This window comes from Ruegeria sediminis, from assembly GCF_005938215.1.
Taxonomy (GTDB): domain Bacteria; phylum Pseudomonadota; class Alphaproteobacteria; order Rhodobacterales; family Rhodobacteraceae; genus Ruegeria; species Ruegeria sediminis.
Genome location: NZ_VCPD01000004.1, coordinates 110,758 through 563,922, shown reverse-complemented (window position 1 = coordinate 563,922; position 453,165 = coordinate 110,758). Strand labels below are relative to the sequence as shown.

General features: G+C 63.7%; 421 protein-coding genes, 4 tRNA genes, 1 pseudogene and 1 riboswitch (1 of these 427 only partly in view). Of the genes and pseudogenes, 220 read left to right on the top strand and 206 right to left on the bottom strand.

Going from position 1 to position 453,165, the window contains the following annotated elements; translation table 11 throughout:
• Nucleotides 1–336 (top strand): hypothetical protein (locus FGK63_RS20775; protein ID WP_171052654.1); only part of this gene is annotated, 336 nt, incomplete at its 5' end.
• Nucleotides 337–418: 82 nt separating this feature from the next.
• Here the strand turns inward: FGK63_RS20775 and katG are convergent.
• From katG to FGK63_RS14185, 3 genes are all read right to left on the bottom strand, one after another.
• Nucleotides 419–2,614, bottom strand: a complete 2,196-nt coding sequence (katG, locus tag FGK63_RS14195) for a catalase/peroxidase HPI (protein WP_138843327.1) — start codon at nt 2,612–2,614, stop codon at nt 419–421.
• Nucleotides 2,615–2,904: 290 nt separating this feature from the next.
• A complete protein-coding gene (locus FGK63_RS14190) occupies nt 2,905–4,596 on the bottom strand; it encodes a Na/Pi cotransporter family protein (protein WP_138843325.1) in 1,692 nt (563 codons plus the stop codon).
• 141 nt (nt 4,597–4,737) lie between these two features.
• Nucleotides 4,738–4,813, bottom strand: a tRNA-Thr gene (locus FGK63_RS14185).
• A gap of 360 nt (nt 4,814–5,173) precedes the next feature.
• Here FGK63_RS14185 and FGK63_RS14180 point away from each other — a divergent pair.
• Entirely contained in the window at nt 5,174–6,478 is a 1,305-nt protein-coding gene (locus FGK63_RS14180; protein ID WP_138843323.1) for a UDP-glucose dehydrogenase family protein, read from the top strand.
• A 115-nt stretch (nt 6,479–6,593) separates the two neighbouring features.
• Here FGK63_RS14180 and FGK63_RS14175 read toward each other — a convergent pair whose 3' ends face one another.
• Together FGK63_RS14175 and FGK63_RS14170 are read right to left on the bottom strand one after the other, a co-directional pair.
• Nucleotides 6,594–7,895, bottom strand: a complete 1,302-nt coding sequence (locus tag FGK63_RS14175) for an HlyD family type I secretion periplasmic adaptor subunit (RefSeq protein WP_138843321.1) — start codon at nt 7,893–7,895, stop codon at nt 6,594–6,596.
• Between the two features lie 5 nt (nt 7,896–7,900).
• A complete protein-coding gene (locus tag FGK63_RS14170) occupies nt 7,901–9,637 on the bottom strand; it encodes a type I secretion system permease/ATPase (RefSeq protein WP_138843320.1) in 1,737 nt (578 codons plus the stop codon).
• 406 nt (nt 9,638–10,043) lie between these two features.
• Between FGK63_RS14170 and gmd the strand changes: the two genes are divergently transcribed.
• A complete protein-coding gene (gene gmd, locus FGK63_RS14165; RefSeq protein WP_138843319.1) occupies nt 10,044–11,168 on the top strand; it encodes a GDP-mannose 4,6-dehydratase in 1,125 nt (374 codons plus the stop codon).
• An 11-nt stretch (nt 11,169–11,179) separates the two neighbouring features.
• The gene (gene fcl, locus FGK63_RS14160; RefSeq protein ID WP_138843318.1) at nt 11,180–12,157 is read left to right on the top strand and encodes a GDP-L-fucose synthase; all 978 of its coding nucleotides are present in this window, start codon (nt 11,180–11,182) and stop codon (nt 12,155–12,157) included.
• Between the two features lie 31 nt (nt 12,158–12,188).
• Here the strand turns inward: fcl and FGK63_RS14155 are convergent, their stop codons facing one another.
• Nucleotides 12,189–13,268 carry a DUF2793 domain-containing protein gene (locus FGK63_RS14155; protein WP_138843317.1) on the bottom strand — a complete coding sequence of 360 codons (1,080 nt, stop codon included), beginning with the start codon at nt 13,266–13,268 and terminating at the stop codon, nt 12,189–12,191.
• A gap of 224 nt (nt 13,269–13,492) precedes the next feature.
• Here FGK63_RS14155 and FGK63_RS21130 point away from each other — a divergent pair, with 224 nt between their 5' ends.
• Together FGK63_RS21130 and FGK63_RS21225 are read left to right on the top strand one after the other, a co-directional pair.
• A complete protein-coding gene (locus FGK63_RS21130) occupies nt 13,493–16,495 on the top strand; it encodes a calcium-binding protein (protein WP_171052653.1) in 3,003 nt (1,000 codons plus the stop codon).
• Entirely contained in the window at nt 16,384–16,701 is a 318-nt protein-coding gene (locus FGK63_RS21225) for a calcium-binding protein (RefSeq protein WP_138843315.1), read from the top strand. Before FGK63_RS21130 ends, FGK63_RS21225 begins: the two co-directional genes overlap by 112 nt.
• 99 nt (nt 16,702–16,800) lie before the next feature.
• On the opposite strand, the gene FGK63_RS14140 is transcribed toward FGK63_RS21225, so the two are convergent.
• Complete coding sequence (locus FGK63_RS14140) at nt 16,801–18,237, bottom strand: mannose-1-phosphate guanylyltransferase/mannose-6-phosphate isomerase (RefSeq protein ID WP_138843314.1); 1,437 nt, start codon at nt 18,235–18,237, stop codon at nt 16,801–16,803.
• Between the two features lie 101 nt (nt 18,238–18,338).
• Complete coding sequence (gene galU / locus FGK63_RS14135) at nt 18,339–19,232, bottom strand: UTP--glucose-1-phosphate uridylyltransferase GalU (RefSeq protein WP_138843313.1); 894 nt, start codon at nt 19,230–19,232, stop codon at nt 18,339–18,341.
• Nucleotides 19,233–19,732: 500 nt separating this feature from the next.
• Here galU and FGK63_RS14130 point away from each other — a divergent pair, with 500 nt between their 5' ends.
• Entirely contained in the window at nt 19,733–19,927 is a 195-nt protein-coding gene (locus FGK63_RS14130; protein ID WP_138843312.1) for a hypothetical protein, read from the top strand.
• 54 nt (nt 19,928–19,981) lie between these two features.
• On the opposite strand, the gene FGK63_RS14125 is transcribed toward FGK63_RS14130, so the two are convergent.
• From FGK63_RS14125 to FGK63_RS14115, 3 genes are read right to left on the bottom strand one after another with little or no spacing between them, the layout of a single operon-like run.
• Complete coding sequence (locus FGK63_RS14125) at nt 19,982–21,493, bottom strand: heme biosynthesis protein HemY (RefSeq protein ID WP_138843310.1); 1,512 nt, start codon at nt 21,491–21,493, stop codon at nt 19,982–19,984.
• Nucleotides 21,494–21,503: 10 nt separating this feature from the next.
• Nucleotides 21,504–22,790 (bottom strand): COG4223 family protein, encoded by a 1,287-nt coding sequence (locus FGK63_RS14120; RefSeq protein WP_138843308.1) that lies wholly within the window; start codon nt 22,788–22,790, stop codon nt 21,504–21,506.
• A gap of 51 nt (nt 22,791–22,841) precedes the next feature.
• Entirely contained in the window at nt 22,842–23,555 is a 714-nt protein-coding gene (locus tag FGK63_RS14115; RefSeq protein WP_138843306.1) for a uroporphyrinogen-III synthase, read from the bottom strand.
• A gap of 96 nt (nt 23,556–23,651) precedes the next feature.
• On the opposite strand from FGK63_RS14115, the gene tsaD reads away from it, so the two are divergent.
• The 5 genes from tsaD to FGK63_RS14090 are packed head-to-tail and all read left to right on the top strand — an operon-like array spanning nt 23,652 to nt 26,838.
• Nucleotides 23,652–24,749 (top strand): tRNA (adenosine(37)-N6)-threonylcarbamoyltransferase complex transferase subunit TsaD, encoded by a 1,098-nt coding sequence (gene tsaD / locus FGK63_RS14110; RefSeq protein ID WP_138843304.1) that lies wholly within the window; start codon nt 23,652–23,654, stop codon nt 24,747–24,749.
• Nucleotides 24,746–25,708, top strand: a complete 963-nt coding sequence (locus FGK63_RS14105; RefSeq protein WP_138843302.1) for an NAD(P)H-dependent glycerol-3-phosphate dehydrogenase — start codon at nt 24,746–24,748, stop codon at nt 25,706–25,708. The genes tsaD and FGK63_RS14105 overlap by 4 nt, the downstream gene beginning before the upstream one ends.
• Nucleotide 25,709: 1 nt before the next feature.
• Nucleotides 25,710–25,979: a YciI family protein gene (locus FGK63_RS14100; RefSeq protein ID WP_138843300.1), complete on the top strand. Its 270-nt coding sequence runs from the start codon at nt 25,710–25,712 to the stop codon at nt 25,977–25,979.
• Complete coding sequence (locus tag FGK63_RS14095; RefSeq protein ID WP_138843298.1) at nt 25,979–26,401, top strand: EVE domain-containing protein; 423 nt, start codon at nt 25,979–25,981, stop codon at nt 26,399–26,401. Before FGK63_RS14100 ends, FGK63_RS14095 begins: the two co-directional genes overlap by 1 nt.
• Before the next feature lie 41 nt (nt 26,402–26,442).
• Nucleotides 26,443–26,838 carry a DUF1761 domain-containing protein gene (locus FGK63_RS14090; protein ID WP_138843296.1) on the top strand — a complete coding sequence of 132 codons (396 nt, stop codon included), beginning with the start codon at nt 26,443–26,445 and terminating at the stop codon, nt 26,836–26,838.
• Between the two features lie 210 nt (nt 26,839–27,048).
• Here the strand turns inward: FGK63_RS14090 and FGK63_RS14085 are convergent, their stop codons facing one another.
• On the bottom strand, nt 27,049–27,390 hold the full coding sequence (locus FGK63_RS14085) for a DUF2853 family protein (protein WP_138843294.1): 342 nt from the start codon (nt 27,388–27,390) through the stop codon (nt 27,049–27,051).
• Between the two features lie 185 nt (nt 27,391–27,575).
• Between FGK63_RS14085 and FGK63_RS14080 the strand changes: the two genes are divergently transcribed.
• Nucleotides 27,576–28,223 carry a DUF899 family protein gene (locus tag FGK63_RS14080; protein ID WP_171052652.1) on the top strand — a complete coding sequence of 216 codons (648 nt, stop codon included), beginning with the start codon at nt 27,576–27,578 and terminating at the stop codon, nt 28,221–28,223.
• 57 nt (nt 28,224–28,280) lie between these two features.
• On the opposite strand, the gene ahcY is transcribed toward FGK63_RS14080, so the two are convergent.
• Nucleotides 28,281–29,675, bottom strand: a complete 1,395-nt coding sequence (gene ahcY / locus FGK63_RS14075; RefSeq protein WP_138843390.1) for an adenosylhomocysteinase — start codon at nt 29,673–29,675, stop codon at nt 28,281–28,283.
• A 137-nt stretch (nt 29,676–29,812) separates the two neighbouring features.
• Entirely contained in the window at nt 29,813–30,127 is a 315-nt protein-coding gene (locus tag FGK63_RS14070) for a hypothetical protein (RefSeq protein ID WP_138843290.1), read from the bottom strand.
• Between the two features lie 207 nt (nt 30,128–30,334).
• On the opposite strand from FGK63_RS14070, the gene FGK63_RS14065 reads away from it, so the two are divergent.
• On the top strand, nt 30,335–30,928 hold the full coding sequence (locus FGK63_RS14065; protein WP_138843288.1) for an HD domain-containing protein: 594 nt from the start codon (nt 30,335–30,337) through the stop codon (nt 30,926–30,928).
• Between the two features lie 21 nt (nt 30,929–30,949).
• Here FGK63_RS14065 and FGK63_RS14060 read toward each other — a convergent pair whose 3' ends face one another.
• The gene (locus FGK63_RS14060; protein ID WP_138843388.1) at nt 30,950–31,504 is read right to left on the bottom strand and encodes an ActR/PrrA/RegA family redox response regulator transcription factor; all 555 of its coding nucleotides are present in this window, start codon (nt 31,502–31,504) and stop codon (nt 30,950–30,952) included.
• 85 nt (nt 31,505–31,589) lie between these two features.
• Nucleotides 31,590–32,210 (bottom strand): SCO family protein, encoded by a 621-nt coding sequence (locus FGK63_RS14055; RefSeq protein WP_138843286.1) that lies wholly within the window; start codon nt 32,208–32,210, stop codon nt 31,590–31,592.
• 90 nt (nt 32,211–32,300) lie between these two features.
• On the opposite strand from FGK63_RS14055, the gene regB reads away from it, so the two are divergent.
• The 8 genes from regB (at nt 32,301) to trxA (ending at nt 44,134) form a co-directional block, all read left to right on the top strand.
• Nucleotides 32,301–33,698, top strand: a complete 1,398-nt coding sequence (regB, locus tag FGK63_RS14050) for a sensor histidine kinase RegB (RefSeq protein WP_138843284.1) — start codon at nt 32,301–32,303, stop codon at nt 33,696–33,698.
• Nucleotides 33,699–33,766: 68 nt separating this feature from the next.
• Complete coding sequence (locus tag FGK63_RS14045) at nt 33,767–35,281, top strand: PAS-domain containing protein (protein ID WP_138843282.1); 1,515 nt, start codon at nt 33,767–33,769, stop codon at nt 35,279–35,281.
• Between the two features lie 41 nt (nt 35,282–35,322).
• Nucleotides 35,323–35,796, top strand: a complete 474-nt coding sequence (tsaE, locus tag FGK63_RS14040; RefSeq protein ID WP_138843280.1) for a tRNA (adenosine(37)-N6)-threonylcarbamoyltransferase complex ATPase subunit type 1 TsaE — start codon at nt 35,323–35,325, stop codon at nt 35,794–35,796.
• Entirely contained in the window at nt 35,793–36,797 is a 1,005-nt protein-coding gene (locus FGK63_RS14035; RefSeq protein ID WP_138843278.1) for an aminoglycoside phosphotransferase family protein, read from the top strand. Before tsaE ends, FGK63_RS14035 begins: the two co-directional genes overlap by 4 nt.
• Nucleotides 36,794–37,480 carry a nucleotidyltransferase family protein gene (locus FGK63_RS14030; protein WP_138843276.1) on the top strand — a complete coding sequence of 229 codons (687 nt, stop codon included), beginning with the start codon at nt 36,794–36,796 and terminating at the stop codon, nt 37,478–37,480. Before FGK63_RS14035 ends, FGK63_RS14030 begins: the two co-directional genes overlap by 4 nt.
• Entirely contained in the window at nt 37,473–40,400 is a 2,928-nt protein-coding gene (gene addB, locus FGK63_RS14025; RefSeq protein ID WP_138843274.1) for a double-strand break repair protein AddB, read from the top strand. Before FGK63_RS14030 ends, addB begins: the two co-directional genes overlap by 8 nt.
• Nucleotides 40,397–43,753, top strand: a complete 3,357-nt coding sequence (gene addA, locus FGK63_RS14020; RefSeq protein WP_138843272.1) for a double-strand break repair helicase AddA — start codon at nt 40,397–40,399, stop codon at nt 43,751–43,753. Before addB ends, addA begins: the two co-directional genes overlap by 4 nt.
• A gap of 60 nt (nt 43,754–43,813) precedes the next feature.
• Nucleotides 43,814–44,134, top strand: a complete 321-nt coding sequence (gene trxA, locus FGK63_RS14015) for a thioredoxin (RefSeq protein WP_138843270.1) — start codon at nt 43,814–43,816, stop codon at nt 44,132–44,134.
• 369 nt (nt 44,135–44,503) lie between these two features.
• Here trxA and FGK63_RS14010 read toward each other — a convergent pair whose 3' ends face one another.
• Nucleotides 44,504–44,725 carry a hypothetical protein gene (locus FGK63_RS14010; RefSeq protein WP_138843268.1) on the bottom strand — a complete coding sequence of 74 codons (222 nt, stop codon included), beginning with the start codon at nt 44,723–44,725 and terminating at the stop codon, nt 44,504–44,506.
• A 562-nt stretch (nt 44,726–45,287) separates the two neighbouring features.
• Nucleotides 45,288–45,482: a DUF1127 domain-containing protein gene (locus FGK63_RS14005; RefSeq protein WP_138843267.1), complete on the bottom strand. Its 195-nt coding sequence runs from the start codon at nt 45,480–45,482 to the stop codon at nt 45,288–45,290.
• 194 nt (nt 45,483–45,676) lie between these two features.
• Here FGK63_RS14005 and hslV point away from each other — a divergent pair, with 194 nt between their 5' ends.
• Nucleotides 45,677–46,237, top strand: coding sequence for an ATP-dependent protease subunit HslV (gene hslV / locus FGK63_RS14000; RefSeq protein ID WP_138843265.1), 561 nt, complete (start codon nt 45,677–45,679; stop codon nt 46,235–46,237).
• A gap of 7 nt (nt 46,238–46,244) precedes the next feature.
• Here hslV and FGK63_RS13995 read toward each other — a convergent pair whose 3' ends face one another.
• Complete coding sequence (locus tag FGK63_RS13995) at nt 46,245–47,486, bottom strand: MFS transporter (RefSeq protein ID WP_138843262.1); 1,242 nt, start codon at nt 47,484–47,486, stop codon at nt 46,245–46,247.
• Nucleotides 47,487–47,648: 162 nt separating this feature from the next.
• On the opposite strand from FGK63_RS13995, the gene hslU reads away from it, so the two are divergent.
• The gene (gene hslU / locus FGK63_RS13990) at nt 47,649–48,956 is read left to right on the top strand and encodes an ATP-dependent protease ATPase subunit HslU (RefSeq protein WP_138843260.1); all 1,308 of its coding nucleotides are present in this window, start codon (nt 47,649–47,651) and stop codon (nt 48,954–48,956) included.
• 126 nt (nt 48,957–49,082) lie between these two features.
• Nucleotides 49,083–50,303, top strand: a complete 1,221-nt coding sequence (locus FGK63_RS13985) for an MFS transporter (RefSeq protein WP_138843258.1) — start codon at nt 49,083–49,085, stop codon at nt 50,301–50,303.
• On the opposite strand, the gene FGK63_RS13980 is transcribed toward FGK63_RS13985, so the two are convergent.
• The 3 genes from FGK63_RS13980 to FGK63_RS13970 are packed head-to-tail and all read right to left on the bottom strand — an operon-like array spanning nt 50,300 to nt 52,583.
• Nucleotides 50,300–50,887 (bottom strand): Smr/MutS family protein, encoded by a 588-nt coding sequence (locus FGK63_RS13980; RefSeq protein WP_138843256.1) that lies wholly within the window; start codon nt 50,885–50,887, stop codon nt 50,300–50,302. The two genes, FGK63_RS13985 and FGK63_RS13980, sit on opposite strands and share 4 nt — an antisense overlap.
• Complete coding sequence (mltA, locus tag FGK63_RS13975; protein WP_138843254.1) at nt 50,887–51,930, bottom strand: murein transglycosylase A; 1,044 nt, start codon at nt 51,928–51,930, stop codon at nt 50,887–50,889. The genes FGK63_RS13980 and mltA overlap by 1 nt, the downstream gene beginning before the upstream one ends.
• The gene (locus FGK63_RS13970; protein WP_138843253.1) at nt 51,927–52,583 is read right to left on the bottom strand and encodes a Tim44/TimA family putative adaptor protein; all 657 of its coding nucleotides are present in this window, start codon (nt 52,581–52,583) and stop codon (nt 51,927–51,929) included. Before FGK63_RS13970 ends, mltA begins: the two co-directional genes overlap by 4 nt.
• Nucleotides 52,584–52,690: 107 nt before the next feature.
• On the opposite strand from FGK63_RS13970, the gene FGK63_RS13965 reads away from it, so the two are divergent.
• The gene (locus FGK63_RS13965) at nt 52,691–53,191 is read left to right on the top strand and encodes an FxsA family protein (protein WP_138843251.1); all 501 of its coding nucleotides are present in this window, start codon (nt 52,691–52,693) and stop codon (nt 53,189–53,191) included.
• Between the two features lie 54 nt (nt 53,192–53,245).
• Nucleotides 53,246–53,752, top strand: a complete 507-nt coding sequence (secB, locus tag FGK63_RS13960) for a protein-export chaperone SecB (RefSeq protein WP_138843249.1) — start codon at nt 53,246–53,248, stop codon at nt 53,750–53,752.
• Between the two features lie 26 nt (nt 53,753–53,778).
• Here the strand turns inward: secB and dnaQ are convergent, their stop codons facing one another.
• From dnaQ to FGK63_RS13940, 4 genes are read right to left on the bottom strand one after another with little or no spacing between them, the layout of a single operon-like run.
• The gene (dnaQ, locus tag FGK63_RS13955; RefSeq protein WP_138843247.1) at nt 53,779–54,504 is read right to left on the bottom strand and encodes a DNA polymerase III subunit epsilon; all 726 of its coding nucleotides are present in this window, start codon (nt 54,502–54,504) and stop codon (nt 53,779–53,781) included.
• Entirely contained in the window at nt 54,497–55,090 is a 594-nt protein-coding gene (gene coaE / locus FGK63_RS13950) for a dephospho-CoA kinase (RefSeq protein ID WP_138843245.1), read from the bottom strand. Before coaE ends, dnaQ begins: the two co-directional genes overlap by 8 nt.
• Nucleotides 55,087–55,920, bottom strand: a complete 834-nt coding sequence (locus FGK63_RS13945; protein WP_138843243.1) for a shikimate dehydrogenase — start codon at nt 55,918–55,920, stop codon at nt 55,087–55,089. Before FGK63_RS13945 ends, coaE begins: the two co-directional genes overlap by 4 nt.
• Nucleotides 55,917–56,516, bottom strand: a complete 600-nt coding sequence (locus tag FGK63_RS13940; protein ID WP_138843241.1) for a Maf family protein — start codon at nt 56,514–56,516, stop codon at nt 55,917–55,919. Before FGK63_RS13940 ends, FGK63_RS13945 begins: the two co-directional genes overlap by 4 nt.
• Nucleotides 56,517–56,921: 405 nt before the next feature.
• Here FGK63_RS13940 and hemJ point away from each other — a divergent pair, with 405 nt between their 5' ends.
• From hemJ to FGK63_RS13905, 7 genes are all read left to right on the top strand, one after another.
• Nucleotides 56,922–57,371, top strand: a complete 450-nt coding sequence (hemJ, locus tag FGK63_RS13935) for a protoporphyrinogen oxidase HemJ (protein WP_138843239.1) — start codon at nt 56,922–56,924, stop codon at nt 57,369–57,371.
• Nucleotides 57,372–57,495: 124 nt separating this feature from the next.
• Nucleotides 57,496–58,767, top strand: coding sequence for a transcription termination factor Rho (gene rho / locus FGK63_RS13930; protein WP_138843237.1), 1,272 nt, complete (start codon nt 57,496–57,498; stop codon nt 58,765–58,767).
• 31 nt (nt 58,768–58,798) lie between these two features.
• The gene (gene mnmE / locus FGK63_RS13925) at nt 58,799–60,085 is read left to right on the top strand and encodes a tRNA uridine-5-carboxymethylaminomethyl(34) synthesis GTPase MnmE (RefSeq protein WP_138843235.1); all 1,287 of its coding nucleotides are present in this window, start codon (nt 58,799–58,801) and stop codon (nt 60,083–60,085) included.
• 12 nt (nt 60,086–60,097) lie between these two features.
• Complete coding sequence (gene mnmG, locus FGK63_RS13920) at nt 60,098–61,966, top strand: tRNA uridine-5-carboxymethylaminomethyl(34) synthesis enzyme MnmG (RefSeq protein WP_138843233.1); 1,869 nt, start codon at nt 60,098–60,100, stop codon at nt 61,964–61,966.
• On the top strand, nt 61,963–62,586 hold the full coding sequence (gene rsmG, locus FGK63_RS13915; protein ID WP_138843231.1) for a 16S rRNA (guanine(527)-N(7))-methyltransferase RsmG: 624 nt from the start codon (nt 61,963–61,965) through the stop codon (nt 62,584–62,586). The genes mnmG and rsmG overlap by 4 nt, the downstream gene beginning before the upstream one ends.
• On the top strand, nt 62,579–63,382 hold the full coding sequence (locus FGK63_RS13910; protein WP_138843229.1) for a ParA family protein: 804 nt from the start codon (nt 62,579–62,581) through the stop codon (nt 63,380–63,382). Before rsmG ends, FGK63_RS13910 begins: the two co-directional genes overlap by 8 nt.
• A gap of 20 nt (nt 63,383–63,402) precedes the next feature.
• Nucleotides 63,403–64,296 carry a ParB/RepB/Spo0J family partition protein gene (locus tag FGK63_RS13905; RefSeq protein WP_138843227.1) on the top strand — a complete coding sequence of 298 codons (894 nt, stop codon included), beginning with the start codon at nt 63,403–63,405 and terminating at the stop codon, nt 64,294–64,296.
• On the opposite strand, the gene FGK63_RS13900 is transcribed toward FGK63_RS13905, so the two are convergent.
• Genes FGK63_RS13900 through rph form a run of 4 tightly spaced genes read right to left on the bottom strand, consistent with a single transcriptional unit; the run spans nt 64,286 to nt 67,114 of the window.
• A complete protein-coding gene (locus FGK63_RS13900; protein WP_138843226.1) occupies nt 64,286–64,639 on the bottom strand; it encodes a YbaN family protein in 354 nt (117 codons plus the stop codon). The two genes, FGK63_RS13905 and FGK63_RS13900, sit on opposite strands and share 11 nt — an antisense overlap.
• Before the next feature lie 3 nt (nt 64,640–64,642).
• Complete coding sequence (gene hemW, locus FGK63_RS13895) at nt 64,643–65,800, bottom strand: radical SAM family heme chaperone HemW (RefSeq protein WP_138843224.1); 1,158 nt, start codon at nt 65,798–65,800, stop codon at nt 64,643–64,645.
• Nucleotides 65,790–66,404, bottom strand: a complete 615-nt coding sequence (gene rdgB / locus FGK63_RS13890) for an RdgB/HAM1 family non-canonical purine NTP pyrophosphatase (protein ID WP_138843222.1) — start codon at nt 66,402–66,404, stop codon at nt 65,790–65,792. The genes hemW and rdgB overlap by 11 nt, the downstream gene beginning before the upstream one ends.
• Nucleotides 66,401–67,114, bottom strand: coding sequence for a ribonuclease PH (gene rph, locus FGK63_RS13885; RefSeq protein WP_138843220.1), 714 nt, complete (start codon nt 67,112–67,114; stop codon nt 66,401–66,403). The genes rdgB and rph overlap by 4 nt, the downstream gene beginning before the upstream one ends.
• 112 nt (nt 67,115–67,226) lie before the next feature.
• Here rph and hrcA point away from each other — a divergent pair, with 112 nt between their 5' ends.
• Both hrcA and FGK63_RS13875 read left to right on the top strand, forming a co-directional pair.
• Complete coding sequence (gene hrcA, locus FGK63_RS13880) at nt 67,227–68,291, top strand: heat-inducible transcriptional repressor HrcA (protein ID WP_138843218.1); 1,065 nt, start codon at nt 67,227–67,229, stop codon at nt 68,289–68,291.
• Between the two features lie 10 nt (nt 68,292–68,301).
• Complete coding sequence (locus FGK63_RS13875; protein WP_138843216.1) at nt 68,302–68,865, top strand: nucleotide exchange factor GrpE; 564 nt, start codon at nt 68,302–68,304, stop codon at nt 68,863–68,865.
• A 58-nt stretch (nt 68,866–68,923) separates the two neighbouring features.
• On the opposite strand, the gene mutS is transcribed toward FGK63_RS13875, so the two are convergent.
• On the bottom strand, nt 68,924–71,536 hold the full coding sequence (mutS, locus tag FGK63_RS13870; RefSeq protein ID WP_138843386.1) for a DNA mismatch repair protein MutS: 2,613 nt from the start codon (nt 71,534–71,536) through the stop codon (nt 68,924–68,926).
• A 162-nt stretch (nt 71,537–71,698) separates the two neighbouring features.
• Here mutS and FGK63_RS13865 point away from each other — a divergent pair, with 162 nt between their 5' ends.
• Both FGK63_RS13865 and FGK63_RS13860 read left to right on the top strand, forming a co-directional pair.
• Entirely contained in the window at nt 71,699–73,954 is a 2,256-nt protein-coding gene (locus tag FGK63_RS13865) for an NADP-dependent malic enzyme (protein ID WP_138843213.1), read from the top strand.
• A gap of 3 nt (nt 73,955–73,957) precedes the next feature.
• A complete protein-coding gene (locus tag FGK63_RS13860) occupies nt 73,958–74,833 on the top strand; it encodes a ribokinase (RefSeq protein ID WP_138843211.1) in 876 nt (291 codons plus the stop codon).
• On the opposite strand, the gene msrA is transcribed toward FGK63_RS13860, so the two are convergent.
• Nucleotides 74,830–75,492, bottom strand: coding sequence for a peptide-methionine (S)-S-oxide reductase MsrA (gene msrA / locus FGK63_RS13855; RefSeq protein WP_138843209.1), 663 nt, complete (start codon nt 75,490–75,492; stop codon nt 74,830–74,832). The two genes, FGK63_RS13860 and msrA, sit on opposite strands and share 4 nt — an antisense overlap.
• Nucleotides 75,493–75,635: 143 nt before the next feature.
• Here msrA and FGK63_RS13850 point away from each other — a divergent pair, with 143 nt between their 5' ends.
• Both FGK63_RS13850 and FGK63_RS13845 read left to right on the top strand, forming a co-directional pair.
• Nucleotides 75,636–76,547, top strand: a complete 912-nt coding sequence (locus tag FGK63_RS13850; protein WP_138843207.1) for a D-amino acid aminotransferase — start codon at nt 75,636–75,638, stop codon at nt 76,545–76,547.
• Nucleotides 76,544–77,257: a sulfotransferase-like domain-containing protein gene (locus FGK63_RS13845; protein WP_138843205.1), complete on the top strand. Its 714-nt coding sequence runs from the start codon at nt 76,544–76,546 to the stop codon at nt 77,255–77,257. Before FGK63_RS13850 ends, FGK63_RS13845 begins: the two co-directional genes overlap by 4 nt.
• Before the next feature lie 15 nt (nt 77,258–77,272).
• Here the strand turns inward: FGK63_RS13845 and FGK63_RS13840 are convergent, their stop codons facing one another.
• Both FGK63_RS13840 and FGK63_RS13835 read right to left on the bottom strand, forming a co-directional pair.
• Nucleotides 77,273–77,716, bottom strand: coding sequence for a DUF1810 domain-containing protein (locus tag FGK63_RS13840; RefSeq protein WP_138843203.1), 444 nt, complete (start codon nt 77,714–77,716; stop codon nt 77,273–77,275).
• Nucleotides 77,713–78,939 carry an argininosuccinate synthase gene (locus tag FGK63_RS13835; RefSeq protein WP_138843201.1) on the bottom strand — a complete coding sequence of 409 codons (1,227 nt, stop codon included), beginning with the start codon at nt 78,937–78,939 and terminating at the stop codon, nt 77,713–77,715. The genes FGK63_RS13840 and FGK63_RS13835 overlap by 4 nt, the downstream gene beginning before the upstream one ends.
• Before the next feature lie 142 nt (nt 78,940–79,081).
• On the opposite strand from FGK63_RS13835, the gene FGK63_RS13830 reads away from it, so the two are divergent.
• Both FGK63_RS13830 and ilvA read left to right on the top strand, forming a co-directional pair.
• Nucleotides 79,082–79,846, top strand: a complete 765-nt coding sequence (locus FGK63_RS13830; protein ID WP_246044032.1) for a hypothetical protein — start codon at nt 79,082–79,084, stop codon at nt 79,844–79,846.
• A gap of 58 nt (nt 79,847–79,904) precedes the next feature.
• Entirely contained in the window at nt 79,905–81,131 is a 1,227-nt protein-coding gene (gene ilvA, locus FGK63_RS13825) for a threonine ammonia-lyase IlvA (RefSeq protein ID WP_138843197.1), read from the top strand.
• 3 nt (nt 81,132–81,134) lie between these two features.
• On the opposite strand, the gene FGK63_RS13820 is transcribed toward ilvA, so the two are convergent.
• A complete protein-coding gene (locus FGK63_RS13820) occupies nt 81,135–81,461 on the bottom strand; it encodes an Hpt domain-containing protein (RefSeq protein ID WP_138843195.1) in 327 nt (108 codons plus the stop codon).
• Nucleotides 81,462–81,623: 162 nt separating this feature from the next.
• Here FGK63_RS13820 and FGK63_RS13815 point away from each other — a divergent pair, with 162 nt between their 5' ends.
• The gene (locus FGK63_RS13815) at nt 81,624–82,895 is read left to right on the top strand and encodes a PP2C family protein-serine/threonine phosphatase (protein ID WP_425471851.1); all 1,272 of its coding nucleotides are present in this window, start codon (nt 81,624–81,626) and stop codon (nt 82,893–82,895) included.
• Here the strand turns inward: FGK63_RS13815 and FGK63_RS13810 are convergent.
• On the bottom strand, nt 82,892–83,335 hold the full coding sequence (locus FGK63_RS13810) for an NUDIX hydrolase (RefSeq protein WP_138843193.1): 444 nt from the start codon (nt 83,333–83,335) through the stop codon (nt 82,892–82,894). The two genes, FGK63_RS13815 and FGK63_RS13810, sit on opposite strands and share 4 nt — an antisense overlap.
• 75 nt (nt 83,336–83,410) lie before the next feature.
• On the opposite strand from FGK63_RS13810, the gene hslO reads away from it, so the two are divergent.
• From hslO to FGK63_RS13770, 8 genes are all read left to right on the top strand, one after another.
• Complete coding sequence (hslO, locus tag FGK63_RS13805) at nt 83,411–84,397, top strand: Hsp33 family molecular chaperone HslO (protein ID WP_138843191.1); 987 nt, start codon at nt 83,411–83,413, stop codon at nt 84,395–84,397.
• A complete protein-coding gene (locus FGK63_RS13800) occupies nt 84,390–84,986 on the top strand; it encodes a CoA pyrophosphatase (RefSeq protein WP_138843189.1) in 597 nt (198 codons plus the stop codon). Before hslO ends, FGK63_RS13800 begins: the two co-directional genes overlap by 8 nt.
• Nucleotides 84,983–86,143, top strand: coding sequence for a CCA tRNA nucleotidyltransferase (locus FGK63_RS13795; RefSeq protein ID WP_138843187.1), 1,161 nt, complete (start codon nt 84,983–84,985; stop codon nt 86,141–86,143). The genes FGK63_RS13800 and FGK63_RS13795 overlap by 4 nt, the downstream gene beginning before the upstream one ends.
• Nucleotides 86,144–86,328: 185 nt before the next feature.
• Complete coding sequence (locus FGK63_RS13790; RefSeq protein ID WP_138843185.1) at nt 86,329–88,167, top strand: ABC transporter ATP-binding protein; 1,839 nt, start codon at nt 86,329–86,331, stop codon at nt 88,165–88,167.
• Nucleotides 88,164–89,996: an ABC transporter ATP-binding protein gene (locus tag FGK63_RS13785; protein ID WP_138843183.1), complete on the top strand. Its 1,833-nt coding sequence runs from the start codon at nt 88,164–88,166 to the stop codon at nt 89,994–89,996. Before FGK63_RS13790 ends, FGK63_RS13785 begins: the two co-directional genes overlap by 4 nt.
• 40 nt (nt 89,997–90,036) lie before the next feature.
• On the top strand, nt 90,037–91,260 hold the full coding sequence (locus tag FGK63_RS13780; RefSeq protein WP_138843181.1) for a class I SAM-dependent RNA methyltransferase: 1,224 nt from the start codon (nt 90,037–90,039) through the stop codon (nt 91,258–91,260).
• 29 nt (nt 91,261–91,289) lie between these two features.
• On the top strand, nt 91,290–92,075 hold the full coding sequence (locus FGK63_RS13775; protein ID WP_138843179.1) for an ion transporter: 786 nt from the start codon (nt 91,290–91,292) through the stop codon (nt 92,073–92,075).
• A 60-nt stretch (nt 92,076–92,135) separates the two neighbouring features.
• Nucleotides 92,136–92,654, top strand: coding sequence for a L,D-transpeptidase family protein (locus FGK63_RS13770; RefSeq protein ID WP_138843177.1), 519 nt, complete (start codon nt 92,136–92,138; stop codon nt 92,652–92,654).
• A 7-nt stretch (nt 92,655–92,661) separates the two neighbouring features.
• On the opposite strand, the gene FGK63_RS13765 is transcribed toward FGK63_RS13770, so the two are convergent.
• From FGK63_RS13765 to cysQ, 7 genes are all read right to left on the bottom strand, one after another.
• Entirely contained in the window at nt 92,662–94,095 is a 1,434-nt protein-coding gene (locus FGK63_RS13765) for a sulfotransferase family 2 domain-containing protein (protein WP_138843175.1), read from the bottom strand.
• A gap of 6 nt (nt 94,096–94,101) precedes the next feature.
• Entirely contained in the window at nt 94,102–95,802 is a 1,701-nt protein-coding gene (locus tag FGK63_RS13760; protein WP_138843172.1) for a DUF5927 domain-containing protein, read from the bottom strand.
• Nucleotides 95,799–96,785 (bottom strand): glycosyltransferase family 2 protein, encoded by a 987-nt coding sequence (locus FGK63_RS13755; protein WP_138843170.1) that lies wholly within the window; start codon nt 96,783–96,785, stop codon nt 95,799–95,801. The genes FGK63_RS13760 and FGK63_RS13755 overlap by 4 nt, the downstream gene beginning before the upstream one ends.
• A 202-nt stretch (nt 96,786–96,987) precedes the next feature.
• Nucleotides 96,988–98,031 (bottom strand): glycosyltransferase family 2 protein, encoded by a 1,044-nt coding sequence (locus FGK63_RS13750; RefSeq protein ID WP_246044031.1) that lies wholly within the window; start codon nt 98,029–98,031, stop codon nt 96,988–96,990.
• Between the two features lie 7 nt (nt 98,032–98,038).
• A complete protein-coding gene (gene galE, locus FGK63_RS13745) occupies nt 98,039–99,022 on the bottom strand; it encodes a UDP-glucose 4-epimerase GalE (RefSeq protein WP_138843168.1) in 984 nt (327 codons plus the stop codon).
• A gap of 71 nt (nt 99,023–99,093) precedes the next feature.
• Nucleotides 99,094–99,894: a 3-deoxy-manno-octulosonate cytidylyltransferase family protein gene (locus FGK63_RS13740; RefSeq protein ID WP_138843166.1), complete on the bottom strand. Its 801-nt coding sequence runs from the start codon at nt 99,892–99,894 to the stop codon at nt 99,094–99,096.
• Nucleotides 99,894–100,691, bottom strand: a complete 798-nt coding sequence (gene cysQ / locus FGK63_RS13735; protein WP_138843164.1) for a 3'(2'),5'-bisphosphate nucleotidase CysQ — start codon at nt 100,689–100,691, stop codon at nt 99,894–99,896. Before cysQ ends, FGK63_RS13740 begins: the two co-directional genes overlap by 1 nt.
• A gap of 121 nt (nt 100,692–100,812) precedes the next feature.
• On the opposite strand from cysQ, the gene FGK63_RS13730 reads away from it, so the two are divergent.
• Nucleotides 100,813–101,634 carry an ABC transporter permease gene (locus FGK63_RS13730; RefSeq protein ID WP_171052651.1) on the top strand — a complete coding sequence of 274 codons (822 nt, stop codon included), beginning with the start codon at nt 100,813–100,815 and terminating at the stop codon, nt 101,632–101,634.
• An 11-nt stretch (nt 101,635–101,645) separates the two neighbouring features.
• On the opposite strand, the gene FGK63_RS13725 is transcribed toward FGK63_RS13730, so the two are convergent.
• Nucleotides 101,646–102,248 carry an alpha-ketoglutarate-dependent dioxygenase AlkB family protein gene (locus tag FGK63_RS13725; RefSeq protein WP_138843162.1) on the bottom strand — a complete coding sequence of 201 codons (603 nt, stop codon included), beginning with the start codon at nt 102,246–102,248 and terminating at the stop codon, nt 101,646–101,648.
• A 213-nt stretch (nt 102,249–102,461) separates the two neighbouring features.
• On the opposite strand from FGK63_RS13725, the gene dnaK reads away from it, so the two are divergent.
• From dnaK to radC, 13 genes are all read left to right on the top strand, one after another.
• A complete protein-coding gene (gene dnaK / locus FGK63_RS13720) occupies nt 102,462–104,369 on the top strand; it encodes a molecular chaperone DnaK (RefSeq protein ID WP_138843160.1) in 1,908 nt (635 codons plus the stop codon).
• Between the two features lie 74 nt (nt 104,370–104,443).
• Nucleotides 104,444–105,601, top strand: coding sequence for a molecular chaperone DnaJ (dnaJ, locus tag FGK63_RS13715; RefSeq protein WP_138843158.1), 1,158 nt, complete (start codon nt 104,444–104,446; stop codon nt 105,599–105,601).
• A 134-nt stretch (nt 105,602–105,735) separates the two neighbouring features.
• Nucleotides 105,736–105,840, top strand: a riboswitch (TPP riboswitch).
• Nucleotides 105,841–105,885: 45 nt separating this feature from the next.
• Entirely contained in the window at nt 105,886–106,689 is an 804-nt protein-coding gene (thiD, locus tag FGK63_RS13710; protein WP_138843156.1) for a bifunctional hydroxymethylpyrimidine kinase/phosphomethylpyrimidine kinase, read from the top strand.
• Nucleotides 106,686–107,663, top strand: a complete 978-nt coding sequence (locus tag FGK63_RS13705) for an FAD-dependent oxidoreductase (protein WP_138843154.1) — start codon at nt 106,686–106,688, stop codon at nt 107,661–107,663. The genes thiD and FGK63_RS13705 overlap by 4 nt, the downstream gene beginning before the upstream one ends.
• Entirely contained in the window at nt 107,647–107,841 is a 195-nt protein-coding gene (gene thiS / locus FGK63_RS13700) for a sulfur carrier protein ThiS (protein ID WP_138843152.1), read from the top strand. Before FGK63_RS13705 ends, thiS begins: the two co-directional genes overlap by 17 nt.
• Before the next feature lie 2 nt (nt 107,842–107,843).
• The gene (locus FGK63_RS13695) at nt 107,844–108,614 is read left to right on the top strand and encodes a thiazole synthase (protein WP_138843150.1); all 771 of its coding nucleotides are present in this window, start codon (nt 107,844–107,846) and stop codon (nt 108,612–108,614) included.
• Entirely contained in the window at nt 108,611–109,207 is a 597-nt protein-coding gene (locus FGK63_RS13690; protein ID WP_138843148.1) for a thiamine phosphate synthase, read from the top strand. Before FGK63_RS13695 ends, FGK63_RS13690 begins: the two co-directional genes overlap by 4 nt.
• Nucleotides 109,204–110,169: a HesA/MoeB/ThiF family protein gene (locus FGK63_RS13685; RefSeq protein ID WP_138843145.1), complete on the top strand. Its 966-nt coding sequence runs from the start codon at nt 109,204–109,206 to the stop codon at nt 110,167–110,169. Before FGK63_RS13690 ends, FGK63_RS13685 begins: the two co-directional genes overlap by 4 nt.
• 17 nt (nt 110,170–110,186) lie before the next feature.
• On the top strand, nt 110,187–111,122 hold the full coding sequence (locus FGK63_RS13680; protein WP_138843143.1) for an ABC transporter substrate-binding protein: 936 nt from the start codon (nt 110,187–110,189) through the stop codon (nt 111,120–111,122).
• The gene (locus tag FGK63_RS13675; RefSeq protein WP_138843142.1) at nt 111,119–111,841 is read left to right on the top strand and encodes a TenA family protein; all 723 of its coding nucleotides are present in this window, start codon (nt 111,119–111,121) and stop codon (nt 111,839–111,841) included. The genes FGK63_RS13680 and FGK63_RS13675 overlap by 4 nt, the downstream gene beginning before the upstream one ends.
• Nucleotides 111,838–112,566 (top strand): ABC transporter ATP-binding protein, encoded by a 729-nt coding sequence (locus FGK63_RS13670; protein ID WP_138843140.1) that lies wholly within the window; start codon nt 111,838–111,840, stop codon nt 112,564–112,566. The genes FGK63_RS13675 and FGK63_RS13670 overlap by 4 nt, the downstream gene beginning before the upstream one ends.
• Nucleotides 112,563–113,297 (top strand): ABC transporter permease, encoded by a 735-nt coding sequence (locus FGK63_RS13665; protein ID WP_138843138.1) that lies wholly within the window; start codon nt 112,563–112,565, stop codon nt 113,295–113,297. The genes FGK63_RS13670 and FGK63_RS13665 overlap by 4 nt, the downstream gene beginning before the upstream one ends.
• 35 nt (nt 113,298–113,332) lie before the next feature.
• Nucleotides 113,333–114,088 carry a RadC family protein gene (radC, locus tag FGK63_RS13660; RefSeq protein WP_138843136.1) on the top strand — a complete coding sequence of 252 codons (756 nt, stop codon included), beginning with the start codon at nt 113,333–113,335 and terminating at the stop codon, nt 114,086–114,088.
• 11 nt (nt 114,089–114,099) lie between these two features.
• Here radC and FGK63_RS13655 read toward each other — a convergent pair whose 3' ends face one another.
• From FGK63_RS13655 to secA, 3 genes are all read right to left on the bottom strand, one after another.
• Complete coding sequence (locus tag FGK63_RS13655; protein ID WP_138843134.1) at nt 114,100–115,659, bottom strand: substrate-binding domain-containing protein; 1,560 nt, start codon at nt 115,657–115,659, stop codon at nt 114,100–114,102.
• 24 nt (nt 115,660–115,683) lie between these two features.
• The gene (locus FGK63_RS13650; protein WP_246044030.1) at nt 115,684–116,625 is read right to left on the bottom strand and encodes a hypothetical protein; all 942 of its coding nucleotides are present in this window, start codon (nt 116,623–116,625) and stop codon (nt 115,684–115,686) included.
• Nucleotides 116,626–116,730: 105 nt separating this feature from the next.
• On the bottom strand, nt 116,731–119,436 hold the full coding sequence (gene secA, locus FGK63_RS13645; protein ID WP_138843130.1) for a preprotein translocase subunit SecA: 2,706 nt from the start codon (nt 119,434–119,436) through the stop codon (nt 116,731–116,733).
• Between the two features lie 175 nt (nt 119,437–119,611).
• On the opposite strand from secA, the gene FGK63_RS13640 reads away from it, so the two are divergent.
• The 3 genes from FGK63_RS13640 to mutT are packed head-to-tail and all read left to right on the top strand — an operon-like array spanning nt 119,612 to nt 122,091.
• Complete coding sequence (locus FGK63_RS13640) at nt 119,612–120,463, top strand: foldase protein PrsA (protein WP_138843128.1); 852 nt, start codon at nt 119,612–119,614, stop codon at nt 120,461–120,463.
• A gap of 6 nt (nt 120,464–120,469) precedes the next feature.
• The gene (gene argJ, locus FGK63_RS13635; protein ID WP_138843126.1) at nt 120,470–121,696 is read left to right on the top strand and encodes a bifunctional glutamate N-acetyltransferase/amino-acid acetyltransferase ArgJ; all 1,227 of its coding nucleotides are present in this window, start codon (nt 120,470–120,472) and stop codon (nt 121,694–121,696) included.
• On the top strand, nt 121,693–122,091 hold the full coding sequence (gene mutT, locus FGK63_RS13630) for an 8-oxo-dGTP diphosphatase MutT (RefSeq protein WP_138843124.1): 399 nt from the start codon (nt 121,693–121,695) through the stop codon (nt 122,089–122,091). The genes argJ and mutT overlap by 4 nt, the downstream gene beginning before the upstream one ends.
• A 43-nt stretch (nt 122,092–122,134) precedes the next feature.
• On the opposite strand, the gene FGK63_RS13625 is transcribed toward mutT, so the two are convergent.
• The 5 genes from FGK63_RS13625 to FGK63_RS13605 all read right to left on the bottom strand — a co-directional run bounded on the left by FGK63_RS13625 (nt 122,135) and on the right by FGK63_RS13605 (nt 126,378).
• Nucleotides 122,135–122,692: a PqiC family protein gene (locus tag FGK63_RS13625; RefSeq protein WP_138843122.1), complete on the bottom strand. Its 558-nt coding sequence runs from the start codon at nt 122,690–122,692 to the stop codon at nt 122,135–122,137.
• A 1-nt stretch (nt 122,693) separates the two neighbouring features.
• Nucleotides 122,694–124,778 carry an MlaD family protein gene (locus tag FGK63_RS13620; protein WP_138843120.1) on the bottom strand — a complete coding sequence of 695 codons (2,085 nt, stop codon included), beginning with the start codon at nt 124,776–124,778 and terminating at the stop codon, nt 122,694–122,696.
• Nucleotides 124,775–125,413, bottom strand: a complete 639-nt coding sequence (locus FGK63_RS13615) for a paraquat-inducible protein A (RefSeq protein WP_138843118.1) — start codon at nt 125,411–125,413, stop codon at nt 124,775–124,777. The genes FGK63_RS13620 and FGK63_RS13615 overlap by 4 nt, the downstream gene beginning before the upstream one ends.
• Nucleotides 125,380–126,015, bottom strand: a complete 636-nt coding sequence (locus FGK63_RS13610; protein ID WP_171052650.1) for a paraquat-inducible protein A — start codon at nt 126,013–126,015, stop codon at nt 125,380–125,382. Before FGK63_RS13610 ends, FGK63_RS13615 begins: the two co-directional genes overlap by 34 nt.
• A 75-nt stretch (nt 126,016–126,090) precedes the next feature.
• Nucleotides 126,091–126,378 carry a hypothetical protein gene (locus FGK63_RS13605; protein ID WP_246044029.1) on the bottom strand — a complete coding sequence of 96 codons (288 nt, stop codon included), beginning with the start codon at nt 126,376–126,378 and terminating at the stop codon, nt 126,091–126,093.
• Between the two features lie 71 nt (nt 126,379–126,449).
• On the opposite strand from FGK63_RS13605, the gene mgtE reads away from it, so the two are divergent.
• The 4 genes from mgtE to FGK63_RS13585 are packed head-to-tail and all read left to right on the top strand — an operon-like array spanning nt 126,450 to nt 130,274.
• The gene (mgtE, locus tag FGK63_RS13600; protein WP_246044028.1) at nt 126,450–127,841 is read left to right on the top strand and encodes a magnesium transporter; all 1,392 of its coding nucleotides are present in this window, start codon (nt 126,450–126,452) and stop codon (nt 127,839–127,841) included.
• Nucleotides 127,838–128,329, top strand: a complete 492-nt coding sequence (locus FGK63_RS13595; RefSeq protein WP_138843116.1) for an ATP-dependent zinc protease family protein — start codon at nt 127,838–127,840, stop codon at nt 128,327–128,329. The genes mgtE and FGK63_RS13595 overlap by 4 nt, the downstream gene beginning before the upstream one ends.
• Nucleotides 128,326–129,231 (top strand): 30S ribosomal protein S6--L-glutamate ligase, encoded by a 906-nt coding sequence (rimK, locus tag FGK63_RS13590; protein WP_138843114.1) that lies wholly within the window; start codon nt 128,326–128,328, stop codon nt 129,229–129,231. The genes FGK63_RS13595 and rimK overlap by 4 nt, the downstream gene beginning before the upstream one ends.
• Nucleotides 129,231–130,274, top strand: coding sequence for a succinylglutamate desuccinylase/aspartoacylase family protein (locus FGK63_RS13585; protein ID WP_138843371.1), 1,044 nt, complete (start codon nt 129,231–129,233; stop codon nt 130,272–130,274). Before rimK ends, FGK63_RS13585 begins: the two co-directional genes overlap by 1 nt.
• Nucleotides 130,275–130,308: 34 nt before the next feature.
• On the opposite strand, the gene leuB is transcribed toward FGK63_RS13585, so the two are convergent.
• Both leuB and FGK63_RS13575 read right to left on the bottom strand, forming a co-directional pair.
• A complete protein-coding gene (leuB, locus tag FGK63_RS13580; protein ID WP_138843112.1) occupies nt 130,309–131,412 on the bottom strand; it encodes a 3-isopropylmalate dehydrogenase in 1,104 nt (367 codons plus the stop codon).
• Between the two features lie 130 nt (nt 131,413–131,542).
• Nucleotides 131,543–132,439, bottom strand: coding sequence for a LysR family transcriptional regulator (locus tag FGK63_RS13575; protein ID WP_138843110.1), 897 nt, complete (start codon nt 132,437–132,439; stop codon nt 131,543–131,545).
• Between the two features lie 87 nt (nt 132,440–132,526).
• Between FGK63_RS13575 and FGK63_RS13570 the strand changes: the two genes are divergently transcribed.
• The gene (locus FGK63_RS13570; protein WP_138843108.1) at nt 132,527–133,435 is read left to right on the top strand and encodes an NAD-dependent epimerase/dehydratase family protein; all 909 of its coding nucleotides are present in this window, start codon (nt 132,527–132,529) and stop codon (nt 133,433–133,435) included.
• Here FGK63_RS13570 and FGK63_RS13565 read toward each other — a convergent pair.
• From FGK63_RS13565 to leuC, 6 genes are all read right to left on the bottom strand, one after another.
• The gene (locus FGK63_RS13565) at nt 133,388–134,449 is read right to left on the bottom strand and encodes an endonuclease/exonuclease/phosphatase family protein (RefSeq protein ID WP_138843106.1); all 1,062 of its coding nucleotides are present in this window, start codon (nt 134,447–134,449) and stop codon (nt 133,388–133,390) included. The genes FGK63_RS13570 and FGK63_RS13565 overlap by 48 nt on opposite strands.
• Nucleotides 134,446–135,279, bottom strand: a complete 834-nt coding sequence (locus FGK63_RS13560; RefSeq protein ID WP_138843104.1) for a hypothetical protein — start codon at nt 135,277–135,279, stop codon at nt 134,446–134,448. Before FGK63_RS13560 ends, FGK63_RS13565 begins: the two co-directional genes overlap by 4 nt.
• Nucleotides 135,276–135,467: a hypothetical protein gene (locus FGK63_RS20970; RefSeq protein ID WP_218961142.1), complete on the bottom strand. Its 192-nt coding sequence runs from the start codon at nt 135,465–135,467 to the stop codon at nt 135,276–135,278. The genes FGK63_RS13560 and FGK63_RS20970 overlap by 4 nt, the downstream gene beginning before the upstream one ends.
• A 129-nt stretch (nt 135,468–135,596) precedes the next feature.
• Complete coding sequence (leuD, locus tag FGK63_RS13555; protein ID WP_138843102.1) at nt 135,597–136,202, bottom strand: 3-isopropylmalate dehydratase small subunit; 606 nt, start codon at nt 136,200–136,202, stop codon at nt 135,597–135,599.
• Nucleotides 136,203–136,241: 39 nt separating this feature from the next.
• Nucleotides 136,242–136,784 carry an HdeD family acid-resistance protein gene (locus tag FGK63_RS13550; protein ID WP_138843100.1) on the bottom strand — a complete coding sequence of 181 codons (543 nt, stop codon included), beginning with the start codon at nt 136,782–136,784 and terminating at the stop codon, nt 136,242–136,244.
• A gap of 38 nt (nt 136,785–136,822) precedes the next feature.
• Complete coding sequence (leuC, locus tag FGK63_RS13545; RefSeq protein ID WP_138843099.1) at nt 136,823–138,226, bottom strand: 3-isopropylmalate dehydratase large subunit; 1,404 nt, start codon at nt 138,224–138,226, stop codon at nt 136,823–136,825.
• A gap of 260 nt (nt 138,227–138,486) precedes the next feature.
• Between leuC and FGK63_RS13535 the strand changes: the two genes are divergently transcribed.
• The 4 genes from FGK63_RS13535 (at nt 138,487) to FGK63_RS13520 (ending at nt 141,382) form a co-directional block, all read left to right on the top strand.
• Complete coding sequence (locus FGK63_RS13535) at nt 138,487–139,848, top strand: mechanosensitive ion channel family protein (protein WP_138843094.1); 1,362 nt, start codon at nt 138,487–138,489, stop codon at nt 139,846–139,848.
• Between the two features lie 164 nt (nt 139,849–140,012).
• A complete protein-coding gene (gene rsfS, locus FGK63_RS13530) occupies nt 140,013–140,372 on the top strand; it encodes a ribosome silencing factor (RefSeq protein WP_138843092.1) in 360 nt (119 codons plus the stop codon).
• A gap of 42 nt (nt 140,373–140,414) precedes the next feature.
• A complete protein-coding gene (gene rlmH, locus FGK63_RS13525; protein ID WP_138843090.1) occupies nt 140,415–140,885 on the top strand; it encodes a 23S rRNA (pseudouridine(1915)-N(3))-methyltransferase RlmH in 471 nt (156 codons plus the stop codon).
• Between the two features lie 11 nt (nt 140,886–140,896).
• Complete coding sequence (locus FGK63_RS13520; RefSeq protein WP_138843088.1) at nt 140,897–141,382, top strand: flavodoxin family protein; 486 nt, start codon at nt 140,897–140,899, stop codon at nt 141,380–141,382.
• Between the two features lie 3 nt (nt 141,383–141,385).
• On the opposite strand, the gene FGK63_RS13515 is transcribed toward FGK63_RS13520, so the two are convergent.
• The gene (locus tag FGK63_RS13515) at nt 141,386–141,733 is read right to left on the bottom strand and encodes a hypothetical protein (RefSeq protein WP_138843369.1); all 348 of its coding nucleotides are present in this window, start codon (nt 141,731–141,733) and stop codon (nt 141,386–141,388) included.
• A 151-nt stretch (nt 141,734–141,884) separates the two neighbouring features.
• Here FGK63_RS13515 and FGK63_RS13510 point away from each other — a divergent pair, with 151 nt between their 5' ends.
• From FGK63_RS13510 to FGK63_RS13485, 6 genes are all read left to right on the top strand, one after another.
• Entirely contained in the window at nt 141,885–143,333 is a 1,449-nt protein-coding gene (locus tag FGK63_RS13510) for an FAD-linked oxidase C-terminal domain-containing protein (RefSeq protein WP_138843086.1), read from the top strand.
• A gap of 64 nt (nt 143,334–143,397) precedes the next feature.
• A complete protein-coding gene (locus tag FGK63_RS13505; RefSeq protein WP_138843367.1) occupies nt 143,398–144,498 on the top strand; it encodes an FAD-binding protein in 1,101 nt (366 codons plus the stop codon).
• A gap of 3 nt (nt 144,499–144,501) precedes the next feature.
• Entirely contained in the window at nt 144,502–145,824 is a 1,323-nt protein-coding gene (gene glcF, locus FGK63_RS13500; protein ID WP_138843084.1) for a glycolate oxidase subunit GlcF, read from the top strand.
• A 128-nt stretch (nt 145,825–145,952) separates the two neighbouring features.
• Nucleotides 145,953–146,765 (top strand): trypsin-like serine peptidase, encoded by an 813-nt coding sequence (locus FGK63_RS13495; protein ID WP_246044027.1) that lies wholly within the window; start codon nt 145,953–145,955, stop codon nt 146,763–146,765.
• Nucleotides 146,762–147,580 (top strand): trypsin-like serine peptidase, encoded by an 819-nt coding sequence (locus FGK63_RS13490; RefSeq protein WP_138843082.1) that lies wholly within the window; start codon nt 146,762–146,764, stop codon nt 147,578–147,580. Before FGK63_RS13495 ends, FGK63_RS13490 begins: the two co-directional genes overlap by 4 nt.
• A 126-nt stretch (nt 147,581–147,706) precedes the next feature.
• A complete protein-coding gene (locus tag FGK63_RS13485; protein ID WP_138843080.1) occupies nt 147,707–148,174 on the top strand; it encodes an Hsp20 family protein in 468 nt (155 codons plus the stop codon).
• Between the two features lie 125 nt (nt 148,175–148,299).
• Here FGK63_RS13485 and FGK63_RS13480 read toward each other — a convergent pair whose 3' ends face one another.
• The gene (locus FGK63_RS13480) at nt 148,300–149,775 is read right to left on the bottom strand and encodes an NAD-dependent succinate-semialdehyde dehydrogenase (RefSeq protein ID WP_138843078.1); all 1,476 of its coding nucleotides are present in this window, start codon (nt 149,773–149,775) and stop codon (nt 148,300–148,302) included.
• Nucleotides 149,776–150,036: 261 nt separating this feature from the next.
• On the opposite strand from FGK63_RS13480, the gene FGK63_RS13475 reads away from it, so the two are divergent.
• The 8 genes from FGK63_RS13475 (at nt 150,037) to FGK63_RS13440 (ending at nt 158,313) form a co-directional block, all read left to right on the top strand.
• The gene (locus FGK63_RS13475) at nt 150,037–151,281 is read left to right on the top strand and encodes an aminopeptidase P family protein (RefSeq protein WP_138843076.1); all 1,245 of its coding nucleotides are present in this window, start codon (nt 150,037–150,039) and stop codon (nt 151,279–151,281) included.
• Nucleotides 151,282–151,528: 247 nt separating this feature from the next.
• Nucleotides 151,529–152,608, top strand: a complete 1,080-nt coding sequence (locus FGK63_RS13470) for a hypothetical protein (RefSeq protein WP_138843074.1) — start codon at nt 151,529–151,531, stop codon at nt 152,606–152,608.
• Nucleotides 152,609–152,610: 2 nt separating this feature from the next.
• Complete coding sequence (locus tag FGK63_RS13465) at nt 152,611–153,729, top strand: hypothetical protein (protein WP_138843072.1); 1,119 nt, start codon at nt 152,611–152,613, stop codon at nt 153,727–153,729.
• 57 nt (nt 153,730–153,786) lie between these two features.
• Nucleotides 153,787–155,718 carry an AAA family ATPase gene (locus FGK63_RS13460; RefSeq protein WP_138843071.1) on the top strand — a complete coding sequence of 644 codons (1,932 nt, stop codon included), beginning with the start codon at nt 153,787–153,789 and terminating at the stop codon, nt 155,716–155,718.
• Between the two features lies 1 nt (nt 155,719).
• Nucleotides 155,720–156,055 carry a hypothetical protein gene (locus FGK63_RS13455; RefSeq protein WP_138843069.1) on the top strand — a complete coding sequence of 112 codons (336 nt, stop codon included), beginning with the start codon at nt 155,720–155,722 and terminating at the stop codon, nt 156,053–156,055.
• Nucleotides 156,052–157,389: a DUF6638 family protein gene (locus tag FGK63_RS13450; protein WP_138843067.1), complete on the top strand. Its 1,338-nt coding sequence runs from the start codon at nt 156,052–156,054 to the stop codon at nt 157,387–157,389. Before FGK63_RS13455 ends, FGK63_RS13450 begins: the two co-directional genes overlap by 4 nt.
• Nucleotide 157,390: 1 nt before the next feature.
• Nucleotides 157,391–157,657 (top strand): hypothetical protein, encoded by a 267-nt coding sequence (locus FGK63_RS13445; protein ID WP_138843065.1) that lies wholly within the window; start codon nt 157,391–157,393, stop codon nt 157,655–157,657.
• Nucleotides 157,658–157,668: 11 nt separating this feature from the next.
• A complete protein-coding gene (locus FGK63_RS13440; protein ID WP_138843063.1) occupies nt 157,669–158,313 on the top strand; it encodes a DUF1523 family protein in 645 nt (214 codons plus the stop codon).
• 136 nt (nt 158,314–158,449) lie between these two features.
• Here FGK63_RS13440 and FGK63_RS13435 read toward each other — a convergent pair whose 3' ends face one another.
• The 6 genes from FGK63_RS13435 to FGK63_RS13410 form a co-directional block, all read right to left on the bottom strand.
• Nucleotides 158,450–159,547 (bottom strand): flagellar basal body P-ring protein FlgI, encoded by a 1,098-nt coding sequence (locus tag FGK63_RS13435; RefSeq protein ID WP_138843061.1) that lies wholly within the window; start codon nt 159,545–159,547, stop codon nt 158,450–158,452.
• Nucleotides 159,544–160,551, bottom strand: a complete 1,008-nt coding sequence (locus FGK63_RS13430; protein WP_138843059.1) for a flagellin — start codon at nt 160,549–160,551, stop codon at nt 159,544–159,546. Before FGK63_RS13430 ends, FGK63_RS13435 begins: the two co-directional genes overlap by 4 nt.
• Nucleotides 160,552–160,554: 3 nt before the next feature.
• Nucleotides 160,555–162,000 carry a flagellar hook-associated protein FlgK gene (gene flgK, locus FGK63_RS13425; protein ID WP_138843057.1) on the bottom strand — a complete coding sequence of 482 codons (1,446 nt, stop codon included), beginning with the start codon at nt 161,998–162,000 and terminating at the stop codon, nt 160,555–160,557.
• Between the two features lie 29 nt (nt 162,001–162,029).
• Complete coding sequence (locus FGK63_RS13420) at nt 162,030–163,325, bottom strand: flagellar hook protein FlgE (protein WP_138843055.1); 1,296 nt, start codon at nt 163,323–163,325, stop codon at nt 162,030–162,032.
• Between the two features lie 97 nt (nt 163,326–163,422).
• Nucleotides 163,423–164,259 (bottom strand): flagellar motor protein MotB, encoded by an 837-nt coding sequence (locus FGK63_RS13415; RefSeq protein ID WP_138843053.1) that lies wholly within the window; start codon nt 164,257–164,259, stop codon nt 163,423–163,425.
• Nucleotides 164,260–164,357: 98 nt separating this feature from the next.
• On the bottom strand, nt 164,358–165,695 hold the full coding sequence (locus FGK63_RS13410) for a FliI/YscN family ATPase (protein WP_138843051.1): 1,338 nt from the start codon (nt 165,693–165,695) through the stop codon (nt 164,358–164,360).
• Between the two features lie 87 nt (nt 165,696–165,782).
• Between FGK63_RS13410 and FGK63_RS13405 the strand changes: the two genes are divergently transcribed.
• Genes FGK63_RS13405 through FGK63_RS13365 form a run of 9 tightly spaced genes read left to right on the top strand, consistent with a single transcriptional unit; the run spans nt 165,783 to nt 170,326 of the window.
• Nucleotides 165,783–166,169, top strand: a complete 387-nt coding sequence (locus FGK63_RS13405) for a FlgB family protein (RefSeq protein WP_138843049.1) — start codon at nt 165,783–165,785, stop codon at nt 166,167–166,169.
• A gap of 11 nt (nt 166,170–166,180) precedes the next feature.
• Entirely contained in the window at nt 166,181–166,567 is a 387-nt protein-coding gene (gene flgC / locus FGK63_RS13400; protein ID WP_138843047.1) for a flagellar basal body rod protein FlgC, read from the top strand.
• A gap of 12 nt (nt 166,568–166,579) precedes the next feature.
• Complete coding sequence (gene fliE / locus FGK63_RS13395) at nt 166,580–166,864, top strand: flagellar hook-basal body complex protein FliE (protein ID WP_138843045.1); 285 nt, start codon at nt 166,580–166,582, stop codon at nt 166,862–166,864.
• Between the two features lie 3 nt (nt 166,865–166,867).
• The gene (locus FGK63_RS13390; protein ID WP_138843043.1) at nt 166,868–167,140 is read left to right on the top strand and encodes a flagellar biosynthetic protein FliQ; all 273 of its coding nucleotides are present in this window, start codon (nt 166,868–166,870) and stop codon (nt 167,138–167,140) included.
• Entirely contained in the window at nt 167,140–167,850 is a 711-nt protein-coding gene (locus tag FGK63_RS13385) for a flagellar hook-basal body complex protein (protein WP_138843041.1), read from the top strand. Before FGK63_RS13390 ends, FGK63_RS13385 begins: the two co-directional genes overlap by 1 nt.
• Nucleotides 167,851–167,874: 24 nt before the next feature.
• Nucleotides 167,875–168,660: a flagellar basal-body rod protein FlgG gene (flgG, locus tag FGK63_RS13380; protein WP_138843039.1), complete on the top strand. Its 786-nt coding sequence runs from the start codon at nt 167,875–167,877 to the stop codon at nt 168,658–168,660.
• A complete protein-coding gene (gene flgA, locus FGK63_RS13375; protein ID WP_138843037.1) occupies nt 168,660–169,076 on the top strand; it encodes a flagellar basal body P-ring formation chaperone FlgA in 417 nt (138 codons plus the stop codon). The genes flgG and flgA overlap by 1 nt, the downstream gene beginning before the upstream one ends.
• A complete protein-coding gene (gene flgH / locus FGK63_RS13370; RefSeq protein ID WP_425471848.1) occupies nt 169,076–169,801 on the top strand; it encodes a flagellar basal body L-ring protein FlgH in 726 nt (241 codons plus the stop codon). Before flgA ends, flgH begins: the two co-directional genes overlap by 1 nt.
• A gap of 9 nt (nt 169,802–169,810) precedes the next feature.
• A complete protein-coding gene (locus tag FGK63_RS13365; RefSeq protein ID WP_138843033.1) occupies nt 169,811–170,326 on the top strand; it encodes a flagellar basal body-associated protein FliL in 516 nt (171 codons plus the stop codon).
• 52 nt (nt 170,327–170,378) lie between these two features.
• On the opposite strand, the gene FGK63_RS13360 is transcribed toward FGK63_RS13365, so the two are convergent.
• The 9 genes from FGK63_RS13360 to FGK63_RS13320 all read right to left on the bottom strand — a co-directional run bounded on the left by FGK63_RS13360 (nt 170,379) and on the right by FGK63_RS13320 (nt 180,145).
• On the bottom strand, nt 170,379–170,798 hold the full coding sequence (locus tag FGK63_RS13360; protein ID WP_138843031.1) for a hypothetical protein: 420 nt from the start codon (nt 170,796–170,798) through the stop codon (nt 170,379–170,381).
• Entirely contained in the window at nt 170,795–171,883 is a 1,089-nt protein-coding gene (gene flhB, locus FGK63_RS13355; protein WP_138843028.1) for a flagellar type III secretion system protein FlhB, read from the bottom strand. The genes FGK63_RS13360 and flhB overlap by 4 nt, the downstream gene beginning before the upstream one ends.
• On the bottom strand, nt 171,880–172,653 hold the full coding sequence (locus tag FGK63_RS13350) for a flagellar biosynthetic protein FliR (RefSeq protein ID WP_138843026.1): 774 nt from the start codon (nt 172,651–172,653) through the stop codon (nt 171,880–171,882). The genes flhB and FGK63_RS13350 overlap by 4 nt, the downstream gene beginning before the upstream one ends.
• Nucleotides 172,650–174,677 (bottom strand): flagellar biosynthesis protein FlhA, encoded by a 2,028-nt coding sequence (gene flhA / locus FGK63_RS13345; protein WP_425471852.1) that lies wholly within the window; start codon nt 174,675–174,677, stop codon nt 172,650–172,652. The genes FGK63_RS13350 and flhA overlap by 4 nt, the downstream gene beginning before the upstream one ends.
• A 69-nt stretch (nt 174,678–174,746) precedes the next feature.
• Complete coding sequence (locus tag FGK63_RS13340) at nt 174,747–175,460, bottom strand: transglycosylase SLT domain-containing protein (RefSeq protein WP_138843022.1); 714 nt, start codon at nt 175,458–175,460, stop codon at nt 174,747–174,749.
• A 140-nt stretch (nt 175,461–175,600) separates the two neighbouring features.
• A complete protein-coding gene (gene amaB, locus FGK63_RS13335) occupies nt 175,601–177,100 on the bottom strand; it encodes an L-piperidine-6-carboxylate dehydrogenase (RefSeq protein ID WP_425471847.1) in 1,500 nt (499 codons plus the stop codon).
• Between the two features lie 18 nt (nt 177,101–177,118).
• A complete protein-coding gene (locus FGK63_RS13330) occupies nt 177,119–178,225 on the bottom strand; it encodes a saccharopine dehydrogenase family protein (RefSeq protein WP_138843018.1) in 1,107 nt (368 codons plus the stop codon).
• A 114-nt stretch (nt 178,226–178,339) separates the two neighbouring features.
• Nucleotides 178,340–178,768, bottom strand: a complete 429-nt coding sequence (locus FGK63_RS13325; protein ID WP_138843016.1) for an Lrp/AsnC family transcriptional regulator — start codon at nt 178,766–178,768, stop codon at nt 178,340–178,342.
• 57 nt (nt 178,769–178,825) lie between these two features.
• Complete coding sequence (locus FGK63_RS13320; RefSeq protein ID WP_138843014.1) at nt 178,826–180,145, bottom strand: MFS transporter; 1,320 nt, start codon at nt 180,143–180,145, stop codon at nt 178,826–178,828.
• A 351-nt stretch (nt 180,146–180,496) separates the two neighbouring features.
• Here FGK63_RS13320 and FGK63_RS13315 point away from each other — a divergent pair, with 351 nt between their 5' ends.
• From FGK63_RS13315 to FGK63_RS13250, 14 genes are all read left to right on the top strand, one after another.
• Nucleotides 180,497–180,967 (top strand): MarR family winged helix-turn-helix transcriptional regulator, encoded by a 471-nt coding sequence (locus tag FGK63_RS13315; protein WP_138843012.1) that lies wholly within the window; start codon nt 180,497–180,499, stop codon nt 180,965–180,967.
• A 5-nt stretch (nt 180,968–180,972) separates the two neighbouring features.
• Nucleotides 180,973–181,773, top strand: coding sequence for an enoyl-CoA hydratase family protein (locus FGK63_RS13310; RefSeq protein ID WP_138843010.1), 801 nt, complete (start codon nt 180,973–180,975; stop codon nt 181,771–181,773).
• A gap of 3 nt (nt 181,774–181,776) precedes the next feature.
• Nucleotides 181,777–182,937 carry an acyl-CoA dehydrogenase family protein gene (locus tag FGK63_RS13305; protein ID WP_138843008.1) on the top strand — a complete coding sequence of 387 codons (1,161 nt, stop codon included), beginning with the start codon at nt 181,777–181,779 and terminating at the stop codon, nt 182,935–182,937.
• Nucleotide 182,938: 1 nt separating this feature from the next.
• Entirely contained in the window at nt 182,939–184,561 is a 1,623-nt protein-coding gene (locus FGK63_RS13300) for an AMP-binding protein (RefSeq protein WP_138843006.1), read from the top strand.
• Nucleotides 184,562–184,736: 175 nt separating this feature from the next.
• The gene (locus tag FGK63_RS13295) at nt 184,737–185,876 is read left to right on the top strand and encodes an ABC transporter substrate-binding protein (RefSeq protein WP_138843004.1); all 1,140 of its coding nucleotides are present in this window, start codon (nt 184,737–184,739) and stop codon (nt 185,874–185,876) included.
• 51 nt (nt 185,877–185,927) lie between these two features.
• Nucleotides 185,928–186,848, top strand: coding sequence for a branched-chain amino acid ABC transporter permease (locus tag FGK63_RS13290; RefSeq protein WP_138843002.1), 921 nt, complete (start codon nt 185,928–185,930; stop codon nt 186,846–186,848).
• Nucleotides 186,845–187,828, top strand: a complete 984-nt coding sequence (locus FGK63_RS13285; protein WP_138842999.1) for a branched-chain amino acid ABC transporter permease — start codon at nt 186,845–186,847, stop codon at nt 187,826–187,828. The genes FGK63_RS13290 and FGK63_RS13285 overlap by 4 nt, the downstream gene beginning before the upstream one ends.
• Complete coding sequence (locus tag FGK63_RS13280) at nt 187,821–188,570, top strand: ABC transporter ATP-binding protein (RefSeq protein WP_138842997.1); 750 nt, start codon at nt 187,821–187,823, stop codon at nt 188,568–188,570. The genes FGK63_RS13285 and FGK63_RS13280 overlap by 8 nt, the downstream gene beginning before the upstream one ends.
• The gene (locus FGK63_RS13275) at nt 188,567–189,256 is read left to right on the top strand and encodes an ABC transporter ATP-binding protein (protein ID WP_138842995.1); all 690 of its coding nucleotides are present in this window, start codon (nt 188,567–188,569) and stop codon (nt 189,254–189,256) included. The genes FGK63_RS13280 and FGK63_RS13275 overlap by 4 nt, the downstream gene beginning before the upstream one ends.
• Nucleotides 189,257–189,258: 2 nt before the next feature.
• Complete coding sequence (locus FGK63_RS13270; RefSeq protein WP_138842993.1) at nt 189,259–189,666, top strand: acyl-CoA thioesterase; 408 nt, start codon at nt 189,259–189,261, stop codon at nt 189,664–189,666.
• Nucleotides 189,663–190,067: a RidA family protein gene (locus FGK63_RS13265; protein ID WP_138842990.1), complete on the top strand. Its 405-nt coding sequence runs from the start codon at nt 189,663–189,665 to the stop codon at nt 190,065–190,067. The genes FGK63_RS13270 and FGK63_RS13265 overlap by 4 nt, the downstream gene beginning before the upstream one ends.
• Before the next feature lie 43 nt (nt 190,068–190,110).
• A complete protein-coding gene (locus FGK63_RS13260) occupies nt 190,111–190,998 on the top strand; it encodes a tryptophan 2,3-dioxygenase (RefSeq protein WP_138842987.1) in 888 nt (295 codons plus the stop codon).
• Between the two features lie 3 nt (nt 190,999–191,001).
• Complete coding sequence (locus FGK63_RS13255) at nt 191,002–191,829, top strand: alpha/beta hydrolase (protein WP_138842986.1); 828 nt, start codon at nt 191,002–191,004, stop codon at nt 191,827–191,829.
• A gap of 132 nt (nt 191,830–191,961) precedes the next feature.
• Nucleotides 191,962–194,313: an oxidoreductase gene (locus FGK63_RS13250; protein ID WP_138842984.1), complete on the top strand. Its 2,352-nt coding sequence runs from the start codon at nt 191,962–191,964 to the stop codon at nt 194,311–194,313.
• Between the two features lie 439 nt (nt 194,314–194,752).
• Here the strand turns inward: FGK63_RS13250 and infB are convergent, their stop codons facing one another.
• From infB to pip, 6 genes are all read right to left on the bottom strand, one after another.
• The gene (gene infB, locus FGK63_RS13245) at nt 194,753–197,248 is read right to left on the bottom strand and encodes a translation initiation factor IF-2 (RefSeq protein ID WP_138842982.1); all 2,496 of its coding nucleotides are present in this window, start codon (nt 197,246–197,248) and stop codon (nt 194,753–194,755) included.
• An 8-nt stretch (nt 197,249–197,256) separates the two neighbouring features.
• A complete protein-coding gene (locus tag FGK63_RS13240) occupies nt 197,257–197,880 on the bottom strand; it encodes an RNA-binding protein (RefSeq protein WP_138842980.1) in 624 nt (207 codons plus the stop codon).
• Nucleotides 197,881–197,905: 25 nt separating this feature from the next.
• Nucleotides 197,906–199,525 (bottom strand): transcription termination factor NusA, encoded by a 1,620-nt coding sequence (nusA, locus tag FGK63_RS13235; RefSeq protein WP_138842978.1) that lies wholly within the window; start codon nt 199,523–199,525, stop codon nt 197,906–197,908.
• A complete protein-coding gene (rimP, locus tag FGK63_RS13230; RefSeq protein WP_138842976.1) occupies nt 199,525–200,115 on the bottom strand; it encodes a ribosome maturation factor RimP in 591 nt (196 codons plus the stop codon). The genes nusA and rimP overlap by 1 nt, the downstream gene beginning before the upstream one ends.
• A 170-nt stretch (nt 200,116–200,285) precedes the next feature.
• Entirely contained in the window at nt 200,286–201,107 is an 822-nt protein-coding gene (locus tag FGK63_RS13225; protein ID WP_138842974.1) for an ABC transporter substrate-binding protein, read from the bottom strand.
• Nucleotides 201,104–202,081 carry a prolyl aminopeptidase gene (gene pip / locus FGK63_RS13220; protein ID WP_138842971.1) on the bottom strand — a complete coding sequence of 326 codons (978 nt, stop codon included), beginning with the start codon at nt 202,079–202,081 and terminating at the stop codon, nt 201,104–201,106. Before pip ends, FGK63_RS13225 begins: the two co-directional genes overlap by 4 nt.
• A gap of 48 nt (nt 202,082–202,129) precedes the next feature.
• Between pip and ubiG the strand changes: the two genes are divergently transcribed.
• The gene (gene ubiG / locus FGK63_RS13215) at nt 202,130–202,876 is read left to right on the top strand and encodes a bifunctional 2-polyprenyl-6-hydroxyphenol methylase/3-demethylubiquinol 3-O-methyltransferase UbiG (protein WP_138842969.1); all 747 of its coding nucleotides are present in this window, start codon (nt 202,130–202,132) and stop codon (nt 202,874–202,876) included.
• A 10-nt stretch (nt 202,877–202,886) separates the two neighbouring features.
• On the opposite strand, the gene FGK63_RS13210 is transcribed toward ubiG, so the two are convergent.
• From FGK63_RS13210 to FGK63_RS13195, 4 genes are read right to left on the bottom strand one after another with little or no spacing between them, the layout of a single operon-like run.
• The gene (locus FGK63_RS13210) at nt 202,887–203,327 is read right to left on the bottom strand and encodes a MarR family winged helix-turn-helix transcriptional regulator (protein WP_138842967.1); all 441 of its coding nucleotides are present in this window, start codon (nt 203,325–203,327) and stop codon (nt 202,887–202,889) included.
• A 14-nt stretch (nt 203,328–203,341) separates the two neighbouring features.
• Complete coding sequence (locus FGK63_RS13205; RefSeq protein WP_138843363.1) at nt 203,342–204,172, bottom strand: carbon-nitrogen hydrolase family protein; 831 nt, start codon at nt 204,170–204,172, stop codon at nt 203,342–203,344.
• Nucleotides 204,172–204,429 (bottom strand): glutaredoxin 3, encoded by a 258-nt coding sequence (grxC, locus tag FGK63_RS13200; protein WP_138842965.1) that lies wholly within the window; start codon nt 204,427–204,429, stop codon nt 204,172–204,174. The genes FGK63_RS13205 and grxC overlap by 1 nt, the downstream gene beginning before the upstream one ends.
• Before the next feature lie 37 nt (nt 204,430–204,466).
• A complete protein-coding gene (locus tag FGK63_RS13195; protein ID WP_138842963.1) occupies nt 204,467–205,195 on the bottom strand; it encodes a ComF family protein in 729 nt (242 codons plus the stop codon).
• Between the two features lie 16 nt (nt 205,196–205,211).
• Between FGK63_RS13195 and FGK63_RS13190 the strand changes: the two genes are divergently transcribed.
• The gene (locus FGK63_RS13190) at nt 205,212–206,042 is read left to right on the top strand and encodes a methyltransferase domain-containing protein (protein ID WP_138842961.1); all 831 of its coding nucleotides are present in this window, start codon (nt 205,212–205,214) and stop codon (nt 206,040–206,042) included.
• A gap of 56 nt (nt 206,043–206,098) precedes the next feature.
• The gene (gene hemH / locus FGK63_RS13185) at nt 206,099–207,148 is read left to right on the top strand and encodes a ferrochelatase (RefSeq protein WP_138842959.1); all 1,050 of its coding nucleotides are present in this window, start codon (nt 206,099–206,101) and stop codon (nt 207,146–207,148) included.
• Nucleotides 207,149–207,222: 74 nt separating this feature from the next.
• On the opposite strand, the gene FGK63_RS13180 is transcribed toward hemH, so the two are convergent.
• Complete coding sequence (locus FGK63_RS13180; protein WP_138842957.1) at nt 207,223–207,405, bottom strand: hypothetical protein; 183 nt, start codon at nt 207,403–207,405, stop codon at nt 207,223–207,225.
• Between the two features lie 139 nt (nt 207,406–207,544).
• Nucleotides 207,545–208,144 (bottom strand): L,D-transpeptidase, encoded by a 600-nt coding sequence (locus FGK63_RS13175; RefSeq protein ID WP_138842955.1) that lies wholly within the window; start codon nt 208,142–208,144, stop codon nt 207,545–207,547.
• Between the two features lie 169 nt (nt 208,145–208,313).
• Here FGK63_RS13175 and dalA point away from each other — a divergent pair, with 169 nt between their 5' ends.
• Nucleotides 208,314–208,838 (top strand): divisome-associated lipoprotein DalA, encoded by a 525-nt coding sequence (dalA, locus tag FGK63_RS13170; RefSeq protein ID WP_138843361.1) that lies wholly within the window; start codon nt 208,314–208,316, stop codon nt 208,836–208,838.
• 69 nt (nt 208,839–208,907) lie between these two features.
• Here dalA and FGK63_RS13165 read toward each other — a convergent pair whose 3' ends face one another.
• The 10 genes from FGK63_RS13165 to FGK63_RS13120 form a co-directional block, all read right to left on the bottom strand.
• A complete protein-coding gene (locus FGK63_RS13165; protein ID WP_138842953.1) occupies nt 208,908–209,372 on the bottom strand; it encodes a PTS sugar transporter subunit IIA in 465 nt (154 codons plus the stop codon).
• Between the two features lie 59 nt (nt 209,373–209,431).
• Nucleotides 209,432–209,995 (bottom strand): ribosome hibernation-promoting factor, HPF/YfiA family, encoded by a 564-nt coding sequence (gene hpf / locus FGK63_RS13160; RefSeq protein ID WP_138842951.1) that lies wholly within the window; start codon nt 209,993–209,995, stop codon nt 209,432–209,434.
• A 251-nt stretch (nt 209,996–210,246) separates the two neighbouring features.
• Nucleotides 210,247–211,005, bottom strand: coding sequence for an LPS export ABC transporter ATP-binding protein (lptB, locus tag FGK63_RS13155; RefSeq protein ID WP_138842949.1), 759 nt, complete (start codon nt 211,003–211,005; stop codon nt 210,247–210,249).
• Nucleotides 211,005–211,460, bottom strand: coding sequence for a lipopolysaccharide transport periplasmic protein LptA (gene lptA, locus FGK63_RS13150; protein WP_246044026.1), 456 nt, complete (start codon nt 211,458–211,460; stop codon nt 211,005–211,007). The genes lptB and lptA overlap by 1 nt, the downstream gene beginning before the upstream one ends.
• Nucleotides 211,461–211,499: 39 nt before the next feature.
• On the bottom strand, nt 211,500–212,099 hold the full coding sequence (lptC, locus tag FGK63_RS13145; RefSeq protein ID WP_138842945.1) for an LPS export ABC transporter periplasmic protein LptC: 600 nt from the start codon (nt 212,097–212,099) through the stop codon (nt 211,500–211,502).
• 12 nt (nt 212,100–212,111) lie between these two features.
• Entirely contained in the window at nt 212,112–213,080 is a 969-nt protein-coding gene (locus FGK63_RS13140) for a KpsF/GutQ family sugar-phosphate isomerase (RefSeq protein WP_138842943.1), read from the bottom strand.
• The gene (locus FGK63_RS13135) at nt 213,077–213,691 is read right to left on the bottom strand and encodes a ribonuclease D (RefSeq protein WP_138842941.1); all 615 of its coding nucleotides are present in this window, start codon (nt 213,689–213,691) and stop codon (nt 213,077–213,079) included. The genes FGK63_RS13140 and FGK63_RS13135 overlap by 4 nt, the downstream gene beginning before the upstream one ends.
• A 181-nt stretch (nt 213,692–213,872) precedes the next feature.
• Nucleotides 213,873–215,243 (bottom strand): nucleotide sugar dehydrogenase, encoded by a 1,371-nt coding sequence (locus tag FGK63_RS13130; protein ID WP_138842939.1) that lies wholly within the window; start codon nt 215,241–215,243, stop codon nt 213,873–213,875.
• Between the two features lie 220 nt (nt 215,244–215,463).
• On the bottom strand, nt 215,464–216,642 hold the full coding sequence (locus FGK63_RS13125; RefSeq protein WP_138842937.1) for a glycosyltransferase family 4 protein: 1,179 nt from the start codon (nt 216,640–216,642) through the stop codon (nt 215,464–215,466).
• Nucleotides 216,643–216,688: 46 nt separating this feature from the next.
• Nucleotides 216,689–217,774: an NAD-dependent epimerase/dehydratase family protein gene (locus FGK63_RS13120; RefSeq protein ID WP_171052649.1), complete on the bottom strand. Its 1,086-nt coding sequence runs from the start codon at nt 217,772–217,774 to the stop codon at nt 216,689–216,691.
• Between the two features lie 163 nt (nt 217,775–217,937).
• Here FGK63_RS13120 and FGK63_RS13115 point away from each other — a divergent pair, with 163 nt between their 5' ends.
• Both FGK63_RS13115 and FGK63_RS13110 read left to right on the top strand, forming a co-directional pair.
• On the top strand, nt 217,938–218,993 hold the full coding sequence (locus FGK63_RS13115) for a Gfo/Idh/MocA family protein (protein WP_171052648.1): 1,056 nt from the start codon (nt 217,938–217,940) through the stop codon (nt 218,991–218,993).
• Nucleotides 218,990–219,910, top strand: a complete 921-nt coding sequence (locus FGK63_RS13110; protein WP_138842932.1) for a glycosyltransferase family 2 protein — start codon at nt 218,990–218,992, stop codon at nt 219,908–219,910. Before FGK63_RS13115 ends, FGK63_RS13110 begins: the two co-directional genes overlap by 4 nt.
• Here FGK63_RS13110 and FGK63_RS13105 read toward each other — a convergent pair.
• Nucleotides 219,907–221,055 (bottom strand): glycosyltransferase family 4 protein, encoded by a 1,149-nt coding sequence (locus FGK63_RS13105; protein WP_138842930.1) that lies wholly within the window; start codon nt 221,053–221,055, stop codon nt 219,907–219,909. The genes FGK63_RS13110 and FGK63_RS13105 overlap by 4 nt on opposite strands.
• A gap of 219 nt (nt 221,056–221,274) precedes the next feature.
• On the opposite strand from FGK63_RS13105, the gene FGK63_RS13100 reads away from it, so the two are divergent.
• Nucleotides 221,275–222,549: a glycosyltransferase family 4 protein gene (locus FGK63_RS13100; RefSeq protein WP_138842928.1), complete on the top strand. Its 1,275-nt coding sequence runs from the start codon at nt 221,275–221,277 to the stop codon at nt 222,547–222,549.
• A 58-nt stretch (nt 222,550–222,607) separates the two neighbouring features.
• On the opposite strand, the gene FGK63_RS13095 is transcribed toward FGK63_RS13100, so the two are convergent.
• The 5 genes from FGK63_RS13095 to FGK63_RS13075 all read right to left on the bottom strand — a co-directional run bounded on the left by FGK63_RS13095 (nt 222,608) and on the right by FGK63_RS13075 (nt 228,403).
• On the bottom strand, nt 222,608–224,143 hold the full coding sequence (locus FGK63_RS13095) for an FAD-dependent oxidoreductase (protein WP_138842926.1): 1,536 nt from the start codon (nt 224,141–224,143) through the stop codon (nt 222,608–222,610).
• A 34-nt stretch (nt 224,144–224,177) separates the two neighbouring features.
• Entirely contained in the window at nt 224,178–225,149 is a 972-nt protein-coding gene (locus FGK63_RS13090; RefSeq protein ID WP_138842924.1) for an NAD-dependent epimerase/dehydratase family protein, read from the bottom strand.
• Between the two features lie 97 nt (nt 225,150–225,246).
• Nucleotides 225,247–225,987, bottom strand: a complete 741-nt coding sequence (locus FGK63_RS13085; protein ID WP_138842922.1) for a polysaccharide deacetylase family protein — start codon at nt 225,985–225,987, stop codon at nt 225,247–225,249.
• Nucleotides 225,988–225,990: 3 nt separating this feature from the next.
• Nucleotides 225,991–227,475, bottom strand: coding sequence for a protoporphyrinogen/coproporphyrinogen oxidase (locus FGK63_RS13080; protein WP_138842920.1), 1,485 nt, complete (start codon nt 227,473–227,475; stop codon nt 225,991–225,993).
• 1 nt (nt 227,476) lies between these two features.
• Nucleotides 227,477–228,403 carry a glycosyltransferase family 2 protein gene (locus FGK63_RS13075; RefSeq protein ID WP_138842918.1) on the bottom strand — a complete coding sequence of 309 codons (927 nt, stop codon included), beginning with the start codon at nt 228,401–228,403 and terminating at the stop codon, nt 227,477–227,479.
• Nucleotides 228,404–228,520: 117 nt separating this feature from the next.
• Between FGK63_RS13075 and FGK63_RS13070 the strand changes: the two genes are divergently transcribed.
• Entirely contained in the window at nt 228,521–229,162 is a 642-nt protein-coding gene (locus tag FGK63_RS13070) for an oligosaccharide flippase family protein (protein ID WP_138842916.1), read from the top strand.
• A gap of 185 nt (nt 229,163–229,347) precedes the next feature.
• On the opposite strand, the gene FGK63_RS13065 is transcribed toward FGK63_RS13070, so the two are convergent.
• Complete coding sequence (locus FGK63_RS13065; RefSeq protein WP_138842914.1) at nt 229,348–230,853, bottom strand: PepSY-associated TM helix domain-containing protein; 1,506 nt, start codon at nt 230,851–230,853, stop codon at nt 229,348–229,350.
• A 263-nt stretch (nt 230,854–231,116) separates the two neighbouring features.
• On the opposite strand from FGK63_RS13065, the gene FGK63_RS13060 reads away from it, so the two are divergent.
• Complete coding sequence (locus FGK63_RS13060; RefSeq protein WP_138842912.1) at nt 231,117–232,100, top strand: glycosyltransferase family 2 protein; 984 nt, start codon at nt 231,117–231,119, stop codon at nt 232,098–232,100.
• A complete protein-coding gene (locus FGK63_RS13055; RefSeq protein WP_138842910.1) occupies nt 232,097–234,148 on the top strand; it encodes a hypothetical protein in 2,052 nt (683 codons plus the stop codon). The genes FGK63_RS13060 and FGK63_RS13055 overlap by 4 nt, the downstream gene beginning before the upstream one ends.
• Before the next feature lie 23 nt (nt 234,149–234,171).
• Here FGK63_RS13055 and FGK63_RS13050 read toward each other — a convergent pair whose 3' ends face one another.
• From FGK63_RS13050 to rfbF, 6 genes are all read right to left on the bottom strand, one after another.
• On the bottom strand, nt 234,172–236,208 hold the full coding sequence (locus FGK63_RS13050) for a B12-binding domain-containing radical SAM protein (protein ID WP_138842908.1): 2,037 nt from the start codon (nt 236,206–236,208) through the stop codon (nt 234,172–234,174).
• 112 nt (nt 236,209–236,320) lie between these two features.
• On the bottom strand, nt 236,321–236,686 hold the full coding sequence (locus FGK63_RS13045) for a GtrA family protein (RefSeq protein WP_171052647.1): 366 nt from the start codon (nt 236,684–236,686) through the stop codon (nt 236,321–236,323).
• 32 nt (nt 236,687–236,718) lie between these two features.
• Nucleotides 236,719–237,597, bottom strand: a complete 879-nt coding sequence (locus tag FGK63_RS13040; RefSeq protein ID WP_138842904.1) for an NAD-dependent epimerase/dehydratase family protein — start codon at nt 237,595–237,597, stop codon at nt 236,719–236,721.
• Complete coding sequence (locus FGK63_RS13035) at nt 237,597–238,829, bottom strand: class I SAM-dependent methyltransferase (RefSeq protein ID WP_138842902.1); 1,233 nt, start codon at nt 238,827–238,829, stop codon at nt 237,597–237,599. Before FGK63_RS13035 ends, FGK63_RS13040 begins: the two co-directional genes overlap by 1 nt.
• The gene (locus FGK63_RS13030) at nt 238,826–239,896 is read right to left on the bottom strand and encodes an NAD-dependent epimerase/dehydratase family protein (protein WP_138842900.1); all 1,071 of its coding nucleotides are present in this window, start codon (nt 239,894–239,896) and stop codon (nt 238,826–238,828) included. Before FGK63_RS13030 ends, FGK63_RS13035 begins: the two co-directional genes overlap by 4 nt.
• Nucleotides 239,893–240,666 (bottom strand): glucose-1-phosphate cytidylyltransferase, encoded by a 774-nt coding sequence (gene rfbF / locus FGK63_RS13025; RefSeq protein WP_138842898.1) that lies wholly within the window; start codon nt 240,664–240,666, stop codon nt 239,893–239,895. Before rfbF ends, FGK63_RS13030 begins: the two co-directional genes overlap by 4 nt.
• A 710-nt stretch (nt 240,667–241,376) precedes the next feature.
• Between rfbF and FGK63_RS13020 the strand changes: the two genes are divergently transcribed.
• The 3 genes from FGK63_RS13020 (at nt 241,377) to FGK63_RS13010 (ending at nt 245,770) form a co-directional block, all read left to right on the top strand.
• The gene (locus tag FGK63_RS13020) at nt 241,377–242,840 is read left to right on the top strand and encodes an NAD(P)/FAD-dependent oxidoreductase (RefSeq protein ID WP_246044025.1); all 1,464 of its coding nucleotides are present in this window, start codon (nt 241,377–241,379) and stop codon (nt 242,838–242,840) included.
• Between the two features lie 124 nt (nt 242,841–242,964).
• Complete coding sequence (locus tag FGK63_RS13015; protein ID WP_138842894.1) at nt 242,965–244,896, top strand: hypothetical protein; 1,932 nt, start codon at nt 242,965–242,967, stop codon at nt 244,894–244,896.
• 64 nt (nt 244,897–244,960) lie between these two features.
• Nucleotides 244,961–245,770 (top strand): FkbM family methyltransferase, encoded by an 810-nt coding sequence (locus FGK63_RS13010; protein ID WP_138842892.1) that lies wholly within the window; start codon nt 244,961–244,963, stop codon nt 245,768–245,770.
• Between the two features lie 38 nt (nt 245,771–245,808).
• Here the strand turns inward: FGK63_RS13010 and FGK63_RS13005 are convergent, their stop codons facing one another.
• From FGK63_RS13005 to FGK63_RS12975, 7 genes are all read right to left on the bottom strand, one after another.
• Nucleotides 245,809–246,831: a glycosyltransferase family 2 protein gene (locus FGK63_RS13005; protein ID WP_138842890.1), complete on the bottom strand. Its 1,023-nt coding sequence runs from the start codon at nt 246,829–246,831 to the stop codon at nt 245,809–245,811.
• Complete coding sequence (locus FGK63_RS13000; protein ID WP_138842888.1) at nt 246,831–248,288, bottom strand: cytochrome d ubiquinol oxidase subunit II; 1,458 nt, start codon at nt 248,286–248,288, stop codon at nt 246,831–246,833. Before FGK63_RS13000 ends, FGK63_RS13005 begins: the two co-directional genes overlap by 1 nt.
• Before the next feature lie 50 nt (nt 248,289–248,338).
• Nucleotides 248,339–249,313, bottom strand: a complete 975-nt coding sequence (locus FGK63_RS12995) for a UDP-glucuronic acid decarboxylase family protein (protein ID WP_138843359.1) — start codon at nt 249,311–249,313, stop codon at nt 248,339–248,341.
• A gap of 444 nt (nt 249,314–249,757) precedes the next feature.
• Nucleotides 249,758–250,645 (bottom strand): glycosyltransferase family 2 protein, encoded by an 888-nt coding sequence (locus tag FGK63_RS12990; protein ID WP_138842886.1) that lies wholly within the window; start codon nt 250,643–250,645, stop codon nt 249,758–249,760.
• Nucleotides 250,623–251,450, bottom strand: a complete 828-nt coding sequence (locus FGK63_RS12985) for a CpsD/CapB family tyrosine-protein kinase (RefSeq protein ID WP_138842884.1) — start codon at nt 251,448–251,450, stop codon at nt 250,623–250,625. Before FGK63_RS12985 ends, FGK63_RS12990 begins: the two co-directional genes overlap by 23 nt.
• Nucleotides 251,451–251,481: 31 nt before the next feature.
• Nucleotides 251,482–253,023, bottom strand: coding sequence for a GumC family protein (locus FGK63_RS12980; RefSeq protein ID WP_138842882.1), 1,542 nt, complete (start codon nt 253,021–253,023; stop codon nt 251,482–251,484).
• Nucleotide 253,024: 1 nt separating this feature from the next.
• The gene (locus FGK63_RS12975; RefSeq protein WP_246044023.1) at nt 253,025–254,026 is read right to left on the bottom strand and encodes an ExeA family protein; all 1,002 of its coding nucleotides are present in this window, start codon (nt 254,024–254,026) and stop codon (nt 253,025–253,027) included.
• 72 nt (nt 254,027–254,098) lie between these two features.
• Here FGK63_RS12975 and FGK63_RS12970 point away from each other — a divergent pair, with 72 nt between their 5' ends.
• From FGK63_RS12970 to FGK63_RS12950, 5 genes are all read left to right on the top strand, one after another.
• Nucleotides 254,099–254,356 carry a hypothetical protein gene (locus FGK63_RS12970; protein WP_138842880.1) on the top strand — a complete coding sequence of 86 codons (258 nt, stop codon included), beginning with the start codon at nt 254,099–254,101 and terminating at the stop codon, nt 254,354–254,356.
• Nucleotides 254,357–255,163: 807 nt separating this feature from the next.
• Nucleotides 255,164–255,853 carry a sugar transferase gene (locus tag FGK63_RS12965; protein ID WP_138842878.1) on the top strand — a complete coding sequence of 230 codons (690 nt, stop codon included), beginning with the start codon at nt 255,164–255,166 and terminating at the stop codon, nt 255,851–255,853.
• Between the two features lie 69 nt (nt 255,854–255,922).
• Nucleotides 255,923–258,373 (top strand): tetratricopeptide repeat protein, encoded by a 2,451-nt coding sequence (locus FGK63_RS12960; protein WP_138842876.1) that lies wholly within the window; start codon nt 255,923–255,925, stop codon nt 258,371–258,373.
• 111 nt (nt 258,374–258,484) lie between these two features.
• On the top strand, nt 258,485–259,096 hold the full coding sequence (locus FGK63_RS12955; protein WP_246044022.1) for a polysaccharide biosynthesis/export family protein: 612 nt from the start codon (nt 258,485–258,487) through the stop codon (nt 259,094–259,096).
• A gap of 12 nt (nt 259,097–259,108) precedes the next feature.
• A complete protein-coding gene (locus FGK63_RS12950; RefSeq protein ID WP_138842874.1) occupies nt 259,109–260,782 on the top strand; it encodes a TonB-dependent receptor in 1,674 nt (557 codons plus the stop codon).
• Between the two features lie 59 nt (nt 260,783–260,841).
• On the opposite strand, the gene FGK63_RS12945 is transcribed toward FGK63_RS12950, so the two are convergent.
• Together FGK63_RS12945 and FGK63_RS12940 are read right to left on the bottom strand one after the other, a co-directional pair.
• Nucleotides 260,842–262,092 carry a glycosyltransferase family 4 protein gene (locus tag FGK63_RS12945; RefSeq protein ID WP_138842872.1) on the bottom strand — a complete coding sequence of 417 codons (1,251 nt, stop codon included), beginning with the start codon at nt 262,090–262,092 and terminating at the stop codon, nt 260,842–260,844.
• Nucleotides 262,085–263,347 (bottom strand): nucleotide sugar dehydrogenase, encoded by a 1,263-nt coding sequence (locus FGK63_RS12940; protein ID WP_138842870.1) that lies wholly within the window; start codon nt 263,345–263,347, stop codon nt 262,085–262,087. The genes FGK63_RS12945 and FGK63_RS12940 overlap by 8 nt, the downstream gene beginning before the upstream one ends.
• Nucleotides 263,348–263,714: 367 nt before the next feature.
• On the opposite strand from FGK63_RS12940, the gene FGK63_RS12935 reads away from it, so the two are divergent.
• From FGK63_RS12935 to FGK63_RS12915, 5 genes are all read left to right on the top strand, one after another.
• Nucleotides 263,715–265,283, top strand: a complete 1,569-nt coding sequence (locus tag FGK63_RS12935; RefSeq protein ID WP_171052646.1) for an oligosaccharide flippase family protein — start codon at nt 263,715–263,717, stop codon at nt 265,281–265,283.
• Nucleotides 265,284–265,368: 85 nt separating this feature from the next.
• Nucleotides 265,369–266,406 (top strand): glycosyltransferase family 2 protein, encoded by a 1,038-nt coding sequence (locus FGK63_RS12930; protein ID WP_171052645.1) that lies wholly within the window; start codon nt 265,369–265,371, stop codon nt 266,404–266,406.
• On the top strand, nt 266,403–267,347 hold the full coding sequence (locus tag FGK63_RS12925) for a sulfotransferase (protein WP_171052644.1): 945 nt from the start codon (nt 266,403–266,405) through the stop codon (nt 267,345–267,347). The genes FGK63_RS12930 and FGK63_RS12925 overlap by 4 nt, the downstream gene beginning before the upstream one ends.
• On the top strand, nt 267,347–268,369 hold the full coding sequence (locus FGK63_RS12920; protein WP_138842863.1) for a lipid II:glycine glycyltransferase FemX: 1,023 nt from the start codon (nt 267,347–267,349) through the stop codon (nt 268,367–268,369). Before FGK63_RS12925 ends, FGK63_RS12920 begins: the two co-directional genes overlap by 1 nt.
• A gap of 1 nt (nt 268,370) precedes the next feature.
• Nucleotides 268,371–269,051 (top strand): polysaccharide deacetylase family protein, encoded by a 681-nt coding sequence (locus tag FGK63_RS12915; protein WP_138842861.1) that lies wholly within the window; start codon nt 268,371–268,373, stop codon nt 269,049–269,051.
• A gap of 16 nt (nt 269,052–269,067) precedes the next feature.
• Here FGK63_RS12915 and FGK63_RS12910 read toward each other — a convergent pair whose 3' ends face one another.
• Together FGK63_RS12910 and FGK63_RS12905 are read right to left on the bottom strand one after the other, a co-directional pair.
• Nucleotides 269,068–269,988 (bottom strand): sulfotransferase domain-containing protein, encoded by a 921-nt coding sequence (locus FGK63_RS12910; protein WP_138842859.1) that lies wholly within the window; start codon nt 269,986–269,988, stop codon nt 269,068–269,070.
• On the bottom strand, nt 269,989–271,404 hold the full coding sequence (locus tag FGK63_RS12905; protein WP_138842857.1) for an O-antigen ligase family protein: 1,416 nt from the start codon (nt 271,402–271,404) through the stop codon (nt 269,989–269,991). It abuts the gene before it with no gap.
• Between the two features lie 219 nt (nt 271,405–271,623).
• On the opposite strand from FGK63_RS12905, the gene FGK63_RS12900 reads away from it, so the two are divergent.
• Entirely contained in the window at nt 271,624–272,559 is a 936-nt protein-coding gene (locus FGK63_RS12900; protein WP_171052643.1) for a capsular polysaccharide synthesis protein, read from the top strand.
• A 520-nt stretch (nt 272,560–273,079) separates the two neighbouring features.
• Here the strand turns inward: FGK63_RS12900 and FGK63_RS21220 are convergent.
• From FGK63_RS21220 to FGK63_RS12880, 4 genes and pseudogenes are all read right to left on the bottom strand, one after another.
• Nucleotides 273,080–273,371: pseudogene (locus FGK63_RS21220) on the bottom strand (transposase); the annotation flags it as partial.
• A 174-nt stretch (nt 273,372–273,545) separates the two neighbouring features.
• Nucleotides 273,546–274,433, bottom strand: coding sequence for a sulfotransferase family 2 domain-containing protein (locus FGK63_RS12890; protein WP_218961140.1), 888 nt, complete (start codon nt 274,431–274,433; stop codon nt 273,546–273,548).
• A 44-nt stretch (nt 274,434–274,477) separates the two neighbouring features.
• A complete protein-coding gene (locus tag FGK63_RS12885) occupies nt 274,478–276,583 on the bottom strand; it encodes a right-handed parallel beta-helix repeat-containing protein (RefSeq protein WP_138842851.1) in 2,106 nt (701 codons plus the stop codon).
• Between the two features lies 1 nt (nt 276,584).
• A complete protein-coding gene (locus FGK63_RS12880; RefSeq protein ID WP_138842849.1) occupies nt 276,585–276,851 on the bottom strand; it encodes a hypothetical protein in 267 nt (88 codons plus the stop codon).
• A 237-nt stretch (nt 276,852–277,088) separates the two neighbouring features.
• Here FGK63_RS12880 and FGK63_RS12875 point away from each other — a divergent pair, with 237 nt between their 5' ends.
• Nucleotides 277,089–278,303 carry a right-handed parallel beta-helix repeat-containing protein gene (locus tag FGK63_RS12875; RefSeq protein ID WP_218961139.1) on the top strand — a complete coding sequence of 405 codons (1,215 nt, stop codon included), beginning with the start codon at nt 277,089–277,091 and terminating at the stop codon, nt 278,301–278,303.
• Between the two features lie 110 nt (nt 278,304–278,413).
• On the top strand, nt 278,414–278,818 hold the full coding sequence (locus FGK63_RS12870; RefSeq protein ID WP_138842845.1) for a GtrA family protein: 405 nt from the start codon (nt 278,414–278,416) through the stop codon (nt 278,816–278,818).
• Here the strand turns inward: FGK63_RS12870 and asnB are convergent.
• The 5 genes from asnB to FGK63_RS12845 form a co-directional block, all read right to left on the bottom strand.
• On the bottom strand, nt 278,776–280,719 hold the full coding sequence (asnB, locus tag FGK63_RS12865) for an asparagine synthase (glutamine-hydrolyzing) (protein ID WP_138842843.1): 1,944 nt from the start codon (nt 280,717–280,719) through the stop codon (nt 278,776–278,778). The genes FGK63_RS12870 and asnB overlap by 43 nt on opposite strands.
• A gap of 1 nt (nt 280,720) precedes the next feature.
• The gene (locus tag FGK63_RS12860) at nt 280,721–282,442 is read right to left on the bottom strand and encodes a glycosyltransferase family 39 protein (RefSeq protein ID WP_138842841.1); all 1,722 of its coding nucleotides are present in this window, start codon (nt 282,440–282,442) and stop codon (nt 280,721–280,723) included.
• Between the two features lie 13 nt (nt 282,443–282,455).
• Complete coding sequence (locus tag FGK63_RS12855) at nt 282,456–282,653, bottom strand: hypothetical protein (RefSeq protein WP_218961138.1); 198 nt, start codon at nt 282,651–282,653, stop codon at nt 282,456–282,458.
• Between the two features lie 197 nt (nt 282,654–282,850).
• Nucleotides 282,851–282,927, bottom strand: a tRNA-Pro gene (locus FGK63_RS12850).
• Between the two features lie 136 nt (nt 282,928–283,063).
• Nucleotides 283,064–284,179 (bottom strand): THUMP domain-containing class I SAM-dependent RNA methyltransferase, encoded by a 1,116-nt coding sequence (locus FGK63_RS12845; RefSeq protein ID WP_138842838.1) that lies wholly within the window; start codon nt 284,177–284,179, stop codon nt 283,064–283,066.
• Between the two features lie 271 nt (nt 284,180–284,450).
• Between FGK63_RS12845 and FGK63_RS12840 the strand changes: the two genes are divergently transcribed.
• The 6 genes from FGK63_RS12840 to nqrF are packed head-to-tail and all read left to right on the top strand — an operon-like array spanning nt 284,451 to nt 290,314.
• Nucleotides 284,451–285,794: a Na(+)-translocating NADH-quinone reductase subunit A gene (locus FGK63_RS12840; protein ID WP_138842836.1), complete on the top strand. Its 1,344-nt coding sequence runs from the start codon at nt 284,451–284,453 to the stop codon at nt 285,792–285,794.
• A 5-nt stretch (nt 285,795–285,799) separates the two neighbouring features.
• A complete protein-coding gene (locus FGK63_RS12835; RefSeq protein WP_138842834.1) occupies nt 285,800–287,008 on the top strand; it encodes an NADH:ubiquinone reductase (Na(+)-transporting) subunit B in 1,209 nt (402 codons plus the stop codon).
• Entirely contained in the window at nt 287,001–287,816 is an 816-nt protein-coding gene (locus tag FGK63_RS12830; RefSeq protein WP_138842832.1) for a Na(+)-translocating NADH-quinone reductase subunit C, read from the top strand. The genes FGK63_RS12835 and FGK63_RS12830 overlap by 8 nt, the downstream gene beginning before the upstream one ends.
• On the top strand, nt 287,816–288,469 hold the full coding sequence (locus FGK63_RS12825) for an NADH:ubiquinone reductase (Na(+)-transporting) subunit D (protein ID WP_138842831.1): 654 nt from the start codon (nt 287,816–287,818) through the stop codon (nt 288,467–288,469). The genes FGK63_RS12830 and FGK63_RS12825 overlap by 1 nt, the downstream gene beginning before the upstream one ends.
• A complete protein-coding gene (nqrE, locus tag FGK63_RS12820) occupies nt 288,469–289,077 on the top strand; it encodes an NADH:ubiquinone reductase (Na(+)-transporting) subunit E (protein WP_138842829.1) in 609 nt (202 codons plus the stop codon). The genes FGK63_RS12825 and nqrE overlap by 1 nt, the downstream gene beginning before the upstream one ends.
• A 16-nt stretch (nt 289,078–289,093) precedes the next feature.
• Nucleotides 289,094–290,314 (top strand): NADH:ubiquinone reductase (Na(+)-transporting) subunit F, encoded by a 1,221-nt coding sequence (nqrF, locus tag FGK63_RS12815; RefSeq protein ID WP_138842827.1) that lies wholly within the window; start codon nt 289,094–289,096, stop codon nt 290,312–290,314.
• A gap of 124 nt (nt 290,315–290,438) precedes the next feature.
• On the opposite strand, the gene FGK63_RS12810 is transcribed toward nqrF, so the two are convergent.
• The 3 genes from FGK63_RS12810 to FGK63_RS12800 all read right to left on the bottom strand — a co-directional run bounded on the left by FGK63_RS12810 (nt 290,439) and on the right by FGK63_RS12800 (nt 294,090).
• The gene (locus tag FGK63_RS12810) at nt 290,439–290,642 is read right to left on the bottom strand and encodes a hypothetical protein (protein ID WP_138842825.1); all 204 of its coding nucleotides are present in this window, start codon (nt 290,640–290,642) and stop codon (nt 290,439–290,441) included.
• A 157-nt stretch (nt 290,643–290,799) separates the two neighbouring features.
• Nucleotides 290,800–291,813 (bottom strand): NAD-dependent epimerase/dehydratase family protein, encoded by a 1,014-nt coding sequence (locus FGK63_RS12805; RefSeq protein ID WP_138842823.1) that lies wholly within the window; start codon nt 291,811–291,813, stop codon nt 290,800–290,802.
• 90 nt (nt 291,814–291,903) lie between these two features.
• A complete protein-coding gene (locus tag FGK63_RS12800) occupies nt 291,904–294,090 on the bottom strand; it encodes a transglycosylase domain-containing protein (protein ID WP_138842821.1) in 2,187 nt (728 codons plus the stop codon).
• Between the two features lie 259 nt (nt 294,091–294,349).
• On the opposite strand from FGK63_RS12800, the gene FGK63_RS12795 reads away from it, so the two are divergent.
• The 3 genes from FGK63_RS12795 to FGK63_RS12785 all read left to right on the top strand — a co-directional run bounded on the left by FGK63_RS12795 (nt 294,350) and on the right by FGK63_RS12785 (nt 296,528).
• Nucleotides 294,350–294,688: a P-II family nitrogen regulator gene (locus FGK63_RS12795; RefSeq protein WP_138842818.1), complete on the top strand. Its 339-nt coding sequence runs from the start codon at nt 294,350–294,352 to the stop codon at nt 294,686–294,688.
• A gap of 31 nt (nt 294,689–294,719) precedes the next feature.
• Entirely contained in the window at nt 294,720–296,048 is a 1,329-nt protein-coding gene (locus tag FGK63_RS12790; RefSeq protein ID WP_138842816.1) for an ammonium transporter, read from the top strand.
• Between the two features lie 111 nt (nt 296,049–296,159).
• Nucleotides 296,160–296,528 (top strand): hypothetical protein, encoded by a 369-nt coding sequence (locus tag FGK63_RS12785; protein WP_218961137.1) that lies wholly within the window; start codon nt 296,160–296,162, stop codon nt 296,526–296,528.
• 23 nt (nt 296,529–296,551) lie between these two features.
• Here the strand turns inward: FGK63_RS12785 and FGK63_RS12780 are convergent, their stop codons facing one another.
• The 3 genes from FGK63_RS12780 to FGK63_RS12770 form a co-directional block, all read right to left on the bottom strand.
• Nucleotides 296,552–297,736: an amino acid aminotransferase gene (locus FGK63_RS12780; RefSeq protein ID WP_138842814.1), complete on the bottom strand. Its 1,185-nt coding sequence runs from the start codon at nt 297,734–297,736 to the stop codon at nt 296,552–296,554.
• Nucleotides 297,736–298,590: a 3-mercaptopyruvate sulfurtransferase gene (gene sseA / locus FGK63_RS12775; RefSeq protein WP_138842812.1), complete on the bottom strand. Its 855-nt coding sequence runs from the start codon at nt 298,588–298,590 to the stop codon at nt 297,736–297,738. Before sseA ends, FGK63_RS12780 begins: the two co-directional genes overlap by 1 nt.
• 108 nt (nt 298,591–298,698) lie before the next feature.
• Complete coding sequence (locus tag FGK63_RS12770) at nt 298,699–298,968, bottom strand: CBU_0592 family membrane protein (RefSeq protein WP_138842811.1); 270 nt, start codon at nt 298,966–298,968, stop codon at nt 298,699–298,701.
• Nucleotides 298,969–299,162: 194 nt separating this feature from the next.
• Here FGK63_RS12770 and ilvD point away from each other — a divergent pair, with 194 nt between their 5' ends.
• Nucleotides 299,163–300,992 (top strand): dihydroxy-acid dehydratase, encoded by a 1,830-nt coding sequence (ilvD, locus tag FGK63_RS12765; protein WP_138842809.1) that lies wholly within the window; start codon nt 299,163–299,165, stop codon nt 300,990–300,992.
• 110 nt (nt 300,993–301,102) lie between these two features.
• On the opposite strand, the gene FGK63_RS12760 is transcribed toward ilvD, so the two are convergent.
• Complete coding sequence (locus FGK63_RS12760; protein ID WP_138842807.1) at nt 301,103–301,921, bottom strand: sulfotransferase family protein; 819 nt, start codon at nt 301,919–301,921, stop codon at nt 301,103–301,105.
• A gap of 144 nt (nt 301,922–302,065) precedes the next feature.
• Here FGK63_RS12760 and FGK63_RS12755 point away from each other — a divergent pair, with 144 nt between their 5' ends.
• Together FGK63_RS12755 and FGK63_RS12750 are read left to right on the top strand one after the other, a co-directional pair.
• Entirely contained in the window at nt 302,066–303,643 is a 1,578-nt protein-coding gene (locus tag FGK63_RS12755) for a DUF5928 domain-containing protein (protein ID WP_138842805.1), read from the top strand.
• 234 nt (nt 303,644–303,877) lie between these two features.
• Complete coding sequence (locus FGK63_RS12750; RefSeq protein WP_138842803.1) at nt 303,878–305,476, top strand: phage integrase SAM-like domain-containing protein; 1,599 nt, start codon at nt 303,878–303,880, stop codon at nt 305,474–305,476.
• Nucleotides 305,477–305,799: 323 nt separating this feature from the next.
• Here the strand turns inward: FGK63_RS12750 and FGK63_RS20770 are convergent, their stop codons facing one another.
• Together FGK63_RS20770 and FGK63_RS12745 are read right to left on the bottom strand one after the other, a co-directional pair.
• On the bottom strand, nt 305,800–305,949 hold the full coding sequence (locus FGK63_RS20770; protein WP_171052641.1) for a hypothetical protein: 150 nt from the start codon (nt 305,947–305,949) through the stop codon (nt 305,800–305,802).
• A gap of 12 nt (nt 305,950–305,961) precedes the next feature.
• Nucleotides 305,962–308,811 carry a phage tail length tape measure family protein gene (locus FGK63_RS12745; RefSeq protein ID WP_138842801.1) on the bottom strand — a complete coding sequence of 950 codons (2,850 nt, stop codon included), beginning with the start codon at nt 308,809–308,811 and terminating at the stop codon, nt 305,962–305,964.
• Between the two features lie 389 nt (nt 308,812–309,200).
• Here FGK63_RS12745 and FGK63_RS12740 point away from each other — a divergent pair, with 389 nt between their 5' ends.
• Entirely contained in the window at nt 309,201–309,914 is a 714-nt protein-coding gene (locus FGK63_RS12740; protein ID WP_138842799.1) for a competence protein CoiA, read from the top strand.
• A gap of 586 nt (nt 309,915–310,500) precedes the next feature.
• On the opposite strand, the gene FGK63_RS12735 is transcribed toward FGK63_RS12740, so the two are convergent.
• The 10 genes from FGK63_RS12735 to FGK63_RS12695 form a co-directional block, all read right to left on the bottom strand.
• Entirely contained in the window at nt 310,501–311,451 is a 951-nt protein-coding gene (locus FGK63_RS12735; RefSeq protein ID WP_138842797.1) for a DarT ssDNA thymidine ADP-ribosyltransferase family protein, read from the bottom strand.
• Nucleotides 311,452–311,463: 12 nt separating this feature from the next.
• Entirely contained in the window at nt 311,464–312,336 is an 873-nt protein-coding gene (locus tag FGK63_RS12730) for a macro domain-containing protein (protein ID WP_138842795.1), read from the bottom strand.
• Nucleotides 312,337–312,839: 503 nt separating this feature from the next.
• Nucleotides 312,840–315,881 (bottom strand): primase-helicase family protein, encoded by a 3,042-nt coding sequence (locus tag FGK63_RS12725; protein WP_138842792.1) that lies wholly within the window; start codon nt 315,879–315,881, stop codon nt 312,840–312,842.
• A gap of 78 nt (nt 315,882–315,959) precedes the next feature.
• On the bottom strand, nt 315,960–316,343 hold the full coding sequence (locus tag FGK63_RS12720; RefSeq protein ID WP_138842790.1) for a hypothetical protein: 384 nt from the start codon (nt 316,341–316,343) through the stop codon (nt 315,960–315,962).
• Nucleotides 316,340–316,501, bottom strand: coding sequence for a hypothetical protein (locus FGK63_RS20765; RefSeq protein ID WP_171052640.1), 162 nt, complete (start codon nt 316,499–316,501; stop codon nt 316,340–316,342). The genes FGK63_RS12720 and FGK63_RS20765 overlap by 4 nt, the downstream gene beginning before the upstream one ends.
• Nucleotides 316,502–316,721: 220 nt before the next feature.
• Nucleotides 316,722–317,180, bottom strand: coding sequence for a hypothetical protein (locus tag FGK63_RS12715; protein ID WP_138842788.1), 459 nt, complete (start codon nt 317,178–317,180; stop codon nt 316,722–316,724).
• A gap of 290 nt (nt 317,181–317,470) precedes the next feature.
• Nucleotides 317,471–317,758, bottom strand: coding sequence for a hypothetical protein (locus FGK63_RS12710; protein WP_138842786.1), 288 nt, complete (start codon nt 317,756–317,758; stop codon nt 317,471–317,473).
• Nucleotides 317,748–318,008 carry a hypothetical protein gene (locus FGK63_RS12705; protein WP_138842785.1) on the bottom strand — a complete coding sequence of 87 codons (261 nt, stop codon included), beginning with the start codon at nt 318,006–318,008 and terminating at the stop codon, nt 317,748–317,750. Before FGK63_RS12705 ends, FGK63_RS12710 begins: the two co-directional genes overlap by 11 nt.
• Nucleotides 318,005–318,478 (bottom strand): hypothetical protein, encoded by a 474-nt coding sequence (locus tag FGK63_RS12700; protein WP_138842783.1) that lies wholly within the window; start codon nt 318,476–318,478, stop codon nt 318,005–318,007. Before FGK63_RS12700 ends, FGK63_RS12705 begins: the two co-directional genes overlap by 4 nt.
• Nucleotides 318,478–318,744 (bottom strand): hypothetical protein, encoded by a 267-nt coding sequence (locus FGK63_RS12695; RefSeq protein ID WP_218961136.1) that lies wholly within the window; start codon nt 318,742–318,744, stop codon nt 318,478–318,480. Before FGK63_RS12695 ends, FGK63_RS12700 begins: the two co-directional genes overlap by 1 nt.
• A 495-nt stretch (nt 318,745–319,239) precedes the next feature.
• Here FGK63_RS12695 and FGK63_RS12690 point away from each other — a divergent pair, with 495 nt between their 5' ends.
• A complete protein-coding gene (locus tag FGK63_RS12690; RefSeq protein WP_138842779.1) occupies nt 319,240–319,530 on the top strand; it encodes a hypothetical protein in 291 nt (96 codons plus the stop codon).
• A gap of 154 nt (nt 319,531–319,684) precedes the next feature.
• Here FGK63_RS12690 and FGK63_RS12685 read toward each other — a convergent pair.
• From FGK63_RS12685 to FGK63_RS12675, 3 genes are all read right to left on the bottom strand, one after another.
• Nucleotides 319,685–319,760 (bottom strand) — tRNA-Val (locus tag FGK63_RS12685).
• A gap of 67 nt (nt 319,761–319,827) precedes the next feature.
• On the bottom strand, nt 319,828–321,081 hold the full coding sequence (locus FGK63_RS12680; protein ID WP_138842777.1) for an aminotransferase class V-fold PLP-dependent enzyme: 1,254 nt from the start codon (nt 321,079–321,081) through the stop codon (nt 319,828–319,830).
• A 188-nt stretch (nt 321,082–321,269) separates the two neighbouring features.
• A tRNA-Arg gene (locus FGK63_RS12675) sits at nt 321,270–321,346 on the bottom strand.
• Between the two features lie 114 nt (nt 321,347–321,460).
• Between FGK63_RS12675 and FGK63_RS12670 the strand changes: the two genes are divergently transcribed.
• The gene (locus FGK63_RS12670) at nt 321,461–322,486 is read left to right on the top strand and encodes a LacI family DNA-binding transcriptional regulator (RefSeq protein WP_138842775.1); all 1,026 of its coding nucleotides are present in this window, start codon (nt 321,461–321,463) and stop codon (nt 322,484–322,486) included.
• Nucleotides 322,487–322,490: 4 nt separating this feature from the next.
• Nucleotides 322,491–323,705 carry a winged helix-turn-helix domain-containing protein gene (locus tag FGK63_RS12665; RefSeq protein ID WP_138842773.1) on the top strand — a complete coding sequence of 405 codons (1,215 nt, stop codon included), beginning with the start codon at nt 322,491–322,493 and terminating at the stop codon, nt 323,703–323,705.
• A gap of 18 nt (nt 323,706–323,723) precedes the next feature.
• Here FGK63_RS12665 and FGK63_RS12660 read toward each other — a convergent pair whose 3' ends face one another.
• From FGK63_RS12660 to hpaR, 14 genes are all read right to left on the bottom strand, one after another.
• Nucleotides 323,724–324,641: a helix-turn-helix transcriptional regulator gene (locus FGK63_RS12660; RefSeq protein ID WP_138842771.1), complete on the bottom strand. Its 918-nt coding sequence runs from the start codon at nt 324,639–324,641 to the stop codon at nt 323,724–323,726.
• 99 nt (nt 324,642–324,740) lie between these two features.
• Complete coding sequence (gene boxA, locus FGK63_RS12655; RefSeq protein WP_138842769.1) at nt 324,741–325,925, bottom strand: benzoyl-CoA 2,3-epoxidase subunit BoxA; 1,185 nt, start codon at nt 325,923–325,925, stop codon at nt 324,741–324,743.
• Nucleotides 325,922–326,098: a hypothetical protein gene (locus tag FGK63_RS20760; protein ID WP_171052639.1), complete on the bottom strand. Its 177-nt coding sequence runs from the start codon at nt 326,096–326,098 to the stop codon at nt 325,922–325,924. The genes boxA and FGK63_RS20760 overlap by 4 nt, the downstream gene beginning before the upstream one ends.
• A 118-nt stretch (nt 326,099–326,216) precedes the next feature.
• Nucleotides 326,217–327,668: a benzoyl-CoA 2,3-epoxidase subunit BoxB gene (gene boxB / locus FGK63_RS12650; RefSeq protein WP_138842767.1), complete on the bottom strand. Its 1,452-nt coding sequence runs from the start codon at nt 327,666–327,668 to the stop codon at nt 326,217–326,219.
• Nucleotides 327,669–327,698: 30 nt separating this feature from the next.
• A complete protein-coding gene (gene boxC / locus FGK63_RS12645) occupies nt 327,699–329,360 on the bottom strand; it encodes a 2,3-epoxybenzoyl-CoA dihydrolase (protein ID WP_138842765.1) in 1,662 nt (553 codons plus the stop codon).
• A gap of 159 nt (nt 329,361–329,519) precedes the next feature.
• Nucleotides 329,520–329,966: a DUF309 domain-containing protein gene (locus FGK63_RS12640; protein ID WP_138842763.1), complete on the bottom strand. Its 447-nt coding sequence runs from the start codon at nt 329,964–329,966 to the stop codon at nt 329,520–329,522.
• Nucleotides 329,967–329,969: 3 nt separating this feature from the next.
• The gene (locus FGK63_RS12635) at nt 329,970–330,788 is read right to left on the bottom strand and encodes an alpha/beta fold hydrolase (protein WP_171052638.1); all 819 of its coding nucleotides are present in this window, start codon (nt 330,786–330,788) and stop codon (nt 329,970–329,972) included.
• A complete protein-coding gene (locus FGK63_RS12630; protein WP_138842761.1) occupies nt 330,788–332,317 on the bottom strand; it encodes a benzoate-CoA ligase family protein in 1,530 nt (509 codons plus the stop codon). The genes FGK63_RS12635 and FGK63_RS12630 overlap by 1 nt, the downstream gene beginning before the upstream one ends.
• 144 nt (nt 332,318–332,461) lie before the next feature.
• Nucleotides 332,462–334,249, bottom strand: a complete 1,788-nt coding sequence (locus FGK63_RS12625) for a feruloyl-CoA synthase (RefSeq protein WP_138842759.1) — start codon at nt 334,247–334,249, stop codon at nt 332,462–332,464.
• Nucleotides 334,250–334,309: 60 nt separating this feature from the next.
• A complete protein-coding gene (locus FGK63_RS12620; protein WP_138842757.1) occupies nt 334,310–335,809 on the bottom strand; it encodes a TRAP transporter large permease in 1,500 nt (499 codons plus the stop codon).
• Nucleotides 335,806–336,390 carry a TRAP transporter small permease gene (locus FGK63_RS12615; protein WP_138842755.1) on the bottom strand — a complete coding sequence of 195 codons (585 nt, stop codon included), beginning with the start codon at nt 336,388–336,390 and terminating at the stop codon, nt 335,806–335,808. Before FGK63_RS12615 ends, FGK63_RS12620 begins: the two co-directional genes overlap by 4 nt.
• 72 nt (nt 336,391–336,462) lie before the next feature.
• Nucleotides 336,463–337,521: a TRAP transporter substrate-binding protein gene (locus FGK63_RS12610; RefSeq protein ID WP_138842753.1), complete on the bottom strand. Its 1,059-nt coding sequence runs from the start codon at nt 337,519–337,521 to the stop codon at nt 336,463–336,465.
• 304 nt (nt 337,522–337,825) lie between these two features.
• Entirely contained in the window at nt 337,826–338,524 is a 699-nt protein-coding gene (locus tag FGK63_RS12605) for a fumarylacetoacetate hydrolase family protein (protein ID WP_138842751.1), read from the bottom strand.
• 686 nt (nt 338,525–339,210) lie between these two features.
• On the bottom strand, nt 339,211–339,645 hold the full coding sequence (gene hpaR, locus FGK63_RS12600) for a homoprotocatechuate degradation operon regulator HpaR (RefSeq protein ID WP_138842749.1): 435 nt from the start codon (nt 339,643–339,645) through the stop codon (nt 339,211–339,213).
• Nucleotides 339,646–339,746: 101 nt separating this feature from the next.
• Here hpaR and FGK63_RS12595 point away from each other — a divergent pair, with 101 nt between their 5' ends.
• From FGK63_RS12595 to FGK63_RS12540, 12 genes are all read left to right on the top strand, one after another.
• The gene (locus tag FGK63_RS12595) at nt 339,747–340,142 is read left to right on the top strand and encodes a 5-carboxymethyl-2-hydroxymuconate Delta-isomerase (protein WP_138842747.1); all 396 of its coding nucleotides are present in this window, start codon (nt 339,747–339,749) and stop codon (nt 340,140–340,142) included.
• Nucleotides 340,139–341,650: a 5-carboxymethyl-2-hydroxymuconate semialdehyde dehydrogenase gene (gene hpaE / locus FGK63_RS12590; RefSeq protein WP_138842745.1), complete on the top strand. Its 1,512-nt coding sequence runs from the start codon at nt 340,139–340,141 to the stop codon at nt 341,648–341,650. Before FGK63_RS12595 ends, hpaE begins: the two co-directional genes overlap by 4 nt.
• Nucleotides 341,651–341,708: 58 nt before the next feature.
• Nucleotides 341,709–342,689, top strand: coding sequence for a 3,4-dihydroxyphenylacetate 2,3-dioxygenase (hpaD, locus tag FGK63_RS12585; RefSeq protein WP_138842743.1), 981 nt, complete (start codon nt 341,709–341,711; stop codon nt 342,687–342,689).
• A gap of 9 nt (nt 342,690–342,698) precedes the next feature.
• Nucleotides 342,699–344,120, top strand: coding sequence for a pyridoxal phosphate-dependent decarboxylase family protein (locus tag FGK63_RS12580; RefSeq protein ID WP_138842741.1), 1,422 nt, complete (start codon nt 342,699–342,701; stop codon nt 344,118–344,120).
• Complete coding sequence (locus tag FGK63_RS12575) at nt 344,120–344,974, top strand: fumarylacetoacetate hydrolase family protein (protein ID WP_138842739.1); 855 nt, start codon at nt 344,120–344,122, stop codon at nt 344,972–344,974. Before FGK63_RS12580 ends, FGK63_RS12575 begins: the two co-directional genes overlap by 1 nt.
• Entirely contained in the window at nt 344,971–345,771 is an 801-nt protein-coding gene (gene hpaH, locus FGK63_RS12570) for a 2-oxo-hept-4-ene-1,7-dioate hydratase (protein ID WP_138842737.1), read from the top strand. Before FGK63_RS12575 ends, hpaH begins: the two co-directional genes overlap by 4 nt.
• A gap of 11 nt (nt 345,772–345,782) precedes the next feature.
• Entirely contained in the window at nt 345,783–346,553 is a 771-nt protein-coding gene (locus tag FGK63_RS12565; RefSeq protein WP_138842735.1) for an HpcH/HpaI aldolase family protein, read from the top strand.
• A gap of 122 nt (nt 346,554–346,675) precedes the next feature.
• The gene (locus FGK63_RS12560; RefSeq protein WP_138842733.1) at nt 346,676–347,851 is read left to right on the top strand and encodes a substrate-binding domain-containing protein; all 1,176 of its coding nucleotides are present in this window, start codon (nt 346,676–346,678) and stop codon (nt 347,849–347,851) included.
• Nucleotides 347,852–347,924: 73 nt separating this feature from the next.
• A complete protein-coding gene (locus FGK63_RS12555) occupies nt 347,925–348,689 on the top strand; it encodes an ABC transporter ATP-binding protein (RefSeq protein ID WP_138842732.1) in 765 nt (254 codons plus the stop codon).
• Nucleotides 348,682–349,404, top strand: coding sequence for an ABC transporter ATP-binding protein (locus FGK63_RS12550; RefSeq protein ID WP_138842730.1), 723 nt, complete (start codon nt 348,682–348,684; stop codon nt 349,402–349,404). The genes FGK63_RS12555 and FGK63_RS12550 overlap by 8 nt, the downstream gene beginning before the upstream one ends.
• Nucleotides 349,405–349,456: 52 nt before the next feature.
• Nucleotides 349,457–350,488, top strand: a complete 1,032-nt coding sequence (locus tag FGK63_RS12545; protein ID WP_138842727.1) for a branched-chain amino acid ABC transporter permease — start codon at nt 349,457–349,459, stop codon at nt 350,486–350,488.
• A complete protein-coding gene (locus FGK63_RS12540; RefSeq protein WP_138842725.1) occupies nt 350,485–351,540 on the top strand; it encodes a branched-chain amino acid ABC transporter permease in 1,056 nt (351 codons plus the stop codon). Before FGK63_RS12545 ends, FGK63_RS12540 begins: the two co-directional genes overlap by 4 nt.
• A gap of 4 nt (nt 351,541–351,544) precedes the next feature.
• On the opposite strand, the gene FGK63_RS12535 is transcribed toward FGK63_RS12540, so the two are convergent.
• Nucleotides 351,545–352,702: a DUF3095 domain-containing protein gene (locus tag FGK63_RS12535; RefSeq protein WP_138842723.1), complete on the bottom strand. Its 1,158-nt coding sequence runs from the start codon at nt 352,700–352,702 to the stop codon at nt 351,545–351,547.
• A gap of 141 nt (nt 352,703–352,843) precedes the next feature.
• On the opposite strand from FGK63_RS12535, the gene FGK63_RS12530 reads away from it, so the two are divergent.
• The 3 genes from FGK63_RS12530 (at nt 352,844) to FGK63_RS12520 (ending at nt 356,220) form a co-directional block, all read left to right on the top strand.
• Entirely contained in the window at nt 352,844–354,016 is a 1,173-nt protein-coding gene (locus FGK63_RS12530; protein ID WP_138842721.1) for an MFS transporter, read from the top strand.
• A gap of 33 nt (nt 354,017–354,049) precedes the next feature.
• Complete coding sequence (locus FGK63_RS12525) at nt 354,050–355,084, top strand: glycosyltransferase family 4 protein (RefSeq protein ID WP_138842718.1); 1,035 nt, start codon at nt 354,050–354,052, stop codon at nt 355,082–355,084.
• A gap of 113 nt (nt 355,085–355,197) precedes the next feature.
• Nucleotides 355,198–356,220: an aspartate-semialdehyde dehydrogenase gene (locus tag FGK63_RS12520; protein WP_138842716.1), complete on the top strand. Its 1,023-nt coding sequence runs from the start codon at nt 355,198–355,200 to the stop codon at nt 356,218–356,220.
• 57 nt (nt 356,221–356,277) lie between these two features.
• Here FGK63_RS12520 and FGK63_RS12515 read toward each other — a convergent pair whose 3' ends face one another.
• The 3 genes from FGK63_RS12515 to FGK63_RS12505 are packed head-to-tail and all read right to left on the bottom strand — an operon-like array spanning nt 356,278 to nt 358,280.
• On the bottom strand, nt 356,278–356,589 hold the full coding sequence (locus FGK63_RS12515; protein ID WP_138842714.1) for a P-II family nitrogen regulator: 312 nt from the start codon (nt 356,587–356,589) through the stop codon (nt 356,278–356,280).
• A 4-nt stretch (nt 356,590–356,593) separates the two neighbouring features.
• Nucleotides 356,594–357,571, bottom strand: a complete 978-nt coding sequence (locus FGK63_RS12510) for a sodium-dependent bicarbonate transport family permease (protein ID WP_138842712.1) — start codon at nt 357,569–357,571, stop codon at nt 356,594–356,596.
• A 58-nt stretch (nt 357,572–357,629) separates the two neighbouring features.
• Entirely contained in the window at nt 357,630–358,280 is a 651-nt protein-coding gene (locus FGK63_RS12505; RefSeq protein ID WP_138842710.1) for a carbonic anhydrase, read from the bottom strand.
• A 145-nt stretch (nt 358,281–358,425) separates the two neighbouring features.
• Here FGK63_RS12505 and FGK63_RS12500 point away from each other — a divergent pair, with 145 nt between their 5' ends.
• The 3 genes from FGK63_RS12500 (at nt 358,426) to FGK63_RS12490 (ending at nt 360,996) form a co-directional block, all read left to right on the top strand.
• Nucleotides 358,426–358,815, top strand: a complete 390-nt coding sequence (locus FGK63_RS12500; RefSeq protein ID WP_138842708.1) for a hypothetical protein — start codon at nt 358,426–358,428, stop codon at nt 358,813–358,815.
• Between the two features lie 64 nt (nt 358,816–358,879).
• The gene (locus FGK63_RS12495) at nt 358,880–360,262 is read left to right on the top strand and encodes a leucyl aminopeptidase family protein (RefSeq protein ID WP_138842706.1); all 1,383 of its coding nucleotides are present in this window, start codon (nt 358,880–358,882) and stop codon (nt 360,260–360,262) included.
• A complete protein-coding gene (locus tag FGK63_RS12490; protein WP_138842704.1) occupies nt 360,259–360,996 on the top strand; it encodes a C40 family peptidase in 738 nt (245 codons plus the stop codon). The genes FGK63_RS12495 and FGK63_RS12490 overlap by 4 nt, the downstream gene beginning before the upstream one ends.
• Here the strand turns inward: FGK63_RS12490 and FGK63_RS12485 are convergent.
• From FGK63_RS12485 to FGK63_RS12475, 3 genes are all read right to left on the bottom strand, one after another.
• The gene (locus FGK63_RS12485) at nt 360,993–361,343 is read right to left on the bottom strand and encodes a DUF2794 domain-containing protein (RefSeq protein ID WP_138842703.1); all 351 of its coding nucleotides are present in this window, start codon (nt 361,341–361,343) and stop codon (nt 360,993–360,995) included. The two genes, FGK63_RS12490 and FGK63_RS12485, sit on opposite strands and share 4 nt — an antisense overlap.
• A gap of 127 nt (nt 361,344–361,470) precedes the next feature.
• Nucleotides 361,471–363,123 (bottom strand): Y-family DNA polymerase, encoded by a 1,653-nt coding sequence (locus tag FGK63_RS12480; RefSeq protein ID WP_138842701.1) that lies wholly within the window; start codon nt 363,121–363,123, stop codon nt 361,471–361,473.
• A 77-nt stretch (nt 363,124–363,200) separates the two neighbouring features.
• Nucleotides 363,201–363,488, bottom strand: coding sequence for an I78 family peptidase inhibitor (locus FGK63_RS12475; protein ID WP_138842699.1), 288 nt, complete (start codon nt 363,486–363,488; stop codon nt 363,201–363,203).
• A gap of 130 nt (nt 363,489–363,618) precedes the next feature.
• On the opposite strand from FGK63_RS12475, the gene FGK63_RS12470 reads away from it, so the two are divergent.
• Entirely contained in the window at nt 363,619–364,731 is a 1,113-nt protein-coding gene (locus tag FGK63_RS12470) for an S-(hydroxymethyl)glutathione dehydrogenase/class III alcohol dehydrogenase (protein WP_138842697.1), read from the top strand.
• Nucleotides 364,732–365,472, top strand: coding sequence for an NYN domain-containing protein (locus tag FGK63_RS12465; protein WP_138842695.1), 741 nt, complete (start codon nt 364,732–364,734; stop codon nt 365,470–365,472).
• On the opposite strand, the gene FGK63_RS12460 is transcribed toward FGK63_RS12465, so the two are convergent.
• A complete protein-coding gene (locus FGK63_RS12460) occupies nt 365,469–366,086 on the bottom strand; it encodes a TetR/AcrR family transcriptional regulator (RefSeq protein ID WP_138842693.1) in 618 nt (205 codons plus the stop codon). The two genes, FGK63_RS12465 and FGK63_RS12460, sit on opposite strands and share 4 nt — an antisense overlap.
• Before the next feature lie 128 nt (nt 366,087–366,214).
• On the opposite strand from FGK63_RS12460, the gene mbfA reads away from it, so the two are divergent.
• From mbfA to FGK63_RS12430, 6 genes are all read left to right on the top strand, one after another.
• The gene (mbfA, locus tag FGK63_RS12455; protein ID WP_138842692.1) at nt 366,215–367,189 is read left to right on the top strand and encodes an iron exporter MbfA; all 975 of its coding nucleotides are present in this window, start codon (nt 366,215–366,217) and stop codon (nt 367,187–367,189) included.
• Between the two features lie 45 nt (nt 367,190–367,234).
• The gene (locus FGK63_RS12450) at nt 367,235–368,164 is read left to right on the top strand and encodes an AEC family transporter (RefSeq protein ID WP_138842690.1); all 930 of its coding nucleotides are present in this window, start codon (nt 367,235–367,237) and stop codon (nt 368,162–368,164) included.
• A 102-nt stretch (nt 368,165–368,266) separates the two neighbouring features.
• The gene (gene fghA / locus FGK63_RS12445; RefSeq protein ID WP_138842688.1) at nt 368,267–369,100 is read left to right on the top strand and encodes an S-formylglutathione hydrolase; all 834 of its coding nucleotides are present in this window, start codon (nt 368,267–368,269) and stop codon (nt 369,098–369,100) included.
• A 3-nt stretch (nt 369,101–369,103) separates the two neighbouring features.
• The gene (gene sthA / locus FGK63_RS12440; RefSeq protein WP_138842686.1) at nt 369,104–370,579 is read left to right on the top strand and encodes a Si-specific NAD(P)(+) transhydrogenase; all 1,476 of its coding nucleotides are present in this window, start codon (nt 369,104–369,106) and stop codon (nt 370,577–370,579) included.
• Nucleotides 370,576–371,031 carry a YaiI/YqxD family protein gene (locus FGK63_RS12435; protein ID WP_138842684.1) on the top strand — a complete coding sequence of 152 codons (456 nt, stop codon included), beginning with the start codon at nt 370,576–370,578 and terminating at the stop codon, nt 371,029–371,031. Before sthA ends, FGK63_RS12435 begins: the two co-directional genes overlap by 4 nt.
• 202 nt (nt 371,032–371,233) lie before the next feature.
• Nucleotides 371,234–372,142, top strand: a complete 909-nt coding sequence (locus FGK63_RS12430) for an ornithine cyclodeaminase family protein (RefSeq protein WP_138842682.1) — start codon at nt 371,234–371,236, stop codon at nt 372,140–372,142.
• Here FGK63_RS12430 and FGK63_RS12425 read toward each other — a convergent pair whose 3' ends face one another.
• The gene (locus FGK63_RS12425; RefSeq protein WP_138842680.1) at nt 372,143–373,384 is read right to left on the bottom strand and encodes an MFS transporter; all 1,242 of its coding nucleotides are present in this window, start codon (nt 373,382–373,384) and stop codon (nt 372,143–372,145) included.
• A gap of 148 nt (nt 373,385–373,532) precedes the next feature.
• Here FGK63_RS12425 and zapE point away from each other — a divergent pair, with 148 nt between their 5' ends.
• The gene (gene zapE / locus FGK63_RS12420; protein WP_138843349.1) at nt 373,533–374,591 is read left to right on the top strand and encodes a cell division protein ZapE; all 1,059 of its coding nucleotides are present in this window, start codon (nt 373,533–373,535) and stop codon (nt 374,589–374,591) included.
• A 49-nt stretch (nt 374,592–374,640) separates the two neighbouring features.
• Here zapE and FGK63_RS12415 read toward each other — a convergent pair whose 3' ends face one another.
• From FGK63_RS12415 to FGK63_RS12400, 4 genes are read right to left on the bottom strand one after another with little or no spacing between them, the layout of a single operon-like run.
• Nucleotides 374,641–375,915, bottom strand: coding sequence for a bifunctional folylpolyglutamate synthase/dihydrofolate synthase (locus FGK63_RS12415; RefSeq protein WP_138842678.1), 1,275 nt, complete (start codon nt 375,913–375,915; stop codon nt 374,641–374,643).
• A complete protein-coding gene (accD, locus tag FGK63_RS12410; protein ID WP_138842676.1) occupies nt 375,912–376,847 on the bottom strand; it encodes an acetyl-CoA carboxylase, carboxyltransferase subunit beta in 936 nt (311 codons plus the stop codon). Before accD ends, FGK63_RS12415 begins: the two co-directional genes overlap by 4 nt.
• A gap of 59 nt (nt 376,848–376,906) precedes the next feature.
• The gene (locus FGK63_RS12405; protein ID WP_138842674.1) at nt 376,907–377,806 is read right to left on the bottom strand and encodes a CPBP family intramembrane glutamic endopeptidase; all 900 of its coding nucleotides are present in this window, start codon (nt 377,804–377,806) and stop codon (nt 376,907–376,909) included.
• A complete protein-coding gene (locus FGK63_RS12400) occupies nt 377,796–380,903 on the bottom strand; it encodes an ABC transporter transmembrane domain-containing protein (protein WP_138842672.1) in 3,108 nt (1,035 codons plus the stop codon). Before FGK63_RS12400 ends, FGK63_RS12405 begins: the two co-directional genes overlap by 11 nt.
• Nucleotides 380,904–381,183: 280 nt before the next feature.
• On the opposite strand from FGK63_RS12400, the gene FGK63_RS12395 reads away from it, so the two are divergent.
• Nucleotides 381,184–381,945 carry a DUF6478 family protein gene (locus FGK63_RS12395; protein ID WP_138842670.1) on the top strand — a complete coding sequence of 254 codons (762 nt, stop codon included), beginning with the start codon at nt 381,184–381,186 and terminating at the stop codon, nt 381,943–381,945.
• A gap of 12 nt (nt 381,946–381,957) precedes the next feature.
• A complete protein-coding gene (locus FGK63_RS12390; protein WP_138842668.1) occupies nt 381,958–382,326 on the top strand; it encodes a hypothetical protein in 369 nt (122 codons plus the stop codon).
• 31 nt (nt 382,327–382,357) lie between these two features.
• Here FGK63_RS12390 and FGK63_RS12385 read toward each other — a convergent pair whose 3' ends face one another.
• From FGK63_RS12385 to FGK63_RS12365, 5 genes are all read right to left on the bottom strand, one after another.
• Nucleotides 382,358–382,729, bottom strand: a complete 372-nt coding sequence (locus tag FGK63_RS12385; protein ID WP_138842666.1) for a glycine zipper family protein — start codon at nt 382,727–382,729, stop codon at nt 382,358–382,360.
• A 217-nt stretch (nt 382,730–382,946) separates the two neighbouring features.
• Nucleotides 382,947–384,281: a S41 family peptidase gene (locus tag FGK63_RS12380; RefSeq protein WP_138842664.1), complete on the bottom strand. Its 1,335-nt coding sequence runs from the start codon at nt 384,279–384,281 to the stop codon at nt 382,947–382,949.
• 6 nt (nt 384,282–384,287) lie between these two features.
• On the bottom strand, nt 384,288–385,421 hold the full coding sequence (locus tag FGK63_RS12375; RefSeq protein WP_138842662.1) for a murein hydrolase activator EnvC family protein: 1,134 nt from the start codon (nt 385,419–385,421) through the stop codon (nt 384,288–384,290).
• Entirely contained in the window at nt 385,418–386,935 is a 1,518-nt protein-coding gene (gene gpmI, locus FGK63_RS12370) for a 2,3-bisphosphoglycerate-independent phosphoglycerate mutase (protein WP_138842660.1), read from the bottom strand. The genes FGK63_RS12375 and gpmI overlap by 4 nt, the downstream gene beginning before the upstream one ends.
• Nucleotides 386,936–387,204: 269 nt before the next feature.
• Nucleotides 387,205–387,861, bottom strand: a complete 657-nt coding sequence (locus FGK63_RS12365; RefSeq protein ID WP_246044021.1) for a winged helix-turn-helix transcriptional regulator — start codon at nt 387,859–387,861, stop codon at nt 387,205–387,207.
• 234 nt (nt 387,862–388,095) lie between these two features.
• On the opposite strand from FGK63_RS12365, the gene FGK63_RS12360 reads away from it, so the two are divergent.
• From FGK63_RS12360 to FGK63_RS12350, 3 genes are all read left to right on the top strand, one after another.
• A complete protein-coding gene (locus tag FGK63_RS12360; RefSeq protein WP_171052637.1) occupies nt 388,096–388,362 on the top strand; it encodes a DUF1127 domain-containing protein in 267 nt (88 codons plus the stop codon).
• A gap of 105 nt (nt 388,363–388,467) precedes the next feature.
• A complete protein-coding gene (locus tag FGK63_RS12355; protein ID WP_138842652.1) occupies nt 388,468–389,016 on the top strand; it encodes a pyridoxamine 5'-phosphate oxidase family protein in 549 nt (182 codons plus the stop codon).
• Nucleotides 389,017–389,129: 113 nt separating this feature from the next.
• Nucleotides 389,130–389,567, top strand: a complete 438-nt coding sequence (locus tag FGK63_RS12350; RefSeq protein ID WP_218961135.1) for a hypothetical protein — start codon at nt 389,130–389,132, stop codon at nt 389,565–389,567.
• A gap of 145 nt (nt 389,568–389,712) precedes the next feature.
• On the opposite strand, the gene FGK63_RS12345 is transcribed toward FGK63_RS12350, so the two are convergent.
• Entirely contained in the window at nt 389,713–392,619 is a 2,907-nt protein-coding gene (locus FGK63_RS12345; RefSeq protein WP_138842650.1) for an error-prone DNA polymerase, read from the bottom strand.
• A gap of 177 nt (nt 392,620–392,796) precedes the next feature.
• Between FGK63_RS12345 and FGK63_RS12340 the strand changes: the two genes are divergently transcribed.
• On the top strand, nt 392,797–393,600 hold the full coding sequence (locus FGK63_RS12340) for a class I SAM-dependent methyltransferase (RefSeq protein ID WP_171052636.1): 804 nt from the start codon (nt 392,797–392,799) through the stop codon (nt 393,598–393,600).
• Nucleotides 393,601–393,912: 312 nt separating this feature from the next.
• On the top strand, nt 393,913–394,377 hold the full coding sequence (locus FGK63_RS12335; protein ID WP_138842646.1) for a DUF1203 domain-containing protein: 465 nt from the start codon (nt 393,913–393,915) through the stop codon (nt 394,375–394,377).
• A 6-nt stretch (nt 394,378–394,383) separates the two neighbouring features.
• On the opposite strand, the gene FGK63_RS12330 is transcribed toward FGK63_RS12335, so the two are convergent.
• The gene (locus FGK63_RS12330; RefSeq protein WP_138842644.1) at nt 394,384–395,376 is read right to left on the bottom strand and encodes an ABC transporter ATP-binding protein; all 993 of its coding nucleotides are present in this window, start codon (nt 395,374–395,376) and stop codon (nt 394,384–394,386) included.
• 89 nt (nt 395,377–395,465) lie between these two features.
• Here FGK63_RS12330 and FGK63_RS12325 point away from each other — a divergent pair, with 89 nt between their 5' ends.
• Entirely contained in the window at nt 395,466–395,645 is a 180-nt protein-coding gene (locus FGK63_RS12325) for a zinc-finger domain-containing protein (protein WP_138842642.1), read from the top strand.
• Between the two features lie 127 nt (nt 395,646–395,772).
• Nucleotides 395,773–398,574, top strand: a complete 2,802-nt coding sequence (polA, locus tag FGK63_RS12320; protein WP_138842640.1) for a DNA polymerase I — start codon at nt 395,773–395,775, stop codon at nt 398,572–398,574.
• A gap of 10 nt (nt 398,575–398,584) precedes the next feature.
• Here polA and FGK63_RS12315 read toward each other — a convergent pair whose 3' ends face one another.
• Both FGK63_RS12315 and FGK63_RS12310 read right to left on the bottom strand, forming a co-directional pair.
• Nucleotides 398,585–398,815, bottom strand: a complete 231-nt coding sequence (locus FGK63_RS12315) for a DUF2798 domain-containing protein (protein ID WP_138842638.1) — start codon at nt 398,813–398,815, stop codon at nt 398,585–398,587.
• A gap of 74 nt (nt 398,816–398,889) precedes the next feature.
• The gene (locus FGK63_RS12310; RefSeq protein WP_138842636.1) at nt 398,890–399,645 is read right to left on the bottom strand and encodes a hydroxypyruvate isomerase family protein; all 756 of its coding nucleotides are present in this window, start codon (nt 399,643–399,645) and stop codon (nt 398,890–398,892) included.
• Nucleotides 399,646–399,823: 178 nt separating this feature from the next.
• Here FGK63_RS12310 and cysK point away from each other — a divergent pair, with 178 nt between their 5' ends.
• The gene (gene cysK / locus FGK63_RS12305) at nt 399,824–400,900 is read left to right on the top strand and encodes a cysteine synthase A (RefSeq protein WP_138842635.1); all 1,077 of its coding nucleotides are present in this window, start codon (nt 399,824–399,826) and stop codon (nt 400,898–400,900) included.
• 15 nt (nt 400,901–400,915) lie between these two features.
• Here the strand turns inward: cysK and FGK63_RS12300 are convergent, their stop codons facing one another.
• The gene (locus FGK63_RS12300) at nt 400,916–401,497 is read right to left on the bottom strand and encodes a DUF1285 domain-containing protein (RefSeq protein ID WP_138842633.1); all 582 of its coding nucleotides are present in this window, start codon (nt 401,495–401,497) and stop codon (nt 400,916–400,918) included.
• 64 nt (nt 401,498–401,561) lie between these two features.
• Between FGK63_RS12300 and FGK63_RS12295 the strand changes: the two genes are divergently transcribed.
• From FGK63_RS12295 to FGK63_RS12280, 4 genes are read left to right on the top strand one after another with little or no spacing between them, the layout of a single operon-like run.
• The gene (locus FGK63_RS12295; protein WP_138842631.1) at nt 401,562–402,569 is read left to right on the top strand and encodes an AAA family ATPase; all 1,008 of its coding nucleotides are present in this window, start codon (nt 401,562–401,564) and stop codon (nt 402,567–402,569) included.
• Nucleotides 402,566–403,441 (top strand): DUF58 domain-containing protein, encoded by an 876-nt coding sequence (locus tag FGK63_RS12290; RefSeq protein WP_138842629.1) that lies wholly within the window; start codon nt 402,566–402,568, stop codon nt 403,439–403,441. Before FGK63_RS12295 ends, FGK63_RS12290 begins: the two co-directional genes overlap by 4 nt.
• Nucleotides 403,438–406,200 carry a DUF4159 domain-containing protein gene (locus tag FGK63_RS12285; protein ID WP_138842627.1) on the top strand — a complete coding sequence of 921 codons (2,763 nt, stop codon included), beginning with the start codon at nt 403,438–403,440 and terminating at the stop codon, nt 406,198–406,200. Before FGK63_RS12290 ends, FGK63_RS12285 begins: the two co-directional genes overlap by 4 nt.
• Nucleotides 406,197–408,239 (top strand): hypothetical protein, encoded by a 2,043-nt coding sequence (locus FGK63_RS12280; protein WP_138842625.1) that lies wholly within the window; start codon nt 406,197–406,199, stop codon nt 408,237–408,239. Before FGK63_RS12285 ends, FGK63_RS12280 begins: the two co-directional genes overlap by 4 nt.
• Before the next feature lie 19 nt (nt 408,240–408,258).
• On the opposite strand, the gene pbpC is transcribed toward FGK63_RS12280, so the two are convergent.
• From pbpC to FGK63_RS12265, 3 genes are read right to left on the bottom strand one after another with little or no spacing between them, the layout of a single operon-like run.
• Entirely contained in the window at nt 408,259–410,295 is a 2,037-nt protein-coding gene (gene pbpC / locus FGK63_RS12275; protein WP_171052635.1) for a penicillin-binding protein 1C, read from the bottom strand.
• Entirely contained in the window at nt 410,288–410,851 is a 564-nt protein-coding gene (locus tag FGK63_RS12270; protein ID WP_138842623.1) for a putative glycolipid-binding domain-containing protein, read from the bottom strand. The genes pbpC and FGK63_RS12270 overlap by 8 nt, the downstream gene beginning before the upstream one ends.
• Nucleotides 410,848–416,274, bottom strand: coding sequence for an alpha-2-macroglobulin family protein (locus FGK63_RS12265; protein ID WP_138842621.1), 5,427 nt, complete (start codon nt 416,272–416,274; stop codon nt 410,848–410,850). The genes FGK63_RS12270 and FGK63_RS12265 overlap by 4 nt, the downstream gene beginning before the upstream one ends.
• A gap of 135 nt (nt 416,275–416,409) precedes the next feature.
• Here FGK63_RS12265 and FGK63_RS12260 point away from each other — a divergent pair, with 135 nt between their 5' ends.
• Together FGK63_RS12260 and FGK63_RS12255 are read left to right on the top strand one after the other, a co-directional pair.
• On the top strand, nt 416,410–418,641 hold the full coding sequence (locus FGK63_RS12260) for a response regulator (RefSeq protein WP_138842619.1): 2,232 nt from the start codon (nt 416,410–416,412) through the stop codon (nt 418,639–418,641).
• 9 nt (nt 418,642–418,650) lie between these two features.
• Nucleotides 418,651–419,088: a VOC family protein gene (locus FGK63_RS12255; protein ID WP_138842617.1), complete on the top strand. Its 438-nt coding sequence runs from the start codon at nt 418,651–418,653 to the stop codon at nt 419,086–419,088.
• Here FGK63_RS12255 and yaaA read toward each other — a convergent pair.
• From yaaA to FGK63_RS12240, 3 genes are all read right to left on the bottom strand, one after another.
• A complete protein-coding gene (gene yaaA, locus FGK63_RS12250) occupies nt 419,079–419,849 on the bottom strand; it encodes a peroxide stress protein YaaA (protein WP_138842615.1) in 771 nt (256 codons plus the stop codon). The genes FGK63_RS12255 and yaaA overlap by 10 nt on opposite strands.
• A gap of 33 nt (nt 419,850–419,882) precedes the next feature.
• Nucleotides 419,883–421,922 carry a DNA helicase RecQ gene (gene recQ, locus FGK63_RS12245; protein ID WP_138842613.1) on the bottom strand — a complete coding sequence of 680 codons (2,040 nt, stop codon included), beginning with the start codon at nt 421,920–421,922 and terminating at the stop codon, nt 419,883–419,885.
• A gap of 119 nt (nt 421,923–422,041) precedes the next feature.
• A complete protein-coding gene (locus tag FGK63_RS12240; RefSeq protein ID WP_138842611.1) occupies nt 422,042–422,329 on the bottom strand; it encodes a YggT family protein in 288 nt (95 codons plus the stop codon).
• Between the two features lie 144 nt (nt 422,330–422,473).
• Between FGK63_RS12240 and FGK63_RS12235 the strand changes: the two genes are divergently transcribed.
• From FGK63_RS12235 to smpB, 10 genes are all read left to right on the top strand, one after another.
• A complete protein-coding gene (locus tag FGK63_RS12235; protein ID WP_138842609.1) occupies nt 422,474–423,838 on the top strand; it encodes an MFS transporter in 1,365 nt (454 codons plus the stop codon).
• Nucleotides 423,838–424,701 carry a penicillin-insensitive murein endopeptidase gene (gene mepA, locus FGK63_RS12230; protein WP_171052634.1) on the top strand — a complete coding sequence of 288 codons (864 nt, stop codon included), beginning with the start codon at nt 423,838–423,840 and terminating at the stop codon, nt 424,699–424,701. Before FGK63_RS12235 ends, mepA begins: the two co-directional genes overlap by 1 nt.
• Nucleotides 424,674–425,558, top strand: coding sequence for an esterase-like activity of phytase family protein (locus FGK63_RS12225; protein WP_138842607.1), 885 nt, complete (start codon nt 424,674–424,676; stop codon nt 425,556–425,558). Before mepA ends, FGK63_RS12225 begins: the two co-directional genes overlap by 28 nt.
• A 92-nt stretch (nt 425,559–425,650) precedes the next feature.
• The gene (locus FGK63_RS12220; protein ID WP_138842605.1) at nt 425,651–426,301 is read left to right on the top strand and encodes a queuosine precursor transporter; all 651 of its coding nucleotides are present in this window, start codon (nt 425,651–425,653) and stop codon (nt 426,299–426,301) included.
• Nucleotides 426,302–426,365: 64 nt separating this feature from the next.
• Nucleotides 426,366–426,785: an alternative ribosome rescue aminoacyl-tRNA hydrolase ArfB gene (gene arfB / locus FGK63_RS12215; RefSeq protein ID WP_138842603.1), complete on the top strand. Its 420-nt coding sequence runs from the start codon at nt 426,366–426,368 to the stop codon at nt 426,783–426,785.
• Nucleotides 426,786–426,847: 62 nt separating this feature from the next.
• Entirely contained in the window at nt 426,848–427,594 is a 747-nt protein-coding gene (locus FGK63_RS12210; RefSeq protein WP_138842601.1) for an SDR family oxidoreductase, read from the top strand.
• An 83-nt stretch (nt 427,595–427,677) separates the two neighbouring features.
• The gene (locus tag FGK63_RS12205; protein ID WP_138842599.1) at nt 427,678–428,697 is read left to right on the top strand and encodes a P1 family peptidase; all 1,020 of its coding nucleotides are present in this window, start codon (nt 427,678–427,680) and stop codon (nt 428,695–428,697) included.
• Nucleotides 428,698–428,896: 199 nt separating this feature from the next.
• On the top strand, nt 428,897–429,439 hold the full coding sequence (gene idi / locus FGK63_RS12200) for an isopentenyl-diphosphate Delta-isomerase (RefSeq protein WP_138842597.1): 543 nt from the start codon (nt 428,897–428,899) through the stop codon (nt 429,437–429,439).
• A 58-nt stretch (nt 429,440–429,497) separates the two neighbouring features.
• Complete coding sequence (locus FGK63_RS12195) at nt 429,498–430,748, top strand: flavin-dependent oxidoreductase (protein ID WP_138842595.1); 1,251 nt, start codon at nt 429,498–429,500, stop codon at nt 430,746–430,748.
• A 63-nt stretch (nt 430,749–430,811) separates the two neighbouring features.
• Nucleotides 430,812–431,288: an SsrA-binding protein SmpB gene (smpB, locus tag FGK63_RS12190; RefSeq protein ID WP_138842593.1), complete on the top strand. Its 477-nt coding sequence runs from the start codon at nt 430,812–430,814 to the stop codon at nt 431,286–431,288.
• 8 nt (nt 431,289–431,296) lie between these two features.
• On the opposite strand, the gene glpK is transcribed toward smpB, so the two are convergent.
• The 3 genes from glpK to panB all read right to left on the bottom strand — a co-directional run bounded on the left by glpK (nt 431,297) and on the right by panB (nt 434,532).
• The gene (gene glpK, locus FGK63_RS12185; protein WP_138842591.1) at nt 431,297–432,775 is read right to left on the bottom strand and encodes a glycerol kinase GlpK; all 1,479 of its coding nucleotides are present in this window, start codon (nt 432,773–432,775) and stop codon (nt 431,297–431,299) included.
• 69 nt (nt 432,776–432,844) lie between these two features.
• Nucleotides 432,845–433,696: a pantoate--beta-alanine ligase gene (gene panC / locus FGK63_RS12180; protein ID WP_138842589.1), complete on the bottom strand. Its 852-nt coding sequence runs from the start codon at nt 433,694–433,696 to the stop codon at nt 432,845–432,847.
• On the bottom strand, nt 433,693–434,532 hold the full coding sequence (gene panB / locus FGK63_RS12175) for a 3-methyl-2-oxobutanoate hydroxymethyltransferase (RefSeq protein ID WP_138842587.1): 840 nt from the start codon (nt 434,530–434,532) through the stop codon (nt 433,693–433,695). Before panB ends, panC begins: the two co-directional genes overlap by 4 nt.
• Before the next feature lie 172 nt (nt 434,533–434,704).
• Between panB and FGK63_RS12170 the strand changes: the two genes are divergently transcribed.
• The 6 genes from FGK63_RS12170 (at nt 434,705) to FGK63_RS12145 (ending at nt 442,259) form a co-directional block, all read left to right on the top strand.
• Nucleotides 434,705–436,192, top strand: coding sequence for an ABC transporter substrate-binding protein (locus FGK63_RS12170; protein WP_138842585.1), 1,488 nt, complete (start codon nt 434,705–434,707; stop codon nt 436,190–436,192).
• 61 nt (nt 436,193–436,253) lie between these two features.
• Nucleotides 436,254–437,339: a ligand-gated ion channel gene (locus tag FGK63_RS12165; protein ID WP_138842583.1), complete on the top strand. Its 1,086-nt coding sequence runs from the start codon at nt 436,254–436,256 to the stop codon at nt 437,337–437,339.
• Between the two features lie 40 nt (nt 437,340–437,379).
• The gene (locus tag FGK63_RS12160; protein ID WP_138842581.1) at nt 437,380–438,327 is read left to right on the top strand and encodes an ABC transporter permease; all 948 of its coding nucleotides are present in this window, start codon (nt 437,380–437,382) and stop codon (nt 438,325–438,327) included.
• Complete coding sequence (locus tag FGK63_RS12155; protein ID WP_138842579.1) at nt 438,324–439,139, top strand: ABC transporter permease; 816 nt, start codon at nt 438,324–438,326, stop codon at nt 439,137–439,139. The genes FGK63_RS12160 and FGK63_RS12155 overlap by 4 nt, the downstream gene beginning before the upstream one ends.
• A complete protein-coding gene (locus tag FGK63_RS12150) occupies nt 439,136–440,734 on the top strand; it encodes an ABC transporter ATP-binding protein (RefSeq protein ID WP_138842577.1) in 1,599 nt (532 codons plus the stop codon). Before FGK63_RS12155 ends, FGK63_RS12150 begins: the two co-directional genes overlap by 4 nt.
• Before the next feature lie 76 nt (nt 440,735–440,810).
• Nucleotides 440,811–442,259, top strand: a complete 1,449-nt coding sequence (locus tag FGK63_RS12145; protein WP_138842575.1) for an aldehyde dehydrogenase family protein — start codon at nt 440,811–440,813, stop codon at nt 442,257–442,259.
• A gap of 8 nt (nt 442,260–442,267) precedes the next feature.
• Here the strand turns inward: FGK63_RS12145 and pncB are convergent, their stop codons facing one another.
• Nucleotides 442,268–443,560, bottom strand: a complete 1,293-nt coding sequence (gene pncB / locus FGK63_RS12140; protein WP_138842574.1) for a nicotinate phosphoribosyltransferase — start codon at nt 443,558–443,560, stop codon at nt 442,268–442,270.
• A 196-nt stretch (nt 443,561–443,756) separates the two neighbouring features.
• Here pncB and FGK63_RS12135 point away from each other — a divergent pair, with 196 nt between their 5' ends.
• Complete coding sequence (locus FGK63_RS12135; protein ID WP_218961134.1) at nt 443,757–444,263, top strand: hypothetical protein; 507 nt, start codon at nt 443,757–443,759, stop codon at nt 444,261–444,263.
• A 12-nt stretch (nt 444,264–444,275) separates the two neighbouring features.
• On the opposite strand, the gene pncA is transcribed toward FGK63_RS12135, so the two are convergent.
• A complete protein-coding gene (gene pncA, locus FGK63_RS12130; protein WP_138842570.1) occupies nt 444,276–444,869 on the bottom strand; it encodes a bifunctional nicotinamidase/pyrazinamidase in 594 nt (197 codons plus the stop codon).
• Between the two features lie 96 nt (nt 444,870–444,965).
• Between pncA and trhO the strand changes: the two genes are divergently transcribed.
• The 4 genes from trhO (at nt 444,966) to FGK63_RS12110 (ending at nt 450,486) form a co-directional block, all read left to right on the top strand.
• A complete protein-coding gene (gene trhO / locus FGK63_RS12125; protein WP_138842568.1) occupies nt 444,966–445,871 on the top strand; it encodes an oxygen-dependent tRNA uridine(34) hydroxylase TrhO in 906 nt (301 codons plus the stop codon).
• A 79-nt stretch (nt 445,872–445,950) separates the two neighbouring features.
• Nucleotides 445,951–446,481 (top strand): potassium channel family protein, encoded by a 531-nt coding sequence (locus FGK63_RS12120; protein ID WP_138842566.1) that lies wholly within the window; start codon nt 445,951–445,953, stop codon nt 446,479–446,481.
• Nucleotides 446,482–446,665: 184 nt separating this feature from the next.
• The gene (locus tag FGK63_RS12115) at nt 446,666–449,083 is read left to right on the top strand and encodes a GcvT family protein (RefSeq protein WP_138842564.1); all 2,418 of its coding nucleotides are present in this window, start codon (nt 446,666–446,668) and stop codon (nt 449,081–449,083) included.
• A gap of 26 nt (nt 449,084–449,109) precedes the next feature.
• Nucleotides 449,110–450,486: an MmgE/PrpD family protein gene (locus tag FGK63_RS12110; protein ID WP_138842562.1), complete on the top strand. Its 1,377-nt coding sequence runs from the start codon at nt 449,110–449,112 to the stop codon at nt 450,484–450,486.
• On the opposite strand, the gene thpR is transcribed toward FGK63_RS12110, so the two are convergent.
• The 4 genes in view from thpR to FGK63_RS12090 are tightly spaced (at most 8 nt apart) and all read right to left on the bottom strand, a layout consistent with a single transcriptional unit that may run on beyond the window.
• Nucleotides 450,441–450,983 (bottom strand): RNA 2',3'-cyclic phosphodiesterase, encoded by a 543-nt coding sequence (gene thpR, locus FGK63_RS12105; RefSeq protein ID WP_138842560.1) that lies wholly within the window; start codon nt 450,981–450,983, stop codon nt 450,441–450,443. The genes FGK63_RS12110 and thpR overlap by 46 nt on opposite strands.
• A gap of 8 nt (nt 450,984–450,991) precedes the next feature.
• Nucleotides 450,992–451,729 (bottom strand): maleate cis-trans isomerase family protein, encoded by a 738-nt coding sequence (locus FGK63_RS12100; protein ID WP_138842558.1) that lies wholly within the window; start codon nt 451,727–451,729, stop codon nt 450,992–450,994.
• Nucleotides 451,726–452,793, bottom strand: a complete 1,068-nt coding sequence (locus FGK63_RS12095; protein WP_138842556.1) for a pyridoxal phosphate-dependent aminotransferase — start codon at nt 452,791–452,793, stop codon at nt 451,726–451,728. The genes FGK63_RS12100 and FGK63_RS12095 overlap by 4 nt, the downstream gene beginning before the upstream one ends.
• Nucleotides 452,790–453,165, bottom strand: partial view of a hydantoinase B/oxoprolinase family protein gene (locus tag FGK63_RS12090; protein ID WP_138842554.1) — the 3' portion only. Its footprint extends 1,274 nt past the window's final position; 376 of the gene's 1,650 nt are visible here — the last part of the coding sequence; the start codon falls outside the window, past its right edge — the gene reads right to left on this strand; it ends in the stop codon at nt 452,790–452,792. The genes FGK63_RS12095 and FGK63_RS12090 overlap by 4 nt, the downstream gene beginning before the upstream one ends.

Sequence of the window (453,165 nt, the reverse complement as noted above, 5' to 3'; positions counted from 1 at the left end):
AGACCAGCGCGCATCAAACAGCGCCCCCGCCTCTCTCAAAACCATAGATGCCGCCGTCTCTCCAGCGTGTCCACCAGGCCTCTCAACCCTACCAGCAACACCGCAGCGCCGCCGGTGAGGGGCTATTTACGTACTCACGACGACCGCCGCAACCCCAATTTCAAAAAAATCGCCAACTTTCCGCCAAAACCAAACAAAACCAAATCCAATCAATACTTTACACAACAAACCCAACCACCGGACATTCCCAAAACCCCGCACAAACACACCGGAATCACCAGCCGAAACACCAGCGCCAACAAAGATCCACACAGCCGCAACAGAAAACAGGCGTGAATCAGGGAGCCTGTGCGCGACTCGCAACCTTGTCCGAGCAAGCTCCGCCCCGGCGACCTGTCGGGGCGGAGCGACACCTACGTCAATGCAGATCGAAGCGGTCGGCGTTCATCACCTTGGTCCACGCCGCGACAAAGTCCTGCACGAACTTGCCCTCGGCGTCTGCCTGGCCATAGACTTCGGCCAAAGCGCGCAGTTGCGAATTGGATCCGAAAACCAGATCGACTCGGGTTCCGGTCCACTTCACTGCACCGCTGGTACTGTCGCGCCCTTCATAGACGCCCTTGTCACCCTCCGACGACGTCCACGCGGTTCCCATGTCGAGAAGATTGACGAAGAAGTCGTTGCTGAGCGTTCCCACCCGATCCGTGAACACGCCGTGCGGCGCGCCTCCGGCATTGGCGCCGAGAACGCGAAGGCCACCGACCAGCACCGTCATTTCAGGCGCAGTCAGGGTCAGCAACTGCGCCTTGTCGACCAGCAGTTCCTCGGCGGATACCGAGTACTCCTTTTTCTGGTAATTTCGGAACCCGTCCGCAATCGGCTCCAGCACCGCAAAGGACTCGACATCCGTCTGTTCCTGCGTCGCGTCTGTACGGCCCGGAGCAAAGGGAACCTCGACGTCGTGACCGCCGGATTTGGCGGCCTTTTCGATGGCGGCACATCCGCCCAGAACGATTACGTCGGCCAGCGACACTTTCTTGTTCCCCGGCTGTGCGTCATTGAACGCCTTCTGAACGCCTTCCAGCGCGCTCAGAACCTTGGCCAGCTTGGCGGGCTGGTTGACCTCCCAGTCCTTCTGAGGCGCCAGGCGGATCCTGGCGCCGTTCGCGCCGCCCCTCTTGTCCGAACCTCGGAAGGTCGAGGCCGAGGCCCAGGCCGTTGTGACCAGATCGGAGACGGACAGGCCCGACGCCAGGATGCGCGTCTTGAGGTCGGCAATGTCCTCGGGGCCGACCAGTTCGTGATCAACGGCCGGGACATTGTCCTGCCAGATCAGTTCCTCCGCCGGAACATCCGTCCCCAGATAACGAGAGCGGGGACCCATGTCGCGGTGGGTCAGCTTGAACCAGGCGCGCGCGAAGGCATCGGCGAACTCCTTTGGGTTCTCGTGGAACCTTTTGGAGATCGGACCGTAGATCGGATCCATGCGCATCGCCATGTCGGCGGTCGTCATGATGATCGGCACACGTTTCGAGGGATCCTCGGCATCGGGCGCCATATCCTCGGGCTTGAGATCCTTCGGCGTCCATTGCCAGGCGCCCGCCGGGCTTTTCACCAGTTCCCATTCATAGCCGAAGAGAACGTCGAAATAGCCGTTGTCCCACTTGGTCGGGTTCGAGGTCCAGGCACCTTCGATGCCGCTGGTAATTGCGTCGCGGCCCTTGCCGCTGCCATAGCTGCTGAGCCATCCAAGGCCCATTGCCTCCAGCGGGGCGGCCTCGGGTTCGGGGCCGACATGGGATGCGTCGCCGGCCCCGTGAGTCTTGCCGAAGGTGTGGCCGCCTGCCGTCAGGGCGACGGTTTCTTCGTCAGTCATTGCCATGCGGGTGAAGGTTTCACGGATGTCGCGGCCCGACGCCACGGGATCCGGATTTCCGTTGGGGCCTTCGGGGTTCACATAGATCAAACCCATCTGCACCGCCGCGAGCGGGTTTTCCAGTTCACGGTCGCCGCTGTACCGCTTGTCGCCAAGCCACTCGGTTTCCTCGCCCCAATAGATGTCCTCTTCGGGCTCCCAGATGTCCTCGCGGCCGCCTCCGAAACCGAAAACCGGGCCACCCATCGATTCGATGGCGCAGTTGCCGGCCAAAATCATCAGGTCCGCCCATGAGATCCGGTTGCCGTATTTCTGCTTGATCGGCCACAGCAAACGCCGGGCCTTGTCCAAGTTGCCGTTGTCCGGCCAGCTGTTGAGCGGCGCAAACCGCTGCGTTCCGGTGGACGCGCCGCCGCGTCCATCTCCGGTCCGGTAGGTTCCGGCGCTGTGCCAGGCCATGCGAATGAACAACCCGCCATAATGGCCGTAATCCGCTGGCCACCATTCCTGCGAGTCGGTCATCAGGGCGATCAGATCCTTTTTCAATGCCTTGAGGTCGAGTTTCTTGAACTCCTCGGCATAGTTGAAATCCTTGCCCATGGGATTGGACAGGGCCGAATTCTGGTGAAGGATCCTGAGGTTCAGCTGATTGGGCCACCAATCGCGGTTCGACCTCGCTCCGAAAGTTGCGTGCATTACCGGGCACTTGCCCGCGGCTCCGGTGTCGCTTCCGTCCATGTTCATCTCCAATCGTGGCTGCGCTTGTAAAAATCACTCTCCCGAAAGACGCTGGAGCTTGCTCAAAATCGAGGTTGGTCCGGGCCGGCTGGCTGCCTTGCCGGCATCTTCACGTCTTTTCAATGCAGGTGTAGCAAATCCCGGCCATGCGAATAAGTTTTGTTTTTCAATCGAATTCATAATCCGAAATTATCACAATGCTTCCAGGTTTTTGGAACCTGCGTCTGCGAACCGAGAAAAGCTGTCCGGAGCGCCATGCGGCGCCGCACGTGTTCGATGATCGCGGCCGTTCAAGCCGATTGGGTGGCCGGTTTGTCGAACACTGCGATCTGGGTTCTGGCGATCCGGCGCGTGATCTTGAATATGTCGTCCAGCGTCTCCGTCAGTTCGATTTCCCTGGCGTAGGTGTGTTGGCGCTTCGGCGCCTCGATACGGAGCCGGTCGACCTGGTGGCGCGCAATCTGTTCGATCATGGCGGCGAATTCCGGTTTCATCTTCCGCACCTTCGCGGCGAGGCTGGAGTCCTGTTGCTTCAGCGCAAGGAGGCTGCCGTCGAACGCCTCGAGCACCTTTGCGTGCAGACCCGCAATCACCGCCTCTGTCTGCGGACTGATCACGACATTCTCATCGATCCGCTTTCGGGCCGACGTGACCAGGCCCGTGGCCACATGATCGCCGATATGTTCGAGGTCGTTGGATATCCTGGCCAGGGCCATCAACAGATCGGACTGCTCGACCGACAGGCTTCCAAGGCTGATCTGCCGCAGATAGGCAATGATTTCGCGGTGCAAAAGGTCGACCGGACGATCCATCACCTGCAGCCGGTCAATCTGCAGCGGGCTTCCCGAAGTCACCGTGGGAACGGCCGCCGCCAGCATGTCGCGCACCTGCTCTCCCTGGTGCAGAACCTCCAGGCGCACCGCGTCAAGCGCGATCGCCGGCACGCTGAGGAGTTGCGGATCCAGATGCCGCGGCGCGAAGCTGGGCGGGGTCTTGTCCGGCCGGTCGGGAACCATCCATTCCACCAGGCGCGTAATCTGGCGGGTGAACCCGATGAAAAGAAGCGCATTGGCGACATTGAACAACGTGTGAGCGTTGGCCAATTGCCGCGGCACTTCGGCCGGGCCGCGCAATGCCGGCGCCAAGTCCGGATAGGCCGGCGAGATCAGCCGCGACAGGTCGGCAAGCTGACCGACGAAACCGATCCAGATGACGACGCCGGCAAGGTTGAACAAGGTGTGCACGACCGCAGCGCGAACGGCCTCGGGCGGTTTGCCAATGGCGGCAAGAAGCGCGGTCACGCAGGTTCCGACGTTCGCGCCCAGCGCCAGTGCGATCGCCGTTTCCAGCCCGATCAGGCCCTGACCCGCCATGACGACCAGGATGCCGGTTGTCGCCGATGACGACTGAACCACGGCAGTAAAGATCGCGCCCGTCAGCGCCGCGGTCATCGGATTTTCCAGGGACTGCATGAAATCAAAGAACGGCCTATAGCTTTGCAGCGGCGCCATCGTCTCGCTCATGATCGCCATACCGAAGAACACCAGACCCAACCCCAGCAAAATGCGGCCGTACTCCCGCGTTTCCTGCCGCTGCGCCACGAAGGACGTGAAAAACCCGAGTGCCAGCAACGGCATCGCCAGTTGCGTCACCTTGAACGCAAGCACCTGCGCCGTGATCGTGGTGCCTATGTTCGCGCCAAGGATCACCGCCACGCTTTGCGCGGTGGTCATCAGCCCGGCCGATATGAACCCGACCAGCAGCACCGTGGTGATCGAAGAGGATTGGATGATCGCAGTAACCGCCGCACCGGTGATCAGGCCGAAGAACCGGTTCTCCGTGAACCTGGCCAGAAGGTGCTTCATGTAATCCCCCGCGACCTGTTTCAGGCTGCGGGTCAGGATATCCAACCCCAGAAGAAACAGCGCGAGACCGCCGACCAGCCCGCTGATCAAGGCGTACTGGTCAAGTTCTACGGTCATGCGGTTTTCTCCTTGGATTCAACACATAATAGGGATGCACGATTCCAAAGGTAATGGTTTTGTCAGTTGATTTCGTCAGGCCGTCCAACCGCCACGGCACCGTACGGTGGCGTTTCGAGAATATGGCTTTCGGGAGATTACTGGTGCCGCTGAAGGGACTCGAACCCCCGACCCCATCATTACGAATGACGTGCTCTACCAGCTGAGCTACAGCGGCGTGGCGCGGTGTATAGAACTGGGTGTTCGGCATGGCAAGCGAAATCGCCTGCCCATTTTTGATGTTTCACGCAACGTTTTCTTAGGCGACAGCGACTCTGAGCGACGGAAAATGATCCGTTCCCCAACCTCCGCCTGCCGTGGCGTCGCGATGACAGTCGGCCGGCGCCCATCGAAGATCGCGCTTGAACTTCCAGCCGTTCCGGCGCATCCAGCCACCATGACGAGCAGCAATCCCCAATCACCACCTTTTGTCGCCGAACCCGGCGCAGTTGGGCGCAATGCACGGATGCTGCGTTTCGGATCCGAAGCACGAGTTCCGATTCAATGAGTTTTCACAGATCTATAGAGGGTTAGGCGCATGCGTGTTGCGATGATTGGAACCGGCTACGTGGGCTTGGTGTCAGGCGTTTGTTTTTCCGATTTCGGCCATGACGTGATCTGCGTCGACAAGGCGGAGGACAAGATCAGTATGCTCCAGGCGGGGCAGGTGCCGATCTACGAGCCTGGCCTGGACGAGTTGATGGCCAGGAACATCGCCGCGGGCAGGCTGAGCTTCACCACGGATCTGGAAGCCGCGGTCGACGGCGCCGATGCGGTTTTCATTGCCGTCGGCACGCCCACCCGTCGCGGTGATGGCCATGCGGACGTGAGCTATGTCATGGCTGCGGCCGAAGAGATCGCGCGGGCTCTTACAGGTTACGCGGTGGTGGTGACCAAATCCACCGTCCCGGTCGGCACCAACCGCAAAGTCAAGGAAGCGGTGCGCAGGGTCAATCCGCAGGCCGATTTCGATGTCGCCTCGAATCCGGAATTCCTGCGCGAGGGCGCCGCGATCACGGATTTCATGCGCCCGGACCGGGTCGTCGTCGGGGTCGAGAACGACCGGGCGGCCGACGTCATGGCCGAGATCTATCGCCCGCTCTATCTGCGCGATTTCCCCATCCTGACGACGGATCTGGAAAGCGCCGAGATGATCAAGTACGCCGCCAACGCATTTTTGGCGACCAAGATCACCTTCATCAACGAGATCGCCGGGCTGTGCGAGCGTGTCGGAGCCGACGTCAAGGAAGTGGCGCGGGGCATCGGCCTCGACGGTCGGATCGGCAACAAGTTTCTGCACGCTGGCCCGGGCTACGGCGGATCGTGTTTCCCCAAGGACACCGCGGCGCTGGCGCGGATCGGGCAGGAGCATGCCTTCCCGATGCGGATCACCGAAACCGTCATTCAGGTGAATGACGAGATCAAGAAGCGCATGCTCGAAAAGATCCGCGACGCCAGCGACGGGAGTTTGAACGGAAAGCTCATCACCGTTCTCGGCGTGACCTTCAAACCCAATACCGACGACATGCGCGACGCCCCATCGCTGACCATCGTTCCGGCGCTGATCGGTGCGGGCGCAAAGGTGAAGATCGTGGATCCCCAGGGAAAGAGGTTCGGAGAAGATCTGCTTCCCGGGGCCCAGTGGCTGGAAGACCCCTACGAGGCCGTACAGGATTCGGACCTGGTGGTGCTGCTGACCGAATGGAACGAATTCCGGGCACTGAACCTGCAGCAGTTGGCCGAGAAAATGAACCGTCCGCGGATGGTCGATCTGCGCAACATCTACTCGCGCACAGCCGTAAAAAAGGCCGGTTTCGAGACCTATGTCGGGATCGGTCGCTGATCCGGTTTCGGCTCGAACAAGTGTCCGGACCACAATAACATCTGTCAGGGATTGACCGGCGGCGGTCAGGATTCTGCCGCCCTCGCACGCGCGAGGACGACAGAACGGTTCCGTCTCAGCTTTCCCGGAAAGCGTGAGTCAGCTGGTCGGTCAGGGGCTTGAGCAGGAAGCTCAGCACCGAACGCTCGCCGGTCTGAAGGAAGGCTTCGACCGGCATGCCGGGTATCAACGCGGAACTGCCGAGCCGCGCCAGTTCCTCGGGTGGAAGCGACACCTGCACCCGGTAGAATTGGCGATCCGTGACCGGGTCGGTCACGCTGTCGGGCGATACGTTCGACACCGCACCGGTCAGTTCCGGCGTCGACCGCTGGTCGAAGGCCGGGAACCTCACCCGCGCCGACTGCCCGACATGCACGATGTCGATGGAATCCGGAGCGACCTCGACCTCGAATTCGACGCCGTCAGACACCGGAACCACGGTCAGCAGCGTCTCCTGCGGCGCAACCACGCCGCCGGTTGTCCAGACCTGCAACTCGTGCACGACGCCGCCGACCGGCGCCCGGATGTCGAGACGGTTCAGCCCTTCGTCCAGCCGCGCAAGCTCAAGCCGGTTTTCGTCGATACCGGCATTGACCTCACGAAGCTCGGAAACGACTTCGTCGTGGAATTCCTGATCCGCCTGCGTGATCTTCAATTCGGCATCCTGGATCGCGTTGCGCAGACGCGACAACTCGGACCGATGCACCGCGATCTGGCCAAGCAGCCCGGCTTGCCGGCCCTGCAGTTCCAGCAGCCGGCTTTCCGGAACCAGGCCCTGTTTGAACAGGGTCTCGACATTGCCCACTTCCTTTCGGATCAGCGCGACCTGGTTTTCGGTGGCCTCGATCTGGGCCTCGATGCCGGTGCTCTGGTCCTCGTGCTGTTCGATCTGCTCTTTCAGCTGCGCCTTGCGGCTGTCCACAACGGCGCGGCGAGACCGGAACGCTTCGGCCTGTCCGTCCATGTTTCGCCCCACCGCCTCTGCATCGAGATGAGTTAGATCGGTGACGGGCGGGATCGCCTCTAGGCCCTGCCGTTCCGCCTCGAGCCGGGCGCGGCGCGCGACCAACTCGGCCAAGCGGCCGCGAACGATGTCCCGGTTGATCTCGGACAGCTTCGGGTCGAGCCGCATTACCACCTGTCCGGCCTCGACCCGGTCGCCGTTGCGGACGTGGATTTCGCGGACAATGCCGCCATCGAGGCTTTGGACCGGACGCGGTTTGCCCTGCACCACCACTTCACCCGGCGCAATCACGGCGCTGCCGATGGTGATGACCTTGAAAAGGACCACCAACAGCAGCAACCCCGCGACACCCGAAATCGCGATAAACCGTTCCCGCCGGTCGAGACCGGTCTTGATCTGCTTTTGCTTCGACATGCCCGTTACCCCGCCTTTCGCGCCGCGACGGCGGGCGCCGCCTGCGTCGGAACCGATTGCATTGCCAGACGGAAGATCTCTTCACGCCGGCCGAATTGCGCCACCTTGCCCTTGTGCAGGATCAGAACCTTGCTGGATTCGACCAGGACGCTGGGCCGGTGCGCCATCACGACGACCGTGCTTCCCGCCTCGCGCAGGGACCGGATCGTCTCTGTCAACGACTCGTCTCCGTGGGCGTCCAGATGCGCGTTCGGTTCGTCCAGAACCACGAGCTTGGGCATCTTGTAGATCGCGCGCGCAAGACCGATCCGCTGAATCTGACCGCCCGACAGGGGTTGAGCCGCGTGACCCACCTGTGTCGCGTAGCCGTCCGGCAGACCCAGGATCATGTCATGCACGCCTGCCGCGTCAGCTGCCTGAAAGATGTCCTTTTCCCTTGCATCAGGGTCGAAACGCGCGATGTTCTCGGCGATGGTTCCGGGCAGCATCTCGACATGCTGGGGCAGATAGCCGATGTAGCGACCAAGCTCGTCCGGTTCCCACTGGTCCAGCGTCGCGCCATCCAACCGCACCTCGCCCGCATCGGGCCTCCAGACACCCACCAGCATCCGCGCCAGGCTCGACTTTCCGGCGGCGCTGTTGCCGATCACGCCCAGCACGTCGCCAGGCTCCAACTCGAAACTGACCTGATCGAGAATGCGGGACCGTCCGTGCTGCAAGCCGCCCGGCATCAGTTTCGTAACTCCGAATAGCCGCACGGCGCCTGCGGGTTCCGGAAGCGAGATCCTCGGCTTTTTCGCAGGCGCCGCCTCGAAGACTTCGGTCAGTCGCTTGTGCGCTTCGGCAGCCCGACCGATGCTGCGCCACTGGCCAATCACCTGATCCACCGGCGCCAAAGCCCGGCCAGCCAGGATCGAGGCCCCGACGATCATCCCTGCCGAAATCTGCTGCTGCAGCGCCAGGTAGGCGCCGCCCGTCAACAGCATGGACTGCAGCACCAGGCGAAACACGCGCGAGCCGGACGAAACCATGTCCGAACGGTCGCCGCCTTTCTGGCTTTGCGTCAGGCCGGCCTCGTGCGCGGAACGCCAGCGCGCGGCAACGGCCTCGCGCATGCCGAGCGCCTGCACGGTTTCGGCGTTTCGCAAGCTCTGACTGACAAAGGCCCGTTCCACCCCGTCAAGCCGCATGGCCTGCGACATCGCACTTCCGGTGAGCCATTGGGTGAGCAGCGCCAGCGCCACAACGACTGCCGCGCCAGCCAGCGTCATGTAGCCGAGCCAGGGATGAATGATGAAGACGGCGACCAGGAAGATCGGAATCCAAGGAACGTCGAACAGGCCGCGGATGGCCGGCCCCGACAGAAAACCCCGAACGATTTCGAGATCCCGCAGGGCGTTTCCACCCTTGCCGTTCTGGTTGTCGCTTTCGAGAAGCTGGCGAAAGGCCAGTTCTCCGGTCATCTCGTCGAACCGGTAGGCCGCGCGGGACAGAAGCCGCGAGCGGATGAATTCGTAGACGCCCATGAAGGCATAGAGCACCACCACGATCAGGAACAGCCCCATCAGCGTCGGTACGGACCCGCTGGCCAGAACCCGGTCGTAGATCTGCAGCATGTAGAGCGGACCGGTAAGCATCAACAGGTTGATGGCCGCGCTGAACAGCCCTGCCTGCACGAAACTGCCCCGCAAAGCGCGCAGCGCACCCTCATAGGGTGACTGTGTATTGTCGTAAGATTTCATTGCACCCCTGCCCAGGTTGCTGCCTGTCCCAAGTTTTAGCCTCAATCGGAGCGGAATTTCCCGCCCTCGCTCTTCCGGTGCCTCAAGATACCACGCAAATCCCGAACACTAACTAAATATTCGGCCACCCGGATTTCAGGCGAATTATGGCCGGACACTTGCGAAGAAAAGCACATGCATATCCAGGCTGCCGTTTTCGGCGGGAATCTGCGGATGTGGCCAAAGCGCGATGCGGAAACCGGCCTACACGATCCCCGCTGGCGGCCTTGCGCAATCTGCGCTTGGAAAGATTTCGCATCTTTTTCCGCGACGGCCTTCACCGCCGCTTGCAATTGTCTGGTTCATGGGTTTGTTTGGCGCGGCCTTTCGGAGGCATCAAAATGAACGATAAATTGGCAGTACTTTCATGACCAAGACGGCTTTGATCACCGGGATCACGGGGCAGGACGGCTCCTATCTTGCCGAGTTCCTGCTGGCCAAGGGTTACGAGGTGCACGGCATCAAACGCCGCGCCTCATCCTTCAACACCCAGCGCATCGATCACATCTACCAGGACCCGCACGAGCCGAATCCCAAGCTGCGTCTGCATTACGGCGATCTCAGCGACACCTCGAACCTGACCCGCATCATTCAGGAGGTGCAGCCGGACGAGGTCTACAATCTCGGCGCCCAGTCGCACGTGGCGGTCAGCTTTGATTCCCCCGAATACACCGCGGACGTCGACGCGATCGGCACCCTGCGCCTGCTTGAGGCGATCCGCTTTCTCGGTCTCGAGAAGAAAACCCGTTTCTACCAGGCTTCGACCTCCGAGCTGTACGGTCTCGTGCAGGAAATCCCGCAGCGCGAGACGACGCCCTTCTACCCGCGCTCGCCTTACGCGGTGGCCAAGCTCTATTCCTACTGGATTACGGTGAACTACCGCGAGGCCTACGGGCTCTATGCCTGCAACGGCATCCTCTTCAACCACGAGAGTCCCCGGCGCGGCGAGACCTTCGTGACCCGCAAGATCACCCGGGGACTGGCCAACATCGCCCAAGGGCTCGAATCCTGTCTCTACATGGGCAACATCGACTCCTTGCGCGACTGGGGCCACGCCAAGGACTACGTGCGCATGCAGTGGCTAATGCTGCAGCAGGATGCGCCCGAGGATTTCGTGATCGCCACAGGCGAGCAATATTCGGTGCGCCAGTTCATCAGCTGGTCGGCGGCCGAGTTGGGCATCAGCCTAGAGTTCTCGGGCAGCGGGGTCGACGAGATCGGCACCGTCACCGCGGTCGAGGGAGACAAGGCTCCGGCCCTGAAGCCGGGCGACGTGATCCTGCGGATCGACCCGCAGTATTTTCGCCCTGCCGAGGTCGACACCCTGCTGGGCGATCCCTCCAAGGCCAAGCAGAAACTTGGCTGGGTACCCGAGATCACCGTGCAGGAGATGTGCGCCGAAATGGTAAGCGAAGACCTGAAAGTCGCCCGCCGCCACGCGCTGCTGAAGGAGCACGGGTTCGAGTTGCCGGTCAGTCTGGAAAACGGCTGAGGAGGTCGGCGATGCGCAAAATCTACGTGGCGGGGCACCGCGGCATGGTGGGCGGTGCGATCCTGCGCCGGCTTGAGGCTCGCAAGGCAGCAGGCGAGGCGCTGCAGCTGATGACGCACACCCATGCCGAACTGGACCTGACCGATCAGGCGGCCGTACGTGACGTCATGCAGACGGAACGCCCCGACGTGGTGATCCTCGCCGCGGCGAAGGTGGGCGGCATTCACGCCAACAACGCCTATCCGGCCGAGTTCATCTATGAAAACCTGATGATCGAGTGCAACGTGATCCACCAGGCCTTTGCCGCAGGGGTCACGCGTCTGCTGCAGCTGGGCAGTTCCTGCATCTACCCAAAGGAGGCGCCGCAGCCGATGCGCGAGGACGCGCTGCTGACCGGCGTGCTTGAGCCCACCAACGAACCCTATGCGATCGCCAAGATTGCGGGGATCAAGTTGTGCGAAAGCTACAACCGCCAGCACGGGGTCGATTACCGCTCGGTCATGCCGACCAACCTCTACGGACCTGGTGACAACTTCCACCCCGAAAACAGCCACGTGCTACCCGCCCTGATCCGCCGCTTTCACGAGGCCACGCGGGACGGACTTGAGGAAGTGGTGATCTGGGGAACCGGCAAACCCCGACGCGAGTTTCTTCACGTGGACGACATGGCCGAGGCATCGCTTTTCGTCCTCGACCTGCCGCGGCCCGATTACAAAGCCAACACCCGACCGATGCTGAGCCACATCAACGTAGGTAGTGGCGAGGACATCTCGATCGCCGACCTTGCCACGCTTGTGGCCAGCGTCATCGGCTTTTCGGGCCGCATCACGCAGGATGTGTCCAAACCCGACGGCACTCTGCGCAAGCTGATGGATGTCTCGCGGCTGGCCGACATGGGCTGGAGCGCCCGGATCGGTCTGGAAGACGGCATCCGCGAGACCTATGAATGGTATCTCAGCCAGCCGGAAGACGGCTTGCGCATGACGTGATCGCCCGGAGTTTTTTCCGGGCGTCAGGGTCTCAGAACCAGCGCCCGATCGCGATTACGGTCGGCGCGTGCGCCGCGACATCGGATACCGCGGACAGAATCCGGCAACTCACCTGAACGTTCGTTGACGCGTCCGCGCCCAGGAACCGCATGGCCGCGCCGCCGGTTCCGCTGACTGCTGGGACGGTTCCATCGGCAAACTTGACGGGGAACTGCCATGTCAGAGCCGAATCGCTGGCGAAAAGCGATCCTTGCGGCATGGTGCAGGACACTGGACCGAGCCTGACTGAACATATCTGGGTACCATCCGCGAACCGCACGTAATCCCCATCCGAATTGCTGCCGCTCTCGATCACCGCACCGGTGGGAAGGCCGCCACTCTCGGACACCAAACCCAAGATGTTTCCGGGACCATAACCGAAATCGGCCCGCATCAGACGGCCCGGGGTCACGTCCGCGGCGCTAACCTGCACCGCCGCACCGCCAGCCGCACCGGTAATCGGATCAAGTCTCAGCGCCTCGGTCCACGTGTTTCCGTCAGGCGAGACCTTGATGGACAGGGCCGTATTCCCTGCCAAACCCACTTCGGCATGGCCGGTCCAGTTTGACTGGAAAACCAGCGAAGCCGTGTCTCCGTCCGTTGCCTTGTTCACCTTGATCTGATGGCCGGCACCCTCGTGGCTGAACAGCGTGGCCGGGCTTCGCACCGAAAACCGGTTGGTTGCATCCGAACTGGTGGCGATGCCGACACCGTCCAGGTTCTGCGTCGAAACCGGTGGTTCGATCCAGGCGTTGCCATCCCAGACGCGCAGCTTTCGCGCATCTTGATCCCAGGCCCGCCAGCCGGGACGGGGATCGAAAAAATGCCAGGCTCCGTCGAGCCATGCCGCCAGTCTGCTGGCCTGTCCGGTCCAGACCGAAACCGGGGCTTGGCCGAGGGCGTGAACTTCGCCCTCGGACGGAGCGCCGGGCGGAGCTTCGGAACCGATCGCCGCGACGGTCAACTGCACCACCAGATCCAGTCGCCGCAGCGCCTCGTTATGCGTCACGTGCTTTTGCGCCTGCGCCGGCTGCAGGAAGGGCAGATCCAATAGCGGCGATGTGTCGGGCATGTCTGTGTTCCTCTGGAGAATCGATGGCTGAGTTGCGTGCAAACCTGCAGCGCCACTTGCGAAACCCTCATGACCCACCCGTTCGACACAGCAAGAACCTGTTAACCAAGACATCTCGAATTCGAAACAAACGCCCAAATCCTGCCCGTTTGATGCCGATCTCGCGACGGCCACACGGATCAGAACCGAAGCCAGTGAGGTGGAAATCAAGGGTGGGCGTAGCCATGAAACCTGTATTCCAGGGTCGGCTGTCCGCAGGTTTTGCCGTTCTGGATGGCGACCTGCGGGATCTTCAGATCGTCAACGGGCCAAACGGGCCGGTCCTGTACGCGGTCACAGGTCAGCAGGGCGGGCTAAGCGCGTTTGTCCTCAGCCCTGGTACTCTGGCTAGCCCTCTGTCATCGCGGGTCTTTTTTGCCCCGGGCTCCATCGGCGTGGGCGAGATCCAATTGGTGCTCGAACAAACTGTGGACGGGCCGCGTTTGGCACTTGGATCGGGCAAGGCCGTGACCAGCTACGACCTGCAAGCCACTGGCGGATTTGACGGGCAAATCCGGTTTGGTCTGCCGGCGGGATCGGGCAGGGCGGATGATCTGACCTCGGCGCGCCTGACTGATGGCCGGGTGGTGTATCACGTGCTCGATGCCGAGACCGGGCGGTTGAGCACTCTTTTCGAGTCGGCAAGCAGAACCCTGGCTCTGACGGATGTGCTTCCGCTGACTTTCGAAACGCAAAACGGCGCCAGCATGCTTGGCGTCGATGCCGGTGGGAGCCGTTACCTGGTCGTAGCCGGCAGCGGATGGTCCGGGCCGGGGCAGGTCGCCAGCTACAGGATCGACCCCGATACAGGCGGGCTTGAGTTCCGGGACGGCACTGGCGCGGTGGACGGGCTAGGGCTGAACACACCAACGGCAATGGCCGCGGCGACCGCCGATGGGGTGGCTTGGGTGGTGCTGGGCGATGCGGCCAGCCATTCGCTCAGCGTGCTGCGGCTGGGGGCGGATGGCAGCCTGATGCCCACCGACTACCTGCTCGACACTCGGGAGACCCGGTTCGGACAGGTTCAGGCAGTGGCAATGCTCGAAACCGAAGGCCACATCTTCGTTGTGGCAGGTGGAGGCGACGATGGGTTCAGCCTGTTCAGCCTTTTGCCCAATGGCAGGTTGATTCACATCGCAACTCTTGCGCACCAAACCGGGCTTGGGCTGGAAGATGTCACCGCCCTCGAAATGGCGCAGGTAGGCAATGAGCTGCAGATCTTCGCCTCCGGCGAAGGTGCTGGGGGGCTGTCGCAATTCTCCCTGCCGCTCGGCATTCTTGGGCAGGTGATTCGGGATGTTGCGCCGGATGGCCGGATTCTCGTCGGTACGGCCGGCAACGACGTTATCCTTGCGTCAAACACCCCGGCGCTGACCGGCGCCCGCGACCGCCTGGAAGGCGGGGCGGGCGATGACACGTTGGTTGCCGGAGGAGAGGGCAGCGATCTCGTGGGCGGAGCCGGCTCCGATCGTTTCGTGCTTGGCGTGGGAAAGCACAGCATCCTGGATTTCGAACCGGGCCTCGACAGGCTGGATCTGAGCGGATTGCCGTTTTTGCGCAGCCCTCGGCAACTTGAATTTACCGTGCTCTCGAACGGTGCCGAGTTGCGGTTTGGCGACACCGAGGTCCGAATCGCCACGGCCGCAGTTACGCCACTATCCTTCGGAACTCTTTGGCCCGGCGGAGTGTTTTCGGACGCCGACCACTTTCCAGTGGGCAACTATGCACCCGGACAGCCCGGCCAGATCACCGGCACCGATGCCGACGACCGTATCCAAGGCAGTTGGATCAACGAATACCTCACCGGCGGCGCCGGGGCGGATGTCTTCGTTCTGACACAGAACATGGGGGCCGACACGATCACCGACTTCGATCCCGCCGAGGACCGGCTGGATTTCTCGGCGCTGGATGCGGTTCAGCAGGCCGCACTAACGTCGGTTCAGGTCGGCTCGACCCGGGTGATCACCTTGGGCGACAGTTCCACGCTGAGCATTCTGGGTCTTCAGACCAACTCTGCACCAGGCGGGACGGTTGGGATATCCGGATGGGCGGGAACATGGCAATACCTGCAGGCCGACATCTCGACAATCCGGGACCCTGACGGCCTTGCCGGCGTCTTCAGATATCAATGGCTGCGAAACGGCTGGGAAATCGCCGGAGCTACGGCCTCAAGATACCTTCTTACCCAGGCCGACCTCGGCGCGCAGATCTCACTCCGTGCAATGTACATGGACGGGTTGGGATCCCGGGAAATGGTGGTCAGCGCGCCCACCGGACCAGTGATCCAGGTCAGATACGGCAGCGATTTCAATGACATGATGCGCGGTGGCAGCGGCGGTGACTTCCTGGCTTCAGGCAAAGGGGACGACGTTGTCTATGGCGGAAACGGCGGTGATACGATTCTTGGCGGTGACGGCAACGACAAGTTGCACGGCGAGGCCGGCTTGGATCAACTGGCGGGTGAAGATGGCGACGATCAACTCTGGGGCGGCCCCGACAACGACTGGCTATGGGGAGACGACGGCGCAGACTTGCTTGTTGGCGGGGATGGCGACGACAGGCTCTGGGGCGGGGCGGGGAACGATACGCTCTGGGGTGAGACTGGAAACGACACACAGTGGGGCGGCGAAGGCGATGATGCCCTTGGCGGTGGCCCCGGCAATGACGTGCTTTTCGGAGAGGAGGGCGCGGACAGGCTCTGGGGGGGCGATGGCAATGACAACCTTTGGGGCGGGACCGGCGACGACAGAATCTGGGGCGGTCGACACAACGATGCCCTCGGCGGTGCTGAAGGGAACGATACGCTTAGCGGCGGTAACGGCGACGACCGGTTGTGGGGTGGGTCGGGCAACGACAGAATTTGGGGAGAGGCAGGAAACGACGTTTTGTGGGGCGGGGATGGCGATGACGCCCTTGGCGGCGGCCCGGGCCGCGACGTCGTACTGGGCGAGGCGGGAGCGGATTGGATCTGGGGCGGAGACGGGAACGATGATCTCTGGGGCGGGTCCGGAAATGACCGGATATGGGGTGGACGAAATGACGATGCCCTGGGAGGCGGGAATGGTGACGACCTGCTTTGGGCAATGATGGAAATGACCGACTATGGGGCGGTGCAGGCGATGACGTTCTTGACGGTGGCCTCGGTGATGATCGCCTCGAAGGCGGTTCGGGTCGCGATGTCTTCGTGATCGCTGCGAGGCAGGGCAAGGATCGAATCGTTGATTTCACCCCTGGGGAGGATTTGGTCAAGTTCGTGTCCACAGGCCTGGGCTTTGACGCATTGAAGATGCACCAGGACGGCTCGACCACGAGGGTCGAGTTCGGTGAAGACACACTTCTGCTGGAGGGCCTCTTGCCGCAGCAACTTGGCGCCGACGACTTCCTATTCATCTAGAGGCTGGCTGACCTTGGACCGTTACTATTAGCCCGCCACCTGAGCCGATAGTTCATCAAAATGCAGACACCGCTTTGGTTTTGGCGTGCCTTTCAGGCCTCAACTCCGCGCATACACATCCTCGTACCGAACGATGTCGTCCTCGCCCAGATAAGATCCGGTTTGCACCTCGATCAAGACCATGGGCACCTTGCCCGGGTTTTCCATCCGGTGAACTGCGCCGAGGGGGATGTAGACCGACTGGTTTTCCGACACAAGTTTCACTTCGTCATCAACGGTGACCTTGGCGGTGCCTTCCACCACGATCCAATGCTCCGAGCGGTGGTGATGCGATTGCAGGCTGAGCGCGGCGCCGGGATGGACATGGATGCGCTTGACCTGGAACCTGTCTCCGATGACCAGGCTTTCGAACCAGCCCCAGGGGCGGTGGTCCACCGGCAGCTGCTCGGCCTGTTTCGCGCCTTTCGCCTTCAGGGCCGTGACCGCCTGTTTGACGTCCTGCGCCTTGTCCATGCTGGCGACCAGAACGGCATCCGGCATCGCCACGGCGATCACGTTTTCCAGTCCCATGGCCACCAGTTCCTGAGCGTCCGCTTCCGAGCGCAAAAGCACGTTGCGGCAGTCGATTGCCGTCACCGCCCCCGAGGTCGCCACGCCGTCGTCATCCGGATCGCTGAGTTCCTGCACCGCCGACCAGCTTCCCAGATCGGACCATCCGGCCGAATAGGGCACCACGCTGAGGTTGTCGGCCTTTTCCATCACCGCGTAGTCGATGGAGATATCCGCGACCTTGTCCCAGGCCGCCGGATCGAGACGCAGAAATCCAAGGTCGGTCTGGGCCTGGTCGACCGCGGTGCGAACGGGCGCCAAAAGCTCTGGCGCAAGCGTTTGAAAAGCGGCCAGAATGTCGCGTACCGCAAAGAGGAAAATCCCTGAGTTCCAGAGATAGCTGCCATCCGTCAGCATGGCCTTCGCGGTTTCCAGATCCGGTTTCTCCACGAACCTGCCCAAGGGCTGCGCCTTGCCATTCCCATCAGGACGGGTGCTCAGCTGCAAATAGCCGTATCCGGTCTCAGGCCGATCGGGCGTTATGCCGAATGTGATAAGATCGTTCCGCTCTGCGATGGCCCGAACCCCTTCGGCAACGGCGGTATGAAAGGCGGCGGAGTCGGGCACCACGTGATCCGACGGTGCGACCAGCATGATCGCATCGGGATCGCTGGCGCTCAGGTGCAGCGCGGCGGCGAGTACCGCGGGCGCCGTGTTCCGCCCGTCGGGCTCGATCAGGATGGGGCCCGGGTCGATGCCGATCGCCGCCAATTGCTCGGTCACGATGAATCTGAAAGCGGCATTGGTCAGCACCATGGGGGGCGCAAAAGGGTTGTCACCCGGGCCACGCAACCGCTCGGCGCAGGCTTGAAACAGGGTCTGCTGCCCCATCAGCGGCACGAACTGCTTTGGGTAGCTTTTTCTGGAAAGCGGCCACAGACGGGTACCTGAGCCGCCGCACAGGATGATGGGATGAACGGTCGTCATTCTCTCATTGCCTTTCGGTCAACCTGTCAAAACCAGTTGTGCCACGGAACCCGGCCCCCGGAAAGAACGGGGATCGGGCCAATTCATCCGGCAAACCGGCCCTATTGGGCGGCTTGCACTGTCTGGGATAGCTCTTGCAGGTAGCGGCTCAGATCATCGCGCAGATCATCTCGTGCCAATGCGAAGGCGACGGTGGCCTGCAGGAAACCGGCTTTGGACCCGCAGTCGAACCGCTCGCCGCGGAACCGGTAGCCGTAAACGTTGGACTTGGCGCCGATATCCTCGGCAATGGCATCGGTCAGTTGAATCTCGCCGCCGCTGCCCTGCTTCATCTTGTTGAGGTTGCGCAGCACAGACGGGCTCAGGATATAGCGCCCGATCACCGCAAGGTTCGAAGGGGCTTCGCCCGCTTTCGGCTTTTCGACCATGCCCTTGACGGAGACGACCGAACCCATGTCCTCGGCCACGTCGAGAACACCGTAGGAGCTTGTCTTGTCAGACGGCACTTCCATCGCGGCCACCATGTTGCCCCCGGTTTCGGCATAGGCTTCGACCATCTGCTGCAGGCACGGTTTCTCGGCCGCGATCACGTCATCTGGAAGAATCACGGCAAAGGGTTCGGCGCCGATCAGGCGCCGTGCGCACCAGACGGCGTGACCCAGACCAAGCGCCTTGTGCTGGCGGATATAGGCGATGGCGCCGCTTTCCATGTTGGTGGATTCGAGGATCTTCAGCAGATCGTCCTTGCCCTTCGTCGCGAGGTCCTGTTCGAGGACCGGATTGTGATCGAAATAGTCCTCAAGCGCGGATTTGCCGCGAGAGGTGACAAAGATGAACTCCTTGATGCCGGCCGCGCGGGCCTCGTCGATGGCGTATTGAACCAGCGGGCGGTCCACCAGCGTCATGATTTCCTTCGGGACCGATTTGGTTGCCGGAAGAAACCTTGTCCCAAGCCCTGCTACCGGGAAAATTGCCTTGGTGACCTTGCGTGACATGATAGCCTCAAATTGAATTCCGTTCTGCGTGAGCCGTCCGGCCCAGCCTCTCCTAATAGGCGCGAAGTGATCCATGAATCAATGTCATATGCCGAGGAAATCTCGTTACCGGCAAGAAAAGGATCATTCCCTGTGGCCCCGCATTTCAGCATGTCGGCTGCCAGGGTTCAAGTTCGCGGTCGTTCAGGCTGATCCGCGCGGCACCTTGAGTTGGCTTGCGCTCTCATCGAAACGGGAAGCCCGTGTGGGCGGGTGCTTGCCGATTTGCCACCCGCCGCATGAGCATCTGTTCAAACTGGTGGATGATCTGATAAACGTACTCTCAATCGGGCACGTTCAGGCAAAAATACAGGTACCTTCCACTCGTCGACAATTTCCTGACCGGCGAAGCCCAACTATGGTCACAATTCTGAAGTAGCTTCCGTAATTGGCGCAACTTCATTTACGATTTCTCGTCAGAATTGTGCCGGATACGAAGGACTGGAGGCTGAGAGCAGGAAATGATGGTCGGCTTTTTGGCAGTTGGCATGCTTCTGGGCAGCTTCGCCGGAGGGATCGCCCTGTTGATGGGACATTCCCTATTGATGGCGCTGGCGCTTTATTCCGTGGTCGGGGTTGTCGCCGTTCCATGTGTCGCTCTTGCGACCATGTACGCGTTTCCGTTGGTCAAGGTCAAAATACTCGGCCAAACCTGATCGAAACCGCTCCGCAACCCGGTTTGTCGCACGGCGTGGCGCGACCTCGTGCGTTCACGCCGGTTTCTGCCCTTCCGCAGCCACCATTTCCACATCAGCGTCGATCACTTCGGAATCAGAATCAGGTGACTCGTCGTCCCGAGCTTCGCTCTCTTCAACTTCAAGCTCCACCTCTTCCGGTTTGTCCTCCAGCCTGCCGATAATCAACGGCAGCATGTGAACGCCGGTAGCCGAGGCGATTTCGGGCGTTTCCGGTGTCTGCCAGGCGAGCGTGTCGAAACTATTGCAATTCTTGCAAACCGGCGCCCATTCCGCGTGGATGTCATGGCAATTGTCGCAGACCCATTGCGGACCGCGCGGCGCGTTCAGCGCCTTGGCCAACCAACCTTGCACGACTGCGTCCGAAGCACCTTCGCCGCGCTCGATTGCCGCCATCAGCGTATAGGCCCGGGCATCGGCCTGTTTCTCGACAACATCGCCCAGAACGCGGCGCGCTTCGGGAAAATCCTCGGCCACGATATTGAGTTCGGCCTGGATCAAACGCGTCTCGGGATGCTGCGGATGAATACGGGTCAGTGCGGTGAACCGTTTGACACGCTCTTCGGGGGTTTCGTCTGGCGCGATTTCCGCAAAAGCATGGGCAAGGTCCGGATGCGGCTGCGCCTCCCAGGCCTTTTTCAGGATCTTGGTTGCATAACGTGGCTTGCCCTTCGCGATATGGGCCCGCGCGGCCATCGCGGCGGCAGGCACCAGGTCAGGGGATAGCCGGTTCGCCTCGATGGCCTTCTCCTGCTGTTCGACGGTGGCGGTTTCATCCAGCAACCCCTTGGCCTCGGACAAAGCCAGCACCGCGTCGCGGCGTTTGTAGACGTCGCGCGGCAGGTTGCCGGATTTCAACTTTGCGGTCAGGGTCGAACGCGCGCCCGCCCAGTCCTGCGCCTTGGTCTGAAGCTTGAGGAGAACGTCCTGGGTTTCTTCGTGGCGTGGTTTCAGCGCCAAGGCCTTTTCGGCAAGCTTGCGCGCCGTTTCATCGTCGCCTTCGGCCAGTTTCTGCTTCATGATCCCGCGTACACCGACAAAGCGGGTGGACTGATCGGTGACGAGCTTCTTGTAGGTTTCTGATGCCTTTCGGGTATCGCCCGCCATCTCCGCCGCCTGGGCGACCAGCAGGTTCGTCAGTTCGGGTTTGTTCAGCAACTTCTCCGCCTTGGTCGCCTTGGACAGGGCCAGACGCCCTTCGCCAGAGGCCAATGCCATCAGCCCGTCGGACAAGGCTTGATAACCCTTGCGTTCGCGGCCTCGGTCGAAATAACGCGACAAGGCCGTTTCGTCGCCGTTGAGGAATTTGAGCGTCGCCATCAGCAGGGTCAGCAGCTTGAAGAACAGCCAGACCACGACGACAAGGATCAGAAGCCCGATCACCGACTGCAGTGGCCCCAAAGTGTATTCGGTACCCGCAACCGTGATCTGAACGCCGCCGCTCGTCTCCATCAGGAAACCCGCGCCCAGCGCCAGCAGGCCGATGATTGCCACGAATACCAGTATCTTCAACAATGACCACAGCATGGCAGGCCCCTCAGTTCGTGTTCACGCTTTGCGCAAGCGCATCAGCCGCTTCGATCGCCGCCTGACGTTTTCGGGCTTGGTCAACCCACTCCGCCAACGCGGCCTGCGACGCTTCGGGCAAGGCTTCCAGTTCCTTCAACGCCGCGGCAAGATCCCCGCCCGTCAGCGCCGCCTGCGCCCGGGACAGAACCGCGTCCGGGTCGTCGCCTTCGCGCGGCGTCACCGAGCGTGCTCCGGTCTGGCGCTGCAGAAACGACACCAGCCCCGCGCCCTTTTCCGCTTCCCGCGCATCAGCCAGGGCGGCTCGGGCTGCAGGGGCATAGCTCTCGCGCAGCGCCGCCATGGTCGCAACCCCTTCGGCGGCCTGAGCGCTCAAGGCGTCGGGCACCTTCACACCACCCGCTTCGAGTTCCGCCACCAGATCGGAATAAGGCCCGCCGGCATCTATCTGGGCAACCAGGCGGGACATCGTGGCCTCGTTCGCCGCGGCTTGCGCATCCACTGCGGCTTTGGCCTCCAGGGCCTGTGCGTCCGCCACCATCTTCTCGACCTCTGCGCGTTGCGCCGCAAGCGACTCGCGCAGCTTGTCAAGTTCCTGCTCATAGGCGGCAACGGCTTCGGGCGAGGCGGCTTCGGTGATCGGGCGTTTTTCCAGCTCGGTCAGCCGCTCCGCCAGCGGGTCAACCTTTGCGGCCAATGCGTTCAACGCGGACTTGACCGTGTCCAAATCCGAAAGGAGCGGAGTCGTTTTGTCTGAAAGTTCCGAAACCGTGGCCGCCAATCCCGATAGATCCTGAAGCTTGGCTACCGCCTGACCGTTTTGTGAGATCTGGTCGGCCTGTTCCGCCAGTTTCGCCTGCAGAGCGGCAATCTGTTCCGAAGTGTCGGATCCGCCAGGCAGGATCATGTCGCTTCGACCGGCGGCGAATCCAATCGCCGCGGCAATAACCCCGCCGATCAAGGCAGGCACGAATCCACCACGTTTCTCGACGGTGCGTTCGATGATCTTTTCTTCGACCGCAGGAGAAGCTTCGGCTTCGGCTTCGGCTTCGGCTTCGGCTTCGGCTTCGGCTTCGGCTTCGGCTTCGGCTTCGGCTTCGGCTTCGGCTTCGGCTTCGGCTTCGGCTTCGGCTTCGGCTTCGGCTTCGGCTTCGGAGGCCTGCTCCTCGACCGTGGTCTTGTGGTCAAGCCTGCCGTCTTGCTTTTCCGGCGCGCCCGTTTCCGGCCGCTTTTCGATCTCGGCTTCGGACGTGGGGTCGACTACCGGTTCCTGATCATTGTCTTTTTTGCCAGCCACCGCCACTTCCCCTTTGATTCTGAAAAAGCCTGAACAAGAGACCAAGGCAGGTTAATCCGCGTCCCCGACGCCCTCAACCCGCATCGCATGTTTCGCCAGTTTTTTGACCGCCAATCGCATTTTCTCGGAATTTGGGCGTTTGGCGACTTTCAGGCGCCGGAAATCCAACGAATCAAGGGGCTCGGCCGCAGCTTTACTGATGGCGGCAAGCCATAGCGGGGCTTGCCCAGTCCAGAGGTCGGCAAATTGTCGCGCCGTGCGCGGCGAGAAAACCGGCGCAATCACGGGCAGATGGCCAGACATCACCGCCCGCGCCTCTTTGGAGAACGGCAACAACCGTTGACGGTAAATCGCCTGATCCCGGACCGTCAGCCCCAACTGCGTCAGCCGTTCGGCCAGATGGCCGCGGCTGTGTTCGCCCCTGAGATGCAACAGCGGGCTTCCGGGCCTCTGATGCAGAAGGGTGGCGATCAGTTCTTCGGCCGTCTCGCCCGCCATTTGCGCGGTCCAACCCGCCTTTTCCGCCGCCGCCGTCGTTGCCTCGCCCACGCAATAGGCCGGCAGCGACCTGTTGCGCATGAGCGGAGCGGCGGCCGAGACGCCGTTGGCGGAGGTAAAGATCAGACCGCGCAGCCCGGAAACATCGATTTTCCGTTCGATCGGGCGAATGTCGAGCAACGGCGAATGGACGACCCGCATGCGCCCTCGTAGCTTTGGCGGAAGCTGCGCGACGAACCTCTCCGAGGCGGCGCGGGGTCGGGTCATCAACAGGTACAAGGGCGATGCCTTCGGCCTCGGGATTGTTTGCTTGCGCGCAGGGTGATACCCCGCTGACTGACCATGATGCAACGGTTCAGTCGAATGGCGCAAACACTAACAATTCTCGGGCTCGAAAGCAGTTGCGACGATACGGCTGCGGCAGTGGTGCGCCAGACCGACGGAGAAATGGCGCAGGTCCTGTCCTCGGTGGTCTATGGTCAGACCGATCTGCACAGCGCCTTCGGCGGCGTCGTGCCCGAGATCGCGGCCCGCGCTCATGCCGAAAAACTGGATATCTGTGTCCGGCAGGCGCTGGACGAGGCCGGTGTGCGGCTTTCCGATCTGGATGGCATCGCCGTGACCGCGGGCCCGGGCCTGATCGGCGGCGTCCTGTCCGGCGTGATGTGCGCCAAAGGTCTCAGCACGGCGTCCGGCCTGCCCCTGATCGGGGTGAACCACCTGGCCGGCCACGCCCTGACGCCGCGTCTGACCGACGGGATCGGTTTTCCTTATCTGATGCTGCTGGTGTCGGGTGGGCATTGCCAATACCTGATCGCTCATGGACCGGAGGAGTTCACTCGGCTTGGCGGCACCATCGACGACGCCCCGGGCGAGGCCTTCGACAAGACCGCCCGCCTTCTGGGGCTACCTCAACCCGGCGGCCCGTCGGTCGAAGCCCATTCGCATGGCGGCGACCCGGACCGGTTTCGCTTTCCCCGTCCGCTGCTCGACAAGCCCGGATGCAACCTGTCCTTCTCGGGCCTAAAGACCGCGCTCATGCGGATGCGCGACCAGATCGTGGCGGAAAAGGGCGGGCTCACCCGTCAGGACCGCGCGGATCTGTGCGCCGGGTTTCAGGCGGCGATCGTTGAAACCCTGGCGGAAAAGACGCGCCGTGCGCTGCAACTCTACATGGAGAGGAACCCGCCCGAGCCCGTCGTGGCCGTCGCCGGTGGTGTCGCGGCCAATGCCGCGATTCGCGCCGCGTTAGAGTCTGTTTGCGCGGAACAGGGCGCGCGCTTCACCGCCCCGCCACATCACCTCTGCACCGACAACGCGGCCATGATCGCCTATGCCGGGCTGGAACGATTCCGCGCCGGGGCGCAAGACGGGACGGACCTGACGGCCCGCCCGCGCTGGCCCCTTGATCAAAGCAGTCCCGCCCTGCTGGGCAGCGGCAAGAAGGGAGCCAAGGCATGAGCGTCGCGGTATTGGGATCCGGAGCCTTCGGGACCGCGCTGGCGGTGTCGCTGGCCGGAAACGGGCCCGTCACCTTGTGGTCGCGTTCCGCCGAACAGGCCGGGCTGATGCGGAGTGGCCGGGAAAACCGCCTGCGCCTGCCCGGGGTACGCTTGCCCGAGCCCCTGCATGTGACGTCAGACGTTGCAGAGGTAGCAAATTGTGCGACGGTGCTGCTGGCCGTGCCAATGCAGAAGCTTCGCGAGGCGTTGACCGAACATGCGGAAAAACTGCGCCGGCACGTTCTGGTCGCCTGCTGCAAGGGCATCGAACTGAAATCCGGCATGGGACCGGTGGCCATCATCTCGCAAGTCCTGCCGGATGCCCGGCCCGCGCTTCTGACCGGCCCAAGCTTTGCCCAGGATATCGCACATGGGTTGCCGACCGCCCTGACTTTGGCCTGTCCCGACGCGGATCTGAGTGCCGATTTGCAGGCCGAACTGACCACGGGAAATGTCAGGCTCTACCGAACCACCGACACGGTGGGCGCCGAATTGGGCGGGGCGCTCAAGAATGTCATCGCCATCGCTTGCGGCGCTGTGATCGGCGCCGGTCTTGGGGACAGTGCGCGAGCGGCGTTGATGACCCGCGGCTATGCCGAGATGCAACGCATGGCGCTGGCGCTGGGCGCCCGGCCGGAAACCCTGGCGGGACTGAGCGGCTTCGGCGATCTTGCGCTGACCTGTACGTCCGACCTGTCGCGCAACTACAGGCTCGGTCTGTCACTGGGCCGAGGCGATGCCTTCGATCCTTCCATTACCGTCGAGGGCGCCGCCACCGCGCGCGCGGTCGATGCGAAGGCGAAGGAGATGCGGCTCGACATGCCGATTACGCATTGCGTCACCGGTCTGCTGGATCATAGCTTGACCCCGAACGAAGCCATGGCCCAATTGCTGGCGCGACCCCTGAAGGAGGAATGACATGCTGATTGCCCTGATCGCCCGCGACAAGGACGGCGCGATGCAGACCCGTCTAGAAAACCGCGCGGCGCATCTAGCCTATATCGAGGAGACAGGAGTCGTCGCGCAGGCGGGCCCGCTGTTGAACGGCGATCAGATGATCGGATCGCTGGTCATTCTGGATGTCGAGGATCTTGCGGCGGCCGAAAATTGGGCAGCCAACGACCCGTACGGCAAAGCGGGTCTGTTCCAGTCGGTCGAACTGATCCCCTGGAAGAAGGTGATCGGCTGATGGCGTTCTGGCTCTTCAAGTCCGAACCTTCGACGTGGAGTTGGGACGATCAGGTCGCCAAGGGCGACGCGGGCGAGGAATGGGACGGCGTGCGCAACTACCAGGCGCGCAATTTCATGCGGGAAATGAAGAAGGGCGACCGTGGCTTTTTCTACCATTCCCAGAAAGACAAGGCGATCGTGGGCATCGTCGAGGTCTGCGCCGAGGCGCATCCCGACAGCACCACGGACGACGACCGCTGGGAATGCGTGGATATCAAGGCCGTGCGCCCGTTCGAAAAGCCGGTTACGCTGGATCAGATCAAGACGGATGAGCGACTGTCCGATATGGTGCTGGTCAAGAATTCCCGTCTGTCGGTCCAACCGGTGACCGCGGCCGAGTGGTCCGCGATCTGCGCGATGGGGCAGACAAAACCCGACTGATCGGGCATCCTGTCGGCCTGACGGTACCGGAAGGATCGCAAATGGAAGCTCTGAACGTTCTGACTGCCGCTCTGGGCGCATTCATCCTCGGGTCGGTCTGGTACATGATGTTGGCCGAAACATGGAAACGGGCTGCCGGGGTCTCGTCCGAGCAATTGGCCCAGTATGAAGGCGGCATCGCCCTCAGAACATTCGGCATCAGTTTCGTTCTGCAATTGGTTGTGGCCGGCATGATGCGCCATGTCTTCGCCCTGTCGGGTATCGACGCGATCGGCGAGGGCTTTGTTGCCGGTCTGGGCATTGGTCTGTTCTTCATCTCGCCGTGGATCGCGATCAACAACCTCTATTCGATGCGCCCGGCGCGGCTGTCCCTGATCGATGCCGGGTATGCAACACTCGCCTGTGCGGTGATGGGCCTGATCCTGACACTGTTCTGAAGGAAAACGGGAAGGTCCTGACGATGCAGAACCTTCCCAACCCCGCGTGCTCCCTAACCACCACACGCGAATTGAAATCTATGGTCCTGACCGTACTGGCCATGTCCGATTGTTACCTTGGATCGTACCGGACAGGCAAACTGCAAGTCCTTAGAATACAGCTAAAATTCAGCGCGCCCGCACGGTTGGCGGGCGCGGGCGGGTATGCGGTCAGCCGAAAACAGCCTCTTTCCCGAAATGCTTGGTCAACATGTAGTAGACCACGGCGCGATATTTGTTGCGTTCGGATTGGCCGTAGGTATCGACCACCTTGTTGATCGCCGTCATCAGTTCGGGGCCGTCCGACAGGCCCAGTTTCTTGATCAGGAAATTGTTCTTGACGGTTTCCAGCTCGCCGTCCTGGCTGGCTGCGACGGTGGAGGCATCCGCGTCATAAATCGAAGGTCCGCAACCGATGGTGACCTTGGTCAGCAGGTCCATGTCGGGATCCATTCCGCATTTGGTTCTCAGATCCGCTGCATATTTGGCAATCAATTCTTCGCGCTTGTTCATAGTTCTTCTCCCAGATCGTTGTTTTTCGGCCAATTCGCTGCCGCTTGGAGCCTAGCGAATAGGATACTTCGAACAAAGGGAAATTTCCGCGTCATTCGTCCGACCACGGAGGCAGGCTAGTTCGGTTGAATTCTTGCCCGTCTTTGTTTAACCTAACAGTTAAATAGATGAGCAAGGAGGCCCCCATGACAGTCTCGTTACCCAATGAAAGCCGCGAATACCGCGCGGCCCGCGCGAATTTGCTTGCCGCCGAAACCGATCTGCGCGCCAAGGCCGAAGAAGTTGCCGCCCTGCGCCGAACGCTTCCGCGGGGCGGCGACGTTCCGGAGGACTACTTGTTTCATGATCCGGCCGGGCAGCCCGCGCTCATGTCGTCGCTGTTCGGGGATCAGGACACCCTGGCCATCTATTCGCTCATGTACGGGCCAAAGGCCACGGCACCGTGCCCCATGTGTTCCGCTTTTCTTGACGGGCTCAGCGGTCAGGTCAAGCACCTCGCCCGGAAAACCGCTTTGGCCGTCGTTGCGCAGAACTCGCCGCAAAAACTGGCCGAACTGTCGAACCGGATGGGCTGGTCCGCTTTGCCGCTCTATTCCGCGCAGGGAACCAGTTATCAACGCGACTATCTTGCCGAAAATGAAAGCGGAGACCAGTTGCCGATCCTGAACATCTTCCAGAGGGACGAGGGCGGCATCCGACATTTCTGGAGTTCCGAACTGTTCTTCGAACCCAGCCCTTGGCATCCCCGCCACATAGATCCGGTCTGGTCGCTCTGGAACCTGCTGGACCTGACGCCGCAGGGCCGCGGGGATTTCATGCCACGCGTGGGTTAGGCAGAAATCAAAACGCCGCCGGATTTTTCGGCGGCGTTTCGAGTCGGGTTTCGTCGATCAGTACCGGTAGTGTTCGGGCTTGAAGGGGCCCTCCGGCTTGACCCCGATATAATCGGCCTGATCCGCGCTCAGCTGGGTCAGCCTTACGCCGATGCGGTCCAGGTGCAGGCGGGCGACCTTTTCATCCAGGTGCTTGGGCAGAATGTAGACCTTGTTGTCGTACTCTTCGCCTTTGGTCCACAGTTCGATCTGGGCCAGGACCTGGTTGGTGAAGGAAGCCGACATCACGAAGGACGGGTGGCCGGTCGCGTTGCCGAGGTTCAGCAAGCGGCCTTCGGACAACAGAATGATGCGGTTGCCGGACGGCATCTCGATCATGTCCACCTGGTCCTTGATGTTGGTCCATTTGTGGTTCTTCAGATGCGCAACCTGGATTTCGTTGTCGAAATGCCCGATGTTGCCGACGATGGCCATGTCCTTCATTTCGCGCATGTGCTCGATGCGGATCACGTCCTTGTTGCCTGTGGTGGTGACGAAGATGTCCGCCGAAGAAACGGCGTCCTCGAGCAGCACGACTTCATACCCGTCCATCGCCGCCTGCAGGGCGCAGATCGGATCGACTTCGGTCACCTTGACGCGTGCGCCGGCGCCGCGCAGCGACGCGGCCGATCCCTTGCCCACGTCGCCATAGCCGCAGACAACGGCGACCTTGCCGGCCATCATGGTATCGGTGGCGCGGCGGATGCCATCCACCAGGGACTCCTTGCAGCCGTACTTGTTGTCGAATTTCGACTTGGTGACCGAGTCGTTCACGTTGATCGCGGGGAAGGGCAGGTGACCCTTTTCCATCATCTTGTACAGGCGATTGACGCCGGTGGTGGTCTCTTCGGTCACACCCTGGATCATGTGGCGCTGTTTCGTGAACCAGCCGGGGCTTTCCTTCAGGCGCTTCCTGATCTGGTCGAACAGGGCGACTTCTTCCTCCGACTGCGGGTTCTCGATGATGTCGGTCTCGCCTTCTTCGACGCGCGCACCCAGCAGGATGTAAAGCGTCGCATCGCCGCCGTCGTCGAGGATCATGTTTGCGCAGCCTTCCTCGAAATGGAAGATGCGGTCGGCATAGTCCCAGTATTCCTCCAGCGTTTCACCCTTGATGGCGAACACCGGCGTTCCGCTCGCGGCAATCGCGGCGGCGGCATGGTCCTGGGTCGAGAAGATGTTGCAGGAGGCCCAGCGCACGTCTGCGCCCAGCGCCACCAGCGTTTCGATCAGAACGGCGGTCTGGATCGTCATGTGCAGCGAACCAGCGATCCGGGCACCCTTGAGCGGCTTGCTTGCTCCGTATTCGGCGCGCAGCGCCATCAGGCCCGGCATTTCCGTTTCGGCAATATCCAGTTCCTTGCGGCCGTATTCGGCCAGCGAAATGTCCTTGACGATATAGTCCCCGGCCATCAGATGCTCCATTCCGGTAAATCTTGGTCCGGGCTGCCACTAACATCCCTTGTCGGGCGAGGCAACGAGGATGGCCGGTCATACAAATTGGCAAAACGCAACAATTGGGATTTGTGTCAATCACATGTCACTTGGGGTCAGCTCGCCGTCCCTTTCGCCTCTTCTTTCGGCGCAGCCTCGAAGAAATCGGTTCCCGCAGCCACGATGCAGCTGATGCCGTTGGCATGGGTCAGGAGGATCGTGTAGGTTCCGGTTTCTTTCGAAGACCAGACCTCCATCACGGATTTTGCGCCCCTGATGCTCTGCAATCCGCCGAACGTTAGCTGCTCCGAGTATTTGTCCTGCAGCTTGGAAACGACGGAGTCGCGCGCGGCGCAACTTGCAGCCGAAGCAGGGGGTGCGGTGGCGGCCATGCCGAATGCAAGGGCAATGCCGAACAAACGCTTGAACATGACAAGCTCCTTTCGTTACAGGTTTCGAGGTGAGAGGGGCGCACCGGGAGGAGCGCACGCCCCCCTCGTTACTTGATATCGTGATCAGCACGCGCCGGTACAAAGCACGTTCCCTCAAGAAGGTGTAGGCAGCATGTGATCAGGATAAGAAACAGGGTGCCTGCGAATTGTGGCAAAATCGTGGCACGCGCAGTGAGGCATGGCAGAATGGCAACACGACCCAGAGCCTGGCAACGGATGCTGTCGGGTCGCCGGCTGGATCTTCTGGACCCGACGCCGGTGGATATCGAGATCGAGGATATCGCCCACGGCCTCGCCTTCGTGGCCCGCTGGAACGGTCAGACCGAGGGCGATTTCGCCTATTCCGTCGCCGAGCATTCGCTGCTGGTCGAGGAACTGTTCGGCCGGATCGCGCCCAAGGCACCGGTGAAATGGAAGCTGGCCGCGCTTCTGCATGACGCGCCGGAATATGTGATCGGCGACATGATCTCTCCGGTCAAATCCGCCGTCGGGCCGGATTACGGGGAACTCGACGACCGGCTGTCGGCCGCCATCCATATCCGCTTTGGCCTGCCGGCCCTGATACCGGCAACGGTGAAGAAACAGATCAAGAAAGCCGACAGGATCAGCGCCTGGATGGAGGCGACGCAGATTGCCGGGTTCTCGGATCGGGAGGCGACGAAGTACTTCGGGCGGCCGGATCGCACATTGATCGACGGGCTGAGCATCCGGCTGCGGCCCCCCGTCGAAGTGCGTCACGCCTACACGGAACGCCATGCCGCGCTGATGGCGCAGCTTTGATTTGCCCTTGCCGGTGTCGCTTTAGCGCGGACTGCGCTTGGCCAGAATGCGCTGCAGCGTCCGGCGGTGCATGTTCAGGCGCCGCGCGGTTTCGCTGACGTTGCGGTCGCACAGCTCGTAAACCCGCTGGATATGCTCCCAACGCACGCGGTCCGCGCTCATCGGGTTTTCCGGCGGCGGCGGCAGTTCATCCGTCTTGGCCAGCAGCGCGTTGGTGATGTCCGTGGCATCCGCCGGCTTGGACAGATAGTCCGTCGCGCCGATCTTGACGGCCGCCACCGCGGTCGCGATCGCGCCGTATCCGGTCAGCACGACGACGCGGCAGTCGGGCCGCTTTTCCCGCAGCACTTCCACCACATCCAGCCCGTTGCCGTCCTCGAGCCGCAGATCCACCACCGCGAATGCGGGCGGGCGGGCCGTGGCGATGGCGCGCCCTGCCGCGACCGAACCCGCGGTCTCAATCTCGAACCCGCGCTTTTCCATGGCCTTGGCCAGGCGCCGCAGAAACGGCTCGTCATCATCTACCAGCAGCAGCGACTTGTCGGGTCCGATTTCAAGCTGGGTGGTGTCGGCCATGCTCATTCTTTCATCTGGTCTTCTGTCGTTGGCTTGAAACCGAGTATTACCAGCACCTCCGGAAAGGTCAAACGCCCTATCGCAGTTACATCTTTTCCAGGAAACAGCCGATCCGGTCCGCCATCTGCTCGGGCGTTTCGTCACGCTTGAAGAATTCCACGAACCCGTATTCCGGCAAAACCAGGTAAGAGAATGTCGAATGATCGACGAGGTAGTATTCGTCGCTCTTGTCCTGAGCCTTGTAATAGGTCTTGTACGCCTTGCTGGCCGCCTTGACCTGTTCGGGCGAGCCGGTCAGGCCGATCATGCGCTCGTGCAGGTTGAAGGCAAAGTCGCCGACCACTTCGGGCGTGTCCCGATCGGGGTCGATCGAAATGAAGACCGGCGTCACAGTCTGGCCCCTTTCCTCGAGGATGTCGACGGCCGCGGCATTACGCGCGGTGTCCAGCGGGCAGACGTCCGGACAGAAGGTATAGCCGAAATAGATCAGCGACGGGCCGGTGATCACGTCCTTGTCGGTGACCGTTTCGCCCTTGGCGTTGACCAGTTCGAACGGCCCGCCGATCGCGTCCGTTCCGCCTGCAATCTGTCCCGCACGGCACTGAGCGAACCGGTCGTCCGATCCGCCGCCTCGCGTGAACAGCCAGGTGACGGCCAGTACCGCGACGACAACGGCTGCCGCGAGAATGGCGAGAATACGGGTCATGGGAACCTACCTGAAGTTAGCGGTTGTTGAACGTTGCAGCGCAGACACCTATCAAGGTAGCCAGCGGTTGCAACAGGACATAATCGACCGATGGCGGATTCCAACATGAGCCTTTGGCGCGGGCAGGAGCGCAGCAGCTGGATTCGCCTGCGCACGCTGATCCTGTTGCGCTGGGTCGCGATCATCGGGCAGATCACCGCCATAACTGTCGCCCAGCGCATGTACGACCTGCAATTGGAACTGGGTCTTTGCTATTTCGCGATCGGCGTTTCCGTCATGGGCAACCTGACCGCGATCCTGTTGTTTCCCGAAAACAAGCGCCTGTCCGAGTTCGAGAACTTTCTGATGGTGCTGTTCGACCTGTTGCAGCTTTCCTTCCTGCTCTACCTGACCGGCGGGTTGCACAACCCGTTCGCCTTGCTGCTTGTCGGGCCGGTGACGATTTCGGCGAACGTCATGAACCTGCGCTCCACCATGATCATCGGCGGCGTCGCGATCTTCCTTGTCACCCTGCTGGCAGAGTTGCACCTGCCGCTGCGGACGGACATGGGGTTCATCCTGCGCATTCCCGACATCTTCGTCTTCGGGAACTGGGCGGCCATCGTCATCGCCATCGTCTTTCTTGGCGCCTATTCGCACCGCATCAGCTCCGAGGTGCAATCCATGTCCGAGGCGCTTGCCGCGACCCAGATGGCCTTGGCGCGGGAACAGAAGCTGACCGACCTGGGTGGCGTGGTCGCCGCCGCCGCGCACGAGTTGGGAACGCCGCTGGCAACGATCAAACTCGCCAGTTCCGAGCTGATCGAAGAGCTGGACGACAACCCGGCCCTCCGCGACGATGCCGCGTTGATACGCGAGCAGGCGGACCGCTGCCGCGACATCCTGCGGAACATGGGAAGGGCCGGCAAGGACGACCTGCACCTGCGGCAGGCGCCGCTGTCCACCGTGATTCACGAGGCCGCCGAACCTCATATCCATCGCGGCAAGCAGATCCACTTTGACGAAGGGCCGGGGCAGGACGGCGATGTCCAGCAGCCCTCGATCCTGCGCAAACCCGAGATCATCCATGGCTTGCGAAACCTGATCCAGAACGCGGTCGATTTCGCCCGCGCCAACGTCTGGGTCGATGCCGAGTGGACCGAGAAATGGATCACCGTCAGCATCATGGACGACGGGCGCGGCTTTCCCCCGCACATGATCGGACGGATCGGCGATCCGTTCGTCCGGCGCCGGCGGGCCGAGACCGACCAGAAGACCCGGCCCGAATACGAGGGGATGGGCCTGGGTCTGTTCATCGCCAAGACATTGCTGGAACGCAGCGGCGCGGACCTGAAATTCGCGAACGGATCCGATCCATACCAGACGCTGACCGACCAGCCCGACCGGCGGGGCGCCGTCGTCAAGGTGGTTTGGCCGCGCAACCTGATCGACGCCCAGACCGGCGATCATCCTGTCCCATCCGGCCTCAACGAGAAATTCCAGGTCTGAGTTAACACCTCGTTAACCATTCCCCGCGAAATGTCGTCAGCAGCGTTTCGGAAGGGCAGGCGACATTCATGGCTGACTGGATCATTCTGGGTTTGATCAGCCTCGCAACCTCCAGCTTCGCCGTCCTGTGGCTTGCGCCGCGGCGGCGGCGCAATGACCCGACCTATGGTATGCTGTCCACCGCCTCAATTTTCGACGCGGTGTTCCTGTTCGACGGCACCAAATTGCTCGCCCATTCGGATATCGCGCTTGCCGGCTATGAAAACGTGACCGACTGGGATGGATTGCGACTGCTGTTGCGGCGCGATTTCCCGGAGTTTCCCGCCACACCGGACGTGATCTGCTCCGAGGGCAGCGTCACCGTGCCGGCGATTGACCGCGCCATAAACCGCGAAGTTCTATGCGAATGGATCGACGGTGTGGTGCGCGTTCAGTTGCGCGACCTGTCGGAACAGCCGCGTTCAGGCCAGAGCCGCGACGCCGCCGGGGATCCCATGCGGCTGGCCATGGACAAGGCGCCCTATCCCGTCTGGCTGCACGATGCCGAAGGCAAGGTGCGTTGGTGCAATGCCGCCTATGTCACCCTGGCGCGGCGGATCCGCGGGCCGGGTGCGGATCTGACAGCGCCGGTGTTTCCGCGGAACGAAGACGACGGGCTGCCGGGAAAGAAGACGCGGGTTTCCATCACCGCCGACGATTCCGGTCAAAAGATGTGGTTCGACCTGTCCCTGGTTCCCCGCGATGCCGAGACGCTGTGCTATGCGGTCGACGTAAACGCCATCGTCGAGGCAGAGATCGCGCAGCGGAAATTCGTGCAGACGCTCGCCAAGACCTTCGCGCAACTGTCGATCGGGCTGGCAATCTTTGACCGGAATCGGCAGCTGGCCCTGTTCAATCCGGCGCTGGTCGATCTGACGACGCTGCCCGCCGATTTCCTGAGTTGCCGCCCCGGCATTTCCAGCTTTTTCGACAGGCTCCGGAACCACAACATGATGCCCGAACCGAAGAACTACCGCGGTTGGCGCAGTCAGATGAACGCGCTGCTCGAAGGGGCGCAGGACGGAAGCTACCAGGAAACCTGGTCGCTGCCCTCGGGTTCCGTCTACTCGGTCAGCGGCCGGCCTCACCCGGACGGTGCGGTTGCCTTTCTGTTCGAGGACATCACCGCCGAAATCACCCTGACCCGGCGGTTCCGTTCCGAACTTGAACTGGTCCAGGCGATCCTCGACAAGCTGGCCGACGCCATCGCCGTGTTTTCCGCCGATGGCACGCTCGCCTTCTCCAATTTTGCCTATCACCGACTTTGGGGCACCTCGGACGAGTCCGGTTTCGTGCAGGTTTCGGTGATCGATGCCACACGGATGTGGCAGGACCGGTGCGCCGCGACGCCGATCTGGGGCGAGATACGCGATTTCGTGGACATGCGGGAAAACCGCGCCGAATGGTCGGCGCCGATCCGAACGCGCACCGGGTTGCAGCTGATCTGCACGGTCAGCCCGATCCAGAACGGCGCCACGATCGTCCGCTTCGCGACCGGTGCCGCAGAGACGGAAATTCATGAACTGGAACAGGCCGGCGTCTGAACCGGCTTGCAGCCGACTCCGCTCGGGGCCATTGTGGCGCCATGACGGCCACGCTGTTGAAACTCGCACCCGAATCTCCGGCGGAAACCGCGGAAATCGCGGCCCGGATCGGCGCCGTACTGAAGCCTGGCGACTGCCTGTTGCTGCGCGGCGAGATCGGCAGCGGCAAGACCCATTTCGCGCGCAGTCTCATCCAGTCCCAGATGACCGAGCCCGAGGATGTCCCGTCGCCCACCTTCACCCTGGTTCAGGTCTACGACACCGCCAAGGGAGAGATCTGGCATTCGGACCTCTACCGTTTGTCGGCCGTGGAGGAACTCGAAGAACTCGGGCTTTCGGACGCCTTCGAAACCGCCATCTGCCTCGTCGAATGGCCGGACAAACTGGGCCCGCTGGCGCCGGCCGCGGCCCTGACCTTAAACTTCGCGACCGATCCCGATCACGAGGAGACCCGGCATCTGACGATCGCCGGCCCTGATCCGAAATGGTCGCCCCTGCTGGAGATGCTTTCATGACGAACCGGACGGTGCTGGCCGAGGCACTGATCGCCCAGACCCCATGGGCCAACGCGACCCGGGCGCCGCTGGCCGGAGACGCCTCAAATCGCCGGTACGAACGCTTGACGGATCCCGATACCGGACGCACCGCGGTCTTGATGGACGCGCCGCCCGACAAGGGCGAGGATGTCCGCCCTTTCGTCAAGATCGCCAACCATCTGCGCGAGGTGGGGCTGAGCGCACCGGAGATCTATGCCGAAGACACGGAATACGGATTCCTGTTGCTGGAGGATCTGGGCGACGACCTGTTCGCCCGGGTTCTCGACCGTCAGCCCGACCTGGAGCGCACGCTTTATGAGGCGGCGACGGATGTGTTGATCGAATTGCACCAGGCGCCCGTCCCGTCGCTGGACAGCTACGGTCCGGCCCTGATGACGGAACTGGCGGCGCTGGCCTTCACGAAATACGCGGACGGGATAACCGGAACGCCGGACGCCGATGCGAAAGAGCGGTTCGAATCCCGGTTCGAAGATGTCCTGCAGCGCGAAACGCAAGGCGCCAAGGTTCTGATCCAGCGCGACTATCACGCGGAAAACCTGATCTGGCTGCCGGAACGCGAGGGCGTGCGGCGCGTGGGTCTGCTGGATTTCCAATGCGCCATGCTCGGCCATCCCGCCTACGACCTGGTATCGCTGCTGCAGGATGTCCGGCGCGTGGTTCCGGTCGGGATCGAGATGACCATGGTCAACCGCTACATCGAAGGAAGGGGCATCGACGATCATGATTTCCGCACCGCCTATGCCGTGCTCGGCGCCCAGCGCAACCTGCGCATCCTGGGCGTCTTCGCCCGGCTGGCGACGGATTACGGCAAACCCCGTTACGTGGATCTGATCCCGGTCACATGGGATCATCTGATGCGCGATCTCGAGCATCCTGCATTGGCTGCGGTTGCGGGTCTCTTGCGCGATGCCCTGCCGCCGCCGACGCCGGAGAACCTGAAAAAGCTGAGGGCGTCATGACAGCAAGCCCGGATGCCGTCATGCTGTTCGCCGCGGGTTTTGGCACCCGCATGGGCGCGCTGACCAAGGACCGACCCAAACCACTGATCGAGGTCGGCGGCCGCCCCCTGATCGACCACGCGCTGGACCTGGCACGCGGCATCCGGCCCGCGCGCATCGTCGCCAACCTGCACTACCTTCCCGATCAACTGGCGGCCCATCTTCGGCCGCAGGGCGTCGCCTTGTCGCGTGAAGAGCCCGAGATTCTGGACACCGGCGGCGGTTTGCGCGCCGCGTTGCCTTTGCTGGCCTCCGATTCCGTCTTCACCCTGAACACCGATGCGATCTGGGCCGGGCCCAATCCACTCGAGTTGCTGCGCCGGAACTGGGACGCCGAGCGCATGGATGCGCTGCTTATGTGCGTGCCCGTCGCGCAGGCCGTCGGCCATGCCGGATCCGGGGACTTCACCGCCGATGCCGAAGGCCGGATTCGGCGCGGGCCCGGGCTGATCTACGGCGGCGCCCAGATCATCCGGACCGGAGAACTGAAGGAGTTTTCGGAAAAGGCTTTCTCGCTCAACCTGTTGTGGGACCGGATGCAGCGGCGGGACCGGCTGTTCGCGCTGACCTATCCGGGCCGGTGGTGCGATGTCGGCCACCCTGGCGGCGTCACCTTGGCCGAGGGCGTTCTGGCCGATGTTTGAACCCAGCAGTCAGCCGCGCGTCTTCGCGGTGCCGCCCGGAACGGACTTCCCCAAGGCGCTGGTCCGCGGCTTGAGCCTGCGCACCGACGATCAGACACCCGAAGCTCTGGCGCGGGTGCAACTGATCGTCAACACCCGCCGCATGGCCCGCCGCATCCGCGAACTGTTCGACCAAGGACCTGCCTGCCTGTTGCCGCGCCTGTCGCTCGTCACCGATCTGGGCGAAACCGCCGACCTCTCACGCCTGCCACCTCCGGTGCCTCCGCTGCGCCGGCGGCTGGAGCTGACCCAGTTGATCGCACGGCTGCTGGATCAGCAACCGGACCTGGCCGCAAGATCATCGCTTTTTGATCTGGCGGACAGCCTCGCCGCCCTTATCGACGAAATGCAGGGCGAAGGCGTTGCCGCCGCCGCGATCCGGGATCTCGATGTCAGCGACCTGTCCGGACACTGGGCGCGGGCGCAGGCGTTCATCGGCATCGCGAACCGGTTCATCACCTCGGGCGACGACGCGCTGGACGTTCAGGCCCGACAGCGCCGTGTGGTCGAAAACCTGATTGACCGCTGGCAAACAGAACCGCCCAATCATCCGGTCATTCTTGCCGGCTCGACGGGATCGCGGGGGACCACACTGATGCTGATGAAAGCCGTGGCCCGCCTGCCGCAAGGCGCGTTGATTCTGCCCGGGTTCGATTTCGACCAGCCCGATCACGTGTGGTCCGGCCTCGACGAGGCGCTTCTGTCCGAGGATCATCCGCAATTCCGGTTCCGCAAGCTGATGCGGGAACTCGATTTGGAGCCCGCTGACATCCGCCGCTGGACCGACGATCAGGCGCCGTCATCCTCGCGCAACCGCCTGGTCTCGCTGGCGCTGCGCCCGGCGCCTGTCACGGATGCCTGGATGATGGAAGGGCCGCGGCTGACGGATCTGGACCGAGCGATGGCGGACGTCACCCTGGTCGAGGCGCAATCGCCCCGGGCCGAGGCGCTGGCTATCGCCTTGCGCCTGCGTCACGCGGCGGAAACCGGCCAGACCGCCGCTCTGATCACGCCGGACCGGATGCTGACCCGGCAGGTGAGCGCCGCGCTCGACCGCTGGAACATCCTGCCCGACGACAGCGCCGGTCTGCCGCTGCAACTCTCGCCGCCGGGCCGGTTCCTGCGCCATGTGGCCGGGCTGTTCGTCAACCGCCTGGACGGCGAGGCGTTGCTGACCTTGCTGAAACACCCGCTCTGCCACGACGGCGGCAGCCGGGGAGAGCATCTGCTGCACACCCGCGATCTGGAACTGGACCTCCGGCGCAATGGCCCGCCTTTTCCCGACAGCGCCAGCCTGACCGACTATGCCATTCGCAAGGAGGCGCCGGAGGATTGGATCCGCTGGCTCGCGGCCAATTTCTGCGATCAGCAGATCGCCGGCGAGTTGCCTCTGACCGAATGGGTCCAGCGCCTGCGCCGGCTGGCGCAGGCGATCTCGGCCGGAAGCGGCGGCCGGGAAGGAACGCTGTGGGACAAGAACGCGGGCCAGAAGGCGCTGTCGGTGATGACCGCGCTCGAGTCCGAAGCGCCGCACGGCGGCCCGATGACGGCGCGCGACTTTGCCGATCTGTTGGGAACCCTGCTTGCCGGCGAAGAGGTGCGCGACCGCGACACAGTGCATCCCGGCATCATGATCTGGGGCACGCTGGAAGCGCGGGTGCAAGGCGCCGATCTGCTGATCCTCGGCGGGCTCAACGAAGGCACATGGCCCGAATCCTCCGCCCCCGATCCCTGGCTGAACCGGCAGATGCGCGACAAGGCCGGACTGCTGCTGCCCGAGCGGCGCATCGGGCTTTCGGCACATGACTTCCAGCAGGCGATCGGTGCGCCCGAGGTCTGGCTGACCCGGGCGACGCGCTCGGACGATGCCGAAACCGTGGCGTCGCGCTGGCTGAACCGCCTGACCAACCTGCTGCAGGGCCTTCCCGATCAGAACGGCCCCGAAATCCTGGCGGCGATGCGTGACAGAGGGCGCCAATGGCTCGACTGGTCCGAGGACCTGGAGGAGGCGACCCCGGTCGCACCGGCCGAGCGCCCGTCGCCCCGGCCTCCGGTTGCGGCACGGCCCGGTCAGCTTTCGGTGACCGAGATCAAGCGGCTGATCCGCGATCCCTACGCGATCTACGCCAAGCATGTTTTGCGCCTGAAACCGCTCGATGCCCTGGTACAGGCTCCGGACGCGCTGCTGCGGGGCATCGTGATCCACGAGATCCTCGAACACTTCATTCAGGACAGCGTGATGGACGCGGCCCTTCTGACCCGCGAGAATTTCCTGAAACGGGCCGAAGCGCTGCTGGTCGAACATGTGGCATGGCCCACCGCGCGCAAACTGTGGCTGGCGCGGTTGGAGCGCATCGCCGACGCGTTTCTGGCCGCCGAGATATCCCGCCGCGCCGATGGTGGCCCCATCGCCTTTGAGGCCGCGATGCGATACCGCCTGGATCCGCTGGATTTCAGCATCGTCGGACGCGCCGACCGGATCGACCGGAACGGCCGCGGCGCGCTGCGGATCTACGACTACAAGACCGGTGTTCCGCCTTCGGAAAGCCAGCAGGCCAAGTTCGACAAGCAACTGCTGATCGAGGCGGCAGTGGCCGAAGAAGGCGGCATCGAAGGGTTCGACCCGGCACCCGTCGCCGAGGCGGTCTTTATCGGCATGGGCGGATCCTACAAGGAAGTTCCCGCGCCTCTGGACACGGAGCCCGCCGACAAGGTTCTGGCCGAGCTGCGAAAGTTGATTTCCGCTTATTCAGAGCCTGATCAGGGCTATACTTCGCGCCGGATGCTGCACATGGACAGCGACACCGGGGATTACGATCACCTGGCCCGCTTCGGGGAATGGGACCGCACCGCAATGCCGCGGCCGGAGGATCTGACATGAGCCCCCGCGACGAAGCCACGGAACGTCAGGTTCAGGCGGCGCGGCCCGACGCCTCGACCTGGCTGGCGGCCAATGCGGGATCCGGCAAGACCCGGGTTCTGACCGACCGCGTCGCGCGGCTGCTGCTCAGCGACGTGCAGCCGCAGCACATCCTGTGCCTGACCTACACCAAGGCGGCCGCCAGCGAGATGCAGAACCGGCTGTTCAAGCGGCTGGGGCAATGGGCGATGCTGGACGACGCCCGGTTGCTGTCGCAGCTGACCGATCTGGGCGTGGCGGGGGCCCTCGATTCGGCCCGTCTGGCCCATGCGCGCACGCTTTTCGCCCGGGCGATCGAAACGCCCGGCGGGTTGAAGATTCAGACCATCCATTCGTTCTGCGCCTCGCTGCTGCGGCGGTTTCCGCTGGAGGCCGGTGTCAGCCCGCAGTTTTCCGAGATGGAAGACCGCGCGGCGGCGCTGCTGCGGGAAGAGATCGTCGAGGATCTGGCCGAAGGCGCGCACGGGCATCTGGTCGACGCGGTCGCCCGGTTCGTCACCGATACCGGCTTCGACAGCCTGACCCGGGCCATTGCCCAGAACCGCGAAGGCTTTGCCCAACCGCTGGACTGGGACGGGTTGCTGCGGATGTTCGACCTGCCGGCAGGGTTCGATGAACAAGCCTTGCTCGAAAGGATCTACCTGGGCGGCGAAGTCGAGCTGATCCGCGCCATTCTACCCGTGTTGGCGGAAAGTGGCGGCAACAATGCCAAGGCTGCGGACAAGCTGGTGGCCTTCACCGAGCCGACGCTGGCCAATCTGCCGATACTGGAAGATGTCCTGCTGACGGGTGCGTCGGCCAGGGAACCGTTCTCGGCCAAGATCGGCAGTTTTCCCACCAAGGCGGTGCAGGCCGTTCTTGCGGACAAGTTGCCCGAACTCGAGGCCTTGATGCGGCGGGTCGAGGCCGGTCGCGAGCTGCGGTTGGCGCTGGTTGCCGCCCAAAAGTCGCTGGCGCTGCACCGATTTGCCGCCGCCTTCCTGCCGGAATACGAACGGCGCAAGCAACTGCGCGGCTGGCTCGACTTCGACGACCTGATCCTGAAGGCGCGGCAACTGCTGAGCGATCCGGCGGTGGCCGAATGGGTGCTTTATCGGCTGGACGGCGGCATCGACCACATCCTCGTGGACGAAGCGCAGGACACCAGCCCGCAACAATGGGACGTGATCGAGAAACTGGCGCAGGAATTCACCTCGGGCGAAGGGGCGCGGTCGGACGTGGAGCGTACGATCTTCGTGGTCGGCGACAAGAAGCAGTCGATCTATTCCTTCCAGGGCGCGGATCCCGAAGCGTTCGACCGGATGCAGCGGGAATTTGGCCGGAAATTGCAGAATTCAGGCTCTAACCTTGAGGATTTGACGCTGGAATTCTCGTTCCGCTCATCGGACGTGATCCTGCGCCTGGTGGACCTGGTGTTCGAGAACCGCCCCGGTGCCGGATTTCACAAGGATGCCCTGCATCGCGCTTTCAAGGGCGATCTGCCGGGGCGGGTGGACCTGTGGCCGGTGGTGGAAAAGGCCGGCGAAACCGAGGACGGCGACTGGACGGACCCGGTGGACCGCCCGGGAACGCGGCATCACACGGTCGTTCTTGCGGAACAGGTGGCGCGGTCGATCAAGTCCATTATCGACCGGGGCGAAACCATCCCTGAAGACGGCGAGGAGCCCGGCCGGTTCGTGCGCCGCAGGGTGCGGCCCGGCGATTTCCTGATCCTCGTGCAGCGCCGGTCGGACCTGTTCGCCGAGATCATCCGCGCCTGCAAGGCCGCCGGCCTGCCCATCGCCGGGGCCGACCGGCTGAAGGTCGGGGCCGAACTGGCGGTCAAGGATCTGGCCGCGCTGCTGGGGTTCCTTGCCACGCCCGAGGACAGCCTGTCGCTGGCCACGGTCTTGAAATCGCCCCTGTTCGGATGGAGCGAGCGGCAGTTGTTCGATCTGGCGCACCGGCGCGAGGAAAAATACCTGTGGACCGCGCTGCGCAACCGCGCGGCGGAGTTTCCCGAAACGCTTGCCGTCCTGAACGATCTGCGCGGCCAGACCGATTTCCTGCGGCCCTACGACCTGATCGAACGCATCCTGACCCGCCACGACGGGCGGCGCAAGTTGCTGGGGCGGCTGGGGGCGGAAGCCGAGGACGGGATCAACGCGCTGCTGTCCCAGGCGCTGGCCTATGAACGCACGGACATCCCCAGCCTGACCGGTTTCCTGGTCTGGATGCAGACCGACGACTTGGAGATCAAGCGACAGATGAGCGGCGTCGGGGACATGATCCGGGTGATGACGGTACATGGCGCAAAGGGGCTTGAAGCGCCCATCGTCATCCTTCCCGACACCGGCGCGCGGCGGCCGCCCAGGGACGACGAGGTGATGATCTCGGAGGGGATGCCGCTCTGGCGCATGTCCCGGGATGCGTCGCCGGCCATCATTGTGCAGGCGCGCGGCGAGGCGCAGGCGCGCCAGATGAACGAAAGGATGCGGCTGTTGTACGTGGCGCTGACGCGGGCCGAGAAATGGCTGATCGTCGCGGCCGCGGGGGATGTCGGCAAGGATGGTTCCAGCTGGTACCAGATGGTCGAAACGGCGATGGACCGGGCGGGGGCGGCGCAGATCCCCGGCACCGGGATCCGCAGGCTGGCGCATGGCGACTGGGACGGTCTGCCTTTGGCCGAGCACCACGAGCCCGACCGGACATCCGCGCCTGTGCCCGCAACCTTCCGGCGTCCGGCGCCGGAACCGGTGACCGCGCCGGAGATCCTCAGCCCATCGGACCTGGGCGGGGCCAAGGCGTTGCCCGGTGATCTGGGGCAGGACGAAGAGGCGGCCAAGCTGCGGGGGACGCGAATCCACCTGTTGCTGGAGCATCTTCCGGGGATCGGTCCCGCGGATTGGCCCGTGATTTGCGCCAGGCTGCTGCCGGACATGCCGCCGGCGGACCGCGAGGAGCTGTTTTCGGAAGCCGCCGCCGTGCTTGCCGCCCCGGATCTGGCGAGTGTCTTTGCCGATCATGCGCTGGCCGAAGTTCCGGTGACCGCCGACATCGGGGCGCGCCGGATGCATGGGGTGATCGACCGGCTGATCCTGTCCGACACCGAGGTTCAGGTCATTGATTTCAAAACGAATGCCACGGTTCCCGACGGGCCGGAAACCTGTCCCGAGGGCTTGCTGAGGCAGATGGGCGCATATGCCCGGGCGCTGGCGCAGATCTATCCGGACCGGACCGTCAAAACCGCCATATTGTGGACCCGCTCGGCGCGCCTGATGTGGCTCCCACACGATCTTGTGACAGAAGCTCTCGGGCGCTCCCAGATATCTTGACCTCCCATAGAGCGGCACCTACCTTCTTGTCCCAAGCGCATTTCATTCAGGAGACATAATATGTCCACCGTAGCCGTCACCGACGAAACATTCGACGCCGAAGTCAAGAACTCGGACATCCCCGTTGTGGTGGATTTCTGGGCTGAATGGTGCGGCCCCTGCAAGCAGATCGGCCCCGCACTGGAAGAGCTGGCGGCCGAATACGGCGGCAAGGTGAAGATCGCCAAGGTGGACGTGGACAGCAACCCGAATTCCGCCGCCGCCATGGGCGTGCGCGGCATCCCCGCGCTGTTCATCTTCAAGGATGGCCAGGTGGTCTCGAACCGCGCCGGCGCCGCCCCCAAGGCCGCGCTGCAAAGCTGGATCGACGCATCGATCTGACGCCGGCGACAGCCGCGTTTCGAGAAGCGCCCAACCGGGCGCTTCTTTTTTTGTCCGTTTTGTACACGGTTTGCCGTGGCCATGTTCCGAATTGTACTTCGCCGATTTTGGGGAGCTCGACCGCAACTTCGGGCACCAGACGGCCTGGACCTCTGCGTCAAACCAATTGCCCGGACAGATCATTGATCTTGTGCAGCTAAGGGCGGGTTTGAACGCACTGTGACCGAAGCTTCGCACTGCACGAAGGAACGGGGTGCGCAGCAAGCGGTCTTTGCAAAGTCGGGCTGGACGAGCGCGATAGATTGGCAGGAACGGCCTGCAAGTGAGGGCGCGAACCTGATCCGCCCCCACAACGTTTTCTGGATGCGGTCAATAACGCGGTCGGCTGCAAACGCCTGCATCGTCGCAGAATACACCGGCAAGCCCGCCGATGATGGCACCGCGGTCGCCGTTTCCATTGACGGCCTTCGCCGCGCCATACCCGAGAGCTGCCCCCACAAGGCCGCGCTCCATATCGCTGTCGATTGCGGCGCCTGGTGCGCAGGCCGAGATCAGGGCGGTTGCTGCGATGAGCGGATAGATGACTTTCATGTTGGTCTCCTGAGGGGCCGACAGTGCGCCGGCGGCATTGCGGGTATCGGGTGATTGCGGAGAATCGCGTCTCCGAAATCTCCCGCGGATGCATATGCTCATACGCCACAGGCGTGCTGTTATCCGATCACCGACACGCTTTCAGAGCGTGTTATCGGATAACAACGCGTCCCTATCATTCGACCCGTAGATGCCATTGGTCGATCGAGCGCAAATCTGGAATGCTTTTTCCAAATCAAGGCAGGTACTTGGCTGTATCTGATCTTGAGAAGTTCGGCTTTCGGCTGGTCCTGAGCGTAATCGTGCCTCATGCAGATGTCTTGCAAGGGCTGGTTACCGTCATTGACGCCTGTCGGAGGAACGAGAGGCTTGTCCCGCGCTTCCGCCATTGAGCCGGGCCTGACCGCGGCCCGGCTCAGGCCCCGGGGGAATCCCCGGATCGGCATGTCGTCCACACACGGAAGACCGGCGCGAAGCGATGTCGGGTTGGACACCCGCAGAAACGAAAAAAGCCGCCCCGACAATCGGGCGGCTTTTTGACTGTTCGATCCCTGCCTGCGGGTCAGATCCTTGCGACGTCGCTCCGGGTCAGGCCGATGTCGTCCAGCTGGGCGTCGGTCAGCTTGGACAGTTCCTTGCGGGTCACACGGGCCTCGTTCCATGCCAGGATGGAGTTCTTGGCGGTGATGAAAGCGTCCACTACATGCAGAACGGTGACTGCTCCGAGTGGCGCATGGATGTTTGCGGCGGTTGCCATTTGCGCATTCCCCTTTTTGAGACAGCCGACCCCGTGTCGGTTGTACGTCTCATGTAGAGACGCGGGGCGCGGACCACAATTGCCGGTTCGACAGCCCCGGGATGCGCGCGGCGCATAGCGCCCGATTGCGGGTAAGCCGTTGCGCTCAAAGGCGCGCCGGCCCATATACGGGGGGCAACACATCGGAGGCATTCATGGCAGACAGCGATTTTCCCGGTTGGCACGGCACCACGATCATCGGCGTCAAGAAGGGCGGCGAGGTGGTCGTGGCCGGGGACGGGCAGGTCAGCCTGGGGCAGACCGTGATCAAGGGGTCCGCCCGCAAGGTGCGGCGGCTGTCTCCGGGCGGGTTCGAGGTGGTGGCAGGCTTCGCCGGATCCACGGCGGACGCCTTCACGCTGCTGGAGCGGCTGGAGGCCAAGCTTGAGGCAACGCCGGGCCAGCTGGCCCGCGCCTCGGTCGAGCTGGCCAAGGACTGGCGCACCGACAAGTACCTGCAGAAGCTTGAGGCGATGCTGATCGTGACCGACGGGGCGGACATGTTCGTGATCACCGGGGCGGGCGACGTGCTGGAGCCCGAGCATGACGTGGCGGCGATCGGATCGGGCGGGAATTTCGCGCTGGCGGCGGCGCGGGCGATGATGGACAGCGACAAGAGCGCCGAACAGGTGGCGCGCGACGCCATGGCGATCGCCGCCGACATCTGCGTCTACACCAACGGCAAGCTGACCGTGGAGCATATCGCCAAGGGATAGGGCCGGTTCAGGCGAGCAGCGCGCGCACCTCCTTGCCGCGCCAGCTTCGGTACATGCCGAACAGGCCCAGCACCGCCGTCACGATCACGATGTAATAGGGCATGCGGATGTCCACGCTCATCAGCCCGCCGCCGATCAGCGACATGACGCCTCCGGCGAGGCAGAAGACGGCGGTGGTCACGCCCATGACCCAGCCCTGATCGGCCTCGCTGACGCTGGAGGAGAACAGGCCCAGCAGGGTCGGATAGGCGACGCCGAACAGGAAATAGAAGAAGAACACCGGCACGTAGCTGAAGATGCCGCTGGGGCTGAAGGCGAAGGCGATGCCGGAGAGGACCATGACCGCCAGCGACGCGCGGATGATCGAGAACTTGCTGAATCTCTCCTGCGCCGGTTTCACCAGGAAGGTGCTGGAAAACGCCAGCGCCACCCCGATCACCACCATCGCCATGCTGCCGCCGATGACGCCGTAGCCGAAGGCGCTGGTCAGGAAATTGTCCACGAACACGTAGAAGGTGACGTTGGCGATCATGAAGAAGATGTAGACCGGGAGGATCCTCAGCACCATCGGGTGCTGCCCGACCGCGATCAGGCTGTCGGTGATGTCGCGGGGGCGGAACACGAAGGGTGCGCGTTCCGTCCGGGCGTCCTGGAAGAAGGTGAAGACAAGGAATATCGCGATCAGGACCAGCACGAAGGCGCCGTAGAAGGGGGTCTTGAAGGTGGCGAAACTGCCCAGCAGCGCCGCGTCGGACAGCACCGCGCCGATGATCGGGCCGCCCACCAGGCCAAAGCTGACGCCGGTCACGATGTAGCCCATGTTGCGGTCCCGGTCGGCCTTGTCGGTGCTGCCGTCGATCATCGCCGCCTGCGCGATGGGCTGGTTTCCGGCGGTGAAGCCAGTGACCGAGCGCCCGAGGATCAGCAGCAGCAGGCTGTCGAGATAGAGCGAGACGATGGTGATGGCATAGCCCAGCAGGGCGCCGCCGAGGCAGATCAGCAGGGCGTTCTTGCGCCCGATCGAATCCGAGACCTTTGAGACGTAGACGACGCCCAGGAACCACGACAGGAAGAAGCAGCCGATCACCAGGCCATAGTAGAAATGCCGCATGCCGGTTTTCGTCGCGGCGGGCAGGAAGCCCGAATCCTGCTCCATGATCAGGGAATTGATGATGGGAAAGACCAGGCCTTGCCCGATCAGGTCGACGAACACGACAAACAGCAAGGTTATCTTGGCAATCGTCGTCATCCCGCCGCCCCTAACCAGTTCTCCCGGCGACAGTTTACCAGATGCGGGCCGCTTCGCCTAACGCCGGCGCAGGTGCGGGCCGGGCGGCCAATTCCCACCTTCGTCTTGTGTTTTTGCACCTCATGCTTAGGTTCCGGGGCGAAGCAACGAGATTGAGAGCACATGACCGATCTGACCCCGCGCGAGATTGTCTCGGAACTGGACCGTTTCATCATCGGCCAGAAGGAAGCGAAACGGGCCGTGGCCGTGGCGCTGCGCAGCCGCTGGCGGCGCAAGCAGCTGCCCGACGATCTGCGCGAGGAGGTGTTCCCGAAGAACATCCTGATGATCGGCCCGACCGGGGTCGGCAAGACCGAGATCAGCCGCCGGCTGGCCAAGCTGGCCCGCGCGCCCTTCATCAAGGTCGAAGCGACCAAGTTCACCGAAGTGGGCTATGTCGGGCGCGATGTCGAGCAGATCGTGCGGGACCTGGCCGATGCCGCGATCATCCAGACGCGCGAACTGATGCGCGAGGACGTCAAGGCCAAGGCGCACCAGGCCGCCGAGGACCGGGTGATCGCCGCCATCGCGGGCGAAGATGCGCGCGAGGGCACGCGCGAGATGTTCCGCAAGAAGCTGAAGGCGGGCGAGCTGGACGACACGATGATCGAGCTGGAGGTGGCCGACACCTCGAACCCGATGCCGATGTTCGACATTCCGGGCCAGCCCGGCAGCCAGATGGGCATGATGAACCTGGGCGACATCTTCGGCAAGGCGTTCGGCGGGCGCACCGTGAAGCGCCGCATGAGCGTCTCGGAAAGCTACGAGGTGCTGATCGGGGAAGAGGCGGACAAGCTGCTGGATGACGAGGCCGTGACCCGCGCCGCGCTGGACTCGGTGGAACAGAACGGCATCGTGTTTCTCGACGAGATCGACAAGGTCTGCGCCCGGTCGGATGCGCGCGGCGCCGATGTCAGCCGCGAAGGCGTGCAGCGCGACCTGCTGCCGCTGATCGAGGGCACCACGGTTTCCACCAAGCACGGGCCGGTCAAGACCGACCACATCCTGTTCATCGCCTCCGGCGCGTTTCACATCGCCAAGCCGTCGGACCTGCTGCCCGAGTTGCAGGGCCGCCTGCCGATCCGGGTCGAGTTGCGGGCGCTGACCGAAGAGGATTTCGTCCGCATCCTGACCGAGACCGACAACGCGCTGACCCGGCAGTACACCGCCCTGATGGGCACCGAGGACGTCACCGTCAGCTTTACCGAGGACGGCATCGCCGCGCTTGCCCGCATCGCCGCCGAGGTGAACCAGAGCGTCGAGAACATCGGCGCGCGGCGGCTCTACACGGTGATGGAGCGGGTGTTCGAAGAGCTGTCCTTTGCCGCGCCCGACCGGGCCGGGGCGCAGATCACCGTGGATGCGGAGTTCGTGCAGGACAACCTGGGCGAGCTGACGAAATCGACGGATCTGAGCCGCTACGTTCTCTAGACGCGCGGGAAAATTCCGCTAGCGTGGGGCCGGCAGGTCCGGACCCAAGGAGGCGGCAATCGAGTTCCCGGTTTCCCGAGACGCGGGCGTGATCGCCCCCCGCCAAGGCCCCCGCGGTTGCCGCCGATGAACCTGTCGGCGCTGCGGCGATACCTGGCCGACAACGCGCGCTGGCTGGCCGCGGGGATGCTGCTGACCTTCCTGTCCAGTTTCGGGCAGACCTTCTTCATCTCGATCTTCGCCGGTGAGATCCGCGCCGAATACGGGCTGAGCCACGGGCAATGGGGCGGCATCTATTCGCTGGGCACGATGGTGTCGGCGGCGGCGATGGTCTGGGCCGGGTCGCTGACCGACATTTTCCGGGTGCGGGCGCTGGGGCCTGTGGTGCTGTTCGGCCTGGCGATGGCGGCGCTGGCTATGGCCTTCAACTCCCGGCTTCTGCTGCTGCCGGCGGTGATCTTCCTGCTGCGGTTCTTCGGGCAGGGCATGAGCATGCATATCGCGCTGGTCGCGATGGCCCGATGGTTCACCGCCACCAGGGGCCGGGCGTTGTCGATCGCGTCGATCGGCTTCGCCGTCGGCGAGGCGCTGCTGCCGCTGCTGTTCGTCTCGGCGATGGCGCTGGTGGACTGGCGCCTGCTTTGGGTCGCGGCGGCCGGCGCCGCGCTGCTGGGCCTGCCGCTGCTGGTGCGGCTGCTGCGCGAGGAGCGCACGCCGCAGAGCCTGTCCGAGACCTATTCGGCCACCGGCATGGAGGATCGCCACTGGACCCGGCGCGAGGCGCTGTCGCATCCGCTGTTCTGGTTCATGGTGCCGGCGCTGCTGGGGCCCGGCGCCTTCGTGACCGCGTTCTTCTTCCACCAGGTCCACCTGGCCGAGATCAAGGGCTGGCTGCATATCGAACTGGTGGCGCTGTTTCCCGTCCTGACCGCCGCCGCGCTGCTGGCCATGTTCGCCACCGGCTGGGCGCTGGACAAGTGGGGCACCGCGCGGATGATGCCGGTCTACCAGCTGCCGATCGCGGTCGGGTTCCTGGTCTTGTCCGCGGTCACGTCGATCGGCGGTGCGCTGGTGGCGCTGCTGCTGGTGGCGCTGACGATCGGGGCGAACAGCACCCTGCCCAGCGCCTTCTGGGCCGAGTTCTACGGCACCCGCCACATCGGCGCGATCAAGGCGGTGGCCGCAGCGGTGATGGTGCTGGGATCGGCCATCGGCCCGGGGCTGACGGGGGTTCTGATCGACCTGGGCGTCGGGCTCGAGACGCAATTCGCGGCGATTTCGGGGTATTTCGTCCTGACCTGCGTCTGTGTGCGGATCGGCGTGTCGCGGGCGGTGCGGTCGTTCTAGCGGGTGCGGCGCAGATAGACGTAATAGGCCCCGCCGCCGCCGTGGCTGACATGCGCGGGCGCGACCTGCAGCACCGCCTGCGCCAGCGGCGGCATCGACAGCCATTGCGGCACCTGGTTGCGCAACACGCCGCGCGGCGTCGGGATGGGTCCGGGTTCGTCCCTGTGCTTGCCTTTGCCGGTGATCACCAGGACCAGGCGCAGGCCCGAGGCCTGGGCCGACAGGATGAAGCGGATCAGCGCCGGATGCGCCGTGTCCATTCGCATCCCGTGCAGGTCAAGCCGGCCTTCGGGTTTCAGCTTGCCGCGCTTCATCCGGGCAAACGCCTTCTGGTCCATCTGCACCGGCGCGGCGGCCAGACCTTCGGCCACCGAGGGCTTGAAGCTGTTGCGATGCGGCCTGGGTTTCGCCAGTTGCCCGAGCTCGAAGGTCTCGACCCGCGCCGCCGGCAGTTTGGTGGGCTTGGGTTTCGGCAGGGTTTTCGGATGCACCGATTGCGGCAGCTCCGGATGCAGCCGTTCCGTCTGGCGCGCCACCTTGCGCCACAGCTCGATCTCTTCGGCGGTCAGCCGGCGCCGGGTCATCAGTATCCGTCCGGCAGCAGGGCGTAGGCCCGCTGGATCGGCAGCAGCACCACCATCCGGCCCGGATCCTTGAGCACGCCCGCCGCGTCGCCCGCCGCGTCGCCGGTGCCGAAGAAGATGTCGGCCCGTTGCGCGCCCTTGATCGCCGCGCCGGTGTCCTGCGCCACCATCAGGCGGCGCATCGGGGTCTTGCCGTCCTTTTCCACCCAGACCGGCGCGCCGAGCGGAGTGTAGGCGGGATCGACCGCGATGCTGCGCAGCGCCGTGACCGACCGGTTCATCGCGCCCAGCGGGCCGAGATCGGCGGCGACGCGCGTCACCTCGCGGAAGAACACGTAGGACGGGTTGTGAAACAGCAGTTCCGCGCCTTCGGCCGGGTTGCCGCGCACCCAGCTTTTGATCATCTGCGCGCTGACCTGATGGGCGGCCAGGACGCCGCGGCGGACCAGTTCCATGCCGATCGAGCGATAGGGATGGCCGTTGGCCCCGCCATAGCCCACGCGCAGCGCGCCGCCATCGGGCAGGCGGATGCGGCCCGAGCCCTGGATCTGCAGAAAGAACAGTTCGACCGGGTCCTCGACCCAGGCGATCTCGAGCCCGCGGTTGTCCATGACCCCGCTGGACAGCAGGTCCCGCCGGCTCAGCCATTGGCCGGCCTCGCGCGCCTCGGGCGGTATCCGGTAGACCGGATACCGGAACCGTTCGGTCCTGGTGCGGGATCCTTCGAGTTCCGGCTCGAAATAGCCGGTGAACAGCCCTTTGCCGCCGTCTTCGATCAGAACCGGCCGGAAGAAAAGCTCGAAGAACGAGCGCGCCGCGTCCGGGGCATGGGCCTGGGCCACCGCGCAGAGCGCGCGCCAGTCGGGGTCTTCGAGATCGTTGCAGGTGGTCAGGAAAACGGAAAGGGCCGCGGCGTGGTCATCCGCAACCCAGCCATCCAGGTCGTCGAAACCGAGGACGGTATGCGTGGGGTCCGCATTGGCATCGCTCGTGGCAGTCATCACCGCACCCGCCAGGACCAGCGACCGGAGCGCGGCGATCATGCGTCCGTGGCGACAAGCAGCCAGTTGGGATCGTCGCTGCCCATCACGCGGGCAAAGGTCCAGCTGTCCTTCTGGCGTTTGACCGTGTTCGGGCTGCCTTCGACGATGTCGCCGCCGCGGTCGCGCACGACCGAGGTCAGTTCGCCGACGAAGCGCATGGTGATCTCGGCCCTGTTGCTGTCCTTGTCGAACAGAACGTCCGTCAGCGCGGTTTCGCGGACGCCGATGAACTCGGCCTCGATGGTCAGGCCCTGATCCTCGCGCGCGGCGACGCCGGCGACGAAGGTTTCAAACACCTCTTCGGACAGGAAGGGCTGGATCTCGTCCAGATTGCCGCGTTCGTAGCCCATGACGATCATTTCGTAGGCGCCGCGGGCGCCGTGCACGAAATCGGTGACCGAAAAGGCCGGCTCGACCCGCTTCATCGCGGCCAGCGCCAGCGCCTGCGGGCTGTCTTCGGGCACGTGATCGATGATGTCCTGGTCCGGACCGCCCTCGATCACCTCGAAATCCCGCCGCCGCTTGTCCGAAGGCTGTTTCGGCAGAGGGGGTTTTTCAAATCCCTCACGTGTACCCAGGACGCTTTTGAGGCGCAGGATCAGGAAAACGGCGATGCCGGCCAGCACCAGAAGCTGGATCAGGGGTGAGTTCATTTCGTCCTCTTTCAGAACCGAGACTTTGTACACAAGGCCTTTCGTCACTATGTAGGGGACAGTCGGAGCCAAGTCCACCGTCCGGCGTCAAGGAAAGGATAGCGTAAATGTACCTGTTTCTGGCCTTTTTGCTGGTGCCGATCATCGAGATCGCCCTGTTCATCAAGGTGGGCGGCCTGATCGGGCTGTGGCCGACGCTGGCGATCGTGGTGCTGACCGCGGTTCTGGGCACCTGGCTGGTGCGGACACAAGGACGCATGGCGCTGGGGCAGTTGCAGCGCGCGTTTTCCGAACTGGACGATCCGACCGAGCCGCTGGCCCATGGCGCCATGATCCTGTTTTCCGGCGCGCTGCTGCTGACCCCGGGGTTCTTCACCGACGCCCTGGGATTCGCGCTGCTGATCCCCGGCGTGCGGGTGGCGGTTTTCCGCTACCTCAAGTCGCGGGTCACGATCACGCAGTTTCAGATGGGTTCCGGCGCGCAGTTTCACGCCCGGCGCGATCCCTTCGCGGAAGGGGACGTGATCGACGGCGATTTCACCGAGGTTCACCCGCGCCGCGATCCCGCAAAGCCGTCCCGTTGGGTCGAAGGGCCGGACCGGCATTGAGCAACCGCGCCCGAGTTGCTAAGCAGGGGCGAAATTCATTTCCGGAGAAAATCCATGACCGACGAAAGCGCCGCAGGAAACCAGGCGGCCAGCCAAGCACCCCAGGTTCAGATGCGGGTACTGGGACAGTTCATTCGCGACATGTCTTTCGAGAACGTGATGGCGCAGAAGGGCGTTTCGGGCGACGTTCAGCCCGAGATCAAGGTCCAGGTGAACCTGGACGCCAAGAAACGCCAGGCGGAGCACCAGTACGAGGTTTCCATCAAGCTGAACCTCCGGTCGCAGGCCAAGGGTCTCGAGGACATCCTGTTCATGTTCGAGATCGACTATTGCGGCCTGTTCCACGTGGAAAACGTGCCCGAGGACCAGCTGCATCCGTTCCTGCTGATCGAATGCCCGCGGATGCTGTTCCCGTTCCTGCGCCGGATCGTCAGCGACGTGACCCGCGACGGCGGCTACCCGCCGGTCAACCTGGACAACATCGATTTCGTGGCGCTCTACCGCAACGAATTGCTGCGCCGTCAGGCGGCGCAGGCGCAGGCGCAAAAGACCGAAGTCTGATCAGGGATCGCCGCGCCTGACGCCGGTCAGGCGCGGTTCCACAGCGCCTTTTCCCCAAGTTTCGCGACAAACGCCTCGTGCGCCGCGCGTTCCTCGTCGGTGATCCGCGAGGGCAGAGGCGTGGGCCGTGCCACGGGCCGCCAGGCTTCGCCCGACTGCGAGCCGGTTGAATCGGCCGCGGCCGACAGGCCGAAATCCGGCTGCCGCCCGCCGATCAGTTCGAGATAGACCTCGGCCAGGATCTCGGAGTCGAGAAGCGCGCCGTGCAGGATCCGGTTCGAATTGTCGATGTTGAAGCGGCGGCACAGCGCGTCGAGCGAGGCGGGCGAGCCCGGGAATCTTTTTCGCGCAATGGCCAGCGTGTCCACGGCCTGCTCCATCGGGATCACGGGCAGCCCCATCCAGACCAGCTCGGCATTGAGGAATTTCATGTCGAAGGCGGCGTTGTGGATCACCAGCCTGGCGTCGCCCACGAACTCGCGGAAGGCCTGGCCGACCTTGGCGAAGACCGGCTTGTCGCGCAGGGTGATCTGGCCCGGTTCGGGGTTCTGCGGCGGTTCCAGCAGGTCCGGGCCGATGCCATGCACGCCGAACGCCTCGGCCGGCATGGAGCGTTCCGGGTTGATGTACTGGTGATAGGTCTCGCCGGTGGCCACGTGGTTCCACAGCTCGACCGCGCCGATCTCGACGATGCGGTCGCCGCTTTCGGGGTCGAACCCGGTGGTTTCGGTATCCAGCACGATTTCACGCATGGTTCTGTCCTGCCCGTATCTGCCTGACCACATCCTGCACCTGCCGGCGGGCATGGTCCAGAGTGTCGGTGACGATGACGAAATCCGACCGGGCGCATTTTTCGTCGTTGGGCATCTGCTTGGCGCAGATCTGTTCGAACTGCGCCTCGGTCATGGTGCCGCGTTCCATCACGCGCTGCTTCTGCACCTCGGGCGGCACCGTGACGCAGGCCATCGCGTCCATCGCCGCGTCGCCGCCGGTTTCAAAAAGGAGCGGGATGTCGAAGACGACGATGTCGGAGCGCGCCTGGGCCCGGAAGGCGGCGCGATCGGCCGCGACCAGCGGATGCACGATGCTTTCGATGGTTTTCAACGCGTCAGGGTCCTTGCCGATGATGCGTTTCAGGGCGTCGCGGCTGACCGCGCCATCCTCGATGGCCTGCGGAAATGCCTTGCGCATGGGTTCGACCGCCGCCCCGCCGGGCGCGTAGAGCCGGTGGACGGCCGCGTCGGCATCCCAGAGCGCGCAGCCCTCGTCGGCGAACATCCGCGCCGTGGTGCTTTTGCCCATGCCGATCGAGCCCGTCAGGCCAAGCGCGAAACTCATGCCAGCGCCGCCGCCCGCGCCGCCTCGTCCACCTGGGGCTTGGTTCCGAACCAGGCCGCGAAGCCGGGAACCGCCTGATGCAGCAACATGCCCAGACCATCGACGGTGGTGCAGCCGGCCGCTTCGGCCTCGCGCAGAAGCCGGGTCTTCAGGGGCGCGTAGACCAGGTCCGTGACCAGCGCGCCGGGCTGCAGCCCGTCCAGCGGCACCCGCAGTTCCGGCTGGCCCACCATGCCGAGAGAGGTGGTGTTGACCACCAGTTCCGCGTCCTCGACGACGTTGCCGGCCTGCAGCCAGTCGACGACGGTAACAAGCGGGCCGAATTCCTCTTTCAGCTGATCGGCGCGGGCGCGGGTGCGGTTGGTCAGGATGATCTCGGGGGTTCCGGCCTCGGCCAGCGCGGCGATTACCGCCCGCGCCGCGCCGCCCGCGCCGAAGACCACGGCAGGACCATCCTCGGGATCCCAGTCGGGCGCGCCGCTGCGCAGGTTCTCCATGAAGCCGTAGCCGTCCGTGTTGTCGGCCCGGATCGAGCCGTCGGCGCCGAAGCCCAGAGTGTTGGCGGCGCCGATCCTTTGCGCGCGTTCGGTGACGAAATCGGCAAGCCGCAGCGCCGCTTCCTTGTGGGGGACGGTGACGTTCACGCCGACGAAACCGGCCCTGGGCAGGGTGCGCAGCACCTGCTCCAGATCCTCGGGGGCCACATCCATCGGGATGTAATGCCCGGCCAGCCCGTAGGTCTTGAGCCAGTGCCCGTGCAGCTTGGGCGACCGGGAATGCGCAATGGGATGTCCGATCACCCCGGCCAATGGGATCCGGTTTTCCGTCATTGTTCGATCACCCCCCGCAAGGTCAGGAAATTGAGTAACTCCAGCAGGGGCATACCCAAAACGTTAAAGTAGTCCCCGTCAATGGCTGCGAAGAGGCGCACGCCCTCTTCCTCGAGCTTGTAGGCGCCGACGGCGTGGCGGATGCTGTCCCAGTTGCGCTCGACGTAACCCGCAAGGTAGGAATCCGAGCTGTCGCGCATCCGCAGCCGCACCTGTCCGACATGCCGCCAGACCGGTTCGCCGTTCTGGTAGATCACCGCCGCCGACAGCAGCATGTGCCGCTGGCCGCGCATCGCCTTGAGCTGCTCGAGCGCCGCTTCGGGGCTTTCGGGCTTGGACAGCAGGCGGCCCTGGAAATCCAGCACCTGATCGCAGCCCAGAACCATCGCGCCGGGGGCCTTGAGGCTGATCTTGCGCGCCTTCAACTCGGCCAGGGCATCGGCGATGTCGCGCGGCGGGGCCTGTTCCGCGAGCAGGGCGCGTTTGGCGCTGTCCTCGTCCACCCGCGGCACATCGACGGTGAAGGGCACGCCCGCGTTTTCCAGCAGCTGGGCGCGGATCGCGGACCCCGACGCGAGGATCAGAGGGACAGACATGTGGAAAACCCCGTGGGCAAGGCGATGAGTTGTCTTGAATGGTTTGTATGGTTTTCCGGTTGACACGCAACCCCGCGAATTCGCCGTCAGAGATCCGCGAGTCGCTCTTGTTCCATCCAGCCGGGACAAGGATAACTGCGCGGGTTTGGATAACGGGAAAGTTCCGGTCTTTTCCTTGAATTATCCCCAGAGCCTGCGCTGGCATGTTTCTGTATCATATTGTTTAACAACGATAAATTTCGGAAATGAACAGGCGCTGGAAAGATCCGCCCGCGCCTGTCCACCTGGGGAAAACCGGCGGGTCAAAACAGTAATCCACGGATTCCGTCCACCCAACAAAACCATCAACCTTTCTCTTCTCTTTCTTTTTTATTAGGGAGGACCCGACCTATCGCGAGAACCCGGATGACCGATCTTCTTTACACGCTGTACCCTTGGGTGAAGTCGTTCCATATCATGGCCGTGATCTCGTGGATGGCGGGGCTGTTCTATCTGCCCAGGCTGTACGTCTATCATGTGGAACGGGCGCAGGCCGTGGACGGGGCGCCGAAGATCTTCCTTGAAATGGAAGACAAGCTTTTGCGGGTGATCATGCGCCCGGCGATGTACGCGACCTGGATCCTGGGGCTGATCATGGTGTTCACGCCGGGCATCGTGGACTGGCAATGGGCCTGGCCCTGGGCCAAGGGCGCGGCGGTGATCGCGATGACCTGGTTTCATCACTGGCTGCTGGCGCGGCGCAAGGACTTCGCGGAAGGGCGCAACAGGCTGACAGGGCGCCAGTACCGCATGATGAACGAGGTTCCGACGGTTCTGATGGTGGTGATCGTGCTGGCGGTGATCCTGAAATTCTGAGGCCCGTTTGACTCGGGCCGAAACCTCTCATATGTAGGGGCCAACACGCCCGTCCGGGCGGAGTGTCTTCCTGTTCGAAATCCATGTCTGTGCCGGGCTGCCGCCGGCCGAGGGCCGTATCATCATGAAAACCGAATCCCTGAACCTTTCCGATCTCAAGGCGAAAAGCCCCAAGGACCTGCTGTCCATGGCCGAGGATCTGGAAATCGAAAACGCCTCGACCATGCGCAAGGGCGAGATGATGTTCCAGATCCTGCGCGAGCGCGCGGACGAGGGATGGACGATCGGCGGCGACGGCGTGCTGGAGGTGCTGCAGGATGGCTTTGGCTTCCTGCGCTCGCCCGAGGCGAACTATCTGCCCGGTCCGGACGACATCTATGTCTCGCCCGACATGATCCGCCAGTACAGCCTGCGCACCGGCGACACGATCGAGGGCGCGATCAAGGCGCCGGACGACAACGAGCGGTATTTCGCGCTGACCAACGTCACCAAGATCAATTTCGAGGATCCCGAGCGGGCGAAGCACAAGATCGCCTTTGACAACCTGACGCCGCTCTATCCCGACGAGCGCCTGAAGATGGAGATCGAGGATCCCACCATCAAGGACAAGTCGGCCCGGGTGATCGACCTGGTGGCGCCGATCGGCAAGGGGCAGCGGTCGCTGATCGTGGCGCCGCCGCGGACCGGCAAGACGGTGATCCTGCAGAACATCGCCCATTCGATCGAACGGAACCATCCCGAGTGCTACCTGATCGTGCTGCTGATCGACGAACGCCCCGAGGAAGTGACGGACATGCAGCGCTCGGTGAAGGGCGAGGTGGTGTCCTCGACCTTTGACGAACCGGCGACGCGCCACGTCGCGGTTTCCGAGATGGTGATCGAAAAGGCCAAGCGTCTGGTCGAGCATAAACGAGATGTTGTGATCCTGCTTGATTCGATCACAAGACTTGGTAGGGCTTTCAACACCGTCGTGCCGTCCTCGGGCAAGGTTCTGACCGGCGGCGTCGATGCCAACGCGCTGCAGCGGCCCAAGCGGTTCTTCGGCGCCGCGCGGAACATCGAAGAGGGCGGATCGCTGACCATCATCGCCACCGCGCTGATCGACACCGGCAGCCGCATGGACGAGGTGATCTTTGAAGAGTTCAAGGGCACCGGCAACTCGGAGATCGTGCTGGACCGCAAGATCGCCGACAAGCGGGTGTTCCCGGCCATCGACATCCTCAAGTCGGGTACGCGGAAAGAGGATCTGCTGGTGGCGAAGGGCGATCTGGCCAAGACTTTCGTGCTGCGCCGCATCCTGAACCCGATGGGCACCACGGATGCGATCGAGTTCCTGTTGTCGAAGCTGAAGCAGACCAAGACGAACGGCGAGTTCTTCGATTCGATGAACACCTGACCCGGTTCCGGGTTCCACGCGAGGCTGTCGGATGGACACGATATTCGCCTTGGCCAGCGCACAGGGCAAAGCCGGGGTGGCGGTGATCCGCCTCTCGGGTCCGTTGGCGCATGAGGCTGCCGCGGCGCTGGCCGGGCCGGACCTGCCGGCGCGCGGAATGCGGCTGCGCGGCCTGCGCGACGCCGACGGGGCGCGGCTGGACGAGGGCGTCGTCCTGACCTTTCAGGGGCCGTCCAGTTTCACCGGCGAGGACGTGGCCGAGCTGCAGATCCACGGCAGCACCGCCTCGGTCAACGCGGTTCTGCACTGTCTTTCGGACATGGACGGCCTGCGGATGGCGGAGCCGGGCGAGTTCACCCGCCGGGCGCTGGAGAACGGCAAGATGGATCTGGCGCAGGTCGAGGGGCTGGCCGATCTGATCGATGCCGAGACGGAAGCGCAGCGCAAGCAGGCGCAGGCGGTTCTGGCCGGGGAACTGGGTCAACTGGCCGAACGCTGGCGGCGTGACCTGATCCGCGCCGCGTCGCTGCTGGAAGCGGTGATCGATTTCGCCGACGAGGACGTGCCGACCGATGTCACGCCCGAGGTCCGCGGCTTGGTTTCCGGGGTGATGAGCGACCTGAAAAGCGAGGTTGCCGGGGTCCGGATCGCCGAACGGATCCGCACCGGCTTCGAGGTCGCCATCGTGGGGCCTCCGAATGCCGGGAAATCCACCTTGCTCAACGCCCTGGCGGGGCGCGAAGCGGCGATCACCTCGGAATATGCCGGCACGACCCGGGACGTGATCGAGGTGCGGATGGATCTGGCCGGATTGCCGGTCACGCTGCTGGACACCGCCGGTCTGCGCGAGACCAGCGACCATGTCGAGGGCCTGGGAATCGCGCTGGCGCGCCAACGGGCCGACAATGCGGATCTGCGCGTGTTCCTGGCCGACGGCACGGAAGGTCTTGGAATCCCGTTCCAGCCGGGCGATATCCATGTTCTGCCGAAGGCGGACCTGCGGGACGGGACCGAGGACGGGATTTCGGGCAAGACGGGACAGGGCATCGACCGCCTGATTTCCCAGATATCGTGTGCTCTGTCGCAGAGAACCGCAACAGCTGGTATTGCTACGCGAGAACGGCACCGCGTCGCGATGAAGAAGGCGCTGGCGGCCCTGGGCGACGGGTTGGCAGTTCTGGAATCAGGGGCGGACCTGTATGATATCGCGGCGGAAGAGTTGCGGACGGCGATCCGGGCCTTGGAATCATTGGTGGGTAGAATAGATGTCGAGAACTTGCTGGACGAGATCTTTGCAAGTTTCTGCCTTGGAAAGTAGGGAGTGTTTCACGTGAAACATTCACAGTTCGACGTTGCGGTGATCGGAGCCGGTCACGCCGGAACCGAGGCCGCCCATGCCGCGGCCCGGATGGGCGCGCGCACGGCGCTGATCACCCTGTCCGAAAGCGATATCGGCGTGATGTCCTGCAACCCGGCCATCGGTGGCCTGGGCAAGGGGCATCTGGTGCGCGAGATCGATGCGATGGACGGCGTCATGGGCCGCGTCGCGGATCGGGCCGGCATCCAGTTTCGCCTGCTGAACCGTCGCAAGGGCCCGGCCGTGCAGGGACCAAGGGCGCAGGCCGACCGCGCGCTTTACCGCGCGGCGATGCAGGACGAGACGATCGGCCGTCACAACCTGACGCTTGTCACCGGCGAAGTCACCGATTTCCGCATGGACGGAGACCGGGTCGCGGGCGTGATCCTCGCGGATGGCTCTGAAATTCCCGCAAAAACGGTGATTCTGACCTCGGGCACGTTCCTGCGGGGGATCATCCATATCGGCGACGTCTCGCGTCCAGGCGGGCGGATGGGGGACCGGCCATCGGTCAAGCTGGCCGAACGCCTCGACGGTTTCGACCTGCCGAAGGCGCGGCTTAAGACCGGAACGCCGCCGCGCCTCGACGGGCGGACGATCGACTGGTCGGTGCTGGAACGGCAGGACGGGGACGAGGACCCGACGCTGTTCTCTTTTCTCTCGAACACCGTCACGGCGCCGCAGATCGCCTGCGGAATCACCCATACCAACGCTAGGACGCACGAGATCATCGAAAGGAATCTTGCGCGCTCGGCCATGTATGGTGGGCATATCGAGGGCGTCGGCCCAAGATATTGTCCGTCGATCGAGGACAAGATCGTGCGGTTTGCCGACAAGGAGTCCCACCAGATCTTTCTCGAGCCGGAAGGCGTGAACGATCACACGATCTATCCGAACGGCATCTCGACCTCTTTGCCCGAAGACGTGCAGGTGGATTATGTCCGCTCCATCAAGGGGCTGGAGAATGCGGTGATCCTGCAGCCGGGATATGCGATCGAGTATGATTATTTCGACCCGCGGATCCTGACGCCGCGCCTGTCCCTGCCGCAGGTTCCGGGCCTTTACCTTGCGGGGCAGATCAACGGCACGACCGGATACGAGGAGGCGGCGGCGCAAGGGCTGGTGGCGGGATTGAACGCGGCCCTTGAAGCGCAAGGGGCGGAACCGCTGCATTTTACCCGATCGACCAGCTATATTGGGGTGATGATCGACGACCTTACTACCCGTGGTGTTGCCGAGCCCTATCGCATGTTCACCTCGAGGGCAGAGTTCCGGTTGTCCCTGCGCGCCGACAATGCCGACCAAAGGCTGACGCCGATCGGGATTTCGGTCGGTTGCGTCGGCGAAACGCGCAGGGCGAATTTCCAGGACAAGATGGAGCGCCTGGACGCGGTGAAGTCGAAGCTGACCACGGAAACCTATACGCCCCGGCAGCTTCGCGACGCCGGCATCGAGGTCAACCAGGACGGCAATCGGCGTGACGGGATGGCGGTTCTGGCGTTTCCGAACGTGGCGTTCGAGGATCTTCTGCCCCTGATCGACGGGCTGTCCGAGGTGCAGGGTGACATTCGCCGGCAGGTGGAGCGGGATGCCATGTACGCGAATTACATCGCCCGGCAGCAGCGCGACGTGGAGGCGATGAAACGCGACGAGGCGCATGAAATCCCTGCGGATTTCGACTATGCCTCCCTCGACGGCCTGTCGAACGAGGTGAAACAGAAATTGTCGCTGGCGAAACCGGGAAACATCGCCCAGGCGGGTCGCATCGAAGGGGTGACGCCGGCGGCGCTGACGCTGATCCTTGCGCGGCTTCGCCGCGACCTGAAAGTGCGCAACGCATGACCGGCGACAAGGCGGCGGTGTTCGCGGAGCTGGATGTTTCACGTGAAACATTCGACCGCCTGTCCACCTTCGCCGACCTGCTGGAGCGATGGAATCCCAAGATCAACCTGGTCTCGCGCAACAGCCTGAAAGATCTGTGGCGGCGTCACATACTTGATTCCGTGCAGGTATTCCGTTGCGTCGAGGCCCGCGGGCATTGGGTTGACCTGGGAAGCGGCGGCGGCTTTCCCGGCATGATCTGCGCCATCCTGGCCATCGACGAGGCGCCGGACGTCCGGTTCACCCTGGTGGAAAGCGACCAGCGCAAGTCGGCTTTTCTGCGGAGCGCGGCACGGGAATGCGGCGCCAGTTGTACCGTCCTGAGCCGTCGCATCGAAGCGGTCGAACCGCTGGGCGCGGATATCCTGTCGGCCCGGGCGCTGGCGGATCTGTCGGATCTTTTGGCCTATTGCGAACGGCATTTGCGCGATACGGGCACGGCGCTGTTTCCGAAAGGCGCCAGTTGGAAAAAAGAGGTCGAGGACGCCCGCAATCAATGGAATTTCCAAGTGGATCCGATTACTAGTTTAACTGAGCCTCAGGCCGTTATTCTGAAAATCAAAGGAGTGTCACGTGGTTGATTTGTCCCGACCTGCAGGCCCCAGGATTGTTGCGGTTGCGAATCAGAAGGGCGGGGTCGGAAAAACCACCACGACGATCAATCTTGCCGCCGGGCTGGTCGAAAGCGGCTGCCGCGTGCTGGTGGTGGACCTCGATCCGCAGGGGAACGCCTCGACCGGGTTGGGGATCGAGGATCGGGACTGGACGACCTATGACCTGCTGATCGACGATGCGCCGCTGGAAGCCGTGATACAGGATACCGAGATCGGCGGGCTGTCGATCATCCCGGCCACCGTGGACCTGAGCTCCGCCGATCTGGAGCTGATTTCAAACGAAAAACGCAGTTTCCTGCTGCATGACGCCCTGCGGCAGACCGCGATGGACGCGTTCGGCTTCGATTTCATCCTGATCGATTGCCCGCCATCGCTGAATCTGCTGACCGTCAACGCCATGGTCGCGGCCGGTTCGGTGTTGATCCCGCTGCAGAGCGAGTTCTTCGCGCTGGAGGGGCTGTCGCAGCTGATGCTGACGATCCGCGAGGTTCGGCAGACCGCGAATCCGGGTCTGAGAATCGAAGGTGTTGTGTTGACCATGTATGACAACCGCAACAACTTGTCCCGCCAGGTGGAAAAGGACGCCCGTGACAACCTGGGAGATATGGTATTTAAGACCAAGATACCCAGAAACGTCCGGGTCAGCGAGGCGCCATCCTACGCGTTGCCGGTTCTGCAATACGATTCGGGTTCATTGGGGGCCATGGCCTATCGGCATCTGGCGCGAGAAATATTGCAGAAGCACAGAAAAGTTGCCGCTTGATCGGCAGACAGGAGGCTGAGTTGAGCGTCAAGAAAGGCAAACCGAGAGGGTTGGGGCGGGGGCTGTCCGCGCTGATGGCGGATGTCGCTCAGGATACCGGGGCGGCATCGATCGAACCGCGCCGGCCGGACATGAAGGTGCCGATCGAAAAGGTCAGGGCCAATCCCAACCAGCCGCGCCGCACCTTTTCGAAGGAACCGCTCGACGAACTGGCCGCATCCATCAAGGAAAAAGGGATCATCCAGCCCCTGATCGTGCGCCCGGTGGGCAAGGGCGAGTACGAGATCGTCGCCGGCGAACGGCGCTGGCGCGCGGCGCAGATGGCGCAGCTGCACGAGATACCCGTTCTGGTTCGGGAATTCGACGACACCGAGGTTCTGGAAGTCGCGATCATCGAGAATATCCAGCGGGCCGACCTCAACGCGGTGGAGGAAGCGGCGGGATACCGGCAGCTGATGGACCGTTTCGGCCACACGCAGGAGAAACTGGCCGAAGCCCTGGGAAAAAGCCGCAGCCACATTGCCAACCTGCTGCGCCTTTTGTCGTTGCCTTTGGATGTACAGACCCTTGTGGTCGAGGGGAAACTGTCGGCCGGACATGCCCGGGCGCTGATCACCGCCGAAAACCCGTCGGAACTGGCGCGGATGGTGGTGCGCGACGGCCTGTCGGTGCGCGCGACCGAAGCCCTGGTGAAGAAACAGCAGCAGCCGGAAGGCGAGGCCAGAACCGCGCGCCCGCGCAACCCCGCGGGCGACAAGGATGCGGACACCCGCGCGCTGGAAAAGGACCTGTCCGCAATTCTGGCGATGAAGGTCGCGATCAACCACAAGCCGGGCACCGAAACCGGGCAGGTGGTTCTGACCTATGAAAACCTCGATCAGCTGGACGATCTCTGCGCCAAGCTCAGCCGTTAGGGCGGGTCCAGACGAAGATCAGGACGCCGGCAAGCACGACGGCCTGGATCACGAGGACAAGCGGCGGCGCGCCAAGCACCAGCGACAGGATGAAGACGGCGGCGATCGACAGAGTTGCCGCCCTTTTTGCGCGCGGATTGATGGCGCCCGAGCTTTGCCAATCCATGATCAGGGTGCCGAAAGTCGGATGGGTCAGAAGCCAGTTGTGCAGGCGCGAGGAGGACCGGGCGAAGAAGAAGGCCGCCAGAAGCAGAAACGGGACCGTCGGCAAGAGCGGCAGGACGATGCCCACGACCGCCAGAGCGACGCAAACCAATCCCAGCCCGGCCCAGAGGTAATGCATCGCTCAATCCGCCAGCAATTCGCGGATGACCGCGTTCAGGACCGCGCGGCCCTGCCGGGTCGCCCGCAGGCGGCCCTGGTCCAGTTCTACCATGCCCAGCTCTGCCAGGTGGCTCAGCCGGTCGGGGAGAAGGGGAGAGCCGGAGAGGCGTTCAAACCTATCAACATCTAGTCCTTCCAAAATGCGGAGACCCATCATGAGGTATTCATTGGCCTGATCCTGCCGCGACAGTTCCACCCGGTCCGACTCGCCGCCGCCCGTCGAAACGGCCCGCAGCCAGTCGCCCGGCGCCCGGTGGGTTTCGGTGGCGTATTTGCGGCCGTCCAGCGTCAGGCGGCCATGCGCGCCGGGGCCGATCCCGACATAGTCGCCATAGCGCCAGTAGATCAGGTTGTGACGTGATTCCGCGCCGGCGCGGGCATGGTTCGACACTTCGTAGGCCCCAAGCCCGTGCGCCTCGCAGATGTCCTGCGTGGCGAGGTACATATCGGCGGCGCTGTCATCCTCGGGCAGGCCGCGCAGCTTGCCGATTGCGTAGCGGTCACCGAAGGCGGTGCCGTCCTCGATGGTCAGCTGGTAGAGCGACAGGTGGTCGATCGCCATCGACAGGGCCTCGGTCAGCTCCGCCCGCCACGCCTCGGGCGTCTGGTGCTGCCGGGCATAGATCAGGTCGAAGCTGACGCGGTCGAAACAGCTGCGCGCAGTGTCGAAGGCGGCTCGCGCCTCGGCCACGGTGTGTATCCGGCCCAGCCGGCGCAGATCTTCGTCGTTCAGCGCCTGAATGCCCATCGACACCCGGTTGACCCCGCCATCGCGATAGGCGGCGAAGCGCCCCGCCTCGACCGAGCCGGGATTGGCCTCGAGCGTGATTTCCATGTCGTTGGCGGGCCGCCAGTGCGAACGGGCGGCGTCGATGACCGCGGCGACCGTGTCGGGATCCATCAGCGAAGGCGTGCCGCCGCCGAAGAAGATCGTGTTCAGCACCCGGTCCGGGGTTTCGGCCGCGGCCCGCGTCAGATCATCCAGATAGGCGGCAAGCCATTGTTTCTGATCGATATTCTTCGAAACGTGGCTGTTGAAGTCGCAATAGGGGCATTTGGCCGCGCAGAACGGCCAATGCACGTACAGGCCAAAGCCCCCGTTGCGCCAATCATCCGCCAAAACAGCCCTTCACGAACTTTTCCACCGCCCGGGCGCGATGGCTGATCTTGTTCTTTTCCCAACGGTCCATCTGAGCATAGGTAATGTCGTATCCCTCGGGGACAAACATCGGGTCATAGCCGAACCCTTCGGCGCCGCGGATCGGCCAGACCAGGTGGCCGGGCGCGACGCCTTCGAACACCTCGTCATGGCCGTCGGGCCAGGCCAGAACCAGGGTGCAGCGGAACTGTGCGGTGCGGGGATGCGGGGCCCGCTTTGCCTCGAGCGCGTCATGGGCGCGGGTCATCGCCTTGAGGAAATCGCGCCCCTGACCGGTTTCCGCCCAATCGGCGGTGTAGACGCCGGGGGCGCCGTCGAGCGCGTCGATGGTGATGCCGCTGTCATCCGACAGGGCGGGCAGGCCGGTGGCCCTGGCGGCGGCATGGGCCTTGATCCGGGCGTTGCCGACAAAGGTATCCTCAGTCTCGTCCGGCTCGGGCAGATCCATCTCGGCGGCGCCGACGACCGTGACCCCGAAGGGTTCCAGCAGATGCGCCACCTCGTCGAGCTTGCCCTTGTTGTGCGTGGCCACCAGAAGCCTGTCGCCGTCAAAGCGCCTTGTCATGCGGTGGCGGCCTTTTGCGCGGCGACCAGTTCACCGACGCCCTTTTCGGCGAGGTTCAGCAGCTGATCCATCTGGTCGCGGGAAAACACCGAACCTTCGGCGGACATCTGAACTTCGATCAGCTTGCCGGAACCGGTCAGGATGAAATTGCCGTCGACGCCGGCCTCGCTGTCCTCGGGATAGTCCAGATCCAGGATCGGCTGCCCGGCATAGATGCCGCAAGACACGGCGGCGACCGGGTCCAGGAGCGGGTCGGAGATCACGTCGCCCGCCTTCATCAGCTTGTTCACCGCCAGACGCAGCGCCACCCAGCCGCCGGTGATCGCGGCGCAGCGGGTGCCGCCATCGGCCTGGATCACGTCGCAATCCACGGTGATCTGACGCTCGCCAAGCGCCACGCGGTCGACGCCGGCGCGCAGGGCGCGGCCGATCAGGCGCTGGATCTCCACCGTGCGTCCGCCCTGCTTGCCGGTGGCCGCCTCGCGCCGCATCCGTGTGTTGGTCGCGCGCGGCAGCATCCCGTATTCGGCGGTGACCCAGCCCAGGCCGGAGCCCTTGATGAAGGGCGGAACCCGGTCCTCGATGGTGGCGGTGCACAGAACATGAGTGTCGCCCATCCTGATCAGGCAGGAGCCTTCGGCATGTTTGGTGAAACCGGTATCGATTGAAACCGGGCGCATTTCGCTTAAATCTCGTCCAGAGGGTCGCATGGGAAATCCTTTGTTTGCTGGCTTGGGGATAGCGCCCGCGGGCCGGGCGATGCAACCCCGATTGACCTTTGAGCGGCCTGGGATTTAATGACGCCCGAGCAAGGACCTGCCGATGAGCGAAGCGAGCAAAATTCTGGACGAGATGAACGACCGGTCACGCGAAGTGTTCCGGCTGATCGTCGAGAGCTACCTCGACAGCGGCGAACCCGTGGGCAGCCGCACCCTGACCCGCGCCATGAGCGAAAAGGTCAGCGCGGCCACCGTGCGCAACGTGATGCAGGATCTGGAGTTTCTGGGCCTGCTGAACAGCCCGCATGTCAGCGCCGGGCGGATTCCGACGCAGATGGGGCTGCGCATGTTCGTGGACGGGCTGCTCGAGGTCGGGGATCTGAACGCCGATGACCGGGAAAAGCTGGATGCCACGCTGGGCACCAATGCCGGCGATGTCGGCGGGATGCTGGACCGGGTCGGCTCGGCCTTGTCGCGGGTCACGCATGGGGCGTCGCTGGTGCTGACCCCCAAGCACGAGGCCGAAATCAAGCATATCGAGTTCGTGTCGCTGGCCCATGACCGGGCCTTGGTGGTGCTGGTGTTCTCCGACGGCCATGTCGAGAACCGCCTGTTCACGCCGCCGCCGGGACAGACGCCAAGCTCGATGCGCGAGGCGGCGAATTTCCTCAACGCGCTGATCGAAGGGCGGACGCTGTCCGAGGTGCGGCGGATCATGCAGTCGGAAATCGCCGCGCGGCGGCAGGAGATCGACGTGCTGGCGCGCGAGATGGTGGAAAGCGGCCTGGCCGTCTGGGACGGCGAGGGCGAGGATTCGGCCCGGCTGATCGTGCGGGGAAGGGCGAATCTGCTGGGCGATACCGGGCAGGAGGAAGAGCTGGAGCGGATCCGGACCCTGTTCGACGACCTGGAACGCAAGCGCGACATCGCCGAATTCCTGGAATTGACCGAGCAGGGCGAGGGCGTGCGCATTTTTATCGGCTCGGAGAACAAACTTTTCTCACTTTCGGGTTCCTCTTTGGTGGTGTCTCCATATATGAACGCGGATCGAAAGATTATCGGTGCGGTCGGCGTCATCGGTCCGACGCGTCTGAATTACGGACGGATCGTGCCGATCGTGGATTATACGGCACAACTGGTCGGCAAGCTGATTTCCGACCGGAGCTAGAGGTAGAAAGATGGCAGAGCCGAAGAACGAAGAATTTCTGGACGATATCGCGACGGCCGAGGCCGAGGAGTTGGCCGAGGAACTGGCGGAGATCAGCGAAGAGGCGCTGGAACTGGACGCGCTGCGCGCCGAACGCGACGAAATGAAGGACAAGTTCATGCGCGCGCTGGCGGATGCCGAGAATGCGCGCAAGCGGGGCGAAAAGGCACGCCGCGACGCGGAACAGTATGGCGGCTCGAAACTCGCCCGCGACATGCTGCCGGTCTACGACAACATGAAACGCGCGCTCGAGGCGGTGACCGACGAACAGAAGGAAGTGGCGGCCGGGCTGATCGAGGGCATCGAGCTGACCATGCGGATGCTACGCGACGTGTTCCAGAAACACGGGATCGAGGTAATCTCGCCCGCGGTCGGCGACCGGTTCGACCCGCAGATGCACGAGGCGATGTTCGAGGCGCCAGTGCCGGGCACCAAGGCGGGCGACATCATCCAGGTGTCGGCCGAGGGTTTCATGCTGCATGACCGTCTGCTGCGCCCGGCGCAGGTCGGCGTTTCGTCGACGCCGGCAAGCTGAGACGCGCCTGGCGGCGCGCGCCTTCGGCGAGAGTATTTGGGAAAAGATGAAGGGGCGGTCAGGTTCTGGCCGCCTCTTTCAGTTTGTAGATCAGGTCCAGCGCCTCGCGCGGGGTAAGCTCGTCGGGCAGGACGTTCTCGAGCATGTCGGCCACGGGCGAGGACTTCGCGGGCGGCGGCGGGGGTGGTGCTGCGGAAAACAGCGGCAGATCGTCGATCAGGGCCTTCTGCTTGCCGCCTTCGCGCTCGTTCCTCTCCAGCTGGTCGAGGACGACGCGGGCGCGCTCGACGACCGAGCGCGGCAGCCCGGCGAGCTGCGCCACCTGCACCCCGTAGGAGCGGTCGGCGGCGCCCTTGTGGACCTCGTGGACGAAGATCACCTCGCCCTCCCACTCCTTGACCGCGACGGTGGCGTTGTCCACGCCCTCCAGCTTGCCGGCCAGCGCCGTCAGCTCGTGGTAGTGGGTGGCGAACAGCGCGCGGCACCGGTTCGAGGTGTTCAGATGTTCCAGCGTGGCCCAGGCGATCGACAACCCGTCATAGGTGGCGGTGCCGCGGCCGATCTCGTCCAGGATCACCAGCGCCCTTTCGTCCGCCTGGTTCAGGATGGCGGCGGTTTCCACCATCTCGACCATGAAGGTCGAACGCCCGCGCGCCAGATCGTCCGAGGCGCCGACGCGGCTGAACAGCTGGCTGACCAGGCCGATATGGGCGGTGTCGGCGGGCACGTAGCTGCCCATCTGCGCCAGCAGCGCGATCAGCGCGTTCTGGCGGAGGAAGGTCGATTTACCGGCCATGTTGGGGCCGGTCAGCAGCCAGATCGCCGCGCCGGTCCCGGCGCTGAGGTCGCAGTCGTTGGCGACGAAGGCATCGCCGCCCTGCTGGCGCAGCGCGTGTTCGACGACCGGGTGGCGGCCGCCGGTGATCGCGAAGGCGCGGCTGCCGTCGACGGTGGGCCGGCACCAGTTCTCGCCGCGCGCGAGATCCGCGAGGCCGATGGTCAGATCCAGTTCAGCCAGCCCCCGCGCGGCCTGGTTGAGGCGCGCGGCCCGGTCCAGAATCGCCCCAGATAGCCTTGTATAGAGCCGCTTTTCGATCTCGAGCGCCAGGTTCCCGGCGTTCAGGATGCGGGTCTCGATCTCGCTGAGTTCCACGGTCGTGAAGCGCACCTGATTGGCGGTGGTCTGGCGGTGGATATAGGTTTCGCTGAGCGGCGGGTTGAGCATCTTGGCGGCATGGGTGGCCGTGGTTTCGATGAAGTAGCCCAGCACGTTGTTGTGCTTGATCTTCAGCGACGCGATGCCGGTATGTTCGATGTATTTCTGCTGGAACCCCGCGATGACCGACCGTCCCTCGTCGCGCAGGGTGCGGGCCACGTCAAGCTCGGCGTCGAATCCGGGCGCGATGAAACCGCCGTCGCGGGCCAGCAGCGGCGGGTCCGCCACCAGCGCGTCGTCGAGCAGCGCCAGCAGCTCGTCGAAGCCGGTGAGGTTCTGCACGGCGGTGGCCAGCAGCACCGGCAGATCCCGGTCGTCGCAGATTTCGGCGATGGCCAGGGCCTGCGCCAGGCCGTTGCGGATGGCGGCCAGGTCGCGCGGCCCGCCCCGGTCCAGCGACAGGCGCGACAAGGCGCGGTCGAGGTCGGGCGTCTTGCGCAGCGCGTCGCGCAGATCGGCGGCGGCCGGACCGTCGTCGATCGCGAAGGAGACCGCGTCGAGGCGGTTGTGGATCACCTCGAGGTTTCGCGACGGGCTGGACAGCCGCTGTTCCAGCAGCCGCGCGCCGCCGGGCGTGACGGTCCGGTCCACCACCGATAAAAGCGATCCGGACCTGCCGCCGGACAGCGAGCGGGTCAGTTCCAGGTTGCGGCGGGTGGCGGCGTCGATCTGGACGGTGCGGTCCTCGGATTCCTTCAGCGGGGTTTGCAGGAGCGGCAGTTTGCCCTTTTGCGTGATCTCGAGATAGTCGATCAGCGCGCCCATGGCCGATACCTCGGCGCGGCCGAAGCTGCCGAAGGCATCCAGCGCACCGACATGGAACAGCTTGCAGATGCGTTTTTCGGCGGCGGTGCTGTCGAAGCTGGCGCGGCCGACCGGCGTGAGCGAGATCCCCAGATCGGCGGTCAGCTCGCGGAGCGCAGGTTCAGAACCATCCGCCACGATCAGCTCGGAAGGGGCCAGCCGCGCCAGTTCCGGGCTGAGCCGGACCGAAGTCAGCGGCATCACGTGAAACGCGCCGGTCGAGATGTCGGCCCAGGCCAGCGCGGCCTCGTCGCGGACCTCGGCATAGGCGGCGAGGAAATTGTGCCGCCGCGCCTCGAGCAAGGCGTCCTCGGTCAGGGTTCCGGGCGTGACCAGCCGCACGACATCGCGCTTTACCACCGATTTAGAGCCGCGTTTCTTGGCTTCGGCCGGGCTTTCCATCTGTTCGCAGACGGCCACGCGAAAGCCCTTGCGGATCAACGTCAGCAGGTAGCCTTCGGCGGAATGGACCGGCACGCCGCACATGGGGATGTCCTCGCCATCGTGCTTGCCGCGCTTGGTCAGGGCGATGTCCAGCGCCTCGGCCGCGTTGACCGCATCCTCGAAAAACATCTCGTAGAAATCACCCATCCGGTAGAACAGAAGGGCGTCGGCATGGGCCTCCTTGATTTCGAGATATTGCGCCATCATCGGCGTGACTGTGGACAAGATCATCGTCTCCCGGCGTGTTCCGGACGCGACCTTACAAATCAGGCAACCGCGGCGAAAGGCGAAAACGCATTGCCGTTGAGGCCCGCCGGTCCCTAGGGTAAGAGGCGAGAGGCCCCTAGTATCAGAGAAACGACCCATCCGATGCCCAAAGCGAAAATCACCCCCGAAGAGGCGCTGGCCTTTCACCTCGAACCGACCCCCGGCAAATGGGAGGTGCAGGCCACCGTTCCGATGACGACACAGCGCGATCTGTCGCTGGCCTATTCGCCGGGCGTGGCCGTTCCCTGCGAGGCGATCGCCGCCAAACCGGAAACCGCCTATGACTACACCAACAAGGGCAACCTCGTTGCGGTGATCTCGAACGGCACCGCGGTTCTGGGCCTGGGAAACCTGGGCGCGCTGGGATCTAAGCCGGTGATGGAGGGCAAGTCGGTGCTGTTCAAGCGGTTCGCCGACGTCAACTCGATCGACATCGAGCTGGACACCGAGGACCCGGACGAATTCTGCCGCGCCGTGCGGCTGATGGGGCCGACATTCGGCGGCATCAACCTTGAAGACATCAAGGCGCCGGAATGCTTCATCATCGAGCAGCGGCTGAAGGAAGAGATGGACATTCCCGTCTTTCACGACGACCAGCACGGCACCGCGGTGATCTGCGCGGCGGGGCTGATCAACGCGCTGCATATCTCGGACAAGAAGATCGAGGATGTGAAGATCGTTCTGAACGGCGCGGGCGCGGCGGGGATCGCCTGTATCGAACTGCTGAAATCCATGGGCGCGCGGCACGAGAACTGCATCGTCTGCGACACCAAGGGCGTGATCTACCAGGGCCGGACCGAGGGCATGAACCAGTGGAAATCGGCCCATGCCATCAGCACCGAGCTGCGCACGCTGGAAGAGGCGATGAAGGGGGCCGACGTGTTCCTCGGCGTCTCGGTCAAGGGCGCGGTGACGCAGGAGATGGTGGTTAGCATGGCGGACAATCCGGTGATCTTCGCCATGGCGAACCCGGATCCCGAGATCACGCCGGAAGAAGCGCACGAGGTGCGTCCGGACGCCATCGTCGCGACCGGGCGGTCCGACTATCCGAACCAGGTGAACAACGTGCTGGGCTTTCCCTACCTGTTCCGCGGGGCGCTGGACATCCATGCGCGCGCCATCAACGACGAGATGAAGATCGCCTGCGCCCATGCCCTGGCCCGGCTGGCGCGCGAGGACGTGCCCGACGAGGTGGCGATGGCCTATGGGCGCAACCTGACCTTCGGCCGCGACTACATCATCCCGACTCCGTTCGATCCGCGGCTGATCCACCGCATTCCGCCCGCCGTCGCCCGGGCCGGCATGGACACGGGCGCGGCGCGGCGGCCGATCATCGACGTGGAAGCCTATGAAGTCAGCCTGAAATCCCGGATGGATCCCACGGCCAGCATCCTGCGCGGCCTGAACAACCGGGCCCGCGCGGCGCAAAGCCGCATGATCTTTGCCGAAGGCGACGATCCCCGCGTGCTGCGCGCGGCGGTGATGTATCAGCGGTCGGGCTTCGGCAAGGCCCTGGTCGTGGGGCGGCAGGACGACGTGAAGGCCAAGCTCGAAGCCGCCGGTCTGGAGGACGCGGTGCGCGAGATCGAGGTGGTCAACGCCGCCAACACCCAGCATCTGCAGACCTACAAGGATTTCCTGTACCAGCGGCTGCAGCGCCGGGGCTTTGACGGCAAGGACGTGCACCGCCTGGCGGCGCGCGACCGGCACGTGTTCTCGGCGCTTATGCTGGCGCATGGGCACGGCGACGGTCTGGTCACCGGCGCGACCCGGAAATCGGCGCATGTGCTGGACCAGATCAACCACGTGTTCGACGCCGACGCGGCGCATGGGGCGGCGGGGATCACCGCGCTGCTGCACAAGGGCCGGATCATACTGATCGGCGACACGCTGGTGCATGAATGGCCGGACGAAAACGACCTGGCCAACATCGCCGAGCGGGCCGCCAGCGTGGCCCGCCACATGGGCATGGAGCCGAGGGTGGCCTTCGTCAGCTTCTCGACCTTCGGCTATCCGGTCTCGGAGCGGACCGAAAAGCTGTACAAGGCGCCCAGGGTCCTCGAGGCGCGGGGCGCCAATTTCGAGTTCGAGGGCGAAATGACCGTGGACGTGGCGCTGAACGCCCGCGCGCAGGAGGCTTACCCGTTCTCGCGCCTGACCGGTCCGGCCAACATCCTGATCGTCCCGGCGCGGCACTCGGCCTCGATCTCGACCAAGCTGATGCAGGAAATGGCCGGGGCGACGGTGATCGGCCCGATCCTGACCGGCATCGACAAGCCGATCCAGGTCTGTTCGACCGTATCGACCGCCAACGACATTCTGAACATGGCGGTTCTGGCCTCGACCAAGATCGGCTAGGCCATGACGATCTGGAACCTCGGTTCGATCAATGCGGACATGGTCTATGCCGTGCCGCATCTGCCGCGGCCGGGTGAAACGCTGCCGGCGTCGGACCTGTCCCGGTTCCTGGGCGGCAAGGGCGCCAACATGTCCGTCGCCGCCGCGCGGGCCGGCGCCGGTGTCCGCCACATCGGCGCCGTCGGGCCGGACGGGCTTTGGGCGGCGAAACGGCTGGCGGGTTACGGCGTGGACACGCGGCACGTGGCGCAGGCCGAGGCTCCGACCGGCCATGCGATCATCGCGGTGGAAAGCTCGGGCGAGAACCTGATCCTGCTGTTCCCCGGCGCCAACCGCGAGATCGGTGCGGATCACCTGACGCGGGCGCTGGGCGAGGCGCGGGCGGGGGATCTGCTGGTGATGCAGAACGAAACCAACGCCCAGGTCGAGGCCGCCCGCATGGGGCGCGACCTGGGGCTGACGGTCTGCTACGCCGCCGCGCCGTTCGATGCCGAAGCGGTGCAGGCGGTGCTGCCATATCTGGACTTCCTGATCCTGAACGAGGTCGAGGCGGAGCAGTTGCAGCAGGCCACCGGCCTTGCGCCCGCGGAGTTGCCGGTGACGCAGGTGATCGTCACGCTGGGCTCCAAGGGCGCGCGGTATTTCGACACTGAATCAGGCGAATTCGCGGATTTTCCGGCCTTGAAGGTCGAGGCGGTCGATACCACGGGCGCGGGCGATACCTTTACCGGCTACGTTCTGGCCGGGATGGATCGCGGGATGCCGATGCCGCAGGCGATCGACCTGGCGATGCGCGCCGCGGCCATCATGGTGACGCGCCACGGCACCGCGGATGTCATTCCCGATCTTGCAGAGGTGCAGCGGGCCCGGCTGGGTTAGCCCCCGGCAAAGGGCGCGGCATCTCCCCACAATTCCCGGACCCTGTTGTCGCGGCCGCAGGCCGCGCGGTAGGCCTTGTAGGCGCTGCTTTGGCGTTTCGGGCCGAACCGCGTCAGGACCAGCTTGGAGCCCTTGTAATAGTCCTGATGATACTCCTCGGCCGGATAGAAGGTGGCCGCCTGCAGGATCGGGGTGACGATTCTTTGCCCCAGTTCGCTCTGCGCCGCGGCCCTGGCTTGTTCGGCGATGGCCTTGTCGCCCGGACCAGAGACGAAGACCGCCGTCCGGTAGCTGTCGCCCCGGTCGCAGAACTGGCCCCCCGCATCGGTCGGATCGACCGAGCGGAAGAACAGGTTCAACAGCGTTTCGCGCGAGACCTTGCCGGAGTCGAAGGTGATCCGCACCGCCTCGTAATGGCCGGTGCCGCCGCGCACGACCTGCTTGTAGGTGGGGTTTTCGACCTTGCCGCCGGTATAGCCGGACACGGCCCCGGTCACGCCGGGCACCTTCTCGAAATCCGCCTCGACGCACCAGAAGCACCCGCCCGCGACGGTCAGCGACTCGGTGCCGCCGGCGGCGGCGGGAAAGCAGCGCAACAGGGCGGCCAAGACGATCAGCGCGAAGAGGGCCTTGGGTTTGATGCAGTCGATGCGGGTCATGTTCGATCTCCTTTGCCTGCAGGCTGACGCCGGAATTCGTTGCGGGCAATTCACATTCCTCCGAGGTCACGTTCAGGTGAGCGGAGTTTACCTCTTGGCCGCGCGCGAACAGGCGTCTAGCTTGCCGCCAACAGGAGGACTCCATGACCCGGAAGATGAGCACCCATCAGGCCCAGGAAGATGCGCGCAACGAACAGATCCTGATCTACGTGAACGGCCGGATCGTGCCCAAGGCCGAGGCGACGGTCAGCGTCTACGACAGCGGTTTCATGCTGGGCGACGGGGTGTGGGAAGGGCTGCGCCTGTACAACGGGACATGGGCGTTTCTGGATGAACACGTGGACCGCCTGTTCGAGGCGGCCAAGGCCATCGACCTTGATATCGGCCTGGACCGGCAGGGGGTGATCGACGCCCTGACGGCGACTCAGAAGGCCAACGGGATGACGACCGACGCCCATGCCCGCCTGATGGTGACGCGCGGGGTCAAGGTGCGCCCGTTCCAGCATCCGTCGCTCAGCCGTTCGGGGCCGACCATGGTGATCATCATGGAGCATTCGCGCCCCGACCTGCCGCGCCCGATCCGGCTGGCCACGGTGCCGCACATGCGCGGGCTGCCGATGACGCAGGATCCCAAGCTGAACTCGCATTCGAAACTGAACTGCATCCTCGCCTGCATCGCGGCCGAGAAGGCGGGCGCGGACGAGGCGCTGATGCTGGACGTGAACGGGTTCGTGAACACCACCAACGCCTGCAACTTCTTCATCGTGCGCAAGGGCGAGGTTTGGACCTCGACCGGCGATTACTGCATGAACGGGATCACGCGGGCGAAGGTGATCGACCTGTGCCGGGAACACGGGATCCCGATTTACGAACGGAACTATTCGCTGGTCGACACCTATGGCGCGGACGAGGCGTTCCTGACCGGCACGTTCGGCGCGCAGACCCCGGTGGGCGAGATCGACGGGCGGGTGATCGGCAGCGGCGAAATGGGCCCGATGACGCGGCGGATCCGCGAGTTGTACAAGGCGCTGATCGACCGGGAGGTTTCGGCATGAAGATCGCGATGTGGTCGGGGCCGCGGAACCTGTCGACGGCCATGATGTACGCGTTCGGGGCGCGCACGGATTGCGCGATCATCGACGAGCCCTTCTATGCCGCCTACCTGGCGATGACCGGGCTGAACCATCCGATGCGCGAGGAGATCCTGGCCGCGCAGCCGCAGGACCCCGAGGAGGTGGCGCGCAAGCTGGCCGGCCCGAATCCCGGCGCGCGGCCGTTCTGGTACCAGAAGCACATGACCCAGCACATGATCCCCGGCGTGCCGCGGGACTGGATGCGCGCGACCCGCAACGTGTTCCTGATCCGCCACCCGGCCCGCGTCATCGCCAGCTACGCGGCCAAGCGCGAGAACCCGACCCTGGACGACATCGGGTTCCGGCAGCAGGCCGAGCTGTTCGACGAGGTGCAGGGTTGGGGCGGCGATCCGGTCGTGATCGACAGCCATGACATCCGCGAGAATCCCGCCGCCATGCTAGAGAAGCTTTGCGACGCGATCGGGGTGCCGTGGTCGCCGCTGATGCTGACCTGGCCGAAGGGCGGGCACAAGGATGACGGCGTCTGGGCGTCGCACTGGTATGGCGCGGTCTGGAACTCGACCGGTTTCGCCGGGCCGGAAGGACCGTTGCCGGAAGTGCCGGAGAGCCTGCAGCCGGTGCTGGACGCGGCGCTGCCGTTCTACGAAACGATGAAGGCGGCCAAGCTCTGAGCGGCGGCCGGCCGGTCAGGACCGGCCGATGGACTGCTGCGTCAGCGGACAGGGCGCGCCGCCGTAGAAGCTGTCGAGAATGTCCTGGAACTCGGGCGGTGCGCCGGGAACCGCGGCGAACAGCGTCATCGACGAGCGCAGTTTCCTGGCGTCGATCTTGCCGAGGATCTGCGCCGGGTCCTTGTCCTTGTGGGTCAGCATCAGGCTGCTGACCTCGACCAGACGGCGGCGCAGTTCCGGGTGGTTCAGATAGGCGGTGGCCTCGTCCAGATCCTCGATCCCGTAGAGCTGGGCCATGTGCGACCGGCCAAGTTCGGCCAGTTGCGGAAACACGAACCACATCCAGTGGCTGGTCTTGCGGCCTTGCGACAGCTCGCTCAGGACATCGCTCCAGACGGTGTCCTGAGCCTCGACGAACATGTCGAGTTCGTCGTCTTCCGGGAATTCGTCCTCGTTCATTTTGCGACACGCCGGTTGCGCGTGGCCAGCAGGCGCAGACGCAGGGCGTTCAGCTTGATGAAGCCTGCGGCGTCCTTCTGGTCATAGGCGCCGGCGTCCTCTTCGAAGGTCACATGCGCCTCGGAATAGAGCGAGTGGTCGGACCAGCGGCCGACGGTCGAGGCGAGGCCCTTGTACAGCTTGACGCGCACGGTGCCGGTCACGTGCTCCTGGCTGCGGTCGATGGCGGCCTGAAGCATCTCGCGCTCGGGGCTGAACCAGAAGCCGTTGTAGATCAGCTCGGCATATTGCGGCATCAGCTGGTCCTTCAGGTGCATGGCGCCGCGATCCATGGTGATCGACTCGATGCCGCGATGCGCCTCGAGCAGGATGGTGCCGCCGGGCGTTTCGTAGATGCCGCGCGATTTCATCCCGACGAAACGGCCTTCGACCAGGTCCAGCCGGCCGATGCCGTGCTTGCCGCCATATTCGTTCAGCGCGGTCAGCAGGGTCGCGGGCGACATCGCCTCGCCGTTGATCGCGACCGGGTCGCCCTTTTCAAAGGCGATCTCGATGTATTCCGGCGTGTCAGGCGCGTCCTCGGGATGCACCGTGCGCTGGTAGACATAGTCGGGCGCCTGCACCGCCGGGTCTTCCAGCACCTTGCCCTCGGAGGAGGTGTGCAGCAGGTTGGCGTCGACCGAGAACGGCGCCTCGCCGCGCTTGTCCTTGGCGATCGGGATCTGGTTTTCCTCGGCGAAGGCCAGAAGCTTGGTGCGGCTGGTCAGGTCCCACTCCCGCCAGGGCGCGATCACCTTGATCTCGGGGTTCAGCGCATAGGCGGACAGTTCGAACCGCACCTGGTCGTTGCCCTTGCCGGTGGCGCCATGCGCCACTGCGTCGGCGCCGGTCGCCTCGGCGATCTCGATCAGGCGCTTGGAAATCAGCGGCCGCGCGATGGAAGTGCCCAGCAGGTACAGCCCTTCGTACTGGGCATTGGCGCGGAACATCGGGAAGACGAAATCGCGGACGAATTCCTCGCGCACATCCTCGATGAAGATGTTCTCGGGCTTGATGCCCAGCAGTTCGGCCTTCTTGCGGGCGGGCTCGAGTTCCTCGCCCTGGCCCAGGTCGGCGGTGAAGGTCACGACCTCGCAGCCATATTCGGTCTGCAGCCATTTCAGGATGATCGAGGTATCGAGGCCACCGGAATAGGCCAGAACAACTTTCTTGGGCGCGGACATCTGACTTCCCTCTGATGCGTATGACGCTTGGCCCCTAACGTTTTTTGGACCTGGGGGCAAGCGGTGTGCATTGACGGCGGGGGTCATCCGGGCGAAACATCCCGCAAGCTACAACAAACGGTTGAGGGGGCGGTTCGGGATGATGGGGTGGAGTATTTTCGCGCATTCGGTGCGGATGGTTTTCGGCAATCTCAAACAGGTCCTGCAGATCACAGTCGGGCCGTCGCTGGTCGCGACGGTTCTCATCGTGGGCATATTCCTTGCGCTCGGCATCCCGCTCGAGGCGTTCGACGAAACCGCCGAAGGGTTGCCGCCCGGGGTTTCGCCGGGCACGTTTTTCCTCTTTCTCGCGCTGCTGCTGGTCATCATCTGGACCGTCATGTTCTGGATCGCCGTCGCGTGGCACAGGTTCATCCTGCTCGAGGAATATCCGACCGGCATCTTTCCCGAATTCCGTTTCGACCGGATCCTCGCCTATTTCGGCCGCGGCCTGATGCTGGGCGTGCTGGCCCTGATCGGCTTCCTGCCTCTGGGCCTGCTGCTGGCCGCGATCGGCGAGCAGTCGGTCGGGCTGTCGGTGATCCTGACGATCGCCTATGCGGCGTTTCTGATCATCTGTTTCCTGCGCCTCGCCATCATTCTGCCGTCGGCCGCCGTCGGTCAGCATCTGACGCTGGCGCAGGCGTGGAACAGCACGGCCGGAACCGCGGGCGCGCTGGGCGTTCTCATCATCGTGTCCGTACTGTTCCAGTTTGTGGTTCAGCTGGTCAGCGCGGCGCTGATGATCGTTCCGGTTCTTGGGGTGCTGGTCGTGCTGTTCGCCACCACGCTTGTCCTGCCGCTGATCAATGTCAGCATCCTGACCACCATGTACGGCGTTTTCGTCGAGGGGCGGGAGCTGGGCTGAGCCCTGCACGCCGATCTATCCCTTGCCTCGGGCGCGGCGATGCGGCACTGAAACGGGCATGAGTGATTTCATGTCCCGCGCCCGCGCCGCCGAGCAGGCGATGCGCACCGTCTTTCCGGAAACGCCGTTGCAGCGCAATGCGCATCTGTCGGACCGTTTCGACGCCGACATCTGGCTCAAGCGCGAGGATCTGAGCCCGGTGCGGTCCTACAAGATCCGGGGCGCGTTCAACGCCATGCGCAAGCAGCAGGGGCAGGATCTGTTCGTCTGCGCCAGCGCCGGCAATCACGCGCAGGGCGTGGCCTACATGTGCAAGCATCTGAACGTGCGCGGCGTGGTCTTCATGCCGGTGACGACGCCGCAGCAGAAGATCCAGAAAACCCGGATGTTCGGCGGCGAGAATGTCGAGATTCACCTGGTCGGAGACTATTTCGACCACACGCTGGCCGCGGCGCAGAAATGGTGCGCCGAGCAGGGCGGGCATTTCCTGTCGCCCTTCGACGATGCGGATGTCATCGAGGGCCAGGCCTCGCTGGCGGTCGAGATCGAGACGCAGCTTGGCCAGCGGCCGGACCACGTGATCCTGCCGGTGGGAGGCGGCGGGATGTCGGCGGGCGTGGCGACCTGGTTCGGGGATCGGACCCATTGCCTGTTCGTCGAACCCAAGGGCGGGGCCTGTCTGCGCGCGGCGCTGGCGGCGGGGCATCCGGTGGCGCTGGACCGGGTGGACACCTTCGTCGACGGGGCCGCGGTGGGGCGGATCGGCGACAAGCCCTTTGAGCTGCTGAAATCCCGGCATCTGTCGGATGTGATCGTCCTGCCCGAGGACCGCATCTGCACGACCATCCTCGAGATGCTGAACGTCGAGGGCATCGTGCTCGAGCCCGCGGGCGCCTTGGCGATCGAGGCGGTGCGGGATGTGCAGAGTTTCATCCGCGGCAAGACCGTCGTCTGCGTCACCTCGGGCGGCAATTTCGATTTCGAACGCCTGCCCGAGGTCAAGGAGCGCGCCCAGCGCTATTCCGGGGTGAAGAAATACCTGATCCTGCGCCTGCCACAGCGTCCCGGCGCGCTGAAGGAGTTTCTGAACTTCCTCGGGCCCGACGACGACATCGCCCGCTTCGAATACATGAAGAAATCGGCGCGCAACTTCGGCTCGGTCCTGATCGGGATCGAGACGACCAGGCCGGAGAATTTCATGCGGCTGTTCGCGCATCTGGACGATGCGGGCTTCACCTATACCGACATCACCGAAGACGAGACTTTGGCGCAGTTCGTCATCTGAATCTCAGACGTGTCGCGCGAGATCGGCGTGAAACGCCGATCTCGATTCCTCGAACGCCGTGACGATGGCGTCCAGATCGACTGCCCCTGCGGAGCCGGACGCCGACATTCGCTCTCCGTCCTGGCACAGTCTCGAGAAGGTCTGAAACCCCAGGCTGACGGCGCTGCCTTTCAGGAAATGCAGGTTCCGCTCGAGCTGCGCACGATCCGGGTCGGCCCGCATCTGCGCGAAGGTTTCCGAGACCTCTTCGAAAAAGATCTGCAGCACCTCGACGAATTCCTCGGCGCCGACTTCGTTTCGCAGCTGTTCAACCGTTGGCCAGTGAATCATGGCGCCCTGCCTGCCCGTACCCGGTTCATTGGTAGGAGTGCGCGGGTAAACGGACGGTTAAGCGGATGCGAAACCGTCGGCCTTCTCGATTTCATAAGATGTTAAGGGCTGCGGCCTAGCGTGGAGCCAATTCGCCGGGATGCAGGCAGCAGGACTTTCATTGTGTTTATCGGTGGTGACGCGCAGACCCGTGCGGAGCAGGATTTTGGAGCCATTCGCAGGGTTCTTGTCGTGGACGACAGCCGCCTGCAGCGCCGGATTCTCACGGGCTCGCTCAGGAAATGGGGGTTCGAGGTCATCGAAGCCGATTGCGGCGAGGCGGCTCTGGATCTGTGCCGGGACGATCCGCCCGATCTGGTCCTGAGCGACTGGGTCATGCCCGGCATGAGCGGGCTGGAATTCTGCCAGGCGTTCCGGCGGCTGGAGGCGGACAACTACGCCTATTTCATCCTGCTCACGTCGAAAAGCGAACAGAACGAGGTGGCGCAGGGGCTGGATGCGGGGGCCGACGATTTCCTGGTCAAGCCGCTTGGCGCGGACGAGCTGCGCGCCCGGATCTCCGCCGGCGCGCGGATATTGAGCATGCAGCGGGAGCTGTCCGAAAAGAACCGCATCATCGAAAGGGCGCTGGACGAGCTCAAGATCGTCCACGACGCGATCGACAAGGACCTGATCCAGGCGCGTAAGATCCAGGAATCGCTGGTGCCGGATTTGACGCGCCGCTTCGGCAGGTCGCGGGTCAGCCTGTTGCTGAAGCCCTGCGGCCATATCGGCGGGGATCTTGTGGGCATGTTCTCGCCCGGTGAGAACCGGCTGGGCTTCTATAGCATCGACGTGTCCGGCCACGGGATCACCTCGGCCATGATGACGGCGCGGCTGGGGGGATACCTGTCCAGCACCTATTTCGACCAGAACGTGGCCATGGAACGGCGGTTCGACAGGTTCTACGCGCTGCTGCCGCCCGAGGAGGTCGCCGCCACCCTCAACGCGCGCCTGATCGCCGACACAGGGATCGAGGAATATTTCACCATGGTCTATGCGGTCGTCGATCTGCGCAACGGTCATCTGAGGATGGTGCAGGCCGGCCACCCGCATCCGCTGGTGCTGCGCCGCGACGGCAGCGCCGAGTTCCTGGGCGAGGGCGGAGTTCCCATCGGCCTGCTGCCCGACGTCACCTATCAGCGCGTCGAAACCTATCTGCAGCCCGGGGACCGCCTGCTGCTTTATTCCGACGGTTTCAGCGAATGCCGGCAGCCCGATGGCGAGATGCTGGACCCCGAGGGCCTGCTGCAACTGGTACGCCAATGCGACAAGGACCGCGGCGGGCAGGAGTTTCTGGACGATCTGTTCTGGCGGCTGACGCAGGTCATGGCGCCCGAGCAGGGGTTCGAGGACGATGTTTCAGCCGTCTTCTTCGAATACGACGGCCACTAGACGCCCCGCGCGTGCAGATGCGCAAAATGCCGGTCGCCAGCGTTGCCGAGTCGCATCGCCGCCGCATCCGCCTGCATCCACAGGGCTTCGTGGAACGCCTCGGTCGGCGGGCCGATCCGGCGCACCGGTCTGGCACGGTAGATCAGGCAGATCTTCTCGGCCCAGAGATCGTATTCGGGCATGTAGGCAAAGCGGCGAAACGCGCCGATGCGGCGCGGCGCGGCGATCATCCACCCGGTCTCTTCATAGACCTCGCGATGCAGGGCGGATACCGGCGATTCTCCGGGATCGATCCCGCCGCCCGGCAGCTGCAGGTCGGGGCCCGGCTCGGTCTGGCAGGTCAGCAGCAGGGATTTCCCGCGCGGCAGCAGCGCATAGACCCCGATGCGGCGCGTGTAGGTCCGGCCCGGTTCGGGGCTTTCACCGAAACGCCTGATCATGTATGGCCCCCTTCAACCCGAGGTATTCGACAACTATGGTGGCGGTATGCCAACCTGTGGCGTGTAAGGAAACCCATGTCTATCGGCAAAAAAATCGCGTGGGACGACACCGTCCTGCCTTTCCAGCTGGACGTATCCGACATGCGCGGCCGAGTCGCGCGTCTGGACGGCGTGCTGGACGGCATTCTCAAGCAGCATGACTATCCGGCCCAGGTCGAGGCGCTGGTTGCGGAAATGGCGCTGCTGACGGCGCTGATCGGCCAGACCATCGCGCTGCGCTGGAAACTGTCTCTGCAGGTGCAATCCAACGGGGCGGTGCGGATGATCGCCACCGACTACTACGCGCCGCGCCAGGAAGGTCAGCCGGCGCAGATCCGCGCCTATGCCAGCTTCGACCGCGAGCGCCTGACCGACGATGCGCCGTTCGACCAGGTCGGCGACGGCTATTTCGCCATCCTGATCGACCAGGGCAAGGGCACCCAACCCTACCAGGGGATCACGCCGCTGGCGGGCGGCTCGCTCAGCGCCTGCGCCGAGGCCTATTTCGCCCAGTCCGAGCAGCTGCCGACCCGGTTCTCGCTGAGCTACGGCAAATCGACCGAACCCGGTTCGGACGAGCACTGGCGGGCCGGCGGGGTCATGCTGCAGCACCTGCCCAAGGCGTCTCCCTTCGTCGCCACCAACGAGGGCACCGGCGAAATCCTGACCGCCGAAGACCTGGTGGACGGCGAGGAGGGTGAGAACTGGGGCCGGGTCAACATTCTGCTGGACACGGTCGAGGACCTGGAGCTGATCGGGCCGTCGGTGCAGCTTACCGATCTGCTGGTGCGCCTGTTTCACGAGGAGCAGCCGCGCGTCTACGACGCGCAGCAGGTTCAGTTCGGCTGCACCTGTTCCGAGGATCGCGTGCGGCAAAGCCTGTCGATCTATTCCGCCAAGGACATCGCGAAGATGACCACGCCCGAAGGCACCGTGACCGCCGACTGCCAGTTCTGCGGCGCGCATTACGTGCTCGACCCCAGCACGGTCGGTTTCGACGCCGACCCGCAAGACGGTGCGTGACCCGGTCGCCGAGCTGACGGCGGCGCTGAACCGCCCGGGCGGCGGGTCGAGCGATTTCGACCTGAACCCGGGCACAGTGCTGCCGGAAGGGCGCAAGCTGCGCCCGGCCGGCGTGCTGGTGCCGATTTCGCTGGTCTCGGGCGCGCCGCGGGTGATCCTGACCAAGCGGTCCTCGGCGCTGAAGCATCACCCCGGCCAGATCGCCTTTCCCGGCGGCAAGCAGGACGAGGGCGATACCGACGTGACCGCCGCCGCGCTGCGCGAGGCGCAGGAAGAGATCGGGCTGCCGCTGCATCTGCCGCGCATCCTGGGGCATCTGCCGCCGCACGAGACGGTGACGTCCTTTCTGGTGACGCCCGTCGTCGCGGTGCTGGAGCAGGCGTTCGATCCGCTGCCCGAACCCGGCGAGGTGGACGAGGTTTTCTCGGTGCCGCTGAGCCACGTGTTGAACCCCGGCAACTACATTGTAGAATCGCGTCTGTGGCGCGGGCAGAGGCGGTTCTATTTCACCGTTCCTTTCGGCCCCTACTATATTTGGGGTGCCACCGCGCGCATGTTGCGGGGCCTTGCAGCGCGGGTGAACGGATGACGCGGATCACAGATGCCTGGGTGACCGATCCCGATACGCAGAAGGTCTGCGCCGCCCTGACCGGCGGTGGCGCGCAGGCCCTGTTCGTCGGCGGCTGCGTGCGCAACGCGCTGTTGGGCGTGGATGTGGCCGATATCGACATCGCCACCGACGCCCGCCCCGAACGGGTGGTCGAACTGGCCGAGAAGGCAGGCATCAAGGCGGTTCCGACCGGGATCGACCACGGCACGGTCACGCTGGTGAGCGGCGGCGTGCCGCATGAGGTCACCACCTTTCGCCGCGACGTGGAAACCGACGGCCGGCGCGCCAGGATCGCCTATTCCGGCCGGGTCGAAGAGGACGCCGCCCGCCGCGATTTCACCATGAACGCGCTTTACGCCCGGCCCGACGGAACCGTGCTGGACCCGCTGGGCGGGTTGCCCGACCTTTGGGCCCGCCGGGTCCGGTTCATCGGTCACGCCGAGGACCGCATCCGCGAGGATTACCTGCGGTCGCTGCGCTATTTCCGGTTCCACGCCTTTTACGGTGACGACGAGGCCGGGTTCGATCCGGACGCCCTGTCGGCCATCGCGGCCAATCTGGACGGGCTGTCCAGGCTGTCGCGCGAACGGGTGGGGGCGGAGCTTCTGAAGCTGCTCGGCGCGGCCGATCCGGCCCCCTCTGTCGCCGCGATGCGGGCCGCCGGGGTTCTGCCGCAGATCTTGCCCGGTGCCGACGACGGGGCCCTGGCGCCGCTGGTGGCGCTGGAGGCGCAGGCCGGCGCCGTGGCGGATCCCGTCCGCCGCCTCGCCGCGCTGGGCGGGGCCGAGACCGTCTCGACCCTGCGGTTGAGCCGGGCGCAGCTGCGGCGCGTGGAAAACATGCGCGAGGCCGCCGCCGGAACGGCGGGGGCGCCGGAACTCGGCTACCGCCTGGGCGCCGATGGCGGGCTCGACGCGGTGCTGTTGCGGTACGCGCTGCTCGAGCAGCCGTGGAACCCCGACATGACCGCGGAATTGCGGCAGGGCGCGCAGGCCCGTTTCCCGGTCAGGGCCAGGGACCTTCTGCCGCGGTTTTCCGGCCCCGCGCTGGGCGACAAGCTGGCGGAACTGGAAGCGCGCTGGATCGCGTCCGGCTTCGCGCTGGACCGAAGCGAATTGCTGGCCGAAACCGGCTGATCCCCCGCGGGGGTGACAAGCCGATGGATTTGCGGCTAGGGTGTCGCCTGTCACATGGATGGAGGAATGCGAATGTATTACGGGCTCCGGTTCGGCTGAGGCCGTGGCATACGACCCGTAAGGGTGGTGCCGCGGCGCTGCCACGTTTCGCATTTCCGTTTGTCTGCTCGATTGGAGCACGTTCCATGTTTCGATTTTTCGAAGACCTCGTAGACCCCTTTGTCCCCTACCGCGAGGCGGATACGCCGCCGGGCCGGCTGTGGCCGTTCCTGCTGGACTATTCGCGGCCGTTCCTGCGGGTCTTCTTCTGGACCGCCGTGACATCGGCGGTCGTGGCCGCGGTCGAACTGGGCCTGATCTACTACATGGGCCGGGTCGTCGATCTGCTGACCGGCTCTCCGGCCGAGGTGTGGGAGGCGCATGGCACCGAGTTGCTGCTGGTTGCGGGTTTCGTGCTGTTCCTGCGGCCGATCCTGCATCTGCTGGACGTGCTGCTTCTGAACAACGCGATCCTGCCGAACTTTGGCACGCTGATCCGGTGGCGCGCGCACCGGCACGTCCTGCGCCAGTCCGTGGGCTGGTTCGAGAACGATTTTGCCGGGCGCATCGCCAACCGCATCATGCAGACGCCCCCGGCGGCGGGCGAGGTGATCTTTCAGGTCTTCGACGCGATTTCATTTTCGCTGGCCTATCTGATCGGCGCGGCGATCCTGCTGATGACGGCGGATGTGCGGCTGGTTTTGCCGCTGCTGCTGTGGTTCGGCCTCTACGCGCTGCTGGTGCGCTGGACGGTGCGGCGCGTGGGTCCGGCGTCGCAGGCGGCGTCCGACGCGCGCTCGACCGTGACGGGGCGGGTGGTGGACAGCTATACCAACATCCATTCGGTCAAGATGTTCGCCCACGACGATCAAGAGCTGGCCTATGCGCGCGAAGCCATCGCAAACACGCGCCGCACCTTCCAGGTCGAGATGCGGATCTTCACCGTCATGGACGTGATACTGGTGACGCTGAACGGTTTCCTGATCGTCGGCGTCGTCGGCTGGGCCGTGGCGCTCTGGATGCAGGGGCAGGCGTCGGTCGGGATCGTCGCGGCGGCGACGGCGCTGACGCTGCGGCTGAACGCGATGACCGAATGGATGATGTGGGCGCTGACCAGCTTTTTCCGTCAGCTCGGCGTGGTGGCCGAGGGGATGGAGACCATCGCGCAGCCCATCGACCTGGTGGATGCGCCCGATGCCGGGCCCCTGCGCCTGACCGAAGGCCGGATCGAACTGCGCGAGCTGTCGCACCACTACGGGCGCGAGGCGGGCGGGCTGGACCGGATCAACCTGACCATCGAACCCGGCGAGAAGATCGGCCTGATCGGGCGTTCGGGCGCGGGGAAATCGACGCTGGTCAAGTTGCTGCTGCGCTTCTACGACGCCGAGCGCGGCGATATCCTGATCGATGGTCAGGACATCTCGAAGGTTACCCAGGACAGCCTGCGCCGCCATATCGGCATGGTTCAGCAGGACAGCGTGCTGCTGCACCGGTCGGTCAGGGACAACATCCTTTACGGCCGTCCCGAGGCCAGCGAAGCCGAGATGATCGCCGCCGCGAAACAGGCCGAAGCGCATGACTTCATCCTTGATCTTCAGGACCCGCAGGGTCGCCGCGGCTATGACGCGCATGTGGGCGAGCGGGGCGTGAAACTCAGCGGCGGGCAGCGGCAGCGGGTGGCGCTGGCGCGCGTCATCCTGAAGGACGCGCCGATCCTTCTCTTGGACGAGGCGACATCCGCCCTAGATTCCGAGGTCGAGGCAGCCATTCAGGACACGCTTTACGGCATGATGCAGGGCAAGACAGTCATCGCGATCGCGCACCGGCTCAGCACCATTGCCCAGATGGACCGTATCCTGGTGATGGACCGGGGGCGCATCGTCGAACAGGGCAGCCATGCCGAACTGCTGGCGCATGGCGGGCTTTACGCCCGGTTCTGGGCGCGGCAATCGGGCGGTTTCCTGAACCCGGAGGCGGCAGAATGAGGATCGCCGACCTGATCGACCCGTTCCGTCCCGGCGAGACGCCGCCGCCGCGGACGCTGGGCGCCTTCATCCGCTGGTGCCTGTCCGGGGCCTGGCCGATGCTGTTCCTGGCGGCGTTCTTCTCGGCCGCCGCCGGCGCGATGGAGGCGGTGACGGCCTGGATCCTGGGCCGGGTCATCGACGTGGCGACGGCCAGCGGGCCGGACGCGTTCCTGTCGCCCCAGAACCTGTGGATGATCGTCGGCGCGGTCTTCTTCTTCATGGTGCTGCGGCCGGTCCTGTTCGGGCTGTCGTCGCTTTCGAACAACTACATCGTGATGCCGAACATCCCGCCGCTGGTGCTGTCCAAGCTGAACCGCTGGACGCTGGGCCAGTCCGTCACCTATTTCGACGACGATTTCGCGGGCCGGATCGCGCAAAAGCAGATGCAGACCTCGAACGCGCTGGCCTCGGTGGTGTCGGACACCATCAGCGCCATCGTCTTCGCGCTGGCGTCGCTGGTGGGGTCGCTGGCCCTGCTGGGCTCGATCCATCCGCTGGTGATGCTGCCTTTCGTGCTGTGGCTGGTCGTCTATTTCGCGCTGATCCGCTGGTACCTGCCGCGGGTCCGCATCCGCTCGGGGGCGCGGGCCGGGGCGCGGGCGATGGTGTCGGGTCAGGTGGTCGACACGATCACCAACATCAAGACGGTCAAGCTGTTTGCCCATGCAGATCACGAGGACCAGGCCGCCCAGAGGGCGATGGTCGAGCTGCGCGAGAGGGCGCTGGAGTTCGGGCGGCTTTCTGTCAGCTTCCGCTTCATCCTGATGACGCTGGCCGGGGTGCTGCCGGTGCTGCTGCTGGCGGCAACGCTGGTGTTGTGGCAGGCGGGCAGCGCGACCGCCGGGGACATCGTGGCCGCGGGCACCGTGTCGATCCGCATCTCGCAGATGACCGGGTGGGTCAGCTTTACCCTGCTGGGCCTTTACGCGCATGTCGGCGAGGTGGAGAACGGGATGAAGACCCTGGCCGTCCGCAGGCGGATCGAGGACGGGGCGGCGGCGCCGGACCTGGTCGTGACCGATGGCGAGATCGAATTCGACGACGTGTCCTTTGCCTACGGCCGGGATACGGGCGGCGTGCAGGACATGTCGCTGACCGTGCGGCCGGGCGAGAAACTGGGCATCGTCGGCGCCTCGGGGGCGGGCAAGTCGACGCTGGTCTCGCTGCTGTTGCGGCTCTATGACGGGGAAAACGGCGCCATCCGGATCGACGGACAGGATGTCACGGCCGTCACGCAGGACAGTTTGCGCCGCCAGATCGGCATGGTCACGCAGGAAACCGCGATGTTCAACCGCTCGGCGCGCGAGAACATCCTTTACGGCCGCCCCGACGCCACCGAGGACGAGCTGCTGGCGGCGGCGAAGAAGGCCGAGGCGCATGAGTTCATCCTGGATCTCGAGGATGCGCAGGGGCGCAAGGGCTATGACGCCCACCTCGGCGAGCGCGGCGTCAAGCTGAGCGGCGGGCAAAGGCAGCGGATCGCGCTGGCGCGGGCCATTCTCAAGGACGCGCCGATACTGGTTCTGGACGAGGCGACCTCGGCGCTGGATTCCGAGGTCGAGGCGTCGATCCAGACCGCCCTGCACCGGGTGATGGAGGGCAAGACGGTTCTGGCCATCGCCCACCGCTTGTCCACGCTCAGCGAGATGGACCGGATCATCGTGCTGGACGAGGGCCGGATCGTCGAGAGCGGCACCCATGACAGGCTGCTGGCCAAAGGCGGGCTTTACGCCCGGTTCTGGCACCGCCAGTCGGGCGGGTTCATCCGCACCGAAGCCGCCGAATAGGGGCTTTTTTCAACCGGCGCGCACCGCTATCAGGCCATCCATGACGCAAACCCATACCATTCTCCGGCTCGGACATCAGGGCGACGGCATTGCCGAAGGTCCGGTCTACGCGCCCCGCACCCTGCCCGGCGAGATCGTCAGCGGTGTTCTGGACGGAACCCAGCTGGCCGACATCCGGGTCGAGGCGCCGTCCGAGCATCGGGTGAAGGCGCCCTGCCGGCATTACAAGGCGTGCGGCGGCTGTCAGCTGCAGCATGCCTCCGACGCGTTCGTCGCGGACTGGAAGGTCGAAGTGGTCCGCACCGCGCTGGCGGCCCAGGGGATCGAGGCGCCGATGCGGCCCGTTCACACCTCGCCCGAACGCTCGCGCCGGCGGGCCGTGATCGCGGCGCGCCGGACCAAGAAGGGCGCGCAGGCCGGTTTCCACGGTCGCGCGTCGGATATCATCACCGAGATCCCGGGCTGCCTGCTGCTGGACCCCGCGCTTGTCGCCGCCATTCCCGTGGCCGAGGCGCTGGCGGTTCTGGGCGCAAGCCGGAAGGGGGTTCTGGCGGTGACGCTGACCCTGTCCGAGGCGGGGCTGGACGTGGCGGTCAGGGGCGGCAAGCCGCTGGACGGGCCGCTGGAACTGATGCTGGCGCAGGCGACCGAGACGCACGGGCTGGCGCGGCTGACCTGGGAGGACGAGGTGATCGCGATGGGCAGCCCGCCGGTGCAGCGGTTCGGGCGCGCCGCTGTCGTGCCGCCGCCGGGGGCATTCCTGCAGGCGACCAGGGATGGCGAAGAGGCACTGTTGCGCGCGGTGCGCGAGGCTGTTCGGGGGGCGAAACGGGTGGCGGACCTGTTCGCCGGCTGCGGCACCTTTTCGCTGCCGCTGGCGGAGGACGCCGAGGTGCACGCGATCGAGGGCGACGCCGCGATGACGGGCGCGCTGGAGCAGGCATGGCGCAGGACGCAGGGTTTGAAAAAGGTGACGGCCGAGGCGCGCGATCTGTTCCGCCGGCCGCTGATGCCGGACGAACTGGCGAAGTTCGACGCCGTCCTGCTCGACCCGCCCCGCGCCGGCGCCGAGGCGCAGGTGGCGGAGCTGGCCTTGGCAAAGCGGCCCCTGGTTTCCTATGTATCCTGCAACCCTGTCACCTTCGCGCGCGATGCGAAAACGCTGGTTGCGGCGGGATACCGCCTGAACTGGGTTCAGGTCGTTGACCAATTCCGCTGGTCTTCCCACGTGGAGCTGGCAGCACGTTTCGAACTGGAGATCTGAAATCGATGAGCAGTCAGGAGAGTATGTCCATGGGCTTCAGGCAGCGTTTGCGCGCATTCACCGAAGCCCCGCTGTTCGGGCATTTCATCACCGGCGTGATTCTTTTCAACGCCGTTCTTCTGGGCATGGAAACCTCGCCGGTGCTGATGGCGTCCTGGGGCGAGCTGATCGTGTTTCTCGACGGGCTGTGCCTTGCCATCTTCGTCGCCGAGATCGCGATGAAGATCACCGCGCAGGGCCGCGGCTTTTTCCTCAGAGGCTGGAACCTGTTCGATTTCGTCGTCGTGGGCATCGCCCTGGTGCCAAGCGGGCAGGGCCTGTCGGTGCTGCGGGCGCTCAGGATCCTGCGGGTGCTGCGCGTCATCTCGGTTGCGCCCAGATTGCGGCGCGTCGTCGAGGGATTCATCCAGGCGCTGCCGGGCATGGGCAGCGTGTTCCTTCTGATGGCGATCATCTTCTACATCGGCGCGGTGATCGCCACCAAGCTGTTCGCCAGCGCCTTTCCGGACTGGTTCGGCGATCTGGGCCTGTCCGCCTACACCCTGTTCCAGATCATGACGCTGGAAAGCTGGTCGATGGGCATCGTGCGGCCGGTGATGGAGGTCTATCCCTACGCCTGGCTGTTCTTCGTTCCCTTCATCATGATCACCACTTTCGCGGTCGTGAACCTGCTCGTCGGTCTCATCGTGAACTCGATGCAGGACGCCCATCATGCCGAGGACGAGGTGAAGACGGATGCCTATCGCGACGAGGTGCTGGAACGGCTCGAGTCGATCGAACGGCGCCTGGCCGGCCGGTCTGACATGAAAAAGTGATTTTGGATTTCCATTTTTCTGGCATAATGGGAGGCAAAACAGGCAACGGGCAGTGAAATAATGAACCGTCGAGCATTCGGTATGGGGGCATTGGCGATGCTGAGTCTTTCGGCATGCGCATCGGCCAGCCCGCGATTTCTGAGCTATAGCGGACCCGAGGTGACCTCATTGGTCGTCAACAAGGGTGCGCGAAAACTCTATCTCATGCACCACGACCAGGTTCTGAAGGAATACAAGGTCGATCTGGGTTTTTCGCCCAACGGCACCAAGGGCGCGCGGGGCGACGGGCGGACGCCGGAAGGCACCTACGTCATCGATCGCCGCAACCCCCGAAGCCAGTTCCACCTGTCGATCGGAATTTCCTATCCCAATGCGCAGGATATCGCCGCAGCCAGGGCGGCAGGGGTCGATCCGGGTGGCGACATCTTCATTCACGGACAGCCCAACAAGCGCAAGGATCGCAAGCGCGCCCGCAAGACCGACGACTGGACCGCGGGCTGCATCGCCGTCAAGAACGAAGAGATCGAAGAGATCTACGCCATGGTCAAGGACGGCACGACCATCACGCTCAGACCTTGAACCGGGATCAGGCGGGTTTCCAGTTTTCGAAACCGAACAGAAGATAGTCGCGCTGGTAGATGTCCGCTGCCAGCGCCTCGAGTTCGGCGTCATGGATGTCCGACAGCGAGACCGGTGAGTCCGGCAACGGGTCGCGCGGCGTCGGCGGATCGGGATGGCCCAGCTGTCGCGCAAGGTCGGGCAGGGCCGATTTCATCTCGTCTTCGCGCAGCACCTGATCGGGCGGGGCGAAATCGGCAAAGCTGCTCAGGGTCTGCGACTGCGAACACCAGTTGCCATCGACCCGGATCGGCGTCTGACCGGCAAGGTTCATGCGGAGAAATTCGAGAAACGCCGCAAAGGCGGCGCGGTGCTGATCGAGGGAATACTCCTGGTCCGGCGCTTTTTCCGGAATCGGCAGCCTGAACTGCCTGCGCAGGGTGTTGCGGATGCGGGTATAGCTTCCCGGTCCGGTATTCAAAATCCGGCGGCAGAACACCGAATGCGCCCGCAACAGGGGGTGCCGCACCACGGTGAACCGGCGGTGCCCGCGGTTGGCGCGCATCCAGCGGTTCGCCTGTTTCCGGTTCATGCCGGTGATCAGGGCGTCCGGTTCGACGCCGTCCAGTTCGGCCAGCCACCGTACGATTTCCGCCTCTGGCCCACCCCGGACCGGCAGGTACATAAGGGCGGTATCCGCGGCGGCGACATAAGTCGGCACGGCGGGGCCTCGACGCGGTTCGAAGTTCGGCGTGCGGGTCAGGTTGAACCGGTCCAGCCCGGCAAGCCCCGCCGCGATCTGGTCGGGGTTGGCGACCTTGTCTTCGATCGGTCCCGGGTTCTGACGGGTGAGGCTTTCGTCCAGCTGCGCAAGCCGCGTGTCCAGCCCGAGCCATTTGACCAGGCCGTTCAGCGCGTCGATGTCCTGCAGATCCTCGTAGGCGAGGTAGAAAGGCGTCTGTCCCGACCGCTGCAGCGCGTTCAGCAGGCGCAGCTGAAAGTCCTGCAGGTTCGCGACATACTGGCAGAACTCGTCGGCATCGAACTCGGCCAGGGCTTCGCGCCGGCGCTTGATGTTGGTCAGCTTCCACTGCCCGGTCTGCTGCGCGATCTTCCACGAGACATAGCTGTCCAGCGGATTGCGGGTCAGGATGATCTTGGCGCAGCGCGGGTCGTCCAGAACGAGGTCCGGCACGCGCGGATCATGGTCGTGAAAGAACCGGAACCCGGCCAGGCCGTCCGGCATCTTGCGGATGGCATCCAGCAGGGCCGCCGGATCCGCGTCCCGTTCCGGCTGGGTGATCCCCAGAACCTCGGTCCGGTTGGGATGCCCGATGAAATGGGGATTGAACACTTCGCCCAGGCAGGAAACGCCGTCCAGCGCGTTCAGATTGGATTCCAGAAAGTTGGATCCGGTGCGCATCTCGGCGAAAATGACGAAATAGTCGAACGTGGCTGTCATGCCGGATCATTGCACCAGATAGGGTTTCCGGATCGGTTTCGGCGTCTGCTCGCCCGGCTCTTCAACCGGGAAGTCGCCCATCAGATAGGGGTGCATCCCCTGGTTCTTCAGGTTCTGCAGGAATTTCCCGAACCCGGCGATATCCACCAGCCTGGGCGCTTCGGCGATGTGGCGGGGGCCGGCGGGCATGATCTCGTCGATGACCGTCTGTATCGGCTCCATCGGCGCTTCGATGAACTCCGCCATCGTCCAGATGCGGACGCGGGCCTTGGTCCAGACCGACCGCAGGATGTCCAGCTGTTCGGTTTCTATGCGCTGAAGGCGGGCGGCCTCTTTCCGGATCTCGGAGAAATTGCGGTTGGATCTGAACAGCGGCACGGCCCAGGCCCCGGTGACGACCGAGATCTGCGCGTTGATGTCGCGGGCCAGGAACCAGTTGATGTCCTGGTTGTCGGCGGGACCGTATTGGAAGCACTGGCGTTCCCCCCTGGTGTTCCAGATCAGGTTCGACAGGAAGGCGGTCGGGTTGTAATCGCGCAGACCGGCATGATCGGTGAGGCCGCCGTTGATCATCGTCTCGCCATCGGCGAACTCGGCCCGATCCGGCGCGAAGAGATGGCCGTGAACCCGAAGCCCGGTGGATCCGGCCAGCCAGGCCTCAAAATCCTCGAACAGCTCGGAGAAACCCTGGAAGACCGAATAGGGCCCCGAGGTCAGCTTGTTCTCGCGCCCGTGGCCTGGAAAGCGGCTTTGCATGTAGAGACCGTCGCGCCCGCGGGTCCGGCGCTCGACCGCCTTGGCGAAGACGCGGTCGATCCTTGCCGGATTTGGCTCGGCCGGTTTCATCGCGGTTGCCTGATCGGTCAGAAACGCCTGGTAAAGGCGGTCGGCCTGCGGCCAGATCTTGCGCGCCACGAAACAGTCCGACCGGCGCAGCAATTGCAGGTGGTCGTCATAGAAAATATGCGGCTTGCCCTGGAAATCGAACTTGGACAGCGTCAGCGAACGGCTTTCGATATCGGTGGAATAGAGCCGGGACAGGGTCTGGAAATAGCTTTCGTCGGGGATCCAGACGCGGCGGAAATAGCGGTCGTAGGTCCGGCGTTTGGGATCTTCGAGAACGGCCGACAGGGTCTGCCGGGTCAGGCACCACCACTGGCTGCCCATGTGCGGGACCAGCCCCTCGGGGATCTTCCGCTTGTAACCGATCCGGCGCTGGAACTTGACATAGGCGTCAAAAAGCTTGCGCTGCTTGCGCCACGAAAACGGGAACCGCAGCGTGAAGCGTTCGATGTCCAGGCCGCCGACGGTCCAACTGACATCTTCGGTCGTGGCGCTTTCGATGAAGTCGGTGCGGGGCCGGGCGGCGAGATAGTCGATCAGTTCCTGGACCGGCCGCAGCGGCAGGCAGGCGCCCGAGGCCAGGTAGACGTGGCGGACATCCGGAAAGCGATCGAGCATCATTCGCGCTGCGGATTGCGACGCCGCGACGATGCCCCACCCGCCCCAGTCGCAGGAGTGGCGTTTCGAGAACAGGATCTTCGGGTCGCTGGAACAGGATCTGACGAAGGTCTCGTACACGCCGCCGGGCACCTTTCGGTCCACGTGGATCACCACCGGGCAGCCCGACGCGGTCCAGTGCCGCGCAACTTGCTCGGCGCGGTCCAGCGCCGTGTGAACCAGCATGACGATACCCAGCGTGCTCATGCCCAGTTCCCTTTCGACATGAGCCCCAGGATTTCGAGCTGCCGCCAGTTGATGTATTTCTCGGACCATTTGCACCAGAACGAGGGTCGGTCCTGCAGGTGTTGCGCGTAGGCCCTGTATTCCGTCGAGGACGCATAGTGCTGGGTCCGGGTCAGCTCTTCTTCGGCCTTGGCGCCAAGCGTGTCGATCAGTTTCGCGTGCAACAGAACGCCGCTCGACTTCTCGCCGCCGGAATCGTCGTAGACCTGGTTCAGCCCGCGCGGCAGCAGGGCATGCGTGGAACTGACATAGGCAAAGCGGCGGTTCCAGCGCACCAGCGGTATCTTGTTCAGCGCCGGCGCCTTTCGGGGGTTGTCCTGGAAGAACATGCGGCATCGCGGGCCGCCCTGAATCCAGAGATTCCCGTAGGCCGGGTTCCGGGTGATCGTGTAGTTGCCTGTGTCGAACCAACTCGCGATCTCCAGCGGGTTCTGGCCTTCGCGATAGCGTTCTTCGTCGATCGGACCCTTGGGATAGACATCGACCAGCATCGCGCCGAAACTGCGGACGCCGGTGCTGTCGAGCCAATCGGTCAGCGCCCTGACCGGCCGCGTGTCGCAGAAGGGGTAGACGAAGAACTCGTCCGGATCGACGGTCAGCACCCAGTGGCCATGGGCATGGCGGCGCAGCAGGTAATTGGTCCAGTCGACGCCGTAGGTCGCCTTCTTGTAGCTGTGGCCGGTTCTCCAGACCGAGACGCCCGGCTGCGCCGCCAGATATTCGAGCGTTCCGTCATCGCTGTCGTTGTCGATGAAAAGAAAGTGGTTCACCCCGAGGTCGCGGTAATATTTCAGGAAATAGGGCAGCCTGATCTTTTCATTGCGCACGGTGCTGGTCAGCAGGATGTCATCCGGCTGGATCGAGCCCGTGTTGTCGCTGACCACGGTCAGCTCGCGGGCTTTCCGCAGGCAGCGCAAGATGCGGCGTTTGCGCCGCAGTCTCATCCGATATGAGTCCAAAAGGCTCACGCGACTGCTCAATCCTCTGCGAAACCTGCGCATCCCCGGTTCTGTTCCGTGCCTGAGTGGTGCCGGGCGATACCCGTTTTATCTCATTTTTGCAGTCTGCGAGGCAACGGTTAACAACGCATTCCCGATTTCATCGGCGGCCGTGACATACCGGTACCGCTTCGGCTGCGGTCGCAGTCTATGTCCAGCCGCCGGAATTCATCAGGCCCAGCTGCTCGAGCTGCCGCCATCCGGTGTAGCGTACCGAGTCCGGGGTCCAGAGCGTGGGCCGGCCGATGATGCCGTCATAGTAGCCGCCGAACTGATCCGGGTCGTGGAAATGCTGGCTGCGCGATTTCTCGATTTCCGATTTCCCGACGACTTCGGGCAGGAACTTGGTGTGCAGCAGAACGCCGGACGGCGCCGCGCCGCCCGGCCCGTCATAGCCGAAGTTCAGACGCCGCGGCAGGGCCGAATGGGACGAGTTGACATAGGCGAAGCGGCGCGACCAGCGGATCAGCGGGATCTTGTTCAGCGTGGGCGACCGATGCGGCCGGTCGGCGAAAAAGGCGCGTTCGCGAACGCCGCCCTGGACCCAGAGATTGCCCATCGGTCGCTGCCGCTGCGCCCGGCAGGGACCGGCATCGAACCAATTGACCACCTGCGTCGGATCCGTGCCCGGGTCATGGGTCTGCGCGCCAAGCGGCCCTTCGGGGTAGAGGTCGAGCAGATGAGCGCCGAAGACATCGCGCCCCGTCCGGTCAAGCCATCCGGTCAGGTCGCGCAGCGAGCGCGTCTCGTGATGCGCGTAGATCAGCAACTCGTCCGCATCGACCATCAGGGTCCAGTGCCGGTGCCCGTGGCGCATCTGCAACCAGGTCATCCAGTCCAGCCCGAACCGCGCCTCGCGATAGCTGTGCGCGGTCTGCCAGAGCGACACGTCCGGTTGCCTGGCCAACAAATCGGCCGAGCCGTCGTCGCTGCCATTGTCCACCACGAGGAAATGGTCGACGCCCAGGCGGCGATAGTGGTGCAGGAACCAGGGCAGGCGGGTGATTTCGTTCCGCAGGGTCGTGACGGCGAGGATGTCGCCCGGTCCGATCCGCCCGGTACGGTCGGCCAGCGCCGTCAGGTGATGGCGGCTGCGGAACGAACGCCACAACAGCCGCCGCCGTTTCCACCGCAACCTGTAGGCGTCGATCAGACCGGGATGACGTGCCTGTTCGGAGGAAACGGAAACCACTCAGCGCCTACCTGTCATAGTGCCCGTTCTGGTGCCAGCGCCATGCGTCCGAGATCATGGTCTGCAGGGTTGAGCGTCCCGGTTTCCACCCCAGTTCCGCCTCGGCGCGGGTCGATCCCGACACCAGCTTGGTGCAGTCGCCGGCGCGGCGCGGGCCGATGTTGTAGGGCACTTCGCGGTTGGTCACGGATTTCGAACGTTCGATGACCTCCATCACCGAAAAGCCCGACCCGGTGCCGAGGTTGAACACCCGGCTGCCCTTGTCGTGCTCCAGCCATTTCAGGCCGAGGACATGCGCGTCCACCAGGTCGCAGACATGCACGTAGTCGCGGATGCAGGTGCCGTCCGGCGTGTCGTAATCGGTGCCGAACACGGTCAGGGCGTCCCGCTTGCCGTCGATCGCGTCCAGCATCAGCGGCACCAGATGGGTTTCGGGGCGATGGAACTCGCCGACCTCGCCCTCGGGGTCGGCGCCGGCGACGTTGAAGTACCGGAAGATCACGTGTTTCAGCCCGTGAGCGGCCTCGAAATCGCGCAGGATGTCCTCGATCGCGCGCTTCGATGCGCCATAGGCGTTCAACGGATGCTGCGGCGTGTTCTCGTCCAGCACCACGTTGTCGTGGTCGCCATAGGTGGCGCAGGTCGAGGAAAAGACGAAATTCAGGCAGCCCGCCGCCGTGGCCGCTTCGATCAGGTTCAGCGATCCGGTGACGTTGTTGGCCCAGTACCGGCCGGGCTGCGACATCGCCTCGCCAACCTGGCTGAGGGCCGCGAAATGCATGACCGCTGCGGGTTGATGCTTGGCGAAGACCTCGTCCAGCCGGTCGCGGTCCAACAGGTCGCCCCGTTCGAAGGGGCCGAATTTCACCGCATCCTGCCAGCCGGTGACAAGGTTGTCATAGGTCACCGGGGTATATCCCGCCGCCGCGAGGGCCTTGCAGGCATGTGATCCGATGTAGCCGGCGCCGCCGGTCACAAGGATATTGGTCATTTGGGTTTCCGTGCGTTCGTTTTGGCGTTGCTAGCAGATGCCCGTCAGGTTTTGGAACGGGACAAGTTGGCTCAATCCAAACCCATGGCGGCCATCATCTCTTCGATCTTGGGCACGTCCTGCGGGTTGTTCAACTCCCAGAACTGGCGGCCCCTGGCTTCGACCTCGACGCAGAGCACCTTGCGGCCGTTTTCCATGAAGCGCAGCTGTTCGAGCCCTTCCAGCGTTTCCAGCGGGCCGGTGGGCCAGCCGGGATAGGCGGCAAGCGCGTCCGGGCGGTAGGCATAGACGCCGACATGATGGAACACCGGCGTTTCCTCGGCATCGGCGTAGAGTTTCGACGTGTAGGGGATCACTTCCTTCGAGAAGTAGAGCGCGCCGTGATCGGCGCCGAAGACTGCCGTTGTTCCACCGACGCGGCCATGCTTGCGGTCGTTCAGCAGGCTGTTCAGCGCGCCGCCGTCGCAGCGCAAGACCGGAGTGGCGACGCCCGCCGCGGGCGCGGCGCGCAGGCCGGTGACCAGATCCTCGACGAACCAGGCTGGGGTCAGCGGCGCGTCGCCCTGCAGGTTCACCACGATCTCGTAGCCGCCGCCCAGCGCCTCATGCGCCTCGGCGCAGCGTTCGGTGCCGTTGGCGCAGTCGACCGAGGTCATCACCACCTCGGCGCCGAAGCCTTCGGCCACCGCGCGGATCCGGTCGTCGTCGGTGGCCACGACGACCCGGTCGACGCCGGAAACGGCCATGGCCGCGCGCCACGACCGTTCGATCAGCGTCATGGAGGCGCCGTTGGCCCCCACCAGCGGCACCAGCGGCTTGCCGGGATAGCGGGTCGAGGCGTAGCGGGCGGGTATTGCGATCAGGACCGACATCACGCCCCCTTCAGCTCGACGCCCGGGGCGTAGGCGATGAAGAAGGGGTTGGCATAGCCGGCCTTGCCGTAGGTCAGCGGCGCATGATCGTCGAACCGGATCACCTGGCCGCCCGCCCCGGCAAGCACGGCGTGGCCCGCGGCGGTGTCCCATTCCATCGTGCGGCCGAGGCGCGGGTATAGGTCGGCCTCGCCGGTCGCGACGAGGCAGAATTTCAACGAGGACCCGGCGCTCTTGCTGTCCTGCACGCGGTACTTGCCGATGTAATCGTCGGTCGCCTGATCCCGGTGGGACTTCGACGCCACCACCATCAGCGCGGAATTGTCCGGTTCAGAGACTGACATCGGCGTCACGTCGCCCGCGGTTGCCTTGTCCAGCGCACCGGTTTCCTCGACCGACCGGCCATCGGGCTGCGTATAGAACATCCGCCCCTTGGCGGGCGCATAGACGACGCCGCGGGTCGGTGTGCCGTTTTCCACCAGGGCGATGTTGACGGTGAAATCGCCGCGCCGGTTGATGAACTCCTTGGTGCCGTCCAGCGGATCGACGATCAGGAAGGTGTCGCCCGATTTCGCGTGCGAGGCCGCCTGTTCCTCGGTGATCAGGAGAATGTCGGGGAAAGCCTTGCGCAAACCGGCCGAGATCAGCGCATCCGCCGCCTCGTCCGCCTCGGTGACCGGGCTTGCGTCCGACTTGACCTTCACCCCGAAATCGTCGGCGTTGTAGATTTCCATGATGCTGTCGCCCGCTTCGAGCGCCAGTCTTCGGATGACGGGGATGAGGTCTTCGTAGGTCACAAAATTGCTCCGATCGTGTGATTTGTTGATCTGCAAGGTCGACGGACTTATGCTTTGCCGGAAACGGAACGGCAAGATTTCCGTGTCAGAAACCGAGCAGCGATGCAGGAAAGCCCGGAACGTGTTCCACTACAGACGACATAGCACCCTTCTGGGCGGCGCCTTCAAGATGGCGGAACTGGTGTTTCACGCCGTCGTCCGCAGCATCCGGTCCAAGCACAGCAATGCGGTCGTTTCGCTGCTCATGAACATCCTGCAGGTTCTGGTGATGGTTGCGGCCTTCTACCTGATGTTGTCCCTCATGGGCGCGCGCGTCGCCAAGCTGAGGGGCGATTTCTTTCTGTTCCTGCTGTCCGGCGTTTTCCTGTTCCAGTGCCACATCAAAACCGTTTCGGCCATAGCGGGGGTCGGAACCGGCAACAATCCGATGATGTTGCATTCACCGATGAACATGATGGTCACGCTGCTGGCGGCGGGACTGAGCACGCTCTACACGCAGGTGATGTCGATCATGATCATCCTGTTTCTCTATCACGTGGCCGTCACGCCGGTCGTGATCGAGGATCCCGCCGGCGCGTCGGCGATGATGTTTCTCGCCTGGTTCACAGGCGGCGGCGTCGGGCTGGTGTTCCTGGCGATCAAGCCGTGGTTTCCGACATTCGCAACCATTCTCAACACCGTGTACCGGCGGATGAACATGGTCTTTTCGGGCAAGATGTTCGTGGCCAACGCGCTGCCGCCATTCATGCTGGTCATGTTCGACTGGAACCCTCTGTTCCATATCATCGACCAGTGCCGGGGCTTCGTGTTCCGGAACTACTTTCCGCGCGTGACCAGCTGGGAATACGCGGTCTGGGTCGGGATCGTACTGCTGATGATCGGCCTGATGGCCGAATTCTACACCCGCCGCCAGGTGTCGCAAAGCTGGTTCGCCCGCCGCTGACGCGCTGTCCTTCAGGTGGCGACCCGCAGCGTGAGGTTCAGCCGACCGCCCTTTGGCAGCAGCCGCGACGAGCCGAACCTGATCCGGTCGATGCCGTGATAGGTCAGGCGCGCCGGACCGCCCATGATCACGACGTCGCCCGAATTCAGCCAGACCGACTCGGTCTTGCCGCCGCGGGTCGGATTGCCGATGCGGAACAGCGCGTCGTCGCCCAGCGAGATCGAGACGACCGGCCAGGAGAAATCGGCCTCGTCCCTGTCCTGGTGCAGGCCCATGCGGCTGCCCTCGCCGTAATAGTTGATCAGGCAGCAGTCTGGCAGCCGGTCCGCCGCCGCGACATCGCGCCAGATCGCCAAAACGTCATCCGGAATGGCCGGCCAGGCAATGCCTTTGGGATGCGCCGGTTCATACCTGTACCCGCCCTTGTCCGACACCCAACCCAGCGCCCCGGCCGAGGTCATGCGCACGGACATCTCCTTGCCCGAGGCCGTCGTCGGGCGGAACAGCGGCGCCGCCTTGAGGACCGGGCGCAGGGCCGCGATCAACCGCGTTTGGGCGGGCGAATCCAGATATCCCTTGCGGATGTCGAAACCGCGCAACAGCAGCCGTGTCATCGGTCAAGCCCCGTTCCTTGTCAAAACCTTGCGAAAAAGGCCGCAGATTCCCGAAAACCGTCATTTCACGATGCTTGCAGGCCCCCAATCTGGTCCTTATATACGCCGGGACGCGCGATGGTGTAGTGCCATCGTGCCATATAGATCGGGGCCGGGATGCCATAACGGGTTCAGGCCTCGGGACATCGCCTTGAAGAGAAAGGGATCGAAAAAATGGGAAAAGTAATCGGTATTGACCTCGGGACCACGAACTCGTGCGTGGCCATCATGGACGGCTCGCAGCCCAAGGTCATCGAAAACTCCGAAGGGGCGCGGACCACGCCCTCGATCGTCGCCTTCACCGAGAACGAGCGACTGGTCGGTCAGCCGGCGAAACGCCAAGCGGTCACCAACCCCGACAACACCATCTTTGGCGTGAAACGCCTGATCGGCCGCCGGGTCGACGATGCCGAGGTTGAGAAGGACAAGAAAATGGTGCCCTACGCCATCGTCGATGGCGGCAACGGCGACGCCTGGGTCGAGGCCCGCGGCGAAAAGTACTCTCCCAGCCAGATTTCGGCCTTCACCCTAGGCAAGATGAAGGAAACCGCCGAATCCTACCTGGGTGAGGAAGTCAAGCAGGCGGTGATCACCGTTCCGGCCTATTTCAATGACGCGCAGCGTCAGGCCACCAAGGATGCCGGCAAGATCGCCGGCCTGGAAGTGCTGCGGATCATCAACGAACCGACTGCCGCCGCGCTGGCCTACGGCCTGGACAAGAAAGACAGCCAGACCATCGCGGTCTATGACCTTGGCGGCGGTACCTTCGACGTGACCATCCTGGAAATCGACGATGGCCTGTTCGAGGTGAAATCCACCAACGGCGACACCTTCCTGGGTGGCGAAGACTTCGACATGCGGATCGTCAACTACCTGGCGGAAGAGTTCCAGAAGGAAAACGGCGTCGATCTCAGCAAGGACAAGATGGCGCTTCAGCGTCTGAAGGAAGCCGCCGAGAAGGCCAAGATCGAGCTCAGCTCGACCACGCAGACCGAGATCAACCAGCCGTTCATCTCGATGGGGTCGAACGGTCAGCCGCTGCACATGGTCATGAAGCTGACCCGCGCCAAGCTGGAATCGCTGGTGGGCGACCTGATCAAGAAATCGCTCAAGCCCTGCCAGTCGGCGCTGAAGGATGCCGGCATCTCGGCTTCGGACGTGGACGAGGTGGTTCTGGTCGGCGGCATGACCCGGATGCCGAAGGTCATCGAAGAGGTGACCAAGTTCTTCGGCAAGGAGCCGCACAAGGGCGTGAACCCGGACGAGGTCGTCGCCATGGGCGCCGCCATCCAGGCCGGAGTACTGCAGGGCGACGTCAAGGACGTGGTGCTGCTGGACGTGACGCCGCTGAGCCTGGGCATCGAAACCCTGGGCGGCGTGTTCACCCGCCTGATCGACCGCAACACCACCATCCCGACCAAGAAGTCCCAGGTCTTCTCGACCGCCGAGGACAACCAGAACGCCGTGACCATCCGCGTGTTCCAGGGTGAGCGCGAAATGGCCGCGGACAACAAGATCCTGGGCCAGTTCAACCTCGAAAACATCCCGCCCGCGCCGCGCGGCATGCCGCAGATCGAGGTGACCTTCGACATCGACGCCAACGGCATCGTTTCCGTGTCGGCCAAGGACAAGGGCACCGGCAAGGAACAGAAGATCACCATCCAGGCTTCGGGCGGCCTTTCCGACGAGGACATCGAAAAGATGGTCAAGGACGCCGAGGAGAACGCCGAGGCGGACAAGAAGCGCAAGGAGCTGGTCGAGGCCAAGAACCAGGCCGAAAGCCTCATCCATTCGACCGAGAAATCGATGGAAGAGCATTCCGACAAGGTCGACCCGACCACCATCGAAGCCATCGAGCTGGCGATCGCCGCCCTGAAGGACGAGCTGGAATCGGACAATGCGGCCAAGATCAAGTCGGGCATCCAGAACGTGACCGAAGCCGCCATGAAGCTGGGCGAAGCCATCTACAAGGCGCAGGCCGAGGAAGCCGAGGACGAACCGGCTGCTGCGGATGCCGGCCCCGGCGATGACGACATCGTCGACGCCGAGTTCGAAGACCTGGACGATGACAAGCGCAGCTGACGGGTAACCGGGCCAAGGCGGGCCGGTCCGGTTGCCGGGCCGGCCCGCCTTCGTTGAGGCAGAAGGAATGACTGATGTCCAAACGTGACTATTACGATGTGCTCGGCGTGACCAAGGGCGCTTCTGCGGACGAAATCAAGAAAGCCTACCGCAAGAAGGCCAAGGAGCTGCACCCGGACCGCAACAAGGACAATCCGGACGCCGAATCGCAGTTCAAGGAGGCGAACGAGGCCTACGACGTCCTCAAGGACGCCGACAAGAAGGCGGCCTATGACCGGTTCGGCCATGCCGCGTTCGAAGGCGGCATGGGCGGCGGTGGCCGGCCGGGCGGCGGCGCGGGCTTTGGCTCGGGCGATTTTTCCAGTGCCTTTTCGGACGTCTTCGACGATCTCTTCGGCGATTTCATGGGCGGGCGCCAGGCTGGCGGCGGCGGCGGCCGGCGCGCGGCGCGGGGATCCGACCTGCGCTACAACCTGCGCGTGACGCTGGAAGAAGCCTATTCCGGCATGCAGAAGACGATCAACGTGCCGACGGCCGTGGCCTGTTCCGCCTGCGACGGCACCGGCGCCGAGAGCGGGGTCGAACCGGCCACCTGTCCGACCTGCTCGGGCATGGGCAAGGTCCGGGCGCAGCAAGGGTTCTTCACCGTCGAGCGCACCTGCCCGACCTGCTCGGGCATGGGCCAGATCATCAAGAACCCCTGCAAGTCGTGCCAGGGGGCGGGCCGGGTTCACAAGGACCGCGCCCTGTCGGTCAACATCCCGGCCGGCGTGGAGACCGGCACCCGCATTCGCCTGGCCGGCGAGGGCGAGGCCGGCATGCGCGGCGGTCCGCCGGGCGATCTGTACATCTTCGTCGAGGTGACGCAGCACAAGCTGTTCGAGCGCGACGGGGTGAACCTGTATTGCCGGGTGCCGGTCAGCATGACCAAGGCGGCGCTGGGCGGTGCGATCGAGGTTCCGACCATCGACGGCGGCCGAGGCCGGGTTCAGATTCCGGCAGGCAGTCAGTCCGGTCGCCAGATGCGCCTGCGCGGCAAGGGCATGCCCGCCCTGCGCGGCGGTGGCATCGGCGACATGTTCATCGAACTTGCGGTGGAAACTCCGGTGAACCTGACCAGCCGCCAGAAGGAACTGCTGCGCGAGTTCGAGGAACTGGGTGACGACAACAACCCGGAATCCAAGAGCTTCTTTTCGTCGGTGAAATCCTTCTGGGACGGGATGAAGGGCTGATCACGCGAGATTTCGCAAGCAAAGCCGGTCCGATCGGGCCGGCTTTTTTCGTTTGCCCGCACGGATTTGCCATGTCCGACCGTAAAACCCCTTAGATTGGCGCTTGATTCCGGACGCGTCTCCTGAGATTGTCGCGCTTACCGTTGGGGTGCTCCGTTTGGGGCTGAGAGGCGCGGCTGCGTCAACCCATCGAACCTGATCCGGGCAATTCCGGCGGAGGGAACGGTCTCAAATCGACAAGACGTTTTCCCAGCCGCGTTGCCCATCTCGAATGGAGCAACGACATGACGCAGATCGCTCTGACCATCGCGGGATCCGACAGCGGAGGAGGCGCCGGAATACAGGCCGACCTCAAGGCGATGTCGGCGCTGGGTGTGTTCGGGGCCAGCGTGATAACCGCCGTCACCGCGCAGAACACGCGGGCAGTCACGGCGGTGCATGGGATCCCGTTGGACGTGATCGCGGCGCAGATCGACGCGGTGCTGACCGATCTCGACGTGGGCGCGATCAAGATCGGGATGCTGGCGACGCCCGAGATCATCCGGACGGTGGCGGATGGCATCGCCGGGTTTGACGGCCCGGTGGTGCTGGACCCTGTGATGATCGCGAAGTCGGGTGATGCCCTGCTGGCACGGGATGCGGTGCAGACCCTGCGCGACCTCCTGTTGCCGCGCGCGACGGTGCTGACCCCGAACCTGCCCGAGGCGGCCTGTCTGCTGGACCGAATGGTCGCGGACACGCCCGACGAGATGGCGGCGCAGGGCCATGCGTTGTGCAGCCTGGGCGCGGGCGTGGTTCTGATGAAAGGCGGGCATGGAAAGGGCGACATCTGCCGCGATCTGCTGATCGGCGGGGACCGGATCATCGCTGAGTTCCAGGCTCCGCGCCGGAATACCCGCAACACGCACGGCACCGGCTGCACCCTGTCCTCGGCCATCGCGGCGGGTCTGGCCCGAGGGTTGGCGCTGCAGGACGCGGTTGCCGAGGCGCATGGCTATCTGCAAGGCGCGATTTCAGAGGCCGACCGGCTGAAAGTCGGGCAGGGGCACGGGCCGGTGCATCACTTCTACCGGGTCTGGGCCGCGTGACGCTGTTTTCCGTCATAGGCGCCGGCGTGGCCGGTCTGGCGGTGGCGACCGAACTGGTCGCCCGTGGCGCCAGGGTGCAGGTGTTCGACCCCGGCGGCCCGCCGGGGCCGCATGGCTGTTCGTGGTGGGCCGGAGGCATGCTGGCGCCCTGGTGCGAGTACGAAAACGCCGAGGAACCGGTGTTGCGTTTGGGCCGACAGGCGATCGATTGGTGGGCGGACAGAACCGAGGTCACGCGGCGCGGAACGCTGGTGGTTGCCGGCACCCGCGACCTGCCCGACCTGCGCCGCTTCGCGCGCCGGACCGAAGGGTTCTCTGAGGTCGGACAGGCCGAAATCAAAGAGTTAGAGCCTGATTTTCAGAAATTCGGTACGGGACTTTTCTTTGCGGACGAAGCGCATCTCGATCCCCGCAAGGCCATGCAGGATCTCTATCGCGGCCTGATGGACAAGGGCGTTGCGTTCCACCGCAAATTCGCGCCTTCGGGGCTTGCGAGCGCCATCGACTGCCGGGGTTTGCATGCCCGCGACCTGCTCCACGATCTGCGCGGGGTGAAGGGCGAGATGCTGGTGATCCGCTGTCCGGACGTGACCCTTACGCGGCCGGTGCGCCTGTTGCATCCGCGCATCCCGCTTTACATCGTGCCGCGCGGCAAGGGTATCTACATGCTGGGCGCCACGATGATCGAAAGCGAGGACAGTGGCCGCATCACCGCCCGGTCGATGCTGGAACTGCTCAGCGCCGCATACGCGTTGAACCCCGCCTTCGGCGAGGCCGAGGTGCTGGAGATCGGCGTCGATCTGCGCCCGGCCTTCCCGGACAATCTGCCGCGGATCCGGCGGCTTGGGCGGGTGATCCATGCCAACGGGCTATACCGCCACGGCTACCTACTGGCGCCCGCGCTGGCGCAGGGGGTGGCCGATCTGGCGCTGGAGAACAGACATTCGGAGATGGTCGATGAAGATCGTGCTTAACGGGGAAACCACGGAAATTCGCGCCGAAACCCTGTCGGACCTGCTTGCGGAATGCGAATTCCCGGGCCGGGTCGCCACCGCGGTGAACGAGGAATTCGTGCCGGCACCGCTGCGGAACGGCCACAGGCTGAAGGACGGCGACCGCGTCGAGGTGCTGGCGCCGATGCAGGGGGGGTGAGGATGAAGCGTTTCTATGGAACCGAATTGCCGAACCCGCTGATGCTGGGCACCGCGCAATATCCCAGCCCGGCGATCCTGGAGCGTACGTTTCGCGAAAGCGGCGCCGGGGTCGCCACCGTTTCGCTGCGCCGCGAGGGGGCCGGCGGCGCCGGGCAGACTTTTTGGGCGATGATCCGGGATCTGGGCGTTCAGGTCCTTCCGAACACGGCCGGCTGCCACACGGTCAAGGAGGCGGTGACGACCGCCCACATGGCGCGCGAGGTGTTCGGCACGCCGTGGATCAAGTTGGAAGTGATCGGCCATACCGACAGCCTGCAACCGGACGTGTTCCAACTGGTCGAGGCCGCGCGCATCCTGACCGGCGAGGGGTTTCAGGTCTTTCCCTACACGACTGAGGATCTGGTGGTGGGCGAACGGCTGCTGGCGGCGGGCTGCGAGGTGCTGATGCCCTGGGGCGCGCCGATCGGGTCAGGGCGCGGCCTGAGCAACGAATACGCCCTGCGCGCGATGCGGGCCGAGTTTCCCGACGTGCCGCTGGTGGTCGATGCCGGGATCGGCCTGCCCAGCCATGCGGCCCATGCGATGGAGCTGGGCTATGACGCCGTGCTTCTGAACACGGCGGTGGCCCGCGCGGGCGATCCGGTGGCGATGGCCCGGGCGATGGCGCTGGCGGTCGAGGCCGGGCAACTGGCGCATCGGGCCGACCCGATCGAGCCGCGCGACATGGCCACGCCTTCGACCCCCGTCATCGGAAAGGCGTTCCTGTCATGACGCTGGACCGGTTCTATCCCATCTTCGACCATTCCGACTGGCTGCGGCGGATGCTGCCGCTGGGGGTCCGGCTGGTTCAGTTGCGCATCAAGGATCAGTCGCAGAAGGCAGTCGATGAACAGATCGCCGCCTCGCGCGACCTTTGCCGCCGGCATGGCGCGGTGCTGGTGGTCAACGACCACTGGCAGTCTGCGATCGACGCCGGTTGCGACTGGGTCCACCTGGGACAGGAGGATCTGGACGAGGCCGATCTGAAGGCGATCCGCAAGGCGGGCCTGAAACTGGGCGTATCCACCCATGACGACGATGAGCTTGAGCGGGTCTTGTGCATCGCGCCCGATTACGTGGCCCTTGGACCGGTCTATCCGACCATTCTGAAAAAGATGAAATGGCATCAGCAGGGCCTGCCGCGCGTCACCGAGTGGAAGCGGCGCGTGGGCGAATTACCATTGGTGGGCATCGGCGGCATGAGCGTCGAGCGCGCGCCCGGCGTGCTGGAGGCGGGGGCGGATATCGTGTCGGTCGTCACCGACATCACGCTGAACCCGGACCCAGAGGCGCGGGTCCGCGAGTGGATCGAGGTCACGCGATGAGCCGGTATTCCCGCCAGATGATTCTGCCGGAGGTCGGAGCAGGCGGGCAGGACCGCCTTGCCGCCGCCCGGGTGCTAATCGTCGGCGCGGGCGGTTTGGCGGCACCGGTTCTGCCCTTGCTGGCGGGCGCAGGGGTGGGGCATCTGACGATCGTCGATGGCGACACGGTAGACGTCAGCAACCTGCATCGCCAAACCCTGTTCACCGAAGAGGATTGCGGTCAGCTCAAGGCGCATGTGGCCGCCGATCGGTGCCGAAGGATCAACGGCGACATCCGTGTCGAGGCGCGATATCAGGCTCTGACACCGGCGAATGCGCCCGATCTGGTGACCGGCGCGGATCTGGTCCTGGACTGTGCCGACAGCTACGCGGCAAGCTATGTTCTCAGCGATACCTGCCTGGTGCTGGGCAAGCCGCTTGTCAGCGCGTCGGTGCTGGGCCTGTCGGGATATGTCGGCGGGTTCTGCGGTCCGGCCCCGTCGCTGCGCGCGGTTTTTCCGGACGCGCCCGACAGCGGCGCCAGTTGCGCCAGCGCCGGAGTGCTCGGCCCGGTCGTGGGCATCATCGGCGCGACGCAGGCGCAGATGGCGCTGGCCGTGCTGCTGGGGCTGACGCCGTCGCCGCTGGGCCAGTTGGTGCGGTTCGACGGCCGCACCCTGCGCACCACGGGCTTCCGGTTCGACGCGGCCACGGAGCCGGAAACGGCATTCCGCTTTGCCGCGCCGACGCAGCTGTCGGAGCGTGATCTGATCGTCGAATTGCGGGACGAGGCCGAAGCGCCCGAGGCGGTCCACCCCGGCGCCCGGCGCATCGCGCCCGAGCAACTGGCAAATCACCTGCCGGATCCGACCACCCGGCTGGCGCTGTGCTGCGCCACCGGCCTGCGCGCCTGGCGCACGGCCGAACGCATTCAAACCGAATGGCCCGGCGAGATCGTTCTCGTCGCCGCCGCAACCTCATGACAAGGGAAACGCGCACCATGAGAAACATCATCGCCGCCATCGCCATGCTGGCCGCCGCGCCGGCCATGGCCCAGGACAAGATGACCGTCCTGCTGGACTGGTTCATCAACCCCGACCACGGCCCGATCATCGTGGCGCAGGAGAACGGCTATTTCGCCGAACAGGGGCTTGAGGTCGAGATCGTGCCGCCCGCCGATCCCTCGGCCCCGCCGCGATTGGTGGCTGCCGGTCAGGCCGATCTGGCGGTGTCCTACCAGCCGCAGCTGCACCTGCAGATCCACGAGGGCCTGCCGCTGAAACGCGTGGGCACGCTGGTCGCCACGCCGCTGAACTGTCTGCTGGTGCTCGAGGACGGCCCGATCAAGTCGCTGGCGGATCTCAAGGGCAAGAAGATCGGCTTTTCGGTTGCCGGCGTCGAAGAGGCGATCCTGACCGCCATGCTGGGCCAGCACGGCATCACCCTCGACGATATCGAGATGATCAACGTCAACTTCTCGCTCTCGCCCGCGCTGATGTCGGGACAGGTGGATGCGGTGATCGGCGCATTCCGCAATTTCGAACTGAACCAGATGGACATCGAGGGCGTCCCCGGCCGCTGCTTCTACATCGAGGAAGAGGGCGTGCCGTCCTATGACGAGCTGATCTACGTCGCCAACCCCGACACCATGGATGTCGACAAGGTGGCGCGTTTCCTTGCTGCCACCGAGAAGGCGACCCAGTACATCATCAACAACCCGGACCAAAGCTGGGAGATCTTCGCGGCCACATCGACCGAATTGCAGGACGAACTGAACGCCCGCGCCTGGGTCGATACCCTGCCGCGTTTTGCGCTGCGTCCCGCCGCATTCGACGCGGGGCGCTATGCCCGGTTCGAGGCCTTTCTCAAGGACAGCGGCCTGATCGACAGCATCAACCCTGTCGATGCCATCGCAATCGACGTGACGGCGCAATGAACACGGTTGATCATGTCGGCGCCTTCGATCGGCCGTTCAGCCCGGCGGCGGGTTATGGCCGCGGCTTCGCCCTGATGCGCGACGCCGCGGGCGACGCGTGGCGGCGCTATACCCGCCACGCCTTCGTCGAGGGGCTGAAGGACGGCACGTTGCCGCGCGAAACGTTCCTGCACTATCTGCGCCAGGACTACGTGTTCCTGATCCATTTCTCGCGCGCCTGGGCCCTGGCCGTGGTGAAATCGGAGACCCATGCCGAGATGCTGACGGCGGTCGGTACGGTCAACGCGCTGGTGGCCGAAGAAATGCAGCTTCATGTCGGCATCTGCGAAGCGGCGGGTATCTCGCAGGAGGACCTGTTCGCGACGCCCGAACGGGCCGAGAACCTGGCCTATACCCGCTTCGTGCTGGAGGCGGGCTATAGCGGCGATCTGTTGGATCTGCTGGCCGCGCTTGCGCCCTGCGTTCTGGGCTATGGCGAGATCGGCGTGAGGCTGGGGGCGGAATCGGGGTCCGACACCTATCGCGGCTGGATCAACACCTATGCCGGCGAGGAGTATCAGGCCGCATGCCGGGCCGTGGGCGGCCTGCTGGATTCGGCTCTGACACGGCGGCTTGGGGCGGATTTCGTGGCGTCACCACGATGGGAGCGTCTCTGCCGGACGTTCCGGACCGCCACGGAGCTTGAGGTGAATTTCTGGCAGATGGGCCTGACCCCGTGACACCGGCCCCCGGCATAACGCTCGAAGGGCGGGCCACCATCGATGGCGACCTGCTTTTCGCGCCGTTGACCCTGTCCATGGCGGCGGGAAAATGGACCTGCCTGCTGGGTGGTTCCGGCGTCGGCAAGTCCACGGTGCTGCGCCTGATCGCGGGCTTGGCGACCGGCGCCGAGTTCGACGGCCGGATCGCAGCGACGGACGGGGCGGAGGTGATCCCGCGCGTGGGCTACATGGCGCAGGACGATCTGCTGCTGCCCTGGGCGACGGTCACGCAGAACGTCGCGCTGGGCGCGCGGCTGCGGGGCGAACGGCCAGACGAGGCCCGCCTGTCCGGGCTGCTGGAACGGGTCCGCCTTGCCGATCACGCGGACAAGAAGCCCGACGAACTGTCGGGCGGACAGCGGCAACGCGTGGCCCTGGCGCGGACCCTGATGGAAGACAAGCCCATCATCCTGCTGGACGAGCCGTTCTCGGCGCTCGACGCGCGCACGCGGGCCGACATGCAGGATCTGGCGGTGGAACTGCTGGCAGGCCGCACGGTGCTTCTGGTTACCCACGATCCGGGCGAGGCGGCGCGCCTCGGCCATTCCATCGTGGTGATGACGCAGATGGGCCTGACCGACTGCGCGCCACCGGCGCAGAAGCCGCCGCGCCGGGTGGACGACCTTGAAACACTGGCGACCCAGGGCGCGCTTTTGCGCCTGCTGCGCGAGGAAGCGGCATGAGATATCTTCCCGCCCTGGCCGCCACCGCCTTTGCGCTTGCCCTGTGGCAGGCGGTGGTCACCCTGACGGGCCTGCCGCGGTTCATCCTGCCGGGCCCGGTGCCGGTGGCCGAAGCCTGGTGGCAGAACCGCGCGGTGATCGCCGAGCACACGATGATCACCGCGATCGAGGTTCTGATCGGCCTTGCGCTGGGGTCGATGCTGGGTTTCGTGACGGCGATCCAGCTTGCGACCTCGCGCGTCGCGCGGGTGCTGGTGCAGCCGATGCTGGTGTTCACGCAGGCGCTGCCGGTCTTTGCGCTGGCGCCGATCCTGACCCTGTGGCTGGGCTACGGGCTGTGGTCCAAGATCGCCATGGCGGTGCTGATCATCTATTTCCCGGTCACTTCGTCCTTCTTCGACGGGCTGATGCGGACGCCGCGGGGCTTTCTGGATCTGGCGCAGACGATGCAGGCGAAGAAACGGGCGATCCTCTGGCACATCCGCGTTCCGGCCGCGCTGCCGTCGCTGGCCTCGGGCCTGCGCCTGGCCGCCGTCTATGCGCCGATCGGCGCGGTGATCGGCGAGTGGGTCGGTGCATCGAAGGGATTGGGGTACCTGATGCTGCTGGCCAATGGCCGCGCCAAGACCGACCTGATGTTCGCCGCCATGCTGACGCTGGGCGTGTTCTCGGTTCTGCTGCATCTCGCGGTAAGGCTGGCGACGAAGCGGATGGCGGGTGAACGGCGTTAACTGTCCGGAAACCGATTCGGGGCGAGGCTGCGGCCATGACCCAGGATGCTTTTGCCGAAGCCCCGATGCTGTTCGACACCGACGAAGCGCCGGCCATGCCGCTGCCGTCGGGACGGTTGCCGTCCTACATCCAGGACCACCGGAAACGGCTGCGCGAGCGGTTCATGTCCGGCGGGGCGTCGGCGATGCCGGATTACGAGCTGCTGGAGCTTGTCCTGTTCCGCTCGATCCCCCGGCAGGACGTGAAACCGCTGGCGCGGCGGCTGATGGACGAATTCGGGGACTTCAATCGGGTTCTGACGGCACCGGCAGACCGGTTGCAGGCCATCAAGGGCGTCGGCGAATCCGTCGTCACCGATTTGAAGATCCTCGAGGCCTGCGCGCACCGAATGGCGCGGGCGCGGGTGATGCAGCGGCAGGTGATCTCCAGCTGGGACGCCCTGCTGGACTATTGCCACACGACCATGGCGCATCGCGAGACCGAGCAGTTCCGGGTCTTTTTCCTGGACCGCAAGAACGTTCTCATCGCGGATGAGGAGCAGGCGCGCGGCACCGTGGATCACGTGCCGGTCTATCCGCGCGAGGTGGCCAAGCGGGCGCTGGAACTGAACGCTTCGGCCCTGATCCTGGTGCACAACCACCCTTCGGGGGATCCGACACCGTCGCAGTCGGACATCGACATGACCAACCGCATACAGGATGCCTGTTCCGCGCTGGGTTTGACCCTGCACGATCACCTGATCATCGGGAAATCCGCCGAACTCAGTTTCCGGTCGGCGGGGTATCTGTGACGGATGGGCGGTCAGCGGACCCAGACCTCGACCCGGCGGTTCACCTGCCGGCCCCAGTCGCTGTCGTCGCAGGCCATCGGAAGCGCCTCGCCAAAGGCTTCGACACCGATTTCGACGCTTTCGGGCAGGGCGGTCTCGACCGCCGCCAGCACCGCGTCGCGCACGGCCTCGGCCCGCCGCTGGGCAATTCGCGCGTTGCCGTCGGCCTGGCCCTCGCCGTCGCTGAAGCCGACGAAATACAGCTTTCGGGCGTCGTACACTCCGGTTTCCAGCGCCTCGGCAAGCTGCAGGATGTTTGAGCGCGACTGCGCATCCGGCCGGGAGGAGCCGGTTTCGAACCGGAACGAGGTGGTGAGGCGCGCCATCGGCGCCAGCGTGTTCACCAACCGCTGCATTTCGGTCAGATCGACCTCTTCGCCGGCGGCGGCGATGGCGTTGGCCAGCCGGTCGCCCTGAACGCCCAGACGGATGGTTTCGGGCGATTGATCCACGAATCCGGCGCCCCGGATCACGCTTTGAGCCTCGGCGCTTCGGGTGAAAGCAAGAAAGTCGCGTGCGATCTTGGGCAGGCGGCGCGCCGGCAGATACAGGAACATGGGCGAGGTCAGGGGATAATCCTCGGTCTTGATCGTCCAGCGAGAGGCCGAAAGCGCAAAGCCGCATGGGCCGGTCAGGGCGAGCGCCCGCGCGACCCCGGTTTCGGCAAAGCTCGCGAGGCCGATGGCGAAGGGATCCGCCGCGACCGCCCGGGCAACCTGGCTGCTGCGCGCGTGGCGGGTCACGGTCGCGGCCAATGACTTGCCGGCGGGTTCCAGCAGGCGATCCTCGACCGCCTGCGACAGACCGGCGCCGGCGGCGGGCAGATGCAAGGCGATCGGCGCGTCCGGCCCCTGCAGTTCGGACCAGTTGGCGATTTCGCCGGCAAAGACGCGGGCGAGATCGGCGGCGGAAATGCCCTGGATCGGGTTTTCCTGCGCGACCACGGGCACGATGGCATCCAGCGCCAGGACACGGCTGCGGTTGGCCTCGGCCAGATCGCCCATCCCGGCGTCAAAGGCGTCGGACCGCTCGGGCGTGCGGATCTCGCGCATGGCCATCACCACATCCGCATCATGCGACAGCAGATCGGCAAAGCCTTGATCGGTGTCGGAGGCGTGGATGGTGAACCGCGCCAGCGGCAGCGCGCGCCGTGGCTGGTGCAGGCTGAAAACGGTGCGGGTGCCGGTCAATGCCTCGCGCCGGACATGCATTCCCCGTTGCTGCGCGAAGGCTTCGATCAGGGCGGGCAAAAGCACCTCGGCCATGGTGGAGGAGCCGGACAGCCTGATCTCGGCAACGTGGTCGGTGAGGCTGGGGCAGCCCGGCCCGTCGCAGCTCACGCCCGAGGCATCCACGGTCAATTCTCCGAATTGCGTCCGGATTCGGTAGAACTCGCCGTCAAAGCCCAGCAGAAAACCGGAAACCTCGACCTTGCCGTCGCGCGACGTCAGCGTGGTATCCTGTGCGAGCGCCCATGACGCCGAGACGAACAGAGTGAGCGCGGCGCAAGCGGCCGCACGGAGCCAAGTCATGGGGAACCCGAAATTGCCTGCGTTCTATTTTGCGGCGATCTTCAGGTCTTGGACGAGATTATTCAACACCAGAAATTCGCCCGTCTCGCCGCAATCCGGCATGGCCAGGGTCAGATCGCGCAGCCGCAAGGCGGAGTTCCCGCGCAGTTCCAGCGATTGCGCGCTGATGTCCCGGCCGCAGTTGCTGGCCGTCACTTCCGCTTCGAGCGTCAATGCCACGCTGCCCGACTTGCGGGCCTTGTCCGACGGAAAGGAATAGACCTCGGCCACCTGCGATGCCGGAACATCGTTCCGGCCCAGATGCGTGACCCGGCCCATGCCGCTGGCCCCCGCATCGGCCCAGACATGGCCGTCCTCGCCGTAGCTGGCGCCGAACTCGAGCGCGTGGATCTGGAACCCGGCATCCCCGGCCCATTGAAGCGCGATGCGGTCATAGGCGCCAAGGTCCTGAACGCGGGTCGCGGCGACCGCGCCGTTGCCGTCGTCAAGGGCCACGACGAACACCGCGCTTTCAGTGAGAGCCGGGATCGTGATGTCGAGACGGCCTTCCGGGTCCGTGGTCTCGGTGAAGGCCAGGCCGCTGTGATGCACCGTCACCCGCTGGTTCTTGTGGCATGGCGCGCTGACCGAAAGATCGGCGCTGGCCATCGGCGCCGCGGTTGCGGTGGCGGAGACCCGGCAATTGGCGCGGTCGGCAGGACCGGGCAGTTGCGGGGGAATACGCTTGCTGACGTCGATTGCGCCTTTCTGTTCGGGTTCCGGCGCCAATGACGACGTCAGGGTGATATCCCGCAGATCGGTCAGAACGGTCACTTCCACGTCCGTGACTTCCAGGGACGCCGATGCCACATCTACCGAAGCGGAATCCAGGGATGCGGGACCCGAGGCGCCGTTCTGCATCAGATAGCCAATGCCCAATGCGCAGCCGAGCGTGCCGCCTATCGTCAGAATATTTCCAAAGTTCATCATCACACCCACCCCAGTCGCAGGAGGAATTGTGACGATCCGAGAAAAAGGCGGCCAATATGTGGCCGCCTTTGGGAGTCATTGTGTCACTCGCCTTTTGGTTGATCAGGCCAGGCGTCCGTGGCAGTGCTTGAACTTCTTGCCCGACCCGCAGGGGCACCTGTCGTTGCGCGAGGGATTGCCCCAGGTGTTCGGGTCGTCTTCAACGAACCCCGGCAGCGGATCGCCGGACGCCTCGGCTTCGGCGGCGGCTTCGGCCTGTTCGCCGGCCTTCTGCATCTGCGCCTGCTGCGCGGCGATCTGGGCCAGCATCTGCCGCTGCTCTTCCTCGGTCAGCGGCCGCACGCGGGCCAGTTGCTGTGTCACGGTTTCGCGCAGGCTGTCGAGCATGTTCTCGAACAGCTGGAAGCTTTCGTTCTTGTATTCGTTCAGCGGATCGCGCTGGGCGTAGCCGCGGAAACCCACCACCGAGCGCAGGTGTTCCAGCGTCAGCAGGTGTTCGCGCCATTTGGTGTCGATGGTCTGCAGCAGCACCTGCTTTTCGATGTTGCGCATGTTCTCGGGGCCGAAATCGACGGCCTTTCTGGCCATCATCTCGTCCGCGGCCTTGATCAGCCGCTCGCGGATTGCGTCGTCATCGACGCCTTCCTCGGCGGCCCAGTCCGCCACCGGCACATCCACGCCCAGCTTTTCGACGACCGCGACATGCAGTCCTTCGGTGTCCCACTGGTCGGCATAGGTCTTGGGCGGCATGTACTGGTCGATCAGGTCGTCGATGACCTGTTCGCGCATGTCCGACACGATCTCGGACAGGTCCTCCGCCGACATGATCTCGCGGCGCTGGCTGAAGATGACCTTGCGCTGGTCGTTCATCACGTCGTCGAATTTCAGAACGTTCTTGCGCATGTCGAAGTTGCGGCCTTCGACCTTGGCCTGCGCGCGTTCCAGCGACTTGTTGACCCAGGGGTGAATGATGGCCTCGCCTTCCTGCATGCCCAGGGTGGTCAGCACCTTGTCCAGACGTTCCGAGCCGAAGATGCGCATCAGGTCGTCTTCGAGGCTCAGGTAGAACACGGTGCGACCGGGATCGCCCTGGCGCCCCGAACGGCCGCGCAGCTGGTTGTCGATGCGGCGGCTTTCGTGACGTTCCGAGGCCATGACGAACAGGCCGCCGGCTTCGAGCACCTTCTGCTTCTCCTCGGCATGGCGCGCCTCTTCTGCGGCCCGCAATTCCGCCGGGTCGGCCTCAGGGTTCGCGGCGATGGCTTCGAGAACCTTCAACTCGACATTGCCGCCCAACTGGATGTCGGTGCCGCGGCCGGCCATGTTGGTGGCGATGGTCACCGCGCCCAGGCGACCCGCATCGGCGACGATCTGGGCTTCCTGCTCGTGCTGGCGGGCGTTGAGGACGTTGTGCTTGATCCCCTCCTTGCCCAGCATCTGGCTGAGCATCTCGGATTTCTCGATCGAGGTGGTGCCCACCAGGACCGGCTGGCCCTTTTCGTTGGCCTTCTTGATCTCCTTGATCATCGCGCCGTATTTCTCGACAGCCGTGCGGTAGACCTGATCGTCCTCGTCCAGTCGGGCGATCGGCTTGTTGGTCGGAACCTCGACCACGCCCAGTCCGTAGATCTCGCTGAATTCCTCGGCTTCGGTCAGGGCCGTCCCGGTCATGCCGGAAAGCTTGTCGTAGAGCCGGAAGTAGTTCTGGAACGTGACGCTGGCCAGGGTGACGTTCTCGGGCTGGATCGCCACGCCCTCCTTGGCTTCGATAGCCTGATGCAGACCGTCGGACAGGCGGCGGCCGGGCATCATCCGGCCGGTGAACTCGTCGATCAGCACCACGTTGCCGTCGCGCACGATGTAGTCCTTGTCGCGCTGGAACAGCTTGTGCGCGCGCAGGCCCTGGTTGACGTGATGCACGACGGTGGTGCTTTCGGGATCGTAGAGGGAATGGCCCTCGGGCAGCAGCCCTTGCGTGAGGAGCTGCTGTTCGAGGAACTCGTTGCCTTCGTCCGTGAAGGTCACGCTGCGGGATTTCTCGTCGAGCGTGAAGTGATCGTCGTGCAGCGACGGGATCACCTTGTCGATCGCGACATAGAGATCCGACCGGTCCTGCGACGGGCCCGAGATGATCAGGGGCGTCCGCGCCTCGTCGATCAGGATCGAGTCCACCTCGTCCACGATCGCGAAGTTGTGGTGCTTCTGGTAGACCTCGTTCAGGTCCGACTTCATGTTGTCGCGCAGATAGTCGAAGCCCAGTTCGTTGTTGGTGGCATAGGTGACGTCGCAGGAATAGGCGGCCATCTTTTCCGCGTCGGGCTGGCCGGAATAGATGACACCGGTCGTCATGCCCAGAATGCCGAACACCTTGCCCATCCATTCGGCGTCGCGCTTGGCCAGGTATTCGTTCACCGTCACCACATGCACGCCCTTGCCGGTGAGCGTGTTCAGGTAGGCGGGGAAGGTGGCGACCAGCGTCTTGCCTTCGCCCGTCTTCATTTCCGAGATGTTGCCCTGATGCAGGAAGATGCCGCCCATCAGCTGCACGTCAAAGGCGCGCAGGCCCAGCGCCCGCTTGGCCCCTTCGCGCACGTTGGCGAAGGCCTCAGGCAAAAGGTCGTCCAGTCTCTCGCCATCGAGCGCCCGCGTGCGCAGTTCCTCGGTCTTGGCTTTCAGGCCGTCATCCGTAAGCTTCTCGAACTCCGCTTCCAATGCGTTGATCTTTTCGACCAGCGGGCGGGTCGCCTTGATCTTGCGGTCGTTCGGCGTTCCGAACACCTTTTTGGCGAGCGTTCCGAGTCCCAGCATGTTCACTCCAGCGGATCAGTTCGTGTCGAGGTTCCGACAGGCTTGCCCGCCCAGCGCACAACCCATAGATACGGGGGGTGAAAGGCGGTCCTGTCCAAGGCTTCAAGCGATGTAAGCGGCAGGCCATAGAGTGTCAACGCCGCGCCCGGTCGCGGCCTGAGAATAGGATGAATCAATGCCCAAAGGCTTCACTTTTCTGCCATCGCTGGCGCTTGCCATCGGGATGGCCCTGCCGCTGGCCGCCGAGACCAACGCCGACGCCGACACGGTGGTGGCCCGCGTGAACGGGGACGAGATCACTTTGGGTCACATGATCATCGCCCGCGCCTCCCTGCCGCCGCAATATCAGGAGATCGAAGACAAGGTTCTTTATGACGCCATTCTGGACCAGCTCATCCAGCAGAGCCTGCTGAAACAGGTTCAGGGCGGCGAGATGCCGAAACATGTGGCGCTGGCGCTGGAGAACGAGTCGCGGTCGTTGCTGGCGGCGGAGACGATCGAAGCCATCCTGCGCGAGGCCCTGACCGAAGAGGCGCTGCAGGCCGCCTATGACGAGAAATACGCGGACGGTTTCGGCGGCGACGAATACAATGCGTCGCACATCCTGGTCGAGACCGAAGAGGAAGCCAAGGCGATCAAGGCCGATCTGGACGGCGGCGCCGATTTCGCCGAAACCGCCAAGGAGAAATCCACCGGCCCGTCCGGCCCGAACGGCGGCGAGCTGGGCTGGTTCGGCTTGGGCGCGATGGTGCCCGAATTCGAACAGGCGGTCGTGGCGCTTGAAAAAGGGCAGATCTCGGAACCGGTTCAAACCCAGTTCGGTTGGCACGTGGTGATCCTGAACGACAAGCGCAAGGCCACGGCCCCCGAGCTGGAGCAGGTGCGCGGCGAACTTGCCCAGCAACTCCAGCAAGAGGCCATCCAGGCGCGCGTGGACGAGCTGACCAAGGCAGGCGAGATCGAGCGCCCGGAACTGGAAGGGGTCGGCCCCGAAGTACTGCGGCAGCTGGATCTGGTTCAGGAGTGAGGCCGGATGGCTAAGATTACCAAGGTGTCTCCGCTGGCTCCGGCCGGCTTTCCCGATCTGCCCGTGATCGACGGCGTGCGCTTCGCCACCGTGGCGGCGGGTGTGCGCTATCAGGGCCGGACGGATGTGATGCTGGCCGTGATGGACCCGGGCACATCGGTGGCCGGCGTGTTCACGCGATCGGCCACCCGCTCGGCGCCGGTGCTGGATTGCCAGGCCAAGATCGGCGGACCCAGCGACGGTGCGGCGGCGATCCTGGTGAACTCGGGCAACGCCAACGCCTTTACCGGGCATCATGGCCAGACTTCGGTGGCCAAGGTGACCAGGGCCGTTTCGGCCGCGACCGGCGTGCCGGTCGAACGGGTTTTCACGTCGTCCACCGGGGTGATCGGCGAGCCGCTGCCGCATGAACGCATCGTGGCCAAGCTGGACGACCTGAATGCCGCCCTGAAGGCGGATGCGCTGAAAGAGGCGGCGCAGGCCATCATGACCACTGACACCTTCCCCAAGGGCGCCAGCGCCCGGGTCGAGATCGGCGGCAAGACGGTTTCCATTTCGGGGATCGCCAAGGGATCCGGCATGATCGCGCCGGACATGGCGACGATGCTGGTCTACATCTTCACCGACGCCCGGGTCGAGCAGGGCGCGCTGCAGCAGTTGCTGGGCGAGCTCACCGACCGTACCTTCAACTGCATCACGGTCGACAGCGACACTTCGACATCGGATACGCTGCTGATGGGCGCGACCGGGGCGTCAGGGGTGGATGCGACCGGGAACGCCGCCTTTGCCGAGGCGCTTGAGGCGGTGATGCTGGATCTGGCGCAACAGGTGGTGAAAGACGGCGAGGGCGCCACGAAATTCGTCGAAATCCGCGTGACCGGCGCGGCTTCGGATGCCGACGCAAAGGCGCACGGGCTCGCCATCGCCAATTCGCCGCTGATCAAGACCGCCATTGCGGGCGAGGATCCGAACTGGGGCCGGGTGGTGATGGCGATCGGCAAATCCGGCGCCGCGGCCGACCGGGACAGGCTGAGCATCTCGTTCGGCGACATACTTGTGGCGGAAAAGGGCTGGGTCAGCCCAAGCTACAGCGAAGCGGACGCCGCCGCCTACATGAAGCGCCAGGACCTGGTTATCGCCGTCGATCTGGGGCTGGGCGAGGGCAGGGCCACCGTCTGGACCTGCGATCTGACCCACGGATACATCGAGATCAACGCGGATTACCGCTCGTGAAGACCGTTCTGGTATCGGCGGTCGCCCTGATCGACGTGGACGGCCGGGTGCTGCTGGCGCAGCGCCCGGAAGGCAAGTCCATGGCCGGTTTGTGGGAGTTTCCGGGCGGAAAGGTGGAACCGGGCGAAACGCCCGAGGCCGCGCTGATCCGCGAACTGGAAGAGGAGCTTGGGATCAACACCTGGGCTTCCTGCCTTGCGCCGCTGACCTTCGCCAGCCACGGCTACGACGACTTCCACCTGCTGATGCCGCTGTTCGCCTGCCGCAAATGGGAGGGCATTCCCCATTCCCGCGAAGGCCAGGCGCTGAAATGGGCGCGCGTTTCCGAACTGCGCGACTACCCGATGCCGCCGGCGGATATTCCGCTGATCCCGATCCTGCGCGACTGGCTCTGACATCGGTTGGCGGGCCGGTTCGGTTCAAGCCGGTTTTTCGGCCCTATCGCATGGCAACTGCAATATCGCTCGACAGTCGCGACAGGGCGACGGCCAGGGCGTTGGAGATCGCCGCAGGCCCTTCGCCCTGAACCGGGGTGCGGATGTCGAAGCGGCGCACGAATTCACGCATGACGCCGTCTGGCGAAGAAACCGCGAATTGTCCGGACAGTTCGAAACTGCCGTCGGCGCGGGCATAGACCTGGTCCACGCGCACATCGACCCTGGCGTCCGGGCCGTCACTCAGGGGCCAGGGCTCCATCGTCACCGAAGCCCCCGTCCGCTCTCCCAGTCCGCGGGCGAGTGCGGCGGTCATGCCGCGCTCGGGGTCGTCGGCCCACAGCGCGTTGCCTTGCGCGTGCAGGGCCCCGTCCGGGGTTTGGGCGATGATCTCGGAGGCCGCGGCATAGGTGGGCAGCGACACCATACGCATCTCGATGGTCCTGGCCTGCACCCGCACGGCCTTTTCGCCCGGAGTCGGGGCGATCAGGTAAAGGGCTTCGTTCGACGCGCAGGCGGGCAGCACGGCGCAGCAAGCCAGAAGGATGAGGTGCGTTTTCATGTCACTTTCCAAAAACAAGGGAATTCGGATTCCGTTCGATCTGGCGGGCCAGCTGCGATATCGCCCGCGCCGCGCTCTTGACTTCGCGCAGGGCGTCCAGCGTCTCGGTATTGAAGCTCGAACTGTCGCCATAGGCCGCGAGAAGGGCTTCGGACTGCGCGACCAGCTGGTCGAGACGGGCGGAGAGTTCAGGCAGGCTTTCGGTGGCCGCGGCCACGGCTTCGGCGGCGTCGCGGGTCGAGGCCATGGTCGCGTTCGCGTTTTCCACAAGCCCGCCCTGCCGCATCTCGCTCAGCGTGGTCTGCACTTCGCCCAGCGCTCCGGTCAGCGCCGCCGGGAGGGCGCGGGCGTCGTCGGTTTCGATCAGCCCGCCGACGCTGTCCATCAGCTGATGCGCGGCCCGGACAAGCTCTTCGGCCTCAAGCGAATTGGCCTTGGCGGTCAACGCTCGGATTTCCTCGACCAGTGCGGGCACGTCTTCGGAGGCGGTCGCGAAGTTGTTCGCGGTCACGTTGACCTGTTCCAGCGCCTCGGCCAGCGTGGCGATCGCCCTGCTTTCGCGCAGCTCGGCAACGGCGCCCTGCAGATCCGCGACCACTGCCCGCAATTCGCCGGGCAGCGCCTGGGTGGCGGGGTTGGCGACCAGGGCCCGCGTCTCCTCCAGCAGCGCGATGGCGGCCGCTGGCGTCTGCCGCGTGCTTTCGGCGGAGGCGAGGCTTTCGATGCTGGCCATGGTGCGGATCGCCTGCTCAAGCAACTCCTCGACCGGCAGGTCGTTGATGCGCTCCAGCACCCCTTCAGCCGTGGCGGTGAAATCGGGCAGATCGGACGGCGCGCTGGGCAGTTCCGGCAGCGGCTCGGCGTTGCGGTCGAAGGCGGCGGGCGCGGCGTCATCGATGCGGACCAGTTCCACGATCAGTTCGGAACTGAACAGGCCCGCCGCCGCAAGCCGCGCGCGCAGGCCGGTGGCGACCGCCTGTTCCAGGAACTCTAGAACTTCGGCCTCGCCGGAACCGGCGGGCAGTCCCAACAGGACCGGGTCCAGCATCAGGTTGGCGACCAGCCGAACCTCGGGAGTTTCCGCCTCGCTGTCCACGATCGCGTTCAGGCTGCTGACCTCGCCGACCCGGATGCCACCGTATTGCACGGCGGCGCCGTTCGTCAGCCCGGCCACGGATTCGTCGAAGGCGACGGCTACGGGCACGCCGCCGGACAGTGTCCGGGCGAAGGCGGTGCGGCGGGCCGTGGCCTCGTCGGGATAGATGTCGAAGACCGCGCCCGCGCCGACCGGGCGGCCGCCGTCGAAGATCGTGTCGAACTCGAGCCCGCCCGCGACCAGCGAGGCGAGGCTGTCCACGTCCAGCGACAAGCCCCCTGCGCCGATCGAGACCGAGAAACCCGACGTGTCCCAGAACCGGGTGGCCGAATTGATGCGCCGGTCATGCGGCGCCTCGATGAAGGCGTCCACCACGATGTTGCTGCCGGTCAGCGTCAGGCGCGGCTGTTCCAGGCGGCCGACCTCGATGCCGCGATAGAGCACCGGCGCGCCTTCGGAGATCAGGCTGCCGTCGTCGGTCCGGAGCGTGATGCGACGCCCGGCGCGCCCGGGCTGCACCAGCGGCGGCCGGTCGGCGCCTTCGAATTGGGTGCGCGGGCTGCCGGCCTGCTGATCCCATGCGCCTTCGATGTAGACGCCGGACAGAACCGTGCTGAGGCCGGAAATGCCGCGCGCGCTGACCTCGGGGCGCACCACCCAGAAGGTGGCGTCCGCGTCCAGGAAGGGAGCGATGTCCTTGTCGATCCGGGCCGAGACAACAACCTGCGAAAGGTCGTCGCCGAAGCCCACCCGCTCGACATGGCCGACGACTACGTCGCGGTAGCGGACCGTGGTTTCGTTCTCGACGATCCCGGCGGCGTTGGCGAAGGTGATGCTGATCAGGACGCCGCGGTCGCTGTAGGCCTTCCAGGCGACCCCCAGCGACACGGCAAGCGCCGCCACCGGGACCAGCCAGACGAAGGACAGGTTCCGCCAGAAGGACGGCCGGGGACCGGAGATCTTCATCTCGGCGGGTTCGGGTTGGCTCATGTGACTTGTACTCGCTCGTTGGCGTTCCAGATCAGGCGCGGATCAAAGCTCTGCGCCGCCAGCATCGTAAATGCAACCGAAAGTGCGAAACTCACCGCCGCGGCGCCGGGATTGATGGCGGCGGCGAAGTCTAGTTGGACAAGGGCCGAGAGAATGGCGACCACGAAGACGTCGATCATCGACCAGCGCCCGATGAACTCGACCACTTCGAAAAGCACCTGCCGCCCGTGGCTGCCGAGCGCCGCGGGCCGGCGGACGGAAACGGCGAGATAGGCAATGGCGATGAATTTCGCGACGGGGATCACGATGCTGGCGACGAAGACGATCAGCCCGACACCATAGGCGCCGTGGCTGAGAAGCTCGACCACGCCGCCGATCAGGGTGTTTTCCGAGGTATGGCCAAGCGTCGTCGTGCGCAGCATCGGGTAGATGTTGGCGGGGACATAGGCGATCAGACCGGCGGCGAGCCAGGCCCAGACCCGCTGCAGGCTGGCCGGGTCGTCGGGCTCGATGGCGCTGCGGCAGCGGACGCAGGTTCTGGCGTCCGGCGGATTGACCCGCCCGCAGGCCCGGCAGCCCACGAAGCCCGCGCCGCGGGCCGTCAGGACCGGCTGCGTTCTTCCAGGGTTTTCCATACCGTCGGCCTGCAAATGTAGTTGTCCTTGATGATGGTGACGACGACGAGCGCCGCAAAGGCCCAGAATGCCGGTCCCAGCTCGACACGCGCCAGACCCGCCACTTTGACGAGCGCGACCGCCACCCCGATGATGAAGATCTCGGCCATCGCCCAGGGCTTGATGCGTTCGGCCCAGCGAAAGGCGGCGATGGCATGGCGGGCGGGGTGCCATCCAAGCGCCATCGGCGCAAGCGCGTAGAGAATGGCCAGGTAGCGCGCCGCCGGCAACAGGACGATCAGAAACGCGACCGCCAGGGACAGCGGCGCCATGAGGCCCGTCGAAAAGGCCAGCACCGCATCCAGCACCGAGGCCCTCTGCGACAGGCCCTGCGCGCTCAGTTCCAGAAACGGGAACAGCACGGCGGCGATCATCAGGATCAGGGCGGTGGCGGCCAGCATGGTGATCCGGGTCATCGCCCCCGACCGCGGCGCGGCCAGCACGGTGCCGCAGCGCGCGCAGCGGGCGGTTCGGTGCGGCGGCACCTCTTGGTCCCTGTGCAGCGCGTCGCAGACGGGACAGGCGGTCAGCATGGTGGGGTCGATGGTCGTCGCGCTGCTCATTCCGTCATGTCCCGGGCGGCCTTGCGCACGGCGCCGCTTTCGTTGTTCACGGTGGATCTAGTGTCCGGCACTGCGCTAGCAAGATGCGGCGGCCGAGGGCAAGGCTTCTTTGCTTACCCGTCTGTAGTTGACAAAGGCGTTGGCGCTCATCACGACGAAGAAACTGTCCATGTCGATCAGGACGAATCCCCTCTCCAGCAACGCCCTGCCCAGGGCAGTGACATCCTCTTCATACAGCCTGCGGCGTCCGAGCAGTTCCCTGAGCAGTTTCTGCGGAATTCTGTAGCGGCCGGATGGTTTCCCTCCGAATTCCTCGCCATAAAGTCTGGCAAGCACGTCAGCAGCGGCTTCGTAGCTGGACACCTGGATACCTTGTGGTAGTTTTTTGTCTATAGACAAAAAATTATCACGTATATAAGTCGGCGGCAACCTGAATGAGCGATGATGCCATGAACGAGACGCAAACTCCGCCAATGGAAAGCGGCGACCTTTCCCAGCGCATCAAGGATGCCGTGGGCGCAGGCGATGCCGAGCGTCTGGCCGGGCTGCTGGATCCGCTGCCCAGCAGCGAGGCGCTGCGCGAACTGCTGATGCTGGTGCCGGACGAACGGGACCGGGTGCTTGAGCTCGTCCCGGTCGAACTGGCCGCGGAGCTGGTCGAGGAAGCGCCCAACGAAATGGCGGTTGAGCTGGTCGAGCGGCTGGAGCCTGAGCGGGCGGCGGAAATCCTCGAAGAGCTGGTGTCGGACATTCAGGCCGACGTGATCGGCGAGCTGGACGAGGAAGACGCCGAAGCCATCCTGTCCGAAATGGACGAACAGGAGGCCGCAGATGTCCGCCGCCTGTCCACCTATGCGGACGATACCGCCGGCGGCCTGATGATGTCCGAGGTCTTTCGGTTCACCGATACCCAGACCGTCGGAAAGGTGCTGCGTGAACTGGCTGCCGAGGACGAGGACTTCGAACAGTATCGCGGTCAGCATCCCTGCATCGTGGACCAGAACAACAGGCCGGTGGGCGTCGTTTCGCTGCGCGGACTTCTGACCGCGAAGCGCAGCGAGCTGTTGACCTCGATCATGGTGCCGCCACTGACCGTGCCGGTCGACATGCCGCTTGAGCAGCTCGAGGACATATTTGACGAAAACCCGTTCCTCAGCGTGCCGGTGGTCGATGCCGATGGCGTCCTCGTCGGCGTCGTGATGCGCTCGGCCTTCACCGATGCGCTGCTGGAGCGGTCGGAAAGCGAAAGCCTGAAACGGCAGGGCGTCGTCGGTGACGAGCTGCGGTCGATGCCGCTCTGGCTGCGGTCGCGCCGGCGTCTGGCGTGGCTGGCCGCCAACATCGTTCTGAACATCATCGCGGCCAGCGTGATCTCGGCCTACGAGGAAACCCTGGCGGCGGTCATCGCGCTGGCCATATTCCTGCCGATGGTGTCGGACATGAGCGGCTGTTCGGGCAACCAGGCGGTCGGCGTGACCATGCGCGAGCTGAGCCTGGGGCTGGTCCGTCCCATCGACGCCTTCCGGGTCTGGGTCAAGGAGGTTTCGGTCGGCGTCATCAACGGCATCGCGCTGGGCATCCTGATCGGGCTGGTGGCCTGGTTGTGGAAGGGAAACCCGGCGCTGGGCATCGTGATCGGCCTGGCGCTGGCGCTCAACACGGTGCTGGCCGTGTCGATCGGCGGCGTCGTGCCGCTGATGCTCAAGCGCATGGGCCAGGACCCGGCCGCCGCAAGCGGCCCGCTTCTGACCACGATCACCGACATGGCGGGCTTTTTCTTCGTGCTCAGCCTCGCGACACTGATGATGCCATGGCTGATTTCATGACCGACAGACGGAAATTGGTGAAACCGCTGAAAACCTTGCCGACGATCATCGGCTGGATGGAATATGTCGATCTTCCGGACCTGCCGCTGCACGACATCAAGGCCAAGATCGACACCGGCGCGCGCACCTCGGCGCTGCATGCCGAGGATATCCGGCGGTTCACGCGCGACGGGCACGTTTGGGTGTCCTTCCGGACGGAATCGACCGATGGCGGCCCGGACGTGTGGATCGAAGCGCCGGTGAAGGAAAAGCGGAACATCAAGAACACCAGCGGCGTTCCCGAGAACCGGATCGTGATCCGCACGACCTTCCGGCTGGGCGATCAGTCCTGGCCCGTGGATCTTTCACTGACCGATCGCAAAAACATGACATTCCAGATGATCGTGGGGCGCGCCGCGCTGAAAAACCACTCCATCGCCGTCCATACCATGCGCGCGCACCTCTTGCGGGGTAGACCGAAGCGCAAAGAGGGAAAGGAAAACCGATGAAAATCGCCATGCTGGCGCGCAACGCCAATCTTTACACCCACCAGCGCCTGAAGGCCGCTGCCGAGGAACGTGGGCACCAACTGGATATCATCGACACCCTGCGCTGCTACATGAACATCGCCAGCCGCCGTCCCGAGATCTATTACAACGGCGAAAAGCTGACGGGATACGACGCTGTGATTCCGCGGATCGGCGCCTCGGTCACGTTCTACGGAACCGCGGTGCTGCGCCAGTTCGAGATGATGGGCGTCTATCCGCTGAACGAAAGCGTGGCGATCGGCCGGTCGCGGGACAAGCTGCGGTCGATGCAGCTGATGGCGCGCGACGGCATCGGTCTGCCCGTCACCACCTTCGCCCATGATCCGAAGCAGACGGAAGAGGTGCTGCGGCTTGCCGGCGGCGCACCAATCGTGATCAAGCTGCTCGAGGGCACCCAGGGCATCGGCGTGGTTCTGGCGGATACCGACCGGTCGGCGAAATCCGTGGTCGAGGCGTTTCGGGGCGCGGGCGTGAACATCATGCTGCAGGAATTCATAAAGGAGGCGGGCGGCACGGATATCCGCGCCATCGTCATAGGCGGCAAGGTGGTGGCGGCGATGAAGCGGACCGGCGCGGCGGGCGAGTTCCGTTCGAACCTGCACCGCGGCGGTTCGGCCCAGGTCGTCAAGCTGACCCCGGAAGAGCGCGCGACCGCGCTGCGGGCGGCGAAGACCATGGGGCTGAACGCCTGCGGCGTGGACATGCTGCGGGCCAATCACGGCCCGGTCATCATGGAGGTCAACTCGTCGCCCGGCCTCGAAGGCGTGGAAAAGGCGACCGGTCTCGACATCGCGGGCAAGATGATCGAATTTCTGGAAAAGAACGCCAAGGCCGGCGCCACGAGAACCAGGGGCAAGGGATGATGAAAAGCCGCCCGCCATTCACCATCGGCTCGGTGAAGGTGGCGCCCGGTTCGCGGCGCACCGTCGATCTGCCGGTCAGCGTGCTGTCGGATCACACGCCGGTCACCATGTCCGTGCATGTCGTGCATGGGCGGCAGGACGGGCCGACGGTCTTTGTCAGCGGCGGCGTACACGGCAACGAGGTGATCGGGGTCGAGATCATCCGCCGCCTGTTGCGCGCGCCCAACCTGTCCACGCTCAGGGGCACGCTGATCGCCGTGCCCATCGTCAACGCTTTCGGGTTCATCAGCCGCTCGCGCTACCTGCCGGACCGGCGCGACCTGAACCGCGCCTTTCCGGGCAGCGAGCACGGCTCTTTGGCCTCGCGGCTGGCGAACCTGTTCATGACCGAAGTCGTGGCCAAGTCCGACCTCGGCGTCGATCTGCATTCCGCCGCCATCCACCGCATCAACTATCCGCAGATCCGCATTTCCCCGGACAACCCCAGAACCCGCGAACTGGCCGAGGTGTTCGGCGCGCCCATCGTGATGCAGTCGCCGCTGCGCGACGGTTCTCTGCGCGGGGCGGCGAAGGCCATCGGCAAGGACATTCTGCTCTACGAGGCGGGCGAGGGGCTGCGCTTCGACGAAATCTCGATTCGGGCCGGTCTGGCCGGCATCCTGCGCGTCATGCGGCACATGAAGATGATTTCGGCGAAGGGGATATCGAAGCCCAAGGCCACGCCGCAATTCTGCCAGTCGAGCAAATGGCTGCGGGCGCCGATCGGCGGTCTGCTGCGGGTCTACAAGGCCGATGGAGAGCTGGTGCGGCAGGGGGATCTCATGGCCTCGGTTTCGGACCCGTTCGGAGAGGAAGAGGAAGAGATCCTCGCGCCATTCGACGGGCTGATCGTCGGCCGGGCCGTCATGCCGATCGTGAACGAGGGCGACGCCGTCTTTCACCTTGGCCGCGTCGTGTCGGTCGAAAAAGCCGAAGGCACGGTCGAGGACATCAGCACCCAGCTTGGTGACGATCCGATGTTCGACGAGGACGAAATCATCTGACCCGCGGCGGCGCGAACCGCCGCGGGCCGAAGTCTCAGAGGCTTGCGTCCAGCGCCGCCACGATGGCGTCGCCCATCTGCGCGGTCGAAACAGGTGCAACGCCCTCTTCGGCCAGCAGGTCGCCCGTGCGCACGCCGTCGGCCAGAACCTGTTCGATCGCGGCTTCCAGGCGGTCGGCCTCGGCGCCCTGATCGAAGCTGTAGCGCAGCGCCATGGCGAAACTCAGGATGCAGGCGATGGGGTTTGCCTTGCCCTGGCCGGCAATGTCGGGGGCCGAGCCATGTACCGGTTCATAGAGAGCCTTGGGACGGCCGTTGGCCATCGGCGCGCCGAGGCTGGCCGAGGGCAACATGCCCAGGGAACCGGTCAGCATCGCGGCGCAGTCCGACAGGAGGTCGCCGAACAGGTTGTCGGTCAGGATGACGTCGAACTGCTTCGGCGCGCGCACAAGCTGCATGGCGCCGTTGTCGGCATACATGTGGCTGAGCTGCACTTCGGGATAGTCCTTGCCGACGCGGGTCACCACCTCGCGCCAGAGGATGCCCGATTCCATCACGTTGGCCTTTTCCATCGAACAGAGCTTCTTGTTCCGGCGCATCGCCAGCTCGAAGGCCGAGCGCGCGACGCGTTCGATCTCGGATTCCGTGTAGCGCTGGGTGTTGATGCCGACGCGTTCGTTGCCCTCTTCGAAGATGCCGCGCGGCTCTCCGAAATAGACGCCCGAGGTCAGTTCGCGCACGATCATGATGTCGAGACCGGCCACGATATCACGTTTGAGCGACGAGAAATCGGCCAGCGCGTCGAAGCACTGCGCCGGGCGCAGGTTTGAGAACAGGTCCATCTCCTTGCGCAGGCGCAGCAGGCCGCGCTCGGGTTTGACGCTGAAGTCCAGATCGTCGTATTTCGGACCGCCGACGGCGCCCAGCAGAACCGCGTCCGCCTCTTGCGCCTTGGCCATCGTCTCGTCCGCCAGTGGCACCCCGTGGACGTCGTAGGCCGAGCCGCCGACCAGATCCTCGCTCACGTCGAATGCCAGGCCGCGTTTCGCGCCGAACCAATCGATGATCTTGCGCACTTCGGCCATGACTTCCGGGCCAATTCCGTCTCCGGGCAGGATGAGGAGCGAGGGGTTGGACATGAACGGTCTCCTTGCGTTTCGTCGCAATGGCCCTAGCGCGTGGGCGGCAACGGGTCAATGAGGCGATCCGGCCGAGCCACGGCAAATTCGATCCTGATTTCACAAGAGCCTGTCGATCCGTCGGTTCCGGTCAGAGATCGGCGGCCTTCAGCCCTTCGGCCAGCAGGTCCCAGACCCTGCGGATGCGGGGGGTCTGGCGCATGGCCTGCGGCGCGGCCAGCCAGACCTGGAGCGGCGGAATGCCCAGATCGAACGGCAGCGCCTCGACCAGCGGATCGGCCTCGGCAAAGGAGCGCTGGCTGAAGCCTATGCCGCAGCCTGCGCGGACCAGTTGCCAATAGGCGCTCTGGTTGTCGCAGCGCATGGGAAAGTTCCGGCGGCTCGCCGGCCAGCCCCTTTCGCGCATGGAGTCGATGATCAGGTCGCTGGTGTCATAGCCGACCAGGTCGTGATCCAGAATGTCCTCGACCCGCTCGGGACGCCCTGCCCGCTCCAGGTACGAAATCGCGGCGCAGGCGCAAAGCGCCACGTCGCCGATATGCCGGGTGACGATGTCAGCCTGCCGCGGCCGGTACATGCGCACGGCGATGTCGGCCTCGCGGAACAGCAGGTTTTCGGTCGTGTCGGTAGGAACCAGTTCCAGCTGGATCGCCGGTTCGGCGGCGCGGATATGGGCCAGGATGGACGGCAGGATGTAATGCGAGGCAAAGACCGACGCCGTGATGCGCACTGTTCCGTGCAGCTGCTGGTCCTGCCCTGCGGCGGTCAGGGCGATGGCGCTCATCGCGGCGCGCATCTGCTGCGCCATCGGCAGCATCCGCGCGCCGGTATCGCTCAGCCGCAGGCCGCGCGCATGTCGTATGAACAGCGAGACGCCAAGCGCCGTCTCAAGCGCTTGGATCTGGCGGCCGATCGTAGGCTGGCTGCTGCCAAGCCGGCGTGCGGCGGCTGAAAGCGAGCCGGTCTCGGCCACGGCCAGAAAGCTCTGGATCAGGGACCAGTCGGCAAGGGCAGTCGTCTTGTCCATTCAGAAATGAATACATGTTCTGCGAGTATCGGCAATTCTCTAACGCTGATGAATGACTAGTATTGTCTGCAGAACAGGAGGTTTCCCATGACCCAGACAGTGCTCGTTCTAGGAAAGTCCGGGCGTTTTGGCCGGAATGCCGCGAAAGCTTTCGCGAAATCGGGCTGGAGCGTCCGCGGATTCGATCGCCGCACCGACAACCTGATGATCGCGGCGCAGGGCGCCGACGTGATCGTGAACGCCTGGAACCCGCCCTATCCGGACTGGGCCAGCCAGCTGCCCGGTTTGCACCGGAAGGTCATCGAGGCCGCGGCGGCAAGCGGTTCGACCGTGATCGTGCCGGGGAACGTCTATGTGTTCGGCGCCGGTACGCCCGGCCCTTGGTCCGGGGCCACGCCGCATCAGGCCAGGAACCCGCTGGGCCGGATCCGGATCGAGATGGAAGAGGGCTATCGCGCCTCGAACGTGCGGACGATCATCCTGCGCGCCGGTGATTTCATCGATACCGAGACCTCGGGCAACTGGTTCGACCGGGTCATGATCAAGCCGCTGGCGCGCGGGCGTTTCATCTATCCCGGTGACCCGGATGTTCCCCATGCCTGGGGCTACCTGCCCGACCTTGCCCGCGCGGCGGTGGCGCTGGCCGAGATGCGCGGCGAGTTGCCCCGATTCGCGGATGTGCCGTTTGCGGGCTACACCCTGACGGGGCGGCAGATCGCGGAAGCGCTGTCGCGGAACACCGGACGAGAGGTTTCGGTGGCCAGGATGAAGTGGTGGCCGGTCCAGCTGGCCCGGCCCTTCTGGAGGCTGGCGCCGCACCTGATCGAGATGCGTTACCTTTGGAATACGCCACATTGTCTGGATGGTACGTTCTTCGACACGCTGGTTGGCGATTTTGTACAGACCGATATCGAGGCCGCATTGCGCACGGCCATTCCCGCCGGGATGTCAGCGGGCAAGGTCGACCCAGACCAGGCGGTGGCGGCTGGCGCGTGACGCCGTGTCGTGACCTTCCTGATCCGGTGCCGGCCAGTGGACGCCGGCGCCGACGACCCGCCATCCGGCCGAGGGCAGCACATAGTCCACACGCAGCCTGCCGGCGCCATCCCAGTCCACTGTGTCGAGATCGTCTGGCGCGCGGTGCCCTTGCGGACCGGCTTGGGCGGCGCCGTCGCTGCGCGGTCTCGGGTCTTGCAGCCGGGGATCCGACAACAGCCCTTGCATGACCGCCGTATGCCCTTCGCTGTCTTTCGGGTCCAGATTGGCGTCGCCCGCGATGACGAACCGCCCATCGGGGCCGGGGCCGAGCGCGCCGTCGAGAAACACCTGCCACAAGCGGAGCTCGTCGCGGTTTCGCAGCCCGTTGCGATCTTCGGGACCGTCGAAGACCGGCGGCGCGGCGTGGAAAGTCAAAAGCTCGAACCGGCCGGAGGGCGCGTCGATCGGCACAACCCAATGCGCGGTTGAGGAAAGGCGCTGCGCGGCTTGCGCATCGGGCGAAGGAAACGGCCGGCCGTCCGTTTCGGGCAGCCGGGCGCCGGGAAGGTCCCGCCACAGGAGGCCCGAGAAATCGCGCGCCTCTCGGTCCGCGATCGGATATCGGGACAGGACCGCCAGACCGCCCTGCCCGGTATATTGTCCCCATCCCTGCGCGTCGCCGGGGCCGTGCAGCCTGCCGTCACCGTCGAGGTCGAGCCCCGTTTCCAGTCCCGCGTTCGGTTGCCGCGAGAACCGGTGAGGGTATTGCGCCCCCGCCTCGGCAAGCCGCTCGGCCAGTGCCTGCAGGGCCAGGCCGTTGAAATCCCAGTCGATGCCCTGCAGCGCGATCACGTCCGGCGCGGCGGCGGCGATCACGCTCACGACATCCATGACCTGTCGGTCGCCGCCGCGAATGTCGCGCAGCAGCAGGCCGGGCCCGTCGCGGCTGAGTTCGGTGTTGAAGGTCGCGATGCGCAGCGTCTCGGCCTGCGCCGTGAAAGGCAGCAGCAGAAACAGGAGGGCTCGGATCATGCAGCCTGCTGGGCAGCCTCGGCGGTGGAATAGGCGCGGCGCTTTTCCGCGATCAGCCCGGCGATCCGCAGCATGGCCATGCCGCGCATGATGGTGCTGGCCGGCAGAAACGCCCAGGCGCTTGCCGTCCAGATCACCGTCTGCGGATTCGAGAGCGTGATCGGGCTGGCGTAATCCGCTGCCAGTTTGACCAGGGCCGGGATCACGAAGGGCAGCAGAACGCCGACAATGATGTTGATGCGGCCGTCCCGCTGCATCCGGGTCACGACGTCGCCGCCGGCGGTCGGGTCGAAGAGCGGCAGGTTGATCCAGACGTTGAACGCGCCGTTGCCCGTGGGCCAGCCGCGGACGCGCAGGGCGTAGGCAAAGCTCGCCACCGTGACCAGCGCGGCGACATAGGCGACGCTGGCGGTGATCCGGACCATTTCGATCAGGGCCGGGCTTGCCTGCGGCGGCAGGATCAGCACGACGAGCCGCACCGGCGAATAGGGAAAGTCGACGACATTGGCCACCAGCACGCCCATTCCGTGGAACAGGGTGGTTGCGGTCGTCGGCGCATAGGAGTGCTTGCAGATCAGCGTCAGGAAGGTGACCATCGACATCAATCCGACGAAGCGCAGCCGGTTGATCGGAGGAGCGTCCCGGAACTCGATGAAGCTTGGGAAGGCGGAGTTGTATTCGGCGAATGTCAGGATGAACGCGAGAATGGCGAGGAACACCACGATCTCGGTCGCGTTTGCCGTCGAGTGGGGCAGGTACAACGCCGGCGTCAGCACCATGAGTGCCACGAGAATGCCGCGTATCGCCGCCCCTGATGTGCGAGCAATCACTTTTCCAACCCTTTCCAAACTGGACAGGCCGGTTCTTTGCCGAGCCTTTGTTCCAACTTGAGTCCGCCGGTCCGGCGGATGCCTCCTTGTGTCCAAGTTGTGACCGCCAGAGGCATTTCACTCAAGCCACGGCACAGGAAATACCTGATTCCGGGCGAAAAGATGGCGAAACTGGTGCCGCTTTGCATCATTAAGGGCGCAAATGTGGCGTGTGTTTGTCAAATGACGCTACATGTTGTGGTTGTGCCTTGCCGGGCACCAAAAATACGAACGGGGCCGCGTATCGCGACCCCGCCGGAAAGCTGCGACAAAGAGAATCAGACCCAGGGGCGGGCCTGCGCGGCCTGTGATTCGAAATTGTCGATATGCTCGGCCTTCTCCATCGTCAGTCCGATATCGTCGAGCCCGTTGAGCAGGCAGTGCTTGCGGTGGGGATCGATGTCGAAGGTGATCACCACGCCGTCCGAGGTCACGATCTCCTGCGCTTCGAGGTGGACGGTGATGCGCGCGTTCTCGCCCTTGTGGGCGTCCTGCATCAGGATGTCGTGGTGGTCCTGCTCCACGACGATGGGCAGGATGCCGTTCTTGAAGCAGTTGTTGAAGAAGATGTCGGCGAAGCTGGTCGAGATCACCACCTTGATGCCGAAATCCTTGATCGCCCAGGGCGCGTGTTCCCGCGACGAGCCGCAGCCGAAATTGTCGCCCGCGACGAGGATCTCGGCGTTGCGGTAGGCCGGCTTGTTCAGCACGAATTCCTCGTTCTCGCGCCCGTCGTCGTGATAGCGCATCTCGTCGAACAGCACGACGCCGAGGCCCGACCGCTTGATGGTCTTCAGGTGGACCTTGGGGATGATCATGTCGGTGTCGATGTTGATCAGCGGCATGGGGGCGGCCACCCCGTGGATTTTCTCAAACTTTTCCATGTTCTACTCCTGCGGGAGAGGGCCAGCCCCGTTTCCCGCCTATGCTTGTTTCAGTTCGTTGCCGGCACCCTTGACGAAGAGCGCCATGAAGACCAGGCCGAACCCGTTGAACAGCATCTCGATGCCCAGAAGGATCCCGAGCAGGTTCAACATCGCGGCCGGTTCGGCGGTTGCGTAGTTCCAGATGATCGCGGCCAGCACCATCGACAGGATGCCCGAGATCAGGGTCGGCCAGAAGAACTGGGTTCCCCGCATCTGGAACGACAGGATGACGCGGGCGATGCCTCCGGCCATGAACAGGATGATGACCAGCATGGACAGCGAGATCACGCCCTGCAGCGGATGCGCCAGAAACGACCAGCCGAGAAACAGCATGATCGCGCCCATGATGAAGGACAGGATCTTGTTTCCGGCGCCTTCGACCGTGAAAGCGCCGAAGATCTGGAACGCTCCGGCAACCAGCAGCAGGATGCCGGTCAGGGTAACCACCGCGATCGACGCAATGACGGTGTTGCCCAGCACGATGATGCCGAACACGATGGTCAGGAGCCCCAGCAGGAGCCATTTCAGCCAGTCACTCATTTCAGTCTCTCCCTCAAAAATCTAGATATGAGGGCAGCTTACATCAATTCCCGGACATCTGTCAGCTTTCCCGTGATTGCCGCTGCGGCAGCCATCGCGGGGCTCAGCAGGTGGGTGCGCCCGCCGCGGCCCTGGCGGCCTTCGAAGTTGCGGTTCGAGGTGGCGGCGCAGCGTTCGCCGGGGCTGAGCTGGTCGGGATTCATCGCCAGGCACATCGAGCAGCCGGCCAGACGCCATTCAAATCCGGCCTCCTTGAAGATCTCGGCGATGCCCTCCTCTTCGGCCTGGGCGCGGACGAGGCCCGAGCCGGGCACGACCATGGCGCGGAGGCCGTCCTTGATCTTCTTGCCCTTCAGGATCTCGGCGGCGGCGCGCAGGTCCTCGATGCGGCCGTTGGTGCAGGAGCCGATGAAGACGGTGTCGATCTCGATGTCGCTCAGCTTCTGACCGGGCTTCAGGCCCATGTATTCCAGCGAGCGGCGGGCCGCCTCGACCTTGCCGCCGGTGAAGTCCTCGGGGTTGGGCACGGTTGCGGTGATCGGCAGCACGTCCTCGGGCGAGGTGCCCCAGGTGACGACCGGGGCGATATCCTCGCCGCGCAGGGTCACGACCTTGTCCCAATGGGCGTCATCGTCGGAATAGAGCGTCTTCCACCAGTTCAGCGCGGCTTCCCACTGGGCGCCCTTGGGGGCATGGGGACGGCCCTTGACGTATTCGAAGGTGGTTTCGTCCGGCGCGATCAGGCCGGCGCGGGCACCGCCTTCGATGGCCATGTTGCAGACGGTCATGCGGCCTTCCATCGACAGCGAGCGGATGGCCTCGCCGCAATACTCGATCACGTAGCCGGTGCCGCCGGCGGTGCCGGTCTTGCCGATCACGGCCAGGGTGATGTCCTTGGCGGTCACGCCCGGCTGCAGCTTGCCGGTGATCTCGACCTTCATGTTCTTGGATTTCTTCTGGATCAGCGTCTGGGTGGCCAGGACGTGCTCGACCTCGGACGTGCCGATGCCGTGCGCCAGCGCGCCGAAGGCGCCGTGGGTGGCGGTGTGGCTGTCGCCGCAGACCACGGTCATGCCAGGCAGGGTCCAGCCCTGTTCCGGGCCGACGATGTGGACGATACCCTGGCGCACGTCATTCACCGGGTAGTAGTGGATGCCGAATTCCCTGGCGTTCCTGTCCAGCGCCTCGACCTGCAGGCGCGACTCCGGGTTCTCGATGCCGTTCACCCGGTCGGGCGTCGTGGGCACGTTGTGATCCGGCACGGCGATGGTCTTTTCCGGCGCGCGCACCTTGCGGCCGGCCATGCGCAGCCCTTCGAAAGCCTGCGGGCTGGTCACTTCGTGGACCAGGTGGCGGTCGATGTAGAGCAGGCAGGTGCCGTCGTCGGCCTGGTGCGCGACATGCGCATCCCAGATCTTGTCATAGAGTGTCTTGGGGGACATCGGTCCTCTCCCGTGTTTTGAGAATGGCTGGCGATAGGTGACTGGCGGCCGCTTATAGGCGGGCCAGAACCGTGCGGGCAGCCCCGAAGAACCGTTCACGCAACCGGGCGCGGTCCTGCAGATTCGGTTTCGGGGCGGACATGTGTCTCATGCGCATCAGATATAACGCGGCACCGCGGCAATCAAGGTCGTTCTCGGCACACCGTTGGCCCTTGCGCTGGGCCGCCGAAGCCGTTCATTCTGACGTTCGGGAGTAGCGCATGGATCAAGAGCAACCGCCGCAGACGATGACGGACATGTTCGCGGACATGATTGCCGCCTTTTTCATCCAGGCGGAAAAGGTGTTCGATCTGTTCGTGACGCCGGGCTGGCGGCAGTACCAGATCCTGATCGTCCTGCTGCTGGTCGCGCTGTCCTTCCTGCTGAGATTGCTGACGAAAAACCAATGGGAGGCCTGGGCGCGCGCCCGCGAAGGCTGGCCGAAATGGCGGCTGCGCTCGCTGGTCCAGATCATGCGCCGCCTGACGCTGCTGTATTTCGCGCTGCTGGCCTGGCTGGTCTACCTGGTGATGCAGCAGGTCACCTGGCCGTCGCGCAGCTACATCATCGGCATCGTGGCGACGCTCGCCACCGCGTGGCTGGTCATCGCCCTGGTGGCGCGGCTGGTGCACAACCGGACGCTGCGCAAGATCTTCAAATGGTCTATGTGGGTCTATGCAACGCTGGTTGCCCTGAATCTGACCGACGACGTCGCCGGGTTCCTGGACGGGGTCGCCGTCTCGATCGGGGATCTGCACATCTCGATCCTGGGGATACTCAAGGCCGCCCTGCTGATCGGCGTGCTGCTGGTGCTGACACGGCTGGCGACGCAGGCGGCATCGCGGGCGCTGCACAGCAACGACGACCTGTCCCCTTCGATGCAGGTGCTGCTGAGCAAGGCCATCCAGGTCTCGCTTTACGGCATCGTCTTCCTGGTCTCGATCCGCACGCTGGGATTCGATCTGACCGGGATCGCGCTGTTGTCGGGGGCCGTCGGTGTCGGCATCGGCTTTGGGCTTCAGAAGGTGGTGTCGAACCTGATCTCGGGCATCATCATCCTGATGGACCGGTCGATCAAGCCGGGCGACGTGATCTCGCTGGGCGAAACCTTCGGTTGGATCAATTCGCTGGGCGCGCGATATGTCTCGGTCGTCACGCGGGACGGGCGCGAATACCTGATTCCGAACGAGGATCTGATCACCGGCCAGGTGGTGAACTGGTCGCATTCCGACCGCTTCGTGCGGCTGGATCTGGAATTCGGCACCAGCTACGACGACGACCCGCACCAGGTGCGCGCGGTCGCCATCCGCGCCGTGAAATCGGTGCAGCGCGTGCTCAGCGGCTTTGGGCACGAACCGGTCTGCCACATCACCGGCTTCGGCGACAGCAGCGTCGATTACGTGCTGCGGTTCTGGATCAGCGACCCGACCGCCGGATTGACCAACATCCGCGGCAACGTCTATCTGGCGCTGTGGGACGCGTTCAAGGCCGAGGGCATCTCGATCCCGTTCCCGCAGCGGGAGGTCCGGCTGCTGAAGGACGAGGACGACGGGTCCGGCGCGCAACAACTCGCCAAAGAGTGACGTGCCGTGGGCCCCTGGGCGTCGTGTTTCATTGAAATGTCACCTCCGGCTTGCTAATTTTAAGATACCTCGGCGCCGGAGGTTGGCGGCGCGTTGCAAAGGAGGACTATGTCCTGTCTCTTCATACTCAGGCGGGTTTGCCCGCCGACGAACGGGCCGCTGTGATGGCCCACACTCCGCTTACCAGTGAAAATCTGCTGGAGCGCATCCTTTCCTCTCTCTCCGATGACAAGGCCGAAGACATCGTGCAGATCGACCTGCGCGGCAAATCCTCGGTTGCGGATTACATGGTGATCGCATCCGGGCGCTCGACGCGCCAGGTCTCGTCGATGGCCGAGAAGCTGATGGAGCGCATCAAGCAGGAATTCGGGTTCACCTCGAAGGTCGAAGGCAAGGATGCCGGCGACTGGGTGCTGATCGATACGGGCGACGTGATCGTCCACATCTTCCGCCCCGAGGTCCGCGATTTCTACCAGCTGGAAAAGATGTGGCTGCCGCAGGGTAGCAGCGCCTCGGCCAACTGAGGCGCCATCCCGGCCCATATTCCGGGCCGGAGGCGAGAGTAAATGCGTATTAGCATCTGTGCGGTCGGCCGGTTGCGGGCCGGACCGGAGAAACTCCTGATTGACGACTACCTGACCAGATTCGAGCGCACGGGCCGCGCACTCGGGCTTGGGCCGGCGCGTGTCGTCGAGGTCGAGGACAAGAAGAATGCCGGCATGGGGGCCGAGGCGGACCTGCTGCGCAAGGCGCTGCCCAAGGGGGCGGTCGTCTGCACGCTGGACGAACGCGGCAAGGTGATGTCATCGCCGGATTTCGCGGACCGGCTGGCGGGCTGGCGGGATGCCGGGCGGCAGGATCTGGCGCTGATCATCGGCGGAGCGGACGGGATCGACCCGTCGCTGCGGACCGAGGCGGACTTCTCGGTCTCTTTCGGGGCGATGGTATGGCCGCACATGCTGGTGCGGGTGATGCTGGCCGAACAGCTCTATCGCGCCGCCACGATCCTGTCGGGCGGGCCGTATCACAGGGTCTGAGCGGGAACGGCATGGCGGAACTTCTGATCGTTTACCATTCGCGGACGGGCGGCAGCCGGCAGATGGCCGAGGCCGCCGCAGAAGCCGCCCGCGGCGAGGCGACCGTCGTTCTGAAGCCGGCGGATCGGGCCGGGCCGGAAGACCTGCTGCGGGCCGACGGCTACATCTTCTGCGGACCCGAAAACCTGGCCGCGATATCGGGCGTGATGAAGGATTTCTTCGACCGCAGTTATTATCCGGTTCTGGGGCGCATCGAGGGGCGGCCCTATGCGATCATGGTCTGCGCGGGTTCGGATGGCGCGAACGCCGTGCGCCAGATGGCGCGGATTGCCACCGGGTGGCGGTTGAAAGAGGTTCAGCCGCCCCTGATCGTCTGCACCCACGCCCAGACGCCCGAGCAGATCCTGGCGGAAAAGACCATCCCCGACGAGGAACTGGCGCAGTGCCGCGACATCGGGCTGGCCATGGGCGCCGGGTTGAGCATGGGTCTGTTCTGAGGGTTACGGCAGTGTGATCAGGTGGGTCGCCTGGTTCCAGCCATCGACGTTGCAGCGGGCCTGTAGCTGGACCTGCGCGGTTCCGTCGGGGATCTGTACGCCGCCGAGAGAGCGCGTGAACGGCTGTTCCTGTTCGTGCGGATGGTAGAGCACCCGCATTCCCAGTTCGTTCCCCTGCATGTCCAGCACCCGCCAGCCGTCGGCATAGTGATCCCAGCCGGTGTCGGGATGCGAGACCGTCACGTCGAAGCGCCAGCCGTCGCCGCTGCGGGCGGCAAAGGCATCTTCGATGACGGGCGGGTCGGCAAGGGCGGGGCTCGCGAGCAGGGCGGTCAGGATCACATGTCTCATGCGGCGAGAATAGGCCGGATCCGCCCGGTGCGGGATCACGACCGCGTGTCCCGGGGCAGGCCGGGAACGAGGCTGCGGCAAAGAAGCTTACCGGTTTGGCTTGCCAGACGCGTGAATTGGTAATATTACTTTACCAAACGGAGGAGCTGCCATGGATATGCCGAAACCCGATCCGGCGGTGCTGGCCCGCAAGGCCACGGTGCTGGAGCGTCTGAAGGAGGTGTTGCCGGAAGATGCCGTGATCCATGACGAGGCGGAAACCCGCGCCTACGAATGCGACGCGCTGACCGCCTACAAATGCCCACCGATGCTGGTCGTGCTGCCGGCCTCGACGCAGGAGGTTTCCGACGTGCTGCGCATCTGCCACGAAGAGGGCGTGCCGGTGGTGCCGCGCGGATCGGGCACGTCGCTTGCGGGGGGCGCTCTGCCGACCGCGGATTGCGTGATCCTGGGCGTCGCCCGGATGAACGGCGTCCTCGAAACCGACTATGACAACCGCTTCATCCGCGTGCAGACGGGCCGCACCAACCTCAGCGTGACCGGGGCCGTGGAGGAAGAGGACTTCTTTTTCGCCCCCGACCCGTCCTCGCAGCTGGCCTGTGCGATCGCGGGAAATATCGCGATGAACTCGGGCGGGGCGCATTGCCTGAAATACGGGGTGACCACAAACAACCTGCTGGGCGTGACCCTGGTGCTGATGGACGGCACCGTGGCCGAGATCGGCGGCGCGCATCTGGACGCCGGCGGGCTGGACCTGCTGGGCGTCATCTGCGGTTCGGAAGGGCAGCTGGGCGTGGTGACCGAGGCGACGCTGCGCATCCTGCGCAAGCCCGAGGGGGCGCGTCCGGTGCTTATGGGGTTCGACGACAACGAGGTGGCGGGCCAATGCGTTTCGGACATCATCAAGTCGGGCATCCTGCCGGTGGCGATCGAGTTCATGGACCGGCTGTGCATCCGCGCCTGCGAGAATTTCGCCCATGCCGGATATCCAGATTGCGAGGCGCTGCTGATCGTCGAGGTCGAGGGGTCGGAAGCAGAGATCGACAGCCAGCTGGCGAAGATCATCGAGATCGCCAGGCGCCACAACCCCGTCGAGCTGCGCGAAAGCCAGTCGGCCGAGGAAAGCGCCAAGATCTGGCTGGGGCGGAAATCGGCCTTCGGCGCGATGGGGCAGATCAATGACTACATGTGTCTGGACGGGACGATCCCGGTCTCGTCGCTGCCGACGGTGCTGCGCCGGATCGGCGAGTTGAGCAAGGAGTACGGGCTGGCCGTCGGCAACGTGTTCCACGCCGGCGACGGCAACATGCACCCGCTGATCCTGTTCGACGCGAACAAGCCCGGCGACCTGGAGAAATGCGAGGCGTTCGGGGCCGAAATCCTGAAGCTCTGCGTCGATGCGGGCGGCTGCCTGACGGGCGAGCACGGGGTCGGGATCGAGAAACGCGACCTGATGCTCTACCAGTATGCCGCCGGGGATCTGGAGGCGCAGATGGCGGTGAAGGACGTGTTCGATCCGTCCTGGCTGCTGAACCCGGCCAAGGTGTTCCCGCTGAGCGCGTCCGAAAGCCGGCGCATGGCGCGGATGGCCGCCGAATAGGGGGCGCTGCCCCCGTCGCGCTCCGCGCGACTCCCCCGGAGTATTTGTTGAAAAGATGAAGATGCTGAGACCTGAGACGGAGGCCGAACTGGCCGAGATGGTGGCCGGGCTGAACGCTCCGGTGCGGATTGCGGGCGGCGGCACGCGCGGCGTTGCAGGCCCGGAAAACGCGCTGTCCGCGGCGGGGCTGAGCGGGATCGTCCACTACGAGCCCGGCGCGCTGACGCTGGTGGCGCGGGCGGGAACGCCTCTGGCCGGGATCGAGGCGGCGCTGGAGGCCGAAGGGCAGCGCCTGGCCTTCGAGCCGATGGATCACCGCGGGCTGCTGGACACCGGCGGCGAGCCGACGATCGGCGGCGTGGTGGCCGCCAATGTCTCGGGCCCGCGCCGGGTGCAGGCCGGGGCGTGCCGGGATTTCCTGCTGGGGGTGCGCTTTGTCGATGGCAGCGGGCAGATCCTGAAGAATGGCGGCCGGGTGATGAAGAACGTCACCGGCTATGATCTGGTCAAGCTGATGGCGGGGTCCTGGGGCACGTTGGGCGTGCTGTCGGAGGTGTCGCTGAAGGTTCTGCCGCAGGCCGAAACGGCCGAGACGATCACCGTCGCGGTGCCGGATGCCGGGGCGGCGATCCGGGTGTTGTCGGCGGGGCTCGGCTCGCCTTTCGAGGTGTCGGGGGCGGCCTATGACCCGGCTTCCGGAGGGGCGTTGCTGCGGATCGAGGGGTTCGCGGATTCGGTGTCCTACCGTGCGGAGCGGCTGGAGGCGCTGTTGCGTCCGCATGGCGACGTGGGGCGGGATGGCGAAAGCGCCGAATTGTGGCGCGCGATCCGCGATGTCGATGCGTTCCGGGGCCGCGCGGGCGATGTCTGGCGGATTTCGGTCAAGCCCTCGGATGCGCCGGAGATCGCGGCGCGGGCCGAGGCGGAGGGGCTGCTGTTCGATTGGGGCGGCGGGCTGATCTGGGCCCTGGTGGCAGGAGGCACCGATCTGCGCGCACGGCTGGGTGCGTTTCAGGGACATGCGACGCTGGTGCGGGCAAGCGTCCCGACATTCGCCGCGCTGGGCCGGTTTCAGCCGGAAGGGGCTGCGGTTGCGGCTCTGTCAAAGGGGCTTCGGCAGAAATTCGATCCGCGCGGGGTCTTCAATCCGGGCTTGATGGGATAGGCGATGCAGACGACATTCACACCGGAACAGTTGCGGGATCCTGCGATCCAGCGGTCGAACGAGATCCTGCGGGCCTGCGTCCATTGCGGGTTCTGCACCGCCACCTGCCCGACCTACCAGGTGCTGGGGGACGAGCTGGACAGCCCGCGCGGGCGTATCTACCTGATCAAGGACATGCTCGAGAACGAGCGGATTCCGGACGAGAAGACGGTCAAGCATATCGACCGCTGCCTGTCCTGCCTCGCCTGCATGACCACCTGCCCGTCGGGCGTCCACTACATGCATCTGGTGGATCACGCGCGGGAATATATCGAGGCAAAGTACAAGCGCCCGTGGCAGGACCGGGCGCTGCGCTGGGTGCTGGCGCAGATCCTGCCCTATCCGACGCGTTTCCGGTTGGCGCTGCTGGGGGCCAAGCTGGGCCGTCCCTTCCGGTTCCTGATGCCGGATGCGCGGTTGCGGGCGATGCTCGACATGGCGCCCAAGCACATCCCGCCGGTCAGCCGCAACGACGACCCGCAGAGCTTTGCGCCCGAGGGGCCGCGCGTCAAGCGCGTGGCGCTGATGACCGGCTGCGCGCAGAAGGCGCTGAATACGGATATCAACGACGCCACCATCCGGCTGCTGCGGCGGCTGGGCTGCGAGGTGGTGGTGGCCGAGGGCGCGGGTTGTTGCGGCGCGCTGACCCATCACATGGGCAAATCCGCGGACAGCCACCGCACCGCGGCCAGGAACATCCGCGCCTGGGCGCGCGAGATGGATGGCGAGGGTCTCGATGCCATCGTCATCAACACCTCAGGCTGCGGCACGACCGTCAAGGATTACGGCCACATGTTCCGCAACGATCCCCTGGCCGCGGATGCCGCGCGGGTGTCGGGCCTTGCCATGGATGTCAGCGAGTTGCTGATGCAGCTCGCTTTGCCGGAACGGGACGAGCAGGGATTGACCGTCGCCTATCACGCGGCCTGTTCGCTGCAGCACGGGCAGAAGATAAAAACCCATCCCAAGGACCTGCTGAAACGGGCCGGCTTTACGGTGGTCGAGCCCGCCGACAGCCATCTGTGCTGCGGCAGCGCCGGCACCTACAACCTGATGCAGCCCGAGATCTCGGCCAAGCTCAAGGACCGCAAGGTGCGGACGCTCGAGGCGAAGAAGCCCGACCTGATCGCGGCCGGAAATATCGGCTGCATGATCCAGATCGGCTCGGGCACCGGGCTGCCGGTGGTGCACACGGTCGAATTGCTGGACTGGGCCACCGGCGGGCCGAAGCCGCCTGCGCTGGGCAGGACGCAGGGCCGCGGCGGCGACATTCCGATCCTGCGCTGACGATCCCATGACCCGGTGATGCAGGACCGCATCACCGCTCCGGCCCAAAATCGGCGCCGGGGTATCGCCCTATTTTCGCCCCAGCCCGCGCGTATCAAAAGGACCGCAAAGGGAACCGGAGGGGTCAGGTGCGATACTGGATCAGGGCGATGGTGCTGGCGTTGTCGCCGCTGGCGGCGGCGGCGCAGGATACCGGGCTGAAAAGCCTGGAGACCTCGGACGCCGGCCGCGACTGGATGGCGGTGGGACGCCTCGACATCGACGGAACCGGGTTCTGCACCGGCGCCCTGATCACGCCGACGCTGGTCCTGACGGCGGCGCATTGCCTTTTCGACAAGGTCACGCGGCAGCGCATCGACCCGGGCCGGATCGAATTCCTGGCGGGGTGGCGGCGCGGACGGGCTTTGGCCTATCGCTCGGTGCGGCAGGCGGTGGTGCATCCGGCCTACCGCTACGACGACAAGGCCTCGACCGACCGGGTGCGCCATGACGTGGCCCTGATCGAGCTGTTCCAGCCCATCCGCCACACGTCGGTGATGCCGTTCGAGACCGGCAGGCGACCGGCGCGGGGCGAGGATGTGGGGGTCGTATCCTATGCCAAGGACAGGTCCGAAGCGCCTTCGCTGCAGGAGGTCTGTTCGGTCATGGCGCGGCAGCGCGGCGTATTGGTGATGTCCTGCGACGTGGATTTCGGCTCGTCCGGGGCGCCGGTCTTTTCCTTTTCCGGGGACCGCCCCCGCATCGTTTCCGTGGTGTCGGCAAAGGCCGAACTGGAGGGCCGGAGCGTATCGCTGGGCACCTCGCTGGAGGAGTCGCTGGAACTGCTGCAGGCTGAGCTTTTGGCCGGGCGGGGTTTCGGAACCTCCCCGGATCAAGGCGGCGAAGGGGTGACGGGCGGCGCGGCGCGCAACCAGATCGGAGCCAAGTTCGTCAGACCATGATCCGTGTTCTTCTTGCAGGTATTTTGTTTGTCTCTTCCTTCGCCGCCGGCGCCGAGGCCCAGAACAGCGGGTTGCGGCGACTTACCGACCGCGACGATCTGCTGGGCTGGGAGGCCGTCGGGCGGCTGGACATTGCGAATGGCGGGTTCTGCACCGGGACGCTGATCGCGCCGGACCTGGTGCTGACCGCCGCGCATTGCGCGCTGGACCGGAGGACCGGGCGGCCCTTTGCCCCGGGAGAGGTCATGTTCCGGGCCGGGCTGCGCGATGGCAAATCCGTCGCGGACCGTCAGGTCAGCCAGATCGTGGCGCATCCAGATTTCGTCGCCAACGCACCGGTCTCGGCCGAACGCGTGCGCGTGGATGTGGCCCTGATGCGGCTGGAACAGCCGGTTTCGATCGCAGAGGCGGATCCGTTCGTCCTGTTCAGCGGCAGCCTGTCGGATGGCGAGGTCAGCGGCGCCTCGTACGGGCGCGGGCGGGAAGAGGCGATATCGCGTCAGCGGTCCTGCCGGATCCTGGACCGCCGTCAGGGGATCATCGCCTTCGATTGCTACGTGACCTTCGGCTCGTCCGGGTCCGCGATCATGGCGAAGTCCGGGGCGCGCTGGCAGATCCTGTCGGTCGTGTCGGCGGGCGGCAACATCGACGGCAAGCCGGTCGGATTCGGCATGGAACTGCCGCGGATCGTGGCCGAGCTGAAGGCGATGCTCCGCCGCGACGCGCCGCAGCCGCAGGCGACGATCCGGCGTTTGCAGGTCGGCACGGGGAAATCCGGCTCGGGCGCGAAGTTCATCCGCTCGGGCGGGTCTTGAACTGGACGTGACCGCATCCCATTTTCTTGGGTACCGGATCGCCGGCATCGGGGTCCGGAGACAGAGAACGCCCGTCCGAACGGAGGGCACAAATCGTAAATCGCTCTGAAGATGAGGATGACGACAATGCGTACACTTGATTTTGCACCCCTGCACCGCGCCACCATCGGTTTCGACCAGATCGCCGACATGATGGACCGGGTGATGGCCAACGACGTGGCTCAGTCGAGCTACCCGCCCTACAACATCGAAAAGACCGCCGCCGACACCTATCGCATTTCGATCGCCGTCGCCGGATTCTCGGAAGAGGATCTGTCGGTCGAGGTGAAGGAGAATTCCCTTGTGGTCTCGGGCAGGAAGGCCGCGAACGACAAGGACCGCACCTATCTGCACCGGGGCATCGCCACCCGCGCGTTCGAGCGCCGCTTTGCGCTGGCCGATCACGTGCGCGTCACCGGCGCGAGCCACGAGAACGGGATGCTGCACGTCGATCTCAAGCGCGAGGTGCCCGAGGCGCTGAAACCGCGCCGGATCGAGATCACTTCGGCCAAGGCCATCGAGAAGGACGTGGTCGACGCCAAGGCCGTGAACTGAGGTCCCGCGTGATGCGGTGATCCCGCCGCAGGACCCAAGCGCGATAATCTTGTCCTCCCGCGGTTATCGCCCCGCCCCGTGCTCCTCCAGGCGCGGGGCGGATTTCGTTGCGGACCCGGTTCGGGTCAGACCGACATGCAGACGTATTTCATCTCGAGATACTCGTCGATCCCGTGATGGCTGCCCTCGCGGCCCAGGCCGGACTGCTTGACGCCGCCGAAGGGGCCGACCTCGGTCGAGATGATGCCGGTGTTGACGCCGACGATGCCGTATTCCAGCGCCTCGGCGACCTTCCAGACGCGGCTCAGATCCTTGGCGTAGAAATACGAGGCAAGGCCGAAGATGGTGTCGTTCGCCATGGCGATCACCTCGTCCTCGTTCTCGAACTTGAAGAGCGGGGCGAGCGGGCCGAAGGTTTCCTCCTGCGCCACCTTCATGTCCTGCGTCACGCCGGTGACGACGGTCGGCTGGAAGAACGTGCCGCCGAGATCATGCGGCAGGCCGCCGGTCAGGATCGCGCCGCCCTTGGCGGTGACGTCCGCAAGATGTTCCTGCACCTTGGCGACGGCGTCGGCATTGATCAGCGGACCGGTGGTGGTGCCGTCTGCCAGACCGTCGCCGACCTTGAGCTTTTCGACCGCCACCTTCAGCTTGGCGGCGAAGGCGTCATAGACGCCGGCCTGCACGTAGATCCGGTTGGCGCAGACGCAGGTCTGGCCGTTGTTGCGGAACTTGCAGAGCATGGTGCCCTCGACGGCGGCGTCCAGGTCGGCATCGTCAAAGACGATGAAGGGCGCGTTGCCGCCCAGTTCCATCGAGCATTTCATGACCTGGTCGGCGGCCTGGCGCAGCAGGATGCGTCCGACCTCGGTCGAGCCGGTGAAGGTCAGCTTGCGCACGCCGGGGTTTTCGCAGAACTCCTTGCCGATCTCGGACGAGCGCGACGAGGGCACGACGTTGAACACGCCCGCCGGGATGCCCGCCTGTTCGGCCAGAACCGCCAGCACCAGCGCCGACAGCGGCGTTTCGGCGGCGGGGCGGGCGACGAAGGCGCAGCCGGCGGCCAGCGCCGGCCCGGCCTTGCGGGTGATCATGGCGTTGGGGAAGTTCCAGGGCGTGATCGAGGCGGCGACTCCGATCGGCTGTTTCAGCACCATGATGCGCTTGTCGCGCTGGTGGCCGGGGATGGTTTCGCCATAGACGCGCTTGGCCTCTTCGCCGAAGAACTCGATGAACGAGGCGCCATAGCCGATCTCGCCGATCGCCTCGGCCAGCGGCTTGCCCTGTTCGGCGGTCAGGATCTTGCCCAGGTCTTCGGCGTTTTCCATCATCAGGTCGTACCAGCGGCGCAGGATCGCCGCGCGCTCCTTGCCGGTGAGTTTTGCCCAATCCTTCTGGGCGGCCTCGGCCTGGGCGATGGCGCCCGCCACCTGCGCGCGGCTGACATCGGCCACCTCGGCCACCACGTCGCCGCGGGCCGGGTTGGTCACGGCAAAGGTGCCGTGATCGCCTTCGACCCACTTGCCGCCGATATAGGCCCTGGTCGCCAGCAGTTCCGGTTTCTTCAGGATCGATTTCAGATCGGTCGGTGCATCCAGCATGGTTCAGCCTCCGGCTTGGGTTGGGTTGCGCGCACAAAATCAGGTGTTCCGGTCCCTGTCTATGTCCACTGCGGATGGTGAATCAAGGTGAATTTGATCAAATTCAGGACGCATGGGCGGCCACGGATATAGCGCTTGATCGAATCTCGCGGATACGGCACAAATTGCGCGGGCTCTGGCGATGGCGTCGCCTCATGCGGGATGCATGTGCCCAATCCCCCGTCCTGAACGCCGGGACCTTTCTTTTCAAGGAGGGTCACTATGACTGTTGTTCCCAACTACCAGAACTTCAATGCCGCCACCGCGCGTCCCGATTTCTACCGGTTCCACAATGGCGAAAAGGCGCCGCTGCAATTCGCGGAGGCTGAGTACGAGGCCCGCGTCGCCAAGCTGCGCAAGATCCTGATCGATCTGGGCGTCGAGGCCGCCGTCTTCACCTCGATGCACAACATCTCGTATTATTCCGGCTTCACCTATTGCTCGTTCGGGCGGCCCTACGGGCTGGTGGTGACGGCGTCGGACTGCGTGACGATCTCGGCCGGCATCGATGCCGGGCAGCCCTGGCGGCGCTGCTACGGCGACAACATCACCTATACCGACTGGCAGCGCGACAACTTCTGGCGGGCGATCCTGTCGGTCACTGGCGCGGGCAAGGCGATCGGCTATGAAAGCGACCATCTGAGCCTGCTGCAGAAGGGCAAGCTGGACGCGTTCCTGAAGCCGTCGAAGGCGGTCGACCTTTACGAGGCGACCATGCGGCAGCGGATGCACAAGAGCGCGGCGGAGCTTGAGATGATCCGCGCCGGCGCCGCCGTCGCCGATGTCGGCGGCTATGCGATCCGCGACGCGGTCAAGGAAGGCGTGCGCGAGATCGACGTGGCCATGGCCGGCCGCGACGCGATGGAGCTGGAAATCGCCAAGCGGTTCCCGGAAGCCGAGTACCGCGACACCTGGGTCTGGTTCCAGTCGGGCATCAACACCGATGGCGCGCACAACCCGGTGACGGGTCGGGTGCTGCAGCGGGGCGATATCCTGTCGCTCAACACGTTCCCGATGATCTCCGGCTATTACACGGCGCTGGAGCGGACCATGTTCGTGGGCGAGGTCGACGGGGCCAGCCTGAAGATCTGGGAGGCGAATATCGGCGCGCACGAGCTGGGGATTTCGCTGTTGAAACCCGGCGCGAGCTGCGCCGAAGTTACCCACCAGATCAACCAGTTCTTCGCCGAGCGCGACCTGCTGCAGTACCGCAGCTTCGGCTACGGCCATTCCTTCGGCGTGCTGTCGCATTACTACGGCCGCGAGGCGGGACTGGAACTGCGCGAGGACATCGACACGGTGCTGGAGCCGGGCATGGTGATCTCGATGGAGCCGATGCTGACCATCGCCGATGGCCAACCCGGCGCCGGCGGCTACCGCGAGCATGACATCCTGATCATCACCGAGGATGGCAACGAGAACATCACCGGCTATCCCTACGGGCCGGAGTTCAACGTCGTCGGCTGAGGAGAATGGCCCTTATGGGCCATGCCTCCGGCGGGAGTATTTTCAGAAAAGATGAAGCGGGGCCGCCCGATACCGGACGGCCCTTTGCCTTTGGCGGGTCTGTCGGGACCATCCGGCGCTATCCAAGTCCCTTTTCTTTTTGTCGTCGGTTTGCCAGTGTTCTCTTGGAAATTGACAGGGCGGGGGATGTAAACGCTTGTAACATTCCCTATCTTACAGAGATATAACGACAAAAGGATGCTTCGGGATGTCGAACCAGCAATTTGACGCCTTGATCGAGGAAACTCAGCAAAGGGTGCGCGAAAGTCGGGCCCAGATCGAGGGCCTGACCAGCCGGATCGAGGCCGCGCGCGCCAAGATCGATGCCGGCGAGGCGGATATCGACATCGAGAATGCCACGCTGGAGGATGTTCATGCCCATACCGAGGTGATGAACGCCAATATCGCCGAGCTGATCATGGGGCTCGACGATGTGACCAGCGCGTTTTCCAAGGATTTCGACGAGATGCGGTCGAAAACCGGGTGGGAAAGCTTTGTCGGCGTCTTTTCCAAGGGCAAGTCCGAGTCGATGCGGCAGGAGCGGATGCGCTCGGCCAATATCGACGACAAGCTGCAGGATCTGATCGCAAAGTCGGACGTGATCGTGAAGCTGCTGCAGGGGCAGCTGGCGGTGCTGGAAGAGCAGCGCGGAAAGGTCGAGACCAACCTGTCGGCGACGCTGGACGACCGCGAGGCGACGGTGGCGGCGCTGGAGACGGTGCGGGCCGAGATTCTGGCGATGGACCCGAAGATCATCGAGTTGGAGAACAAAATCAGCGTCGAACAGGACGCCGCCGCCCGGACCAAGCTGGAGACGCAACTGGCGGAGTTGAACACCGAGTACAACGCCAAGGTGCAGGACGAGCAGGTCAAGCTTGCCAAGTCGCAGACGTTGGAACGTTACATCGAGAAGGGCAAGAGCTGGGTGGATTCGCTGCAGAACCAGGCGGCGACGCAGATGGTTCTGATCAACAAGCTGCAGACGGATACGCAACAGCGGGTGGTGCTGTACGACGCGCTGACCAAGTCGCTGAAGACGGCGCAGCAGCAGGACGTGGCCCACCGCATCAACGAGATCGGCGTGCAGACCGACCAGGAGGCGCAGACCGCCATGGCCGCCATCGGCACCGCCACCAACCAGAAGATGGCCGACATGCTGGAGGCGCATGAGGGCCACATGGTGTTCGCCCGCGAAGTGCTGGAGAAGAAGGCCAAGGCGGATGAGCGTTTCGCCCGGAGGTTCGCGGCGATCGTCGAGAAGCACGACAAGAATTTGTATGGGGGGTGAGGGTGAGCGACCCCGCCCAGGACCATGTCGGCCTGACCGACACATTCGCCTCGCGCCGGTATTTCCGCAAGTTCGAGGTGATCACCGTGCATCTGTTGCGCGTGGCCGCGGCGATGGAGGCCGAGGGGGAGATCTCGAAGCAGGAGGTGCGGATCGTGTCGCGCTACCTGTCGGGGCTGCTCTACACCTTCCGGGCGCTGTCGATGAAATACCTGCTGGTCGGGCGCGATACCGGGCGGTTCTTCGGCAGTCTCGCGATGGACAAGCGCGACAGCGGATTTCCGGTGGCGGCCGAGCTGCTGACCATGGCCAACGACGCGCAGCAGGCGCGGGTGCATCTTGAGAACATGCCCGCCGAGAATGAGCTGAAGACCGACATGGTGCGCACCATCATCGGCAGGCACGAGATTCCGACGAAGCTGCAATTCGCGCTGTCGCAAAGGCTCTATTACGAGGAAATCCTCAGGGGCGAGCTGTTCTGGGTGCGCAATGATCCGGAATGCCTCTGGATCGGCAACGACGGCGAGCGGCGGCGGTTCCTGGTGCATTGGGCGGTCTATGACAGCCAGATCAACCTGCCGGTGATCTACCTGATGCAGCTCGAGGATACCGGCAAGGTGGCCTTGCCCAAGGATCAGCGCCGCTGGCCCGAGGTGCAGGCGCATCTGATGGCGCAATCCCTGGGCGGGCTGAAGCTGGTGACCATCGCCAAGGGGTTCGACGAGGATTTCGACGACCTGCACCCCAAGCACCTGCGCCGGATCCATGTGGGGCCGATGTATTCCTCGGCCTATACCGAACAATCGGGGCCGCTGCGGCGGGTTCTGGAGGATGCCCAGTCGCCCGAGGGGCAGGACTGGGCGCTGGCCTGGACCACCGAGGAGCTGGAAAGCGAAAGCGTGACCGAAGAACGGGCGGGATGGTTCTCGACCGTCGAGCGCGAGGTGTTCGCGCTGGACCCGTTCGGCGGGCGCGGGGCCGAAACCGGCGCCACCAGGACGCAGCGGTCGATCATCCTGCCGCAGCGGCCGTTCCAGGTGCTGGCCGAGCGCAACCCGCCCGGCTTTGCCGATGTGCGCAAGTTCGTGGTCGGCGCGACGGGGCAGGTGCTGCGCTATTAGGTTTCATGCCTCCGGCGGGAGTATTTTTGAAAAGATGAAGACAGGGGCGGTTTTGACATGAGCCTGACATCGGATCGGATGGAGCTGCGCGAGGCGGACATCCGCAAGCATTACCCGGCGGCGACGGCCTTGCTGACAGGGTTCGAGTACGCGCCGCGGATCGCGAAACCGGCCGAGGCTGCGGCCGTGGAACGCTCGCCGGGCGTTTCATCCGCGCGCCGGTTCCGGTCGACGACCCCTGGACTGGCGACGCGCAGGACGGTTCAGCCGCACGGCGTCCACCTGATCGAGAGGATCGAAGGTGCGGATGGCGGCGACGCGCTGACCTCGCCCACGCAGGCGACCGTGCAGCAGGCCATTCGCCGCGCCATCGCCATCGCCCTGTCCGTGGCCGAGGCTTATGCGGAACGCACCCCGCTGGCGGATCTGAAACGGGCGAACCTGGCCGGCGACCTGCCGCCGGCGCGCAAGACCGAGTTTGCCGACCTGCTGACCGCCGAGGCGCTGATCACGTCGCATGTGTTCGGAAATGCGCTGGCCTATCTGTTGTCATCGCATCTTGGCGAGACCACGGTCGAGACCGGCGAGGTCGAAGAGGTGCTGACCGACAACGGGCAACTGGCGCTGCATGGCGCCCTTTGGGCACTGGACCAGGTGATCGCCCGGCATGCCGAGGATGACGCGCATCTTGTCGCGGCGGCTTCGGGCTTTGCCGAGCAGTTGATGGAAAAGGTCGCCCTGCGGGCGCAGACGGCCGGGCATCTTGCGCCCTTCAATGCCGCGGCCTGGCATGTCGAGGCGGACGATCTGACCATTCGCGGTTTTGAGCCCGCGGCCAAGGCGAAATCGACCACGCTGACGATGACGTTCAAGAAGCCCGAGGAGGTGGTCGGCAACCATATCGCCAAGTATCAGGCGATGAAACTGGCCAAGATGCTGATGGCCTATGACTTCGACCGCCGGCTGAACCCCTTTGCCGAGCTTGGCGGGTTCATCTTCACCTTCATGGGTGACGGCAAGCCGGGCACCGGCAAGACCACCCTGATCCAGATGATGGCGGGGCTGATCCATGACTATTGCCGGAACGCGGGCTATCCGTTCCGCTACCAGAACCTGAGCACCGACAACATCGACAGTTATCAGGGCAAGTCGGGGCAGAACGCCAAGGCCTTCATCAACACGATCATCGACCCTGCGGTGATCGGATTCGGCACCATCGACGATATCGACCAGCTGGCGGGCAAGCGAGGCGACCGTCAGTCCAGCGCCGGGCAGCTGGAGATCACCGCCGTGCTGATGGAGAGCTTTGCCGGCGCCAACACGGTCGTGCGGGGCAACTGCACCTTCGGCATGTTCTCGAACTATCCCGAAAACGTGGATGACGCGCTGCGCCAGCGGGCGGGGGCGCGGTTCCTGGTGGACGGGCCGCAGACGCGCGAGGATTACATCGACATCCTGCACCTGCTGATGGGCCGCAACCACGACATCCCGCTGGGCAGCCACGACCTATATGCCGCGCAGGAGATCAAGCGGGCCGTCGCCGCCAGTTTCGAAAGCCACTCGCGCCCGCATGAGGAGGCGCTGTTGCGGGTCTATGAAAGGGTCGAAGGGCAGATCGGGCCCTTGGACACGATCGCCAAGCTGGGCACCTATCTCAAGGCGATACAGCAGGCGGACGAGAGGTTCACCGGGCGCGCGATCAAGAACATCACCGATGCGGTCAAGGTCCGCGCGATGGATTTCGAATTGCCCGACGAATGGATGGAAAACCCCGATCTGTTCCTGTTCCGCGACTACGACACCAAGACGGCGATGATCCGGGATCTGCGCCAGCCGATCACGGTGGAGATGGTGATCCAGGAGATCAACCGCTACGCCGACAGCGAGTTCCGCTATGCTGACAAGAGCGATGAAGTCGCCATCGAGAACGCCGTACGCGAGATGGGACGGATGGAAGAGGCCAAGCGGCGGTATCTGGAGGGGAAATAGCTTGCTGAGCCTGACCTATATCGCTGCTTGTGTTCTGGCTGCATATGCCGGCATCCGGTTCGTGGTCTGGGCCATCAAGAGGAGCTTGCCGGTTCCGCTGGGCGCGTTCATGTGGATCAGGTTTTTTTTCTGGTGGACTCTCAGCGTGTTGGCTTCGGTGGCGGTTTACGCCTGTGCGATACTTGTCCTGGTTTCGGCCATCCCCGGACTGAAGGAATTGGGCGACAGGCTGGATTCCGCCGTCCTTATGCTCGGAGCCGTGATTCTGTCGGCACCCTATTGGGTTGGCGTTGTGAAGGGCATTGATCTGCAGACTTCGCGCAGGTGGTCGTCATGATCCACCTCATCGAAAAGGGCCTGATGTTCGGCAACCTCGTCCATATCTCCAGCCCGGCCTTGGTCGAGCGCTACAACCGCGCGCTGCAGCATCTGTCGGGCAAGTCCACGGCACTGACCGATTTCCACATCGACATTTCGGGCTACTCCCCCGAGATTGGCGACGAACTGGGCGATGACCTGTATCTCAACCCCAACGGGGTCAACCGGCAGTTCATCCTGCTGACCACCGAGCAGAAACGCAGCCCCCTGCTGAACGTCAAGTTCTCGACCTCGCGCGACATTCTGCGGGAATTCATCGAGATGAACGAGGCGCAGCTGTTCGCCCTGACCGCCACAGACGCGGTGGCCGGAGAGCTGGTGAACTCGGTCATCAAGCTCAGTTCGCCCCGGGATCTCTTGAACCTGCGCAAGATCGAGATCGAGGCGGATACGGTGGGCGGGACCCTGCGCAAGGCCGAACAATTGGCAGGCATGGTCGAGCGGTTCATGACCGAGGAGGACGCCTGGTTCGACGACGTGCTGATCGCGCGGATGATCGACACCGCGAAACAGACCGGCGACGTTACCCGCAACCCGGTGCGGCTGCGCCATACGGAATTCGAGCAGCGCAATTTCTGGACGGCGCATTTCGGCGGGCTCTACCTGTTTCCCGACCTGGATCACCCGGCGGTGATCTGCGCCCGCGGCAAGCCCGAGGGCCTGCCGGTGCGTTTCGTCTTTGACCTGTCCGAGCGGAACCGCATCGCCAAGTTCTTCGACCTGAACGAACTTGTCGAACCCATCGTCAAGGCGCGCGGGGTGGATGCCGCGGCGGTGCTGCAGCAAAAGATGGATTTCATCACCATCGACACGGCGGCCGCTGCCGGCATCGATCTGACCGGGCTGGACCGGACCGACATGCGGCGGCTGGCGCGCAACCACGCCGACCGGCTGCCTGCGGCCTATCACGGGCTGGCCGAAATGCTGCGCTGGGCGGCGGGCGAAGGGCCGTGGCCGCGGATCACCTCGGATCATCCGGCCTTCTTCTACACGCTGCGCGCCGCCGACACGCCGAACCGGGATCTGGTCAACATGCTGCTGGCGGAACTGGCGCCGCTGGACCCGCGGCAGCTGTTCATCTGCCACAAGGAACTGTTCTATCGCACCTATGCCACCTGGCCCGAAGCGAAGCGCGCCTATGTGGCGGACTTCCTTGCGCGGGAATATCAGGTGGACAAGGCGGGCGCGCGCGCCGCACTCTTTGGCCACGAGCCGGACATGAGCGGCGAAGATCGGGCGAGCGAGGCGATGATCCGCCGCGTCGGCCCCTGGGGCGCGGTGAGAAGGGGCTGACATGTTTGGAGCGTTGCGGCTGTTTCTGGTCCTTCTGGTTCTGCAGACGATTGCCTATGTCGGTCTGTCGCTCTATTCCCGCAGCGTCCGGCGCGCCAAGCTGGAAGCGCATTGGGACAGGAAGAAGATGGTCGGAGACAGGGACGCCTTCATCGCGCGCGGGCTGAAGGTCTATGACAACTCGTTCCGCCGCAAACTGATCCTTGGGGTCTACATCGTGCCCTGGGTCGCGATCCTGACCCTGATTTATGTCGTGAACTACATGTGAGGACCTGACGCATGGTCTATGTCAAATGGGCGATCATCCTGATTTTCTGGGGCAGCGTGGCTGCGATCCTGCACTACGCCTTGCCGCAGCATGACGTGGTGCGGATCGTCAATACCTACGAGGAGCGGCAGGAACTGAACGACTGGACCCGCATGTTCTGGGCGTCGCCCGACGATCAATCCGCAAACCTGACCAACCGGGACGTGCAGTTCATACAGGCTGTCCGGCCCAGCGGTCGGGTGGTGGTCTACCGCAACGAGGATACCGGCTGGGGCTGGCCGTTCTATTTCAAGTTCGACACCGCCAATCTCTATACCGAGGCCAATGACGCGATTTCGACCAAGGACGATCCGGAATGGGTGGCGGTCACGCATTACGGCTGGCGGAACGAATTCCTTTCGGTCTTTCCCAACGCGGTGTCGATCAAGCCGGTCGACGGACCGGATGCGCGTATCATTCCCTGGTTCAACATCGTTTTCCTGACCGTCTTTTTCGCGCTGCTCTGGGCCGTCTGGGTGCGCTGGCGCCGGTTCCGCGAAGCGCGGATCGATCCCATGCTGGAGAGCGTCGAGGATAGCTATTACGCGGCCGGCGATGCCATCGAAGAGCGCCGAGGGCGCCTGCGCCGGTGGCTGGACAGTTGGAAAAGCAAATAGTCCAGGCGTTGGCGCGTCGCCCGACCGGGCGTTGACCGCTCTGCCGCGATGCACCGATCGGGTTCGGCGGGGTCGGTTCGCGGCGGCGGAGGTGTGGCGGGGAATTGCAAGTGCCGGCTCGGCCGTGTTTGCACTGTCAACGAACCACGAATTCCGCATGCAGGGCGCCGGCCGCCTTGATCGTCTTGAGGATGTCGATCATGTCGCGCGGGGACACGCCGAGCGCGTTGAGGCCGGCCACGACTTCGGAGAGCGTGGTGCTGTCGGGCACCTCGGCCAGCCCGGTGCCTTCCTCCTCTTCGATGCCGGCGATAGTCCTGGGCACCACGACGGTCTGGCCCTGCGCGAACGGGTTGGGCTGGACGGCGATGGGCGCTTCCTCGACGCGCAAAGTCAGGTTTCCCTGGGAAACCGCGACCCGCGATATCTGCACGTCATCGCCCATGACGATGGTGCCGGACCGCTGGTCGACCACGACCCGCGCCTTGCGTTCGGGTTCGACGAGAGTGTTTTCGATGCGGCTGATGGCATGGGCCGTCGAGAAGGCCTGCGTCGCTGCGATGTTCAACTCGACGGTGCCGGAATCCCGCATCAGCGCGACCGGGCGGTCGAACTCCCGGTTGACCGCGGCTTCGATCCGGCTGGCGGTGGTGAAGTCGGGCTCGCGCAGGGCCAGGCGCAGCTGTGTCAGCGAGCCGAGTTCGAAATCGATCTCCCGCTCGATCCTGGCTCCGGCAGGGATCACGCCGGCGGTGGGAACCCCGCGCACGACCGAGGCGGCCTCTCCCTCGGCCACCGCGCCGCCGGCCAGAACGGTTCCCTGCGCCACCGCATAGATCTGCCCATCCGCCGCGTTGAGCGGCGTCATGATCAACGTGCCGCCCAACAGGCTCTTGGAGTCCCCGATGGCCGAGACGGTGACGTCGATCTGGCTGCCGACGCGCGCAAAGGGCGGCAGGCTGGCGGTGACGAAGACGGCGGCCACGTTCTTTGGGCGGAATTCCTCGCCGGTCACGTTGACCCCGAGCCGTTCAAGGATGTTCGACATGATCTCTTCGGTGAAGGGCGCGTTCCGCAAACCGTCACCGGTCCCGTTCAGACCGACCACGAGACCGTATCCGATCAGGTCGTTGCCACGCACACCGTCGAAATCGACCAGGTCCTTGAGACGAATGGCACCGGCCGGAGCACAAACGGGAAAGAATACGGCGAAGATCAGGGCCAGGAGTCTCATCTGAGGAAATTCGCCAGCGACAGGTTCGCGTTGCGAACGATTACGGAATAGAGGCTTTCCAGCTGAAACTGCACGTTTTGCAACCGGGTGGCGGTTTCGTAAGGGTCCGCGCCGATCAGTTCCGATCTGGCATGCTCCAGGCTGGTGCGCGCGGCGGCGTGTGTGGTTGCGGCCCGGTCCGCCCGCGCCTCCGCCCCCCCGACCTGCGCGCGCAAGGCGACGGTTTCGAGCGTTGACGTGACAAGCTGAGCGCCAGCATCCCGGAGAAGCGCCGTCCGCTGATCGGGCGCGAGGGCCAAGGATGGGTCCGCGGCGAGGGCGGCCACGGCCGCATGGCGCAGGGCATCCCGGAACAGGTGGTCATCCGCCTTGATCGGGAGTTCGATACGTTCGGACTCCGATATCTGCATCGGTGCGAGCGCATTGGTTGCGCCCTGGTAGATGGCAACCTGGAAACCGGCCGGATCGTCGAACCATCGCTTGGCGGCCTGCTGGATCTCCGCTGCGGTCGTGGCGCCGGCAAGCTCGGCCTTCAGAGCGGTCAGCAGTGTTTCCGGTGGCGCGAGGGGCGTTTTGTCGGTCGCGGTTCCGGAAAACAGGCTGCGTCCGCCGGCGCGGGCGTTCAGGGCCGCCATGATCGCGTCCAATTGGGTGCGCGCCAGATCGCTGGCCCGTTCATGTGTCGGTGCCTGGTCGCTTTGGTCCAGCGAAAGCAGCCCGGATGACAGGTCGGACAGCGAGGTTTCGAATGCCGCCAGAGAGGTCTGCATGGCGTCGGCAAACAGGCGCGCCTCGAAAGTGGAAACGGACAGCGTGCCGAGTCGGGCAATGTTGCGGTCGATATCGGCCAGTTGCGAGTAGTCACCGCGCAGCCGTTCCGCCACGTTTGCGACCCTACCGGTGGCCAGTTCCTGAGACAGGGTGTCGATCTGGGTCTTGATCTGGGTTGTGCGGTGCCGGAAGGCGAGCCCCCTGGCCAGATCGCCAATCGAAGTCAGTGTCATGGATCAAAGCCTCAGAAGGGTTTCCATAAGGTCGTCGAGGGTCTGGATGATGCGCGCGTTCGCGGCGTAGGCTTGTTCGATCCGCATCATCCGCTGCAATTCGGCGTCGGTGTCCACGCCCTGTTCCGCCTCGATGCGCGCCATCTCGGACCGGGTTGCGGCCGTGAAGATCAGACGCCCTTCGGCGGTGTGTGCGTTCTGGCCGATCTTGGACGACAGCGCCGCGCCAACTTCTGACGCCGACATGTTTCTCGTCCCGGCCCAGTTCGTTGTCACGGCGCGGGTGTCGCTCAGGACATTGCTGAAAGCCTGAAGCTGCCGGGCGTCCCCCGGATCGCCGGGCAATGTCGCGCCGAGACCGGTGCGCAGTTTCCAACTGCTGCCGCCAGCGCCCGGATCGACAAGCGTGTTGACCCCGATCCTTGCGGCGAGGCCGGGATTGGCGGTCGGGTCTGACCTCGAACCGCCATCGGTGAACAGCCCCGGAGCTGTCGGACCCGCGGTCGGATCCAGACCCGGTGTCTCGAACCGTTCGATCAGGTCGCGCGCCAGCACGTCGAGGTCCATTTGCGCTTCGACCGAAAGAGTGTCGCGGATCTCGAACAAAGCGGCCAGGTTTCCGCCCCTTATGCCGGATTTGTCGCCATCCGTTCGCACCGGTTGGCCGTTAAGTTCCAATCCCGAAAGCAGCCCGTTCGCGGCGGTCATATGCGGCATGGTCTCGCCGGTCGTCGCAAAGGTGAAATGTGCCGCCCGGCCTTCCAGCAGGATGAGACCGCCCTCGGCATAGAGGGAGATGCGGTCATTCTCTCGCGCGACGACATTGACGGGGATCAATTCGTTGATTGCATCGACCAGCAACTGGCGCTGATCCAGCATGGAGGCGACATCCTGGTCGGAGTTCCTGGCGGTCTGGATGCGGGTGTTCAGACCTGCGATGTCCGAAAGCGTCGTGTTCAATCTTTGGACCTGTTGGCCGATCTTTCGGTCTGCGTCCGACCGCATCTTGCGCAGACCTTCGGCGGCGTTGTTGATCGCGCCGGTCAGGGCCTTGGCCTCGGTCACGACCTGATCGAGGCGCGTGGCCGCATCGGGCCGGCTGGCGGCGGCGATCAGACTGTTCTCGAAGTTTACCAAGTGGCCCGAGAGGGAATGCGGATCATCCGGCGTTCCGACCAGTTTCTCCAATCCGCGGAAAAACCCCGCGACAGTGTCTGCATTGGAATGTATCGCCTCGGCGTTCCGCCGGTTGGCCGTCAGCACCGGGTCAGCATGACGGCTGATGCCGACGATCCGGACGCCGGGGCCGGAACCGGATGCCAGTTCCAGCGATCGCCGGGCATATCCCGGTGTCAGAGCGTTCGCGATGTTGTCGGAGACGACCGCCGCGCCGCGGCTTGCCGCGGCCAGCCCGCCGAGCGCGTTCTGAAAGGCGGTGGACATGGTCATCGGAGGACTCCTTTCGCCGGTCGGTCAGGTCAGCGTTTGATGTTGGTGGTCTCCTGCAGCATTTCGTCCACGGTCTGGATGACCTTGGCGCTGGAGGAATAAGCGCGTTGAGTCTGGATCATGGCGGTCAGTTCGGTTGCGACATCCGTCGTCGACTCCTCGCGCGCGAAGGAGACGAGATCGCCGGTCGGCCCGTCCCCGGCATCCCACAGGAAGAAGGTGCCGCTTTCGCGCGAAGGCGCGTAGGTCTGGCTGTCCAGGGCGGTCAGACCGTTTGGATTGGGAATGTCCACCAGGGGCACCTGGAACATGCGGCGAGTGATCCCGCTGTCATAGGACGCGTAGACATACCCGTTGTCGTCCACCTTGACGCCGGTCATGGTGCCGACCGCCGAACCGTCCCGGGTGATCGAGACAGGAGCGAAGGTGTCGGACAGCTGGGTGATGCCGTTCGAATCCCCGAGTTGGCCGATGTTGATTTCCAGCGGCCCACCCGCGACGTTGACAAGGAAACTGCCGGTGGCAGGATCGTATGCACCGCCCGAAACGGGTGTGACGCCCGCAAGCGTGCCGCCTGTGGTCCGGCTGTCGTCGAACCTGAGATCATATTCCCCGATCACGGCGCCGCCGGATGCGGTATCGCGCAGAACCAGCCGCCATTCGTTGCTGACCCCGGTGGCGGGAACGTTCGGTGTGAGTTCGATCTCGACATTCTCGGATTTCCCCAGGTTGTCGAAATACTCGACCGACAGCGGCTGTGCGTCGCCGGGCGATCCCGCCTCGGTGGCCGTCGCCGGCAGGTTCATCCGTAGCGTCATCCGGGTCGTGGGCGAGCCCGACAGCTGATTGACGCTGACTTGCACCGGTTGCAGCCCCGCAGGCGTGTCGCGCGGGAAGTTCGGGATCGCGCCGTCCGGTTGGGCGGGCCATCCCAGCAGGACCAGGCCCGATTCGGTGACCAGATACCCCTGTTCGTTGGTGCGGAACGATCCGGTCGTGGCCAGCAGCATCTCGCCCGAGCCGGAGGCGATCTGGGAACTGGGCCGGACCGGGAGCATTCCGCGGCCCCGCACGGCCAGATCCGTCGAGTTGCTGGTGGTGACCAGCGAGCCGCGCTGATCGATCATGCGCTGGCTGGTGGTGCGCACGCCGCCTGCGGAGTAGTTTCCACCCGGACTTGACGTGACCATCGAATGGAAGTCCGTCTCCACCCGCTTGTAGCCGAAGGTGGACGAGTTCGCGATATTGTCCGAGATGGAGGCGAGGCGGTTGGCATTGGCCTTGAGCGCAGCGACGCCGGCATTCAGCGAAGAGGAAATGGTCATCGGCACGCCTTTCTGTTGCAGCGATCCCTGTCGCAACAGCTAGCGCACGGCCCCTTAACAGCGTGCTAACAGCTAAAATGCCCAGGATCGCCCGGCTTCAGGGCTTGCGAAGAAAGATCACCTCGATCCGGTTGTTGCGGGCGGCCATCGGGTTCTCATGCGCCAGTTTCCGGTCGGCATGGCCGGTAACCCTCTGAATTCTCGCGGGCTCCACGCCGCCCAGTTCCAACAGGTTACGCACCGCGCCTGCGCGCGAGCTCGACAGATCCCAAACCGGGTTTTCCGCCAGAACGACCGGATGCGCGTGAACGTGACCGCCGATCGCGATGCCATTCGTCACCAGATCCGACGACCGCGCAACCAGTCGCGCGAGATCCTTCATCAATTGGGTCGGGCGGCTCGAATCAGGCTCGAACAACAGTGAATCTTCGGTCGCGAAGAGTTCGACGACCAGCCCTTCGTCGGTGACACGGGTCACGATATGCTGCAGCAGCTTCTTCGAGACCATGCTTTCGCCGCTGCGTCCCAGAAGTTGCGCCTCGAGCGACGAGAAATCCTCGACGTCCCGGTCGTCGCCGCTGTCATCGACGCCGGTTGCGCCGCGCGCCCGGCTGACCTCGGTCGGGCTGCGGTTTGCGGCGCCGGTCCCATCCATGACCAGGGCGTTTTCCGAGAACATGCTGTCGCCGCCCAGCGCGCCGTCGCCGCCACCCGAGATCGGGTTGACCGCTATGGTCGGCGAAAAGTAATCCGCAAGCCCGTTGCGTTGTTTTTCGGTCGTCGCGTTCAGCAGCCACATCAACATGAAGAAGGCCATCAGGGCCGTGACGAAATCCGCGTATGCGACCTTCCACGCGCCGCCGTGGTGGGCATGGCCACACTTGCTGCGCTTCTTCCTGATGATGATCGGCGCCGCATTCGATTGCGCACCCATCTCCACCACCTGTTCCTTCACCCGTGAACCGGGATAGCAGGGCAGACGTTAAGGGATGCATAACAGGCGAAATTGTCGGAGTTTTCCGGCCCGGGCCGTCACGAGGCCGGGCCAGTCCTGGCGCGCCGCAGGATCAGCGACAGGCGGGCAAAACTGTTGGCAATGCCCTTCTGGTCGGCCTTGCCGAAAAACGCGTCGAGGTCATCGTGCGCGCGGATCGCCTGATCTAGGTGCGGATCCGCTCCGGCGGTATAGAGCCCTGCCCTGATCATCACCTCGGACCGCTCGTAGGCGCCGACCAGCCGCCGCGCCTCGGCGATCATGCCGTTCTCTTCGGGCGTGGCGGCGTCGGGCAGGCTGCGCGAGACGGAGCGGCTGACGTCGATCGCCGGGAAACGCCCGCGCTCGGCGATTTCCCGGCTCAGGACGATGTGCCCGTCCAGGACGCCGCGCAGGATGTCCGCGATCGGCTCGTCCATGTCGGAACCCGCGACCAGGACGCTGAACACCGCGGTTATGTCTCCCTGCCCGGCCGTTCCGGGGCCCGCGCGTTCGCAGAGGCCGGCGATCAGCGGTGTGACCGACGGAGGAAAACCGCGCAACGCCGGCGATTCGCCCATGGCGATCGAAATCTCGCGATGCGCCTCGGCGAAGCGCGTCACCGAGTCGGCCAGAAACAGGACGTTCATCCCCTGTTCGCGCAGGAATTCGGCAACGGCCATGGCCGACCAGGCGCAGCGCCGGCGGGCCAGGGCCGACAGATCCGAGGTTGCGGCGACCACCACCGTCCGCGCCATTCCATCCGGTCCCAGCGTCCTGTCGGTGAATTCGGTCACCTCGCGCCCCCGTTCGCCAATCAGCGCGACGACCACGGCATCGGCCTGCATCGAATTCGCCAGCGCCGCCATCAGGGACGATTTACCGACGCCCGATCCGGCAAACAGACCGACGCGCTGACCGCGCACGATGGGCAGAAGCGTGTTCAGGACGGCAAGCCCGGTGGGCATGCGTTCGCCGAGCGGTTTGCGGTCGGTGGCGCGGGGTGGGGGCTGCATGACGTCCCTCGAATCGGCGCCGCGCAGCAGCGGTTTGCCGTCCAGCGGCCGGCCGAAGGGATCCACGACCCGGCCCAGCCAGTGCAACCCCGGTGCGAAGTCCGGCATCGGCACCAATGCTGCGCGGTCGCCAAGCGAAACGCCTTCGGGCGCGGTATCAGGCAGCATGTGGACCGCGACGCGCTCGACGTGCAGAACCTCTCCCGCCAGCGGTTCGCCCGAGCGGCGTTTCAGTTCCAGCCGGTCGCCGACGCGCGCCCCGGCCGCCAGCCCGCCGATTTCGACGACGCCGCGGCCCACGCTGAGGACGCGACCGATCGGGCGCGCAAGCCCGAGATTGTCAAGTTCCGCTTTCAACAGCGACGGATCAGGCGCGGGCATGACGGCGACTCCATCAGTTTCTCGAAAACGGTTTCTAAAGGAATCGGGGTTAAGCCTTGATTGAAATGGATCGAGGGAGAAACCCCGATGTTCTCGGACTTGAACGTCTTCAAGATGGCGTACGCCATGGCAACACATGCGGGACAACGGCAGGCCGTCATCGCGCGGAACATGGCCAATGCGGATACGCCCGGCTACCGCGCCCGCGATATCGCGGGCTTCGGATCGGCCTATTCCGACAGTCTGGGCGCAGAGATGGCCGCGACCCGGGAAGGGCACCTGAACCGGGCAGCGCAAGGCGCGAGGGGCTGGGACGACTTCCCGGTGGCAAGCCGGCAGGACCCGAACGGCAACAGCGTCTCGCTAGAGGAGCAGATGCTGAAGGCGGTGGAGGTCAAGCGTCAGCACGACCGTGCGCTCGCGATCTACCGGTCGTCGCTGGGCGTCCTGCGCGCCAGTCTGGGCAAGGCCTGAGAGGGGTTTCGATGAGTGACTTTTCGCAATCCCTCGCGGCGTCGGCCAGCGGCCTGCGCGCCCAGGCGGCGCGTTTGCGGCACGTGTCCGAGAACATCTCGAACGCCGATACCCCTGGCTATCGCCGCAAGTCGGTCCCTTTTGAGACCGTCAAAAGCCCCGAGGGTGAACTGGTCGCGACCGGGCGCGTCCGCCTAGACCAAGGCGCGCTGACCCGGATTCACGATCCGGGTCATCCGATGGCCGACGACACCGGCCATTACGAGAGCTCGAACGTCGATCTGATGATCGAGATCGCCGACGCGCGCGAGGCGCAGCGCAGTTATGAGGCCAACCTGAAAATGTTCGATCAGACCCGCCAGATGTCGGCAGGCCTGATGGACCTGCTTCGCAAGTAAAGGACGACCAGAATGGATATCCGCCCCTTCAACGCCGCGCAGAGCTATGCCTCGGCCCGGCCCGCCACGCAGCCCGATCCCGACCACGCCGCCAGTGGGCTGCGCGCCACGTTCACCGACTTTGCCGCGACGCTGCGGCAGGGTGAACAGATCGCGCAATCGGCAATGGTCGGGCAGGCCGATCCGCACGCGCTGGTACAGGCGCTGGCGCAGACCGAACTGGCCGTCGAGACCGCGGTGATCGTCCGCAACAAGGTGGTCGAAGCCTATCAGGAAATCCTGCGGATGCCGGTCTGAATCATGCTGAGCGAAGGCCTGTTTTACGACATCCTGCGCCAGGCACTTTGGGTCGCGGTGATCACGTCGGTTCCGATCCTGTCGGTGGCGCTGGTCACCGGCCTGACCGTGGGGTTGTTCCAAGCGCTGACGTCGATCCAGGAAATGACGCTGACCTTCGTTCCCAAGCTTGTCGCCATCGTCGCGGTGTTCTGGATCTCGATGGGGTTCATGACGCAGACGCTGGGGACGTTCTTCACGACCACGCTCATACCCTTGATTTCGGGAGGTCACTGATGGACTCGGCCTATGTCACGCTGTCCCGGCAATCGGGCCTGATGAACGAAATGCGCATGGTGGCCAACAACATCGCCAACGCCAACACCGCCGGATACCGGCAACAGGGCCTCGTGTTTTCCGAGTATGTCCAAGCCGCCGGCCAGGGGCCGTCGCTGTCCATGGCGCGGGCGCAGGTTCGGAACACGTCTTTGCAGCCCGGGGTTCTGACCCAAACGAACGGGCAGTTCGACTTTGCGATCGAGGGCGAGGGGTTTTTCCTGCTGGAAACGCCATCGGGCAATCGTCTGACCCGCGCCGGCAGCTTTGCCTCCAACGGTCAAGGCGAACTGGTTTCGGTCGACGGCTATCGCGTTCTGGATGTGAACGGAGCACCGATCTTTGTTCCGCCGGACGCAGTGTCGGTTGATGCGGGCAGCGACGGAACGCTCAGCGCCGGAGGGCAACCCTTGGGCCAGATCGGGGTGTACGCGCCGACCGACCCGGCCGGCCTGGTCCGCGAGGGCGGCGTGACGTTCCGCGCCGACGGAGGGTTCGAACCGGTCGAGAATCCCAAGGTCCTGCGAGGTTTCCTCGAGGGGTCCAACGTGAACGCCATCGAACAGGTTGCCCGGCTCGTCGAGATACAGCGCGCCTATGAGCTGGGGCAAAGCTTTCTCGAGGCCGAGGACGAACGCGTCCGCGGTGCGCTCAAGGCCCTGATGCGCTGACCAGAAACAAGAGGAGTGTCCAGAATGCGCGCCCTGAAAATCGCCGCCACCGGCATGACCGCACAGCAACTGCGGGTCGAAACGATCTCGAACAACCTCGCGAACATGAACACCACCGGCTACAACGCCCGGCGGGCGGAATTCGCGGACCTGCACTATCAGCAGATGGCGCGAGCGGGCACGGTGAACGCCGCGGACGGCACCGTTCTGCCGACCGGCATTCAGCTTGGTCTTGGGGTTCGGCCCGCCGCCGTTTCCGTCCACCTGGCGCAAGGCGCGTTGTCGGCAACGGGCAGCGATCTCGATCTGGCCATCGAAGGCCGCGGATACCTGGAGGTGACGCTGCCCAACGGGCAATCCGCCTATACCCGCGACGGCAGCCTGAAGCGATCCGCCGAAGGCCTGGTGGTCACGTCCGACGGCTATCCCGTTGCGCCCGAGATCACCATTCCCAACGACGCCCGTTCGATTTCGATCAATGCCTCCGGCCAGGTGTTCGCCTATTTTGACGATGCCGCCGAGGCGCAGTTGCTGGGGGAATTCACCCTCGCCGGCTTTGCCAACGCCAAGGGGCTCGAGGCGATCGGCGGCAATCTTTTCAAGGAATCCGAGGCTTCCGGCGCCCCGGTCATCGGGTCACCGGGCGGGGAGGGGCTTGGAACGCTGCGACAGGGCTATCTGGAGGACAGTTCGGTCGACGCGGTGCGCGAGGTGACCGAACTGATCGAGGCGCAGCGGGGTTACGAAATGAACGCCAAGGTGATTTCCGCCGTCGATCAGATGATGGGCGCGACAACGCAGGTGCGATGATGCGACGGGTTTTCTTAGTGTTGCTGCCGATCATCGCCCTGCCGGCCGTGGCCGACGTGGTCGTTCCGGTTCGAACCATCCGGGCCAAGGAAATCATCACCTTCGACGCCGTGGCGGTCGAGCCGTCCGAAGCCGTTGGAACGGCCCCGGACCTCGGCGATGTTCTTGGCAAGGAGGCGCGCATCGCACTGTACCCCGGCCGGCCGATCCGGAATTCCGACTTTGGCCCGCCCGCGATCGTGGACCGGAACGACCTCGTCACCCTGGTTTTTGCCGATGGCCGGCTGTCGATCACGGTCGAAGGACGTGCGCTCGGCCGAGGCTCGGCAGGCGAGATCATCCAGGCCATGAACCTGGCGTCCCGAACCACTGTCACCGGACAGATCCGTCCGGACGGAAGAATCGAGGTAAAATGATGCGACGCTCCCTTGCTTTTGTTGCCCTTCTGGCGATCACGGCCTGCGGGCGGGCCGATCATCTGGGAAAACCGCCGAGCTTCACCCCGAATACCGAATCGCCCGAGCATGTGGCGATGCTCTGGCCCGGGCTGCCCCTCTACAGCCAGCCGCAACGGTCGGTCGACCGCGCATCGCTGTGGAGCGGTGGGCAGAACTCGCTATTGGGCGATCAGCGCGCGATGAAGAAGGGTGATATTCTGACCGTGGTCATCGAACTCGACGAGAAGGCCGAGATCTCGAACGACACCAACCGGTCCCGCATCGGATCCGACAGCCTGGAGATTCCGCAGCTTTTCGGATTGCCTCAGCGGGCTGACGAAAGCCTGCCCGAGGGCGCATCCTTGTCGAATGCGGTGTCCATCGATTCCGCAACCTCGAGCAAGGGGAAGGGTTCGGTGAAACGCAAGGAGAAGCTGACGCTTCGGGTCGCCGCCACCGTTGTGGACGTGCTGCCGAACGGGGTCCTGTCGATCAGCGGCTCACAGGAGTTGCGGGTGAATTTCGAACTGCGCGAATTGCTGGTTTCGGGATTCGTGCGGCCCGAGGACATCTCTCGCCAGAACGAGATCACCTATGACAAGATCGCCTCGGCGCGCGTGTCGTATGGCGGTCGCGGGCAGATCACGGATGTGCAACAGCCGCGCTACGGACAGCAGATCCTCGATGCCGTTCTGCCGTTCTGAGGGGTTGCGATGATCGCGAAGCTGCTTCCGGTTCTCTTTCTGATCGGCGGAGTGGGGGCCGGCGCCGGCGCCGGACTTTTGATGGGGCCTTCGGGTGCGTCGAGCAAGGAAAACCTGCCGCAAGACACGGAGGCGGTCGCCCAACCCGATAACGGGGCGCCCGGTGCGGACGGTCGAAAACACACCGGCGAGGCCGGCCTGGATTTCGAATATCTGAATCTGACGAAACAGTTCGTCATCCCGGTGGTGGAGCGCGACCGGATCGCGGCCCTCGTGATGCTGTCGCTCAGCCTCGAGGCCAGCCCGGGCATGGGCGAACGGTTCTATGCCGTCGAGCCCAAGCTGCGCGACGGATTCCTGCAGGTGCTGTTTGATCATGCCAACATGGGCGGTTTCGACGGGGCCTTCACGCAGTCTGACAGGCTGACCAGCCTGCGCGAAGCCCTGCTGGTCGTCGCGCAACGCGCCCTCGGCCCGGACATATCCCAGGTACTGATCATGAGCGTCGCGCGGCAGGACGCCTGACGTCCGACGGTTGAGCGGCCAAGGCGCCGGGCGGCGCTTTGGGGTGTCGGGATCAACGGTCCCGGTCGAGCAAACCCGGTGTGCAGAGGTCTTCGATTTGCGCCTTTGCGCGCCGACTTTTGCAAGCCTGTTCCAACCGCGCGGCCAGATCTCCGATCGCCTCGCGGCGGCCATGTGCGCGGCGCAAACCGTCGATCGCCGTCAGCTTCTGGGCGCGGAGCCGGGCCAGTTCCATGTTCAGGCCACGTCGGGTGCGGGCTTCCCAACTGCGCCACAGGATGTCGGCGCCGAACGCCCGGTAGTCGGACAGCTGCCCTTCCGTTTCGCGGACGTCCTTTTCCTGAAGGGCGAGTCGGCTCAACTGCTGTTGGATTTGCGCCTCCCTTGCCAGGATCGGGCGCAGTTTCTCGAACTGGTCGAGATACAGTGCTTCGGCGACTTGCCCGATTTCGGTCAGGTCGGATTTCTTCATCGGATCTGGCCTTTCGCGCGTTTGCGCATGGCTTCGGCAAAGCGGATCGCGGCGGCGACCGGGCGATAGTGCTCTTCCGCGATCTCCTGCCCGATGGCGACAGTTGCGTGCAGGGCCCTGGCCGTGGGCGGATCGGAATGGATCGGCACGCCGGCGGCATCGGCGGCGGCGCGGATGGCGGCGGCGATCTCGTCGATCCCCTTGGCGACACAGACAGGAGCCGCGCCGGGCGCGCGCGACCACTTCAGCGCCACCGCGAAATGGGTCGGGTTCACGATGACCACATCCGCCGTCGGAACGTCCACCATCATGCGGTTCATCGCGATTTCCTGCGCGCGCTGCCGGCGCTGCTGTTTCACATGAGGATCGCCTTCGGCCTCTTTCATTTCATCCTGGATCTCCTTGCGCGACATGCGGTTCTTCCGGAGGTGTTCGGAAAACTGCCACAGGTAGTCGACCGCCCCGATCAACAGGGCCACGGCAATGACGGTGGACGTGAACCGGATGACCAGGTCGGTCATCAACATGATCGAGCCCTGCGCATCGGAGGCGCTTGCCGCGACGATCCCGGCCAGATTGGCGCGCAGGAAAACGGCCAGACACAGGGAGAAGAGCAGGAGCTTCACGAAGCTTTTTGCGAACTCGAAAAGCCCGCCGCGGCCGAACTTGTTCTTGGCGTTGGACAGGATTGAAACCCGCGACAACCGGGGCCGAATTTTGCCGGGGGCAACGATGAATGCCCTTTGCGCGATGATGCTCAGTAGTACGGCGATGGCCGGGACCGCGAACAGCGGCAAAACCGACAGGCCGGTTCGGCCGATCAGACCGGCCATCGGCGCCTGGGCGTGACCATCGATCAAGAGGCCGGACAACCGATCGGATTGGTCGATCAACACGGCGAACACCGTGCCCAGCTGTCTCAGCACCGCTTCTCCGGCCGCGACAAGGGCCAGCAGAAGGCCGGCGTACCCGGCGACGGCGGAAAGGTCGGTGGATTTCGCAACTTCGCCCTTTTGGCGCGCCTTCAGAAGCTTTTGCTGCGTCGGGTCGAAGGGTTTCTCGCTGTCGTCGTCCGGCGCGCTCATGGGGACTTGCCGATCGGGTTCACCAGGAAGTCGAAAAGGGCGCCGGACCAGACGGAAAGGATCAACGGCGCGCCGGCGAAAAGTAAAAACAGACCGCCCAACGTGATGGCAGGGGCGCCGACAAAGGCCACCATGAGTTGCGGCATCGCCCGGTTGATGACGCCGAGCGCCAGATTGTAGAGCAGCGAGGCGATTACGAACGGAGCCGCCAGGCCGAAGGCAAGGGCAAAGCTGCGCGACACCTGACCGACGCCCCGAGCCGACAGATCGGGTGCCGCGGGCAGAGTTCCGGCGGGAAACAGATCGTAGCTGTGGATCAGGAACTCGGCGGCGCGGACGTGAAGCCCCAGAAGGGCGGCGAGGGCGAGCCCAGCCAGCATCAGCAGATAGCTCATGGCCGGAACCGGTTCCGCCGCCGCACCGCCGAGAATCTGCGACAGCGACGTCGCCTGCGCGGCGATCGAGCCTGCCGTCTGCAGGGCCAGAACGAAGAGGCGGAATCCCATTCCCAGCCCGAGGCCGATCAGGATTTCGGTTCCGGCCAGCATGACGAGGCCCGTCAGGTTTCGCGCACCGCCCGGGCTGTGAACCGAAGGGGCGACGATCAGGGTGAAGGCTGCCGCCGCGCCAAGCCTTACCCGCATCGGGATCCATCGCTCGCCAAAGGCCGGCATGACGGACACCATGGCCAATACACGGAGGAAAACCGCGAGCATATGCCAGAACCCGGACTCCAGCAAAGGGAGCAGGTCAGGCGGCAAGGCGATCATGCGGCCACGGTGCCGACCAGCGCCGGACGTGCCTCGAGCCCGATTTCCTCGAAAGACAGGACCGGGTTTGCGATCCCGCGTGCGCGCAGGATGGTGCGGAGGAAACGCCGTCTACGTGTCGAAGTGACCAGCGCCGGGTAGAGGCCGCGATCGGCCGTTTGCGCCACGCGCCCGGCGACGCCGTTGGCCAGCTTGTTGAACAGATCGGGCGGCAGCGCCACGTCCTGGCCCGACGCGCTGGCGTCGATCTGGTACATGGCGAAGGTGTCTTCCCATTCGGGCGCCAGCTGGATCAGTGGGATCGACCCGTCTTCGCGCTTCAGGTCGGCCACCAGTTGAAACCCCAGCCGCTGCCGTACAAGCTCGCAGATCGCTTCGGGCTGGGTCACGAACAGCCGCGCCTCGGCCACGGATTCGAGGATCAGCGGCATGTTGCGGATCGAGACCCGTTCTTCCAGCAGCAGGCGCAGGACCGCGTGCAGCGTGTCGACGGGAACCTTGTCCGGAATCAGTTCGTCCAGCAGCTTGCGGTTCGCTTCGGCCCGCACCGGATCGCTGAGACGGGTCAATTCGGACAGGAGGCGACGCAGGGATTTGAGCGTCAGCAGGCGGGCGAAGTTCTGCTTGATGATCTCCAGCAGATGCGTGGCCAGGATCTCGGGCGGCGTAACGATCGTGGCGCCGGACAGCGCCGCAGCCTCCTGGTCCTGCGGTCGGATCCAGCGGGCCGGCGCTCCGTAGACCGGTTCGGTCACGTTTTCGCCGTCCGGCAATGTGTCCGCACCCTCTTGCACGAGGGCGAGAACCAGATCGGGGTTCAGGACGCCGCGCGCCTGCTCGACGCCGTGGATGCGGATGACATAGGTGCCGGTGGACAGGTCGGCCCGGTCCGTCAGCCGGATGTCGGGCAGAATGAGGCCGAATACCGAGGCGATATGGGTGCGCATGTTGGCGATCCGCGCATCAAGACCGGTACCCGGATTCAGCACCATGCTCACGAGATCCGGAGCGAATTCGAGGTGGATGTCGTCCAGATCCAGGACGTCTCCGATCGCCTGCGACACGGGGCGCTGAACGTCGGCGGGGGTGCCGTCGACGCCGGGCAATTCCCTGTCGTGCCTTTTGTGGACCGAATAGGCTGCAAAGCCCAGAACTGCGGTTCCGATCATGAACGGAACGAAGGGCAGCCCGGGCACCAGGGCGAAAACCGCCATCAGGACGGCAACGGTGCCCAGCGCGGCAGGGTGGCGCCCGAGTTGGGAGAAAATCGCGTTGTCGGTCGCCCCCTGGGTGCCGCCGCGCGCCAGCAACAGCGCCGAGGCGATGGAGATGATCACGGCCGGGATCTGCGACACCAACCCGTCGCCGACGGTGAGGATGGCATAGGTTTCAAAGGCCGAGGCGACCGGCATTCCGTGCACCAGCGTTCCCATGATCAGACCCATGACCAGGTTCAGCAGGGTGATCAGCAGCCCGGCAACCGCATCGCCCTTGACGAATTTCGACGCGCCGTCGAGCGAGCCGAAAAACGTGGTCTCCTGCTGCTCAAGTTCCCGCCGCGCCTTGGCCTGCTGATGGTCGATGGCGCCGGCCGACATGTCGCTGTCGATGGCGAGCTGCTTGCCAGGCATGCCGTCCAGCGCAAATCGCGCGCCGACCTCGGCCATGCGGGCGGCACCCTTGGTGATCACCATGAAGTTGACGATCAGCAGAACGCCGAACACCACGAGACCGAGGAAGATGCTGCCGCTCATGATGAACTGCGCAAACCCTTCGATCACGTCGCCCGCGGCGTTGGGGCCGGTGTGGCCCTGCCCGATGATCAATTTGGTGGACGAGACGTTGAGCGACAGGCGCAGCATCAACGAGGCCAGCAGGATCGTGGGGAAAGACGAGAAATCCAGCGGGCGCTCGATGAAAAGGGTCAGCGTGAAGATGAGGATTGCCAGTGCGAAGGACGCCGCCAGACCGACGTCGAGAACCCAGGCCGGCATCGGCAGGATCATCATGACGATGACCGCCATCAGCGCCAGCGCCAATAGCACGGTGGGGGAAAACAGGGTGCGCGGATCGATCCTGAGCAAGCGGAGCTCCTATTTGAAGACGATGAAGGCGGTGCGTTCGCCCGAAACCGGAACCAGGGAACCGAGGACGGCTGGACCATACGTTCCCGAACCGGAGAAAAGTGGTTGATTAGAGACTGTATTTGCCTCTCGCGCCACGGCGTCGACACGGTGACCGGGCCCGCCGTCCAAAGCGGCAAGGGTGGCTTCGAGCCGTTGCGAATAGGCGGCCGCCAGCGCTGCGGTGCGCGAGTGATAGGCCCCGGCGGCGGCGGTCCATGAGCCGAATTCGGCGTGAAGTTCGCGCAGGAAGCGGGCGGCGTAGGCCGCGTTCTGGTTGGGGTCGAACATCGCGTCGATGGAGCGGAAACCCTGGCCGTGCCAGCGGTAGTTGATCTGAAAGCAGCCGATATCGAAACTTCGGGCGCCGGCCTTGAACACCTTGGATACGTAGGCCTTGGCCTCGGCCTCGTTGTCGAACCAGAACCCCTTGCCTTCCAAGTTGACCGCCCAGGGCCAGGGGACGCGTCTGCCGTTGACCATGCGCCCGGTTTCGACCCGCGTGATCGCGCGCAACACGTCGAGCGGCACACCCTCGGATCGCGCAGCGCGCCGCGCAGCGGCGTCGCAGATTTCGCCTGCCCGCGTGTCGGAGAGAGCAGGCGCGGCGAGGATCAGCCAGACCGGCAGCAGCAGCGCGGCCAGAGGCGACACAAGCGGTTTCGTGGTCGTGGGTTTGGGCATTCTGCCGGTCCGGGAGTCCATCGATCCCGACCAAGCTAGCCACTCTCTCGTTTACAGAGAGTTATCGGCCAAGCACAGTTTTGGCCAACGTGACAACCCGCCCGGCAAGGGTGGCCGGGCGGGTCCGGTGCGTATCCCGATCAGATATCGAACTTGACGCCCTGGGCCAGCGGCAGTTCGGCCGAGTAGTTCACCGTGTTGGTCTGGCGGCGCATGTAGGCTTTCCAGGCGTCCGAGCCGCTTTCGCGCCCGCCGCCGGTTTCCTTTTCGCCACCAAATGCCCCGCCGATCTCGGCGCCGGACGGGCCGATGTTGACGTTGGCGATGCCGCAATCGGACCCGGCCGCCGACAGGAACTGCTCGGCCTCGCGCATGTTGAGCGTGAAGACGCAGGAACTCAGGCCCTGCGGCACGTCGTTCTGGATTTCCAGCGCATCGGAAAAGTCGTCATAGCCCAGAACGTAGAGGATCGGCGCAAAGGTTTCGGTCTTCACGGTTTCGGTCTGGCCCGGCATCTCGACGATCGCCGGTTCCACGTAGACGCCGCCCTCGGGGACGTCCTGCGTGACGCGGGCGCCGCCGAACACGGTGCCGCCTTGGGCCCTGGCCGCTTCCAGCGCCGCCGCCATCGCCTTGCCCGCCGCCTCGTCCACCAGCGGCCCGACCAGCGTGCCTTCGGTCAGCGGGTTGCCGATGGGCAGACCGGCATAGGCCCTCTTGAGGCGCGCGACCAGATCGTCCTTGATCGAGTTGTGCACGATCAGGCGGCGCAGCGAGGTGCAGCGTTGCCCGGCGGTGCCCACGGCCGAGAAGACGATGGCGCGAACGGCCATTTCCAGATCCGCGGACGGGCCGACGATCATGGCGTTGTTGCCGCCAAGCTCGAGGATGCATTTGCCGAAACGCTGGGCCACGATGGGCGCGACGGCGCGGCCCATGCGGGTCGAACCTGTGGCCGAGATGATCGGCACGTCCTCGCTTTCGACCAGCGCCTTGCCCAGATCGGCGCCGCCGACCAGCACTTGCAGCAGGCCGTCGGGCGCATCGCCGAACCGGGCCAGAGCCTTTTCAAAGATCTTCTGGCAGGCCAGCGCGGTCAGCGGCGTTTTTTCCGACGGCTTCCAGATCACCGGATCGCCGCAGACCAGCGCCAACGCCGCGTTCCAGGACCAGACCGCGACAGGGAAGTTGAAGGCCGAGATCACGCCCACGGGCCCCGCCGGGTGCCAGGTCTCCATCATCCTGTGACCCGGACGTTCGCTGGCGATGGTCAGGCCGTAAAGCTGGCGCGACAGGCCGACGGCGAAATCGCAGATGTCGATCATCTCCTGCACCTCGCCCAGACCTTCGGAAGTGATCTTGCCGGCTTCCCAGCTGACCAGCGCGCCGAGATCGTCCTTGGCGGCGCGCAGTTCCTCGCCGAGCAGCCTGATCAGCTCGCCGCGGCGCGGGGCCGGAACGGTGCGCCACGCCTTGAAGGCCGCCTTGGCCCTGGCAAGGATCGCGCCCATTTCGGCGGCAGGCGTTTCATGCACCTCGGCCAGCAGGCTGCCATCGATCGGCGAGGTCACCTTGAGCGTGCCGCCGGACAGTTCAGCGGCGGTCAGCCCCAGTTTCGCAAGGGTGGTTTCAGCAGTCATGACGATGTCTTTCATGGTTCAGGCAGCCTTGTTCTGTGCGGTTACGTCCCCCGCCCGGTAGAGGCGGCCAAATTCGGTGTTGAGAAAGTCCGAGAGCTTTACCTGCTCTTGCCGGACGAACCCGTTCGACGGCAGGATTCCGGTGCGCATCAGGTCCACGACGCCCAACACGCCGGCGGCGGTGGTAACCTGGATGGCGCTCCAGACCTGTCCGTCGATCAGGCGCGAGAAGGATTTGTTGATCAGGCTCTTTTCCCGCAACTGCCCGTCGATCCGGCCTTTTGCGGTGCAATAGACCAGCACCACGTCCTGATCCGTGCGCGGCAGGGCGGATTCGAAGATTTCCTTGAGCAGGTCGCGGCGCCGCTCCAGCCCCAGATCGTTCAGGAGCAGTTTCAGGATGTCGCGGTGACCGGGATAGCGGATCGAGCGGTAGGAGACCGACCGCGCCTTGCCTTCCAGCGTCTCGGGCAACGTGCCAAGCCCGCCCGAGGTGTTGAAGCATTCGTACTCCACACCGTCATGGCCGAGGATCTCGTAATCCTCCAGCGGCGCGGTCTTGACCCGCTCGCCGTTTACGATGGCGTCGCAGGGGTTGCAGTATTCGTTGATCAGCCCGTCGGTGGACCAGGTCAGGTTGTATTTCAACGCGTTGGTCGGATAGAGCGGCAGAGCGCCCACGCGCATGTGCAGGGTGTCAAGCTCGTCGAATTCGGCGGCCAGGGCGGCGCCGGCGATGCCGACGAAACCGGGCGCCAGCCCGCATTGCGGCATGAAGGCGGTCTTGCTGCCCTGGGCCAGATCGCGCACGGCCTTGGTGGCGGCGACATCCTCGGTCAGGTCGAAATAATGCGCGCCGGCCTGCCTGGCGGCTTTGGCGATCGCAGGCGTCAGGAAGAACGGCGCGGCCGAAATCACCGCGTCAAATCCCTGCAGCCCGTCGGCCAGACTGGCCTCGTCCTTGGCGTCGATTTGTTTGGTTGCCACGCCCATCCTGTTCAGCACCGCCAGCGCGGCCAGATCGTGGTCGGCCACGGTGACGGTGTAATTGGGCGAGGTCTTGAGCAAAGTGGCGATCATCTGGCCGATCTTTCCGGCCCCGACGATGCAGATATTCCATTGCATGGCACGTCTCCTTCTCTGTCAGCAAGTCTGACGTATCCGCTGTTCGGTCTGTAGGGATCAGAGTGACGGAATGACCTACGATCCCGTCATAATGACGGATCATGCATCATATCGTCAGGAACGGTCTATGCGGCGGCCAAAGACGACGCTGGTGTTGGTGCGCAGCACGCCCGGGATTTCGGCCAGTTCGTCGACCAGAACGTCCAGATCCTCGATCCGGGGGGCTTCGGCCGAGAGCAGAAGGTCGAATTCGCCGTTGATCGACAGGCAGAGCTTGACCTCGGGATAGGCTTCCAGCCGTTTGATGATGCGCGCGGTCTCTTTCTGCTGAACTTCCAGCATGACGACCACCTGCACCCGGCTTTCATCCTGCGGTTCGCGCAGAACCACCGAGTAGCCGGCGATCTCGCCGCGTTCTTCCATGCGCGCGATCCGCTCGTGCACGGTGGTGCGGGCCACGCCCAGCCTGGCCGCAATCTTGGTCGTCGATTCCCGCGCGTTGTGCTGCAGGGCGGCGATGATTCGGCGGTCCAGCTGGTCCATGGATTCTCCGGTGCGGGTCGTATCCCGAGTTGGTGTAAAGCACATCCCGTCCGGGGCTCAAGGCTCCTGCGGATACCGGGGATGGAGTTCGTCTATGATGATGGCGTGACTGTGTGGCCCGTTGCCATTCAGATGCGGGTGATCGGGCGGCAGATCGGGATGGCTGTGCGGCACGGGCTGGGCGGTGTTCCGTGGCCAGACCGCCCAGGCGGTCAGGACACCGCCCACCGAGGCCGTCGTCAGCGCCGCCATCGTCACAGTCGCGCCGCTGACGGTCATCAGCCAGCCCGACAACGGGTAGAAGACCAGCCAGCAGGCGTGGGACAGCGTGAACTGCGCGGCGAAGACCGCCGGGCGGTCGGCGGGATGCGCCGAACGCGTCAGCAGGCGGCCCGACGGCGTCAGCACCGTGGAATAGCCGAACCCGATCAGGGCCCAGGACAGGGCCAGCATGGACAGAGTCATCGGCAACGCCGCGGACATCAGGGCGGTCAGCCCCATCGCGCCCGTTCCGAGCATTGCACCGGCCAGCATGACGCTGCGATCCTCGACCCGGTCCAGCAGGCGCGGCAGGATCAGGGCGGCCAACATCGACCCAAGGCCGAACCCCGCCAGCGCCAGTGCCACGGCGCTTTCCGCCAGCCGCAGGTCCGAGCGCACGATCACCACGGTGTTCACGATGACCATCGAGCCAAGCGCCGCCGACACCCAGCTCAGCGCCAACAGCCCGCGCAGTCGGGGCGTCTTCAGGTAGATCCGCAGCCCACGGGTCGTCCGGTCGTAGATCCCGCGCCGCGGGACGGGTTTGGGCGAGGGCAGCGCCACCAACACGACCAGCAGCGCCGAGGCCGCAAAGCCCAGTCCGGTGCCCCAGAACAGGCCGTCGAAACTGACCATCAACAGTAGCGCCGCGGCCAGCATGGGGCTGAGCAGGCTTTCCAGGTCCATCGCCAGGCGCGACAGGGACAGGGCCTGGGTATAGTCGCGCTCGTCCGGCAGAACGTCCGGGATGGTGGCCTGAAAGGCTGGAGTGAAGCCGGCCGAGGCCGATTGCAGCACGAAGATCAGCACGTAGATCTGCCAGATTTCGCTCACGAAGGGCAGGCAGACGGCGACGGCGGCCCGCACCATGTCCAGCGTCACCAGCATCCGGCGCCGGTCCACCCGCTCGGCAATCGCCGCAGCCAGCGGGGCCACGATCACATAGGCCAGCATCTTGATGGTCAGCGCCGTACCCAGCACCAGCCCCGCTGCCGCCCCGGCCAGATCATATGCCAGCAGCCCAAGCGCGACGGTCGCCAGCCCGGTACCCGTCAGCGCCACGATCTGGGCTGCGTAGAGGTGGCGGTAGGTCCGGTTGTTCAGAACTCCGATCATCTCTCACCGGGTCGACGTTGTGGTCACTGGAACCGTTGAATTCTTCAACACTGCAAGTCGTGGCGGAAGGGTTCCGCCATGCCATGCTTCAAAAGGATAGGATCGGGAATCGCGATCCGTCAAAGGGTTGTTGCGGAAACGTCCGGCAAAGGTTGTTCCGGGCGCCGTGAATTCCCGCATTTCCTTCAAGTTCAAAATTTATATTGTTGAAACAAATTCCCGTTGCTAGTGTTCTCTGCAACAGAGGTGCGCAATGGTCGTTTCTGATACACAAGCCCAGGTGACCGGCGGTCGTTCAACGGATCGGGCTGCGTTTGCGACCGGCTTGTCAGACTTGTCCGGAGGGATCCGATGACCCGGCCCAATCGCAAATCCGCCGAAAACCCCAGCAAGGAACGCTTGCGGCTTTGGCTGCGCCTGCTGAAGCTGTCCCGCGGGATCGAGGCGCAGCTGCGCGCCAACCTGCGAAGGGAATTCGACTCGACCCTGCCGCGTTTTGACGTGATGGCGGCGCTGTCGCGCCACAAGGACGGGCTGAAGATGAGCCAGCTTTCCGGGGTTCTGAGGGTCTCGAACGGCAATGTCACAGGCATCGTGGACCGGCTGGTGGAAGAAGGGTTGGTCATGCGCGTCGCGGTCGAAGGGGACCGGCGCGCGTCTCTGGTGCGGCTGACGCGCAAGGGGCAGGCCGACTTCGCCACGCAGGCGGCGGCCCACCAAGGCTGGATCGACGAGATGCTGGGGGCGCTGGGCGCGACAGAGGCCGCGGCGATAGGTGCGCGGATGGACGAATTGATGACGGCCTTGGACGAGGGGAAATGATGGACATGCGCAGTGACACGACGCATTTTCTTTGCGCGATCTCCGATGGCATCGCGACGGTCTCGCTGAACCGGCCCGACCGCAAGAACCCGCTGACCTTCGACAGCTATGCCGAACTGCGCGACTGGTTCCGCGATCTGGCCTATTCGGATGACATCAAGGCGGTGGTCTTTGCATCGAACGGTGGCAATTTCAGCTCGGGCGGGGACGTGCATGACATCATCGGCCCGCTGACCCGCATGAACATGAAGGAATTGCTGGCCTTCACCCGCATGACCGGCGATCTGGTCAAGGCGATGGTGAATTGCGGAAAGCCGGTCATCGCGGCCATCGACGGGATCTGCGTCGGCGCGGGCGCGATCATCGCAATGGCCAGCGATCTGCGGCTTGCGACGCCAGAGGCGAAGACCGCGTTCCTGTTCACCCGGGTCGGGCTCGCCGGGTGCGACATGGGGGCCTGCGCCATCCTGCCCCGGATCATCGGCCAGGGACGCGCGGCGGAACTGCTGTATTCCGGACGGTCCATGAGCGCCGAAGAGGGCGAGCGTTGGGGCTTCTTCAACCGGCTGGTTCCGGCGGCCGAACTGGACGCTGCGGCCCGCGAACTGGCGGCGCGCCTGGTCGAAGGCCCGAATTTCGGCCACATGATGACCAAGACCATGCTGGTTCAGGAATGGTCCATGTCCATCGAACAGGCCATCGAGGCCGAGGCGCAGGCGCAGGCGATCTGCATGCAGACCGGCGATTTCGAACGCGCCTACCGCGCCTTTGTCGCCCGCGAGAAACCGGTTTTCGAAGGGGATTGAACCATGCCGGACCGGTCTTTCCTGAACTGGCCCTTCTTTGAAGCGCGGCACCGCGAATTGGCGGATGCGCTGGAGGACTGGGCGGATCGGGAGCTTTCGGGGGTCGACCACGGGGATACCGACCGGGCGTGCCGCAACCTGGTCGCAGCCCTCGGCCGGGACGGTTGGCTGAAGCACACTGGCGTGTCTACCGAAGGGGGTGTCCTGGATGTCCGCACGCTGTGCCTGATCCGCGAGACTCTGGCACGCCATGACGGTCTGGCGGATTTCGCCTTTGCCATGCAGGGGTTGGGCACCGGCGCGATTTCGCTGTTCGGGACCGAGGCGCAGAAAGCGGAATGGCTATCGCTGACCCGTTCGGGCAAGGCGATTTCGGCCTTTGCGCTGACCGAGCCGCAATCGGGCTCGGACGTCGCCAATTCCACGATGACGGCAGTGCGCGACGGGAACGACTTTATCCTGAACGGCGAAAAGACCTGGATTTCCAATGGCGGCATCGCAGATGTCTACACGCTTTTTGCCCGCACCGGCGAGGCGCCCGGGGCCAAGGGCCTTTCGGCTTTTGTCCTGCCCGCCGGCCTGCCCGGGTTCGAGGTCGCGGAACGGCTGCAAACCATCGCCCCGCACCCCCTCGCCACGTTGCGGTTTTCCGATTGCCGCATCCCCGCCGACGCGATGATCGGCGCGCCGGGCGACGGGTTCCGGATCGCCATGTCGGTGCTGGACGTCTTTCGGTCGACCGTGGCCGCGGCCGCTTTGGGCTTTGCACGACGGGCGTTGGATGAGGCTCTGACACGGGTCAATACTCGCCGAATCGGCGGCGCGCCTCTCTTTGATCTGCAGATGGTCCAGGGCCATGTCGCCGACATGGCGCTGGACGTGGATGCCGCCGCGCTGCTGGTCTATCGCGCGGCCTGGACCAAGGATTCGGGCGCGCCCCGCGTCACCCGCGAAGCGGCGATGGCAAAGCTTTTCGCCACCGATCACGCGCAGCGGGTCATCGACCGCGCCGTGCAGCTGTTCGGCGGCGACGGGGTGAGATCCGGCGAGACGGTCGCGCGGCTGTACCGCGAAATCCGTGCGCTGCGCATCTACGAAGGCGCTTCGGACGTGCAGCGCGTGGTGATCGCGCGGCAGACCCTCGGCGCGCATCTGGGAGGATGAAATGCTCAGACCCTCGGCTCATACCGATACCTTCGCCCGGGACAACCTGCCGCCCGCGGATCAATGGCCGGACCTGCTGCTGGACGGGTTCGACTATCCCGACCGCCTGAACGCGGCCGTGGAACTGACGGACCGGATGGTCGACAAGGGCTTTGGCGATCACACGGCGCTGATCGGCAACGGCCGCCGCCGCACTTACAAGGAGTTGTCCGACTGGAGCAACCGGATCGCCCATGTGCTGGTCGAGGATCTGGGCATCGTGCCCGGCAACCGCATCCTGATCCGTTCGGCCAACAACCCGGCGATGGTCGCCTGCTGGCTGGCCGCTACCAAGGCGGGCGCGGTGGTGGTGAACACCATGCCGATGCTGCGCACGGGCGAACTGACTGCCATCGTCGACAAGGCCGAGATTTCTCATGCCCTTTGCGATACCCGGCTGAAGGACGAACTGGTCGCCTGCGCCAAGACATCCGATTTCCTGAAAACGGTAGTCGGGTTCGACGGCACGGCCAATCACGATGCCGAGCTGGACCGTCTGGCGCTGGAAAAACCGGTGCATTTCGAGGCGGTCGAAACCAGTCAGGACGACGTGGCGCTGCTGGGCTTCACCTCGGGCACCACCGGCTCGCCGAAGGCGACGATGCACTTCCACCGCGATCTGCTGATCATCGCGGACGGCTATGCCAGGGAAGTGCTGAAGGTCACGCCGGACGACGTCTTTGTCGGTTCGCCGCCGCTTGCCTTTACCTTCGGCCTGGGCGGCCTGGCGGTGTTTCCCCTGCGCTTCGGCGCGGCGGCGGCGCTGTTGGAAAACGCCTCGCCGCCGAACCTGATCGAGATCATCCAGACCTACAGGGCGACGGTCTGTTTCACCGCGCCCACCGCCTATCGCACCATGCTTGCGGCGATGGAGGAAGGCGCGGATCTTTCCAGCCTGCGCGCCGCGGTGTCGGCGGGCGAAACGCTGCCTGCTCCGATCTACGATGACTGGATGGCCAAGACGGGCAAGCCGATGCTGGACGGAATCGGTGCGACGGAACTGCTGCACATCTTCGTCACCAACCGCTTTTCCGACCACCGCCCGGCCTGCACCGGCAAGCCTGTCACGGGCTACGAGGCCAGGGTGATCGACGACGCAGCCAACGAGGTGCCGCGTGGCGAGGTCGGGCGGCTGGCCGTGCGCGGCCCGACCGGGTGCCGCTATCTGAACGACGAACGGCAAAAAGACTATGTGCTGAACGGCTGGAACATCACCGGCGACAGCTTCACCATGGACAAGGACGGCTATCTGCACTTCTGCGCCCGAAACGACGACATGATCCTGACCTCCGGCTACAATATCTCGGGGCCCGAGGTCGAGGCGGCCCTGCTGTCGCACCCCGCCGTCGCCGAATGCGCCGTCGTCGGCAAGCCGGACGAGGCGCGTGGCAACATCGTACAGGCCCATGTAGTGCTGAACGACGGCCATGCGCCGGATGACGCGACGGTCAGGGCGCTGCAGGATCACGTCAAGGCGACCATCGCCCCCTACAAGTACCCGCGCAGCGTGGTCTTCGCCGACGCCCTGCCGAAAACCGCCACCGGCAAGATCCAGCGTTTCCAGTTGCGCGAGGCCGCGCAATGACGCGCGCTGTTGCACCCTTGCCGAAACCGTTTAGCCTGCGCAGCGGGGGCGTCGGGGAGATTGACCATTTGAAACCTGCCGGATTGGGAAGGGACCGGCAGGAGATCCGTGACGCCCGAGATCGGAGCGTTCCAGAAAACCTTCGGGAATAGTCCTTCAACAGGGGAAGAAGATGATGAAAACCAAATCCTTGCTACTGGCAGCGACGGCTGCCGCAATGACCGCCGGAATGGCCCTGGCCGAGCCGGTCAAGGTCGGAATGATCACCACGCTGTCGGGCGGCGGCGCCGGTCTGGGCATCGACGTGCGCGACGGCTTCATGCTGGCGGTGAAACAGGCGGGCAATCCCGACATCGAGGTGGTGATCGAGGACGATCAGCGCAAACCCGACATCGCCGTGCAGCTGGCGGACCGCATGATCCAGTCCGACGACGTGGACATCCTGACCGGCATCATCTGGTCCAACCTCGCGATGGCGGTGGTGCCATCGGCGACCGCGCAGGGCAAATTCTATTTGTCGCCCAATGCCGGGCCGTCGGCACTGGCGGGCAAGGGCTGCCACCCGAACTATTTCAACGTCGCCTGGCAGAATGACAACCTACACGAAGCGGCGGGCGCCTATGCCAATTCGGCGGGCCTGAAGAACAGCTTCATCCTGGCTCCGAACTACCCGGCGGGACAGGACGCGCTGGCGGGGTACAAGCGGATGTACGAAGGCGAGCTGGCCGGCGAGATCTACACCAAGCTGGGCCAGACGGATTATGCCGCCGAAATCGCGCAGATCCGCGCCTCGGACGCCGACAGCGTGTTCTTCTTCCTGCCCGGCGGCATGGGGATCTCGTTCCTCAAGCAATATGCCGACAGTGGCGTGGACCTGCCGGTCGTGGGCCCGGCCTTCTCGTTCGACCAGGGCATCCTGCAGGCGGTCGGTGCGGCGGCGTTGGGCGTCAAGAACACAAGCCAGTGGAACAAGGATATCGACAACGCCGCCAACAAGGCGTTCGTCGAAAGCTTCGAGGCCGAATATGGACGCCTGCCGTCGCTCTATGCCTCGCAGGGGTTCGATACGGCCAACCTGATCCTGTCGGCGATGGCCAAGGCCGACGTCAAGGACCAGGACGCGTTCCGCGAGGCGCTGAGGGCGGCCGAGTTCGACTCGGTGCGCGGCGAGTTCAAGTTCGGCCCGAACCACCACCCGATCCAGGACATCTATGTCCGCGAAGTGGTGCAGGAAGGCGATGTTTTCACCAACAAGATCCTCGGCGTCGCGCTCGAGGATCATGCCGATGCCTATGCGGGTGAGTGCAAGATGTAAGAACCCGGTGGCGCGGGGGCTATTCCCCGCGCCAGCACACAGGGTAGCGAAATGTCCTTTCTTCTGCTGATCGAACAGATCCTGAATGGCTTGCAGTTCGGGGTGATGCTCTTTCTGACGGCCGCCGGCCTGACGCTGGTCTTCGGCGTCATGGGGCTGATCAATCTTGCGCACGGCTCGCTGTTCATGATCGGGGCATTCGCCGCCGCGGCCACCGCCGCCGCGACGGGCAGCTTCGTTCTGGGGCTTGCCGCCAGCCTCGCCGCCGCGGCGGCCGCCGGCGCGCTGGTCGAGATGCTGGTCATCCGTCGCCTCTACAACCGGGATCACCTCGATCAGGTGCTGGCGACATTCGCGCTGATCCTGATCTTTTCCGAAGGCACGCGATGGCTGTTCGGGTCGTTCCCGCTCTACCTCAACATCCCCCTGGCGCTGTCGGGGCCGGTGACTCTGCCCGGAGGCATCGAATACCCGCTTTACCGCCTGACGATCATCGCCGTCGGCCTATTGATCGCGCTGGGGCTGTTCCTTTTGATCTCGCGCACCAGGCTGGGCGTCCAGATCCGCGCGGGCGAGAGCGACCGCGAGATGATCGCCGCGTTGGGAATCGACATCAACAGGCTCTATACAGTGGTTTTTGCCCTTGGTGCGGGGCTTGCGGGGCTGGCCGGCGCGCTGGTTGGAGCGATCCAGTCGGTGCAGGTCGGCATGGGCGAGCCGGTTCTGATCCTCGCATTCGTGGTCATCGTCATCGGCGGCATCGGGTCGATCAAGGGCGCGCTGATCGGCTCGGTCCTCGTGGGGCTGACCGATACGCTGGGCGGGGTGCTGCTGCCCGAAACGTTCAAACTGTTCATGGATCCGGCCTCGGCCACGGCGGTCGGATCGGCGCTCGCCTCGATGCTGATCTACATTCTCATGGCCGTGGTGCTGATCGTCAGACCGACCGGCCTATACGGAGCGCGCGCATGAGCCGGGAGACGATCTTCAACGCGGTGCTGGCGCTTGGTCTGCTGCTGTTCCCGCTCTGGGCCTATGTCGCGGACGAGCCTTTCATGATCACGCTGGCGACCCGCGTCGCGATCCTGGCGCTGGCCGGCGTCGGCCTGAACATTGCGCTTGGCCTTGGCGGTCTCGTCAGCCTGGGTCACGCGGCCTTCTTCGGCATCGGCGGCTATGCGATGGGCATCCTCGCGCACCACGCGCAAAGCTACACGCCCCTGATGGAGGTTCCGTTTCTCATCGAGGGGACCAAGTCGATGCCGGTGATCTGGCTGGTGGCGCTGGCGGCGTCGGCCCTTGCGGCGCTGGTGATCGGGGCGCTGTCCTTGCGCACATCGGGCGTCTATTTCATCATGATCACCCTCGCATTCGGCCAGATGCTGTTCTATTTCGCCATCAGTTGGCCGGCCTATGGCGGCGAGGACGGGCTGTCGATCTATGTCCGAAACAGCTTTCCCGGCCTCAACACGCTGGACCCGATCCAGTTCTTCCTGATCGCCTATGTCATTCTCGCCGCGGCGCTGATGTTCGCGGCCATGCTGGCTAAATCCCCTTTCGGGCTGGCGTTGAACGCGGCAAGGCAGACGGCCGAACGGGTCGAGACCATCGGCATCACTCCCTATCGTTTGCGCCTGACCGCCTTCGTCATCTCGGGTGCGATCACCGGGCTTGCGGGCGCGCTGTTTGCCGATCTCAACCGCTTCGTCAGCCCCTCCATGTTCAGCTGGCAGACCTCGGGCGAGATCATGATCTTCATCATTCTGGGCGGTGTCGCGCGGCTGTTCGGACCGGTGGCGGGTGCGGCGCTGTTCATCGCGCTGGAACATGTCCTGGGCGGCTTGTCCGAGTTCTGGCACATTTACCTGGGGCTGCTGCTGCTTGCCGTCGTGCTTTATGCGCGCGGCGGCATCATCGGCACGCTGGCGGGGCGGGAGGTGGCGCATGACTGAGCCGGTGCTGTCCGTCCGCAACGTCTCCAGGAAATTCGGCGCTCTGATCGCGTCGAACAATGTCAGCCTCGATCTGCGCCCGGGCGAAATCCACGCGCTGATCGGGCCCAACGGGGCGGGAAAATCGACCCTGATCAAGCAGATTGCGGGAGGATTGCGGCCCGATAGCGGGGAGGTGCATTTCCTCGGTCGCGACGTCACTGCGCTGAGCACGGTGCAACGCGCACGGATGGGGCTGGGGCGCACGTTCCAGATCTCGGCGCTGGCGATGGAAGACACGGTTCTGCAGAATGCCATGCTGGGCGCGCTGGGCGCCGGCCGCCGACCGTACCGCTTTTTCCGGCCCGTGCTCAAGGACCGCGACCTGCGCGAAGTGGCGGAAACCGCGCTGGATCGCGTCGGCTTGCTGGATCACGCGGCCATCCGCACCTCGGATCTGTCCCACGGCCAGCGCCGCCAATTGGAAGTTGCCGTCGCGCTGACGCTGAAACCGCGCGCCTTCATCATGGACGAACCGATGGCGGGTCTCGGCGCCAGCGGTTCAAAACGCCTGACCGGGTTTCTGGACGAGTTGCGGCACGAAGCGCCGATCCTGCTGGTGGAACACGACATGGACGCGGTCTTTGCGCTGGCCGATCGGATCAGCGTGCTGGTCTATGGCGAGGTCATCGCGACGGGGACGGTGGAGGATATCCGCAACCATGCCGAGGTTCGCCGCGCCTATCTGGGGGAGGACGCATGAGCCTGCTCAGCCTGACCAACGTCTCGGCCTTCTACGGCGCGTCTCAGGCGCTGTTCAAGGTCAGCCTGCGCGTAGAGCAAGGCGCGGTGGTCGCCCTGATGGGCCGCAACGGCATGGGCAAGACCACCACGATCAAGACCATCTTGCGGATGCTGCCCGCCGCCGGAGGCGAGTTGATGTTCGACGGCGAGGATCTGCGGCGCCTGCCAAGCCACAAGGCGGCGCGGTTGGGTCTGGGCCTGGTTCCCGAAGGACGCCGCTGTTTCCCGAATCTCAGCGTCGAAGAGAACTTGACCGCCGCCGCGCGTCCCGGGCATTGGGATCTCAAGCGCGTTGCGCAGCTATTTCCCGTTCTCGAAGAGCGCCGCGCGCAATCCGCCGCGTCGCTTTCGGGCGGCGAGCAGCAGATGCTGGCCATCGGCCGGGCGCTGATGACCAACCCGCGGCTTCTGATCCTCGACGAGGCCACCGAGGGGCTTGCCCCGATCGTGCGGCAGGAGATCTGGGCCGCTATCGCCACGCTGAAACGCGAAACCGGGCTCGCCATTCTGGTCGTGGACAAGTCGCTGCGCGAGTTGAGGCAGATCGCCGACGAGGCCGTGGTGCTGCAGCGGGGCGAAACGGTCTGGCACGGCGCGATGGGGGCGCTGACGCCGGACATCACCGACCGATACCTGGGGGTTTGACCATGACATTCCACTGGCGGCAGAAGATTCTGTTCAAGCACTGCGACCCGGCGGGGATCGTGTTCTACCCGCGCTATTTCGAGATGATCAACGATTGCGTCGAGGCGTTCTTTTTCGACGCGCTCGGCTATCCGTTCGAGGATTTCCACAAGCTGGACGCAGGCGCGCCGACGGTTCACATCGAAACCACGTTCCAGGCGATCAGCCGGCATGGGGACTGGCTGGATTTCTCGCTGCAACCGCTCCGAATCGGGCGCAGCAGTTTCGATTTCGCGGTGACCGCGTCCTGCGAGGCGGAAAGACGGCTGAGCGCGAAACTTACCCTCGTGCATATCAGGAACTTTTCCGCCTCGCCCTGGCCGCAGGATGTGCGCGACGAGATAACCCGGATGATTGGAGAGCCGACATGAGCAACCAGGTGATACATCCCGAGGGCTGGGCGCCCGCCAAGGGCTATGCCAACGGTATCCTGTGCGATGACGGGACGCTTTACGTGGGAGGCCAGATCGGCTGGACCGCCGAGCAGAAATTCGAATCCGACGATTTTATCGGGCAGATGGAACAGGCGCTGCGCAACATCGTCGATATCGTCCGTGCCGCGGGAGGCAGGCCAGAGGATATCACCCGGCTGACATGGTATGTTACCGACAAGAAGGAATACCTGGCCCGCCAGAGGGAAGTGGGCGAGACCTATCGCAAGATCATGGGGCGGCACTTTCCCGCCATGACGATGGTCGTCGTCGCCGGGCTGGTCGAGGACGAGGCGCTGGTCGAGATCGAAGCGACTGCCAAACTCGAAAAACGGCTCTAATTCAGGTGAAATAGCGGGTATTCCCGCATTCTGGAGAACCAAGATGGCTGAACAGGACAAACGGGACCGGCTTGTGAAGCGCGGCGTCGAAGACACGCTCGTCACCGATTTCGCGGACAAGCACCGCAAGAGCTATGGCGATTTCCTGCAGCTCAAGACGTTGTTGAACCTGCAGAAGACCTTTCAGGACCCGGCGCAGCCGGACGAAATGCTGTTCATCATCATCCATCAGGTCAGCGAGCTGTGGCTCAAGCTGATGCATCACCAGCTGGTCGAGGTGCGGCGGTTCCTGCAGATGGATGACTTCGGCCCGGCGATGAAGAACCTCGACCGGATCAAGGCGATCCAACGGCAGCTGATCTCGGCCTGGGACACACTGCTGACCATGACGCCGGCGGATTACCTTACGTTCCGCCATGCTCTGGGGAACTCGTCGGGTTTCCAGAGCTACGGCTATCGCCAGATCGAGTTCATCCTCGGCAACAAGGACACTTCGACCCTGAAGGTACACGCGCACGACCCCGAAGTGATGGAAATGCTGAACGCGGCGCTCACCAAGCCGTCGCTCTACGACGAGGTTCTGCACATGCTGGCGCGCCAAGGGTTTGACGTGCCGCAGGACTTGCTGGACCGGGACTACTCGCAGCCTTATTCCGGCGATCCGCGGGTGGTGAAGATCTGGGTCGAGATCTTCCGCGACACCGACAAGTACTGGGATCTCTACGCGCTGGCGGAAAAGCTGATGGATGTGGAGTCGCTGTTCCAGCGCTGGCGCTTCGACCATGCGACGGCCGTGGAGCGGGTGATCGGGATGCAGCCGGGCACCGGCGGGTCCAGCGGGGTAGCCTTCCTGAAAAAGGCGCTGGAGCTCAAATTCTTCCACGATCTTTACGACATGCGGACCGAACTCATGTACAATCAGGGGGCCTGAGACGTGTTGTATCGCGGCTTTTCCTCCGACGAGCTGGCGCGGGAATATTCGCCCAGTTCCATGGTTGGGGGCGACAACTCTCCCTATCTTGCGGCCTATGCGGCGCTCAGCGCCAAGGTGCGCACGGACCTGCAGGTGCAGGAGAACCTGAGCTACGGGAACGGGCCGACGCATGTGCTGGACTACTTCCCGGGCCGGGAACCAGACGCGCCGCTGCATGTGTTCATCCATGGCGGCTACTGGCAAGCGCTGAGCCAGCGGGAGTCGGCAATGATGGCGCCGGCGCTGGTCGAGGGCGGCCATGCCTTTGCCACCTTGAACTACACGATCGCGCCCAACGCCCGGCTTGGCGAAATGGTGGTCGAATGCCGCGACGCGCTGATGTGGCTGGGGTCACAGGCCGGGACGATGGGGTTTGACCCGGCGAGGGTGTCGCTGTCCGGGCACAGCGCGGGCGGCCATTTGGCGGCGATGGTGATGGCGACGGCAGGGTCGGACTTGGCCGGGGCCGGGTTGCAGGTGAGTGATGTGACCCTGATCAGCGGCGTATTCGATCTGGAGCCGATTTCGCTGGTGCCGGTCAACGACCCGTTGCAACTGACGCAGCAGGAAATCGAAGACCTTTCTCCGATCCACCACCTTCCGCCCACCGGCCCGCAATACCGCGTCACGGCGGGCGGGCGCGACACCGGAGAGTTCATCCGCCAGAGCCGCGACTATGCGGAACGGCTGCGCAAGGCCGGGCATTCGGTCAGTTTCGATCTGCAGCAAGGGGTGAATCACTTCGACATCATCCTGCATGCCGGGACGTTTCGGACACCGTTGGGCTGAGGCGACCGGCGGTAAGCGGAGGTGTGAAATGCCAACAGTTTCTATATGTCTAAACATTTCATACTTAAATCAAATGGCGAAACATGGTAAGGCGCAGGGTACGAGCGCGTCGGACTCAGGCGGAGAACGAAGATGAAGATCACGGTGATCGGCGGTGGGCCAGGCGGTCTCTACACGGCGCTTCTGACGAAAAAGGCGCGACCGGACTGGGATGTGGAGGTGTTCGAGCGCAACCGCGCCGATGACACGTTCGGGTTCGGCGTGGTCTTTTCGGACGAAACGCTGGATGAGTTCCTGAGCCGGGACAAACCGGTCTTCGAGCGATTGAAGGACGAGATGGCCTATTGGGACGACGTCGCCGTTCACTTCAAGGGCCACGAGATGCGCTGTGCCGGGAACGGGTTCTGCGGCACGTCGCGGCACACGCTGCTGCGGATCCTGCAGGAACGTTGCGCGGAGCTTGGGGTCGAATTGACCTTCGGCGCCGAGATCGACGCCGCCAATCTGAAGACGCAATTCCCGGATTCGGATGTCATCGTCGCGAGCGACGGCATCAACTCGGCGATACGCACGCAGTACAAGGACGCGTTCAGGCCCTCGACCACCTGGCGCAGCAACCGGTTCTGCTGGATGGGCTCGACCCGCCCGATGGGAGAGTTCAACTATTTCTTCCGCGAGACCGAGCATGGACAGATGGTGGCCCATTGCTACCAGTATGAAAAGGATCACTCGACCTGGGTCTTCGAAATGGACGAGGCCACCTGGGCCGGGCACGGGTTCGAGGAATTCGACGAGGAAGGCTCGAAAGCCAAGCTGGAAGCGATCTTTGCCGAGGAACTGCAGGGCCACCCGCTGCTGCTGAACCGGTCGAACTGGCGCAACTTTCCGCGGATATTCTGCGAGAACTGGTTCGTGGACAATATCGTCATTATGGGCGACGCCAAGGCGAGCGCGCATTTCTCGATCGGCTCGGGCACCAAGCTGGCGATGGAATGTGCGATTGCCCTGTCGGATGCCTTGTTAGACCATGCAGAAACCGACGTGCAGACGGCCTTCCGGGCCTACGACGACGCCCGCCGCACGCCCTGCCAGATCATCCAGCACAATGCCGACGTTTCCCTGGCCTGGTTCGAACACATGAACCGGTCCTGGGACATGGAACCCTATCAATTCGCCATGGTCGTGATGTGCCGGGCGAAATCGATCACCTACGACAACCTGATCATCCGCGACCCTGAGTTCGTGCGGAAGGCGGATGACGAGTGGTATGCCCGCCACCTGCGCGAAACCGGCGAGGATCTGCGGAAATCGCGCCCCACGCCGATGTTCTCGCGGTTCAGCTTGCGAGATATGGAGCTTGCCAACCGTGTGGTCATGTCGCCCATGGCGCAATATTCGGCGGACAGGCAGGGCAACCCGACCGAATGGCACAAGGTGCACTACTGCAGCCATGCGACCGGTGGCATGGGGTTGATCTATACCGAGATGACCTGCCCGTCCGCGGACGCCCGCATCTCCGAAGGCTGTACCGGCATGTGGACGGACGAGCATGAGAGGCGTTGGAAGGAAATCGTCGATTTCGTCCATACCCATTCGGCGGCCAAATTCGCCATGCAGCTCGGCCATGCCGGGCGCAAGGGCTCGACCCAGTTGGGTTGGGAGAGAGAGAACCACCCGATCGCCGAAGCCGGGGCGAACTGGCCGCTGGTCTCGGCCTCGCCGCTGCCGTGGTTCGAGGACGAGAGCCAGATCCCGGCCGAGCTTGACCGGGCCGGAATGGACCGTATCAGAGCCGATTTCGTGCAGGCGACCGAACGCGCCGCCCGCGCAGGGTTCGACATGCTGGAACTGCACTGCGCCCATGGCTACCTGCTGGCCTCGTTCCTGTCGCCCCTGACCAACCTGCGCGGTGACGACTATGGCGGCAGCCTGGAGAACCGCCTGCGGTATCCGCTCGAGGTGTTTTCCGCGATGCGCGCCGCCTGGCCCGCCGAGCGGCCGATGTCGGTGCGGGTCTCGGGCACCGACTGGAAGGACGGCGGTCTGACCGAGGCCGAGCTGATCGGCATTGCCGAAGCGTTCCGCGACGCAGGCTGCGACCTGATCGACGTCTCGGCCGGCCAGACCGTGCCGGATCAGGAGCCGGTCTATGGCCGCATGTTCCAGACCCACCTGGCCGAAGCCGTCCGCAACGTGCCGAGGATCGCCACCATGGCGGTCGGCGCCATCACCGAGCCGGCGCAGATCAACACCATCCTGCATACCCGCCGCGCCGATCTTGTGGCCATCGGCCGCCCGCACCTGTGGAACCCCTATTTCACCCATCAGGCCGCCGCCTGGTACGGCGTTCGAAACGACGCCGCATGGCCCCGTCAATACCTCAGCGGTGCGATGCAAGCGTTTCGCGAGACCGAGAAGACCCGCGAGAAGATGCAGGAACTGCAGCGCAAGGCCGCGCCGGGCCGGCACGCCCGGTCACGTTGAGACCGACGTCGTCGATCATCCAATGCCCGCAGCAATAGAAGCGGGAAATGAGAAATCCGGGACACTTTGGAAACGGGAATTCTTGATGAATTTTCGACACTTCCTCGTGTCTGGGCGAAAATTAACGTGATTAATCAAGCATTTTACTATATCAATAAGTATGTCTCGTTCTTGTGGGGAGGATTTGACGTGCTCAGAACCATCACTCTCGGTAGTTGTGTTCTGGTTCAAGGTATTTTTGTTAAGAAACTGTCCGGCGGCCGGATATCGGTGCGTGTAGGCAAGAAGATCTACTCCGGACGGCCAGTCAAGGCTGCCTCGTAAGCGCAAACTGGCACACCACTCGCGAACGATTTGGGGATGGCTCTGCCATCCCCTTTTCATCGAAAAACGGCGACCCAAGGGGCCGCCGTTCGCAGTTTCGCAATTCCGCAAGGGATCAGGCGAGGGTCCGCGTCACTTCTTCGCGTTCGAAAATCTCGATCACGTCGCCGGCGCGAATGTCATCGTAATTCTCGAAGGCCATGCCGCATTCCTGGCCCGACTGGACTTCGCTCACTTCGTCCTTGAAGCGTTTGAGCGTCTTCAGCGTGCCTTCGTGGATCACCACGTTGTCGCGCAGCAGGCGCACACCGGCCGAGCGGCGGGCGACCCCTTCGGTGACCAGACAACCAGCGACCTTGCCGACGCCGGAAACCTTGAAGACTTCCTTGATCTCGGCATAGCCGATGAACTTTTCGCGGATCTCGGCGCTGAGCAGGCCCGATGCGGCGGCTTTCACGTCGTCCACCAGATCGTAGATCACCGAATAGTAGCGTATCTCGACGCCTTTCTGGTTGGCGGTGTTTCGGGCCGAGGCGTTGGCGCGGACGTTGAACCCGAAGACGGGCGCGCCCGACGCTTCGGCCAGGCCAATATCGGTCTCGGTGATCGCGCCGACGCCGGAATGCAGCACGCGCACGCGCACTTCCTCGTTGCCGATCTTTTCCATCGCCTGAACGATGGCCTCGGCCGAGCCCTGCACATCCGCCTTCACCAGAATCGGAAGTTCCGAGACGTTCTCGTCTTCCTTGGCCTTGGCCATGAGTTGTTCCAGCGTGGTCGCGGCACCAGCCGCGGCGCGCTTGTCCTTGGAGACCTGGGCGCGGTATTCCGCAATCTCGCGGGCCTGCGCTTCGGTTTCGGTCACGTTCAGGACATCCCCGGCCTCGGGCGTGCCGTTGAGGCCAAGAACCTCGACCGGGACCGAAGGTCCGGCTTCCTGCACACGCTCGCCCTTGTCGTTGATCAGAGCGCGGACCTTGCCGTACTGCTCGCCCACGACGAAGATGTCGCCCTGGCGCAGCGTGCCCTTCTGAATCAGAACCGTGGCCACGGGGCCGCGGCCCACGTCAAGCTGCGCCTCGATCACCGCGCCTTGGGCCGCGCGGTTCGGGTTGGCCTTGAGTTCCAGGATCTCGGCCTGCAGCGCAATGGCCTCGAGCAGATCGTCCAGACCCTGGCCGGTCTTGGCCGAAACCTCGACGTCCTGCACCTCGCCCGACATCGCTTCGACGACGACTTCGTGCTGCAGCAGGTCGGTGCGCACCTTGGTCGGGTTCGCCTCGGGCTTGTCGATCTTGTTGATCGCCACGATCATCGGAACCTTGGCGGCCTTGGCGTGGTTGATTGCTTCGACCGTCTGCGGCATCACCGCGTCGTCCGCGGCGACGACCAGAACCACGATATCCGTCACCTGCGCGCCGCGCGAGCGCATCGAGGTGAAGGCGGCGTGGCCCGGCGTGTCGAGGAAGGTCAGCGTGACGCCGTCATTGGTCTCGACCTGGTAGGCGCCGATATGCTGGGTGATGCCGCCGGCCTCGCCCGAAACGACCTTGGTGTCGCGGATCGCGTCCAGCAGCGATGTCTTGCCGTGGTCCACGTGGCCCATGATGGTGATCACCGGCGGGCGCGGCAGCAGGTCAGCTTCCTTGTCTTCGACCTCCTTGATCACGTCCTCGACGTCGGCATCCGAGACGCGGACCACATTGTGGCCGAATTCCTGGATGATCAGTTCGGCGGTATCGGCGTCGATGGTCTGGTTCTGCGTGACCATCATGCCCATTTTCATGAGTTCCTTGACCACGTCGGAAACGCGTTCGGCCATGCGGTTCGCGAGTTCGGAAACCATGATGGCTTCGGGCAGCTGCACGTCGCGGATCACCTTTTCGCGCTCGACCGGTCCGCCCATCGCCTTCTGGCGGGCGCGTTCCTGCTTGCGCTTCATCGAGGCCATCGACCGCTGACGCCCACCTTCGCCGCCCGAAAGCGCCTGGTTCAGGGTCAGCTTGCCGGACCGGCGGCCATCGTCGCGTCCCTTGGTGCGGGCAGGGCGCTGTTCGCGCTCACGCTCGGCGCCGCGGCGCTGTTCTTCTTCGGAAGCAGGCGGTTTGCCGGGTACCGGGGCCTTGGCCTTGGGCGCCTCTTTCGCGGCGGCGGCCTCGGCGGCGGCTCGTTTGGCGGCCACTTCGGCCTCCTGACGCTGGCGCTCCTCTTCCTCGGCCTTCTGGCGGGCCTTCTCCTCGGCCTCGCGCTGTTCGCGTTCCTTCGCCTCCTGTTCGGCGCGGCGGCGCTCCCGCTCTTCGGCGCGGGCCTTTTCCTCGGCCTCGCGCTGCGCGGCCTCTTCGGATTCGCGCGCCTTGGCGGCTTGCAGCGCCTTCAGGCGGCGTTCCATTTCCGCATCGGAGATCCCGGCGGGACGGCGCGAGGGATCGCCCGCCGGCGCGGAACCGCTGCTGCTCGGCTTGGCCGCTCCCGGCTTGGGGACGACCACGCGCTTGCGTTTCGTTTCCACCACGACATTCTTGGTCCGTCCGTGGCTGAAACTCTGTTTCACATTCCCGGGGCGTGCCCCGCCACGCAGACCCAATGTCTTTTTGCCGTCACTATCGCTCATAAAGCTTCTTACCCTTCCGAGCGGCCCTTGCCGCCGTCATCCGTTTCGCGCAAGCCACGCAGGCGCTGCGCTTCCTCTACAACACGTTTGGCGAGTCCACCAGAGGCCAGCGCCGCATGTATCACTGTTTGGCGTCCAAACGCCATGCCCAATTCATCCGCCGTCAGCCAGCCGATGTATTTCCCGAAATGCGGCGTGCTCAGCTTGGACTTGCCGCGCCCCGAGCCATCCGCCGCCTGGATCAGGATCTGGGCCTCTTCCTTGTCGAGCCAGGTCTTGACCTTTTCGTATCCCGCGACCGCATCGCCCGATTTCCGCGCGAGGCTGATGAGTTCCACCACGCGCCGGGACAATTGCCGTTCGACTTCGGCCGCCAAGCCTTCGGGCACCGTCACCGGCATCTTGAGGCCCCGCGCGAACAGTTTCTTGCTGATCGCGCGGTGCAATGCGCCTTGGTCGGCGGCCACGTAAACCCCGCGTCCGGGCAGCTTGCCCGTTATGTCGGGGCAGACCTGGCCGTCCGGCCCCGCCACGAAGCGGATCAAGCCATATTTAGGCCGAACCTCGCCCGTGGCGATGCATTTCCGCTCGGGTCCATCCGAACGATCCTTCGAGACGCCGCCGCGACCCATCTGCGCCACCCGCAGGGGCCCGGGATCAGGCCCCGGCCTCCTCTTCGCTGACCTCGTCTTCGACCTCTTCCGCGGCCGCTTCCAATTCGGCCGGGTCCACCCAGCCCAACATGACCCGCGCGGTCATCACCAGATCCTGCGCTTCTTCGAGCGACACGTCGAAAGGTTCGAGAATGCCGTCATCCTTGACCCGCTGGCCATCGACCGTGGTCCAGCCGCCGGCCAGTTCCCAGTCGGCGCAGGTGGCGAAATCCTCAAGCGTCTTCACGTCGTCCTTGGCGAGTGCTTCCACCATCTGGGGTGTCAGGCCCTCGAATTCAATGAGGCTGTCCTCGGCGCCCAGTGCGCGGGCGTTGTCGAGCGCCGCCTTGGCCTGCGCTTCCAGGTGGTCGCGGGCGCGGGCCTGCAATTCGTTGGCGGTGTCCTCATCGACGCCGTCGATCACCAGAAGCTCGTCAAGCTCGACATAGGCGACTTCTTCAAGGTTGGTGAAGCCTTCCGAAACCAGAAGCTGGGCGAAGAACTCGTCCAGGTCCAGGCTGTCCATGAACAGCTGGGTGCGGGCCTCGAACTCTTTCTGGCGGCGGGCCGATTCCTCGGCTTCGGTCATGATGTCGATGTCCAGCCCGGTCAGCTGGCTGGCCAGGCGCACGTTCTGACCGCGGCGGCCGATGGCGAGCGACAGCTGTTCTTCCGGGACCACCACTTCGATCTTGCCGGCTTCCTCGTCCAGAACCACCTTGGAAACCTCGGCCGGCTGCAGCGCGTTCACCAGGAAGGTCGGCTGATCCTCGTTCCACGGGATGATGTCGATCTTTTCGCCCTGCAGCTCGTTCACGACGGCCTGCACGCGGCTGCCGCGCATGCCGACGCAGGCGCCGACGGGGTCGATGGAATTGTCATACGAGATCACTGCGATCTTGGCGCGCGAACCGGGGTCGCGGGCCACCGCCTTGACCTCGATGATACCGTCGTAGATTTCCGGAACTTCCATCTTGAACAGTTCCGCCATGAATTCCGGTGCGGTGCGCGACAGGAAGATCTGCGGCCCGCGCGGCTCGCGGCGCACGTCCTTGATGTAGCAGCGGATGCGGTCGTTGGGGCGATAGCTTTCGCGGCCGATCTTTTCGTTGCGGCGCAGGATCGCTTCGCCGGCGCCCACATCGACGATGACGTTGCCGTATTCCTCGCGCTTGACGACGCCGTTGATGATGGTACCGGCGCGGTCCTTGAATTCCTCGTATTGGCGATCCCGTTCGGCCTCGCGCACCTTCTGCAGGATCACCTGCTTGGCCGACTGGGCGGCGATGCGGCCCATTTCCACCGGCGGCACTTCCTCGACATAGGTGTCGCCCACCTGCGGGTTTTCCATGTACTGCCGGGCCTGTTCGACGGTCATCTCGGCCTGGTAGTTCTCGAGCTCTTCATCCTCGACCACGGTGCGCACGCGGGTGAAGGTCGCCTTGCCGGTCTTGCGGTCGATCGACACGCGAATGTCCATCTCGGCGCCGTAGCGGCTCTTGGCGGCGCGGGCGAGGGATTCCTCCATCGCCGCGACCACCAGACCGGGGTCGATCATCTTTTCCCGGGCCACGGCCTCGGCGGTTTGCAACAGCTCCAGCTGGTTTGCAGAGGTGATTGCCATCAGTTCGTCTCCTCTTCGGACCCTTCGGTCACGATCTCGTCGAATTGGTCTTCGTTCAGGGCGCCCGCGGCCTTGCGCTGACGCAGCATTTCCTTGATCAGATCATCGGTCAGGACCAGCTTGGCGTCGCTCAGCCAGTCGAATTTCAGACCGATGGTGATCGTCTCATTCCCTTGCGGAATGTTAACCAGAACTTCGTCGCCTTCGACCCCGGCCAGCTCGCCCTTGAAGCGGCGGCGCCCGTCGATCAGTTCCGAGGTCTCCAGCTTGGCCTCGTAGCCTTCGAACATCTCGAAGTCCTTGAGCCGGGTCAGGGGCCGGTCGATGCCGGGGCTCGACACTTCGAGCGTATAGGCGTCCAGGATCGGGTCCTCGACATCCAGCGTGGCGCTGACCGCGTTCGAGATCTCGGCGCAATCATCGACCTCGATCCCGCCGTCGGGCTTGTCGGCCATGATCTGCAAGGTGGTGTGCTTGCCGCTCATCAGGCGAATGCGGACCAGTTCGAACCCCAGATCCTCGATCACTGGGGTGATGATCTCGGCCAGTCGCCGGTCGATGGCAGCCTTTGCTATCAGGTCGTTGGTCATGTTGTCCAAGCACAAAAAAACGGGCGCGCGGCCCGTCGATCATTCCGGTGGAGCCCCGAGCCCTAGGCCCGACGCGCCGCTGTTGAAAGGCCATATACGCGCGGGAAACCGAATCTGCAACCCCTGCCTTTTGCCGAGGCGCACCTATTTTTGCCGGTCATGGCGGAATTTCAGAGCATCCACCACCGCTCGGCGACGCGGCCGTCGTCCAGGACGCCGCGGGCCGCGATCTGCCGGGGCATGCCGACCGACGGCGCGACGGCGAGGGTCATGTCCATCTCGGACGGGTGATAGCGGAAACCCCGGCGCGCGCGCAGATCGTCGGGCAGGGGCAGGGCGGCGACGTCGACATATCCGTCGCGCAGCGCCTCGGCGCGGATGCGGGCGTCGGGGATCACGATGATCTCCACGGCGTCGGCCCATCCCGCCTTGCCGTCCTTGTAGTGGCCGGCGATCCTGCGCCCCAGGAAATGCCGGCCATCCTGCGCCCGCTCGACCCGGTAGCAACCCGTTCCGTTGGCCTCGTGCAATGGGGACACGTCCTGACCCCCGCGGGTGATGACGAACCGGGTGTCGGCAAGCAGGAAAGGCAGACCCGGATTCGATTCGGCCAATTCCAACCGCACCCGGTTGGGCGCCAGCGCCTCGGACCGGCCAACTTCGGCCAGTATCGCGGTCACATCCTCGGGCCGCAGCGGCGCGCCGTCGTGAAACAGGACGTCGTCGCGCAGATCGAAGGTCCAGACGCGCGCCGCGGCATCGGTCTGCCAGCCGCTGGCCAGTTCGCCCCGCAGCGTGCCGTCGGGGGCAATCTCGGTCAGGGAGTCAAAGACCGCTCCGCGGGCCACCTGTTCCAGGCTGTCGTCGCGGGGTACGGCCAGCCGCAGCGTTCCGCCGGGCTTTGGCGTGCCGGCCAGTGAAACCCCGGTCGCCGCCAGCAGCGCGGCGGCGGCGCCCGAGGCAAACAATGCGCGGCGATCGATCCGGGTCATGCCACACCCTCCGCAACCCGGTCCATGATGCGCACAAGTTCGGCGCTGATGCCCGGTTCCGACAGCGCGTGGCCGGCGTTGCGCACCATCCGCAGTTCCGCTTCGGGCCAGGCTTCGCTCAGCTTCCAGGCCGAGCTGGGCGGGCAGATCATGTCATAGCGGCCCTGGACGATGTGGCCAGGAATATGCGCGATCTGGTCCATCTGCGCCAGGATCTGGCCGTCATATTCCAGGAATCCGCCATTCAGGAAATAGTGGTTCTCAAGCCGGGCGAAGGCGCGGGCGTAATCCCCCGGGCTTTCCCCTGTCGGACCGCTGCTGTGGATCGAAGCCAAGGCGTTTTCCCAGTTCGACCAGGCGCGGCCATACAGGATCTCGGTCGCGTAGTCGCCCGAGAACAGCCGTTTGTGATAGGCCCGGATCGCGTCGCACTGTTCGTTCTCCGGCAGGAGCGACAGGAATTTCGCCCATTGTTCCGGCCAGAATTTTCCCGCGCCGCCGCCGTAGAACCAATCCAGCTCGGCCTGCGTCATCAGGAACACGCCGCGCAGAACCAGGCGCAGAACGCGATCGGGATGGGTCTGCGCATAAAGCAGCGCCAGCGTCGCGCCCCAACTGCCGCCGAAAGCGATCCATTCCTCGATCTGCAGCAGGCGGCGGATGCGTTCGATGTCGGCGACAAGATGCCAGGTCGTGTTGTTTTCGACCGAGGCGTGCGGGCGCGACCGGCCGCAGCCGCGCTGATCGAAGAGAATCACCCGGTAGATCAGCGGATCGAAATAGCGCCGCATCGCCGGGCTGCAGCCGCCGCCCGGACCGCCATGCAGGATCACCACGGGTATGCCAGCGGGATTGCCGCATTGTTCCACGTAGATACGGTGGCCGTCGCCGACATCCACCATCCGCTGATCGTAAGGATCGGTCGGCGGATAGAGAAACTGAACTGCGCGCTTTTGGTCCGGGTACTTGTCCATTATGGGCCTATATAGTCCTAAAGCGTAAAAGAGCATACGGAGACAGGAATGCAAGCGCCTCCAAACACGGTGGACCCGTCCGAGATCGCGAAATTCGAAGCGATGGCCGCCGAATGGTGGGATCCGCACGGCAAATTCAAGCCGCTGCACATGCTCAATCCCTGCCGCCTGGACTACATCACGCAGCAGATCGCCGGTGAATTCGACCGCGACCTGCAGGCCGCAAAACCCTTTGCCGGGTTGCGGCTGCTGGATATCGGCTGCGGTGGCGGGCTGCTGAGCGAGCCGATGGCGCGGCTGGGGGCCGAGGTCGTTGGGGCGGATGCCGCCGAGCGCAACCTGCCGGTTGCGCGTATTCATGCCGAACAGTCGGGGCTCGAGATCGATTACCGCCACACCACCGCCGAGGCGCTGGCCGCGGCGGGCGAGCAGTTCGACGTGGTGCTGAACATGGAAGTGGTCGAACACGTCGCCGATCCACTGAGCTACCTGACGGCGACGCGGCAGCTTCTGCGGCCCGGCGGCTTGCAGATCTGTTCGACCATCAACCGCAATCCGAAATCCTATGCGATGGCCATATTCGGGGCCGAGGTGGTGATGCGCTGGCTGCCGCGCGGCACGCATGAATGGTCCAAGTTCATCACCCCGGACGAGCTTTTCGACCTGTTGCGCGAGGCAGGGCTGGAACCGGTGGACCGGAAGGGGTTCGTCTTCAACCCGATCTCCTGGAGTTGGGCGATTTCCGACCGCGACCTCAGCGTGAACTACGTTACGGCCAGCGTGAAGCCGGGCTGAACGTCAGCGCCTATTCTTCCTCGAGCCTGATCCGCAGGTCGCGCAGGACGGGCAGAGTCGTGCGGACGCGCTCGGCCCCCAGTTCACCGACCACCCGGTTTATCAGCGGTGCGATCGACGAGATCGCCTGGTCGCGGGCCTGCCGGCCTGCCGGGCTGATCGCGACCATCTTTCGGCGGGCATCGTCCCAGTCGGGGCGGATGTGGATGTATCCGGCCCATTCCAGCTTGGCCAGGGTGTTGGTCATGGCGCCGCGGGTGACGTGAAAGGTGCTGGCCAGTTGCGCCGGGCTGCGCTCGCCGCCGACGAATACAAGATGGTTCAGCACCGAGAAATGCGAGATTTCCATGCCCTTGGGCAGTACCCGGCTCAGCCGGTTCCGCAACAGTTGATCGGCGGTCAGGATCTCGCTGAACAGCGCGACCGCAAGGGCATTGGTATCGTCCGGCATCTTCCGAATCAGGATCAGGGGCCGTCAAAGGGACGGACATGAGACAGAGAGGGCACGCGGCCGCGCGCCTTTGAAACAGAAGTATCATCCAAATCGAAAAAGTGAATGCCGGGCTTGGTGCCTGCGTCGATCAGCACCTCACCCCAGGGCGACACGACCAGCCCGTGACCGTAGGTTTCACGCACCCTTCCCCGCGTCGTCGGGTGTGTGCCGGTCTGACAGGGCGCAATCACCCAGCACCCGGTTTCGATGGCGCGGGCGCGCAGCAGCGGCTCCCAATGCGCCGCGCCGGTGACCGGAGAAAAGGCGGATGGGATGGTCAGGATCCGCGCTCCGGCCTGCGCAAGCGCGGCGTAGAGATGCGGGAAACGCAGGTCGTAGCAGACGGTCATGCCCACCTTGCCGAAATCGGTCTCGGCAATCACCGCGCGCGAACCCGGGCGGTAGTTGGAGGACTCGTGGAAGGTCTCGGTTTCGGTCACCTGCACGTCGAACATGTGAATCTTGTCGTAGCGCGCCACGATGCGGCCTTGGGGATCGATCATGAACGAGCGGTTGGCGAAGCGGCCATCCGCGTCGTGGGTCTTGATCGCAAGCGAGCCAATCAGCAGCCAAACGCCCAGGTTCGCGGCCTGTTCGCGCAGGCCCGCCAGCGTGATGTCGTCTTCTTCGTGCTGCAGCACTTGGCGCTGGCGCGTCGCGCTGGTTGAGACGCAATTGGTGACCTCGGGCGTCAGGATGAATTTGGCGCCCTGCGAGGCCGCTTCGGCGATCATCGTCCGCACCATTTCCAGGTTCGCGGCCGGGTCGTCCGACGAGGTGATCTGCAGCAGGGCGGTCTGCATCATGCGGCCAGCAGCGGGTCGAGCCTGCCGGATCGGTCCAGGTCGAACAGGTCGTCGCAGCCGCCCACATGGGTTTCGCCGATGAAAATCTGCGGCACGGTATGGCGACCGTTTGCACGCTGAATCATTTCCGGTTTGCGGTTCGGATCGGCCCGTATGTCGATTTCCGTGAAGGCGATGCCTTTCTGGGTCAGCAGCCGTTTGGCGGCATGGCAAAAGCCGCAAAGCGGCGAGGTGTAGATTTCGACCGTTTTCATATCCGTCCCCTGGCGGTTTGGCGCAATCTAGGGGGAATTAGGCATCCTTGGCAACGCGCGCCAGTACCAGCACGCAAATCTGTTCTGCGCCTGCATCAAGACAGGCGCGGGCGCAGGTTTCGAGCGTCGCGCCAGAGGTCATCACGTCATCGACCAGTAGCACGGTCTGCCCAGCCAACCGATGACGGCGCCTTGGATGCGGCGCGATGGCCTGCGCCAGGGTTTCGGCGCGCTCATTGGCGGTCTTGCCGTCCAGTACCGGCGTGCGCCGGGTGCGGATCAGCAGATCGGGACAGACCGGCAGCCCGGTTTCGCGACCGAGGTGCCATGCCAGAAGGGCCGACTGGTTGTATCGGCGTTTTGCCAGCCGCGACCAATGCAGCGGCACCGGCGCGATCAGGTCGACGTTCCGCAGGATTTCCCGGCCGGCCCGCGCCATCCAAAGCGCGGCGGGGCGCGCCAATTCCGGCCTGTCGCCATGTTTCAGGGCCAGAATCATGCGCCGGGCGCGGCCCTGATACAGAAGCGCCGCCCGTCCGTCGCCCCACGGGCGCGGGTCCTGCATGCAATCGTCGCATTCGATCCTGTGGCCGTCCGTTTCGCCCGGCAGTGGTGTTCCGCAGCATTCGCAAATGGTGCCGCCGATGAACGGCGTTTCACGCCAGCATGGCCCGCAGAGGCCGAAATCCGAGGTGACCAGATCGCCGCAGCCCAGGCAGCGCGGCGGGTAGATCAGTTCGACAGCGGTTTGAATCCGGTTCCACATGGGTTAACTGCGCCTCATGAAGATGCCAGCATCCAAAACGCCCCCGCTGTTCGACCGTGCCGCCGTCGCTGCCCGCCGCGCCCGCGCCCGCGACGAGGCGCTGTTCCTGCAGCGCGCGGCGGTAGACGAGGTGCAGGATCGTCTGGCGATGGTTAAGAGAGCGTTTACGGCACCCGCCATCATCACGCCGTTTCCGCAGATTTGGGATGGTGTTCTGCCGGGCGCAGCGATCGTTGCCGATGACGACGTTTTGCAGGTGCAGCCCGGGTCGCATGATCTGGTGATCCACGCCATGGCGCTGCACTGGGCCGACGATCCCGTCGGACAGCTGATCCAATGCCACCGCGCGCTGAAAGCGGATGGGCTGCTGGTTGCCATATGCCTTGGCGGTGAAACCCTGCACGAATTGCGCGCCGTACTGGGCCAGGCTGAGGTCGAGGTGACAGGCGGCCTGAGCCCCCGCATCGCGCCGATGGGCGAACTTCGCGATCTCGGCGCGCTGCTGCAGCGCGCGGGACTGGCGCTGCCGGTTGCCGACAACGTGGCGCTGACGGCGGAATACCGCGACATATGGCACCTGATGCGGGATCTTCGGGCAATGGGCGAAAGCAACGCGCTGGCGGCCCGCCTGAAACATCCCACGCGGCGCGCGGTGTTCGAACGGGCCGGCGCACTCTATGCCGAGCATTTCATCGGATCCGAAGGCCGGTTGCGCGCCACGTTTGACCTCATCTGCCTGACCGGCTGGGCACCGCACGAAAGCCAGCCCAAACCCCTGCGTCCCGGTTCGGCAAACACGCCGCTGGCCAAGGCACTGGGCACGACCGAGAACAAACTGTCCGATTGACGAGGCCTGATTTCCCTATATCTCAGGCCGGAAGCAGAAAATTCAGGAAGCCAGATATGTTTGACGCCACCCGACCCGCCCACGCGCCCGCCGATCACCCCAAGGTGAAGATGGGCCGGGTCGGCATCCTGCTGGCCAATCTCGGCACGCCGGACGACTATTCCTACTGGCCGATGCGGCGCTACCTGAACGAGTTTCTCTCGGACAAAAGGGTGATCGACTATCCGGCGTGGAAGTGGCAGCCGATCCTGCAGGCGATCATCCTGACCAAGCGCCCGTTCAGTTCGGGCGCGGCCTACAAGTCGATTTGGGATCACGACAGGGACGAGAGCCCACTGATGATCATCACCAAGGACCAGACCGCAAGAATTCGCGCGGCGATGGAGGCGCGTTACGGCGACCGGGTGCTGGTGGATTTCTGCATGCGCTACGGCAATCCGTCGACCCGGTCCAAGGTGCGGGACATGGTGGCGGCAGGCTGTGACCGCATCCTGTTCTTTCCGCTCTATCCGCAATACGCGGGCGCGACCACGGCCACCGCGAATGACCAGTTCTTTCGGGCGCTGATGGAGGAAGCCTGGCAGCCGGCGAGCCGCACGGTTCCGGCCTATTTCGATCACCCCACCTATATCGACGCGCTGGCGCAGTCGGTCGAACGCGCCTATTCGGATCTTGCCATCAAGCCGGATATTCTAGTCTGTTCGTACCACGGCATGCCGGAACGCTACCTTCAGCAGGGCGACCCGTATCACTGCCAATGCGTCAAGACCACGCGGCTGCTGAAGGAACGGCTTGGGTGGGAGGACAGCCAGATCGTTTCGACCTTCCAGTCGCGATTCGGGCCCGAGGAGTGGCTCAAGCCCTATACCGTCGATCACGTGGCCGAACTGGCGCGGCAGGGCAAAAAGAACATCGCCGTTGTCGCCCCGGCCTTTTCCGCCGACTGCATCGAAACGCTGGAAGAGATCAACGAGGAGATCCGCGAAAGCTTCGAGGAAGCCGGCGGCGAGACCTTTACCTATGTTCCATGCCTGAACGATGACGATGCGCATATCGCCGCGCTGGGCCAGGTGATCGAGGAGAATTTGCAGGGCTGGCTGGAGTGAGGCCGCCCTTCGTCCGGGCACAAAAAAAGGCGGTGGATTTCTCCACCGCCTTTTCTTCGATGACTTGCGTCGTCTTAGCTTGCTGCAACAGCTGCGCCAACCAGAACCAGCAGGATCAGGGGCAGCCAGATGCCGGCCGACGTGCCCTGCGTTTCTTCGACGACGACAGGTGCTTCAACAACCGGCTCTTCCAGGTTGCCAGCATATGCGGTCGAAGCAGCGGCGGTCAGAGCTGCGGCGAGAACGAGTTTTTTCATTTTAACCTCCAGAATTTGCGCGATTCCCAATGTTTGGAATGCGCACCCAAGACTTACCTCGTGACGTTTTCTAATCAGCTATCCGCGGCGAATGCAATTGATACTTGTGCGTCCGGCGGCTTCGGGTTTGGAAATGTCGTCAAATTAGCAACACTTGCGTACCGACCTTGGCCATCGAGAAAAGTTCGGCGATATGCTCGTTGTAAAGGCCGATGCAGCCGTTCGAGGACCGGCGTCCGATCTTGCGCGTGTCATGCGTGCCGTGGATCCGGTAGTACTGCCAACTCAGGTACAGCGCATGGGTTCCAAGGGGGTTGTCGGGCCCCGGCGGGATATAGTCGGGCCACTCGGGGTTTCGTCTTTTCATCGACGGCGTAGGCGCCCAGCTTGGCCCTTCGACCTTGCGGATGACGCTGGTTCTGCCGCGGCGGGTCATTTCCTCGGTCAGCGGCACCGAAGACGGGTACAGCCGGTAGATCGTCTGATCGTCCGACCAGTAGTGCAGCGCGCGGGAAACAGTATCGACGAGAATCGCGCCGTTTCGGGTGTTGGAGAAGTACGCCTTCCAGCTTTGCGCGCGGAAGCCCGAGACATTGCGCCGGACGGCCGGTTCCAGTTCCGGCGCCGGGCGAAGTGGATCGCCGGGGATGTATTGCGCGATCGCGGGCGTGGCGAGCGTGGCGGTGGCGCCGAACAGAAATCCGCGGCGGGTTGCAGACTGAATGGGTTTCTTGACCATGGTCGCGGTCCTCTATCGTGTTCAAACCGAGAAATTCCCGGCATTTTATTGCCGGAATGCCTCAGTCGCAAATCAAACCGGCAAAAATGCGCAGGTTGCGCCCATTGGGCATTTGCTCCTCGGGGCCCGGCGCGCTATTTCCGTGTGCGACACAATAACCAGGTTGATCATGGCGCGCATTATTTCCCTTCTGCTGATTTGCTTTGTCGCTCTTGCGGCATGTACCTCGCCCAACACGCAGAGGTTGGCCGCGGACGGCAGGCCTTTGCCCCAAGTCTACAAGATTCGCGGCAATCCGGAGAAGATCCAGTACCGGATGCTTGATTCGGTCAACGCGCTTCGTCAGGCTTCGGGCCTGCAACCGGTGCAGCTCAATTCCCAGCTGAATGCAGCGGCGGCAACCCATGCCAAGGACATGGCGCGGCAGAACCGTCCGTGGCACTTCGGGTCGGACGGCTCGTCGCCGCTCGACCGGGCGGCGCGCGCGGGGTATGCGGGAACCTTTGTCGGCGAGGCGATCTCGGAAACCTACGAGACCGAGTTGGAAACCCTGGCCGCCTGGATGGACGAGCAGGGGTCGCGCGCGGTCATCATGGACCCCAAGGCGACGGACATGGGTTTCTCCTGGCATCAGGAAGGCAGCGGCAAGCTGTGGTGGACGCTGGAAATGGGGGCCGGCGGCTATTCCCTTTGAGGAAAGCCTTCAAACCCCCAAAAAAACGGGCCCCGCGAGGGGCCCTTTTTCGTTCCCGGTCCTGAAAATTCAGGCCGCCTGCACCGAATGCGGTTCCGTCAGTATGGCGTAGAGTTTGACCGGATCGGGATTGGCGCGCAGCTTGTTGCAAACGGTGGTGTCGCGCAGGGTGCGGGATACCAACGCCAGCGCCTTGAGGTGTTCGACGCCGGCCTCTTCGGGCGCGAACAGGGCAAAGGCCAGATCGACCGGCTGCCGGTCGACGGCGCCGAAATCGAGCGGTTTTTCCAGCAGGACGAAAACACCCTCCACCGACTCGAGTTCGGGCAGGCGGGTATGCGGCAGGGCGACGCCGTGGCCGACACCGGTCGGGCCGAGGCTTTCGCGCTCCAGCAGGGCTTCGACGATGTTCTGCGGGTCCAGATGCAGAACACTGGCGGCCACATCACCGATTTCCTGGAATAGTCGCTTCTTGCTCGAGGCCGATGCCAAAACGCGCACAGCCTCGGGCTTGAGGATGCTCGAAAGCTCCATGATACCGCTCCTGATTGTGCCCCCGCCTTGCGGAGGCACATTTCGTTTGTCTTGCCTGTTTATGGATCGATCCAGCCGATGTTTCCGTCATCTCTGCGGTACACGACATTCAATCCATTCTTGGTTTCGTTGCGGAACACCAGCACCGGGGCGCCGGCAAGCTCCATTTGCATCACCGCTTCACCCACGCTCAGCGACGGAATTCTGGTTTCCATCTCGGCGACGATGATCGGTTGTAACGAGTCCGGCTCGTCAGCCGCGCTCGATTCGTCCGACGCGAGGATATAGGACGCTGCTCCGAAGAGTTCAACCGGTTCAGCCCGCTCGCGGTGATGGTCCTTGAGACGGCGCTTGTAGCGGCGCAGTTGCTTGTCCATCTTTTCGCAGCAGGCTTCGAAGGCCGCGTAGATCTCGTTGGCATGCGCCTTGGCCTGGGCGGTCAGCCCGGTGGACAGGTGCACGGTAGCTTCGCACACGTATTCATGCGCCGAACGGGAAAAGACGACGTTGGCGTCGGTCGGCCTCTGGGCGTATTTGCCCACGACCTCGCCCAGCTCGGTCTGCACGTGGGTTTGCAGAGCAGTGCCGATGTCGATCTGTTTTCCGCTGATTTGGTAACGCATGTGATCTCCTTCACAATTCGCACCCGTTTTGACGCCGCGAGGCGCGGCATGCCTGTTGTTATCGGGTGGTGGGGAACGACATATCACCCGGTTGTCCGTCTTTGAACCCTTCTTCGAAGGGGCATCGAGATCCAGACTGGAGCCGAAGAAATGCCATGATGCAATTGAGGCAAGAGACGCAGGCGGAGTCAATCAAAACAGATGCGTATTCACGAGTTTTCGCCGAACATCGGGCGAAGAGACGATGAAAATCAGGAAATCCGGAAGTTTTCACCCAGGTAGACGCGGCGGACATTTTCATTCTCGACCACCTCGCCGGGCGTGCCGGACATCAGGACCTGGCCGTCATGCAGGATATAGGCGCGGTCCACGATCTCGAGCGTTTCGCGGACGTTGTGATCGGTGATCAGGACACCGATGCCGCGCTTCTTAAGATCCGCGACCAGATGCCGGATGTCGCCGACGCTGATCGGATCGACGCCGGCGAACGGCTCGTCCAGCAACAGATATTTCGGGTCGGCGGCAAGGCACCGCGCGATTTCGACCCGTCGCCGTTCGCCGCCGGACAGCGCCAGCGCCGGAGCGCGCCGCAGATGCTCGATGGAGAAATCCGACAGCAGCTCTTCCAGCCGCTCCTTGCGCTTGTGCGCGTGCTTCACGGTGATGTCGAGAACAGCGGCGATGTTGTCCTCGACGCTGAGGCCGCGAAAGATCGACATTTCCTGCGGCAGATAGCCGATTCCCATGCGGGCGCGGCGGTACATCGGAAGGGTGGTGGCGTTCTGGCCGTCGATGGTGACGGTTCCGGCTTCGGGAAAGACCAGCCCGGCCACCGCGTAGAAGGTGGTCGTTTTGCCCGAGCCGTTCGGCCCAAGCAGAGCCACGACCTCGGAACGGTCGAGCGACATCGACACGTCCCGGATCACGGTCTTCTTGCGGTAGGACTTGCGCAGTTTCTCGATCTTCAGACCCGAGGATCCTTCGGTGACAGTCAAATTCGGGCGGCGCATCAGTTGCCACCCGTCTGCAGGATCGTTTTCACACGGCCGACCATCTGCGCCGTACCCGTCTCGAGGTTTACGGTCACCTTGTCCGAGGCAAGCGTATTCGGTCCCTGCATCAGCAGGGCGTTGCCGGTCAGCACGATGACCCCGCTGTCGATGGTGTAATCCGCGCGATCGGCTTCGGCGGCATCCGGCCCGCTGGCCAGCACGACATCGCCGGTGGCCTCCATGCGCTCGATGGCCGACTTTTCCTCGTTGTAGATGACAAGCACGCGCCGCGCCGAAAGCCGCATCTCGCCCTGAACCACGATGACGTTGCCCTTGAACTCGGCGGACCCGTCCGCCTGATTCACGTCCAGCGTCTCGGAGGTCACTTCGACCGGCAGAGAGGGATCGGACGCGCCTTCGCCAAAGGTCAGGTTGGTCTCCTGCGCCAAAGCGGCAGGAGTCCCGAACGCCAAGGCAATGCAAAACGTGACTACACGAAAATCGATCACAGGTTATCTTTCCGGCTTCTGAGGGTCATATATCAGCTTCACGCCATCTGTAAAAAGAATATGCACCGGACCATCCTCGGTTTCGGTGCCGAATTGCATCCGGCCGGCGGTAAAATCGCCGATCGGACCGGTGCCGGTGACGGTTCCCGGCGCATCTCCGCTTATTTCGTCCAGCGCCGTGTTCAGGGTATCCGTCGTCACGCGGATCCCGTCCGCGGTGGTGATGACCACGTTGCCGGTGAAGGTCACGGTTCCCCGGTCCGGGCGGAGCGACCCCTGGTCCGAATCCAACGTCATTTCGCGGCCGTTCAGGAACCGGATCCGTCCCCTGAGGTCGGCGGCCTGCGACGGGCTTTGCGCACCGCCGGGACGCGCCAGAGTGGCCGAGACCTGAATTTCCTCACCCTTCCGGGTGGTGCCGGAATAGACGGGGCGGGTGACGAGTTGTCCGCTCAGGCGCTCGTCCATGTCTCCGGGTGAAAACGGACCTGAAACGTCGGTGTCGATCTTGCGCGACAGCAGGAACACCGTGGACAGCAAGGCGATGGCCGCCAGCGGCAACAGCACCTTGAGGAACTGCACCATGCGGGAATAGCTGTCCACGCCAACCCCCTCTCAACCCAGGCCGACGCGCAGGCAGTCGTGGATGTGCAAGAGTCCCTGCGCACGTGATGGGCCCTGCGCGTCCACCACAAAAAGCGAGGTGATCTTGCGCCGGTTCATGATCGCCACCGCTTCCTCGGCCATGGCGTCGGGCGCGATCGTGGTCGGGTTCCGGGTCATCACCTGTGCCGCGGTGTTGTCCAGCAGCCCGTCCATGTGGCGCCGCAAGTCGCCGTCGGTGATGATGCCCACCAGGTTGCCATCCGCATCGGCAACGCCTGCCACGCCAAAGCCCTTTTGGCTGATTTCGATCAGGGCGTCGCTCATCGGCGTATCCATTGCAACCAGCGGCAGCGCCGCTCCCGAATGCATCAGATCGCCGACCTTGCTCAGCCGAGCGCCCAGCTTGCCGCCGGGATGGAAATCGCGGAAATTCTCGGGCCGGAAGTCGCGGTATTTCATCAGCGCGATCGCCAGCGCATCGCCCATCGCCAGCGTCAGGGTGGTCGAGATCGACGGCACCATGCCAAAGCCGCATGCCTCGCCCAGAGACGGGATCAGCAGATGCACGTCGGCCTGTTTCATCAGCGTGCTTTCCGGCTTGCTGGACAGGCCGATCAGCGGAATTCCGAAGCGGCGGGTGAAGGCCAGCAGATTCGCCAGTTCCGGCGCTTCGCCTGAGTTTGAGATGGCCAGTACCACATCGCCTTCGGACAGCATCCCGAGATCGCCATGGCTCGCTTCGGCCGGATGCACGAAATAGGCGGGCGTGCCGGTGCTGGCCAGCGTCGCCGCGATCTTGTGGCCGATATGGCCGGATTTTCCGATACCGCTCACGATGATGCGGCCCTTGGCGTCGAGGATCAGCCGGACGGCCTCGGCAAAATGCTCGTCAAGGCTGCCGGCGAGGACTTCCAGCGCCTTGGCCTCGTCGGTGACGACCTGTCGCGCGGTTCTGAGGAAAGATTCGGTGTCGGTCATGAGTGTGCAAAGATGTCCGTTTCGGGCCAGCCGTCGAGGTCAAGCCGGGCGCGCATGGGCAGGAAGTCGAAGCAGGCCTGCGCCATGTCCGTCCGCCCTTCGCGGGCCAGCCGCATTTCCAGTTCCTCGCGCAGTCGGTGAAGATACAGCACGTCCGACGCGGCATAGTCCAGTTGCGCTTCGGTCAGCGTTTCGGACCCCCAGTCGCTCATCTGCTGCTGTTTCGAGATGTCGATCCCGATCAGCTCCTGACACAGGTTCTTCAACCCGTGGCGGTCGGTATAGGTGCGCACCAGGCGACTTGCGATCTTGGTGCAGTAGACAGGCGAGGCCAGGGCGCCGAAGGCATGATAAAGCGCCGCGATATCGAAACGGCCGAAATGGAACAGTTTCAGCACTTCCGGGTTTTCAAGCATGGCGCACAGGTTCGGCGCGCGGGTCTGACCCTTTTCGATTTGAACGATGTGACTGTCACCATCGCCGCCGGACATCTGGACCACGCACAACCGGTCGCGATGCGGGTTCAGCCCCATGGTTTCGCAGTCGATGGCCACGACCGGGCCCAGGTCCAACCCGTCGGGCAGGTCGTTCTTGTACAGGTGATTTGCCACGAAAATATCCTTTGTGCCGTACCGGCACCGAGATAGGGGGTTTGGCAGGCAAACTCAACTCCGGTCGGGGAAATGCCGGGCGGGTCCGCCGCGCAAGGGATGGACGGTGGTATCCTAGTCGTATCAGGGACGAAATGGCTGTGGATCCAGCCGCTTCCATCAGGTCGCGCCGGCCGAGCCCTCAGACCTTCACCAGCCGACCGCCCGTCACCTTGATTCCGGCTTTTTCGAAGACGTTGCGCGTGTCGAAGATCAGCGCTGCCTCGCGGGCGATCAGGTCGTAGTCCGGTGCGCTGTGATCGGTGATGATGGCGACCGCCTCGTAGCGTCCGAGGCTTTCCGCGGTAAGCGCCACAGATTGCCGACCAGCGAGCGTGGGGAATTCGCCGCCTTCGGGCAGGCGGGGGAAATAGGGGTCGTGATAGTCCACCTCGGCGCCCAGTCTTTCCAGTTCGCCCAGCAGCACCAGCGCCGGGCTTCGGCGGGTATCCTCGACATCGCGCTTGTAGGCGATGCCCATCAAGAGAATCTTGTACCCGGCCAGCGGCTGACTTTCCGCCGGCGCCGAGGAACCGTTTCGCGCAATCAGTTCGGTGGCGATGCGCGCGGCAAGCGCCGCAGGTACGGCATCGTTGCTTGTCCGCGCCAAGTCGATGATCGGGGTGGCCGACCCCGCTTCGATTGCGCGCCAGGACAGGTAGGCCGGTGACACGGGGATGCAGGCGCCGCCGATTCCCGGGCCGGGGTAGAACGGCATGAAACCGAAGGGCTTTGTCGATGCGGCTTGGATCACTTCCCAGACATCCACGTCCATCGCCTCCAGCGCCGTTTTCAACTCGTTGACCAGAGCGATGTTTACGGTACGAAAGCTGTTCTCGACCAGCTTCACCGCCTCGGCGGTGGCGGCTGAACTGACCGGCACCGCTTGTGTGACGATGGCGCGGTAGAAGTCCTCGACCAGTTGCAACGACAGCGGATCGTCGGCGCCTACCACCTTCGGAATGGTGTGCGTGTCGAATTTGTCGTTTCCCGGATCTTCGCGTTCGGGAGAAAAACCGAGGAAGAAGTCAGCCCCGGCACGCAGGGCGCCCGTTTCGAGTATCGGGCGGACGAGCGTGCTGGTCGCGCCGGGCCAGACGCTGCTTTCCAGAACCACAAGCTGGCCGGGGCGCAAATGCCGGGCGATGGTCTCGGCGGCGGCCGTGACATAGCGCATGTCCGGCTCTTGCGCCTCGGTGAGCGGCGTCGGCACACAGATCAGCACGATATCGGCCTCTGCCAAGGCGGCGCTGTCCTGCGTCGCGCGGAACCGCCCGCTGTCCACCGCCCGCGCGATGCGCCCGGGCGCGAGATAGGAAATGACCTGGTCGCCCTGATTGACCTTGTTGACCCTCTCGGGGTCGAGATCGATCCCGGTCGTGTCGAACCCCTCGTCATGAGCCGTCAGCGCCAGGGGCAGCCCGACATAGCCCAGCCCGACTACGGCGACGCGCGCCTTTCGCGTGGCGATGAGCTGTCTCAGGGACTGATGGTGTGAGGCTTCAATGTTCATTGGGCGTCCTGAAGTCGAGAAGTCTTTTTGAAATCAAATTTCGGCACAACAGAGGCAATTTTTCGGTCCTGTTTTACGGATATGTCGGAACGGGCGTGATTCCAACTAGATTGTCGACCGCGTATCGGAGCGCAACCCAGTGTTTCCGAGTTAGACTCAATGCGACCGCAGGTCGATGACTGTTCCAGTTTTCGGAAGATTCGTCGCAAGTAGTGAAAAATTAACGTCCCGTACCGAGGGCGCGGCGGAACGATCCTTCGGCAAGTTCCGCGCCCTTGTCCCAGCCGAAGGTTGCGGCACGCGCCAGGGCCTTTTTTGACAGATCTTCTTTGAGTCCGGGTTCGGTCAGCAGGCGGATGACCTGCGTCGCCAAAGCCTCGCTCGACAGCGGGTCGAAATAGAGACCGCCGTCGCCCACCACCTCGGGCAGGCTGCCGCGGTCGGAGGACAGAACGGGCGTGCCGCAGGACATTGCCTCGAGCGCAGGAAGCCCGAAGCCTTCCCAAAGCGAGGGAAACACCAGCGCGTCGGCTGCGCACAGCAAGGCGGCCAGGGCCGGATCCTCAATCTCGCCGGTAAACACGATGCTGTTGGACCGGGCCGCGTCCGCTGCGGCGCTGGCCTTGAGGTCTTCGACATTGTCCCAGAACCGGGCGCCGGTCGAGCGCCCGACGATGGCAAGCCGAACCTGCGGCACCTGCGCCAGGATCTGCGGCATGGCCTCGATCAGCTTCAGCACATTCTTGTGCCGGTTGAACCCGCCCAGATAGACCAGCAACGGCGCTTCGGGCGGGATGCCGTAGGCTTGCCTGGTTCGGGCGAGCAGCGCCGGGTCGGCAATTGGGCGAAAGACCGCTTCGGAGCCTTCGGTGATGATGTCGATCCTGTCGCGAGGAACATGCAGGATGCGCGTGAGATCCTCTGCCGACGCTTCGGAAATTGTCATCACGCGTGTCGCCTGCATCTTGGCCAGTCTGCATTTCGCCTGCCACAGCAGCAAGTTCCGCCTTGTGGGAAAGATGAGGTCCGGAAACCGCTCGGGGATCGTGTCGTGAAAACAGACGACTGCGGGGCGGCGGGCCAGCAACGGGAAATAGGAATAGACGGCAGGGTAGAAGAACAGGTCGCAATCGATGCGGCGGGCAGCTTTTGCCATCGTGAAAAGATCGGCGCCGCCGCGGGATTTCGTTCCGGACGAGGCCTCGGACATCGACGTCCCAGACCCGGCGATGATTGTGTCGACTCCATCGGGCACGGGTCGCGTCGGCGCCTGGTCGAAGAGAAGCGAATAGCGAAATCCCGCGTCGCGGGCGGCCAGGGCAGCGACGAGATTGCGGGTGAAGCGGCCAAAACCGCGCTCGTTTTCCCAAGGGCTGGCGTCAATGGCGATATGGGTCAACTACCTCAATCCCTGAAATTCTGTCTCCACGATAGCCATGAAACCGCTATTTCCCATAGCGGGATTCCAGATAGGCGCGGGTTGCGGCCAATCCGGCCTTCAGATCGTGAGCCGGCGCATAGCCCAGCCGCGTTCGGGCGTGATCGATCCGACAGCGCCCGGTGGCCGAGTACAGGTCCAGCATGTAGCGGTCGGGATAGACCTCGGCGTCCGATGGCAGGTGGCGTTTCAACCGACGCACCAACGACTCGAACCGCTCGCGGCCGATCCATGCCCGCGCGGTGGCGCTGACCCGGGCAGCCAAGGGCGGCGTATCTGGTATTTCGCCGGTGTCCTCCGGCGGCAAGCTGTCGCGAAGTCGTCGGACCGGTACGTGACGGATCGCTCCCCGGCCGATGATTTCGGCATAGCCGCCAATCAGACCCGACCAGGCGAACGGTTCCGGTCCGGAAATGATGAATCGCTCCCTGCCCAGGTCATCGATCACGGAAGCACGCAGCAAGGCTTGCACCAGGTCATCTACGAACACGCCGTTGCAGATCCCCTCCGGCTCGGGCAGCACCACGGTCCCGCCCGCCAACCAGTCAGTCAAGCGATCGGTCCACAGCATGCTGCCGGGGCCGTAAACCAGCGTGGGTTGAAGGATCGCAACCGGGCATTTCCCCTGTATGAGAGCCTGTTCCATCGCCAACTTGGCTTGCCGGTAAGGCGTGCCGCCCGGGTTCGTGGTCGCGCTCTGTTCCGTCAGGTTTTCCTGTGGCCAGCCGTCGTAGACCACGATGGAACTGACATGAACGATCCGTCCCACGCCAGCAGCTTCGGCGGCGCTTTTGAGCGCCTCGAAGGCGTCAAGGTTTCGGGCCGCCGGCGCCCGCATGTCGTAGGCGAGGTGAATCAGCACGCTTTGACCATGCAGCGCGGTTTCGATGGCTGTCCGGTCATTCATCGCGCCGGTCACAACATGCACGCCCGATGCCTCAAGTGCCCGGGCCCCGTGACGACTGCGCAGCAGCACGGTGACCTTAGCGCCGCTGTTCAGCAGGGCCGGAACCAACCGCCTGCCGATGAACCCGGTTGCCCCGGTCACGAAGACGGTCTTGCCGCCGAGGTGCTCCGATCCGGAAATGTTCACAGTCCCTGGCCCTTTCCCAATCGGATGATCCCGGTATAGCTTTGGATTTCAGAAACCTAGCGCAGGGGTGGTGGCTATGCTACTCCGCTTGCATGTGATTTTTTTATTGAGGTGCCGGGCGCATCGTGTCTGCGAACGCCCCTGTTTGGTGAAGAGGCGTTGCATGAAGATCGGGGTGATCGGGGCGGCCGGAAAAATCGGCCAGATGCGGGTTCAGAACATTCTCGAGTCTGCCGATGCCGATCTGGCGGCGGTTCTCGATCTTGAATTGCACCGCGCCGTGGCCGTAGCCGATGGTGCGCCGGCCTATACCGACCTCGACCGGTTCTTCTCAACGACGATGGACGCCGTGGTGATTTCGACCCCGGCCCATGTGCGTGAAACATTCTGCATCCGTGCATTCAAAGAGGGCCTCCACGTCCTGACCGAAAAGCCGTTGGCGCCGACGGTTGAGGGCGCGAGGCGGATCGTCGAGGCAGCCCGGAATGCCGGAAAGGTCCTGGGGTGCGGGTTCAACATGCGATACTACCCGTCCTTCGCTCATGTGAAGGATATCGTCATGTCTGGCGAAATCGGTGAGATCGATCATGTCCGGGTCTATGGCGGTCATGGCGGGCTTGGAAATTTCACACATGACTGGGAGTATCAGGCCGAATTTTCCGGCGGCGGCGCGCTTTGGGACGTGGGCATTCACATGACCGACATGGTGCGGTTCATCCTTGGGGACATCACCAGCGTCTATGGGGTGACGGGCAACAAGGTCTGGAACGTGCCCGGGTCCGAAGACAACGCAGTGGCGGTATTCCGAAACACTGATGGCATTCCGGCCGTTTACCAGGCCAGTTGGATCGACTGGAAGGGGTATCAGAGCGCCATCGAGGTCTATGGTTCACACGGCATGGTGCGCGGGGCCTATGCGCCGATGCAGAACCTCGTCATCACAATGGACAAACCGGGCGGCACGGCACGGCGAGTGCGGAAGTACTACCCCGAGATCATGCTGCGCGAGAAACTGAAGTCGTGGAAAACGACCGCTATTCAGTCGTTTGGCGAGGAACTGTCCGACTTTATCCGTATGGCCCGGGGCGAAACCGGATTACGCTGCGCTGATGGGCATGCAGGTCTTCGCGCAGTTGAAATCGCCGCAGCCGTCCCTGAAAGCTCGCGCAGCGGTCAGCCGGTCTTTCTGGAACCACTAGGGGAGATGACGGCGCGATGAGCAGCGATCCGACCCTTTCGATCGTTCTGACCATCGTTCAGGGCGGAACCTATGTTCGCGACTTTCTCGAAGCCGTGCGCAGCTTCGACGATCCACCGCCGCTGGACGTGATCATTCCCTATGACGCCAGTGTCGCAAGTGTGGCGGACTATGCCAGTGACTATCCCGAGGTGCGGTTTCTCGATCTCGGTGTGATCGAGCCGATCCGCCCGATTACCTCGGAAGCAGGCAAGCACGAGCTTTACGACCGTCGCCGCTCGGCCGGGTTGGCCGCAGCCAAGGGCGACATTATCGGTATTCTAGAAGACAGGGGCCTGCCTCAGGCCGATTGGGCGCGCACCATCGTGCGGCTCCACGCCGAAACCGGCAAGAACGTGATCGGTGGTGCGATCGAGTGCATGGAACCGGTGAGCACGCTCAATTGGGCCTTCTACGTAACGGATTTTGGCCGGTACGGACGCCCCTTCGACTCCGGGCCCGCTGACTGGGTGTCCGACGTGAACCTGACTTACAGCCGCAAGGCGCTGGAAGAGACGCGCCACCTTTGGAAGGACCGCTACCATGAACCCATCGTGCATTGGCACTTGATCGAACAGGGCGAGGACCTGTGGCTGTCGAACGAGGTCGTCGTTCACCACCACCGGCCCAAGGCCACATTCGGCGAATTGCTGCCCGAGCGGTTCGATTGGGGACGGCTGTTCGGTGAGATCCGGGTGCGCAACGAAAGCAACCTGAAACGGCTCGGGTTGATCCTGGCCGGTCCTTTGATCCCGCCTTTGCTGTGGGTCCGCCATTACAGGTTGCAGGCCAGCAAGGGGCGCGGCGTGCGCTACCTCAAGGCGCTGCCCTATGTCATGCTGCTGACAACGGCCTGGACGCTGGGCGAAGTCTGGGGCTACATCACCAAGCGGCCCTAGGCGCGGATCTGCGCGCGCGCAAGCTCGTAATACGTCTTTTCAAATTGTCGATGCACCCAGTCGGGGTTGAACCGGTCTTCGCGGCTGCGTTCCAAAGCGTTCTCTGCCATGTTCCGGCGGCGCGGCTCGTCCGACAGGATTTCCGCTACAGCTGCGCAAATCGCGTCGACATCGCCGATGGGTACGACGGCCCCGACGCGGCCGTCGATCAGTTCGACCACCCCGGAGCAGGCCGCCGCCACCGCGGGCGTCCCGGCTTGGAACGCTTCGGCGATGGTGAAGGGCAGCGCCTCCCATCGAGAGGTGAGAAGAAACAGGTCCGCCGCCCTCAACAGCCGGATCGGCGCGTCGGTGCGACCGATGAAGCGCAGGTGCTTGCCGAGCCCCTTTTCTTGCGCACGGGCGTGCAGCATCGCTTCATCCGGCCCGTCGCCGGCAACCACGAAACGGTAGCCGGGATGGCTATTCTTCATCCGGGCGACGCAGTCGATCAGGATGTCGATCCCCTTTTGTGGCTGCAAGCGGGCGAGGGTGACGATCAGTCGCTCGCCATCTCCCAGAAGTTCGGCCCGCAGACCGGCGATCTCATCCGCGCTGTCGTTGGGCGGCTGCGCGACTCCCAAGCCGATCACCCTCAATTTTTCCCGCGGCACCTTTCCGATCGATGCAAGATCTTCGGCGGATCGGTGGCTTGGGGTGATGACCAGATCGCATTTTGCGGCGATGCCGCCAAAGGCGGCGATCCGATCGGGTTCCGAACCGTGATAGGTTACGACGACCGGGACACGCCGCCCGACCCGGGCCAGGTTGGCCACCAGCGCCGGCGCAGATTCGTGGCAATGGATCAGGTCCGCCGGGTTGGCCGCCAGCCAACGCCGCAGACGCCAGGCCGCAATCGCCGCGTGGCGCATCCGATTGGCGACCGAGCCGCCGTCCGCCGCGACATAGCGCGTCGGCAGTTCCAGAAACTCGGCCTCCTGGTCGGGACCGGCCCAGATGTCGGCGGTGCCCGCCAAGGTGACACGGTGATCGTGCGCACGCAGCCACTCGGTCAGGCCGAGGATGTGTTTGGATATTCCGCCCATGCCGAACTGGGTGCCCATTTCGATGATATTGAGAGGTTTCTGGGCGGCGTCTGTCTGCATCTGCGGAGGATTTCGGATCTAAATACCAAGATTTTTCCGGATCATAGCATGCGCACCCGATTTGCCTACGCTCCCATGACCCCGACGTACCACCGCACAGCGAATGCAGCACGCCAGCAACACCGGGTGCGAACACTCTGATTGCGCGGCTTGGGTCTTTTGATTGCCGACGCGATCGTGTCTCATGCTTGCGATCCAAGGCAATCCGGTGCGATCTGAATGCGAACACTGCGTATCCTGATGTTTTCCACCTTCTACCCGCCGTATTCCTTTGGCGGCGACGCGGTCGGCGTGCAACGCATGGCGCGCGCGCTGGTAGCCCGTGGCCATGACGTGACGGTGGTGCATGACGAGGATGCGTTTCTGTCTCTCGGCGGCGCCGAACCGGCGGCCGCTGCCGACGACGGAGTGCGGGTCGTCGGATTGCGGAGTCGGTTCGGCATGTTTTCGAACCTGCTGACGCAGCAGACCGGCAAGAATGTCGTGCATGGTCGCCAGATCGCAGAGATTGCCGCAGAGGGTCGCTACGACATCATCTGGTACAACAACGTCTCGCTGGTCGGAGGGCCCGGGCTGCTGTCGGTCGGCGACGGGCTGAAGATCTACGAGGCGCATGAGCATTGGCTGGTTTGCCCGACCCATGTGCTTTGGCGTCATCACCGGGAACTCTGCGACGCGCGCGAATGCCTGCGCTGTGTGCTGGCCCATCGCCGGCCGCCGCAGCTTTGGCGGTACACGGGTTACCTGGACAGGCAGCTTGACCAGATGGACCTGATCATCTCCAAGAGCGAATTCAGCCGCGTGAAACACCACGAATTCGGCTTGCGTCAGGAGATGCAGGTTCTGCCCTATTTCCTGCCCGACATCGATCAGGCGGCGCTGCCTGATCCGGCCACGCATGAACGCCCGTATTTCCTGTTCGTCGGGCGCCTGGAGAAGATCAAGGGATTGCAGGACGTGTTCCCGGCCTTCGACCGGTATCCGGATGCGGATCTGCTGATCCTCGGCGACGGCGACTATGCGGACAATCTGAAAAGAATGGCGGCAGGCAATGATCGCATCAGGTTTCTGGGCCGCAAATCCCTTGACGAACTCAACGCCTATTACCGCGGCGCGATCGGACTGATCGTGCCATCCGTCTGTTACGAGACATTCGGCATCATCCTGATCGAAAGCTTTCGACTGGGAACTCCGGTGATCGCCCGCCGGTTGGGACCTTTCCCCGAGATCGTGGAACGGGCGGGCGGTGGTGCCCTGTTCGAAACGCAGGATGATCTGATCGCGGCGATGCGCGACCTGCAGCACCAACCGGTGCGGCGCGAAGAGCAGGCGCAAGCCGCCCGCCGCGCTTTCGAGCAAACCTGGCGAGAGGACCGCGTTCTCGCAGCCTACGGCGCCGCTATGGCCCGCGCGGCGCACGGCAAGGGAGACCGGGAATTGGCCCGGGTGCTGGAGGCGGGGGCGTTCGAGACCGGCCCGAGTACAGACGCCTGAAATCGACGATCGGATTGGAGGTTGGGCCTGCCGCTCCGGGCGTCTATTCTGCCAGCGTTCAATCTTCGGGCGCCAGGCTCCCGATGCGATGTGCGTTGGCAATGACGGTGAAGGTGATCGTCGTGGCCGGTATGCTGGGCAGGCAAGAAGCATCGACGATGTGAACACGCTCCAGCCCCCTTGGTCGCCCAAGCGTGTCCGCCTGTCCGGGTACGGGGTTTCGGGACATCGGTACCGAACCGCCGGTGTGAAAACTGGATCCCGGCTCGCCGGGGCGGCTGGCGAAGGTAAGCGCCGTGCAGCCTGCCTTGTTCAGAACCTGCGCCAGCCGGGAGGACGCCGCCTTCATGACACCGTGCGTTGCGCTGTTCGGCAGGACCGATGGGCTGAGCCGCCCGTCTGGGGCCAGCGAGAGTTCGATCTGCGGAGAATGGGCGGAGTGCAGAAAAACCTGCGCCACAATCAGACGCCGCGCCAGCATGTTCCACAACGGCGCGGATCCCGGCAGTTTTGCGCCATAGCGGGTAATCAGATCGTGAGCGTAGAATTCGTTCCATGTGTAGATCTGGCTATGCACGAGATAGGGGGAAATCTGCGGGTCATCGACCTCGACAAAGATCTGCGGCAGCGTGTGATACGGACGCTGGTCGGGGCGGGGCGATACGCGCCATCGATGCAGGCTGGGAAGAAAGAGATGCTGGCTGTCCTGCAGCCGCAACTTGCGGCTCTGGTCAGGATGTGAAGCCAGTAGCAGCCGCGCCGTTTCCAGAACGCCCGTGGCCACAAAGACCCGGCCCGCCCGCAGGATCTCACCATCGGCCAACGTCAAAGCGACATGGCTGCCGGCCTCTTCAAAACGGCGGACGAGGCCGGTGCGGTGCTGGAAACCTGCGTGTCGGAACAGGTTGTCCAAGGACTGCGTGGCCGAATAGATCAGGCCCCACGGGCATCCATGCAGACATTGCCCGCAGTAGCGGCAGCCTGGGTTGACCGCCAGGCGCGACGCTCCCGACCGGACGCCCATGTCCGCAAGATCCGCCTTGCTCCGGTTCAACCGGTCCAGGATGCGGCCGGCTTGCGGTGAATGCGAAAGGGCACTTAGACCTTGCATCGGAAAGGCGGGGAACACGTCCTGCAAGTCGTCCGTCCGGCCGCTTACCGGCAGAAACTCCGCGACGGCCTGATAGTGCGGGGCCAATTCGTCAATGCCGATCGGCCAGTCGGCCATGTCGGCGGCACGGTTGGGCAGGACCGCCGCGCCCCAAAGATTGGACAGACCACCCGTGGCATGTGAGGCGCGCAAGCCAATGCCTTGGGGCCGGACAAATGTCTCTTGCCCCGGTTCCATCGCGAAATCCGAGCCGTACCGGCGTACCTGACCGGGCGGAGAATCGAATTGCGGGGCTTGCCAGTCACCCAGATCTTCTGCGGACCATTCGGACGGATCCGAGGCGGCCATGCGCCCCTTTCGATCCTGCGTCTCGGGGCCGAGCGTCCTGCCTCCGTCCAGCATCAGAACCTGGCGGCCGCGTCGCAGCAGAGCGGTCGCGACCGACACGCCCGACGGGCCAGAGCCGATCACCACGTCGGTCACGGCGCAGTATCCCCGGCGGCCGGAAAGGGCAGGTTCAGCCGCATGTAGTCAGACGCATCTCGGCGACGATGTCGTCGATGATCTGCGACAGCGGCCGCATCGGGCGGAACCCGGTCACGCGCTTCAGCTTGGAGACATCCGGCAACCGGCGCTGCATGTCCTCGAAACCCTCGGGATAGACTGCGTCGTAGGGAAGGTAACGAATTTCCGATTTCGATCCCGTCATCTCGATGACCTGCTCGGCCAGCGAGCGGATCGAGATTTCCTGATCGGTGCCGATGTTGAAGACATCGCCCCGCGACTGCGGGGTCGCCATAAGCCGGCAAAGGGCTTCGACCACATCGGCTACATGGCCGAAGCACCGCGACTGGTCGCCGGTTCCATGCACGGTCAGCGGCGCGCCCTCGAGCGCCGATTTGACGAAATTCGGCAGCACCATGCCATAACGCCCGCTTTGCCGGGGGCCGGTGGTGTTGAAGAAGCGCAGAACCGTGACCGGCAGGCCGGATTCCCGGGCATGAGCCAGCGCGAGGAACTCGTCCAGCGTCTTGGCGCAGGCATAGGACCAGCGCAGGTTGCGGGTGGAGCCGATCGTCAGGTCATCCTCTTCCCTGAACGGAAAGCTCGTGTTCTTGCCGTAGACTTCGGAACTGGAGGCGATGAAGGTGTGCGTCTTGTTGGACAAGGCCGCGTCGAGAACGTTCTCGGTGCCGGCCACATTTGTCATGATCGACCGGCTGGGTTCGTCCATGATCAGCTTGACGCCAACCGCCGCCGCGAGGTGGAACACCACATCGGCGGATTTGACCAGGTTCGCCACCAGCTGCCGGTCCAGAACGCTGCCTTCGACGAAGGTGAACCCGGGCCGGTCGGTCAATGCGGACAGGTTCGACATGCGGCCGGTCGACAGATCATCGACAACCGTGACCGTGTGACCGTCGGCGACGAGCCGTTCCGAAAGGTGGGATCCGATAAATCCGGCGCCGCCGGTAACTAGAATATGCATGTGCTGTGCCACTCGTATTTCAAATGCCATTGTGCCGGGAATTGGAGCGCCCGCCCGTGCGTCCGGCCACAGACACGGGCAGGTGATGACATGTTCATCAAGCGTGCCTGCGCATCATGGCACGCAGTTCCCGCATTGTCTTGCGGGCGGCAAGATAAAGGCTGCCCCGCCCCTCGAGATGGGTCCGCCAGCGCGTGATGTCGTTGAAATAGTACATCTCGAGCCGCGGAAGGTCGTGGAGGTCGTCACCCGGCCCGGCAACGGCCAGCCGCGTCCCGACCGAAGTGTCATAGTGCCTGGCGATGCAGGCGCGAACCGTGGGGCTGGACGAACCATAGGGAGGCGCGAAATGACGGACAGGCCGGTCAAGACGCGCGGCGATCTCACGCCCCGAACCCGCCACTTCCTCTTCCAGATCTGGTGCCGAAAGCGTGGCGAGATCGGCATGGGTCAGGCTGTGTGCGCCGAAGAGAACGCCCTCGGCCGCCAGTGTCTCGATGTCTTTCCAGGTCATCAGCGGGCGCGGCGGAATGTGCCCGCCCCGCCAGGAGTCCGAGGCGCCCACGTGGCTGCTGGGCAGGTAGACGATCGGAAGAAAGCCGAAATCGCGCAGGATCGGCCAAGCCGTGTCGGCGAAATCGGCAAACCCATCGTCGAAACTGATGATGACCATGCGAGGCGCGGCAGGTGCGGTCAGCGCGTCGGGCGTCACCACGGGCAGGCCCGAATCTGCCAACTCCTGCATTTGCGCGGCAAACACGGCAGGCGCGATCGAAGTCGGTCCCGCCGCCTCGGAGATGGAGTGGTACATCAGGATATCGGCCTGCCAATTGGACATGGATCAGTCTTCCACCACGTGGGTCGCAAAGACCTCGCGGTACCGGTTCCATTTCGCGCGATCGACATTGCCTTTGGCATCGATGCAATCCGCCGCGCCGTAGGCCATGGCGAAGGCGTGGTGAGTGTTGTCGTGGGCAAACAGCCCTTGCCGTCCAAAGACCAACAGCCCGTCGAGGCCGGAAAGCCAGTTGTCGACGGCATCGAACCGCGCCTGATAGCCCGCATCGTAGACGGGATAGGCATGGCTCAGCCGCCGGGTTTCGCAGCGGCGGACCGGCACCGTGACGGGCAGGCCCAGTTGCTCCAGCCAGCCGGTGAATTCGAGTCCGAGTTCCTCGTCGGACATGGACCACCACTTCTCGTCCGGATCGCAGGGCAGTTCGGCGCAAAGCACGGTGACGCCCTTCGGCTCGGCACTGGCCGAATAATTCTTGGGTTCTGACATTCGGCTGATTGGAATGGACTGCTCTGGGAAATAATGCGCATCGAATTCAGTGAATTGTTCCGATTCCAGTACCAGGTAGAGCAGGATCATGCCCCGAAACCGAATCGCTCGCGCGGCGTCCACCACCTCGGGCGGGGGCGAATCGATCAGCCGGGTCAGACCGGTCAGGGGGATGGTCGACAGGATCAGGTCGCCGCTCAGTTGCCGTTCGGTCGCGCCGTCGCGAATTGTCAGCCCGCTGATGCGGTCGCCCAGACGTTCGATGCGGGTGATTTCGGTCTCGAACAGAAAGGTGGCGCCGGCCTCGCGGGCGCTTTTCAGCATCGCGTCGGAAATCTGTCCGAAACCCCGGCGCGGATAATAGAACCGTCCGGCCGTTTCGCTGCGCAGTCCCGGCAGCAGGCGCAGCATCTTCATCAGGATCTTGCCGACCGAGCCGCTGCCGACACGCCGCTCGGCCAGCGTCACCGCCAGTTTGTCCGGATCCAGCCCCCAGAGCTTGCGCACGTAGGGAAAATAGAAATTCTCGGAAATCGTCGGCCCCAAACCGTCGTAGAGCACAGTGGAAAAGGTGGCGGGGCCGGTGTTTTTCTTGCGGAAGGGTTTGAGGACCATGTCCCCGATCAGAGAAAGGGCAAAAGGTTTGGGTAGCCGGATCAGAGCGTCCGAAAGTTTCAGAGGGAAATGGATCCACTTTCCGCCCAACCGGATGCGGCCGTGCCTCGGCCGCAGCATCAGATCTTCACCCAACAGTGCCTTTACATCCCGCAGAACCTCGGGTTCCGCCGCCGGATGGAACCGGTGCGAGCCGTAGTCGCAGATCACGCCTTCGACCGGAAACGAGGCCGAATTGCCCCCCGCGACGGCGGCCCGTTCGATCACAGTGACCTTGGCCTGGCCCGAGCGCGTCAGACTGTGCGCCGCGGCCAGCCCGGCCGGTCCGGCGCCGAGAATGATGACATGTGGTTTGTCTGTGTTTCTTTCTGGCGGAGACGCGTCCGCCAACTGCGGCGCCTTCACCGGGTTGTCCGCGCGGTTCATGTCAGGGCCTCAGATGCAAGCGCGAGATCATGTCGGCGATCAGCCCCAGCGACCAGATCATGATGGCCGCAAGAAACGCGAACACCGTGGTTCCGCTGAGGTTCCAGTAGGTGAGGTCGATGATGAACTTCACCATGCCCAACGCAAAGAACATCAGGCCAAGCGGGATGAAGACCCTGAGCGGATTGAACAGCGTGCTGATGCGCAGGATCAGGATGATGAAATTGAGAAAATCGACCGGTCGGATCTTCGATTTTCCCACCCGCTTGCCGTATTCGATCGGCGTATAGATCATCCGCTTGCCATTCGACGTCATGCACAGAGTGATCGTGGTGGTGAAAGAAAAATTCTGCGGCAGAAGTGGCAGGAACGGGATCAGTTCGGATTTGCGAAAGACGCGCAGGCCGGAATTCAGATCGTTGATCTTGCGCTCGGCCAGGAATGAGGCGAAGGCGAACAGGAGCTTCTTCGCGGGTCGCCGCAGCAGTGGCACGTTCTTCATCGCCGCGCCACGGTCGCCCACGACCATATCCTGATCGCGGCACAGCGCCAGCATGCCCGGCAGATAACGCGCCGGATATGTGCTGTCGGCATCGAGGATTGCAATGTAGTCGTGCTGTGCCATTCGCACGCCGCGTTTCAGGCTGGCGCCATAGCCGGAATTGACGTCGTTGAATGCGATGGTGGCGCCGCTGGCTTGGGCCTCGGCGCGGGTGTTGTCTTCGCTGGCATCGTCCACCACGATGATCTCGTAGGGAATGCCGAGCGGTTCAAGATGGGTGCGCACGTCCTCGACCGTGCCGCGCACGGACTTTTCTTCGTTGTAGGCGGGGATGACCACGCTCAGGCTCATGCCCGACGTGTCCAGCTTGGATATCTCGCCCGACGTGGCGTTGCCCGGGTCGATCCGCTCTGCAATCTTGTTCATCAAAAAACAAACCTTTTACGTAATCACAATTTCAATGCCTGCGTCCGACCTCGTCCTCATGCGTGGCGAAAGGATCGCCGCGGGCCTAGTTCCCTGTTCTGTCGATAGTATTCGAACATGCGCAACCTGAACATAGACAATAAATCTGACCGAAAACGGCCATTGGGCGTCAAGTTTTGTACTTGTTCGGGCGTCACAAAGCAGATTGAGTGCCTTGAAGCCCAAAACGAAGCCGTATGCGGACAGGGCTGGGTGGCACGAGCGAAAGAAAGGAGAACGATGTCACGGCGGCAGAACTTCACCAGCGGTGTCGCCTGGATGTCTGCGGGGATCTGGCTCGAGCAGGTGCTCAATTTCGTCATTTTCGCCATTCTGGCCCGAATTCTGGGTGTCGAGGCCTTTGGCCTTCTGGCGATGGCCGCGGCGTTCGTGCTGTTTTCCGAGTTCCTGGTGCGGGAATCGATCTCGGAAATTCTGCTGACCTTCGACGATCTGTCGCCGGAGCGGCTGAACTCGGTATTCTGGCTGCTGATGTTGCTTGGGGTCGGCCTGTCCACACTTCTGGTTCTTGTCGCTGGGCCAGTCTCGCCGTTTTACGGCGAAGTGCTGGCGGGCCGCTTGCTGATCGGACTTTCCCCGACCGTGTTGATGATCGCAGCAGCGGCCGTGCCGGTGGCGATTTTGCGACGCGAAATGCGTTTCCAGGTCCTCGCGGTGCGGGCCGCGGTAACCGGCCTGCAAATTGGACGCCTTTCGTGACTTCAATCCCTGCCTTCGGTGGCCGCAGGTGTTGTCTCTGCATTGGAAACGGATAGCCGCAAATCCCGCTGTTGTTGGCGGGAACGCTGACAGGAGGGTTGGTTGATACTTGCCTCGCTCTCCTGACCATGCGGGGCCGCTTTGACTTGCTTTCGGTGCTCGCCAGTCGGGCCTGAGGTCAGGGATCACCAGATCGGGCGCCCCAGGCGGAAATTGACGATCTGTTCGCTGTTATCCGTTTTCTTCAGTCGGACGGTAATCTCCATCGAAGTGTCGCTGGGTAGAATTCGGAATTGTGCTTGGGGCTTTTCTCTGACCTGCGTCAGTTCCAGTTGCTGGGCGTCGCCGTTGTTGACCACGACCGAGGCTTCCTCGACATCCGGTTCACCGAGCCGTAGCGCGACATCCAGGGGCCGATCCCGTCGCAACGGCTCGTTCAGAATAAGACGGGCCACGGAGCCCGGCGTATCGACGGGATGGATCCACGATTTGCGAACCGAATCCGGGCCGAACCGTAGATAGGCGGCGACAAGAATGCCCAGGAGGATCAGTAAATAGATCCAACGGGACCACCCCAAACCCCGCCAGATTCGCCTCAACGGCCCGTATTGTGCGGCATTCGGCGCCAGTCGGGCCGCAAAAACAAGGGCGCCGGTCAGGGCGACGGCAGTGGAGGCAAAACCAAGGAGGACCCAGAGGCCGCGCGAGAAGGCTCCACCCCAAGTTCCGAAATGCAGCATCTCCACAAGCGTGTACCAGCGGGCGAGGCCCCGTGAGTCGTCCGGTGCGAAGGCGCCCAGTATCTCGAAGGTCAATGGATCGATTGAAACCGAACTCGATCCGCTCAACTCCGAGTAGCCATCCTGATGACCGATGAATTTGATACTTTCTGTTTTCCTTCCCGGTATCAGCATCTCGACCGGTTCAAAGCCCGGCAATGCGTTTCGGGCCAGCGCTTCGGCCCGATCGATGGCGGCGGGCCCGAAGTCGGATGGCAAAGCGGTTTCACGCTCGGCCGTGGGTTTCGGTTGCGGTACCTTGTCCGCATATCCCAACTCGCCGAGAAAGAAGCAGAAACTCGTCACCGCGATCAGAAGCACAAGCGGCACTGCCCAAACCGCCGTCAACCGATGGGCGCCTCCGGCCCAGGATCTGGGACCGTTCGAACTGTTGGGCCATCGAAACAAGCCCTTCCAGAAGCGGCGATACGTGACGAGACCGCTTGTCATCTGAAGGAACAGCAGGATCGACGACGCGGAAATCACGAGGACGACCGTTTGTTTGGTTGTCAGAAGACTGTCATGCAGGTTGCGCAAAATACTGCTGAATCCCACTGTCCGGGATTCCGCGACAACTTCACCGGTGACCGGATCCGTCCAGAAATTCACGATTTCGCCCCATCCGGTATGGCCTGTCGACCGGTCAGCGAACCACGGCGTGGGACGTTTGGTGATATTGAAGACGTCGCTTTCGGGATGAGCTTTCTTGATGCCCTGGTAGATGGTGCTGAAGCTGGCCGTGCGATCCTCTTTGTTCACGGTGGTCCAGATTGCAGGCCGCGCAATGGATTCAAGCTCCAAGCCGACGACCAGCAGCGTGCCTGTTAAAAACAGGAAAGCGAAAAAAATGGAAAGATGCAGGCCCAGCCAAGTATGAAGCTTGAACACCCAGTTGCGAAATTTTCGATTCATTCAGCCAGCGACAATCACAACGTTCCACGACATATTCGATGAATTGAACGCATTAAATGAAACTTCCATTCGGGAAACAAGTGCTCGCAGTTTCCCGGCGTTCCGCGCCGCAGTTTCGGCATCAGTTGTGGCGGCCGGCGCACGTAGCGCGAAAGATTATTTCTTACCGGGGGTTGTGCGAATCCGCGGGATCGCAGGATGGTATAGGTGCCTAAGACCGGCGTGTGTTATCGGTACCTGTGATTGTTATGCAAAGAAATGAAATGAAAACCATCTCCATTGTCTCGCCGTGCTTCAACGAAGAAGACAACGTGGCGACGTGTTATGAAACCGTAAAGGCGATTTTCGAGAAGGATTTGCCGGGCTACAGGCGAGAGCACATATTCATCGACAATGCCTCGTCGGACCGGACCGTGGAGATCCTCCGGGAGATTGCGAAAAAGGACCAGGACGTGAAGGTCGTGGTCAATGCCCGCAACTTCGGTGTGTTCCGGTCTACTTTCAACGGGTTGCGTTACGCGTCCGGAGACGGGGTCGTCGTCATGCTGCCGGTCGATCTGCAGGACCCGCCCGAAATGATCCCCGAATTCGTGGAATTGTGGGAAAAGGGGTACGACGTGGTGGCGGGCGCCCGCAGTACCCGCGAGGAAGGCTTCGTGATGCGCTCTGCCCGAGGGGTGTTCTACACGATCGTCAACCGGTTGTCAGACGTATGGCTGGAACCTTCGGTGGGCGAGTTTCAACTCATCGACCGAAAGGTTCTTCAAGCGGTCCTGTCGCATAACGACCACTACCCTTACATCCGCGGAATCATCGCAAGCTGCGGTTTTCGCAGGATCATTATCCCCTATGTCTGGAAGGCGCGAAAAAGCGGGCTGTCGAAACATTCACTCATGGCGCTGACCGATCAGGCGTTGAACGCGATATTCTCGTTCACGCGTGCGCCCATGCGGTTCTGCACGCTCAGCGGGCTTGTGATCGCCATCAGTTGCATCCTGTTTTCGATCATTTCCACGCTGCTCTATTTCGTCAATCCGGATCAAGCTCCGCGTGGGACGACGACGATCATCGTCGCGCTGTTCTTCCTGTCGGGTATCCAGATGCTGTTCATAGGCATGTTAGGGGAATATATTACTTCGATACACAATCAGGTGCGTGGCGGCCCGATTGTTACGGAACAGGAGCGAATCAACATTGAAGGACCGGCCAGGGATCCGGCTCTGGTCAAAGACGAGCCGTTGGCATGAATGCCGTTCAGGCTATGCGGCAGCGATGCATCGCCGCGCTTGGGCTTTGGCTGTGCGGCGGGCCCGCCTGGGCCGTCGAAGCCCCCGTCACCAATGCGACTCTGGTCGAACTGAGGCTCTGGTTCCTCGTGATGGTCTTGGCCGCGGTGCTGGTGCTGGGCGTTTTCTGGCGCCGTGGGCAGTTTCTGTTCGGCATCCTGGGTGCCGCGATTCTGCTTGGGAGTTCCGCCCGGTTGTGGCTGACCTTGCCGCTTTGGTTCCCGCGACTTGAGATCTCGGCCGTCCCGCCGGAAAACCTGATCATGCTGGCGGTGCTCGCCGCTCAGGCCGGTTTGACGCTATACGTGTTGTTACAACCCGCTGGCCGGACAGCAACAATGGCCCTGGTTGGTCGGGCTGGAATCCTGCGCCTGATCCTGTTGGCTGTTCTGGTTGCGGCATTCAGCCTGTCCGCGACGCCCTATCTCGCCTACGGATATCATCTGGCCTTTGGGCTTCAGATTGGTGTCGGCGGCGCGTTGTCATTCATGCAGATGGCAACACTGGTCGCGCTTTTCACCGTGGCCGGGCCGGATGGCGCGCCGCGCATTCCGGCTGCCGGTCTTGCCGCCTTCGCCGCCGTGGTCAGCGCCGTTCTCGCCTGGACTGCTTTCGACCGCGTTCCGCACGTTCAGGATGAACTGGCCTATCTGTTTCAGGCGCGCACCTTTGCAGAAGGCGCGCTGTGGAGTCCGGCTCCGCCGGAGGCGGCACAACCGGCGTTGGAGTTTTATCTGCTGGATGTTCACGAAGGCAAATGGATCGGCGTGCCCGCGCCGGGTTGGGCATTTGTCCTGACCGTAGGTGTTCTGATCGGGGCGCCTTGGCTGATCAACCCGCTTCTGACCGGGGCTTCCGTGTGGCTGGCACACGACATCCTGCGCCGCGCCGTCAGCCGAGAGCGGGCGGACCTGGTCGCTTTGTTAATGGCGACTTCCCCTTGGGTGCTGGCCACGGGCGCCACGTTGATGACACATGCGACGGCGCTGGTGATGGTCCTGTTGGCCTGGTGGTGTCTGCTGTGCGCGGGGGCCGGGTCTAGCCGTCGCGACGCGGTGCTGGCGCTTGTCGCGGGGTTGGCGCTGGGCTGGGTCTTCGTCACCCGGCCGCTTGATGGATTGATCATTGGCGGATTGACCGGGCTATGGCTATTGCGCCGCCTGCCCGGCGGTTTCGGGCAAGTCCTCGCCTGCGCGCTTGGCGGTATCGCTTCCGGATCGGTGTTCCTGCTGTTCAACTATGCGGTCACAGGGGACGCACTGCTGACCCCGCAAGCCGATTACCTCAGCCGCTACTGGCCCGATACACAGAACGCTTTCGGATTTGGCGCCAACGTGGGACCGCCTGCCAAAATGTGGGGCGCGCTCGACATCTGGATCGGTCATAGCCCGGCTGAGGGCTTGCTGAATCTGTTCAACGGGTTTGCGTCTCTAAATCTCGAATTGCTGGGTTGGACATTCGGATCACTGGTTCCGGTCTGGATCGCCTTTATCTGGCGGAAGCGCCTGACGGGGTTCGACTGGGCGATGCTTGCGGTCTTCTCGGCGCTTGTCGGAGCGTTGTTCTTTTACTGGTTCACCGGGACGTTCTATGTCGGCCCGCGCTACTGGCATACCGCCCTTCTTCCTGCATTCGTTCTCGCCGCCGCCGGGATCGAAGAGGTCCGGCGACGGCTGCCGGACGAGTCGCGCGGCCGCCTGAACTGCATCATCCTGCTTTTGTGCGCGGTGTCGGTCGTCAGTTTCGCCTCTTGGCGCGGCGTTTCGAAATACAGCGGTTATGGAGGGTATTCGGGCGACATAAGGCGGCAGGCCCAAGCCGAGGATCTGGGCAACTCGCTTGTGTTCGTCACGACGCAACGCGACATTGGATCGGCGCTCTATCTGAACGATCCTTTCCTGCCCCCGGACAAGCCGATCTTTCTGCGCGATCTGGGTCCCGAGCAGAACGCTGCCGTCATCGCGGCATTCCCCGGGCGAGAGGTCGTCTACATGAAAGACGAAGACTAAAGGGCTTTGCGCGCCAACACCTGTTATTCGGCGACATGCCGATTTTCGGCATTCGTGAACACGCGCCTGAAATCATTCGCAAACATGGTTCGCGTGAACCTGCCCAAGCCCGAGGCGTGTTCCCCGAACGTTTTGATCCGAGACAGCAATGTCGTCTTGACGCGCGGATCGACCCGCGTCTGGAACTCGCGCGGGGCGTCGAACCTGTAGTCCAGCAGCGACCCTTCGTACCCCGAGTTCCGCCAGTTTTCGACGTCGTACAGAGACGTCCAGACCGGTTCGCGTTCAAGGCTTTCGGAAAACGGCACGTGCAGCATGACTGCGCCGTAGTAGTTGATGATCGTTTCCAGCATGACCTGCGCCTCGTCATCGTTTTCGTCCAGCAGATCCGATATGGCTTGCCGCAGGAAAGCGAGGGCCTCGCTCAGCACGATGAACCGCCCGATCATGGAATACTTGCTGAGCAGGTTGCCGCCCAGTTCGCCGCTAATCAGGGCATCATAGTTTTGCTCGGCCCACGCGACGCAGTCGGCACGGGTATCGAAAAGCTCCTGCTGGTTCTCGTCGAGATAGTTCGACACGGCATCCCGGAACGGCCTAGGTGCCTGATCGAGAATGTCCTGCATGTGCCTGACAATCTGGAACGGCCGGATACCGCGCGATCGCGCCAGTCGAAAGGCTTCTTCGAAATTGTTCTCGTAGTAGAAGATCGTCAGCAAAAGATGGAACACGCGGGTGTCCAGATAGTCCTGGAAGGAAAACTGTTCGGATTCCACGACCATCTCTTCGGTCTCGACCACCGTCGGACCGGCATATTTTCCCAAGCAGCGGGCAACCACCCTGTGGCGAACCTTGAAACCGAACTTCTCGCGGCTGTCGGGATTGGCCAGCGGGGCGCCGTGCAGCAGCATGAGCTGATGCGCCGCCACCCGGCTGACGCCGGTTTCGATCAGCTTGTCCACGGCGTCCATGAAGGATTCCTTGGTTTCGCCGGGCATGCACAGGATCAGCTCTCCATAGGATTGCATGCCGGTTGCATGGAGTTCCTGCTGTACCTCGGCATAGGTATCCAGACTGATATTGTCGCGCTTGACGTTCTTCAGCACCGTCGGGTTCAAAGACTGGACGGAAGAGGTCATTGGAAGCCGGCCCTTGGCTTTGCGCATGACCTTGATGATCCGGTCGCCGCGGTTTTTGCCCGTTGTCGTCCGGATGTATTTCGGCCAGTCGTATTTCTCCATCAGGTGACCGAGGTAGTCGGCGACCTCTTCGTCCTGCAGATACATGCCGAAATTGTCGTCGGCAAAGCAGAGCGGGCTGGCATGATTGATGCGCGCCACGATGTAGTCGAGATCAGCCTTGGTCCGTTCGAACGAGTGCCGAAAAACCTTCGAGTTCGACTTGACCGCCGAGTTGCAGAAGGCGCAGGTGAACGGGCATCCGCGTGCAAGCTGCATCAGCGCAAACAGGCCGGTGTCGAAGAACTTGTCCATCAATCCGGCAAGATAGGGTGAGGGAATCTCGTCCAGGTCGCGAATGCGCGGCACCTCGCCTCCGCGCAGAATCTCCTGGCTTTTCGGATGCACGAACAGAGTTCCGTCTATCGCTTCGTCCCACATCCCCTCGCGGCGGGCGCCTATGTCGATGAACCGTTGCAAGGTGTTCAGGAAGGCCCGCTCGCCTTCGTATGTGGGACCACGCACATGCATGTCGATCTGCGGCATCGTTCGGATCCAGCTTTCCTGCTCTTCCTCGGTCAGCGGAAAGTTCGGTCCGCCCATCAACGTCAGGACATTCGGATTGATCGACTTGGCGAAATCGGCAAAGGACAGTGCCAGGTGATGGTTCCAGGAATAGCTGGAGAACCCGATCACATCAGGCGCCGCTTTCTCGATCGCGGCCCTGAGTTCCTGCGGGTCGCGAAAGATCGCGACATCAAACGGCTTGGGGCTTTTTGCATAAGCCTTGGCGTAGGTGGCGAGGTTTCCCACACCCAAAGGATAGGTGTCCGAAGTTGCGGTAACGAGGTTATGACCGAGATCGGCAAGATAGAGACGCATCAACAATTACTCTCACGATACAAAGTCTATTTCAATTTTCAGGCTCCATAGTCACTTTGGCCCTTTGTTCGAAGTCTGCCGAGCTTTCGCCGCCCGGCCTTCTGGCAGTATATCAGGCTTCGGGCTCCCACGGAAAGCGATCTGTCAATACCCGGGAAATGGCGATGAAGGCGAGGATGGCGGCGGGCAGAACGATGATCCCCTGTGCCATGATCGGGTGGAGCCCGATGGCAAGCAGGCCCTCAAGTGAAGCCGCGTTGAGGCCATAGATCACGAGGTATGACAGCACGTAGAATGGCAGCCGCCTGAAGCCTCTGGTATCGAAGACAAGCCGGGCGTGGGTCATGAAGTTCCACAGCACGCCGCCGGAAAACGCGATCGCAAGGGCGGCTTGCGGCGGCAGTCCGGACAGGTTTAGAGCGGCAAAAAGCGCGTATCCGAAGGCCGTGTTCAGAACCCCGACCATGGCGAAACGCATGAACGATCTTTTGCGGGGCACCATACGCTTAATCATCGCGCTACGCCCTCCGCGTCGAGAACATCAGCCACCCCAGAAACGACGTCATAATGCGGCACGAAGCCGGCCTCGTGCCGCAGGCGGGTCACATCCGCCGCCAGCCGGGCCGGATCGTCGGCCGCGCGTGGCACGGCGCCCAGCCGGACAAGCCCCGGACGGCGCATCTGCAGCGCGATTTCCTCGATCAGCTTCCGGACAGGAATTGCGGCCCCGCTGGCGACATTCACGGGGCCGGCCAAGTCGGCTTCCAGCAGTCGCAACAGGGCGCGCGCCAGGTCGTTCACATGAAGGAAATCACGTTCCTGCAAACCGTCGGTACAGTCGACGAGCCGGTTTGCGGTCAGGTTCGAGATCAGATCGCCAAAAAGCCGCCCCGGCGGTTCGCCCGGCCCATAGACGAAAAAGATCCTGGCCCAGGCAATTGAAAGGCCAAGCGCCTCTTGACCGGCACAGAGCGCAAGGCCGGTCCCTGCCTTCGCCGCACCGTAGAGCGAACGCGGACGCAAGGGTGTGGTTTCGGTCAGCATCGGCACAGTCCAGTCGTATTCCGCGCAGCTGCCGGCACAGACCGCGCGTTCACCACCTGCGCGTGCGAATTCGCGAACCAGGTGCAGCGTCGCGGCCATCCAATCGAGGTTCTCCGGAGCGGTCCACCGGTCGCGGGTTCCGTCATGCCATGCCAGATGAAGCAGGTGGCTGGCGCGTGCCTGCTTTGTGGCCGATGTGGTGGCTTCCCGATCCAGCAGATCGCAGGCGATATCGCTTGTTCCGGCGCGGCCCAGCGCAATCACCTCGTGTCCCGCACCGGCAAGAGCCCGAGCTGCGGCACGGCCAATCAATCCGGTCGCCCCGGTCAGCAGCACCCGGGCCATCAGTTGACCCGGATCTCCGGCACGGCGGTCACGAACCTTGTTCCGTGCGTCCTGAGATCTTCCATCTGTTTCACGACTTCGTCCCGGATGTTCCAGGGCAGGATCAGAACATAATCCGGCGGGGCTTCGCGCAGCGCCTCGATCCCGAATACCGGGATGTGGCTGCCCGGCAGCAGGGTGTTCTGCTTGGCCGGATTGCGGTCCACGCAATAGGCGATCAGATCAGTGCCGATCCCCGCGTAATTCAAGAGCGTATTGCCCTTGGCCGCAGCGCCATAGGCGGCGACGGTCTCGCCTTTGGCTTTCGCTTGCCGCAGAAAGGCCAGCAGCCCGTCGCGCAACGCTTCGACTCTGCCGGTGAAGTTCATGTACCCCTCGGGACGGTCAAGCTGGGCTGCCGCCTCGTCCGCGCGAACCTTGGCGAGGCCGGCGCCTTCGGAATGGCTCGCGGCGTTGAGACAGGCAAAAACCCTCAGCGATCCGCCGTGCGTGGGCAATTCCTCGACGTCGAACACGCGCAAGCCTGCCTTGGAAAGGATTTCTTCGACCGCCAGAAGGGACAGGTAGGAGTAATGTTCGTGATAGATAGTGTCGAATTGGACTTCGTTGATGAGATTGAGGAGATGCGGAAACTCGACCGTATAGACCGCGTCGCCGGACAACAGGAAAGCGATGCCGGCCACGAAATCGTTTATGTCGGGCACATGGGCCAGAACGTTGGCCGAGCAGATGAGCGCGGGAGGCTTTTCTGATCCGGCAATTTTCCGGGCAAGTTCAACGCCAAAATAGTCGACAATCGTGCGGACACCTTTGCTTTGAGCGGCAGCAGCGACACTGCCGGAAGGCTCGACACCCAGCACCGGGATACCCTTTTCGACGAAATACTGAAGCAGGTAGCCATCGTTCGAAGCGATCTCGATCACCAGATCCTCCGGCCCGAGGTCGAACCGCTGAACCATGTCCTCGACATAGGCACGGGCATGGGCCAGCCAGCTGACCGAATAGCTGGAGAAATAGGCATAGTCGGCGTTGAAGATCTCGTCCGCAGGAACCGCGTCCTCGACTTGAACAAGATAGCACCGGTTGCAGACCCAGGCGTGGAGCGGATACCGCGGGCATGGCATATCGGCGCGCTCAGGCGGAACGTACGAATTTGCGAGCGGCGAAAGCCCAAGATCGACCAAGGTTTGCGACAAGGCCGCACCGCAGTGCCGGCAACAAGGTTGAGTCATTGCGGCAGCCTCCAGCGCAGATCCTCGCCGAGCGTTCCCTGCTGAATATGTTGCTCGAGTGCCTTCAGGCGCATCAGTGGTGAGGACCGGAAATCGGAATCGCGAAAGCCGATCTCGTTGAGAAGTTTGACCAGATCGCCGATCGTGCCGGCGAGCGTATGTATCGGCTGGTGATCCGGAGCGAGTTGGCCGTAGAGCGAAAAGTCCACGCGATAGGACCGGTTGTCGGGCGAGGCATCTGGATTTATCGAGTAGCTCGCGCCCGGGACGGCGTCGACAACTGCCTGGGCAAGGTCCCGGATCTGATAATTCCAGGCATCTGAGCCCGCGTTGACTGCCAGCCATTGGCCGCCGGCCGCATCGGACCGGGAGATGGCCCAGTCTATGGCGCGCGCCATGTCGCGCACATCGATGAGCGGCCGCCACGGGCTGCCATCGCTCAACACCGTGATCTTGCCGGCGGTGACGGCGCAGGCGGCGAAATCGTTCAGCACCAGATCAAGCCGCAGTCGGGGCGACGGGCCGCAAGCGGTGGCAAAGCGCAATGCTGTGCGCAGCATACCCGGCGCATCCATCGTCTCCAGGGCACGCTCGGCGCCAATCTTGCTGCGCGCATAGGCGGTGAGGGGGTTCAGCGGCGCATCTTCGGACCGCGCGTCGCCTTCGGCGAACCCGTAGACCGAACAACTGGACGCAAAAACGAAACGGCTGACCCCTGCCGCGGCCGCCAGATGCGCAGCGCGGATGACGGCATCCTGGTTGATTTCTTGGGTGACGGCTTCAAACCGTGCCCCCATGGGATCGTTCGATACAGCCGCAAGCGCCACGACGGCGTCGGCTCCTTCGAACAGTGATGCGTCGATGTCGCGGATATCGGCGATGATCTGGCGGTTGAGGTGGCGTTCAGGCCAGGCATCGTGCGTGGTCAGCCGGTCCGAGAAATAGCCGGGGTCCATCCCGATCAGTTCGGCGCCGGGATAAGACTTCCGCAAGGCTGCGGTCACCACGGGCCCGACATAACCCAGATTGCCGAGCAGGATGATTTTCGGATTCGAACCCAGGGTCATTCCCAAACCTTCCAGGGTGCATTGCCTTCCAGCCAGCGGGCTTCCAGCTGTCGGCGGTCTCGAAGCGTGTCCATCGGCTGCCAGAAACCGGAATGTCGAAACGCCATGAGTTCGCCCTGTGCGGCAAGCGTCTCAAGCGGGGCGCGTTCCCAGATCGTGTCGTCGCCTTGGATCAGCTCTCCGACGGACGGGTGCAGAACAAAAAATCCGCCGTTGATGAAACCGCCGTCACCGCTTGGTTTCTCGGCAAACCGGGCAATTCGGTCGCTTGAAAGCTCCAGAGCGCCAAAACGGCCCGGCGGCACGACAGCCGTCAAAGTCGCCTGTTTGCCGTGGTTCCTGTGGAACTTGATCAGCGCGGTGACGTCGATGTCGCCAACACCGTCGCCGTAGGTCATGCAAAAGGCTTCTTCATCCTTGAGCAGATGCATGATGCGCCCCAGTCGGCCACCGGTTTCGCTGCCTTCACCCGTATTGACCAGAGTCACGCGCCACGGCTCGGATTTGCTGTTTGCGATTTCGAGATCGCCGTTCGCCAGATCGATCGTGAAGTCCGAACTGTGAAGGAAGTAGTTCGCGAAGTATTCCTTGATGACGTAGCCCTTGTAGCCAAGGCAAACGATGAAATCGGTGATGCCATGGGCAGCGTAGATCTTCATGATGTGCCAGATGATCGGCCGTCCGCCAATCTCGACCATCGGCTTTGGTATCCTGACGGTTTCCTCGCTGAGCCTGGTCCCGAGACCACCGGCCAAAATCACGCACTTCATGAAATGCTCCCTCGGTACCAACAGGCCGCACCGCCAATTCGATGGCCGCAAAACCCGGCCGATACGGCATTTTCCAAAACAAACTCTCATCCGCAGTAGGGCGGATGCACCCGGCTTGTGTCAAGATTCACGGAGTCCCGACTCTCAGGGTCTGAAGGTTTGGCCGTAGTCGAGGAAGAGACGGAGACAATTGCAGGGAAGAGGGCGTATTGTTGAACTCGATTGGGGCTGGTTTCAACACGCCATGAATCGAGAAATTTCTGACTTTTGTTGGGTCAAATCGGACGCTACCCAAGTCTAGATCAATGCAAAATCGAGCAGATATGCTGGGCACACATAGTCGGCAGACACACAGACACTTCTACGTTTCGAGCATGTGCGCTAATTCCGCCTTGATTCAGAGGCTTGTCGACGAAGGCGGCGCCTGAACCTGAGCATTTCGCCGCGTCAGGACGTGTTAGGCAAGTGGAGCTGGGCAGCATTTTTGGTCGCAGCGTTTCCAGTAGCCAATCCAGAGGGCGTTTCGAAAGCCTGTTCGGATGCCATTGCAAAAAAACACTGCCTGGACCTCATCGCGCTGGTCCGCGCACGTCCCGCCCGGAATGGGCGGCCGGCAGGAATATGTTGTGAATCGAAGCCGTCCTCTTGTAGCCTGACCTAAATGTTTTGGTGTGAGTATTGGTGATTTGAAACAAGATACTGTTCCAGTCGTGATTATTGGTGGCGGGCCAGCGGGGCTGACCGCAGCCTACGAATTGCAGAAGCTGAGCCATGCGCACGTGCCGCAGGTCTACGAGGCCTCTGATATGGTTGGCGGCATTTCCCGGACCGAAACCTACAAGGGCTATCGTTTCGATATCGGAGGGCACCGGTTCTTCACCAAGGTGCGCGAGGTCGAGGATATGTGGCGCGAGGTTCTCGGCGATGACTTCATCACCGTGCAGCGCCTCAGCCGAATATTCTACCGCGGCCGCTTCTACGACTATCCACTGCGCATCTTCAACGCGCTGGGCAATATCGGACCTTACGAGACCTACAAGATCATCGGCAGCTACATCAAATGGAAGCTGCGGCCGAAAGCTCAGGAAGACACGTTCGAAGATTGGGTCATCAACCGCTTTGGCGGGCGGCTCTACATGCACTTCTTCCATAGTTACACGAAAAAGGTCTGGGGCATCCCGCCCTCGGAGATCCGCGCTGATTGGGCGGCGCAGCGGATCAAGAACCTGTCCCTGCCAAAGGCGGTCTGGAACGCGATTTCCGGCGCCAACGACACGGCCAGCCTGATCGAGGAGTTCCAGTATCCGCGCCTTGGCCCCGGCATGATGTGGGAAAAGACCCGTGACCTGATCGAGAAACAGGGCGGAACGGTCCAGATGCGCACGGAAGTCGTGAAGGTGAATCGAGACGGCAATCGCGTGACTTCGATCGACGTCCGTCGCTGGACCGAAAATGGTGGTCAAAGCGAAAAAACCGAACGGATCGAAGGTGCGCATTTCGTCAACTCCATGGCCGTCCGGGACCTGATCCACGCCTTTGACCCTCCGCCCCCACCGGAAGTCGTCGCGGCGGCCGATCGCCTGAAGTACCGGGACTTCCTGATCGTGACGCTGATGCTGGATCATGCAGATCCCTTCCCGGACAATTGGATCTACATCCACAGCCCCAAGGTAAAGGTGGGCCGCATCCAGAATTTCCGGGCCTGGTCCAAGGAAATGCTGCCGGATCAGAACACCTCGTCGATCGGAATGGAGTATTTCTGCCAGAAGGGCGACGGGCTGTGGTCGTCTTCGGACGAGGATCTCAGAAAGCTGGCCAGCGAAGAACTGGAAAAGCTGGACCTGGCAAAGGCAAGCGACGTCATAGACTGGACCGTGATCCGCCAACCCAAGGCCTATCCGGTCTACGATGGCGAATACAAGGAAGCGCTGGATACCGTCAGCGGCTGGCTGAAGACACTTGAGAACTTCCAGACCGTCGGGCGCAACGGCCTGCATCGGTACAACAACCAGGACCACTCGATGCTGTCCGCGATGTATGCCGCGCGAAACATCTTGGGCGAGAACAACGACGTTTGGGACGTCAATGTCGAACGGTCCTACCACGAGGAATTCGAGGCCAAGCCCAAGAACAAGGCCAGCAAGGAGCGTTTGGACAAGGGGGCGGTGCTCTGAATGCCATTCTGAGCGGTTCGATTTCGATAGCAGGAAAAATTGTAAGGCAAGCGCTTTTCAGAATGTTCAAGTTGGGTTTGTCGGGACCTTGAGATTGTTGCGTATTACATTTCTGTTGGCAGCTTTGGCCGGGATCACCTGGGCAGGGCAGGATATCGCGGGTGTTGTTGCCGCGAAAGCCGACTTTGCCGACGGACCTTCCCCGTATTTCATCGCCGGTGAATTCTGGCTTCTGTATGTCTGGGTTCCGTTGGTCGTGTTATCGGCGTCTGCGCTCTTTGTGGCGCCGGGACTGCTGTTGGCTTTGGCGGCAGCTCCCCCGGACGAAGGGTTCGAGCACTGGCTGCTCAAGGGTTTTACACTTTCTCTTTTCGGTGTGCCTGCAATCGCGGCAATTGCGCAGTCCGTTACCGGCATTCCGATGGTGGGAACGGCTTTCGTTCTGCTGACCGTTCTGCTCAGCCTGATCGGGATCGGACTTCTCTCCAGCCGTCCCAGCCCAGACATCCTGAAGGGCAGAAGTTGGGACGTTGCGGGAATGGTGTTGTTGCCGCTTGTGGTCCTGCTGCTGATGACGCCCAAATTCTATTGGGAGGTCTTGAATGACGACGGGGCACACAGCTTTATGAACGCAAGGCTGTTCATTGCCCGTGGGCTGCCATTCTGGCCGCCCGAGTCCGGCCCGATCGGGGGCTACCCGACACCGAAAATGGTTGCCGAAACTTTTCTGCAGACCGGGTTCGCGCGTTTTTTCGGACCCTACGAGTCGTCCATCCGCTTTGCCTATCTGCCGGGTGTTTCGTTCCTGTTCGCGGTCATGCTTGCATTCGTCCGCAACCCCAAGACGGGAACCGACGCATGGTCGGCTATAGGCCTGGCTGCCGCCCTTGCTCTGTTTTCCTTCGTCATGGCGTTCAATCCGTCTTATAACCCCTATTTCGCGGATATCGCTTTGCCGATGACGCGCGAGCCGCTGATATTTCTTGGCGTGCTGGGCTACATCCTGTTTTTCACGGAACGAAAGTTCGGCTGGATGGCCGCTGTCTCGACCTTGGCCCTGCTGACTGCGCCGAACGGCATCTTGCTTGTCGGATTCTTTCTTGCCGCCCATTTCGTCCTGACGAGGCCTCTGCCGTTCGCGCACGTGATCATTGGCGGATTGCTTGCCTTGGCAGTTGTGATTCTGGCGTCTCTGACCCAAATGGCGCTGGAACGTTCCGGACTGACCGGCATGTCCAGCGAGTTCAACACCAACAGCATTTTGCGGCGCCTTCGGTTCGTCACCGTATTCGACACACAGAGAATCCTCTTTTGGCTCCTGCCAGGGGGACTTCTACCCGGATTGGCGCTTCTTGCGTGGCCGTGGCAGGACAAGCTTTCGAAAACGCTGACGTTGATGACGGTGGGCTATGTGCTGTTTTTCTACGTGCAGGCCTATCGCATCCTGCCGCACCACTTCGCCCCGGCGGTTCTGTTGCCCTTGATCGTGTTTTGGCGGTTGCGCCCGGTTCAGGCGGCACCGGCGGGTGCGCTGGCGCTGGCGTTGGTCGGGCTGGTTTTCAGCACTTGGATCAGTTGGCCTGAAACACTTCGCCCCTTTACCCATACCCGGCATTTGGGACATCGCATCGTCATAGAAACAGAGACAAGCTCATCTTTCGATCTGGACGAAATCCGGATCACGCCGGCGCTTATCGGAGGCGCGTTCCCACCGGTCTGGACCGAAGCCGATCTGAAGGAAAGGTACATGGCTGGCGGTCTTTCGGTCTATGTTCATGCGCGGATGCCCGCGCCGGAAGGCACGACGCCGGACTATTTCGTTCGCGACGAATCCGAGCCGTTGGGCGATGGCGAACGCGTGATCGGCAAAGCTGTGGAAGGCCGGGTTCTGGTGGCGCGCAGCACGGCTGTCTATGAAAAAGATCTGCAGAGCGCCGGCATTCCGGTCAGCATTGCGCCGGCCTATCATGTTTCGTTCGATACGATTTTCGGGCAGGGGGCCCGGCAGGAACCACGCCCGGTATGGGACATCGCGAAACTTGTGGGGCTAAGATAGCCGGGGGCTGTCAAACATTTGATTCGCCCGATCAAGCAAGATCGGGCAACCAGGGGAGAACCGAATGAAGCAGAAGCTTGCCAAGCTGGTGGAATCCTATCCTGCCCTCCAGAAACCTGCCTATTTTGCCTATGTTGGCGCGAATACGGCCAAGAACGTCGGGTTGCGCTTCGCCATGAACAACCTCGGCTACCTGCCTCGGCAAGTTTCGGATCGGGGGCAGGACATCTGGGTGATCAACGAGGTGTTCAACGGCAAGCGCAACGGGTTCTTCGTCGAACTGGGCGCGGCGGACGGATTTTCGGAGTCGAATACGTTCATACTTGAAAAACACTACGGCTGGAGCGGGCTTCTGATCGAGCCCAACCCGATCAACTACCACAGGATCAAGGCGTGGCATAACCGGTCGGCAACGGCAGTTCCCCTGGCCGTGGACCCGGTACCGGGAAACCTGGAATTCATGATCGACGGTCAGCGCAGCAGCCTGCTGGTGGAGGAGGCGGACAACATGACCGAGCGGCGCGCCGCCAAGCTGGCCCGATTCCGGAGCATGGGACGGGTCGTCACGGTCGAGGCGGTTCCGTTGGAAGAGGTCTTTGACCGTTACGGAGCCCCGGAAGCCATCGATTACTTCAGCCTCGACGTCGAAGGATCGGAAACTCGGATCTTGCGGAACTTTCCTTTCGACAGGTATCGGTTTCTTGCCATGACGATTGAACGGCCGACACCTGAGTTGAACGCGCTACTGTTCGCAAATGGGTATCATTTCGTGCGCAATTCGCTCTACGACACGTTCTACGTCCACGAAAGCAATCCGCGCTTCGACGAGATCGAAAAGCTTCCCTTCGAACAGCTGCCGCCGAAAACCTTCTGATCTTAATCGGGCCGCGCAGTCAGGGGATATGACGCCAATCACCCGCGCCTGACGCGAAGTTTCTGTTTTTGCCCGAGCAGGTGATATTCGATCAGGCACCAGACGTAGATGGCGGCCGAGTAGACATAGTAGAATTGGTGATAGAGCAGGCATTTGAACGCGAACCACGACCCGCCGTGGCCTGCCATCGTGCGGACGAAGTCGAAATTGGCCAAGAATGCCAAAGCAAACAGGCCCATCGGCAATGGCCATGAACCCGGCCAGAACGGCAGGGCCAGAACCGACAACAGCAGCAGCCCCGCGATTGCGGCCCGCACCCGCTCTGCCATCGAGGTGTTGAGGTCGTCTGTCAGCCCTTCGCGCGAAATCATCAAGCGCGCCCAGGGCAGCGCGCGGCAGTAGATGTCCGTACTCAGGCTGTTGCGCATGGTCCAGACTTTCAGATGCTTGCCCTGCAGTTGCGGCTCGACAAGGATGCGCCGTCCGGTCTCGGCGATCCGGTAGCCCAATTCGATGTCTTCGATCGACGGGACCTTGTAGGTCTTCACGTCGAATCCGCCGACCTCCAGGAAAACGTCCCTGCGGATGGCGCCGCAGCCAGCCCAGAACGTGCGCGCCTCGCGTCGGGCGCGTTGATGGTGATAGCGGTGCAAAAGGTTTTTGTAGCGCGAAAACCAGGTCTGCCCGTCAGGCGCATCGTCATACGAGCCGAACACCGCCGCGACATTTTCTTCGGCCATCGCCATGCGGATATGGTCGGGGCCGTCCGGCCAGGCGATGACATCGGAATCGACGAACCACAGAACGTCGCCCTTGGCATGTTCCGCCGCCAAATTTCGCGCCGCGCCGGGGCCGCCGTTCACAGGAGTGGTGAGGACGGTCGCGCCCATCTGTTTCGCAAGACTGGCGGTTTCGTCCGGTGACTGATCATCCACCACCAGAACTTCCTGGACCTTGCCGGACTGCAACATCCCGATCAGCGGCGGCAGCACGCGCGGCAGCAGGTGCTCGGCCTTGTAGGCAGGCATCACCACGCTGATCGAAAGGGTCTGGTCAGGCATTACACAGCGCTCCGGGCGTCGGATCGCGGCTTCGGGTGCCGCCTGACCAGAAGAAGAAATGCGGCCGCGAAAGGCAACAACCAAATCACCCTTGCCCCGTACCGGGGAGCAGGCTGTGATACTCCCCCGCAAACCAGCGCGTTGACAGCAATGCCGATCAGCAGGAACAACGCAAAGACCTTCATCTGCGGCGCAACCTGCCCGGGCCGGACCAGTATCCAAGCCACGATGGCAAAGGAAATCAGGTAGATGGCCGTGTGGATCGTGTCGGCGGGTTCAAGCCAGGATGGGTCGCGTGTCAGCCGGATGTTGTCGAGCACCACAAGCTTTTCCTCAGGAAGCCCCGACAGTGATTTCGCGTTTCGGATGACTGGGCCGCTGGGGATGGTCATCACCACGCTGTTGCTGCCCAGTTGGTCAACAGCGTTCTGTCCGAGCGCAAGCACCGTGGCCACAGGCCGATTGGCGAGGACGCGGAAAAAGAACTCCCGCTGCTCGGCCGCGACCGCCTTCTGGTCCTCCGGTTGCATGAGCCGGAAGGACCCCAGTCGCTTGGAGCGTTCAAAAATGATGTGCGCGGCGGTCAGGCGGTACGGATCATCGGACCACGACAGCGCCTCGTAGAGCGCGCAGGTCGCCAGGTCGGTCTGCGGACAAGTCTCTTCGAGATAGGCCATCCCCGGACCGTCCACGATCAGCCGCGCCGTGATATGGGGTGTATACATGACCTCTTTCTTGGTGGCCGTTTCCACCGCGACTTCGAAGACCTTGCGCTCCGCAATCGCGATGACGGCCAGGCCCAATGAAAAAGCTGCGGCGATCCACCGTCCCTGGCCCCGTCTCAACAGAGCGGCAATCACGGCGATGGGAACCATCAGCACCGCAATTCCCATGTGTGACGAGTGCAGCACAACCGCAAAGGCGCCCAGCGCCAGGACGGCCAACCCTTCCGCCAAGCGCATTTGCGAACCTGCCGCAACGACGGCCGCGATCAGGATCAGCATGATCGCTGCGAAAATGTCCGGCATCACATAGGCGACATAGAAAGGCAGAGAGGTCGTCGCGGCGGCAAGGAGCGGAATGGTGACCAGTTCCAACGTTGACCGGCCGGTATCTGCGGTTCGCTGCAGCATGCGCATTGCCAACCAGACGGCCAGAAGAACCGCCGCCAGTTGCACGACTGCGACGCCGGCAAGCGCATCGGCGCGCCAGAAGGCAGCCACCAGCAGCGCATAGGCCATCGAGCGTGATCCGCCGGCGGTGTCGTCTTCATCCGCGACCTCGGCCTTGGGTCGCTTGGACGCTGCCGTTTCGCCGGTTTCGCGGGAAGCCGGCGGCAGGACCATGGACAATGCGACATTGCCCTGGCGGAAATAGCTGCCGGTGTCGAAATAGAACAGAGGGCCGCGATTGATGATCAGGACCGACAGGCAGATGACCACGGTTGCGGCAAGCAACAGGAGGGATCTAAGCCGGTATGACGGCCGCGTGGATATCCCCTGCGAGGTCATGACCGGTCAGCGGCGCTCCTGGCCGCCGCGTGGATGCGCCGGAAATATGCGATGGTAGCCTCCAACCCTTGCTCCAGCGGCACGCTGGGCTGCCATCCCAGCAAGTCACGGGCCCGGGTGATGTCGGGCTGGCGCTGGATCGGGTCGTCCTGCGGCAGGGGCTGAAACACCAGCTCCGAGTCCGACCCGGTCATGCGGATCACGGTTTCGGCTAGCTCGTGGATGCTGAGTTCCACCGGGTTGCCGAGATTGATCGGACCGTTGACTTCCTTGGGGGATCCCATCAGCCGGACCAATCCGTCGATCAGGTCCGAGACATAGCAGAACGACCGTGTCTGACCACCGTCGCCGTAAATCGTGATGGGTTCGCCTGCCAGGGCCTGCATGATGAAATTGGACACGACGCGACCGTCATCGGGGTGCATGTTGGGCCCGTAGGTGTTGAATATCCGTGCCACCTTGATCGGCAGTTTGTGCTGTCGATAGTAGTCGAAAAACAGTGTTTCGGCGCAACGCTTGCCTTCGTCGTAGCACGAGCGTGGCCCGATCGGATTGACATAGCCGACATAATCCTCGGTTTGGGGATGCACCTGCGGGTCGCCATAAACCTCGGAAGTCGAAGCCTGCAGGATTCGCGCGCCGACCCGCTTGGCCAGCCCCAGCATGTTTATCGCGCCATGCACGGCCGTCTTGGTGGTCTGCACCGGGTCGTGCTGATAATGGAAGGGCGAGGCCGGACAGGCCAGGTTGTAGATTTCGTCCACCTCGACATAGAGGGGGAAGGTCACGTCATGCCGCATGACCTCGAACCTTGGATTGTTCAGAAGGTGGTGCAGGTTGGCCCGCCGGCCAGTGAAGAAGTTGTCGACGCAGAGAACCTCGTGACCCTGGTCCAGCAGGGCCTTGCAGAGATGCGAGCCGAGGAAACCGGCCCCTCCGGTCACGAGGATCCGCTTGGCGGTTTGATGCATATCGGCGAGGTCGAATTCGGACGTGCTCATGTGTCTTGCCGCAGGCCTCCCTTGCAGCGCCAATTGCGGTGGGCGGTGAACGGGAACTCACTCCGGAGTCCGGTCGCATGATTCCAATGCGCGTTGGCTGAAAAGTTTTTCCGAACTGAAACCATGCGCGACGCCCCCCTGTGAAATTCTGGCAAGCATAATGAACGATCTTGAAACCGACCCAGACGGTAATACGGATGCCTGGGCTCATCATGGTACTGAGTTAAATTTACACGAAGTTTTCCGAACGGCGAGGGGGCATTTTGCGAGGTGTCCTGATTTGTGCGTTTAACGGCCTTTAGTCTGGCATCATGGCTTCGGATGACGCCGAAAGCCGGAACAGTGGGTCAAGGCAAGGCGCCATTGTTCACGCTTCTGACATGCAGGAGTTCGGCCGGATCCTCACGGCTCAGGTCAAATCGAGCCGCCGCCCGCCTGTTTCAGCATCCAGACCATGCGCAAGCACCTGAGCCTTGCCAGCGTGATGACCGCCCGCAGAACTTCTCCGGTGGAAGAGAGCTTGCCGCTGGCCAGCACTTTGGGAACATGCGCCACGACGCTGACCGGCATCGCGAGCGCGCGGATCGCCCAGCGAATGCGCGCGGCCGGACCGGTCCCGTTCAACTGATAGGCTTCCTGAGTGGTGCGCCGCCATTTGGCCTTGAGCGCCTGCCAGTCCTGGCGCGAAGGATGGCTGACCCGAAGGCGGTCCTCGTAGATCAGGCTATAGCCCCGCGCGACGGCTCGCATGGTCCATTCGCGGTCTTCGGACACGCCATTGATGAAACCGCCGATATCCTCGAACACGTCACGGCGGGTCAGAAGATTGCCCGCGCCGGAAAACCCCTGAACCTCGACGTAGCGTCGGAAATTGAAGGCGAACACCGCCTCGAACGCCTCGGCGCCGCTGCGCGGAGGCGGCGTCTCGTCAAACACGTCCACGCGGCCTCCGATCAGGTCGGCCTGGTCTGCCACCATCCGCCCGACGGCCAGCCAGTCCGGCGCCGGGACGCAATCGGCATCGATGAAGAAAAGCCGCGGCGCACTGGTTTCGGACAAACCGCGATTGCGGGCGTGGGCGGCGCCCTTCCGGGTCTCCACCACGAAACGCACATTCGGGAAATCTCGGCGCAACCGGTCCAACGAGATCGGCGAGTCATTGTCGACGACCACGATCTCGGTTCCGGCGATGTCGTTTTTCATCAGCGCCTGCAGGCACCGTTCCAATCTGGGGACGTCGTTGTAATGAGGGATTATGACCGCATCGGCCTTGGCGGGTTCAGTAGTAATAGCCGTCCTCATTGCCGAAGGCCCCGCTGATGTAGCGGCATTTGGTCAGAACGATGCCCATGACGCTGGTGAGTTCGGCCAGCTGCCGCTCGGCCACATCGATATGATCGATGCTGGTTTCCTCGGCAGCGGCCAAAAGCAGGGCGCAGTCGACATTTCTGAGAAAACCGTGGCTGTCATCGCTTGCCAGCAACGGCGGCGTGTCGAACAGAACGATATCGGGTTTGTACTGTTCTTCGATCTGTTCCAGGAATTCTATGGTTTTCCTGCTTTGCAGAATCTCAGCCGGGTTGCGGGCCGAGGTGTGATTGAGCCCGAATATCACGTTCTTGCCATGGCGGAGCGCGTGTTCTTCAAATGGTACGTCTCCCAGGATGACATCGGCCATGCTGTGGCGGCCACTCTGTTTCAGGATCTGGGCGAGTCCGATGCGGCGCATGTCGAAATCGATCACGATAGTGAAGAGATCGTCCTGTCGCCCGAGGCTGAAGGCCAGGTTGGCGGCAGTCGTGCTTTTGCCACAGCCGCTGTGAGGCGAGGTCAGCGCCACCCTGCGCCAGCCGTTGGTGAGGATCTGCTGCAGCATCTTGGTCCGCAGCATGTCGTAGGGCGTGGCTTCGGGACCGCCGCCGTAGGACATGAGGCGGCTGTGCGGGAAGGATTTTTGGCTGAATTCGATTTCCGGCAGGGTGAGCCAGGCCTCGTGCGAGCTGTCCGTCGGGATAAAACGCTGTTCCTCACTGAGTGTCAGCGTTTCCTGCTGGCGGCTTTCGCGTTTCTTGCGGGCCTTTTGAATCGCCACCTGAAGACGGTCCATCACGCCCCCCTCCGATCAATCGCAACAACAATCACCAATACACCCCCATTTTGTCCATCACCTGTTCGACGATCAGATCAAGAGGCAGGTAATAGGTATGCACGGCCCAAACCGCCGCAGGCACACCGATCAGGATGGCCAGGATCAAAGTTACCCAGGCAACCCGCTGCACGATCACTTCGCCACGGGATCGTACATACGGAATGGTGGCGATCGGCCAGACTTCGAGCTTGCTGATCAGATCTTCCGGACGACGCGCGGTGCGGTTCAGAAGTTCCAGCAATACCACCAATCCCAGCCCCAACATGATGCCGGCCAAAGTGCCTCCGCCTGCGATCATCAGGCGGTTGGGTTTGGCGGGTGTGGTCGGCGCCGCCGGGTGCTCGATCACGGAAATGCGTTGGCCCTGCGACGTCACCTCGATGCGCTCGCCCGTCGAGGCTTCGGCCAATCGGCCCACGGCGGAGTTGTACTGATTCTGGATATTGTCGTGATCGCGCTGGAGTTCCGCCAGGGTGATCGCGTTGGCCGGCGTCTGTTCGATCGTGAGCGTCAGCCGCTTCAACCGATCCGAGATCGTAACCCTCTGATCCTCAAGGGCCGCGATCTGCGAGTCGATCTGTGCGAGTTGGATGTCCAGGGCCGAATTGCCGGTCTGCGCGCTGGTGTTTGCAGCGCTGGCCGCCTGTTCGACTGCAACCGTTTCTTCGAGCTTGGAGATTCTGGCCCTGAGAATCTTGATCTGCGGGTTGTTCTCGGAATAGACCGCCAACTGGTTGTTCAATTGGGATCGCAACTGGGTCAATTGTTGCTGAGCCTGCGTCTGGTTCTGCGGCGAGACGCCGACGACCTGTCCGGTGGAACTGAAAGTCTCCACAAGTCTTTCCCGCTGATTTTTTAGCGAGAAGATCTGCTGATCTGTCTGTTCCAGATTCGTTTGCAGCGCCCCCTGCTGCGCCTGACGGAACTGCAGGCTCTCGGGTAGGGCGCCGGAGTTTTCTCGCTTGAATTCAAGGATTCGGGCGCTTCGCTTGTCGAGTTCGTTGCTCAGCCGCTCCACTTCGTGTTCGAAGAACTCCAACGTGTCGGAAGCCCGTTCCTTGCGGTAGGCCACGTCGAGTTTCTGGATTTCCGTCAGGTATTCATTCAATACGCCCGCGGCCACTTCGCCGCTATGGGCTTCGTATGTGATCGTCATCAGGTTGGCCTGATTGCGGCCCGAATCGATCCAGATGGCAGTCTTGGCGCGCAGCGTATCCACGATCTGATCCGCACTGGCATCGGCCTGGTCGGGCAGCACCTGCAGTTTCCGCGCGATATCTAGCAGAACGGGCCTGGTCAAAAGGCGCTGTTCGATGATCTGCAGCTGTTCGAATGGCGACGTGGTGACGGTGCTGGCGGCGAGATTTCCCGGGATCTGGGGCGATTCCACGATCAGCCGCATATGCGAGACATAGGTCGGAGGCAACGTCCGCGCCACGATGACCGACGCCGCGGACACGATCATGGCGACGATCAGGAAATACGGAAACCGTCTCAGGAAAATCGAGGTGTAGTAGCGAACCGGGCCCATTTCAGATCGTCATCTCCCTCTCAAGAGAATTGCCACCGAAGTATACACCGTCCTTGACCACCTGGCCGACAATCTCCTCGTCCACCATCTTGGTTTCATTGGTCCAGGCATAAAGCAGGGCAAAATCACAGAACTGGTTCACAAGACGCGGTACGCCCTTGGTTTGCTGGAAAATCTGCCTGCAGGCCCTTTCCGTGAACTCCGCTCCGGTTCCGCCGGCAACCTTCATCCTGTGCCGGATATAGTTCTCGACAGATTCCTCATCCATCCTTTCCAGATGAAAACTGGCCGCCACCCTCTGCGTCAACTGCCGCATCTTCGGGTTAAGGATCAGATCGCGCAGTTCGGGTTGGCCGACCAGGATCAGCTGGATCAGTTCGTCGGTGTTGGAATTGATGTTGGTCAGCATGCGCACTTCTTCGAGGCCCTCGACCGTCAGGTTCTGCGCTTCGTCGAAGATCAGGACAACACGCCGTCCTTCGGCGTATTCCGAGACCAGAAAATCCTGCAACTGCTGGAACATCTGCACGTAGCTTGGATCGTTGCCGAGCGGCAGCCCCAGCGCGTTCAACACCCATTGCAGCAATTCGCCTCGGCCGCCTTGCGCGTTGGAAATCAGCCCAACTGTGATGGAATCTTCGATCTCGCTCAGAAGATGTTGAATCAGAGTGGTTTTTCCCGCTCCGATCTCGCCCGTCAGAACGGTGATCGGCGCACAGCTCATGATGCCGTATTGCAGGACGGAATACCCCCGCTTGTGCAAGGGGGACCAGAACATGAAACCGGGGTCCGGAAGCAACGTGAACGGCCGCCGGTCGAGCCCGAAAAAGTCCAGATAAAAGGCGTCGCTTGAAGCCATGTTGCCGCGGGAGCCTTCCGACTTGTCAAATTTGATTTTGGTTTCTCGGGGGTTAGCTATACCTCTGTTCCGAACCACCGGCGAATCCTTACTTAACGCGCATTTATACCATGCTGCCTTGGGTAGATAATGACTGCGGTCCATTCTGCCATGAAATGAAGCAGATAAGCACCACATAATCTCGTGTTGACGACCAGGACTCACCCGGGACCGAGGTTGGAACAATCCCCTGAAATCGCTTCCCAATTCATCACGGGCGGTCGAAACAAGCGGGCAAGGCGCGGTAGCAATGTCCTTCGAGCCAAACTGTCGCTTTTGACGCGCCAAAGGCTGAATTATCTGACTTTTGTTGGAAGACTTAACACAATCCTGGATTTATTGACCGTCGGCTCTGCCATCGTGTCGCCGCTTGATGCGATGATTGTTCCCTCGCAAAACGGTGATTTGAATGCGCAGATTTCATCGGGCGCGTGACCAATGGAATTCTGACTTCCGGACGGTCGCGAAAGAAAAAAACTGAAAAAAGAAGCTGTTGTAGTGTGTTGCGAGGTGCACACTTTTGAGAAATCCTGTTTTGCGACTAGCTCGGACAGGAAAACTCGAAGTCTGGATCTCTTCCCCAAACGTTTGCACGCGTGACATGTACCAACGACGCCCGAATCGTGGAGCAGAATGTCGTGACATGCGCGATCAGACTGGTCACAGATCAACTGGAGGCATTCGTTCGCGAATGTGCTCGGCAATGTGGTGGCGGTAAGCGGAGAGGTGTGAAACCGCCTTGCCCAGCACGTGCCGCCTTTCTTGAACGCCTGAATGATATTCCCGACGTCGTCGCGACCGAAGCCCATCGAAGCAACTGACCCGAAGAAGTTTCAGTTTAACGTATTACCGAACGCGGCTGGCCTTCTTGCGGCGTAACTCATTGGGATTGAAGTATACCATCGTACCGAACCGGGGATCCAGCATATCAGACAATGAGGGTGGCGAAATGTTTCTGCGCGCTCATCAATAGATCCTGTTTGGAACATTCTCGCAATCTCCTGGTTTTGCTTGGGCGCTCGGGCGGTCAAAACCCGCCCGACAGCGCGATCAGTTGCAGTGACTGCTGTCGGATTAGTGTTTTGCAGGTCGAACGAAATTTGTTAACAATAGTAAGCCTACCGAGCACGTGGAATGGCCGGTCGATTGGCCAATCCTGATTGCATAGCTTGATTTCGTACCAGGTATTGGGGCTTGGTTGTGTGTTGGGGTTAATGAGTACCTGTTTTTGGGGGTTTGATTGTGACAGCCCATTCGAAGGACGTCGTCAACGTTGACGTTGGCTACTCCGAAAAAATTGCAGTGCCGGCCGTAGCCCGCCCTTCGACGGTTTACAGGAGTGCGGGGAAACGCGTCTTCGACGTGATCTTCGTACTGGTGTCCGCGCCGATCGTCGTGCCGTTGACTCTGATGTTCGCCGCCGTGCTTGCCCTTCAGGGGGTGTCGCCTTTTTTCGTGCAGCCGCGCGTTGGCCGGAACGGCAAGATATTCAGCATGATCAAGCTGCGGACCATGGTTCGCAATGCCGATACCGTTCTCGAAGATCATCTCGAGGACAATCCCGAAGCCCGGGATGAATGGGACAGAAACCAGAAACTTCGCGAAGACCCACGGGTGATCAAGTTCGGCACCATTCTTCGGAAATCCTCGATGGACGAGCTGCCGCAGTTCTGGAACGTTCTTGTAGGCGACATGTCCCTGGTCGGCCCGCGCCCCATGATGGTGTGTCAGAAAAAACACTACCCCAGCAAGGTTTACTACATCATGCGTCCCGGCATTTCGGGGCTCTGGCAGGTCTCCAGGCGAAACGACTCCTCATTTGCCGAGCGTGCGGAACACGACGTGCAATACTGGCAAGAGCTGTCTCTCGGGACCGACCTTTCCATCCTGCTCCGGACCATATTCGTCGTGCTACGCGGGACCGGTTGTTGACACTCCGTTCTCGGGGCCGTCAGATCGATTGGCACTCCGATTTCTCGGGGCAGTGCGGGAAAGGTAACAATGAGCCAATTTGGGTTCTTTCGTGGTGCGCGCGTCGCGTCTGCCCTGTGTGTCGCGATCCTGTTGCTGAGCGCTTGTGACACGGCCGAGGAACGCGCCGAGGCGCATTTCCAGGCCGGCATGGCCTTGCTGGAAGAGGGCGATGTCGAAGGCGCGCTGAGCGAGTTCAGGGAAGTCTTCAGATTGAATGGCAACCACGAGGACGCGCGCGCAACCGTGGCCCGGGTGCAGCGCGAACGCGGCAATATCGGCGCGGCCTACGGCCATTATCTGCGCTTGGTGGAGCGTTATCCGGAAAATCTGGAAGGCCGGCGCGCCTTGGCGGAAATGGCTCTGGAATTGGAGAACTGGGACGATGCAAGGCGCCATGGCGCCGCCGCCGCAGAACTGGCCCCGGATGACATCGATATCAAATCCGTCAACAATGCCCTGGCCTATTTCGATGCCATTCTGGACGGCGATGCGAATGGCGCGGATGCAGCCGTGCGTGCTGCCCGGGAGCTCGTTTCAGTCCACCCCGATCTGACGACCGCACGGAAGGTCGTGATCGATTCCATGATCCGCATTCAGGATTGGCAAGGCGTTCTGGAAGAAGTCGGTGCCGCCGAGAACTTTGCGCCGGGGCGTTTCGATCTGCATGAGATCCGCCTGCGCGCTTTTAAGGAACTGGACAGGCCGGAAGAAATCGAAGCGCAACTCAAGCTGATGCAAAACGTGTTTCCCGACAATCGTGACCTGGAGCAGATGCTTCTCCAGCACTATGTCGCGCAAGACAACCTGGACGCCGCGGAACGAATTCTCCGCGCGGAAGTGGCTGCAAAGGCCGGCGACGTTGCCTCGGCGCGGGCTTTGGTTGCGTTCCTCGAACAATATCGCGGGATCGCCGCGGCGATTGCCGAATTGGATAGGATGATCGCACAAAATGGCCCGAATCTGCCTCAATTCGAGTCGATGCGGGCCATGCTGAAATTCCGGTCAGGAGACCGGCAGGCGGCGATCCTTGAGATGCAGGCGCTTGTCGAAGATGCAGAACGATCCGAACATACTCGTGAAAGCGAGGTGGACCTCGCCCGAATGCTGGCTGAGGTCGGAAAGCACGATGCCGCGCGTTCCTTGGTCGAAAAGGTTCTCCGTGAAGACCCCATCCAGTTGGACGCACTCAAGCTAAGTGCGTCTTGGTTGATAGAAAATGGCAGTGCCGGTGAAGCAATTGGTCTTCTGCGCCGGGCTCTTGGTCTTGAGCCCCGCGATCCCCAACTGCTGACCCTGATGGCCAGGGCGCATGAGCGCAACGGTGACCGGGCATTGATGGGAGAAATGCTGGTGCTTTCCGCGGAGGTGTCTGAGAATGCGCCTGCTGAGTCACTGCGTTATGCACGCTACCTCATTGACGAAGGCGACATGGAAATCGCTGAAAGCGTTTTGATCACCTCGCTTCGCCGGAACCCCGGAAACCTGGATCTGCTGTCCATGTTGAGCGAGATCCACTTGAACACCCAGAACTGGGAGCAACTTGAAGCCGTCTTGGACTCGCTGCGTGTTCTCGATGACCCCGAGGCCGAACGCTTGTCGGCCGAAGTCAGCGCTCACATGATTGCGGCGCGCGCACGCGCGGATGACCTTTCTGCGATCTTACTCGAACTGGCTGACGATCCGGATTTTGGCCTCTCGGCGGATGTCACGTTCATCCGTACGATGCTTGCGAGGGGCAACACGCCTGGCGCTATCGCCCGCCTCGACAGCAGGCTCGACCAAAACCCGGATTCCTTGCCGCTGCGAATCATCAAAGCGCATCTGCTGGCCGGGGAAGGGAAATATCCCGAGGCAGAGCGGTTGTACCGTGCGATACTCCGGGACCATCCGGAGGCTGCGCGGGCATGGGTGGCGCTTTATGACCTGCAGTCCGAGCGTGGAAAAACGACGGAAGCCAGGAGTGTGTTGCTGGAGGCTCTGAAAGCACTGCCCGAGAATCCGGATCTGCTCATGCTTTTGGCAAAAGATCAGGAAAGCTCCGGTGACGTAGAGCAGGCAATCGCCGCCTATGAAAAGCTTTACCTCTTGGATAATCGCTCACCCGTCGTCGCCAACAACCTTGCAAGGCTCCTGTCAACGCATCGCGACGATGACCAGAGCCTGCAACAAGCCTTGTCAGTGGCGCGGCGCCTGCGCGGGATACGTGTACCCGAGTATCAAAACACTTATGGTTGGATCGCCTTCCGGCTGGGCAACTATGAGGAGGCTCTGATCTATCTCCAACCAGCCGCAAGAGCGCGTCCCGACCAACCGCTGTTTCTGTATCACCTGGGCAGGACCTATGCAGCCCTTGACCGAAACGAAGACGCCCTGCGCGCCTACCGGGCGGCCAGTGACCTGGGCGTCTCTTTGGACGTTACCCCAACACTTGATGACGAAGTTCAACGGCTGAAAGCCTCGATCAATGGCGATGAGTGAATCAGCACGCGGGGAATCCGCTGCATTTCTGCCGCATTCTGAAATTACGGTTTTTTCGGTAGATTGTTTCGTAAAAAAAACGAAGGCATAAGAGGGGAAAAAGTGAAAGTCATGAATATGCGTACAGTAATCGGATCATTTTTCGCCATCGTCGCTGCCATGGTCGTAGCGACCAGTGCTTTTGCACAAAGCTCCTATCAGATCAAACCGGGAGACGCTCTTGCGGTCGAGGTTCTGGAGGACCCCAACCTCAACCGGACCGTTCTGGTCCTTCCTGACGGTTCGATCACGTTCCCGCTGGTCGGTTCGCTCAGGGCCGCCGGGAAATCGGTCGATGCACTCAGGTCATCGCTGTCTTCGGCGCTTGCCACGAATTTCAATGCACCGCCGACCGTCTATGTTTCGGTGGCGTCCATCGCACCGCCGCCATTCGGGGCTGCGTTTCCGGGTGGTGCGCCGCTGGGCCCGACGATCGACATTTACGTGACTGGCGAGGTTGGCGTGCCCGGCAAGATCGCGGCCAGCGAAGGAACGACCATCCTGCAAGCCTTGGCCGAAGCCGGGGGACTGACACGGTTCGCCGCCCGCAAGCGCATCGAACTGCGTCGGGCGGACACCAGATATCTTTACAACTATGACGGCACGGGCGGCAGCATCAAAGGCAGCACGATTCTCAGGCCGGGTGACGTTATCGTCGTACCAGCACGTCGATTGTTCGAATAAGGGCCAATACAGGTGGGGAAAAACAAGAAAAAGCTGTCCCTCGCGCTGGCAGGAGGGGCAGCTTCTATCATAGCAGTCGCGCCAGCAATCGGGCAGCAGTATCCGACTCAAGTTCCGGCTCAAGTGGCCTCAGGTCAGCAATTGACCGCGCCTCAAGTGCTCGGACAACAGCCGCAAGTGCCCGGACAACAATCGGCTGGGCAACAGTCAAGCGATCAGCAATCCTCCGGACAACAATCGTCCGGCGATCTGACGACTTTGCAGCAGACCCCGGGGCAACAAGCGTCCGCTCAATTGATTCAAAACCCGGTCGTAAGGCAACTGGCGCAAAACCCGGCCAGAAGGCTCGCGCGACCGGGCCTACTGCAAACCGGGGTCGGCAGGGGCCCGAGCGTAACGCTCGATTATCTTTCGACATTCAGATATGACGACAACCTCAGGCTGACCGATCCGTCTCTGGGGTCGACGACGCGGTGGGAAAACATCCTGGGTCTTGGGGTCGTCAACCAGACACCGAATTCCACGCTGACCTTCGACCTCTCGGGCCTGTTTCGCATCTACGATGAGCCGGTTCTGGGATCTGACACGGAATTCGTAGATCCGTTCACGCGGTTCAGCTATCAGCGCGACAGCGCCAACAGCCAGTTCGGCGCGGCGTTGGAATACCGCGAGACGGACTTGAACTTCAGTCGATCGCTGACGGACATCAACCTGGATGGGATCATCGATTCCAGCGATATCACCACCAGTGCGGGCATACGAACCGCCACCTTCGGAAACCTGGATTGGCAAACCGGGATCAATGATCCGTTAGGCTTCCAGTTCGGGTATTTTCACCGGGAACGCGACTATCGGGACACGACAGATCCGAACCTGTTCAACAACAGGACGGACAACTTCTCGGTGGCGGCATTGATGCGCTATTCGCCGGTCCTGCAGGGAAACGTGCGCCTCAGTTATGAGGAATTCAAGGCCGAAGACACGGTGCAAACCGACCGAAACACGACAACGCTTTCCACCGGTGTTTCATATGACGTTTCTTCGGTGACCACGGTCAATGCGGACATCGGTATCAGGCAGGTCGACGAAACGTTCCGCGCACTCAACACCAATTCCGTGACCGAGGATTATGTCGCCTTGTTCACCTGGAGCAAGGCGCTTCCAGATGGTACGGCAAATGCTGTGCTCGACCACACGTTCGGCGTCAATGGTTCCCGTACAAGCGCCACGGTTGGCCGGAGCTACCAGCGGGCCAATGGATCGCTGGATTTCAACGTCGGTTTGACGGAAGGACCGTTCGGGGAAACGACCTGGATCGGAGACCTCGGACTATTGTATTCGCTGAACACCTCACAGTTCGCGGCTCGCCTTCAGCGCCGCGTAGGCACCAGCACTCAAAGCCGGGAGACCCGTCAGACGCTGGCCTACCTGGCTTATGACTACTTCATCAACCCGATATCGGCGGTTTCGTTCAGCCTCGACTTCGCGGACCAGGAAGATGAAGGACCCGGAGCGGCCAATCCACGCCAGAGGGCAAACTTCACCGCGGCCTATACCCGAGCGATCACCAATGATTGGGCAATGAGCTTTGGCTACCAGCACCAGTTCGATGACCAGGGTGGAACGACGGCATCCGGAAACTCGGTCTACTTCACGCTGGGGCGGCAGTTCACGCTGAAGCCCTGATGCTTGCTGCGGATTGGTTGCGGACGGAATCGGCCGGTGCGGGTGTCGCAGCGGCCATTCTACCCCTTCCAGATACGCTGGTAGGCCGCAATCAGGGCCGGAACCTGATGCGGCCAGGCCATCTCGGCTTCGACGCGCTCTCGGCCGAAACGCCCCATTTCGGCCCGGTGCGCTTCGTCCGACAGTAGATCTGCGATCTTATCCGCAAGGTCTTGCGGGTCGTTCGGGCGCGCGTAGAGCGATGCCTCGCCTGCCGAATAACGCCCTTCGGTGACGTCGAACTGAACGATCGGTTTCTCGAAGGCCATGTATTCGAGGATCTTGTTCATGGTGGATTTGTCGTTCATCTCGTTCACCCGGTCCGGGTTCACGCAGACATCCGACGTGGACAGAACTTCGAACAGGTCATGATCGGGCGCGCGGCCGGTGAACGTGACAAACTCCGACAACCCCATGTCCGCGGACTGCTGCTGCAGTTTTTCAAGACTGGGGCCACCCCCGACGAGGCAGAACTGTATGTCGGTGCGAGCCTTGCCATGCACCAGATGATCAACCGCTTCGAGCAAAAGGTCGATCCCCTCCTGATCGCCCATCACGCCGACATAGCCCACCAAGAACCGCCGCCCGTTGCGCCAGGCCGGGTTGGGCGGCAGCTTTTTCAGGCGGCTGAGGTCGGGACCCGAGCGGACGATGAACACATCCTCGGGCTCCATGCCGCCGCGTTCGATGGCGATTCTGCGATAACTTTCGTTGGTCGCGATCGATACCCGCGCCGAGGCAAAGGTCAGCCGTTCGAACAGGCGCATCAACTTCCAGAAAAATCCGCGCTTGCCGAACTTTGCTTCGTAGAGTTCGGGATTGATGTCGTGGTGATCGAACATATAGCGCACGCCGAACAGCTTGTAGGGCAATGCCACCAGAAAGATCAGGTCGGGCGGGTTGCAGCCATGGATGACGTGAAACCCCCGCGTCAGCTTGATCCGCAGGGCGAGCCAGCTTTCCCAGAAAAGTGCGGCTCCATATTCCAGAAGATATCCCAACGCCCCACTTGCATCGAGCGGCAGGGGATGGCGGTAGACGCTGATCCCTTCGCTTTCCCAGAACCGTTCTTCATGGCCCTTGCCGGTTGGGCAGATGATCGAGACCAGTGCGCCCGCCGCCGTCAGTGTCCGCGCTTCCATCCAGACCCTGCGGTCGAAGGGCACGGGCAGGTTTTCAACGACGATCAGCACTTTGAGCCCGTCCAGGGGACAGGTCTGGCGCAATTCGTCGAGAGATACCGGTCGCGCGGCCGGTGGCTGGCTAGTCATATTCATAGGTCCGCACCACCTCGACATCGCCCAGATCCAACTCGTCGACAATCCTGTTCGACCCGATCACCAGATCCCAGGGCCCGGCCTCGGCCGTTTCCCTGTCGACCAACAAGGTGCTGACGGTTGGCAGGTGGGCGAAGGCGTATCCAAGGTTCTGGCCACGCAGATCTGTGGGCCTGATCGCCGGGTCATAGACCGAAAGCTGATAGCCGCCTTCCAGCAGTCGCCTGGCAATATCGACATTGGGGCTTTCGCGCAGGTCGTCGGTTTCGGCCTTGAACGCCAGTCCTGCCATCAGCACCCGGCCGCCGTCCGGCAGCCGAGCCATGATGTCCTGCGCTTGGTAGGTCTTGTGGGTTTCGTTCGTTCGCAAAAGGCTGTCGATCAGGTGCGTGTGCGCGCCGATCTCTTCCGCGATGTGCTGCAGCGCCCGGATGTCCTTGGGCAGGCACGATCCGCCGAATGCACCACCCGGGCGGGTGTATGTGGCCGAGATGTTGAGCTTGGTGTCCGAGACGAATATCTCGTGTACGGTTCTCGCCGACACGCCCATCCGGTGACAGATCCGACCGATCTCATTGGCATAAGCCACCTTGATCGCGTGCCAGGTATTGTCGACGAATTTGGTGATCTCGGCCTCTTCATAAGCCGTATAAAAGACGGGTGCATCGAGACCTTCATGCAGCGCGTCCATCACGCCGGAGCGTTTGCCATCCCTGGTGCCGACGACGATCTTGGGCGGATCGAAGAAATCCTTGACTGCCGAGGCTTCGCGCAGGAATTCGGGGTTGTATACGATCTCGACCGCCTGTTCGGTGCGGTCACCCAGGCAGTTTCGGAAGATCGGCTCGATCAGCTGTTTGACGGTACCGGGGCGAAAGGTTGACCGGTAGGCAACCGTCAACGGCCGCGACCGGTCGGGCGACACGGTGTTTGCGATCTGGCGGGTGACCTCGGCCACGAAGTTCATGTTGTGCGAGCCGTCATTGGAACTGGGCGTGCCGACGCAGACGATGGCAAGATCGAATTCGGCCAGATCGGGGACTTCGGTGACCGCGCGGATCAGGCCCTTGCTCCGGGCCGTCGCCAGCAACTCGCCCACGCCGGGTTCCTTGATCGGAGGCTGGCCGGAGTTGATCTCGGACACCTTGTCGGCATTCACCTCGATGCCCACAACTTCGTGCCCCTGGTGTGCCAGGCAACACGCCGCCGTGAAGCCGACATACCCCATCCCGAAAATCGCGATCTTCATATAGTCACACCTAACAAATGGCTTCCGCGATCCTAGTTGCCATCTAGCAACTTTAAACATCTCGTTTTGGGCATGTTTCAGTGTATGTCGCCCGTTTTTTTGAAGCCGTTCGAGAATATCCCTTGAAATATGGCCCAACATTCCGACACTGAACAGAAGTATCCAACGAATCAAGTCATGTAATGCTGACACTGGACCGGTATGGTTCGGGTTTGGCGATGGTTAAGAAGTTGCCGGTATTAGTTCTGGCGGTAAAACCCAGACACCGTGACGTCGATCTCGAGTTGGGCAGGCGACGTGGAGGTGCCAGTCTGCGAAACATTGATTAGTATTGTGGTTGATTGTTGAATTGAGAAAGACGGTGCACTTGAAAGAGTCCCCGGAATCCGATCCGCGAGAAGGTTTGCCCGATCGCAGCTCGGCACTTGTGGCAGGTGCCGCGACGCTGTTGGCAAGCGGTCTTTTCCGACAAATCCTCGGGTTTCTAACGCTAGCAATTACGGCGAGACTATTGTCGCCTGAAGATTTCGGGATCGCAGCCTTTTTTCTGATTGCGACGACTTTATTGGAGATGATGCAACGCCAAGTATCGGTTGTGCTCATTCGACTCGACGATGTTTCGCAGGTGCATCTAGACACAGTTTTCACATTTCAGGTGATAATTGGGGCTTTAGCCGCGGTTTTCTTCTTCATATTACAACCGGTGGCGAGCTTTGTCGGAATTCCCGAACTTGTGCAACTCGTTCCTGCTCTCTGCTTGCTGTCAATAACTGTCGCGTTCAGAAGCCCGCGCTTCATTCTGTTCGAAAGGAAACTCCAGTTTCGTCATGCAGCGGGTGAAGAAACGCTGATCCGCGTTGTATATTCCGTCTTCGTAATCACACTGGCTTGGGTGTGGAGAGATTTTTGGGCGATCGTCGTTGCCAACATAATTTCGCTGACTGCTCGTGGCGCCTGGACTTTCAGAGTGGCTCCCATGGCGCCACACTTTTCTTTGGCGGGTTGGCGGGACAGCTTTTCCTTTTTGACGTGGTCAATGGGCGCTCAGATAGCCCAGTTTCTGTCCAAAAACATGCCGCAGATTGTGATCGGCGCATCCCTAGGATTAGCTGATGCCGGTATTTTCCGGCTGGGCAACCGGATTACAATGCTCGTCACGACTCAAGTTTTTGCGCCATTTCAGAGGGTCATTTACCCCGCGCTCGCGGACATTTCCCGAAATACGGACCAAAAGGACGCGGCTTTTGTCCGAATTAACGAGTTTCTCGTCGCGATCTTGTTGCCGATTTCGATTGGTATGGCTTTGGTGGCTGACCACATCATCGTCGTAGTATTCGGTTTCAAGTGGTTGGAAGCTTGGCAGGTGATTGCGGTTCTGGCGCCACTAAGGGCTCTCGAGGCGCTGCAGGACAATGTCCGCGCCGCGACATATGTCGACGGTTCGACCAAGCTCCTTTTCATCCGAAATACGGTACTATTGGTATTGGTAAGCCTGCTCATGTGGATTGGGGTAAAAATTGGCTTTACCGGGGCGGTCATCGCTGCAGGTGCTTCCAGTGTCGTCGCAATTTTAATGACTCTGGCAATCGCAAAACGGTTTGGAAACCGAACATTTCTTGGGCCTCTGACCGTTTCTTGGCGCAGTATTGTTTCTTGCATTGTCATGATCGCGGTAGTCACACTTGTTGGTAGCGCTTATGGAACACACGACGAGCTTGGATGGGCCTTCGCTTCTTTTGACGACGTGCCGAAGCTCCGTTACATCTTCGCAGTCAAAGTTCTGACCGGAGTTTTTTCCTATGTCGGGTCACATCTTCTTCTATGGATACTTGCCGGTCGCCCCGACGGTTTTGAAACCACAGCGCTGCAAATCCCCAAGCGTCTCTACAAACACTTCAATAACTCTAAATCCGCAAAGCTACCCCAGACAAAGTGATGACATCAGAGGCTCAAACAAGTGCTCGAAATCGTGGACAGGAAACTTCGCAAAACAAAACATGCGGAGAGTAGCAAAGTACCAAATGGAACAAAAGGTAAAAAACCCGAAACCTAATATGCCCGCACCCTGCGTTTCGCCTGCTCGGGCCCGGTTCGACCTGAGCGTGATCATCGTAAATTACAATACTCAAGATGTGACCGCCAATGCGATCCAATCGGTATTGGACAATGCAGGAGCGTTGGATCTTGAGGTCATCGTGGTGGACAACGCTTCCACGGATGGCAGCGTCGCGTCGCTTCGAAGGACGTTTCCACGGGTGAAGGTGTTAGCTACGGGCCAAAACGGTGGCTACGCCTGGGGCAACAATATCGGCATACGGCACGCGCAAGGCCGTTATTTGCTTGTACTTAATCCTGACACGGAAATTCTTGATGGCGCACTCGAAAGGGCTGTGAAATATCTGGAGGTCAACCCGGATGTCGGCATCCTTGGTTGCCACGCGTCGTTGGGCGACGGAACGCAACAACTTACATTGTTTCGCCAAGTCTCGTTGAGTGGGCTTTTCTGGAATGTCTTCGTTCCCAACAAATTGATCCGCAACAGTCGGCAATTTGGCGATCAACGCTACGTTTCACTTGCGCGGGATCGCGTACAAGATGTGGATGTCGTGGCAGGATGTTTCATGATGCTCTCGAGAGAAGTCGTCGACAGGGTCGGCATGATGGATGACCGCTTTTTCATGTATAGCGAAGAGGCGGAATGGTGCTGGCGTGTCAGGCAGGCAGGCCTAAAAGTGCGCTACAATCCGGATATCAGGATCATACATCACGGTGCGTTTTCTACGGGCCAGAGATCGCCGTGGAAATCCGTTGAGATTGCAAAAGGACGGATCCTTTTCCTTCGGTTTTCGCGCGGCCCCACGGTCGCATGGTTGGGAACCATGCTCATGTTGAGCGGTGACCTTTTGCGCGCCGCCTGGTTTTTGCCCGTGAGCCTGATACGACCAAGGAACGAAGGCGCTCGGGCTTGGCGCAAGAGATTGTCATTCCTGATTCGGGCTCTGGTGAGACCACCGCGTGGGCAAGTTCCGCCAAAGCCTTCAGCGGACATGGCGGCATGAGTAACCTAGCGACATCACTCTTGCGCGGGGCGGTACATACCGTTCTTTCCCCGCTGGAGTCCAGGATGCTCGCGCGGCAATCGGCAGCCCGCTGGCCGCATGTATTTATCCTAGGAGCACCGAGATCCGGGACGTCGCTTTTTTATGAAATCATGATAGCGGGGTTCAAATTCTCTTATTTTTCGAATTTCGCGCACCGGTTCTACCAGACGCCCCTAACTGCGACCATGCTTGGTCAGAGGTTGGTTCCCAAGCACAAGCCCGAGTACCAAAGTGTCTACGGCCATATTTCCGGTTGGGCCGCTCCCAATGAAGGAGGATGGATCTGGCGGAGGTGGTTGGAGGATGGCCACTGGATCGACGAGCGCGGGCTTACAGGATTACCTGTCGAGGAAATTCGAAGGACGCTGGCGGGAATTTCAGCGCTTGCCGATGCTCCTTTCGTGAACAAAAACGTAATGCATTCGAACCGTGTCCGGCTTCTCGACGCGCTGTTTCCAGGTTGTCTGTTTCTTGAAATCCGACGCGATGCCAAGAACACCGCTAGATCCATTATCCGGGCGCAGCAGCACAACAAAGGGCCAAGGCTGGATCGGGAAAAGTGGTGGTCCGTCCGGCCGTCGAACGCGGGCGGCGATACCATCATTGAGCGCGCCTGCCGGCAAGTAATTGGCGTTGCGCAGGATATCGAACGCGATTGCGCCCATGTCGGATCGGAACGGTATTTTCGGATCGATTACGAAAACCTATGCGTCGACCCATGGCAAGTTCTGGCAAATGTTGAAGTGTTTCTGTCACAGAACGGACTTTCAATTTTTCCCGGTGCCCGCGACGGTATTCCAAATGAATTCGCTCTACAACCTTCCCGACCATTGGCCCCGGAGGAAGAACTTGCACTGGAACGGATGCTGCGGTCGGTACAGGAAATGGCACCGATCTGATGGCGCAACTCCCTCTGACCCTGCGCCGCGTGGCGCCCGATGACTGGCCTGAACTCTGCCGAGGGTTCGAGGATCTCACCTACGAACAGACGTTGACCTACGCCAAGGCCGCGGCCGAACGGATTGGATCCAATGCGGAATTTGTAAGCCTGCATAATGCGCTGGGTGCGCCGGTCGCCGCAGCCTGTCTCAGAGTCAAACGGGCTCCATTGCTGAACCGGGGGATCGCTTGGATCGCCGCCGGACCTTTGACTCGTCTTGAGAATGACGACATGCTTGATGCAGATACACTCTGCGGCGTACTGCGTGATCTTCGCCAGTACGCGCATTTTTCCGGCCACACTCTGCGCTTGCGCTTTCCAGCCTCTGTTTCTGTACCGGACGAAGTGATTGCGCGCGCAGGCTTTGTCCCGACCGCCCGCGCCCCGGTCTATCGGACGGTCCTGATCGATCCCAAACAGAACGATGAGAAGCTTTTGGCCGCACTTCATGGCAAATGGCGCAATCCATTGAGAAACGCGCTGAAAGCGGAGTTGGACCTGGAAACCGGGCCGATCCGTTTTTTGTCCCAACGGTTTCAAATCCTCTATGAACAGGTTCAAGCGGCCAAAGGGTTTAGACCCGATATTCCACCGGAATTCTACTATTCTTTGTCGGGCGAGGATTTCGATCATACGGTCTTGGTCGCACGTAAGGATGGCGAGGATATCGGAGCAATGACACTCGGGATAGCGGGCTCGAATGCGACCTACTTGTTTGGAGCCACTTCTCCGACAGGGCGAAGGCTTAATGCCGGGCACTACTTGATGTGGCGCGCTGTGCTTCATTGCCGCGAATTAGGTCTCAAGTGCTTGGATTTGGGTGGAATAGACCCTGACGTAAACCCTGACGTTACCCGTTTCAAGTTGCGGACAGGCGGCCGGGATTCCACGGCCGCGGGACCCTACGAAGCCTGGCCAAAAGGACCTGTGGCTGGCCTGATCGGCTTGGCTGAATCGTTGCATCGCAAATACAAAACCTGACATGAAGCATCTGATTGCTCTCAACTTTCACGGTATTGGCCCCACTGCCCGCATACTTGAGGATGGTGAGTCGAGATACTGGATGTCTGAGGCGCAGTTCCTGAGCGTTGTTGACCGGATCGCGGGATCGCCCGATCCGAAGGCTTACGTCCTGACCTTTGACGACGGGAACCTGTCGGATTATGAAGTCGCCGTGCCGGCCTTGCTTGAACGGGGACTGCACGCGATCTTTTTCATTTTGACTGGACGGTTAGACAAAGAGGGTTCACTAGAACGTAGGCACCTCACGGCACTTGTCGAAGCGGGGATGAAAATCGGCAGCCACGGAATTGCACATGTCGATTGGACTAGTCTGAACGACGACGCGCTCCATCGGGAACTAAGCCTGTCCCGCGACTTGCTGCAGAAAATCTGCGGCCATCCTGTCAATCTAGCCGGAATACCGTTTGGCCGCTACGACGCCCGTGTCCTTCGTTTCCTTCGCCAAACCGGCTATACTGCGTCCTATTCCAGCGATGCCGGGTTACTTCGCAAAGACGCGTTCCTGCGGCCACGCACCTCCCTGCGGGGCGACATGACCCAAGCTGAGTTGGAGGCGGTATTGGCTGGCCGCATGCCGCAAATCAAACAATTGCGTCGCGCGTTCGGAATGGCCCGGCGGCGTTTTCTGCCACTCGGGTGAATGGATGTCCGCATGTTCATCTTTCCAGTTCCGGACTGGCCCGGGGATATCCGAACTTGTCCAGGATGTGCCCAAACTCGCGTTCGATGAATGCTACGTGTTCAGGTTCCAACTCGTCTTTCCACTGTCCACTTCGGCCACTGCGGATATGCGCCCGCTCATTGGTTCTGCCCGCGGGTACTTTGCTCCGATTGCCAGCCTCGAATAGGCGCATCAACCGCACGCCCAGTTCATGCGCCCTATCGGTCAATCCAAGAAACGTGAATATCTCGGAATATTGCTTGTCGCGGTTCTCTCCCATCAAGGCGTCGTAGGAGACTTCTAGAATATCAGGATCATCCAAATTCCAGTTTTCTAGTGTTTCTCGGTTGAAATAGATGAAATGCCGGATTGTCATGAACAGGCCGTCCTTCTTGTCAACCGACCGGAGTTTGTCCTGATAGGACAGTCCGTTCTCATCCGGAACGTGGGCCCAAAGCTCGTTGGTCCACAAATGATAATAGTAGGAGGAAACGATCACGTCGCGCGGATCGCGCATGACATGAACCCCCCTGTATGGCCCAATCTCGGACAAAGGCGTCCGGCTGTGCATCGACAGAAAGACCCGGGTTTCCGGTTGCGGAATCTCTTTCGAGATTTCTTCGAAGCGTGTTCCCAATCCAAAAGACAGGATCCTGAGAACGGGCTTGAAATATGTCGTCATTGCCTTGTGATGCGTTCCGACGAATATTTTTGTCCGTTCCTCGGCAAAGTTGCGCTCTTGAAGTCGGCAGGCGAGCAAGAGTGGTAGCATCTGCCAGAACTCCGGATTTCGAAAGAGCCGGTAGTTTTTGCGGACGGAGATGGGAATTTGGGTAATCCTCTTCCGAAATCTCGACCGGCGTGATTTTCGGCCCAGACCGGCATCCGTCCTGATCTTGTTGTCCTGAACAGTCATTCAGTCGTTGTCCCTTGCCCCAAGTTGGCTTTTCGTGCGGCGTCTCGCGACTGGAGCATCATGATCCTTGCCGAACCGGGTGTACCTGATCTTGCGATCCGGCCCCGAGGGGGCAACGACCGGTTCCGTCACGCTTTCATCTTTCGCGTCCACAAACCAGACTCCCGCGCCAAGCATGAACATTAGTAGGCAGTATACCGCGTCCCATAGGTGGACCGAAATCGCGGCGACACAAACGCCAGTCAAGGCGAAAAGGTAACCCAACCGATAGCACGCTAGCTTTCCGGTCAGAGTTACTCGGCCAATGTCACGATAAAGTAGTATGACTGCCGCAAGTAGGCAAAGAAAGGCCGGGAGTCCATACCGCATGGTCATCACCAACCAAAAATTGTCGACACTTGCCAGCATCCAACGAGGGCGCGTCCAGTCATTCAGTCCGATACCGAAGATCGGGTTGCGCATAATGTCATCGATAGCGTTGTTGAAGATGTGAATCCGGTTCCAAGCCGTCGATTTCTTGATCGTCAGGTAGGCTGCGAAGATTTGCGCTGGCGAACGATTGGAAAAGATTTCGATGAAGATGTACATCCCCGCGAACATGTAGAGCAGAAGTTTCCATTTCGCTTGAATTGCGGCCATGACCCTGTTCCACAGCATCAGTGCGACCTGAACCATGACTGACAACCATGCGCCCGAAGATAACGACGTAAACACGACCAATCCAATGAGACCGACTCTTGGGAGCTTGAAAACAAGGCTCCGGTCGTACCCAAGAACGTACCACGCCAATGCAAATGCGGGGCTGCAGAATACACCGAACAATATCGGGTGCGGCAGGAACCCTTGCGCGCGATACAGTCCCAGTCGTGGTTCTTGCTGTACGGTGCGATAGGCTTCACTAAAGCTGTCAAAAAACTCGAGTACTATCGATCGGTTTGTGAAGGATTGGTGGATGCTGAAAGGAAGCATCAGAACAACGACAAAAAAGAGCCATCCAGAGAATGCCCGGAAGGCGCTTGCATCTCGAATCAACCAGCGGGCAATGAAATACGGTGACAAAGTCTCGATCAACCTGATGCCGATGTACTCATACTGCGCAAATCCGTGGTTGGCCAGAATCGCAATACTACCCCAAATTGCGAAACATACTAGCAACAGATCAACCGCGCGTACCCGATCACTCCCGTCTAACCATCGGACGACCGCCGGAACAAACAATAGGATCAGCGCAGTGCGATATCCGCTCAGGCGGAAATCGGCGATATTGAAGTAGAAAGGTAGAATGAAACACAACAACAGAATGAGCACGATGTACGGTCGGGACACTTCGCTTGTCGATCCAAACCCCATCTGCTTTTTTCGCTTCGTTACTGTCCGCGTTGCCAACGGTATCCATCCTAACAATTGGCTACCCATGGCGGCCACACCTTCGATGCCCGCTATGAAGGCTGAAGTATAGAGAAACTATACTGACATGGGTTGTCACACGGCAACGTGGAACTGCCCGGAATGGCGACGCTCGGAATGACAAGGCACACAGTTCCGCCATGCTTGCGTCACTGTTGCCCAAAGGTTGCCACGACACGCGGAAAGCGTATTGCCGCGCACCGGCATCGATTGATTTCTGGAGCCTGTTTGAAATGGCCGGTAAAATATGCAAAGCGGTTGTTTGTAGGAGTACTGGTGTTGGCTGGAAACTCATGGTTGGCATTTTTTGTGTTTCTTTTTAAGGGAAAACAGCTCCGAAGTTTTGCTCGCAGAGTGATCCGAAAAGCGGGGATGCCACGACCGGACGGTTTCGAAAAATCCATACCGCGCACGATACCGCGCAATATTTGGATCTTTTGGGACACTGGGATCGACAACGCGCCGGAAGTCGTTCGAATGTGCATAGAATCATGGAAAACCAACAACCCGAACTGGACCGTTCAAGTTCTTAGCAAGGAAACGGTGGCGAAATTCGTAGACATGCCGCCCCTATCATCAGAGATATCGATACAATCCTATTCCGACCTCCTGCGCCTCAAGCTGCTCAAGGAACGGGGGGGAGCATGGGCGGATGCAACGACCTTCTGCGTCAAGCCGCTGGATGAGTGGTTGCCTGTCTTGGGTCAACGGGGTTTTTTTGCGTTCTTCTGGACGAGAGAAACCCGATGGTTTACCTGGCCTGGAATTACACGTGAAGTCGCGACATGGTTTCTCGCGGCCGAGCCAAACCACCCGGTCGTTTCGGATTGGTGTGACTACAGTATCCGCTACCTGGACAAGCGCCGGAATCCGCATACTTACTTTTGGTGCCATACGCTCTTTGAGTTATTGATCTATTTGCGACGGCCGTTCAGGAAGGCCCTGTGTGAAGTCCCCAAGATCGGCTGTTTCGGTCCGCATCTGGTACATGACTGTGTCATGCGCCAGCGAGACTTGCCCCGCGCAGCACGCATCCTTGAAAGAGGTGCGGCGCCCGTGCAAAAGCTGCGTTGGCAATGGCACGAGGAACAGCTCGCGATCGCAAAATCCGTTCTTCAGTTGTCAAGTGCCGAAGCCTCAGGCGCCCAAGCGTCGGAAGACTAGCCCGCACATGCTACTAACTGTAGCTGGTTTTTCCGTAGTACTGCATGTCTTCGGGGCGGCGTATTCCTTGGATATTGCCTGTGGCTTGATCGCGGGGCGACGCGCGTCACCTTTTGCAATAGAGGACTGGCATGGAAGACGAGCTTTCGGTGACATACGTTGGGATTGATGTTTGGAAGGAAAAACTCGCGGACGCAGATGGGGTGGCGTGCCCCCATCGGGTGGTCCGAACAAGGGGAGCGGCTCAATAAGTGGAAAATTGCAGCTTAGGACGGTCCAGTTTTCTGGCAGCAGGTCAATCTGTCCGGTAGGTGCTGACGCCACACAGCTTCGCCGATACCAACCGACGTGACAATCTCGAGTTTGTCCACGTCACTACAGAAACGCCGCTGTTCCAACCTAAAGAATTTCACCACGCATCGCAGACCCCGCATAACACACGTTCCTATAGACGGAGTTAACTACGTGCTTTTGATCTCAGCCACATACTCAGGCAGGCGGTACCAATCGCGCGCCGACGGTCGACGCTGCTCTCTCGGCGCTGATACCGCTCGATGATTGCCGTCTCGAACGTCTGTTTGCGTAGTTTTCGTACTTTCCAGCTTCACTGGCCCTGCTTTGGCGTCGAGCAAGCGATCATAGATGCCCGCCTGCGTATCCCTGCGGCTCCGTCCGCTCGTATTTGCTCGCGCCGCACGGCCGATCCGCCTCAGTGTCCAGCATCGCATCCAATGCCCCTTCGACAGAGCGTGTATCATCTCACCGAGGTGATCAAGAATCCGAGCCTCGTCGATTCGGATTACTCTCGTCATCTTCCATTCTCCGCTCTTCTCAGGCACTTTGAAAGAAGCCGCTGTCACGGTCACATGTGCGAAAGATTTGTACGATACCAGTCTCCGCCAATCGAGGCGTTTATTGGATGAACTGTCTTAGGTGGTTACTGACCATCAATTGGCATTCCATGGCGCCCGAAGTAACGAGTTTGGTCAAGAGACACCCGCCAAAACGCAACGATACATGGCAAGATCGGCGGCGTAGTAGTCGCGGATGAAGTTTTTCACATGGCGTTCGCCGAAAACTGGACTCGATTGCGAGGTTCCTGCTTTCATTAGCATACGTCGCGCTGAGGTTCGAAGTTTTTCGTGAACTGCGCTGGGTAGAAGCCTGCGTGACAATGCGGCGCTTCCATACATGATGCGCTTCAACCCGGGATGGCGAAATACCTTGGTTCTGTTCGCATGACCGGCTTTCAAGGAATCAGTTCCGATTTGCCGGGCGAGCGCAGCAAGAAGTAGATCGAGACGCTCAACCGGATATAGGTTCTTTATCAGTTTCTGACCGTCGAGCCAGACGTAATCTGATTGTCTCGAAAAATGAATGAACCCGGGTTCAAGTACCTTAGGTTCGGATTGTAGATAAGTTTTGACCTGTTCAATCTCGGCGCGAATTTCGTTGTCGTCAAGTTGCGCGAATTCCTTCCCGAGGTACATTTTTGCCCTTTGCGACATTGCCGAGCGGAATCGTTGGAACGGATCGCGCAAAAGGGCATAACTTTCATAGGTTTTTAGCTTTGCGAAAGCCTCCGAATCAAGGTCTCGCAACAGCTTTAGCGGCAGGTGCCGATAGTCTATGTCTCCCAGTTCCGAATGATGTTCGACGGTCTTCAGAAAGCGGGTATCGGCATCGTGAAAGGGCAAAACTGCTTCTCTCACGGACGTACCCGCGCATTTTGGAACATGAACGAACACGAAACGGTAGCGATCGGATAATATCATGTCGCGATCGCCTCCGCATTGAGAATTGAATTCGGGACCGACAATATGCCGTCCAAGAAAGTGATTGGCTGGATGCAATTCTGCACCCAGCCAATACAACTTTTCAACAGTATTCGAACATCCGTACTGCTGGAGCGAATACGTCAGCCAAGCAAGCTGTTCTCCTGCACGTAGGGAGTATCGAGAAAGGCGACATCGTCGTCGACGCTGAACTCACTGATCTGGCCATCGACATGGCGACTGTGTGTAGTTCCGAGTTCCCAACCCCGCTGGCGGCCACCAAAGGCATCCACGAAATCCAGATCCGTGTTGGTCTCTTCTAGGACAACGGCGCCGTCCACCACGATCTGCAGTCGATCGGCATTCTGATCGACCATGACCGTGATCCGATGCATATCGGTGTCATTTAGACCAATATTGTCTACCTTGAAGCCTCTGGTGAACCTGGCGTCGTTGTTTGCGACATGCGCTACCAGCCCATCATCCTCGAGTGTCAGCCCTACGTGGCCTTTGTTCCAGACTACCCGTTGCTCGCTGCCATCCGCTTCGTTCCGCGTGAACTCAACCGTGAAAGTGAGTTGTTCCGAGTGCTCGAATTGTTCCAGGCGACCCAGTCTGACAGAGTCACCATATCCGTCAAAGTGAATGGCTGGACCAGTCGGGGTGTCGAGAACTGCCGCGTCACCGCGTAATTCACCTTGATTGCCATTCAGGAGTTCGGCTAAGTCCAGAACGAAATCTCCAAGTGGCGTCTCTGTGGTTTGCCCGTTGTCCGGGGCAGACGTCGCATCGGTGCTTCCGACTTCCGGCCCCGCGATTTCGGTTTTGCCAATGTCTGGTGTGGTCGAACCAGAGGTTTCCTCAGCGGGCCCGGCCACAACGGTATCTCCAGTTTCGGGGCCGGAGGTACTAGTGTCGCCAGTGTCCGGTGCCGGATTGGTGCTCCCACCCGTTGCCTCAGACCCGCCGGTGTCCGGAGCGCTGGGGTCGGTCGCCGGCGTTCCCGGCACGGTGGTTCCGCCGCTGCCAATATTGCCGGAAGACGGCGGGATGCTGATGCCCGAACTGCCCACCCATGTGTCGTATGACATGGGAAACAGCTTGACCAAATCCGATCCTGCGTTGGACGCATCAATGACGCTGCCGGGAACCACACCATACTGATTGTACCCGTCCTGTGCGGCGGTGGCGTGGTAGACAAACAAGTTGTCATAGTAGCCCGGCGCATTTGGGTCCGTGTTTTGGACATGCACGTTTTTCGTAACATTCCAATCCGATTGACCAGTATAGCCGGCAACGTCGGAAACGACGTTGTGGTCGATCGTGACATTCTGCGAACCGCCGGCAACGTTGATCTTGGGGATCGCGATTCCGCCGGTAACGCCTCGGTCCATTGCCAGTAGCGTGTTTTTAGAAATCGTCAGGTCCTTAGCGCCGCTTACAGTTATGCCGTGCGTTTGGGCATTGTAGATCAAGTTGTTCTCGATCACGACATTGGTATAAAACATGGCCGGATTATTCGGGTCCGATTTTCCGTTCCCCATAAAAATCGATTGGGCGTATTCGCCCGAACCCATGTCGATGACGTTCTCGCGTATCGTGATATCACTGCTTGTGCCAAGAAGCTTGGTGAACTGAATGAAGTCTCCGTGATCTCCCGCGCCAAGTGAGCGTTTGAAGTCATGGATATAGTTTTTTTCGATGAGTACGGTTTGGTTCCCGTCAAAAAACATCCCGTCCGACCGAATTGAATGAACATTGTTGCCTGACACGTTCACACCGATGGTGCCGGAAACACTAAGTGCTTTCCACCAGTCGAAAAATTCATTGTTGGAAACAACAATATCCGAACTGTTCCGAACAACGAGGCCCTTTCCAGTCCCATATCCGTCGTCAACCGAAGAAACTCCTTGCGCGATGTCGCCGGAAAAAACCGAGTCCTTGATCGCGATCTTGGAACTGTTCTTGATTTCGAAAGCCATATGGCTTGTCGCTTCACCGTTGAATTTGTAGTCAAACATCACATCTTCGAATGTAATATTCGACACACCATCTAGTCTCATTTTCGAAATGGTAGCAGGCACATTGGGGTCCAGCGACTTTATCGAAACATTCGACCCATATTGGATGTTCTTCAAATTCAACGTGCCATAGTCGCCTGCCGCCAGAAGGATCGTTTCGCCTCCTGTTGCTTGCGACAGCGCCTGATTCAACTCGGCCGCAGAGGTAACCGTGATCGTTTTTGACATTCTACACCTTTGGTTTCAGAAGCGCCTTTACAGCGCAGTAGACCCCGCTCGAGAGGGCCATAGGGAACAGTCGCTTTGCGGCGACAGCGTGGCCAAAAACGGAAATATTCAGAGATTTTTGCCTGCGTGTGGACAATATTGCTCGACTGCCTTCCGTTTCCGGGAAAACTTGAACTCGATACCCGGACATTTTTTTCTTGCGTCCAGCTTTGAGGGCGAGAAACGCGATGCGCAACATCCAGGCTTGAGCCCCCTTTTTTTCAGGCATATCCCCGCGTATCCCCGATAGGTCATCGGCAGCAAATCGCCCGTTGACGCTTGGGCAGCAATTCCGAAGCGGGTTTGGAATGCCCGTTTCCGGCCGGCAAACATGACGACGTGGACAAGACTTTCCCCGGATCGTAGAATCGGGCCCGTCACGAAAGGGATGAAGAGCGGCCGCCACATGCGAAGCAAACACAACCCAGTCGGCCTTCTGGCTTGCACCGCAGTCCTCCTCTTGGCCTTGTCGACGCAACTGTCCGCCGCTCCGGCTTGTTCAGGCAACAAAATCACGACGACCGCTGCCGGGGCCGGCCAGGGGCAGGTCATCCGCAACGCCGCCGAACTGTCCGCCGCTCTCAGGAAAGCCCGCGGAGGCGAAACCTTGGCATTGGCGGGCGGAAACTATGGGACCTTGAAAATCCGTGCGACCTTCGGGAAATCAGTTACGATTCGGTCAGCTAATCCCAAGTCACCGGCCTGTTTTTCAAAGCTGCATCTGAGTGGTGTCCGGAACATAGTCCTCGACGGGTTGGTATTCGACTACGCTTTTACGCAAGGCGACAAGGACTCCTTCAGTCCGTTCATAATAAAGGCCAGTAGCGACGTAACTATTGCCAATTCGGTGTTCGATGGTGATTATAACGCCGGCGTTGGGCACGGACGTGGCTTGCGGATCACAGACAGCGCATCCGTAAGCATCCTGAATAGTACTTTCCGGAAATGGTGGAAGGCTATTACGGGTGGAAATACCTCCAACCTCATCTTACGCGGCAACAACATCTATGATGTTCGGTCGGATGGAATGGCATTCGGAGGTATCTCGGGTTTGGTGGTTGAAGCCAACCGTCTACACAATTTCCGCGGCGTTCAAGGACGAGATCACAGAGACATGCTTCAGATCATGCGTAGTTCTGGATTGCGCAGCACTGATGTCGTGATTCGGGATAACATCTTCGACATCGGGCGTGGGGATTACACCCAGACTATTTTTATGGGGAGTAGCGGTAAGAACATGAATGACCCAAATATGCGGCACCAGAATGTCGCGATTGAAAACAACGTCATCTACAATGCGCATGTTCACGGCATCTCTGTAGATGGTGTTGATAACCTTTCGATCAGAAGAAATACGATCATCCGGGTGCGCCGAGCCGAAGGTGGAAATGTCTCAATCCCACGCATCAACGTCCTGTCGTCAAAGTATGTCGTTATCGAAAAAAACGTCGTCAGTAGCATAGGTGGGTTCGAAAACCAGCGGGACTGGGTCGTTATCGAAAATGCGTTTGTTCAGGATGAATCGCCATCTGCTCAAGGCTACTACGATCGCGAGTTCATCTACTACGCGACCGGTCCGAAAAATGGTTATTTTGAGTATGGTGTGCGTCCCGGTGGCCGGATTCACCGTCTCGACGCTGGATCGACACTTGTTCGCAACTACCCGTCGTCTCGCAGGTAGACGCCTATTGGTTTCCTGGGCTGCGGATCAGAGGACTGGCTGAGACATTTTGACAAAAGGCAGAATGTGTTTTCTCGATGGTTCCAAGTCAATAACTGGCAATTGGCAAGATGACTTCAAACCTCAAAGACAAACGCCAGTTCTTCAGGTTCCTGAGCATCAACATTCTGGGCACCGTCGCTGATTTCCTGCTTGCGGTTCTGTTGGTCGCGGCCTTGTCCTCGCCTCCGGTTTTCGCCGCGACATTCGGGTTCGTCGTCGGTTCCGCCGTGAACTACTGCGGGCACAACATCTTCAGCTATGAACATACCAGCCGGCACACCATTTCAGTCCGGGGGTTTGCCAAATACCTTTTGGCGGTGCTGTTTTCGCTGGTGGTCCGGCTCGCCGTTGTGGCGGGGTTGGGATTCGCGACGGACCTGCCGTTCTGGCTCATCCTGCTCGTGGCGATCGGCGCCTCTTTCGTCGCCAGCTACGTCATCTCGACCATCTGGGTTTTCCGCAAGCCCGGCTGAGTGTCGATATAGAGCTCGTACCACATAACATAGTTCAAGAGCCCCCAAAGCGGCCGGCCGTTGTCGCGGCGGCCGTTCAGGTGGTCATCGATCAAGCGCTGGATCGCCTGCGGGCGGAACAGGCCGATCCTCGCGATGTTGTCGGGTCCTAGATAGCGCATCATCAGGTCCTTCAACTCTCTCTTGAGCCAGCGCGAATAAGGCATTTCCAGCCCGACCTTCTTCTTGTTGAGGATGCTCTCGGGCAGATCATTCTCCATCGCCCGGCGCATCAGGTGCTTCTTGCGCCGGTTCTTCATCTTCAGATGCGGCGGCACCGTGGCGAGAAACGCGGTCAGTTCCGGGTCTGTGAAAGGCACCCGCGCCTCCAGGGAATGCGCCATCGTCATCCGGTCATTCTTGATCATCAGATCGTCGGGCAGAAAGATCGTCGAATCGATGTACATCAGCCGCGACAGAATCTCGTCGGCGCCGCAATGGTCGAAGGCGGCGCTGAAATGGCGCACAGACGGCTGCAGCGCGGCCACATTCGCCAGGCCTTCTGCGTAAAGGTCGAATTTCTCGGCCTCGCCCAGCACGATCCGCCACCACAGATGCGCCTCTGCGGGCGGCAGGTCCAAGCCGCCGAGGAACCGTTTCGCCTTGAACTCGAAACTCAGCTTCTTGTCCGACACGGGAAGCAGGTTCACCAAGGGCCTCACGACGCCGTTGCGGATGAAGCCGGGGATCTTTCGGGCCTGACTGTAGACGTTGTAAGCGGCGTGAGTGTCGTAGCCTGCGAAGGCTTCGTCGCCACCTTCGCCGGACAGGACCACCACGACCTCGTCCTTGGCCAGTTCGCTCACGAAATAGGTCGGAATGGCCGAGCCGTCACCATATGGCTCGTCCGTGAAGCTGAGGTATTTCGGCAGCATGCCCCGCACCATATCCGCGGTGACCGTCACCTCGCGATGCACGGTGTTGAACTTGTCCGCCACGATCCTGGCATAAGGCAGTTCATTGAAGCTTTGGTCCTCGAAACCTACGGAGTAGGTATGGACCGGCTCGTCCACGTGCTTGTGCATCAGCGCCACGAGCGTGCTGGAATCAAGGCCGCCGGACAGAAATACGCCGATCGGAACATCGGCTATCAGGCGCCGTTGCAGCGCCTTGTCCATCAACTCGTACGAACGCGCTACCGCGTGCTCTTCGGCCATTGCGGCATCGGCGCGGAAGTGCAGGTCCCAATAGCGCTTGATCGAGATCTCACCGCCTGCGGTGACGGTCATGTGATGGCCCGGCGGCACCTCCAGAATCCCCTCAAAGGCGGTTTGGGTGCCGGGGATGTAGTTGAAGGTCAGGAAATCGTGCAGCGCCTGAAGCGAAGGTTTGCGCTCAACCCGCTCGTCGGCAATGATCGCCTTGATTTCCGAACCGAACCGGAAATATGCCTCATCGGACTGATAGAAGAAGGGCTTGATCCCATACCGGTCCCGTACCAGGTGCAGTTCCCGGCTGCGCGAGTCCCAGATCGCGAACGCAAACATTCCGTTCAGCTCGGCCACCATGTCCAGTCCCATCTCTTCGTAGAGGTGGATCAGCACTTCGGTATCCGTGCGCGACTTGAAGATATGACCGCGTTCTTCCAGCCGATGCTTTTTCTTGAGTTCCTGGAAGTTGTAGATCTCGCCGTTGAAGACGATCACCTCGGTGCCGTCCTCGTTCGTCATCGGCTGATGCCCGGCATAGGACAGGTCGATCACCGACAGCCGCCGGAAACCCAGCGCGACATGATCGTCCGACCAGGTGCCATCGTCGTTCGGCCCGCGATGGGCAAGGGTCGCCGCCATTCTGGCCGCCAACCCCTCGTCGGGAGCTTCCGACGAAGGGTCTATCCGCAGGATCCCGCAAATTCCGCACATGCTATTCGCTTCCTTTCGAGACTAAGCGACCAGTGCCGGCACGGGCGCCCCTGTCGATGTTCTCCCGGCACACGACAACGTCTCCGCCGCCCAGCGAGCCATGGAACCGGTCGACGACAGTGAAATCCTTGTCGATCCGGGCAAGGATCTCGGGGTACGTGGTCTTGGCATGTACCGGCATGGTGTAGATCAGCCAGGTTCTGCCGGTTTCCGAGCCCAAACGCTCCAGTTCCTCCACGGTCTCGATCGTAGGCCACTCCTTGCCGTAGTAGGCGTTGAACGGGAAGCCGGCGATGCCAACTGTAAGAACAGTGTCGCCTGGCTGCGTTTCCCGCTCGATCAATTCAATCGCCGCGGCATAGTTCTGTTTCGGCAGGTAGACGTGACGCAGGGACAGGACCGAGGCCGACACGATGCCGGCGCACAGCAATGCAGGCAGCCAGCCGGCGGCCGATGCAGGCAACGGAAGGAAACGTTCGAGGAAACGGCCTGTCACGGTCGCGCCGCGGATCACGATGATGATGGCGAACCCGAAGGCGAAAAAGAAGAACCGCGGGAACAGCGTGTACCCGATGCTCGTCATGACGGTGAACCCGACCACCACCGGGATCAGGAACAACGACGCGACCGCCGGCCTTTTGCGGATGAAATCCAGCAGACCGATGGCAAAGACCGCTCCCGCCACAAGCACGACGCCGCCGCTGGCAAAGCCGATCCGAAGGCTGCTGACGAGTTCGGCGAACGCCCAGAGCGGATTGGTCCACTCATTGTCCCTTCCCTGGAGGCCGGAGTTCAGCAGCGCTCCACCGACCATGCTTGGCAAGACCAGCGCATAGGCTTGAAAGGTCAGCAGACCCACGGGAATGAAACCGCAGAACAGCCCGTTCCACGGACACGGAGCCCGCTGGGCGGTCCGGCCGAAAAGGGTCGCGCCCCAGATCATGAACTGCGCCAGGGCCATCAGGCCCATGGTCGGATGCGTGAAAGCCCCCAGAACGACGGCAAGGCAGTAGAGCCCCCATTTGCGCGGGCTACCGTGACGGATGGCGTCCAGCAGCCAGGCGCTTGAAAGAATCGAGAAGAACAGCAGCGCGGTGTAGCCCCGCGCGTTCTGGCTGAACCAGATATGATGATAGGAAAAGGTCAACAGCGCCGCGGCAAACAGGCTTTCGTTCGTCCCGCTGACCCGCCGTGCAAGGTAATAGAGCGCGGCGACGCCACCGATGCCGAAAAGCACCGCAGGCAGCCTGAATGCCCAGACGCTGTCGCCGAAGACCGACAGGGACAGCCGCGCGAGGACCGAGAACAGAACGTGGTTGTTGGCGTCGTGATAGGTGCTGACGATCTGACCCACGGTCATCGGCATGTAGTAGACCGATGTCAGCATCTCGTCATACCAGATCCCGACATCGAGATCGTGGAGCCGAAGCGCCGTCGCGCAGACCAGCAATGCAATGAAAATCGCGGTCTGGACAGGGCTTGCCTCAGAAATCTCTGGGCGGATGTGAACCGGAGGCTGACGGACCGGCAACAACCGCAGCGCCAGAAGATACGCCCCGAATGTCACCAGACCGGCCTTGAAAAGCCAAGCGCCCTGGACAAGGGCCGGTTCACCGACGGCACCACTGCCGCGCAGTCCCTGGACCAGTGCGCTGCTGGGAAGAACCAGCCCCACCGCGAGCAGGATCAATCCGGCGATGATGTTGAAAGACAGCCCGTTCATCTAACCACTTAACTCAATACCAAAGGCATTCTGCATGTTTCCATGCCGTCTGACAATTGAATGAACCTGTGCCGCTGCCAAGCTGTATCTTTGCGGCCTGCGATGCAGGAGGGCCGTCAGTTGCCAATTTGCGGTTGCGGATGTTCGTCCCGCTTGGGTTATGAATACCTGTCAAAGGCAACAGCTGATCGGCAATAGCCAGACGTGTCATCCTTGCAAGTTCGCCCACTTGGTCTGTCCGGTCAATCTCAGGAAGTCTGACAAGACGATCACCAAATACGGTGAATCGAAACCAGTCCGCGCGGTCAAAGTGCCGGCAAGAGACGCTGACCTCCGGTTGCTTCCGAGGGGCTGTACGGCGCCGTTCAGCTTCCGGAAGCGAAAAAGGTCGGATTTTGATTGAAGTATTGGTCGGAGTGAGAGGATTCGAACCTCCGGCCCCTGCCTCCCGAAGACAGTGCTCTACCAGGCTGAGCTACACTCCGACCGTGGCGGGTGATCTATACCCGTGAAATCGGATGCGCAAGGGGGATTCTGCCGTGCCATTGTGGATTCCGGCGACACGGAAATGCGTGGATCGGATCGGATCGGATCGCTGCCCATGTGTACACCCCTGCCGCTTCACGCCAGAGGGGGCGTCCGATAAAGCCGGATCTTGGTGCCGCCGTGATCGACCACCGGCCCCGGCGGCAGCAGAGGCAGCCGGGTTGCGCGCGCCAGACCCTGGCCGCTGGTGACGATGCCGACCCGCCAGCCGGAAAAGCGCTCCAGCAACACTTTGCCGAGCGACCCGTAGAGCGAACGCAGCCGTTTTTCGTCGCCTATTCGGCCGCCATAGGGCGGGTTGACGATCACGAGGCCCGGCGGGCCGTCGGGCGCCTTCAGGTCGCTGACGGCCCGATGCTGAAAGCGGGTGATCCCGTCGACACCGGCGCGGGCGGCGTTGGCGCGGCTGGCTTCGATCGCGCCATCGTTGCGGTCCGAGCCGTGAAACAGGATGCCTGTTTCGGTCGCGGTGCCGGAATCCCGCATGTCTTGCCACACCGACGCGTCGAATGTCGCGAGCTGTTCGAAGGCAAAGCTGCGCGTGCGTCCGGGATCCAGTCCCATCGCGATCTCGGCGGCTTCGATCACGAATGTGCCAGAGCCGCACATGGGGTCCAGTACCGGTTCGGATCCGTCGAACCCGCAATCGCGCAGGAACATGGCGGCCATGGTCTCGCGCATGGGGGCCTTGGCGACGGCCTCCTTGTGGCCGCGCTTGTGCAGTGGCTCGCCGGACGTATCCACAGAAAAAGTGCACAGATCTTTTTCGATCCGCAGCAGGACGCGCAATCCGGCCTCCGGCGAAACCGGCGCGCCCAGTGTTTCCGCAATCGCGGTCTCGACCCGCTGCTTCGCGGCGCCGGCATGATAGATGCGCGACTTGCGGCTGGTCGCCTCTACCTTGATGGGCACATCCGCGCGCAGCACGTCCCCCCAGGGGAATTTCCGCGCGCGCTTGTCCAGTTGCGCCAGATGCACGGCAGGGAACGAGCCGATGCGCACCAGAACCTTGTTCGCGCCGCGCAGCTGCAGGTTGGCGCGCCAGACCTCGGCCCAGTTGCCGCGGCAGCTCACGCCGCCGGGGATGACGCGCGCGCCGGCAAAACCCTTTTCGGCCGTTTCGGCACAAAGCGGGTTTTCAAGGCCGGGCGTGGCGACCAGAAAGATGTCCAGATCGTCGGATTTGCTCATGCCGGCTGCATATACTGGCTGCCGCGAATGTGCGACATGCAAATTCATAGGCGGCATCATTGGCGCCGATTGCGTCAATTTCGCCCAAATCCGGGCTTTGGCGCCTGTTTGAGCGGTAACAGGTTTGCCTTCGGTAACGTCCCCGCGTAAACGGTGCCCTGACCGAGGCCGGTTTCGCGGATTCACACCTGTTTCCTGCGCATCCGCTGGGCCAAGGTCATCCGGTAGGGACTAGCTGGCACGGGAACTGGGCTCGGAAGAACGAAGCGACATGCAGACTTTCAAACTGAAAAAGGGGCTGGACCTGCCTGTCGAGGGCGCGCCCGAACAAAAGATCCACCCAGGGCCGGAATTCTCGACGGTTGCCGTGCTTGGCCCCGATTATGTCGGACTGAAGCCGCGGATGCTGGTTCAGGAAGGCGACGATGTGCAACGCGGCACTCCGCTTTTCTGCCACAAGGATGCACCCGACGTGATGATGGTCGCGCCGCTGGGCGGCAAGGTCGTCGCGATCAACCGCGGTGCGCGCCGGGTTCTGCAAAGCGTGGTGATCGAAGTCGCGGATGCCAACGATGCGGGCGTCGATTTTTCGGGCGTGGGCGACGGCGAGACGGCTGAAGGCGTGACCGCCAAACTGTGCGCCGCCGGCTTGTGGACGGCGTTCCGCACGCGGCCCTATTCCAAGATGCCTCTGCCCGGCACCGCCCCGGCCGCGATCTTCGTGACCGCGATGGACAGCGAACCGCTGTCGGCGGATGCAGCCCTGATCATCGCGGACGCAGGCGACGCCTTCGCCGCCGGGCTGAGCGCGGTATCGAAACTGACCGAAGGCAAGACTTATCTGTGCCACAAGGACGGCGACAGCATCCCGGGCGGCGATCTGCCCGGCGTGGAAGCCGCGTCATTTTCCGGCCCGCATCCCGCTGGCCTGGCCGGTACGCATATTCATTTCCTTGCGCCGCCCAAGGCAGATACGCAGGTCTGGACCATCGGGTATCAGGACGTGATCGCCATCGGCCGCCTGATGCAGACGGGTCACCTGGATCCCAACATCGTCGTTGCGCTGTCCGGTCCCGCCGCGCGTCAGCCGCGGCTGATCCGCACCGTCATGGGTGCTTCGACCGAGGATCTGACCCGCGACGAGATCAACGCGGACGGACCCGTCCGGGTCATTTCGGGTTCGATCCTGTCGGGCCGCCATGCCGACGGGCCGGTCGCCTATCTCGGCCGGTTCGCCCGCCAGGTTTCCATCATCCGCGAGGATCGCGAACAGATCCCGATGGGCTGGATCCGACCGATGCCCTCGAAATACGCGGTGCAGCCGGTGCTGGGCTCGGCCTTCGCCAAGAAACTCTACGCCTTCACCAGCAACCTCAATGGCGGTCGCCGCGCGATGGTGCCCACCGGCACGTTCGAAGAGTTGATGCCGCAGGACTATCTGCCGACGCAATTGCTGCGGGCGCTGCTGGTGATGGATACCGACACGGCGCAGGCGCTTGGCGCGCTGGAACTGGACGAAGAGGATCTGGGCCTTGTCGGCTTTGCCTGTCCCGCCAAGTATGAATACGGGCTGGCGCTGCGCGACTGCCTTGCAAAGATTGAGAAGGAGGGCTGAGCCGGATGGGTTTGCGCAGCTTCTTTGACCGGATCGAGCCGAACTTCACCAAGGGCGGCAAGTACGAGAAACTCTTTCCCGTCTACGAGATGGTCGAGAGCTTCATCTACACACCGAAAACCGTAACCACCGTCGCGCCTCATGCCCGTTCCTTCGTGGATATGAAGCGGATCATGACCTATGTCGTGATCGCGACGATCCCCTGCATCCTGTGGGGAATGTGGAACACCGGCTACCAGGCCAATTCCGCGCTTGCCGTGATGGGTTCCGAGGCCGCGACCGGCTGGCGCATCGCCATCCTGCAGGCGTTTGGCATCTCGCTGGACCCGGCAAGCGCCTTTGGCAACGTCATGCACGGGCTGCTGTATTTCCTGCCGATCTACATCACGACACTCGTCGCCGGCGGCATTTTCGAAGTGATCTTCGCCACTGTGCGCGGGCATGAGGTGAACGAGGGGTTCCTCGTCACGTCGATGCTCTATACGCTGATCCTTCCTGCCACCACGCCCCTTTGGCAGGTTGCGCTGGGCATCATCTTCGGGGTGGTGATCGGCAAGGAGGTCTTTGGCGGCACCGGCAAGAACTTCCTCAATCCTGCGCTGGTCGGCCGGGCGTTTCTGTATTTCGCCTATCCCGCCGCCATGTCGGGCGATGCGGTCTGGACCCCGGTGGACGGGTTTTCCGGCGCGACCGCCCTGGCGGTGTCGGCGGCGGACGGCTATCAGGCGCTGGCGGCCGAAGGCATCACCTGGTGGAACGCGTTCTACGGCACCATTCAGGGCAGTTTCGGCGAAACCTCGACCCTGGCCTGCATCATCGGCCTGGCCTTCCTGCTGCTTACCAAGATCGCCAACTATCGCCTGATCGTCGGCTGCCTGGCCGGCACCATCGCCTTCACTTGGCTTCTGAACCTGATCGGGTCGGACACCAACCCGATGTTCGCGATGCCTTGGTACTGGCACGTGGTGCTGGGCGGCTACGCCTTCGGCCTCGCCTTCATGGTCACCGAGCCGGTTTCGGCCAGCCATACCAACATGGGCCGCTACGTCTATGGCGCGCTGATCGGCGTCATGGTGGTGCTGATCCGTGTGGTCAACCCGGCCTTCCCCGAAGGCATGATGCTGGCCATCCTGTTCGGCAACGTCTTTGCGCCGCTGATCGACTATTTCGTCGTGCAAGCGAACATCAAACGGAGGGCGCGTCGCCATGTCTGACACGCAAACCCCTGAACCAAAGGGCGCGATCGCCCGGTTTCTGGCGGCATCCCCCGACTCGGTCGGCAAGACGATCTTCATCGCGGTGGCGGTGTGTCTCGTGGCCTCGATGATCGTCTCGACCGCGGCGGTCAGCCTTCGCCCGGTGCAGGAGGCCAACAAGCTAAAGGACAAGCAGGTGAACGTCCTGCAGGTGGCGGGCGTCTACGAGCCCGGCATCGATGTCAGCGAGGCATTCGCCGCGTTCGAGCCGCATGTGCTGGACCTCGAGACCGGCGAATTCGTCGATGACCGGTTCGATCCCGAAACCTTCGATGATCTGGCCGCCGCCAGCGATCCCGAACTGAGCGTCGCGCTCGACGACGATCCCGCGGGCATCGGTCGCAAGGCCAAATACCGCGTGATCTACCTGCTGCGGGACGAAGGCGGGGCACTGGACAAGGTGATCCTGCCGCTGCACGGCTATGGGCTGTGGTCCACGCTGTACGGCTTTATCGCGCTGGAAAACAATGGCAACGACATCTTCGGCCTGCAATTCTACCAGCACGGCGAAACGCCCGGCCTCGGCGCCGAGGTCGACAATCCGCGCTGGAAGGCGCTGTGGAACGGCAAGAAGCTGCGGGATGACACGGGCGAATTGCAGATCACCGTGTCCAAGACGCAACCCGCCGCCGGGCCGGAATTCTACGTCGATGCGCTGGCCGGGGCCACGTTGACGACCGTCGGCGTGGACAACCTTGTGAAATTCTGGATGGGCGATGCGGGCTACGGCCCCTTCCTGGCCAAACTGCAAGCGGGAGAGATCTGATGGCCCAGACTAGGAAAGAACTGCTGGTCGATCCGCTGGTCGACAACAATCCGATCACCCTGCAGGTGCTGGGCATCTGTTCGGCGCTGGCGGTGACCTCGTCGCTGCAGGTCTCGATGGTGATGGCGCTGGCGGTGATCTTCGTGACCGCTTTTTCGTCGATGTTCATCTCGATGCTGCGCAACCAGATCCCCGGCTCGATCCGGATCATCGTGCAGATGGTGATCATCGCCTCGCTGGTGATCCTGGTGGACCAGATCCTCAAGGCCTACGCCTTCCAGATATCCAAGACGCTGTCGGTCTTCGTCGGCCTGATCATCACCAACTGCATCGTGATGGGCCGGGCCGAGGCTTTCGCGATGAAGAACCCGCCGGTGGCGTCCTTCATCGACGGGCTGGGCAACGGCACGGGGTATGGCCTGATCCTGATGCTCGTGGGTGTCATCCGCGAATTGTTCGGATCGGGCTCGCTGTTCGGCTTGACGATCCTGCAAACGGTCAACAACGGCGGCTGGTACGTCCCGAACGGGCTGCTTCTGCTGCCGCCTTCGGCCTTTTTCGTGATCGGCCTGCTGATCTGGGCCTTCCGGACGTGGAAACCGAACCAGGTCGAAGAACGCGAATTCAAGATCCAGTCGGTGGAGGCGCACTGATGGAAGGGCTCCTTTCTCTGGCCGTCAAGGCGGTCTTCGTCGAGAACCTGGCGCTCAGCTTCTTTCTCGGCATGTGCACCTTCATCGCGGTGTCGAAGAAGATCTCGACCGCGCTGGGCCTGGGCATCTCGGTCATGCTCGTACAGGCGATCACGGTTCCCACCAACAACCTGCTGCTGTCCTACCTGCTGAAACCGGGTGCGCTGGCCTGGGCGGGCTTTCCGGACGTGGATCTGACCTTTCTCGGGCTGATTTCCTATATCGGCGTGATCGCCGCGATGGTGCAGATCCTCGAGATGATCCTCGATAAGTATTTCCCGCCGCTCTACAACGCGCTGGGGATCTTCCTGCCGCTGATCACCGTGAACTGCGCCATTCTCGGCGGATCGCTGTTCATGGTGGAGCGCGACTACAACTTTGCCGAGGCGGCGACATACGGTCTGTCGTCTGGCTTTGGCTGGGCGCTGGCGATCACCGCGATGGCCGGTGTGCGCGAGAAGCTGAAATACTCGGACGTGCCGGACGGGCTGCAGGGTCTTGGCATCACCTTCATCACCGCGGGACTGATGGCAATGGCCTTCATGTCCTTCTCGGGCGTCAAACTGTAACGGAGAGCGCGGAGACATGGAAACTTTCACGCTCGGCGTAGTCCTCTTTACCCTGATCGTTCTGGCGCTGGTGGCACTCATCATGGCGGCCCGTTCGCGTCTGGTTTCGACAGGCAACGTCAACATCACCATCAACGGCGAAAAAACCATCGCGGTTCCGGCGGGCGGCAAGCTGCTGCAGACGCTGGCGGCCGAGAAGCTGTTCGTTCCCTCGGCCTGCGGCGGCGGCGGAACCTGCGCGCAATGCCGGGTCAGGGTGATGTCGGGCGGCGGATCGATCCTGCCGACAGAGGAAAGCCACATCACCAAGCGCGAGGCCGCCTGCGGCGACCGTCTATCCTGCCAGGTCGCGGTCAAGCAGGACATGGAGATCGAGGTTCCCGAAGAGGTTTTCGGCGTCAAGAAATGGGAATGCACCGTCCGCTCGAACGAGAATGTTGCGACCTTCATCAAGGCGCTCGTGCTGGACCTGCCCGAGGGCGAGAACGTCAATTTCCGCGCCGGCGGCTACATCCAGATCGCGGCGCCGCCGCATCAGCTGTCCTATACCGACTTCGACATCGAAGATGAGTATCGCGAGGATTGGGACAAGTTCAACCTGTGGCAGTACAAGTCCACGGTAACCGAGCCGATCGAACGCGCCTATTCCATGGCGAACTACCCCGAGGAACGGGGCATGATCATGCTCAACGTCCGGGTGGCTTCGCCGCCGCCGGGCGCGGACGGTATTCCTCCGGGTCAGATGTCGTCCTACATCTTCAATCTCAAGCCGGGCGACAAGGTCACGATCTCGGGCCCGTTCGGCGAGTTCTTCGCCCGCGACACCGACAAGGAGATGGTGTTCATCGGCGGTGGCGCCGGCATGGCGCCGATGCGGTCGCACATCTTCGATCAGCTCAAGCGGCTCAAGACCAAGCGCAAGATCAGCTTCTGGTACGGCGCCCGGTCGAAGCGCGAGATGTTCTTCGTCGAGGATTTCGACATGCTAGCCGCCGAAAACGAGAACTTCGAGTGGCACGTGGCGCTCAGCGACCCGCAGCCGGGCGACGATTGGGATGGCTACACGGGCTTCATCCACAACGTGCTCTTCGAGGAATATCTCAAGAACCACCCCGCGCCCGAGGACTGCGAGTTCTACATGTGCGGCCCGCCGATCATGAACCAGTCGGTCATCAACATGCTGCTGGAATTGGGCGTGGACCGCGAAGACATCATGCTCGACGATTTCGGCGGGTAGGAAACGAAAAACCGGCGCAAAACGCGCCGGTTTTCAATTTCCCAAGACCTCGCGTTTTTATGGCACGGCTGAAATGCCGCGCTCGGAAGACGCGAGTTTTCCACCCAAGGCCATTGGACGCGGCCTAGCACTTGTGCGGATTTTCCTCGCAGTAGATCACGTTGGCGGCCGCACCAACCGCCGCACCTGCGACGATGTTTGTATCCAGGATGGCGGATCCGGCGGCGCCTGCGCCTGCGCCGTAGAGAATCTGTTCACCGGTGGTATCACCGCAGCCGGACACCCAAACAACCAGCAGGAAAACGGCCAGAATGGATTTCAAGGGCATGTTTTTCCTCCTCTTCCTTCAAAGCTAGTGCAGATGTCCGCACGGGCCACACCGATCCGCCGGTCATGGTCAATTGCCCGCTGAACGCCCGCAATCGTGACCCGGTGTGATGACGGTCCGTTTCGAGAGGCGAACGGCTTCTGTCGCTCTTCGCGGGCTATTTGCCGTGATAGTCCCGGAACCACTCAACGAAACGCGCTATGCCATTCCTGACGTCGGTCTGCGGGCGGTAGCCGGTCAGGCGCTGCAACAGGCCGGTATCGGCCCATGTCGCGTGGAGATCGCCTTTTTGCATCGGCATGTAGTTGCGGATCGCCTTCTTGCCGAGCGCCTCTTCGATCGCCTCGACGAAATCCAGCAACATCACCTTGTCCGCATTGCCGATGTTCACGATGCGGAACGGCGCGACGTGCGATAGGCTGTCGTCCTCTTCTATCTCTTCGCTGCTGCCCGGGCGGACTGGAACCGCGTCCATCAGCAGCCGGATACCGCGGACCAGATCATCCACATAGGTAAAGTCGCGGTACATCTCGCCGTTGTTGTAGATGTCGATCGGCCGGTCATCCAGAATGGCGTCGACGAATTTATATAGCGCCAGATCCGGCCGTCCCCAGGGGCCGTAGACCGTGAAGAACCGGAACATGGTCGTCGGCAGGTTCCACAGGTGGGCGTAGGAATGGCCCATCGCCTCGTTCGCCTTCTTGGTGGCGGCATAGATGGTGAGCTGCGTGTCGGCCTTGTCGGTCTCGGCAAATGGCATGTCCTCGTTCGCGCCGTAGACAGATGAGGTCGAAGCCATCAGCAAATGCTCCACCGCGTGCTGGCGTGCCACCTCCATCACGTTGAACGTGCCGACGACGTTCGAGTCGATGTAGCTTCGCGGTTGTTCCAGGCTGTATCGCACCCCTGCCTGTGCGGCGAGATGAACGATGACATCCGGTTGAAACGCGTCCGCTGCCTGCGACAGCCGCTCGTAGTTTTCCAGCAGGTCTTCGGTTGCCGAGAACCCCGGCGACTGCAACAGCATCTGGTGCCGCCGGCGTTTCAGGTCGACGTCGTAATAGTCCGTCATTCCGTCATAGCCGTGGACGCGAAACCCCTCGGCCACCAGCAGTTTGGCAAGGTGAAAACCGATGAAGCCGGCGGTTCCGGTAATCAGCACTTTTTTCATGTCGTTCCTCGCAACGGGCACCCGCGCGTTCAAAGCGGAAAGATCTGCCAAGGTCAATGACTTGGGCAGGCAGAAGTTCCGATCCGGCCGTCAGTTGTTACCGCCGAAAATGTTCCTCAGCAGCTTTTCGACCTCTTGGCCGAAGCTGCCCCCGCCCTTCTTGTTCTGCCTGGGCTGCGCGGTCAATGTCGGTTCCTTCGGGGCCTGCATTGGCAAGGGACTGGGGGTCATGCCCTCGGTCACGCGGATCATGGTTTCGTGCCAGATCTCGGCCGGCAAACCGCCGCCAGTGACGCCCGAGAGCGGCGTGTTGTCGTCATACCCAAGCCATACCCCGGCCACGTAATCGGCAGTGAAGCCGATGAACCAGGCATCGCGGGCCGCCTGCGTCGTGCCGGTCTTGCCGGCCACCTGCCAGCCCGGCAGCGCCGCGCGCTTGCCCGAGCCTTCGGACACCACCTTTTCCATCATCCATATCAATTGCTGCGCCGCATCGGTCCGGATCACCCGTTCGCCGATGCCGGTGCTGGTCGCCATCAGCGGCTCGTCGTCGCCCAGAAGCTTGAGTTCCGTCAGCCCGTAAGGCTCGACCGACGAGCCGCCATTCAGGATCCCGGCATAGGCGCCGGTCATTTCGATCAGCGTGCTTTCGGACACGCCCAGAGCAAGGGCAGGACCCGAGGCCAGATCGCTTTCGATGCCGAATCCGCTCGCCACGGTGCGCACGTTGTCGAGCCCGGCGATATTGGCCACCTTCACCGCTGGTACGTTGAGCGAATCGCGCAGCGCCCGCGTCAGCGTCACCCGGCCGAAATGCTTGTTGGTGTAGTTTTTCGGGCACCATTGTCCGGATCCGGGAATGTTCTCGCAATACGGCTCGTCGATCACCGTATCCAGCGACGAATACCCCAGTTCCAGAGCGGTCGCGTAGACGAACGGCTTGAACGAGGAACCGGTCTGACGCAGCGCCTGCGTCGCCCGGTTGAACGCGCCGGACACGCGGGTCTTGCGCCCGCCGACCATGGCCCGCACCGCGCCGTCCGCCGACATCACCACGATGGCTGCCTGCGCCTTGGAATCGGGTTTGACCTTTTCCAGGAAGATGAATTTCATCGCCTCTTCGGCGGCGGTCTGTATCCGCTGATCCAGGGTGGTGCGGATCACCACATCCTCGGTCGTGTTGCGGGTAAAGAATTCCGGACCGCTGGCCATGACCCAGTCCGCGAAATACCCGCCCGCGCGCGCGGCGGCGGCTTCGGACAGTTCGGCCGGTTCGGTGCGCGCCCGTTGCGCCTGATTGGCCGAAAGGTAGCCCTGTTCCTCCATCAGGCCGATGACGACATCTGCCCGGCCTTGCGAACGCTCCAGATCGTTTGTCGGCGCGTACCGCGTCGGGGCCACCAGCAGGCCGGCCAGCATCGCCGCCTCGGCGGGCGAAACCTCGGCCGCGGACTTGCCGAAATAGCGCTGGCTGGCCGCTTCGAAGCCGCGGGCGCCAGCACCCAGGAAGGCGCGGTTTAGATAGATCGTCAGGATCTCGTCCTTGGAGTATTTGACCTCCATGGCCATCGCGTAGATGGCTTCCTTGGCCTTGCGCAACAGGGAACCCCGGCGGCAATCGGATTCGTAGTCGGCCTCGGATTTCCATTGCGTCGGATCATACGGCACGCCCAGGCACAGCAGCTTCGCGGTCTGCTGCGTGATGGTCGAACCGCCATGACCAGACAGCGGCCCGCGCCCCTCGCTCAGGTTGATGCGGACGGCGCTGGCAACGCCACGCGGGCTGATGCCGAAATGGCGATAGAAGCGTTTGTCCTCGGTGGCGATCACCGCGTGTTTCAGATGCGGCGACACGGTATCGGCTGTGATCACGCCGCCGAACTGGTCGCCGCGCCAGGCGAACACCTTGCCGTCGCGGTCCAGCAGCGTCACCGATCCGCGCGCGCGGCCGTCCAGCAGAGAATCGGAATCGGGGAGAGTCGTGTAGACCGCCCCCACCGCGATCGCGACCAGAACCGCGACGACCATCCCGACGCGCCAGGTGACGCCCCAGACAAGGCGGAGCAGCCAGCCGAAGAAACGACGAACGAAGCCGAAGAACCCGCCCCCCGAACTCCGCGTTGTTCGGCGTGTAGTGCGTCGCGCGGGACGTTTCCGGGTGGTGTTCTTCGCCGCCGATTTCCGCGCCGGTTTCTTGCCCGACGTCTTTTTCCTGCCCGCAGACGGGTATCTTTTGTCCGCCACCAGAGGTGACCCGCGGCGCTTGGACTCAGTCATGCTCAACTCTGCCCGTTCCTTGCTTTTGCCGGACAATACCCTGCCCGGATGCTCATGTAGAGGTGCGAATTACCGGAATTCCGCTTCACAGACATGATTAAAATTTAATCACCGGCTGAATTTTGTGCAAAAAATGTGCGACAAGGCCGAATTTTGCCAAGTTCAACCTCGTCGAATTGTTCCTTTACGACCATTCCCGCGCTCTTTTTTCTGCAGGTGCAAACACGCCGGGTCGGCCGGCAAGGCAAAGGGGAAAGAAGTGAAACTCATCATTGCGACAATCAAGCCGTTCAAGCTCGAGGAGGTGCGCGAGGCGCTCACCCAGGCGGGCATCCGCGGCATGATGGTGACCGAGATCAAGGGATTTGGCTCGCAGTCCGGACACACGGAAATCTACCGCGGCGCAGAATATGCCGTGAATTTCGTACCCAAGATCAAGCTCGAGATCGTGGTTCCCGCAGCGATGGTCGAACAGATCATCCAGACCATCTCTTCGACCGCCAAGACGGGCAAGATCGGCGACGGCAAGATCTTCGTGCTGGACGTCGAACAAGCGATGCGCGTGCGGACCGGGGAAACCGATGAAGACGCGCTTTGAGCCCTGCCACTTCCACTCCGAGGACAAGAAAATGAACCTGATCAAAACTCTCATTCCCGCTGCCGCGGTCATCGCGCTGCCGCAAGTGGGCCTGGCCCAGGAGACCGCCGCGAGCGGGGAGACGCCCCAGCACACGCAGTACATCCTGACCTCTCTTCTGTTCCTGATGGGCGGTTTCCTGGTGTTCTGGATGGCCGCCGGTTTCGCCATGCTCGAGGCCGGTCTGGTCCGTTCCAAGAACGTCACCATGCAGCTGACCAAGAACATCGCGCTGTTTTCGCTGGCCGCCATCATGTACTGGCTGGTGGGCTTCAACCTGATGTATCCGGGCGACGGCTGGACCATCACCGGTTTCCTGGGGGCGTTCTCGCCGACCGTGCTCGAGCCTGTCGGCCTGGCCGACACGGAAACCGACCTGTCCTATGCGTCCGTCGGCTCGGACTTCTTCTTTCAGCTGATGTTCTGCGCCACGACCGCATCGATCGTGTCGGGCACCATGGCCGAGCGGGTGAAGCTCTGGCCCTTCCTGCTGTTCGTGGTCGTGCTGACCGGCATCATCTATCCTATCGAGGCCTCGTGGCAGTGGGGTGGCGGCTGGCTGTCGGAAATGGGCTTCTCCGATTTCGCCGGTTCGACGCTGGTTCATGCAGCAGGCGGCTTCGCGGCCCTCGCCGGCGCCATCGTGCTGGGTCCGCGCATCGGCAAGTTCACCAAGGACGGCAAGGTCGTTCCGATCCCCGGCTCGAATCTTGCGCTGGCCACGCTCGGCACGTTCATCCTGTGGCTCGGCTGGTTCGGCTTCAACGGCGGTTCGCAGCTGGCGATGGGCACCATCGGTGACATGGCCGATATCAGCCGCATCTTCGCCAACACCAACATGGCCGCTGCAGCGGGCGCCGTTGCCGCACTGATCCTGACCCAGGTGCGGTTCGGCAAGGTCGACCTGACCATGACGCTGAACGGCGCCCTGGCGGGTCTGGTTTCGATCACGGCCGAGCCGCTGGCCCCGTCGCTGTTCCAGTCGCTGATCATCGGCGGTATCGGCGGCGTCATCGTGGTCTTTGCCGTGCCGATGCTCGACCGGATGCGGATCGACGATGTTGTCGGCGCCATCCCGGTTCACCTGATCGCCGGTTTCTGGGGTACCTTCATCGTCGCCTGGACCAACTCGGATGCCTCCTTCGTCACCCAGATCATCGGCTTCGTCGCGATCGGTGTCTTCGTCTTCGTGGTCAGCTACGTCCTGTTCACGGTCATCAAGAGCACCGTGGGCCTGCGGGTCGGCGAAGAGGAAGAGATCAACGGCCTCGACATGGCCGAACTGGGCATGGAGGCTTATCCGGAATTCTCGAAAGGATAACCACCCTTCATATCCATCAGATTGCCCCGGCCAAGTGCCGGGGCTTTTTGCCTTGGCAGCGCAATCGGCCTAACCTGCATCCGGACAGATTGCCGAAAACGGAGCAGATCAATGGCCTGCGCACCGGACACACTGGTCGGACACAGCCTGGAATGGACGGGTACCCACCATTCCGGCACCGGCGATTTCGCAGAGTTGTCGACCCATACCGTCAGCTACGAGACCGAAACCACCTGCTACGTGACGGCGGGAGGCAAACTGGTTGGCGAGGCGCAATACACCTACAGGCGTCTGGATGACGAGATGGGCATCTGCATCTACCGTCCCAAGGTATACCAGGGCCGCCCGGACGTGGTGCTGAACGCGATGTTCGATTTCAGGAACATGAAGGACCGCGCCGTTCTGACGGCAGGCGGTGAACCGTTTGCCGTCGCGGATGGCGACATGCGCTTCGTGGATACGCCGCCGCGCCCGGGTTGAGCAGAGCGCGGCGGGACACTGTATCAGACGCCGACGTCGACGATGGCCTGTGCCAGAACCGGCACGGTGTTCGCGTTCAGGCCAGCGATGTTCAACCGGCTGTCTCCCACCATATAGATGCCATGCTCGACCCGCAGCTTCTCGACCAGTTCGGGCGCAGCGCCGAGCCGTGAGAACATGCCCCGGTGCTGGGCGATGAAGCCAAAACGGTCGGAGCCGGTCAGCCGCTGCAACTCGTCGGCCAGTTGCTGGCGCAGGCCCAGCATCGACAGCCGCACTTCCTCCAGTTCGGCGGCCCAATCGGCCCGCAGATCTTCGTCCATCAATATCGTCGTCACCACACGCGCGCCGTGATCCGGCGGAAACGAGTAGTTCTGGCGATTCAGAAAGGCCAGCGTCCCTTGGTTCAACGCGGTCTGCCCGGCGTCGGCGCTGACCGCCATCAGCAGGCCGGTGCGTTCGCGATAGACGCCGAAATTCTTCGAGCAGGACGCCGCGATCAGGCATTCCTTGACCGATGCCGCCACCAGACGGGTGGCCTGGCCGTCTTCGAGCAGGCCGTCACCGAAACCCTGATAGGCGATGTCGATCATGGCCACGAGGCCGCGTTCGTTGATGAGGTTCACCACCTCCTGCCACTGAACCATGTTCAGGTTGGCGCCGGTCGGGTTGTGGCAGCAGCCGTGCAGCAGCACGACGTCGCCGGCCTTGGCCTTCCCAAGATCCTCGATCATGCCGTCAAAATCGACGCCGCGGGTTTCGTCGTCGAAATAGCGGTAGGCGACGGTTTCGATGCCCAGGTAGTTCAGGATCGAGATGTGGTTCGGCCAGGTCGGATTCGAGACGAACACACGGGCCTCGGGATTGGCCATGCGGATCATCTCGAAGGCTTGACGGCAGGCGCCGGTGCCGCCCGGCGTCGCGACGGCAGCGACGTTCGCCCGTGGAACGGCACTGCCCAGGATCAGCGCGATCATCGCGTCCGCATATGCGGGATCACCGGCCAGGCCGGTATAGGCCTTGGTTTCCTGCTGTTCCCATATGCGGTGCTCGGCAGCCTTGACCGCGCGCATGACCGGGGTCACGCCCTCGGCGTTCTTGTAGACGCCCACGCCCAGATCGATTTTGTCTTCGCGCGGATCGTCGCGATACATCTGCATCAGCATCAGGATCTTGTCGGCGGGCTGCGCCTTGAGATTTTCGAACATCAGTTCTCTCCGGTTGCGACGGGCAGGGTCGGGAATGCACCCCATTCGGCCCAGGAGCCGTCATAAAGCGAGTGATCGGTCTTGCCCATGCGCTCGAGCGCCAGGCTGAGGATGGCTGCGGTCACGCCGGATCCGCAGGTGGTGATGGCGGGCTTGGACAGGTCGACGCCCGCAGCCTCGAAAACGGCGCGGCAGTCTTCCGGCGATTTCATCGTGCCATTCTTGTTGAGCAGGGCGCCGTACGGAACGTTGCGCGACCCCGGGATATGACCCGGCCGCAGCCCTTCGCGCGGCTCCGGCTCGGTGCCGGCAAACCTGTTGGCAGAGCGCGCGTCGATGATCTCGTGGTTGGACAGCTTTGCCGCCGCCGAAACCTGCGTGACATCGCGCAACAGGTGGTTCTGCACGCGGACGGTCATGTGGCGGTCGCGGATGACGGGCGGCAGATCCTCGATCTCGCGCTCTTCCGCCTGCCATTTGGGGAAGCCGCCGTCCAGAACGGCGACGTTCTCCTGACCCATCAGCCGGAACAGCCACCAGACACGCGCCGCCGACAGCAGCCCCGCGCCGTCATAGACGACGACCTGATGGCCGTCGCCGACCCCCATGGCCCGCAGGCGCGACATGAACTTTTCCACCGGCGGCGCCATGTGCGGCAGATCCGACCGGTGGTCGGAAATCTCGTCTATGTCAAAGAAACGCGCGCCGGGAATGTGTGCTGCGTCATATTCGGCCTTGGCGTCACGACCCTGCTGCGGCAGATACCAGGACGCATCCAGAACCCGCAGATCCGGGTCCTTGAGATGCGCGGCCAGCCAGTCGGTGGAAACAAGGGTTTTCGGATCGTCCTGCATCTAAGCCTCCCCTATGCGCGCAGGGTTTTCCCTATACGCCGGCGGATGTTGTTTCAAGAAGGGAACGGCACCGTTCCTGTCCGCAAACAAGACGAGGCCGCGCCAGGTTCAGCGGCTGCGGCGGAGCCTGAAATGCTGAAGAATGCCCACCAGGCTTATCGCGATCCAGAAGCTCTCGATCAGCATCGAGGCCAGGTTGAAGTTCTGCGTCAGCGAATAGACGATCAGGATCGATCCCACGAGGTTCACCACCGGAAAGGCCAGATCCTCGGAATTCATCCAGCGCATCTGAGTGGCGAAATATGCGATCACCACCATCAGCGCGCCCAGCGATCCGACGCCGTCGGCAAGCGTGAGGGAATCGGCAATGGTGGTCATCCGCGTTCTCCGGTCTAGATTTCCCGCCAGAAGGACTACCGAGGGCCCTTCGGGTATGCAATCCCGGCGTCGGGCGGGGTCGGATGGGGGGCAATTTGCGGCTGCGATTGCCGTCCCGTCATTGAATCGGCCCCGCTCCCTTGCTTTTGCCGCCCGAATGGTGTCCCTGTTCGAAAAACCAAGGGAAACAGCCGATGCCGATGTACCGATCCAGAACTTCGACCCACGGACGCAACATGGCGGGCGCGCGCGGATTGTGGCGCGCGACCGGCATGACGGACGATGATTTCGGCAAGCCGATCATCGCCATCGTCAATTCCTTCACCCAGTTCGTGCCGGGCCACGTCCATCTCAAGGATCTGGGCCAGATGGTCGCGCGCGAGGTCGAGGCGGCGGGCGGCGTCGCCAAGGAGTTCAACACCATCGCGGTGGATGACGGCATCGCCATGGGCCATGACGGAATGCTCTACTCCCTGCCTTCGCGCGAGATCATCGCGGATTCGGTGGAATACATGGTCAACGCCCATTGCGCCGACGCCATGGTCTGCATCTCGAACTGCGACAAGATCACGCCCGGCATGCTGATGGCGGCAATGCGGCTGAACATCCCGGTCGTGTTCGTGTCCGGCGGCCCGATGGAAGCGGGAAAGGTCATCTGGGAAGGCAAGGAAAAGGCGCTGGACCTGGTGGATGCCATGGTCGCGGCCGCCGACGAAAGCTACAGCGACGAGCAGGTCGCGGCCATCGAACGTTCGGCCTGTCCGACCTGCGGATCATGTTCGGGCATGTTCACCGCCAACTCGATGAACTGCCTGACCGAGGCGCTGGGCCTGTCGCTGCCGGGCAACGGTTCGACCCTGGCGACCCATGCAGACCGCAAACGACTGTTCATCGAGGCCGGCCACCTGGTCGTGGATCTGTGCAAACGTTACTACGAACGGGATGACGCAAGCGTTCTGCCCCGCAACATCGCGACCCGCACCGCGTTCGAGAACGCCATGTCGCTGGACATCGCCATGGGCGGTTCGACCAACACGGTGCTGCATCTGCTGGCGGCCGCGCACGAGGGCGAAGTCGGATTCCATATGTCCGACATCGACCACCTGTCCCGCAAGGTGCCCGTCCTGTGCAAGGTGGCCCCGGCCAAGGACGACGTCCACATGGAGGACGTTCACCGTGCCGGCGGCATCATGTCCATCCTGGGCGAGTTGGACCGCGCCGGCCTGCTGAACACCACGGTCGGGACCGTGCACTCGCCCACCTTGGCGGATGCGCTGGAGCGTTGGGATGTCAAACGGACGGACAGCGAAGCGGTGCACGACTTCTTCCGCGCCGCGCCGGGCGGCGTTCCGACCCAGACCGCCTTTTCGCAGGACCGCCGCTATGACAGTGTCGATCTGGACCGCGAAACCGGGGTGATCCGCAGTGCCGAACACGCGTTCTCGCAGGATGGCGGATTGGCCGTGCTCTACGGCAACCTTGCGGAAGAGGGCTGCATCGTGAAAACGGCAGGCGTCGACGAATCGATCCTGACCTTCACCGGCCCGGCGCATATCTTCGAAAGCCAGGACGATGCCGTGTCCGGTATTCTGACCGGCAAGGTGAAGGAAGGCGAAGTGGTGCTGATCCGCTACGAAGGGCCGCGCGGCGGTCCGGGGATGCAGGAGATGCTCTATCCGACGAGCTACCTCAAGTCCAAGGGGCTCGGCAAAGCCTGCGCGCTGGTCACCGACGGCCGTTTTTCCGGCGGCTCTTCGGGCCTGTCCATCGGGCACGTGTCGCCCGAGGCCGCCGAGGGCGGTCTGATCGGCCTGGTCGAACAGGGCGACATGATCGAAATCGACATTCCCAACCGCAAGATCCATCTGGCGGTCGATGATGCATTGCTCGCCGAGCGCCGGGAGTTGCAGGACGAAAAGGGTTGGGCGCCGGCCAAGCCGCGCAAGCGCAAGGTGTCCACGGCGCTGAAGGCCTATGCCAAGCTGACCACCAGCGCGGCGAAAGGCGCCGTCCGCCAGCTTTGATCCCAAGTTCTGTGGGTGAAACGGAAAAGGCTGCCCATCCGGCAGCCTTTTTTGGCCTTCGCCATATGTGTAGCGTCGTTTCCTGGTGCCCGACGGCCAACTAAGCGCGGTCAATCGCCCAGCTTCGCGTGAACCTCGTCGAGATCGATCTCGCCGATGGGCATCTTGTTGCCTGGGTTCTCGAAATCGTATCTGAAAAGCTCGAAATCCCGTTTGTAGATTTCGTAGACCAGATGCATCGACAGATCGTCGAAGTAGTCCTCGACCGGATGCGCGCGCTTTGGACCGTGACCTTCGGATTCGTTGAAGCGCGGGATCTCGGCCAGCTTCACCGGGTTTGGCGTTTCGACATGGTTCAGGACGTCCTGCATCCCTTCGTTGAACTTTTCGGTCCAGAAGATCCGATCATACCGCCCGCCGTTGGCGATGAAGGTTGCCACATGTCCCGACATGGCCGACCAGTGGATGTCGGGATCCATCGGCCGCCGCCAGCGGATCGTGTCGCGGGCAAAAAGAAGAAAGCGGCGGAAGCTCTGGATCTGGTCGAACTCTCCCTTGCCGTCATCCCCGCCGACCTCGATCCCGTAGTTGAAGATCAGCGTCGGCACCAGGTTGCCGCGATACCGTTTGCCGTTGCGCTGAATGCCGCAGATCTTGTCGAAGAAGGAACTGAGGATGCGGGTATAGGGGTTGCGGACACAGGTGAAGGCATAGGTGCGATGCGACTTCACGTTGCGGGAAATCGCCTCCTGGCTGTCGTCCATGGCCCACTTGTGCAGCCCCGACTGGGCGTCATGGATGTCGCCGTCAAAAAACTGACCGTGGTCGGAAAAATACATGATCTGACCGATGGTCGAGCAGGCGCATTTCGGCACGACGCGATAGAGCATGCTCTCGCTTTCCGTCATCCAAGTTCCGGGGAACCCCATCTGCCGCGCCTCCTCAGCCTGCACGCCTCACGTTGAGCGACAGGTTCTTTGAAATCAAGGAACCAAAAATCTTCTGTTTATTCAATCGCCCATCATCAGTATCAGGGTTGGAAATGAGCAGATACTGAGACCATCGTTTCGAGAATGGCAAAAATCGCCTATATCCTGCTGTGCCACAAGAACCCGGATGCGATCATTGCGCAGGCCGGGCAGTTGACGGCGGCGGGCGATTGCATGTCGATCCACTTTGACGCCCGTGCCAGTTCCGCGGATTACAGCCGCATCCGATCGGCGCTGGACGGCAACCCCAACGTGACCTTTGCGCGAAAGCGGATCAAATGCGGCTGGGGCGAGTGGTCGCTGGTCAAAGCCTCGCTGAACGCGATCGAAGCGGCGGTCGAAGCGTTCCCGCGCGCCACCCATTTCTACATGGTGTCCGGCGATTGCATGGCGATAAAGACGGCGGAATACGCGCACCGGCTCCTCGACGAAAACGACAAGGATTACATCGAAAGCCACGACTTCTTCGAAAGCGACTGGATCAAGACCGGCATGAAAGAAGACCGGCTGATCTATCGCCATTATTTCAACGAGCGCAACAGTCAGTGGTGGTTCTATGCCGCCTGCAATCTGCAGAAACGCCTCGGACTTGAACGCGACATTCCGCATGACATCCAGGTCATGATCGGTAGCCAGTGGTGGTGTCTGCGGCGCCGGACGATCGAACGGATCCTCGATTTCCTGCGCGCCCGGCGGGACGTGACGCGGTTCTTCTCGACCACGTGGATTCCGGACGAAACCTTTTTCCAGACACTGGTCCGGCACCTGGTCCCGGAGCGTGAAATCGAGAACCGGACCCTCACGTTCCTGATGTTCTCGGATTACGGGATGCCTGTGACGTTCTACAACGATCACTACGATCTGCTGCTGGCCCAGGATTTCCTGTTCGCGCGCAAGATCAGCCCCGAAGCGCTGCAACTGAAAGAGCGGCTGGGACAGCTTTATGCCGCAAAAGGGGTGGAATTCCGCATTTCGAACGAGGGGCGAAACCTACATGCGTTTCTGACCGGTCGCGGCCGGGTCGGCAGGCGGTTCGCACAAAGGTTCTGGGAGACCGAAAGCACCCTTGGTCCTGACCGCGAATTGTTGCTGATCGTCTGCAAGAAATGGCACGTCGCCAAGCGTCTGGTCGAGCAGATTCGGCGCGAAACGGGCATTCCGGGTGTCGAATATCTTTTCAACGAAGAACGCGCGGCGCTACCCGATCTGGGCGGCTTGGAATCCACCCTCGCCAAACGGACACGGCACCGTCGCGCGCTGGTCAGGATGCTGTTCGACCATTTCGGTACAGACCGGCTGATCCTGTGCCTCGATCCGGCCGACATTGATCTGGTGAAGGATTTCTGTTCGGACAAGGCGAAGACCCGATTGCTCGAGATCGAATGCCGGTATTCCGACGATTACCTGATCGGACACGCACAAAGGGTTCGTCTGGCGGGCGAGCATACGCCGCAAGCGACGCTGGAGAAACTGCTGCCGACGATCCGCAATGACCTGGCGCATGAGGCAGAGCGCATCCGCGACGCGGGCTTTGCCCGCCACTGGCTTCTGCGCGAAACCGAGCAGCCTTTGGCGAACGCCGCCAAGCTGGCCGAATTCCTGTCGGTTCCAGAAGATCGGGCCGCGAAGATCTTGGAGATCGGTTACCTGTTTTCCGACTGACGACCGGTCAGCTATGGTCGGGTAAGGTGACCGGACCGGCGAAATTCTCTGGAGAAGTTGGTTTGCGATGTCGATGGCGTCGGGGATGGTGGGTGATGAGAGACTCATAAACCCCAGAATACACGAAAATCCATAATTTTAAGTACTTATGCGATTTCTACTTGCCTTTAAGGCGTGATTTTACCATACATTCCGGCAACCATTACCATACAATCCTGCCGAAGGACCGCCGCCATGAACGCCAAGGAAGCCGACAGAATCCCGTACCTGACCAAGACGAAAAAGGGCATCTACAAGTATCAGCGGCGCGTCCCGAAAGACGCGCAAAGCGTGCTTGGCCGGAAGATGTGGGACCTGTCCCTTGGGTCGAACTACGGGGCCGCAGTGGACAGGGCGCGGGCCTATGCTGAGGAACACGACACCTTGTTGACGCGACTAGATGGGTCAGAGGCGAAGGAAGCATTTCGGGAAGAACTAAAGGAACAGGTCGTCGCCGTGGCGGTGTCGATGCGCCCCGGAATGCTGCGCCGTATCGGCGACGATGGGCAGCTAGAAGACGTCCCGCCGATGGACCGGAATCCTGAACTGTGGCGGCAGACGTCCGACAAGATGAAAGCGGTTCGCGCCTTGCCACCCGAACAGGAATTACAGGCGCTGGCCTATTTCGCTGCCTACGCTTTTGGGGACCGTTCCACGCTGGACCTTCTGCCCGATAACAGCGTCTTGGGGGACTCGCTGGTGGACGTGCTTGAACCTACCCGCCCCGCTGACGCGGTGGATGCTGCGATGTTCGACGCCATGAAAACCGCGCTGGACGCGCGCATTGTCGAACTGGCAGGGGAACGGCTGGTGAATCCCAAGCACACGCTTTCGCATATTCATGGAGTCATCGCGGAACTGCGGAATCTCAAGCCGAACACCCGGCGGAACCACAAGGTCACAACGGCCAAGTTCAACAAGTTCCTACGGGAAGAAAAGGATACAGACTTTGAGCCTTCCCTTGCGTCGATTACACCGAACCTGTTGCAGGAATATCTGGACTACTTACTTGCCGACCCGGACGTGAAGAACGGCAGTATCTCGAAATACTTCGACGGAATGACCAGTGTGTTCAATCACGCGATCAAGACAGGAAAAGTTCCGGGGGTTGTCGCGAACCCGGTCAAGAAGCTTGAACTGCCCCGCGCCGATTCCATCGAAGAAACGATGTTTCTGCCCTTTGATGATGAAGAGATCAGACGCATCTGGGCCGAGGCTCAGGCGGAATGGGATCCGGATAACCACAAGAGCAAGCTTAGCGCCGACCGCCGCAAGGCGTTCTTGATGGTCTTCCGGGTCCTGCTGTGGTCGGGCTTACGCCCGGTAGAGGTCTTTTGGCTGCGCGATCATGGCGGCGTGAAACGAGACTATATCGACGTCCAGCGGACGAAGACCGGGATCAAGCGCAAGATTCCGATTTCTGACCATATCGCCGATTTCCCCACATTTGCAGCATGGGGCGGATTTGACCGTTGTATCTTTCATGGGAAACACCGGGGAGAGGAATACGGGCGATACAACGCGGAAAAGCTGCACGAGGCTATGCGTCGGTCATTCGCGAAGATCCGCAAGCGCGCGAAGATCACGGAACCGCGCAAGGTGCTCTACAGCACCAAGGACACGCTATTGCAGCGCCTTCGCTATGTGGATGGGTACAGCACGCCTATTGAGGTCGTGGTTACCGGTCACGTCAAGAAGTTGGAAATGGGTCGCCATTACGGCGGCACCTTGGGGGACGATCCGGCAATGCGGGCGAAGGTCAAGAAGGCGCTGGACTCGGTGGTGTATTGGTGAGGGGCCAGATTGGCTATCATCGAACTGATTAAAGCTGCGGCACGATCCACAGCAAGATAAACAGGAACAGAAGCCCAAAAGACAGCCAAACAAAGAGATCAAAGACTCCTCCCAAAAATTTGCTTATTGCCGACTCGGTGGAGGCACCACAGTGCGGGCATGTTTTTGCTTTGCTCGAAATGTCATTCGTACATTCGCGACATTTTATCAACATGTTAGAAGCCTCAAGTGAGCGTTAAGATCGCATCTTCGAGTGCTGGACAAATGAGGCAAAGTTAAGGAACAGGTCAGCAAAGTTTTCGGGTTTCGTGCCTGCGATTTGTCTATTCAGAGTCTTCCTCCGACGCGGGTTCAGTCTCGCGCTTGATCGGAAATCCACGTTCATCGAGTCCGCGCTGCTGACGCAGCCGTTCGAACTTTTCGCGGTGCTGCCCCAGCGGATGGGGCGGCGGCGGTGAAACATAGCCTGCCATGGTGATACCTCCTTAACGGTTGGCCACGGCTGCACGTTGTGCGGCTGAGAAACCATCGGACTGAATCTGCTTTGAACTGCGACGGAACGATTCAACGTCCGGCGTCTGGATCGACCAATTGAAGTTGTTGACCACTGGGGACCCACGCTGCGCCGCAGGGTCTCCGTTAAGCTCTACAGGTACGTGGCCACGGCGCAGCGGGATTACCGCTTCCGAGTCCCGTAGGACAGCGACGTGTTCGCCCGAGTGCAGGCCGGTGTTCGGCGTTCCTTCGTGATACCGAGGCGCGCGGGCAAGGGCCTGCGGTGTGATAGCGATAGGGCGCGTCACGTTCGGGGAATGGCTGATACCGCCATCATGGAAGACGCCTGCCGTGCCCCCAAAAAATTGGCCGATCAAATCGCCCAACCCAAACCCGCCGCCGCCGCCACCAGTGCCGCCGGTATCGCCGCCAAGGAGTCCGATCAGTTCCTTGACCGCCATATCCGCGATGATCTTGGTCGCGGTCGTGACGATGGACTGCCCAAGCGATTCAATGTCGAACTTGCCGGTTGCAGCGAATTCCGCAACGGCGTCCGACAGGGATCTGATTGCGCCTTCTTCGATCATACGGCCTGCCTCGGTCCAGCTTGGCACCGAATCCACCCAATCCTTGACCGGATCATGGGCCAACCGGGTCAAGCGATCATTTAGCCGTCCTGCTTCTTCATACTGCCGGATCATGGCGGCGGTCTGATCGTCAATTGCGCCAGCGCCTTCGCGCTGTGCCGCAATGATGAGCTTGGCAACGTCGAGACTGGACGCCTGACCGGACGCCACGAGCTGCAAGGCGTCATTTTCGACACCAAGGGCATAGGTCCGATTGTTCATTTCCTTGATAAGGCGCTGCAACTGGCGCTCTTCCGCGCCCAAAGCCTCAACGCGGGACCCTTTGCCGGAACTGGATGCAGCCTTGCGCGCGGCCTCCCGTGCGGCGTCGATCTGGGAGTCGAGGGTCACGCCCTCTTCAAATTGGAAGCGTTCAGCGTCGATCATCTGGCGCTCAAACCATCCTGCGCCTTGCTCGCGGGCGGACCATTCCTTTTCCTTTCGGAACCGTCCGCGCGCAACAGCGGCTTCTTTGACCGACTTCCCGGCCTGCAACGCGGACAGCTCGGCACGCTTGGCGGCATTGTCGATCACACCGCCGCCGATATTGGCGAGGCTGGACGCAATGGCGTCGATCTCGAACCGGACACCTGACATTGCGTTGGCCCATGCGTTTGTTCGCCCGGTTGCACCGGAAATGGCGTCTGAGGCGCGTTCCAGCATGGCCTGCAAGGCGTCAGACTCGTTGCTGAGATCGATCATTTGAATCGCGGCGGCGCGCAGCTCGGGCGGGAACTGAGATAGCTCGATTCCGGCCTCTTGCGCGTGCTTCACGATAGCTTGCAGGGCGGCGCGCTGCTCTTCGAACGTGGAAGCCTCGCCCAGCCCCATCAATACATCATGGAAGGCCACAGCCTCTTTCCGCGAAATCTTGAAATCGCGGGTAATATTGGTGATGCCGTTGCTGTACAGCGCCGCCGCGCCCTGCGCCTGCCTGTATCGCAGTTCGATGAAACCAAGTTCTGCAACCTGATCACGCAGAGCATCCATAATCTCGCCCCGGCGCAGTTCGGCCTGCGCAATCGCCAGTTCCCGAACGCGGATTGCGGCGATGCCATACTTTTCCGCAAGTTGCACGGCATCCATTTCTAGGATGTTGAGAGTGTCGGAAAGGTCGCTGGAAAGGGTGCTGAGGGTGTCGAGCTGCCGCTTGAAAGACTCGGCGGCGTCTTCCGCCCCGAATGCGGAGATGGCCCATTGCGCCAGCGCCGCGCCCCCGGCGATGATACCGATGGTCGCAAGACTGACCGGGTTAATCATGGACATGAAACCTGCGCGCAGGGTGCCGAGCATCGACGCACGGTCCCCCATCTGGTTCAGCATCTGACTGATCTGCGTGCCCTGTTGGACAGCCAAAATCAGCGGCGACTGCCCTGCGGCCAGCATTACGCCCACGTCGTTCAGTTGAGCGGCCATGTAGGCGGTCTGGTGCCCGCTAACGCGGGCTTTACCCGCATAGACGTCCGCCGCATTGCCCGCTGCCAGCAAGGACTGTGCGGCCTGTTCTCGTGCCTGTGCCGCCCTTGATGCGGACAACGCCCCTGCGTTTTCGAGGGTTTGGATTTCTGCGAGCTGGGCTTCGTACTGGCGGCTGATGCGGTACGTCGAGTCGTACTTGGCGCGGAGGGCATCCAGTTGGGCAGCGTGGGAGCGGGCCGCGTTAGCTGCCTCTTCCTCAGCACGAGCGGCGGCGATGGCCTCAGCTCGCAGGCGTTCGGATTCCCTCGCCGTCCGGTTCAGTTCGGATGCCAGATCGGCGTAACCGGCACGCGCTGCTCGGACGTCGAGTCCGCTGGTGGCATTGGTCAGACCGGCGCGCAGACGGTCCAGACCTGCTTCCAGCTTGGCGAGACCGGAGGTATCTCCGACGCTCAACAGGCGGTCACGCAACCGGCTGGCCTGATCGGTCGAGACGCGCAAGGCGTTGGCGGACTGGATTGCGAGCGTGCGGATACGTTCGGCGGCACGGTCGCTTGCGGTTGCAACACGGTCCTGTGCTGCGACCACGTTCTGAGCTTCACGAGATGCGGCCTTGAGGCCTGACACGTCCACCTTTGGGGACATGTTTTTGAGGGTTAGGAACGCGCCTGCGCTATCCTTTTCCAGCCCCTTTACCGCCGCGCGGACGGTGTCAATTGCGCCTTTGAACTGGCGCGCACCGCTCTGTGCCGCGCCTGCGTCGATCTTGAGCCGTAGCTCGTGCGTTTCTGCCATTTGTGACTGCCTGCCTGTATTGTTCTGGAGTCCTGTCTGCGAAGAAATGGCGGGACCGGGACAGGTAAACCAGCCCCGCCAATCGGACGCGCAGATGGGAGAACCGCGCAATTCCGGAGGAGTGCGCGGGTAGGAACAAGAAAAACCCCGCGCTCGCGCCAATTATCGCACACCGCAGATGGATCACAAAATCTAGTTGAGAACGGTTCGCAAGTATACGCGAGAAACACTGGCCCTTGGCTTTTCCGAATGGCCTGACCTTTCCGGTGCTTTTTTAGTCTGATTTCTTCACATTTTGTTTCAACCGTATATGCGTTTAGTGACACCCCCAGTTTGCGTATCGGAGTTTCGAAAAATAAGATTGATCCATAAAAATTGAGGATCGAGCTATGAAATTTGCTGAACAAGCGGGAACCCGTGTTGAGCCAACGCCTAAGTCAAGGGCGACGTGTCCGTTTTGTGGCGCTGAAGTCTTAGCGAAGTGCGGGACGCAGCGTGTATGGCACTGGGCGCACAAGAGCACCCGGCATTGCGACAGTTGGTGGGAACCCGAAACTGATTGGCACAGGAAATGGAAGGAATTGTTCCCGACGGAATGGCAAGAGGTCGGGAGACGCGACGACAACGGAGAGCTTCATATCGCGGATGTACTGACGCCTCAGGGTTTGGCTTTGGAATTTCAGCATTCCTACATCAAGCGAGAAGAGATCGAAATTAGAACCAACTTCCACAAAAACATATGCTGGATCGTCGATGGCACACGTCTTGATAGTACCTTAACTCAATTCGTGAAGGCACTCGAAATGGGCAGGCCAGTCGGATCAAGAGGAACTGAAGTTTATCAAGCGTATTTGACTCACTCCAGATTTCTTAAACAATGGGCCGGTTTGAGTGCGCCCGTCGTCGTCGATTTCGGCGGCGAAAAAATCTGGGTAATCGGCAACAGTTTAGAAACCTCGGTTCTTGTCTATCCGTTGAAAAAGGAAACACTCGTCAAGCAGTTTGAACTTGGTAACAGGCCACCTCAAGTTCAGATTGAACAAAGGCGAACTCAGTATGTTCCGCTCGTTCGATCTGCGCGAGTGCCGGGTAGACGAATGTAGTGACTGGACTATTGAACAAGGGGTTATATTGGCACTTGTAAACACGACTTGCCAAGTTGCAGTGCGCCGTTCAGTCAGATACTGCGCGCCAATATGACCCTACCCCTAGTGCCCTTGGGGGCCCCCCGCGCAATATATAGGCTTCGTTGAGCCTTTGCCGCTAACGCGGCGACAGTGATTGGACGCAAAAACACATCCATGTCGTGTTATGTCCTGTCGGCATTGGGCTGGCATACCGGAGTTGCGCGCCCAAGTGCATCATAATGCCCATTATGTTAAATTCTCCTTTCGGATTTTTTCATTTTAATTTAATGTTTTCAATTACTTAAAGTCTGGACTAATTCTTGGCTGAATTGACAAGATTCCGCGCAATATTATTACTTTGTAAAAAATTTGGTAACCCATTGAAAATAGAAAGTTTTCCTTACTTTCGGGTCATTGCCTCCTCCCCGTCAGCGGGCACCGGTCGGCTCTCCTATTTCAAGTTTGTATATACATCGATTATGCAACTTGGCAGAGTTGGTTTGCGCCGCGTCAGCGGCATCTGGAGCCGTATACAATTGCTCGCAAGGAATAGTGGCAGAGGTTAACTCGAAAGGTTAACTACCGACTCGTGCGCAAAACACCCCTCCAAATGAAATACCACTCTATAGCTTCCTGTAGGCAACATATGCTCAGTGAAATATCCCTGATGAGCGCGCAAATGTTGATCGACCATTAAATAAGAGCGGGCATTGGCGTCGTCAAAAACACTCATTTGAGTGTGTATGTCGCCAGTTGACATAGTCCCCAAGAGCTTGAAGCTGATCCTTCCCGGCGCAGAGTCGACGTACTGGACCGCAGTGTATTTGTGGAAGAAAACTCCGGTGCCTTGGGATTTCTTTACTTTCGGGACAAAGTGGGGAAGCCCTTCTCGTACAAGAAGATGTTTAACTGTAGCCACATCTGCGTCTGTCCGAACAATAATGGCCTTGAGTGTTGAAGCGACATCAAGTGGGCTTTGCGCTAGAACCTCGGCGCATCGCTTCTTTTTTTGGTCATCACTTGGATAGGCTTCGTCGTGGAAAATCCCGTCGAAATCCAATTGATCGAATCCGCCATCGCCGTCTAGCACTTGGGACAAGTGTGACTGCATATTGCACGTAGAGAATCTAGTACCTTCCATCGTGAGAACTCTCTCACTACTAAAGGCAAGCATCACCAATAGCCCGCCATGCCTACCCATAAAATAGTCGGCGGGTTTGCGAATGCCTTCAATGTGGTACTGAGTTGGTGTCCGGGGACGGAAATACAACCGCGCAAATTGATGCGCTGCGTCGCGGGTCTGTACAATGTCGGCAGGTGCAATGTCTTGCCGTAACACCGCTCCTGCGAGTGCATCGTCGCGCGATAGTAAATTGCCGCTCTTCAATATGTTTATTGCTGCTTCGATATTCGCGTGATGGAAGAGGTGTTTGGGCCATTTCCTCTTATAGTTGCTAAACTTACCCAGCCATTCTCCGAGATGCGCATGGTAACGCGCAGAACTAATTCCCATATTTAATGCCTTTTAGTGCGAACCAACCGCCACAGAAGGAGGAGTACTACTTCTTACGAATTCGACAGCGAGGTTAACTCGACCACATCGGTCCGCCATACTAACCGGGCGAACATACGGTAATTGTGAAAGAACAGAAAACACCTTGAGCGCCGAACGTTGTACGTTTTCTGGCAGATCATATCGAGAGACAGGACAAACGGTCAGTAGGTTCCAAATACGGAACAGATCTTCTTCTGCGGCAAGAAGTTGGTCGCAACCCTTCGCGCCACGGAGTTCTCGTTTTTCGTTCAGCCAGACGTGGAAAGGTTCGGTCATCATCAATGGTCGGACTTCACCACCTTGTGCATCGATCGCAGCTTGTAGGTCATTGTAGAAACCTTCAAACGAATTTGGCTTATGCCCTTGCTGCATGAGTGGCAGGTCATGTTCTAAGCGGCCCAGCTTCTTTTCGAAGTCGTGAATGTAAACCGTGATTGGCAAGTCGTGGAGATGGTCAATCATCATGGGGCCAACTTCAGCCCAGTCCAAACCGCCGTTTCCACACCCTAGACGGGGGAAAGCAATCTCGCGTATGCCGAGGGCATCGTAGCTTTGCCTGAACTCCATCAACCCGTCTCGGATGTATTCGATTTTGGACGGGTTCTTCCAATGCTTCTTAGTTGCGAAATTTAAAACCCATTGATCTGTGCCTTTCCAAAGCCAAAACGATCCCGGCTTTAAGTCGCCCCTTCTACAAAGCTCCTTATATTCAAGGAACATTTTCGGGTAACGCTCCTTAAATGCTGCCGCGAGGCCCTTTCCCATCACACCAACAGTGTTGACGGTGTTCACAACTGTCTGTGCGGAAGATGTCATCAGGCTAGTTCGGTGAAACTGCAGCATGTAATATCCTCCCGTTCTTGGTCGCCTTGGGGTGTGAATATGTTACATTTAAGAACAAAAGGAGAACACCGCAAGAATCGAAGTCTTTTATATCAACATATGGTTGGTTGATGGCCGCCGTCCACCTTTTCTATGCAGTGCTCAACCATGCAATTCGAAGTGTGTCAATCGAAACAAGATGCAAGGCCATCAGAGTTCCAATCTGATTATTCTATTTCACTCACCTCCAAGCCTCCAAGCAACCTCCAAGGTCTTGGAGGCGGATTTTCCCATAAGAATAGGGGGCATCAGGCCGCTGCCTCCAAACCTCCAATAGAAACTACTTCAATAAAATTTAGAATAAACACACACCACCAAATACAGGTGTGTGTGTCCCCATCTGCTTTCCGTGAGGGTTTGCGCGCGGTGGAGGTTTGGAGACCGTCGCCGGTTAGCCCAATAAATAAGCGTCTTCGCGCCTCCAAACCACCTCCACAGCCTGCACCGCATGGAGGTTGGGCCGCTCACGCGGCCCCCAGCAAAACCTTATCCACGTTCTCGCCCAAAACCTCAGGCGGAAAGACCCAAAGCCGTGTATCGCTGTGGTCGCCGACTTTCCCGCGCTTTTCGGTGACTTCCACTCCAAACAAGCGCAGGACCATCCCCACCACGTCTGAGTCCTCGGCATTGTGCTTGTTACCAGCGGCTTCAATATACGCCCGGAATGCGGCCCTAGGCACACGAAACTCTTTATCGCTGGCGACAAACGTCTCATCGTACCCGGCAACCCTGAGCGTCACTTCTCGATCTCGCAGAACATTGATCAAACGACGTTCTGCCGGACGGCGTGAGTTCCAGCCCATGACCTTGCGTTCTGGCGTCTCAGGAGCGGTACGGACATTTGCCCAGCTCAAGCCCGCCAACGCGGGGTCGTACCGTTCCAGATAAGCAAGAAGGCGCCGCATCTCATCACCTTCAATGGCCTCGGTCAGCTTCTCAAAGTTCTTCGTGTTTCCTTGCTCTTCGGAATTGAAACGCAGGACAAAATACCGACGCTCTGAGCCGTTGTTCTCAATTAGAACTGGGACCGCCTCATTGGAGTCAAAATAAAACCGCGTAAACGATGGCACCGTGGTAAGGTTCATTCCCTTCGCTTCGACCTGAATCGAAGTAGAGTCGATCAGCGCCTTCAGCGAGCTTGAAACCTTGGGGGCCGCTCCAAACACCGCTTCATTCACAACCACAAGAACGCACTTGCTCATGTGCTCGCCTGCAAATTGCCCGATAACGTGTTTCTCATTCTCAAGCTGCTTGAAATGGGGTGCCGCCAATCGCGAAAGAAGCGCACCAAATCGCCCCTTGCCGATCCCGCCTTCACCAACGGCGATGATTGCCGTCCCCGGTTTCTCTCCGGGTCTCTGAACCAGATGCGCCATCCAGAGCAATAGCCAGTCCAACTTGTCCTGATCTCCATCACAGACAATCCTCTGCATGAAATCAAACAGGACCGGGAAATCCCGTTCGTCTCCAAACTCGCCCGCCAGACCCGTTAGCTTCCTTCCCTGATACATGTTGAAATCATTCTCACCGGGCACCATCGGTGGCGGTGCAAAAACCAAGCCGCTCTTACGCTTTGCGGTTTCAAGAAAGACCTTTGCTGGATTTATCAGCTTCTCGCCTTCCATGATCTGCCGATCAAGGTGCAGGTTCAGAAAATCTTCCTTCCGATAAACAGAAATCGTGGAGTCGAACTCCGAATTGAAGGCGTTCAGATCGGGCTTGCGGACAATGCGAAACTGCCCGCCCAGATCGCAGGGGGCAAACCGATGACTAAGTGTCGCCAAAGCGGTTTCCATGTTGTCTCCCAGCGGCTCGGCGGGGTCGAGAGAGACATTGGCAGGCTCGCCGCTATCCAGTGCCTCGGCATAGCCTTCCTGACGCTCTGCAGTCTTCTCGGCGGTAAATTCGGCCCGTTCAGCTTCCAGAAATTCCCGACCAAGCTTTTCCACGCGCTTACGCGCGTTCGCATCAAGATGCACCCTCACAAGTTCGCCCCACTTGGCAACGGCGTCGCCACGTTCACCCGCCTTGACGATGCCTGCATAGATCGCGGCAAAGTGGTCAGCGCCTGCGTTGGCAGGCAGAGCCTTGAAGGCCCGCTTCACGGCGACGGAAGTCTTGATCCATCCAATCTCAATCTCTTCGTCAATGTAGTCCGCTCGGTTCACGGTGATAGCTTCCCCGTCCACCTCAGACGGATAGAACAGCGGGCTACAAAGCAGGGCAGAAAAGGTCTCTCCGTCCGGCATTATAGTCAGTTCTTCGATCAGGCGCAGGAAGTCGCAGGTGTAAAGGCCTGAGCAGTGGTAATGGTGGCAGTAGACAATAGCGGTTTCGCCTCCGCCATCGCCCGGAGCAGCCCACGCCATATCCTCGCCGGAGGTATGAGCGCCTGCATTCGGGCAGAGAATATCGGCCCCGCGCCCTGCATCCCCCCGCACATCCCAGCCGATCATTTCGAGAAAGGCGGGAAGGTCAAAATACTCGCCATGGTCACCAGCCCACGCCAGAAGGTCGAAGCCATCCGACAGATAGGCAGGTTCACCGCGCCCTGCGCCACCGCCTGCTTTGATACCAGACGGACTCCGGCGCATATACTTGCTAACATCCCCAGCGGACATATCGTCTAGCGTCACGCCCCGGCCTGCCAGAATGTAGTGCTTGAAGTCTGCCCCAGTGGGGCGGGCGGGCGCGTGCATCATCTGAGACGGAAGCGAGCCACGCGAGTCGATCTCCCCGCCCTCAGGAATGAGCATTTCCAGAAACCCGAAATATCGGCTCTGCCATTCGGCCTTGCGGGCGTCCCAGCCCGCCGGATCGGCTTCCCGGTCGCCCAGTTCGAATACCTCGGCAAGCGGCAGAATGATGCGGAATCGGTCGCTCCCCAAACCACCCTTTGTGCTGTGTGAATGCGTCGTATAGATCACGGCAAAGAGGCCAAGCTCGCGCAGGCGCGGAATGACCTGTTCCACCGTGCAGCCGCCATCAATGTCGGCGGCAACGGCGCGGACATTCAGAATCTTCTTTTCCAGCTTGTAGCAGAACTCGACGCCGTTGCGGCGCTTCCCAACCTTTTGCCCCTCGGCAAAGAAGATTGCGTTCCCGCCCTTGTTGGGTTGTTCCGGATGACGTGCAAGAAACGATAAGATCGCCTCACCCCAAGTCTTTTCGTGCCGTTCCCAATTGCTGCCGAACGTGGTCGGAGCGGTATCGGTCGTGCCGACGATGACAGGCATATTCAGCAGCGCGTCACATTCAGATAGATCGCCAATCACGGTGGCATCGCCTAGGCGTGTCAAAGGCGGGCGTGAAAGGCGGATCACGTTCCCGTCGCTGGTATGGTCATAAAGCCAAAGGGGCGGCTCCTCCCGTTTTGGAGTGTCCATTTCCCAGCCGTGGTGCCATTCGGCATGTTCTGCCAATTCCCCGGCTGAAAGTTCAAGCCCCGCCATTGCGATCATGTCTGCAATGTCCAGATCGGGTGCTGCGGTTACGTTCTTTGCCATTCTGTGGTTTCTCCCTCTTTTAGAATTGCATGATGGCCTTGGTGAGGGTGCAGGGGCGCAAATGCGCCCCTGCCAAATCTATCGGTCGCAGTATTCGTCCATCTGGTCCCACATTTCGTCTTCGTGGTCCCGGCGGGTGAGGTATTCGTTCATTTCGTCCTGCGCCTCTTCGGCCTCTATTTCACGCTGGAATTCCCAAGCTTCATTCCACCCTGCACTCCAAATTTCGCCGTCCCCGCACCCCGTGCGAATTGCTTCAATGGCTCCATCCATGGCCACGTCGCGCATTTCAATGTCACAGCCTGCATCCTTGAAGACCCGCCAAGCCACATCGTACGCAGTTTCCGCCGCAAGGTTATGCAAGTCGCCTTCTTTGATTGCGCGCAGCGCGGCGCGGATTTCTTTTCGGCTCAGGCTCTGGAAGCGTTCGCCGTTGTCCTTCTCGGGAACTCTGCGCATCATGCCGCCCCCGCCAGTTCCGCGACCTTCGCCGCCAGCCGCCGCAGTTCGTCGGCGGCGGACCGCGTCAGGGGCTTTTGCGCGACCTGCGCCATTCGGTCAGCTGCCAGCACAAGCGCAATTTCGCGGTCCTCGCGACCCAAAATGTTGACGATTTTCATTTTTCTATTCTCCTTCCGTTCGTTCAGATGAGCCAAACATAGGCGGGGCGCAAAACGGAGTCATCACCATGAAAACAAAAGGTTTTAACACGTATTTTGCGATGCGAGCCGACCACAAAAAAATTCAGCTTGAAGCAGAACTTGGGACCGGATTTTCCGACAACGGCACAAGATATAGTAGGTACCAAAAAGACACATACTCAAAGGCGGATCATGGAAATCAGCACAACTTGGCTGCGAATTGTTCGGCCTCTTCCAGTTCCAACCGAATGTAATCGGCAAGAAGGTCGCGCGGAAAACGGATCGACTCCACCTTCCGACCGGGCGCAGTTGACCAATCGTCCGGGGCTTCCGAGTCATGAGTGGGTAGTGCGCCCAGAAGGCGCAGGGCGGCGCGGACGACGTCCTTGTCGCCGCCTACCAGCCGGGCGACATTTGCGACGCTGAAGCCATGCGGACCCGCGCCCGCGTGGTCGGTCAGATAGTAATCAAGGGCGTCCGCCAGCCGGAATGCTTCATGAAGGGCGAACTTGCCTTCGCCGCCGCTGTAGTCGGCGACAAGCTGACACAGCGCCAGCCGCTGCGCCTCTTCGCGGGTTTCGGGATCGTCGGATACGTCCAGCGCCTTGGTCATGGCAAGGTAAAGCTGGGCGCGCTGTGAAGGGGTCAGGTGGATCATTTTGGTAGTCCTGTCTGTTGCTGAAAGGTCCGCCGGGGCGGGAATGGCGTTCACCGCCCCGGCGGGTGTCGGGCGGCTGGCCGGGGAGCCATCGCCGCCGCCCCTTTTATGTCGCCCGCTAGAGGCCGAATTCGCGGGCGAGGATCGATTCGATACCTTCCCCGATAGCGGGCCATGTTGCCCGCCAAGCCTCATGATCAGGAACGGCAAGGCGGCTGGCGTGCCATAGCTGCGCCCGCCGCAAGGCACGGCGTGAGGCGCGGGTGAACTTGCCCCGGTCGAAGGCGCAATTACGCGGCACCGCGGAATTCCTCTTCCCGCGTCGCAAGGAGCGACTCGGCCTCTGCGCGGAGTCGTTCTTCCTCGGCGGCGATATGTTCGGGCGTCCATTCCTCGCGCGCTTTCTGCCACTTTCGCACGCGCTTGTGCCACTTCTTCTGGCGCGCCTTCGCCGCCTCCCTTTCCCTCGGCTGTAGATGCAGATAATCGCCGGATACATCTACGTAATCGCCGCCGCCGTCGAAGGTGGTATCGGACAAAATGGTGCCGGGGTCGTGAAGGAGGCTCTTAGCGCCCATAGCGACGCCCTTCCCCGGCGGCATCGGCAATACCGCGCAGCTTGTTGCGCTTGATCTGTTCGGGCGTCAGTTCCGGCTTTTCGCCACTCGGGGTTGGTCCGAACCGCGCGCGGATTTCGTCGTATGCGGCGTGGGTCAAGACGTGGCCGGTGGGCAGAAACCGGTGTCCGTTTCCATCGGAACGAAAAAGGCCCCACCACGCCCCGGCGTGGTCATGGGCGATGATCTGAGCAATATCGTCCAGAGTCATGCCAAACCCCATGCCCTTGCCTTGGCGAGTCGCTCTGCCGGGGAAAGGGTCAACAGACGCCGCAGCAAGGTCGCTTCGTCCGCGGCGCTGGACGGTACCGCAACAGGCTCAGCACCGGTCATTCCCAGATCACGGGCACGCGCCATCCGCTGGTATCGCGGCAGACGGTTCAATTCGGCGTGGGCTTCATCTTCGCCCCGTTCCAGCGCGGCGCGCAGTTCCTTCTGACGCATCTGCCCCTGAACAGCTTCAAGCTGCTTCACCTCGGACAAGTACGACTCGGACAGAGGTTCGTCGGTCAACACCGCCAGCCTTGCGCTGGGCAGTGCAACCACATCTTCACGAGTCAGACTCACGCCCAGAAGCTTGTTTGCATCGGCAATTACCTTGTCGCTCACCGCTTCCCAGCGGGCGCGGGTCAAGTCGTCAGCCGCGACGATTTTGCGGAAATTTTCGGTCGGGTCGCTCATTACGCGGCCTCCTTTTTATACAATGGTTCATAGCGGGCATTGGTGATTGCGAATGGCACGGCCCAGCTTTCGAAGGGCGGCAATGCGTCCACATCGCCAAGCACGGCCCAGCGCAGAACGGGGTCGGTCAGAACCAACTTGAGGCGCAGTGCCTCCAAATGTTCGAACAGCACCGATGACTGCACAGACGCCGCCAGAGCGTTCGTGAACATCACTCTCGCCCCAAACAGCCGTTCGATCTGTTCCCCGCGCATCCAGCCTTCCAACCGTCGCGCTCGGCGTACCGCGCTATCTCCGACGAACAGTTCTTCGCCGTCATCCTGCGCCAGACCAAAAAGGGCAGGAACAGAGTCCCGTTCCCGGTCCTTGATCGTGGGCAGGACGTCCGCTAGCCGATACCGGCGCGCGCCCTGCCCACGATGGGTGAAATCGAGACCCCGCGTCCGGACGGACACAGTATTTCGTGACAGCCCGACCGCGTTGCCCAGATCAGATTGACATACAGTCAGCACTTGTTAACCTACTCCAAAAGCGTGATACTTTTTACTTGACACTACATTGTGTGATATCGGAATAGTGCCCGAAAATTGCGAATCAATCAAGAATTTGGCCCGAAACGGGTCACGTTAACGTGTTAACTATTACTCAAGGCTGCGGCGGACAGCGCGCCTGAGAATGTCGTTTTCGGGCCGAGCAGCTCAAGCCTCATTTTCGCCTGCATGCGCATTTAGGTATCTGCATTACACTATAGAAAGGTCGGTATGATGATTGGGCTGCTCTTGTTCGCCATCCTTCTAACATTGCTTTTTGGCAGCGCATGGCTACATGGGTTGCTACGAAGTGCCGCTCTTCTTTGCGCACTTGCTGTAGCGGCCGCGTTGCTGGCAGTCGTCGATATACCCTTAGATTTCGCGATTTATGCGGGTCTTGGGCTATTGGCTCTTGTTGGACTACCCGCCACGATTTGGCTCAACCGGGTAGAGTCGAAGCGGAAGACCAAGATCAAGGATGCGCGCAAGCGGGAACAGGCGCGGAAAGCTGCCGACGCCTAGTCGCAAGATTCGTTTTTAGGGGGTTGGCGGTGGTTACAAGGCGCGACGCACTACCATACATCGCCCATACACAGTACCATACAATTTCGCGTCCATTACCATACATTGATGGCTGTGATAGAGATTTCTTCTTTATTTTTCAATGGTTGTGTAATGGTGGGTGATGAGAGACTCGAACTCCCGACATCTTCGGTGTAAACGAAGCGCTCTACCAACTGAGCTAATCACCCGTGAGGGGGGATGTAGCCAAGCCCGAAGGTGCGTGCAAGGGGGGAGGGCGCAAATTCTCGCTTGGGCTCAGTCCCGGATGTTCTTCAGAACCGCCAGCAGCTGCGCCACCTCGTGTTCGGTGTTGTAGTGGCAGAGCGAAATGCGGATGCAGTCGCTGAGGCCCAGCGGGGTCAGCACGTTGCCGCTGTAGTGATCCGCCTTGCGCGTATGGGTGCGGATCCCCTGTTCGTTCAGCCGCGTCACCACTTCGGCCGATGGCATTCCATCGACGACGATCGAGACGAGCCCCTCGCGCGCGGGGTTGTCGGCCCCGGCAAGGATGGTGACGTGTTCCATGTCCCGCAGCCCGGGCAGGTTGCCGGTTCCGTTGATCATCGCATTGGTCAGATGCGTCTCATAGGCGTGAATGGCCCGTCCCGCGGCTTCGATGCGTTTACGCTGGTCGACCTCATCCGAAACTTCTCCGCCCAGCCAGTCGAAATAGGCGACCACATCCGACATGGTGGCATAGGAACCGGTGTCGCGGGTGCCGAACTCCCAGCCGGTGGCCGGCGCGTCGATCAGCATGTCATGCGGAAGCGCGGTCAGCCGGTCCGAGATCCAGGCCACCCCGTAGCCGTGGCGCGAAAACACCTTGTAGGGCGAGATCGCGTAGCCATCGATTCCGTAGCTGTCGATGTCCAACTGGCCGTGGGCCGCGTGCTGGATGCCATCCACGATGATCAGGCAATCCGGCGCGACTTCGCGGATCGCCCAAGCGATCGCGGCCACGTCCATGCCCATTCCGGTCACCGGCGAGGCGTGCAGAATGGTGGCGACCGCGACATCCGGGGTCAGACGGACCCGGTAATCATCGGCGGTGACGGTGCCGGTCGCGTCGTCGTGCGGGACGTTGACATAGTCCAGCCCCGCGATCCGGGCCCAGCGGCGCGCGGCGCTGCGACTGGCGGGATGTTCGATGGAGCTGCCGATCACCTTGCGGCCCTTCGGGGCGTTGACGCAGGCGGTGCGGATCATGCGGAAAAGCAGTTCCGTCCCGCTCTCGCCGACAAAGAACTGACCGGTAGAGGCGTTCATGAAGGTGGCGAGGTCGGCCTTGGCGGTGTCGATGACATCGACGAGAGCGCGGCTCGCCACGTTGTCGCGCCCCTGGTTGTCGGGGATCGCGGCGAACCTGGCCGAGGTTTCGACCACCGATTTCAGCGTCAGCGCCCCGCCCGCATTCTCGAAGAAGATTCGCGGCCCTTGGAACGGGCAGGCGTCTACATGGGCGAAGCGCGCGCGGATGGCTTCGATCAGGCCGGTTCTTTCATGCAGCATGTCCAGTGATCCTGTCGTTCGAAAAGTCAGGTGAGGTGTTTCCCTGTCAAAGGATCCGCCAGCCAGCACTTTGGTATCAATGTCGTTTGCGACACGAAAGGACATTCGCGCGCCAATGACGACCGGCAGCGATGCAGCTGCGCCAAAGAAATCCTGCGGATTTTTTTTTGATGTATCCTTTGGGTGAGTGGTGACCCCGGCAGGATTCGAACCTGCAACCTGCCCCTTAGGAGGGGGCTGCTCTATCCAGTTGAGCCACGGGGCCACGCGGGGCTCTGTCTAGCCGTCTTTTTTCGGATTGTCATCGCCTTTGCGCAACAGTTGAACCAATTGCTGTGTTCGCGCTACCATCGCTCAAAACAACAGAACAGGTGCTTCGGTGACCACTGAAACAAAACGCCCGCTCACCCTCCGCGACGTCTCCGAGGCGTCCGGGGTTTCCGAAATGACGGTCAGCCGGGTGTTGCGAAACCGGGGCGATGTGTCCGAGGCGACGCGGACCCGCGTTCTGGCCGCCGCGAAAGAGCTTGGGTACGTTCCGAACAAGATCGCGGGGGCGCTGGCCTCCAACCGCGTCAACCTGGTGGCGGTCATCATCCCTTCGCTGTCGAACATGGTGTTCCCCGAGGTACTGACCGGCATCAACCAGGTGCTCGAGGGCACCGAGTTGCAACCGGTGGTGGGCGTCACCGATTACCAGCCCGAAAAAGAGGAAAAGGTGCTGTACGAGATGCTCTCGTGGCGGCCCTCGGGCGTGATCATCGCGGGGCTCGAACACACGGACGCGGCGCGGGCCATGCTGGAATCGGCGGGCATTCCCGTCGTCGAGATCATGGACACGGACGGCAAGCCCGTCGATGCGATGGTCGGCATCTCGCATCGCCGTGCCGGACGCGAGATGGCGCAGGCGATTCTCAAGGCCGGATACCAGCATATCGGCTTCATGGGCACCAAGATGCCGTTGGACCACCGGGCGCGGAAGCGGTTCGAGGGGTTCACCGAGGTGCTGGGCAAGAACGGTGTCGAGATCGTGGATCGCGAATTCTATTCCGGCGGCTCTGCTCTGGCAAAGGGACGCGAGATGACCAAGGCGATGCTGGATCGCTCGCCGGATCTTGATTTCCTTTATTATTCCAACGACATGATCGGGGCTGGCGGGTTGCTCTACCTGCTGGATCAGGGGATCGCCGTTCCCGGACAGATCGGTCTTGCCGGGTTCAACAATGTGGAACTGCTGCAAGGGCTGCCGCGCAGATTGGCCACGATGGACGCCTGCCGTCTGGAAATCGGACGCAAGGCGGCCGAGATCATCGCGGCGCGGCTGGAAGACCCGAACGCCGAGGTGGAAACGCGCGTCATCCTGACCCCCAAGATCAGCTACGGCGACACCCTGAAGCGGCGCTGAGCCGGTGCCGGTTCGGCGACTGGACAACCGGGCCGCGCGGGCGCTGTTCCTGGACCGGCACGCCCTGGTCGAACCGCCGGCCGGGGCGGCCAAGGGTGAACACCTGCAGGACCTGATCCGCCGGCTCGGCTTTGTTCAGGTGGACAGCATCAACACGATTGCCCGCGCGCATGACATGATCCTGTTCGCGCGCCGGCCGACTTACCGCTCCGACAACCTCAAGCGGCTCTACGAAAGGGATCGTGGCCTGTTCGAGCATTGGACGCATGATGCCGCCGTCATTCCGATGGAGTTTTTCCGCCACTGGCATCTGCGGTTTCAGCGCGACGCCGATCTTCTGGCCCGACGCTGGAAGAACTGGCGGCGCGACGGGTTCGAGGCGCGGTTCGAGTCGGTTCTGCAGCACATCCGCGACCACGGGCCGGTCAGTTCCTCGGATGTGGGCCGGGACGAGAAGAAGGGCTCGGGCGGCTGGTGGGATTGGCACCCGTCCAAGACGGCGCTGGAATACCTGTGGCGCACCGGTGCGCTGACCGTCATCGGGCGCGAGGGGTTCCAGAAACGCTACGACCTGACCGAACGGGTGATCGAGGCGCATCTGTGCCCCGGCGCCGCGCCGTGTGATGAGCAGGCGACGGTGGATTGGCTGTGCAACGCAGCGCTGGACCGGCTGGGTTTTGCCACATCCGGGGAACTGGCGGCGTTCTGGGATACGGTCACTCCGGCCGAGGCGAAGGCTTGGTGCGAAAGGGCGCTGGCGAGCGGCGATATCGAATGGGCCGAGATCGAATGCGCCGATGGCCGCCCGCGCAAGGTCTTCACTCGGGCCGACGTGGGGGAACGGGTCGCGCGCCTTGCCCCACCGCCGGGCCGGATGCGCGTTCTCAGCCCCTTCGATCCGGCGCTGCGCGACCGCAAGCGGGCCGAGCGACTGTTCGGATTCCACTACCGGATCGAGGTTTTCGTCCCCGAACCGAAGCGGGTCTACGGCTACTATGTCTTCCCCCTGCTCGAAGGTGACAAGCTTGTGGGCCGGATCGACATGAAGGCGCATCGGGATGACGGAGAACTGAGGGTGCGCGCGCTGTGGCCTGAGCGGTCGGTCAAGTGGTCGCAAGCCCGCACCCGGCGGCTCGAGGCCGAATTGGAGCGGGTTCGCCGCTTCACCGGGATGGACAGGGTCCTGTTTGACGATGGCTGGCTACGCGAACCCAAGTGACCCGGAGACCCGTCGAAGTCAGTTCAGGAACCCGCGCTCTTCGATCAGGGACTTGAGTTGCGCCAGCGACGTCTCGACGGTCTGACCCGAGGTGTCCAGCTGCGCCTGCGCCTTGCCGTACAAGGCCTCGCGGCTGGTCAGGATCGACCTGAGCTGCTCCATCGCTTCGGGATTCCCGGCCATCGGCCGCTCGTCCCCCTGCGCCCGCACCCGGTCCATGTGTTCGACCGGCGAGGCGCGCAGCCAGATGGTGTGGAAATGGCTGAGCAGGGTGTTGTAGGTGTCCGGCTCGGCGACGATGCCGCCTGCCACGGCGAGAACCAACGAGTCATGGGTCGCGACCACCCGCTCGACGGTCTGCGCTTCGAGCTTGCGGTAGCCTTCCTGCCCATAGAGCGCCATGACCTCGCCCACGGGCATTCCGGCCTGCTCTTCTATGCCGTCGTTGAGTTCGACGAAAGGCAGGCCCAGTTCCTGCCCCAGGAGCCTCCCAAGGGTGGATTTCCCGGCGCCGCGCAGGCCGACGAGGCAGATCCTGCGGGCGCGCAGAACTTCGTCCGGTTCCGGGCTCAGGGCACGCAGCACCGTCTGCTGCACGTCGCTTGGGGCCGCCCGGAACAGGTCCGCGACACGCAGGGCATCGGAACTCCACGGATCGTCCTCGCCCACCAGCCATTCGATCCGGTGATCGAGCGCAATGGCGACCCGTTGCAGCAGGCCGATCGAGATGTTTCCCTCGCCTGCTTCCAGTTGCGCAAGATAGCGCGGGGAAACGCCCGAGATTTCTGACAGCACACGGCGCGGGATTCCGCGCCGCTCGCGCGCTTCCCGCACCCGTTCGCCGACACGGGCGATCAGGGCCGACACGGACGCATCGGCAAGGTCCGAGCCGCGCTGCGATGTGCTGTCGCCCCTGAAATTGGTGATCTCGCTCATGCTTCCCGTGTCGCTTATGTGAAATAATGCACAAACTACGCCGACCGCCCCGTGCGGGCAATCGAAATTGACGTTCGCGGCACGGATGCTCGGCCGGTGTCAGTAGGTCTCCACGTGATAGCGGCCCTCATCGCGCATGCGGTCGCGCAACTCACCCCAATCCAGTCCCAATCCGCGTGCGATGTCCTTCAACGCCTCTTCGACACCCTGTTCCATCGCCTTCAGGCCGCAGATGTAGATGTGGCCGTCGGGGTTCCTCAGCAGTTCGCCGACCTGTTCGGCCTCTTGCCGCAGCTTGTCCTGCACATAATGCTTCGGCTCTCCTTCCTGCCGGGAGAAGGCGAAATGCTTGGCCATGAAGCTTTCGGGCACCTTTTTCAGCGGTCCGAAGTAGGGCAGTTCCTGCGGCCTGCGGGCGCCGAAGACCAGCATCAGCGAACCCTTGAGCGACGGGTATTCCCGCTGGCGCCGCATGGTGAAGGCGCGGAACGGGGCCGAGCCGGTGCCGGTGCAGATCATCAAAAGCTGCGCGTTAGGGTCTGATGGAAGCAGGAAGGTCGCGCCGAACGGGCCGGTCACCTTGACCGTGTCGCCCGGTTTCAGGTCGCAGACATAGTTGGAGCATAGCCCCTTTTCCTCGCGTTTGACGGTCAGCGAGAGGTTGTTGAAGTTGGGGCGTTCGCCGTCGCGGGGGCTGGATACGGAATAGAGCCGCGGCAGATGCGCGTTGCCGTTTTCGTCCGTGCCGGGCGGGATGATCCCTAGGCTCTGGCCTTCGAGAACCGGAAAGGGCAGGGAGCCGAAATCGAGGATAATGTGGCGGACGTCGCTGTCGCTGTCCTCGGCCGTCAGGCGAAAGTTTCCGGCCACCTTGGCGTCCGCCGGTTTGCCCAGGCCATACATGTTGACCGTCGGCTTTGACGCCGTCGCGGGCGCCCTGGCCTTGCCCCCCGCGCCCTTGTGCGCCTCGGCCAGCAGGGCGGCGATGGCGTCATCCAACGCCTCCAGCCCGCCTTCGTCCCCGGCCACGTCCTCCTGCTCAGGCAACTCCATCCAGCCGTATTGATCCTCGAGCGAATAGGGTTCGGTGACCACACGCCAGTTGTCGATCGAGCCGGTGGGGCAGACCGGGATGCAATCCATGCAGAACTTGCACTTGGACACGTCGACAACGACGTTCATGTCGTCATGCTCGATGGCCTGCTCGGGGCAGGTCATCTCGCAGGTGTAGCAACGGATGCAGATTTCGGGGTCGATCAGGTGCTGCTTGAGCGGCTGGTTCATGAACTCTCGCGTTTCTTGGTCAGGATCATGTCGGGCAGAACCAGCGTGTCGATCAGGGCGGTGCACAGACCGACGCAATCGGAACAGCCGACACAGGGGCCTTGCAGCGCGGATACCTGACCGGCGAGGGCCACCAGCTTTGGTGTCTCGGCCTTGGAGCGGTTGATCTGCATTGCGGGTCTCCCCTTCTGAACAAGCCGGGTCCAGCCAACAGGACAATAGGTGAGTCCGTCAATCCGGTTTTCGTCACGAAATGTTACCGTTTGCGGCACCCGGCTCGGGTTTGTGGTTTCAGGCCATGTGAAGCTTCACGTATTCGAAATCGCCCGGCTTGTTGTCGATGCCCACCTTGGGCGGCGCGATCCAGCGCGCGTATTGGCCCGGCTCGTAGCAGGGCTTCATCAGGGACTGGATGAAATCGCCGTCGGCATGGGTCGGCAGCCATTCCGGCAGGCCCTTGTCGTAATCCGCGCCGCTGACCACCTTGCCGTCGGGGTCGAACAGCTTGTCGGCGAAGACGCCGATCTTGCGGTTGAACGCCTCGTGCGGCAGCTTCAGTTCAAAGTCGATCCCGAATTTCTCGATGATCTTGTTCCAGCGGCCGACGCCGCCTGCGGCGTCCTTGGTGTAATCGTCGCGCAGGCGCATGTTGATCGCGGTCAGCGCCGGAACCTCCTTCTGCACGGCCTTGCCGTCTTCCAGGTCCCAGACGGTATAGGTGTCCTGCTGCAGCCGGTGGTCGTCGGTCAGCCGGTTTTCCATGTACCGACCCTTGATCCCCGCGTTGAAGGCGTTTGCGGCGTTGGTCGAAACCTCCTGCCCGAACAGGTCCAGCGACAGCGTGTAGTGCAGGTTCAGCTTCTTCTGGACCGTCGGCAGATCGATCACGCCCAGATCGCGGATCTTTCCCACGTCAAAGGGGTCTTCGATGCCGTTCTCCTTCATCACCTCGCAGGTTTTCTGGACGATCCGGCCGACGCCGGTTTCGCCGACGAACATGTGGTGCGCCTCTTCTGTCAGCATGAAGCGGCAGGTGCGGCTGAGCGGATCGAAACCGGATTGCGCCAGCGACTCGAGCTGCATCTTGCCGTCGCGGTCGGTGAAATAGGTGAACATGAAAAAGGACAGCCAGTCCGGCGTTTCCTCGTTGAAGGCGCCCAGCATGCGCGGCGCTTCCTCGCTGCCCGACTGGCGGCGCAGCAGGTCGTCGGCCTCTTCCCGGCCGTCGCGGCCGAAATACTTGTGCAGCAGATAGACCATGGCCCAGAGGTGGCGTCCCTCTTCGACGTTCACCTGGAACAGGTTCCGCATGTCATAAAGCGACGGTGCCGTGAGCGCCAGCAACCGCTGCTGCTCGACCGAGGCGGGTTCGGTGTCGCCCTGAATGACGATCAGGCGCTTGAGCAGGTTGCGGTATTCGCCGGGAACCTCCTGCCAGGCCGGTTGACCGGCATGTTCGCCGCAGGGGATCACCCGTTCCTCGACCTGCGGGGCCAGCAGCACGCCCCACCGGTATTCGGGCATCTTCACGTAGTCGAACTTGGCCCAGCCCTTGGGGTCGACGCTGACGGCGGTGCGCAGGTAGACAAGCGATTCCTGGAAGTTCTGCGGGATCAGCTTGTTCCACCAGTCGATGTAGCCGGGGTGCCATTTCTCCAGCGCCTTCAGCACCTTCTTGTCCTGGCTCAGCCCCACGTTGTTCGGGATCTGGGTGTCGTAGCTTACGTTGATCAGGTCGAGCATGTCTTTCCTCCGACAAAGGGCCAGCGCCCCTCACACACGTTCCATGTTGTATTCGCCGCGCAGGCCGGTGCCGTAACGCTGCAAGGCGCCTTCGGGACCCACCGCATTCGGGCGCTGGAAGATCCAGTTCTGCCAGGCGGTCAGGCGGCCGAAGATCCGGGTTTCCATCGTTTCGGGACCGGCGAACCGCAGGTTGGCCTCCATTCCCGTCATCGCGTCGGGCGAGAAGCTGGCGCGCTCCTCGAGGAAGATCCGCACCTCGTCCTCCCAGTCGATGTCGTCATAGGCATAGGTGACCAGCCCAAGCTCCTCGGCGTCTTCCGCCTCGAGCGGCCTGCCCACATGTTCCTTGAGGGTTTCCACCGCGTCGAGGTCGCCCCAGAACCGTGTTTCCAGACGCGACAGGTCGTTGCCCATCGGGTAGGTGCCAAAGTTGCCGTCGCTCAGCGTGATCGACGCCAGCGGGCGGTTGTCGCCTTCGAACTCCTCCAGCATCATGTAGGACCGGTCCACCGCCCACAGCAGTTCCGCCAGAACGCCCGCATAGCAGGATCCGTGCTCGACCAGCGCCACGAGGCTGCGTGATGTCATGTCGATCCGCTTAAGGACCCGTTTCCAGTATTGCAGGATCTCGTTCGCCAGCCAGTTGCCCGAATTGTCGAGGAGCAGCTTTTCATGGGCCAGAACCCGAACCGGATCGCCCTGCGTCTGAAACACGATCAGGCCCAGTTCGCGCTCGTTCAGCCGAAGGTGCAGGATGGCGTCGTCCAGTTCCCGGGCAAGGCGCAAGATCCATGCCTGCGACCCCTGCGACTGTAGCGCATCCATGTCGGCGGGGGCGTCCTCGTCGGGGCCCTTGACGGTTATGGTGGCCCGGCCTGCATCCCTGTCGACCGCGACTTCGACCAGGGAATAGATGACCGACCCATCCTCGCCGAAACTGCGGGAAATCGGCTCTAACACGATACCTTTCAGGCCGGACGGCTTTGCCGATGCCGCGGCGAACTTGCGGGCGCGTTCCTGCACCACCTCGTCAAATTTCGAGTTCGGGGCGATCTCGTCCACCAGTTTCCAATCGACCGCGCGCTGACCGCGCACGCCTTCTTCGACCGAGCAGAACACGTCGGCCAGATCGCGCCGCACCTTGCGCTTGTCGGTCACCCGGGTCAGACCGCCGGTCCCCGGCAGCACTGCCAGCAGCGGCACCTCGGGCAGGGCCACCGACGAGGTGCTGTCATTGGTCAGAATGATATGGTTGCAGGCCAGCGCCAGTTCGTATCCGCCGCCGGCGCAGGAACCCTTGACGGCCGCGATGTATTTCTGACCCGAATCCGCCTCGGCCGCCTCGAAGGTGTTGCGGGTTTCGTTGGTGAACTTGCAGAAGTTCACCTTGTGCGCATGGCTGGCCCCGCCGAGCATCCGGATGTTGGCCCCGGCGCAGAACACCTTGTCCTTGCCGGATTGCATCACCACGACCTTCACCTCGGGATGCTCGAAGCGCATTCGCTGCACGATATCCGCCAGTTCGATATCGACCCCGAGGTCGTAGGAGTTCAGTTTCAGTTCGTAGCCGGGGAACAGTCCGCCCTTTTCGTCGACATCCATGTAGAGGTTGGCGACCTCGCCGTCATATTCGACGCGCCAGTGGCGGTATCTAGTGGGGTCGGTCTGAAAGTCGATGCGCTGGGACATTCCGGGATCCTCACTTTGGCGGCAGGCCGCACTTTAGTATGTTAAGTCATGGGCGGCAAGACTTGGCTGGCAAAATAATGCATACATAGTGTCGTTTAAAATCAAGGATTTGGAAAAATGATCTTAAAATGCAAGATTTGCCTCGGGATTAAGTATGCATTATGTTGCAGTGTTCCTGAGTCGCTCACGCAGCGCAGTTAGGCGCGAGTGGAGTTCCGCCGTATCGATCCCCATGATCCGCGATCCGGATCCCGATCCGGCTGCGGCAAGCCGCTCCCGCGCCAGGCCGCATAGCCGCAGCGCGGCCGCGGGCCGCTGCATCCGCTCTTTCAGGCAGGCGTTGGCGAATTGGATGCAGGCCTGCACGAACTGGCGCTCGGCCGAGTTTGGCGGCAGGTGCAGCCAGACCGGTTCCCAGACCTCGTGGGCTTCCCAGAAATAGCCGCGATCCAACAGAACCCATCCCGCGCGCCATGCGTCGGAAGCGGCGATGTCGCGGATGTTCATCCCTTGCGCAACCGTCCCGCAAAGTGCGGCAAAGGTGTCCTCGGGGTGCCTTGCGGTCCGGCCCGGCACGTAGGCGTTTGCGGGAAGGGTCAGTTCCACTGCTCAGGCCGGTGCAACCTCGGCCGCCTCGATGCGCAGCAGCCGGGCGCAGTATTCCGAAACCGCCTCCAGAGTGGCCTCGCGCGCCTCGTGATGCGGCGCGTGCTGGCAATCGAGAACCGCGGTATCGACAGGGCAATAGGCGCGGGTTTCGATCTCGTCGATCTGCGCGAGGGTGCCATATTGGTCGCCGCGCCCCTGGATGGCGAGGATCGGCACGCGGATGTAGTCGATTACCTCGGAGACGTTCCAGCCCTTGAAGCCAGCATCCAGCCAGGTGTCGCACCAGCCGCGAAAGGCGCCTTCGGGATCGCGGTGATATTTCGCCATCCTGTCCCGCATGTCCGATGCCGCGAAACTGTCGCGCGCCCGGGCGATTTCCCGCAGCCCCATCTCTTCGGTGAAGAAATGCGGCGCTTCGAGGATCAGGCCCCGCACCCTGTGATCCTCGACGCTGCCCGCGTAAATGGCGGCGATCGTCGCCCCGTCGGAATGGCCGAACAGGATGCAGCGGCGAATTCCTGACTGCTCGAGAACACGAGGCAGCACATCCACCGCTTCGCGCGTCATGAAATCGAGCGGGAGCGGCAGGTCGGCCGGGTCGGATTGCCCGTAGCCCTGGCGGGAGTAGGCCAGCACGCCCAGCCCTGTTCGTTCGGACAGCAGTTCCGGGATATCCCGCCACAGGGCGACGCAGCCCAACCCTTCGTGCAGCAATACTATGGTCGGCGCCTCGGACGGTGGCGGGCCGAAACAGGCGTATTCCAGCGCGACGCCCTTCACATTCATGGGGCTGGCCGGGGTTCGGCTCCATTCGAACATCACGGTTCCTCCCTCAGTTTGAATCGCTGGATCTTGCCGGTTGCGGTCTTGGGCAGATCCTCGACGAAATCGATCCAGCGGGGATATTTCCACTTGCCGACCTTGTCCTTGACGAACTCGCGCAACTCGTCGGCAAGGCCGTCGGCCTTGGCCTGTTTCAGCACGATGTAGGCCTTGGGTTTTTCCAGCCCATCCTGATCGCGCGCGGCGACGACCGCCGCCTCGAGTACGGCCGGGTGTGATACCAGCGCCTGTTCCACCTCGAAGGGGGAAACCCAGATGCCCGAGACCTTGAACATGTCGTCGGTCCGCCCGCAATAGACATAGCGCCCGTCTGCCGCCAGCTCGTACTTGTCGCCAGTCCGGGTCCATTCGCCCTCGAACGTGGCACGGCTCTTGTCGCGCTTGTTCCAGTATCCGTCCGCCGCCGAAGCGCCGCGCACCAGAAGCTCGCCAAGCCCGCCGGCGCCCACATCCTTGCCGTCCTCGTCCACGAGGCGCACTTCGTAGCCCGGGACCGGGCGGCCGGACGTGCCATAGGCCACGTCGCCCGGAGCGTTGGACAGAAAGATATGCAGCATTTCCGTCGAACCGACCCCGTCGAGAATGTCCACGCCCCAAAGCCGCCGCCAGCCGCGCCCGATCTCTTCAGGCAACGCCTCCCCAGCCGAGATGCATCGGCGCAGTTTCACGTCGGGAACGCCCCGGCTTTCCAGCTGCGCAACCATGGCGGCGTAAAGCGTCGGAACGCCGCAAAAGATGGTGGGTTTTTCGGCGGCAATGATCTCGGCCATGGTGTCGGGAGTGGGTCGGCCGTTGAACAGCACCGTTTCGGCCCCCACGGACATCGGAAAGGTCATGGCATTGCCCAGCCCGTAAGCGAAGAACAGCTTGGCCGCTGAAAACACCACGTCGTCCGGCTCGATCTGCAGAACCCGCGCGCCGTAGGCATCGGCGGTGGCCTTGAGACTGCCATGGACGTGCCGCACTCCCTTGGGCTGGCCAGTGGATCCCGAGGAATACAGCCAGAAGGCAACGTCATCCTCGGACGCAGCGACTGCCGGCATCGGCGTAGCGCCCGACACGAAATCCGCAAAGCTTTGCCTGCCTTCCGGCGCCGTGCCGATCACGACGATATGGCTCAGGTGCGGCGATGCCTCGGCGGCGGGCTGCACGACCGGCCAAAGCTCTTCGGACACGAACAGGCAGGAGGCGCGGCTGTCGTTCAGGATCACGTCGTAGACCTGCGTCGTCAGCAGCGTGTTCAGCGGAACCGGCACCACGCCCGCCTTCATGCAGCCCCAGAAGATCTGGGGGAACTCCAACTGGTCCAGAACCAGCATCGCCGCGCGCGCCTCGCGCGGGATCCCGGCGCGGCCGAGTGCGCCGGCGACGTGGTTTGTGGCGTCCGCCAGTTCGCCATAGGTCATCGCCCGTTTCTGCCCGGCCGCTTCCCGGAATGCCGGCCGGTCGCCGTTCCCGTCGCGCACATGGCGATCCACAAAATACAGCGCGGCGTTTCCGCTCATATTCACTCCTCCCACGTGACGCGCAGGGGCTGCGAGCGGTTGGTCCTCCTGCCGTCCCGCTCGCGTCTGTCCCCTGCGGGCAATAATGCATCCCGGATGGATTTATGCAAGATATTGCAGCATTGGCGCCTCCAGATTTGCAATTTATTGCACGTGAATGACCGCGGGATCACCGGCGCCGTAGAGGCGCGACACCAACACAGCGCGGCGATCCAGCAGTTTCCTGAAGTTCAGGTTGCCCTTGGCCGTAATCTCGCCCTCCGCCATCGAAGGAGGCTCGGCCAGAATGACGGCGCGCGTGATGCTGGCGGACGATCCCTTGTCGCCATTGGCCCGGGCAAGACGGGCGGCGATGTCCCGCGCTTTTTCCCCGGCCAGCAGGGCGCCGTCCAAGCCTTCCAGCCCGTCGGACATGGCAGGCGTCGGCACGATCATCAACCCGACCTCGGATCGGTTCTCGCCCGTCACGATCACATCCGCGGCCAACGGCGCCAGCGCCGCCAGCAGTTCCAGACGCAGCGCGGCCGCCCGGACCCAGATGCCCGAGGCGAGTTTGAAATCGTCCGAGATCCGCCCGTCGAAACGCAATCCCCGGTTGGCGTCGCCAGGGTCAACAAGGGTCATGGCGTCGCCGCTGCAAAAGAACCCGTCGGCGTCAAATGCCCTGGCGGTCTTTTCGCGATCGCGGAAGTAACCCGGGAAGATGTTGGGCCCCTTGACCCGAACCTCGTAGCGCTCGCCCTCTTCCGGCACCAGTTTCACCGTGACGCCCGGCAACGGAACGCCGACGATGCCCGGCAGGTTGGCCGGGAAATGCTGGAAGATGCAGGCGGGCGCCGTTTCGGTCATTCCCCAGCAGGTGGTGATCAGCGGTGCTTCGTCCCGGACGTCCAGCGCCATGTCGCTCAGATCCCGCCAGACATCCGCTGAAAGCGAGGCGCCGGCGTAGAACAGCATGTCGAGATCGGCGAAGAAATTCCGCTTGAGCGCCTCGTCCCGCTGCATCTCGTTGCGCAACTGGGCATAGCCCACCGGCACGTTGTAGGCGATGGTGCCGTTCATGATCCGGTTGTTCTCGAACGTCTTGCCGATCAGGGCCGGGATCGGTTTGCCGTCGTCGATGTAGAGCGCGCCGCCAAAGGCGAGCATCTGGTTGAAATTGTTCGAGCCGCCAAAGACGTGGTTCCATGGCAACCAATCGACCAGACGCGGCGGGCGCTCGGACAGGAAAGGCAGGGCTTGCCGGTATTGCGCCTGGTTGGCGCAAAGCATGGCCTGCGTCGTCAGCACGCCCTTGGGGTTCGATGTGGATCCCGAGGTCATCAGGATCTTGGCCACGGTTTCGGGACCGACCTTCGCGGCGGCCTCTTCGACCATTGCCTGTTCCCGCGTCAGGTCGGACAACAGGGCCATGCCGGGGCCGGGGTTGCGGCCCACCACGATCTGACGGCGGGCCATCTTGTCCATGCCCAAGGCCTCGGCAAAGGTTGCGCCGTCCTCGGCAAAGACCATGGCCGGATCGATCAGGTCGAGGATGTGGTGAAGCTGTTTGAGCGCGCCGGGGATCAGCGAGTATTGTTCGGCCACCGGCGCGGTCGGAATGCCAACATACTGCGCGGCAAGCGAGAGCAAGCCGTGCGTGACGCTGTTGCCGGACAGGATCAGGATGGGTGTATCCGCATCCAGCCCGCGCGCCAGCAGACCTGCCGCAAGGGCCCGCACCCGATCCAGCGCCTCGGCATAGCGCAACTCACGCCAACCCGGTCCGCTGCGTTCGGCCAGGAACACGGCATCGGGGCGTTCCTCCGCCCATTGATGCAGCCAGTCCGTCGTCTTGCGGGCCGGTTCCGGCAGGGCATGGGCCGAGCGCAACAGGATCACGCCGTCACCGGCATCCTCGCGGATGACCTCATGCTCTACATAGCCCGCCATTATTCCCTCCCGCCCCGCGATGCCACGGGGCTTTCTTGTTCAAAGACCGCCGAGCGCGGCTCAGCCCGGCAGAAGAAACAGCGTGATCGCCGGGAAGGCGACCAGAACGATGACCCGGATGATGTCCGACGCCACGAAGAACATGACCGCCTTGTAGGTCTCGATCATCGGCGTGGCCCGGTCCATGGCGTTGATGATGAACAGGTTCATCCCGACCGGCGGCGTGATCAGCCCCACCTCGACCACGATCAGCACCAGGATGCCGAACCAGATCGCGACATGCTCGGCCTCGATGCGGTTGGCCATGCCCTGCGTGACGCGGATGCCCAGTTCCTTCATCTGCTCGCGGGTCAGCTCCGCGCCGCTGGCGATCGCCTCCTGTATCGAGGCAAGCATTTCAGCGCCCATGCCCTCGGGTACGCCGTTCTTGAGCACGTCCATCGCCGCTTCGGCCTGCATGGCCGGAAGCGAGATCAGGTTGAAATCCATCGCCGAGATCACCGGGAAAAAGATCGGGATCGTCAGCAGGATCATCGACAGGCTGTCCATAAGGCAGCCGAAGACAAGGTAGAAGCACAGGATCAGCGCCAGCACCATCAAGGGCGATAGTCCCTGGCTGACGACATAGTTCGACAATTCCTGCGGCACCTGCGTCAGCGCGAGGAAGCCGTTGTAGAACCCCGCGCCCAGCACGATGAAAAAGATCATTGCCGTCGAGCGGGCCGTGACGATGAAGCTGTCTGCCAACGTCGAGATCGTCAGGCCGCCATTGAAAAAGGCGATCACGCCCGTGCCGAATGCGCCCACCGCCGCGCCTTCGGTCGGGGTGAACCAGCCAAGGTAGATGCCGCCCACCACCAGCCCGAACACCAGCAGCACCGGCCAGACCTGCAGCAACGCCGCGAAACGTTCGGAATAGGGAACCGCCGGGCGCGTGCCCGCGCTTTCCGGATAGAGCCGCACGTAGATGGAAATGGCGATCACATAGCCTACGGCGGCCATGATGCCGGGGATGAAGGCGGCGAGAAACAGCTTGGCGATGTTCTGCTCGGTCAGGATCGCGTAGATCACCAGCACCACCGAGGGCGGGATCAGGATGCCCAGCGTGCCGCCCGCGGCCAGAGTGGCGGTCGAAAACCCGCCCGCATAGCCGTATTGCCGGAGTTCGGGCAAGGCGACCCGGCCCATCGTGGCCGCCGTGGCCAGCGACGAGCCGCAGATCGCGCCGAACCCGGCGCAGGCCCCGATCGAAGCCATGGCGACGCCGCCCCGGCGATGGCCAAGCCAGCCTTCGGCGGCCTTGAACAGCGCGTTGGACATGCCGCCCAGCGTCGCGAAATGCCCCATCAGCAGGAACATCGGCACGATGGTCAGCGAATAGCTGGAAAAGGTCGTGTAGGTCTCGTTCTTGAGGCGGGCGAAGGCCACCTGGGTACCGTCGGTCACCAGGACCAGGCCAACGAGCCCAACGAGGAACATGGCCAGCCCGATCGGCACCCGCAGAAAGATCAGCACCATCAGCGCCGGGAATGACGCGATTCCGATTTCAAGCGCGCTCAATGGGTCGCCTCCACGCCGTCCCAGATCAGGATGCGGCCGGTAAAGAATTCATAGGTGCGGACGCCGGCCATGTAGATGCCGACGATCGCCGCCGCCAGGGACCCTACGAAGCTGAGCGCATAGGCCCACCAGATCGGGAACTGCAGCAGAAAGGTCGTCTCGGCGTATTCCTTCTTGCTCAGCATCCCGTCGAACAGCTTCCACGCGATCAGGACCAGAACCGCGGCGAAGACGATTTCGGTCACCATGCGCAGGAAGCGGTTCACGCCCTTGGGAAAGGTGTTCGCCAGGATGTCGACCGACGCATGGCCCGCCGTGATCTGGCAGAGCGGCAGGAAACAGAAGATGGCGAAGGCCACCCCGGCTTCGACCAGTTCGAAGTCGCCGTTGACAGGCCCCACGCCTATTCCGATCGCCCAGTCGGCAAAACCGGGGGCGACGCTCTGCATGAAGCCGCCGTGAAAGAACCCGTTCAGCAGCCGGCCCAGAATGGACAGGCAGGTCAGCAGGATCAGGGCGCTCAGGACGATCCCGCCGATGATGGCCAATGTTCTGGCCAACCCCATCATCAGTTTATGCATTGGTCCTCGATCTTTTTCGGGGCCGTTCCGGCAGCGGCGCCCGCGCGCCGCCGCCGTCGGTTCTGCGCCGGATCAGTTCGTGTATTCCGGCGTGTATTTCTCGATCAGCATCTGCGCCTCTTCAAGCAGCGCCTGACCGTCCTTGCCTTTGGCGTTCATGTCGGCGATCCACTCGTCATAGATCGGCTGGGCCAACTGGCGCCACTCTTCGACACCGGCTTCGTCGATGGTGATGATGTTGTTGCCCAGATCCTCGGCGACCTGCCGGGCCGGACCATCGGCGTCGGCCTGGGTGCCGCCCGCGAAGACCGAGAATTCCATCCCCGAATTGTCGTCGATCACCTTCTTCAGATCATCCGGGAGGCTCTCGTACTTGTCCTTGTTCATCGCCAGGACGAAGGTCAGCGTGTAGAGCGCACGGCCATCGAACTCGGTGTGGTTCTCGACCAGTTCCGGCACTTTCAGCGCAGTGGTCACTTCCCATGGGATCGTGGTTCCGTCGATGACGCCTTTCGACAGGCCCTCGGGTACCGCCGGCACCGGCATACCGACCGGGGTCGCGCCCAGCTTGGTCAGGAGCGAGTTGACCGAGCGCGAACCGCCGCGGATCTTCATCCCCTGAAGATCCTCGGGCTTTTCGACAGGGTCGGCGGTGTGGATCATGCCGGGCCCATGCACCCAGGTGGCAAGGATGTGGACGTCCTTGAACTCGTCATCCTTCATGTGCTTGTCGAACATTTCCCAATAGGCGCGCGACACGGCGCGGGCATTGGTCATCATGAACGGCAGTTCGAACACCTCGGTCGAGGGGAAGCGCCCGGGCGTGTAGCCGACCACAGTCCAGACGACATCGGCCACGCCGTCGATCGCCTGGTCCATCAGTTCCGGCGGCTTGCCGCCCAGCTGCATCGAGGGATAGCGTTCCACCTTGATGCGGCCGTCCGAATCCTTTTCGACATTGTCCGCCCAGACGTCCAGAACCAGTTTCGGCACGTTGGCCTGCGCCGGCAGGAACTGATGCAGTTTCAGCGTGACCTCCTGGGCCAGCGCCGATCCCGCGCTGAAGCCGGTGGCCAGAGCCGCCGCGGCGACCCCGCCGATCATGCTCAGAAGCGTTCTCCGATAGGTCATGTTATCCTCCCTTTGACCCATTATTGTGGCAATATAATGCGAATTTTCTTGTATATTGCAATATACTGCCAGTATTCGTCCCGCTGCGGATGCCGGGGTCTTCACCCCAGGGCCCGCCGCCAGGCCGATCCATCTCCTTCCACCCCCGCAAACCGACACGGCCGCGACGGGGTATCGTGTGTGCTTTCCGATGTCCTCAGACTGCAACCGAACCCGGGCTCTACGCAAGCGTCCTGTTTCGGCGGGCTGTGCAAAACACTCGTGAATTGACAGCGTTGGGCAATCAGCCGGGGGAAAACCGGTCCTATTCGGCCCCTGTCAGCGTCAGTTCGATCGGGTCCAGACCGTCCACGCCGCCGGTGATGACGTCGCCCGCGACGACCGGCCCGACGCCGGCCGGTGTGCCGGTCAGGATCAGGTCGCCCGGCCGCAGATGATAGAAGCCCGACAAGTGACGGATGATCTCGTCGATCTTCCAGATCAGTTCGGCCAGTGTCGCGTCCTGGCGCGACATGCCGTTCACCTCAAGATGGATGCGTTTGTCATCGTCCGGGGACCAGGCCTCGGCCCGGGTCAGCGGAGCAAAGACGGCGGCGTTTTCGACATCCTTGCCCAGGTCCCACGGGCGTTGCTTGTTGCGCTCGCGGATCTGCAAGTCCCGCCGGGTCATGTCGAGGGCGCAGCCATAGGCATAGACCGCTTTCCAGGCGTCCTGCGCGTCTGCCCTGAAAACCTCGCGCCCGATCGCGACCGCCAGTTCCATTTCGTGGTGGTAGTCCTCGGTTCCCGGCGGATAGGGGACCGATGCCCCCGACAGGACCGCGTTGGAGGCGGATTTGGTGAAATAGAAGGGTGCCTCGCGATCCACTTCATGCCCCATTTCAGCAGCATGCGCGGCATAGTTCCTGCCGACGCAGAATATCCGGCCGATCGGGTAGGTGGCGCTCTCGCCGTTGACCGGAATTCCGGGAACCGCGGGCAGGGTGAACAGGCTTTCGGTCATGCGGGACTCCCCATCTTGTTATGTTTCCGAGGTCCATTATTGGGCCCGGAGCGCGCCAAATAGAGTGATATCGCCAAAAGCCCGCATGGTGAACGGCCCGATTGCCTGCGTGTATGGATTGTAGGTGTTTGTCTGCTTCCCCCAATATGATGGGCAAGAAAAAAAGGCACAGGATCGTGACAGAAACTTAATAACTTGGGGGGTTGGAACACGGAGCGGCTGTGCTACAGTTATCCACAGGAACCTACCCGGCAAGACGCGGCGGGAATGTTGCGATTCCGGGGGGCTGAATCATGGCCCCTTCACTTCTTTTACGCACCTGCATCCGTCGGAATTTCCGGCGCCACAAAGGTTAACGAAAGGGAAGGTATTGAACACAGCGGGACAAAGGGGCATCAAAATTCGAACGCTTCAGGGCGCGTCATTCAGAGAGCCGACCCCCTGGTTTCTCTGGAACAACACGGGTCACATTTTTGACCTCTAATGCGCCTTGATGCTTGGGCCGGACCGTCGCGCAAGTCCAAGACGAAGCCGGTCGCCGGTCAGGCGAACACTTGATATCAGGCCTGGCCACCCCGCCGGAGGGAACCCCCTCCTCTCCGGCGGGGACTTGCAAACCTCAACACGATTTGGCTTTGAAACCCGTCGGGCCATCCGCAACTGAACCCCGAGCGGCGAACCCGGTGTCAGTTGTCCATGTCGTTCAATTCGTTCAGCAGGTCCAGCAGGGCCTCGTACCGCTCCGGCCCAAGATGCGCCCGGATCCGCTCGGCAGCCTGAATGCTGGCCGTCAGGTTGTTCCGGATGATCTTCAGGCCGTCGTCGGTGATGCGGATGATCTGCTTGCGGCGGTCATCGGGATCCGGCTGCCGGTCGATCAGCCCCTTTTCACCAAGCTTCTGCAGGATGCGCGTCAGGCTCGGCAAGAGCAGGCAGGCGCGATGGGCGATCCGGGTCGGATCCTGCGGCCCTTCTTCCTGAAGCACCCGCAAAACCCGCCATTGCTGTTCGGTGATGTCAACATCGGCAAGCATCGTCCGGATCGGCCCCATGACGCTTTCACGGGCGCGCAGCAGCGCGATTGGCAAGGATCGGGAGGTGAGCGGCAAGTCGCTGGGCATAGAGAATCTTTGCCGAATTCGTCCTGCGCTGCAACTGGGGATTGAAGTCGCGGTTGACAGAATCAGAAAAATACTTCACATGTTAATTAAAGGGGGAAACCATGCCGCACATCATCGTGGATTACTCCGCGAACATGGAGCAGCGCACGGACCTGGCCGGTCTGTGCGAGGCGTTGAGGCAAGCGGCGATCGAAACCGGCGTCTTTCCCGTCGCGGGCATCCGGGTGCGCGCGATGCGTGCGGATCATGCAGCGATCGGGGATGGCGGTCCGCAACACGGATATGTCGACATTACGGTGCGGCTTCGCGGCGGGCGCGATCTGGCGACGCGCAAGGCGGCGGCAGCGCGTATTTTTGCCGCGGCCGAGGGTTTCCTGGCCCCGGCGATGCGCGAGCATTCCGTCGCATTGTCGATGGAAATGCGAGACATCGACCCGGAGCTTTCCCCCAAGACCGGCACCATCAGCGAGCATCTGAAAGGGGCGGACCGGAAATGACCGAACTTGACGCCAACATCAGGAAGTTGGACGCCCATCTCGCGCGCTTCCGCACCGACGGGATCAGGAACCTTATCGGCGGCGCGTCGGTCCCCTCGGCTTCGGGGGCGACGTTCGAAACCCGTTCGCCGGTCGATGAAAGCCCGATCTGCACGGTTGCGCGCAGCGGTCCCGAGGATGTGGACACAGCCGCCGAAGCGGCGAAAACGGGCTTCCCCGCCTGGCGCGACATGCCCGCCCCGGAGCGCAAGCAAATCCTGCACCGGATCGCCGATCTGATCGTCGAGCGCGCCGAGGAAATCGCGCTGTGCGAATGCTGGGATACCGGGCAGGCGTTGCGCTTCATGTCCAAGGCCGCGTTGCGTGGGGCCGAGAATTTCCGCTTTTTCGCCGACCGTGCCCCCGCTGCGCGGGACGGTCAGAACTTGCCGTCACGCACGCTGATGAACGTCACCACGCGCGTCCCGATCGGGCCGGTCGGCGTGATCACGCCGTGGAACACGCCCTTCATGCTGAGCACATGGAAGATCGCGCCCGCGCTAGCGGCGGGCTGTACGGTGGTCCACAAACCGGCCGAATTTTCACCGCTGACCGCCCGGATCCTGGCAGAGATCGCGCATGAGGCCGGCCTGCCCGATGGCGTCTGGAACCTGGTCAACGGCTTCGGCGAGGATGCGGGCAAGCGCCTGACCGAGCACCCGGACATCAAGGCCATCGCCTTCGTCGGTGAAAGCAGGACCGGTTCGATGATCATGAAACAAGGCGCCGACACGCTGAAACGGGTGCATTTCGAACTGGGCGGCAAGAACCCGGTCGTGGTCTTCGACGACGCCGATCTCGACCGCGCGCTCGATGCGGTAATCTTCATGATCTATTCGCTGAACGGCGAACGCTGCACCTCGTCCTCGCGCCTGCTGATCCAGGACTCGGTAGCCGACGCCTTTCTGGCCAGGCTGACCGACCGGGTTAACCGCATCCGCGTCGGCCATCCGTTGGATCCCGAGACCGAGATCGGCCCCCTGATCCACCAGGTTCATTTCGACAAGGTGACCTCGTTTTTTGAAACCGCCCGGGAAGAAGGCGCGATCATCGCAGCAGGTGGCACACGGGTCGGCGACAAGGGATGGTTCGTGCGGCCGACGCTGTTCACAAACGCGACCAACGGCATGACCATCGCGCAGGAGGAAATATTTGGCCCCGTGTTGACCGCGATCCGGTTCCAGAACGAAGATGAGGCTCTGAAACTGGCGAATGATAGCCGATACGGCCTGACCGGTTATGTCTGGACCAACGACCTGACACGGGCGTTGCGCTTCACCGAAGCACTTGAAGCGGGCATGATCTGGGTGAACAGCGAAAACGTCCGCCACCTGCCGACTCCGTTCGGCGGCGTCAAAGCCAGCGGCATCGGGAGGGATGGCGGCGACTGGTCGTTCGAGTTCTACATGGAGCAGAAACATATCGGTTTCGCCACCGGTCAGCACAGGATCTTGCGCCTCGGCGTCTGAAACTCTGGGAAACGCGCACCGTGCCGGCTTCACCCGGCATAGCAAGGAGATCGAACAAATGCCCGTTCCGGCCCCCAATCTCTACCCGCCTTTCAACATCGTGCGGCTCAGCCATGTTGAATACAGCGTGACGGACCTGGGGGCCTCGCGCGCCTTTTACGTCGACACGCTGGGCCTGCAGGTCACCCACGAGGACGACGCGCGCATCTACCTGCGCGCGATGGAGGAACGCGGTCATCATTGCGTGGTGCTGGAGCAGGCCGACAAGGCCGAAGTCGGGGTGCTGGGTTTCAAGCTGTACGATGAGCCGGATCTCGACAAGGCGGCGGGGTTCTTTGCCTTGCGCGGCCTGCCGACCGAATGGGTCGAACGCCCGCATATGGGGCGTACGCTGCGGGTCCGCGATCCCTGGGGCATCCCTCTGGAATTCTATGTCAAGATGGAGCGGCTGGAGCCGATCCACCAGAAATACAGGCTCTACAAAGGGGCAAAGCCGCTGAGGATCGACCATTTCAACATGTTCTCGGCGGACGTGGACAGCGCAGTCGCATTCTACAACGAGATCGGATTCCGGGTGACCGAATACACCGAGGATGACGTCAGCGGCAAAATCTGGGCCGCATGGATGCATCGCAAGGGCGGTGTGCATGACGTGGCCTTCACGAACGGCCACGGGCCCCGGCTGCACCACACGGCCTTCTGGGTGCCGAATCCGCTCAACATCATCGACCTGCTCGACCTGATGTCGACCACCGGCTATGTCGGCAATATCGAAAGAGGGCCGGGCCGGCACGGCATTTCCAACGCCTTCTTCCTTTACGTACGGGACCCCGACGGGCACCGGATCGAGATCTATTGTTCGGACTATCAGACCGTCGATCCCGATCTTGAGCCGATCAAGTGGTCCCTCACCGACCCTCAGCGTCAGACACTTTGGGGCGCGCCTGCACCGCGCAGCTGGTTCGAAGAAGGCTCGACCTTCGACGGGATCAAGCCGGTGCCGAGTGCGCTGACCGCTCAGCCCATCATCGCGCCGTAGGAGATCTGGATGGACTGGAACGAATTTACCGACTGGGGCCACAAGGTTACCGACTGGGCGCGGGACTATCATCAGACCGTCGGGGACAGGCCCGTCCGGGCGCAGACCGAGCCGGGCGAGGTGCTGACCGCCCTTCCTGACGCGCCGCCCGAGACGCCGGAAGCGATGGAAGACATCTTTCGGGACTTCGAAGAGATCGTGATGCCCGGGATCACCCACTGGCAACATCCCCGTTTCTTCGCCTATTTCAACTCAAACGCCTCGGCCCCTTCGGTTCTGGCCGAGTTCCTGGCCAGCGCCATCGCGCCGCAATGCATGTTGTGGCAGACCTCGCCGGCGGCGACCGAGATGGAAACCCGGATGACGGACTGGCTGCGGCAGGCGCTGGACCTGCCCCGGGACTTTGCGGGCGTCATTCAGGATTCGGCCTCGTCGGCGACGCTGGCCGCGGTGCTGACCATGCGGGAAAAGGCGCTGGGCTGGCAGGGCAACCAGCAGGGGCTGTTCGGGCAGAGACCGTTGCGCGTCTATTGTTCGTCCGAGGTGCACACCTCGATCGACCGGGCAATCTGGATTGCGGGCATCGGGCAGCAGAACCTGGTCCGCGTACCGATCCGCGGTGACTGGCGGGGGATGGATCCGGTGGCACTGGAAAAGGCGATTCAGGCTGATTTAGAGTCTGGTTTTCAACCCGCAGGGGTGATCCTGAGCGTTGGCGGAACGGGTACGGGCGCCACCGATCCCATCGACCAGTGCCTGGAGGTTGCCGCGAAACACGAGCTTTACACCCACGTGGACGCCGCATGGGCCGGGTCCGCGATGATCTGCCCCGAGTATCGCCACTACTGGCAGGGCATCGAGCGCGCCGACAGCATCGTCTTCAACCCGCACAAATGGCTTGGGGTGCAGTTCGATTGCTCGGCGCATTTCCTGAAGAACCCGGATGACTTGGTCAAGACGCTGGCGATCAGTCCGGAATTCCTGAAAACCCACGGCAAGGACGGGATCATCAACTATTCCGAATGGTCGGTGCCGCTGGGCCGCCGGTTCCGCGCGCTGAAGCTGTGGTTCGTGATCCGCACCTACGGGCTGGAGGGATTGCGCCAACGTATGCGCAATCACATCAGTTGGTCGCTGGCGCTGCATGACCGGCTGGCGGCCGAGCCGGATTTCGAAATCGTCACGCCGCCGATGTGGTCGCTCTGGACCTTCCGTTTTGTACCACCTTCCGAGGGCGGATCTTATGACTTGGACACCCTGAATTTGCGGCTGGTCAACGCCATCAACGACGACGGCCGCATCTACCTGACGCAGACGCGGGTGGATGGCGATCTGGCGATCCGTTTTCAGGCCGGGCAGTTCGAGACCACCGAGGCGGACGTGATGATGGCCTTCGACGTCATCACCGGAATCGCGCGGGGGCTGGCCTGATGCGGTTCGCCACCTTCAGCGCGGACGGGCGCACGTATTACGGTGTCGCGACCGACGCGGGCATGATCGCGCTCTCGCCCGATTTCCCCGACTGGCCGACGCTGCGCGAGGTGATCGAGGCGGACGGGCTGCACGATCTGGCCCTGGCCGCCAAGGGCAAGGCGGTCACGCATCCCGATGGCGGCTTCCGGTATGAAATCCCGATCCCCGCGCCGGAAAAGATCATCTGTGTCGGGGTGAACTTTCCCGACCGCAATGTGGAATACAGGGACGGGCAGGATGCGCCGCCGAACATGTCGCTGTTCATCCGCTTTCCGCGCTCGTTCACCGGGGCGGGGCAACCGCTGATCCGGCCGCCGGAAACGCCGCAACTGGACTACGAAGGCGAGATCGCCGTGGTCATCGGCAAGGGCGGCCGCCGCATTTCGCAGGATCGGGCCTATGACCACATCGCGGCGCTGACGCTTTGCAACGACGGCACGCTGCGCGACTGGGTGCGCCATGCGAAATTCAACGTCACGCAGGGCAAGAACTGGGACCGGTCCGGGGCGATCGGGCCTTGGTTAGTGCCGTTTCTTGCGCCGGCGCAACTTGATGACATCCGGCTGACGACAAGGGTGAACGGAGAGTTGCGGCAGGACGACCGCACCAGCCGGATGCTGTTCCCGATCCGGCGGCAAATCGAATACATCTCGACCTTCACGACGCTGGTGCCCGGGGACATCATCATCACCGGAACGCCAACCGGGGCCGGGGCAAGGTTCGATCCGCCGCGGTTCCTGAAGCCCGGCGACGTGGTCGAGATCGAGGCCGAAGGCATCGGCAGGCTGGTGAACACGGTGGAGGACGAATGACCCCGGCGCAGCATCAGGAAGCGGCTGAGGTCCTGTTCCTGGCCGAGAAGACGGGCGTTCAATGCGGGCTGCTCAGCCTGCGGCATCCCGGCATGACGCTGGATGACGCCTACGCCGTGCAGAAGCGGTTTGTGGCGGCGAAACTGGCCGAAGGGCGGCGCAAGGTCGGCTGGAAGATCGGGCTGACCAGCCGGGCGATGCAGGACGCGCTGGGCATCGACACGCCGGACAGCGGCGTGTTGCTGGACGACATGCTGTTCGAAAATGGCGGCACCGTAGCGGCGGGCCGGTTCATCCAGCCGCGGGTGGAGGCCGAGATCGCCTTTGTCATGAAGGCGCCGCTGGCCGGGGCGGCGTGCACGCGCGAGGACGTGCTGGCGGCGACCGGCCATGTCTGCCCGTCGCTGGAGATCCTGGACACCCGCATCCTGCGCGCCGATCCGGCGACGGGTCAGGCCCGCATCGTCACCGACACGATCAGCGACAACGCCGCCAATGCGGGCGTGGTGCTGGGGGCGGAACGTCACGCGGCGGATGCGCAGGACCTGCGCTGGGTCGGCGCCATCGTCAGCCGCGACGGCACGGTCGAGGAAACCGGGCTGGGCGCCGGCGTCCTGAACGACCCGGTCATATCGGTCCAGTGGCTGGCGCGGCGCATGGCCGAGTATGGACAGGTCATCGAAGCCGGGGATATCGTCCTGTCGGGTTCGTTCATCCGCCCCATCGAGGCCCCGCCGGGGTCCGCGTTCCACGCCGATTTCGGGCCGTTCGGTACGGTCGACATCGCTTTCGCCTGAGAGGTTCCGCCATGCCTGCCCCCGTCAACACGTTCAAACAGGCTCTGATACGGGGCGATCGGCTGATCGGCTGCTGGCTGAGCTTTGCCGAGGCCAGCGTCGCCGAAGTCATGGGCACGGCCGGATTCGACTGGCTGGTGATCGATGGCGAACACGCGCCCAACGACATCCGGTCGATCCGGGACCAGTTGAGGGCGCTGGCGGCCAGCCCGTCGCATCCGGTGGTGCGGGTTCCCGTGGGCGAGACCTGGCTGATCAAGATGGTGCTCGACGCCGGCGCGCAGACGGTCATCGTGCCGATCGTGGAAAGCGCGGAGCAGGCGCGCGAACTTGTCCGCGCCTGCCGGTACCCGCCGGAGGGCGCGCGGGGCGTCGGGGCCTCTGCGACGCGGGCGACCATGTTCGGATCGGTCGGCGACTACATCCAGACCGCCGACGCCGAGATCTGCCTGCTGGTGCAGGTGGAAAACCGGGCCGGGATCGCGGCCCTGGACGAGATTCTTCAGGTCGAGGGTATCGACGGTGTGTTCATCGGGCCGGCGGATCTGTCCACGGATATGGGATTTCAGGGCAACAGCGCCGCGCCGGAAGTCCGCGCGGTGATCGCCGATGCGCTTGCCCGCATCAGGGCGGCCGGCAAGGCGCCGGGCATCCTCGGCACCAACGAGGAGGCGACGCAGGCCTACCTGGACATGGGCGCGCAATTCCTGGCGGTGGGGATCGACGTGATGCTGCTGACGCAGACCGCACGGGCGCTGTCGGCGCATTGGAAGGCGAAATGAGGCAGGGCCGTAAGGGAATACGTATTTCCGCATAATTGACCGTTGCGCCTCCTCCACCTTAGCCTGCTCACATTCAAATATTGCAGCGCCGAAACCGTGGCGCACCATCGGGGAGGATAAACGTGAAACGCATTCTGTGCGCAGGAATGGTGTCGGCGCTGGCGCTGGCATCCGCAGCCGCCGCCGACATCAAGATCGCCCATGTCTACGGCAAGACCGGCCCGTTCGAGGCTTATGCCAAGCAGTCCCATGACGGGCTGATGCTGGGGCTGGAATACGCCACCGGCGGCACCATGGAGATCGACGGCGAAAAGATCGTCGTGATCGAGAAGGACACGCAGCTGAAGCCGGAAAACGGCAAGGCGCTGCTGGAAGAGGCCTATGGCGACGACGAGGTGGACCTGGCCGTCGGACCCGTCAGCTCGGGCGTGGCGCTGGCGATGCTGCCGGTGGCGCAGGAGTATGAAAAGCTGCTGATCGTGGAACCGGCGGTGGCGGATTCGATCACCGGCGAGAACTGGAACCGCTACATCTTCCGCACCGGGCGGAACTCGTCCCAGGACGCGGTGGCGAACGCCATTGCGCTGGCGGGCGAGAACGTCCACATCGCGACGCTGGCGCAGGATTATGCCTTTGGCCGCGACGGCATCGCCGCGTTCAAGGAGGCGCTGGAAGGCGCCGGGTCGGGCATCGTGCACGAGGAATACGTGCCGACCGACACCACCGACTTCACCGCCGCCGCCGAGCGCATCTTCAACGCGATGAAGGATCTGGACGGCGAGAAGCGGCTGTTCATCATCTGGGCCGGCGGCGGCAACCCGATGGGCAAGATCAACGCCATGGATCCGGGCCGCTTCGGCATCGAGATCGCGACCGGGGGCAACATCCTGGCGGCGATGAGCGCCTACAAGGACTTCCCGGGCATGGAAGGGGCGACCTATTACTACTATGAAATCCCGAAGAACCCGGTGAACGACTGGCTGGTGAAGGAGCATCAGGAACGGTTCGGCACGCCGCCGGATTTCTTCACCGCGGGCGGCATGGCGGCCGGCATCGCGATCGTCGAGGCGATCAAGAAGGCGGGCGGCACCGATACCGAGGCCCTGATCACCGCGATGGAGGGCATGGAATGGGAGACGCCGAAGGGCACCATGAAGTTCCGCCCCGAGGATCACCAGGCGCTGCAGTCCATGTATCACTTCAAGATCAAGATCGATGATGGCGTCGAGTGGGCCATCCCCGAGCTTGTCCGCGAACTGACGATCGAAGATCTGCCGATCCCGGTCCGCAACCAGTAATCCCTGTGACCTTGTCCGGTCCGGAGACCTTCGGGCTCCGGGCCGGTCCTTTGTCGAAAGAAGACCTCAGCCCATGACACCTCCCATTCTAGCCACCGAGGACCTGACCGTCCGGTTCGGCGGTCATGTCGCCGTGGATGCGGTGACCTGCGCGTTCCGGGCCGGAGAGCTGACGGCCATCGTCGGGCCCAACGGCGCGGGCAAGACCACCTATTTCAACCTGATATCGGGCCAGATCCCGGCATCGGCGGGGCGGGTTCTGCTGCGCGGCCGGAACATCTCGGGGCAGTCGGTGTCGCACCGCACCCGCGCCGGGATCGGGCGGGCGTTCCAGCTGACCAACCTGTTTCCGAATCTGAGCGTGCTGGAAAACGTGCGGCTGGTTGTGCAGGCCAAGGCGGGGCAGGGGTTCAACCTGCTGTCCATGGCCAGCCGCCACGCGGAACTGACCGACGCTGCCGAGGGCATCCTGGCCCGGGTGCGGCTGCTGGACAATCGCGACCAGGTGGTCTCGGAACTGTCCCACGGCAACCAGCGCAAGCTGGAGGTGGCGCTGCTGATCGCGCTGGATCCGGACGTCTACATGTTCGACGAACCGACCGCCGGCATGAGCGTGGACGAGGCGCCCGTGGTGCTGGAACTGATCGCCGCGCTGAAGGAGCAGAAGGACCGCACGGTTCTGCTGGTCGAGCACAAGATGGACGTGATCCGCACCCTGGCCGATCGCATCATCGTGCTGCACAACGGCGCGCTGGCCGCGGATGGACCGCCGGCCGAAGTCATGGCCTCGGACGTGGTGCAGGAGGCCTACATGGGCCGGGAGCTGGAAGATGTCTGATCCCATTCTCAGGCTCGAGGGTGTCTATACCAACATCGCCCAGTATCACATCCTGCAGGGCGTGGACCTGGAGGTACCGCGCGGCGCGGTGACGATGCTGCTGGGGCGCAACGGCGTCGGCAAGACCACGACGCTGCGCACCATCATCGGCCACTGGCGCGCGCATCAGGGCCGCATCCTGCTGGATGGCGAGGACATCAGCCGGATGCCGACCCCGGCGATCGCGCGGGCTGGCGTCGGATTCGTGCCCGAGGAAATGGGCATCTTCGCCGACCTGACCGTCGAGGAGAACATGATCCTTGCGGCCGTGTCCGGCCCGATCGACCCGGCGCGGCTGGATTGGGTGTTCTCGATCTTCCCGCCGCTCAAGACGTTCTGGAAATCCGAGGCCGGCAACCTGTCGGGCGGACAGAAGCAGATGCTGTCGATCGCGCGGGCGATGGTCGAGGAACGGCGGCTCTACCTGATCGACGAGCCAACAAAGGGGCTGGCGCCGGCGATCATCTCGACCATGGCGCGGGCCCTGAAGGAGCTGAAGGAGCAGGGCGCGTCGATCCTGCTGGTCGAACAGAATTTCTCGGTCGCGAGGGCCCTGGGGGACGGCGCCAACGTGATGGATGACGGGCGGATGATCTGGTCCGGGCAGATGGCCGAACTGTCCACCGACGCGGCCCTGCAGGAGCGGCTGATGGGTCTGAGCATGGAGGCGCATTGAGGCAGATGGTCGAGTTGCAGAAAACGAAAACAAAAACGCAGGGAGGCCGCGCATGAGTGTCGCGCCTGAACATGCGCCCAAGATGGCGCAAGCCTCGTTCGCGCATCGGCTGGGACCGTGGATGCCGGTGCTGCTGATCCCGGTGCTGATCGTCCTGGGGTTTCTTGCGATCCCCAGTTCGACCTCGTGGCTGACGCTGACCGTTTCGGGCCTGGCGATGGGGATGATGATCTTCATCATGGCCTCGGGTCTGACGCTGGTGTTCGGCCTGATGGACGTGATCAATTTCGGCCACGGGGCCTTCGTGTCGGTCGGCGCCTTCGTCGGCGTGTCGGTCCTGCTGGTGCTGGGGCAGATGACCTCGGCGCCGTCGCTGGCGCTGAACCTCGCGGCGCTGATGGTGGCGGTGTTCGGGGCGATGGCGGCGACGGGGCTGATGGGCTGGGCCTTCGAGAAGGTGATCGTCGAGCCGGTCTACGGCCATCACCTGAAACAGATCCTGGTGACCATGGGCGGGCTGATCGTGGTCGAGCAGCTGATCATCGTGCTGTGGGGGCCCGAGGAGATCTATATCGCCCGTCCCGAAGCCCTGAAGGGGGCGGTGACCTTCGCGGGGGCCGCGCTCGAGAAATACCGGCTGGTTGCGGTGGCCATCGGGCTGGTGGTGTTTCTGGCGATGCGCTGGGTGCTGCGGCGCACCAAGATCGGGCTGATCGTGCGCGCCGGCGTCGAGAACGGCGAGATGGTGCAGGCGCTGGGCTACCGGCTGCGGCTGGTCTTTGTCGGCGTGTTCATCGCCGGATCCGCGCTGGCGGGGCTTGGCGGGGTGATGTGGGGTCTCTACCAGGAGGTCATCACGGCGCATATGGGCAACCAGGCGATGATCCTGATCTTCATCGTGGTGATCATCGGCGGGCTCGGCAGCGTCGAGGGCTGCTTCATCGGCGCGCTGCTGGTCGGGCTGATGCAGAACTACGTCGCCTTTCTGGAGCCGAAAGTGGCGCTGATTTCCAATATCGGCCTGATGGTCGCGATCCTGATGTGGCGCCCGATGGGCATGATCCCGGTGGTGAAGGCGAAATGATGAAAGCGGTTCTTTCGGGCGACATGCCCCGGTCGGTTCCCCTGACGTTGATCCTCGGCGTCATCCTGGTGTGCCTTGCGCTGGCCCCGTTCCTGTTTCCCGGCGTCCGCACCGTGGACACGGCGGCGCGCATCTGCATCTTCGTGGTGCTGGTGGCGAGCTATGACCTGCTTCTGGGCTATGGCGGAATCGTCAGCTTTGCGCATACCATGTTCTTCGGCATCGGCGCCTACGGGGTGGCGCTGGCCTCGACGCATATGGGGCGCGGCTTTGACGCGCTGCTGGTCGGTTCGGTGGCCGGGGCCGGGGTGGCGGCGGCGCTGGCGCTGGTGATCGGGCTGTTCTCGTTGCGGGTGCGGGCGATCTTCTTCGCGATGATCACCCTGGCGGTCGCCTCGGCGGTGGCGGTGCTGGTCAGCCAGCTGTCCGGCCTGACCGGGGGCGAGGACGGGCTGACCTTTCAGACGCCGCGCGCGCTGGGCCCGGCATTCAAGTTCGGGGACGAGCTGTTCGGGGTCAAGCTGAACGGCAAGCTGCTGGCCTATTACCTGATCTTCCTGGGCAGCCTGATCCTGTTCCTGCTGATGCTGCGGGTGGTGAATTCGCCGTTCGGGCGGGTGCTGCAGGCGATCCGCGAGAACGATTTCCGCGCCGAGGCCATCGGTTACCGGGTGGTGCATTACCGGGTCGCCGCGACCTGCCTTTCGGCGGCGGTGGCGGCGCTGGCCGGCAGTCTTTATGCCATCTGGCTGCGTTATGTGGGGCCGGACACGGCCCTGTCGATGGAGATCATGATCGACATCCTTCTGATGGTGGTGATCGGCGGCATGGGCACGATGTACGGCGCGGTGATCGGCGCGACGCTGCTGGTGATCGCGCAGAACTACCTGCAGAACCTGATGGGCGTGGCCTCGGGCGTCGTCGACGGGCTTCCGGTGCTGCCGGAACTGCTCAGCGCGGACCGCTGGCTGCTGTGGCTGGGGGTGCTGTTCATCCTGTCGGTCTATTTCTTCCCGACCGGGGTGGTGGGCCGGCTGCGCGCCAGGAAATAGCGCGTCACGCGCGGATTTCCTGCCCCTTCATGGCGGCCGCGGCCCGCGCGTAGCCGCCTGACGCGCCGTCGACGAAATGGACGTGGTCGTCCTGCGTCGCCGACGGCACGAAGCAGGTCATCATCGCCTCGGTCTGGGCATGGATGCCGAACCGGATCTTGCCGCGGGACTGCGCCTCGTCCAGCAGCTGCCGGATCCGCGCCAGCGTCGGTCCGTCGCAATCCAGCGTCATTTTCAGCCCGTCGTCGAACTTGCGGAAATCGGCATTGGCGCTGACCGTGCGCCGGTAATGCTCGGGGTCGAACGAGCCCAGCCTCATGCCGGTCCTGAACAGGATCCAGATCAGCAGGTTCTGCCCCAGCAAAAGCAGTTTTCGCAGGGCCAGATTGCCGCCCTCGCGCGACACGTGCGCGTCGAGGGCGAGACCGGGCGGCGGCCATCGCATCGGCGGCCCGGCAGGGGGCACGGGGTGTCCACCGCGCGCGAGCCCCTCGGACACTACCACCAGGCGCTGGGCGAGGTCGGCGAAATCGCGTTCGGTCGCCCGTTCGGTGGGCTGGACCACAAGCGACACGATCTCGCCGTTCAGGGCCCGGCTGTTGGACCAGCGGCAGGACAGGCCGGTCAGGTCGGGCTGCGCGCCGGGGTCCGCGGGCGAAACCGCGTAGTCGCCCGCCTTCATCCGCGCCTCGGCCCAGGCCAGGCCGCCGCCCGAGAACATCGCGTAATCGACGCCGTCCGAGGTCGCGTAGCGCGCGACGCGCACGTCCCGGCCTGCCGCGCGGATGTCCGCCACGGGGATCAGCGAGGCGCGCAGCGAGATCGCGAACTCCTCCTCGGCCCAGCGCCGCATCGCCGCCAGAACCTCGCGGCTGCGGGCCGCATCGGCGCCGGGAACCGCGAAGGACGCCCCGTCGCCGCCGAACACGAAGGGAAAGACCTGTCCGCCCAGGGCGTTGATCATGGCCGAGATCACCGCAGCGCCGACCATGTTCACGGTCTTGTAGCGGCCCCGTTCGATCTCGCCGGTCGAATCGACGATGTCGGCGGCGCCGACGACCCAGTCGCCGGGAACCGGCTGGAACCGCTCGGGATCCGCCAGCTGCGAGAATTCCCGCAGGGGCGCAAGCTGCGCGTAAAACGGATCGTGCCTGTCGAACATCGCCCCCCCCTCGCCCGGTTTCGGGCAAACATAGCCCAAGCGCCGGTCACTTCATCCGGTTGCAACATATCACACGCGCTTGTGCATGAAGGCCAGACATGCCAACCATGCCGGCAACGGCGTCCGGCAGAGCGAGGGAACATGCAGGCGGGATTGGTGGTATTGTGTCTGGCCTATGTCCTCAGCCAATTCTTCCGGGCTTTTCTGGCAGTTCTGACCGCCGATCTCGGCCGCGACATCGGCGCGTCGCCCGAGGATCTGGCCTTTGCCTCGGGGCTCTGGTTCATGACCTTCGCGCTGATGCAGATTCCCGTCGGCTGGTCGCTGGACAAGATCGGGCCGCGGCGCACGGCGGCGGTTCTGTTGCTGATCGGCGGCGGAGGCGGCGCGGGGCTGTTCGCGGTGGCGACCGCGCCGGTCCACGTAAGCCTCGCCATGGTCCTGATCGGTGTCGGCTGTTCGCCGGTGCTGATGGCGTCCTATTTCATTTTCGCCCGCGAGTTTCCGCCCGCGAAATTCGCGACCCTTGCGGCGGTGATGCTCGGCATGGGGTCGGTCGGCAACCTCGTGGCGTCCTACCCGACGGCGCTGGCGGTCGAGCTGGTGGGCTGGCGGGCGACGCTGGCCGGGCTGGCGCTGATTTCCGCCGCAGTGGCGGTGGGGATCTGGGCCAGCGTCCAGGATCCCAAGCGGGTCGAGACCGACGCCAAGGGCTCGCTTCTGGACCTGCTGAAGGAGCCGGCGCTTTGGGCGATCCTGCCGCTGATGCTGGTGGCCTATGCGCCTTCGGCCGCGCTGCGGGGGCTCTGGGCCGGGCCGTATCTGCGCGACGTCTTCGGTCTGAGCACGACGCAGATCGGGCAGGCGACGCTGGTCATGGGGGCGGCGATGATCGCCGGGACCTTCGTCTACGGGCCGCTGGACCGGCTGTTGCGCACCCGCAAGTGGGTCATCCTGGGCGGCAACGTCCTGGGGGTCGGCGCCCTGGCGCTGTTGTGCCTGTGGATCGACCGCGCCGTCTGGAGTTCGGTCTTTCTGCTGGCGGCGGTCGGTTTCCTGGGCGCGACCTTTCCGGTCATCATGGCGCATGGCCGCGCCTTCATCCCGGCGCATCTGGTCGGGCGCGGCGTGACGCTGCTGAACCTGTTCGGCATCGGCGGGGTGGGGATCATGCAATTCGTCACCGGCCGGATCCACGCGGGAACGGTTGATCTGGGCCCTACCGCGCCCTACACCGCGATCTTCGGGTTCTTCGCGGTCGCGCTTGCCGCCGGCTGCGCGATTTACGTGTTCAGCCGCGACAGCATAGACTGAGCGCGGCCGTCCAGCCCGGGTCAGGAGAAGCAAGTGAAAGACGCCCGCGTCATCGCCCCGAACCTCAAGCGCCGGCTGTCGGGCGTGACGGCGACGATCGCCCGGCTGGTGCCCTTGCAGAACCGGTGGATAGAGATTGCCGCGACCGGCCCCGGGCTGCCCGCGGACGTGCCGCATATTCCGCTGGCGAAGATCCCGTTCCTGCCGCGCCGCACGACGCGGGTCTGGCACGCACGGCGCAATACCGAGATGCTGTTGGGCCTGATCCTGCGCGGCCTGTTCCGGATGCGGCTGAAGCTGCTGTTCACCAGCGCCTCGCAGCGGGCGCATACGGGCTATACCAAATGGCTGATCGGCAGGATGGACGCGGTGGTGGCCACCTCGCGCAAGACCGCCGGGTACCTGGATCGCGACGCCCGCGTGATCCTGCACGGGATCAACCTTGAGAACTTCACCCCGCCCGAAGACCGCGCGGCGCTGCGGGCGCGGCTGGGCCTGCCGGACGGCGTGCTGCTGGGCTGCTATGGCCGGATCCGGCACCAGAAGGGCACCGACGCCTTCGTCGATGCGATGATCGGGCTGTGCGGCCGGTTCGATGACGTGTCGGGCATCGTCATGGGGCGGGCGACGGAAAAGCACGCCGGTTACCTGACCGATCTGAAACAGCGCGTCGCCGAGGCCGGTCTGGCCGACCGCATCCTGTTCAAGCCCGAAGTCACGGTCGATCGCATCGCCGAGTGGTACCAGGTGCTGGACCTCTTCGTCGCGCCGCAACGCTGGGAAGGGTTCGGGCTGACCCCGCTGGAGGCGATGGCCTGCGGCGTGCCGGTGGTGGCGACCGATGTCGGCGCGTTTTCCGAGATCGTGACCGACCCGTCGCTGGGCCGGGTGGTGCCGCCGGACGACATTCCGGCCCTGACCGAGGCGGCGGCGGAAATGCTGGGCGACCGCGATTCCCTTTTGCGCGCGGGCAAGGCGGTGCGGGCGCATGTGGAGCGGCATTTCGACATCGAGGCCGAGGCCAAGGCCCTGGTCGAGGTCTACCGCGCGCTGCTGGACGCGGCCTGAGACACCGCGCCACGTCTGAAATCGGCGTCAAAGGCGGAAATACGCCCCCGCAACCCCTTTTTTCTTCCGGAAAGGGTGTTATGAACGCGCGTCCTTAACTCAGGAGACAAGACATGGGCTATCGCGTCGTCGTCGTCGGCGCCACGGGCAACGTGGGCCGCGAAATGCTGAACATCCTGGCCGAGCGCCAGTTCCCGGTGGATGAAATTGCCGTTCTGGCAAGCCGAAAATCCCTGGGCACCGAAGTCAGCTTTGGCGACAAGACCCTGAAGACCAAGGATCTGGCGGCCTTCGACTTCACCGGCTGGGACATCGCGCTGTTCGCCGTGGGCTCGGCCGCGACCAAGGATTACGCCCCCAAGGCGGCGGCCGCGGGCTGCGTGGTGATCGACAACTCGTCGCTCTATCGCTACGACGCGGACATTCCGCTGATCGTGCCCGAGGTGAACCCGCAGGCGATCCACGGCTACGCCAAGAAGAACATCATCGCCAACCCGAACTGCTCGACCGCGCAGATGGTGGTGGCGCTCAAGCCGCTGCATGACCGCGCCAGGATCAAGCGCGTGGTGGTTTCGACCTATCAGTCGGTGTCGGGCGCCGGCAAGGAGGGCATGGACGAGCTGTGGGATCAGACCAAGGCGGTCTACAACCCGATCAACGAGGTGGAGCCGAAGAAGTTCCAGAAGCAGATCGCCTTCAACGTCATCCCGCATATCGACGTCTTCATGGAGGACGGCTCGACCAAGGAAGAGTGGAAGATGGTCGTCGAGACCAAGAAGATCGTCGATCCCGCGATCAAGGTCACCGCGACCTGCGTGCGCGTGCCGGTCTTCGTCGGCCATTCGGAATCGATCAACATCGAATTCGAGGATTTTCTGGACGAGGACGAGGCCCGCGACATCCTGCGCGAGGCGCCGGGCATCATGGTGATCGACAAGCGCGAGGCGGGCGGCTACGTCACGCCGGTGGAATGCGTCGGCGATTTCGCCACCTTCATCAGCCGCATCCGCCAGGATCCCACCATCGAGAACGGCCTGAACCTGTGGTGCGTGTCCGACAACCTGCGCAAGGGCGCGGCGCTGAACGCGGTTCAGATCGCCGAGCTTCTGGGCCGCGAGGTCCTGAAGAAGGGCTGACCGCGCCGCAGCGACGTTCATGATCGAGGGGCATCCGCCGGATGCCCCTTTTTCGTTTCAGAACCGCTCGGCCCGCAGAACCTGGCAATTGGTGACGCTGACCACGCCGATATGGCGGTCCACCACGGCAAAGGCGGCTTCGAGCAGCGCATCCAGCCGTTCCGGGCGGATGATGCAGATCACCTGCACCATGCCGCTGGCGCGGCTGACCTGGCCCGACCGGCTCCATTCGCCGGACCGGCCGGATCCGCCGAAGACCGGCAGGATCGTGAACCCGGTCACGCCGGCCGATTTCAGCGCCTCGGTGAGGCGCGATTGCATCACGGCTTCGATGGTGATCTCAACCCGTTTCGCGTCATGTGTTTGCATAAGGTCAGCCTCCGGTCACGGTGCGGGCCACCGCCACGTAGATCGGCAGGCCCAGGGTCAGGTTGAAGGGGAAGGTCACGCCCAGCGACAGGGTCAGGTAGATCGACGGGTTGGCCTCGGGCACCGCGACCCGCATGGCTGCGGGCACCGCGATGTAGGAGGCCGAAGCGCCGAGGACCATCATCAGGACGGTTCCGCCGGTGGACAGGCCCAGCAGCAGCGCGCAGGCCAGCCCCGCCGAGGCGCCCAGCACCGGCATCAGCACGCCAAAGGCCAGCAGGCCGGGTTTGATCAGCCCGCTGCCGCTGCGCAATCCCCGCCCGGCGACGATGCCCATGTCCAGCAGGAACAGGCACAGCACGCCCTTGAAGGGGGACACGACGAAGCTGCTGATCTCGGCCAGCCCCTCTTCGCCGGTCGCCCATCCGATCGCGAACGAGCCGACAAGCAGGACGATGGAGCCGTTCAGGATGATCTCGCGCCACAGGTCCGAATCCATCTTGCGGTCGCCGCCCCCGCGGGAGATCAGCCACAGCGCGGACAGGATCGCCGGCGCCTCCATCGCGGCGGCCACGGCGACCATGTAGCCTTCGTAGATCAGGCCCTGGCTTTCCAGGACCGAGGTTCCGGCGACGTAGGTGACGATCGAGATCGAGCCGTAATGCGCCGCCACCGCGCCGGCATTGAGGCGGTCGAGGTCGGTCAGCACCTGCAGCAGGAAGAAGGCCACCAGCGGCAACAGGGCGGAAAGCAGCACGCCGGTCAGCAGCGACAGACCCAGGGTGGCGTCGATCCCGTGCGAGGCGACGCTGACGCCGCCCTTGAAGCCGATGGCGAAGAGCAGGTAGATCGACATGCCCTTGGCGATGGCTTCGGGGATAGACAGGTCCGACCGCGCCAGCGAGGCCGCCAGCCCCAAGGCAAAACTCAATATGACTGGCGACAGCAGGTTGTCTGCCGTCAGCGAGAGTATCTGATCCATGCGCGCGTCCCCAATTTGAACTCACGTTCAAATAACGAGGTACGCGAAAAATGAAAGATCAGACCGGAACAAATTTTCCCGTACCCGGTTCCAGGCACTCCAGCCCGCCTTCGCCGATGTCGGTCCAGAGACCGTGCAGGCTGAGGCTGCCGTCCTCGACCGCCGAGGCGATGAAGGGGAAGGTCATCAGGTTTTCGAGGGATGCCACGACGGCCTGTTTCTCGAACTGGCGCGCCTGTTCGGCGCCGTCCTGGACATCGGCCACCAGATCGAATTTCGGTTTCAGGATGTCCATCCAGCGCCCGACGAAGCTTTCCTTGGCCTCGAGCTGCGGCGCGTGGCCCTTGCACATGTCGATGCAGCCCTGAACGCCGCCGCATTGCGAGTGCCCCAGAATGATCAGGTGCGCCACCTTGAGCGCGGTCACGGCGTATTCGATCGCGGCGCTGGTGCCGTGGTGGTCTCCGTCCGGTTCATAGGGCGGCACCAGATTGGCGATGTTGCGATGGATGAAGAACTCGCCCTGATCGGCGCCGAAGATCGACGTGACATGGACCCGGCTGTCGCAGCAGGAAATCACCATGGCGCGCGGGCGCTGCCCTTCGTCCGCCAGCCGGCGGTACCAGACCTGGTTCTCGGCATAGGTCGTGGCTTTCCAGCCGTGATACCGCTGCGCCAGGTAGTTCGGCAAAGGCCGGGCAAATTCCATTCCCGCATCCCCCGTTTGTTTTCTGAAGGCTCGTCTAGCTCGAATTGAGGGAAAATTCGAGACATTATCAATACCCAAGGCAACGTTTTGCGAACGCCTGCGACGACAGGATGCACCTGTACCGTGGGGGTGCGCAAAAACAGGGGTGAACGGGGTGGAAAAGGTCATCACACTCGAACAGAAGGAATCCGTCCGGCTGGACCCGGAGCGGCTGGGCAGCCTGTACCGCCGGCTTGGCGACAGCGACGCCGAAGACGTGGTCTGCCGCGCGATCGAGGAACTGGCGGTCCGGCTGTCGAACTGCGAGCGGATGTGGCGGCGGCAGGATTGGGCCGAGCTGCGCAAATGTGCGCGGTCGCTGGTGGCGATATCCGAGCAGATCGGCATGACGGTCCTGGCGCGGGTCGCGGGCGACGTGTCGGGATCGGTGGACGCGGGCGACCATGTCGCCACCAGCGCGACGCTGTTCCGTCTGATCCGGGTGGGCGAACGGTCTCTGAGCGCGGTCTGGGATCAGCGGGACCTTTCGGTCTGACGGGGGTTGCAGGCGCGCAGGCGCAGAGTAGTCTGGGCCGCGACCAAACCGAGGTGATCCGCCCATGTCCCTGACCTTCGCCGCGCCGTCGGACGGCGCATTGCCCCTGCACGTAATCGAATCGACCGGGCTGGAGGCCTGGCTGGACCAGCACGGGCCGGATGTCCGGTCCTGGATCGAGGCCAATGGCTTCACCGGCGCGTTGGGTCAGGTTCTGCTGGTGCCGGGGCCGGGCGGCGCGCCGGAATTCGCCCTGGCGGGCTACGGCGATGCGGCCAGTCGGGCGCGCAAGCGGTTCCCGCTGGCCGCGGCCGCCGAGGCGCTGCCCAAGGGGGACTATCGCATCGCGTCCGGGGTTGCGCCCGAGGCGCTGGAGGTCGAAGCGTTCGGCTGGCTGATGACCGGCTACGCCTTTGACCGCTACAAGACGCAAAACAAGGCCAAGGCGGGTTTGGTGGCGCCCGAGGGCATCGACGCCGCGAGGATCGAGGTGCTGGCCCGCGCCGAGGCGCTGATACGCGATCTGGTCAACACGCCCGCGGCCGACATGGGGCCGGAGCAACTGCAGGCCGCCTGCGAGGATATGGCGGCGGAATTCGGGGCCTCGTGCGAAACCGTCGCCGGTGACGGGCTGCTGGAGCGGAACCTGCCGATGATCCACGCGGTCGGGCGGGCCGCTGATCGGGCGCCGCGCCTGGTCGAGATGAACTGGGGGACATCGGGGCCGAAACTGACCCTGGTCGGCAAGGGCGTGTGTTTCGACACCGGCGGGCTGGACATCAAGCCGGCCGTGGCCATGGCCCTGATGAAAAAGGACATGGGCGGGGCGGCGAACGTTCTGGGTCTGGCGCGGATGATCATGGCGCTGAACCTGCCGCTGCAACTGCGTGTGCTGATCCCCGCGGTCGAGAACGCGGTGGCCGGAAACGCCTTTCGGCCCGGCGACATCCTGACCTCGCGCAAGGGACTGACGGTCGAGATCAACAACACCGATGCCGAAGGGCGGCTGGTGCTGGCGGATGCGCTGGCGCTGGCGGATGAGGGCGCGCCGGATCTGGTGGTGTCTATGGCGACGCTGACCGGCGCGGCGCGGGTGGCCGTCGGCGCCGATCTGGCGCCGTTCTACACCGATGACGATGGCGCCGCGCTGGCGCTGAGCCGTGCGGCGGCGCGGGTTGCCGACCCGGTCTGGCGGCTGCCGTTCCACGAACCCTACGAGACGCAGATCGAACCGGGGGTCGCCGATCTGGACAATGCACCATCGGGCGGGTTCGCGGGGTCGATCACGGCGGCGCTGTTCCTGCGCCGGTTCGTCGGGGACAGCGCCTACATGCATTTCGACATCTATTCCTGGCAACAGACCAAGGAGCCGGGCCGCAGCAAGGGCGGGCTTGGGCAGGGGCCCCGCGCTCTGCTGGCGGCGCTGCCGGAGATGCTGAACCTATGACGGCGCGCCGCGTCATCGCGCCGGTCGTCGATCTGCTGCGCCATCCGGACGGGCCGCGCGACCGGCAGCTGCTGTTCGGCGACACGGTGCAGGTCAGCGAGGAACGGGACGGGTGGTGCCGGCTGATCGCGGACAAGGACGGCTATCCGGGCTGGGTCCGGCCGGATGCGCTGGGGCCGGTGCGGCGCGCGACCCATTGGGTCAGCGCACCGGCGACGCATGTCTACGAACGGCCCGACATGAAAAGCCCCGATCGGATGTCGCTGAGTTTCGGCAGCCGTCTGTCGGCGATTTCCGAGACCGGGACATTCGTCGAAACCGACGCGGGCTTCGTGCCCAGACCGCATGTGGTGGAACAAGGCACGGTGCTGCCGGATCCGGTCGCGGCGGCGGCCTTGTTTCTGGGCACGCCCTACCTGTGGGGCGGCAACAGCAGATTCGGGCTGGACTGTTCCGGGCTGGTGCAGGCGGCCCTGCTGGCCTGCGGCATCCCGTGCCCCGGCGACAGCGGCGATCAGGAGCGCGCCCTGGGCAGCGCGCTTGCGCCCGACACGCCGCCCCGGCGCGGCGACCTGATGTTCTGGAAAGGCCATGTGGCCTGGGTCGCGGACGCCGGAACGCTGCTGCACGCCAACGCCCATCACATGGCGGTGCAATACGAACCCCTGACAGAGGCCCTGGCCCGGATCGAGGCGCAGGGCGACGGGCCGGTCACGGCCCACAAAAGGCTCTAATCAGGGTCTACCGGGCGGATCAGCTTGCGTTCGAGAACCCGCAGCACCGCGCGCAGATCCGGCCCGCGTTTCAGGATGCGCCCGTCCATGCCGACGACCGAGTACATGCCCTGCCGCTGCCGCAGGCGGGGATGCTTTTCGACGCGGTAGATCGGGTGTTCGGCGCTGCGGCGGAAAATCGAGAACACGGCCATGTCGCGCAGGTTCGAGATGCCGTAGTCGCGCCACTCTCCCGAAGCGACCATCCGGCCATAGACAGAGAGGATCAAGGACAATTCGCGCCGGTCGAACGCGACCTGCATCTGGGCCGGACCCGTTGGCAACGGGCTGGGTGGCTGCATGTTCATATCTCAAGCCTTGCCAGAATTTTTCTCCAAATCAAGCCTGATGCGCTCAGATCGCCTGCAGTTGAGGCGCCGCGATCACGCGGCGGCGGGGCTTTTTCCGCTCGGCTCGCCATCTTTTTTCGGCGCTTCACGCGAAACTTCCCTGGCAGAACCAGCCCGCGGACATGGTTCCGCCGTGGCCGTAGAACAGCCACAACCGGTCGCCCTGTTCGGTCACGACCGTCCAGTAATCGCGCACCCCGCTGCGCCAGTCGGGGTCGTCCAGCCACCATTCCGGGGCGATCCGCTCGGGGCCGGTCGCCTGCGCCAGCCGCCAGTCGCGCCCGCGCCAGCGGAAGGTTTGCGGGACATCGGGCGTATCCGGCGCCGTCACCGGCTCGGGCCGCCACAGCAGCAGGGGCCGGGGGCGCGGCGGGACGGGCCAGTCGCGCGCCGGCTCCGACCAGGCGGCGGCCAGGGTCTGCGCGGTTTTCTCGGGGATGTGCGAGGCCGCCGGGTGGCGGCGGGTGATCGCCTCGAGCCCGATCCGCGCGCCCAGCTTTCCGAGCAGGTCATCGACCGCCGTGCTGCCCGCCAACCGCTCGCGCACCGCGCGGCTGGCCTCGGCATGGCCGGTGAGGGTGCGGGCATGGACCGGCTCGGTCCGCACCGCCACCAGGCGCAGCATGTCGATGCCGAAGCCGGCGTCGATCTTGTCGATTTTCATCTCTAACAAAGGGCGAATGCGGTGTTTGTCGAAGGAGGGGCGGGCCAGCCCGACCTCGGCCACCTCGGCGGCCTGGTCGGTGCGGTGCGCCTCGAGCCGCAGGGCGCGCGCGCCGCGCCCCTTTTCCTCGAGCCGGGCGCAGAGCGCTGGCAGCATCCGGTCGATGGCCGCCATCACGTCCTCGGTCAGCCCGATCGGGTTGGGCAAGGTCATCCGCACCGCGAAGTGATGCGGCGGCCGGGCGGGCGAGACCGGTTCCGGCGCGCTGCCCATGGCCTGGTCCAGCCGCAGCACCAGGCCCCGGCCGAACCGCCGGGCCAGGCCGGCGCGCGGCTGGCCCAGCAGGTCGCCGATCCGCCGCAGGCCCAGCCGGTTCAGCTGCGCCAGGGTGTGGTCTTCGAGCCTGAGCGCGGCGATCGGCAGCGGGCTGAGCGCGCCATAGGTCTGCCCCGGCGGCGCGATCCGGGCGCCGCCGCCCGGCGCCGCCACCTGCGGCGCGGCGCCCCCCCTGGTCCAGTGCCGCCGCTTGCCGGCGCGGGCGCGGGTGGCGCGGGCCTCTTGGGCAATGGCGTCGCCGTTGCGGTCCGATGCGGCCTCCTGCCCGGCATAGCGCGCCAGGGCCCAGGCCGCGCCCAGCGTGTCGGCAATGCCCATCTGCACGCCGAGCCCCATGTCGGCGCAGTCGGTCTCGATCACGTCCAGCAGGGCCGCTTCGCCGCCGAACAGATGCGCGCAGCCCGACAGGTCGACGACCAGCCCGTCCGGCGCCTCTTCGGCGACCCAGGGGCTGAACTTGCCCGCCCAGCGCCTGAGCGCCGACAGGAACGCCGCCTCGGCGGGGGCGTTGCGGGGGCGGGTGACGAGGGCCGCGCACATGGCATGGGCGTCGCGCACCGGCTGGCCCACGCGCAGACCGGCGGCCTGTCCTTCGGCGTTCAGCGAGGTGATGACCTGCATGTTGGCCTGTTCCGCCACGACGGCCAGCGGGCCGGACTGCAGGCCGCGTGCGGCCCGCACCAGCCGTTCCGCCCCGAGGCGGGGGAACCAGAGCGAGAGTATTCGGCGTTTCGGCATCGGGCAGACATCAAGATGTTCCTATTTTGTTCTTACCCGAGAATCACCGGCCGAGTCGAGGGCCGCAGAGCTGCGGCTCAACCGCAGGTCAGGCGCTGGATCACCCCCGATCCGTCCACGAAAACATTCAGCCGGTCGACCCGGTAATCCTGTGTGGCGATGTCGTCCGGACCCAGAACCCGCGCCTTGTCGGGCAGGCTCGACTGTATGGTCGAAACCGGCTGTCCCACCGAATTCGCGAAGCTCTCGCCCTTGCAGAAGGCCAGATCGACCGGCGCCGGCTCGGGCGCTGCCACGCTTTCGACCGGAACCTGCGTGTCGGTGCAGGCGGCCAGGGCGGTCAGGATCAGGACAAAACGGTACATTGGCGTTCCTTTCTCCGGTCGTGTCGGTTCTGGAATGTCATGGGCCGGCCCAAACTGTCACGAAACGGGAGTTGAAAACACCCTGCAATTGCCGCAGGGTCGTGCGAAATTGACAGGGAGACATAGCAACATGCGTACTCGTGCCGCCGTTGCCCTTCAGGCGGGCAAGCCCTTGGAAGTGATGGATGTGAACCTCGAAGGCCCCAGGGCCGGCGAGGTTCTGGTCGAGATCAAGGCCACCGGCATTTGCCACACCGACGAATTCACTCTTTCGGGGGCCGATCCCGAAGGGCTGTTTCCCGCCATCCTCGGCCATGAAGGCGCGGGCGTGGTGGTCGAGGTGGGCGAGGGCGTGACCAGCCTGAAGCCCGGCGACCACGTGATCCCGCTTTACACGCCCGAATGCCGCGAATGCGAATACTGCCTGCACCCCAAGACCAACCTGTGCCAGGCCATCCGCGAGACGCAGGGCAAGGGCCTGATGCCCGACGGAACCTCGCGCTTCTCGACGCTGGATGGCGATCCGATCCTGCATTACATGGGCTGCTCGACCTTCTCGAACCACACGGTTCTGCCCGAGATCGCGCTGGCCAAGATCCGGCCCGACGCGCCCTTCGACAAGGTCTGCTACATCGGCTGCGGCGTCACCACCGGCATCGGCGCGGTGATCAACACCGCCAAGGTCGAGATCGGCAGCCGCGCCATCGTCTTTGGTCTGGGCGGCATCGGCCTGAACGTGATCCAGGGCCTGCGCCTGGCCGGGGCCGATCAGATCGTCGGCGTCGACATCAACCCGGACAAGGTGCCGATGGCGCAGAAATTCGGCATGACCGATTTCGTCAACCCGGCCGAGGTCGAAGGCGATTTGGTGCCCTATCTGGTCAACCTGACCAAGGGCGGCGCGGATTACACCTTCGACGCCACCGGCAACGTGCAGGTGATGCGCGCGGCGCTGGAATCGGCCCACAAGGGCTGGGGCGAGTCGATCATCATCGGCGTGGCGCCGGCCGGGGCCGAGATCAGCACCCGCCCGTTCCAGCTGGTCACCGGGCGCAGCTGGCGCGGCACCGCCTTCGGCGGCGCGCGCGGACGCACCGACGTGCCCAAGATCGTGGACTGGTACATGGACGGCAAGATCGAGATCGACCCGATGATCACCCACACCATGCCGCTTGATGACATCAACAAGGGCTTCGACCTGATGCACAAGGGCGAGAGCATCCGCAGCGTGGTGATCTACTAAGTGGCCGATCCCGTTCCCCTGCTGGCTGTCCTGATCGACGCCGACAACACCTCGCCCAAATTCACCAAGGCGATCTTCGACGAGATCGCGACCCTGGGCGAGGCTTCGGTGCGGCGCTGCTATGGCGACTTTTCCAGCCAGCAGATGAGCGGTTGGAACAGGGTCCAGGCCGAATTCGGCCTGGTGCCCCACCATCAGCCGGCGAACACGGTCGGCAAGAATGCCAGCGACATCGCGCTGGTGATCGACGCGATGGACCTGATGCATTCCGGCCGGTTCGACGGTTTCGTCCTGGTCAGTTCGGACAGCGATTTCACCCGGCTGGCCAGCCGCATCCGCGAACAGGGGCTGGACGTGTTCGGCATGGGCCAGATGAAGACGCCCGACGCCTTCCGCAAGGCGTGCAAGCGCTTCATCTTTCTGGAAAACCTCACCGGTCCCGAAGATGAGGCCGCCGGCCCGGACGGTGCCAAGACCGGTGCCGAGCCCGCCGCCAGGAAACTGCCGGCCAGCAAGATGCGCGAAGCCCGCGACCTGGTGATCAAGGCGATGGATTCGATCGATCAGGAGGACGAGTGGTACACGCTGGGCAGCATCGGCCAGCGGATCGTTGCGGCCAATCCCGACTTCGACACGCGCAGCTATGGCAAGCGCAAGCTGTCCGACCTGGTGACCGCGCTCAAGATCTTCGAAACCAAGCGCGGGCAGGGCAACCAGTTGATGGTGCGCCGCAAGGATTAAGCGCCGTAGCGCGCCATGAACGTGTCCACCGCCTGCAGCGCGACTTCGTCGATCTCGGCCTGGGTGAAGCTGTTCTGGATGCCGAAGGCAGCCCGCGTCCAGAGCCGGGTCTTGCACAGTTCCGAGAACTGTTCGGCCGCCATCGGAATGTCCGCGATCACCAGTTCGCCCGCGGCGACGGCCTTTTCCAGGTAGTCGCAGAGTTGCCTTTGCCCGTTCTCGGGACCCGCGGCGTAGAAGGCGCGGCCCAGTTCGGGAAAGCGGTCGCGTTCGGCCATGCAGATCCGGAACACCTTCTGCGCGAAATCCGAGACCAGGAACCCGGTGAGCTGGGTGGCGGCGATGGTCAGCACCTCGCGCGCCGGCTTGGTCTCGTCGATCATCGACAGAATGCGTTCGGACATCAGCCGGCACTCGGTCTGCGCCACCTCCATGAACAAAAGCCGTTTGTCCGGGAAGTAGCTGTAGAGCGTCGCCTTGGAGACGCCCGCCGCGCGGGCGATGTCATCCACGTTGGCGCCTTCGAACCCGTCCCCCATGAACACTTCGCGCGCACCGCGCAGCACCTGGTCGAATTTCCGTCCGGTGCGAAGGATTGTGGCGGATTGCGTCATGTCGTCCCCTGAGATATTCGGTTTTTCAAATTTATAAACCGTTTGGTTCAGTTTCAACGATTCGCGCGTTCTGTTGCATGATCTAGCGCAACCGCTATCTTGGAATTGTTCTAAACAAGGGGCAGGGAATGCGGTTTTTAACGCAACGCAAACACTTCCGCGATCTGACCGAGCAGGAGGTCATCGCGCTGGCCATATCCTCGGAAGAGGATGACGCGCGGATCTACCGCTCCTATGCCGAGATGCTGAGATCCGACTATCCCGCCACCGCCAGGATCTTCGACGGTATGGCCGTCGAGGAAGATCAGCACCGCGCGCGGCTGATCGCCCTGCACGAGGCGCGGTTCGGCCCGGTGATTCCGCTGATCCGGCGCGAGCACGTGGCGGGATATTACGCGCGCCGCCCGGTCTGGCTGGTGGAAAACCTGGGCATCGAGCGCATCCGCGCCGAGGCCGAGGCGATGGAGCGGGACGCGGAACGGTTTTACCTGGCCGCCGCCGCGCGCACGTCCGATGCCGCAACCCGCAAGCTGCTGGGCGACCTGGCCGCCGCCGAGGCGGGGCACCAGGCCACCGCCTCGCATCTGGAGGAGACCCATCTCGACGAGGACACCCGCGCCGACGAGGATGCCGCCTCGCACCGGCAGTTCATCCTGACCTGGGTGCAGCCGGGCCTTGCCGGGTTGATGGACGGGTCGGTGTCCACGCTGGCGCCGATCTTTGCCGCGGCCTTTGCCACGCAGGACACCTGGACGACATTTCTGGTCGGCCTCGCCGCCTCGGTCGGGGCCGGGATCTCGATGGGCTTCACCGAGGCGGCCTCGGATGACGGCGAACTGTCGGGGCGAGGTTCGCCGGTCAAGCGGGGGCTGGCGTCGGGCGTGATGACGACGCTGGGCGGGCTGGGCCATGCGCTGCCCTACCTGATCCCGGAATTCTGGACCGCCACCGTCATCGCCTTCATCATCGTGTTCTTCGAGCTTTGGGCGATCGCCTGGATCCAGAACAGGTACATGGAAACTCCCTTCTTCCGCGCCGTATTCCAGGTGGTGCTTGGCGGCTCGCTGGTGCTGGCGGCGGGGATCCTGATCGGCAGCGGCTGAGACTGGAACCTTGCGGATCGGTAAAATCATGTTACCAGTTCCGCCATGGTCGATATCTTCCTCCGGACTCTTCCCTTCTTCGCGATCATCGGCCTGGGTTACTGGGCCGGGCGCAGCCGGTTCTTCAGCGAAGAGGCGACCGCCTATCTGACGAAGTTCGTGTTCTACTTCGCCCTGTCGGCGATGCTGTTCCGTTTCGCCGCCACCTTGCCCTTTGCCGAGATCTTCAACGGCCGGCTTGTGGTCGGCTATCTGATCGGTACGGCGGGGGTCTATCTTCTGGCGACGCTTGTCGCCTATCTGCGCGGCCTCGACATCCCGACCGCCGCGGTCGAAGCGCAATGTTCGGCCATCGGCAATGTCGGATTTCTGGGCCTGCCCATGCTGGCCATGCTGTTCACCGAAGCGGCGATCGGACCCGTGATGCTGGTGCTGACGGTCGATCTGGTCGTCTTTTCGTCGCTGATCGTCATCCTGATCAATGGCGGGCGGGACGGCAAACTGACGGCGAACACGCTGCGGCTGATCGGCCTGGGTTTGGTCAAAAACCCCATGATAGTGTCTATCTCGGCCGGTCTTGCCTGGTCGGCGCTGCGCCTGCCCGTCCCGCCGCCGCTGTTCGATTTCCTCACCATTCTGGGCGGCGCCGCCACGCCCGGGGCGCTGTTCGCGATCGGCGCGTCGCTGGCCAGCAAATCCGCCGAGCGCGTGCAGATCGCGGCCTGGCTCAGCTTTTGCAAGCTGGCGGTTCATCCCGCCCTGGTCGCGGTGGTGCTGCTGTGGCTGATGCCGATCGACGCCTTTCCCGCCGCGGTGGCGATCGCCGCCGCCGCCCTGCCAGTTGCGGGCAACGTCTACATGCTGGCTGCGCATTACGGGGTGGCGCCGCACCGCGCCTCGGCCGCGATCCTGCTGTCCACGGTCGCCAGCATCCTTACGGTGCCGCTGGTGATCGCCTGGGTCGGGGTTCCCTGAGCTTTTCGGGGCAAAAGCGTCTCTGTCGCAGGTTCCCGCACTTTACGCCACGGCCTCGGCCCGTTAGCCATGGCGCAAATCCCCAAGCAAGGACCTTGCCAGATGGAAACCCTTTCGGAGAACACCTGTTTCGGCGGCGTTCAGGGCGTCTACCGCCATACATCCGCCGCCTGCCACTGCGACATGACCTTCGGCCTGTTCCTGCCCGCCGAGGCGAGGGACGGCCCGGTGCCGGTGCTCTGGTATCTCTCGGGCCTGACCTGCACCCACGAAAACGCCATGACCAAGGCCGGCGCCCAGGGCTGGGCCGCCGAGCAGGGCATCGCGCTGGTCTTTCCCGACACCTCGCCGCGCGGCGAGGGCGTTGCGGATCATGAGGATTACGATCTGGGCAAGGGCGCGGGTTTCTACGTGAACGCGACGCAGAAACCCTGGGCCCCGCATTTCAACATGTGGGATTACGTCGCCGAGGAACTGCCGGCCCTGCTGGCCGAAAACTTCGCCATCGACGGCGAGCGGCAGTCGATCACCGGTCACTCGATGGGCGGGCATGGCGCGCTGACGCTGGCGATGAGCCTGCCGGGCCGCTACCGCTCGGTCTCGGCCTTCGCGCCGATCGCGAATCCGACCGCCAGCGATTGGGGCCGCAAGCAGCTGCGCGCCTATCTGGGCGAGGACGAGGCGGCCTGGGCGCGGCACGACTCGACGGTTCTGATGAAGGAAAAGGGGTTCGACGGCCCGATCCTGATCGACACCGGCACCAGGGACCAGTTCATCGACCTGCTGCGCCCCGAGGCGCTGGCGCAGGCCATCGCGGAGCGCCGGCAACAGGCCGTCAACCGGCTGCAGCCGGGCTACGACCATTCCTATTTCTTCGTTTCGACCTTCATGGAAGATCACGTCGGCTTCCACGCCGAAGCGTTGTACGGGGATTGAAGCATGGGCAAGTACGACTACGACCTCATCATCATCGGCTCCGGTCCCTCAGGCCGGGCCGCGGCGATCCAGGCCGGCAAGCTGAAACGCCGGGTTCTGGTCATCGACCGCAAGGACCGGCTGGGCGGGGTTTCCGTCCATACCGGCACGATCCCCTCGAAGACCCTGCGCGAGACGGTTCTGAACCTGTCGGGTTGGCGCGAGCGCAGCTTTTACGGCCGGTCCTACCGGGTCAAGGACGAGATCCGGGCCGAGGACCTGAAGGCGCGGTTGCACATGACCCTCGATTACGAAGTCGACGTGCTGGAGCATCAGTTCAACCGCAACCATGTGGACACGCTGAACGGGCTGGCCAAGTTCATCGGGCCGCACGAGATCGAAGTGGCGACCGAGGCCGGGGACACGACGCGCCTGACGGCCGCCAAGTTCCTGATAGCCACCGGCACCAAGACCTACCGGCCCGACTACGTGCCCTTCAACGGCAAGACCGTGGTGGACGGCGACGATTTCCTGGAGATGGATGAGATTCCCCGCTCGCTGGTGGTGATCGGGGCGGGCGTGATCGGGGTGGAATACGCCACCATGTTCTCGGCGCTGGACGTGCGGGTGACGCTGATCGAACCGCGCGAGACCTTCCTGGATTTCATCGACCGCACCCTGATCCAGGAATTCACCCACGAGATCCGGGAAAACGGCGTCGATCTGCGCCTGGGTTCCGCGGTCGAAAAGATCGAGGATGCGGGCAGCCATGTCGAGGTCAGCCTTGCCAACGGCCGCCACGTTCGGGCCGAGATGCTGCTGTTCGCGGCCGGGCGGATGGGCATGACCTCGGCCCTGAATCTCGACGCGGTCGGGCTGGAAACCGATCACCGCAACCGCATCAGCGTGGACCGCAAGACCTATCAGACCGCGGTGCCGCATATCTATGCCACCGGCGACGTGATCGGGCATCCGTCGCTGGCCTCGACCGCGATGCAGCAGGGCCGGGTTGCCGCCTGTCACGCGCTGGAGACGCCGACGTTGCCGGAAAGCCCCTGGTTTCCCTACGGCATCTACTCGGTCCCTGAAATGTCCACCTGCGGCATGTCCGAGGAAGAGCTGCAGGAACGCGGCATTCCCTACGAGGTTGGCGTGGCGCGGTTCCGCGAAACCTCGCGCGGGCACATCATGGGGCTGGAGCACGGCATGCTGAAGATGCTGTTCTCGCTCAAGACGCGCCGCGTGCTGGGGGTCCAGATCGTCGGCGAAGGCGCGACCGAACTGATCCACATCGCCCAGGCGGTGCTGAACCTGAAGGGAACGGTGGATTATTTCGTGCAGAACACGTTCAACTACCCGACGCTGGCCGAAGCCTACAAGATCGCCGGGCTTGACGCCTTCAACCGGATGCCGATCCCGGACGAGTTCAAGGTGCGCAAGAAGCCGGAGGAAGCCGAGGCAAAACCGATACCGGCCGCCAAGAAGGCCCAGAAGGCGTGACGACGGTTTTCGTCGATGCCGATGCCTGTCCTGTCAAGGCCGAGGCCGAGCGGGTGGCGACACGGCATCGGCTGCGCATGGTGCTGGTCTCGAACGGGGGTTTGCGGCCCTCGGCCAATCCGCTGGTCGAAGTGGTGATCGTGGCGGAAGGGCCGGACGAGGCCGACAAGTGGATCGCCGAACGCAGCGGCAGGGGGGATGTGGTGATCACTTCGGACATCCCGCTTGCGGCCAGGTGCGTCGAGGCCGGGGCGCGGGTGCTGCGCCCCAACGGCGAGGCGTTCACCGCGGCCAATATCGGTCAGCAACTGGCGATGCGCGACCTCATGGCAGATCTGCGCGCGGCCAATCCGCTGGGTGCGGGCGGCAGCGGCAAGGCGTTTTCTAAGGCCGACAGGTCGCGGTTTCTGGACGCGCTCGAGCGCGAGATCCGGGCCGCGATGCGCGGCTGAGGGGCCGCGGGAAGCGGTGATTTGCGTTGGGCCGCGGTTCCGGCTTGATCATTCCCGCCGGGCTTGGTTCAGTCGGCCTCGACACTACTGACTGCTTGGAACCGGAAATGGCCCGGGGCTGGCAGACGCATCACGTCCGGCGCATGCAGGGCCGGGCCGATCGTCTGAGTGCGACGGGCCTGTCGACCGAAAGCGAGGCCGCATGAGCATCACCCACATCCCCTTTGCCGAAGGCGAGGCCAATCTCGACTGGCTGGAACTGGCCGGCGCGCTGGCGGACGGGCATGACCTGCCCAAGGCCGAGATCGGCGACACGTTCCTGTACCGTGATCCGGATACGCTGCTGTCGCGGGCGGCCTGGATCGACGGGCTGGGCATGGCGGTCAAGACCGCCACGATCTTTCCCCGCAACCCGGATCGGGGCGCGCCGATGATCAACGGTTCGGTCTGCCTGTACGACGATGCCGACGGGGCGTTGTCGGCGCTGGTGGACTTCCACCTGGTGACGAAATGGAAAACCGCGGGCGACAGCCTGCTCGGCGCGCTGCGGCTGGCCAACCCTGACAGCCGCGAGATCCTGATCGTCGGCGCCGGCACGGTCGGCGGGTCGCTCTGCGCGGCGTTCAGGGCGGGCTTTCCGCAGGCGAAGCTGCGCTTGTGGAACCGGACCCGGTCCAAGGCCGAGGAACTGGCTGCCAGCCTGCACGATGTCGATGTCGCGCCGGACCTGCCCGAGGCGGTGAACCGGGCCGACATCATCGTGACCGCCACCATGTCCACCGACCCGGTGATCAGCGGCGAATGGCTGCGCCCCGGGCAGCACCTGAACCTGATCGGCGCCTACAGGCCGGACATGCGCGAAGCGGATGACCAGGCCCTGACGCGTGCGCGCATCTTCGTGGACAGTTTCGACACCACCGTCGATCACATCGGCGAGATCAAGACGCCGCTGGCCGAAGGCGTCATCCAGCGGTCCGACCTGGTGGCCGATTTCTACGATCTCGGCTCGTTTTCCTACGATCCGGCGGCGATTTCGCTGTTCAAGAACGGCGGCGGCGCGCATCTGGACCTGATGACCAGCCGCTACATCCTCGACAAGTGGCGGGGCTGATCAGGCGGGCACCGCCGCGCCGGCGCGTTTCTCGCGGATCGGCAGGTGGACGATGGCGCTGAAGGCGCCGACGCCCACGCCGACCCACCAGACCATGGTGTAGTCGCCGTAGAGGTCATACATGCGGCCGCCCAGCCACACGCCGAGGAAACCGCCGATCTGGTGGCTGAGGAAGACGATGCCATAGAGCGTGCCCATGTAGCGAAGCCCGTAGAGATGCGCGACCAGGCCCGAGGTCAGCGGCACCGTGGCCAGCCAGAGGGAGCCCATGACGATCGAAAAGACGATCACCGAGGCCGGCGTGATCGGCAGCAGGATGAAGGCCGCGGCGACGACGGTCCGGGCCGTGTAGATGCCGGCGAGCAGGTATTTCTTGGGGAAATGGTTGCCGGCCCAGCCCGCCGCCAGCGTTCCCGCGATGTTGGAGAGACCGACGAGCGAGATCGCCACGGCTCCCAGCGCCGAGGTCGTCGTGATCCCCATCGAGTGCAGAACGCCGCCCGGCTGGATCGGTCCGCACATCTCGGTCACGAAGGCCGGGAAATGCGCGGTGATGAAGGCCAGCTGGTAGCCGCAGCTGAAAAAGCCGAGAAAGATCAGGGTGTAGGACGGATCGCGAAAGGCCCGTGTCAGGATCTGGCCCATGCTCTCTTCCAGTTCCTTCCTGTCGGCCGGCGCAGGGGCGCGCATGAACGGCAGGGTCAGGACCAGCGTCAGGATCACGGCGGCAAAGACCAGGAACACCTGCTGCCATGGCAGGAAGGTCAGCATCCACTCGGCCGTCGGCGCGCCGATCACCTGGCCGACGCTGCCGGCGGCGGTGACGATGGCCAGCGACATCGAGCGGTTCCGGTCGGACGAGGCGCGCCCGACCACGGCCAGAACCACCCCGAAGCCGGTCCCGGCGATGCCGAAACCGACCAGCCAGGCATACATCTGATGGGCGAAAGGCGTGACCGACCAAGCTGTCAGGACCATGCCGGCGGCATAGGTCAGCGCGCCCAGAATGATGGCGCGCCGGTCGCCGACCTTTTCGGCGATCGCGGCAAAGATGGGCTGCCCGATTCCCCAGGCCAGGTTCTGGATCGCGATCGCCATCGAGAACTCGGTGCGCAGCCATCCGAATTCGTCGGCAATCGGGATCTGGAACACCCCGAACGAGGCGCGCACCGCGAAGCTGACCGTGATGATGATGCAGCCGACGATCAGAACTGGGGACAACAGGCGGGCCGAACGGTCCATGATTTCTCCGGGGATTGGGGTGGCGAAGACCCTAGTGGCATTTCGCCGGGCGTCAATTCAGGAGTTTTGATTGCACAGTTAAGGAAATTTGATGCGCGCTTCGCCTTGTCGGCTTTCCAACGCATCGGCGCGGCGCTATGGCTCGGGCATGACTGACGTGGTTTCCCTGTATTCAGAGCGCGTTGCCGGGGGCGTTCTGACCGCCGACCCGGTGCAGCAGGCCGTGCTGCCGGAATTCGAGCGCATCCGCGCCGCGCTGGCGGCGCCGGTCAAACGCGGGCTGTTCCGCAAGGCCCCGCCGCCGCCCAAGGGGCTGTACCTTTGGGGCGGCGTCGGGCGCGGCAAGTCGATGCTGATGGATCTTTTCGTCGAGACCCTGGGCGACGTGCCGGTGCGGCGGGTGCATTTCCATGCCTTCATGCAGGAGATCCACACGAAGATGCACGCCGCGCGGCAGAAAGGTGTCGAGGATGCGCTGGCCCCCGTCGCGGCGGAGGTGGTCAAGTCGGTCAGGCTTTTGGCCTTCGACGAGATGCAGATCACCGACATCACCGACGCGATGATCGTCGGCCGCCTGTTCGAGTTCCTGTTCGAGGCGGGCGTGGTGGTGGTGACGACCTCGAACCGGGTGCCCGACGACCTGTACAAGGACGGGCTGAACCGGCAGCTGTTCCTGCCCTTCATCAAGCTCATCAAGGAGCGGCTGGTGGTATGGGAAATGGCGTCGCCCACCGATTACCGGCAGAACCGGCTGGAAGGGGCGCAGGTCTATTTCACGCCGATCGGGCCGGAGGCGCGCGAGAACATCCGCGCCGTGTGGCGGGATCTGTCCGGCGGCCCGGCCGAGCCGCTGACGCTGCACGTCAAGGGGCGCGAAGTGGTGCTGCCCGCCTTTCGCAACGGCGTGGCGCGGGCGTCGTTCTATGACCTGTGCGGGCGCATGCTGGGGGCCGGCGACTATCTTGCCATCGCCGACGAGGTGAAGGTGCTGGTGCTCGAGGACATCCCCCGCCTGTCGCGCAACAACTTCAACGAGGCCAAGCGGTTCGTGACCCTGATCGATGCGCTGTACGAGGCCAGGGTGCGCCTGATCTGCTCGGCGGCGGCCGAGCCGGAAATGCTCTATGTCGAAGGCGAGGGCACCTTCGAGTTCGAGCGCACCGCATCGCGCCTGCGGGAGATGCAGGACAAGGACTGGGGCAAATAGGCCGGCGTTGCCCCGAGACGCCTCGGAGCAGCCGGCGGCGGGTCAAACCCTAGTCGTTTTCGCGCAGGATGTTGCCCGCGAGATAGAGCGAGCCGCAGATCAGAATGCGGGCCAGCGGATCCCGGGCGACGATCGCGGCAAGGGCCTCGGCCACGCTGTCGGCGGTGGTGGCGGGCAGGTTCACCGAGTTCGCGGCGGCGGCGGTCTCGTCCGCGCTCAGCGTGTTGGCCTCGCCGGGAATGGATACGGCCGTGAGGCTGTCCGCGCGTTCGGCCAGCGGCGCGAGGTAGCCGCGCACGTCCTTGGTGTTGAGCATGCCGCAGATCATGTGGGTAGGCCGGGGCGGCAATTTTGCCAGCACATCCGCCAGCGCGACCCCGGCAGCGGCATTGTGGCCGCCGTCGAGCCATAGCTCGGCCCGAGGCGCAGCCTCGACCAGCAGCCCGGTCTTCAGGCGCTGCATCCGGGCGGGCCAGAAGGCATTGGTCACGGCCGCTTCATAGGCGGCATCGCCCAGATCGAGATGGCGCAGTACCGCCAGCGCGGCTCCGGCGTTCTGGACCTGATGCGCGCCCAGCAGGTTGGGCAGCGGCAGGTCGCGCAATCCGGTTTCGTCCTGGTAGATCAGGCGTCCGCGCTCTTCGTGCACGTGCCAGTGCTGGCCATGCGCCAGCAGGGGTGCGCCGAGGCGGGCGGCGGTCGCTTCGATGACCTCCATCGCCTCGTCCGTCTGCGGCCCGACGATGCAGGGAACGCCGCGCTTGATGATACCGGCTTTTTCCGCGGCGATCTTGGCCAGCGTGTCGCCGAGATACTGCTGGTGATCCAGCGAGATCGGGGTGATGACCGTGACCGCCGGCTTGTCGATCACGTTGGTGGCGTCCAGCCGTCCGCCAAGCCCAACCTCCAGCAGCGTGTAATCGGCGGGCGTGCGGGCAAAGGCCAGCAGGGCGGCGCAGGTGGTGATCTCGAAATAGGTGATGGTCTCGCCCGAATTGGCGGCGTAGCACTCGTCCAGGACCGCCGTCAGGTCGGGTTCCGCGATCAGCTCTCCGGCCACGCGGATGCGTTCGTGAAACCGCGCCAGATGCGGCGAGGTGTAGGCATGTGCGGTCAGCCCGGCGCCTTCGAGCCCGGCGCGGATCATCGCCTGGGTCGAGCCCTTGCCGTTGGTTCCGGCGATGTGGATCACCGGCGGCAGCCGGTCCTGAGGGTTGTCGAGCGCCGCGAGCAGCCGCCAGACCCGGTCCAAGGTCAGGTCGATGATCTTGGGATGCAGCGCCATCATCCGTGCGAGGATGGCGTCGGATGTGGCAGCGGTCATTTCTCGCCTTTGTCCTCGGCGGGGGCGTCCTTGTCCGCGGGCGCGGCGGGCGGGGGCGAGGGCAGGTCGCCCGCCACCGCGGGCGGCAGGCCCAGCAGCATTCGGGTGATGGTGATCAACTCGTCCCGCATTTCGGTCCGCTTGGTCACCCGGTCGAGCATGCCGTGATCCAGCAGGTATTCAGCGCGCTGGAACCCGTCGGGCAGCTTTTCGCGGATCGTCTGTTCGATCACGCGGGGACCGGCAAAGCAGATCAGCGCGTTCGGTTCGGAAATCTGGATGTCGCCCAGCATCGCGTAGGAGGCGGTGACGCCGCCGGTGGTGGGATGGGTCAGAACCACGATGTAGGGCAGGTTGGCCTCTTTCAGCATCTGGACCGCCACGGTCGTGCGCGGCATCTGCATCAGGCTGAGGATGCCTTCCTGCATGCGGGCGCCGCCGGCGGCCGAGAACAGGATCAACGGGCGCTTGCGTTTCACCGCCTCCTGCGCGGCGGCGATGATGGCGTTGCCCACATACATGCCCATCGACCCGCCCATGAACGAGAAATCCTGCGCGGCGGCGATGACCGGCGTGCGCCCGATCTCGCCCGAGGCCACCAGCATCGCCTCTTTCTCGCCGGTCTTCTTCTGCGCCGCCTTCATGCGGTCGGGGTATTTCTTCTGGTCACGGAAATGCAGCGGGTCCGCGGTGGGGGCGGGAACGGCGACCTCGGTGAACACGCCGCCGTCGAACAGCGCCTTGAACCGCTCGCGCGGGGTGATCGCCATGTGATGGCCGCACTGGGTGCAGACGTTCAGGTTGTCCGCCAGTTCGCGGTGGAACAGCATCGTGCCGCACTCGTCGCATTTCTGCCAGAGATTCTCCGGCACTTCCCTGCGCGAGAAGATCGAATTGATCCGGGGGCGAACGTAGTTTGTGATCCAGTTCATGAGGGACCCTTGCTGATGCTGCGTTCAGGTCAAATAAGACCCTGCGTCAGGAAATGCAATCAGCGCCTTAATGCGATGCGGGCCGTCAGCCAGGCCACCAGCATCAGCGCGAAATCCACCACCAGCCAGGCGCGCAGATGTCCGGTGTCGGACATCTCGTACGGCAGCAGGAACAGGGCCAGCCCGTCCAGGCTGCCGGGAAGCGCGATGAACAGAAGCGCGATGAGGTTGTTGAAGAAGTGCAGCGCGATCGCCGGGCCCAGGGTTCCGGCCCGGGCCGTCAGATCCGCCATCAGCAGCCCGAAGGTTCCGGACCAGAGCGCGATGAGGAACGCGTTCTCGCCGGCTTGCGCCGGGACGTAGTGGCCCAAGGCAAAAAGGACCGAGGGCAGGCCCATCCAGATCACCGGCGAGCGGAAGCGGGCGGCGAGGCATTGTTGCAGGTAGCCGCGGAACAGGATCTCTTCGGCGCTGGTCTGAATCAGGATCGCCATGAGGGAAAAGGGCAGAATGGCCAGCCAGACGAGCGGCGCCAGGTTGGGTTTCAACGGGGCGCCCATGTCATAGGGCGGCAGGGCCAGGATCACGGCACCAAGGACCAGGAGAACCCGCAGCACCTGCCAGAACTGGGCCAGGGTTTCGCGATAGGGCCCGACGATGCTTTGCAGCATCCGGCGCTGCATCTGCCGGGCCGCCAGCGCCACGCCGAGGATGACGAAGCCGAAACTGCCCAGCAGCACCAGCATCGCGACGGGCGTCGAACCGGACAGGAAGGTTTCGACCCAGACGTCCGAGCCCAGCCCCGCGACCAGCGCTAGCAGGGACGCGTTCAGCCCGAACACGACCACGGCCAGCAGGGCGAGGCCTGCCAGCAGCCGCCAGATTTCCGGCCGGGCGCGGGCGGGCGCGACCAGCCTTTCATGCGCGGCATAGGCTTGTCCGGTCAGGTCAGCGGCCATGTATCTTGTCCTCGGGCAGCGCCAGAAGCTCGGGGTCGGCAAGCGATGCGGCATTGATGTTGGCCGCCTGCAGCCTGGCGGACAGTTCTACCAGGTGGCCTGCCACCGTCTCGAGCAGTTGCACCGCGACGCCCGCGTCGCTTTCCATGACCGCGCGGAATTCCTCGGCCCCGATCCGCAGGAATCGGCAGTCGGTCTCGGCGACGAGATCCAGTTGCCGCTGCGCGCCGGTGATGATGGACAAGTCCCCGATCAGGCGGCCCGGTTCCACCCGGGACAGCGACGCGACGGTGGAATCGTCTCCGGGCCAGAGCAGCGTCGCGCGACCTTCCAGGCACAGGTAGACCGCATCCGGTGTCTGTCCGCGGGAAAAGATGACCTGTCCCGCCGCCGCATCGTAGCGTTGCGCCGAAAAGGCCAGAAGCCGCTGGTTGCGGGCATCCAGCTTTGCGAAGAGTTCGGTCGAAGCGATGATGTTCAGTTTGCGGCTCAGGTCGGCGGCGGCGCCTTCGCCGAGTTCCAGTTCCTTGCGCGACAGACCGTCGATGCGGCCATCCACGATCTCGATGAACAAGTCATAGGCTTCGGGATGGGCGAAGTTGTCCTCGATGAAGATCATGATGGAATCGGGCAGCAGTTCGCGCAGCTTTTGCCGGGTGCGCAGGCGCATTTCGGAATCGTGGCTGGCAAGGATCTTGTCGAGGATCAGGATGTCGGGGCGCTTGATCCCGGCGCGCGAGAAGGCGGCGCGCTCCTGGAACACCGTGGGCAGGCTGGTGCCGCCCAGCCCCGAGGGCAGGTCGTAGATGATCCCGGCGATCCGCCGCCGCAGCCCCGCTTCGGTCAGGACCTCGGCGACCACGTCCTCGATTTCCTCCATCCGCGCACCTGCCACGAGGGACACGCGGCCGAAGAGGGCGTTTTCGACGACCGTCAGGCGCGGCACGTATTGGTCGGGCGCCACCGGGACGAACATGCCGCCCAGGGCTTCGCGCAGTTTCCCGGACCGGCTCTGGCGGATGGCCAGGATCTTGTCCTTGTAGCGCTCGGGGAATCCGGGGCCGATCTGTTCGGCGGTCAGCAGGAACGGCACGGTCAGCAGCAGGGCGCGTTCCTCGTCGCTCAACACCCGCTCTCCCCGCAGGGCGCGGCGGTCGGCGATGTCGAGCAGTCGGCGGTACATCTCTTCCTGCATGCCCAGCCGGCGGAACAGGGGGTGATCCGTGCCATCGCGGCCGAATGTCTGTTTCAGGGCCTCGATCACGCCTAGGGCGATGTCGCGGGCCTCTTCCGCCAGCCCCTGGTCGTTCAGCAGCGCGGTGAAACGCGTATCGCCGGCAAGTTCCTCGGGTGAAATGTCCTGGGTCGGCGAGGCGTAGAGCAGGTTGCCGCCCAAAGGGACGGCCGGGTTGAAGCGGTCCGGTTCGAACCTGTGCACCAGCCCGTCCAGACCCCGTTCCCTGATCCGCTTGGCCACCTCGGGACGGATGTCGACGACCGCCCTGGCCAGGGCCGGATGTTGCGCCGGATCGAAATGCGACCGCAGCGTGCGGCGGACCATGAATTCGTCGATCCCCATCGCCTCGACCAGCCTGAACCACCAATCGCGGATCTGCTCGCTGTCGGAAAGCCCCGCAATGCTCGGATCGACCCAGTCCTCGGCCAGCGAATCCGGGCTGTTGCCCGCGCGTATCGCCTCGGCCTGTTTCGGGTCGGGCCGCTGTTCGCTCCCTGCCCGTTTCTGAGGGTGCGGGCGCAGCGGCATCAGCAGGTTGTCCCCCAGCGTCCCGTCGAACAGGTAGGGGCGGGAATGGGCGTAACCGATGCGCGCGGCGATCACCGCCTGATGCAGATCGTTGAGCCTGTGGCGCGCGATGACCACCTCGCCCCGCGACGGCAGCACCTCGCGGGTCAGCAGATGCGCGATCGCGTGGCGCTCGGCGGCGCGGGTGGACTGTATCGCGACCCGGGCGCCGGGCGGGATCGTCAGGTCGATGTCCTCGAGAACGGTGTTGCCGTCCTGGTCGCGGACGGTCACGTCGCGCAGTTCGATTTGGCCGCGCAGATGCGGAATGTGCTCCGGTTCGCCTTCGAACAGATGCTCGGGGATCATGTCGCGCGGCGCGAAACGCTCGGTCACGATCTCCCAGCGCAGGGACATGTCCTGGACCTGGTTGTAGTAGAACAGCAGTTCCTTCCAGGGGCTCGACAGATCCTTGTAGGCGCCCAGCGCGGCGACCAGGGCGCCGACGGTGATCTCGCCGTTGATCGCCAGGTAGCCGCCGACCGAGTAGAACAGGAACGGCGTCATCTGGGTGATCGTGTTGTTCAGGAACTTCATGAAGAATTTCTTTTGGTAGATCCTGAAACGGATTTCGAACAGGCGCCCCAGCCGGTCGGTGAACAGCGCCAGCCGGTAGCGCCAGCCGCCATTGGCCCGCAGGTCGCTGATGCCCGCGGCGCTTTCGCCGATCTCGGAACTGAGCTTGCGGACCTCCTGGATCCGCTCCTTGTTCAAAAGGTTGATCTGGCGTTGCAGCTTGGGGATCAGCCACGCCTGCAGCGGGATGAGCGCGATCGAGGCCAGCCCGAACCAGACGCTCTGCATGAACAGGAATGTCACGATGGTCAGCATCTGCCCGGCCTGGAACACCGGTTGGGCGATGGCGTCGCCCATCAGCCCGCCCATCGGTTCGGCTTCGGACGAGATCATCGACACCAGTTCCCCCTGGCTGGTGGTGGCGAAATAGGACTTGGGGAACCGCATCATCCGGCTGATCAGCTTGTAGCGCAGGCGGCGCAGCATGCGTTCGGACAGCACGCCCTTCATGGTGTTGATCTGCATCTTCATCAGGCCGCTGACCAGGACGGTGGCCAGGAAGGCGAAGCAGAGCAGCCACAGGTACTGCACCTGGGTCACGGTGATGCCCCAGAAAGTCACGTTGTCCGAGGGCGAGCCGATGGCGTCGTTGATGATCCGCTTGGGCAGTTCCAGCGAGGCGTAGAGGAACGGAAAGGACAGGACCGTCAGCAGAAGCAGCACGAACTGCTGCTTCTTCGAGTATTTCCAGATGAATGAGAATAAACTGGGTTCCATGCCCCGGTCCTCATCTAGGCTGGAGTGATCCGCGGCAAGACGCGGAAAACGCACAACTACCGGGACCTCGACGGTAAGTATTGACTTCGGAGAATACAAGAATGGCAAGTGCTTTTGCCGCGGGTGTCGCCCTTCGCCACCACCGGCGGTTCCGCCGAACAGGGCGCGTCAATCATTTCGCAACCGGTTCCGAGCGATTTTTTTTTGGCAAAGTCGCGCCAACGGCTTTGTCTCGCCAAGCGTCATTCGGTAAAGACGGACGAATCTTCGCGGAAGGGCCATGAACAGGTTTCTGGATCGACTTTTCCATGCGCGGGCAATCCGCAACTGGCGCGCGGCCGCGCGCCGGTCGGACATGGCCGACCTGACCGATCTGCGCATGCAGCGCAACCGCGCCCGCGACCTGCGCCGGCATCTCGACAAGTTGATCCATGTGGCCGACGGGCGTCTGCTGCACCCGCGGATCGGGTCGGAGCTTTTCCCCAAACCTCCGGGAACCGACTGGTCCTGGCGGCCGGATCTCTGGCGCGGACCGTTGCCGGTTCCCGGTCTCGCCTCGGCAGCCAGGAAAGCGCCGGTCGACGGAGAGGTCACGCTGTTCCATGATTGCGCCATTTCCGAGATCGCGCTGCGGCAGTTGCGCAACACCCGGGACGGCGACCTTGCTCCGTTCGGCCTGTGCCTGGACGTGTTCAGGTTCGACGGATCCTTCCTGTCGCTGTCGGTCGATCTGCCGACCGATGCCGGCGTGGGAATGACCGGGTCGCACCTGGTGCGCCTTGACACCACGATCGGGTTCGAGCGTCCGCTGGAAGTCATCGCCCGGCTCAACATCCAGCACGGGCCAAATACCGAGCAGATCGTGCGGACGCTGCCGCAGGAAAGCGAGGTCAAGACGGTCGAGTTCGATCTGGCCTATGCCCGGCTGAACGAGAAGCGGATCGAAAAGATCTGGCTGGACCTGATCTTCGATGCGCCCGAGATGAACCGGATGACGGTGCGCGACCTGACCTTGTGCCGCCATCCGCGTGCCGATTTTTGACGGGGATTCGACATGGGGCAACTGACACTGACCAAGCTGCGCTTCGACAACGGCGTCTGGGAAGGCCGCATCACCGGCGAGGGCCGGCCGGATGTCGAGGTGCGCCATCTCGATCAGGCGGTCGAGGGCGTCGAGCTTGCCGAAGACGGCGACGGGTGGACGCTGCGGGTGCCGGTTCCCCGGCGGGCCGTGGCCGAGGGGGTCCACGGCTTTCTGATCTACGATGCCGCCTCCAACACCAAGCTGGGCGATTTCACCCTGATCGCGGGCGAACCCGTAGCGGACGATCTGAGGGCCGAAGTGGCGCTGCTGCGCGCGGAGCTGGACATGCTGAAACGGGCCTTCCGGCGCCATTGCCTGGAAACATCAGGGCAAGGCTGAGAAGCCCGGCCAAACCCAGCCGGACACCCGGTCATCCGACGACGTTGTAGCCGCGCCCGCGCATGCAGTTCCTGACGATGGATTCGCGCTGGGCGTTCTTCTGGATGGCGCTCGACGTCAGCCCGCCGAGGGCGCCCACCGCCGCCGCCTCGCCCAGGTTGTCGCCGTCGTCCAGGATGGCCGAGGTGGCTGCGCCGACGCCCGCGCCCACCGCGACCGACCCGGCGGTTTTGCCGTCGGCCAGGGGCTGCGACGCCGCCAGCGACTGGCATTGCGCGAGATCGGCGTTGTAGTTCGGCCCCACCGGGCCGTCGATGACCGGCTGGTAATTGGCGCCGGAATTCGCGCAGGCCCCGACCAGGCATACAAGCGGAACGAGGGAGATCTTGGGGAAGCGGATCATGGCAAAACCTATCGTCAGTTCAAAAAAACAGGTCCGCAGGCCGGGTTCGATCCGCGGATATGCCGTTTTCTAACACGGGGATGCGTCCCGGAGCAATTTCCGCGGGTCCCGCGCTGTCCGAGCCGGCCGTTTGCGCCGGGATCCCCCGGGAAACCCGGTTCCAGAACTGAAAAGGGCCGCGCTTGGCGCGGCCCTTTCCGATCAACTGAAGCGGGTCTCAGTCCTTGGTGCCGAAGGCCGACAGACCTTTCAGGATGTCGATCGCGTAGGCGAGCTGATAGTCCTGTTCGCGCAGTTCCGCCGTGGCCTCGGCCTTGGCGCGGTCCTCTTCGATCTGGCGGGCTTCGTCTTCGCTCAGGCTGTCGTTGTTCAGACGGCCGCGCAGGTCGGCCTCGGACCGGGTGCGGGGCGATTTCGCCTCGTCTTCCTCGGCTTCGGCGCGGCGGCGGGGTTGTTCCACCACGATGTCCGGGCTGACGCCCAGCGCCTGGATCGACCGGCCCGACGGCGTGTAGTAGCGCGCCGTGGTCAGGCGCATGGCGCCGTCACCGCGCAGCGGCATCACGGTCTGAACCGAGCCCTTGCCGAAGCTCTTGGTGCCCACCACGATCGCGCGGCGATGATCCTGCAGCGCGCCGGCGACGATTTCCGAAGCCGATGCCGAGCCGCCGTTGATCAGGACGACGATCGGCTTGCCCTGGATCAGATCGCCGTCCGTGGCGTTGAAGCGCTCGCCGTCCTCGGGATTGCGGCCCCGGGTGGACACGATCTCGCCCTCGTCGAGGAAGGCGTCGGACACCTTGATAGCCTGTGTCAGCAGGCCGCCGGGGTTGTTGCGCAGGTCCAGCACCACGCCGTTGACCTTGTCGATGCCGCCGGCCTCTTCGACCTGTTTCTCGAGCCCTTCCTTGAGGTTCGGATAGGTCTGGTCGTTGAAGGTGGTGACCCGCAGCACGACGCTGGTGCCCTCGGTGCGCGCCCGCACCGCGGTCAGCTTGATCGTGTCGCGGATGATCGTGACGTCGAAAGGTTCGGCCTCGCCCTCGCGGACGATGGTGATCACGATCTCGGAGCCGACCGGGCCGCGCATCAGTTCGACCGCCTTGTCCAGCGTCAGGCCCAGCACGCTTTCGCCATCCACGTGGGTGATGAAGTCGCCGGCCTCGATTCCGGCCTCGTCGGCGGGCGTATCGTCGATGGGCGACACCACCTTGACGAAGCCTTCTTCCTGCGTGACCTCGATGCCCAGGCCGCCGAACTCGCCGCGGGTCTGGACCCGCATCTGTTCGGCATCCTCCGGCGAGAGATAGCTGGAATGCGGGTCTAGCGAGGTCAGCATCCCGTCGATGGCCGCCTCGATCAGCTCGTTCGCCTCGACCTCTTCGACATATTGCGCCCGGATGCGTTCGAAGATGTCTCCGAACAGATCAAGCTGCTGATATACGCTGGTGTTGGCTTTTGCTTCCTGTGCCACAAGAGGCCCGGCGATCTGCGTCGTGGCGACGATGCCCGCCAGTGTTCCGGCCAGACCGGCCATCACGAATTTCTTCATGCTCGTTTATCCATCCTTGTCCGTTCGGAACCATGTTTCAGGATCCACCGGGCTTCCGCCCTCTCTCACCTCTATATAGAGCGTTTCTGTACGGTCAGTTCCAGTGCCATCACCGCTTGTTGACAAAATCGCGCCGATTTCGGGGGACGAACCCGGCATCAAACCCACGGGACTGCCGGCCGGAACGACCTGCCCGGGTTCTCCGAAGACCTCCTGCAACCCGGAGAACACGAACAGTAGGTCGGGCTGCGGTTCCAGAATCACCACGTTGCCAAGATCCAGCAGCGGCCCGCGGTAGCGGATCGTGGCCGCGGTCGGGGAAACCACCAGCGCGCGGGGGCGTGTGCCCAGGATCAGCCCCTCGCGGCTGATGCCCGCCGCATCGGCCTCGCCCGCCCGGTGCAGCAATACGCCCTGCACCGGCAGGCCGATCTGCCCTTTCAGCGTCGAAACATCCGCCTCGGTCGCGGCGATTTCGCCCCCGGCGATCTCGGACAGGCCGCTGGCGAAACCGGTCAGCGTCTCGGTCGAAGAGATCAGGATCGCGGTACGGATGGGATCTTCGGTGAAGCGCCGCGGCAGGTCGGTCCGGTCGGCAATCGCCTCGCTGAGTTCCGCGCGGGCCTTGTGCACCCCCGCAAGCCCTTCGGTCAAAGTGTCCGCGGCGCCTTGCTGCAGCTGCCGCAGGGTTCTGACCTCGTCCAGATCCTTGGCGAGATCCAGCGCCCGGGCGTTCAGCCCCGGCGTGACCTCGGCCAGCATCATACCCGCGCGCGCGGTACCCAAGGGGCCGGACGGATGCAGCATCAGGACGGGGGGCGAGGCGGTTTCGATGGTCTGCAAGGTGCCCAGCAGCTGGGAGATTTCCTTTTCGCGTGCCCGCAGTTCGGCGGCCAGATGCGCCTCGCGGATCGCCGCCTTGCGCAGCCCTTCGCGCGTGGCGGCAAGCCCCGCCTCGTAGGCGCGGACGATCTCGGTCAGCGCGCGGACACGGTCGCGGGCGGTGTCGGCCTCGGACAGCGCAAGCGCCGCCTGTTCCAGAAGCTGCGCCGCTTCTTCGGCCGCCTGCGCGGGGTCGGTCTGAGCCGCCGCCTGTCCGGCCCAAAGCAGCGCAGCCAGAAACGCCGCGCGGCACCTCATGCGAGCAGGCTCTGGCCGGTCATCTCGGCGGGCTTTGGCAGGCCCATCAGTTCGAGGATCGTCGGGGCAAGATCGGACAAACGGCCTTCGCGCAGGGTGGCGCCCGCGGGGCCGCCGACCAGCGCCACGGGCACCGGGTTCAGCGTGTGGGCCGTGTGCGGGCCGCCGGTTGCCGGGTCGACCATCATCTCGCAATTGCCGTGATCGGCGGTGACGATCATCGCCCCGCCCGCCTTTTCCAGCGCGGCGACGACCCTGGCCAGCCCCTGGTCCACCGCCTCGCAAGCCTTGATCGCGGCCTGCAGGTCGCCCGTGTGGCCGACCATGTCCGGATTGGCATAGTTGGTCACGATCAGGTCATAGCCCGCCTCGATCGCTTCGACGAATTTCTCGGTCACTTCCGCCGCGGACATTTCCGGCTGCAGATCATAGGTCGCGACCTTGGGCGATTTCGGCATGAATCGCTCCTCGCCCACTTCCGGCAACTCCTTGCCGCCATTCAGGAAAAACGTGACATGCGGGTATTTCTCGGTCTCGGCCAGGCGGAACTGGCGCAGCCCCTGTTTCGCCACCCATTCGCCCAGCGTGTTGACGATGTCGCGTTTCGGGAACACCGTCGTCATGTAGGCGTTGTGGCCGTCGGAATACTCGACCATGCCCAGAAGCGCCGCCAGGTCCGGCCGTTTGCCGGTGTCGAACTCCGAGAATCCCGGTTCGCCCAGGGCGCGCAGGATCTCGCGGGCGCGGTCGGCGCGGAAATTCAGGCAGAAAAACCCGTCGCCGTCCTTGAGGCCGCCATAGCCGGACAGCACGGTCGGGGCGATGAACTCGTCGGTTTCGGACTGGTTGTAGGCGTGGTCCACTGCCGAATGGGCGGTCGGCACGCGGCGGCCCTGGGCCTTGACCATGGCGTCATAGGCCTCGCTCACCCGTTCCCAGCGGTTGTCGCGGTCCATCGCGAAATAGCGCCCGCAGACGGTGACGACCCGCGCGCCCTCGGGCAGGCGTTCCTCCAGCTCGCCGATATAGCCATAGGCCGACTTCGGCGCCACGTCGCGGCCGTCGGTGATCGCGTGCAGGGCCACCGGCACACCGGCCCGGGTGATCGCCTGCGCCGCCGCGACGATGTGGTTGATGTGCCCATGCACCCCGCCATCCGAAACCAGGCCCATCAGATGCGCCGTTCCGCCGCTAGCCTTTGTTTTTTCTATGAAATCCAAAAGCGCCCGGTTTTCGAAGAACGATCCGTCCTCGATCGCCAGGTCGATCTGGCCGAGATCCATCGCCACCACGCGGCCGGCGCCGATATTGGTGTGTCCGACCTCGGAGTTGCCCATCTGCCCGGTGGGCAGGCCCACATCCGGCCCGTGGGTAATCAGTTTCGCATGGGGCCCCTTGGACATGAGGGCGTCGAAGGTGGGGGTGCGGGCCAGGTGGGGCGCATTCGCCCGGGTGTCGTCGGACAGGCCCCAACCATCGAGAATGCACAGGACAACGGGCTTGGGGGCGGTCATGGTCGGACTCCGGAAACTGCTCTTGCCCGCCTTCTACCTGCTGGCCGCGCGGGGGTGAACCTTCTTTTTTGTACAGGGACAAAGGGCCGAGAGTCCGTTTTGTACAAAGTTTTCGGTCAGGGTTTGGGAAAGGATTGCGGGGCCAAGGGGCGGACGGGGGGGCTGGCCGAAGCCCTCCCGTTTCGTCGCGGCGTTCGGTGTCGGGGCGGAGTTTTTTGTGGCGAGCGCAATGTCCGAATTGTCCCGGAATAGGCTCGGACCTGCTGGGTTCACAGCGCTGCATCATCGACCTGCACAATTCCATCTGTGTGAGAATGCATGCTGAACTTAAACCATCTCCGAAACGTCTTGATGAGCCTCTGATCGCCGCTCATGAAGAAACTCCCGTTTTCAACGGCGCGCTCGAAGGAGCTGCGGCCAAGGTAGAAGCCCGTCATTACGGCAACCCCTGTTTCAATATAGAGATCGACGTCGAAACCGGGGTCGCTTGCACATAGTTCAACTGTCTCACCGGGTTTGGTAATCAGCCAATATGTCGATGCTGGGGATGTCGCATCAGAGAAATTGAACCGCATGACGTTCTGTTTGGGTGGCAGCTCATCAAGATCAATCTGCCGTCGCACGTTCCACATGAGCAGATCGGCATCCCGATCTTCCAATGCGATCTCAGCCTTGATGTGCCGCTGCGCCCATTTCGCCAGATCGGCAAGAACAGTGTCCAGTTCGGCGGCCTTTTCTGTGCGAAGATAGTCGATGTTTCCGGTCGCCTTGTCCTCAACACGCTCCAGAAGCCCGTTCTCCTGCATCTCTTTCAGGCGTTTCGTCAGCAGGGTCGGCGAGATGCCCGGCAGCCCGCGCCTGATGTCGTTGAACCGCGTGGAACCGCCCCAAAGCTCGCCCAAAATCTGGATCGTCCAGCGTGGCATGAGAATCTCGCATGCCTTTGAGGTAGGACAAAAAAGACCGTAGGGTTTGGTTGTCATTCGCTCTGCCTTCCGGGCTATTCGAGGTGTCTTTATAAATATTCGGTCCCGGCACACTACCAGGCCAGTACACTTTCTGTATCAGGGTTGGTCCACTTTCTACACTGCCTCTTAGCGATGACGGCGTGTCAGGTTGATTGCATCAGAACAACGCACACCAACCCAAGGAGACGCCAGATGACCTACATTTCGCAAAACACTCCGCTGAACCAAACACAGATTGCCCCCACAATTTCGCAGGTTGTCGAAAAAGCAGCGGCGATGCTTCGCCGGTTCATTGAAAACGACGCCGCAAAGACGGCGCTCGAAAAGCTGTCGGACGAGAGCCTGCGTGACATTGGTCTGACCCGCACCGATGTGTCGTCCATCGACCGCATACCGTTGCCTTCGAAGGGCGCGGTGGATTTGATAGCAATTCGCATGTCCCGGTCCGGCAACCTGTAATGCTGTTGTTGCAGATCTTTGACATGGCCGTGTTGGACGCGATCTGGACATCGCAGCCCATCAGGGCAGTTCTATAGATTTGTTTAGTCTACGGAGGATAAGCATATGGCGACAGGAAAAAAACTGAATGGAACGCTCAGGACATTCATCGAAAAACAGCCGGTGTTCTTTGTTGCCACGGCAGACACTACGGGGCGCGTGAACGTCTCTCCAAAGGGGATGGACACTCTGCGGATCGAGGACGACAACCGTATTCTGTGGCTGAATCTCTCCGGTAGCGGAAACGAGACAGCCGCACATGTGCGCGCCACTGGACGCATGACCCTCATGTTCTGTGCGTTCGAAGGCAAGCCCATGATCCTGCGTGTCTATGGCCAGGCAGTTGCCTACCACCCGCGTGACACTCAATGGGACTCGTTGATCTCAGAGTTTCCCAAGCTGGGAGGTAGCCGCCAGGTCTTTGATCTGAACATCGACCTCGTCCAAACGTCGTGCGGCACGGGCGTTCCCTACATGGATTTCAGAAAATCCCGCGGCGATGAAGAGTTGGAGCCCTATTACGACGGGCTCGGCCCTGATGGCGTCCGGGACTATTGGCGACGCAAGAATGTCGAGACGATCGACGGTCGGCCGACCGGCATTTTCGAAGATTGATGGCGACCGCACGGCGCTGGTCAAGTTCCCGATGCCCAACAGAGGCAACGGCGCTCGGAAGGCGTCCGGGAAAGGTACGGAATATCACAATTTCAGCAAGGAGGACGCGAACAATGAACATCATGAATGACGGCTTTGACACCAAGCCCATCGAGATGGTGCCGATGTGGCAGGTTGCATTCCTTGCCCCCGACGAAGATGTGGACCGGATTTTCGATGCCGTCGCAGAGATCGCGCCGCTGGAGTATGGCGCGACCGACCGCAACGGCTATCGCTTGCCTGGCGGCATTGAATACTACCGGCCGACCGACGAAGCCCCGACCGGTGCCGATGAGCCTCGCCAGCGCCCCGGCGTCAACCAAATGCGCTTCTTCATCCCGCGTGACACCGATCTTCTGAACGGCGTGATCGAAGCGATCTATGACGTACACTCGTATTACGAGCCCCCGATCACTGTGACCGAAATCTTGCGCAGCCAGACAAAGGGGCTGGATGATTCAAAGAATCCGCATCGCTGGTGGAACAAGGATGGCGACTGGAAAAAGGACTGAGTCGTTGCTTCAACGGTGACCGGCTACCGTCGTCGGCATTGCAAAACGGCCGTTGGTGCGTTGTGCAGCATTGGGCACTTTGGGCTCAAACCCGCCCTTCGCCGCCGCTGTGACGCCTACCCAAATCCAATGACCGCTCCAGACCTCATCCCGCCACCGCCGCCCCCGGCGTCAGCAGGGGGCGCAGCAGTGCGACGGGGTGGGCCTTGAGGCTGAGGCGCAGGGCGACGTAGTCCTCGACCACCTCTTCGCCCAGGCTCATCCGCGGCAGGAAGGCCGCGGGCTCGGCCAGCGCCTCGCCCTCAAGGTCCTGCGCGAACAGCGGCAGGGGCCTGGCGGTGGCGATGGCCTTGGCGGCCCAGAGCGCCTCGCGCCGGTTGAGGCCGCAGGCGGCGAAGGCGTCGGCCTCGGCCAGCCGCTCGATCACCGCGGGTCCCAGGCCGGCGCGGCGCCAGACATCCTCGACCGCCTGATAGCCGTTGCCGCGCGCCGCCGTCAGCCAGCCGGCATCCTCTTCGCCCAGCCCCTTGATCTGCCGGAACCCCAGGCGCAGGGCCAGCCCGCCGCGGCCGTCGGGTTCCATCACGTTGTCCCAGTAGCTGGCATTGATGCAGACCGGCCGCACCTGCACCCCGTGCGCGCGGGCGTCGCGCACGATCTGGGCGGGCGCGTAGAAGCCCATCGGCTGCGAATTCAGCAGCGCGCAGGCGAAGATGCCGGGATGGTGGCACTTGATCCAGGCCGAGGCATAGACCAGCAGCGCGAAGGACGCGGCGTGGCTTTCGGGGAAACCGTAGGAGCCGAAGCCCTCGATCTGGGAAAAGCACCGCTCGGCGAAGTCGTCGTCATAGCCGTTGCGCTTCATGCCGCGCAGGAACAGCGAGCGGAATTCGCTGACGTTGCCGTGTTTCTTGAAGGTCGCCAGCGAGCGGCGCAGGCGGTCGGCCTGTTCCGGGGTGAAGCCCGCGCCGACGATGGCGATCTGCATCGCCTGTTCCTGGAACAGCGGCACGCCCAGCGTCTTGCCCAGCACCTCGCCCAGCTCGTCCGAGGGAAACTCGACCTTTTCCTCGCCGTTGCGGCGGCGGATGTAGGGATGCACCATGTCGCCCTGGATGGGGCCGGGGCGGATGATGGCGACCTCGATCACCAGGTCGTAGAAATTGCGCGGGCGCATCCGGGGCAGGAAGTTCATCTGCGCCCGGCTTTCCACCTGGAAGACGCCGACGGAATCCGCCTTGCAGAGCATGTCGTAGACGGCCGGATCCTCGGGCGGCAGGGTGGCCAGCGTGTAGGTGGTGTCGTGGTGCCGGTCGATCAGGTCGAAGGCCTTGCGGATGCAGGTGAGCATGCCGAGCGACAGCACGTCGACCTTGAGGATGCCAAGCGAGTCGATGTCGTCCTTGTCCCAGCAGATGACGGTGCGGTCCTCCATGGTGGCGTTCTCGATGGGGACCAGCTCGTCGAGCCGCCCCTCGGTGACGATGAAGCCGCCGACATGCTGGCTGAGGTGGCGGGGGAAGCCGTTGATCTCGTAGACCAGCGCCATGGTCTGTTTCAGGCGGCGGTCCTCGGGGTCGAGGCCGATCTCGCGCATCCGCTGCGCCTCGAGCCCCCGGGCCGAGAAGAAGCCCCAGAGCTGCGAGGAAAGCGCGCTGATGGTGTCTTCGGTCAGGCCCATGGCGCGGCCCACCTCGCGGATGGCGCGCTTGCCGCGGTAATGGACCACGGTGGCGCAGAGGCCGGCGCGGTGGCGGCCGTAGCGTTCGTAGATGTGCTGGATCACCTCTTCGCGGCGTTCGTGCTCGAAATCGACGTCGATGTCGGGCGGCTCGTCGCGGGCCTCGGAGACGAACCGTTCGAAGACCATGGTGCCCATTTCCGGGCTGACCGAGGTGATGCCCAGGCAGTAGCAGACCACCGAATTGGCCGCCGAGCCGCGCCCCTGGCAGAGGATGTGGCGGGATCGCGCAAAGGCGACGATGTCGCGGACGGTCAGGAAGTAGGGTTCGTATTTCAGCTTGCCGATCAGCGCCAGTTCATGGGCCAGCATGGACCGCACCCTGTCGGGCGCGCCGGCGGGGTAGCGCCAGGCCAGCCCCTCCTGCGCCAGCCGGCGCAGGCGTTCGGACGGGGTTTCGGTTCCGCTGACCTCGCTGGGATATTCGTAGCGCAGCTCGTCGAGCGAGAAGGTGAGCGTTTCGCTGAGCGCGTGGGCGCGGGCGACGGCGTCTTCGTGGCCCTTGAAGATGCGCAGCATCTCGGCCCCGGAGCGCAGGCGCTGTTCGCCGTTGGCCAGCGCGTTGCGGCCCAGGTCGTCCACCTTGCGGCGCAGGCGGATGGCGGTCAGCACATCGGCCAGCTTGCGGCGGCCCCCGTGATGCATGAGCGGCGCGGCGCTGGCGAGCGTGGGGATGCCGAGCCGGCGGGATTCAGTCTCTAGCAAGGCAAAATACGCCGGATCCGCGCCGTCGTAGCGGGGATGCAGCAGCAGGTGCATCCGCCCGGCAAAGCGGCGCGTCAGCTGGTCCGCCCGTGGCCCCCATCCGCCCGCGCCGCCCGCAGACCGCTGCGCCTGTGGCCAGAGCAGCAGGTGGAGGCCGTCGGAAAACTCCAGCAGGTCCGCCAGCTGCAGGATGCAGTCACCCTTGCCGGCGCGCAGGCGGCCGGTGGAGAGCAGGCGGCAGAGGCTGGCCCAGCCCTGCCGGTTCAGCGGCAGGGCGGTGACGGGCGGGGCGTCGGTGAAGACCAGCCTCGCCGCCGGGATCAGCCGGGGCACCGCGCGGATCGGGTAGGAGGGCGGCTGGGCGATGTGATCCGGGCGGGCCGGGCCGATCGGCGCGTTGCGTTCCTCCCACGCCAGGCGCTCGCGCACCTTGCGGGCGATCTCGCGTCCCTGCGTGTGGGCGCGCACGATCCCGGCCACCGAATTGTCATCGGCGATGGCGATGGCGGGCAGGCCCAGGGTGACGGCGCGCTCCATGTATTCCTCGGGGTGGGAGGCCCCGGTGAGGAAGGTGAAGTTCGAGGTGATCGACAGTTCGGCATACATGGCGAGTCGGCATTATATTCACGTTTTGTTCTCACTTCGAGTCCTTCCCGTCTTTACGCAGGAAACGGGTCGCAAGGTCGAGCGCGGCGAAATCCCGGTTGGGGTCCGAACTCGACCGATTCATCGGGCATCTCAATTCGTGCTATGGTTTGCAAAACAGCGCGACGGAGAACCATAGTGGCGGACCCATTTCAGGACGTAGATTCAGCAGGCCCAGAGTTTATCAAGTTGTTCGCGGACTCGATGGATGAGAGGCAATCCGACCCCAAAATGGAGGAAATCGTCGCTTCATACCTGGCAGCACTAAGTCTTTCGGAACACAGCACAGTTATCGAGGTCGGAGCAGGAGCGGGTGCCGTCACACGGCGAATAGCCGCCCATTCCAGTGCCTCGAAAGTAATCGGCTTCGAGCCGTCAAAAGGGTTCGTTGCCGAAGCAAAGGACAGGGGGAAAGGCTACCCGAACTTGGAGTTCTTGGTCGCTGACGGAGCGAGCCTGCCGTTGGACAGCGGGTCTATTGATGCTGTTGTCATGCACACCGTTCTGACCCACGTAGAAAACCCGAAAGAACTGATTGTCGAAGCGTTCAGGGTACTAAAGCCGGGTGGCACCCTGATTGTGTGCGACGCAGATTTTTCGAAAGCAACCTTCAGCGCCTTTCCCAATGATCCACTGGACATATGCGCGAAAGAATTCGTTCGCGAATTCGTAACCGACCCATTCATCGTGGCCAAGATGCGATCGCTTATCTCGGATGTCGGTTTTTCAGTTGCCCGCTTCGGCGTCGAGAGTCGCGTCGTCAACAACCCGGAACAAATGCTCCCCTGGGTGGATGTGACGTGTCAGCAGATGTACGAGCGCGGGGACATAGGAAAAGAACTGGCCGACGCCTTGGTCGCAGAACATCACCGACGTGCCCAAAACGGATCGCTTTACGGGTATCAGGCATTTGCAACAGCGATTGCGCGAAAACCCGGCTAGACATGGACGACCGATGTCGTTTCGCGGGCAGCTTGGCCCCGCAGGCCAGCCCTTAAAGGGCGGCGCAGCGAATGGCCCCTTGTGGTTGGTGAAGGGGCCTGTGCCGTCAGGCGGACGGGGCGTCAGGTTTGGAACATCGTCCTTGGTCATCACCGGGTAGCCGGCGCGGCACGGGTATGGCTGCCGATGGGCGCGGTCGGCGTTCGGCCCGGCGCATCCCCGGCGCGACCGGAGCCTCCCGCATTGCGCAGGAAACGGGTCGCTTCGGTCCGCCGGCGCACGCATGTTCGACGGCAAAGAAGGAGGCACCCCATGTACAAGATCACCGCCCTGCCCACGGACGAGGTGCGCGGCTATCAGGCCGGCCGGCCCGACGCCTATGGCAACCCGCCCGAACGCGCCCTTTCCGATGGCGGCGGCAATCCCTGCCGCCATTGCCTGCGCCACATTCCCGAGGGCGCGGAGATGCTGATTCTGGCCCATCGCCCTTTTTCAGAGCCGCAACCCTATGCCGAAACCGGGCCGATCTTCCTGTGCGCCGATCCCTGCGAGCGGCATGAGGGCGCGGAGATTCCCGAGGTGCTGACCTCGTCGCCGGATTACCTGATCAAGGGGTATGGCGCGACCGACCGCATCGTCTACGGCACTGGCGCGGTCGTTGCCTCCGACCGGATGGGCGCGGCGGTGGGGGAGATATTTGCGCGGCCCGAAGTCGCCTACATCCACGTCCGGTCGGCGCGCAACAACTGCTACCAGGCGCGGATCGACCGGGGCTGAGCGCGGTCAGAGTTTGACCCGGTGCATCCCGCGGCGCGGCCGGTCATGGTCGTCGGCGGGCGGATCCTCGGCCCGGCTGGCGGTCAGGGCCAGGAACACGTCCTCGAGATCGGCCTCTTCGGTGCGCACGTCGCGGATGCGGATATTGGCCTGCCGGACCGCCTCGAGCACCTGTTCGGCGCTGGTCTGGTGGCCGTGATACTGCAGCACCAGGGTTCCGTCCGGGCGCAGCTGCGCCTGCACGCCCTCGGCCTGCGGCAGCGCGGCCACCTCGGCGTCGGGGGTGATGACCATCGTCCGGCTGTCGAGCCGCCCGAGCAGGTTGGCGGTGCTGTCCTGTGCCACCAGCTCGCCCTGGTTGATGATGGCGATCTCGTCGCACATCTCCTGCGCCTCTTCCAGGTAGTGGGTGGTCAGGATGATGGTCATGCCCTGTTCGTTCAGCCGGCGCACGTTGGCCCAGAGCATCTGGCGCAACTCGATGTCCACGCCCGCCGTTGGTTCGTCCAGCACCAGCACCTTGGGGTGATGCACCAGCGCCTTTGCCAGCAGCAGCCGCCGCCGCATGCCGCCCGAGAGGGTGCGGGCATAGGCCTCGGCCTTGTCGCTGAGGCCGACCAGTTCGAGGATCTCGCCGCTGCGCCGCTCGGCCTTGGGCACGCCGTAGAGCCCCGCCTGCACCTCCAAGGCGCCGCGCGGCGTGAAGAACGGATCCAAGTTCAGCTCCTGCGGCATCACGCCGATGGCGGCGCGGGACGGGCGCGGGCTTTGATCCTGGTCGAAGCCCCAGATCTCGACCGTGCCGGCGCTTTTCACCACGAGGCCGGCGAGAATGTTGATCAGGGTCGATTTGCCGGCCCCGTTCGGCCCAAGCAGGCCGAAGACCGAGCCGCGCGGCACCGTCAGGTCGATGCCCTTGAGCGCGTGTTTCTCAGGCTGGCCCCGCCCGCCGCGGTAGGTTTTTCGCAGACCTTCGATCCGGATCGCTGCTTCGGTCATTTGCGGCTCTTGCCCCTGCTGTGCGCATCGCTCATAAACGCACCTAACGCATGCCCGCGAGGCCGACAACTGAGGAAGGACCGCCAGCGATGACCATCGAAGCGCCGGAAACCAAGATCGTCGAGAAAAGCCGCATCGCCTGCGACGGCGGCGAAGGCGCGCTGGGTCATCCGAGGGTCTGGCTGCAGATCCCCGAGGAGCTGGGCTGGGTCGAATGCCCCTATTGCGATTGCAAATACGTGCTGAAGGGGCGCGAGGCGGCGGCCTGAGCGCCCGTGGCCCGCGTCGGGCCGCGAGTATTTTTGAAAAGATGAAGCCTATGGCCGTGGCGGCGGGTGGTTCCGTCGCCGCGCCCGTGCCATTAGTGGTTTCGGACTGAACGGGAAGGGGCGCGCGATGACCACGACTTTCGGCAAGGGTTGCCATCTGCATCTGATCGACGGCTCGGCCTTCATCTTCCGCGCCTATCACGCGCTGCCGCCGCTGACGCGGAAATCGGACGGGCTGCCGATCGGGGCGGTGTCGGGGTTCTGCAACATGCTGCAACGCTATGTGGACGGCGATCACGGGGCCGACGCGCCGACCCATCTGGCGGTGATCTTCGACAAGGGCAGCCACACGTTCCGCAACGATCTTTACGACCAGTACAAGGCCAACCGCGAGGCGATGCCCGAGGACCTGCGGCCGCAGATCCCGCTGACGCGCCAGGCGACCGAGGCGTTCAACATCGCCTGCAAGGAGATCGAGGGCTACGAGGCCGACGACATCATCGCCACGCTGGCCTGCCAGGCGCGGGACGCGGGCGGGCGGGTGACCATCGTCAGTTCCGACAAGGACCTGATGCAGCTGGTGGGCGACGGCGTCGAGATGCTGGACGCGATGAAGAACAGGCGCATCGACCGCGACGGGGTGTTCGAGAAGTTCGGCGTCTTTCCCGAGCGCGTGGTCGATGTGCAGGCGCTGGCGGGCGACAGCGTCGACAACGTGCCCGGCGCGCCCGGCATCGGGATCAAGACCGCGGCGCTGCTGATCAACGAATTCGGCGACCTTGAGACGCTGCTGGACCGCGCCGACGAGATCAAGCAGCCGAAACGGCGCCAGACGCTGATCGACATGCGCGACCAGATCGAGCTGTCGAAACGGCTGGTCGCGCTGGACACCGCCATGCCGCTGGATTTCACGCTGGACGATCTGGAGATCCGCGACGTCGTGCCCGAGCGGCTGATGGCGTTTCTGGCCGAGATGGAGTTCCGCACGCTTTCCAAGCGGATCGCGGACAGGCTGGGCGTCGAGGCGCCGGTGATCCCGGATACGCCGGCGCCCGAGCAGGCGCAGGAGCAGGCCGAGGACGTGCCGTTCGACGCGTCGAAATACGAATGCGTCCGGGATGGCCAGGCGTTGCAGGCGTGGATCGACCGGATCCGCGAGCGCGGCTGGGTGGCGGTCGATACCGAGACCACCGGCCTGAACGAGATGATCGCGGATCTGGTGGGTATCTCGCTGTGTGTGGAGCCGGGCGAAGCCTGCTACATCCCGCTGACCCATCGGCAGGGGGCGAGCGACGACCTGTTCGGCTCGGACGCGCTGGCCGAGGGGCAGATGCCGCTGGACGAGGCGCTGACGCTGCTGAAGCCGGTGCTGGAGGATCCGTCGATCCTGAAGATCGGGCAGAACATGAAATACGACGCCAAGATCTTTGCCCGGCACGGGGTCGCCGTGGCGCCGATCGACGACACGATGCTGATGTCCTATGCCATGCATGGCGGCGAGCACGGGCACGGCATGGACACGCTGTCGGAACGCTACCTTGGCCATACGCCGATCCCGATCAAGCCGCTGTTGGGGTCGGGGAAATCGGCGATCACCTTCGACAAGGTGGCGATCGACGAGGCCACGGCCTATGCCGCCGAGGATGCCGACGTCACCCTGCGGTTGTGGCAGCTGTTCAAGCCGCAGCTGCACAGGGCGCGGGTGACGACCGTCTACGAGACGCTGGAACGGCCGCTGGTGCCGGTGCTGGCCGAGATGGAGATGCACGGCGTCAAGGTGGATCGCGACGTGCTGTCGCGCATGTCGAACGCCTTTGCGCAGAAGATGGCGGGGCTGGAGGCCGAGATCCACGAACTGGCGGGGGAGAACTTCAACGTGGGTTCCCCGGCGCAGCTGGGCGAGATCCTGTTCGACAAGATGGGGCTGGAGGGCGGCAAGAAGGGCAAGACCGGCAAATACTCGACCGGGGCGGACGTGCTGGAGGACCTGGCGACCGAGCATGAACTGCCGCGCCGGGTACTGGACTGGCGGCAGCTATCCAAGCTGAAATCGACCTACACGGATGCGCTGCAGACCCATATCAACCCGGACACGGGCCGGGTGCATACCTCTTACGCGATCACCGGGGCCAATACCGGGCGGCTGGCCTCGACCGATCCGAACCTGCAGAACATCCCCGTGCGCACCGAAGAGGGCCGCCGCATCCGCGAGGCCTTCATCGCCGAGCCGGGGAATGTGCTGGTCAGCCTCGACTATTCGCAGATCGAGTTGCGGATCCTGGCCCATATCGCCGACATTGCGGCTCTGAAACAGGCGTTTTCGGACGGTCTGGACATTCACGCCATGACGGCCAGCGAAATGTTCGACGTGCCGCTGGACGAGATGACGCCCGAGATCCGGCGCCAGGCCAAGGCGATCAATTTCGGGGTGATCTACGGCATTTCCGGTTTCGGCCTGGCGCGCAACCTGCGGATTCCGCGGGCCGAGGCGCAGGGGTTCATCGACCGGTACTTCGAGCGTTTCCCGGGCATCCGGCGCTACATGGACGACACCATCGCCTTTGCCAAGGAACACGGGCATGTGCAGACGCTGTTCGGCCGCAAGATCCACACGCCCGAGATCAACGCCAAGGGCCCCCATGCGGGCTTTGCCAAGCGCGCGGCGATCAACGCGCCGATCCAGGGAACCGCGGCGGACGTGATCCGGCGCGCGATGGTGCGGATGCCCAAGGCGATCGAGGGCCTGCCCGCAAGGATGCTGCTGCAGGTGCATGACGAGTTGCTGTTCGAAGTGGCGGAGTACGCAGTGGACGACACGATCGCGGCGGCGCGTGAGGTCATGGAAGGCGCCGCGGATCCGGCGGTGAAGCTGGACGTGAAGCTGACCGTGGATGCCGGGCAGGGCGCCAACTGGGCCGAGGCGCATTAGCGCCGGGGCACTAGGCCTCGGACCTGACCAGACGGGCGACCAGCCGCCGCACGGCGGGCGCCACCACCAGGATCGCCGCGAAGGCCACCGGCCAGCTGGTGGTCCAGGCCTCCATCCACTTGGTCGAGGTCTCGGCGGTCAAGCCGGAGGTTCTGAGGGTGGCGACCAGGGAGACGAGGCAGGACATCAGCCCCGAGACGAGGAAGCCGAACAGAATGGGGGCAAATCGGGCGGGATTCATGGGCACCTTCCTGGTTCAGGGTCGCAGCGTCATATTTGTTTTTCCTGATGTGAAGTCCAGTGCGTCGGCGCACATCAGGCTGTCATCCAGTGCAGAGACGCCTCGGTGCGGTCGGTCGAGGGCGTGTATTCGGCGCTGACCCAACCGTCGTAGCCGGATTTGTCCATCGCCGCGAACAGCGCCCTGAAATCGGTCGGGCCGCGGCCCGGTTCGGACCGGTCCGGGGCGGCGCCGATCTGGGCGTGGAAGGCGCTTGCTTGAAACCGCTGCCAGACCGCCAGCGCGTCGCCGTGGATCATCTGGGCGTGGAAACTGTCATATTGCAGCCCGACATTGGGCCGGTTCACGCGGTCGAGGATTTCGGCGGCAAGGCCGTAGTCGTTCAGGAAATACCCGGGCTGCGACATCGGGTTCAGCGGTTCGATGGTGAAACGCCGGTCCGGGGCGGCATCGGCCGCCCATCGCAGGTTGCGCACGAAGGTTTCGGCCGCCTCGTCGCCAGAGACGTAGCCGGCCATCAGGTGGATCAGCCCGGGCCGCAGCACCTCGGCATAGTGCAGGACGCGGCGGAGGTCTGCGCGGAACCTGTCCTCGGCGCCCGGGATCGCGGCATAGCCCGGCGTTCCGCCCGCCTGGTCCGGCGGCGGCGCGTTGATCAGCACCAGCTCCAGGCCGTTGGCCAGCAGGGCGCGGCGGGTTTCCTCGGCGGCGAGATCGTAGGGAAACAGGATCTCGACCGCGCCGAACCCGGCCCTGGCCGCCGCCTCGAACCGGTCGAGATAGGGCAGTTCGGTGAACAGAAGCGAAAGATTGGCGGCAAATCGGGGCATCGGGTCTCGGGCGTTGGTCCGCTGCCGGGATATCGCAGGGAACGGGGCCGAAGGCAATGGACGGGGGAGGCGCTCAGGTAAGCCGGGGACGCGCATCGCGAAACCGGGTGGAACGGTCCAGGTGTTCCGGTTTAGGCTGGGCGAACGCAAAAACGCAAACCGGAGCCTGGGGGACATCATGGGAATACGACGGACGCGCGGCCGTGGACGCCGCTTTGACAACGTGCTGGAAACGGTGGGCGACACGCCCGTCATCCGCATCAACCGGATCGCGCCCAAGCATGTCACGGTCTACGTCAAGTTCGAGGCGTTCAACCCGGCCGGATCGGTGAAGGACCGACTGGCGCTGAACATCATCGAGGCGGCCGAGCGCGACGGGCGCCTGAAACCCGGCCAGACCGTCGTCGAGGCGACCTCGGGCAACACCGGCATCGGTCTGGCCATGGTCTGCGCCGCCAAGGGCTATCCGCTGGTGGTCACCATGGCCGAAAGCTTTTCGGTCGAGCGGCGGCGGCTGATGCGCTTTCTCGGCGCCAAGGTGATCCTGACGCCGAAGGTGCTGAAAGGCTTTGGCATGTACACCAAGGCCAAGGAGCTTGCCGAGACGAACGGCTGGTTCCTCGCCAGCCAGTTCGAAACGCCGGACAACGCGGACATCCACGAAAGCACCACCGCGCAGGAGATCCTGAACGATTTCGACGGCGAGCGGCTGGACTATTGGGTGACCGGCTACGGCACCGGCGGCACAATCTCGGGCGTCGGGCGGGTGCTGCGCAAGGAGCGGCCCGAAACCAAGATCATCCTGACCGAACCGGCGAATGCGGCCATCGTGTCCTCGGGCTATGTCAATACCCGCAACGCGGCGCATCAGCCGACCGAGAGCCATCCCACCTTCGAACCGCACCCGATCCAGGGCTGGACGCCCGATTTCATTCCCTACGTGCTGCAGGAGGCGCTGGACCGGTCCTATTACGACGAGCTGATCCCGGTGCCGGGGCCCGAGGGCATGGCCTGGTCGCGGCGGCTGGCCGCCGAGGAAGGGATCTTCACCGGCATATCGGGCGGTTCGACCTTTGCCGTCGCGATGCAGGTGGCCGAGACCGCGCCGGAAGGGTCGGTCATGCTGGTGATGCTGCCGGATACCGGCGAGCGGTACCTGTCCACGCCGCTGTTCGACCAGATCCCCGAGGAGATGACAGAGGAAGAGCGGGAAATTTCGATGTCGACGCCGTCGGCGCGGATGGAGAATGCCTAGGACGACGGCGTCGGTCTAATCCGCCGCCATCTCGTCGGACGGGATGATCGGAAAGAACGCGCCCGAGGACCAGACCCCGAACCAGCCGTCGTGATGCATGCCGAGATCCACGAGGCGGTAGAAGCTTTTGCGGTCGATCAGCGCCTCGAGCCCGGCGCGAACCAGTATGTAGGGCGAGGGCTCGCCTGTTTCCGGATCGCGAACAACGCGGATCGGGTGCTCGGGGCCGGCGACGGCGGTGTCGCCCACATGGGTCCGGAACTCGAGCACCTGCGCCTCGCCCGCGCCGGAGACATCGAAATCGACGGCGACGAAGGGGGCGTCCTCGACCGTGATGCCCACCTTTTCCACCGGCGTGACAAGGAAATACCGGCCTTCTTCCTTCTTGAGGATCGACGAGAACAGCCTGACCATCTCGAACCGGGTGATCGGCGTGCCGAGGTAGAACCAGGTGCCGTCCCGCGCGATCCGCATGTCCAGATCGCCGCAGAAGGGCGGGTTCCACAGATGGACCGGCGGCAGGCCCCTGGGTTTCGCGGCCTTGACCGAGGCGGCGAGGCTCTCGGCCGACGGTGTCACAGCTTTTTGTCCACTCATTGTTTTTGCCATTTCCTCGCGGCGCGATACACTCCAAGCATATACGTCCACGGAAGGGAAAGTCATGTCCGAACCCGCCGACCTCGTTGCCGAGATCGAAGTCCTCGAAGAAAAGCTGCAACAGGCCAAATCCTCGATCACCCGCAGGTTCATCGGGCAGGAGCGGGTGGTCGATCTGACCCTGACCGCGCTCTTGTGCGGCGGCCACGCCCTGCTGATCGGCCTGCCCGGCCTCGGCAAGACGCGGCTTGTCGAGACGCTGTCCACGGTGATGGGCCTGCACGGCAACCGCATCCAGTTCACGCCCGACCTGATGCCCGCCGACATCCTGGGATCCGAGGTGCTGGACACTTCCGAGGACGGCAGCCGCCATTTCCGCTTCATCCCGGGCCCGATCTTCTGCCAGCTGCTGATGGCGGACGAGATCAACCGGGCCAGCCCGCGCACGCAATCGGCGCTGTTGCAGGCGATGCAGGAGCGCACCGTCACCGTCGCGGGCGAGGACCGCTCGCTCGGCGTGCCGTTCCACGTGCTGGCGACGCAGAACCCGATCGAGCAGGAGGGCACCTATCCGCTGCCCGAGGCGCAGCTTGACCGGTTCCTTGTGCAGATCGACGTGGACTATCCCGACCGCGACACCGAGCGCGACATCCTGATCGCGACGACGGGGGTGGAAGAGGATCAGGCGTCGCAGATCTTTACCAAGGACGAATTGCTGGCCGCGCAGGTGCTGCTGCGCCGGATGCCGGTGGGCGATTCGGTGGTCGAGCTGATCCTCGACCTGGTCCGCGCCTTCCGGCCCGACGAACCGGGCGCGTCCGAGCGCGTGGCCGAGACGGTCGCCTGGGGCCCGGGCCCGCGGGCGGCGCAGGCGCTGATGATGACGGTTCGGGCGCGGGCGATGCTGCAGGGGCGGCTGGCGCCGAACGCCGAGGACGTGCTGGACATGGCGCGCCCGGTTCTCAGCCACCGCATGGCGCTGAACTTCGCCGCCCGGGCGCGCGGCGACAGCCTGGCGGATCTCATCGAAACCACCGCCGCGGGCCTGTCCCGCAGCGAGGCGGCGGCGTGAACGCCGCCCTGACCCTACGCGAAAGATCCGAGGCCGAGGCGTCGCGCCTGCCGCCGTTGCTGGCGCGGGCCGAACATCTGGCCGGCACCGTCCTTCTGGGCGAGCATGGCCGCCGCCGGTCGGGGCTGGGCGACGATTTCTGGCAGTACCGGCCGGCGCAGAGCGGCGACAGCAAGCGCATGATCGACCACCGGCGCTCGGCGCGCGGCGATCAGCAATACGTGCGCGAGCGGGAATGGCAGATCGCGCAGTCGGTGCTGCTCTGGGTCGATCAGGGCGCGTCGATGCGGTTTTCCTCGGACCGGAACCTGCCGGCCAAGGCCGACCGCGCGCGGCTGCTGGGGCTGGCGACCGCGATCCTGCTGGCGCGGGGCGGCGAGCGGGTCGGCCTGACCGGCACCGCACTGCCGCCGCGGCGCGGCAACGAACAGATCGTGCGGCTGGCGCAGGCCTGGTCGCAGGACGCCGAGGCCGACTACGCCCCGCCCGAGCACCGCGCCATGATCCCGCATGCCCGCGCGGTGTTCATCTCGGATTTCCTCGGCGACCTGTCGGAGGTCGAACTGGCGCTGACCAAGGCGGCCGATCGCGGCGTCCGGGGCGTGCTGCTGCAGGTTCTGGACCCCAGCGAGGAAAGCTTTCCCTATCGCGGCCGCACCATCTTTGAAAGCGTCGGCGGATCCTTGCGGCACGAGACGCTCAAGGCCGGGGATCTGCGCGGCCGCTACCTGCAGCGGTTGGCCAGCCGCAAGGACGCCTTATATCAGTTGTGTCGCGCGACCGGCTGGCAGCTGGGGCTGCATCACACCGGCGACAGCGCCCAAGCCGCGCTGTTGTGGCTCTATCGCGCGTTGGACGGAGGCACCCGATGACCGTTCTGGCTGGCATCGGCTTTACCGCGCCCTGGATATTGCTGGGGCTGCTGGTGTTGCCGATCCTGTGGCTGATCCTGCGGGCGGTGCCGCCCGCGCCGATCCGCCGGCTGTTTCCGGCGGTCACGCTGCTTCTGGGGCTGAAGGACGACGAAAGCGTGTCGGACCGGACGCCGTGGTGGCTGCTGCTGCTGCGGATGCTGGCGGCGGCGGCGATCATCATCGGGCTGGCCGGGCCGGTCCTGAATCCGTCGCGGGACGAGGCGGGCAGCGGGCCGCTGCTGCTGGTGCTGGACGCCAGCTGGGCGGGCGCGTCGCGCTGGCCCGCGACGCTGAACCAGATCGACGCCCAGCTGACCGAGGCGGGCCGCGCCGGCCGCCCGGTGGCCATCCTGCGGCTGAGCGAGCCGGAACCGCCGCTGTTCCAGTCGGCCGAGGCCTGGCGCAGCCGCCTGCCCGGCCTTGTGCCGATGCCTTGGCAGCCGGGCGCGGAACAGGTCGCCGGATCGGTGGAGGCGATTGCAGGGATCGACGGGGGCTTCGACACGAACTGGTTCAGCGACACGTTGGATTACGCGGGCCGCGACACCGTTCTGGCGGCGCTGCAAGCTCGCGGCGGCGTGACCGTCTACCGCTCGGCGGCGTCGGTCGCGGGGCTGCTGCCCGCGGGGTTCGAGGATGGCGCGGTGCAGCTGACCGCGCTCAGGTCCGAGCCGGGCCCGGCCGCCAGCGTGACGCTTCTGGCGCAGGGCCGCGATCCGGCGGGCACGATGCGCGTTCTGGAAACCGCCACCGCGGCGTTCGACGACGGCGAGACCTCGGCGCAGGTGGCGCTGGCGCTGCCGTCGGAACTGCGGGCGCGGATCACCCGTTTCGAGATCCAGGGACAGCGTTCGGCGGGCGCGGTCACCCTGACCGACGACAGCCTGCGCCGCCGCGAGGTCGCGCTGATCGCGGGCCGCCGCAACCGCGAGGGGCTGGAGCTGCTGTCGCCGCTCCACTACCTGACGCAGGTGCTGGTGCCGACGGCGGAATTCGTCGATGGCGCCCTGCTCGAGGTGCTGCCTGCCAATCCCGACGTGATCGTACTGGCCGACGTGGCCACCCTGTCGGCCAAGGAGGAATCCGGGCTTGTCGAATGGATCGAGAAGGGCGGGCTGCTGCTGCGCTTTGCCGGGCCGCGCATGGCGGCGAGCGATCTGGGACGCGCCGAAGAGGACATCCTGCTGCCGGTGCGCCTGCGCAGCGGCGGACGTTCGGTCGGCGGGGCGATGAGCTGGGGCGAGGCCAAGGGGCTGGCGCCCTTCGCCGAGAACTCGCCGTTTCACGGGCTGTCGATACCGGCCGACGTCACCGTCAGCACGCAGGTCATGGCCCAGCCCGACCCGAACCTTGCGGATCGGGTGATCGCCTCGCTCAGCGACGGCACGCCGCTGGTCACCCGCAAGCCGCTGGGGCTGGGGCAGGTGGTGCTGTTCCATGTCACCGCCGACGCCGAATGGTCGAGCCTGCCCTTGTCGGGCCTGTTCGTGGAGATGCTCGACCGTCTCGCCGTCGCCTCGGCCGCGAAGGCGCGGCAGGAGGCGCAACTGCAGGGCACCGCCTGGGCCCCGGTGCAGGTGCTGGACGGGTTCGGCGCCCTGTCGGACGCGGGCACCCTTGCCGGGGTCGATGGCGCCGAACTGGTTTCGGGCGCGGTCGGACCCGACCTGCGTCCCGGCCTTTACGAGAGCGGCAAGCAGAGGCTGGCCCTGAACGTCCTGTCCGAGGGCGCCGACCTGCGGCCTTCGGCCTGGCCGCCGGACGTGCCGGTCAAGGGTCAGGAGGTCAGCCGGGAAACCCCGCTTGGCGGTCTGCTGCTGAGCCTTGCGCTGATTCTGCTGGCCGCCGACGTGGTGGCGTCGCTGGCGCTGTCGGGGCGTCTGGCGCTGGCCCGGGCGGCGGCCGTCGCGCTGGCCGCGGTTCTGGTGGCGCCGGACGCCCCGGCGCAACAGGCGGGCGACGCGGATTTCGCGATCGATGCGACCAAGGAGCTGGTTCTGGCCCATGTGCTGACCGGCGACCGAGGGGTGGACGAGATCGCCCTTGCGGGGCTGCGCGGCCTGTCCGACACGCTGTTCTACCGCACCTCGGTCGAGCCGGCCGATCCGATCGGCGTCGACCTGGAGCGGGACGAGCTTGCCTTCTTTCCGCTGCTCTACTGGCCGGTCACGCCGGAACAGCCGACGCCGTCCGCCGAGGCCTATGCCAAGCTGAACACCTATCTGCGGTCCGGCGGGATGATCCTGTTCGACACCCGCGATTCCGACATCGCCCGCTTCGGCACCGCCAGCCCCAACGGTCGCAAGCTGCAGGACCTGGCGGCGCCGCTTGACATTCCGCCGCTGGAGCCGGTGCCGCGCGACCACGTGCTGACCCGCGCCTTCTACCTGCTGCAGGATTTTCCGGGCCGCTACGGCGGCACCGAGGTCTGGGTCGAGGCCGCGCCGCCCGACGCGGAACAGATCGAGGGGATGCCGTTCCGCAACCTGAATGACGGGGTGACGCCGGTGGTGATCGGCGGCAACGACTGGGCCGGGGCCTGGGCGGTGGACCGCAACGGGCAGTCGCTGCTGCCCGTCGGGCGCGGCTATGCCGGCGAGCGGCAGCGCGAACTGGCGCACCGCTTCGGCGTCAACCTGGTGATGCATGTGCTGACCGGGAACTACAAATCGGACCAGGTGCACGTGCCTGCTCTGCTCGACAGGTTGGGACAATGACGGGAACCGTGATCTTCGACCCCCTGATCCCGTGGCCGGTCCTGGCCGTGGTCGCCGCCATCGCGCTGTCGGGCGTGATGCTGGCGCTGTGGCGCGGGTTGTCGGGCTGGGCCCTGCGCGGGCTGGCCGCGCTGGTGGTGATCGCGGCGCTGGCCGGGCCGGTCTACCAGATCGAGGACCGCGCGCCGCTCAGCGACATCGTGCTGATGATCGAGGATGAAAGCGCCAGCCAGACCCTGTCGGACCGGCCCGACCAGACCGCGCGCGCCGCCGAGGAACTGGCCGCCGTCATCGAGGCGCGCGACAATACCGAGCTGCGCCGCATCCGGGTGGCCGACGGCGAGGGCGACGAGGGCACGCGGGTCATGACCGCGCTGACCGAGGCGCTGGCCGAAGAGCCGCGCGCGCGCGTCGCCGGAATCATCGCTCTGTCGGACGGGCTGGTGCACGACATCGAACAGGCGCCCGACCTTCCCGCGCCGATGCATCTGCTGCTGACCGGGCGCGAGGCCGACTGGGACCGCCGCCTGATCGTGCGCAACGCGCCGGCCTTCGCCATCATCGGCGAGCCGGTCACGCTGACCCTGCGGATCGAGGACAGCGGCGCCGCGCCCGCGACGCGCCCGCTGGCGCCGCTGGAGGTTTCCGTCGATGGCGGCGAGCCGCAGCGGTTCAACCTGCCGGTCGGAGAAGACATCGAACTGCCGGTCACGCTGCCGCACGGCGGCCGCAACGTGATCCAGTTCTCGGTTCCCGCCACCGAAGGCGAGCTGACCGACCGCAACAACACGGCGCTGATCCAGATGAACGGGGTGCGCGACCGGTTGCGGGTTCTGCTGGTCTCGGGCGAGCCGCATCCGGGCGGGCGCACCTGGCGCAACCTGCTGAAATCCGACAGTTCGGTCGATCTGGTACATTTCACCATCCTGCGGCCGCCCGAAAAGCAGGACGGCGTTCCGGTCGACGAACTGTCGCTGATCGCCTTTCCGACCCGCGAGCTGTTCCTGGAGAAGATCGACGATTTCGACCTGATCATCTTCGACCGCTACAAGCGGCGCGGCATCCTGCCGGCGATCTATCTCGACAACGTCACCGGCTACGTCAACAACGGCGGCGCGGTTCTGGTCGCGGCCGGTCCCGATTTCGCCACCGCCGACAGCATCTTCCGCTCGCCGCTTGCGCCCGTGCTGCCGGGCGAGCCGACCGCGCGGGTTGTCGAGGACCGCTATGTTCCGCAGGTCACCGATCTGGGGCAGCGGCATCCGGTGACCGCCGATCTGGGCGACGCCGGGGAATGGGGCGCCTGGCTGCGGCAGATCGAGGTGGAACACCTCTCGGGCGAATTGCTGATGACCGGGATCGGCGACCGCCCGCTGCTGATGCTCGACCGGGTGGGCGAGGGGCGGGTGGCGCTGCTGGCCTCGGACCATGCCTGGCTGTGGAGCCGCGGCTACGAGGGCGGCGGGCCGCAGCTTGAACTGCTGAGGCGGCTGGCGCATTGGATGATGAAGGAGCCGGAACTTGAGGAAGAGGCGCTGTGGGCCGAGGCCAACGGCCAGTCCATGCGCATCATCCGGCGGACGCTGGCGGACGAGGTCGGCCCCCTGACCGTGACCCGGCCCAACGGCGAAACGCTGGAACTGACCTTGCAGGAAGTGTCGCCCGGCCGTTTCGAGGCGCAGTATTTCGGGCCGGAAATCGGCCTCTACCGGCTGAGCGAAGGCGACCGCGAGGCGGTGATCGGGCTTGGCCCCGCAGCGCCGAAGGAGTTTGAGCGCACGATCGCCACCGGCGACATCCTGGAACCGGTGCTGGCCGGGATGCGGGGCGGCATCCTGCGGCTGGAGGACGGCCTGCCCTCGGTCCGGTTGGTGCGCGAGGGGCGGCCCGCCGCCGGGCGCGGCTGGATCGGCCTGACGCCGCGCGGCGCTTACGAGACGCGGGACGTGACGCAGGCGGGCCTGCTGCCGCCGTGGCTGGTGCTGCTGCTGGCGGGCGGGTTCCTGCTGGCCGGGTGGCTGCGCGAGGGACGGCACTAGCGCGGGGTTGCGGCCACCTTCAGTCGATCCGGACCGAGACACGGTCGGCGCGGCCCTGCGCGTCGACGACGACGAGCGAGGCATAGCCGCGCCCGGGGTTCGGGATCTCGAATTCGCGGTGCCGGATGCCGGTCGCCACCGGCCGTCCGTCGGCCAGCACCGAATAGGGCCCGGTTCCGCCGCGCAGCTTGACGGTCAGCGCCGCGCCGTCGGTCGCCAGCCGCGCGCCATCCGGCGGGAACAGCAGTTGCGGCGCGTCGGCGTCCTGGCCGAAGGCCGCCTGGCGCGGGCGGAACCGTTGCAGCGGCGGCGGCAGATCGGCGGCCCCGACGATCAGCGTCGATGGCGGCGGTGATGGCAGCGGATCGAAGCCGGGTTTCAGGCGGCCGAACGCCTCGAACAGCAGGGGCGCGGCAAGATCGCCGCCGAAGGCGCCGGGAACCGGCGTGCCGTCGGCCCGGCCCAGCCAGACGCCGATCACGTGCCGCCCGTCATAGCCCACCGCCCAGGCGTCGCGGTGGCCGTAGGAGGTGCCGGTCTTGTAGGCCAGCGCCCCGGCAGGCGCTCCGGGCGGCGGCGCGAGCCCGGCCAGGATGTCCCCGACCTGCCAGGCGGCGACCGGCGACATCACCCGCGCCGTGTCGTCGCGGCCCGCCGTCATCTGGTGCCGCAGCACCGGCCCCTGCCCCCCGGCCGCGATCGCGGCGTAAAGCTGGACCAGGTCGCGCAGGGTGATCCCGACCCCGCCCAGGGAAATCGCAAGCCCGGGCGCGCCGCCGGAAAGGCGCGGCGCCGTCCCGGCGCGACGCAGCGCCGCCATGACCCGTCCGGGGCCAAGCTCGCGCGTCAGCCGGACCACGGGGATGTTGAGCGACAGCTGCAGCGCCTCGCGGATGCGGACATCGCCGCGGAACGCTCCGTCGAAATTGCGCGGCGCATAGCGGCCGAACATGACCGGGCCGTCGTGGATCAGCGTCTCGGGATGCGCCAGGCCCTGATCGAAGGCCAGCCCGTAGACCAGCGGTTTCAGGGTCGATCCCGGCGAGCGCAGGGCGGTGGTCATGTCCACGAAGCCCTGGCGCGCGTCACCGTAGCCGGCGGATCCGACCAAGGCGAGGATGTCTCCGGTCGCGTGATCGGCCACGACCATCGCCCCCGAAACGCGCGGCCCGGCCAGGGATGCGGCGCGGGCGACCAGCGGTTCGAGGCGCGCCTGCAGGGCGGCATCGAGCGTCAGGTCGTGCATCGCGGTTTCCGGTTCCTGCGCCCTCGTGCGGTCGGCCAGATGCGGGGCCAGCTGCGGAAAAGGGCGCATCCGGTCGGGCAGGCGGTCGCGCAAAGCGGCCAGCATCTCGGCCTCGGGCAGAATGCCGTGCCGGGCGGCCCGGGCCAGGACCCGGTCCCGCGCCGCGCGCGCGGCTTGCGGGTGGCGGTCGGGGCGCCGCGTCTCGGGCGATTGCGGCAGGGCGACCAGCAGGGCGGCTTCGGCCGGGGTCAGGCGTCGCGGCTCCTTGCCGAACCAGGCCAGCGTCGCCGCGCGCACGCCTTCCAGGTTGCCGCCATAGGGCGCGTGGGTGAGGTAGAGCGCCAGGATCTCGTCCTTGCCCAGCCGCCGCTCCAGCGCCAGGGCCAGGCGGATCTGGCGCAGCTTGCCGCCCCATCTGCCGGTCGGCCCGTCCTCGAGCAGCCGCGCCACCTGCATGGTCAGGGTCGAACCGCCGGACACGGTGCGCCGGTTCCAGACCGCCTGACCGGCGGCGCGCATCAGGGCCAGCGCATCCACCCCGGAATGAGAATTGAAACGCTTGTCCTCGTAGCGCAGCAGCATGGCGACAAAATCCGGATCGACCACGCCGGGCCGCAGCCGCCAGATGCCGTCTTCGACCGGATAGGCCCGCAGAAGCGCGCCGTGGCGGTCCCGCAGTTCGACCGAGGTTCCGGCAAGAACCGGCGGCAGTTGCGTCCGGTCGATCCAGCGGTCCGCGGCATCGCGCGCCAGGCCCGCAAGGAACAGGCCGGCGGCAAGGCCCAGCAGCAGGGAGGCCGGCCTAGGCATCGACCCAGCCTTCCCAAAGACCGGGATAGCTGGTGACGAAGCCCGACGGGTGAACGCCCAGTTCCGCCTCGAAATTCGGCGAGCTGTAGCGGACCGTGTCGGGCGCCCGCCAGTCATAGACCTGGTCCAGCCGCGCCACGCGCCGGAACCCCGGCTGCAGCCATCCGGCGCGGACCTGCGCGCTTTGGCCTTCCCGCAGGGACAGGCGCCGCAGCGGCAGCAGGTTGGTGGCGGGCGTGAAGCTGAGGTCCAGGTCGATGCAGTCGCCGGTGTCCTCCTGCAGATCGTCGTTGAGGAACCAGCCCTCCGGCCCCTTGCGCAACCGCAGGGCCAGATCGCGGCCGGAAACCTTGCCCACCACGTCCGCCGACAGGCTGACCCAGTCGGGGTCGCAGCGCACGTCGTAGGTCAGGCGCGCATCCGCGCCGCCGTCATGCCAGATCGCCTGACCGACAAGCATCCAGCCCTGCTCCAGCCGCGACAGGGTGCAGCGGTCGGTGCCTTCCATGTCCAGCCGGCGCCAATGGCCGGTGGCGATCGCCGTCGGGCCGGTCATCGGACCACCACCTGCCCGGTCGCGGTCCGGGCGCGGAAGCTTGGCCGGTACATGTCCTCGACCGAGGCCGCCGGGTGATGGAAGGTGCCGGGCGTCACCGCGCGGGCCACATAGGCCAGCGTCACGCGGTCCGATCCCCGCAGATCGACGGCGGCCAGGAAGCGGTCGGCGCGAAATTCGGCATGGCTGGCCTCGGACAGGTCGAGCCAGTCCAGCGACCGCACGTCGCCCGAGCGCAGCAGGCTGGGATTGTCGATCTCGATCCCGGCGGGCAGGGGATCGTCCACCATCAGCCGTGCGCCGCCGTCCTCGAAGGGATCGACGGTCAGGACGGTCACGAACCGCTCTCCCACCGCGAAGTCGCGTCGTTGCATCGGTTCTCCCTCCATCGAGTAATATTGCCGGGTGATGGCATAGCCGGCGCCGCCCGCCTTTGGCGCCACCTCGGGCACGCCGGTCACGGTCAGGGTGATGTCGGTGCTCTGGTCGTCAGCGGCGGTGATGTTCAGGACCTCGGGCGCATCGCCTTCCAACACCTGCACGAAGGGCCCTGTGACCGGCGCGCCGTTGACGCGCAGACCGGAGGTTTCGGGCGTCGATATCAGCGCGTGCGCGGCAAGCAGGGACCACGCGGCCTCCTGCGTGGACAGGGGGCCGGTCGCGGAACCGATCCGCGCGGACAGGGCATCCCGGTCCACCGCGGCGCTGCCCGCCTCGGCGGCCAGCGTCAGCAGACCGGCCGCGTCGCGCAGGGCGGTGCCGTAATCGGCACGCCAAAGCGCGGTATCGCGGTCAGATTGACCCGCCACCATGCGCGCCGCGCGGGCGAACATCGCATCGGCCCGCGTCTGGTCGCCATAGGCCGCCAGCGCGGCGCCAAGCTGCGCCGCCGCCAGCGGGGTGGCGAACGCCTGTCCCTTCACATCCGCATAGTAGCGCAGATCGCCCATGGATGCCGCGCCTTCGCGCGCAAGCACCATCAGGGCATAGGCGATGTCCTCGCCCCCTTCGTCGAAATCCGGGGCGTAGTTGATGCGGTTGCGCAGGTTGTCCATGGCCTGGGCGAACGCCCGGTCGGGTACGGCATGGCCCTGCGCGCGGGCGCGGGACAGGAAATCGCCGACATAGGCGTCGAGCCAGAAATCGCCGCTTTCCGCCTGCCACAGCCCGAAGGATCCGTTCGAGGCCTGCCGCGCCAGAACCCGCCGGATCGACGCGGCGATGCGGGCATCGACATCCGGGCCGTCGCCGAGACCGGCGGCCTGCGCCACCGACGAGAGGTAGAGCAGGGGCAGCGCCTGGCTGGCGACCTGTTCGGTGCAGCCATAGGGGTAGCGGTCCAGAGTATCAAGAAGCCCGGGCGCGTCGAAACGGGCCAGCGGCCCGGCCGAGAGGATCGCCTTGCCCGAGCCAGGTCGGAGACCCTGGAACACGTCCGAAGAGAACAGGAAGCTGTCCCCGGCACCCAGCGAAAACCGTCTTGTCTGCGCCACCACCGGATCGTTGGCGCGTACCGGCAGGGTCAGACGTTGCTTCAGGGTCTGGCCGAGCGGCGTCGTCAGGACCAGGTCGATCGCCGGATCGCCCAAGGCGTTGGCGCGCACCGGGATCTCGAACACCGCCTTGCCGCCGTTCTCGAGCGTGAAGGTCGACGGGACCGCGCCCAGTTCCAGTTCGGCCGGGGCGTCGAGCGCCAGCGCCATCGCGCCGGCGGGCCCGTCGGCATGGACGACCTCGAGCAGAATGCGGCTGTCGTCGCCGGGCGCGAGGAACCGCGGCAGGCTGGCGGTGACGACCACCGGGTCGCGGACCACCATCTCGGCCTCGGCCTGTCCGACGGCGCGGCGCGACCAGGCCACCGCCATCAGACGGACGGTGCCGTTGAAGGCGGGCAGCGACACGTCGATTTCGACCTCGCCATCGGCGTCGAGTTCCACCGGGCCGCTGAACACCGCCATCAGATCCTGCGTCGGCGGCGGCGACTGCATCCGCATGCCGCCATCGTTGTCGCCGCCCGAGCGGACGACGCCCATGGCGCCGTTCATCCCGTCGATCAGACGTCCATAGACGTCGCGCAGTTCGACCCCCAGGCGGCGCTGGCCGAAATAGTGCCCTTCGGGATCGGGACTTTCAAAGCCGGTCAGGTTGAGGATGCCCTGATCGACGGCGGCCAGGGTCAGCCAGACCTTCTCGCCGTCACCGGCATTTTCGACCCTGATACGGGCCTTTTCGACGCCGCGCGGCCGGGCCACCTCGGGCACGGCGATCGAGACCGACAGCCGCCGGTCGCCGGGTTCGACCGCGGCATGGGCGATGCCCAGCGCGCGGGCCGGGTTCTGTCCGGCGGTCACGTCCATGGGGCGGATGACGGTCGCGGCGACATAGGCGCCGGCGCCCCAATCCCCGGTCACCTCCAGCGGGATCACGGTTTCGCCCTCGGGCACCTCGATCATCCGCCGCGAGATCAGCTTGTTCGACAGCACGTCGATCCGGGCGATGCCGGCCATGCGGGATACGATCCGCAGTTGCGCGGTGTCGCCGGGCCGGTAGCTGGCGCGGTCCAGCGACATCTCCAGCCGGTCGGGCGTGGCCGAGGCATCCGCGGCCTGGTACCAGCCCGCGTGGAAATCCAAGGCGGCGGCGGCATAGGGGCCGTCGATGCGTTCGACCACCAGCTCGTACCGGCCCCAATCGACCGGCTGGGACAGCGCCAGCGGCGCGGCGTCCAGACCGGCCTCGCCCGTGGCGACGCGGGTGCGGCGGGTGACGGGCTCCCAATTCCAGTCGCCGTAGAGCTGATACCATTGATAGCGGGTCTCGATGCGGTTCAGCGTCCAGCGCACCTGCATGGGAACGGGGGTCAGGTCGGGCGACAGGCCGATGATCATGAACCCGGCCTCGGAGCCTTCGGAGACCACGTCCTGGAACTGGGGCTTGATGCCGATGATCGGCGCCGAAGGCAGGACCGGCGCGGTCAGGCGGCGCTCGACCGGGCGGGCCGAGCCATCCGCCAGCCGCGCGATCACTGTCGCTTCCAGCGGCTTGCCGACAGTCTCTGACATGGGGATTTCCACCGGAACCGTGGCATTTCCCTGCGCGTCGGTTCGTTCGCCGCCGAACTGGCTGCTCTGCGCCGAGGGCGCGTCGTCGTAGCGCCCGAAGCGGTAGCCTTGGTACCCGTCGACGGCCTCGGCCGGGCGCAGGACCACCTGTCCGTCGACGCTCAGATCCGATCCCGGCGCGCCGAAGAGATAGCGCGCCTCGATCCGCAGCGGCGAGCTGTCGCCGGGGCGCAGCGGCGCACCCGGCAGCCTGAGGTCGAAGTCGATGCGCTCGGGCAGGAAATCCTCGACCAGCACCGTCTGGCCGGCCAGCGCCGGGCCTTCGGGATCGGATTTGATCTCAATCCGCCAGGTGCCGCGCGGCACGTCGGCGGCGACGGGCAGGGAAAAGACATGCCCGCCGGCGACGCCCCCGTCCGAGACGATCCGCCGGTATTCGACCCCGTCGGGGCGGCTCAGGATGGCGGTCAGCGGCAGGCCGTCGATGGCGCTGGCCTCGCCGTCGCGGGCCAGCGCGGTGACATGGATGGTCTCGCCCGCGCGATAGGCGCCGCGATCGGTGGTCAGGAACACGTCGACCGGGCCCGCGGGCGTGCGCCCTTCGACGCCGCGGTCCGACAGGTCGAAGGCGGGATCGGTCAGGGACAGGAAGCTGAAGTCGCTGTCGCCGGCGGCGGCAAGGATCAGCGCGGCGGCGGCGGATCCGGTCCCGCGGGTCAGGCCGGGATCGAACCGAACCTGCCCCTGCGCATCCGTCTCGGCCCGCGCGATGACCGCATTGGCCCGCGAGATCAGCGACACCTCGACGCCGGCGCGCGGCGCGGCATCGCCCAGTCCGCGGATCGCGACGTGCAGCCCGTCCGTTCCCGCGACCGAGCTGATCCCGAGATCGGACAGGACGAACCACTGCGTCGCGCCCGGATCGTCATAGGGATCGGCCCCGGGCGCCCGCGCGGTCAGCGCGTAGATCCCCGCGGGTTGTTCCGCGATGGCGGCCCCGATCGGCAGGCGCGCGGTCATGTCCCGGTTGAGCTCCGAGGGCACCTCGGCGGTGCCGGACCAGACATCCTGGGCGATCTCGTTGGAAAACTGCTGATCCTGCCAGTGGTTGAGGGGGCGGCCGAAGAACCCGTCCTGCACCGCGCGCAGCAGGTTGCGGTCGCTGATGCGCCGCAGCGTCAGGTCGAGCCGCGTCAGGTTGACCGTCTCGACCGGCAGGGCCGCATCTGCGGATTTCGGCAGCACATAGGCGCGGCCCGGAAACCGGACCGAGGGCGCGCGGTCGCGCACATAGTGGGTCAGTTCGACGTCGCCAAGCAGCGTCTCGCCCGAGGCGGCGGGCAGGCCCGCACGGAAGGTCAGGCGGTAGCGCTTGCCATGTTCGACGCCGTCCACGCAGAGTTGGCTGCCCTGGGCCTGGACCACCATCTGCGGTTCGGGCAGCTGCACGAAGGGCTCGTAGTCGATGCCCGCCTTGACCAGCGGTTCGGAGAATTCGGCGCAGATGCGGGGCGCCGCCGCGTCGCTTTCGACGGTGCTGCCGGTGATGCGGAAGCCGTATTTCGCCACTGCCGAGTCCAGCGCCGCCAGGATGTCTTGGCGCGGTTGCAGCTCGGCGGCCAGCCGCAGCGCGGCGATCATGTCGCGGCCCCGCTCGTCCCGTTCAAGCGCGCGGGCCATGATCTCAAGCGCCGTGGCCTGCGCGGCCGGAGTGCCGGAGCGGAGGTAGCCGTTGACCGCGGCCGCAAGGGCGCGCGCTTGGTAGTCGCGCTGGCGGCTCCGGTCCTCGGCGGGGATTTCCAGCAGCAGCCGGGCGTATTCGGTCCAAAGATCCGCCCGGTCGCTGATGGAAACCGCCGTTCCGGTCCAGCCCATCGCCTGTTCCGCCGTGGCGGCGGCGCGCGCCGCGCCCAGCACCGCGTCAAGCTCCTGTCCGCCGCCGGAATGGCGCAGCCCCAGGTCGCGGGCCTGCAGCCGCGCGCGGTCGAGATCGGGCTGGCCCAGGAACGCCAGTTCGACGGCGCGCGCCTCGGTCAGGGACAAGACCTGCGGATCCGTCATCACCTTTCGCGCCGAGATCGCGCCGACATAGGGCTCTTGCCGGTTCACGCCGCTTTTCGGAAAACAGGCGCGGGAACGGGTGTTGTAGGTGAACGCGGCGCAGTTGCCGTTGGCCGAGCAGGCCCGCACGCAGGACGGCAAATCGGTGTCGAACAGCGCGTCCAGGTCTGAGCCGTAGAAATCGGCGTCGCGGGTCACGACATAGCGGAATTCGGATGTTCCGGCCTGCGCCTGAAGCCCGACCGCGGCGACGAGAAAAGAACAAATCACGGAAGCGGTAAGAAAAACGATGCGGCGCATGGCGATCTCCTGTTTGCCGCAAGGGTCGCATGGCCGCTCGCGTGATTGCAACGGTCTAGCGGCCCATCGCGGGGCTTAAACAGTTCTTCATCCAACCGTGGAACGGTGTCGCGGACAGGAACCGGGGACCGGACGATGAGTCTTGCCGACAAACTTGCACAGGAACGCCGCGCGCGCCTGGCGGCCGAGCGGCTGCTGGAACAGAAGCAGGCGGAACTGTCGGTGGCGAACCGCAAGCTGGGCCGGCACGCGCTGGCGCTGACCAGGCGGATCGGGGAAACCCAGGCCGAAGTGGCCAATGTCAGGGTCGAAAACGAAAGGGTGAAATCCGACCTGACCGTCGCCCACGCCAAGATCGAGGTGGCCGAGCGCCGCCTGTGGCATTCGATCCAGACCATTCAGGACGGCTTTGCCTTTTTCGACGCGGATACCCGGCTGATCGCCGCCAATCCGGCTTATCTGAGCGTGTTCGAAGGGCTGGACGAGGTGGGGCCCGGGATCTCGTACATGCGCATCCTCGACATCCTCACCGAAGAGGGGATCGTCGACACCGGAGAAACCCCCGCGGACGACTGGCGGGCGACGATGCGCGACCGCTGGCTGTCCGCCAATCCCGCGCCCACCGTGATCCGGCTGTGGAACGGCCAGTACGTGAAGCTGATCGACCAGCGCGGGCCGGGCGGCGACGTGGTGAGCCTGGCGCTGAACATCACCGCCACCGTCCGCTACGAGGCGGAACTGCGGGCGGCGCGCGCAAGGGCCGAGGCGGCGAACCGCGCCAAGTCCGCCTTTCTCGCCAACATGAGCCACGAGATCCGGACGCCGATGAACGGCATCGTCGGCACTGCCGAGCTTTTGGCCGAGACCGCGCTGGACGAAGAGCAGCGGCTTTACGTCAACACCATCAGGAATTCGGGCGAGGCGCTGCTGGTCATCATCAACGACGTGCTGGACTATTCCAAGATCGAGGCCGAGAAGCTGGTCCTGCATCGCGACGTCTTCGATCTGGAACGCTGCATCCACGAGGTCGCCATGCTGCTGCAGCCGGCGGTCCGGGCCAAGGGCCTGACGATGCTGGTGGATTACGACCTGTTCCTGCCGACCTGTTTCATCGGCGATCCCGGGCGGGTCCGGCAGGTGCTGACCAATCTCGTCGGCAATGCCGTCAAGTTCACGGCGCAGGGTCATGTGCTGATCCGCGTCACCGGCGTGCCGGACGCCGGAACGCGGAGGTGCAGCGTGCATGTCGCCATCGAGGATACCGGCATCGGCATCGCGCCCGGGAAGATCGATCACATCTTCGGCGAGTTCAACCAGGTCGAGGACGCGCGCAACCGCCAGTTCGAGGGCACCGGGCTGGGCCTTGCCATCTCGCGGCGGCTGATCCGCCTGATGGGCGGCACCGTCTGGGCCGACAGCGAAGAGGGTCGGGGCTCGTGCTTTGGCTTCCGGGTGACGCTGCCCATCGCCGAAGGCCCGCAACCGGTGCCCCCGGTTCTGGAAGGCCGGTTGCGTCACGTGATGGTCGTGGATGACCTGGCGGTCAATTGCGCGATCCTCGACAAGCAGCTGCGGCGGCTCGGCGCGCGGGTCACCGCCTGTCGCTCCGGGGCCGAGGCGCTGGGCCGGGCAGACGGGTCGGTCGATCTGGTGCTGTGCGATCATCACCTGCCCGACATGGACGGGCCGGAGCTGGCGCAGGCGCTGCGGCAGCGGGGACTTCAAGTTCCTTTCGTTCTGCTTTCATCCAGTCCCGGCGCCCTGCACGCGGACCCGGCCCGCCACCTGATCCAGGGCGTGCTGCAGAAACCCATCCCCCGGGCCGAGCTTTTCGCCCGGCTGGCGTCGCTCGGGGCGGCGGTTCTGGACAGGCCGGGTGCCGAAGGTGCGCAAATGCCGGATGCAGTGGGGGCACAGGCGGGCGAAGGATTGCGGGCGATGCGGGTGCTGGCCGCCGAGGACAACCGCACCAACCGGATGGTTCTGGGCAAGATGGTCAAGGACCTTGATATCGAGCTGCGCTTTGCCGGCAACGGGCAGGAGGCGGTCGAGGCCTATGCCGAGTTCCGGCCCGACCTGATCTTCATGGACATTTCGATGCCGAAAATGGACGGCAAGCAGGCGACCGGGGAAATCCGGCGGCTCGAGGCGGGAACCGGCAGGCATGTGCCCATCGTGGCGCTGACCGCCCATGCCGTCGCGGGCGATGCCGACGGCATCCTGGCCGCCGGTCTGGATCACTACCTGACCAAGCCGCTGCACAAGGCGCTGATTCACGAAATGATCGCCGCGCACCGCCCGGACGGCGTTCGGCGGCTTCGTCACGAGTCGCCCAACCCGCTTGTTCCGGACCCCGAGCCCCGATAGGCTTGCCGCATGTCGGAAGAAAGAGGATTCCGCCCCCGCGCCCTGGGAGAGATCGCCATCCGCTGCGCGGACATGGCGGCGATGGTCGATTTCTACGAAAACACGATCGGGCTCGAACGCCTGCACGGGAACCGCGACAGCGCCATCGTCTTTTTCCGGATTGCCGAAGGGTTCGCTGGGCATACGGCGGTACTGGCCCTGTTCCACCAGACGGCCGGGGCGGAAAAGCCGGTGACGGGCGGGAATTCGGCCCTGCATCACATTGCCCTGTCCCTGCCGTTCCAGGAGCAGGACGCGGTGATGCGCTGGTATGACAGGATCGGTCAGCCCTACCGGGTCGAGCAATTCGGCTGGATCGGATGGCGCGGGATCTTCACCCAGGACCCCGAGGGCAACACGGTCGAACTGGTGGCCTACGACCCGTCGATGCGGACGGATCAGGCCTGATAGGGACGGACGAAGACCGGCCTGTCCGGCTCTGACAGGTCCGGGCGATGGACGTAGCCGCCGGTGTCGAAGTCGCGCAGCGCGGCGGGATCGGTCAGGCGGCGCTGGATGATGTAGCGCGCCATCGCGCCGCGCGCCTTCTTGGCGAAGAAGCTGACGATTTTCGGCGCGCCGCCCTTGTCCTCCATGAAGACCGGCGTGACCACCCGCAGCTTCAGCGCCCGGGGCGCGACCGCGCCGAAATATTCCTGGCTGGCGCAGTTGACCAGAACCTCTGTGCCCAGCGTCTCGGCCTGCGCGTTCAGCGCCTTGCTCAACTGGTCGCGCCAGTAGTCGTACAGGGTGCCGCCGCGGCGGGTCTTCAGCTTGCTGCCCATTTCCAGCCGATAGGGCTGAATGGCGTCCAGCGGGCGCAGCACGCCGTACAGCCCCGACAGGATCCGCAGATGGTCCTGCGCCCAGGCCATCTCGTCATCGTCCAGCGACCCGGCCTCGAGCCCTTGATAGGTGTCTCCGGCGAAGGCCAGCGCCGCCGGTCGGGTCAGCGCGGGATCGGGCGCATCGGCGAAGCTGCGGAACCGGTCCCGGTTCAGCCGGGCCAGATCGTCGCTGAGATCCATCAGCTGCTTCAGATCGCCCAAGGTCAGGTCGCGCGCGGTTTTCGCCAGCCGGACGGCATCGTCCTGAAACGCGGGCTCGGTCGTTCCCGTACTCCGTTCCGCCCAGTCCAGCCGCTTGGCCGGAGAGATCACCACCAGCATGTCCGCCCCCGTCTTTCTTGCGTTCCGGCCTGTCTAGCCCGCCACCTTCAGCACGTCCAGAAACGCCGTGCCGAACCGTTCGGCGCGGCGTTCGCCCAACACCTGCTCCAGACCGCGCGCATCGTCCGGGCGCAGCTGCGCCACCCGGGCCAGCTGCGACGCCGAGCAGGTCAGCGGCTTGTCGATGCCGTCGGGTCCGCGCGCCAGTTCCGACTGCACTTCGAGCAGACGGTCATAAACCCCGGCCGTGCCGCGCCCGGCCAGCCTGCGCCGCGCCGGGTGGACATGCGCCACCGCGCCCGCGATCACCTCGAGGAACAGCGCGCCGTAGCGTTCCAGCTTTTTCGCGCCGACGCCGCCGATCCGGGCCATCTCGTCCAGCGTGGCGGGGCGCTTTTCGGCCATCTCGATCAGGGTCCGGTCGGGAAAGATCACGTAGGCGGGCACCTTGGCGGCCTCGGCCAGCGCCCGGCGCCTGGCCTTGAGTGCCGAGAGCAGCGGCGCGTCCTCCTCGGACACCATCTCTTTCACCGCCGGCCTGCGGGGGGCCTTGCTGATCGTGTCCTTGCGCAGCCGGATCTGCGCCTCGCCCTTGAGGATCGGCTTGGCTGTCTCGGTCATCCGCAGCGCGCCGTGGCGGTCCGGGTCGGGGCGGATCAGGTCGTGCCCCATCATCTGCCGGAAGATCGCCTGCCATTGCGGCCGGGACCAGTCCTTGCCGATGCCGAAGGTGGGCAGGTCGTCATGGCGGCGCGCGCGCAGCTTGTCGGTCGTGTTGCCGGTCAGGATGTCGATCAGATGGCCGGCGCCGAACCATTCCTCGGTGCGCAGGATCGCCGACAGCGCCATGCGCACCGGCGTCGTGCCGTCGAACACGTCAGCGGGGCTGTCGCACAGGTCGCATTTGCCGCAGGGCGCGGTTTCCTCGCCGAAATAGCCCAGCAGGGTCTGGCGGCGGCACTCAAGCGCCTCGGCCAGCCCCAGCAGCGCGTTCAGCCGGGCGTGGTCGGCACCGCGGCGTTCGGGCGGGGCCAGGCCCTCGTCGATCTGCGTGCGCCGCAGGCGGATGTCGTCGGGGCCGTAGAGCGTCAGGGTTTCTGCCGGGGCGCCGTCGCGGCCGGCGCGGCCGATCTCCTGGTAATAGGCCTCGATGGATTTCGGCAGGTCGGCATGGGCGACCCAGCGGATGTCGGGCTTGTCGATGCCCATGCCGAAGGCGACGGTGGCCACCACGATCAACCCGTCCTCGCGGGCGAAGCGGGTTTCCACGGTGCGGCGGTCCTCGGCCTCCATGCCGCCGTGATAGTGGCAGGCGTTGTGGCCGTTCTCGCGCAGGGCCTGCGCCAGCACCTCGGTCTTGTTGCGGGTGCCGCAATAGACGATGCCGGACTGGGTGCGGCGGGCCTCGGCGAAATCCAGGATCTGCCGGCGCGGGCTGTCCTTGGCGGCGAAAGCCAGATGGATGTTGGGCCGGTCGAAGCCCCGCAGGAACAGGCGCGGCGCAGTGCCGTCGAACAGTTTTTCGACGATCTCGTCGCGGGTCTCGGCATCCGCGGTGGCGGTGAAGGCGGCCAGCGGCACGCCCAGCGCCCGCCGCAGCTCGCCGATGCGCAGGTAGTCGGGGCGAAAGTCATGCCCCCACTGGCTGACGCAATGCGCCTCGTCCACCGCGATCAGGCCGACACCGATCCGCCGCAACATGCCCAGCGCCGAACCCGCGGCCAGCCGTTCCGGCGCCATGTAGAGCATCCTGAGCCGGCCTTCCTCCAGCGCCGCCCACACCGCCTCGGTCTCTTCCGGGGTGTTGCCCGAGGTCAGCGCGCCGGCCTCGACGCCGGCCTCCTGCAGGGCGCGCACCTGGTCGCGCATCAGCGCGATCAGCGGCGAGATGACCACCGTCACCCCGTCGCGCAGGAGCGCGGGCAACTGGTAGCAGAGCGACTTGCCGCCGCCGGTCGGCATGATCGCCAGTACGTTCTCGCCGGCGGTCACGGCATCGACGATCTCCTCCTGCCCGGGGCGGAAGGCGTCGAATCCGAAGACATCTCGCAGCAACGGCGCGGCGTCGAACATGTGCGGGGCGGCCCTGTCGGTTACTTGTTCTGTCTGCTCTTGGGTCGCAGTTTCACATACTGCGATTCAGGGAACAAGAGGGCAGCGTCTTTCCTGCCGCCGGGTCCGCAGGGATGGCGTCAATAGAAATAGGCCATGTTGTTGATCAGCACGATCCGCAGGGCGTAGACGCCGATCAGGACGACCAGCGGCGCCAGGTCGATGCCGCCCATCGCCGGCAGAATGCGGCGCACCGGCCCGTAGACGGGTTCGAGGATGCGGTTCAGCCCGTACCAGATCTGCGCCACGAACTGCTGATGCAGGTTGAGCACCTGGAAGTTGATCAGCCAGCTCATGATCACATGGGCCAGGATCAGGAACCAGACCACGTCCAGGACCAGCAACAGGATTTGGATCAGCGACAGCATGGGCACTCCCTTTCCGCATTGGTCCGAGACCTAAGCGGCACCGCGGGAAAGGGCAAGCCCATCCGGCACGAAACCCCAACTGAGTGCTTGCGAAACAAGACAAACGGCCGTCATATGAGGCCAACGATAAGAGCAGGGGCAGGCATGGCGGCGATTTCCAAGCGCAAGCGCATCTGGGGCTGGTGGTTTTTCGACTGGGCCAGCCAGCCTTATCACACGCTGCTGATCACCTTCGTGTTCGGCCCCTATTTCGCCGGGGTCGCGGCCCAGTACTACGCCGGAACCGGGATGGACACGCAACTGGCCGCAGCGCAGGCCCAGAGCGTGTGGGCGCGCTGTCTGACCATCACCGGGCTGATCATCGCCTTCGGCGCGCCGCTGCTGGGCGCGCTGGCCGACGTGTCGGGGCGGCGCATCCCGTGGATCTTCGCCTTTTCGGTGATGTACGCGGCGGGCTCGGCCGCGCTGTGGTACACGATGCCGGACGGCTCGAACATGTGGCTGATGCTGTCGGCCTTCGGCCTGGGCTTCGTGGGGGCCGAATATGCGCTGATCTTCACGAATTCGCAGCTTCCCGACATGGGCGACTCGCACGAGGTGGGCGAGATCTCGGGCTCGGGCTTCGCCTTCGGGTATTTCGGCGGGCTGCTGTCGCTGGCCTTCATGCTGGCCCTGTTCGTCGAACAGCCGAACGGCAAGACGCTGATCGGGCTGGACCCTCTGTTCGGTCTCGACGCCGGCCAGCGCGAGGGCACCCGCTTCGTCGGGCCGTTCACCGCCGGATGGTTCATCCTGTTCATGGTGCCCTATTTCCTCTGGGTCCGGGACGGCGATCGCCCGGCGCAACGGGGAAAGTTCACCGACGCGCTGCGGCTGTTGTGGAAATCGGTGGCCAACCTGCGCCACCGCACCAGCCTTTCGGCCTATCTGGGCTCGTCCATGTTCTATCGCGACGCGCTGAACGGGCTTTACAGCTTTGGCGGGGTCTATGCCCGGCTGGTGCTGGAATGGGACCTGATCCGGATCGGCGTCTTTGGCATCGTCAGCGTTCTCGCCTCTGCGGTTTTTGCCTGGATCGGCGGCAAGCTGGACCGCAGATTCGGCCCTAAACCGGTCATTCTGGTCTCGATCTGGGTGCTGATCCTCGTCTGCACCACCATCGTGTCGATGGACCGCACGCAGATCCTGGGCATCGCGCTGCCCGAGGGGTCGGGCCTGCCGGACATGGTGTTCTTCGGCTGCGGCGTCCTGATCGGCGGCATGGGGGGCATCCTGCAGTCGGCCAGCCGCTCGATGATGGTGCGCCATACGGACCCGCTGGCCCCGGTCGAAAGCTTCGGTCTTTACGGGCTGTCGGGCCGCGCCACCGCCTTTGCCGCGCCGCTGCTGATCGATATCGCCACGGTCGCGACCGGCAACGCCCGGCTGGGGGTGTCGCCGATCGTTCTGTTGTTTATTCTGGGATTGTTTCTGATGCGATGGGTCAGACCGGAAGGGGACCAGACCTGATGATTTTTCTACGAATTTTGACCGTTCTCGGAGCGTTGATTCTGGGGGCCGCCGTGGCGGCGGAGCCCCTGGCCAAGGACCTGTTCGGGGCGCAGAAAGCCGCCTCTCGGCAGAAACCCGCCGGGTTCGGCAGCTATTCCAGGGGTTGTGCCGCCGGATCGGTGCAACTGCCGGAAACCGGGCCGACCTGGCAGGCGATGCGCCTGTCGCGCAACCGCAACTGGGGCCATCCCGAAGCCATCGATTTCGTCCAGGACCTGAGCCGTTTCGCCGCCGGCCAACGCGGCTGGAGCGGCCTCTATATCGGCGACATCAGCCAGCCGCGCGGCGGACCGATGCTGTCGGGGCACCGCAGCCATCAGATCGGGCTCGACATCGACATCTGGATGCTCCCCGCCAACAACCTGCGCCTGTCGCGGCAGGCGCGCGAGAACATCTCGTCGATCTCGCTGCGCCGGGCCAACGGCGCCTATGTCAACGACAACTGGACCGCCGCGCACCATGCGATCCTGCGCGAGGCCGCCCAGGACAGGCGCGTCGCCCGCATCTTCGTGTTTCCCGGCGCCAAGGTTCGCATGTGCAACGACGAAAAGGGCAACCGGGCCTACCTGCGCAAGATCCGCCCGTGGTGGGGGCATCACTATCACTTCCACGTGCGCCTTAACTGTCCAAGGGGGTCGCGGGGTTGCGTGGATCAGAGCCCGCCGCCCAAGGGCGATGGTTGCGCCGAGGCGCAGCAATGGGTGAACAACATCCTCAACCCGCCGCCGCCCGACCCGAACGCGCCGGCGCCGAAGAAGCGCCGGGAATACGTGCTGGCGGATCTGCCGAACCAATGCGTCTCCGTCTTGCGCTCCAACTGATCCCCGCGCTGCTGCTGGGCGGAGCCGCGTACGGGGTCGATGTCAGATCGGCCACGCATCTCGGCAGCTTCGCCTGGCACCACGACGCGGAGTGGTTCGGCGGCTGGTCGGGGCTGGAACTGTCCGACGACGGCCAGAGCATGACCGTGCTCAGCGATCGGGCGCGGATCGCGACCGCCCGGATCCCGCGCGTCGATGGCCGCATCGCTGCGGTCGAGGACCTGCGGCACTGGCCGGTGCGCTCCAGCGGCAACAGCGACCTGCAAGGGCGCGCCGGCGATTCCGAGGGGCTGGCGATCGCCCCCGACGGGACCATCTACATTTCGTTCGAAGCGGTTCCGCGCGTGGCGCGATACGCGGCCATGGGCGGGCCTGCCGAGGTTCTGCCGCGCGCCGCGGCGTTCCGCGACCAGCCGATCAACGGCTCGCTCGAAGCCCTGGCGATGGACGGCCAGGGCCGGCTTTACACGATGAGCGAAACGGCACGGTCGCCGGACGGCCGGATCCCGGTCCATCGCTGGGACGGGCGGTCCTGGACGACGCCCTTCACCCTGCCCGAGCGCGGCGGCTTTGCGCCCGTGGCGGCGGATTTCGGCCCCGACGGCCGCCTCTACGTGCTGGAGCGCGCCGCCACCCTGATCGCCTTCCGCTCGCGCCTGCGCCGCTGGGAGGTGACCGAAGACGGGGTCGGGGGCGAAGAGACCCTTTTCGCGACGCCCCACGGCAGGCACGACAACCTCGAAGGGCTGTCAGTCTGGCGCGACGCCGAGGGCGCGCTGAGGGCCACGATGGTTTCGGATGACAACTTCTTCGGGCTGCAGCGCACCGAACTGGTGGAATACGCGCTGCCGGATTGACTTGCGCGGCGCGGCGAGACCGGTTAGAAGGCGCGCCTCGCCCCGATTTCGGGGCCAAGTCGCCGCAACCTTGTCAAAACGGGCATCAGAACATGCAACGCGCACATATCCCCGGCATTCTTGCCATGGCCGCCATCGTCGTGGCCTCGAACATTCTGGTTCAATTCCTGATCTTGGACGGCCTGCTGACCTGGGGCGCGTTCACCTATCCGCTCGCCTTTCTGGTCACCGACGTGATGAACCGCGTCTACGGCGCCGGGCCCGCTCGCAAGGTGGTCTTCGCCGGCTTCGTGACCGGCATCCTCTGCTCGCTGATCGGCAGCCAGATCATGCTGCAGGGCGACGGCTATACCTATGCCGCCGTGCCGCTGCGCATCGCGGTCGCCTCGGGCACCGCCTTCCTGGCGGCGCAGCTGACCGATGTGGCCGTGTTCAACCGATTCCGCGGCGGCCGCTGGTGGCGCGCGCCGCTGGTTTCGACGCTGGTGGGCTCGGCGCTGGACACGGCGCTGTTCTTCACCATCGCCTTCTCGGCGTCGATCACGCTGTTCGGCGCCGATGCCGACGCGGCGATCAACTGGGCGTGGGAGCCGGTGCCCTTCATGCTGACCGGCCCGATGGCGCCGCTTTGGGTGTCGCTGGCCTTTGCCGACTGGCTGGTCAAGCTGGCGCTGGCGCTGGTCGCGCTGATCCCGTTCCGGGTCATCGTGCGATGGCTGGACCCCGCGCTCAGGACCGCCTGACGCCAAGGGGCCACCGGATGCGGTGGCCCTTTCTGATTTCTCCGCCCGCCTGTAAGGTCGCGCCATGTTGCACGTGACCGACGATATCGTCCTGCAGGACTGGGAACTGACCGAAAGCTTCGTGCGCGCCTCGGGGCCGGGCGGGCAGAACGTCAACAAGGTCGCGACCGCCGTCGAACTGCGGTTCGAGGCCGCGCGTTCGCCTTCGCTGCCGGACCCGGTCAAGTCGCGTCTCCGCCGGCTGGCCGGGCGGCGCTGGACCAAGGACGGCGCCGTCGTGATCCAGTGCGACGAGACCCGGTCGCAGGCGCGCAACCGCGAAATCGCCCGCGCGCGTCTGGCCGAGCTGATCGCCCGGGCGCTGGTGGCCCCGAAACGCCGCGTCGCCACCAAGCCCACCTACGGCTCGGTCAAACGGCGCCTCGCGGCCAAGAAGGCGCGCGGCGAGGTCAAGGCGCTGCGCGGCAAGATCCCCGAGGATTAGTCTGGCATCTTCCGGGTACGTTGCTACTCTGCGCCCGGACAGTGCGAGGGGAGGGCAAGGCCATGCGGCTGGACGGAAAAACGGCGATCGTCACCGGCGGCGCTTCGGGATTCGGTGCGGGGATCGCCGCCAAGTTCATCGCCGAAGGCGCGCGGGTCATGATCGCGGACATCAACCAGCAGGCCGCCGGCGACATGGCCGACGGTCTTGGACCGAACGCGGTGGCGCATCAGGTCGATGTGGCGGACGGCGCGTCGGTCAACGCCCTGGCCGGGGCGGCGCTGACGGCCTTCGGCCATCTCGACATCCTGGTGAACAACGCCGGCGTCACGCACCTGCCCACGCCTCTGGAGGATGTGGGGGAAGAGGATTTCGACCGGATGTTCCGGGTGAACATGAAATCGGTCTACCTGACCGCCCGCGCCCTGGTGCCGCACATGAAAAGCCGCGGAGCCGGGGCCATCCTGAACGTCGCCTCGACCGCGGGAATCTCGCCGCGCCCCAGGCTCAACTGGTACAACGCCTCCAAGGGCTGGATGATCACCGCCACCCGCACCATGGCCGTGGAGCTTGCCCCCGCCGGCGTCCGCGTCAACGCCATCTGCCCGGTGGCAGGTGAAACGCCGCTGCTCAAGTCCTTCATGGGCGAGGACACGCCGGAAATGCGCGCCAAGTTCCTGTCGACCATCCCGCTGGGCCGCTTTTCCACGCCCGAGGACATGGGAAACGCCGCCTGTTTCCTGTGTTCGGACGAGGCCAGCATGATCACCGGCGTCGCGATGGAGGTGGACGGCGGTCGCTGCATCTGATCCGCGGCTTCATCCGGCCAGCAAACCCCCCGCCGGAGGCAGCGCGCGCCAGCGCGCTTTCCCGCGCAACCGACGAGACAGACATGACCCCCGGACCCCGAAACCTGATCACCGACATCCCCGGCCTGCTGGTCGGCAACGCGCAGGACGCGTCGCTGAAATCCGGCGCCACCGTCCTGACCGCCGACAGGCCCTTCGCCGCCTCGGTGCACGTGATGGGCGGCGCGCCGGGGACGCGCGAAACCGATCTTCTGGCCCCGGACAAGTCCGTGGCCCGGATCGACGCCATCGCCCTGTCGGGGGGCTCGGCCTATGGGCTCGACGCCTGTTCCGGCGTGTCCGACGCGCTGCGGGAACGCGGTCGGGGCTTCCGGCTGGCGGATGCTGTGATTCCCATCGTGCCCGGCGCGATCCTGTTCGACCTGCTGAACGGCGGAAAGAAGGACTGGACCGAGAACCCCTATCGCGCGCTGGGCCGGGCCGCGTATCTGGCCGCGTCGGACGATTTCGACCTCGGTACTGCGGGCGCGGGCACCGGCGCGCTCACGGCCATGCTCAAGGGCGGGCTGGGCTCGGCCTCGCTGGTGCTGGACGACGGCACGACGGTCGGGGCGCTGGTGGCGGCCAACCCGATGGGCAGCGTCACCACGCCGGGCGACCGGCATTTCTGGGCCGCGCCCTTCGAGATCGGCGCAGAGTTCGGCGGCGTCGGCACCGACCCCGCGACCGGGCTGGGGCGCAACCCCGAAAGCCGCAAGATGCAGACCATGCGGGGGCAGGCGCAGGACCGCGCCAACACGACCATCGCCATCGTCGCCACCGACGCCGATCTGACCAAGGCCCAGTGCCTGCGCATGGCGGTGGCCGCCCATGACGGCATCGCCCGCGCGACGGTGCCCGCGCATTCGCCGGGCGACGGCGACCTGGTGTTCGGCGTCAGCACCGGCGCGCGGCCCCTGGCCGCGCCGGAGCGTGACCTGACCCTCATCGGCCACGCCGCCGCGCTCTGCCTTGCCCGCGCCATCGCCCGGGCGGTCTATCTGGCCACGCCCGCCGAGGGCGATCTTCTGCCCTGCTGGTCGGCCATTCCCGGCAACGGGTGATATCCGCCGCCGCCCCCCTGCGGCCTTTCGTTCCGTTGATCGTGACGCGGATCACCGCCACTTTGGGTAACTGAAGAGGCCGGCCGACGCTGCGCCCGACCGCTCATCGCAACCGAAGTGACGCGACCGTCAGGCCGGCCAGGCCATCCCCAAGCCCGTGCAAGTCGCCGCCCGGCGCAGCGGCAACAGGAGAAACCAAATGGGAATCACGATCCCCGCATGGGTCGAAGGCGAACTGACCCCGGTGGATAAACTCGAAGCGCATGAAAAGGGGCTCAAGCACAAGGCGGTCTCGGTCTTCGTCGTGCGCGGCACCGAGATCCTGATGCAGCGCCGGGCGATGGGCAAATACCACACGCCGGGCCTGTGGGCGAATACCTGCTGCACCCATCCCGACTGGGACGAAACCTCGTCCAGCTGCGCCGTGCGCCGTCTGAGCGAGGAACTGGGCATCACCGGCCTTTACCCGGAATACCGGCACCGGCTGGAATATCATGCGGATGTCGGCAACGGCATGGTCGAGAACGAGGTGGTGGACGTGTTCCTGGCCCATGCCCGCGGCCCGCTGCAGATGCAGCCCAATCCCGACGAGGTGATGGAGACCCGCTGGGTCGATTACCACGACCTGCTGGCCGAGGTGAAACGCCACCCGGAACGCTTCACCCCCTGGCTCAAGATCTATCTCCACAACCACGCCGACACCATTTTCGGCCCGGACCTGATCATCTCGGCCAAATCCTGAGACTTGAACCGCCTGCCCGCTCCTGCTTCCTTGACCGAAAGCTTCGAGGAGAGACGCCATGACCATTCTGATCGCGGGCGCCGGCATTGCGGGGCTCAGCCTGGGGCTGACGCTGCATCAGATCGGCGTTCCCTTCCGCATCTGCGAATCGACGCGCGAGTTGCGGCCGATGGGGGTCGGCATCAACCTGCAGCCCAACGCCGTGCGCGAGCTGCTGGATCTGGGCCTCGGCGACGAACTGGAAGAGATCGGCGTCCGAACGCGGCAATACGGGTTCTATTCCAAGCTCGGCAAGACCATCTGGGAAGAGCCGCGCGGCACTTGGGCAGGCTATGCCTGGCCGCAATACTCGGTGCATCGCGGGCATCTGCAGATGATGCTCTATCGTGCGCTGTGCGACCGCGCCGGTCCGGATTGCGTCATGACCGGCGCGCGCGCGACCGGGTTTGAGACCAAGCAAGGCGCGACGCTGCTGCTGGAAGGCGGGCGCCACCTCGAGGGCGATCTGCTGGTGGCGGCCGACGGCATCCATTCGGCGATCCGCGCGCAGATGTACCCGGACGAGGGCGACCCGATCTGGAACGGCCGCGTGCTGTGGCGGGCGACGACCCGCGCGCCGGTCTATTTCGGCGGCGCGGCGATGGTGATGATCGGCCACGACGATCTGCGCCTGGTGGCCTATCCGATCTCTGACCCGGACGCGGATGGAACCGCGACGATCAACTGGATCGCCGAGAAACGCTTCCCTCTCGATGCCGCCTGGAAGAAGGAGGATTGGAACCGCGCCGCCGACATCGACGATTTCCTGCCCGATTTCGCGGACTGGATCTTCGACTGGATCGACGTGCCGGCCCTGATCCGCGGGGCCGAGGTCGTCTATGAATATCCGATGGTCGACCGCGATCCGCTGCCGCGCTGGACGCAGGGTTCCGTCACTCTGATGGGGGACGCCGCGCATCCGACCTATCCGGTGGGCTCGAACGGGGCCAGCCAGGCGATCATCGACGCCCGCGTGATCGGCGCCCATCTGCTGCGGCACGGCGTGACCCCCGCCGCGTTCGACGCCTACGAGGCCGCGATGCGCCCGCTGACGACCGCGGTCGGCCAGGCCAACCGCGCCGGCGGCGGCCCCGACGGCGTTTTGCAGCGGGTCGAGGATCTGTGCCGCGGCGATTTCGAGGATATCGAACAGGTGATCCCGCGCGCCGAACTGGCGGCCCATGCCGAGAAGTACAAGACCGTCGCCGGGTTCTCGATCGCCGAGCTCAACGCGCGTCCGCGCACCATCCCCGAGGGCGCCCGGATCTGAACCTGCCGAATTGCGCCCGCCGCCGCTTGCAAGGGGCGGTGAAGCCGCCTACATCATCGCGTCATGGCCAAGCAGAAGACAGACCCGAACTACAAGGTGATCGCCGACAACCGGCGCGCGCGCTTCGATTACGCGATCGAGGACGATATCGAGTGCGGCATCGTGCTGGAAGGGTCCGAGGTCAAGGCGCTGCGGGCGGGCGGTTCGAACATCGCCGACAGCTATGCCACGGTCGAGAACGCCGAGCTGTGGCTGGTCAACAGCTACATCCCGCCCTACGAGCAGGCCAAGGTCTTCCGGCACGAAGAGCGGCGGCGGCGCAAGCTGCTGGTCTCGCGCAAGCAGATGGCGGATCTGTGGAACGCCACCCAGCGCAAGGGCATGACGCTGGTGCCGCTGGCGCTGTACTTCAACCACAAGGGTCTGGCCAAGGTGAAGATCGGCATCGCCAAGGGCAAGAAGACCCATGACAAGCGCGAGACCCAGGCCAAGCGCGACTGGTCACGGCAAAAGCAAAGACTGCTGAAAGAGCAGGGTTAGAGCCTGATTCAGAACGCCATCGCGGCCTGCACGGCGCGTTGCCACCGGGCATAGGCGGCGTCGCGTTTCTCGGCGGACATGACCGGTTCGAACCGGCGGTCCAGCGCCCAGGTCTCGGCGAAGCCGGCGCGGTCAGGATAGACCCCGGCCTGCATCCCGGCAAGCCACGCGGCGCCCAGCGCCGTCGTCTCCTGCATCACCGGCCGGTCGACCGGCGCGCCCAGAAGATCGGCCAACCCCTGCATCGCCCAGTTCGAGGCGCTCATGCCGCCGTCCACCCGCAGGATCACATCCGTCTCGGATCCCCAGTCGCCCTGCATCGCCTGCCACAGGTCGCGCGTCTGGTAGGCGATGCTTTCCAGCGCCGCGCGGGCGATCTCGGCCCGGCCCGAATTGCGGGTCAGGCCAAAGATCGCGCCCCGGCAATCCGGGTTCCAATAGGGCGCGCCGAGCCCGGTGAAGGCCGGCACCAGCACGACCTGCTGGTTGGGGTCCGATTGCGCGGCCAACTCGCCGGATTGCGCGGCGTCGTCGATGATCCGCAGCGCGTCGCGCAGCCATTGCACCGCCGCCCCGGCGATGAAGATCGACCCTTCCAGCGCATAGGTGCGCTGGCCGCCAAGCTGGCAGGCGATCGTGGTCAGCAGGCGGTTCTGCGACTCGACCGGTTCCGTGCCGGTGTTGAGCAGCGCGAAACAGCCGGTGCCATAGGTCGATTTCATCATGCCCGGCTCGAAACAGGCCTGCCCCATCGTCGCCGCCTGCTGGTCGCCCGCGACGCCGAGGATCGGGATGCTGCCGCCGAACAGCGTCGTGTGCCCGAATTCCGACGCGCAATCCCGCACCTCGGGCAGCATCGCCGCGGGCACGTCCAGCAGATCGCAGATCTCGTCGCTCCAGACGCCCTGGTGGATGTCGAACAGCAGCGTCCGCGCGGCGTTGGTGGCGTCGGTCGCATGCACCCGGCCCCCGGTCAGCCGCCAGACCAGAAAGCTGTCGATGGTGCCGAACAACAGCTCGCCCGCCGTCGCCCGTTCGCGCGCACCGGGGAAGGTATCGAGCATCCACTTGACCTTGGTGCCCGAGAAATAGGGATCCAGCAGCAGCCCGGTCTGGGCCGAGATGTCGTCCTCGCACCCGGCCTGGCGGAACCTTTCGCAGATGCCGGCGGTGCGGCGATCCTGCCAGACGATGGCGTTGCCGAGCGGTTTGCCGGTGGCCCGGTCCCAGATGACCGTGGTTTCGCGCTGGTTGGTGATGCCGATGCCGGCGATCTGTCCCGGCGTCACGCCCTGCGATTCCATCACGTCGCGGCAGACCTTCAGAACGCTGGCCCAGATCTCCTCGGCGTCGTGCTCGACCCAGCCTTCCTGCGGGAAATGCTGCGAGAATTCCTTCTGCGCGGTGCCGACGGCTTGCATCCGCGCGTCGAACAGAATGGCCCGCGTCGATGTGGTTCCCTGGTCGATGGCCAGAATGTGGGTCATGCCCGCCTCTTCCCTGTCAATTTGCGGGGGAGACTAGCGCGAAGCCGGCCGATCCGGCCAGCCCCGAGTTCAGGCGGGTGACACCGGGATGTTGTCGATCAGCCGAACGCCCTCGGCCCAGGCGGCGCAGAACAGGCGCGCCGGGCGGGATGCGCGGGTCAGCGGCTCGAGCGTTTCGGCGCAGCGCAGGTCCAGGTATTCGACCTGCACGAAGCCCGCCGACAGAAGATCGCCCTGCGCCTTGCGCGTCAGCGCATCGAAGGGTTCGCCGCGTTCCAGCGCCTTGGCCACGTCGCCCATGACCGCGTTCATCCCGGCGGCGATGCGCAGCCCTTCGGGCGACAGCCGCAGGTTGCGCGAGGACATCGCCAGGCCCGATGGCTCGCGCACGGTGGGGCAGCCGATCACCTCGACCGGAATGTCGAGATCGCGGGCCATGCGGCGGACGACCATCAGCTGCTGATAGTCCTTTTCCCCGAAATAGGCTCTGTTTGCCTGCGTCTGCAGGAACAGCTTGGCGACCACGGTCGCGACGCCGTCGAAATGGCCGGGGCGGAACTCGCCCTCCATCACGTCGGTCAGCCCCGAGACCGAAACCGTCGAGGCGAAACCCGCCGGATAGATCTCGTCCGGGTCGGGGACATAGATGGCGTCCACATCGAAAGGGGTCAGCTTGACGGCGTCCTCGGCCTCGGTCCGGGGGTATTTCGCCAGATCCTCGGGGTTGTTGAACTGCTTGGGGTTCACGAAGATCGTCACGATCACCCGGTCGCACTCCGCGCGGGCGGCCCGGGCCAGCGACAGATGCCCCTGGTGCAGCGCGCCCATGGTGGGCACCACGCCGATCACCTGGCCCGCCCGCATCCATTCCGAAGTCCGCGCGCGCAGGTCGGCCAGCCGGCGCAGGATCGGGGCGGTCATGACTTGGCGCCCTTGGCGGGGGCCTGGTCGGCAAAGACATGCTCGGCGGCGGGGAAGGCGCGGGCGCGCACCTCGGCGGCGTATTCGGCGATGGCGGCTTCGGCCTGCGGACCAAGATCTGCATAGCGTTTGACGAATTTCGGCTTGAAGGCGGTGAAGAAGCCCAGCATGTCGTCGACGACCAGGATCTGCCCGTCGCAGCCGGCCGACGCCCCGATGCCGATGGTGGGGATCGGAACCTCGGCGGTGATCCGGTCGGCCAGGCCCTGCGGCACCTTTTCCAGCACCACCGCGAACGCGCCGGCCGCCGCCACCGCGCGGGCGTCGGCCAGAACCGCCTCGGCCTGCGCGTCGCGGCCCTGCACCTTGTAGCCGCCCAGCGTGTTGATCGATTGCGGCGTCAGCCCGATATGCGCCATCACCGGGATGCCGCGCGCCACGAGGAACCGGATGGTCTCGGCCATCTCGACGCCGCCCTCCAGCTTGACCGCGCCCGCGCCGGTCTCGGCCATCAGGCGGGCGGCGTTGCGGAACGCCTGCGCCGGGCCTTCCTCGTAGCTGCCAAAGGGCATGTCGATGACCATCATCGCCTGCTCCAGCCCGCGGGCCACGGCCTGACCGTGCAGGATCATCATCTCCATCGTGACGCCCAGGGTCGAGCTCAGCCCGTGCAGGACCATGCCGACGCTGTCGCCGACCAGCACGAAGTCGCAATGGGCGTCCATCAGCCGCGCCATCGGCGTCGTGTAGGCGGTCAGGCTGACCAGCGGCTCGCCGCCTTTTCCGGCGCGGATATCCTCGGCGGTCGGGGCTTTCTTGCGGGCTGTGGCGCTCATTTGCGGTCCCCTGGACAGGTCATGTTGCAGCGCGGCATAGCAAGTAAGGCCCGTCCAAGAAAGACCGGTTGCGCCAACAATTCCTTGATTGCCCCAAGGTTTGGGGGAACAGTGAGGGGGATCGTCCGCGCCGAAAGCGCGGAATGACCGATACTTCAGGGGAGGGATTTTCATGGGACAGCCAATGTACCGGGCTTTCGCATCCGCGTTGGCGGTGAGCGCCAGCCTGTTCGCAACGCAGGGCTGGGCGCAGTCCGACATCACCATCGCGATGCAGCTTGAACCGCCGCATCTGGACCCGACCAGCGCCGCCGCGCAGGCCATCGATTCGGTGGTCTACGCCAACGTCTTCGAAGGGCTGACGCGGTTCATGGGCGACGGCTCGATCGTTCCGGGCCTGGCGGAAAGCTGGGAGATCTCGGATGACGGCAAGGTCTACACCTTCAAGCTGCATGAGGGTGTCACCTTCCACGACGGCACGGCGATGGATGCCGAGGACGTCAAGTTCAGCCTCGACCGCGCCCGCGCCGAGGACAGCGCCAATGCGCAAAAGGCTCTGTTCGCCGGGATCGAGGCGGTCGAGGTCGTGGACCCGCTGACCGTGAAGGTCACGCTGAGCGAACCGGACGGCAACTTCCTGTTCAACATGGCCTGGGGCGACGCGGTGATCGTGGCGCCGGAAAGCATCGAGAACATCAAGACCAACCCGGTCGGCACCGGCGCCTACAAGTTCGGCGAATGGGTGCAGGGCGACAAGATCGTGCTGGAGCGCAACCCCGACTACTGGGGCGAGCAGCCGGCGCTCGAGATGGCGACGTTCAAGTTCATCTCGGACCCGACCGCCGCCTTCGCCGCGGTCATGGCCGAGGATGTCGATGTCTTCACCGGCTTCCCGGCGCCCGAAAACCTGCCGCAATTCGAGGCCGATCCGCGGTTCCAGGTCCTCGTCGGCTCGACCGAGGGCGAGACGATCCTGTCCACCAACAACAAGCAGCCGCCCTTCGACGACGTCCGCGTGCGCCAGGCGCTTGCCCATGCCATCGACCGTCAGGCCATCATCGACGGCGCGATGTTCGGATACGGCACGCCGATCGGCACCCATTTCGCGCCGCACCATCCGGCCTATGTCGATCTGACCGGCAACTCGGCCTACGACCCGGAAAAGGCCAAGGCGCTGCTGGCCGAGGCGGGCTTTGCCGACGGGTTCGAAACCACGCTGCACCTGCCGCCGCCTTCCTACGCGCGGCGCGGCGGCGAGATCATCGCGGCGCAGCTGGCCGAGGTCGGCATCAAGGCCGAGATCATCAACGTGGAATGGGCGCAGTGGCTGGAAAGCGTGTTCAAGGGCAAGGATTTCGGCCTGACCATCGTCAGCCACACCGAACCGATGGACATCGGCATCTACGCCCGGCCGGATTACTACTTCCAGTATGACAAGCCCGAGTTCCAGGCATTGATGGAAACGCTGACCAAGACCACCGACCCGGACGAGCGCAACAAGCTCTTGGGCGATGCGCAGCGCATGATCGCCGAGGATTACGTCAACGGCTTCCTCTTCCAGCTGGCGGCGCTGAGCGTGGCCAAGGCGGGCGTCCAGGGTCTGTGGGTCAACGCGCCGACGGCGGCGACGGACCTGTCCGCCATCACCTGGGCCGAGTGACAAGAATCGCCGGAGGCCCTACACTGGGCCTCCTGCATTCTTTCAAGGCTTTGGCCCGGCCATGTTCTTTTCCAAGTGCCTCAGGTTCTTCGGCTTTCTCGTCGTCCCGGCATTCGCCGGGCTGATCGCCGCGAGCTTTCCGGCGAAGGCGCAGGACCTGTTCCGCGGTGACATGAAGACGGTGCTGGGAAAACCGGACTCCCCGCTGCAGGTCGGCATCGGTATCAAGATCGACCAGATCACCAGCGTCGACCAGAAATCCGAGAACTACGGCGCCGTCGTGGTCATCCGGGCCGAATGGAAGGATCCGGCGCTGGCCTTCGATCCCGAGGTCGTGGGCCGTGACATTCGCGTGGTGGCGCCGAGGTCACTGGCGGATCATGCCGAATCCATCGGCACGGTCCTTCCCGCCTTCGTCATCCACAATCAGCAGTCCAACCGCTGGATCCACGAATCCGCCGCCGCCGTCAGCAGCGACGGCAGCGTGATCTATGTCGAGAAATCGAACCTCACCTTGCAGGCACCGCATTTCAACTTTCTCAAGTACCCGTTCGACACGCAGGAATTCCACTTCGAGGTGGTCTCGATCCTGCCCTCAGAATTCGTGAGCTACGAACCCCTGCACCAGTTTTCCGGCCTCGGCGACCAGCTGGGCGAAGAAGAATGGATCCTCGGCAATGCCAGGTTGGAGAAATCCCATGTCATCGGCCTGTCGGGACGGGTCAGCGATCAGGTGGCGCTGGTTTTCGACGGCAACCGCCACCTGACCTATTACGTCATCCGTGTCTTCCTGCCGATGCTGGTGCTGGTCACCGTCAGCTGGACCCTGTTCTTCCTGGACGAATACCGCAAGCGGATCGAGATCTCGGGCGCCAACCTGCTGGTCTTCGTCGCCTTCAACTGGGCGATCTCGGCCGACCTGCCCAAGCTCGGATACCTGACCTTCCTGGATTTCATCCTGCAATGGATGTTCGTGGTGACCGGCGCCATCATCGTCTTCAACGTGGTGCTGCGGAAGATCAAGGTTTCGGGGCGCGACGCGCTGGCGCGCAAGCTCGACAACTACGCCATCAAGTGGATCTACCCGCTGGGCTATGCCGCCATCGTCGGCTACGCGGTTTTCGCCTATCTGCTGGTGCCGTCCTAGGTTCTGGACCGTAGCCGCAACCGCGCCTAACGTGGCGGGGATGCTTCGCTATTCGCTCAAACGCCTCATCTCGCTCTGCCTCAGCCTGGCGGTCGCTTCGGTGGTCATATTCGCCGTGATCGAAGTGGCGCCGGGCGACCCGGCCTCGTTCATGCTGGGCGTCAATGCGCAGCCGGACACGCTGGCGGCGCTGCGGGCCGAGCTGGGTTTGGACGTGCCCAAGCACGAGCGGTACTTCAACTGGGTCGGCGGGATGCTGACGGGGGATTTCGGCACTTCCTACACCTACCGGACACCGGTATCCGACATGATCGCCGACCGGATGTGGGTGTCGTTGCCGCTGGCGCTCTATGCCCTGACATTGTCCACGGCGATCGCCTTTCCGGCGGGCATCTACGCCGCGTCCCGGCGCGGCAAGCCGGGCGACATCGCGGTGATGGGCGCCACGCAGCTGGGGATCGCGGTGCCGAATTTCTGGTTCGCGATGATGCTGGTGCTGATCTTCGCGATCAACCTGCGCCTCTTCAACGCCGGCGGCTTCGCCGGGTGGGAGGACGGGATCTGGACCGGGCTGCATTCCCTGACCCTGCCCGCGATCGCGCTGGCCCTGCCGCAGGCCGCCATCCTGGCCCGCGTGATGCGGTCGGCGCTGCTGGACATCCTGGGCGAGGATTTCATGCGCACCGCCCGCGCCAAGGGCCTTTCCCGCCGCCAGGCGTTGTGGCGGCACGGGGTGCGCAACGCCCTGATCCCGGTGCTGACCATCATCGGCCTGCAATTCTCGTTCCTGCTGGCCGGGGCCATCATCATCGAGCAGGTCTTCTACCTGCCCGGGCTGGGGCGGCTGGTGTTCCAGGCGATCTCGTCGCGCGACCTGATCGTGGTGGAATCCGTAGTGATGCTGCTGGTGTTTGCGGTGATCATCGTGAATTTCCTGGTGGACCTCGCCTATGCCGCGGTCGATCCCCGGTTGAGGAGCCGCACATGAGCCGCAACCTGATCCTCGGCGCCTGCCTGTCGTCGCTGGTGGTGCTGGCGGCCCTGATCTCGTTCGTCTGGACGCCCTACGACCATGCGGCGCTCGACATCCCCGCCAAGCTGCAGCCGCCCGATGCGCAGCACTGGTTCGGCACCGATCATTTCGGGCGGGACATGTTCTCGATGATCATGGTGGGCGCGCGCACCTCGATCGCGGTGGCGCTGGTGGCGGTGGGAATCGGCATGGCGCTGGGCGTGCCGCTGGGGCTGACCGCGGCGGCGCGCAAGGGCTCGTGGCTGGACGAGCTGATCATGCGCGGCAACGACCTGGTCTTCGCCTTCCCGTCGCTGGTCATCGCCATCCTGATCACCGCCGTGTTCGGGGCCGGCGCGATCAACGCGATCATCGCCATCGGCATCTTCAACATCCCGGTCTTCGCCCGCATCACCCGCGGCGCGGCGCTGTCCCTGTGGGAGCGCGAGTTCATCATGGCCGCGCGCGTCGCCGGCAAGGGCGCTGCCCGCATCTCGGCCGAGCACATCCTGCCGAACGTGGCCAACCTGCTGATCGTGCAGGGCACCATCCAGTTCTCCCTCGGCATCCTGGCCGAGGCGGGGCTCAGCTATGTGGGTCTCGGCGCGCAGCCGCCGACCCCCAGCTGGGGCCGGATGCTGGCGGATGCGCAGACCATGGTCGGCATCGCGCCGCATCTGGCGCTGATCCCGGGCTTCGCCATCATCCTGACAGTGCTTGGGCTGAACCTGATGGGCGACGGGCTGCGCGACTGGCTGGACCCCCGCATCAGGGTGGCCCGCGCATGAGCCTGCTTGCGATCACCAACCTGTCGCTTTCGGTCCATGCCGCCGGCATCCTCAAGGACGTGAGCCTGTCCATCGACCCGGGCCAGATCGTGGCCGTCACCGGCGAAAGCGGCTCGGGCAAGTCGATGACGGCGCTGGCGGTGATGCAACTGCTGCCGAACGGGGCGCGGACGGCGGGGTCGGTCCTGCTGGACGGCAAGGAACTGCTGGACCGGCCCGAGGCCGAGATGTGCGCCCTGCGCGGCGCCTCGATCGGCATGGTGTTCCAGGAGCCGATGACCGCGCTCAACCCGGTCAAGACCATCGGCGACCAGGTGATGGAGACCATCCTGATCCACAAGGCGATGCCGAAGGATCAGGCCCAGGACCGCGCGCGCGAGGTGCTGACCCGTGTCGGCCTGCCGCCCGACAAGTTCCCCCTGGGCCGCTATCCCCACGAACTGTCCGGCGGGCAGCGCCAGCGCGTGGTGATCGCCATGGCCATTGCGCTGCGGCCAAGGCTCCTGATCGCGGACGAGCCGACGACGGCGCTGGACGTCACCACGCAGGCGCAGATCCTCGACCTGCTCAAGGGGCTGGTTTCGGAATACGGCATGGGCCTCTTGATGATCACCCACGACCTGGCGGTGGTGGCGGGCATGGCGGACCGGATCGTCGTGATGCGCCGCGGCGAAGTGGTCGAGACCGGGCCGACCCGTCACCTGCTGGCCAACATGCGCCACCCCTACACCCGGATGCTGTTCGAGGCGTCGAGCCACCAGGTCAGCCTGCCGGATGCGACCGGCCGCGCGCCGCTGCTCGCCCTTAACGGGGTTGTGCGCGACTACCGCCTCCCGCGGACGAAGCTGTTCGGGGATCCGGGCCATCACAGGGCCGTCGACAACGTGAGCTTTACCCTGAACCGCGGAGAGCGCCTGGGGCTGGTGGGCGAATCCGGCTGCGGAAAATCGACCCTGACACGGGCGATTCTGGGGCTTGAGGACGTGCAGCAGGGTCAGATCCTGCTGGACGGGCAGCCGGTCTTTGCCGGGCACAGGCCCAACCTCGAGGTTCGCCGCAAGATGCAGGTTGTGTTCCAGGACCCGTTCGGCAGCTTCAACCCCCGTCACCGGGTCGCGCGCCTGATCACCGAGCCCTTCCACCTGCTGCAGGCACCGCCCACCGGCTCCGAGCGGCAGGACCGCATCGCCGAGATGCTGACCGCCGTCGGACTGACGCCGGAGGATGCCGGCAAATACATCCACGAATTCTCGGGCGGCCAGCGGCAGCGCATCGCCATCGCCCGCGCGCTGATCACCCGGCCTCAGCTGATCCTGTTCGACGAGGCGGTGTCGGCGCTCGACGTTTCGGTGCGGGCGCAGATCCTCGATCTGCTGGCCGAGCTCTGCGCGGCCTATGACCTGACTTATCTGTTCATCAGCCACGACCTGAGCGTGGTGCGCACGATCACCGACCGGGTGATGGTGATGCGTGCCGGCAGGATCGTCGAACAGGGCGAGACCGAACAGGTCTTTTCCGACCCGCAGCACCCCTATACCCGGGCGCTTATCGCGGCCGCCCCGCGCCTGCCGGATTTCGGACGGGGGGCGGCCTGATGCCAGACTCACCCCGGACACGCGGAATACGCCTGCTCAGAGCCGCATTTCGCGCCCATGTGACAAGGAGTTCCCTATGACCGACCCCATCTGGTTCGACCCGAGTCTATGCCTGATCGGCGGCACCTGGCAGGCCGCGGCGGGCGGAACCCTGACCTTGGTGAATCCCTCGGACGGAACCGAAATCTGCCGGATCGCGCGGGGCGGGCCCGCCGATGTCGAGGCCGCCGTCAAGGCGGCGCAGGCGGCGCGGGACGGGGCGTGGGGCCGCATGACCGCGCTCGAGCGGGGGCGGATCCTGACACGGATGGGCCAGCTGGTGCAGGAGCGGGCGGAAACACTGGCCACGCTCGAGGCGATGGATGTTGGCAAGCCGCTGACCCAGGCCCGCGCCGATGCGCTGGCGCTGGCGCGCTATTGCGAATTCTACGGCGGTGCGGCCGACAAGGTGACGGGCGAGACCATTCCCTATCTCGACGGCTATACCGTCTATACCCTGCGCGAGCCGCACGGCGTGACCGGCCATATCGTGCCCTGGAACTATCCGATGCAGATCATCGGCCGCTCGGTCGGGGCGGCGCTGGCGATGGGCAATGCCTGCGTGCTGAAACCGGCGGAAGAGGCCTGCCTGACCGCGCTGGCCTTTGCCCATCTGGCCGCCGAGGCGGGGCTGCCCGCCGGCGCGCTGAACGTGGTTCCGGGGCTGGGGGCCGAGGCCGGGGCGGCGCTGGCCGGCCATCCGGGCGTGCAACACATCTCGTTCACGGGCTCGGTCGCCACCGGCGCGCAAGTCGCACAGGCGGCGGGGCGCAACGTCGTGCCGGTGACGCTGGAACTGGGCGGCAAGTCGCCGCAACTGGTCTTTGACGACGCCGATCTGGACGCGGCCCTGCCGTTCCTCGTCAACGCGGGCATCCAGAACGCGGGCCAGACCTGCTCGGCCTCGTCGCGCATCCTGGCGCAGCGCGGCATCTACGATCAGGTGAAGGCGCGGATGGTCGAGGCCTATGGGCAGCTCACCGTCGGCCCCGCGGCCGAGGATCTCCGCCTCGGCCCGCTGATCTCGGAACGCCAGAAGGAGATCGTCGAGGGGTTTCTCGCCAGGGGCGCCGATCTGACCGTGGCGGCGCAGGGGCAGATCGTGGACCACGCGCCCAGGACCGGGGCCTATGTCCGCCCCACCCTGTTCGCCGACGTGCCGCCGGACCACGTGCTGGCGCGAAACGAGATCTTCGGACCGGTGCAGGTGCTGATCCCGTTCGATACCGAGGACGAGGCCGTGGCAATCGCCAACGGCACCGACTATGGTCTGGTCGCCAGCCTCTGGACCCGCGACGGCGCGCGGCAGATGCGCCTGGCGAAACGTCTGCGCGCGGGACAGGTCTTCATCAACAACTACGGCGCCGGCGGCGGGGTGGAACTGCCTTTCGGCGGCGTCGGCAAATCCGGTCACGGGCGGGAAAAGGGGTTCGAGGCGCTATACGGCTTTTCGCAGCTTAAGACGGTCGCCGCCCATCACGGCTAGGGGCGGCGTCAGACCTCGACCTTGATCGCCGCCTGTTTGCCGACGTGAAAGACCCGCTTGTAGCGTTCGATCTCGTCCTCGGGTCCCATCGCCTTTTCCGGATTGTCCGACAGTTTGACGGTCGGCTTGCCATTGGCCGCGGCCGCCTTGCAGACCAGCGAGAACGGGGCCAGCCGGTCGTCGGGGACCAGCCCGCGGAAATCGTTGGTCAGCAGCGTGCCCCAGCCGAACGAGACCTTGGCCCGCCCCGAGAACCGTGCGTGCAATTCGACGATCTTGTCCACGTCCAGCGCGTCGGAAAAGATGATCCGTTTCTGCATCGGGTCTTCGCCGCGCGATTTCCACCAGCCGATCGCGATCTCGGCCCCCTCGGCGGGGTCGCCGCTGTCGACCCGGACGCCGGTCCACCCGGCCAGCCAGTCGGGCGCGTGCGCCAGGAACCCCTTGGTGCCGTAGGTGTCGGGCAGGATGATGCGCAGGTTGCCCTCATGCTCCTCGTGCCAGTCGCTCAGCACGTCGTAGGGGGCCTTGGCCAGTTCCTCGTCGGTTTCGGCCAGCGCGCAATAGACCATCGGCAGTTCATGGGCGTTGGTGCCGATCGCCTCGACCTCGCGCCGCATCGCGATCAGGCAGTTCGAGGTGCCGGTGAAGGCGCTGCCAAGCCCTTCGATCATCGCCTGCACGCACCAATCCTGCCACAGAAAGGAATGCCGCCGCCGGGTTCCGAAATCGGCGATGCTGAGCCCGTCGATCTCGCGCAGCTTCTCGATCTTCTCCCAGACGCGGGTCATGGCGCGGGCATAGAGCACCTGCAGCTCGAACCGCCGCATCTGGTCCAGCACCGCGCGCGAGCGCAGCTCCATCAGAACCGCCAGCGCCGGGATTTCCCACAGCATGACCTCGTGCCACTTGCCCTCGAAGGTCAGCTCGTACTGGTCGCCCTTGCGTTCAAGATGGTAGGGCGGCAGGCGCAGGTTCTCGAACCACTCCATGAAATCCGGGCGGAACATCTGGCGCTTGCCGTAGAACGTGTTGCCGCGCAGCCAGGTGCTTTCGCCGCGGCTGAGGCCGAGCGAGCGGATGTGGTCCAGCTGTTCGCGCAACTCGCCTTCATCGACCAACTCGGCCAGGGGAATGTGATTCGAGCGGTTGATCAGAGAGAAAACCACGTCCGTTTGCGGCTTATTTCGAAACACTGACTGGCACATGAGGAGTTTGTAGAAGTCCGTATCAATCAGGGATCGGACGATGGGGTCGATCTTCCACTTGTGATTGTAGACGCGTGTCGCGATGTCGACCATTTCAAACTCCCGCAATTTCCACTGTTAGACCAATCACCGGAATGCTTGGCAAGAGCATCCGAATTGAAGACAATGGCTAGGTCAGGTCACATTCCGGGCTTAATTGTTGCGCCTGTTTTCCGGATACTGGCGATGGAAATACCAGTGCTGAGTGGTTCGTATGGGTTTAAGGTACGATTTTGACATTCTTACGATTATGTCCGACGACCTTTTTGAGAATGAAAAACTTTTGGAGCTGCTCCGTCAAAGCGGCATCAAGCAGGGCGGCAAGAAGAATAAGGTCGCCTTGTTCCGGGACGTCAGGACCGCCGACGCCCTGCGCGCCGCGTCGCCCGCCATACGGCGGCTGTTCCTGAATTCCGGCTTCGGCCTGAACACCTATGACAGCGGCGTGCCGGCGGGGTATTACCCGGCCGAGGACGAAGAGGCGCGCAACCAGATCCTGCGGCAACTGGTTGGCGACATGAAGAACACCCGGCTCAGGGGCGAATATTGCGGAGACTTTGAGCTTGCGGGGTTCCTGGACCACATCCTGACCGCCAAGCCGCTGATCACCCCCGCAAGCATGCAGGTCGTCGAAGGCAAAACCGACCAGGCGCCCTCGGCCCGCCGGAAGGCCCTGTTTCGGGTCGGAATCGGCGTGGGCCTGGCCGCGATCGCGTTCGCGCTGATCAAGTGTCTTGCGGACACGTTCTCCGACTGAACGCCTTCGTCGTCACACAAGCTTCACGCCCGCATCCCGCATGGCCCGTTCGGCGGCGGCAAGCGACCCGTCCAGGTCGATCGCCCGGCACGCCTCCATCCTGACCGAAACGCCGAAGCCCAGCCGCGCCGCATCCACCGCCGAGAAATGAACGCAGAAATCGGTGGCCAGCCCGGCAAGGGTCAGCCGGTCGATGCTGCGCGTGCGCAGGTACCCTTCCAGACCCGTCGGCGTGGTCCGGTCATTCTCGAAAAAGGCCGAATAGCTGTCGATCGCTGCGCGGAACCCCTTGCGCAGGATCAGGTCCGCATCGGTCCGCAGATCGCTGTGAAAGGCCGCGCCTCCGGTTCCCTGCACGCAGTGGTCCGGCCACAGCACCTGCGGGCCGTAAGGCATTTCGATCAGGTCATACGGCGCTTTGCCCGCATGGCTGCTGGCGAACGAGGAATGACCTGGCGGGTGCCAGTCCTGGGTCAGGATCACCGCGTCGAAATCCTCCATCATCGCGTTGATCGGCGCGACCACCTCGTCGCCGCCGGGCACGGCCAGCGCGCCGCCGGGGCAGAAATCGTTCTGGACGTCGATCACGAGCAGGGCATGGGTCATGGCGGTCTCCTTGCGCTGCCCTATCGGTAGGACGCGCGCGGGCGCAGGTCAATCCGGGCTCTTGCCCCCCGGACCCCGGGGCATTAGATCGCGGCCATGTACACGATTGCCGCGCTCTACCACTTCACCCGCTTCGACGACCCCGCCGCGCTCAAACCCGCGCTACTGGAATTGTGCCAAACGCAAGCCGTCAAGGGCACGCTGCTTCTGGCGCAGGAGGGGATCAACGGCACCATCGCCGGCCCCCGCGCCGGCATCGACGCGATACTGGCACATGTCCGCGCGCTGCCGGGCTGCGCCGATCTGGACTGGAAAGAGGCCAGCGCCGAGCAGCCGCCCTTTGGCAAGATGAAGGTGCGGCTGAAGAAAGAGATCGTGACCATGGGCCAGCCGGACATCGATCCGCGCGCCCGCGTCGGCCATTATATCGAGCCCCGGGACTGGAACGACCTGATCCGCGCCGACGACGTGGCGGTGATCGACACCCGCAACGACTACGAGGTCGCCATCGGCACCTTCGAGGGCGCAATCGACCCTGATACGGAAAGTTTCCGCGATTTCCCGGCCTGGTGGGAACGGAACAAGGACCGCTTCCACAACAAGCGGATCGCCATGTTCTGCACCGGCGGCATCCGCTGCGAGAAATCGACCAACTTCCTGCTGGGGCAGGGGGTCGAAGAGGTCTACCACCTCAAGGGCGGCATCCTGCGCTACCTCGAGGAGGTCCCGGCCGAGGACAGCGCCTGGCAGGGCGAGTGCTTTGTCTTCGACAACCGGGTATCGGTCGGTCACGGGCTGGTCGAAGGTCCGCACGAGCTGTGCCACGGGTGCCGCCGCCCGATCCTGCCCCAGGACAAGACCCGCCCGGAATATGAACAGGGCGTGTCCTGCCACCGCTGCATCGCCGAGACCTCGGAGGCGGACAAGATGCGGTTCCGCGAACGGCAGAAACAGATCGCCCTGGCCCGGGCGCGCGGCGAAAGGCACATGGGCATTCTCTGAACCGCGCCGCCTCATTTCAGGTTGCGGATGGGCGGTCGGCAGCGGATGATCCGGAAAACCGAACCCATGCGGAGCCCTCATGTCGCGAAACCCGAGCACGTCGGATGAATGGAGGACGACCCTGATTGCCGCTCTCGGGCTGGTCGTCGTCAGCGTTCTTGCCTATTACCTGCTGTCGCGTCTGACCGATGCCGCGGCCGGGGTGACGGTCGGAACGATCTCGACGGCGGGGCTTGCCATCTGGCTGTTCTCGCAGACCTGGTACCACATGACCATGGTTCACTCGGCGCGGCGGCAACTGCTGCTGATGGGCATTTCCTTCGTTCAGGTCGTGCCCTTCCTGTTCGCCGCCGTCTACGGGGCATTCGGGTATTACGATCTCTGCGTGCTCGGCGCCAGGTCGCCCGCGGACGCGCTGTATTTCTCGTATGTGACCTTCACGACCCTGGGCTTCGGGGATCTGCTGCCGGTCGGAATGTGCAGGTTCATCGCCGTGGCCGAGGCGATCACGGGCTACGTCCTGCTGGGCCTGCTGGTCGCCGCGGCGGTCGGGGTCTATGGCCGCGACAGGGACCGGGACGAACAGGCCGCGCCGCCGGAACGGATCTGACCCGGGCATCGCGCGGCGGTTGGCGCGATCCTGCTGGAACGGCCCGAAAACCGGCGGATAATCCTCCGTTCCCGACATCGGGCGTCGGGAACAGAGCATAACTGAACCGCGCACTGTGGCTCACTCCGGCAAAATCGACGCACCGGGATTCCGCGCCGCGTCACGAAATCAGGAGTGAATGCCCATGAAAACCCACGCCCAGGCCGTCGTGATCGGAGGTGGCCTTGTCGGTTGCTCCATCCTCTATCACCTCGCCAAGCTCGGCTGGACCGACGTGATCCTGCTCGAGCGGGACGAGTTGACCAGCGGATCGACCTGGCATGCGGCGGCGAACATTCACGGCCTGCACGACAACAACAACATCACCCGCATCCAGCACTACACGATGAACCTCTACAAGGAGCTGGAAAAGGAAACAGGCCAAGGCTGCGGCGTGTTCCAGCCGGGTTCGCTCTATCTGGCGCAGACCGAGAACCGCGAGCACCAGCTGCGCCTGCAGGAGGCCAAGGCGAAATTCTACGGGCTGAACTTCTACGAGATCGGCCGCGAACAGGCGATGGAACTGCACCCGCTGGCGCAGTTCGACGACATCCGCTGCATCATGTACGAACCCGAGGGCGGCAACGTGGACCCGTCGGGCGTGACCATGGCCTATGCCGCCGGCGCGCGGAAGATGGGGGCGACCGTGGAACGGTTCTGCCCGGTGATCGGCACCGAGCAGCAGCCCGACGGCTCGTGGATCGTGCGCACCGCCAAGGGCGACATCCGCACGCAGTGGGTGGTCAACGCCGGCGGGCTGTGGGGGCGCGAGGTGGCGGCGCTGGCGGGGATCGAACTGCCGCTGCAGCCCACCGAGCACCAGTATTTCGTGACCGAGTCGATCGACGAGGTCGCAAAGCTGGGCCGCCGCCTGCCGTCGATCGCGGACCGCGACGGCGAATACTATTTCCGGCAGGAGGGCAACGGCCTGCTGATCGGCGCCTATGAGAAGGACATGAAATTCTGGGCGGAAAACGGCACGCCGCTGGATTTCGCCCATGACCTGTTCCCCGACGACCTGGACCGGATCATGGAGAACGTGATCCGCGCCACCGAGCGGGTGCCGGTCGCGGCCACCGCGGGCGTCAAGCGCGTCATCAACGGCCCGATGATCTGGTCCCCGGATTCGAACGCCATCTGGGGGCCGGTGCCGGAACTGAGGAACTATTTCTGCTGCACCGGCATCATCCCCGGCTTCTCGCAATCGGGCGGGTTGGGCCTCTTGGCGGCGCAATGGATGATCGAGGGCGAGCCGCAATACGACATGTTCGCCTGGGATCTGGCCCGTTTCGGCGACTGGGCCGACAAGAAATTCACCAAGGCCCGGGTCGAGGACGCCTATACCCACCGCTTCGCCATCCATTTCCCGAACGAGGAACGCTCGGCCGGCCGGCCGGCGCGGGTGCGCCCCGCCTACCAGATGCAGAAGGACATGGGCTGCGTCTTCGGCCTGAACTGCGGCTGGGAACATCCTCTCTGGTTCGCGGACCGGCCCGGCGCGGTGGAAACCAACGGCTACACGCGCCAGAACTGGTGGGAGCCGGTCGGCCGCGAGGTCCGGATGCTGCGCGAGAGCGTGGGCGTGATCGACATCTCGAACTTCGCCAATTACGTCATCAAGGGGTCGGGTGCGCATGACTGGCTGGACCGGCTGGTCGCCAACCGGGTGCCGACCGAGGTGGGCCGGTCCTGCCTGACGCCGCTGATCTCGGTGCGGGGCGGCGTTGCGGGCGACTTCACCATCACCAAGGTGGCTGAGGACGAGTACATGATGATCGGCTCGGGCATGGCCGAGCGCTATCACCAGCGGTTCTTCAACATGGTGGAGCTGCCCGAGGGGACCACCCTGGAAGTGGCCACCAACCGCATCGCGGGCTTCAACGTGGCCGGGCCCAAGGCGCGTTCCGTCCTGCAGCGGCTGACCAACGCGGATCTGTCCAACGACGCCTTCCGATTCATGCGCTCGAAGACGATCGAAGTGGCGGGCGTCACCTGCCTTGCCATCCGGGTCAGTTTCACCGGCGATCTCGGCTGGGAGCTGCATTGCGCCGAAGAAGACCAGATCAGGCTCTATGCCGCGCTTCTCGAGGCGGCGCGCAAGTTCGACGGCGGCCCCGTGGGCGGCCGCGCGCTGGGCTCGCTGCGGATCGAAAAGGGCTATGGATCCTGGGGCCGGGAATATTCCCAGGAATACTGGCCGCAAGAGGTGGGGCTGGCGGGCCTGATCAAGCTCGACAAGGATTTCCTGCACAAGGACGCCTATCTTGCGGTCAAGGACAACGCCCCGCGCGAGGTGCTGTCGATCTTCGAGGTCGAGGTGGCGCATGACGCCGACGCCACCGGCGGCGAGCCGGTTTTCACCCCGGACGGCAAGTCGGTGGGGCGGGTGACCTCCGGCGCCTTCGGTTATTCCGTCGGCAAGTCGCTGGCCATCGGTTACGCCAACCCGAACGTGGCGAGGCCGGGCGACGCGGTCGAGATCTACATCCTCGGCAAGCCGCACAAGGCGGTGCTGCTGGCGGAACCGCCGTTCGATCCGGCCGGGGAACGTCTGAGAGGCTGAAAGGGCAAGGCAAGGGAGGAACCGTCATGTCCGAAACATTCAACCGCGTCGCAGATTTCGCCCTGAACCGCGCGCCGGGCGACATGCCCGACAGCGCCCGCGAGGCGGCGGCGCTGATGGCGCTGGACACGATGGGCATCCTGATCGCCGCAGGCCCGATGGAGGCCGGGGTGATCGCCCGCGACACCGCCGCGCTGCTCTATGCCAGTTCCGACCCGGCCTATTCGGCGCGGATGCTGTTCGACGGACGGCCGGTCAGCATGGCGGGCGCGGCCTATGCCGCCGCCACGCAGACCGACAACCTGGATGGGCATGACGGCTACAACCCGACCAAGGGTCATATCGGCGTGGTGGTGATCCCGGCGCTGGCGGCGCTGGCCGAGCATCTTCCCGGCCTGACCGGCCCCGAGGCGCTGGCGGCGGTGATCACCGGCTACGAGGTCGCCGGCCGCGCCGGGCTCGCGCTGCACGCCACGGTCAGCGACTATCACACCTCGGGCGCGTGGAACGCGCTGGGCGTCGTCGCGATGGCCTCGCGCCTGCGCGGGCACACGCGCGAACAGATGCGGCAGGCGATGGGCATCGCCGAATATCACGGCCCCCGCAGCCAGATGATGCGCGAGATCGCCAATCCCACCATGCTGCATGACGGCTCGGGCTGGGGGGCGCTGGTCGGCATGTCGGCGGCGGTTCTGGCCGAACGCGGCTTCACCGGCGCGCCCGCCATCACCATCGAGGAAGACCGGGCCGCGCCTTTTTGGCAGGACCTGGGAACCTTCTGGCAGATGGAGCATCAATACGTGAAGCCCTATCCGATCTGCCGCTGGGCCCATGCCGCCATCGACGGCACCCGCGCGCTGATGCTGGAGCACGGCCTGGGCCATGATCAGATCGCCCGCGTTCACATCAACAGCTTCCACCAGGCAGCCTGCCTGTTCGCGGGCATACCGGACACCACCTCGCAGGCGCAGTATTCGCTGCCTTTCGCGGTGGCGGTGCAGGCCGTTCACGGGCGGATCGGGGTCGAGCACATCTCGGGCGCCGGGCTCAAGGACCCGGTCGTCGCCCGCTTCATGGAGCGGATCTCGGTGAGTGAAACCGCCAGACACAGCGAGCGGTTCCCGGGTGGGCGCTGGGCGGACGTGCAGATCACCACGACCGACGGCCGCGTTCTCGACTCCGGCGACACCCATGCCCGCGGCGGCCCCGAAGCGCCGATGAGCCGGGACGAGGTGATCGGCAAGTACATGGACTTTGCCGCCCCGGCCATCGGCGCGGCCCGCGCGGCGGCGATCCGCGATGCGATGCTGGGCCTGACCGATCCGGGCAGCCGGTTCTCGGACCTGGCGGGTCTGCTCTACGACTCGCCGGTCTCGTTCCGGGCGGTCGAAGCCAGCGGATAGTCGGCAAGGCAGTCGTGCCGCGCGCCCTCGGGATGCAGGGTCGAGCCGTACAGCGCGAAACGGTCGACCGGCATGTCCTCGTAGCGGAAGCCGGCGACATCCTCGCGCAGGCGCCGCAGCCGGGTTCCGGGTTTCAGCCGGATGATGGTGACATGCGGGCGGAACCGGCGGCGCGGCAGGCTGATCCCGGCGCGGCTGACGGCCCGGCCGATGCTGCCATGCAGCGCGGTCAGGGCCGGCGTATCCGACACCACCAGATGAACCGCGCGGCCGTACTGGCCCAGCCCGGCAAGGGACAGGGCGAAGGGCGCGCAGCGGATCTGCTGCAGCTCCTCGTGCAGGGCTTCGAGGGTTTCCTCGCTCTGGTCGTCCAGAAAGGCCAGCGTCAGGTGCAGGTTGTCGCGCGGCAGGGGGCGGCCGACGGCAAGGCGCCGCTGCAGCGCGGCCAATGCCTTGGCGGTGTCGTCGGCGACGGGAATCGCGATGAAGCTGCGCATGTCTCCGGTTATAGACGATCGAACAGGCGGCCGGGCAAGCGATCGTGGCGCGGCAGGTTCAGCGCCCGCATCAGGCAGAACATCATCGCCTGGTTCGAGGTCACGACCGGCTTGCCCAGCGCCGCTTCGATCCGCCCGACCGCTTCGACCGAGCGCATGTCGGTGCAGCTCAGCACGATGGCCTGCGCGGTCGGGTGATCCGCCCGGCAGGCGAGGTCGAACACCTCGTCCGGCGTCAGTTCGCCCTGGCCGTAATTGCCCAGTTCGCGGCCGATATCGGCGCGGGCCACGGTCTCGACGACGTTCCGGGCCAGAAACTCCACCGCCTGATCGTTGATCTCGCCGACATAGGGCGACGAGAACCCCACCCTGGTCGCTTCCAGGGCGTGGATCGCGGCCACCAGCGACCCGGCGGCGGTCAGCGACAGCGCACCCGACCCGGCCTTGATCCGCGCGGCCAGATCGGCGTCGAAGGCGGGTCCGTGCGTCAGCGTGGCCGAGGTGCAGCCGTACAGAACGGCCGCCGGCCGCACGCCCGCGATCATGCGCAGGTCATGGCCGATGTCCGCGGCGCCCAGCCCCGCCATCTGCTCGGCCCCGGGGATCTCGTCCACGTCATAGCCGCCGAGGCGCTGGAAATGCAGCGTGGTGCCGGGCGGGCGCATCAGTTCAAGGTCGGGTTCCAGGTTGGTGTTGGTAAAGGGCACCAGAACGCCGATCCTGGCGAGGGTTCGGGGCGCGGTCATCGCTGCACTCCTTTCAGAACGTCATGGGCGCGGTCCATGATCTGCCCGGCGCAGATCGTGGCACGCAGGCAATCGGGCAGGCCGTAGCCGCCCATGCCGCGCATCAGCAGGTGCTCGGCCCGCAATGCCGCATCGGCGCGGCGCGCGACCTCGGCCGAGGCAAAGCGCAGCAGCACGAAATTGGTGTGCGCGGCCGGCACCTCCAGCCCGAGAACACGCATTTGCGCAGCGAACCGGTCGCGGATCTCGGCGGTTCGGGCGACGGTGCCGCGCATGTGGTCCTGATCACGCATCGCCGCCGCGGCGGCGGCCTGCGAGGCGGCGGCGATATTGTTGGGGTTCAGCAGTTTCCGCACCTGCCCCGCGACATCCGGAGGGAAATACCCCCAACCCGCCCGCGCCCCGGCCAGGCCATAGGCCTTGGAGAATGTGCGCAGGATCACCGTGTCGCCGCGTTCGGCCAGCGCGAAGATCTCGGAGGGCGGCTCCAGCGCGTCGGAAAACTCGGCATAGGCCTGATCGACGACCAGCAGCACCGTCCCGGGCAGCGCGTTGCGCAGGCGCAGGATCTCGGAATTGGGAATCAGGGTGCCGGTCGGGTTGCCGGGGTTGCACAGGAACACGATCCGCGTGTCCGGGCGCATAGCCGACAGGATGTTGTCGACCGAAACGGTCAGCTCGGCTTCGGGGGCGGCATGGTATTCCGCCCGCGCCTGTGCGGCCGCCGTGCGGGCGAAGGCATAGCCGAATTCAGTCCCTAACACGGAAGATTCCGGGCCTGCATAGGCGTGGATCAGGCAGCCGATCAGCTCCATCGACCCGGCGCCGCACAGGATGCGCGCCGGATCGACGCGATGGACATCCGCTATGGCGGCGCGCAGGTCGCTCCAGTCCGGATCGGGGTACAAAGCCAGGTTCGCCTGCGCGGCCTGCGCCGCCGCAACCGCCGCGGGGCTTGGCGCAAAGGCGCTTTCGTTCTGCGCCAGCGAGACGGTCCGCGGGCCGCCTAGATCGGCCAGCGCATAAGGCGACATGGCGGCGATATGGGGCAGGGGCGGGATCATGGCGCGGCCCGGTACGGCCCGGCCCCGTCCTCGGTGACGAGGCCGCGTTCCAGGTCCAGCGCCAGCGCCCGCGGGTCCCGTTCCCCGGGTGGTCCGAAACCGCCGCCGCCCGGTGTCTCAAAGATCAGCCGGTCGCCGGGTTCCACCCGCAGCTCTCCCTTGCCGGGGATGTCGCCTTGCCGTCCCGCGATGCGGATCCGGCCCGGCGCGCCGGGCAGGCCGCCGGCCCGACCGAGGGCGGGAAACTTCAGCCGCTCCACCGACAGGAACACCAGGAAGGGCGCATCGTTTGCCGAGGTCATCTCGATCCGCTGCCCCAGCCCGCCGCGATACCGGCCCGCGCCCCCGGAATCGGGGCGCAGCTCTCGCCTC

Excerpts from the sequence above, each read along its gene's own strand:
- FGK63_RS12835 (WP_138842834.1), top strand. The coding sequence starts at position 285,800 with ATGGGTTTGCGCAGCTTCTTTGACCGGATCGAGCCGAACTTCACCAAG.
- FGK63_RS20970 (WP_218961142.1), bottom strand. The coding sequence starts at position 135,467 with ATGCAAAGCGGCACCAGTTTCGCCATCTTTTCGCCCGGAATCAGGTAT.
- FGK63_RS13105 (WP_138842930.1), bottom strand. The coding sequence starts at position 221,055 with ATGCAGACAGACGCCGCCCAGAAACCTCTCAATATCATCGAAATGGGC.
- FGK63_RS14070 (WP_138843290.1), bottom strand. The coding sequence starts at position 30,127 with ATGTTCAAGCGTTTGTTCGGCATTGCCCTTGCATTCGGCATGGCCGCC.
- FGK63_RS13785 (WP_138843183.1), top strand. The coding sequence starts at position 88,164 with ATGAGGATCGCCGACCTGATCGACCCGTTCCGTCCCGGCGAGACGCCG.
- FGK63_RS12790 (WP_138842816.1), top strand. The coding sequence starts at position 294,720 with ATGAACCTGATCAAAACTCTCATTCCCGCTGCCGCGGTCATCGCGCTG.
- FGK63_RS12310 (WP_138842636.1), bottom strand. The coding sequence starts at position 399,645 with ATGCCCCGATTTGCCGCCAATCTTTCGCTTCTGTTCACCGAACTGCCC.
- FGK63_RS12360 (WP_171052637.1), top strand. The coding sequence starts at position 388,096 with ATGACCTACATTTCGCAAAACACTCCGCTGAACCAAACACAGATTGCC.
- msrA (WP_138843209.1), bottom strand. The coding sequence starts at position 75,492 with ATGACCCGCATCGACTGCATCAAACCCAAGGCCCTCTTCGCGCTGATC.
- FGK63_RS12855 (WP_218961138.1), bottom strand. The coding sequence starts at position 282,653 with ATGACACGTCTGGCTATTGCCGATCAGCTGTTGCCTTTGACAGGTATT.
- thiD (WP_138843156.1), top strand. The coding sequence starts at position 105,886 with ATGACGCAGATCGCTCTGACCATCGCGGGATCCGACAGCGGAGGAGGC.
- FGK63_RS13040 (WP_138842904.1), bottom strand. The coding sequence starts at position 237,597 with ATGGCCCGGGTGCTGCTGACCGGGGCGACCGGATTGATTGGCCGTGCC.
- FGK63_RS13340 (WP_138843022.1), bottom strand. The coding sequence starts at position 175,460 with ATGCCCAAACCCACGACCACGAAACCGCTTGTGTCGCCTCTGGCCGCG.
- lptB (WP_138842949.1), bottom strand. The coding sequence starts at position 211,005 with ATGCGCCGCCCGAATTTGACTGTCACCGAAGGATCCTCGGGTCTGAAG.
- FGK63_RS13430 (WP_138843059.1), bottom strand. The coding sequence starts at position 160,551 with ATGACACTGACTTCGATTGGCGATCTGGCCAGGGGGCTCGCCTTCCGG.
- rsmG (WP_138843231.1), top strand. The coding sequence starts at position 61,963 with ATGACCGGCGACAAGGCGGCGGTGTTCGCGGAGCTGGATGTTTCACGT.
- FGK63_RS14155 (WP_138843317.1), bottom strand. The coding sequence starts at position 13,268 with ATGCCCGACACATCGCCGCTATTGGATCTGCCCTTCCTGCAGCCGGCG.
- FGK63_RS13840 (WP_138843203.1), bottom strand. The coding sequence starts at position 77,716 with ATGAACGAGGACGAATTCCCGGAAGACGACGAACTCGACATGTTCGTC.
- FGK63_RS12725 (WP_138842792.1), bottom strand. The coding sequence starts at position 315,881 with ATGGCAAAGAACGTAACCGCAGCACCCGATCTGGACATTGCAGACATG.
- FGK63_RS12955 (WP_246044022.1), top strand. The coding sequence starts at position 258,485 with ATGAATATGCGTACAGTAATCGGATCATTTTTCGCCATCGTCGCTGCC.
- FGK63_RS14010 (WP_138843268.1), bottom strand. The coding sequence starts at position 44,725 with ATGAAAGTCATCTATCCGCTCATCGCAGCAACCGCCCTGATCTCGGCC.
- FGK63_RS14190 (WP_138843325.1), bottom strand. The coding sequence starts at position 4,596 with ATGACCGTAGAACTTGACCAGTACGCCTTGATCAGCGGGCTGGTCGGC.
- FGK63_RS13810 (WP_138843193.1), bottom strand. The coding sequence starts at position 83,335 with ATGATCAGGCGTTTCGGTGAAAGCCCCGAACCGGGCCGGACCTACACG.
- leuD (WP_138843102.1), bottom strand. The coding sequence starts at position 136,202 with ATGGAAAAGTTTGAGAAAATCCACGGGGTGGCCGCCCCCATGCCGCTG.
- FGK63_RS13485 (WP_138843080.1), top strand. The coding sequence starts at position 147,707 with ATGCGTACACTTGATTTTGCACCCCTGCACCGCGCCACCATCGGTTTC.
- glpK (WP_138842591.1), bottom strand. The coding sequence starts at position 432,775 with ATGACCCACATTCTGGCCATCGACCAGGGAACCACATCGACGCGGGCC.
- gpmI (WP_138842660.1), bottom strand. The coding sequence starts at position 386,935 with ATGACCGCCCCCAAGCCCGTTGTCCTGTGCATTCTCGATGGTTGGGGC.
- FGK63_RS14030 (WP_138843276.1), top strand. The coding sequence starts at position 36,794 with ATGACAGCAAGCCCGGATGCCGTCATGCTGTTCGCCGCGGGTTTTGGC.
- FGK63_RS12770 (WP_138842811.1), bottom strand. The coding sequence starts at position 298,968 with ATGACCACCATTGCCGATTCCCTCACGCTTGCCGACGGCGTCGGATCG.
- recQ (WP_138842613.1), bottom strand. The coding sequence starts at position 421,922 with ATGTTCGACGCCGCGCCGTTGCTGCGAGATGTCTTCGGATTCGACGCC.
- FGK63_RS13070 (WP_138842916.1), top strand. The coding sequence starts at position 228,521 with ATGCGCAACCTGAACATAGACAATAAATCTGACCGAAAACGGCCATTG.
- FGK63_RS13180 (WP_138842957.1), bottom strand. The coding sequence starts at position 207,405 with ATGAAAAAACTCGTTCTCGCCGCAGCTCTGACCGCCGCTGCTTCGACC.
- FGK63_RS12985 (WP_138842884.1), bottom strand. The coding sequence starts at position 251,450 with ATGGACCGTCTTCAGGTGGCGATTCAAAAGGCCCGCAAGAAACGCGAA.
- FGK63_RS20770 (WP_171052641.1), bottom strand. The coding sequence starts at position 305,949 with ATGGCAGGCTATGTTTCACCGCCGCCGCCCCATCCGCTGGGGCAGCAC.
- FGK63_RS13615 (WP_138843118.1), bottom strand. The coding sequence starts at position 125,413 with ATGGAAAACCCTGGAAGAACGCAGCCGGTCCTGACGGCCCGCGGCGCG.
- argJ (WP_138843126.1), top strand. The coding sequence starts at position 120,470 with ATGGCTAAGATTACCAAGGTGTCTCCGCTGGCTCCGGCCGGCTTTCCC.
- FGK63_RS12235 (WP_138842609.1), top strand. The coding sequence starts at position 422,474 with ATGGCGGCGATTTCCAAGCGCAAGCGCATCTGGGGCTGGTGGTTTTTC.
- FGK63_RS13575 (WP_138843110.1), bottom strand. The coding sequence starts at position 132,439 with ATGGACAAGACGACTGCCCTTGCCGACTGGTCCCTGATCCAGAGCTTT.
- FGK63_RS13655 (WP_138843134.1), bottom strand. The coding sequence starts at position 115,659 with ATGACTTGGCTCCGTGCGGCCGCTTGCGCCGCGCTCACTCTGTTCGTC.
- FGK63_RS13475 (WP_138843076.1), top strand. The coding sequence starts at position 150,037 with ATGACTGTTGTTCCCAACTACCAGAACTTCAATGCCGCCACCGCGCGT.
- fcl (WP_138843318.1), top strand. The coding sequence starts at position 11,180 with ATGCGCAAAATCTACGTGGCGGGGCACCGCGGCATGGTGGGCGGTGCG.
- FGK63_RS13980 (WP_138843256.1), bottom strand. The coding sequence starts at position 50,887 with ATGACCCGGCGCCGGCTGACCGCCGAAGAGATCGAGCTGTGGCGCAAG.
- FGK63_RS20765 (WP_171052640.1), bottom strand. The coding sequence starts at position 316,501 with ATGAAAATCGTCAACATTTTGGGTCGCGAGGACCGCGAAATTGCGCTT.
- FGK63_RS12780 (WP_138842814.1), bottom strand. The coding sequence starts at position 297,736 with ATGTTCGAAAATCTCAAGGCGCAGCCCGCCGACAAGATCCTGATGCTG.
- galU (WP_138843313.1), bottom strand. The coding sequence starts at position 19,232 with ATGTCACGCAAGGTCACCAAGGCAATTTTCCCGGTAGCAGGGCTTGGG.
- FGK63_RS12505 (WP_138842710.1), bottom strand. The coding sequence starts at position 358,280 with ATGGAATTTGCCCGGCCTTTGCCGAACTACCTGGCGCAGCGGTATCAC.
- FGK63_RS12940 (WP_138842870.1), bottom strand. The coding sequence starts at position 263,347 with ATGAAGATCGCGATTTTCGGGATGGGGTATGTCGGCTTCACGGCGGCG.
- trxA (WP_138843270.1), top strand. The coding sequence starts at position 43,814 with ATGTCCACCGTAGCCGTCACCGACGAAACATTCGACGCCGAAGTCAAG.
- FGK63_RS12315 (WP_138842638.1), bottom strand. The coding sequence starts at position 398,815 with ATGAATCCCGCCCGATTTGCCCCCATTCTGTTCGGCTTCCTCGTCTCG.
- FGK63_RS12100 (WP_138842558.1), bottom strand. The coding sequence starts at position 451,729 with ATGACCGCGCCCCGAACCCTCGCCAGGATCGGCGTTCTGGTGCCCTTT.
- FGK63_RS13165 (WP_138842953.1), bottom strand. The coding sequence starts at position 209,372 with ATGGAGCTTTCGAGCATCCTCAAGCCCGAGGCTGTGCGCGTTTTGGCA.
- FGK63_RS12170 (WP_138842585.1), top strand. The coding sequence starts at position 434,705 with ATGGGACAGCCAATGTACCGGGCTTTCGCATCCGCGTTGGCGGTGAGC.
- FGK63_RS13740 (WP_138843166.1), bottom strand. The coding sequence starts at position 99,894 with ATGTCGGTCCTGATCGCAATACCCGCCCGCTACGCCTCGACCCGCTAT.
- FGK63_RS13100 (WP_138842928.1), top strand. The coding sequence starts at position 221,275 with ATGCGAACACTGCGTATCCTGATGTTTTCCACCTTCTACCCGCCGTAT.
- FGK63_RS12135 (WP_218961134.1), top strand. The coding sequence starts at position 443,757 with ATGTCCGACGACCTTTTTGAGAATGAAAAACTTTTGGAGCTGCTCCGT.
- FGK63_RS12510 (WP_138842712.1), bottom strand. The coding sequence starts at position 357,571 with ATGGATCAGATACTCTCGCTGACGGCAGACAACCTGCTGTCGCCAGTC.
- mepA (WP_171052634.1), top strand. The coding sequence starts at position 423,838 with ATGATTTTTCTACGAATTTTGACCGTTCTCGGAGCGTTGATTCTGGGG.
- pncB (WP_138842574.1), bottom strand. The coding sequence starts at position 443,560 with ATGGTCGACATCGCGACACGCGTCTACAATCACAAGTGGAAGATCGAC.
- FGK63_RS13970 (WP_138843253.1), bottom strand. The coding sequence starts at position 52,583 with ATGAACTCACCCCTGATCCAGCTTCTGGTGCTGGCCGGCATCGCCGTT.
- FGK63_RS12530 (WP_138842721.1), top strand. The coding sequence starts at position 352,844 with ATGCAGGCGGGATTGGTGGTATTGTGTCTGGCCTATGTCCTCAGCCAA.
- FGK63_RS13005 (WP_138842890.1), bottom strand. The coding sequence starts at position 246,831 with ATGCCTGACCAGACCCTTTCGATCAGCGTGGTGATGCCTGCCTACAAG.
- FGK63_RS12385 (WP_138842666.1), bottom strand. The coding sequence starts at position 382,729 with ATGATCCGCTTCCCCAAGATCTCCCTCGTTCCGCTTGTATGCCTGGTC.
- FGK63_RS12910 (WP_138842859.1), bottom strand. The coding sequence starts at position 269,988 with ATGACTGTTCAGGACAACAAGATCAGGACGGATGCCGGTCTGGGCCGA.
- FGK63_RS12555 (WP_138842732.1), top strand. The coding sequence starts at position 347,925 with ATGACACCTCCCATTCTAGCCACCGAGGACCTGACCGTCCGGTTCGGC.
- FGK63_RS12415 (WP_138842678.1), bottom strand. The coding sequence starts at position 375,915 with ATGACCGCTGCCACATCCGACGCCATCCTCGCACGGATGATGGCGCTG.
- FGK63_RS14060 (WP_138843388.1), bottom strand. The coding sequence starts at position 31,504 with ATGGCCGACACCACCCAGCTTGAAATCGGACCCGACAAGTCGCTGCTG.
- FGK63_RS13765 (WP_138843175.1), bottom strand. The coding sequence starts at position 94,095 with ATGACAGCCACGTTCGACTATTTCGTCATTTTCGCCGAGATGCGCACC.
- FGK63_RS13130 (WP_138842939.1), bottom strand. The coding sequence starts at position 215,243 with ATGAACATTGAAGCCTCACACCATCAGTCCCTGAGACAGCTCATCGCC.
- fghA (WP_138842688.1), top strand. The coding sequence starts at position 368,267 with ATGGAAACCCTTTCGGAGAACACCTGTTTCGGCGGCGTTCAGGGCGTC.
- FGK63_RS13570 (WP_138843108.1), top strand. The coding sequence starts at position 132,527 with ATGACCCAGACAGTGCTCGTTCTAGGAAAGTCCGGGCGTTTTGGCCGG.
- FGK63_RS12205 (WP_138842599.1), top strand. The coding sequence starts at position 427,678 with ATGACCCCCGGACCCCGAAACCTGATCACCGACATCCCCGGCCTGCTG.
- nqrF (WP_138842827.1), top strand. The coding sequence starts at position 289,094 with ATGGAAACTTTCACGCTCGGCGTAGTCCTCTTTACCCTGATCGTTCTG.
- FGK63_RS13365 (WP_138843033.1), top strand. The coding sequence starts at position 169,811 with ATGATCGCGAAGCTGCTTCCGGTTCTCTTTCTGATCGGCGGAGTGGGG.
- FGK63_RS13845 (WP_138843205.1), top strand. The coding sequence starts at position 76,544 with ATGAAGATCGCGATGTGGTCGGGGCCGCGGAACCTGTCGACGGCCATG.
- FGK63_RS12115 (WP_138842564.1), top strand. The coding sequence starts at position 446,666 with ATGAAAACCCACGCCCAGGCCGTCGTGATCGGAGGTGGCCTTGTCGGT.
- FGK63_RS13280 (WP_138842997.1), top strand. The coding sequence starts at position 187,821 with ATGACTGAGCCGGTGCTGTCCGTCCGCAACGTCTCCAGGAAATTCGGC.
- flgC (WP_138843047.1), top strand. The coding sequence starts at position 166,181 with ATGAGTGACTTTTCGCAATCCCTCGCGGCGTCGGCCAGCGGCCTGCGC.
- FGK63_RS12730 (WP_138842795.1), bottom strand. The coding sequence starts at position 312,336 with ATGCTGCAGTTTCACCGAACTAGCCTGATGACATCTTCCGCACAGACA.
- FGK63_RS13210 (WP_138842967.1), bottom strand. The coding sequence starts at position 203,327 with ATGCCGGACGATACCAATGCCCTTGCGGTCGCGCTGTTCAGCGAGATC.
- boxA (WP_138842769.1), bottom strand. The coding sequence starts at position 325,925 with ATGAACCAGCCGCTCAAGCAGCACCTGATCGACCCCGAAATCTGCATC.
- FGK63_RS13515 (WP_138843369.1), bottom strand. The coding sequence starts at position 141,733 with ATGAGACATGTGATCCTGACCGCCCTGCTCGCGAGCCCCGCCCTTGCC.
- FGK63_RS14170 (WP_138843320.1), bottom strand. The coding sequence starts at position 9,637 with ATGAAATCTTACGACAATACACAGTCACCCTATGAGGGTGCGCTGCGC.
- FGK63_RS12110 (WP_138842562.1), top strand. The coding sequence starts at position 449,110 with ATGTCCGAAACATTCAACCGCGTCGCAGATTTCGCCCTGAACCGCGCG.
- FGK63_RS13290 (WP_138843002.1), top strand. The coding sequence starts at position 185,928 with ATGTCCTTTCTTCTGCTGATCGAACAGATCCTGAATGGCTTGCAGTTC.
- FGK63_RS13250 (WP_138842984.1), top strand. The coding sequence starts at position 191,962 with ATGAAGATCACGGTGATCGGCGGTGGGCCAGGCGGTCTCTACACGGCG.
- FGK63_RS12255 (WP_138842617.1), top strand. The coding sequence starts at position 418,651 with ATGTCGGAAGAAAGAGGATTCCGCCCCCGCGCCCTGGGAGAGATCGCC.
- FGK63_RS14005 (WP_138843267.1), bottom strand. The coding sequence starts at position 45,482 with ATGGCAACCGCCGCAAACATCCATGCGCCACTCGGAGCAGTCACCGTT.
- FGK63_RS13060 (WP_138842912.1), top strand. The coding sequence starts at position 231,117 with ATGAAAACCATCTCCATTGTCTCGCCGTGCTTCAACGAAGAAGACAAC.
- galE (WP_138843168.1), bottom strand. The coding sequence starts at position 99,022 with ATGACCAATATCCTTGTGACCGGCGGCGCCGGCTACATCGGATCACAT.
- dalA (WP_138843361.1), top strand. The coding sequence starts at position 208,314 with ATGGCGCGCATTATTTCCCTTCTGCTGATTTGCTTTGTCGCTCTTGCG.
- FGK63_RS12325 (WP_138842642.1), top strand. The coding sequence starts at position 395,466 with ATGACCATCGAAGCGCCGGAAACCAAGATCGTCGAGAAAAGCCGCATC.
- glcF (WP_138843084.1), top strand. The coding sequence starts at position 144,502 with ATGCAGACGACATTCACACCGGAACAGTTGCGGGATCCTGCGATCCAG.
- flgA (WP_138843037.1), top strand. The coding sequence starts at position 168,660 with ATGCGACGGGTTTTCTTAGTGTTGCTGCCGATCATCGCCCTGCCGGCC.
- trhO (WP_138842568.1), top strand. The coding sequence starts at position 444,966 with ATGTACACGATTGCCGCGCTCTACCACTTCACCCGCTTCGACGACCCC.
- FGK63_RS12335 (WP_138842646.1), top strand. The coding sequence starts at position 393,913 with ATGTACAAGATCACCGCCCTGCCCACGGACGAGGTGCGCGGCTATCAG.
- FGK63_RS13680 (WP_138843143.1), top strand. The coding sequence starts at position 110,187 with ATGAGAAACATCATCGCCGCCATCGCCATGCTGGCCGCCGCGCCGGCC.
- FGK63_RS14140 (WP_138843314.1), bottom strand. The coding sequence starts at position 18,237 with ATGACGACCGTTCATCCCATCATCCTGTGCGGCGGCTCAGGTACCCGT.
- rimP (WP_138842976.1), bottom strand. The coding sequence starts at position 200,115 with ATGACCAACGACCTGATAGCAAAGGCTGCCATCGACCGGCGACTGGCC.
- secB (WP_138843249.1), top strand. The coding sequence starts at position 53,246 with ATGACCGACGAAAGCGCCGCAGGAAACCAGGCGGCCAGCCAAGCACCC.
- hemH (WP_138842959.1), top strand. The coding sequence starts at position 206,099 with ATGTTTGACGCCACCCGACCCGCCCACGCGCCCGCCGATCACCCCAAG.
- gmd (WP_138843319.1), top strand. The coding sequence starts at position 10,044 with ATGACCAAGACGGCTTTGATCACCGGGATCACGGGGCAGGACGGCTCC.
- dnaK (WP_138843160.1), top strand. The coding sequence starts at position 102,462 with ATGGGAAAAGTAATCGGTATTGACCTCGGGACCACGAACTCGTGCGTG.
- FGK63_RS13900 (WP_138843226.1), bottom strand. The coding sequence starts at position 64,639 with ATGCATTACCTCTGGGCCGGGCTGGGATTGGTTTGCGTCGCTCTGGCG.
- FGK63_RS13410 (WP_138843051.1), bottom strand. The coding sequence starts at position 165,695 with ATGCCCGCGCCTGATCCGTCGCTGTTGAAAGCGGAACTTGACAATCTC.
- thiS (WP_138843152.1), top strand. The coding sequence starts at position 107,647 with ATGAAGATCGTGCTTAACGGGGAAACCACGGAAATTCGCGCCGAAACC.
- smpB (WP_138842593.1), top strand. The coding sequence starts at position 430,812 with ATGGCCAAGCAGAAGACAGACCCGAACTACAAGGTGATCGCCGACAAC.
- FGK63_RS13260 (WP_138842987.1), top strand. The coding sequence starts at position 190,111 with ATGGCTGAACAGGACAAACGGGACCGGCTTGTGAAGCGCGGCGTCGAA.
- FGK63_RS12405 (WP_138842674.1), bottom strand. The coding sequence starts at position 377,806 with ATGGCCGCTGACCTGACCGGACAAGCCTATGCCGCGCATGAAAGGCTG.
- FGK63_RS13550 (WP_138843100.1), bottom strand. The coding sequence starts at position 136,784 with ATGAGTGACTGGCTGAAATGGCTCCTGCTGGGGCTCCTGACCATCGTG.
- rdgB (WP_138843222.1), bottom strand. The coding sequence starts at position 66,404 with ATGACAAGGCGCTTTGACGGCGACAGGCTTCTGGTGGCCACGCACAAC.
- FGK63_RS12565 (WP_138842735.1), top strand. The coding sequence starts at position 345,783 with ATGCCTGCCCCCGTCAACACGTTCAAACAGGCTCTGATACGGGGCGAT.
- rph (WP_138843220.1), bottom strand. The coding sequence starts at position 67,114 with ATGCGACCCTCTGGACGAGATTTAAGCGAAATGCGCCCGGTTTCAATC.
- FGK63_RS12165 (WP_138842583.1), top strand. The coding sequence starts at position 436,254 with ATGTTCTTTTCCAAGTGCCTCAGGTTCTTCGGCTTTCTCGTCGTCCCG.
- cysK (WP_138842635.1), top strand. The coding sequence starts at position 399,824 with ATGGGAATACGACGGACGCGCGGCCGTGGACGCCGCTTTGACAACGTG.
- FGK63_RS13595 (WP_138843116.1), top strand. The coding sequence starts at position 127,838 with ATGACCGACAGACGGAAATTGGTGAAACCGCTGAAAACCTTGCCGACG.
- secA (WP_138843130.1), bottom strand. The coding sequence starts at position 119,436 with ATGCTGGGACTCGGAACGCTCGCCAAAAAGGTGTTCGGAACGCCGAAC.
- FGK63_RS12575 (WP_138842739.1), top strand. The coding sequence starts at position 344,120 with ATGCGGTTCGCCACCTTCAGCGCGGACGGGCGCACGTATTACGGTGTC.
- FGK63_RS12990 (WP_138842886.1), bottom strand. The coding sequence starts at position 250,645 with ATGAGGACGGCTATTACTACTGAACCCGCCAAGGCCGATGCGGTCATA.
- rfbF (WP_138842898.1), bottom strand. The coding sequence starts at position 240,666 with ATGAAGTGCGTGATTTTGGCCGGTGGTCTCGGGACCAGGCTCAGCGAG.
- dnaJ (WP_138843158.1), top strand. The coding sequence starts at position 104,444 with ATGTCCAAACGTGACTATTACGATGTGCTCGGCGTGACCAAGGGCGCT.
- FGK63_RS12860 (WP_138842841.1), bottom strand. The coding sequence starts at position 282,442 with ATGAACGGGCTGTCTTTCAACATCATCGCCGGATTGATCCTGCTCGCG.
- hpf (WP_138842951.1), bottom strand. The coding sequence starts at position 209,995 with ATGCGTTACCAAATCAGCGGAAAACAGATCGACATCGGCACTGCTCTG.
- FGK63_RS14080 (WP_171052652.1), top strand. The coding sequence starts at position 27,576 with ATGACAGTCTCGTTACCCAATGAAAGCCGCGAATACCGCGCGGCCCGC.
- amaB (WP_425471847.1), bottom strand. The coding sequence starts at position 177,100 with ATGACTGCTGAAACCACCCTTGCGAAACTGGGGCTGACCGCCGCTGAA.
- FGK63_RS12270 (WP_138842623.1), bottom strand. The coding sequence starts at position 410,851 with ATGACCGGCCCGACGGCGATCGCCACCGGCCATTGGCGCCGGCTGGAC.
- FGK63_RS12735 (WP_138842797.1), bottom strand. The coding sequence starts at position 311,451 with ATGGGAATTAGTTCTGCGCGTTACCATGCGCATCTCGGAGAATGGCTG.
- FGK63_RS12210 (WP_138842601.1), top strand. The coding sequence starts at position 426,848 with ATGCGGCTGGACGGAAAAACGGCGATCGTCACCGGCGGCGCTTCGGGA.
- FGK63_RS12450 (WP_138842690.1), top strand. The coding sequence starts at position 367,235 with ATGGTCGATATCTTCCTCCGGACTCTTCCCTTCTTCGCGATCATCGGC.
- FGK63_RS13865 (WP_138843213.1), top strand. The coding sequence starts at position 71,699 with ATGCCCAAAGCGAAAATCACCCCCGAAGAGGCGCTGGCCTTTCACCTC.
- FGK63_RS13445 (WP_138843065.1), top strand. The coding sequence starts at position 157,391 with ATGTTTGGAGCGTTGCGGCTGTTTCTGGTCCTTCTGGTTCTGCAGACG.
- FGK63_RS12260 (WP_138842619.1), top strand. The coding sequence starts at position 416,410 with ATGAGTCTTGCCGACAAACTTGCACAGGAACGCCGCGCGCGCCTGGCG.
- FGK63_RS13085 (WP_138842922.1), bottom strand. The coding sequence starts at position 225,987 with ATGTCCAATTGGCAGGCCGATATCCTGATGTACCACTCCATCTCCGAG.
- FGK63_RS13860 (WP_138843211.1), top strand. The coding sequence starts at position 73,958 with ATGACGATCTGGAACCTCGGTTCGATCAATGCGGACATGGTCTATGCC.
- FGK63_RS12470 (WP_138842697.1), top strand. The coding sequence starts at position 363,619 with ATGCGTACTCGTGCCGCCGTTGCCCTTCAGGCGGGCAAGCCCTTGGAA.
- FGK63_RS12095 (WP_138842556.1), bottom strand. The coding sequence starts at position 452,793 with ATGATCCCGCCCCTGCCCCATATCGCCGCCATGTCGCCTTATGCGCTG.
- FGK63_RS13685 (WP_138843145.1), top strand. The coding sequence starts at position 109,204 with ATGAGCCGGTATTCCCGCCAGATGATTCTGCCGGAGGTCGGAGCAGGC.
- tsaE (WP_138843280.1), top strand. The coding sequence starts at position 35,323 with ATGACGGCCACGCTGTTGAAACTCGCACCCGAATCTCCGGCGGAAACC.
- FGK63_RS13010 (WP_138842892.1), top strand. The coding sequence starts at position 244,961 with ATGAAGCAGAAGCTTGCCAAGCTGGTGGAATCCTATCCTGCCCTCCAG.
- FGK63_RS13140 (WP_138842943.1), bottom strand. The coding sequence starts at position 213,080 with ATGACCGACACCGAATCTTTCCTCAGAACCGCGCGACAGGTCGTCACC.
- FGK63_RS13790 (WP_138843185.1), top strand. The coding sequence starts at position 86,329 with ATGTTTCGATTTTTCGAAGACCTCGTAGACCCCTTTGTCCCCTACCGC.
- FGK63_RS14090 (WP_138843296.1), top strand. The coding sequence starts at position 26,443 with ATGGAAGCTCTGAACGTTCTGACTGCCGCTCTGGGCGCATTCATCCTC.
- flgH (WP_425471848.1), top strand. The coding sequence starts at position 169,076 with ATGCGACGCTCCCTTGCTTTTGTTGCCCTTCTGGCGATCACGGCCTGC.
- FGK63_RS20760 (WP_171052639.1), bottom strand. The coding sequence starts at position 326,098 with ATGCAGATCAACCGCTCCAAGGCCGAGACACCAAAGCTGGTGGCCCTC.
- FGK63_RS13490 (WP_138843082.1), top strand. The coding sequence starts at position 146,762 with ATGATCCGTGTTCTTCTTGCAGGTATTTTGTTTGTCTCTTCCTTCGCC.
- FGK63_RS13470 (WP_138843074.1), top strand. The coding sequence starts at position 151,529 with ATGTCGAACCAGCAATTTGACGCCTTGATCGAGGAAACTCAGCAAAGG.
- FGK63_RS13055 (WP_138842910.1), top strand. The coding sequence starts at position 232,097 with ATGAATGCCGTTCAGGCTATGCGGCAGCGATGCATCGCCGCGCTTGGG.
- mutS (WP_138843386.1), bottom strand. The coding sequence starts at position 71,536 with ATGATGGCGCAATATCTCGAAATCAAGGAGGCCCATGCCGACGCCCTT.
- FGK63_RS12905 (WP_138842857.1), bottom strand. The coding sequence starts at position 271,404 with ATGGGTAGCCAATTGTTAGGATGGATACCGTTGGCAACGCGGACAGTA.
- FGK63_RS12515 (WP_138842714.1), bottom strand. The coding sequence starts at position 356,589 with ATGCAAACACATGACGCGAAACGGGTTGAGATCACCATCGAAGCCGTG.
- FGK63_RS14045 (WP_138843282.1), top strand. The coding sequence starts at position 33,767 with ATGGCTGACTGGATCATTCTGGGTTTGATCAGCCTCGCAACCTCCAGC.
- FGK63_RS12355 (WP_138842652.1), top strand. The coding sequence starts at position 388,468 with ATGGCGACAGGAAAAAAACTGAATGGAACGCTCAGGACATTCATCGAA.
- FGK63_RS12495 (WP_138842706.1), top strand. The coding sequence starts at position 358,880 with ATGTCCCTGACCTTCGCCGCGCCGTCGGACGGCGCATTGCCCCTGCAC.
- FGK63_RS13780 (WP_138843181.1), top strand. The coding sequence starts at position 90,037 with ATGACGCAAACCCATACCATTCTCCGGCTCGGACATCAGGGCGACGGC.
- FGK63_RS12705 (WP_138842785.1), bottom strand. The coding sequence starts at position 318,008 with ATGACTCTGGACGATATTGCTCAGATCATCGCCCATGACCACGCCGGG.
- FGK63_RS13945 (WP_138843243.1), bottom strand. The coding sequence starts at position 55,920 with ATGACGGAAAACCGGATCCCATTGGCCGGGGTGATCGGACATCCCATT.
- FGK63_RS12740 (WP_138842799.1), top strand. The coding sequence starts at position 309,201 with ATGAAATTTGCTGAACAAGCGGGAACCCGTGTTGAGCCAACGCCTAAG.
- FGK63_RS12870 (WP_138842845.1), top strand. The coding sequence starts at position 278,414 with ATGACTTCAAACCTCAAAGACAAACGCCAGTTCTTCAGGTTCCTGAGC.
- FGK63_RS14095 (WP_138843298.1), top strand. The coding sequence starts at position 25,979 with ATGGCGTTCTGGCTCTTCAAGTCCGAACCTTCGACGTGGAGTTGGGAC.
- coaE (WP_138843245.1), bottom strand. The coding sequence starts at position 55,090 with ATGAGTTTCGCGCTTGGCCTGACGGGCTCGATCGGCATGGGCAAAAGC.
- FGK63_RS12425 (WP_138842680.1), bottom strand. The coding sequence starts at position 373,384 with ATGGACCGTTCGGCCCGCCTGTTGTCCCCAGTTCTGATCGTCGGCTGC.
- ilvD (WP_138842809.1), top strand. The coding sequence starts at position 299,163 with ATGCCGATGTACCGATCCAGAACTTCGACCCACGGACGCAACATGGCG.
- FGK63_RS13030 (WP_138842900.1), bottom strand. The coding sequence starts at position 239,896 with ATGACCCTGGGTTCGAATCCGAAAATCATCCTGCTCGGCAATCTGGGT.
- FGK63_RS13065 (WP_138842914.1), bottom strand. The coding sequence starts at position 230,853 with ATGAATCGAAAATTTCGCAACTGGGTGTTCAAGCTTCATACTTGGCTG.
- nusA (WP_138842978.1), bottom strand. The coding sequence starts at position 199,525 with ATGGCAATCACCTCTGCAAACCAGCTGGAGCTGTTGCAAACCGCCGAG.
- FGK63_RS13350 (WP_138843026.1), bottom strand. The coding sequence starts at position 172,653 with ATGATCGCCTTGCCGCCTGACCTGCTCCCTTTGCTGGAGTCCGGGTTC.
- dnaQ (WP_138843247.1), bottom strand. The coding sequence starts at position 54,504 with ATGCGTGAAATCGTGCTGGATACCGAAACCACCGGGTTCGACCCCGAA.
- FGK63_RS21130 (WP_171052653.1), top strand. The coding sequence starts at position 13,493 with ATGAAACCTGTATTCCAGGGTCGGCTGTCCGCAGGTTTTGCCGTTCTG.
- FGK63_RS14175 (WP_138843321.1), bottom strand. The coding sequence starts at position 7,895 with ATGTCGAAGCAAAAGCAGATCAAGACCGGTCTCGACCGGCGGGAACGG.
- FGK63_RS13115 (WP_171052648.1), top strand. The coding sequence starts at position 217,938 with ATGAAGATCGGGGTGATCGGGGCGGCCGGAAAAATCGGCCAGATGCGG.
- FGK63_RS13625 (WP_138843122.1), bottom strand. The coding sequence starts at position 122,692 with ATGAAAACGCACCTCATCCTTCTGGCTTGCTGCGCCGTGCTGCCCGCC.
- FGK63_RS12785 (WP_218961137.1), top strand. The coding sequence starts at position 296,160 with ATGGCCTGCGCACCGGACACACTGGTCGGACACAGCCTGGAATGGACG.
- FGK63_RS13820 (WP_138843195.1), bottom strand. The coding sequence starts at position 81,461 with ATGATTCACTGGCCAACGGTTGAACAGCTGCGAAACGAAGTCGGCGCC.
- FGK63_RS13650 (WP_246044030.1), bottom strand. The coding sequence starts at position 116,625 with ATGAACTTTGGAAATATTCTGACGATAGGCGGCACGCTCGGCTGCGCA.
- panB (WP_138842587.1), bottom strand. The coding sequence starts at position 434,532 with ATGAGCGCCACAGCCCGCAAGAAAGCCCCGACCGCCGAGGATATCCGC.
- FGK63_RS13985 (WP_138843258.1), top strand. The coding sequence starts at position 49,083 with ATGAACCTGTCGGCGCTGCGGCGATACCTGGCCGACAACGCGCGCTGG.
- boxC (WP_138842765.1), bottom strand. The coding sequence starts at position 329,360 with ATGTCCCAGCGCATCGACTTTCAGACCGACCCCACTAGATACCGCCAC.
- FGK63_RS13755 (WP_138843170.1), bottom strand. The coding sequence starts at position 96,785 with ATGAGACTGCGGCGCAAACGCCGCATCTTGCGCTGCCTGCGGAAAGCC.
- FGK63_RS12285 (WP_138842627.1), top strand. The coding sequence starts at position 403,438 with ATGACCGTTCTGGCTGGCATCGGCTTTACCGCGCCCTGGATATTGCTG.
- leuB (WP_138843112.1), bottom strand. The coding sequence starts at position 131,412 with ATGTCCAACCCCTCGCTCCTCATCCTGCCCGGAGACGGAATTGGCCCG.
- polA (WP_138842640.1), top strand. The coding sequence starts at position 395,773 with ATGACCACGACTTTCGGCAAGGGTTGCCATCTGCATCTGATCGACGGC.
- FGK63_RS12920 (WP_138842863.1), top strand. The coding sequence starts at position 267,347 with ATGGCGCAACTCCCTCTGACCCTGCGCCGCGTGGCGCCCGATGACTGG.
- FGK63_RS13305 (WP_138843008.1), top strand. The coding sequence starts at position 181,777 with ATGCCGGACCGGTCTTTCCTGAACTGGCCCTTCTTTGAAGCGCGGCAC.
- idi (WP_138842597.1), top strand. The coding sequence starts at position 428,897 with ATGGGAATCACGATCCCCGCATGGGTCGAAGGCGAACTGACCCCGGTG.
- FGK63_RS12745 (WP_138842801.1), bottom strand. The coding sequence starts at position 308,811 with ATGGCAGAAACGCACGAGCTACGGCTCAAGATCGACGCAGGCGCGGCA.
- rho (WP_138843237.1), top strand. The coding sequence starts at position 57,496 with ATGAAAACCGAATCCCTGAACCTTTCCGATCTCAAGGCGAAAAGCCCC.
- sseA (WP_138842812.1), bottom strand. The coding sequence starts at position 298,590 with ATGCAGGACGATCCGAAAACCCTTGTTTCCACCGACTGGCTGGCCGCG.
- FGK63_RS13320 (WP_138843014.1), bottom strand. The coding sequence starts at position 180,145 with ATGATCGGAGTTCTGAACAACCGGACCTACCGCCACCTCTACGCAGCC.
- FGK63_RS13610 (WP_171052650.1), bottom strand. The coding sequence starts at position 126,015 with ATGAGCAGCGCGACGACCATCGACCCCACCATGCTGACCGCCTGTCCC.
- FGK63_RS12195 (WP_138842595.1), top strand. The coding sequence starts at position 429,498 with ATGACCATTCTGATCGCGGGCGCCGGCATTGCGGGGCTCAGCCTGGGG.
- flgK (WP_138843057.1), bottom strand. The coding sequence starts at position 162,000 with ATGACCATGTCCACCGCCTTTCAGAACGCGCTCGGCGGGCTGGCCGCG.
- FGK63_RS12845 (WP_138842838.1), bottom strand. The coding sequence starts at position 284,179 with ATGAGCAAATCCGACGATCTGGACATCTTTCTGGTCGCCACGCCCGGC.
- FGK63_RS12280 (WP_138842625.1), top strand. The coding sequence starts at position 406,197 with ATGACGGGAACCGTGATCTTCGACCCCCTGATCCCGTGGCCGGTCCTG.
- FGK63_RS12350 (WP_218961135.1), top strand. The coding sequence starts at position 389,130 with ATGAACATCATGAATGACGGCTTTGACACCAAGCCCATCGAGATGGTG.
- FGK63_RS13520 (WP_138843088.1), top strand. The coding sequence starts at position 140,897 with ATGGCGGAACTTCTGATCGTTTACCATTCGCGGACGGGCGGCAGCCGG.
- FGK63_RS12240 (WP_138842611.1), bottom strand. The coding sequence starts at position 422,329 with ATGCTGTCGCTGATCCAAATCCTGTTGCTGGTCCTGGACGTGGTCTGG.
- FGK63_RS12375 (WP_138842662.1), bottom strand. The coding sequence starts at position 385,421 with ATGAGGTGCCGCGCGGCGTTTCTGGCTGCGCTGCTTTGGGCCGGACAG.
- mbfA (WP_138842692.1), top strand. The coding sequence starts at position 366,215 with ATGCGGTTTTTAACGCAACGCAAACACTTCCGCGATCTGACCGAGCAG.
- FGK63_RS12625 (WP_138842759.1), bottom strand. The coding sequence starts at position 334,249 with ATGGCGGGCTATGTAGAGCATGAGGTCATCCGCGAGGATGCCGGTGAC.
- FGK63_RS13035 (WP_138842902.1), bottom strand. The coding sequence starts at position 238,829 with ATGACTCAACCTTGTTGCCGGCACTGCGGTGCGGCCTTGTCGCAAACC.
- FGK63_RS12380 (WP_138842664.1), bottom strand. The coding sequence starts at position 384,281 with ATGAAGAAATTCGTGATGGCCGGTCTGGCCGGAACACTGGCGGGCATC.
- FGK63_RS13535 (WP_138843094.1), top strand. The coding sequence starts at position 138,487 with ATGGATCAAGAGCAACCGCCGCAGACGATGACGGACATGTTCGCGGAC.
- FGK63_RS12295 (WP_138842631.1), top strand. The coding sequence starts at position 401,562 with ATGTCCGAACCCGCCGACCTCGTTGCCGAGATCGAAGTCCTCGAAGAA.
- hpaD (WP_138842743.1), top strand. The coding sequence starts at position 341,709 with ATGCCCGTTCCGGCCCCCAATCTCTACCCGCCTTTCAACATCGTGCGG.
- FGK63_RS14105 (WP_138843302.1), top strand. The coding sequence starts at position 24,746 with ATGAGCGTCGCGGTATTGGGATCCGGAGCCTTCGGGACCGCGCTGGCG.
- zapE (WP_138843349.1), top strand. The coding sequence starts at position 373,533 with ATGACTGACGTGGTTTCCCTGTATTCAGAGCGCGTTGCCGGGGGCGTT.
- mltA (WP_138843254.1), bottom strand. The coding sequence starts at position 51,930 with ATGATCGCCGCGCTCCGGTCGCTGGTCCTGGCGGGTGCGGTGATGACT.
- FGK63_RS13830 (WP_246044032.1), top strand. The coding sequence starts at position 79,082 with ATGGGGTGGAGTATTTTCGCGCATTCGGTGCGGATGGTTTTCGGCAAT.
- FGK63_RS12880 (WP_138842849.1), bottom strand. The coding sequence starts at position 276,851 with ATGCCTGAAAAAAAGGGGGCTCAAGCCTGGATGTTGCGCATCGCGTTT.
- FGK63_RS14100 (WP_138843300.1), top strand. The coding sequence starts at position 25,710 with ATGCTGATTGCCCTGATCGCCCGCGACAAGGACGGCGCGATGCAGACC.
- flgG (WP_138843039.1), top strand. The coding sequence starts at position 167,875 with ATGCGCGCCCTGAAAATCGCCGCCACCGGCATGACCGCACAGCAACTG.
- FGK63_RS12490 (WP_138842704.1), top strand. The coding sequence starts at position 360,259 with ATGACGGCGCGCCGCGTCATCGCGCCGGTCGTCGATCTGCTGCGCCAT.
- FGK63_RS12550 (WP_138842730.1), top strand. The coding sequence starts at position 348,682 with ATGTCTGATCCCATTCTCAGGCTCGAGGGTGTCTATACCAACATCGCC.
- FGK63_RS12755 (WP_138842805.1), top strand. The coding sequence starts at position 302,066 with ATGGCAAAAATCGCCTATATCCTGCTGTGCCACAAGAACCCGGATGCG.
- FGK63_RS13090 (WP_138842924.1), bottom strand. The coding sequence starts at position 225,149 with ATGCATATTCTAGTTACCGGCGGCGCCGGATTTATCGGATCCCACCTT.
- FGK63_RS12120 (WP_138842566.1), top strand. The coding sequence starts at position 445,951 with ATGTCGCGAAACCCGAGCACGTCGGATGAATGGAGGACGACCCTGATT.
- FGK63_RS13965 (WP_138843251.1), top strand. The coding sequence starts at position 52,691 with ATGTACCTGTTTCTGGCCTTTTTGCTGGTGCCGATCATCGAGATCGCC.
- accD (WP_138842676.1), bottom strand. The coding sequence starts at position 376,847 with ATGAACTGGATCACAAACTACGTTCGCCCCCGGATCAATTCGATCTTC.
- leuC (WP_138843099.1), bottom strand. The coding sequence starts at position 138,226 with ATGTCCCCCAAGACACTCTATGACAAGATCTGGGATGCGCATGTCGCG.
- FGK63_RS13405 (WP_138843049.1), top strand. The coding sequence starts at position 165,783 with ATGTTCTCGGACTTGAACGTCTTCAAGATGGCGTACGCCATGGCAACA.
- pbpC (WP_171052635.1), bottom strand. The coding sequence starts at position 410,295 with ATGCCTAGGCCGGCCTCCCTGCTGCTGGGCCTTGCCGCCGGCCTGTTC.
- FGK63_RS12810 (WP_138842825.1), bottom strand. The coding sequence starts at position 290,642 with ATGCCCTTGAAATCCATTCTGGCCGTTTTCCTGCTGGTTGTTTGGGTG.
- FGK63_RS12595 (WP_138842747.1), top strand. The coding sequence starts at position 339,747 with ATGCCGCACATCATCGTGGATTACTCCGCGAACATGGAGCAGCGCACG.
- hpaE (WP_138842745.1), top strand. The coding sequence starts at position 340,139 with ATGACCGAACTTGACGCCAACATCAGGAAGTTGGACGCCCATCTCGCG.
- FGK63_RS13665 (WP_138843138.1), top strand. The coding sequence starts at position 112,563 with ATGAGATATCTTCCCGCCCTGGCCGCCACCGCCTTTGCGCTTGCCCTG.
- pip (WP_138842971.1), bottom strand. The coding sequence starts at position 202,081 with ATGGACAAGTACCCGGACCAAAAGCGCGCAGTTCAGTTTCTCTATCCG.
- FGK63_RS13330 (WP_138843018.1), bottom strand. The coding sequence starts at position 178,225 with ATGCAATGGAATATCTGCATCGTCGGGGCCGGAAAGATCGGCCAGATG.
- FGK63_RS13585 (WP_138843371.1), top strand. The coding sequence starts at position 129,231 with ATGAAAAGCCGCCCGCCATTCACCATCGGCTCGGTGAAGGTGGCGCCC.
- FGK63_RS12430 (WP_138842682.1), top strand. The coding sequence starts at position 371,234 with ATGAGCATCACCCACATCCCCTTTGCCGAAGGCGAGGCCAATCTCGAC.
- FGK63_RS13835 (WP_138843201.1), bottom strand. The coding sequence starts at position 78,939 with ATGTCCGCGCCCAAGAAAGTTGTTCTGGCCTATTCCGGTGGCCTCGAT.
- FGK63_RS13075 (WP_138842918.1), bottom strand. The coding sequence starts at position 228,403 with ATGAACAAGATTGCAGAGCGGATCGACCCGGGCAACGCCACGTCGGGC.
- yaaA (WP_138842615.1), bottom strand. The coding sequence starts at position 419,849 with ATGCTGGTGGTGATCTCTCCGGCCAAGCGGCTGGACTGGGCGGAACGG.
- FGK63_RS12225 (WP_138842607.1), top strand. The coding sequence starts at position 424,674 with ATGCGTCTCCGTCTTGCGCTCCAACTGATCCCCGCGCTGCTGCTGGGC.
- FGK63_RS13435 (WP_138843061.1), bottom strand. The coding sequence starts at position 159,547 with ATGAGACTCCTGGCCCTGATCTTCGCCGTATTCTTTCCCGTTTGTGCT.
- FGK63_RS13850 (WP_138843207.1), top strand. The coding sequence starts at position 75,636 with ATGACCCGGAAGATGAGCACCCATCAGGCCCAGGAAGATGCGCGCAAC.
- FGK63_RS13275 (WP_138842995.1), top strand. The coding sequence starts at position 188,567 with ATGAGCCTGCTCAGCCTGACCAACGTCTCGGCCTTCTACGGCGCGTCT.
- radC (WP_138843136.1), top strand. The coding sequence starts at position 113,333 with ATGACCCAGGATGCTTTTGCCGAAGCCCCGATGCTGTTCGACACCGAC.
- asnB (WP_138842843.1), bottom strand. The coding sequence starts at position 280,719 with ATGTGCGGAATTTGCGGGATCCTGCGGATAGACCCTTCGTCGGAAGCT.
- FGK63_RS13725 (WP_138843162.1), bottom strand. The coding sequence starts at position 102,248 with ATGACACGGCTGCTGTTGCGCGGTTTCGACATCCGCAAGGGATATCTG.
- ubiG (WP_138842969.1), top strand. The coding sequence starts at position 202,130 with ATGCAAGCGCCTCCAAACACGGTGGACCCGTCCGAGATCGCGAAATTC.
- FGK63_RS13300 (WP_138843006.1), top strand. The coding sequence starts at position 182,939 with ATGCTCAGACCCTCGGCTCATACCGATACCTTCGCCCGGGACAACCTG.
- FGK63_RS13175 (WP_138842955.1), bottom strand. The coding sequence starts at position 208,144 with ATGGTCAAGAAACCCATTCAGTCTGCAACCCGCCGCGGATTTCTGTTC.
- FGK63_RS12605 (WP_138842751.1), bottom strand. The coding sequence starts at position 338,524 with ATGACCGAAAGCCTGTTCACCCTGCCCGCGGTTCCCGGAATTCCGGTC.
- FGK63_RS12330 (WP_138842644.1), bottom strand. The coding sequence starts at position 395,376 with ATGACCGAAGCAGCGATCCGGATCGAAGGTCTGCGAAAAACCTACCGC.
- regB (WP_138843284.1), top strand. The coding sequence starts at position 32,301 with ATGGCGGATTCCAACATGAGCCTTTGGCGCGGGCAGGAGCGCAGCAGC.
- FGK63_RS13620 (WP_138843120.1), bottom strand. The coding sequence starts at position 124,778 with ATGAGCCAACCCGAACCCGCCGAGATGAAGATCTCCGGTCCCCGGCCG.
- FGK63_RS13760 (WP_138843172.1), bottom strand. The coding sequence starts at position 95,802 with ATGAGCACGCTGGGTATCGTCATGCTGGTTCACACGGCGCTGGACCGC.
- FGK63_RS13775 (WP_138843179.1), top strand. The coding sequence starts at position 91,290 with ATGGGCTTCAGGCAGCGTTTGCGCGCATTCACCGAAGCCCCGCTGTTC.
- FGK63_RS12485 (WP_138842703.1), bottom strand. The coding sequence starts at position 361,343 with ATGAACATGCAGCCACCCAGCCCGTTGCCAACGGGTCCGGCCCAGATG.
- FGK63_RS12160 (WP_138842581.1), top strand. The coding sequence starts at position 437,380 with ATGCTTCGCTATTCGCTCAAACGCCTCATCTCGCTCTGCCTCAGCCTG.
- FGK63_RS13940 (WP_138843241.1), bottom strand. The coding sequence starts at position 56,516 with ATGTCTGTCCCTCTGATCCTCGCGTCGGGGTCCGCGATCCGCGCCCAG.
- nqrE (WP_138842829.1), top strand. The coding sequence starts at position 288,469 with ATGGAAGGGCTCCTTTCTCTGGCCGTCAAGGCGGTCTTCGTCGAGAAC.
- FGK63_RS14035 (WP_138843278.1), top strand. The coding sequence starts at position 35,793 with ATGACGAACCGGACGGTGCTGGCCGAGGCACTGATCGCCCAGACCCCA.
- FGK63_RS12825 (WP_138842831.1), top strand. The coding sequence starts at position 287,816 with ATGGCCCAGACTAGGAAAGAACTGCTGGTCGATCCGCTGGTCGACAAC.
- flhB (WP_138843028.1), bottom strand. The coding sequence starts at position 171,883 with ATGAGCGCGCCGGACGACGACAGCGAGAAACCCTTCGACCCGACGCAG.
- FGK63_RS13675 (WP_138843142.1), top strand. The coding sequence starts at position 111,119 with ATGAACACGGTTGATCATGTCGGCGCCTTCGATCGGCCGTTCAGCCCG.
- FGK63_RS13050 (WP_138842908.1), bottom strand. The coding sequence starts at position 236,208 with ATGCGTCTCTATCTTGCCGATCTCGGTCATAACCTCGTTACCGCAACT.
- FGK63_RS12400 (WP_138842672.1), bottom strand. The coding sequence starts at position 380,903 with ATGGAACCCAGTTTATTCTCATTCATCTGGAAATACTCGAAGAAGCAG.
- rimK (WP_138843114.1), top strand. The coding sequence starts at position 128,326 with ATGAAAATCGCCATGCTGGCGCGCAACGCCAATCTTTACACCCACCAG.
- mnmE (WP_138843235.1), top strand. The coding sequence starts at position 58,799 with ATGGACACGATATTCGCCTTGGCCAGCGCACAGGGCAAAGCCGGGGTG.
- rlmH (WP_138843090.1), top strand. The coding sequence starts at position 140,415 with ATGCGTATTAGCATCTGTGCGGTCGGCCGGTTGCGGGCCGGACCGGAG.
- FGK63_RS12395 (WP_138842670.1), top strand. The coding sequence starts at position 381,184 with ATGAACAGGTTTCTGGATCGACTTTTCCATGCGCGGGCAATCCGCAAC.
- FGK63_RS12980 (WP_138842882.1), bottom strand. The coding sequence starts at position 253,023 with ATGGGCCCGGTTCGCTACTACACCTCGATTTTCCTGAGACGGTTTCCG.
- FGK63_RS12925 (WP_171052644.1), top strand. The coding sequence starts at position 266,403 with ATGAGTAACCTAGCGACATCACTCTTGCGCGGGGCGGTACATACCGTT.
- ahcY (WP_138843390.1), bottom strand. The coding sequence starts at position 29,675 with ATGGCCGGGGACTATATCGTCAAGGACATTTCGCTGGCCGAATACGGC.
- fliE (WP_138843045.1), top strand. The coding sequence starts at position 166,580 with ATGGATATCCGCCCCTTCAACGCCGCGCAGAGCTATGCCTCGGCCCGG.
- FGK63_RS12975 (WP_246044023.1), bottom strand. The coding sequence starts at position 254,026 with ATGGACCGCAGTCATTATCTACCCAAGGCAGCATGGTATAAATGCGCG.
- FGK63_RS13190 (WP_138842961.1), top strand. The coding sequence starts at position 205,212 with ATGAAGATGCCAGCATCCAAAACGCCCCCGCTGTTCGACCGTGCCGCC.
- FGK63_RS12265 (WP_138842621.1), bottom strand. The coding sequence starts at position 416,274 with ATGCGCCGCATCGTTTTTCTTACCGCTTCCGTGATTTGTTCTTTTCTC.
- FGK63_RS14180 (WP_138843323.1), top strand. The coding sequence starts at position 5,174 with ATGCGTGTTGCGATGATTGGAACCGGCTACGTGGGCTTGGTGTCAGGC.
- grxC (WP_138842965.1), bottom strand. The coding sequence starts at position 204,429 with ATGAAAACGGTCGAAATCTACACCTCGCCGCTTTGCGGCTTTTGCCAT.
- hslV (WP_138843265.1), top strand. The coding sequence starts at position 45,677 with ATGGCAGACAGCGATTTTCCCGGTTGGCACGGCACCACGATCATCGGC.
- FGK63_RS13690 (WP_138843148.1), top strand. The coding sequence starts at position 108,611 with ATGACGCTGGACCGGTTCTATCCCATCTTCGACCATTCCGACTGGCTG.
- hrcA (WP_138843218.1), top strand. The coding sequence starts at position 67,227 with ATGAGCGAAGCGAGCAAAATTCTGGACGAGATGAACGACCGGTCACGC.
- FGK63_RS13450 (WP_138843067.1), top strand. The coding sequence starts at position 156,052 with ATGATCCACCTCATCGAAAAGGGCCTGATGTTCGGCAACCTCGTCCAT.
- FGK63_RS13510 (WP_138843086.1), top strand. The coding sequence starts at position 141,885 with ATGGATATGCCGAAACCCGATCCGGCGGTGCTGGCCCGCAAGGCCACG.
- ilvA (WP_138843197.1), top strand. The coding sequence starts at position 79,905 with ATGAGTGATTTCATGTCCCGCGCCCGCGCCGCCGAGCAGGCGATGCGC.
- FGK63_RS13795 (WP_138843187.1), top strand. The coding sequence starts at position 84,983 with ATGACGCGGATCACAGATGCCTGGGTGACCGATCCCGATACGCAGAAG.
- FGK63_RS12475 (WP_138842699.1), bottom strand. The coding sequence starts at position 363,488 with ATGTACCGTTTTGTCCTGATCCTGACCGCCCTGGCCGCCTGCACCGAC.
- FGK63_RS12830 (WP_138842832.1), top strand. The coding sequence starts at position 287,001 with ATGTCTGACACGCAAACCCCTGAACCAAAGGGCGCGATCGCCCGGTTT.
- FGK63_RS12535 (WP_138842723.1), bottom strand. The coding sequence starts at position 352,702 with ATGTTCGACAGGCACGATCCGTTTTACGCGCAGCTTGCGCCCCTGCGG.
- FGK63_RS14085 (WP_138843294.1), bottom strand. The coding sequence starts at position 27,390 with ATGAACAAGCGCGAAGAATTGATTGCCAAATATGCAGCGGATCTGAGA.
- FGK63_RS12540 (WP_138842725.1), top strand. The coding sequence starts at position 350,485 with ATGATGAAAGCGGTTCTTTCGGGCGACATGCCCCGGTCGGTTCCCCTG.
- FGK63_RS13770 (WP_138843177.1), top strand. The coding sequence starts at position 92,136 with ATGAACCGTCGAGCATTCGGTATGGGGGCATTGGCGATGCTGAGTCTT.
- FGK63_RS12220 (WP_138842605.1), top strand. The coding sequence starts at position 425,651 with ATGCAACGCGCACATATCCCCGGCATTCTTGCCATGGCCGCCATCGTC.
- FGK63_RS12460 (WP_138842693.1), bottom strand. The coding sequence starts at position 366,086 with ATGACGCAATCCGCCACAATCCTTCGCACCGGACGGAAATTCGACCAG.
- FGK63_RS13310 (WP_138843010.1), top strand. The coding sequence starts at position 180,973 with ATGCGCAGTGACACGACGCATTTTCTTTGCGCGATCTCCGATGGCATC.
- FGK63_RS12145 (WP_138842575.1), top strand. The coding sequence starts at position 440,811 with ATGACCGACCCCATCTGGTTCGACCCGAGTCTATGCCTGATCGGCGGC.
- FGK63_RS14130 (WP_138843312.1), top strand. The coding sequence starts at position 19,733 with ATGATGGTCGGCTTTTTGGCAGTTGGCATGCTTCTGGGCAGCTTCGCC.
- FGK63_RS12760 (WP_138842807.1), bottom strand. The coding sequence starts at position 301,921 with ATGGGGTTCCCCGGAACTTGGATGACGGAAAGCGAGAGCATGCTCTAT.
- FGK63_RS13325 (WP_138843016.1), bottom strand. The coding sequence starts at position 178,768 with ATGGACCAGCTGGACCGCCGAATCATCGCCGCCCTGCAGCACAACGCG.
- FGK63_RS13565 (WP_138843106.1), bottom strand. The coding sequence starts at position 134,449 with ATGATCCGAGCCCTCCTGTTTCTGCTGCTGCCTTTCACGGCGCAGGCC.
- FGK63_RS12615 (WP_138842755.1), bottom strand. The coding sequence starts at position 336,390 with ATGCATAAACTGATGATGGGGTTGGCCAGAACATTGGCCATCATCGGC.
- hemJ (WP_138843239.1), top strand. The coding sequence starts at position 56,922 with ATGACCGATCTTCTTTACACGCTGTACCCTTGGGTGAAGTCGTTCCAT.
- FGK63_RS12720 (WP_138842790.1), bottom strand. The coding sequence starts at position 316,343 with ATGATGCGCAGAGTTCCCGAGAAGGACAACGGCGAACGCTTCCAGAGC.
- FGK63_RS14065 (WP_138843288.1), top strand. The coding sequence starts at position 30,335 with ATGGCAACACGACCCAGAGCCTGGCAACGGATGCTGTCGGGTCGCCGG.
- FGK63_RS13420 (WP_138843055.1), bottom strand. The coding sequence starts at position 163,325 with ATGACCATTTCCTCTTCGCTGAATGCCGGCGTCGCTGCGCTCAAGGCC.
- FGK63_RS12155 (WP_138842579.1), top strand. The coding sequence starts at position 438,324 with ATGAGCCGCAACCTGATCCTCGGCGCCTGCCTGTCGTCGCTGGTGGTG.
- FGK63_RS12700 (WP_138842783.1), bottom strand. The coding sequence starts at position 318,478 with ATGAGCGACCCGACCGAAAATTTCCGCAAAATCGTCGCGGCTGACGAC.
- FGK63_RS12365 (WP_246044021.1), bottom strand. The coding sequence starts at position 387,861 with ATGCCACGCTGGACGATCCAGATTTTGGGCGAGCTTTGGGGCGGTTCC.
- FGK63_RS13265 (WP_138842990.1), top strand. The coding sequence starts at position 189,663 with ATGAGCAACCAGGTGATACATCCCGAGGGCTGGGCGCCCGCCAAGGGC.
- FGK63_RS12750 (WP_138842803.1), top strand. The coding sequence starts at position 303,878 with ATGAACGCCAAGGAAGCCGACAGAATCCCGTACCTGACCAAGACGAAA.
- FGK63_RS13390 (WP_138843043.1), top strand. The coding sequence starts at position 166,868 with ATGCTGAGCGAAGGCCTGTTTTACGACATCCTGCGCCAGGCACTTTGG.
- sthA (WP_138842686.1), top strand. The coding sequence starts at position 369,104 with ATGGGCAAGTACGACTACGACCTCATCATCATCGGCTCCGGTCCCTCA.
- FGK63_RS13240 (WP_138842980.1), bottom strand. The coding sequence starts at position 197,880 with ATGGGTCGCGGCGGCGTCTCGAAGGATCGTTCGGATGGACCCGAGCGG.
- FGK63_RS12545 (WP_138842727.1), top strand. The coding sequence starts at position 349,457 with ATGAGTGTCGCGCCTGAACATGCGCCCAAGATGGCGCAAGCCTCGTTC.
- FGK63_RS12945 (WP_138842872.1), bottom strand. The coding sequence starts at position 262,092 with ATGACTAGCCAGCCACCGGCCGCGCGACCGGTATCTCTCGACGAATTG.
- FGK63_RS13285 (WP_138842999.1), top strand. The coding sequence starts at position 186,845 with ATGAGCCGGGAGACGATCTTCAACGCGGTGCTGGCGCTTGGTCTGCTG.
- FGK63_RS12715 (WP_138842788.1), bottom strand. The coding sequence starts at position 317,180 with ATGATCCACCTGACCCCTTCACAGCGCGCCCAGCTTTACCTTGCCATG.
- FGK63_RS12995 (WP_138843359.1), bottom strand. The coding sequence starts at position 249,313 with ATGCATCAAACCGCCAAGCGGATCCTCGTGACCGGAGGGGCCGGTTTC.
- FGK63_RS13315 (WP_138843012.1), top strand. The coding sequence starts at position 180,497 with ATGACCCGGCCCAATCGCAAATCCGCCGAAAACCCCAGCAAGGAACGC.
- FGK63_RS12840 (WP_138842836.1), top strand. The coding sequence starts at position 284,451 with ATGCAGACTTTCAAACTGAAAAAGGGGCTGGACCTGCCTGTCGAGGGC.
- panC (WP_138842589.1), bottom strand. The coding sequence starts at position 433,696 with ATGACCGCCCCGATCCTGCGCCGGCTGGCCGACCTGCGCGCGCGGACT.
- hslO (WP_138843191.1), top strand. The coding sequence starts at position 83,411 with ATGTCTATCGGCAAAAAAATCGCGTGGGACGACACCGTCCTGCCTTTC.
- infB (WP_138842982.1), bottom strand. The coding sequence starts at position 197,248 with ATGAGCGATAGTGACGGCAAAAAGACATTGGGTCTGCGTGGCGGGGCA.
- FGK63_RS12960 (WP_138842876.1), top strand. The coding sequence starts at position 255,923 with ATGAGCCAATTTGGGTTCTTTCGTGGTGCGCGCGTCGCGTCTGCCCTG.
- FGK63_RS12805 (WP_138842823.1), bottom strand. The coding sequence starts at position 291,813 with ATGAAAAAAGTGCTGATTACCGGAACCGCCGGCTTCATCGGTTTTCAC.
- flhA (WP_425471852.1), bottom strand. The coding sequence starts at position 174,677 with ATGGCGGTCATCGTCATGATGATCCTGCCGATGCCGGCCTGGGTTCTC.
- FGK63_RS14055 (WP_138843286.1), bottom strand. The coding sequence starts at position 32,210 with ATGACCCGTATTCTCGCCATTCTCGCGGCAGCCGTTGTCGTCGCGGTA.
- pncA (WP_138842570.1), bottom strand. The coding sequence starts at position 444,869 with ATGACCCATGCCCTGCTCGTGATCGACGTCCAGAACGATTTCTGCCCC.
- FGK63_RS13415 (WP_138843053.1), bottom strand. The coding sequence starts at position 164,259 with ATGGGTGCGCAATCGAATGCGGCGCCGATCATCATCAGGAAGAAGCGC.
- boxB (WP_138842767.1), bottom strand. The coding sequence starts at position 327,668 with ATGCTCGACCTGATCAACGTAAGCTACGACACCCAGATCCCGAACAAC.
- FGK63_RS12480 (WP_138842701.1), bottom strand. The coding sequence starts at position 363,123 with ATGCCGAAACGCCGAATACTCTCGCTCTGGTTCCCCCGCCTCGGGGCG.
- rsfS (WP_138843092.1), top strand. The coding sequence starts at position 140,013 with ATGGCCCACACTCCGCTTACCAGTGAAAATCTGCTGGAGCGCATCCTT.
- addB (WP_138843274.1), top strand. The coding sequence starts at position 37,473 with ATGTTTGAACCCAGCAGTCAGCCGCGCGTCTTCGCGGTGCCGCCCGGA.
- hpaH (WP_138842737.1), top strand. The coding sequence starts at position 344,971 with ATGACCCCGGCGCAGCATCAGGAAGCGGCTGAGGTCCTGTTCCTGGCC.
- FGK63_RS12630 (WP_138842761.1), bottom strand. The coding sequence starts at position 332,317 with ATGAGCGGAAACGCCGCGCTGTATTTTGTGGATCGCCATGTGCGCGAC.
- thpR (WP_138842560.1), bottom strand. The coding sequence starts at position 450,983 with ATGCGCAGCTTCATCGCGATTCCCGTCGCCGACGACACCGCCAAGGCA.
- FGK63_RS12680 (WP_138842777.1), bottom strand. The coding sequence starts at position 321,081 with ATGCTGCATGAAAGAACCGGCCTGATCGAAGCCATCCGCGCGCGCTTC.
- FGK63_RS12930 (WP_171052645.1), top strand. The coding sequence starts at position 265,369 with ATGGAACAAAAGGTAAAAAACCCGAAACCTAATATGCCCGCACCCTGC.
- FGK63_RS13045 (WP_171052647.1), bottom strand. The coding sequence starts at position 236,686 with ATGCGTTTCGCCATGGTCGGGGTTCTGAACACGGCCTTCGGATACGCG.
- FGK63_RS13270 (WP_138842993.1), top strand. The coding sequence starts at position 189,259 with ATGACATTCCACTGGCGGCAGAAGATTCTGTTCAAGCACTGCGACCCG.
- arfB (WP_138842603.1), top strand. The coding sequence starts at position 426,366 with ATGTTGCACGTGACCGACGATATCGTCCTGCAGGACTGGGAACTGACC.
- FGK63_RS14125 (WP_138843310.1), bottom strand. The coding sequence starts at position 21,493 with ATGCTGTGGTCATTGTTGAAGATACTGGTATTCGTGGCAATCATCGGC.
- FGK63_RS13360 (WP_138843031.1), bottom strand. The coding sequence starts at position 170,798 with ATGAAGAAATCCGACCTGACCGAAATCGGGCAAGTCGCCGAAGCACTG.
- FGK63_RS12800 (WP_138842821.1), bottom strand. The coding sequence starts at position 294,090 with ATGACTGAGTCCAAGCGCCGCGGGTCACCTCTGGTGGCGGACAAAAGA.
- FGK63_RS12610 (WP_138842753.1), bottom strand. The coding sequence starts at position 337,521 with ATGACCTATCGGAGAACGCTTCTGAGCATGATCGGCGGGGTCGCCGCG.
- FGK63_RS13995 (WP_138843262.1), bottom strand. The coding sequence starts at position 47,486 with ATGACGACGATTGCCAAGATAACCTTGCTGTTTGTCGTGTTCGTCGAC.
- FGK63_RS13080 (WP_138842920.1), bottom strand. The coding sequence starts at position 227,475 with ATGAACCGCGCGGACAACCCGGTGAAGGCGCCGCAGTTGGCGGACGCG.
- FGK63_RS12660 (WP_138842771.1), bottom strand. The coding sequence starts at position 324,641 with ATGAGCGAGATCACCAATTTCAGGGGCGACAGCACATCGCAGCGCGGC.
- FGK63_RS12915 (WP_138842861.1), top strand. The coding sequence starts at position 268,371 with ATGAAGCATCTGATTGCTCTCAACTTTCACGGTATTGGCCCCACTGCC.
- FGK63_RS13460 (WP_138843071.1), top strand. The coding sequence starts at position 153,787 with ATGAGCCTGACATCGGATCGGATGGAGCTGCGCGAGGCGGACATCCGC.
- FGK63_RS13295 (WP_138843004.1), top strand. The coding sequence starts at position 184,737 with ATGAAAACCAAATCCTTGCTACTGGCAGCGACGGCTGCCGCAATGACC.
- FGK63_RS13695 (WP_138843150.1), top strand. The coding sequence starts at position 107,844 with ATGAAGCGTTTCTATGGAACCGAATTGCCGAACCCGCTGATGCTGGGC.
- FGK63_RS12300 (WP_138842633.1), bottom strand. The coding sequence starts at position 401,497 with ATGAGTGGACAAAAAGCTGTGACACCGTCGGCCGAGAGCCTCGCCGCC.
- FGK63_RS14115 (WP_138843306.1), bottom strand. The coding sequence starts at position 23,555 with ATGACCCGACCCCGCGCCGCCTCGGAGAGGTTCGTCGCGCAGCTTCCG.
- FGK63_RS12580 (WP_138842741.1), top strand. The coding sequence starts at position 342,699 with ATGGACTGGAACGAATTTACCGACTGGGGCCACAAGGTTACCGACTGG.
- tsaD (WP_138843304.1), top strand. The coding sequence starts at position 23,652 with ATGGCGCAAACACTAACAATTCTCGGGCTCGAAAGCAGTTGCGACGAT.
- FGK63_RS12390 (WP_138842668.1), top strand. The coding sequence starts at position 381,958 with ATGGGGCAACTGACACTGACCAAGCTGCGCTTCGACAACGGCGTCTGG.
- FGK63_RS13225 (WP_138842974.1), bottom strand. The coding sequence starts at position 201,107 with ATGACCCGGATCGATCGCCGCGCATTGTTTGCCTCGGGCGCCGCCGCC.
- FGK63_RS12345 (WP_138842650.1), bottom strand. The coding sequence starts at position 392,619 with ATGTATGCCGAACTGTCGATCACCTCGAACTTCACCTTCCTCACCGGG.
- hpaR (WP_138842749.1), bottom strand. The coding sequence starts at position 339,645 with ATGCCCAGCGACTTGCCGCTCACCTCCCGATCCTTGCCAATCGCGCTG.
- mgtE (WP_246044028.1), top strand. The coding sequence starts at position 126,450 with ATGAGCGATGATGCCATGAACGAGACGCAAACTCCGCCAATGGAAAGC.
- FGK63_RS13440 (WP_138843063.1), top strand. The coding sequence starts at position 157,669 with ATGGTCTATGTCAAATGGGCGATCATCCTGATTTTCTGGGGCAGCGTG.
- FGK63_RS13480 (WP_138843078.1), bottom strand. The coding sequence starts at position 149,775 with ATGCTGGATGCACCGACCGATCTGAAATCGATCCTGAAGAAACCGGAA.
- FGK63_RS12520 (WP_138842716.1), top strand. The coding sequence starts at position 355,198 with ATGGGCTATCGCGTCGTCGTCGTCGGCGCCACGGGCAACGTGGGCCGC.
- FGK63_RS13195 (WP_138842963.1), bottom strand. The coding sequence starts at position 205,195 with ATGTGGAACCGGATTCAAACCGCTGTCGAACTGATCTACCCGCCGCGC.
- FGK63_RS12710 (WP_138842786.1), bottom strand. The coding sequence starts at position 317,758 with ATGGGCGCTAAGAGCCTCCTTCACGACCCCGGCACCATTTTGTCCGAT.
- FGK63_RS12635 (WP_171052638.1), bottom strand. The coding sequence starts at position 330,788 with ATGTTCGAATGGAGCCGAACCCCGGCCAGCCCCATGAATGTGAAGGGC.
- FGK63_RS12690 (WP_138842779.1), top strand. The coding sequence starts at position 319,240 with ATGATGATTGGGCTGCTCTTGTTCGCCATCCTTCTAACATTGCTTTTT.
- FGK63_RS13110 (WP_138842932.1), top strand. The coding sequence starts at position 218,990 with ATGAGCAGCGATCCGACCCTTTCGATCGTTCTGACCATCGTTCAGGGC.
- FGK63_RS12885 (WP_138842851.1), bottom strand. The coding sequence starts at position 276,583 with ATGTCAAAAACGATCACGGTTACCTCTGCGGCCGAGTTGAATCAGGCG.
- FGK63_RS13875 (WP_138843216.1), top strand. The coding sequence starts at position 68,302 with ATGGCAGAGCCGAAGAACGAAGAATTTCTGGACGATATCGCGACGGCC.
- hslU (WP_138843260.1), top strand. The coding sequence starts at position 47,649 with ATGACCGATCTGACCCCGCGCGAGATTGTCTCGGAACTGGACCGTTTC.
- katG (WP_138843327.1), bottom strand. The coding sequence starts at position 2,614 with ATGGACGGAAGCGACACCGGAGCCGCGGGCAAGTGCCCGGTAATGCAC.
- FGK63_RS12150 (WP_138842577.1), top strand. The coding sequence starts at position 439,136 with ATGAGCCTGCTTGCGATCACCAACCTGTCGCTTTCGGTCCATGCCGCC.
- FGK63_RS13205 (WP_138843363.1), bottom strand. The coding sequence starts at position 204,172 with ATGCAGACCGCCCTGCTGCAGATCACCTCGTCGGACGACCCGGCCGCG.
- addA (WP_138843272.1), top strand. The coding sequence starts at position 40,397 with ATGAGCCCCCGCGACGAAGCCACGGAACGTCAGGTTCAGGCGGCGCGG.
- FGK63_RS13640 (WP_138843128.1), top strand. The coding sequence starts at position 119,612 with ATGCCCAAAGGCTTCACTTTTCTGCCATCGCTGGCGCTTGCCATCGGG.
- FGK63_RS13385 (WP_138843041.1), top strand. The coding sequence starts at position 167,140 with ATGGACTCGGCCTATGTCACGCTGTCCCGGCAATCGGGCCTGATGAAC.